This is a genomic window from Nocardia aurantia, assembly GCF_009604425.1.
Lineage (GTDB): Bacteria > Actinomycetota > Actinomycetes > Mycobacteriales > Mycobacteriaceae > Nocardia > Nocardia aurantia.
Genome location: NZ_WEGI01000007.1, coordinates 113,743 through 477,885, shown reverse-complemented (window position 1 = coordinate 477,885; position 364,143 = coordinate 113,743). Strand labels below are relative to the sequence as shown.

The 364,143-nt window shown below is 70.0% G+C and carries 308 protein-coding genes and 2 pseudogenes (1 of these 310 only partly in view); 177 read left to right on the top strand and 133 right to left on the bottom strand.

Annotated features, from left to right (window positions below):
- Together NRB56_RS18515 and rsmD are read left to right on the top strand one after the other, a co-directional pair.
- Positions 1-2,570 (top strand): pyruvate carboxylase (locus NRB56_RS18515; protein ID WP_153343723.1); only part of this gene is annotated, 2,570 nt, incomplete at its 5' end.
- A gap of 406 nt (positions 2,571-2,976) precedes the next feature.
- Positions 2,977-3,531, top strand: coding sequence for a 16S rRNA (guanine(966)-N(2))-methyltransferase RsmD (gene rsmD, locus NRB56_RS18510; protein ID WP_319943166.1), 555 nt, complete (start codon positions 2,977-2,979; stop codon positions 3,529-3,531).
- A 224-nt stretch (positions 3,532-3,755) separates the two neighbouring features.
- Here rsmD and coaD read toward each other — a convergent pair whose 3' ends face one another.
- The 3 genes from coaD to NRB56_RS18495 form a co-directional block, all read right to left on the bottom strand.
- Positions 3,756-4,241, bottom strand: a complete 486-nt coding sequence (gene coaD, locus NRB56_RS18505) for a pantetheine-phosphate adenylyltransferase (protein ID WP_153343721.1) — start codon at positions 4,239-4,241, stop codon at positions 3,756-3,758.
- Positions 4,242-4,566: 325 nt separating this feature from the next.
- A complete protein-coding gene (locus NRB56_RS18500; RefSeq protein ID WP_153343719.1) occupies positions 4,567-5,574 on the bottom strand; it encodes a type IV toxin-antitoxin system AbiEi family antitoxin domain-containing protein in 1,008 nt (335 codons plus the stop codon).
- 134 nt (positions 5,575-5,708) lie between these two features.
- Positions 5,709-6,329 carry a GtrA family protein gene (locus NRB56_RS18495; protein WP_153343717.1) on the bottom strand — a complete coding sequence of 207 codons (621 nt, stop codon included), beginning with the start codon at positions 6,327-6,329 and terminating at the stop codon, positions 5,709-5,711.
- A 306-nt stretch (positions 6,330-6,635) separates the two neighbouring features.
- On the opposite strand from NRB56_RS18495, the gene NRB56_RS18490 reads away from it, so the two are divergent.
- The 5 genes from NRB56_RS18490 to mutM all read left to right on the top strand — a co-directional run bounded on the left by NRB56_RS18490 (position 6,636) and on the right by mutM (position 9,974).
- Complete coding sequence (locus tag NRB56_RS18490; RefSeq protein WP_153343715.1) at positions 6,636-7,382, top strand: DivIVA domain-containing protein; 747 nt, start codon at positions 6,636-6,638, stop codon at positions 7,380-7,382.
- 86 nt (positions 7,383-7,468) lie between these two features.
- Positions 7,469-8,074 carry a YceD family protein gene (locus NRB56_RS18485; RefSeq protein WP_153343713.1) on the top strand — a complete coding sequence of 202 codons (606 nt, stop codon included), beginning with the start codon at positions 7,469-7,471 and terminating at the stop codon, positions 8,072-8,074.
- Positions 8,075-8,151: 77 nt separating this feature from the next.
- Positions 8,152-8,334, top strand: coding sequence for a 50S ribosomal protein L32 (rpmF, locus tag NRB56_RS18480; protein ID WP_319943165.1), 183 nt, complete (start codon positions 8,152-8,154; stop codon positions 8,332-8,334).
- A gap of 22 nt (positions 8,335-8,356) precedes the next feature.
- A complete protein-coding gene (gene rnc, locus NRB56_RS18475) occupies positions 8,357-9,094 on the top strand; it encodes a ribonuclease III (protein ID WP_319943164.1) in 738 nt (245 codons plus the stop codon).
- A 1-nt stretch (position 9,095) separates the two neighbouring features.
- Entirely contained in the window at positions 9,096-9,974 is an 879-nt protein-coding gene (gene mutM, locus NRB56_RS18470; RefSeq protein WP_153343711.1) for a bifunctional DNA-formamidopyrimidine glycosylase/DNA-(apurinic or apyrimidinic site) lyase, read from the top strand.
- Here mutM and NRB56_RS18465 read toward each other — a convergent pair.
- A complete protein-coding gene (locus NRB56_RS18465) occupies positions 9,965-10,828 on the bottom strand; it encodes a metal-dependent hydrolase (RefSeq protein ID WP_153343709.1) in 864 nt (287 codons plus the stop codon). The two genes, mutM and NRB56_RS18465, sit on opposite strands and share 10 nt — an antisense overlap.
- A 225-nt stretch (positions 10,829-11,053) precedes the next feature.
- On the opposite strand from NRB56_RS18465, the gene NRB56_RS18460 reads away from it, so the two are divergent.
- On the top strand, positions 11,054-12,082 hold the full coding sequence (locus NRB56_RS18460) for a PHP domain-containing protein (RefSeq protein WP_319943163.1): 1,029 nt from the start codon (positions 11,054-11,056) through the stop codon (positions 12,080-12,082).
- On the opposite strand, the gene NRB56_RS18455 is transcribed toward NRB56_RS18460, so the two are convergent.
- The 8 genes from NRB56_RS18455 to NRB56_RS18420 all read right to left on the bottom strand — a co-directional run bounded on the left by NRB56_RS18455 (position 12,079) and on the right by NRB56_RS18420 (position 24,367).
- On the bottom strand, positions 12,079-12,528 hold the full coding sequence (locus tag NRB56_RS18455; protein WP_153343707.1) for a DUF350 domain-containing protein: 450 nt from the start codon (positions 12,526-12,528) through the stop codon (positions 12,079-12,081). The genes NRB56_RS18460 and NRB56_RS18455 overlap by 4 nt on opposite strands.
- Before the next feature lie 58 nt (positions 12,529-12,586).
- Positions 12,587-13,759: a glutathionylspermidine synthase family protein gene (locus NRB56_RS18450; protein ID WP_319943162.1), complete on the bottom strand. Its 1,173-nt coding sequence runs from the start codon at positions 13,757-13,759 to the stop codon at positions 12,587-12,589.
- Positions 13,759-15,021, bottom strand: coding sequence for a hypothetical protein (locus tag NRB56_RS39100; protein WP_227837903.1), 1,263 nt, complete (start codon positions 15,019-15,021; stop codon positions 13,759-13,761). The genes NRB56_RS18450 and NRB56_RS39100 overlap by 1 nt, the downstream gene beginning before the upstream one ends.
- Positions 15,022-15,045: 24 nt before the next feature.
- Positions 15,046-15,327 (bottom strand): acylphosphatase, encoded by a 282-nt coding sequence (locus tag NRB56_RS18440; protein ID WP_319943161.1) that lies wholly within the window; start codon positions 15,325-15,327, stop codon positions 15,046-15,048.
- A 181-nt stretch (positions 15,328-15,508) separates the two neighbouring features.
- Complete coding sequence (locus NRB56_RS18435; protein ID WP_153343705.1) at positions 15,509-15,973, bottom strand: OsmC family protein; 465 nt, start codon at positions 15,971-15,973, stop codon at positions 15,509-15,511.
- A 142-nt stretch (positions 15,974-16,115) separates the two neighbouring features.
- The gene (locus NRB56_RS18430; protein WP_319943160.1) at positions 16,116-16,832 is read right to left on the bottom strand and encodes a response regulator; all 717 of its coding nucleotides are present in this window, start codon (positions 16,830-16,832) and stop codon (positions 16,116-16,118) included.
- A complete protein-coding gene (locus tag NRB56_RS18425; protein ID WP_319943159.1) occupies positions 16,829-19,435 on the bottom strand; it encodes a sensor histidine kinase KdpD in 2,607 nt (868 codons plus the stop codon). Before NRB56_RS18425 ends, NRB56_RS18430 begins: the two co-directional genes overlap by 4 nt.
- Before the next feature lie 261 nt (positions 19,436-19,696).
- Positions 19,697-24,367 (bottom strand): WD40 domain-containing protein, encoded by a 4,671-nt coding sequence (locus tag NRB56_RS18420; RefSeq protein WP_153343703.1) that lies wholly within the window; start codon positions 24,365-24,367, stop codon positions 19,697-19,699.
- Between NRB56_RS18420 and NRB56_RS18415 the strand changes: the two genes are divergently transcribed.
- Together NRB56_RS18415 and NRB56_RS18410 are read left to right on the top strand one after the other, a co-directional pair.
- A complete protein-coding gene (locus tag NRB56_RS18415) occupies positions 24,309-26,150 on the top strand; it encodes a carbohydrate kinase family protein (RefSeq protein WP_227837901.1) in 1,842 nt (613 codons plus the stop codon). The genes NRB56_RS18420 and NRB56_RS18415 overlap by 59 nt on opposite strands.
- A 33-nt stretch (positions 26,151-26,183) precedes the next feature.
- Entirely contained in the window at positions 26,184-27,749 is a 1,566-nt protein-coding gene (locus tag NRB56_RS18410; RefSeq protein ID WP_153343701.1) for a PfkB family carbohydrate kinase, read from the top strand.
- Here NRB56_RS18410 and NRB56_RS18405 read toward each other — a convergent pair.
- Positions 27,742-28,326, bottom strand: coding sequence for a RipA family octameric membrane protein (locus tag NRB56_RS18405; protein ID WP_227837899.1), 585 nt, complete (start codon positions 28,324-28,326; stop codon positions 27,742-27,744). The genes NRB56_RS18410 and NRB56_RS18405 overlap by 8 nt on opposite strands.
- Positions 28,327-28,625: 299 nt before the next feature.
- Here NRB56_RS18405 and NRB56_RS39095 point away from each other — a divergent pair, with 299 nt between their 5' ends.
- The 5 genes from NRB56_RS39095 to NRB56_RS18385 are packed head-to-tail and all read left to right on the top strand — an operon-like array spanning position 28,626 to position 33,569.
- A complete protein-coding gene (locus NRB56_RS39095) occupies positions 28,626-28,739 on the top strand; it encodes a potassium-transporting ATPase (protein ID WP_227837988.1) in 114 nt (37 codons plus the stop codon).
- A complete protein-coding gene (kdpF, locus tag NRB56_RS39090) occupies positions 28,736-28,822 on the top strand; it encodes a K(+)-transporting ATPase subunit F (RefSeq protein ID WP_319943180.1) in 87 nt (28 codons plus the stop codon). The genes NRB56_RS39095 and kdpF overlap by 4 nt, the downstream gene beginning before the upstream one ends.
- Positions 28,823-30,496, top strand: a complete 1,674-nt coding sequence (kdpA, locus tag NRB56_RS18395) for a potassium-transporting ATPase subunit KdpA (protein WP_319943158.1) — start codon at positions 28,823-28,825, stop codon at positions 30,494-30,496.
- Positions 30,497-30,498: 2 nt separating this feature from the next.
- A complete protein-coding gene (gene kdpB, locus NRB56_RS18390) occupies positions 30,499-32,652 on the top strand; it encodes a potassium-transporting ATPase subunit KdpB (protein WP_153343699.1) in 2,154 nt (717 codons plus the stop codon).
- Positions 32,652-33,569: a potassium-transporting ATPase subunit C gene (locus tag NRB56_RS18385; protein ID WP_153343697.1), complete on the top strand. Its 918-nt coding sequence runs from the start codon at positions 32,652-32,654 to the stop codon at positions 33,567-33,569. The genes kdpB and NRB56_RS18385 overlap by 1 nt, the downstream gene beginning before the upstream one ends.
- A gap of 101 nt (positions 33,570-33,670) precedes the next feature.
- On the opposite strand, the gene NRB56_RS18380 is transcribed toward NRB56_RS18385, so the two are convergent.
- Both NRB56_RS18380 and NRB56_RS18375 read right to left on the bottom strand, forming a co-directional pair.
- The gene (locus NRB56_RS18380) at positions 33,671-33,817 is read right to left on the bottom strand and encodes a DUF1059 domain-containing protein (protein ID WP_019930024.1); all 147 of its coding nucleotides are present in this window, start codon (positions 33,815-33,817) and stop codon (positions 33,671-33,673) included.
- Positions 33,818-33,899: 82 nt separating this feature from the next.
- Entirely contained in the window at positions 33,900-34,331 is a 432-nt protein-coding gene (locus NRB56_RS18375) for a DUF1707 SHOCT-like domain-containing protein (protein ID WP_153343695.1), read from the bottom strand.
- 171 nt (positions 34,332-34,502) lie between these two features.
- Here NRB56_RS18375 and NRB56_RS18370 point away from each other — a divergent pair, with 171 nt between their 5' ends.
- Both NRB56_RS18370 and NRB56_RS18365 read left to right on the top strand, forming a co-directional pair.
- A complete protein-coding gene (locus NRB56_RS18370) occupies positions 34,503-35,732 on the top strand; it encodes an acyl-CoA dehydrogenase family protein (RefSeq protein ID WP_319943157.1) in 1,230 nt (409 codons plus the stop codon).
- The gene (locus tag NRB56_RS18365; protein ID WP_153343693.1) at positions 35,733-36,860 is read left to right on the top strand and encodes an acyl-CoA dehydrogenase family protein; all 1,128 of its coding nucleotides are present in this window, start codon (positions 35,733-35,735) and stop codon (positions 36,858-36,860) included.
- 199 nt (positions 36,861-37,059) lie between these two features.
- Here the strand turns inward: NRB56_RS18365 and thpD are convergent, their stop codons facing one another.
- From thpD to NRB56_RS18335, 6 genes are all read right to left on the bottom strand, one after another.
- The gene (thpD, locus tag NRB56_RS18360; protein WP_406603501.1) at positions 37,060-37,920 is read right to left on the bottom strand and encodes an ectoine hydroxylase; all 861 of its coding nucleotides are present in this window, start codon (positions 37,918-37,920) and stop codon (positions 37,060-37,062) included.
- Between the two features lie 106 nt (positions 37,921-38,026).
- Positions 38,027-38,419: an ectoine synthase gene (locus NRB56_RS18355; protein ID WP_153343689.1), complete on the bottom strand. Its 393-nt coding sequence runs from the start codon at positions 38,417-38,419 to the stop codon at positions 38,027-38,029.
- Position 38,420: 1 nt separating this feature from the next.
- Positions 38,421-39,683 carry a diaminobutyrate--2-oxoglutarate transaminase gene (gene ectB, locus NRB56_RS18350; protein WP_153343687.1) on the bottom strand — a complete coding sequence of 421 codons (1,263 nt, stop codon included), beginning with the start codon at positions 39,681-39,683 and terminating at the stop codon, positions 38,421-38,423.
- Positions 39,670-40,251, bottom strand: coding sequence for a diaminobutyrate acetyltransferase (ectA, locus tag NRB56_RS18345; RefSeq protein WP_406603497.1), 582 nt, complete (start codon positions 40,249-40,251; stop codon positions 39,670-39,672). Before ectA ends, ectB begins: the two co-directional genes overlap by 14 nt.
- 46 nt (positions 40,252-40,297) lie before the next feature.
- Complete coding sequence (locus tag NRB56_RS18340) at positions 40,298-41,191, bottom strand: sensor histidine kinase (RefSeq protein WP_153343685.1); 894 nt, start codon at positions 41,189-41,191, stop codon at positions 40,298-40,300.
- The gene (locus NRB56_RS18335) at positions 41,178-41,891 is read right to left on the bottom strand and encodes a response regulator transcription factor (protein WP_153343683.1); all 714 of its coding nucleotides are present in this window, start codon (positions 41,889-41,891) and stop codon (positions 41,178-41,180) included. Before NRB56_RS18335 ends, NRB56_RS18340 begins: the two co-directional genes overlap by 14 nt.
- Positions 41,892-42,147: 256 nt before the next feature.
- On the opposite strand from NRB56_RS18335, the gene NRB56_RS18330 reads away from it, so the two are divergent.
- Positions 42,148-43,371, top strand: coding sequence for a L,D-transpeptidase (locus NRB56_RS18330; protein ID WP_194290899.1), 1,224 nt, complete (start codon positions 42,148-42,150; stop codon positions 43,369-43,371).
- A gap of 57 nt (positions 43,372-43,428) precedes the next feature.
- On the opposite strand, the gene NRB56_RS18325 is transcribed toward NRB56_RS18330, so the two are convergent.
- Positions 43,429-43,752 (bottom strand): DUF4333 domain-containing protein, encoded by a 324-nt coding sequence (locus NRB56_RS18325; RefSeq protein ID WP_153343895.1) that lies wholly within the window; start codon positions 43,750-43,752, stop codon positions 43,429-43,431.
- Positions 43,753-43,813: 61 nt separating this feature from the next.
- Positions 43,814-46,885, bottom strand: a complete 3,072-nt coding sequence (locus tag NRB56_RS18320; protein ID WP_153343681.1) for a BTAD domain-containing putative transcriptional regulator — start codon at positions 46,883-46,885, stop codon at positions 43,814-43,816.
- A gap of 270 nt (positions 46,886-47,155) precedes the next feature.
- Here NRB56_RS18320 and NRB56_RS18315 point away from each other — a divergent pair, with 270 nt between their 5' ends.
- The 3 genes from NRB56_RS18315 to NRB56_RS40175 all read left to right on the top strand — a co-directional run bounded on the left by NRB56_RS18315 (position 47,156) and on the right by NRB56_RS40175 (position 51,787).
- Positions 47,156-47,602: a hypothetical protein gene (locus tag NRB56_RS18315; RefSeq protein ID WP_153343679.1), complete on the top strand. Its 447-nt coding sequence runs from the start codon at positions 47,156-47,158 to the stop codon at positions 47,600-47,602.
- Positions 47,603-47,681: 79 nt separating this feature from the next.
- Positions 47,682-51,296 (top strand): chromosome segregation protein SMC, encoded by a 3,615-nt coding sequence (gene smc / locus NRB56_RS18310; RefSeq protein WP_319943156.1) that lies wholly within the window; start codon positions 47,682-47,684, stop codon positions 51,294-51,296.
- A 110-nt stretch (positions 51,297-51,406) separates the two neighbouring features.
- The gene (locus tag NRB56_RS40175; RefSeq protein ID WP_319943155.1) at positions 51,407-51,787 is read left to right on the top strand and encodes a TM2 domain-containing protein; all 381 of its coding nucleotides are present in this window, start codon (positions 51,407-51,409) and stop codon (positions 51,785-51,787) included.
- Between the two features lie 22 nt (positions 51,788-51,809).
- On the opposite strand, the gene NRB56_RS18300 is transcribed toward NRB56_RS40175, so the two are convergent.
- Positions 51,810-52,778: an aldo/keto reductase gene (locus NRB56_RS18300; protein ID WP_153343677.1), complete on the bottom strand. Its 969-nt coding sequence runs from the start codon at positions 52,776-52,778 to the stop codon at positions 51,810-51,812.
- Between the two features lie 109 nt (positions 52,779-52,887).
- Between NRB56_RS18300 and NRB56_RS18295 the strand changes: the two genes are divergently transcribed.
- A complete protein-coding gene (locus NRB56_RS18295) occupies positions 52,888-53,445 on the top strand; it encodes a TetR/AcrR family transcriptional regulator (RefSeq protein ID WP_319943154.1) in 558 nt (185 codons plus the stop codon).
- 233 nt (positions 53,446-53,678) lie between these two features.
- On the opposite strand, the gene NRB56_RS18290 is transcribed toward NRB56_RS18295, so the two are convergent.
- A complete protein-coding gene (locus tag NRB56_RS18290; protein WP_153343675.1) occupies positions 53,679-54,578 on the bottom strand; it encodes an NmrA/HSCARG family protein in 900 nt (299 codons plus the stop codon).
- A gap of 106 nt (positions 54,579-54,684) precedes the next feature.
- Between NRB56_RS18290 and NRB56_RS18285 the strand changes: the two genes are divergently transcribed.
- The gene (locus NRB56_RS18285; RefSeq protein WP_153343673.1) at positions 54,685-55,536 is read left to right on the top strand and encodes a TetR/AcrR family transcriptional regulator; all 852 of its coding nucleotides are present in this window, start codon (positions 54,685-54,687) and stop codon (positions 55,534-55,536) included.
- A 113-nt stretch (positions 55,537-55,649) separates the two neighbouring features.
- Here the strand turns inward: NRB56_RS18285 and NRB56_RS18280 are convergent, their stop codons facing one another.
- The 3 genes from NRB56_RS18280 to NRB56_RS18270 form a co-directional block, all read right to left on the bottom strand.
- On the bottom strand, positions 55,650-55,925 hold the full coding sequence (locus tag NRB56_RS18280) for a hypothetical protein (protein WP_153343672.1): 276 nt from the start codon (positions 55,923-55,925) through the stop codon (positions 55,650-55,652).
- Between the two features lie 37 nt (positions 55,926-55,962).
- Positions 55,963-56,352, bottom strand: a complete 390-nt coding sequence (locus NRB56_RS18275; protein WP_019930003.1) for a DUF2237 family protein — start codon at positions 56,350-56,352, stop codon at positions 55,963-55,965.
- Between the two features lie 71 nt (positions 56,353-56,423).
- Complete coding sequence (locus tag NRB56_RS18270; RefSeq protein ID WP_319943153.1) at positions 56,424-56,831, bottom strand: RpiB/LacA/LacB family sugar-phosphate isomerase; 408 nt, start codon at positions 56,829-56,831, stop codon at positions 56,424-56,426.
- A gap of 102 nt (positions 56,832-56,933) precedes the next feature.
- On the opposite strand from NRB56_RS18270, the gene ftsY reads away from it, so the two are divergent.
- The 4 genes from ftsY (at position 56,934) to NRB56_RS18250 (ending at position 63,193) form a co-directional block, all read left to right on the top strand.
- On the top strand, positions 56,934-58,571 hold the full coding sequence (gene ftsY / locus NRB56_RS18265) for a signal recognition particle-docking protein FtsY (RefSeq protein ID WP_319943152.1): 1,638 nt from the start codon (positions 56,934-56,936) through the stop codon (positions 58,569-58,571).
- A 309-nt stretch (positions 58,572-58,880) separates the two neighbouring features.
- Positions 58,881-60,257, top strand: coding sequence for an ammonium transporter (locus tag NRB56_RS18260; RefSeq protein WP_319943151.1), 1,377 nt, complete (start codon positions 58,881-58,883; stop codon positions 60,255-60,257).
- Between the two features lie 2 nt (positions 60,258-60,259).
- Positions 60,260-60,598, top strand: a complete 339-nt coding sequence (locus tag NRB56_RS18255; RefSeq protein ID WP_153343885.1) for a P-II family nitrogen regulator — start codon at positions 60,260-60,262, stop codon at positions 60,596-60,598.
- A gap of 33 nt (positions 60,599-60,631) precedes the next feature.
- A complete protein-coding gene (locus NRB56_RS18250; RefSeq protein WP_406603500.1) occupies positions 60,632-63,193 on the top strand; it encodes a [protein-PII] uridylyltransferase in 2,562 nt (853 codons plus the stop codon).
- 69 nt (positions 63,194-63,262) lie between these two features.
- On the opposite strand, the gene NRB56_RS18245 is transcribed toward NRB56_RS18250, so the two are convergent.
- From NRB56_RS18245 to NRB56_RS18215, 7 genes are all read right to left on the bottom strand, one after another.
- Complete coding sequence (locus tag NRB56_RS18245; RefSeq protein WP_406603496.1) at positions 63,263-64,165, bottom strand: carbohydrate ABC transporter permease; 903 nt, start codon at positions 64,163-64,165, stop codon at positions 63,263-63,265.
- A 16-nt stretch (positions 64,166-64,181) separates the two neighbouring features.
- A complete protein-coding gene (locus NRB56_RS18240; protein ID WP_319943149.1) occupies positions 64,182-65,138 on the bottom strand; it encodes a carbohydrate ABC transporter permease in 957 nt (318 codons plus the stop codon).
- 2 nt (positions 65,139-65,140) lie between these two features.
- Complete coding sequence (locus tag NRB56_RS18235; protein ID WP_153343666.1) at positions 65,141-66,043, bottom strand: phosphodiesterase; 903 nt, start codon at positions 66,041-66,043, stop codon at positions 65,141-65,143.
- The gene (locus NRB56_RS18230; RefSeq protein ID WP_153343664.1) at positions 66,040-66,834 is read right to left on the bottom strand and encodes a tyrosine-protein phosphatase; all 795 of its coding nucleotides are present in this window, start codon (positions 66,832-66,834) and stop codon (positions 66,040-66,042) included. Before NRB56_RS18230 ends, NRB56_RS18235 begins: the two co-directional genes overlap by 4 nt.
- Positions 66,835-66,845: 11 nt before the next feature.
- A complete protein-coding gene (locus tag NRB56_RS18225; protein ID WP_153343662.1) occupies positions 66,846-68,195 on the bottom strand; it encodes an ABC transporter substrate-binding protein in 1,350 nt (449 codons plus the stop codon).
- 37 nt (positions 68,196-68,232) lie between these two features.
- A complete protein-coding gene (locus NRB56_RS18220) occupies positions 68,233-69,384 on the bottom strand; it encodes an ABC transporter ATP-binding protein (RefSeq protein ID WP_153343660.1) in 1,152 nt (383 codons plus the stop codon).
- A gap of 175 nt (positions 69,385-69,559) precedes the next feature.
- Positions 69,560-70,456: a MurR/RpiR family transcriptional regulator gene (locus NRB56_RS18215; RefSeq protein ID WP_153343658.1), complete on the bottom strand. Its 897-nt coding sequence runs from the start codon at positions 70,454-70,456 to the stop codon at positions 69,560-69,562.
- 193 nt (positions 70,457-70,649) lie between these two features.
- Here NRB56_RS18215 and NRB56_RS18210 point away from each other — a divergent pair, with 193 nt between their 5' ends.
- Positions 70,650-70,955, top strand: a complete 306-nt coding sequence (locus NRB56_RS18210; protein WP_319943148.1) for a hypothetical protein — start codon at positions 70,650-70,652, stop codon at positions 70,953-70,955.
- Between the two features lie 84 nt (positions 70,956-71,039).
- Positions 71,040-72,623, top strand: a complete 1,584-nt coding sequence (ffh, locus tag NRB56_RS18205; protein ID WP_319943147.1) for a signal recognition particle protein — start codon at positions 71,040-71,042, stop codon at positions 72,621-72,623.
- Between the two features lie 320 nt (positions 72,624-72,943).
- On the opposite strand, the gene NRB56_RS18200 is transcribed toward ffh, so the two are convergent.
- Entirely contained in the window at positions 72,944-73,657 is a 714-nt protein-coding gene (locus tag NRB56_RS18200) for a GntR family transcriptional regulator (protein WP_319943146.1), read from the bottom strand.
- Positions 73,658-73,773: 116 nt separating this feature from the next.
- Here NRB56_RS18200 and NRB56_RS18190 point away from each other — a divergent pair, with 116 nt between their 5' ends.
- The 12 genes from NRB56_RS18190 to trmD all read left to right on the top strand — a co-directional run bounded on the left by NRB56_RS18190 (position 73,774) and on the right by trmD (position 84,918).
- Complete coding sequence (locus NRB56_RS18190) at positions 73,774-75,834, top strand: ATP-binding cassette domain-containing protein (protein WP_319943145.1); 2,061 nt, start codon at positions 73,774-73,776, stop codon at positions 75,832-75,834.
- A complete protein-coding gene (locus tag NRB56_RS18185) occupies positions 75,831-76,058 on the top strand; it encodes a hypothetical protein (protein ID WP_153343656.1) in 228 nt (75 codons plus the stop codon). The genes NRB56_RS18190 and NRB56_RS18185 overlap by 4 nt, the downstream gene beginning before the upstream one ends.
- Positions 76,059-76,249: 191 nt before the next feature.
- A complete protein-coding gene (locus NRB56_RS18180) occupies positions 76,250-77,308 on the top strand; it encodes an ABC transporter permease (protein WP_153343868.1) in 1,059 nt (352 codons plus the stop codon).
- A complete protein-coding gene (locus tag NRB56_RS18175; protein ID WP_153343654.1) occupies positions 77,305-78,228 on the top strand; it encodes an ABC transporter permease in 924 nt (307 codons plus the stop codon). Before NRB56_RS18180 ends, NRB56_RS18175 begins: the two co-directional genes overlap by 4 nt.
- Entirely contained in the window at positions 78,225-79,196 is a 972-nt protein-coding gene (locus tag NRB56_RS18170) for an ornithine cyclodeaminase family protein (RefSeq protein WP_153343652.1), read from the top strand. The genes NRB56_RS18175 and NRB56_RS18170 overlap by 4 nt, the downstream gene beginning before the upstream one ends.
- Positions 79,193-80,389, top strand: coding sequence for an amidohydrolase (locus tag NRB56_RS18165; protein WP_153343650.1), 1,197 nt, complete (start codon positions 79,193-79,195; stop codon positions 80,387-80,389). Before NRB56_RS18170 ends, NRB56_RS18165 begins: the two co-directional genes overlap by 4 nt.
- Positions 80,390-80,465: 76 nt before the next feature.
- Positions 80,466-81,452, top strand: a complete 987-nt coding sequence (locus NRB56_RS18160) for a BMP family protein (protein ID WP_153343648.1) — start codon at positions 80,466-80,468, stop codon at positions 81,450-81,452.
- A gap of 183 nt (positions 81,453-81,635) precedes the next feature.
- Entirely contained in the window at positions 81,636-82,736 is a 1,101-nt protein-coding gene (locus tag NRB56_RS18155; RefSeq protein WP_153343646.1) for an amidohydrolase family protein, read from the top strand.
- Between the two features lie 217 nt (positions 82,737-82,953).
- Entirely contained in the window at positions 82,954-83,391 is a 438-nt protein-coding gene (gene rpsP / locus NRB56_RS18150; protein ID WP_153343645.1) for a 30S ribosomal protein S16, read from the top strand.
- Positions 83,391-83,633 carry an RNA-binding protein gene (locus tag NRB56_RS18145; protein ID WP_153343643.1) on the top strand — a complete coding sequence of 81 codons (243 nt, stop codon included), beginning with the start codon at positions 83,391-83,393 and terminating at the stop codon, positions 83,631-83,633. The genes rpsP and NRB56_RS18145 overlap by 1 nt, the downstream gene beginning before the upstream one ends.
- Positions 83,633-84,175, top strand: coding sequence for a ribosome maturation factor RimM (gene rimM, locus NRB56_RS18140; RefSeq protein WP_319943144.1), 543 nt, complete (start codon positions 83,633-83,635; stop codon positions 84,173-84,175). Before NRB56_RS18145 ends, rimM begins: the two co-directional genes overlap by 1 nt.
- 32 nt (positions 84,176-84,207) lie before the next feature.
- Entirely contained in the window at positions 84,208-84,918 is a 711-nt protein-coding gene (gene trmD / locus NRB56_RS18135) for a tRNA (guanosine(37)-N1)-methyltransferase TrmD (protein WP_153343864.1), read from the top strand.
- Between the two features lie 10 nt (positions 84,919-84,928).
- On the opposite strand, the gene NRB56_RS18130 is transcribed toward trmD, so the two are convergent.
- Entirely contained in the window at positions 84,929-86,239 is a 1,311-nt protein-coding gene (locus NRB56_RS18130; protein WP_153343641.1) for a M20/M25/M40 family metallo-hydrolase, read from the bottom strand.
- A 33-nt stretch (positions 86,240-86,272) separates the two neighbouring features.
- Positions 86,273-87,700, bottom strand: coding sequence for an MFS transporter (locus NRB56_RS18125; protein ID WP_153343639.1), 1,428 nt, complete (start codon positions 87,698-87,700; stop codon positions 86,273-86,275).
- A 181-nt stretch (positions 87,701-87,881) separates the two neighbouring features.
- Between NRB56_RS18125 and NRB56_RS18120 the strand changes: the two genes are divergently transcribed.
- From NRB56_RS18120 to NRB56_RS18085, 8 genes are all read left to right on the top strand, one after another.
- On the top strand, positions 87,882-88,952 hold the full coding sequence (locus NRB56_RS18120) for an Lrp/AsnC family transcriptional regulator (protein WP_153343637.1): 1,071 nt from the start codon (positions 87,882-87,884) through the stop codon (positions 88,950-88,952).
- A gap of 142 nt (positions 88,953-89,094) precedes the next feature.
- Positions 89,095-91,578, top strand: coding sequence for a Tex family protein (locus NRB56_RS18115; protein ID WP_406603495.1), 2,484 nt, complete (start codon positions 89,095-89,097; stop codon positions 91,576-91,578).
- Between the two features lie 236 nt (positions 91,579-91,814).
- Entirely contained in the window at positions 91,815-92,303 is a 489-nt protein-coding gene (locus NRB56_RS18110; protein WP_319943143.1) for a DUF2867 domain-containing protein, read from the top strand.
- 250 nt (positions 92,304-92,553) lie between these two features.
- Entirely contained in the window at positions 92,554-93,435 is an 882-nt protein-coding gene (locus tag NRB56_RS18105; RefSeq protein WP_153343858.1) for a hypothetical protein, read from the top strand.
- A 158-nt stretch (positions 93,436-93,593) separates the two neighbouring features.
- Positions 93,594-93,935, top strand: a complete 342-nt coding sequence (rplS, locus tag NRB56_RS18100) for a 50S ribosomal protein L19 (protein WP_019929976.1) — start codon at positions 93,594-93,596, stop codon at positions 93,933-93,935.
- Positions 93,936-94,058: 123 nt separating this feature from the next.
- Positions 94,059-94,886: a signal peptidase I gene (gene lepB / locus NRB56_RS18095; protein ID WP_406603494.1), complete on the top strand. Its 828-nt coding sequence runs from the start codon at positions 94,059-94,061 to the stop codon at positions 94,884-94,886.
- Between the two features lie 94 nt (positions 94,887-94,980).
- Positions 94,981-95,676, top strand: coding sequence for a ribonuclease HII (locus NRB56_RS18090; protein WP_153343854.1), 696 nt, complete (start codon positions 94,981-94,983; stop codon positions 95,674-95,676).
- 43 nt (positions 95,677-95,719) lie between these two features.
- Positions 95,720-96,025: a DUF2469 domain-containing protein gene (locus NRB56_RS18085; protein WP_019929973.1), complete on the top strand. Its 306-nt coding sequence runs from the start codon at positions 95,720-95,722 to the stop codon at positions 96,023-96,025.
- 30 nt (positions 96,026-96,055) lie between these two features.
- Here the strand turns inward: NRB56_RS18085 and NRB56_RS18080 are convergent, their stop codons facing one another.
- Together NRB56_RS18080 and NRB56_RS18075 are read right to left on the bottom strand one after the other, a co-directional pair.
- Positions 96,056-96,400, bottom strand: a complete 345-nt coding sequence (locus tag NRB56_RS18080) for a DUF202 domain-containing protein (RefSeq protein WP_194290898.1) — start codon at positions 96,398-96,400, stop codon at positions 96,056-96,058.
- Positions 96,397-96,747: a YidH family protein gene (locus NRB56_RS18075; protein ID WP_153343635.1), complete on the bottom strand. Its 351-nt coding sequence runs from the start codon at positions 96,745-96,747 to the stop codon at positions 96,397-96,399. The genes NRB56_RS18080 and NRB56_RS18075 overlap by 4 nt, the downstream gene beginning before the upstream one ends.
- A gap of 36 nt (positions 96,748-96,783) precedes the next feature.
- Between NRB56_RS18075 and NRB56_RS18070 the strand changes: the two are divergent.
- Positions 96,784-97,368, top strand: a pseudogene (locus NRB56_RS18070) (M23 family metallopeptidase); the annotation flags it as partial.
- A 384-nt stretch (positions 97,369-97,752) separates the two neighbouring features.
- Here the strand turns inward: NRB56_RS18070 and NRB56_RS18065 are convergent.
- Positions 97,753-98,523: a siderophore-interacting protein gene (locus tag NRB56_RS18065; protein ID WP_153343633.1), complete on the bottom strand. Its 771-nt coding sequence runs from the start codon at positions 98,521-98,523 to the stop codon at positions 97,753-97,755.
- A 123-nt stretch (positions 98,524-98,646) separates the two neighbouring features.
- Here NRB56_RS18065 and NRB56_RS18060 point away from each other — a divergent pair, with 123 nt between their 5' ends.
- The 6 genes from NRB56_RS18060 to NRB56_RS40170 all read left to right on the top strand — a co-directional run bounded on the left by NRB56_RS18060 (position 98,647) and on the right by NRB56_RS40170 (position 104,839).
- The gene (locus tag NRB56_RS18060; RefSeq protein WP_153343631.1) at positions 98,647-99,183 is read left to right on the top strand and encodes a DUF1990 family protein; all 537 of its coding nucleotides are present in this window, start codon (positions 98,647-98,649) and stop codon (positions 99,181-99,183) included.
- A gap of 61 nt (positions 99,184-99,244) precedes the next feature.
- Positions 99,245-99,613 (top strand): DUF1579 domain-containing protein, encoded by a 369-nt coding sequence (locus NRB56_RS39080; protein WP_227837897.1) that lies wholly within the window; start codon positions 99,245-99,247, stop codon positions 99,611-99,613.
- Positions 99,610-99,780 carry a hypothetical protein gene (locus tag NRB56_RS39075; RefSeq protein ID WP_227837895.1) on the top strand — a complete coding sequence of 57 codons (171 nt, stop codon included), beginning with the start codon at positions 99,610-99,612 and terminating at the stop codon, positions 99,778-99,780. The genes NRB56_RS39080 and NRB56_RS39075 overlap by 4 nt, the downstream gene beginning before the upstream one ends.
- A gap of 222 nt (positions 99,781-100,002) precedes the next feature.
- The gene (locus NRB56_RS18050; protein ID WP_153343629.1) at positions 100,003-101,382 is read left to right on the top strand and encodes a hypothetical protein; all 1,380 of its coding nucleotides are present in this window, start codon (positions 100,003-100,005) and stop codon (positions 101,380-101,382) included.
- Positions 101,383-101,736: 354 nt separating this feature from the next.
- A complete protein-coding gene (locus tag NRB56_RS40505; RefSeq protein WP_153343850.1) occupies positions 101,737-102,252 on the top strand; it encodes a pentapeptide repeat-containing protein in 516 nt (171 codons plus the stop codon).
- Positions 102,253-102,373: 121 nt separating this feature from the next.
- Complete coding sequence (locus tag NRB56_RS40170) at positions 102,374-104,839, top strand: Hsp70 family protein (protein ID WP_319943142.1); 2,466 nt, start codon at positions 102,374-102,376, stop codon at positions 104,837-104,839.
- Between the two features lie 5 nt (positions 104,840-104,844).
- Here the strand turns inward: NRB56_RS40170 and NRB56_RS18030 are convergent, their stop codons facing one another.
- From NRB56_RS18030 to NRB56_RS18015, 4 genes are all read right to left on the bottom strand, one after another.
- Positions 104,845-105,768, bottom strand: coding sequence for a tyrosine recombinase XerC (locus NRB56_RS18030; RefSeq protein WP_153343627.1), 924 nt, complete (start codon positions 105,766-105,768; stop codon positions 104,845-104,847).
- A gap of 531 nt (positions 105,769-106,299) precedes the next feature.
- Complete coding sequence (gene dprA, locus NRB56_RS18025; RefSeq protein ID WP_153343625.1) at positions 106,300-107,448, bottom strand: DNA-processing protein DprA; 1,149 nt, start codon at positions 107,446-107,448, stop codon at positions 106,300-106,302.
- Positions 107,445-108,953 (bottom strand): YifB family Mg chelatase-like AAA ATPase, encoded by a 1,509-nt coding sequence (locus NRB56_RS18020; protein ID WP_153343623.1) that lies wholly within the window; start codon positions 108,951-108,953, stop codon positions 107,445-107,447. Before NRB56_RS18020 ends, dprA begins: the two co-directional genes overlap by 4 nt.
- The gene (locus tag NRB56_RS18015) at positions 108,953-109,309 is read right to left on the bottom strand and encodes a YraN family protein (RefSeq protein WP_319943141.1); all 357 of its coding nucleotides are present in this window, start codon (positions 109,307-109,309) and stop codon (positions 108,953-108,955) included. Before NRB56_RS18015 ends, NRB56_RS18020 begins: the two co-directional genes overlap by 1 nt.
- Before the next feature lie 292 nt (positions 109,310-109,601).
- Between NRB56_RS18015 and rpsB the strand changes: the two genes are divergently transcribed.
- A complete protein-coding gene (gene rpsB, locus NRB56_RS18010; RefSeq protein WP_153343621.1) occupies positions 109,602-110,510 on the top strand; it encodes a 30S ribosomal protein S2 in 909 nt (302 codons plus the stop codon).
- A gap of 106 nt (positions 110,511-110,616) precedes the next feature.
- The gene (gene tsf / locus NRB56_RS18005; protein ID WP_153343619.1) at positions 110,617-111,441 is read left to right on the top strand and encodes a translation elongation factor Ts; all 825 of its coding nucleotides are present in this window, start codon (positions 110,617-110,619) and stop codon (positions 111,439-111,441) included.
- A gap of 75 nt (positions 111,442-111,516) precedes the next feature.
- Here the strand turns inward: tsf and NRB56_RS18000 are convergent, their stop codons facing one another.
- Positions 111,517-113,637 (bottom strand): ArnT family glycosyltransferase, encoded by a 2,121-nt coding sequence (locus tag NRB56_RS18000; protein WP_153343617.1) that lies wholly within the window; start codon positions 113,635-113,637, stop codon positions 111,517-111,519.
- 190 nt (positions 113,638-113,827) lie between these two features.
- On the opposite strand from NRB56_RS18000, the gene pyrH reads away from it, so the two are divergent.
- From pyrH to NRB56_RS17985, 3 genes are all read left to right on the top strand, one after another.
- The gene (gene pyrH, locus NRB56_RS17995; protein WP_153343616.1) at positions 113,828-114,556 is read left to right on the top strand and encodes a UMP kinase; all 729 of its coding nucleotides are present in this window, start codon (positions 113,828-113,830) and stop codon (positions 114,554-114,556) included.
- Positions 114,557-114,645: 89 nt separating this feature from the next.
- Entirely contained in the window at positions 114,646-115,203 is a 558-nt protein-coding gene (gene frr, locus NRB56_RS17990) for a ribosome recycling factor (RefSeq protein WP_319943140.1), read from the top strand.
- Positions 115,204-115,330: 127 nt separating this feature from the next.
- Entirely contained in the window at positions 115,331-116,182 is an 852-nt protein-coding gene (locus NRB56_RS17985) for a phosphatidate cytidylyltransferase (protein ID WP_319943177.1), read from the top strand.
- Between the two features lie 21 nt (positions 116,183-116,203).
- Here the strand turns inward: NRB56_RS17985 and NRB56_RS17980 are convergent, their stop codons facing one another.
- Positions 116,204-116,605, bottom strand: coding sequence for a LapA family protein (locus tag NRB56_RS17980; protein ID WP_153343611.1), 402 nt, complete (start codon positions 116,603-116,605; stop codon positions 116,204-116,206).
- Between the two features lie 77 nt (positions 116,606-116,682).
- Positions 116,683-117,582: an alpha/beta fold hydrolase gene (locus NRB56_RS17975; RefSeq protein ID WP_153343609.1), complete on the bottom strand. Its 900-nt coding sequence runs from the start codon at positions 117,580-117,582 to the stop codon at positions 116,683-116,685.
- 81 nt (positions 117,583-117,663) lie between these two features.
- On the opposite strand from NRB56_RS17975, the gene rlmN reads away from it, so the two are divergent.
- Entirely contained in the window at positions 117,664-118,773 is a 1,110-nt protein-coding gene (gene rlmN, locus NRB56_RS17970) for a 23S rRNA (adenine(2503)-C(2))-methyltransferase RlmN (protein ID WP_153343607.1), read from the top strand.
- Positions 118,774-118,815: 42 nt separating this feature from the next.
- Here the strand turns inward: rlmN and NRB56_RS17965 are convergent, their stop codons facing one another.
- Positions 118,816-119,922, bottom strand: coding sequence for a carboxylate-amine ligase (locus tag NRB56_RS17965; RefSeq protein WP_153343605.1), 1,107 nt, complete (start codon positions 119,920-119,922; stop codon positions 118,816-118,818).
- Positions 119,923-120,181: 259 nt separating this feature from the next.
- Between NRB56_RS17965 and NRB56_RS17960 the strand changes: the two genes are divergently transcribed.
- A complete protein-coding gene (locus NRB56_RS17960; RefSeq protein ID WP_194290897.1) occupies positions 120,182-121,765 on the top strand; it encodes an ATP-binding protein in 1,584 nt (527 codons plus the stop codon).
- Positions 121,766-121,802: 37 nt separating this feature from the next.
- Here the strand turns inward: NRB56_RS17960 and NRB56_RS17955 are convergent, their stop codons facing one another.
- Complete coding sequence (locus NRB56_RS17955) at positions 121,803-122,960, bottom strand: phosphatidylserine decarboxylase (protein ID WP_153343602.1); 1,158 nt, start codon at positions 122,958-122,960, stop codon at positions 121,803-121,805.
- A 135-nt stretch (positions 122,961-123,095) separates the two neighbouring features.
- Between NRB56_RS17955 and NRB56_RS17950 the strand changes: the two genes are divergently transcribed.
- Complete coding sequence (locus NRB56_RS17950; RefSeq protein ID WP_153343600.1) at positions 123,096-123,443, top strand: hypothetical protein; 348 nt, start codon at positions 123,096-123,098, stop codon at positions 123,441-123,443.
- A 60-nt stretch (positions 123,444-123,503) separates the two neighbouring features.
- On the opposite strand, the gene NRB56_RS17945 is transcribed toward NRB56_RS17950, so the two are convergent.
- The 3 genes from NRB56_RS17945 to NRB56_RS40165 form a co-directional block, all read right to left on the bottom strand.
- Entirely contained in the window at positions 123,504-125,093 is a 1,590-nt protein-coding gene (locus NRB56_RS17945; RefSeq protein WP_153343598.1) for a hypothetical protein, read from the bottom strand.
- Positions 125,094-125,298: 205 nt separating this feature from the next.
- Positions 125,299-126,501 carry a cytochrome P450 gene (locus tag NRB56_RS17940; RefSeq protein ID WP_227837893.1) on the bottom strand — a complete coding sequence of 401 codons (1,203 nt, stop codon included), beginning with the start codon at positions 126,499-126,501 and terminating at the stop codon, positions 125,299-125,301.
- A gap of 263 nt (positions 126,502-126,764) precedes the next feature.
- Positions 126,765-127,946 carry a PucR family transcriptional regulator gene (locus tag NRB56_RS40165; RefSeq protein WP_153343596.1) on the bottom strand — a complete coding sequence of 394 codons (1,182 nt, stop codon included), beginning with the start codon at positions 127,944-127,946 and terminating at the stop codon, positions 126,765-126,767.
- A gap of 295 nt (positions 127,947-128,241) precedes the next feature.
- On the opposite strand from NRB56_RS40165, the gene NRB56_RS17930 reads away from it, so the two are divergent.
- The 7 genes from NRB56_RS17930 (at position 128,242) to NRB56_RS17900 (ending at position 136,848) form a co-directional block, all read left to right on the top strand.
- On the top strand, positions 128,242-129,276 hold the full coding sequence (locus NRB56_RS17930) for a Glu/Leu/Phe/Val family dehydrogenase (protein ID WP_153343594.1): 1,035 nt from the start codon (positions 128,242-128,244) through the stop codon (positions 129,274-129,276).
- A 52-nt stretch (positions 129,277-129,328) separates the two neighbouring features.
- A complete protein-coding gene (locus NRB56_RS17925; protein WP_153343592.1) occupies positions 129,329-130,540 on the top strand; it encodes an MFS transporter in 1,212 nt (403 codons plus the stop codon).
- A gap of 449 nt (positions 130,541-130,989) precedes the next feature.
- Positions 130,990-132,066, top strand: coding sequence for a 4-hydroxyphenylpyruvate dioxygenase (gene hppD, locus NRB56_RS17920; protein WP_153343590.1), 1,077 nt, complete (start codon positions 130,990-130,992; stop codon positions 132,064-132,066).
- The gene (locus NRB56_RS17915) at positions 132,063-133,187 is read left to right on the top strand and encodes an alpha-hydroxy acid oxidase (protein ID WP_319943139.1); all 1,125 of its coding nucleotides are present in this window, start codon (positions 132,063-132,065) and stop codon (positions 133,185-133,187) included. The genes hppD and NRB56_RS17915 overlap by 4 nt, the downstream gene beginning before the upstream one ends.
- Entirely contained in the window at positions 133,184-133,732 is a 549-nt protein-coding gene (locus NRB56_RS17910) for a hypothetical protein (RefSeq protein WP_153343588.1), read from the top strand. The genes NRB56_RS17915 and NRB56_RS17910 overlap by 4 nt, the downstream gene beginning before the upstream one ends.
- Positions 133,719-135,857, top strand: coding sequence for a malate synthase G (locus NRB56_RS17905; protein WP_153343586.1), 2,139 nt, complete (start codon positions 133,719-133,721; stop codon positions 135,855-135,857). Before NRB56_RS17910 ends, NRB56_RS17905 begins: the two co-directional genes overlap by 14 nt.
- A gap of 28 nt (positions 135,858-135,885) precedes the next feature.
- The gene (locus NRB56_RS17900) at positions 135,886-136,848 is read left to right on the top strand and encodes a quinone oxidoreductase family protein (protein WP_153343584.1); all 963 of its coding nucleotides are present in this window, start codon (positions 135,886-135,888) and stop codon (positions 136,846-136,848) included.
- Between the two features lie 49 nt (positions 136,849-136,897).
- Here NRB56_RS17900 and NRB56_RS17895 read toward each other — a convergent pair whose 3' ends face one another.
- On the bottom strand, positions 136,898-137,782 hold the full coding sequence (locus tag NRB56_RS17895) for an aldo/keto reductase (protein WP_153343582.1): 885 nt from the start codon (positions 137,780-137,782) through the stop codon (positions 136,898-136,900).
- Positions 137,783-137,841: 59 nt separating this feature from the next.
- Here NRB56_RS17895 and NRB56_RS17890 point away from each other — a divergent pair, with 59 nt between their 5' ends.
- Positions 137,842-138,195 carry a MerR family transcriptional regulator gene (locus NRB56_RS17890; protein ID WP_153343580.1) on the top strand — a complete coding sequence of 118 codons (354 nt, stop codon included), beginning with the start codon at positions 137,842-137,844 and terminating at the stop codon, positions 138,193-138,195.
- A gap of 80 nt (positions 138,196-138,275) precedes the next feature.
- Here the strand turns inward: NRB56_RS17890 and NRB56_RS17885 are convergent, their stop codons facing one another.
- Both NRB56_RS17885 and NRB56_RS17880 read right to left on the bottom strand, forming a co-directional pair.
- Positions 138,276-139,511 (bottom strand): CoA transferase, encoded by a 1,236-nt coding sequence (locus tag NRB56_RS17885; RefSeq protein ID WP_319943138.1) that lies wholly within the window; start codon positions 139,509-139,511, stop codon positions 138,276-138,278.
- A gap of 198 nt (positions 139,512-139,709) precedes the next feature.
- A complete protein-coding gene (locus tag NRB56_RS17880) occupies positions 139,710-139,982 on the bottom strand; it encodes a GlsB/YeaQ/YmgE family stress response membrane protein (protein WP_319943137.1) in 273 nt (90 codons plus the stop codon).
- 227 nt (positions 139,983-140,209) lie between these two features.
- Here NRB56_RS17880 and NRB56_RS17875 point away from each other — a divergent pair, with 227 nt between their 5' ends.
- Positions 140,210-140,662 carry a hypothetical protein gene (locus tag NRB56_RS17875; RefSeq protein ID WP_153343576.1) on the top strand — a complete coding sequence of 151 codons (453 nt, stop codon included), beginning with the start codon at positions 140,210-140,212 and terminating at the stop codon, positions 140,660-140,662.
- Positions 140,663-140,666: 4 nt separating this feature from the next.
- On the opposite strand, the gene NRB56_RS17870 is transcribed toward NRB56_RS17875, so the two are convergent.
- From NRB56_RS17870 to NRB56_RS17850, 5 genes are all read right to left on the bottom strand, one after another.
- Complete coding sequence (locus tag NRB56_RS17870; RefSeq protein ID WP_153343574.1) at positions 140,667-141,413, bottom strand: hypothetical protein; 747 nt, start codon at positions 141,411-141,413, stop codon at positions 140,667-140,669.
- A gap of 39 nt (positions 141,414-141,452) precedes the next feature.
- Positions 141,453-143,195, bottom strand: coding sequence for an asparagine synthetase B family protein (locus NRB56_RS17865; RefSeq protein ID WP_153343572.1), 1,743 nt, complete (start codon positions 143,193-143,195; stop codon positions 141,453-141,455).
- An 8-nt stretch (positions 143,196-143,203) separates the two neighbouring features.
- The gene (locus tag NRB56_RS17860; RefSeq protein ID WP_153343570.1) at positions 143,204-143,686 is read right to left on the bottom strand and encodes a hypothetical protein; all 483 of its coding nucleotides are present in this window, start codon (positions 143,684-143,686) and stop codon (positions 143,204-143,206) included.
- Between the two features lie 237 nt (positions 143,687-143,923).
- Complete coding sequence (locus tag NRB56_RS17855) at positions 143,924-144,733, bottom strand: hypothetical protein (protein WP_153343840.1); 810 nt, start codon at positions 144,731-144,733, stop codon at positions 143,924-143,926.
- Entirely contained in the window at positions 144,733-145,716 is a 984-nt protein-coding gene (locus tag NRB56_RS17850) for a hypothetical protein (RefSeq protein WP_153343568.1), read from the bottom strand. The genes NRB56_RS17855 and NRB56_RS17850 overlap by 1 nt, the downstream gene beginning before the upstream one ends.
- 369 nt (positions 145,717-146,085) lie before the next feature.
- Between NRB56_RS17850 and NRB56_RS17845 the strand changes: the two genes are divergently transcribed.
- The 5 genes from NRB56_RS17845 to NRB56_RS17825 all read left to right on the top strand — a co-directional run bounded on the left by NRB56_RS17845 (position 146,086) and on the right by NRB56_RS17825 (position 151,024).
- On the top strand, positions 146,086-147,024 hold the full coding sequence (locus tag NRB56_RS17845; RefSeq protein ID WP_227837891.1) for an NADP-dependent oxidoreductase: 939 nt from the start codon (positions 146,086-146,088) through the stop codon (positions 147,022-147,024).
- Between the two features lie 172 nt (positions 147,025-147,196).
- Positions 147,197-147,955 (top strand): ABC transporter ATP-binding protein, encoded by a 759-nt coding sequence (locus tag NRB56_RS17840; RefSeq protein ID WP_153343566.1) that lies wholly within the window; start codon positions 147,197-147,199, stop codon positions 147,953-147,955.
- On the top strand, positions 147,952-149,307 hold the full coding sequence (locus tag NRB56_RS17835; RefSeq protein WP_153343564.1) for an FtsX-like permease family protein: 1,356 nt from the start codon (positions 147,952-147,954) through the stop codon (positions 149,305-149,307). Before NRB56_RS17840 ends, NRB56_RS17835 begins: the two co-directional genes overlap by 4 nt.
- Positions 149,307-150,389, top strand: coding sequence for a histidine kinase (locus NRB56_RS17830; RefSeq protein ID WP_227837889.1), 1,083 nt, complete (start codon positions 149,307-149,309; stop codon positions 150,387-150,389). Before NRB56_RS17835 ends, NRB56_RS17830 begins: the two co-directional genes overlap by 1 nt.
- On the top strand, positions 150,377-151,024 hold the full coding sequence (locus tag NRB56_RS17825) for a response regulator transcription factor (RefSeq protein ID WP_319943135.1): 648 nt from the start codon (positions 150,377-150,379) through the stop codon (positions 151,022-151,024). The genes NRB56_RS17830 and NRB56_RS17825 overlap by 13 nt, the downstream gene beginning before the upstream one ends.
- Here NRB56_RS17825 and NRB56_RS17820 read toward each other — a convergent pair.
- A complete protein-coding gene (locus NRB56_RS17820; protein WP_227837886.1) occupies positions 151,021-152,337 on the bottom strand; it encodes a family 1 glycosylhydrolase in 1,317 nt (438 codons plus the stop codon). The genes NRB56_RS17825 and NRB56_RS17820 overlap by 4 nt on opposite strands.
- Before the next feature lie 249 nt (positions 152,338-152,586).
- Between NRB56_RS17820 and NRB56_RS17815 the strand changes: the two genes are divergently transcribed.
- The 6 genes from NRB56_RS17815 to NRB56_RS17790 all read left to right on the top strand — a co-directional run bounded on the left by NRB56_RS17815 (position 152,587) and on the right by NRB56_RS17790 (position 163,302).
- Positions 152,587-153,321 (top strand): hypothetical protein, encoded by a 735-nt coding sequence (locus NRB56_RS17815; protein ID WP_153343562.1) that lies wholly within the window; start codon positions 152,587-152,589, stop codon positions 153,319-153,321.
- A 135-nt stretch (positions 153,322-153,456) separates the two neighbouring features.
- Positions 153,457-153,801 carry a DoxX family protein gene (locus tag NRB56_RS17810; RefSeq protein ID WP_153343560.1) on the top strand — a complete coding sequence of 115 codons (345 nt, stop codon included), beginning with the start codon at positions 153,457-153,459 and terminating at the stop codon, positions 153,799-153,801.
- A gap of 433 nt (positions 153,802-154,234) precedes the next feature.
- Complete coding sequence (locus NRB56_RS17805) at positions 154,235-154,429, top strand: hypothetical protein (RefSeq protein WP_194290895.1); 195 nt, start codon at positions 154,235-154,237, stop codon at positions 154,427-154,429.
- 219 nt (positions 154,430-154,648) lie between these two features.
- The gene (locus NRB56_RS17800; RefSeq protein WP_153343556.1) at positions 154,649-159,814 is read left to right on the top strand and encodes an AAA domain-containing protein; all 5,166 of its coding nucleotides are present in this window, start codon (positions 154,649-154,651) and stop codon (positions 159,812-159,814) included.
- Between the two features lie 57 nt (positions 159,815-159,871).
- Positions 159,872-160,768, top strand: a complete 897-nt coding sequence (locus NRB56_RS17795) for a GIY-YIG nuclease family protein (RefSeq protein ID WP_153343554.1) — start codon at positions 159,872-159,874, stop codon at positions 160,766-160,768.
- 272 nt (positions 160,769-161,040) lie between these two features.
- Positions 161,041-163,302 carry an ATP-binding protein gene (locus NRB56_RS17790; RefSeq protein WP_227837884.1) on the top strand — a complete coding sequence of 754 codons (2,262 nt, stop codon included), beginning with the start codon at positions 161,041-161,043 and terminating at the stop codon, positions 163,300-163,302.
- 305 nt (positions 163,303-163,607) lie between these two features.
- Here NRB56_RS17790 and NRB56_RS17785 read toward each other — a convergent pair whose 3' ends face one another.
- Positions 163,608-165,767, bottom strand: coding sequence for a DEAD/DEAH box helicase (locus tag NRB56_RS17785; RefSeq protein WP_227837955.1), 2,160 nt, complete (start codon positions 165,765-165,767; stop codon positions 163,608-163,610).
- A gap of 144 nt (positions 165,768-165,911) precedes the next feature.
- On the opposite strand from NRB56_RS17785, the gene NRB56_RS17780 reads away from it, so the two are divergent.
- From NRB56_RS17780 to NRB56_RS40160, 4 genes are all read left to right on the top strand, one after another.
- Positions 165,912-167,135, top strand: a complete 1,224-nt coding sequence (locus tag NRB56_RS17780) for a DUF1800 domain-containing protein (RefSeq protein WP_153343550.1) — start codon at positions 165,912-165,914, stop codon at positions 167,133-167,135.
- Between the two features lie 193 nt (positions 167,136-167,328).
- Positions 167,329-168,576 carry a DUF1501 domain-containing protein gene (locus NRB56_RS17775; protein ID WP_153343548.1) on the top strand — a complete coding sequence of 416 codons (1,248 nt, stop codon included), beginning with the start codon at positions 167,329-167,331 and terminating at the stop codon, positions 168,574-168,576.
- Positions 168,577-168,581: 5 nt separating this feature from the next.
- Positions 168,582-169,241, top strand: coding sequence for a response regulator (locus NRB56_RS17770; protein ID WP_153343546.1), 660 nt, complete (start codon positions 168,582-168,584; stop codon positions 169,239-169,241).
- Positions 169,238-170,641, top strand: a complete 1,404-nt coding sequence (locus NRB56_RS40160) for a sensor histidine kinase (protein WP_153343544.1) — start codon at positions 169,238-169,240, stop codon at positions 170,639-170,641. Before NRB56_RS17770 ends, NRB56_RS40160 begins: the two co-directional genes overlap by 4 nt.
- 49 nt (positions 170,642-170,690) lie before the next feature.
- Here the strand turns inward: NRB56_RS40160 and NRB56_RS17760 are convergent, their stop codons facing one another.
- Positions 170,691-171,146, bottom strand: coding sequence for an ABA4-like family protein (locus NRB56_RS17760; protein ID WP_153343542.1), 456 nt, complete (start codon positions 171,144-171,146; stop codon positions 170,691-170,693).
- Positions 171,143-172,117 carry a hypothetical protein gene (locus tag NRB56_RS17755; protein ID WP_227837883.1) on the bottom strand — a complete coding sequence of 325 codons (975 nt, stop codon included), beginning with the start codon at positions 172,115-172,117 and terminating at the stop codon, positions 171,143-171,145. The genes NRB56_RS17760 and NRB56_RS17755 overlap by 4 nt, the downstream gene beginning before the upstream one ends.
- Before the next feature lie 79 nt (positions 172,118-172,196).
- Here NRB56_RS17755 and NRB56_RS17750 point away from each other — a divergent pair, with 79 nt between their 5' ends.
- Positions 172,197-172,850 (top strand): MerR family transcriptional regulator, encoded by a 654-nt coding sequence (locus NRB56_RS17750; protein WP_227837881.1) that lies wholly within the window; start codon positions 172,197-172,199, stop codon positions 172,848-172,850.
- Between the two features lie 9 nt (positions 172,851-172,859).
- On the opposite strand, the gene NRB56_RS17745 is transcribed toward NRB56_RS17750, so the two are convergent.
- Positions 172,860-175,151, bottom strand: coding sequence for a hypothetical protein (locus NRB56_RS17745; protein WP_319943134.1), 2,292 nt, complete (start codon positions 175,149-175,151; stop codon positions 172,860-172,862).
- Between the two features lie 275 nt (positions 175,152-175,426).
- Here NRB56_RS17745 and NRB56_RS17740 point away from each other — a divergent pair, with 275 nt between their 5' ends.
- The 3 genes from NRB56_RS17740 to NRB56_RS17730 all read left to right on the top strand — a co-directional run bounded on the left by NRB56_RS17740 (position 175,427) and on the right by NRB56_RS17730 (position 178,613).
- Positions 175,427-176,818: an ABC transporter substrate-binding protein gene (locus NRB56_RS17740; protein ID WP_153343540.1), complete on the top strand. Its 1,392-nt coding sequence runs from the start codon at positions 175,427-175,429 to the stop codon at positions 176,816-176,818.
- A gap of 125 nt (positions 176,819-176,943) precedes the next feature.
- Positions 176,944-177,426 (top strand): cation:proton antiporter regulatory subunit, encoded by a 483-nt coding sequence (locus NRB56_RS17735; RefSeq protein ID WP_319943133.1) that lies wholly within the window; start codon positions 176,944-176,946, stop codon positions 177,424-177,426.
- Positions 177,427-177,431: 5 nt separating this feature from the next.
- Positions 177,432-178,613: a cation:proton antiporter gene (locus NRB56_RS17730; RefSeq protein WP_319943132.1), complete on the top strand. Its 1,182-nt coding sequence runs from the start codon at positions 177,432-177,434 to the stop codon at positions 178,611-178,613.
- Positions 178,614-178,638: 25 nt separating this feature from the next.
- Here NRB56_RS17730 and NRB56_RS17725 read toward each other — a convergent pair whose 3' ends face one another.
- Positions 178,639-179,346, bottom strand: coding sequence for a LysR family transcriptional regulator substrate-binding protein (locus tag NRB56_RS17725; protein ID WP_406603499.1), 708 nt, complete (start codon positions 179,344-179,346; stop codon positions 178,639-178,641).
- 15 nt (positions 179,347-179,361) lie between these two features.
- Positions 179,362-179,466, bottom strand: a pseudogene (locus NRB56_RS40500) (helix-turn-helix domain-containing protein); the annotation flags it as partial.
- Between the two features lie 84 nt (positions 179,467-179,550).
- On the opposite strand from NRB56_RS40500, the gene NRB56_RS17720 reads away from it, so the two are divergent.
- From NRB56_RS17720 to NRB56_RS17670, 11 genes are all read left to right on the top strand, one after another.
- The gene (locus NRB56_RS17720; protein ID WP_067536347.1) at positions 179,551-179,745 is read left to right on the top strand and encodes a ubiquitin-like protein Pup; all 195 of its coding nucleotides are present in this window, start codon (positions 179,551-179,553) and stop codon (positions 179,743-179,745) included.
- Entirely contained in the window at positions 179,721-180,617 is an 897-nt protein-coding gene (gene prcB / locus NRB56_RS17715) for a proteasome subunit beta (RefSeq protein WP_319943176.1), read from the top strand. The genes NRB56_RS17720 and prcB overlap by 25 nt, the downstream gene beginning before the upstream one ends.
- Positions 180,618-180,690: 73 nt before the next feature.
- Entirely contained in the window at positions 180,691-181,470 is a 780-nt protein-coding gene (gene prcA, locus NRB56_RS17710) for a proteasome subunit alpha (RefSeq protein WP_153343532.1), read from the top strand.
- Positions 181,471-181,678: 208 nt separating this feature from the next.
- Entirely contained in the window at positions 181,679-183,037 is a 1,359-nt protein-coding gene (gene pafA / locus NRB56_RS17705) for a Pup--protein ligase (protein WP_319943131.1), read from the top strand.
- Between the two features lie 72 nt (positions 183,038-183,109).
- Positions 183,110-184,102: a helix-turn-helix transcriptional regulator gene (locus NRB56_RS17700; protein ID WP_319943130.1), complete on the top strand. Its 993-nt coding sequence runs from the start codon at positions 183,110-183,112 to the stop codon at positions 184,100-184,102.
- Complete coding sequence (locus NRB56_RS17695) at positions 184,099-185,100, top strand: helix-turn-helix transcriptional regulator (RefSeq protein WP_319943129.1); 1,002 nt, start codon at positions 184,099-184,101, stop codon at positions 185,098-185,100. The genes NRB56_RS17700 and NRB56_RS17695 overlap by 4 nt, the downstream gene beginning before the upstream one ends.
- The gene (locus NRB56_RS17690) at positions 185,097-186,146 is read left to right on the top strand and encodes a 2-dehydropantoate 2-reductase (RefSeq protein ID WP_153343530.1); all 1,050 of its coding nucleotides are present in this window, start codon (positions 185,097-185,099) and stop codon (positions 186,144-186,146) included. The genes NRB56_RS17695 and NRB56_RS17690 overlap by 4 nt, the downstream gene beginning before the upstream one ends.
- Before the next feature lie 86 nt (positions 186,147-186,232).
- Positions 186,233-186,508, top strand: a complete 276-nt coding sequence (tatA, locus tag NRB56_RS17685) for a Sec-independent protein translocase subunit TatA (RefSeq protein ID WP_153343528.1) — start codon at positions 186,233-186,235, stop codon at positions 186,506-186,508.
- Positions 186,509-186,644: 136 nt separating this feature from the next.
- On the top strand, positions 186,645-187,628 hold the full coding sequence (gene tatC, locus NRB56_RS17680) for a twin-arginine translocase subunit TatC (protein WP_319943175.1): 984 nt from the start codon (positions 186,645-186,647) through the stop codon (positions 187,626-187,628).
- Between the two features lie 3 nt (positions 187,629-187,631).
- Positions 187,632-190,331, top strand: coding sequence for a DEAD/DEAH box helicase (locus NRB56_RS17675; RefSeq protein WP_319943128.1), 2,700 nt, complete (start codon positions 187,632-187,634; stop codon positions 190,329-190,331).
- A gap of 174 nt (positions 190,332-190,505) precedes the next feature.
- On the top strand, positions 190,506-191,249 hold the full coding sequence (locus NRB56_RS17670; RefSeq protein WP_153343524.1) for a DUF4333 domain-containing protein: 744 nt from the start codon (positions 190,506-190,508) through the stop codon (positions 191,247-191,249).
- Between the two features lie 13 nt (positions 191,250-191,262).
- Here NRB56_RS17670 and NRB56_RS17665 read toward each other — a convergent pair whose 3' ends face one another.
- A complete protein-coding gene (locus tag NRB56_RS17665; protein WP_153343522.1) occupies positions 191,263-192,225 on the bottom strand; it encodes a 5'-3' exonuclease in 963 nt (320 codons plus the stop codon).
- Positions 192,226-192,262: 37 nt separating this feature from the next.
- Positions 192,263-192,898, bottom strand: a complete 636-nt coding sequence (locus tag NRB56_RS17660; protein ID WP_153343520.1) for a hypothetical protein — start codon at positions 192,896-192,898, stop codon at positions 192,263-192,265.
- A 1,165-nt stretch (positions 192,899-194,063) separates the two neighbouring features.
- Between NRB56_RS17660 and NRB56_RS17655 the strand changes: the two genes are divergently transcribed.
- The gene (locus NRB56_RS17655; protein WP_406603493.1) at positions 194,064-195,191 is read left to right on the top strand and encodes a M24 family metallopeptidase; all 1,128 of its coding nucleotides are present in this window, start codon (positions 194,064-194,066) and stop codon (positions 195,189-195,191) included.
- 104 nt (positions 195,192-195,295) lie between these two features.
- Here the strand turns inward: NRB56_RS17655 and NRB56_RS17650 are convergent, their stop codons facing one another.
- A complete protein-coding gene (locus NRB56_RS17650) occupies positions 195,296-195,700 on the bottom strand; it encodes a PPOX class F420-dependent oxidoreductase (RefSeq protein ID WP_153343516.1) in 405 nt (134 codons plus the stop codon).
- Between the two features lie 72 nt (positions 195,701-195,772).
- Between NRB56_RS17650 and NRB56_RS17645 the strand changes: the two genes are divergently transcribed.
- The 4 genes from NRB56_RS17645 (at position 195,773) to NRB56_RS17630 (ending at position 199,660) form a co-directional block, all read left to right on the top strand.
- Positions 195,773-196,528: an SDR family NAD(P)-dependent oxidoreductase gene (locus tag NRB56_RS17645; protein WP_153343514.1), complete on the top strand. Its 756-nt coding sequence runs from the start codon at positions 195,773-195,775 to the stop codon at positions 196,526-196,528.
- A 445-nt stretch (positions 196,529-196,973) separates the two neighbouring features.
- Positions 196,974-198,224 carry a precorrin-6y C5,15-methyltransferase (decarboxylating) subunit CbiE gene (gene cbiE / locus NRB56_RS17640; RefSeq protein ID WP_319943127.1) on the top strand — a complete coding sequence of 417 codons (1,251 nt, stop codon included), beginning with the start codon at positions 196,974-196,976 and terminating at the stop codon, positions 198,222-198,224.
- 81 nt (positions 198,225-198,305) lie between these two features.
- Entirely contained in the window at positions 198,306-198,917 is a 612-nt protein-coding gene (locus NRB56_RS17635) for a hypothetical protein (protein ID WP_153343512.1), read from the top strand.
- The gene (locus NRB56_RS17630) at positions 198,914-199,660 is read left to right on the top strand and encodes a cobalt-precorrin-6A reductase (RefSeq protein WP_153343823.1); all 747 of its coding nucleotides are present in this window, start codon (positions 198,914-198,916) and stop codon (positions 199,658-199,660) included. Before NRB56_RS17635 ends, NRB56_RS17630 begins: the two co-directional genes overlap by 4 nt.
- A 694-nt stretch (positions 199,661-200,354) precedes the next feature.
- On the opposite strand, the gene NRB56_RS17625 is transcribed toward NRB56_RS17630, so the two are convergent.
- The 4 genes from NRB56_RS17625 to NRB56_RS17610 are packed head-to-tail and all read right to left on the bottom strand — an operon-like array spanning position 200,355 to position 203,777.
- Positions 200,355-200,942, bottom strand: a complete 588-nt coding sequence (locus tag NRB56_RS17625) for a PadR family transcriptional regulator (RefSeq protein ID WP_153343510.1) — start codon at positions 200,940-200,942, stop codon at positions 200,355-200,357.
- A 21-nt stretch (positions 200,943-200,963) separates the two neighbouring features.
- Positions 200,964-202,649, bottom strand: coding sequence for a precorrin-2 C(20)-methyltransferase (locus tag NRB56_RS17620; RefSeq protein ID WP_153343508.1), 1,686 nt, complete (start codon positions 202,647-202,649; stop codon positions 200,964-200,966).
- The gene (locus NRB56_RS17615) at positions 202,646-203,290 is read right to left on the bottom strand and encodes a precorrin-8X methylmutase (protein ID WP_153343506.1); all 645 of its coding nucleotides are present in this window, start codon (positions 203,288-203,290) and stop codon (positions 202,646-202,648) included. The genes NRB56_RS17620 and NRB56_RS17615 overlap by 4 nt, the downstream gene beginning before the upstream one ends.
- 49 nt (positions 203,291-203,339) lie before the next feature.
- A complete protein-coding gene (locus tag NRB56_RS17610; RefSeq protein WP_153343821.1) occupies positions 203,340-203,777 on the bottom strand; it encodes an Lrp/AsnC family transcriptional regulator in 438 nt (145 codons plus the stop codon).
- A 130-nt stretch (positions 203,778-203,907) separates the two neighbouring features.
- Between NRB56_RS17610 and ddaH the strand changes: the two genes are divergently transcribed.
- Complete coding sequence (gene ddaH / locus NRB56_RS17605) at positions 203,908-204,789, top strand: dimethylargininase (protein WP_227837879.1); 882 nt, start codon at positions 203,908-203,910, stop codon at positions 204,787-204,789.
- Here ddaH and NRB56_RS17600 read toward each other — a convergent pair.
- Positions 204,786-205,592 carry a class I SAM-dependent methyltransferase gene (locus NRB56_RS17600; protein ID WP_153343504.1) on the bottom strand — a complete coding sequence of 269 codons (807 nt, stop codon included), beginning with the start codon at positions 205,590-205,592 and terminating at the stop codon, positions 204,786-204,788. The two genes, ddaH and NRB56_RS17600, sit on opposite strands and share 4 nt — an antisense overlap.
- A gap of 67 nt (positions 205,593-205,659) precedes the next feature.
- Here NRB56_RS17600 and NRB56_RS17595 point away from each other — a divergent pair, with 67 nt between their 5' ends.
- The gene (locus NRB56_RS17595; protein ID WP_153343502.1) at positions 205,660-206,247 is read left to right on the top strand and encodes a TetR/AcrR family transcriptional regulator; all 588 of its coding nucleotides are present in this window, start codon (positions 205,660-205,662) and stop codon (positions 206,245-206,247) included.
- Positions 206,248-206,314: 67 nt separating this feature from the next.
- On the opposite strand, the gene cobG is transcribed toward NRB56_RS17595, so the two are convergent.
- The 3 genes from cobG to NRB56_RS17580 are packed head-to-tail and all read right to left on the bottom strand — an operon-like array spanning position 206,315 to position 208,113.
- A complete protein-coding gene (gene cobG / locus NRB56_RS17590) occupies positions 206,315-207,502 on the bottom strand; it encodes a precorrin-3B synthase (protein WP_319943126.1) in 1,188 nt (395 codons plus the stop codon).
- A gap of 32 nt (positions 207,503-207,534) precedes the next feature.
- Positions 207,535-207,864 carry a hypothetical protein gene (locus tag NRB56_RS17585; protein ID WP_153343500.1) on the bottom strand — a complete coding sequence of 110 codons (330 nt, stop codon included), beginning with the start codon at positions 207,862-207,864 and terminating at the stop codon, positions 207,535-207,537.
- 54 nt (positions 207,865-207,918) lie between these two features.
- Positions 207,919-208,113, bottom strand: coding sequence for a hypothetical protein (locus NRB56_RS17580; protein WP_153343498.1), 195 nt, complete (start codon positions 208,111-208,113; stop codon positions 207,919-207,921).
- A 329-nt stretch (positions 208,114-208,442) separates the two neighbouring features.
- Between NRB56_RS17580 and cobN the strand changes: the two genes are divergently transcribed.
- A complete protein-coding gene (cobN, locus tag NRB56_RS17575) occupies positions 208,443-212,216 on the top strand; it encodes a cobaltochelatase subunit CobN (protein ID WP_319943125.1) in 3,774 nt (1,257 codons plus the stop codon).
- Positions 212,217-212,817: 601 nt separating this feature from the next.
- Here cobN and NRB56_RS17570 read toward each other — a convergent pair.
- Together NRB56_RS17570 and map are read right to left on the bottom strand one after the other, a co-directional pair.
- Positions 212,818-213,210 (bottom strand): PPOX class F420-dependent oxidoreductase, encoded by a 393-nt coding sequence (locus NRB56_RS17570; RefSeq protein ID WP_319943124.1) that lies wholly within the window; start codon positions 213,208-213,210, stop codon positions 212,818-212,820.
- Positions 213,211-213,264: 54 nt separating this feature from the next.
- Positions 213,265-214,029 carry a type I methionyl aminopeptidase gene (gene map / locus NRB56_RS17565; RefSeq protein WP_319943174.1) on the bottom strand — a complete coding sequence of 255 codons (765 nt, stop codon included), beginning with the start codon at positions 214,027-214,029 and terminating at the stop codon, positions 213,265-213,267.
- Between the two features lie 76 nt (positions 214,030-214,105).
- On the opposite strand from map, the gene NRB56_RS17560 reads away from it, so the two are divergent.
- Positions 214,106-214,369 carry a helix-turn-helix transcriptional regulator gene (locus NRB56_RS17560; RefSeq protein ID WP_153343494.1) on the top strand — a complete coding sequence of 88 codons (264 nt, stop codon included), beginning with the start codon at positions 214,106-214,108 and terminating at the stop codon, positions 214,367-214,369.
- A 340-nt stretch (positions 214,370-214,709) separates the two neighbouring features.
- Here NRB56_RS17560 and NRB56_RS17555 read toward each other — a convergent pair whose 3' ends face one another.
- Entirely contained in the window at positions 214,710-215,315 is a 606-nt protein-coding gene (locus NRB56_RS17555) for a TetR/AcrR family transcriptional regulator (protein ID WP_153343492.1), read from the bottom strand.
- A gap of 115 nt (positions 215,316-215,430) precedes the next feature.
- On the opposite strand from NRB56_RS17555, the gene NRB56_RS17550 reads away from it, so the two are divergent.
- Positions 215,431-215,904 (top strand): nitroreductase/quinone reductase family protein, encoded by a 474-nt coding sequence (locus NRB56_RS17550; protein ID WP_153343490.1) that lies wholly within the window; start codon positions 215,431-215,433, stop codon positions 215,902-215,904.
- Positions 215,905-216,254: 350 nt separating this feature from the next.
- Here NRB56_RS17550 and NRB56_RS17545 read toward each other — a convergent pair whose 3' ends face one another.
- Positions 216,255-217,748, bottom strand: a complete 1,494-nt coding sequence (locus NRB56_RS17545) for an FAD-dependent monooxygenase (protein WP_153343488.1) — start codon at positions 217,746-217,748, stop codon at positions 216,255-216,257.
- Between the two features lie 111 nt (positions 217,749-217,859).
- Between NRB56_RS17545 and NRB56_RS17540 the strand changes: the two genes are divergently transcribed.
- Complete coding sequence (locus NRB56_RS17540; protein ID WP_153343486.1) at positions 217,860-218,816, top strand: Lrp/AsnC family transcriptional regulator; 957 nt, start codon at positions 217,860-217,862, stop codon at positions 218,814-218,816.
- 226 nt (positions 218,817-219,042) lie between these two features.
- Here NRB56_RS17540 and NRB56_RS17535 read toward each other — a convergent pair whose 3' ends face one another.
- From NRB56_RS17535 to NRB56_RS17525, 3 genes are read right to left on the bottom strand one after another with little or no spacing between them, the layout of a single operon-like run.
- Complete coding sequence (locus NRB56_RS17535) at positions 219,043-219,519, bottom strand: hypothetical protein (protein WP_153343484.1); 477 nt, start codon at positions 219,517-219,519, stop codon at positions 219,043-219,045.
- A 41-nt stretch (positions 219,520-219,560) separates the two neighbouring features.
- Complete coding sequence (locus NRB56_RS17530; RefSeq protein ID WP_319943173.1) at positions 219,561-220,946, bottom strand: metallopeptidase TldD-related protein; 1,386 nt, start codon at positions 220,944-220,946, stop codon at positions 219,561-219,563.
- Between the two features lie 2 nt (positions 220,947-220,948).
- Positions 220,949-222,475 carry a TldD/PmbA family protein gene (locus tag NRB56_RS17525; protein ID WP_319943123.1) on the bottom strand — a complete coding sequence of 509 codons (1,527 nt, stop codon included), beginning with the start codon at positions 222,473-222,475 and terminating at the stop codon, positions 220,949-220,951.
- 197 nt (positions 222,476-222,672) lie between these two features.
- On the opposite strand from NRB56_RS17525, the gene NRB56_RS17520 reads away from it, so the two are divergent.
- On the top strand, positions 222,673-223,335 hold the full coding sequence (locus NRB56_RS17520) for a TetR/AcrR family transcriptional regulator (protein WP_319943122.1): 663 nt from the start codon (positions 222,673-222,675) through the stop codon (positions 223,333-223,335).
- Positions 223,336-223,341: 6 nt separating this feature from the next.
- Here NRB56_RS17520 and NRB56_RS17515 read toward each other — a convergent pair whose 3' ends face one another.
- Entirely contained in the window at positions 223,342-224,109 is a 768-nt protein-coding gene (locus tag NRB56_RS17515; protein ID WP_319943121.1) for a TSUP family transporter, read from the bottom strand.
- A 162-nt stretch (positions 224,110-224,271) separates the two neighbouring features.
- On the opposite strand from NRB56_RS17515, the gene NRB56_RS17510 reads away from it, so the two are divergent.
- From NRB56_RS17510 to NRB56_RS17485, 6 genes are all read left to right on the top strand, one after another.
- Complete coding sequence (locus NRB56_RS17510) at positions 224,272-224,754, top strand: FxsA family protein (RefSeq protein WP_153343480.1); 483 nt, start codon at positions 224,272-224,274, stop codon at positions 224,752-224,754.
- Positions 224,755-224,802: 48 nt separating this feature from the next.
- Positions 224,803-226,398, top strand: coding sequence for an amidohydrolase (locus NRB56_RS17505; protein WP_319943120.1), 1,596 nt, complete (start codon positions 224,803-224,805; stop codon positions 226,396-226,398).
- A gap of 682 nt (positions 226,399-227,080) precedes the next feature.
- Positions 227,081-228,598 carry an apolipoprotein N-acyltransferase gene (gene lnt / locus NRB56_RS17500; RefSeq protein WP_153343809.1) on the top strand — a complete coding sequence of 506 codons (1,518 nt, stop codon included), beginning with the start codon at positions 227,081-227,083 and terminating at the stop codon, positions 228,596-228,598.
- A 465-nt stretch (positions 228,599-229,063) separates the two neighbouring features.
- Positions 229,064-242,653, top strand: a complete 13,590-nt coding sequence (locus NRB56_RS17495; protein WP_153343478.1) for a non-ribosomal peptide synthetase — start codon at positions 229,064-229,066, stop codon at positions 242,651-242,653.
- Complete coding sequence (locus NRB56_RS17490; protein WP_153343476.1) at positions 242,650-243,663, top strand: ATP-binding cassette domain-containing protein; 1,014 nt, start codon at positions 242,650-242,652, stop codon at positions 243,661-243,663. Before NRB56_RS17495 ends, NRB56_RS17490 begins: the two co-directional genes overlap by 4 nt.
- A gap of 92 nt (positions 243,664-243,755) precedes the next feature.
- The gene (locus tag NRB56_RS17485; protein WP_153343807.1) at positions 243,756-244,535 is read left to right on the top strand and encodes an ABC transporter permease; all 780 of its coding nucleotides are present in this window, start codon (positions 243,756-243,758) and stop codon (positions 244,533-244,535) included.
- A gap of 67 nt (positions 244,536-244,602) precedes the next feature.
- Here NRB56_RS17485 and NRB56_RS17480 read toward each other — a convergent pair whose 3' ends face one another.
- Positions 244,603-244,941 (bottom strand): RNA polymerase-binding protein RbpA, encoded by a 339-nt coding sequence (locus tag NRB56_RS17480; RefSeq protein ID WP_153343474.1) that lies wholly within the window; start codon positions 244,939-244,941, stop codon positions 244,603-244,605.
- Between the two features lie 196 nt (positions 244,942-245,137).
- Here NRB56_RS17480 and NRB56_RS17475 point away from each other — a divergent pair, with 196 nt between their 5' ends.
- A complete protein-coding gene (locus NRB56_RS17475; RefSeq protein ID WP_019925939.1) occupies positions 245,138-245,464 on the top strand; it encodes a hypothetical protein in 327 nt (108 codons plus the stop codon).
- Positions 245,465-245,542: 78 nt separating this feature from the next.
- On the opposite strand, the gene NRB56_RS17470 is transcribed toward NRB56_RS17475, so the two are convergent.
- On the bottom strand, positions 245,543-246,211 hold the full coding sequence (locus NRB56_RS17470; RefSeq protein ID WP_319943119.1) for a M23 family metallopeptidase: 669 nt from the start codon (positions 246,209-246,211) through the stop codon (positions 245,543-245,545).
- 562 nt (positions 246,212-246,773) lie between these two features.
- On the bottom strand, positions 246,774-247,760 hold the full coding sequence (locus NRB56_RS17465; RefSeq protein WP_319943118.1) for a glycosyltransferase family 9 protein: 987 nt from the start codon (positions 247,758-247,760) through the stop codon (positions 246,774-246,776).
- Positions 247,761-248,024: 264 nt separating this feature from the next.
- Here NRB56_RS17465 and NRB56_RS17460 point away from each other — a divergent pair, with 264 nt between their 5' ends.
- From NRB56_RS17460 to NRB56_RS17450, 3 genes are all read left to right on the top strand, one after another.
- On the top strand, positions 248,025-248,318 hold the full coding sequence (locus NRB56_RS17460) for a hypothetical protein (protein ID WP_153343470.1): 294 nt from the start codon (positions 248,025-248,027) through the stop codon (positions 248,316-248,318).
- Positions 248,319-248,416: 98 nt separating this feature from the next.
- Complete coding sequence (locus NRB56_RS17455) at positions 248,417-248,767, top strand: hypothetical protein (protein WP_153343468.1); 351 nt, start codon at positions 248,417-248,419, stop codon at positions 248,765-248,767.
- Between the two features lie 147 nt (positions 248,768-248,914).
- Positions 248,915-249,772: a hypothetical protein gene (locus NRB56_RS17450; RefSeq protein WP_153343466.1), complete on the top strand. Its 858-nt coding sequence runs from the start codon at positions 248,915-248,917 to the stop codon at positions 249,770-249,772.
- A gap of 5 nt (positions 249,773-249,777) precedes the next feature.
- Here NRB56_RS17450 and NRB56_RS17445 read toward each other — a convergent pair whose 3' ends face one another.
- The gene (locus tag NRB56_RS17445; RefSeq protein ID WP_319943117.1) at positions 249,778-250,287 is read right to left on the bottom strand and encodes a GtrA family protein; all 510 of its coding nucleotides are present in this window, start codon (positions 250,285-250,287) and stop codon (positions 249,778-249,780) included.
- A 98-nt stretch (positions 250,288-250,385) separates the two neighbouring features.
- Between NRB56_RS17445 and NRB56_RS17440 the strand changes: the two genes are divergently transcribed.
- The 4 genes from NRB56_RS17440 to NRB56_RS17425 all read left to right on the top strand — a co-directional run bounded on the left by NRB56_RS17440 (position 250,386) and on the right by NRB56_RS17425 (position 253,369).
- Positions 250,386-251,168, top strand: coding sequence for a helix-turn-helix domain-containing protein (locus NRB56_RS17440; protein WP_153343463.1), 783 nt, complete (start codon positions 250,386-250,388; stop codon positions 251,166-251,168).
- Positions 251,165-252,037: a fructosamine kinase family protein gene (locus NRB56_RS17435; protein WP_319943116.1), complete on the top strand. Its 873-nt coding sequence runs from the start codon at positions 251,165-251,167 to the stop codon at positions 252,035-252,037. The genes NRB56_RS17440 and NRB56_RS17435 overlap by 4 nt, the downstream gene beginning before the upstream one ends.
- 250 nt (positions 252,038-252,287) lie before the next feature.
- Positions 252,288-252,674: an SMU1112c/YaeR family gloxylase I-like metalloprotein gene (gene gloA2 / locus NRB56_RS17430; RefSeq protein ID WP_153343461.1), complete on the top strand. Its 387-nt coding sequence runs from the start codon at positions 252,288-252,290 to the stop codon at positions 252,672-252,674.
- Positions 252,675-252,877: 203 nt separating this feature from the next.
- Positions 252,878-253,369: a peptidylprolyl isomerase gene (locus NRB56_RS17425; RefSeq protein WP_153343458.1), complete on the top strand. Its 492-nt coding sequence runs from the start codon at positions 252,878-252,880 to the stop codon at positions 253,367-253,369.
- Positions 253,370-253,426: 57 nt separating this feature from the next.
- Here the strand turns inward: NRB56_RS17425 and NRB56_RS17420 are convergent, their stop codons facing one another.
- The 3 genes from NRB56_RS17420 to NRB56_RS17410 are packed head-to-tail and all read right to left on the bottom strand — an operon-like array spanning position 253,427 to position 256,967.
- Entirely contained in the window at positions 253,427-253,921 is a 495-nt protein-coding gene (locus NRB56_RS17420) for a phosphoribosyltransferase (protein WP_153343456.1), read from the bottom strand.
- Between the two features lie 21 nt (positions 253,922-253,942).
- On the bottom strand, positions 253,943-254,653 hold the full coding sequence (locus NRB56_RS17415) for a metal-dependent hydrolase (protein WP_153343454.1): 711 nt from the start codon (positions 254,651-254,653) through the stop codon (positions 253,943-253,945).
- A 46-nt stretch (positions 254,654-254,699) separates the two neighbouring features.
- Positions 254,700-256,967: a serine/threonine-protein kinase gene (locus NRB56_RS17410; RefSeq protein ID WP_153343452.1), complete on the bottom strand. Its 2,268-nt coding sequence runs from the start codon at positions 256,965-256,967 to the stop codon at positions 254,700-254,702.
- A gap of 174 nt (positions 256,968-257,141) precedes the next feature.
- Here NRB56_RS17410 and NRB56_RS17405 point away from each other — a divergent pair, with 174 nt between their 5' ends.
- Positions 257,142-257,882, top strand: coding sequence for an SCO6745 family protein (locus NRB56_RS17405; protein WP_153343451.1), 741 nt, complete (start codon positions 257,142-257,144; stop codon positions 257,880-257,882).
- A gap of 1,577 nt (positions 257,883-259,459) precedes the next feature.
- On the opposite strand, the gene NRB56_RS40155 is transcribed toward NRB56_RS17405, so the two are convergent.
- The 3 genes from NRB56_RS40155 to NRB56_RS17390 are packed head-to-tail and all read right to left on the bottom strand — an operon-like array spanning position 259,460 to position 265,216.
- On the bottom strand, positions 259,460-264,346 hold the full coding sequence (locus NRB56_RS40155; RefSeq protein ID WP_153343449.1) for a toxin glutamine deamidase domain-containing protein: 4,887 nt from the start codon (positions 264,344-264,346) through the stop codon (positions 259,460-259,462).
- Between the two features lie 28 nt (positions 264,347-264,374).
- Entirely contained in the window at positions 264,375-264,902 is a 528-nt protein-coding gene (locus NRB56_RS17395) for a YbaB/EbfC family nucleoid-associated protein (RefSeq protein ID WP_319943115.1), read from the bottom strand.
- Entirely contained in the window at positions 264,899-265,216 is a 318-nt protein-coding gene (locus NRB56_RS17390) for a WXG100 family type VII secretion target (protein WP_153343447.1), read from the bottom strand. The genes NRB56_RS17395 and NRB56_RS17390 overlap by 4 nt, the downstream gene beginning before the upstream one ends.
- Positions 265,217-265,480: 264 nt before the next feature.
- On the opposite strand from NRB56_RS17390, the gene NRB56_RS17385 reads away from it, so the two are divergent.
- Entirely contained in the window at positions 265,481-266,656 is a 1,176-nt protein-coding gene (locus NRB56_RS17385; RefSeq protein WP_153343445.1) for a hypothetical protein, read from the top strand.
- Positions 266,657-266,720: 64 nt separating this feature from the next.
- Here NRB56_RS17385 and NRB56_RS17380 read toward each other — a convergent pair whose 3' ends face one another.
- The 3 genes from NRB56_RS17380 to NRB56_RS17370 all read right to left on the bottom strand — a co-directional run bounded on the left by NRB56_RS17380 (position 266,721) and on the right by NRB56_RS17370 (position 270,498).
- Positions 266,721-267,224 carry an ureidoglycolate lyase gene (locus tag NRB56_RS17380; RefSeq protein WP_153343443.1) on the bottom strand — a complete coding sequence of 168 codons (504 nt, stop codon included), beginning with the start codon at positions 267,222-267,224 and terminating at the stop codon, positions 266,721-266,723.
- Positions 267,225-267,342: 118 nt separating this feature from the next.
- On the bottom strand, positions 267,343-268,596 hold the full coding sequence (locus NRB56_RS17375; RefSeq protein ID WP_153343797.1) for an MFS transporter: 1,254 nt from the start codon (positions 268,594-268,596) through the stop codon (positions 267,343-267,345).
- Positions 268,597-268,929: 333 nt separating this feature from the next.
- Positions 268,930-270,498: a serine/threonine-protein kinase gene (locus NRB56_RS17370; protein ID WP_153343440.1), complete on the bottom strand. Its 1,569-nt coding sequence runs from the start codon at positions 270,496-270,498 to the stop codon at positions 268,930-268,932.
- A 799-nt stretch (positions 270,499-271,297) separates the two neighbouring features.
- On the opposite strand from NRB56_RS17370, the gene NRB56_RS17365 reads away from it, so the two are divergent.
- A complete protein-coding gene (locus NRB56_RS17365) occupies positions 271,298-271,534 on the top strand; it encodes a hypothetical protein (RefSeq protein WP_153343438.1) in 237 nt (78 codons plus the stop codon).
- 628 nt (positions 271,535-272,162) lie between these two features.
- Here NRB56_RS17365 and NRB56_RS17360 read toward each other — a convergent pair.
- Genes NRB56_RS17360 through NRB56_RS17345 form a run of 4 tightly spaced genes read right to left on the bottom strand, consistent with a single transcriptional unit; the run spans position 272,163 to position 275,419 of the window.
- Positions 272,163-273,074 carry a TAXI family TRAP transporter solute-binding subunit gene (locus NRB56_RS17360; protein WP_319943114.1) on the bottom strand — a complete coding sequence of 304 codons (912 nt, stop codon included), beginning with the start codon at positions 273,072-273,074 and terminating at the stop codon, positions 272,163-272,165.
- The gene (locus NRB56_RS17355; protein ID WP_153343436.1) at positions 273,071-273,361 is read right to left on the bottom strand and encodes a hypothetical protein; all 291 of its coding nucleotides are present in this window, start codon (positions 273,359-273,361) and stop codon (positions 273,071-273,073) included. The genes NRB56_RS17360 and NRB56_RS17355 overlap by 4 nt, the downstream gene beginning before the upstream one ends.
- Entirely contained in the window at positions 273,358-274,755 is a 1,398-nt protein-coding gene (locus NRB56_RS17350; RefSeq protein WP_153343434.1) for a sensor histidine kinase, read from the bottom strand. Before NRB56_RS17350 ends, NRB56_RS17355 begins: the two co-directional genes overlap by 4 nt.
- A 4-nt stretch (positions 274,756-274,759) precedes the next feature.
- A complete protein-coding gene (locus NRB56_RS17345) occupies positions 274,760-275,419 on the bottom strand; it encodes a response regulator transcription factor (protein WP_319943113.1) in 660 nt (219 codons plus the stop codon).
- A 329-nt stretch (positions 275,420-275,748) separates the two neighbouring features.
- Between NRB56_RS17345 and NRB56_RS17340 the strand changes: the two genes are divergently transcribed.
- From NRB56_RS17340 to NRB56_RS17330, 3 genes are all read left to right on the top strand, one after another.
- Positions 275,749-277,614, top strand: coding sequence for an APC family permease (locus NRB56_RS17340; RefSeq protein WP_227837933.1), 1,866 nt, complete (start codon positions 275,749-275,751; stop codon positions 277,612-277,614).
- A 172-nt stretch (positions 277,615-277,786) separates the two neighbouring features.
- The gene (locus NRB56_RS17335; RefSeq protein ID WP_319943112.1) at positions 277,787-278,131 is read left to right on the top strand and encodes an ArsR/SmtB family transcription factor; all 345 of its coding nucleotides are present in this window, start codon (positions 277,787-277,789) and stop codon (positions 278,129-278,131) included.
- Positions 278,128-278,700 (top strand): SRPBCC family protein, encoded by a 573-nt coding sequence (locus NRB56_RS17330; RefSeq protein ID WP_153343430.1) that lies wholly within the window; start codon positions 278,128-278,130, stop codon positions 278,698-278,700. Before NRB56_RS17335 ends, NRB56_RS17330 begins: the two co-directional genes overlap by 4 nt.
- Positions 278,701-278,849: 149 nt before the next feature.
- Here the strand turns inward: NRB56_RS17330 and mshC are convergent, their stop codons facing one another.
- The 4 genes from mshC to NRB56_RS17310 all read right to left on the bottom strand — a co-directional run bounded on the left by mshC (position 278,850) and on the right by NRB56_RS17310 (position 282,547).
- Positions 278,850-280,088, bottom strand: coding sequence for a cysteine--1-D-myo-inosityl 2-amino-2-deoxy-alpha-D-glucopyranoside ligase (gene mshC / locus NRB56_RS17325; RefSeq protein ID WP_153343428.1), 1,239 nt, complete (start codon positions 280,086-280,088; stop codon positions 278,850-278,852).
- A gap of 173 nt (positions 280,089-280,261) precedes the next feature.
- On the bottom strand, positions 280,262-281,143 hold the full coding sequence (locus NRB56_RS17320; RefSeq protein ID WP_153343426.1) for an SCO1664 family protein: 882 nt from the start codon (positions 281,141-281,143) through the stop codon (positions 280,262-280,264).
- Positions 281,144-281,153: 10 nt separating this feature from the next.
- Entirely contained in the window at positions 281,154-281,741 is a 588-nt protein-coding gene (locus NRB56_RS17315; RefSeq protein WP_153343424.1) for a DUF3090 domain-containing protein, read from the bottom strand.
- A gap of 47 nt (positions 281,742-281,788) precedes the next feature.
- Positions 281,789-282,547, bottom strand: coding sequence for a histidine phosphatase family protein (locus tag NRB56_RS17310; protein WP_153343422.1), 759 nt, complete (start codon positions 282,545-282,547; stop codon positions 281,789-281,791).
- Positions 282,548-283,015: 468 nt separating this feature from the next.
- Here NRB56_RS17310 and NRB56_RS17305 point away from each other — a divergent pair, with 468 nt between their 5' ends.
- From NRB56_RS17305 to NRB56_RS17285, 5 genes are all read left to right on the top strand, one after another.
- A complete protein-coding gene (locus NRB56_RS17305; RefSeq protein ID WP_153343789.1) occupies positions 283,016-284,002 on the top strand; it encodes an aldo/keto reductase in 987 nt (328 codons plus the stop codon).
- A gap of 422 nt (positions 284,003-284,424) precedes the next feature.
- A complete protein-coding gene (locus NRB56_RS17300; protein WP_153343420.1) occupies positions 284,425-285,435 on the top strand; it encodes a heme/hemin ABC transporter substrate-binding protein in 1,011 nt (336 codons plus the stop codon).
- A gap of 902 nt (positions 285,436-286,337) precedes the next feature.
- Positions 286,338-287,468 carry a FecCD family ABC transporter permease gene (locus NRB56_RS17295; RefSeq protein WP_153343787.1) on the top strand — a complete coding sequence of 377 codons (1,131 nt, stop codon included), beginning with the start codon at positions 286,338-286,340 and terminating at the stop codon, positions 287,466-287,468.
- Positions 287,469-287,764: 296 nt separating this feature from the next.
- Positions 287,765-288,628 carry a heme ABC transporter ATP-binding protein gene (locus NRB56_RS17290; protein ID WP_153343785.1) on the top strand — a complete coding sequence of 288 codons (864 nt, stop codon included), beginning with the start codon at positions 287,765-287,767 and terminating at the stop codon, positions 288,626-288,628.
- A gap of 426 nt (positions 288,629-289,054) precedes the next feature.
- On the top strand, positions 289,055-292,096 hold the full coding sequence (locus tag NRB56_RS17285; RefSeq protein WP_153343418.1) for an HAD hydrolase-like protein: 3,042 nt from the start codon (positions 289,055-289,057) through the stop codon (positions 292,094-292,096).
- Between the two features lie 364 nt (positions 292,097-292,460).
- Here NRB56_RS17285 and NRB56_RS17280 read toward each other — a convergent pair whose 3' ends face one another.
- Genes NRB56_RS17280 through NRB56_RS17270 form a run of 3 tightly spaced genes read right to left on the bottom strand, consistent with a single transcriptional unit; the run spans position 292,461 to position 295,160 of the window.
- Positions 292,461-293,543: a quinone-dependent dihydroorotate dehydrogenase gene (locus tag NRB56_RS17280; protein WP_153343417.1), complete on the bottom strand. Its 1,083-nt coding sequence runs from the start codon at positions 293,541-293,543 to the stop codon at positions 292,461-292,463.
- Between the two features lie 7 nt (positions 293,544-293,550).
- Positions 293,551-293,832: a DUF5703 family protein gene (locus NRB56_RS17275; RefSeq protein WP_052172626.1), complete on the bottom strand. Its 282-nt coding sequence runs from the start codon at positions 293,830-293,832 to the stop codon at positions 293,551-293,553.
- Positions 293,832-295,160: a hypothetical protein gene (locus NRB56_RS17270; RefSeq protein WP_319943111.1), complete on the bottom strand. Its 1,329-nt coding sequence runs from the start codon at positions 295,158-295,160 to the stop codon at positions 293,832-293,834. The genes NRB56_RS17275 and NRB56_RS17270 overlap by 1 nt, the downstream gene beginning before the upstream one ends.
- A gap of 504 nt (positions 295,161-295,664) precedes the next feature.
- Here NRB56_RS17270 and NRB56_RS17265 point away from each other — a divergent pair.
- From NRB56_RS17265 to NRB56_RS17245, 5 genes are all read left to right on the top strand, one after another.
- Positions 295,665-296,219: a hypothetical protein gene (locus NRB56_RS17265; protein ID WP_153343415.1), complete on the top strand. Its 555-nt coding sequence runs from the start codon at positions 295,665-295,667 to the stop codon at positions 296,217-296,219.
- 6 nt (positions 296,220-296,225) lie between these two features.
- On the top strand, positions 296,226-298,400 hold the full coding sequence (locus tag NRB56_RS17260) for an MMPL family transporter (RefSeq protein WP_153343413.1): 2,175 nt from the start codon (positions 296,226-296,228) through the stop codon (positions 298,398-298,400).
- Between the two features lie 275 nt (positions 298,401-298,675).
- Positions 298,676-298,846 carry a GTP cyclohydrolase II gene (locus NRB56_RS17255; RefSeq protein ID WP_406603492.1) on the top strand — a complete coding sequence of 57 codons (171 nt, stop codon included), beginning with the start codon at positions 298,676-298,678 and terminating at the stop codon, positions 298,844-298,846.
- Positions 298,847-298,966: 120 nt separating this feature from the next.
- Positions 298,967-299,587 (top strand): GTP cyclohydrolase II, encoded by a 621-nt coding sequence (locus NRB56_RS17250; protein WP_153343409.1) that lies wholly within the window; start codon positions 298,967-298,969, stop codon positions 299,585-299,587.
- A gap of 483 nt (positions 299,588-300,070) precedes the next feature.
- Complete coding sequence (locus NRB56_RS17245; RefSeq protein WP_153343406.1) at positions 300,071-301,900, top strand: AMP-dependent synthetase/ligase; 1,830 nt, start codon at positions 300,071-300,073, stop codon at positions 301,898-301,900.
- Between the two features lie 402 nt (positions 301,901-302,302).
- On the opposite strand, the gene NRB56_RS17240 is transcribed toward NRB56_RS17245, so the two are convergent.
- On the bottom strand, positions 302,303-302,845 hold the full coding sequence (locus NRB56_RS17240) for a YbhB/YbcL family Raf kinase inhibitor-like protein (RefSeq protein WP_319943110.1): 543 nt from the start codon (positions 302,843-302,845) through the stop codon (positions 302,303-302,305).
- A 22-nt stretch (positions 302,846-302,867) separates the two neighbouring features.
- Entirely contained in the window at positions 302,868-304,229 is a 1,362-nt protein-coding gene (locus NRB56_RS17235; protein WP_319943109.1) for a M20/M25/M40 family metallo-hydrolase, read from the bottom strand.
- Positions 304,230-304,453: 224 nt separating this feature from the next.
- Here NRB56_RS17235 and NRB56_RS17230 point away from each other — a divergent pair, with 224 nt between their 5' ends.
- Positions 304,454-306,160, top strand: a complete 1,707-nt coding sequence (locus NRB56_RS17230; RefSeq protein WP_153343404.1) for an MFS transporter — start codon at positions 304,454-304,456, stop codon at positions 306,158-306,160.
- A 251-nt stretch (positions 306,161-306,411) separates the two neighbouring features.
- Here the strand turns inward: NRB56_RS17230 and NRB56_RS39730 are convergent, their stop codons facing one another.
- Entirely contained in the window at positions 306,412-307,245 is an 834-nt protein-coding gene (locus NRB56_RS39730; RefSeq protein WP_319943108.1) for an MmyB family transcriptional regulator, read from the bottom strand.
- Positions 307,246-307,423: 178 nt separating this feature from the next.
- Between NRB56_RS39730 and NRB56_RS17220 the strand changes: the two genes are divergently transcribed.
- The 4 genes from NRB56_RS17220 to NRB56_RS17205 all read left to right on the top strand — a co-directional run bounded on the left by NRB56_RS17220 (position 307,424) and on the right by NRB56_RS17205 (position 310,060).
- Positions 307,424-308,143 (top strand): SDR family oxidoreductase, encoded by a 720-nt coding sequence (locus tag NRB56_RS17220; protein ID WP_153343402.1) that lies wholly within the window; start codon positions 307,424-307,426, stop codon positions 308,141-308,143.
- Positions 308,144-308,325: 182 nt separating this feature from the next.
- The gene (locus tag NRB56_RS17215; protein WP_153343399.1) at positions 308,326-309,504 is read left to right on the top strand and encodes a CaiB/BaiF CoA transferase family protein; all 1,179 of its coding nucleotides are present in this window, start codon (positions 308,326-308,328) and stop codon (positions 309,502-309,504) included.
- 45 nt (positions 309,505-309,549) lie between these two features.
- Entirely contained in the window at positions 309,550-309,753 is a 204-nt protein-coding gene (locus NRB56_RS17210; protein WP_153343397.1) for a hypothetical protein, read from the top strand.
- Entirely contained in the window at positions 309,746-310,060 is a 315-nt protein-coding gene (locus NRB56_RS17205; RefSeq protein ID WP_153343395.1) for a hypothetical protein, read from the top strand. The genes NRB56_RS17210 and NRB56_RS17205 overlap by 8 nt, the downstream gene beginning before the upstream one ends.
- A 430-nt stretch (positions 310,061-310,490) precedes the next feature.
- On the opposite strand, the gene NRB56_RS17200 is transcribed toward NRB56_RS17205, so the two are convergent.
- Positions 310,491-312,791: a CoA transferase gene (locus NRB56_RS17200; RefSeq protein ID WP_153343393.1), complete on the bottom strand. Its 2,301-nt coding sequence runs from the start codon at positions 312,789-312,791 to the stop codon at positions 310,491-310,493.
- 1,813 nt (positions 312,792-314,604) lie between these two features.
- On the opposite strand from NRB56_RS17200, the gene NRB56_RS17195 reads away from it, so the two are divergent.
- The 3 genes from NRB56_RS17195 to NRB56_RS17185 all read left to right on the top strand — a co-directional run bounded on the left by NRB56_RS17195 (position 314,605) and on the right by NRB56_RS17185 (position 318,074).
- The gene (locus tag NRB56_RS17195; RefSeq protein ID WP_406603498.1) at positions 314,605-315,810 is read left to right on the top strand and encodes a L,D-transpeptidase; all 1,206 of its coding nucleotides are present in this window, start codon (positions 314,605-314,607) and stop codon (positions 315,808-315,810) included.
- 78 nt (positions 315,811-315,888) lie between these two features.
- A complete protein-coding gene (locus NRB56_RS17190) occupies positions 315,889-316,503 on the top strand; it encodes a TetR/AcrR family transcriptional regulator (RefSeq protein ID WP_153343389.1) in 615 nt (204 codons plus the stop codon).
- A 92-nt stretch (positions 316,504-316,595) separates the two neighbouring features.
- A complete protein-coding gene (locus NRB56_RS17185; RefSeq protein WP_153343387.1) occupies positions 316,596-318,074 on the top strand; it encodes an FAD-dependent monooxygenase in 1,479 nt (492 codons plus the stop codon).
- A gap of 531 nt (positions 318,075-318,605) precedes the next feature.
- Here NRB56_RS17185 and NRB56_RS17180 read toward each other — a convergent pair.
- Positions 318,606-319,226, bottom strand: a complete 621-nt coding sequence (locus tag NRB56_RS17180; RefSeq protein WP_319943107.1) for a TetR/AcrR family transcriptional regulator — start codon at positions 319,224-319,226, stop codon at positions 318,606-318,608.
- 52 nt (positions 319,227-319,278) lie between these two features.
- On the opposite strand from NRB56_RS17180, the gene NRB56_RS39725 reads away from it, so the two are divergent.
- The 5 genes from NRB56_RS39725 (at position 319,279) to NRB56_RS17155 (ending at position 322,877) form a co-directional block, all read left to right on the top strand.
- A complete protein-coding gene (locus NRB56_RS39725) occupies positions 319,279-320,148 on the top strand; it encodes an ABC transporter ATP-binding protein (protein WP_319943106.1) in 870 nt (289 codons plus the stop codon).
- Positions 320,149-320,173: 25 nt separating this feature from the next.
- Complete coding sequence (locus NRB56_RS17170) at positions 320,174-320,896, top strand: ABC transporter permease (RefSeq protein ID WP_319943105.1); 723 nt, start codon at positions 320,174-320,176, stop codon at positions 320,894-320,896.
- Positions 320,897-321,057: 161 nt separating this feature from the next.
- The gene (crcB, locus tag NRB56_RS17165) at positions 321,058-321,615 is read left to right on the top strand and encodes a fluoride efflux transporter CrcB (protein WP_319943104.1); all 558 of its coding nucleotides are present in this window, start codon (positions 321,058-321,060) and stop codon (positions 321,613-321,615) included.
- Positions 321,612-321,974: a fluoride efflux transporter CrcB gene (gene crcB, locus NRB56_RS17160; protein ID WP_319943103.1), complete on the top strand. Its 363-nt coding sequence runs from the start codon at positions 321,612-321,614 to the stop codon at positions 321,972-321,974. The genes crcB (NRB56_RS17165) and crcB (NRB56_RS17160) overlap by 4 nt, the downstream gene beginning before the upstream one ends.
- Before the next feature lie 117 nt (positions 321,975-322,091).
- Positions 322,092-322,877, top strand: a complete 786-nt coding sequence (locus NRB56_RS17155; RefSeq protein WP_194290893.1) for an acyl-ACP thioesterase domain-containing protein — start codon at positions 322,092-322,094, stop codon at positions 322,875-322,877.
- 137 nt (positions 322,878-323,014) lie between these two features.
- Here the strand turns inward: NRB56_RS17155 and NRB56_RS17150 are convergent, their stop codons facing one another.
- Positions 323,015-324,550, bottom strand: coding sequence for an N-acyl-D-amino-acid deacylase family protein (locus NRB56_RS17150; RefSeq protein WP_153343379.1), 1,536 nt, complete (start codon positions 324,548-324,550; stop codon positions 323,015-323,017).
- A 334-nt stretch (positions 324,551-324,884) separates the two neighbouring features.
- Positions 324,885-326,201 (bottom strand): type III PLP-dependent enzyme domain-containing protein, encoded by a 1,317-nt coding sequence (locus tag NRB56_RS17145; RefSeq protein WP_227837877.1) that lies wholly within the window; start codon positions 326,199-326,201, stop codon positions 324,885-324,887.
- An 80-nt stretch (positions 326,202-326,281) separates the two neighbouring features.
- Here NRB56_RS17145 and NRB56_RS17140 point away from each other — a divergent pair, with 80 nt between their 5' ends.
- Complete coding sequence (locus NRB56_RS17140) at positions 326,282-327,319, top strand: Lrp/AsnC family transcriptional regulator (protein WP_319943102.1); 1,038 nt, start codon at positions 326,282-326,284, stop codon at positions 327,317-327,319.
- A 67-nt stretch (positions 327,320-327,386) separates the two neighbouring features.
- Positions 327,387-327,770 (top strand): 50S ribosomal protein L7/L12, encoded by a 384-nt coding sequence (gene rplL / locus NRB56_RS17135; RefSeq protein ID WP_153343375.1) that lies wholly within the window; start codon positions 327,387-327,389, stop codon positions 327,768-327,770.
- Positions 327,771-327,899: 129 nt separating this feature from the next.
- Here the strand turns inward: rplL and NRB56_RS17130 are convergent, their stop codons facing one another.
- Positions 327,900-328,487 (bottom strand): TetR/AcrR family transcriptional regulator, encoded by a 588-nt coding sequence (locus tag NRB56_RS17130; protein WP_153343373.1) that lies wholly within the window; start codon positions 328,485-328,487, stop codon positions 327,900-327,902.
- 133 nt (positions 328,488-328,620) lie between these two features.
- On the opposite strand from NRB56_RS17130, the gene NRB56_RS17125 reads away from it, so the two are divergent.
- Positions 328,621-329,907: an aromatic ring-hydroxylating oxygenase subunit alpha gene (locus NRB56_RS17125; RefSeq protein WP_153343371.1), complete on the top strand. Its 1,287-nt coding sequence runs from the start codon at positions 328,621-328,623 to the stop codon at positions 329,905-329,907.
- Positions 329,908-329,916: 9 nt separating this feature from the next.
- On the opposite strand, the gene NRB56_RS17120 is transcribed toward NRB56_RS17125, so the two are convergent.
- Positions 329,917-330,729, bottom strand: coding sequence for an MBL fold metallo-hydrolase (locus tag NRB56_RS17120; RefSeq protein WP_153343369.1), 813 nt, complete (start codon positions 330,727-330,729; stop codon positions 329,917-329,919).
- 145 nt (positions 330,730-330,874) lie between these two features.
- On the opposite strand from NRB56_RS17120, the gene NRB56_RS17115 reads away from it, so the two are divergent.
- From NRB56_RS17115 to NRB56_RS17105, 3 genes are all read left to right on the top strand, one after another.
- Positions 330,875-331,819 (top strand): LysR family transcriptional regulator, encoded by a 945-nt coding sequence (locus NRB56_RS17115; protein WP_319943101.1) that lies wholly within the window; start codon positions 330,875-330,877, stop codon positions 331,817-331,819.
- Between the two features lie 46 nt (positions 331,820-331,865).
- Positions 331,866-332,912 carry a C40 family peptidase gene (locus tag NRB56_RS39040; protein ID WP_227837875.1) on the top strand — a complete coding sequence of 349 codons (1,047 nt, stop codon included), beginning with the start codon at positions 331,866-331,868 and terminating at the stop codon, positions 332,910-332,912.
- A gap of 240 nt (positions 332,913-333,152) precedes the next feature.
- Positions 333,153-333,722, top strand: coding sequence for a histidine phosphatase family protein (locus NRB56_RS17105; RefSeq protein ID WP_153343367.1), 570 nt, complete (start codon positions 333,153-333,155; stop codon positions 333,720-333,722).
- A 101-nt stretch (positions 333,723-333,823) separates the two neighbouring features.
- Here NRB56_RS17105 and NRB56_RS17100 read toward each other — a convergent pair whose 3' ends face one another.
- The 4 genes from NRB56_RS17100 to NRB56_RS17085 all read right to left on the bottom strand — a co-directional run bounded on the left by NRB56_RS17100 (position 333,824) and on the right by NRB56_RS17085 (position 338,118).
- The gene (locus NRB56_RS17100; protein ID WP_153343365.1) at positions 333,824-334,525 is read right to left on the bottom strand and encodes an HNH endonuclease family protein; all 702 of its coding nucleotides are present in this window, start codon (positions 334,523-334,525) and stop codon (positions 333,824-333,826) included.
- 580 nt (positions 334,526-335,105) lie between these two features.
- Positions 335,106-336,050, bottom strand: a complete 945-nt coding sequence (locus tag NRB56_RS17095; RefSeq protein ID WP_227837986.1) for a hypothetical protein — start codon at positions 336,048-336,050, stop codon at positions 335,106-335,108.
- A 604-nt stretch (positions 336,051-336,654) separates the two neighbouring features.
- Positions 336,655-336,837, bottom strand: a complete 183-nt coding sequence (locus NRB56_RS17090) for a DUF6011 domain-containing protein (protein ID WP_153343363.1) — start codon at positions 336,835-336,837, stop codon at positions 336,655-336,657.
- Positions 336,838-336,939: 102 nt separating this feature from the next.
- Complete coding sequence (locus tag NRB56_RS17085) at positions 336,940-338,118, bottom strand: thiolase family protein (RefSeq protein ID WP_153343361.1); 1,179 nt, start codon at positions 338,116-338,118, stop codon at positions 336,940-336,942.
- A 147-nt stretch (positions 338,119-338,265) separates the two neighbouring features.
- Here NRB56_RS17085 and NRB56_RS17080 point away from each other — a divergent pair, with 147 nt between their 5' ends.
- Entirely contained in the window at positions 338,266-338,889 is a 624-nt protein-coding gene (locus NRB56_RS17080; protein WP_153343359.1) for a TetR/AcrR family transcriptional regulator, read from the top strand.
- 7 nt (positions 338,890-338,896) lie between these two features.
- Here NRB56_RS17080 and NRB56_RS17075 read toward each other — a convergent pair whose 3' ends face one another.
- Both NRB56_RS17075 and NRB56_RS17070 read right to left on the bottom strand, forming a co-directional pair.
- Complete coding sequence (locus NRB56_RS17075; protein WP_319943100.1) at positions 338,897-339,856, bottom strand: quinone oxidoreductase family protein; 960 nt, start codon at positions 339,854-339,856, stop codon at positions 338,897-338,899.
- A complete protein-coding gene (locus NRB56_RS17070; protein WP_153343357.1) occupies positions 339,853-340,092 on the bottom strand; it encodes a hypothetical protein in 240 nt (79 codons plus the stop codon). Before NRB56_RS17070 ends, NRB56_RS17075 begins: the two co-directional genes overlap by 4 nt.
- A 100-nt stretch (positions 340,093-340,192) precedes the next feature.
- Between NRB56_RS17070 and NRB56_RS17065 the strand changes: the two genes are divergently transcribed.
- The 4 genes from NRB56_RS17065 to NRB56_RS17050 all read left to right on the top strand — a co-directional run bounded on the left by NRB56_RS17065 (position 340,193) and on the right by NRB56_RS17050 (position 346,708).
- The gene (locus NRB56_RS17065) at positions 340,193-340,822 is read left to right on the top strand and encodes a TetR/AcrR family transcriptional regulator C-terminal domain-containing protein (RefSeq protein ID WP_319943099.1); all 630 of its coding nucleotides are present in this window, start codon (positions 340,193-340,195) and stop codon (positions 340,820-340,822) included.
- A 630-nt stretch (positions 340,823-341,452) separates the two neighbouring features.
- Positions 341,453-342,877: a rifampin monooxygenase gene (gene rox / locus NRB56_RS17060; RefSeq protein ID WP_227837920.1), complete on the top strand. Its 1,425-nt coding sequence runs from the start codon at positions 341,453-341,455 to the stop codon at positions 342,875-342,877.
- 333 nt (positions 342,878-343,210) lie between these two features.
- Complete coding sequence (locus NRB56_RS17055; protein WP_227837873.1) at positions 343,211-344,113, top strand: formylglycine-generating enzyme family protein; 903 nt, start codon at positions 343,211-343,213, stop codon at positions 344,111-344,113.
- Between the two features lie 87 nt (positions 344,114-344,200).
- Complete coding sequence (locus NRB56_RS17050; protein ID WP_153343353.1) at positions 344,201-346,708, top strand: arylsulfatase; 2,508 nt, start codon at positions 344,201-344,203, stop codon at positions 346,706-346,708.
- 21 nt (positions 346,709-346,729) lie between these two features.
- On the opposite strand, the gene NRB56_RS17045 is transcribed toward NRB56_RS17050, so the two are convergent.
- The 4 genes from NRB56_RS17045 to NRB56_RS17030 form a co-directional block, all read right to left on the bottom strand.
- The gene (locus tag NRB56_RS17045) at positions 346,730-347,599 is read right to left on the bottom strand and encodes a hypothetical protein (protein ID WP_153343350.1); all 870 of its coding nucleotides are present in this window, start codon (positions 347,597-347,599) and stop codon (positions 346,730-346,732) included.
- A gap of 4 nt (positions 347,600-347,603) precedes the next feature.
- On the bottom strand, positions 347,604-348,626 hold the full coding sequence (locus NRB56_RS17040) for a dihydrodipicolinate synthase family protein (RefSeq protein ID WP_153343348.1): 1,023 nt from the start codon (positions 348,624-348,626) through the stop codon (positions 347,604-347,606).
- 258 nt (positions 348,627-348,884) lie between these two features.
- Positions 348,885-350,642 (bottom strand): ABC transporter ATP-binding protein, encoded by a 1,758-nt coding sequence (locus tag NRB56_RS17035; protein WP_153343346.1) that lies wholly within the window; start codon positions 350,640-350,642, stop codon positions 348,885-348,887.
- Positions 350,643-350,828: 186 nt separating this feature from the next.
- The gene (locus tag NRB56_RS17030) at positions 350,829-351,620 is read right to left on the bottom strand and encodes a class I SAM-dependent methyltransferase (protein ID WP_153343755.1); all 792 of its coding nucleotides are present in this window, start codon (positions 351,618-351,620) and stop codon (positions 350,829-350,831) included.
- Positions 351,621-351,776: 156 nt separating this feature from the next.
- Between NRB56_RS17030 and NRB56_RS17025 the strand changes: the two genes are divergently transcribed.
- Positions 351,777-353,135, top strand: coding sequence for a S1 RNA-binding domain-containing protein (locus NRB56_RS17025; protein WP_153343343.1), 1,359 nt, complete (start codon positions 351,777-351,779; stop codon positions 353,133-353,135).
- A 34-nt stretch (positions 353,136-353,169) separates the two neighbouring features.
- Here the strand turns inward: NRB56_RS17025 and NRB56_RS17020 are convergent, their stop codons facing one another.
- The 3 genes from NRB56_RS17020 to NRB56_RS17010 all read right to left on the bottom strand — a co-directional run bounded on the left by NRB56_RS17020 (position 353,170) and on the right by NRB56_RS17010 (position 354,803).
- The gene (locus NRB56_RS17020; RefSeq protein ID WP_153343340.1) at positions 353,170-353,349 is read right to left on the bottom strand and encodes a hypothetical protein; all 180 of its coding nucleotides are present in this window, start codon (positions 353,347-353,349) and stop codon (positions 353,170-353,172) included.
- A gap of 12 nt (positions 353,350-353,361) precedes the next feature.
- Entirely contained in the window at positions 353,362-353,517 is a 156-nt protein-coding gene (locus NRB56_RS17015; RefSeq protein ID WP_153343337.1) for a hypothetical protein, read from the bottom strand.
- A 62-nt stretch (positions 353,518-353,579) separates the two neighbouring features.
- Positions 353,580-354,803: an acyl-CoA dehydrogenase family protein gene (locus NRB56_RS17010; RefSeq protein ID WP_153343334.1), complete on the bottom strand. Its 1,224-nt coding sequence runs from the start codon at positions 354,801-354,803 to the stop codon at positions 353,580-353,582.
- Positions 354,804-354,999: 196 nt separating this feature from the next.
- Here NRB56_RS17010 and NRB56_RS17005 point away from each other — a divergent pair, with 196 nt between their 5' ends.
- The 7 genes in view from NRB56_RS17005 to NRB56_RS16975 are tightly spaced (at most 8 nt apart) and all read left to right on the top strand, a layout consistent with a single transcriptional unit that may run on beyond the window.
- Positions 355,000-355,965: a pseudouridine-5'-phosphate glycosidase gene (locus NRB56_RS17005; protein WP_153343331.1), complete on the top strand. Its 966-nt coding sequence runs from the start codon at positions 355,000-355,002 to the stop codon at positions 355,963-355,965.
- A complete protein-coding gene (locus NRB56_RS17000; protein ID WP_153343328.1) occupies positions 355,955-356,650 on the top strand; it encodes an HAD family hydrolase in 696 nt (231 codons plus the stop codon). The genes NRB56_RS17005 and NRB56_RS17000 overlap by 11 nt, the downstream gene beginning before the upstream one ends.
- An 8-nt stretch (positions 356,651-356,658) precedes the next feature.
- Complete coding sequence (upp, locus tag NRB56_RS16995; protein ID WP_153343326.1) at positions 356,659-357,363, top strand: uracil phosphoribosyltransferase; 705 nt, start codon at positions 356,659-356,661, stop codon at positions 357,361-357,363.
- Positions 357,364-357,371: 8 nt separating this feature from the next.
- On the top strand, positions 357,372-361,241 hold the full coding sequence (locus tag NRB56_RS16990; RefSeq protein ID WP_153343324.1) for an amino acid adenylation domain-containing protein: 3,870 nt from the start codon (positions 357,372-357,374) through the stop codon (positions 361,239-361,241).
- Positions 361,228-361,455 carry a tautomerase family protein gene (locus NRB56_RS16985; protein WP_153343322.1) on the top strand — a complete coding sequence of 76 codons (228 nt, stop codon included), beginning with the start codon at positions 361,228-361,230 and terminating at the stop codon, positions 361,453-361,455. Before NRB56_RS16990 ends, NRB56_RS16985 begins: the two co-directional genes overlap by 14 nt.
- Positions 361,455-362,963 carry an MFS transporter gene (locus NRB56_RS16980; protein WP_153343320.1) on the top strand — a complete coding sequence of 503 codons (1,509 nt, stop codon included), beginning with the start codon at positions 361,455-361,457 and terminating at the stop codon, positions 362,961-362,963. The genes NRB56_RS16985 and NRB56_RS16980 overlap by 1 nt, the downstream gene beginning before the upstream one ends.
- Positions 362,964-362,965: 2 nt before the next feature.
- Positions 362,966-364,143: the 5' portion of a questin oxidase family protein gene (locus NRB56_RS16975; protein ID WP_227837916.1), read on the top strand. The gene runs 7 nt beyond the window's last position; 1,178 of the gene's 1,185 nt are visible here — the first part of the coding sequence; the start codon lies at positions 362,966-362,968; its stop codon lies beyond the right edge, outside the window.

Sequence of the window (364,143 nt, the reverse complement as noted above, 5' to 3'; positions counted from 1 at the left end):
ATGAGCGTGGGGATCATGTGTTCATCGAGATGAATCCGCGGATTCAGGTGGAGCATACGGTGACGGAGGAGATCACTGATGTGGATTTGGTGCAGTCGCAGATGCGGATTGCGGCGGGGGAGTCTCTGGCGGATTTGGGGTTGAGTCAGGAGTCGGTGCGGATTCGGGGTGCGGCGTTGCAGTGCCGGATCACGACCGAGGACCCGGCCAACGGTTTCCGGCCCGATACCGGGCGGATCACCGGGTATCGCAGCCCGGGCGGCGCGGGTATCCGCCTCGACGGTGGCGCGACTCTGGGTGCCGAGGTCGGCGCCTACTTCGATTCGATGCTCGTGAAGCTCACCTGTCGTGGGCACGACTTCGCCACCGCCGTGTCGCGGGCGCGGCGGGCGGTGGCCGAGTTCCGAATTCGTGGTGTTTCCACCAACATTCCGTTCCTGCAGGCGGTGCTGGACGATGCGGACTTCCAAGCCGGGCGGGTGACCACCTCGTTCATCGAGGAACGGCCGCATCTGCTCACCCAGCGTGGGTCGGCCGACCGGGGCACCAAGATTCTGCGCTATCTCGCCGATGTCACGGTGAACAAGCCGCATGGTGAGCGTCCGACGGCGGTGTATCCGCATGACAAGTTGCCGGTGATCGATTTGTCGGTGGCGCCGCCGTCGGGGTCGCGGCAGCGGTTGCTGGAGTTGGGGCCGACGGGTTTTGCGCGGGCTCTGCGGGCGCAGGATGCGGTGGCGGTGACGGATACCACTTTCCGTGATGCGCATCAGTCACTGCTGGCGACGCGGGTGCGGACGAATGGGTTGTTGCAGGTGGCCGGGCACGTCGCCCGGCTGACACCGGAACTGTTGTCGATCGAGTGCTGGGGTGGCGCGACTTATGATGTGGCGCTGCGGTTCTTGTATGAGGATCCGTGGGAGCGGTTGGCGGCGTTGCGGGAAGCGGTGCCGAACATCTGTCTTCAGATGTTGTTGCGGGGCCGGAACACGGTCGGGTACACCCCGTACCCCGAGCGGGTGACCCGCGCGTTCGTCCGTGAGGCCACCGACACGGGGATCGATATTTTCCGGATCTTCGACGCGCTCAACAATGTTGATCAGATGCGGCCCGCGATCGACGCCGTTCTCGAAACCGGGACCGCCGTCGCGGAAGTCGCGCTGTCGTATACCGGTGACCTGTCGGATCCGAACGAAAACCTGTACACCCTGGACTATTACCTGAAGCTGGCGGAGCAGGTGGTGGATGCTGGTGCGCACATTGTGGCGATCAAGGACATGGCGGGTCTGCTGCGGGCTCCGGCGGCGCACACGCTGGTGACCGCGCTACGCCGCAACTTCGATGTGCCGGTGCATGTGCACACCCACGACACACCCGGTGGCCAGTTGGCGACGTATCTGGCGGCGTGGCAGGCGGGTGCGGATGCGGTGGACGGTGCCAGCGCACCGATGGCGGGGACGACCAGCCAACCGGCGTTGTCGGCGATCGTGGCTGCGGCGGCGCATTCCCCGTACGACACCGGGTTGAACTTGCAGAATGTGTGTGATCTCGAACCGTATTGGGAGTCGTTGCGGAAGGTGTACGGTCCGTTCGAGTCCGGGTTGCCGGGGCCGACGGGCCGGGTGTATCACCACGAGATTCCGGGTGGTCAGTTGTCGAATTTGCGGCAGCAGGCCATTGCGCTGGGTCTCGGTGACCGGTTCGAGGAGGTGGAGGCGAAGTACGCTGCGGCGGACCGGTTGCTGGGTCGGTTGGTGAAGGTGACCCCGTCGTCGAAGGTGGTCGGTGACCTCGCCCTGTCCCTGGTCGGCAGTGGTGTCGATATTGAGGATTTCGCGGGTGATCCGGCGCGGTTCGATATTCCGGATTCGGTGGTCGGTTTTCTGCGTGGGGAATTGGGGACGCCGGCGGGTGGCTGGCCGGAGCCGTTCCGGACGCGGGCGTTGGCTGGTCGTGGTCCGGCGAAGCCGGAGACGATGCTGTCGCCGGAGGACGAAGCGGCGCTGGATGGTTCGTCGCAGCAGCGGCAGGAAACGTTGAACCGTCTGCTGTTTCCCGCGCCGACGTCGGAATTCCTGGCGCATCGGGAGAAGTACGGTGATACGTCGGGGTTGTCGGCGAATCAGTTCTTCTACGGCCTGCGCCACGGTGAGGAACACCGGGTCCAGTTGGAGAAGGGTGTGACGCTGTTGATCGGCTTGGAGGCCATCTCCGAACCCGACGATCGCGGCATGCGCACCGTGATGTGCATCCTCAACGGACAACTACGTCCGATCACCGTGCGCGACCGCTCGGTGGCCAGCGAGATCCCCTCCGCGGAGAAGGCCGACCGCACCAATCCCGGCCATGTCGCCGCCCCGTTCGCGGGCGTCGTCACCCTGACGATCACCGAGGGCGACGCTATCGCCGCCGGTGACACCATCGGCACGATCGAGGCGATGAAAATGGAGGCTGCCATCACCGCCCCGCGTGCGGGCCGGGTACGCCGGGTCGCGATCAGCCGCGTACAGCAGGTCGAAGGCGGCGACCTGCTGATCGACCTCAGCCCGAACGAGGTCGCGGCGGAGTGACCCCGGTCGCGGCCGAGGGCAGGCGCCACGCATTGCCCAGTGTCGGTTCGTGGGCGGGAAGCCCTGCGCCGGTGGTGACCTCGGTCGCGGCTGGGGGTAGGCGCCGGGCTTTGCCCGGCGTCCGTTTGCGGGCGAGAAGTCTTGCGCCGGTGGTGACCTCGGTTGCGGCTGGGGGTAGACGCCGGGCATTGCCCAGCGACCGTTCGTGGGCGGGAAGCCCTGCGCCGGTGGTGACCTCGGTCGCGGCTGGGGGTAGGCGCCCGGCATTGCCCAGCGACCGTTCGCAGGCCGGAAGTCTTGCGCCGGTGGTGGCCCCGGTCGCGGCTGGGGGTAGGCGCCTGGCATTGTCTGGCGTCCGTTCGCGTGCGAGAAGTCTTGCGCCGGTGCGTATTCCGGCGGGACTGTCGTGACCAGGATCGTGGCTGGGGCCGTGGGTGGTCGGCGGTTGCGGGTGCCGCCGGCGGGGACCCGGCCCACGTCGGATCGGGTGCGCGAGGCGTTGTTCAGTGTGCTGAACGCGCGCATGGATTTCGACGGTGTGCGGGTGCTGGATCTGTACGCGGGCTCGGGTGCGCTCGGGCTGGAGGCGCTCTCGCGTGGCGCTTCGCATGCGCTGCTGGTCGAATCGGATCGCAAGGCCGCAGCGGTGGTGCGTGGCAACATCGCGGATCTGGGGCTGTCCGGCGCCGAATTGCGCCTCGGCTCGGTCGGTTCCGTGCTCGCGACCGCTCCGGCGGATCGGTACGACCTGGTGTTCTCCGATCCGCCCTACGCGCTGTCCGGTGACGAGGTCGCGGCCGATCTCTCGGCGCTGGCCGGGCACGACTGGTTGCATCCCGGGGCACTGATCGTCGTGGAGCGCGCTACCCGGTCGCCCGAAACACAGTGGCCCGCAGACTATTCCGCCGAGAAACCGCGGCGATACGGCGAAACCCGGATCGACATCGCCGAATTCGACTGACCGCCGACGCGGGCCGGACCGGGCCGCCTCACCCGCCGTGTGCAAGGTGCAAGTTGTCGATCGCCCATTCGACGCTTCCGCGGTCTTGGCGGAAAGTCAGCTCAGCCCGCCGAGACCCGGCAGTTTCGCTCGGCCGGGCGACTGGGGTGTTGCGGTCGGCCGGGCAACAGGGTGTTGCGGTCGGCCGGGCGATTCGGGTGGTGCATTCGGCCGAGCCGAGCGACTCAGCCTTTGCGCTCGGCCAGGCGGGCGAGCAGGCGTTTGTGCACCGAGGGCGGCAGCATGTCGGTGACGTCGCCGCCGTAGGTCGCGACCTCCTTCACCAGCGAACTCGACAGGTAGCTGAATGCCGGGTTGGTGGCGAGGAAGTAGGTGTCGACGCCGGAGAGCTTCTTGTTCATCTGCGCCATCTGCAACTCGTATCCGAAGTCGGTGGCGTCGCGCAGGCCCTTGACGATCGCGTGGATGCCCTGCTCCCGCGCGAAGTTCACCAGCAGGCCGTGCCACGACTCGACCCGCACGTTGTGCAGGTCCGAGGTGGCCTCACGCAGCATGTCCATCCGTTCCTCGACGGTGAACATGCCTTGCTTGGTCTTGTTGATCATGACCGTGACGACGACTTCGTCGAACTGCGACGCCGCCCGGGTGATCACGTCGAGGTGACCGTTGGTTACCGGGTCGAACGAACCAGGACACAGTGCTCCAGCCATATTCGCACGCTAACAGGCGTGTGCTCGGGGCCGGAAAGCGCCACCCGCGGAGAGCAACCACACCGCACCCGTTGTGAATCCGAGACCTCGGCGCCGCGCCTGCGCCGGCCTGCCCGCAGGAACGAGGCACCGGAACAGTCCGAGGAGCGACCCGGCCGTGCCCCCGGGAACGACCCGACCGGGTCCGGTGGAGCGATCTGGCCGTGTCTGGGGAGCGACCCGGCCGCGTCCGGCAGAGCGGCCTGCCGTGCCCCGAAGGAGCGACCCGACCGTGCCTGCGGGCGAGGCGCGGCCGGGCTGCGAGTGCGGCCCGGCCGACGCGTGTTCAGAGTTCGTGGAGGACCAGCGGTTTCGGCTCCGGTAGGTCGGTGCCGCGGATCCAGCCGTCCGGCCGGGCCCGTTGCCCGGCGTATATCAGCGCCTGGCGGATGCGCGCGGCCACGTCGCCGCCGGCCAGATCGTCCCAGGTCCAGCGGACGACCTGAAAGCCGTTGCCGCGCAACGCGTCCTCGCGCCGTTTCGCCAGGACGACGGCCTGCCCGGGATCGTCGCCGGAGCGAACCAGCCGGCCGTACCTGGCCCGGCCGTCGAATTCGCCGACGACGCCGGTGTCGCCGAAATAGAAGTCGACCTGCCCGAGCGAGGTGCCCTGCGAGGTGAACACCTCCCCGTGGGACAGTGGCACCGGAATACCGAAGCGGTGGAACATCACCCGGCTCCGGGACTCGCCGACGCTCGTGCTGTGCGGGTCCAGGAAGCGGACCACGTGGCGGGCCAGATGCACGCCGTGCCGGTGCTTCGCGGCCTCCAGTTCGGCGGCGAGGGCCCCGGGGCCGACGCCGTAGGTGCGGACCAGTGCGTCACCGGCGACTACCGCGGCCTCGAACGGGACCGTGCGGGCCACGTCGACGATCGTGCGTGCGGGTGTGGTCAGTCGCAGGCCGGCGATCTCGGCCACGGTGTCGACGGGCGCGCAGTGCACCTTGAGGTCGGGTTTGATCCGGCCGCCGTTGCGCCGGTTGCGGGTGACGCACACCCGTGGCAGCAACTGGTCCCACACCGGCGCGCCGTAGACGACGGCCGCCGACTGGTGGCTGAGGATCGCGTCGCCGGACAGGTTGTCGACGACCGCCGCGATCAGCATCCGATGCCGGTCGGCGGCGCCGAGGCCGGTGAAGCCCGCGCGGTCGGTATAGGTGCCGCGGCGGAGCCGATGCCAGCTCCCGCCCAGGCACATCCGGCGGATCTCCTCGTCGGTGACACCGGTGCGGACCACGTCCCGCCGGCGGCGGATCCCCGCATCCGAGGTGCGGAATCTCTGGCAATGCTCCAAGACGACCTCCCCAGCTGAGAACAAGTCCAATCGGTTCGAAATCATTGGACGTGGCGTTCTCCGGCTCGGTTCCTTGCTCATCCGACCAGGTCACAGCCGCACACCGTGCCGGGCCTCGCACCCGGCGGGCGGTTTCAGAAGACCCAGAATCGCAGGGTGATGAAGCGCAGCGTGCCGACGGCGGCGGTGATGGCGATGACCGCGGCGGCCTCCGCGGTGTCGCTGAGACCGGGGGCCACGTAGTCCAGCCCGGCCAGCGCGGCCGACGAGATCGCGAGGCCGGCCAGCGCCAGGCCACCGCCCTCGAGTTGCGCGGTGAACCAACCGACCCGGTCGGAGGCGTGGAAGGTGAGGCGGCGGTGCAGTTCGTTGGCCAGCGCGGTACTGACCACCGAACCGGTCAGGTTGGCCAGCTGCGGGCCTTCGGCGTAGCAGGCCATGAACAGCAGGAAGTAGCCGATGTTGCTGAAACCGCCGACCAGGGCGAACCGGATCAGCTGGGGCAGCCAGTGCTCGCTGCGCAGCCAGCCGCCGAACCTGGTGAGCAGGCGCGGCGTGGCCTCGGCGGTGGAGTCGGCGACCGCGGCCAGGCGGTCCACCGTGGAGTCGGCGGCCGCGGCGAGCCGGTCGACGGTGGAATCGGCGGCGGCCGCGAGACGATCGGCGGTCGAGTCGGCGGCGGCGACCAGACGATCGGTGATCGTCGATGCCTCCGTGGTGCCGGAAGGGACGTCCGTGACGGGCTGTGGACTCATCCACCAGCCCGGGACTACCGGGAACAAGACCGCCATCGTCTTTCCGATCGGAACGTTCGCCTGCGGGCCGCTGCCGGGTTCCGATTGTTCCGGGCCGCGGTCGGCTCTCTATCGCCGGTAACAAAGATAACACCAAACGGAGATATTTCCTCCACTTGATTTGTGTGGCATGGGAAACACTGCACGACACACCGGCAGCGCACTGGGCAAGTGATCGTCCCGAGGGCAGACTGGCAGTCAAGCTGCAACACGACGGTGGCGTTACTGCGCCGTCTACGATCGGGCACGAGAGTGGGGTCAGCAGGGATGTATCGCGTATTCGAGGCGCTCGACGAACTGGTGGCGATTGTCGAAGAGGCGCGCGGTATCCCGCCCACCCGTAACTGCATCATTCCGCGCGGCGAGGTCCTCGAACTCCTGGACGATGTGCGCGAGGCGCTGCCCGGCGAGGTCGACGACGCGCAGGACGTGCTCGATCATCGCGACAAGATCGTCTCCGACGCCCGGACGGTCGCCGAGACGGCCGTCGCCACCGCCACCGAGACGGCCGAGCAGACCGTCACCGGCGCTCGCGAGGAGGCCGATCGCATCCTCGCCGATGCCAAGGCCCACGCCGACCGGATGGTCGCGGAGGCCCGCGCGCACGCCGACCGGCTGCTCGCCGCCGCGCAGTCCGAGGCGGACCGGGTGGTCGCCGAGGGCAAGGCCGAGTACGAGTCGCTCGCCGGGCGCGCCCGCCAGGATTCGGAGCGGATGATCGCGGCCGGTCAGGCGTCCTACGACCGGTCGGTCGCGGAGGGCGTCGCCGAACAGCAGCGGCTGATCTCGCAGATCGAGGTCGTCCGGGCAGCACACGCGGAATCGGCCCGGCTGCTCGACGCGGCCCAGGCCGAGTCGGAGCGGTTGCGGACCGACTGCGACCGATACGTCGACACCAAACTCGCCGAATTCGAGGACACCCTGCACGGTGCGTTGCGCACGGTCGGCCGCGGCCGTCAGCAACTGCGTTCCGGCACGACCATCCCGGACTACGCCGCCGAGTTCCGGTCCTGATCCCGGCGATTTATGCCGAAGACCGCATGAGATGTACTGTGGAGTGGTTGTCCATTCCCGTTTCGCATGAGTGAGAGTAGTTCCTGATGCCTGCCGCTACCGGTTCCGGTTCGCGTCGTCGTACCCAGACGGACGCGGGCTTCGTGCTGGACACGCGCAGCCTCGGACGCGCTCCGGGCTCGCGCCGTGAGATCCAGCGGACCGTCGTCCTGCCGGACAAGATCGGGCTCGACCTGGTCAACATCCCGGCCGGCGCCGAGGTCCGGCTGGACCTGACCCTGCAGGCGGTCTCGGAGGGTGTGCTGGTCACCGGCACGGCGTCCGGGCCGATCGCGGGGGAGTGCTCCCGATGCCTGGAACAGTTCACCGACCACCTCGAGCTGGAGCTCACGGAACTGTTCGCCTATCCGAACAGCGCGACCGAGCAGACCACCGAGGAGGACGAGATCTACCGGCTGGTCGACGATCTGATCGACCTGGAACCGGTGGTCGTCGACGCGGCCGGTCTCGAACTGCCGCTGCAACCGCTGTGCGAACCGGACTGTGCCGGACTGTGCCCGGAATGCGGGGTTCGGATGGCGATTGCGGGTTCGGATCACAGTCATGAGATACTTGACCCTCGCTGGGCGGGTCTCGCGAATTTCGCGGCCGACTCGCCCGCATCGGCGTCCGGGGACGCCGCAGCAGAGTAAGACCCCAGACCGACACTGATACAGTTCCGCGTCCGGCCGTAGCGGCCGGACGCGTGTGACCCAGAGGAGAAACAGTCGTGGCCGTTCCGAAGCGCCGGATGTCTCGTTCCAACACCCGCTCGCGGCGCAGCCAGTGGAAGGCCACCGCCCCCACTCTGGTGACGTGCCCCAACCGCGCCTGCGGCCAGCCGACCCTGCCGCACACGGCCTGCCCGAACTGCGGTACCTACAAGGGCCGCCAGGTCGCTCCGGCCGTCTGATCTGCTCACCCGGTAGCCCGACGTGACGGCCAAGGACGCAGCGGACGCACCAGCCGTCGGCGAGGCCGCTGATCATTCCAGCCTGCTGGCGGCGCTGGGCGTCGATCTGCGCCCGGACCTGCTCCGGCTGGCATTGACGCATCGTTCGTACGCATACGAGAACGGTGGTCTGCCGACCAACGAGCGACTGGAATTTCTGGGCGACTCGGTGCTCGGCCTGAGCATCACCGAGCGTCTGTATCTGGAGCACCCGGACAAGTCCGAGGGCGAGCTCGCCAAGCTGCGCGCGAGCGTGGTCCAGATGAACGCGCTGGCGGAGGTCGCCCGCGGCCTCGGCGCCGAAGGCGGCCTCGGCCGCTACCTGCTGCTCGGCAAGGGTGAGGAGCTCACCGGCGGCCGCGACAAGCCCAGCATCCTCGCCGACGGGATGGAGGCGCTGCTCGGCGCCGTCCATCTGGAGCACGGCATCGAGGTGGCCCGCGGCGTCGTGCTGCGGCTGTTCGCCGCACTGCTCGAGCGCGGTCCGCGGATGGGCGCCGGGCTGGACTGGAAGACCAGCCTGCAGGAGCTCACCGCCGCGCGCGGTCTCGGCGTGCCCGCCTACGAGATCACCTCCACCGGCCCCGACCACGACAAGGAGTTCACCGCCACCGCGGTGATCAGTGGTCGTGGGTACGGCACCGGCGTGGGCCGGTCCAAGAAGGACGCGGAGCAGAAGGCCGCGGGCGCCGCCTGGCAGGCGCTGAACGACGAGGGGTAGCTTGCCCGAACTGCCCGAGGTGGAGACCGTCCGGCGCGGACTCCTCGACCATGTGGCCGGCCACGTCATCGAGGCCGTCACCGTGAAGCATCCCCGATCGGTGCGCCGGCATCTGCCCGGCGGCGACGATCTCGCGGCCCGACTGGCCGGCCTGCGGGTCCGGTCCGCCGAGCGGCGCGGCAAATTCCTCTGGCTGACCCTGGACGAGCCGCAGCCGGGCGGGGCCTGGGCCGCCGCCGACGAGGCCCTGGTCGTCCATCTGGGGATGAGCGGCCAGATGCTGGTGCAACCGGGCGACGCGCCGCTGGAGAAGCACGCGCACATCGTCGCCACGCTCGATTCCGGCGCGCAGTTGCGGTTCGTGGATCAGCGCACCTTCGGTGGCTGGGCCCTGCACCCGCTGGTCGAGGTCGACGGCACCGTGGTGCCGGAGGCGGTGGCGCACATCGCGCGCGACCCGCTGGACCCGGCATTCGACGCCGGTGCGGTCCTGAAGGTGTTGCGCGGCAAGCAGTCCGAGATCAAGCGGGTCCTGCTGGATCAGACCGTGATCTCCGGCATCGGCAACATCTATGCCGACGAATCGTTGTGGCGCGCGCGAATTCATCCCGGCCGGCCGGCGTGTGAATTGAGCCGTCCCGCGGCGTCGAAACTCGTTGCGGCCGCTCGGGAGGTCATGACGGAGGCGCTTGTGGCGGGCGGCACCTCGTTCGATGCGATGTATGTGAATGTGAACGGGAATTCCGGATATTTCTCGCGTTCGCTGAATGCTTACGGTCTCGCGGGAGAGCCGTGTGGACGGTGCGGTACGGCAATCCTGCGCGAGAAGTTCATGAATCGATCGTCGTATTACTGTCCGCGGTGTCAGCGTCAGCGTTGACGATCGGCGAGATATGTGAGGGCTGATTCCATCGAGCCCTCCCGGTCGGGATGGAATCCGGGGTGTAGATAGCGGGGGACGGCGGCGCCGAGTCGGCGCCAGCTCGGTAACAGTCCTTTGCGGACCGCGCGATTGTGGTCGGACACAAGGTATTTCCCGCCGGGCCGCTGCGGGTCGGCGTCCATGAGGTAGGCGGCGCCCCAGAACCAGAACCACAGCAGCATCGGCGTGGCGATCGCGAAACCGGCGACGCGGCGGGCGTAGCGGGCGGGACCGCGTCCGCCGAGGTGGCGGAAGACGTCGTAGGCCACCGCGCGGTGCTCGACCTCCTCGGCGCCGTGCCAGCGCAGCAGGTCGAGCATGGTGGGGTCGGCGCCGGCCTGTTCGAAGGCGCGGGCCCCGAGGATCCAGTCGCCGAGGACGGCGGTGTAGTGCTCGATCGCGGCGATGACGGACAGCCGAAGTCTCAGCCACTCCCGGCGCGGTATCGGCAGCCAGCGCGGCCGGTGGTGGCCCAGGGGACCTTGGAAGACCTGTTCCAGTCGGTCGACGAACGGCCGGCTGTCGAGTCCGGCCTCGGCGAGGCGGTCCAGGACGACGGCGTGCTGGACGCTGTGGGTGCCCTCCTGGCCCATGAACCCCTTCATCAGGGCCTCCAGATCCGCGTCGCGGACCAGCGGCAACGCTTCACGGAACACGTCGATGAACCATCGCTCCCCGGGCGGGAGCAGCAGGTGCAGGGCGTTGACGACATGAGTGGCGGTCGGCTCGCCGGGGATCCAGTACAGCGGGGTGTGATTCCAGTCGAAGGTGGTGCGCCGGGGTTTGAGCCGGCGCGGATCGGGCTTGAACATAACAGTCCCATCACGGCGCGGAGAATAGGATTCTCAGTTTGAGAGAAGCGATGGTAGCAAGTAACTTGATTGCAATTCCCAGATATGGCAATGACATATTCGAATGCAGGTATGTGATTCGGTGATCGGACGTTTCCGGCAAATCCGGATATCTGCGCCGATCTCGGTCGAATCGTCGCCGGAATCCGGACGCCGGAACCGGAACCGATATGGGAGCCTGGTTGTGTGGCTGCACAGCGCGACACGGTCTCGGCGTTGCGGGAAATCGCGTTCTGGATGGAACGCTCCCGGGCGGAGACCGCACGGGTCCGGGCGTACCGGCGGGCGGCCGGTATCGTCGCCGCGCTGTCGCCGGAAGAATTCACCGAATATCGGAAAAACGGCCGGTGGCAGGAACTCCCGGGAATCGGGCCGAAGACCGCGGCCGCGATCGTCTCGGCCGCCGCCGGTGACGTACCGGCGAAGTTGATCGAATCACGTTCGGGGGCAGAGCCGATCGGGCCCGGCGGCAAGGCGCTGCGGGAGCGGTTGCGCGGCGATCTGCACACCCACTCCGACTGGTCCGACGGCGGCAGCCCGATCGAGGAGATGATGCGCACCGCGATCGCGCTCGGGCACGAATACTGTGCGCTGACCGATCATTCGCCGCGGCTGAAGGTGGCCAACGGGCTGTCGGCCGAGCGGTTGCGGCGCCAGCTGGACGTGATCGAGCGGCTGAACGCGGAACTGGCGCCGTTCCGGATCCTCACCGGCATCGAGGTGGACATCCTCGACGACGGGACCCTGGATCAGCAGGCCGAGTTGCTGGAACGGCTCGACATCGTGGTCGCCAGCGTGCATTCCAACCTGCGTGCCGACAGCGAGACCATGACCAAACGCATGGTGTACGCGGTGGCGAACCCGAACGTCGACATTTTCGGCCACTGCACCGGCCGGCTGGTGGAGGGCGGGCGCGGCACCCGGCCCGAGTCCCGGTTCGACGCCGTGGTGGTGTTCGAGGCCTGCCGCCGGTACGGGACCGCGGTCGAGATCAACAGCCGCCCGGAGCGGCGCGACCCGCCGAGCCGTCTGATCCGTCTGGCCGTCGAGATGGAGTGCCGGTTTTCCATCGACACCGACGCCCACGCCCCCGGCCAATTGGATTGGCAGGGTTACGGATGCGAGCGCGCCCTCGCCAACGGCGTCACACCCGAACGAGTCATCGACACCTGGCCCCTGGACGACCTGCTGGCCTTCACCCAGGACAACGCTTAAACGATGGCGACGCCGATCACCAGGGCGATGCCCACGTGCGCGGCCGCGACCACCAGCGCCTCGGTGACGAATGTGGTGGCGTGCAGCAGATTCCCGATGTGGATGCCGGTGGCGCGCTCCATGATCCGGGCCGACACCACCTGGGCCACGATGCCGACCAGGCCGAACACCGCCGCCGAGATCAGGCCCTCGGTGAGCCGGCCGCCCGAGCTGTAGATCGCGAACACCACGATGATCGCCGTGCCCAGCAGCCCGGCGGCGGCGATGATGTTGGCGTTGGGCCGCCCCGCGCCGACCAGCTTGCGCAGCAACCCGGGGGTGGTGATGTCGAGCGCGGCGAAGCCCAGCAACATCAGCACCAGGCCGACGGCCGCGTACGCGGCGATGGCCCCGACACCATGGCCGAGATTGCCCCAGTACCCGGGGGCGAGAGCGATCGTGGCCATGTCATTCTCCTGGACGTCGGGCAGGCGCGCGGTCGAGCGCACTCACTCTAGCGCTTTCCTAGCGATTCGCTGTGGGTATGCGATGCGGGACGAAGGTGGCCCCGTCGTCGGTGATCAGGCCCGGGGTCTCCCGGATGCCCAGGCCGGCGGCGTCGTCGCCGACGATCCACGCGCCGAGCACCGGTCGCATGCCGTCGAATTCCGGTAGCGGGTCCAGCAATTGGTAGACGTAGCCCTCCTCGCCGTACACCCCGCCGGTCGCCGTCTCGAGGCCCGCGCCGACGATGGTCATGTTGGCGCCTTCCCGGCCGAGCTTCGGTTTCTTGATGTACTCGGTCAGCTCGTGGGGGTCGTCGACGTAGGCGGGCAGCAGGTTCGGGTGGCCCGGGTACATCTCCCAGAGCACCGCCAGCAACGCCTTGTTCGACAGTAGGGCCTTCCACAGCGGCTCGATCCACATCGTGTGCGGCAGTTCGCCGATGATCTGTTTGCCGAACGCGTCGTCGAGCGCCCACTCCCACGGGTAGAGCTTGAAGATCGACTGGATCGGCGCCTCCGCGAGATCCACGAAGCGCTTCAGTTCGCTGTCCCAGCCGACGTCCTCGATGGGTAGCGCGATGGTGTCGAAACCGGCCTCCGCGGCGGTCTCCTGCATGTAGGCGGTGGTGACGTTGTCCTCGCCGCTGGCGTCCGCCGAGGACCAGGTGAAATGCAGCTGGGCGCGGGCGAGGTGCGAGCGCAGCCCGTCCCAGCGGGCAACCAGCTTCTCGTGCAGCGAGTTCCACTGATCGTCGCCCGGATAGCGGTCGGTCAGCCAGTGCCACTGCACGATCGCCGCCTCCAGCAGCGCGGTGGGCGTATCCGCGTTGTACTCCAGCAGTTTCGCCGGGCCGCGGCCGTCGTAACGAAGGTCGAAGCGGCCGTAGACGTACGGGTCGTTGCGCTGCCAGGACTGTTTGATCGGACCCCAACTCCATTGCGGCAGGCCGAAATCGGCGAACCGCTCGGTGAGCACGATCTGCTCGATCGCGTCCAGGCACATCGAATGCAGGACCTCGACCTGCGCCTCCAGCGCCAGGATCTCGTCGAGATCGAACTCGTAGTGCACCGATTCGTCCCAGTACGGCCGGGGCCGGCCGTTCGTGTCACGGCCGGGTGAGCCGTATACCAGGCCCTGGTCGGCAATCGTCTGCTGCCAGCCGGGCCGCGGCGAGCTGTGCACTCGTCGCACTACGATCCTCCACTCTTGCCGCCACCCTTGACGCCCAGCCCGCCGCGCACCACGGTCCCGCTCTTGGTGCTGGTGACCGAATGCGAAGGGGCGGAGAAACTGCCGCCGCTGGGGTGACTTCCGATAGTCGTGTTGCTACCACCGTAGTAATAGCGGTACTGATGCCCGTTGTACAAAAATATGCCCGGGATGCCGGGGGTGTAGGCGCCGTTGTAATAGCCGCCGCCACCGTAACTGGTGACGTAGTCCTGGGCCTTCACGCAGTCGTCGTCGGGCACCACGGTCTGCTGGTTGTTGTCGTCGGTGACACAGTAGGCGGTGACCTCGTTCGGCTTGTTGGCCGCCGAATAGGCGAGGTAACCGGCGCCGACCAGCGTCGCCACGCCCGCGACCGCCGCGCCGCCGATCAGGACGCGTTTGCGGTTGCGGCGCTTGGCTTCCAGGCGTTCCGCGGCGAGTTTTTCGGCGGCCGCGGCCCGTTCGCGGCCCTTCTCCCGGGCCCTGGCCTCGCCGAGCGAGGGGTCGCGGGGGGTGGTGACGCCGGCTTTCTGGCGTTGCACGCTGCCCCGGGCCTTGCGTGGCGGTGGGGCGCCGCGCATGCTCTGGCCGGACATCGAGCGCGGGGGGCTCGCGGGTCCGGCGGCGGCCGGGCCGGATTCGGCTGTGGGGGAGTCGGATTCGGGGCCTGCCGAGAGGGTCGCGGGATCGACCCGGGGGAATACGTCCGGCGCGCCCGGCAGTGGCAGTGTGGGTTGAGGTCCCACCGGTGCGTCGACGAGACCCGTTGTATCGGAGGGGTATTCGATCTTCGGTGTGTGGGCCCACCAGTCGGCGTCGTCCGAGGGCGGCTCGGCCGCGCTGGATCCGGAGGTGCCGGGGGCCGCGCCGCGGTGGGGTTCGGTGCCGCCGGAGGAACCGACACTGCCGGAAGATTCTGCGTTGCCGGGGGATTCGGCGTCGCCGGAGGAAGTGGTGTCGGCGCGGGATCCGGCGCTGCGTGGTTCGGCGTTACCCGCGCGATCGATGCGGCCGGTCGGGGCGTCGATGGCGTCGCTGTGGCTGCCGGGCCGGTGGAAATGTGCGGTGCTGCCACTGTCCGAGGCGGTGTCGGTGGGATTCGCGGTGGGCGAGGTTTCGCCCCGCCGGTACCGGGTGGTCGGTGTGTCCTCGTCCGCGCGATTCGGGGATGCTCCGGAAGCGCCGGAGGCGGCGTCGCGTGGATCGGGGACCTCGGGGGGTGTGCCCGGATATTCAGTTGGCATGTCCGACTCCCTGTTACCCGCCGACTACCGTTCCTCGAATCCGACCAGTTCACCCTGGGCGGCGACCCAGTCTTCCACAACCAGGTCGACCCGACCAGGCGTCTGACCGGAACGCAACAATGCTAGAAGTTGCTCGCACTGTGCGCGCGGCCCCTCGGCGATCACGTGGACCCGGCCGTCGCGAGCGTTGCGCGCGAAACCGGCCAGACCCAGCTCGAGCGCGCGGGCACGAGTCCACCACCGGAACCCGACACCCTGCACCCGGCCGTGCACCCACGCGCTGAGCCGCACCCGGTCGCCGGTCACCGGCGTACCGCGGCGGGGCTCGTGAGTACTCCGGTGAGCCGACTCCTGTGTATCGCGCCACGGGCGGTCGAGTGCAACGCGAGGAGATCGGTCGTGATCAGCGCGGCAGGCTCGGTCCCGCGCACGGGGAGGCCGGGTGAGCACCACGCAGCCGGGATGCCCGTCGCCACGGACACCGCGTTCACGCGTCGACCTGGAACGACAGCTTCACCGTGGTCCCGGCCTTCAGGGTGCGGCCGACCGTGCACACCTTGTCGATGGCCCGCTGCACCGTGACCAGCAGGCGTTCGCGGGCGGCGTCGTCCAGTTCGGACAGGTCCAGTTCCAGCACCTCGTCCAGTTCCGGGTAGACCTCGTTCTCGCGGTCGGCGGCGCCGGAGACCCGGATGGTCGCGTCGTAGGTGTCACCCAGCCGGTTCGAGAGCGGGAAATCCGAGCTCATGCCGGTGCACGCGGCGAGTGCGATCTTCAGCAGCTCACCCGGCGTGAACACACCCTCGACGTTCTCCGAGCCGATCAGTACCTCGGCGCCGCGCGAGCTGTGGCCGGTGTAGCGGCGGGTGCCGGTGCGCTCCACCCACAGCGTGGTCGGCGCCGCGGCCGGGGCGTTCGTGGTGGTCTGTGCGGTGCGAGCCTGAGAAGCCATGTCTTCGATCCTGCCATCCGTCGCTTCGTACCCGCACGACAGCGGGCCTCTCTGCGCTTCAACTCGGTCCGACCGCGGGTGGATTCCCGATGTCGGGGCCGTCACGCCCGGACCACAGCGGATCGGCCGCCGGCGCACGTCGTCACGCCTGGAAGCGGTAACCCATGCCGGCCTCGGTGAGCAGGTGCTTCGGATTCGACGGGTCGTCCTCGAGCTTGCGGCGCAGCTGCGCGAGGTAGACGCGCAGGTAGTGGGTCTCGGTGGCGTACGCCGGGCCCCAGACCTCGCGCAGGAGCTCCCGGCGGCCGACCAGTTTGCCCGGATTGCGGACCAGCATCTCCAGCACACCCCATTCGGTGGGGGTCAGATGCACGTCGCGGCCGTGCCGGACCACCTTCTTGGCGGTCAGGTCGACGGTGAAGGAGGCGGTCTCCACCACCGGGTCGGCGGCGTCGCCCGCGACGGTGGCGGCGCGCCGGACGGCCGCGCGCAGCCGGGCCAGCAACTCGTCCATACCGAACGGTTTGGTGACGTAGTCGTCGGCGCCCGCGTCCAGCGCCTCGACCTTGTCGCCGGAATCGGTCCGCGCCGACAACACGATCACCGGCGCCTGACTCCAGCCGCGCAGTCCGCCGAGCACCTCGATCCCGTCCATATCGGGCAGGCCGAGGTCCAGCACCACCACGGCGGGATGTTTCTCCGCGGCGGCGCGCAGGGCGGCGGCGCCGGTGGCCGCGGTGATCACCTCGTAGCCGCGGACCGACAGGTTGATGCGCAGGGCACGCAGGATCTGCGGCTCGTCGTCGACCACCAGAACCCGCGTCGGCGCCGCCGGGGCGGGCGTGTTCGCTGCTGTCACCGCGTCTCCTGTCCTGTCTCCGAGGTGCCGGTGGTCCGGACCCGCTGAGCCTCGGCCGCCGAGCAGTCGGTGTCGACCCGCGGTACCCGCACCCGGCCGTTCCCGCCGTCGCCACCGGGCTCCGCGGGTAGGTCCAGCATCATGGTCAGGCCTCCCCCGGGGGTCGGTTCGGCGCGCACGATGCCGCCCATCGCGTCGACGAATCCGCGCACGACCGACAAGCCCAGGCCCACACCGGTGGAATTGTCCCGATCGCCCAGCCGCTGGAACGGCTCGAACAGCTGGTCCTCCGAATCCGCCGGCACGCCCGGGCCCCGATCCACGACGGCCACCACGACCCTGGCGCCGGTCCGCTCGGCGGTCACGCGCACGGGAGTGTCGGGCGGGGAGTAGCGCAGCGCGTTATCGATCAGATTCGCCAGCACACGTTCCAGTAGACCACCGTCGGCGTACACCGACACGTCGCCGACCTCCACCTTCACCCGATCGAGGGCGGCGCGGCGCAGGCTGTGGGTGCCGAGGCCGACACCGAGCACGGACCGGTTCACCGCCTCCTCGAGGTAGATCCGGCGCAATTGCGGCCGCACCACCCCGGCCGCTAGCCGCGACGAATCCAGCAGGTTGCCGACCAGCCCGGTGAGCTGATCGGTCGACTCCTCGATGGTCTCCAGCAGTTCGGCGGTGTCCTCGGGGGAGAACTCCACGTCGTCGCTGCGCAGGCTGGAAACCGCGGCCTTGGCGGCGGCCAGCGGGGTGCGCAGGTCGTGACTGACCGCGGACAGCAGCGCGCGGCGCAGCCGGTCCGCCTCGACCACGCCCGCCGCCGACTTCGCCTCCTCGGCCAACTGCCGCTGCCGGAGCAGGCCCGCGGCCTGGTTGGCGACCACGGCCAGCACCGTCCGGTCGCCCGGGGTCAGCGCGCGGCCGGACAGCAGCAGCCAGTGCAGGTCGTCGCCGGCCTCGAGCGCGGTATCGGCCTCGGCGACCCGGCGCGGCGGATCCTCGCCGACGCCGGCCACCACCTCGACGTCGGTGGTGAAGGCGACCGCGCGCTGCCCGTAGGTCTCGCGCGCCCGCTCCAGCAGATCGGGCAGATCGGCGCCGTGCAGCACCGCGCCGGCGAACAGAGTCAGCAGTTCGGCCTGCCGAGAAGCCTTGCGTGCCTGGAGAGCTCGCTTCTTGGAGATGTCGACCAGCGCGGCCACCGCGATCGCGACCGCCGCCATCACGATGATGGTCAGGAAGTTGTTGACCTCGGCGATGGTGAAACTGTGCCGCGGGGGGACGAAGAACCAGTTCAGCAGTACACCGCCGAGCACCGCCGAGAGCGCGGCCGGGGCGACGCCGCCCAGCAGGGCCACCGCGATGACGCCGAAGAAGTACAGGGAACTCTCGCCGGCGAAGTTCAGGTGCGGGTCGAGCCACGTGGTGCTCACGGTCGTGATCAGCACCGGGACCACCAGAGCGGTCAGCCAGCTGGACAGTTTCCGTTCCCGCGGTGTGACGCCCGACCAGCGGAAACCGCGCCGAGCCTCCTCGTGCGTGACCATGTGCACGTCGATCTTGCCGGAATCCCGGACCACGGTGGAACCGATGCCCTCGTCGAGGATCCGGGCCCAGCGGGAGCGGCGGGAGGTGCCCAGCACCAGCTGGGTGGCGTTGACCTGCCGGGCGAAATCGAGCAGGGCGCCGGGGACGTCGTCGCCGGTGACGGTGTGCAGCCCGGCCCCGAGACTGTCGGCGAGGTCGCGCAGGCGGGCGAGGCGCTGGGTGGACACCCCGGCCAGGCCGTCGCCGCGGACCACGTGGACGACGATCAGTTCCGCGGAGGATTTGGCGGCGATGCGGCCCGCGCGGCGGACGATGGTTTCGGACTCCGGGCCACCGGTCACCGCGACCACCACCCGTTCCCGGGCCTCCCACAGATCGGTGATCTGGTGCTCGGCGCGGTACTTGGCGAGTGCGGCGTCGACCTGGTCGGCCAGCCAGAGGAGCGCCAATTCCCTTAAGGCCGTGAGGTTTCCGGGCCGGAAGTAGTTGTGCAGGGCGGCGTCCACCTTGTCGGCGGCGTACACGTTGCCGTGGGAAAGCCTGCGGCGCAGCGCTTCCGGGGTGATGTCCACCAGCTCCACCTGGTCGGCGCCGCGAACCACCCTGTCGGGCACCGTTTCTCGCTGCACGACACCGGTGATCTGCTGCACGACGTCGTTGAGGCTCTCCAGATGCTGCACGTTGACCGTGGAGATCACGTCGATCCCGGCGGCCATCAGTTCGTGCACATCCTGCCAGCGCTTCTCGTGCTTGGAACCGGGCACGTTGGTGTGGGCGAGTTCGTCGACCAGCACCACGGCCGGATTGCGGCGGAGGACGGCCTCGACGTCCAGTTCCGGCAGGGTAGCGCCGCGGTAGGTCATCTGCTTCGGGGGGATGCTCTCGATTCCCTCCAGCAGCGCGGCGGTCCTGTCCCGGCCGTGCGTCTCGACGATCGCGGCCACCACGTCCCGTCCCCGTTCCAGCCGCCGGTGCGCCTCGCCGAGCATGGCGTAGGTCTTGCCCACGCCCGGCGCGGCACCGAGGTAGATGCGCAACTGGCCACGTTTCACGGGTTCATCATCGCGCGTGATGATCGCTGTGGGCGTTGCCGCACTGACGTCTCCTCGAATCGAGCGGGATCTGTTCAGTTCAGCCAGGCTCGATACGCCAGCCGGGCGATACCAGTTCTACCCTCGAGAACATTGGGGTTGTTCTCCTTGACGGTTTCCAGACGGAAGTGGGGTGGGTCTTTACCGAATAATGACGGGGGCGGTGTCAGTGAGTAGCTGTGGTGATCCGCAGGTACCGAGTTGGGTGGCGTTGTCAGCGCATCATCTCGAGCGCGGTGGCGTCGGTGCACTCGGCCGTGTTCCGGAATGGCCTAGGGCATAGTACTTTTCATAAGGTTCGAGGCGTACGAACCGGCCCTCGGAGTCGAAACATCCGGCTCGTAGATGGCGCCAGGCATCCTCAGATGCGTAGGTCAAGATGTTGTCGACAGGCCGCCACGCAGCAGCCTGGCTCGGCCCGAACTGGCAAATTCGCATTTCTTCCGCGAAAGTTGTCGCGTTCCACATTCGGGCGGTGCCGTCGGTGCTGCCGGTGAGGATGTGTGTTCCGTCAGGCGACCATGCGACCGAGGTGATGCTAGTGGTGTGGCCGGTGAGGGTGTGGAGTGTTTCCCCGGTGTGAGCGTTCCATATTCGGGCGGTTCGGTCGGTGCTGCCGGTGAGGATGTGTGTTCCGTCGGGTGACCATGCGACCGAGGTGATGCTGCTGGTGTGGCCGGTCAGGGTCTGATGAATTCCGCTGGTCTGAGCGTCCCGGACGCATGCCATGCCGTCATCGCTGCCGGTGAGGATGTGTGTTCCGTCAGGCGACCATGCGACCGAGGTGATGCTAGTGGTGTGGCCGGTGAGGGCGTGAAGGGTTTCGCCGGTGTGGGCGTTCCATATTCGGGCGGTTCGGTCGGTGCTGCCGGTGAGGATGTGTGTTCCGTCGGGTGACCATGCGACCGAGGTGATGCTGCTGGTGTGGCCGGTGAGGGTATGAAGAATTCCGCCCGTTCGGGCGTCCCAGATCCGGAGGTCGTTGTCGTCGCTGCCGGTGAGGACTTGTGTTCCGTCGGGTGACCATGCGACAGTGCGGATCCAGCCGCCGTGGCCGGTGAAAGTGTGCCAGATTTCGCCGGTGTCGGAGTTCCATATTCGGGCGGTTCGGTCGGTGCTGCCGGTGAGGACGTGTGTTCCGTCGGGTGACCATGCGACCGAGGTGATGCTGGTGGTGTGTCCGGTGAGGGTGTGGAGTGTTTCCCCGGTGTGAGCGTTCCAGATGTGCGCGGTGCTGTCGCTGCTGCCGGTCAGGATGAATTTTCCGTTGGGTGACCATGTGACCGCGCGGACCATGCTGGTGGGGCCGAGAAGGATGTGGAGTGTTTCGCCGGTGCCGGCGTCCCGAATGTGCGTGATGCCGTCGGTGCTGCCGGTGAGGATGTGTGTTCCGTCGGGTGACCACGCGACGGTGGTAATCCGATTGATGTGTCCGGTGAGGGTGTGGAGTGTTTCGCCGGTGCCGGCGTCCCGAATGTGCGCTGTGCCATCGGTGCTGCCAGTGAGGATGTGGTTTCCGTCGGGCGACCAGGCGACGGTGCGGACGAATTCGTCGTACCCGGTCTGGGTGTGGAGTGTCTCGCCGGTGCGAGCGTCCCAGATTCGTGCTGTGCCATCGATACTGCCGGTGAGGATGTGGTTTCCGTCGGGCGACCAGGCGACGGTGCGGACGAGGTCGTCGTGTCCGCAGAGGATGTGAAGTGTCTCGCCCGTGCGAGCGTCCCACACCCGTGCCGTACTGTCGCTGCTGCCAGTGACGAGGCGGACTCCGTCGGGTGACCACGCGACGGCGTTGATCCGGCTGATATGCCCGACGAGCATCTGTCGTGTTTCGCCGCTGTATGTGTCCCAGACGCGAGCGCTGTGGTCGTCACTCCCGGTAACGGCGTGGCTACCGTCGGATGACCAGGCGGCCGATGTGACGATGCTGGTGTGCCCGATGAGGATCTGTTGTGTTTCGCCGCTGTACGCGTCCCAGACATGAGCGCTGTGGTCGTCGGTGCCGGTGAGGATACGGGTTTCGTCGGGTGACCATGCGACCACGCGGCCGAACGAGATGGGGCCGCCGGAAGCATGCAGGGTTTCTCCTGTCCGGGCGTCCCATACGTGCGCGGTGCCGTCGCTGCCACTCGTGAGAATACGGTTTCCGTCGACCGACCACAGAGCCGACCTGATGGAGGCCCTGTGTGCTTGCTGGGAGATCAGAGTCGTCTGAATAGCTTCGTTCGATGCAGACCGCTCGCATTCGGCGGATCCGAATACCCTCGGCCCTTTCTTTTCCGGATCGAGGATGCTCCTGTTGTCCACGGCACAGTAGTGCAGATAAGCGCCGCGCAGATCCGCTTCGCTCAAATCGGAGCCGTTCATATCGCAGCGATGTAGAACTGCCCACTGCCATAGGGTCCGAGAAAGATCGGCGCCACGCAGATTCACGAAATCCCACCGGCTGTTTCGAAGGTCGGCACCGGTCAGGATCACGCCCGACAAATCCAAGCCGGTGTGGTCGGTACCGCGGAACCACCAATTGCGCAGGTTTGCGCCACTGAGGTCGGATCCGGAAACAGCTGGATGGGGCCAGCCCGCCTGTCTCGCCAGCAACGTGTAACGCAGAAGTAGTTCGCTGGTTCCGTGCCGGTATCGTCTCCGCCAGGTACCGAGCACAGCAAGCATATCACTGCGATGGGAGTCCTTTTCCAACAGCTGGCCCAGGAAGTCGAGAGTTTCCTCGCTGGGGTCGAGGTCCCAATCATCGGGGTGATTTTCGATGATCGCCCGCAGAAGATACTGCGCGAGGAAGTACTCCTGAAAGGAAGCGTGGGCAAAGCGGAAACCCTCTGTGGCCGAACCGTCCGCCGCATCCTTCCTGACTAGAAAAGTAGCGGTGCGCAGTTCTTCGTCCAGCAATTCGACATCGATCTGTGCGCAGCGGCGGAGCGCCGGGTTGGTGGCCACCTCGTCGTGCAGCCAGTTCTCGATGCGGTAGAGATCGACCGTGCGGCTGCGCTCTCGCCACATCCACGCGGCCAATCCGGTGGCGAGCACCACCTTGTCGGCCGCGCGCAGCTTCCCTTTCCCCTTGTCGCGTTCGATCCAGTCCGCGGTGATGTGGCGATAGATATCGGCTGCGTAGACAGTGTTTCCGGTGAGGCGTTGCTGTTCGATGTATTCAATCTGCTGGGTGACGAGTTTGAGGGTGATCGGGCGTTGGATCAGGTCGCTCAGGTCATGGAGACTCGCGAGCATTTCATATGTTTGTCCGGCATCCCGGTCCGGCACCGATCGCTCGAGGTACTCGCGAATCTGTTCCTCGGCGAACGGCAGCAGTAGGAGAGCCTCGAAATCGTCGGCCGAGGCGCCGTCACGGTGTTGCCCCACGAAGTGGCCGTACTGTTCGGAGACCGTTCGAAAGTAGTGGGTGCGGCACGACAACAACACCTTGGTGTCGGGCCCCGCGACCGAGTGGGCGTCATGAGAAGGGCGCAGGCTCAACAACTCTCGCGTGAAGACCACCCCGTCGCTCGCGCTCAGGTGCACCAGCGCCTCGTCCAGGCCATCGATCACGAACAGCGTCGGGTTGTGCTTGGCCCGGTCCAGCAATTCGGCGGCGGACGGTCGTCCCGAATCGCCTGCGCCCCATCCGCGTGACGTGCACTCGTCCAGGATCTCGTGCACGGTCGGTACTGCGCGTTCCCGCAGCCGGGTGAGATTGCGGAGATCGAAGTAGAGTGCGTCGGGTACGGCCGTGTCGCCCTGATCTCGCCGCTGATGTAATTCGCGGACGAGTGCCTGGCAGGTGAGCGTTTTTCCGACACCGTATTCGCCGAGGACGGCAGCCAACGGGGTGCGGTCGCTACGCGACCAGTCCACCAGGTATTGCACCGCGTCGACCCGAGATCCGCCGGCGGGCAGCGGTGGACGGTCCGCACCCGGCAGTCGGCCGGGGAGGCCGTAAGTGCGGGTCAGATGAGGCGTGTCCTCGAGATCTCGCAGCCGTGCCTGCGCGTTTCGGGCCGCTTTGGTACGTTCCGGTACAGGCCGCTGCGCTGTTGCACGGTCCTCGAGGATCGCGTGCAGGACGTCCCGGAGTGCCTCGGCCCACGCCTCCCGTCCGGCTTTCAGGCGGTTCTCGGCGAAAGCCTTGTTCCGCCAACGAAAGATCTGCTTGCCTTCGAGACCCTTGAGGTCGACCTTGCCGAACTTCATGGGCTCCAACAGGACTGGTACCGCGGCATTGCGGGCGACGAAGTCCGGTAGTTCGTGCTCGTTGATGTACTGGCTCGCCAGGAAGTGCCGGCTCACGGCGAAGATGCCGAGATCGCCGTTCTCCACCGCTGCCTGGGTCTTTCGATGCCAGTCGACGCCGGGCAGGATGCTGCCGTCGTTGAAATCCCAGAAGTCGAAGCGGTACACGAGGTCGATCTCGGCAAATTCCTGTAGGAACTGCCACAATTCGCGGGCGCGGACCTCGTCCTTCTGGCTGTAGCTCAGGAAGACCCGGACCAGTGGCTTGCCGTCCATGCTGACCGTCGCGGTCTGGCCGTCGACGAACCGGTCGCCCACCTGGCCCAGCTCCGGTAGTCGCGGCTGCGATCCGGATACCCGTTCGGCCTCGAACCCGATCATTCGGTTGCCCGAAAGCTGTTTGGCACCAGCAGTTTCGAGCCGAACGTCGGCAGGGCAGTCGCGTACTGCGGCTATCACCCGCTGGAGCGCCTTCGACTTGGCCTCGGTCGTGCCTCCAGGGGTCAGGATGTCCTGCGCCTCGGCGACGGTGATCTCGATCCGGTCGGCCATATGCCGGCCCAACTGAATTGCGCGGTTCAGGTTGGGATCCATGTTGCTGTTGTCGAGCGCGTCGATCCGTCCTACCGCAACGGATGGCAAAATCCGCACGCCGCTCCTTGTCCGATGTGTCCTGACGATGTCCCCGAGCCGGCTGCGGAAAGGCTACGCTCGCACGGGGTGTGGTGCAACAGGGCTGGGAATTCCCTCGGAATCGGTGGTAGTGAATCTTCGGTGTGGGACGAATCGGTTTGCGGTCGTTCGTAACTGCTCTACGCTTCGAAGCGGGGGATCCAATTCTTGGATGGACAGGGCAGGGGGACTTGTGGGCGGCGGCGAGCAGCGGGAACCTGTGGGAGAAAAGGGGAAATGGAACCGACCGGACGTTATCGGTTTCGGCGCTTTGAATGTCGACGTCATCGCCACGGCGTCGGGTCTGTCGGAGCTCGCGGCGGAGCGGATCACGGAATCGACGGCGCGGTTCGAATGGAATCGGGAGGGGCCGACCGATCGGGACTCGGTGCTGGCGGCCATTCGGAACATCGGTTCGTCGTCGTTGAACTTCTCGCTCGGGGGGTCGGCGTGGCTGACGATCTATGCTCTGGCACAGATGCGGGTCGGGCTCCGGTTGGGGTATGTGGGGGTGCTGGGGCGGATCGAGGCGCCGGGGGTGTCGTTTCGGGCGCAGATGAGCGAGCTCGGGATCGAGGATCGGTGGGTGGGGCGGTTTCCGATGGATCATTGCGGATTGTGCCTGTCGTTCATCGATGACAACGAGCGGGTTATGCAGACCTCGCCGGGGGCCAATCTTCGGATGGCGCGATATCTCGAGGACAACTTCGACGGTATTGCCGGGTATCTGGCCTCCGGGCGGATCGTTCATGTCACGTCGTTTCTGGATCCGGATACGCCCGCCGTGATGCTGGCGGTATTGCGGGAGGCGCGAAATCGTAACCCGAAGCTGCGGATCAGCCTCGATCCCGGATTCGATTGGGCGGACAATCCGAGCGACGATGTTCGGGGCATCATCGAGCTCGCCGACCTGCTGTTCGTGAACTATCGCGAGTTCAAGGCACTCGGTGCTCACAGTCTCGGGGATACCGATCTCGTGCTGGCGGGCCGGGTGTTGCGGCAGAGTCCGCGGGCTACCGTGTTCGTCACGAAGCGCTATGACTACACGGAGGTGTTCGGTGGGTCTCCGGAAGCGTTGCGTGCCTATCGTTTCGAGTTGCAGCGGCCGGTGCGGGAGACCGAGGTCGAGGACGCGACGGGAGCTGGGGACGTGTTCGCCGCGGCGATGATCGCCGCGTTCGTTTCCGGTCGGCTCGAGGTCGAACTCGGCGGGTACCTGGGGCTCATGCTGGCGCGGCACAAGTTGCGATCGATGTCCGTGGTGGGGTTGCCCGATCTCGGGGACGGATTTCTTCAGCAGCGGGATCGGCCGCCCGTCACCGGAGTGCGGCGGGTGCTGATCCTGCACGACGAGAATCCGCAATGGCAAGACGTGCAACGGTTTCTGGAGCGGCGCTGTGGGCTGGAGACCGATCAGCTCGGTCCGGCCGACTTCGACGCCGGCGGGTTCGAGGCGGCCGTTGGTGGGCCGCTGTCCCGGTGTGGGTTCGCCGTGTGCATCCTGAGCGCGCGAGATTCCGTCCACGGGTTCCGGCAACCGAGCCAGGCGATCGTGCATCAGGTCGGTATCCTGCAAGGGCGGTACGGATTCGGCCGGGTCGCGATTCTGGTCGAGGACGGGTGCGATCTGTTCACGAACCTCTCGGGCCTGATCCGGTTGGAGTTTCCGAGGGGGCGGGTCGAAGCGAAGTTCCTGGAGTTGCATCGCATGTTGCTCCGGGAGCTTCCGGGTGGCGGCAAGAGTGCCTCGAGTCGTGTCTGAGGCCACCATCGGAGCAGAGGCGGGAGTGGGGACATGGCCTACACGTTGGATGTCGTCGGCATCGGCGCGTTGAATCTCGACTACATCACCACTCGTGCGGCTGCGGAGCGGGATTCGAGCGGGCGCACCCTCACCGCTCAGCTCCGGGAGTTGGTCGCCGGGGAGGATCAGCTGCTGGAGAGCGGGATCGAGTTGTCCGTGGGGGCGGACACCATCTACGGGGCCATCGATATCGCGAGTTCCGCGGCGCCGACGGCGGCCCTGGGCGGGTCGGCGTTCAACGCGATCCATGCGATGGCGGCCACCGGAACCGGACTTCGCCTGGGGTATGTCGGTGTGGCGGGACACTCTCCGGTGATCGGTGTGACGATCATCGATCGGTTGGCGGCGCTCGGCGTCGACCATCGGTTCGTGTCGGTCGACGAGTCGAAGGCGTGCGGAATCTGCTTCTCGCTCAACGAGGCCGGTGATCGGACGCTGTTGACCCACGCGGGCGCGAATCACGATATGGGGCAATATCTCGAGCGTCGATTCGCCGAGATCGTCGACTATCTCGCCGGCGCTCGTCTGCTCCACGTCACCTCCTTCCTGGACGACTCGACCGCCGGTCATCTGCTGAAGTTGTTGCGGGCGGTGAAGGCGGCCGGCACGGGGACCATGATCTGTTTCGATCCCGGTCATGTGTGGTCCGTGCAGCGGACTCCGGAGGTTCTCGGGATCATCCGGACCAGTGACTACCTTCTGCTCAACAATCGGGAATTCCACGAGATCGGCCGGTACGCGGCGGGAGAGTCGAACGAGGACATCGCGGCTCGTGTTCTGGCCTCGTTCGACAGCCCTTCGGCCGTCGTGATCGTCAAACGCGCGGCCGGGATCTGGTCGTTCCGTCGGGACGGGCAGAAGGTGGTCGGCGACTTCTATGGCCAGAACCCGTTGCCCGACGACGAGATTCAGGATTCGACCGGGGCAGGGGATGTGTTCGCGGCCGGTCTCTTGACCGTGCTCACTTCGGATCGACTGCATGTCGAACTGGGATCACTGCTGGGGATGACGCTGGCTAGACACAAGCTGAGCTACGTGGGAAGCACCGGTCACAGTCAGTTCGCCACGGTGACAAAGGATTTCATTCGGGCGCTGGACCGCGGGCGTCGTTCGGGCGCGGTCCCGGGTGGGGTGTTCGTGAGTCACGGCCACAGCACCGAGTGGCGCGTGGTCGAGGGATTCGTGCAGCAGTATTTCCATCTTCCGGTGTTCGCGTTCGAAAGCGATCCGTGGGGTGGGCTGCAGGTCACCGAGGCGCTGGCCGAATACCTGGAGCGATGCAGTTTCGCCATCTGCGTGCTGACCGCCGAAGATGATGCGGGCGAGGGCAAACGCCAGGGACGTTCGAATGTGGTGCACGAGATCGGGTTGTTCCAGGGGCGGTACGGCTTCGATCGCGTCATCGTGCTGGCCGAGGAGGACTGTAGTTTCGTGCCTTACACCCCGCCGCAATATCTGCTGACCTTTCCGCGCGACAACATCGATCACACGTTCTACCGGCTCGGTGAGTTGATCCGGCACGAGTTCCTCGGCGACCGGTCGGGGACGCTCAGCTGATCAGAACGGCGATGAAGCCCAGCAGGTAGGTGGCCGCGAACAGCATCGGGATGAGTTGTTCGATGTGGGTCAGGGGCAGGTAGCGCGACGGTTCCGCTCCTTTGCCGAGCGCTGCCCATTCCGCTCGCCAGTAGGGACTGGCGGGTAGGCGTTGTTCCAGCGCGCCGACCACGACGTATTTCCCGGCGTTCAACTGGCGGTAGGAGCGCAACAGCCAGTACCAGGCCAGGCACTGGATCAGCAGGCCCAGCAGCGGGAACACCAGGAGCCCCCGCGACAGATGCGGGGTGTCCTTGAAGAAGAACGCGATCGCCGAGAACATCGTGGTGTTGAAGGTCAGGAAGAAGGTGTTCGTCAGGCCGCGGCGCGCGCTGATGCGGTCGGCCATCTCGGTGTACATCTTGTACTGCTCCAGGAGCAGCTTGTAGTACGGCTCTTCGCCGGCGACCCGCGCCGCGTCGATCTCCGCGTTCCACAGGCCTTCGACGTCGTCGACCGTGGGAGCGGTGACAGGGCCGAAGTACCTGCGTAGCGCTGTCGCGCCGTTATGCCATTGTCCAGCAGGGAAACTCGCCACTCGGTAACGGTAACCGATGCCCGTCGGCGGGGACGGCGATCGCGCGACTGCCTTCGGGCTGCCGAGGACCTCGGCTGTGTCCCGGCCGCCGGAGCGAAGCCGGCTGGCCGGCTACGCACGGTTCGGGTCGCTTGATGGTTTCTCTACGGCTTCGACTGCGGTCTGAACGGATTGCTGACGCGCTGTCCGGCGCTTGGCGTAAACGGCTCGTCAATGCGGGAGGGTGAGGCGCAAAGAAGGCGTCAAGGGTCTCGAATCAGACTTGAACGGGCGTTTCACTCAGTGCGGCGCATCTCGGAATGCGCGGCTTTCTCGAGAGAGGTTTCGACATGTCTGTCGTGGTGTTCACGGTGGCGACGGTGGCGATTTTCGCGCTGCTCGGCCTGATCCAACGGGGAGTGGAAAAGCTGTGACGCAGAACATCATCGGCTTGGTTCTCGCCGTTGCTGTCGCCGTGTATCTGGTGGCGGCGCTGCTCTTTCCTGAGAGGTTCTGAGTGAACACGACCACTGCGGGGATCGTTTTCGTCGCGGCCCTGATCGTCGCGCTCGCCCTCGTACATCTGCCGTTGGGCGATTACATGTACCGGGTGTACTCCGGCACCGAACACTCCCGGGCCGAGCGGGTGATCTACCGGGCCATCGGGGTGCAGCCGGATGTCGAGCAGCCGTGGGCGGTGTACGCGCGTAGCGCGCTGGCGTTCTCGGCGATCGGTGTGCTGTTCCTGTACTTCTTCCAATTGCTGCAGGGCCATCTGCCGTGGCATCTACCGCACCCGGGCACCACGATGTCCGCGGATCTGGCCTGGAACACCGCGATCAGCTTCGTCACCAATACGAACTGGCAGAACTACTCCGGCGAGCAGACCATGGGTCACCTGGTCCAAATGACGGGTCTGACGGTGCAGAACTTCGTGTCCGCCGCCGTCGGCATGGCCGTCGCCATCGCGCTGGTGCGTGGGTTCGCGCGCAACCGAAGCAACGATCTCGGCAACTTCTGGGTGGATCTGGTGAGGGGAACCATCCGTATTCTGTTGCCGTTGGCGCTGGTGTTCGCGATCGTGATGATCGCCGGCGGCGTGATCGAGAACTTCCACCTGTTCGACCAGGTCGCCGCGACGGCCGGGAACGGCGGTTCGCAGACCCTGCCGGGCGGACCCGTCGCGAGCCAGGAGGTGATCAAGGAACTCGGCACCAACGGTGGCGGCTTCTTCAACGTGAACTCCGCCCACCCGTTCGAGAATCCGACCGCGTGGACGAACTGGCTGGAGATTTTTCTGTTGTTGCTGGTCAGCTTCTCGCTGCCGCGCACCTTCGGGCGGATGGTCGGCAGCACCAGGCAGGGCTACGCGATCGTTGCCGTGATGAGCACACTGGCGATCTTCAGCCTGGTGCTGCAGAACTTCTTCCAGTTGCATCACCACGGCACCGTGCCGACCGCGGTCGGCGCCGCCATGGAGGGCATCGACACCCGCTTCGGTGTCGCGGACTCGGCCACCTTCGCGACCGCGACCACGCTCACCTCGACGGGGGCGGTGGACTCCGCGCACGATTCGTACACCAGCTTCGGCGGCATGATGACGATGTTCAACATGCAGTTGGGCGAGGTGGCGCCCGGCGGCACCGGGTCCGGTCTCTACGGCATGCTGATCCTCGCGGTGATCACGGTCTTCGTCGCCGGCCTGATGGTGGGCCGCACCCCGGAGTACCTGGGTAAGAAGATCAATCCGCGCGAGATCAAGCTGGCCTCGGCCTATTTCCTGACCACGCCGCTTATCGTGCTGCTCGGTACCGGGGTGGCGATGGCGTTGCCCGGCGAGCGGGCCGGGATGGCCAACAGCGGACCACACGGACTGTCCGAGGTGCTCTATGCCTTCACCTCCGCGGCCAACAACAACGGTTCCGCCTTCGCGGGTCTGTCCGGTAACACCGTGTGGTGGAACACCGCGTTGGGCCTGGCCATGGCGTTCGGCCGGTTCGTGCCGATCGTGTTCGCGCTCGCGCTCGCCGGTTCGCTTGCCGCCCAAGGTCATACGCCCGCCTCCGAGGGCACGCTGCCGACGCACCGGCCGCAGTTCGTGGGCATGGTCGCCGGTGTGACCGTCATCCTGGTCGCCCTCACCTTCCTGCCCGCGCTGGCGCTCGGACCGATCGCCGAAGGAATTCACTGATCATGAGCACCCCCGTTCTCGACACCACGGTGTCGAAACCCGAGAATCCGGCCCGGACGGGCCGGGTGCGCAGCGGTATGTTCGATCCGCAGTTGCTGTGGAGATCGCTGCCGGACGCGCTGCGGAAACTGGATCCGCGCACGCTGTGGAAGAACCCGGTGATGCTGATCGTGGAGATCGGCGCGGTGTGGTCCACGGTGCTCGCGATCACCGATCCGACGTTCTTCTCCTGGGCGATCGTCGTATGGCTTTGGCTGACGGTGCTTTTCGCGAATCTGGCCGAGGCCGTCGCCGAGGGCCGCGGCAAGGCGCAGGCCGATGCACTGCGCAAGGCCAAGACCGATACCATCGCCCGGAAACTGACCGACTGGCAGCCCGGTGCCACGCGGGTCGCCGAACTTCGGGTTCCGGCTCCGGACCTGCTGCGCGGCGATCACGTCGTCGTCGAGGCGGGCGAGGTGATCCCCGGCGACGGTGATGTCGTGGAAGGCATCGCGTCCGTGGACGAGTCGGCCATCACCGGTGAATCCGCGCCGGTGATCCGGGAATCCGGCGGTGACCGGTCGGCGGTGACCGGCGGCACCACGGTGCTGTCCGATCGGATCGTCGTGCGGATCACCCAGGAGCCCGGCGGCTCGTTCATCGACAAGATGATCGCGCTGGTCGAGGGCGCGAAGCGGCAGAAGACGCCCAACGAGATCGCGCTGAACATCCTGCTGGCCGCGCTCACGATCATCTTCGTGTTCGCGGTGGCGACCCTGCAGCCGCTGGCGATCTTCTCGAAGGCGAACAACCCTGGTGTGGCGGACAATCCGGCGCTGGACGGCCACGGCGTCACCGGGATCGTGCTGGTGTCGCTGCTGGTGTGCCTGATTCCCACCACGATCGGGGCGCTGCTGTCGGCGATCGGGATCGCGGGGATGGATCGGCTGGTGCAGCGCAACGTGCTCGCCATGTCCGGTCGTGCGGTCGAGGCCGCGGGCGACGTGAACACGCTGCTGCTGGACAAGACCGGCACCATCACCCTCGGTAACCGGCAGGCCTCGGACTTCGTTCCGGCGCCGAGCATCTCTCCCGACGAATTGGCCGATGCGGCACAGCTTTCCAGCCTCGCGGACGAAACCCCCGAGGGGCGTTCGATTGTCGTGTACGCGAAGCAGGCGTTCGGCAAGCGGGAGCGGACGGCGGGTGAGCTGATCGGCGCCACCTGGGTGGAATTCACCGCGCAGACCCGCATGTCGGGAGTGGATCTCGCCGATGGTCACCGGCTGCGCAAGGGGGCGGCCAGTGCCGTCACCGAATGGGTCCGGGCCGCAGGCGGTTTCGTGCCGGAACAGCTCGGCGAGACCGTCGACGGGATCTCCGCCTCGGGCGGTACTCCCCTGGTGGTCGGGGAGATCGCCGGCGGCGCGGCGCGGGTGCTCGGCGTGATCCATCTCAAGGATGTCGTCAAACAGGGCATGCGCGAGCGGTTCGACGCGATGCGCACGATGGGTATCCGCACCGTCATGATCACCGGCGACAATCCGCTGACCGCCAAGGCGATCGCCGACGAGGCGGGCGTGGACGACTTTCTCGCGGAGGCGACTCCCGAGGACAAGCTGGCACTGATCAGGAAGGAGCAGCAGGGCGGCCGCATGGTCGCGATGACCGGGGACGGTACCAACGACGCGCCCGCCCTGGCCCAGGCCGACGTCGGGGTCGCGATGAGCACCGGCACCTCGGCGGCCAAGGAAGCCGGCAACATGGTGGATCTGGATTCGGATCCGACCAAGTTGATCGAGATCGTCGAGATCGGCAAGCAATTGCTGATCACCCGTGGCGCGCTCACCACGTTCTCCATCGCCAACGACATCGCGAAGTACTTCGCGATCATCCCGGCGATGTTCGTGGGGCTGTTCCCCGGCCTGGACGTGCTGAACGTCATGCGGCTGCACAGTCCGCAGTCGGCGATCCTGTCCGCGGTCATCTTCAACGCGATCGTGATCGTGCTGTTGATCCCGCTGGCGCTGCGCGGCGTGAAGTACACGCCGTCGAGCGCGTCGAAGTTGTTGAGCCGCAACCTGCTCGTCTACGGCCTCGGCGGCATCGTCGCGCCCTTCGCCGGCATCAAGCTGATCGACCTCGTCATTCGATTCTTCCCTGGGATGTCCTGATGCGCATGTCGACCTGGATCCGCCAACACCTCGCGGCGCTGCGCGCGCTGCTGGTGCTCACGGTGATCACCGGAATCGCTTATCCGCTCGTGGTTTTCGCGATCGCGCAACTGCCCGGGCTGCACGACCGGGCCGAGGGGTCGCTGTTGCGGCAGGACGGGAAGATCGTGGGCTCCAGCCTGATCGGGCAGGCCTACACCGACGGCAAGGGCACGGCCCTGAACCAGTATTTCCAGACCCGCCCGTCGAATGCGGCGCCGTCGGACGGCAGCATCCCCGACGGCTACGACGCGACCAACTCGAGCTTCGGCAACCAGGGGCCGGAGAGCATCGTCGACACGATCGATCCGGACGATCCGAAGAAGGACAAGCAGGCGCTGCTGTCCACGGTCTGCTCGCGCAGCCTGGCGGTGGGGAGGCTCGAGGGCGTGGACGGCGGCCGGCCGTTCTGCACCCCCGGCGCCGTCGGCGCGGTGCTGTCGGTGATCGGCGAGCGCAACGCCAAGGGGACGGTGGATTCCCCGGTGCGGGTGGTCAGCGTGAACGAGGACTGCCGGGTCACGAAGACCCCGTTCCTCGCGTTCTACCGGGGCGTCGCGGTGGAGTGCGCGAAGCCGGGCGAGGACTATTCGGCGGGGCAGATCGTCCCGGTCGCGGGCAGCGCGAGCGTGGACACCCCGGTGCCGAGCGATGCCGTGACGGCCTCGGCTTCCGGCCTGGATCCGGATATCTCGCCGGCGTACGCGTCGATCCAGATCCCGCGGATCGCGAAAACCCGTGGTATCGAACAGGATCGGGTGCGGGCTCTCGTCGAGGCGAATACCTACGGGCGGGTCCTCGGGTTCGCGGGGGAGCCGCGGGTGAACGTGGTGGAGCTGAATCTCGCTCTCGATCGCGAGTATCCGTACCGGGGCTGAATCTCGGTGGGGCGCACAGCACGGGCCGCCTTCCGCTCGGGAAGGCGGCCCGTGTGCTGCCCGCGGCGATCGATCCGCCGGGCGAAGCGACCGGCGGCCGGTCAGTAGGCCATGAACAGGATCTCGTCGCGGCTGTAGTCGTGGCCCGGGTGCTTCTCGGAGAGGTGCGCCTTGGTCTTCGACACCAGCTCGTCCTCGGTCTCGCCGGTGATGTATTCGCCGCAGGGGCAGTTGATCCGTGTCTTCATCGCGTGTCCTTCGGTGCGTGTCGTACGGCGTACCGTGCCATCCTTCCGCGTGACGACCGGATCGGGCAAGGCCCGGAACCGGCTAGCGGCGGCGCGTCCCGCAGCCGGCGCCGGATTCCCAGCCGGTCAGCATCCGGAACACCAGGACCGCGCCCCAGGGGCCGATCACCCACAGCGGCCACGGGTAGGTGAATTCGCCGAGCCCGATGCCGACCAGGGCCCAGATCACGACGCAGAGCAGGCTGACGCCCAGCCATGCGGACGCCTCGATGCGCTGCCAGAGCGGGATGCGCCGGCGCGAGCCGGGCTGTGCGGGTGTGGACGCGGCGCGCACCGGCGGTAGGTCGCCCAGGACGCGCTGCAGATCGTCGCGGGTGGTGGTGGCCCAGACCGTGGCCACCCGCTGGTCGTATTCGGTGAGGTCGATGCGGCCGTCGCTCAGGTGGCGGGCCAGCTGGGCGACGATCTCCTGGCGCTCGGCGTCGGAGGCGCGGGTGCCGGTCGCGATGTCCATGGGACGATCCTCCAGGATCAATGTTCCTCAGTGGAATGTGTACCCCAAGGATCCACCTCTCACTGTGGAATGTCAAGGGGTGCCCGGGCTGGAGGTAAGTTAACCTTCATTTGCGCTACTCTGGCATCGAATGAGAAGGTAGAGCACCACATACCGAACAAGGAGTTCTCCGTGGATCTGGACTGGTCGCCCACCGATCTGGCGTTTCGCGACGAGGTGCGGCGTTTTCTGGACGAGAACCTGACTCCCGAACTGCGCCGCGCCGGCCGCCTGGCCACCAGTGTGTACCCGGACCACGAGGCCAGCATGGCCTGGCAGCACATTCTGCACGCGCGCGGCTGGGCCGCGCCGCTGTGGCCGGTCGAGTACGGCGGCTGCGACTGGAGCGTCGCCCAGCACTACATCTTCGACCGCGAGTCGGTATTGGCCGGGGCGCCGGGACTGTCGCCGATGGGCATCCGGATGGTCGCGCACGCGATCATCGCCTTCGGCACCCAGGAGCAGAAGGACTACTTCCTGCCGGGCATCCTCACCGGCGAGGTGTTCTTCTGCCAGGGCTACTCGGAGCCGGAGGCGGGCAGCGACCTGGCCTCGCTGACCATGGCCGCCGTCGACGACGGTGACGACCTGATCTGCACCGGCAGCAAGATCTGGACCACCCACGCCACCGAGGCCAACTGGATCTTCGCGCTGGTGCGCACCTCGAAGAAGGAGCGCAAACAGCAGGGCATCACCTTCGTGCTCATTCCGATGGACACCCCGGGCATCCAGGTGCGGCCGCTGGTCATGACCTCCGGCGAGCAGGTGCAGAACCAGGTGTTCTTCGATCAGGTGCGGGTGCCGAAGAAGAACGTCCTCGGCCGCATCGACGAGGGCTGGACGGTCGCCAAGTACCTGCTGAACTTCGAGCGCGGCGGGGCGCTGGGGCCGTACCTGCAGGCGCTGGGGGAGACGCTGGCGCAGCACGCCGCCAACCAGCCCGGACCGGCGGGCGGCGTCCTGCTCGACGATCCAGCGTTCGCGGCCCGGCTCGCCGACGCCCGGATCCGCGCGGACGTGCTGGAGATCCTGGAATACCGGACCATGGCCGCGGTCTCGCGGGGCAAGGATCCGGGCCCGGCGGCGTCGACGCTGAAGATCCTCGGTACCGAGCTCAGTCAGCGCATCACCGAACTGACCCTGGAGGCCGCGGGCCCGCGCGGCCGGATGTACCAGCCGCACGCCGCCATGCCCGGCGGCCCGGTGGTCGACTACCGCGCACCCGCGGACGGCTTCCTCGGCGGCGAGCCGTGGCAGGCCGTCGCGCCGCTGCGCTACTTCAACGACCGCGCCGGCTCGATCTACGCCGGCAGCAACGAGATTCAGCGCAACATCATCGCCAAGGCAACCCTGGGACTGTAGATGGACTTCGAATACACCGCCGAGCAGCAGCTGCTCCGCGACACGCTCACCGACTTCCTCACGGCCCGTTACGGTTTGGAGGAGAGCCGGGCGGCCGCCCGCACGGGTGCGGGCTGGCAGCCGAAGATCTGGCATGCCTTCGCCGAGGAGGTCGGCATCCTCGGCGCCAGCCTGCCGGAGGATTTCGGCGGATCCGGCGGCGGCCCGGTCGAGACCCTCATCATCGCCGAGGCGCTCGGCGCGGCCCTGGTCGTGGAGCCGTTCGTCGACACCGTGGTGGTCGGCGCCGGACTGCTGCGGCGGGCCGGTGGGGAGCTCGCCGAGTCGCTGCTGCACGGCGTCGTCTCCGGTGAAGTGATCACCGCGCTGGCCGCGCTGGAGGCGGATTCGGGGTACGACCTGCACCGGGTCGGCACGACCGCGCGCCGGGTGGGCGAGGAGTGGGTGCTCGACGGCGCCAAGGTGGTGGTGATCGCGGCCCCGATCGCGACCCACCTGCTGGTGACCGCCCGCATCCCCGGCACCGAGGGCCTCTCGCTGTTCGTGGTCGACCCCGGCGCGGCCGGGATCACGATGCACGCGTACCGGACCATCGACGAGCGGCAGGCCGCCGAGCTCGTCCTCGACGGTGTCCGGCTGCCCGCCGGCGCGCTGCTGGGTTCCGAAGGCGGAGCGGACGATTCGATCGACACCGCGCGCGACGAGGCGATCGCGGCGATCGCGGCGGAGGCCGTCGGCGCGATGCGCCGGGTCCTGGCCGAGACCGTCGGCTACGCCAAGCAGCGTCAGCAGTTCGGCGTGCCGATCGCGAGTTTCCAAGCGCTGCAACACCGCATGGTCGACATGCATCTGGAACTGGAGCAGGCGGTGGCCGCGGCCTACCTGGTGACGCTGAAGCTGGGCGCGGAACCCGCGGAGCGGACCCGCGCCGCGGCGGCGGCGAAGGTCACCGTCGCGCGCGCGGCCCGGCTGCTGGGTCAGGAGGCGGTGCAGTTGCACGGCGCGATGGGTATGACCGAGGAACTGTCGGTCGGACATTTCTTCAAGCGCCTCACCGCGATTCAGTACGAGTGGGGCACCGCGGACGGGCACACCGCGCGCTACGCGGTGCTCACCGACCCGCGCTGAGCGGACGGTCACCACCGGCCCGGCTCGGATCGTCACCGAGCCGGGCCGCTGGTTCTGCCGGGCCGGGTTCGCCGGTCCGGTCGGCCGCACCGACATCGTCCGGTGACGGTCGCCCACCGATCCCGGCCGGTCCACTCGTGCCCCGGACCGTCCGGACCGCCCGCGCCGCCCGAACACCCTCGGGCGGCGCGGTTCTCGGTCAGCGCACCGGCACGACGTCGCGGGCGGCGATGTACCCCGGGCGCGGCGCCGGCGCGGCATACGGTGTGTCCAAGGCGTTCTCGACGCTGTTGAACACCAGGAACAGATTCGAGCGCGGGAACGGCGTGATGTTGTTCGACGAACCGTGCAGCAGATTCGAATCGAACAGCAGCGCCGATCCCCGCGCCCCGGTGAACTGCGCGATCCCGTGCTTGTCCGCCAGATCGGTCAGCGCCGTCCGGTCCGGCACCCCGGTCTGCTGCTCCCGCAACGATTCCCGGTAGTTCTCCGGCGGCGTCTCACCCTGACAGGCCACGAAGGTGCGATGCGAACCGGGCATCACCATCAGGCTGCCGTTGAACGGGAAGTTGTCCGTCAGCGCGATCGACAGGCTCACCGCGCGCGGCGCGGGCATCCCGTCCTCGGCGTGCCAGGTCTCGAAGTCGGAGTGCCAATAGAATCCGGCCCCCGAGAATCCGGGCATGTAGTTGACCCGGCTCTGATGGATGTACACCTCCGAGCCGAGCACCTGCCGGGCCGGGCCCACGATCCGTTCCTGCCGAACCAGTTCCGCGATCACGGTGCTGAGCCGGTGCACCTCGAAGATCGACCGGACCCCGTTCGACGCCTTCTCCACGATCACCCGCTCATCGCCCCGCAGCTCCGGATCGCCGGCCAGCCGGTCGACCTCGGCGGCCAGATCGGCCACCTCCGCCGGGTTGAGCAGCTCGTCGAAGATCGCGTAGCCGTCGGTGTCGAAGGCCGCCAGCTCCGGGGTGGTGACCTCGCCCCAGACCGCGGGATCGTCGCGATCGATCGGCGGTACCGCCGCGACGGTGCGGGTGCGGTACCGATCCATCGGATGTTCGATCGAGGCCGCCCGCGGATCCGGGGTCACCGGCCAGGTGGGCGGGATCGGTAGTGCCGGTTCGGGTTCCGGTGTCGTCGCGGTCATCCGCTGACTCCTATTCTGCTGCGGCCACCAGCGGGTACACGCCGTTCTCGTCGTGCACCTCCTTGCCGGTGACCGGCGGGTTGAACACACACAGCATCCGCATCCGGGTACGGCTCTCGACCCGATGCCGTTCGTGCCCGTTCAGCAGGTACATCGTGCCGGGGCCGAGCGGGTACGTCGTGTCGTTGTCGAGGTCGTACAAGGTGCCCTCGCCCTCCACCAGCCAGACCGCCTCGACGTGGTGCTGATAGTGGAACTCGTGGACGGTGCCGGGCTCGATCGTGGTCTCGTGGAAGGAGAATCCGACCCCGTCGCCGCCGAGCACGATGCGCTTGCTGCGCCAGCTCTCGGCGGCCACGTCCCGGTCGGTGCCGGTGATCTCCGCGGTGGTGCGCACGATCATCTCAGTGGCCTCCCCGCACGGCCGCGACCGACCGGGTGAGCACGCCCAGGCCGTGATCCAGCTCGTCGTCGGTGATCGTCAGCGGCGGAAGCAGTTTCACCACCTCGTCGTCGGCGCCGGAGGTCTCCACCAGCAGGCCCTGCTCGAACGCGATGTGGCACACCTTGCCCGCCTCCGAGGCCTCCTCGAACACCAGGCCCTGCACCAGGCCCCGGCCCCGGGTGGAGAGCCCCGGGTATTCGTCGACCAGTTCGGTGAACGACCGCTGGATCCGATCACCCTTGGCCGCGGTGGATTCCGCGAGGGTGCCGTCGGACCAGAAGTGCTCCAGCGCGGCCGTCGCGGTGACGAAGGCCGGGTTGTTGCCGCGGAAGGTGCCGTTGTGCTCGCCCGGGGTCCACTGGTCCAGCTCGGGCCGCATCAGTACCAGCGCCATCGGAAGTCCGTAGCCGCCGATGGATTTCGACAACGTGACGATGTCGGGGGTGATCCCCGCGACCTCGAAGGAGAAGAACGGCCCGGTCCGGCCGCAGCCCATCTGCACATCGTCGACGATCAGCAGAATGTCACGCGCGGAGCACAATTCGGCCAGGCGGCGCAGCCACTGCGGCCGCGCCACGTTGACCCCGCCCTCGCCCTGCACGGTCTCGACGATCACCGCCGCGGGCTTGTCGACGCCCGAGGAGCCGTCGTCCAGCGCGCGCTCCATCCAGGACAGCTCGTCGGCGTCGTCCAGGTAGCCGTCGAAGGGCATCGAATTCACGTGGGACAGCGGCACTCCCGCGCCCGCGCGCTTGGCGGCGTTGCCGGTCACGGCCAGCGCGCCCAGGGTCATGCCGTGGAAGGCGTTGGTGAAGTTCAGCACCGTGGTGCGGCCGGTCACCTTACGCGCCAGCTTGAGTGCCGCCTCCACGGCGTTGGCGCCGGTCGGGCCGGGGAACTGCACCTTGTAGTCCAGTCCGCGCGGGGTCAGCAGCACCCGGTCGATGGCCTGCAGCAGATCCCGTTTGGCGGCCGTGGACATGTCCAGGCCGTGGGTGATCCCGTCGCGCGCGATGTAGTCGATCAGCGCGGCCTTCAGGACCGGGTTGTTGTGGCCGTAGTTCAGCGCGCCCGCACCGGCGAAGAAGTCCAGGTAGTCGCGGCCCTGGCTGTCGCGCAGCCAGGCGCCGGAGGCGGTGTCGAACAGGGTCGGCCAGTCGCGGCAATAGCCGCGCACGTTCGATTCCATGGACTCGAAAACGGTCATCTCAGCGGTGGTCATCGATGATCTCCTCTTCGGTGTGCGCCGCCGTCTGCAGCGCGATCCGGTACAGGTCCTCGGCTTGGTGCCCGTCCGGAAAATCTGGTGGGGTGAACAGTTCTTCCCGCTCGAGTTCGGTGCCGTGCCGGCGCGCGAGCGCGGCGAACATCGCCAGCGAGGCGTCGTTGTCCGGGGACACCGTGGTCTCCAGGGTCGAAACGCCGTGTGCCGCAACGTTGCCGACCAGCCGGTCCAGCATCGTGCCGGCCAGGCCGCGGCCGCGGAAGCGATGGTCGACGGCGACCTGCCACACGAACAACGTGTTTCGAGCCTGCGGACGGAGGTATCCGATGACGAAACCGGCCACCTGCGAATCGATCTCGGCGACCACGGAGGTGGATCGGAAGTCGCGGCACCAGAGCAGGTAGGCGTAGCTGGAATTGGCGTCCAGCACTCGGGAATCCACGGCGATCCGCCACAGCGGTGCGCCGTCTGCGGTCCGTGGCGCGCGAATGACCGTGGTCGTCTCGGCAGCGCGACCGACCGCGGTCTCGGCGGCGGTCCGGCTGAGGGTTCTGGTCTGGGTCACAGGGACAGAGTTGCCACTTGATGTTGAGTTTTACCGGACGGAAACTTTACTGTTCCGTGACAATCCCAGGTGGAGTGACATCCGTCACGGCCGGCAGCCGCACGATGAACCGCGCGCCGCCGCCGGGCCGGGCGTCGCATTCGACCTGCCCGCCGTGGCCGACGACGGTCTCCGCGACCAGCGCGAGCCCGATGCCGGTGCCGCGCCGGCCGCGCCGCCCGGTCTCGAAGCGTTCGAAGATGCGCTCGCGGTCGGCCGCGGGCACGCCGGGGCCGGCGTCGTCGACCGTGATCACGGCCCAGGTCCCGGCCGGCGCCAGCCCGAGCCGGACCAGCCCGCCGCCGTGGCGCTGGGCGTTGTCGACGAGGTTGCCGAGGGCTCGCTCGAGCTCGGCGGGCCGCGCGGTCACGACGAGATCGGGGCCCGGGGCGAGCAGCTCCGGCGTCAGCTGCCGTCCGGACAGCACGTAGGCGAGCAGTTCGCGCAGCGACACCGGGCGGGCCTCGACGGTGTGCACCCCCGCCTCGGCGCGGGCCAGGGCGAGCAGATCGTCCAGCAGCCGGCGCAGATGTTCGATCTCGGTGCGGGCCAGTCGCAGCGCCCGGCGCGGCCGGTCCGGGATCTCCGCCTCGTGCCGGCTCAGCACCTCCACGCTGGTCGACAGGGTGGTGACGGGGTTGCGCAGTTCGTGGCCGAGGTCGCCGATCAGCCGGTCCTCCCGGCCGGCCTGCCGGCGCAGCGAGTCCACGGCCGCCTGCTGTTCGCGCGCCCAGCGCCGCAGCACCAGCCACAGGCCGGTACCCAGTCCGGCGCCGCCGGCCAGGCACACCGCCGCGGTGGCCCACGGGCCGTCGGTGAGGGCCGTCACGGCCGTCAGCAGCGCGACGGCCAGTCCGGCGCCGACGGCGACCGCGGCGGCCCGGCCGTCAGCGCTGGACATCCAGCCGGTAACCCAGTCCCCGGACCGTCACCACGATGGCGGGATCCGAGGGGTCCTTCTCGATCTTGGTGCGCAGCCGGCGCACGTGGACGTCGACGATGCGCTCGTCACCGAAGTGGCCACGATCCCAGACCCGCTCCAGCAGGGCGCTGCGCGACAGCACCCGGCCCGGGGTCTCCGCCAGTTCGCACAGCAGCCGGAACTCGGTCACGGTGAGATGCACGTCGGCCTCGCCCCGGCGCACGGTCCCGGCGTCGGGGGAGAGCAGCAGCGGGGCCTCCGGGTCGGCGTCCAGGGCCAGCTCCGGGGGCGGCGGCGGTTCGGCGGCGGGCTGGGCGCGCCGGCGCAACGCGCGCATCCGGGCGGTGATCTCCTTGATCTCGAACGGCTTGGTGACGTAGTCGTCGGCCCCGGCCTCCAGCGCGGCCACCACGTCGTGGGTGTCGTCGCGGGCGCTGACCACGATGATCGGGACGTCGTGGTCGCGGCGGATCTCGCGGATACAGGAGAAGCCGTCCATCGCGCCGCCGAGCATCAGGTCGACGATCATGACATCGGGAGCGCCCTGCTCGCGCAGGCGTTCGAGGGCGGCCTCGCCGTGCTCGGCCTCGGTGACCTCGTAGCCCTCGTCCTCCATCGCCATCCGGAGGGATGCACGAACCCCGTCGTCGTCCTCGACGATCATCAGGTTCGCATTCATAACGGTGAGCATCCTACCGGCCGACGATCTTGCTCGAACGGAGTGCATCGTGATCCATCCGTACTCGCGGGAACAACGTGACGCGGGCACAACCCCGGGGACAGACATACCCCGGCAACCCGCGCGTAAAACCACGGCAACACCTCCGGATGCCGCAACGGCGATCTGCCCCGTAAACTGGCGATTCGAAATCAGTAGGTGATGGTGCGCCGGGGGCACGGGCCCGCGTCGCACGGCGAAGCGCAGGAGAAACACCATGTCAGGTCGCCGCCGCCGATTCAGTGTCGCGATGGGCTTGACCCTGGTGACGATGCTGATGGCTGCGTGCTCGTCTTCGACGGGGGCACCGAAACCGGCGACGAGCGGGGGCGGTCCCGCCGCCCCGGCCATCGTCGTCAGCCCGAACGGCGGCGACGACGTCGATCCGCTGGGCAAGATCGAAGTGAGCGCGACCGACGGCATTCTGACGTCGGTGACCATGACCAACGAGGACGGCAAACCGGTCGACGGCATCCTCACCCCGGACAAGACCGCCTGGAAGCCCACGGCCGCGCTCGGGTACGGGCACACGTACACCGTCGCCGCGAAGGGCATCACGCTGACCGGCCCGACCGGCCCGGTCAGCTCGACGTTCACCACGCTGACGCCGGGCAACCAGACCAAGGTGTACCTGACCACCACGTTCGGGCAGCCGCTGGCCGAGGGCGGCACGTACGGCGTCGGCACGGTCATCGTCGCCCACTTCGACGAGGCGATCTCGGACAAGGCCGCCGCCGAGCGCAAGCTCCAGGTCACCGCCGACCCGCCGGTGCAGGGTTCCTGGTACTGGCTCGACGACCGCAACGCGCACTTCCGGCCGCAGCAGTACTGGCCCGCGAACACCAGGGTGACCGTGAACGCGAGCCTGTACGGCACACAGGTCGGTCCCGGCCTGTACGGCCAGGAGGACTCGAAGACCTCGTTCCTCATCGGCCCCTCGCACGTGTCGATCGCCGACGACAACACCCATCAGGTGCAGGTGTTCGAGAACGGCCAGCTGATCCGCACGATGCCCACCTCGATGGGCCGCGGCGGCAGCGACACCTTCGCGGGCAAGACGATCTACTTCAACACCCCGGCCGGCACCTACACGGTGATGGACAAGGGCAACCCGGTGATCATGGACTCCTCCACCTACGGCCTGCCGGTCAACGACCGGCTCGGCTACAAGGAGGCCATCAACTGGGCGACCCGGATCAGCGCCGACGGCATCTACCTGCACCAGCTCGACTCGACGGTGTGGGCGCAGGGCAGCAGCGACACCTCGCACGGCTGCCTCAACCTCAACGGCGCCAACGCGCAGTGGTTCTACAACTGGTCGATCCCGGGTGACGTGGTCGAGGTGCACAACACCAGCGGACCGGGGCTGAGCATGTGGAACAACGGTGACTGGACGGTCCCGTGGGACGAGTGGGTGAAGGGCAGCGCCCTCGCCGGATGAGTCCGCGCGAATACGGCCGCCCGCGCAGCTGCACGGGCGGCCGTACTCGTTTCGCGGTCAGTTCTTCGGGGTGTCGGCGACCTGGATGTCGAACTTCGCCTGATCGCCGTCGACGCTGGTCACGGTGACCGTGACGTCGTATTTCGTGCCCTGGTCGTCGAGCGTGCAGACCAGCGTGGCGCCCGTGCGCGCCGGGAGGTTCTGCGGGCAGGTCACCGAGTCGGGTTTCTGGCCGACCTGCTGCTCGAGTTTGCCGCTGATCTGCGCGGCGACCTCGTTCTTGTCGACGGAACGAGTGCCCACGGAGACCGAGCCCGAGCAGGCGGTCAGGAGGGTGGTGGCCACGGCGAATGCCACCGTGAGGCAGCCGGCGATTCTCATGGTCAACGGTATCCCCAGCCGATTGCGGAGGTGTTGGAAGCGGATTGGAGCCGGCGGCGGATCAGGCGCCGCGATCCTGGACCCGCCGCGGCATCGCCGAATCGGCCCGCAGCCGGTGCAGCCGCTCGGAAAGCAGTCTGTTCCAGGCATGTTCGCCGGTCGCGGTCGCGAGCAGTTCGCCGCGGTGCACGAGTTCGCGTGCCGCGTCGATGTTGTCGCGGGCCGATTCGATATCAGCGAGCAGCGCCAGGTACAGCGGGGCCAGCATGACGGTCGCGCCACCGTCGGTGACGATGTCGTACGCCTCGTGCGCGGCGGCCGCGGTGTCCTCCCGGTCCGGGCCGAGGGCGCGAGCCCAGTCCCGCACGATCCGGGCGCCCGCCGCCAACTGCGCCAGGCCGGTCTCGGCCAGTTCGCGGGCCACGGTGTCGGCCGAGCGGGCCGTACCCGGCACGATTCCCTGGATCGCGTTCGCCTGCAACGCGGCCAGCCGGACCATCGCCGTGCTGTAGGCGTCGCCGGCGGCCGTGCCGAGGTCGATGCCTGTCCGGGCCGTCTGCCAGGCCCGTTCCTGTTCGCCGCACAGGCCGAGGGCGACGGCCGCGACCGCGTGCAGGCGGACGTCCCAGCGGGCGAGGGGGCTCGCCTCGGCGAGGGCCGCGAGGTTCGCGAACGCCGCGTCCAGGCTCGCCGTCCCCGCCGCCGGATCGCCTCGGAGACAATCGATCAGCGCGCGCAGGTAGTAACCGGCGGCGGCCGGCGGATCACCGGTTTCCCGGTGCCGTTCGATCAGTTCGCCGGCGACGGCGGCGGCCTCCCGGTACCGGCCCTGGGCGCAGCGCACGAGGCAGTGCAGCGCGATCGCGGCGGTCCGGGCGGTGCCGTGCCGGTCGCCGAGTTCGAACACGTGCCGGAACGCCCGGCCGACGTCCTCGTGGTTCTGTCCCGCGAGCGCCGACCACGCCAGCGCCAGTCGCAACCACAGCGCCGATTCCCGCTCGAACCGCTCCGGCGCCCGGGGCAGCCGGGCGCAGATCTGTAGCGAATGTTCCGCCAGCGCGGCGATATCCGCGTAGGCCGACCGCGTCGCGGCCGCGGCCAGCGCGAGATCCGTGATCGTCAGGGCCGCCGGCGCGTCCAGCGCGGCGCCCGCCTGCCAGGCGTGATCCGCGGTGGCGAGCAGCCATTCGTAGGACCGCCCCGCGGCGTCCCGCATCCGCGCCCGCGCGACGAGCGCGTGCAGTTCGCCGCGTTCGCCCGAATCGAGTTGGGCGACAACGGCCTTGCGGGTCACGCCGTGGCTGAAGGTGAACCAGCCGGGGCGCTCGGCCGTTTCGTCGATCATCGCCGCGCGCCGCGCGTCACCCAGCCGTGCCCGCACCGTGGCGGCGGGCAGGCCGAGTACCTCGGCCACCGTGACCGGTTCGAATTCCGCGCCGATCACCGCCGCCGCGCCCAGGATCGCCCGGGTGGCCGCGTCCAGGTCCGACATCCGCCGGCGCACCACCCCGGTGACCGCGTCGGGCACCGGATCGCCGTCCGGCGCGAGCGTGCGGCCGTCGAAATGCTTGCGCGTGGACAGGAATCGGACGATCTCGCGCACGAAGAACGGGTTGCCGCCCGAGTGTTGCCGCAGCACGGCGACGAAACCGGGACTCGGCGGGACGCCGGACAGCTGTTCGACGAGCGCGCCGATGTCGTCGTCGGCGAGTCCGGCCAGTTCGAGCACCGACACGTCGGTGCGGCCGACGAGGCGATCGTATTCGGCCCGATCGTCGGCCGAGACGATCGCGGACCAGGTCACGACGATCAGCGCCGGCAGGTGATGCAGCCGGTCGGCGAGCAGGGCGAGGGCGTCGCGGGTGGGCCGATCCGCGCGGTGCACATCGTCGAGGATCAGCAGCAGTGGACTCGCGGCGGCGAATTCCCTTACCGCCCGGACGATTCCGTCGATGGCCTCGAAGGCGGGGTCGGCCGTCTCCCGCGCGATCGGTCGCGATTCCCATTCCGGCCACTCCGGGACCAGCGCGGCCACCTCGGGTGCCGCGGCGCGCACCTGTGCGCGGGTGTCGGCGCCGAGTTGATGTCCCAGTTCCCGCAGCAGTTGAATCCAGCCCCACAGCAACGGTTTTCGCAGACCGTCGGGGTGACCGGCGCGGGCCACGGTCATCCCCGCGCCGCGCCCGTATTCGGCGAGGGCCGCCGCGAGCGCGGTCTTGCCGATGCCGCTCTCGCCGGTGAACACGGCGAAGCCGCCGTGTCCCCGGCCGGCCGCGTCGGCCATCTTCGCCAGCCAGGCGAGTTCGGCGGATCTGCCGACGAGGGCGGGCCCGGCCGGGGCCGGGGCGGCGGGCGCCGGGTCGTCGGCGACCGGCACGGTCAGGGTCAGGGTGGCGACGCCGGCGGGCGGGTCGGTGTCGTCGTGGCACAGGCCGTGGAACAGCCGGCGCAGATCGTCGCCGGGGGCGACCCCCAATTCCCGATCGAGTACGCCGCGCACCCGGTCGTAGGCCTGGAGCGCCTCGGCGCGCCGCCCGGAGCGGGCCAGCGCCAGCATCAGCTGGGCCCACAGTCGTTCGTGCACCGGCACCGCCGCGATCGCCGCCTCGATCTCCGGCACCAGATCGGCGTGCCGGCCGAGCAGCAGCGCGGCGTCGAAGCGGGCTTCGATCGCGCTGCGGCGCAGGCCGGTCAGCCGTTCGATCTCCGGGTCGGCGAAGTCCCAGCCGCTGAATTCGGCCAGCGGATCACCGCACCACAGCTGTCCGGCGTCGGTGAGCAGGTCGTGCGCGGCGGCGGCGTCGCCGCGGGTCAGCGCGCGCCGGCCCGCGCCGACCAGCTCCTCGAACCGGCGGATGTCGACCGGATCGCCGTCGAGGGCGAGGTGGTACCCGATGGACCGGGTGGTCAGGCGCCGAGGTGCGGACGCGCCGTCCTGCAACGCCCGGCGGAGATTCGCCACGTACGACCGGAGCGAGGCCAGCGCCTTCTCCGGTGGCTGCTGACCCCACAGCCCGTCCACGAGACGTTCGAATCGCACGACCGAACCGCCCGCGAGAACCAGGATCGCCAGTACGGCCCGCTGTTTCGGGCCGCCCAGCGGCAGGTCTCCGCTATCGGCCCGCACCCTCATCGGACCGAACAGAAAGTATTCCAAAACCTCGTGCCGATCCCTCCGGCGCCGCGATCCCCGAATACCGCTGCGACCTCCGCCAACACTGGGATTCTAGACCGCTACCCAGGCATTCTGTGAACTTTCCCAGCGCCGCCTGAGGGATTCGGACCGTTCGGGCGGATGGCGGTCGGCGAATATCCCGGTATGCCCCCAGTTCCGGGGGCTCGGGTTACCTGATTCGGTCAGGGAGTTGCGATCTTGTCCTGGTTGTGGGGAAAGATGATGGCCATGACCGCATCTCGAGTGACTCGATCCCTGTTGCGTGCCGCCCCGGCGGTGCTGTTCGCCGTGGTCGCCGCCGCGACCTTCACCGCTGTCGGAGGTGTGGCGACCGCGCAGGCTCCCCTGGGCGGCCTGCCGCCCGCGCTCGGTATCCCCGGCCCGGCGCACCACCTGCAGATCCTGCCGGGGCAGAACAGCACCGGCGCCAGTGGCAGCGTGATCCCGGGCAAGAACGACGCCTACTCCATCTCCACCGCGCCGGGCCAGAGCCTGGCCTTCGACGTCGTGTCGTCCAACGGTGGCGCCGTGCTCACGGTGGCCCCGCTGGTCGGCCCGATGGTCGCGCAGGAGGTCCCGCACGCCGATGTCGTGGCCGACGGCCACGACTACCAGATCGCGGTGTCCACGCCCGACGGCGCCTCGGACTACACCCTGACCGTTACCGCGTACTGACCGGCCGAACTGCCGGGGGAACGCGATTCTCCCGGCAGCCTCGCGGCAATCGCCCGGGTACGCGGTAGATTGGCCGACTGTGCACCTGAAGAGTCTGACGCTGAAGGGATTCAAATCCTTCGCGTCCGCGACGACGCTCCGCTTCGAGCCCGGCATCACCTGCGTGGTGGGGCCCAACGGCTCCGGCAAGTCGAATGTCGTCGACGCGCTCACCTGGGTGATGGGTGAACAGGGCGCCAAGGCGCTGCGCGGCGGAAAGATGCAGGACGTCATCTTCGCGGGTACCGCGGGCCGGGCGCCGCTGGGCCGCGCGGAGGTGACCCTCACCATCGACAATTCGGACGGCGCGTTGCCGATCGAATACTCCGAGGTGTCGATCACCCGGCGGATGTTCCGCGACGGCGCCGGCGAATACGAGATCAACGGCAACACCTGCCGGCTCATGGATGTGCAGGAGTTGTTGTCCGACTCCGGGATCGGCCGGGAGATGCACGTCATCGTCGGCCAGGGGCAGCTGTCGGCGATTTTGGAGTCCCGCCCCGAGGACCGGCGCGCCTTCATCGAGGAGGCCGCGGGTGTGCTGAAACACCGGCGGCGCAAGGAGAAGGCCGTCCGCAAGCTCGAGGCCATGCAGTCCAATCTGGCCCGGCTCACCGACCTCACCACCGAATTGCGCCGCCAGCTCAAGCCGCTGAGCCGGCAGGCCGAGGTGGCCCGACGCGCCGCCACGGTGCAGTCCGAACTGCGCGATGCCCGATTGCGTCTGGCCGCCGACGATCTCGTCTCGCGCCGGCGCGATCTGGAGAGTCAGCAGAGCAAGGAGGCGTTCGCCCGCGAGCAGCACATCAACGTGCAGGCCGAGCTCGACGCCGCGAATGCCGCTCTCGCGCAACAGGAATTCGAACTCTCCCGGCTGAATCCGGCCGCCGACGCCGCCGCGCAGACCTGGTTCCAGCTCTCGGCGCTGGTGGAGCGGGTCAACGCCACCATCCGCATCGCCCGCGACCGCGCCCGCAACCTCGCCATCACCCAGCCCACCGGCGGCGGCCGCGATCCCGAGCAACTGGAGGCCGAGGCCGATCGGGTGGAGGCGGAGGAGGCGGAACTGCTGGCCGCCGTCGAGTTCGCGACGGCGACGCTGGAGTCCGCGCGGGATCAGCTGTACGAGCGCGAGCAGGCCGCGAAGGCCGCCGAACAGGCCCATCTGGCCGCCGTGCGCGCCATCGCCGATCGCCGCGAGGGCCTGGCCCGGCTGGCCGGTCAGGTGGACACGCTGCGCAGCCGTACCCAGTCCGCCGACACCGAGATCGCCCGGCTCTCCGCCACATTGGCCGAGGCCCGGCGGCGCGGTGAAGCCGCCGAGGCCGAATTCGAGTCCGCCCAAACCGAACTCGGCGAGCTGGAGGCGGGGGAGGAGAGCCTCGACTCCGCCTACGAGCACGCCGCCGCAGCGCTGGCCGCCGCCGAGGAGCGGGTCACTGAACTACGCGAGCGCGACCGCGAGGCAGGCAAGAAGGTCGCCTCGCTGTCGGCGCGCATCGAGGCGCTGACCATGGGGCTGGCCCGCAAGGACGGCGGCGCGTGGCTGCTGGAGCAGCACAGCGAGGGGTTGCGCGGCCGGGTGTCGGAGGTGCTGCGCGCGCGAACGGGTTACGAGGCCGCGGTCGCCGCCGCGCTCGGGCCGCTCGCCGACGCCGTCGCGGCGGACGGGCAACCCTCCGCGCATGCCGCGGTACAGGCGTTGAAGACCTCGGACGGAGGCCGGGCCGCGGTGGTCTACGCGGGCGCCGCCGGACGCGGTGCGGTGGCTGCCAGCGGTGCGGCGCCGGCGGGGACGCGCTGGCTGGTGGACGTGATCGATTGTCCCGCTGAGCTTTCCGGTGCGGTCGCGACGCTCGCGGCCGATACCGTGGTGGCCGACGATCTCGGCGCGGTGGCCGCGGTGCTGGCCGCGGATCCCGGGCTGCGGGTGGTGACCCGTGACGGTGATCTGGCCGGGTCCGGCTGGTTGCTGGGTGGCTCCGATCGGGCGCCGAGTCAGCTCGAGGTGCAGGCCGAGATCGACTCGGCGCGAACCGAACTGGAGTCTTGGCAGCGACAGGCCGAGGAGCTCGAGGCGGCGCTGTCCGGTGCGCTGGACGAGCAGTCCGACCGGAGGGACGCCGCCGATCAGGCGCTGCTGGCACTGCACGAATCCGATCAGTCGATGGTCGCGACCTACGATCGGCTGGGGCGGCTCGGCGAGGCCGCGCGGGCCGCCAAGTCCGACAGTGAACGGCTGGTGGTGCAGCGTGACGACGCCGAGGCCGCCCGCGACGAGAACCTGACCCGGCTGGCCGAACTGGAGGACCGGCTGCGGCACTCGGAATCCGAACAGTCCGAACTGGATTCGACCGCCGACGCCGGCACCGAGACCGCCGGCCAGCAGCGCGAACAGGCCGCCGCCGCACTGGCCGAGGCCCGATCGATGGAGGTGGAGGCGCGGCTCACCGTCCGCACCTCCGAGGAACGCGCGGAATCCGTTCGCGGCAAAGCGGATTCGCTGCGCCGCGCGGCCCGCGCCGAACGGGAGACCCGGGCCCGCACCGAACGCGCGCAGGCCGCCCGCCGCCGCGCCGCCGAGGTCGCCGAGGCCGTCGCCGACAGCGCCGAACGCGTTGCGGCGGAACTGGAGACGGTGGTCGGCGAGGCCGCCGCCCGCCGCGACGAACTGGTGCGCCGCCGCACCGAATGCGCCGCCACCGTGGATCGCACCAAGGAACGGTCCCGCGCGCTCACCACCCAGCTCGGTCAGCTCACCGACGCGGTGCACCGCGACGAGGTGGCCCGCGCCCAGGCCGCGCTGCGCATCGAACAGCTGGAACAGAACATCGCCGAGCAGTTCGGCATCGCGCTCGACGATCTGGTCGCCGAGTACGGCCCCGACGTGCCGATGCCGCCGTCGGCGCTGGAGGTGCAGGAGTACGAGCAGGCCAAGGAACGCGGCGAGGACGTCAGCCCGCCGCAGCCCATGCCGTACGACCGCGCCACCGAGGAGCGCCGGCTCAAGCGCGCCGAGAAGGATCTCGCGACCCTCGGCAAGGTGAATCCCCTCGCGCTGGAGGAGTTCGCGGCCCTGGAGGAGCGCTACACCTTCCTCTCCACCCAGCTCGAGGACGTGAAGAAGGCCCGCCAGGACCTGCTGGACGTGGTCGCCGAGGTGGACACCCGCATCCTGCAGGTCTTCGCCGAGGCGTACGAGGACGTGTCGCGCGAATTCGTCGGCGTGTTCGGCAAACTGTTCCCCGGCGGCGAGGGCCGGCTGCTGCTCACCGATCCGTCCGACATGCTCACCACCGGGGTCGAGGTGGAGGCCCGCCCGCCGGGTAAGAAGGTCAAGCGGCTGTCGCTGCTGTCCGGCGGCGAGAAGTCGCTGACCGCCGTGGCGCTGCTGGTGGCGATCTTCCGGGCCCGCCCCTCCCCGTTCTACGTGATGGACGAGGTCGAGGCGGCGCTCGACGACACCAACCTGCGCCGGCTGATCGGGTTGTTCGAGCAGCTGCGGGAGAAGTCGCAGCTGATCGTGATCACCCACCAGAAGCCGACCATGGAGGTCGCCGATGCGCTGTACGGCGTCAGCATGCGCGGTGACGGCATCACGCAGGTGATCTCGCAGCGTCTGCGCGGAGAACCGCTGGCGACCGCACCCGCCTGATCGGCGCTCCAAAGCGCTTCCAATCGAATCGCAATCGCCTCTTCCTATTCTGCGGATGCCGATCGCGGCCTCGAGGTCGGAGGACCTCGACGAAACAGGAGAGAGAGCGCGTGACCGACCCCTATCAGCAGGAGCCCGGGTACCAGGCACAACCCGGGTACCACGCCGTGCCCGGCGCCGGTCCGAACCAGCCTGTCCCGCCCGGCTACGGCCCGCCCCCGGGGACGGATCCGCAGGCGCCGTACGGCCGCAACGCGCAGGGCGAGCCCTACTCGGACAAGTCGAAGCTGGTCGCGGGCCTGCTGCAGATCTTCCTCGGCGGTTTCGGCGTGGGCCGGTTCTACCTCGGTTACACCGGCCTCGGCATCGCCCAGATCGCGGTCACCTGGCTGACCTGCGGTATCGGCGGTCTGTGGCCGCTGATCGACGGCATCATGATCCTGGTCGGGAAGGTACGCGACCCGCAGGGTCTGCCGTTGCAGGAGAACTGACGCGCGCCGGACTCCGGCCGGACTATCCGGCCGGGGCCGGCTCGCCCAGCGCGTCGAGTTCCGCGCGCGTGTTCCGGTCGAGCACGATGTCGCCGGCGGCGAGATTGCCCGCGAGATGGGCGAGGTCGGCGGTGCCCGGGATGAGCAGCGTGTGGTCGTAGTCGGCCAGCAGCCAGGCCAGGGCGATCCCGGCGGGTGTGGTGCGCAGCCGGTCGGCGGCCGCCCGCACAACGGGATCGTCGGTGACCGAGGACCAGCCGGCGAATCCCGCGGAGCCGAGCGGGAAGTACGGCACCCAGGCGATGTCGTGCTCCCGGCACACCTCGAGCACCGGCGCGGTGTCGCGGTTCAGCAGGTTGTACACGTTCTGCACTCCGGCGATGCCCGCGGGCAGCGCCGCGCGCAGCGTCTCGGCGGCGACGTTGCTCAGCCCGATCCCGCCGATGAGACCCTCCTCCCGCAACGAGATCAGCTCGGCCAGCTGATCGTCGATGCCGACCGCCTGATCGCCGGTCGCGATGATCCCGGGCGGGATGTCCGCCCGCCGCAGATTGACCACCGGCAGCCGGTCGACCCGCAGCTCGGCGAGATTCGCGTGGATCTGGGCCCGCAACTGCTCGGGTCGCTGCGCGGGTACGATCCCGCCCGACGCGTCGTTGTCCGCGCCGATCTTGGTGACGATCGTGAGCCGGTCGTCGTAGGGCGCCAGCGCGGTGTGGATCAGCCGGTTGCAGGCCCCCGCGCCGTAGAACTGCGCGGTGTCGATGTGGTCGACACCGCCCTCGACCGCGCGGCGCAGCACCGCGATCGCGGTATCCGGATCGACCGGCGGTACCCGCCGATGGACCAGTTGCATGGCCCCGAATCCGATCCGCGCGACCGGCCGGTCGCCGAGGAGTGCGGTGGCGCCGGGGCGATCTGCCCGGCCGGATTCTCGCGCCGGTCCCGCGGGGCCGGTGCTGCTCGGTACTACGTGGGCGTCGGATGTCATGTGCGGGCTCCCGAATGGCATAGTGGAACGCAATGAACCGGAGGAACCTCCGGATATCGCCACCGTAGCAGAAACGGAGGGACCTCCGCTTGTTGTCCGGGAGCAGCCCGTGACCGCCGGCCGCGCCGACGCGCGCCGGAATCGGGAACATCTGGTCGAGACGGCGCGCGCCCTGCTGACCACCGAGACCGGCAAGGTGCCGCTGGAGACGATCGCCCGCGCCGCGGGCGTCGGCATCGGCACCCTGTACCGCCACTTCCCGACCCGGGAGGCGCTGGTGGAGGCGGTCTACCGCGCCGAGGTGGACCGCCTCTGCGCCGGCGCCGCCGAACTCGCGGGCACCGGGCGCGGCGATGTGACACTGCGGGCCTGGATGAACCGATTCGGCGACTACATGGCCGCGAAACGGGAGATGGCCGGTGCCCTGCGCGCCCTGGTCGATTCCGGCGCGATCACCAGTTCGCAGACGCGGCAACGGATCTCGGAGGCGGTGCGGATCCTGCTCGACGCGGGCGCCGCCGACGGCACCCTCCGCGCCGATGTACCCGCCGAGGACGTGGTCGTCGGCCTGCTCGGCATCTTCCTCGTCTGCGGCCCCGACCAGCGCGAACAGGCCGACCGGATGATGAGCCTGCTGATGGACGCGCTCACGCCGCGCGGCGCCTGAGCCGGCGGTCCGGACGCGGCGCGCTCGCCGGATCCCCGTGGGGCCGAGCGAGGTTCTCGCACAACGCTTGTGGCGAGGCCTTGTGGATTCGGCGGTATCACCCGGCGCGCTCGTTCCCGGTACTGCTTCTGCCCGAGCGTCTTTCGCCGTGCCGACCGGTTCGCGACGAAACCGGCCGCTTCGTGCCCCGGTGCCCGGTCGCCGATGGCGAACCGGGCCCCGGATGAGGTGATTCAGTCGGCCAGGATGGCCTTCAGCTGGGCCGCACCCGTTGTGGCGAGCCAGGTTTCGAGGTTCTGCAGGCCGGGGTATATCGCGCGGACCGCTTCGATGTCGGCGTTCCAGCCCTGTCCGGCCTCGGCGAGGCGCCAGGTGTCGCCGACCGAGGCGGTGAGGGCGTCGGCCTCGGCCTCGGTGAGGCGCCGATAGCCGAGGGGGCGGCCGACGGCGCGGCCGATGATCTCCGCCGCCTCGGGTGGGGTGTGCGCGTCGCCGGCCAGCTCGAGGGTCTGCCCGTGGAAGCGGTCCGGATCGGCGAGGACGAGGGCGGCGATGGCGCCGATGTCATCGACGGCGATCATCTGGAACGGCCGGTCGGCGCGGAAGATGTGCCGGTGGAACCCGTCGCGGAAGCCGTCCAGCGGCAGTATCGACAGGCCGAGGTAGTTCTCCATGAACCGCACCGGGCGTAGCAGGGTGTAGCGCAACCCGCTGGCCGCGGCGGCCTCCTCGATCCGGTGCTTGCCGAGGTTGCCCCAGCTGATCTCGGTCCCGAACGAGGCCACGCCGGTGAAGACGATCTGCTCGGCGCCGGCGGCGCGGGCCGCGTCGATCAGCGCGATCCCGCGCGCCGCCTCCAGATCGGGGTCCCAGCCGCCGGGCCCGAAAGCCGCTGGGGGGATCAGGAATACGCCACGCACGCCGGCCACGGCGGCGGTCAGCGTCTCCGGGCGATCGAAATCGCCGACGGCCAGGTCGGCGCCGAGTTCGGCCAGTTCGACTGCGGCCGGCGCGTCCGGATCGCGGACCAGGGCCCGCACGCGGCCACCCTCGGCCAGTAGGTGCCGGGCGGTCGCGCCACCCTGTTTGCCGGTGGCGCCGGTGACCAGGACGAGTTCGTTCTGCGGGGACATGCTCACCTTGTCTGTTCGGTAGAATCCGGGTCGAGTAACCCGTATCTCGGACGATACGGATGCTCACACGCGATTCACCACGGCTGCTCGAGGGGTGCGTAACGAAATGACCGCTGCTACCGCCGGGTTCGCGGATCCGGCCGCCCGCGCGGACGCCCGGCGCAATCGCGCGCTGGTCCTGGTCGCGGCCCAGCGCGCCTTCGCCGATCGTGGTGTCTCGGTGTCGCTGGCCGAGATCGCCCGCCGCGCCGGGGTCGGCGCCGGCACGGTGTACCGGCACTTCCCGACCAAAGCCGATCTGCTGGAAGCCGTGATGCAGCATCGCATCGAGCAGATGACCGTGCGGGTGATCGAGGGCCTGCGCGCGCCGGACGTAGGGATGGCGTTCTTCGAATTCTGTGTGGGTATGGTGGTTTCGGCCCCGCGCAACCAGGCGGTGTGCGACGTGATGACCACCGACGACGGCTGGCCCCGCACCCTGATGCACGGCGCCGGCGAGCGATTCCACGGCGCCCTACGGGAATTGCTGGTCGCGGCCCAGCGCGCGGGTGCGGTCCGGCCGGACATCACGGTCGCCGACCTGATCGGGCTCTTCACCGGATGTGCCGCGATCCAGCGGGTTTCGGGCGCCGGGCCGGAACTGGCCCGGCCGGCGCGGATCGCCCTCGACGCGCTGCGGCCACACGCCGCCCCCGCCGTGACGAAAGTCGCCGCCGATCCGGCTCGTGACGAAATTCGTAACGAAACCGTGGGGGAACGCTGCCCGGAATGTGGTGCGGCCGTCCGGCGTCGCGGCACCGGGCGGCCCGCCCGCTACTGCTCCCCGGCCTGCCGCCAGAAGGCGCACCGGCGCCGGCAGTCCGACCCGTACCGATCCGTCGACCCGTCGGGTGCGCCCCCGCCGAACCGGGTCGAACCGGGCCACACCCGCTGGGCTGCCGGACGATCACCGGCCTGATCACGGGTCCGGTCGGGGCCGGACGCCCTACCGGCGCAGGAATGCGGCTGCGACACCGCGATCCGGCTTCGTGCGGAATTCGGCCGCCCGCCGCGACGGAAACCGAGCGGCTGTCAGCTCGGACGCTGTGACGGCAGGCCGGAATCCGGCTCGGCCGTCGGCCCGCCGATCGTCCGGCTATGCGGCTGTGGGTTCCGGTGCGGCGGCATTGTCGCCACACCGGTGTCCAAATCGATCACCGGGTCGTCGCCCGACACCCGATCGTCGGCCTTGGCGACCGCCACCCACTCCTTGCGGTCGTGAATGTGCTTGCGGGACGGTGCGAAGATCTCGTCGACACCGGCGCCGCGCGGTCTGCTCTCCGCATCGGACCGGCGCCACCAGCTCACCGCACCGACGGTACGCGCGTGCCGGTGCCGGGGCGGGTCAGAGCAGATCGCTCACGTCGTCGGGGACGTCGACCGCGTATTTGCGCAGGGTCTCCATGGGGATGACCTCCAACGCGTTCTCGTGCGTCGCGGCCAGGATGACGGGGGCGGCGACGCCGTCCTCGTGGGCGTGCAGCCAGCGCACCGCGACGACGCACCAGCGGTCCCCGGGTTGCAGGCCGGGGAAGTTGTTGTCGGGCCGTGGAGTGACCAGATCGTTGCCGATCGACTTCTGATGCTCCAGGAATTCCGCCGTCACGACGGTGCACACGGTGTGGCTGCCGAGATCCTCCGGGCCCGTGCTGCAGCATCCGTCCCGATAGAAGCCGGTGAGAGGATCGGTGCCACACTCCTCCAGCGGTCCCCCAAGCACATTACGATCGGTCACGAAAGCCGATCCTATTGTCTTGGTGACGGATTCGCCGAGCCTTCCGGTCCGTGGTGTGGCCGGAAATCGGGTCAGCCCAGCTGACGGTAGTTCGGGGCCTCCGATTCGTCCGGTCCGGTGCCCAGGAACGCGTCGAGCATCTCCTCGGCCACCGTCGGCGAGGTGAGCCGCAAACCGAGAGCGAGGACGTTGGCGTCGTTCCACTTCCGGGCGCCCTCGGCCGTCGCCCGGTCGGTGCACAGCGCCGCGCGGACGCCGGGAACCTTGTTGGCGGCGATGGACACGCCCGTACCGGTCCAGCAGCACACCACGCCGAGATCGGCGTGCCCGCCGGCGACGGCCTCGCCGACGCCGCGACCGGCCTCGGGCCACGCGATGCCCTTGCCGATCACGAGCAGGTCGTGGCCGCGTTCGGTCAGCCAGGTCTCGAGATGGTCGGTGAGAGGGGTGCACTCGTCGGTGCCGAAGGCGATCCGCACGGGCACCAGGGTAGCGGGATCGAGCCGGGCCGAGTCGAACGATCAGGCATTTCCGGCGGCGGCCCGCGCGAGTACGGGCGAAGGTTCTGACAGGATGGGCGTGTGACTGCGCAAGCCTGGATTCTGATCGCCGCAATCGTCGCCGTACTGGTGGTGGCGCTCGTCGTCGCCGGATTCGTCCGGTACAAGCGCCGCCGGGTGACCTTGACGCCGGCCACGCCCGTGCCCGAGGTCACCGACCGGTCGGGCGGGTATTCCGCCGCCGGTGGATTCAGTTTCAGCCAGGGTGGGGCGACGCCGGAACCGGTCGCCGTGCCGGGGGAGCGCACCGACGACGAGGGCCAGCCGCACATCGGGGACGACGCGGCCGTGCCGCGCGATTCGGCGCGCCGGTCGATCACCGATGTCCGGTTGCCGGAGCCCGGCCTGCCGGCCGAGGACACGGCGAGCATCCAGGAACCGGAACCGGCCGCGCTGGCCGAGGAGGCGACCGCGCTGGCCGCGGTGGCGGGTGTGGAGCAGGCCCAGGCCCGCAACGGCACCGACCCGGCCGGTGGCACGGTGGGCACCGACTCGGCCGACGGCACCGGCGCGACCACCGTGACCCCGGTCGCGGAGGCGGGTACCGGCGGAACGACCGGGACGTCCGATACCACTGCGGCGCCGGGCGACGGCGACGGCGCCGGGGCCGCCGATCGCGCGACCGCCGAGGAGGCCGCGGCCGCCGCGGCCGATCAGGTGGCCGCCGCCGCGGCCGCCACGACCGCGCCGGCGCCCGCGCCGATCCCGGCCGCGCCCGCCGCCCCGCTCGAGGAGATCGAACCCACCGCGGGCCGGCTCACCCGGTTGCGCGGCCGGTTGTCCCGCTCGCAGAACGCCGTCGGTAAGAGCCTGCTGGGCCTGCTCGGCGGCGGCGACCTGGACGAGGACTCCTGGGAGGAGATCGAGGACACGCTGGTGATGGCCGATCTCGGCGCGGCCGTCACCGCCACCATCGTCGATCGGCTCCGCGAACAGCTGGCATCGCGCAGTGTGCGGACCACCGAACAGGCCCGCGCGGTCCTGCGCGAGGTGCTCGTCGGCGCGTTGCGCCCCGAGCTGGATCGGTCCATCAAGGCGCTGCCGCACGCCGATCATCCGTCGATTCTGCTGGTGGTCGGCGTCAACGGCACCGGCAAGACGACCACCACGGGCAAGCTGGCCCGGGTGCTGGTCGCCGACGGCCGCCGCGTGCTGCTGGGCGCCGCGGACACCTTCCGCGCCGCCGCCGCCGATCAGCTGCAAACCTGGGGCGAACGCGTCGGCGCGGAGACCGTGCGGGGCCGCGAGGGCGCCGATCCGGCGTCCGTGGCGTTCGACGCGGTCAGCACCGGCATCGCGCAGGGGGTCGACGCGGTGCTCGTCGACACCGCGGGCCGGCTGCACACCAAGACCGGCCTGATGGACGAACTGGGCAAGGTCAAGCGCGTGGTCGAGAAGAAGGCCGCCGTCGACGAGGTGCTGCTGGTCCTGGACGCCACCGTGGGCCAGAACGGCCTGACCCAGGCCCGGGTGTTCGCCGAGGTGGTCGACATCACCGGCGTGGTGCTGACCAAACTGGACGGTACCGCCAAGGGCGGCATCGTCTTTCAGGTGCAGCACGAATTGGGTGTTCCGGTGAAGCTGGTCGGTCTCGGGGAGGGCGCCGACGATCTCGCCCCGTTCGAGCCCGGAGCGTTCGTCGACGCGTTGCTGGGCTGATCCGAGGCGGCGGATTCGCGCCGATTTCCGGCTTGTCCGGACAATATCGGACAGCTGTTCTGTCACTGATCACAACGCGCGGCCGAACGCGCTGGTGGCGCCCGGTTTCGCGACCTCACCGCCGCGGTTTTTCGCGGGTGAACCGGAAGTGCTGTGCGGGTTACGAAACACAGATGCAACACCACCGCCGGATCCGTTCACGCAGGTGAAACGCGGCGGCGGCACAGACGAAACACCGAATGACCAACCTTCTCGTGTGCAGGCTCGTCGCCGTCAACTTTGGCCGGGCCCGAGATGAGGAGGAACAAGGTGGCGTATCCCCTGACCGGTGTGCCGGACACCGGCGACACCGCATGGATGCTGGCGAGCTCGGCGCTCGTCCTGCTGATGACGCCCGGTCTGGCGTTCTTCTACGGCGGCATGGTCCGCTCGAAGAACGTCCTGAACATGATCATGATGAGCATCAGTGCGATGGGCATCGTGGGTGTGATCTGGGCGCTGTTCGGATATTCCGAAGCGTTCGGCGACAACAAGTTCGGCGTGATCGGTGACCCGGGTCAGTTCTTCGGGCTGAAGGGTCTCATCGGCGGCAACGGGGCGAAGGACCCCGCGACGAACATCCCGCTGGCCGGCACGATCCCGATGACGGTCTTCGTGGCCTTCCAATTGATGTTCGCGATCATCACCGTCGCCCTCATCTCGGGTGCCGTGGCCGACCGGTTGAAGTTCCGCGCCTGGCTGGTCTTCGCGACGATCTGGGCGATCGTGGTCTACTTCCCGGTCGCGCACTGGGTCTTCGACTTCAGCGTCACCGACCCCACGACCAAGGAAGTGGTGCACGAGGGCGGCTGGATCGCGAACAAGCTGCAGGCCATCGACTTCGCCGGTGGTACCGCGGTGCACATCAACGCCGGTGCGGCGGGCCTGGCGCTGGCCCTGGTGCTCGGCAGGCGCAAGGGCTGGCCGAAGGTGCCCGCCCGGCCGCACAACATCCCGTTCGTCATGCTCGGCGCCGGTCTGCTGTGGTTCGGCTGGTTCGGCTTCAACGCCGGTTCCGCGGTGAGCTCCAACGGCCTGGCCGGTTCGACCTTCCTCACCACCACGTTCGCCACCTGCTCGGCGATGCTGGGCTGGCTGCTGGTCGAGAAGATCCGCGATGGCAAGCCCACCACTCTCGGTGCCGCCTCCGGCATCGTCGCGGGCCTGGTCGCCATCACCCCGTCCTGCTCCTCGGTCAACGTGCTGGGCGCCCTGGTCATCGGCGTGGTCGCCGGCATCCTCTGCGCGCTGGCGGTCGGACTGAAGTTCAAGCTCGGCTTCGACGACTCGCTCGACGTGGTGGGCGTCCACCTCGTCGGTGGTCTGGTCGGCACCCTGATGGTCGGCCTGTTCCTCGCTCCCGAGGCGGGCGCCGCGGCCGCGGGCGCCAAGGGCCTGTTCTACGGTGGCGGGTTCTCGCAGCTGGGCAAGCAGGCGGTGGGCGCGTTCAGCGTCATGGCCTTCTCCTTCATCGCCTCGCTGATCATCGCCTTCATCATCAAGTTCACCATCGGCCTCCGCGCCACGGAGGAGGAGGAGTTCAACGGCTTGGACGACTCGGAGCATGCTGAAACTGCGTACGATTTCGCTGCTGTGGGTGGCACGGCACGCACCGCCGTCAAGGAAGCCGTCAAGGAAGAGGCATGACAATGAAGCTGGTTACCGCGATCGTCAAACCGTTCACGCTCGAGGACGTGAAGTCCGGGCTGGAGCAGGCGGGCGTGCTGGGCATGACCGTCAGCGAGGTGCAGGGCTACGGCCGCCAGAAGGGCCACACCGAGGTCTACCGCGGTGCGGAGTACTCGGTGGACTTCGTGCCGAAGGTCCGGGTCGAGGTCGTCGTCGACGAGAGTCAGGTGGAGCGGGTCATCGAGGTCATCACCGAGGCCGCCCGCACCGGCAAGATCGGTGACGGCAAGGTCTGGATCACCCCGGTGGATGCCGTGATCCGCGTTCGCACCGGCGAACGCGGGGCCGACGCTCTGTAGGACCGGCCGGCGCGCCGGCGCCGGAATCCGGAGATATTCGAATCCAGCGGCGGCCCCGCTCCACCCGGTGAGACGGGTCGGGGCGGGGCCGCTCGGGCGAGATGGGCGGTGGGTACGGCAGTGGCTGGCAAGCAGCGGATTCAGGACGAATTGTCGGGCGGCGCAACAGATCTGGTGCGGGCGCGAAATCAACTGCTGGACGGCGGCGACAGTCGGCGGCCACGCCTGGACGCGGAATCGCTGCGGCAGGCACTGGTCGATCTGTACGACCTGTGGCTGACCACGAAGGGCGGCGAACTCGGTATCGTCCGCGACAGCGGCCTGGCGGTGCTCGCGGTCGGCGGGCTCGGGCGCAAGGAGATGCTGCCGTACTCGGATCTGGATCTGGTGCTGCTGCACGACGATGTGGATCCGCAGCGGGTGGCCGAGGTCGCCGACCGGCTCTGGTACCCGTTGTGGGACGCCCACATCAAGCTGGATCACAGTGTGCGGACCGTGCCGCAGGCGTTGCGGGTGGCCGCCGACGATCTCACCGCCGGGCTGGGCCTGCTGGAGGCCCGGCACATCGTCGGCGACGCCGAACTGAGCAACCTGCTCATCGGCGGGGTGCGCCGGGAGTGGCGCACCGGAATCCGTTCGCGTTTCACGGATCTGGTGCAACAGGCCCAGTCCCGCTGGAATCGCAACGGCGAGATCGCCCATCGCGCCGAGCCGGATCTGAAGAACGGCCGCGGCGGGCTGCGGGACATCCAACTGCTGGACGCGCTGGCCATCGCCCAGTTGACCGACGCCATGCCGGGGCTCGGTCCGGACGTCCCGGGTGGCGGGCTCAGGCAGGCGCAGCGGCGGCTGCTGGACGTCCGCACGGAACTGCATCGGGTGGCCGGCCGGGCCCGCGATCAGCTCCGCGCCCAGGACGCCGACGAGATCGGCGCCGCGCTGCGCATCGGCGACCGGTTCGATCTGGCCCGCACGCTCAGCGACTCCGCCCGCACGGTCAACTACTCCGTGGACGTCGGCCTGCGCACGGCCGGAAACGCGTTGCCGCGAAGGGGTTTGGCCCGTCTGCGCCGGGTACCGGTACGCCGACCACTCGATGAGGGGGTGGTCGAGCACTCCGGAGAAGTGGTGCTCGCCCGGGACGCGCGCCCGGCGAAGGATCCCGGGCTGATCCTGCGGGTGGCCGCGGCCTCGGCGCAGACCGGCCTGCCGATGTCGGCGACCACGCTGAACCGGCTGTCCGAGGACGCGCCGGAACTGCGTGAGCCGTGGCCGCGGGAGGCGCTCAACGACCTGCTGGTGCTGCTGGGCGCCGGCCGCGGCACCATCGACGCGGTCGAGGCGCTGGACCGGACGGGTCTGTGGGGTCGGCTGTTCCCGGAGTGGGGGGCGGTGCGCGATCTGCCGCCGCGCGACGCCATCCACACCTGGACCGTCGACCGCCATCTGATGGAGACCGTCGCCTACGCGGGCGCGCTCACCACCCAGGTGGCCCGCCCCGACCTGCTGCTGCTCGGGGCGCTGCTGCACGACATCGGCAAGGGCCGCACCGAGGACCACAGTGTGGTCGGCGCCGAACTCGCCACCCAGATCGGCCGCCGGCTCGGACTGTGGCCCTCGGACGTCCACACCCTGAGCGCGGTCGTCCGCTACCACCTGCTGCTGCCGGAGACCGCGACCCGCCGCGACCTCGACGATCCGGAGACCGTCCGGATGGTCGTCAGCGCGCTCGACGGCGACGCGCAGGTGCTGGACCTGCTGCACGCGCTGGCCGAGGCCGATTCACTGGCCACCGGGCCGGGCGTGTGGGGCGACTGGAAGGCGTCGCTGATCCGTGAGCTGGTGCGGCGCTGCCGGCTGGCGATGGCGGGGGAGAGCCAGCCGACGCCGGACCCGATCCCCGACGAGCTGCGGGCACTGGCGACCGCGGGCGGCGTGCACGTGGAGCTGCGGCCCGGCGACGGCCGCTACACCCATGTCGTCACGGTCATCGCACCCGACACCCCCGGCCTGTTGTCGGAGGCCGCGGGGGTACTGGCACTGCATTCGCTGCGGGTGCTGTCGGCCTCGCTGGGCAGCGTGCCGATCACCGGCGCGGGCGCCGGGCCGGTGCGGGCTGATGGCCGATCCGCGATCGACACCTTCGTCGTGACACCGAAATTCGGCGATCCGCCGGACGCGGGCCTGCTGCGGCAGGAACTGATCCGCGCGCTGGACGGCGATCTGGACGTGCCCGCGATGCTGGCGAAGAAGGAGCGCGAGGCCGCGCTGCGCCCGAGCCCGTACGCGCAGGCCGAGCCGCGGGCGATCTGGACCGACACCACAACGCCCGGCGAAGTGCTGCTCGAGCTGCGCGCGGAGGACCGCATCGGCCTGCTCAGCCGACTGGCCGACGCGCTGGCCGAGGCGAGCATCGACGTGCGCTGGGCGAAGGTGGTCACCCTCGGTACCGCGGTGGTGGACGCGTTCTGCCTGAATCTCGGCGACACCGACTCGCCCGAGCGCCGCGCCGCGCTGGCGGCGACGCTGCTGGCGGTGGTCCCGCGGCCGGAGCCGCGCAAACCGGAAACCGCCCCGGCCGAGGACACCGAGTGATCGGTGGCCGCCAGGCCGCCGGCCGTCGGCGGTCCCGGCGGCCTGCGGTCCCGGCGGCCGGGTGACCGGTCACTTCAGGCCGGAGCGGACGAACGCGTCCACCACGTGCCGCTGCAGGAACAGGTAGATCAGGAAGATCGGCAGGCAGGCGATGCCGGAGGCGGCCATGACCGCGCCCCAGTTGTTGCCCTCGGCGCCGAGGAAACTCCGGATGCCGATCTGCAGCAGCGCGGTCGACTTGCGCAATACCAGTGCGGGCCACAGGTATTCGTTCCACGCGGTGATGAACAGCATGATGCCGAGCGCCGCCAGGGCCGGCCGCAGGTTGGGCAGCACCACCCGCCACAGGGTGCCCCAGCTGGTGCGGCCGTCCATCTGCGCGGCGTCCATCAGGTCGCGCGGGAACGCCTGCAGATGCTGGCGCAACATCATCACGCCGAACGCCGAGCACAGATTCGGCACCACGACCCCCGCCACCGTGTTGAGCAGTCCCAGCTGGGACACCAGCAGATAGTTGGGGATCATCGTCACCTGGAACGGCACCAGCCACGACCCGATGAACAGCATGAACAGCAGCCGCTTACCCGGGAACGACCACATCGCGAACCCGTAGGCGGCCAGGATCGCCAGCAGCAACTGCGATACCGCCAGCGCCGCCGCCATGCCGAAGGTGTTCAGCATCATCGAGCCGATCGGGATGGTGTGCCACACGTACCGGAAGTTCTCGACGCTGATCGGCCAGGGGATCGGCGAGTGCGACAGCATGTCCGCGGGGGTGCGGAACGCGGTGACGAACATCCAGTAGATCGGGAAGATCGCCAGCAGGGCCGCCGCCGCCAGCACGACGTGCCCGACGACCCGCATGACCGGACCGGTACGGGCCGTGCCGGCGGCGTCGGCCGTCGCCGTGGTGGTGTGCGCGGCCGCCGGCGCGAGTGGCCGCCGGGCGGCGGCGGTTGAGACGAGAGCCATCGTGTCCTCCGGGCAATCAGTTGTCGTAGAAGCTGAGTCGCTCGGACAGTTCCACGAAGATCAGCGCGATCACGCCGAACCCGAGGAAGAACAGCATCCCGGCGGCCGCGGCCGAGCCGGCGTCGAAGTTGCGGAATCCGAACTCGTACAACAGGTAATAGATGTTGGTGGTGGAATCGCTGGGGCCGCCCTGGGTGAGGATGTCGATCACCGGGTACGTCCACTGCGCGCCCAGCAGGATCGTCATCAGGCCGAGGAACACCAGCGTCGGCGACAGCAACGGCAGCGTGATGCGCCGGAAAACCGTTGCGGCGCTTGCCCCGTCGAGCGCGGCCGCGGCACCGTAGTCGGGGTCGATACCGGCCAGCCCGGCGGACACCACCAGGACGCCGAAGCCGAGCATCTGCCAGCCGCAGATCGCCACCACGGCCCAGATCGCCATGGCGGGACTACGGAAGACGTTGCCCAGATCCAGCCCGGCGTGTTTCGCCAGCACGGTGATGGTGCCGCCGTCCGGGGCGAACATCCACCGCCACACGGCGCTGGTGGCGACCGGGGTCACCAGGAACGGCACGAAGATCAGCGCCTGGTAGAAGGTCCGGGCCCGCCCCGAGACCCGTTGCGACAGGATCGCGATCAGCAGCGGCAGCACCAGCGAGAACACCATCAGCGAGCCGATGTAGATGCCGGTGTTGACCAGCGCCTTGTGCAGTTCCGGAAGTTGCACCACAGCAGTGTAATTGGCCATCCCGACCGGCTTCTTCGGCTGGCTCGGGATGAGATTCCAATGGTAGAAGGACAATTGGAAGGTCTCGCACAGGGGCGTGTAGACCCAGACCACCAGCATCGCCAGGGCGGGCAGCACATACAGGTAGGGCGCCAACGGGATTCGCCGCCACCACGGCCGGCCCGGGCGAGCCGGGACGGTGGTGGCGGCGGAGGGCGTGTCGGCGCCGCGCACGGCGACGAGCACGACTACCGGGGGGACGCGGCGGTCATGGCGGCGGTCTGCTCTTCCTGGCTCAGCGCCAGGAACGCCGCGATCTGATCGGCCGGCATCTCGTACAGGGTCGGGAAGTCGCCGACCGGCACGACCGAGTGCAGCACCCGGTCCCCGTAGACGTGCACCAGGTTGAACGACTGGCCGCCGTCCTGGCCGCGCGCGGCGGGGAAGACCACGTTGAGGTCCTGGGTGTAGCAGGTCGCCGAGGCCACCGACACCGGGATGCCCGCGAAGGTGGACATCGTCGAATAGTGCAGGTGCCCACCGAGAATGGCGCGCACGTCGGAGCCCTCCAGGATCGCCGCGAGCCGGTTCTGCTCGCGCAGTTCCACCAGGCCGATCAGGCCGATCGGGCTCGGCACCGGCGGGTGGTGCAGCGCCAGGATGGTGCCCTCGGGCGCGGGGGTCGCCAATTCCTCGGCGAGCCAGGTCAACTGGGCCTCGTCGATCTCGCCGTAGTGGTGGCCGAGCACGGTGCTGTCCAGCGCGATGATCCGCAGGCCGCCGACCCAGTGCACGCGGTCGATCGGATCGTCGGAGGGCTGCTCGTCGAGCAGGCCGACGCGGAAGGTCTGCCGGGTGTCGTGGTTGCCCATCACCCAGATCACCTTCGCGCCGAGTTCGGCGGCCACCGGCTCGACCATCGCGCGCAGCCGCTCGTAGGCGTCGGCGTCGCCGGTGTCGGCCAGGTCGCCGGTGAAGATGATCGCCTCGGGGCGCGCACCGGAGCGGGCGAAGTCGTCGAACACCTGCCGCAGGTTGGCGTCGCTGTCCACGCCGCCGTGCAGCAGCTCTCGGCCGCCGACGAAATGGGTGTCGCTGATGTGCAGCAGGAAGTGCTCGGGCTCCGGGTGCTGCGAGGAGACGGAGGTCATGCGATGTTCCCTTCGATCGGATCGTTCGTTACGAGAAGGCCGGTGAGCGAGTCGAATTCGCGCTCGCCGAGACCGTGTTCGGTGAGATAGGCACGGACGGAACCGGATCGGTCGCGTACGCGCTCCAGGCTGTGCGTGATCAGTTCCGCCGGGCTGCCGGCCAGGAAGCCGCGGGTCGCCGCGGACGGCTCGAGGCCGTAGTCCGCGGCCAGCCGATCCAGGGCGCGGTCGGCCCATTCGCCGCCCAGATGCCGCTCGGTGGCGGCGTAGTCGGCGACGATGTCGGCGTCGGCGACCCCGACGACGGCCAGGGTCAGTGCGATCACGAGGCCGGTGCGGTCCTTGCCGGCGGTGCAGTGCACCACCACCGGTTCGGTTCCGGCGGCGATCAGGCCGATCGCGTGCGCCAGCTGCGGGCCGCGCTCGTCGACGATGTAGTCGTAGACGTAGGTCAGCGACAGCGGGGCGCCGGCCGGTGCGGCGTCGGCGGTGGATTCGAAGATCGGCGCGTGGTGGTTCACCGCGGTCAGCCCGTCGAGCAGGCTGGGCTCGCGGTCGCGCTCGTCCACCGCGCGGAGGTCGATCACGGTGCCGATCCGCCGCTGCCGCAACACCTCTCGGCCCGCGTCGGTCAGCTCGTGCAGGCCGTCGGAGCGGTACAGCACACCGTGCCGGATGTGCCCGGCGCCGGCCGGGGTGCCGCCGACGTCACGGAAGTTGTAGGTGCCGCCCACCGGGATGCGGCTGCCCCGCGCCGGATCGCCGAGCTGTTCCGGGAGTTGCGTGACCATGGTTGTGCCCCTTACTTGTTCACCAGATCCTGGGCGCGGCGCTGGGCGTCGGCCAGGGTGGCGTGCGGATCCTTGCCGAAGAAGACCGCGTCCTGGGTCGCCTTGTCGAGGATGGTGTCGATCTGGGTATAGCTGTCGCCGGGGAAGCTGACCCACGGTTCGAGACGGCTCAGCTGCTCCAGATTCGGCTTCACGAGCGGGTTTCCGGCCGCCCAGGCCGCCAGCGGGCCGGCGCCCTCGGTCATCGACGGGCGCAGCGGCAGATAGCCGATCTTGGTGGTGATCTGCTCGTAGGCGTGCGGGCTGGTCATGAACTTCATGAATTCCCAGGCCGCGCGCTGCTTGGCCGGATCCTTGGCGAACATGAACAGGGCCGAACCCGAGTTGGTCGGGATCGCGGGCTTACCGGCGAAGGCGGGCATCGCGGTGTTCTTCAGCGTCCAGTTCCCGGCCTTCGCGCCGGACATGAAGGTGCCCTGCAGCGCGGAGGTCTGCAACTCGAAGGCGAGCGAGCCGCCGCGGGCGAACTGCTCGTACTGGCTCGCGGAATCCAGGTTGGCCAGCACGCCCGAGTCGTACAGGTCGCGCATCATCGAGACGGCGCCGACGGCGGGATCCTCGCCGAACTGGATGGCCTTGCGGTCGGTGCTCAGCACCCGGCCGCCGTTGGAGCGCATCATGCCCTGCAGGCACCAGTTGCCGCCGGGGGTGCAGCCGATGGCCAGCGACGGCTTACCGGTCTTCGCGGTGACCGCCTGGGCGGCGGCCTTCACCTTGTCCCAGGTCGACAGGTCGGGGTTGTCGCCGAGCCCGGCCTGCGCGGTCAGGCTCGCGTTGTAGAACATCACCGGCGTGGAGAACACGTACGGCAGGCCGTAGGTGCCGCCGTTCCAGTCGGCGAGGGTCGCGGCGTTCGGGCTGAACGGGTACTGCCCGCCGAACTGCTCGGTCACCGCGTCCTTGCCCACCAGCTCGGTGAGCGACTGGGCGCCGAGCTTCTCGACCGCGAAATCCAGGCTGTCGAAGGTCAACTGGGCGACGTCGGGCGGATTCCCGGCCAGCAGCTGGGTCTGCACGCTGCCCGCGGTGTTGGTGCCGGCGGTCGAGGCGCCCTGGGTCGGCTGGGCCTTCACCTCGATATTCGGGTGCGCGGCTTCGAAATCCGCGACCAGGCCCTTGATGGTGTCGGTCCACACCCCGGCCTGCAGCAGGTTGTAGGACTCGAAGACGATCGAAACCTTCTGGGAGGGATCGAGTTCCGGGATGATGCTCTGATCGGAGCCGCCGGCGGTGGTTCCGGTCGAGCAGCCGGCCAGGGCGACGGTCGCCAGCGCGGCCAGCGCGGCGAGACATCGGCGCATGAGGTATCTCCTGAGATATGTTGCGTGACAGGGATGGTCAGGCCGAGACCAGATCGGTCGCGGCCGGGTCCGGCACCGGGTCGTCGATCCACTCCAGGCGGACCCCGGTCTCCGGGTCGAAGAGGTGGATCCGCTCCGGATCGGCGGCCAGGGTGATCGGCGCGCCCTCGGCGAGGGCTCCGGTGCGGTTGCCGCGCACGGCGATCGTGGCGCCGGATTCGATGCGGCAGTAAGCGATTTCCTCGTTGCCGAGGTTCTCGACGGTCCCGACGACCGCGTCGATCAGCACGCCGTGGTGGCCCGCGGCGCCGGCGGCATCGATCGGCCGCAGGTGTTCCGGCCGCACGCCGAGCGTGACCGCGGTCGGATCCAGCCGGCCCGGCCACAGCCGGCCGGAGATCCCGTCGGTGTGCACGAACACCTGGCCCCCGACGCCGGTGAGTTCCGCGTCCAGCAGATTCATGGCGGGGCTGCCGATGAATCCGGCGACGAACCGGGTCGCGGGACGGTCGTACACGTCGGCGGGGGTGCCGACCTGTTCGATCCGCCCGTGATCGAGGATCACGATCTTGGTGGCCATGGTCATGGCCTCGACCTGGTCGTGGGTGACGTAGACGAAGGTGGCGCCGAGGGTGCGGTGCAGGCTGGTGAGTTCGTGCCGGGTCGCGGTGCGCAGCTTGGCGTCCAGGTTCGACAGCGGCTCGTCCATCAGATAGGCGCGCGGATTGCGGACCAGGGCGCGGCCGACCGCGACGCGCTGCCGCTGGCCGCCCGAGAGCTCCCGCGGCCGCCGCTGTAGGAGGTGCGCGATGTCCAGGGTGCGTGCTACCTCGGTGACCCGGCGGTCGATCTCCGCGCGGTCCGGTCGCGGCCGGCCGCGGCGCGCGGTCAGTGGGAAGGCCAGGTTCTTCGCCACCGTCAGGTGCGGATACAGCGCGTAGCTCTGGAAGACCATCGCCAGATCCCTGCGGCGCGAAGGGGTCCGGGTGATGTCGGTGCCGTCGACGGTGATGCTGCCCGCCGTCGGCTCGAGCAGTCCCGCCAGGATCCGCAGCAGTGTCGTCTTACCGCAGCCGCTCGGTCCCAGCAGGACCAGGAACTCGCCGTCGTCGATGGTCAGGGTGACGTCATCGACGGCGGTGACACCCTTGAAAGTCCGGGTCAAACCCGCGATCTCGATCGTGCCCATACCGTCCTCATCGTGAAATGAAATTTCCTACAACTGACCAAGTAAGAATTTTCGATACGAACGGATGCTGGCCGAGCGAGGTGAACGAGGGTCGTCCGGGTGGCGAAAATTCGCTGGCGTGGCAGTGGACACTGTCGCCCGGCGGCTCAATGAGGTCTGTTCGGACCCATTCGGTTCACTCCTGGCGATCCGACTCGCCGGTCGGCGTACGGTCACTGACCAGGTCGATGACCTGATCCATCACGTGTTCCGCGCGGCCGGGACCCATCTTCCGGGTCACCGCGGTGTTCAGGACCGAGAGGAACAGCAACTGCACGGCGATGCCCGAGGCGACGATGTACGGCGCGGTGATCGGTTCGCTGGTGCCGGCGATCAGCAGCAGCGTGCTGTACTCGCTCAACCGCGACCGCGCGTATCCGGTGACGCCGACGATCGTGGCGCCGGTGCCGCTCGCGGCGGCGACCGCGTCCATGGTGACCGCGTTCTGGCCGCTGCTGCTCACCGCGACGAGCACATCGCCCGCACCGAGCGTCCCGGCGCTCAGTTGCTGGGCCACGGAGTCGATCGGCGCCTCGCTGCCGCGGCCCGCGATGACCAGCAGGAGCGCGAACGCCTGTGCGGCGGGACTGGAGCCGCCGTTGCCGACGATCAGCACCCGCCGGGCGCGGGCGATGGCCGTGGCGGCGCGATCGAACTCCGAATAGTTCAGCGCGCCCAGGGCATCGGACATGTTCTGGACCGCGGCGTCGAAGTGTGCCGGCACCCACTCCCGGCTGTCGGCGGCGTCCAGTCGCGAATTCCCTTCCGCGCGAGCCGCTCCGGTGTCCCGGATCAGCAGCAGGCGAAGATGCTGAAACCCCTTGAACCCCAAGTTCTTACAGGTCCGGATCACGGTCGCGGGCGATGTGTTCGCCCGTGCCGCGACATCCGCGGCCGAGAGCAGCGCCACCTCGTCGGTGTGCTCGAGGAACTGCACCGCGACCCGTTGCTCGCTGGGGACCAGCGAGGGCAGCAGCGATCGGATGACGCTGAGCGTCCCGCCGACGGGCGGGTTGTCGGGCGTGATGCTCATGGCGTCGTTGTATCACCCGCGGGTGTACGGCTCCGCGGATCCGGGCAAGGGCGGGTGCCGGGTGCGGTATGCAACACAATTGTTGCCATAGATTTGCTGAGCCCGGCCCCGGTGTGCCGCCCGCAACCCTACGATCGAATCAGTTTCGGCTGTCGCGTACTTGTTCGGGCTTGTCGAGCGCGGAGGAGCAAGGGTGGCGATAGAAGTCGTTTCCTCGTCGATCATGACCAGCGATATGACCCGGCACATCGCCCGATGCGTCGGCGGGGACCGCTGGGTCGTCTCCTGGCTGCCCGGCCGGACACTTTCCGGCCAGCAGGCGGTCACCGCGATGAAACTCGCCTCCCGGGGCGACCGCGAGCCCACCGAGGCGGAGTGGACCGTGCTGGACGGCATGGCGCTCGAACTCGGCCTCACCGGCCGTGAGGCGGTGTTGATGATCGCGACCGAGGATCACGACATCCGCCAGGCGCCCCGCCCGCGCCGCCGGACACCGTAATCCACCAGGGTGGATCCGGACGGTCCGATCCTCGCACTACCCTGGTATCCCGAGTGACCACCCTCGAGATCAGGAGCGCGATCGGTGTTCGAATCCCTGTCCGACCGGTTGGCCGGTGCCCTCAAGGACCTCCGCGGCAAGGGGCGCCTGTCGCCGGCCGATATCGACGCGACCGCCCGGGAGATCCGGCTCGCGCTGCTCGAGGCCGACGTCGCGCTGCCGGTGGTCCGTACGTTCATCAACCGGATCAAGGAGCGCGCCAAGGGGGCCGAGGTCTCCGGCGCGCTGAATCCGGCACAGCAGGTCGTCAAGATCGTCAACGAGGAACTCGTGGCGATCCTCGGCGGCGAGACCCGCCGGCTGCGGCTGGCCAAGAATCCGCCCACGGTCATCATGCTGGCCGGTCTCCAGGGCGCCGGTAAGACCACCCTCGCGGGCAAGCTCGCGAAATGGCTGAAGGGCCAAGGCCATACCCCGCTGCTGGTCGCCTGTGACCTCCAGCGGCCCGGCGCGGTCACCCAGCTCCAAGTGGTCGGCGAGCGGGCCGGCGTCTCGGTCTTCGCCCCGCATCCCGGTACGTCGGTCGGCGGCGGCGACAACGCGCTCGGCGTGTCCGCGGCCGATCCGATCGAGGTCGCGAAGGCCGGCGTCGAGGAGGCGCGGCAGAAGCACTTCGACGTGGTGGTGGTCGACACCGCCGGTCGCCTCGGCATCGACGAGGAACTGATGCGGCAGGCCGCGGGCATCCGCGACGCGGTCCAGCCGGACGAGACCCTGTTCGTCCTCGACGCCATGGTCGGCCAGGACGCCGTCACCACCGCGGAGGCGTTCCGCGACGGCGTCGGCTTCACCGGCGTGGTGCTGACCAAGCTCGACGGCGACGCGCGCGGCGGCGCGGCGCTGAGTGTGCGCGAGATCACCGGTCAGCCGATCCTGTTCGCGTCCACCGGCGAGAAGCTGGAGGACTTCGACGTCTTCCACCCGGACCGCATGTCCAGCCGGATCCTCGGCATGGGCGACCTGCTCACCCTCATCGAGCAGGCCGAGCAGGTCTACGACGCGCAACAGGCCGAGGAGGCCGCGCGCAAGATGGGCTCCGGCGAACTCACCCTCGAGGACTTCCTCGAGCAGATGCTCGCGATCCGCAAGATGGGCCCGATCGGCAACCTGCTGGGCATGCTGCCCGGCGCCGGGCAGATGAAGGACGCGCTGGCCCAGGTCGACGACAAGCAACTCGACCGGGTCCAGGCCATCATCCGCGGCATGACCCCCGGTGAGCGCGCCAACCCGAAGATCATCAACGCCTCCCGCCGGTTGCGCATCGCCAACGGTTCGGGCGTCTCGGTCTCGGATGTCAATCAGCTCGTGGACCGCTTCTTCGAGGCCCGCAAGATGATGAGCGCCATGAGCCGCCAGTTCGGCATGCCGGGCGCGCGTGGCGGCACGAAGAAGAAGGGCGGCAAGAAGGGCAAGAAGGGCGGCCGCGGCCCGACCCCGCCGAAGGTGCGCGGCGGCTTCCCGGGCATGCCCGGCATGCCCGCGATGCCCCCCGGTATGCCCGCGGGTTTCCCGGACCTGTCGAACATGCCCTCCGGTCTCGACCAGCTGCCGCCGGGGCTCGAGGGAATCGATCTGTCCCAGTTGAAATTCCCCAAGAAGGGGAACTGACCTGATCGCCTCGGGGCGGACGCGAAATCGCGTCCGCCCCGACTGCTTTCCGGCTGTATCGGCGGGTGAATGTGGGGTGCTACGTCCGCTCGGGCCGGGGGTTGGTAAATGGTTTCGGCCGCTTCCATTTCGGTTGCTGAAATGTTGCCAGTGATTGGATGCGCGGAAATCAGCCGGTTGTTCGCCGCCCTCAGCGCCGAGTCGAGCGCCCGCGCATGACGGCCGGATCCCCGTCCGGTACGGCCCGGATCGGGCACCCTTCCGAGGACGCGCGGCCCGGCCCCGTCGTCGGTGGGTGCGCGCATGCCACCGGCGGTCGATCAGGCGCTGTCGGCGACCGGGCGGCGGCGACGGCGGCCGCGGGCGACGAGGTCGACGTCGAATTCCGGGATGGACCATTCGGCGGCCAGCGCGATGCTGGGTCCGCGGCCCGCGGCGATGTGGGCGAAGGCGCTCGCCGCCGCCGCTTCGGTGGCGCCGGCGGCGATCAGGCTGAACAGGGCCTCGTGCTCGGTGCACTGTTCGGCGGCGTCCCGGGCGGCGGTGAGGCGGAACAGCCATTCGGTGCGGGCGGCCAGCGGCCGCATCAGCGTGTGCAGCAGCGGGTTTCCCGCCAGATCGATGATCCCGGCATGGAAGGCGGCGTTGGCGCCCGCGATCCGCTGCGCGTCGCCGGAGGCGGTGGCGGCCCGCGCCTGTACCAGCAGCGCCGACAGCGGTTCGATCGAGGCCGGCGTGGCGTTGCTCGCCGCCAGCCGGGCCGCCAATGACTCCAGCGACTCCCGGACATCGAACAGATCGCGGACGTCGGCGGGAGTGAACGGGGCCACCAGGGCACCCTTGCCGGGCACCAGCAGCACCAGGCCGTCGGCGGCCAGCACCCGCAGCGCCTCGCGCAGCGGGATTCGGGAAACGTGCAGCTCGGCGGCCAGATCGCGCTCGACCAACCGCTGTCCCGGCCGTAATTCGACGCCGACGATGCGTTGCTTGATCGACTCGTAGGCGTGGTCGCGCAAGGATCCTGGTGCCGTCACGACATTCCACACTATCGCTGCCCCGGAGCGGTTTTCCCGTTCGAAACACAGCCGGAACCCGGCCGCCACACGGATCGTCGAAAGTTAGCGGTATACCACTAATTGGAAGGTCGGTCGTGGACACTGCCCTGGAACTCGCCGGTGTCGGCAAACGGTTCGGCACGGTGCGGGCGCTGTCGGACGTGGACATCACGGTCCGCCGCGGCGAGGTGCACTGCGTGCTCGGTGAGAACGGCGCCGGGAAGTCGACGCTGTGCAATCTGGTCTACGGTTCGGCGAGCCCCGACGCGGGCCGGATGCGGCTGTTCGGCGAACCGTACCGCCCGCGTCGCCCCGCCGACGCCCTGCGCCGCGGAATCGCCATGGTGCATCAGCATTTCAGCCTGGTACCCACCCTGACGGTCGCGGAGAACCTGCTGCTCGGCCCGGCGTCCCGGCTGCGCCTGCGACGCGCGAACCTGACCACCGGATTGGCCGCTGTCGCCGACGAATTCGGCCTGCGGGTCGACCCGGCCGCTCGGGTCGAGACCCTCTCGGTGGGCGAACGCCAGACCGTCGAGATCGTGAAATGCCTTCTGGCCGAACCGAACCTGGTACTCTTGGACGAACCCACCGCGGTCCTGGGCCCCACCGAGGTGACCGCCCTGCTCGACACCTGCCGCCGCATCGCCGCCGCCGCCGGCCGGGCGGTCGTGCTCATCACCCACAAACTGGGCGAGATCGAACGCGCCGCCGACACCGCCACCGTCCTGCGCGCGGGCCGAGTAGTCGGCTCCGGCCCCCTGTCCGGCTTCACCCGCGACGACTTGGTCGGCCTGATGGTCGGCCGCCGGTTGGCGGACCTGGATCCGCTACTGGTCCTGAGTGATTCGCCGACCCCCACTCCGGCGACCGGCGACCACCTGCCTGTGACTGCTGCTGGGCCGGCGACCGGCGGCCACCTGTCTGTGACGGCCGGGCGGCCTACCGTGGGTACTGCCGACAAACACGCGACCGGCGCGGATGTTTCCGGTGTGCCGTCGGCCGGGCCGGAAGCTGCCGAGGGGCTCGGTCCGACGGTCGGTGGCCGACCGGCGGACCGGGATGTGCCACTGGTACCGGGTGATTCGCTCACCTTCGCCCCGACCGAGGCCGACCGCTCGTCTGCGTCGACGGTCGGCCCGACCGTCCCGGGCGCCGACACTGCCGACGAAAGCGCCGCTGCGACCGGTGTTTCCGCCGTGATGCCGGCGGGGTCCGGCACCGCCGAGGTGCTCGGTACGAGTACAACCGGCGGCGATGGATCGGACGCTGCTGCGGGCCGTGCCGAGGGGGTGGTCGGCACAGGCCGTACCGGTGAGGACGCTGCCGATGCGACGGCTACTGGCGTGAGCAGCGCCGAACTCACTGTTGGCGGGACGGGCGCTGCCGATGAAAGGGCAACTCCGCCAACGGTGTTGCGGATCACCGGGTTGCGGTTGGCGCGTGCGGACGGGGCGCCGCTGCTGGACGGTCTGGACCTGGAGTTGCGGGCGGGGGAGATCACCGGGATCGCCGGGGTGGAGGGGAACGGTCAGAGTGAGCTGGTCGCGGTGCTCAGTGGCGCGCGGCGGCCGGATGCCGGGCTGGTCGAATTCGCCGGGCGCGATATGACCAGGGCGAGCCCGGCCGCCCGCACGGCGGCCGGGCTCGGCGTCATTCCGGAGGATCGGCATCACGAGGGTTGTATCCCGGCGATGAGCGTCGCGGAGAACCTGTGCCTGGGCCGGCTGCATCGGTTCCGCCGGCGTGGGCTGCTGGATCGGCGGGCCGTGTCCGACACCGCGGCCGCCGCGATCGCCGCACACGGCATCCGGGCCTCCTCGCCGGCCGCGCCGATGCACACGCTCTCCGGCGGTAATCAGCAGAAGGTCGTGGTGGCAAGGGAATTGGCGCTGGATCCGCTGCGCTGCCTGGTCGCGGCACAACCGACCCGGGGCCTGGACCTCGCCGCAGTGGACGCCGTGCTGACCCAGTTGCGCGGTGCCGCCGCGGCGGGTGCGGCGGTACTGCTGGTCTCCCACGAACTGCCCGAACTGCTCACCCTCTGCGACCGCGTCTTCGTCGCCTACCGCGGCCGCCTGCTCGGCCCGGTCCATCCGGCCGCCGGGCACGCCGCCGACACCATCGCCCGATTGATGTTGGGAGCCGGGACATGAGCGGCGACGACCAGGTGGCAGCCGGGGAGCGTGGCCACTCGGGCCCTCCGATCCTGCCCGCTGGGCATGGCGTGAGCGGTGCGGACAACGGGTCGGCTGTGGAGCGTCAGCATGCAGGCCCCGCGCTCATGGCCGATGGGCGCGGCGTGAGTGATGCGGCCCAGGTGGCGGCAGGGAGCGTGACCATGCAGGGCCCGCGCTCGTGGCTGATGGGCGTGGCGTGAGTGGTGAGGGCGAGGTGGCGGCAGGGGAGCGCCACCATGCAGGACCTCCGCCCGTGCCTCGCGGGCTCGGCGGGAGCGGTTCGGAATTCGGTATATCGACGGAGAGGACGGTGCCGGTCATGTCGGCCGACACGATCGAGGCGGGACCGCGGCCGGCGGCGTGGTCGCCGGGAAAGCTACGCGGACAGGTGATGTCGCGGGACGTGTGGGTCTACGGCACCGCCGTGGCCGCCGCGGCCCTGGTAGGGGTGCTGCTGGCGTCCGGGAGTGGCGCGTCACCGGCGGTGGCGGGAAACGCGTTGTGGGACGGCATGTTCGGGTCTCCGTACAGCTTCGGCAGTGCGCTGAACACCGCGGCCGTGCTGGCGCTGATCGCGACCGGTTTCACCGTCGCGCATCGGGCGGGGCTGGTGAACGTCGGTGCGGAAGGGCAACTGGCACTGGGGGGTATCGCCGCGACCGCGGTCGGGGTGCATCTGCCCGATTCGGTGCCGCCGGCGGCCGGGGTGCCGATGGTTCTGCTGGCCGGGTTCGCCGCGGGCGCGCTGTGGGCCGGTATCGCGGCCTGGCTGCGGGTGTGGCGCGGGACCAGCGAGGTGATCACCACCCTGCTGCTGAACTTCGTCGGCCTGGGCCTGGTTTCGCTGGTTGTGCACGAATCGGGGTTGTTGCGGCAGCCGGTCACCTCGGTGGAGACCCTGCCGCAGTCGAAGCCGCTGGCCGCCGGGGCACGGCTGCCGTTGCTGGGGTTGTCGCAGTCCCCGGCCACGATCGCGGTGGCGGTCGCGCTCGTCGCGCTGGTGATCGCCGCGATCGTGTTGCGGCGCACGGCAACCGGTGTGCGGCTGGCCGCGGTCGGTCATTCCGAGGCGGCCTCGGCGCGGCTCGGGCTACCGGTCACTCGGCTGCGGGTGACGGCGCTGGCCACCGCGGGCGGGCTGGCCGGGGTGGCCGGGGCCGGGCTGGTGGCGACGGTGCCGTTCGTGCTGGCCGAGAACTTCACCTCCGGTTACGGTTTCGCGGGCCTCGTGGTGGGGCTGTTGGCGCGGGGGAGTCTGCTCGCGGTCGGCGGGGTCGCGCTCGGCTTCGGGCTGCTCACCGCCGGTGGCATTAATCTGCAAGTGGCGGCGTCGGTTCCGGCGTCCTCGGTGCAGGTGGTACAGAGTGTGCTGATCCTGTGTGTGGCCGCGGCGGTGGTGTTCCGGCAGCGCCGGGTCCGCCGGGCTCCGGAGCCGGAGGCGGTGGCATGAGCGCGACCGGAGAACTGCTGGACGGCGGTGTGCGGCTGGCGATTCCGCTGCTGCTGGCCTCCGCCGGCGAACTGGTGAGCGAGCGCGCCGGAGTACTCAACCTCAGCGTCGAGGGCATGATGCTGGCGGGGGCGTTCGCGGGTGCGGTCGGCGCCCGGGCCGGCGGGAGCGCGACCGCGGGGGTGCTGTGCGCGCTGCTGGCGGCCGTGCTGACGGCGGCGTTGCAGGCGCTGCTCAGCGTCACACTGCGATCCGATCAGATCGTCACCGGGATCGCGATCAACGCGCTGGCTCTCGGCGTCACCACCTACGGGGCGCGGCTGTATTTCACCGCGGGACGGTCGGTTCCGGGTTTCGACCGGATGCCGATCCCGGGGCTGCGCGACATTCCGCTGCTCGGCCGGGCACTGTTCGACCTCACCCCGCTCGGCTACCTCGCGCTGGCGCTCGTCGCGCTGCTCGCGGTGCTGTTCTCGCACCGCACCGGCTGGGGTCTGGCGATCACCGCGATCGGCGCGGACGCGGTCACCGCCGATCGCAGCGGCCTGCCGGTCGCCGCCTGGCGATGGATCGCGGTGCTGCTGGTGGGCGCGACCTCGGGTCTGGCCGGTGCGCACCTGGCGCTGGCCGATGTGCACGCGTTCACCGACAACCTCACCGGCGGTGCGGGTTACCTCGCGGTGGTCGCCGTCATCGCCGGCCGCTGGCGGGCCCTGCCGACCGTGCTGGCCTGCCTGTTCTTCGGGCTCGCGGAGGCCCTGCAATTCGCCGCGCCCGCCCTCGGCCTGCACCTGCCGACCGCGGTGCTGGTCATGTCCCCGTATCTGCTGGCGGTTCTGGCGGTCAGCGGGCTGGTCGGCGCGAGCCGATCCCCGGCCGCCCTCACCCGTCCCTTCGTCCGAGAGGCCCGGTCCCGATGACCCTCGTCCTGACCAGATCCGATGTGCTCGCGCTGATCAGCCTCCCCGAGGTGATCGCCGCGGTGCGGCGGGCGCACGCCGATCTCGCCCACGGCACGGCGGTGCAGCCCGCGCCCACCGCCCTGCGACTGCCCGGTTCGGATCCGGCCTTCCTGGTGATGCCCGCGTTCTCCGAGTCCGCCCGGCTGGCCACGGTGAAACTGCTGGCCGACATCCCCGGCAACCGCGACCGCGGCCTGCCGGTGCAGCGCTCGGCGATCCTGGCCCTGTCCGCGGCCGACGGGTCCTGTGCGGCGCTGCTCGACGGCGGCACGGTCACCCGGTTCCGCACCGCGGCCGCCTCGGCGGTGGCGACGGCGACGCTGGCCCGGCCGGACAGCCGGGTGCTGGGTCTGGTCGGCGCCGGCGGCCTGGCGCACACGCATGTCGCGGCGCTGCGCGCGGTGCTCCCGTTCGAGCGGATCGTGGTGTGGAGTCGCACCGCCGCCACCGCACACGCGTTCGCGGCCGAAACCGGCGCGGAGCCGGTCGATTCCGCGGAGGAGGTGGTGCGGGCGGCCGATGTGCTGTGCACGCTCACGCCTGCCCGTGAACCGGTGGTGCGCGGCGCCTGGTTCCGGCCGGGCCTGCACGTCAACGCCGTCGGCGCCCCGCCCCGCCCGGATCATCGCGAGATCGACAGTGCCGGAATGCGATCCGCGCGGGTGGTGGTCGACAGCCGGGCCACCGCGCTGACCGAATCCGGGGATGTGCTGATTCCGTTGCGGGAGGGCGTCTTCGGCGCGGAGCACGTCGGCGACGAACTCGGCGAGGTGCTGATCGGCGCCAAACCGGGCCGCAGCGAGGCGGATCAGATCACGCTCTACAACTCCCTGGGTATCGGACTCCAGGATCTGGCGGCCGCCCGGCTGCTCATCGACGCCGCCCGCGACCGCGGGATCGGCACCGAGATCGACCTGATCGGATGACGAGAATGCCACTGCTGCTGCGTAACGCGACGCCGTGGGGTTCGGCCGGACCGGCCGATGTGACGGTCGACTCGGGCCGGATCGCGGCGATCGGCGGCCCCGCGCCCGCGGACGCGGACATCGTCGACCTGACCGGATGCGTGCTGCTGCCCGGCTTCGTCGACGCGCACTGCCACCTCGACAAGACGTTGTGGGACGGCCCGTGGGTGCCCAACACCGCCGGTCCCCGGCTGACGGACAAGATCGCGTACACCCGGGCCGGTCGCGCCGGACACGGTGTGCCGTCGGTGGATCGGATCGCCGCGCTGTTGCGGCGGATGGCCGCCGCGGGCACCACCCGGGTGCGCACCCACACCGACGTGTCGCCGGAGTTCGGCCTCGACGGCGTGTACGCCGTGCGGGAGGCCGCCGAACGGGTGGCGGATCGAATCACGGTGCAGCAGGTGGCCTTTCCGCAATACGGGCGGCTGATCAATGCCGGCACCGCGGAACTGATGGAGCGCGCGCTGCGGACCGGTGTGGCACAGGTGGCCGGCGGGATCGATCCGGCCGGCGTCGATCGCGATCCGGTGCGGCATCTGGACACCGTGTTCGGGCTGGCGACCACGTACGACGTGCCGATCGATCTGCACCTGCACGATCGGGGCACGCTGGGCGCCTGGGAATTCGAGCTGATCATCGAGCGCACGCTGAGCACCGGCATGCGCGATCGGGTGACGATCGGGCACGGCTTCGCGCTCGGCGACGTCGCGGCCGACCGGCAGGACGAGCTGATCGCCGGCCTCGCCGAGGCGGGCATCGCGCTGGCGACCTGTGCGGCGCACAACGATCCGCTGCTCCCGCTGGACCGGCTGCGCGCCGCGGGCGTCACCGTGGCCGCGGGCAACGACGGTATCCGCGACCTCTGGTCGCCCTACGGTGACGGCGACATGCTGCACCGGGCACACCGGCTGGCCGAGCGGATGTCCTACTGCTCCGACCCCGAGATCGAAACAGCCCTGGCCGCAGCGACTTTCGGCGGCGCGCGGGCGCTGCGACTCGACGACTACGGGCTGCGGCCCGGGGCCGTCGCCGACCTCGTCGCGGTCCCCGCCCGCACCGCCGCCGAGGCCGTCGTCGGTTGCGCGCCGCGGCGAACGGTGTTGCGCGCCGGGCGAATCGCCGCCGACACCCCAACCGTCGCGACCCGGTGACATCACCGAAACGGCCCGGAAATCGGGATCCGTCAACTTAATGGCATACCGTTAACTCCTACCGGAAAGCACGATCATGAAGAAGCTCGCCGCCGCCGTCCTGACCCTCGCGCTCGGCACCACGGTCGCCGCCTGCAGCAGCAACTCCACTCCGAGTAGCGCCGGGGGCGCGTTGAAGGTCGGGGTGATGTTCCCCGGCTCGCTGTCCGACGACGGTTTCATGCAGTCCGGCTACCAGGGCTATCAGCGCATCGAGCGCACGCTCGCCGGCAAGGTCACCCTGACGAAGGCCGAGCAGGTCGCCACCGCCGACTACCAGCAGACCCTGACCAGGCTGGCCGCCACCTCGCAACTGGTGGTGTCGTTCGGCGGCCAGACCGACTCGGTGCTGCGGCAGGTCGCGCCGACCTTCCCGCAGGTGAAATTCGTCGAGATCGGCGGGCCCTCCGACGCGCAGCCGCTGGCCAACCTCGCCTACTACGATCCGGCGCAGGCCGACGGCGGCTATCTCGCCGGCGCCTACGCCGCCCTCACCAGCAAGTCCGGCAAGGTGGCATTCGTCGGCGGCCAGGAGTTGCCCGCGATCGTCAAGACCGCCAAGGCCTTCGAGGCCGGCGCCAAGCGCGTGAAGCCCGGCGTGACGGTCCTGCCCCCGCAGTACGTCGGCGACTTCAACGACGTCGCCAAGTCGAAGCAGGCCGGGCAGGCCGACATCGGGGCCGGCGCGGACGCCTTCGGCCAGCAGCTGAACCTCGGCAAACAGGGCCTCGCCCAGGCGGCCGCGGAGGGCAACGCGACCGTGGTGGGCGGGCCGCTGGTCAAGGACTGCGGCTCCGAGCGGGGCATCTCCGGCTACGTGAAGGAGGACACCGGCGCCGAACTCGAGTACGCGGTGAACGCCGTGCTCGGCGGCACCTTCAAGGCCGAGCAGGTGCCCTTCGGCGTCGCCTCGCCGACCGGCGCCACCGACATCACCGTGTGCACCGCGGACCCGCAGATCGTCGCGGCCATCGACCAGGTGAAGAAGGATCTGGCCGCCGGCACGGCGAAGCTGGGCGGCTGATCTCCGCCGAACTCGAACCGCTGCAACGAAATCGGCGCCACCGGCCGCTGAACCGGCTACGCCGGTGGCGCGCGGGCTCGATGTCTCGGCCGGCCGCGCGCCGCCCCGCAAGCCGATCCGGATCGGGGCGCCGAGGCGGCGTAGGTTGAGGTGAGATCGCGGGCGGTTCGACCAGGAGGTGGCATGCGGTGGCATCTGCGGGGAGCGGTGCTCCCCGGCGCGGAGGTGCGTGATCTCTGGGTGCACGACGGGGTGATCTCGTTCGAGCCGGTCGCCGGCGCCGACACGCTGTGCACCTCCGGCTGGATCGTGCCGGGCCTGGTCGACGCGCACTGCCACGTCGGCATCCGCTACGGCGGCGGCCACGAGGATCACGACGGCGCGGTCGAGCAGGCCGAGATCGAACGCGACGCCGGCGCGCTGCTGCTACGCGACGCCGGCTCGCCGATCGACACCCGGTTCATCGACGAGCGCGCGGACCTGCCGGAGATCATCCGCGCGGGCCGGCACATCGCCCGGCCCAAGCGCTACATCCGCGAACTGGGCATCGAACTCGACGACGAGCGGGACCTGCCGGCCATCGTCGCCGAGCAGGCGCGCCGCGGCGACGGCTGGGTGAAGCTCGTCGGCGACTGGATCGACCGGTCGACCGGCGACCTCGCCCCGCTGTGGAGCGACCCGATCCTGAAGGAGGCCATCGACGCCGCGCACGCCGAGGGCGCCCGGGTCACCGCGCACGTCTTCGGCGAGGACGCGCTGCCCGGCCTGATCACGGCCGGGATCGACTGCCTGGAACACGGCACCGGCCTCACCGACGAGACCGTCGAGCTGATGGTGCGGCACGGCACCGCGCTGGTCCCGACGCTGATCAACATCGAGACCTTTCCGGACATCGCCGCCGGGGCCGGCAAATTCCCGGTCTACGCCGCGCACATGCGGGACCTGCACCGCCGCGTCCGCGACACGATCGCGAACGCGCACGCCGCGGGGGTGCCGATCTACGCGGGCACCGACGCCGGGGGCGGCATCCGGCACGGCCGCGTCGCCGACGAGATCGAGGCGCTCGCGCACGCGGGCCTGTCGCGCACCGAGGCGCTCGCCGCGGCGTCCTGGCGGGCCCGGGACTGGCTCGGCCGGCCCAGCATCGAACCCGGCGCACCCGCCGATCTGGTCGTCTACGCCGAGGATCCGCGCCGCGGCCGGGACGTGCTCGCCACGCCGGCGTGGGTGGTGCTGCGCGGCCGGGTGTACGACCGGCGCGATCCGGTCACCGCGCATCGCTGAACGGCGGGTGACGACGGGGTGATTTCCGGGCGCGCGGGCCGGTCTGGCAAGATGGACCACCGTCCTCGTCGAGGACAGTGTCAGCCCGTCTCCGGTTACGTACCGCGCGGCGGTCACACACTCCGCAAAACCGGGCCCGTCCTCGTGCGGGCCGCTGAATTGCGACGTGACCAACCGGCCGTCCTCGCGACGGTCACCACCCGAAAGGTGTCAGCTCATGGCTGTCCGCATCAAGCTCACCCGGCTCGGCAAGATCCGCAACCCGCAGTACCGCATCGTCATCGCCGATGCCCGTACCCGCCGCGACGGCCGGGCCATCGAGTCGGTCGGCAAGTACCACCCGAAGGAGGAGCCCTCGCTGATCGAGGTCGACTCCGAGCGCGTGCAGTACTGGCTGGGCGTCGGCGCGCAGCCGACCGAGCCCGTCAAGCGGCTGCTGGAGATCACCGGCGACTGGCAGAAGTTCAAGGGCCTGCCGGGCGCCGAGGGCACCCTGAAGGTCAAGCCGGCGAAGCCGTCCAAGCTGGACCTGTTCAACGCCGCCCTGGCCGCCGCCGACAGCGAGCCGCGCGCCGAGGCCGTGACGCCGAAGAAGAAGGCCGCCAAGAAGGAAGAGGCCGAGGCTGCCGCCGACGCGACCGAGGCTGCCGAGTAATGAGCACGGTCGTCGCCGATGCCGTCGAGCACCTGGTGCGCGGCATCGTCGCCAATCCCGAGGACGTCCGCGTCGAGCTGATCACCAGCCGGCGCGGCCGCACGGTCGAGGTGCACGTGCACCCGGACGATCTGGGCAAGGTGATCGGGCGCGGTGGTCGCACCGCGACCGCCCTGCGCACCCTCGTCGCCGGTATCGGCGGCCGGGGTATCCGGGTCGACGTGGTCGACACGGATCAATAGTGGAACTGGTCGTCGGGCGGGTGGCCAAATCGCACGGCGTGCGTGGCGAACTCGTCGTCGAGGTGCGCACCGACGAACCCGGGCTGCGCTTCGCGCCCGGCACCACCCTGCGGGGACGGCTGCCACGCGCGAAGGCGTTGCAGCCCTTCACGATCGAGTCGGCCCGGGAACATTCGGGCCGGCTCCTCGTGTGCCTGCGGGGCATCTCGGACCGCACCGCCGCGGATGCGTTGCGCGGCACGCTCTTCGTGGTCGACTCCGCCGACCTGCCGCCGTCGGCCGATCCGGACGAGTACTACGACCACGAACTCGAGGGCCTGACCGTGCGGCTCGGTGACGACACGATCGTCGGCACCGTCACCGAGGTCCTGCATTCGGCTGCGGGCGAACTGCTCTCGGTCCGCGCGGCCGACGACGGCCGGGAGATCCTGATCCCGTTCGTCACCGCCATCGTGCCGACGGTCTCGATCGCGGACCGGTCGATCGTCATCGATCCGCCCGCGGGCCTGCTCGACCCAGAAGGCTTGCCGGACAAGGAGTGAGGATGCGCGACCCGGGTGAGGGGGCGCCGGCCCTGCGCATCGACGTGGTGACCATCTTCCCCGAATATCTGGAGCCGTTGCGAACGGCCTTGCTGGGCAAGGCGATCGGCAAGGGCATCGTGGAACTCGGGGTGCACGACCTGCGGCGCTGGACCCACGATGTCCATCAGGCGGTCGACGACTCACCCTACGGCGGCGGGCCCGGCATGGTCATGAAGCCCACGGTCTGGGGTGACGCGCTGGACGAGGTCTGCCCCGACGACGCGCTGCTGGTCGTGCCCACCCCCGCGGGCGTCCCGTTCACCCAGGTCACCGCGCGGCGCTGGGCCGGCGAACGGCACCTGGTCTTCGCCTGCGGCCGGTACGAGGGCATCGATCAGCGCGTCTTCGACGACGCCGCGCGCCGGGTGCGGGTCGAGGAGGTGAGCATCGGCGACTACGTGCTCATCGGCGGCGAGGCCGCGGTGCTGGTCATCTCGGAGGCCGTGGTCCGGTTGATTCCCGGGGTGCTCGGCAATCAGCTGTCCCATCAAGAGGATTCGTTCTCCGTGGGGACGGAGGAGGACGGTGGGGAACTCGGGCTGCTGGAGGGCCCGAGCTACACCCGCCCGGTCCGCTGGCGCGGCCTGGACGTGCCCGAGATCCTGCTGTCCGGTAACCATGCCAAGGTCGCCGCCTGGCGCCGTGAGCAGTCCGTCGCCCGCACCCGGGAGCGGCGGCCGGACCTGCTGCCGCCGCACTGAGTTCCGGTCGTCAACAGCGGTCGAAGAACGTGTGCAGCACTCGCGCGCCGAAGCGGACGGCGTCCACCGGCACCCGTTCGTCGACCCCGTGGAAGGCCGCCGGGAAATCGAAATCGTCGGGTAGCCGCAGCGGCGCGAAACCGTAGCAGGCCATGCCGAGCCGACTGAAGTGTTTCGCGTCGGTCCCCGCCGGCAGCAGGTACGGAATCACGCCGCAGCCCGGATCCTCGATGGCGAGACTGGCCGCCATCGCCGCGGTCAGCGGCGCCGGGAACGGCGTCTCGACGGCGGGCAGGCGGAACACGACCTCGCAGCGGATGTCCGGCCCGACCAGCGCGCGGAATTCGGCCTCGAATTGTTCCTCCAGGCCGGGGACGAAACGGCAGTCGATTTCCGCGGTGGCCTCGCTCGGTATCACGTTCGTCTTGTAACCGGCGTCGAATCTGGTCGGTGAGGCGATATCGCGGAGCGTCGCGCCGACCATTCGTTCCAGCGGCGCGACCGTTTTCAGCAGCGGCGCCGGATCGGCCGGATCGAATGTCTCCCCGAGTTCCGCCGCCAGCGCCTCGAAAAACATTCGGGTGGTCGGGGTGAGGCGGGCCGGGAATTCGTGCCGGCCGATCCGGTGCACCACCTCGGCCAATTCGGTGACGCTGTTGCGCGGATTCAGCATGGACCCGTGCCCGGCGGTGCCGGTGGCGGTGAGCCGGAACCAGAGCACCCCCTTCTCCGCCGTCTCCACGACGTACAGTCGACGGCCGCTCGGCAGTGCCGCCGAATATCCGCCCACCTCGCCGACGGCCTCGGTGCAGCCGTCGAACAGATCCGGGTGGTTGTCGACCAGCCAGCGCGCGCCGAGATGACCGCCGCCCTCCTCGTCGGCGAGGAAGGCCAGCACGATGTCGCGGGCCGGCGGCCGCCCGGCGCGGATCCGGGCCCGGGTCACCGCCAGCATCTGGGCCGCGAAGTACTTCATGTCCACCGCGCCGCGGCCCCACAGATATCCGTCGGCGATCTCGCCACCGAACGGGTGGTACCGCCACATCGCGGGTTCGGCCGGGACCACGTCGGTATGGGCGTGGACCAGCAGGGCGGCCCGGTCGGGCGCGGTCCCCTCCCACCGCGCCACGACCGAGGTCCGGCCGGCCCGCGGCTCGAACAATTCGGTGCCGAGGCCGACCTCGGCGAGCCGTTCGGCGATGTACTCGGCGGCTCGCCGCTCCCCGGGACCGCTGTCGTCACCGGGGTTGGTGGTGTCGATCCGCATCAGGTCCCGGCAGAAGACGACGGCCTCGTCGGCGGCGGTATCGATCCCGGTCATGTGAATTCCTTTCGGCGCGAAGCAAATTCGCAGTCATTCGGCGGCCGGCCGGGACGGCACGCGCCCGATCGCCGGGTCCGGTCCGGCCGCGTCCGGCTCAATGGCCGCCGACCCGGGTCCGGCCGGAGCGGCGGCCTCCAGCGCCAGCCCGGTGGTACGCGGTCCCAGGGCGAGTACGTCGGTGGCGAGCACTCCCAGCGCGACCGCGACGATGCCGAACACGAATCCCGGCCCGTGCGCGGACAGCGCCGGGATGAGGATGTAGGGCAGCGCCGCCGTGGTCAGCCGGCTGATCGAGTACGCCGCGCCCGCGCCGGTCGCGCGCAACGCCGTCGGATACAGCTCGCCGAGATAGACGTGGAAGCCGTTGGAGTACACGTTGCTGATCAGGGTGAACGCGAACCCCCAGCCCACGATCGCGGCCGGCGACCCGGCGAAGCCGAACAGCAGCCCGGTCACCGCCATCCCGGTCGCGGTGACCGCGATCAGCACCTTGCGCTCGACCCGCTCCACGATCGGCAGCGACAGCAGGGAACCGACCGGATATCCGATGTAGGTCAGCGCGAGGAAGGTCAGCGAGCTCACGATCGAATACCCCTTGGCGGCCAGGACCAGGGTCGCGATGGTGCCGAAACCGTAGTAGCCGAAGGCGGATCCGGCGTTCATCACCCAGGCCATCACCGTGCGGCGGGTGTAACCGGTGGTGAACAGTGCTCGCAGGGGCAGCCGTCGCGGATCGGGGGCGGATTCGGGTTCCGGCTCCGGCAGGACGTGTCCCGAGCGTCGTGCCGCGTCCTCCCAGCCGGACACGATCGCCTCCGCCTCGGCGTCGCGGCCGGTCGCCGCCAGCCAGCGCGGTGATTCGGGCAGGATCCGCCGCAGCACCCAGACCCCCAGCGCCCCCAGCGCGCCGAGGAAGAACATCCAGCGCCAGCCGTGCACGCCCAGCGGCGCGAGCGGTACCAGCCAGCGGGCCAGGAAGCCCGCCGCCGGCACGCCGAGCAGCCCGATCGTGTAGGCCGTCGCGATGAACCGGCCGCGTACCCGGGCGGGCAGCAGATCGGAGAGATAGGTGTCGGCGAGAGCGAGTTCGGCGCCGAGGCCCATCCCGGCCAGGAAGCGCGCCACCACGAGGACCTCGACATTCGGTGACAGGCCGCCGATCACCGAGAACACCGAATACGCGCCGAGATTGAGCAGGAACGCGCGACGACGGCCCAGCCGATCCGCGACGCGGCCGAGCAGGATCGCGCCCAGGAACTGCCCCACGAACGCGCTGGCGAGCACCGCCTTCAGCGCATCGGCGCCGAGATGGAACTCGTTCTTCAACACCGTCGAGAGGGTGCCCGCGAGGAAGACCTCGTAGGTGTCGAAGAACAATCCCAGACCGACGCAGGTCACCACCACGAGATGCAGGCGGGTGATCGGCAGCCGGTCCAGCCGGGCGGCGATCGACGGCATTCGGATTCACCTCTCGTACGCCGATGAATCGGACTCACCGGATTGCGGTTCTGTAAATTCTGTCGAAATATCCGCCGGTCGCCGGATGCCCGGATGACCGCGATTCCACTCGGATAGATGATGAGGGACGGAGAGTGAACCGCCGGATATTCGAAGAATTGCGCCGCGCACGGGGGTCGTGATGGACGAAAATGACCAGCTGGACGAAATCGAGTACGCGTTGCTCAATGCGCTGCAGATCGCGCCGCGGGCCTCGTGGAAACTGATCGGCGAGGTCATCGGCGTGAGCCCGGTGACGGCGGCGCGGCGGTGGGAAGGGCTGCTGCGGCGGGGGCACGCGTGGGTGACCGCGTACTGCGCCGCACCGCTGATGCGCACCATGCCCTATGCCCTGGTCACCGTGACCTGCACCGCGGGCGGGGTGGCGCAGGCCGCCGAGGCGCTGCTCGACGATCCGCACGCGGTCACGGTCTCGCACACCGTCGGCGTCGCCGATCTGGTGGTGGCCGTGTGGGTTTCGGATCCGAACATGCTCTCGCGGTATCTGATGGCCCGGCTGAACCGGATCCCCGGCGTGCTGACCAGCCGGGTCTCGGTGGCCACCGAGATGTTCGCGGAGGGCGGCCACTGGCGGCTGCGCGCACTGGATCGCACGCAGCAGCGGACCCTCACCGCGCGGCGCGGCCCGCAGCGGCAGCCGCGGGCGGTCCCGGCGGTGCCGGCGCCGGCCGACCGCGCGCTGGTGCTGGCCCTCGGTGCGGACGGCCGCGCCTCGTACGACGAGATCGCCGCCCGCGCCCGGACCAGCACCACCACCGTGCGCCGGCGGCTGCATCGGCAACTGGGCGACGGTACGCTCACGGTCCGCTGCGAACTGTCGCACGCGGCGGCCGGCCGGCCGGTCCAGGCGCTGCTGTGGATCGATGTGCCACCGGCCGAACTTGATTCCGTGGCAAGGCAATTGGCGGCGCTGCCGCAGACCAGGATGTGCGCCTCGGTGATCGGCGCCAGTAATCTGGTGCTGACCGTGTGGCTCGGCGCGGTGTCCGAACTGCATCCGCTGGAGGTGCGGCTCACCGAGCGGATGCCGGTCATCCGAATCGCGCAGCGGCTGTTGACCTTGCGGCATCTGAAGCTGATGGGCCGGGTGCTGGACGAGCACGGCCGCGCCGAACGCGCGGTGCCCATGGACATCTGGCGTGATCCGGAATCGTTCGGCACACCGGTGCCCGCGCAGCGGATCGCGTGGTGACGACCGTCGGGCCGGTACGTACCGTCCGGATTGTGGCTGTTCACATACCATATTTCGCGCGCACTCCGGAAACGGGTGCGGCTGTGCCGATTCGGCGCGGGGCTGTGGCTTGTTGTCGGGCGGCGGCGGTAGTGTCTGCGGCGTGACGACAGCACCCGAATCCGTCAGCACAGAGACCGCCCCCGCCGGCGCACCCACCGCCGCGCCCCTCGCACCGGTGCGCCTAGCCAGCGTCGGCCGTCGCATCGCCGACGAACTGAACGTGCGTGAGGAGCAGGTGCGCGCCGCGGTGGAGCTGCTCGACGGCGGGTCGACCGTGCCGTTCATCGCCCGATACCGCAAGGAGGTCACCGGCGCCCTCGACGACGCGCAGCTGCGCCAGCTCGAGGAGCGGCTGAACTATCTGCGCGAGCTCGACGAGCGCCGGAACTCCATCCTCGAGTCCATCCGCGGCCAGGGCAAACTGGACGAGGCGCTGCAGCAGCAGATCATGCTCGCCGAGACCAAGGCCCGGCTCGAGGACATCTACCTCCCGTACAAGCCGAAGCGGCGCACCAAGGCGCAGATCGCCCGCGAGGCCGGCCACGAACCGGTCGCCGACGCGTTGCTGGGCGATCCGACCACCGATCCGGCCGGTTATACCGCCGAGCAGCTCGAGGGCGCCCGCGCGATCCTGGTCGAACGCTTCGCCGAAGATGCCGACCTGGTCGGCGAGCTGCGCGAGCTCATGTGGAACCGGGGGCAGATCAGCTCCCGGGTGCGGCCGGGCAAGGAGGAGGCCGGGGCCAAGTTCGCCGACTACTTCGAGTTCAGCGAGCCGTTCACCAAGCTCCCCTCGCACCGCATCCTGGCGCTGCTGCGCGGCGAGAAGGAGGAGGCGCTCACGGTGCACCTCGAGGCCGACACCGAGGAGCCGGCGGAGGGCGAGCGCACGATCTACGAGGGCCGGATCGCGCTGAAGTTCGGCATCGCCGACCGCGGCCGCGCCGCCGACACCTGGCTGCTCGACACCGTGCGCTGGGCCTGGCGCACCAAACTCCAGGTCAGCCTCGGTATCGACGTGCGCATGCGGCTGCGGCAGTCCGCCGAGAAGGACGCCGTCGACGTCTTCGCCGCCAACCTGCGCGACCTGCTGCTGGCCGCACCGGCCGGCACCCGCGCCACGATGGGCCTGGATCCGGGCTACCGCACCGGCGTCAAGGTGGCCGTGGTCGACGGCACCGGCAAGGTGGTCGCCACCGACACCATCTACCCGCACAAGCCGCACGGCCAGACCGAGAAGTCGCTGGCGGTGCTCGGCGCGCTGGTCGCCCGGTTCGGCGTCGAGCTGATCGCCATCGGCAACGGCACGGCCTCCCGCGAGACCGACGCGCTGGCCACCGAACTCATCTCGCGCATCCCGGACAAGAAGCCCACCAAGGTCGTGGTCTCCGAGGCCGGCGCCTCGGTGTACTCGGCCTCGGCCTACGCCTCCGCCGAACTGCCCGAACTGGACGTGTCGCTGCGTGGCGCGGTGTCGATCGCCCGCCGCCTGCAGGACCCGCTGGCCGAACTGGTGAAGATCGAGCCGAAGTCCATCGGCGTCGGCCAGTACCAGCACGACGTTTCGGAGACCCTGCTGGCCCGTTCGCTCGGGGCGGTCGTCGAGGACGCGGTGAACGCCGTCGGTGTCGACGTCAACACCGCCTCGGTGCCGCTGCTGTCGCGGGTGTCGGGCGTGTCGTCCTCGGTCGCGGAAAGCATTGTGACGCACCGTGATCAGAACGGCCCGTTCCGCAGCCGCGACAGCCTGAAGCAGGTGCCGCGGCTCGGGCCCAAGGCCTTCGAGCAGTGCGCCGGCTTCCTCCGCATCCGCGGCGGCGACGACCCGCTCGACAGCTCGGCCGTGCACCCGGAGGCGTACCCGGTGGTCCGCCGCATCCTCGACGGCACCGGCAGCGGCGTCGCCGAGCTCATCGGCAACACCACCGTGCTGCGGGCGCTGCGCCCGGCCGAGTTCACCGACGACAAGTTCGGCGTCCCCACGGTCACCGACATCATCGCGGAGCTGGAGAAGCCGGGCCGCGACCCGCGCCCCGAGTTCAAGACCGCCGAATTCGCCGCCGGCATCGAGAAGGTCGCCGATCTGAAGCCCGGCATGGTGCTGGAGGGTGTGGTCACCAACGTCGCGGCCTTCGGAGCCTTCGTCGACATCGGCGTCCATCAGGACGGCCTGGTCCACGTCTCCGCGATGTCGCACAACTTCGTCCGCGATCCGCGCGAGGTCGTGAAGTCCGGTGACGTGGTCAAGGTCAAGGTCCTCGAGGTGGACGTGGCCCGGCAGCGCATCGGCCTGACATTGCGCCTCGACGACGACCCCGCCGCCGGCAAGCCCGAGAAGGGTGACGGCCGTGGTTCGGGTCAGCGCGGCGGTGGCAACCGCCAGGGCGGTGGCGGTCAGGGTGGCGGTGGCAACCGCCAGGGTGGCGGTGGTCAGGGCAGCGGTGGTCAGGGCAGCGGCCAGAACCGCGGCAACCAGAGCCGCGGCGGCAACCAGGGCCGCGGTGGTGGCAACCAGCGCCGCAACGCCCCCGAGCCCACCGGCTCGATGGCGGATGCCTTGCGCCGCGCGGGTTTCGGGCGGTAGGACCGGCTCGGTAGCTCGGTAGCTCGGTAGCTCGGTAGCTCGGTAGCTCGGTAGCTCGGTAGCTCGGTAGCTCGGTAGCTCGACGGCTCGACGGGGCTGTGACGTGGTCCGGTTCAGGTCCGCGTCCGGCCTCGGTCGCCCGTCGGCCTGTGGGGTCGCGCGGCGCGCTCGCGGCACAGGGTGTCCGTCCGGGTGTACTACTGTGGGTAGTAACTCGTCCGGGAGGAGCGTGACCGGTGACTGCGCAGCGGATTCGACGGGTGGCGACGCCGTCGTATGCGGTGATCGGCGACGGAATGCCGTCCGCCGACTATGTTTCGGCGTTCGAACTGGACATGCCGCTCGAGTCGTCGGCTCCGCGCGGAAACCCGAGAACCTCCGAGCAATGGGCGCGTGCGATTTTCGAGCAGGCGCCGGCCGTGATGCGGATACTGCTCCTGCTGGGTTGGCGGCTGGTACTTCGTTTGCGTCTGCGCTCCGGTAGGTCGGCCGGATTCGTGCTCGGCTGGCGCATCGTGAGCGCCGAGCCGGAACGCACTGTGCTGGAGGCGCATTCGCCGTTTCTCATGGCCCGGAACATCGTGGGGACGAGCGGGTCGGCGGTCACCTGGACCACGCTGGTGCGGTTCGAACGCCGGATCGCTCGTTCGATCTGGAATGTGGTGCGGCCCGTACATCAGTTGGCGACGCCGTATCTGTTCCGGCGCGCCGCGCGGTACCGGTGATCGCAGCGGACCGCCGGGATGCGCCGCGGCGTTGCCGACGGTGTGCCGCATCCGTTTCGGGGCGTGGACGCGACATCGGATTCTTCGCACTGTCGTGTACGGGCCGCGACCGTAGGTGAGGTGCGCGAGTTGGGGCAGGGTTGGGACAGGTGTTACGAAGGAGAGGGACAATCGGCGGGGGAGAGTTTCGGAGCGCGGGATATCGGTGGCGGGTCCGTGCTGATCGGGAGACTGTGGGGTTATGGCTGGGATGCGGCGGTGGCTCGACGAGTCCGTGATCGCGGACGGGCGACTGCCGTTGCTGTGTTTCCTGCTGGGCTTCATCGGAGCGTTCCTGCTGATCCGGCTCAGTGTCCGGTTGATCCGGAAGCGGGTGCGATGGTGGCCCGGGAATGTCCGGGCCGGGGACGTGCACGTCCACCACATGGTGTTCGGCGTCGTGCTGGTGCTGTTGTCCGGGATCGGGCTGGTGACGCTCTACCAGAGCAGTGTGGGGACGGTCAGCGCGCTGGCGGCGATGTTCGGGCTCGGGGCCGCGCTGGTGCTGGACGAGTTCGCCCTCATCTACTACCTGCGCGATGTCTACTGGGAGGAGCAGGGCCGGACCTCGGTGGACGCCGTGTTCGTGGCGCTCGCGGTCACCGGGCTGCTGTTGCTGGGCTTCCACCCCCTGTGGCTGCTGGACCTCGGTGACATCCGGCACGACGGCAGCACCGGTGGCCGGGTCTTCCTCGCCCTCTTCTCGTTCGTGAACCTGGGTCTGGCGGCGGTCGTCATCGCCAAGGGCAAGATCTGGACCGGACTGTTCGGTATGTTCTTTCTGCCGTTGCTGTTCGTCGGCGCGTTGCGCCTGGCCCGGCCGGGTGCGCCGTGGGCGCGCTGGCGGTATGCCGGTCGGCCGAAGCTCATGCAGCGCGCGGTCCGGCGCGAGCGCCGGTACCGGCGGCCGGTCATCCGGGTGAAGATCTTCGTGCAGGATCTGATCGCGGGGAAACCGGACGTCGCACACGTGCGGCGGGCCACGGAGGAGGAGTTGGCCCGGACGGTACTGCCCGCCCCGCCGGCCCCGCACGACGGCGGCCTGTTCCACCGGCGCGAGCCCGACCCCGTCTCCGGCCGCTCGGGCGGGTAGCCGCGGCCCCGATTTTTCCGGCCGCGGAGGCGTCTGGCACAATACTCGGGTTGCCCTGGGTGGAGTATGCCCAGCGCACCGCCCATGTCCGGAGCATGAACCGGCCGAGCATCAGCCGCCAGGTTCCTCTGTTCACGCGAACTTCCAAAAGGACGGAAATGAACACCCTCGACTTCGTCGACGAATCGTCGCTGCGCAGCGACATCCCGGAATTCCGCCCGGGTGACACGGTCAACGTGCATGTGAAGGTCATCGAAGGCAACAAGGAGCGCATCCAGGTCTTCAAGGGCGTCGTCATCCGGCGCCAGGGTGGCGGCATCCGCGAGACCTTCTCGGTCCGCAAGGTGTCCTTCGGTGTCGGTGTCGAGCGCACCTTCCCCGTGCACAGCCCCAACATCGACCACATCGATGTCGTGACCCGCGGCGATGTCCGCCGGGCCAAGCTGTACTACCTGCGCGATCTGCGCGGCAAGGCCGCCAAGATCAAGGAAAAGCGCTGACGCGAACGTCGGCCCCGCGGCCCCGGCCGCGGCGAACCCCCGGTCCGGTGGACCGGGGGTTTTTGTTTTCCGCCCTGTGAGCCGGGGCGGCGGCGTTCAGGTAAGCGGGATAACCTGTTCGGCGTGGCAGACGAAAGCGGCTCGGTGACGGTGTCCGGAGCGGATGGCGAACGTGCGAGAAATGCCGGACCGCGACGGGCGCGGGCGAAGAAGGCGAAGAAGCAGCGCCCGTTCTGGCAGGAGTTGCCGATTCTGATCGTCATCGCCGCGGTGATCGCGGCCCTGGTGGTCACCTTCATCGGCCGTCCGTACGTGATTCCGTCCCAGTCGATGGAACCCACTCTGCACGGCTGCGCCGGCTGTACCGGCGACCGCATCTACGTCGAGAAGATCAGTTACGACTTCGGCGATCCGAAGCCGGGCGACGTGGTGGTTTTCGTCGGCCCGAGCAATTCCTGGAACAAGGCGTATCGCTCCAATCGGTCGGGCAATGTGGTCGTGCGGGGTATCCAGAACTTCTTCTCCTTCTTCGGCCTGGTGCCGCCGGACGAGAACGACCTGGTCAAGCGCGTGATCGCGGTCGGTGGTCAGACCGTGCAATGCTGCGACGCGCAGGGCCGCGTGCTCGTCGACGGCAAACCGCTCGACGAGCCGTACGCGCGCTACCTCTACCCGTATCAGCCGGGCCTGGCGTACGGCGTGAAGTCGGCCGCCGCCAGCGGTGTGCTGATCAATCCGGCGGGCCGCGAATTCGGGCCCATCAAGGTGCCCGACGGCAATATCTGGGTGATGGGCGACAATCGAAACGAATCGGCCGATTCGCGCGCCCACATCGACGACGAATTCTCCGGCACGGTGCCGGTCGATGACATTCGCGGCAAGGCCGTGTTCAAGATCTGGCCGCCGGGGCGGATCGGCCCGGTGCGGTCACAGAATCCCCAGTCGCACTGACCACGGACGGTCGCGGGATAATCGAACGATGGCAGTGGGGCGGAGCCGGTCCGCGGCGCGAGCAGTGCGGGGCGCAACCGGCAAGAGCGACACCATGTTTCGCAGCGGCGACTGGCCGCCACGAGTGGTCATGCGGCGTGCCGGTGGCCTGCGCACGCTGGAGGCCGCGCTGATCCGCAGCGGGCTCGGCCCGGTGGCCGGGGTCGACGAGGCCGGTCGCGGCTGCTGTGCCGGACCGCTGGTGGTGGCGGCCTGTCTGCTCGCACCGAAGGCGTACGACTCGCTGGCCGGTCTCGACGATTCGAAGAAACTCACCGAGGCCACCCGCGAGGAACTGTTCCCGATCATTCAGCGCCGGGCGCTGGCCTGGAGCGTGGTCGTGGTGCCCGCGTGGGAGATCGACGCGATCGGTATCCATGTCGCCAACATCGAGGGCATGCGGCGCGCGGTCGCCGGACTGGACCACACGCCGGGATACGTTCTGACGGACGGCTTCCGGGTGCCGGGCATCACCGTGCCGTCGCTGCCGGTCATCGGCGGGGACGCCTCGGCGGCCTGCATCGCCGCGGCCAGCATCCTCGCGAAGGTCACCCGCGATCGGATCATGGTCGGGGTGGATCAGCGACTCCCCGGTTACGGGTTCGCCGCTCACAAGGGGTACAACACCCCGGAACACATTGCCGCGCTCGCGCGGCTCGGCCCCAGCGACGAACATCGCCGCTCGTGGCGCAACGTGCCGGACATGCCCGAATCGAGGCGACTGGCTACCGATACCGCGCATGCGCGATGATGTCAGGACACGCATTGCGGCGAGAAGGAGGACGTCCCACCCGATGAGCGCTGAGGACCTCGAGAAGTACGAAACCGAGATGGAGCTCTCGCTGTATCGCGAGTACAAGGACATCGTCGGTCAATTCTCGTACGTGGTGGAAACCGAGCGCCGCTTCTACCTCGCCAATTCCGTCGAGTTGCGCCCGCAGAACGCCGATGGCGAGGTGTATTTCGAGGTACGCATGTCGGATGCGTGGGTGTGGGATATGTACCGCCCGGCCCGCTTCGTCAAACACGTGCGGGTGATCACGTTCAAGGACGTGAACATCGAGGAGCTGGAGAAGACGGACCTGCGGCTGCCGGAGTAGTCCCGGCTCGAAAGGGCCGGTGCGCCCGGCCTATTCGAACCAGGAGTACCCGGCCAGCCCGACGAAGGTGCAGGCCACGCCGGCGACCGCGATGGTGACGATGAGGTTCGCGTGCGTGTCGTGCGGTCCGCCGTCCGGATTCGAGCTCAGTGTCCGCCCGCGTCGTACGCACACCCCCGCGGCCACCACCAGCGCCCCCACCGCAGCCAGCGGTACCAGTGTCGCCGGACGCCAGCCACTGTCGAGGGCGGTGTGCAGCAGCAGCACCGCGTTGGCCATCACCGCGACGGCCGTCCGCCGCCACGCCAGGACCGTCCGTTCGGCCTGTAGTCCCGGGTCGGCGGCGTCGGCGGCGGCCGTACTGCCCGCGGTCACGACAGCAGCACCCCGAGCCCGGCGAGCGCGGCGACGACGGCGATGCCGATCGCGAGAATCGGCACCATCAGCGTGCGGGGCAGTCGTTCCCCCGCGCGCATCGCGCGTTCGACATGCCGCCAGTGGCCGTAGGCGCCGACCGCGATGACAACGGCCAGCACGATGCAGCTGAGCGCGATCGGGGTGCGCACCCAGTGGTGCCGGAACGGTTTCACCAGTTCGTGCACGGCCACGCCGCCGGCCAGCAATCCCAGCGCGGTCCGGATCCAGGCGAGGAAGGTGCGCTCGTTGGCGAGGGTGAACCGGTAGTCGAGCCGGGTTTCCTCGCTGTCGCTGTCCGAGCCCATCCTCCGCCTCCTTCCGGCCGGCCGGTCCGATCGGCCATGGTTCACCGGAATCCTCCCACCGCACCGTCACACCGCGATAACCAACCGAACGACGCCCCGTCCGGAACGTTGTCTGTTCACAGTCGAAAGTTGTCCACACTCGCCGAAGTGCGTCTTTCGCGACACGGACGGGCCCGGCACGGTGAGTGCATGTACCGAATCTGCGTGATCGCGCTCGGATGGCTGCTGCTGCCGATGGTGCTGTTGCCCGCCCCCGAGGCCCACGCGGCGACCGGCGGCTTCGGCTGGCCGTTGCGCCCGCGCCCTCCGGTGCTGCGACGTTTCGACCGGCCCGCGCACGATTGGCTGCCCGGGCACCGGGGCGTGGATCTGGGCGGTGCCGCCGGGCAGCCGGTACTGGCGGCCGCGGACGGCGTCGTGGTCTTCGCCGGATCGGTGGCGACCAAGCCGGTGGTCTCGGTGGCTCACCGGGACTCGGGTCTGCGCACCACCTACGAGCCTGTGCGAGCGTCGGTCACCGTGGGGCACAGGGTTTTCCGTGGCGAGCAGATCGGCGTGCTGTCGGCCGGGCACGCCGGCTGCGAGGTGTGCCTGCACTGGGGCGTACTGCGCGGGCATGAATACCTGGACCCACTGGGTCTGGTTCACGCGGCGCCCCTGCGGCTACGGCCGTCGACCTCGCCCACGGTCCGCACCCCATCCCGCGTTCCCGTCGCGGATCCGGCGCCGCCCGCAGAGGTCGGCAGCGGTGTTGTTCTCGACCGGCCGTCCGCGCGGGCCGGCGGCACCGTCCTGAACGGGTCGGCGAAGTGGTCCGACGGCATCACGAAATATGTTGCCGTAGTGAGGAGTTCGACCGAAGGTTCTGCTCGGCGGGAAGCGAGGGCGGGCCCGGGCGATGCGCCCGGACCCGGCGGGTGGTGCGGCGCAGGGTCACGCTCTCGGCGGCACACCTACCCGGTGAGCGGCATGTTCGGCGATATCGCCGGAACCCTGCACCGCCGGTCAGGAGCGACCGCCGACCGGCTCGCCCTCTTGATCGGAGAGTTCCCGCTTCCAGGTGCGGAAGCCTTCCTCGGTGCGGCCGAGGCGCCAGTATCCGGAGACCGACGCCCAATCGGCGGGGACGCCGCGTTCCTTGCGGATGTAGGGGCGCAGGGTGTGCATCACGGCCTGGGCCTCGCCGTGGATGAAGACCTGCACCCGGCCGTCGGGCCAGGGCTCGGCGCGCACGGCCGCCACCAGGTTCTCGCCCGGGGCCGCGTCGCCACGATGCACCCAGGTCAAGGTGACGCCGGCGGGCCGGTCGACATCGAGTTCGTCGGCGGCCGAGCCCACCTCGACGAACACCCGGCCGCGGGCGTCGGCGGGCAGGGCGGCGCAGGCGGCGGCGATCGCCGGCAGTGCCGAATCGTCACCGGCGAGCAGGTGCCAATCGGCCTCCGGCCGGGGTGCGTACGCACCGCCGGGGCCGAACATGGTCAGCGGGTCGCCCGGCTGCGCGGCGGCCGCCCAGGGGCCCGCGACGCCCTCGTCGCCGTGGTACACGAAGTCGATGGCGATCTCCCGGGCCGCGGGATCGATCGAGCGCACGGTGTAGGTGCGGACGGTATCGCCGTCGGGGCCGGGGAACTGCAATTTGACGTAGGCGTCGGTGAAGCCGCTCGGCTGGAAGGTGTCGAACGCGGGTCCGCCGAGATGGACGCGGATCAGGTGATCGGTCAGTCGTTGCGTGCGCTGCACGATGAAGTTGTGCGGGACACGGGGTCGGGGCATGTGGGTACCTCCATAATTAGGTTTACCTAAAAGACCGTAGCATAGAATATCGCCGATAGCTCGGCGTAATTCTGTGATGCGGATCGTGTGCCGCGCACGCCGCCGTTTCGCCAGGATGGAGGCATGTCCAGGTCGCCGGAAGAGCCCCCGTTCACCTACGCCGAGGTCGGCGCCACCCGCGGTGAGTTCCCGCCGGGGTACCACCGGTTCCACGTCCGCCGCCGGCTCGGCAGTGGTCGCGAGCTGTTCGAACAGGTCGCGACGGAGATCCTCACATACCGGATGCAGCGCGGCACAGGCATTTTCGAGTCGGCCGACACACCCGTCGCCGCCCCGGGCACCCTGCTGACCGTGCGGCTCGGAATCGGCCCGCTCGCCCTCGTCGCCCCCTGCCGCGTCGTCTACGTGCTCGACGAACCCGACCGCCGGGGCTTCGCCTACGGCACCCTGCCCGGCCATCCCGAGGTCGGGGAGGAACTGTTCGCGGTCGAATACGATCCCGCCGACGATGCCGTGTACGGCGTTGTGTCGGCCTTCTCCCGTCCGGGTGCCTGGTACATCCGCCTGGGAGGGCCGGTCGCACGATTGGTTCAGCGCTGGATGGCGGAGCGGTACCTCGCCGCTGTCCGTCCTCCGGGCCGCGAATCGCCGGCGCGATGAATTCGGCTGGGCCACACCGTCCACCCTGTGACGACAACAGCCGAATCGGGAGGTGTGTGGCATGACGGCGCGAGAGGATCCGCCGCCGGCCGATCTGTCGCGGTCGGAGGTGGAGTCCGAAGACGGTCCGCACGATATTCCCGCCATCCGGAACGTGGTGCTGGACCGCCTCGACGCGCTGGTGGGTCGATGGCGGGTGGCGGCGACCTTCCCGGCGGGTTTCTTCGCCCCGGACGCGCCGCCGGTCACCCGGGGCGGCGGTGTCACGACCTTCGAATGGATCGACGGACGGCATTTCCTGCTGCAACGATTCGCGACCGCCGCCGATTCCGGTGCCCCGAGCGGCATCGCCGTCATCGGCCTCGGCCCGGACGGCCCGTTCCGCCAGCAGTACTACGACTCCGCGGTGTCTCGCGCGTCTACCACATGAACGTCGAGGACGGCGTGTGGCGACTGTGGCGCACGGAACCCGGCTTCTCACAACGCTTCACGGGATATCTCGCCGACTGCAGCCGGATCGCGGGACTGTGGGAACGATCGGCCGACGGCGAGCGCTGGGAACTCGACTTCGAACTCGCCTACCACCGCGAATCCTGAACGCGGGCAACATCCGATGCCCCTGGGGAAGCCTCGGGTAGGGGAGATTCCGCCTGCTCGACATCCGTACAGCCGTGCGAGAATTCGTGCCGATCGGCCGAGCGTTTTCCCCTCTGCGCTCGTATAGTGACGATCAGCCCGCCTGGTGAGGGGGCTGTTCGTGCCGTTCCCACGACGGTCCGGGCGAAGGATGCGGGACGGGGGTGGCGCGAGGTGGTTGACGTGACCGCGGCGCGTCTGCGTGAGCTCGCGGGCCCGGACCCGTACCGGGACAACGCATTCCGTCTCGTGAATGTCGCCACCGACGCCGACCGCCGGACCTTGCGGGATCGCCGCCGAGTCGTGCTGGCGGCCCTGGCCGCCGGTGCCGACACCGACCTCGACCACACGCTCCACGTCGATACCGACCGCGCCCGAACCGCTTTCGATCTTCTGCTCGGCGACCCGCGGCGCCGGATCGCCGACGAGGTGCTGTGGATGTGGGGCACTCCGCCGGGCCGCTGCGGCTGCGATTCGGACGCGCACGCCGCGCACGACGCCGCGATCTCCGCGCATCGCTTCGCGCTGGCGGAGACCGAAACACCCGGCGCGAGTACCACAGTGCACTGGCGCGAGGCGGCCAGATCCTGGGAAGCGGCGATCCGCAGCGACGGTTTCGCCGGTCACATCCGGAGCCGGGTGACCGAGCTGGACGACCCGCGGCTGAGCGAATCGGTCCTGACCGTACTGTCCGACGAACTTCCCCTCGTTCTGGTCGGACCGCTGCTGGCACTGGCGGAGTCCCGTCCGGAACTGCAACAGGACCTCTACGACGTGATCCGCGAGTGGCCGATGCCCGACGCGGTCCGGGAGCGGTTGCTGGAGCAACTCGCGACCCCCCTCCGCGAAGGCGCGATCGCCGCTCTGGACGCGGCCTACGGGATGTTCGAACTCGGGGATTTCCGGACCGCCGCCCAGCGCGTCGACAAGTCGATCGCCCCCGCCACCCGGGAACTGGAAGCGCTGCTCCCGGCTGCCCGCCACCCGCGGACCGCCGTCGTTCGAGACCGCGCTGCCACACTGCTGGGCAAATGCGCACACCGTCTGGTCTCGCGCTCCCCGCACCCGAAACAGATCGCGGGTCTGCCCCAACGACGAGCCAATCTCGACCAGGCCGCCGACTGGCTGCGCATCGCCCTGGAACTCGTCGTCGCCCCAGAGTCCACGGAGAAGCTGCGCACCCAATTGACCGGTGTCGAAAGCGAACTGGCCGACACCACCCGCGCCCTCGACCGGCTCACCATGCCGACCCATCCACTGCCGCTGACACCGGACCCGGCGCGACTCCCCGCAACCCTCCCACCGGTCGGCCGGCAACGCACGCCCGTCGCGACTGCCCGCCGCATGCCCAGCCTGACCGACCTACGGCCACCCGTCCGCCCCAGCCTGCTCATCGTCGGAGTGACCGTGATCCTCGGCTTCTCGATCCTGCTACTGGCCCGCTGCTCCACCCCGCAGCCCGACCACAACTCACTACGCACCCCCGTCGGATCGGTCACCCGAGCCCCCATCCCCCCGACGACCACCGGCTACCGCATCACACCCCCCGGCCGGGCCTCATGAACCTGCTGCCCCGCGCCCGAGCCGTCCTACGCGCCGCCACCCTCGCCGCCTTGGCCCCGCTGGACCCACCCGCTCCGGCGACGGCGCCCGAGGCGGCGACAGCGCCCGAGGCGGCGACAGCGCCCGAGGCGACGACAGCGCCCGAGGCGACGACAGCGCCCGAGGCGACGACAGCGCCCGAGGCGACGACAGCGCCCGAGGCGACGACAGCGCCCGAGGCGACGACAGCGCCCGAGGCGACGACAGCGCCCGAGGCGACGACAGCGCCCGAGGCGACGACAGCGCCCGAGGCGACGACAGCGCCCGAGGCGACGACAGCGCCCGAGGCGACGACAGCATCCGCGCAGAGCGCGGATGCGTCGTCGGGCGAAGCTGTGTCGGGCGAAGCTGTGTCGGGCGAAGCTGTGTCGGGCGAAGCTGTGTCGGGCGAAGCTGTGTCGGGCGAAGCTGTGTCGGGCGAAGCTGTGTCGGGCGAAGCTGTGTCGGGCGAAGCTGTGTCGGGCGAAGCTGTGTCGGGCGAAGCTGTGTCGGGCGAAGCTGTGTCGGGCGAAAAGGGCTCGGTGGCAACGGGTTCGGGTCCGCTCGGAGTGGGGGAGTTGGCGGGGGGCGGGAGTTCGGCTGGGGAGCGGGTTCACGAGCGGGCGCTGGCGGAGGCCGCGACGAATCTCTGGCGGGCCGAGCGGAAGCTGCGGGCGGCGGAGCAGTCGAATACGGTGCGACAGGTCGGGCGTTACCTCGCGCGGTCCCGGAATGCGTTCGCGGAGGCCGCGCTCGAGATCCAGGACTACGACGGTGAACGTTTCCATCCCGGCCGTGACCTCGAAGTGCTGGACTACCAGGAAGACCCGGACATCGGTGCGGAAACCGTGATCTCGACCGTGCGGCCTACGATCTATTTCCGCGACAGGCATATTCAGCGAGGACAGGTGATCGTCGGTATCCCGCCGGGCGACCGGACCGGCGGGGCCGAACCGGAGGGAGGCCGGAATTCGTGAGCGACACCATCGACGTCGGAATTGATCTGGGCACCACCAACAGTGCGGTGGCCGTCGCCGCCGGTGGCCGGGTCACAGTCGTCAAGAACAACGACAACGCCGACACCACACCGTCGGCGGTCTGGCTGCCACGGGCGGACACGGTCTATGTCGGCCAGCGCGCTCGGAAGCGCGCCGAGACCGATCCGGACAACACCGCGACCGAGTTCAAGCAGTTGATGGGTTACGAGGGCACGGCCATGCGGTTCGTCCGCGCCGAGGTCGAACTCAACCCGGAGCAACTCTCGGCCGAGGTGCTGAAGTCGTTGCGGCACAACGTCGCGAGCGCACTGGGGGAACCACCGGACGCGGCCGTGATCACCGTGCCCGCCGCGTTCGCGCTGAATCAGCGCAACGCCACGCTGCGGGCGGCGGAACTGGCCGGCCTCGGCAGTGCCTGTCCGCTGGTCCAGGAGCCGGTCGCGGCGGCGTTCGCGTTCGGGTTGCGGGAGCAGGCGGGCCGGGGGCGCTGGCTCGTGTTCGACTTCGGCGGTGGCACATTCGACGCCGCGGTCCTGTACCGGGACGACGAAGAGTTGCAGGTGTTGCATCATGCCGGTGATCGGAGCCTGGGGGGCAAGCTGATCGACTGGGCGCTCGTCGACCGGGTGCTGGCGCCGGCCGTCGCGCAGGAGCTGGGACTGAAGGACTTCACCCGGTCCGTCCGGCGCTGGCGCGGCAACTTCGCCCGGCTGAAGGCGGCCGCCGAGCAGGCGAAAATCGACCTCTCCCAGAACGAATCGGCGGAACTCATCATCGAGTTGGTGGTGGACGGGCAGGAGGAGACCTTCGAGGTCACCCTGCCGCGCGAGGCACTCGACGTCGTCGCCGAGCCGTTCTATGTGCGCGCGATCGAACTGGCCCGGTCGGCGCTGACGGAAGCCGATCTGCAGACAGAGCATCTCGACCGGGTGTTGCTGGTCGGTGGTACGACGCTGGCCCCCGGCCTGCGGGAACGGCTGGCGGATCCGGTGATCGGGCTCGGTGCGCCACTGGATTTCAGCGCCGATCCGACCACCGTGGTCGCCTACGGCGCCGCGCTGTTCGCGAGCACCGTCCGGCGCCCGCGCCGCGCCGCACCCGCCTTGCGGCCCGGTGGTTTCGCGCTGGAGATGACCCACGAGCCGACCGTGACCGTCACCGATCCGGTGGTGGCCGGCCGCGTGCACGGCGATCCGGCCGGCTCCTGGACGAAATACGCGGTGGAACTGAGTAATCCGGATGCGCGGCCGCCGTTCCGCTCGGCACGCATCGCGCTGAACGCCAAGGGCGCCTTCACCTGTGAGGTCGACATCGACGCGCGGCAGACCTCGCGATTCCGGGTCGCGCTGTTCGACGGTACGGGCACCGAATGCGCCCTGGAGCCGGGCACTTTCACCATCACCCATCGCTTCGGCCCGGAGTTCGAAGGCATCCGCCTGGCCGATTCGCTGGGCGTGCAGCATGCCGACGGCGGATTCTCGGTGGTCGTGCGCAAGGGGGTGACGCTGCCCGCGCTCGGTCACCGGACCTTCAAGACCTCCGGTGCGCTGCGCCGCACGGAACTGGATGCGGTGCTGCGTATTCCGGTCGCGGAGGGGGAGCGCAGCCGGGGCGAGCGCAACCGGCTGGTCGGCATGCTGGAGGTCCGGTCGGCCGACATCACCGTCGATCTGCCGATGGGCAGCGATGTCGAGGTCACCTTCGAGATAGATGTCTCCGGCATGGTGTCGGTGGTCGCCGATGTACCCGCCGTGGACATCCAGACGGACGCGGTGATCAATCTCGACGGGGTGGCGCCCCCGACGCCGCCGCAACTGCGGGAGCAACTGCGGGAGATCGAGCAGCGGTTGTATCTGCTGCGCAACTCCGCGCATCTGGCGCCGCAGGCCCAGCAACTGCTGCTGACCTTCGACCGCCAGGGCACGCTGACCACCGCCCACGAGCAGGTCGCCGCCTCCGACGCGAGCCCCGACGCGGCGGTCGCCGCCGAGGACCGGCTGCGTGACGCGCACGCCGAACTGGACGATGTCGCCGACGCGCTGGCGGTGCCCGAACTGGTTCGCGACCTCGATGAGCGGCTCGGTTACGTCGAGATGCGGGTCCATCAGATCGGCACCGAACGGGACCGGCACCGGCTCACCGACCTGCGGGCCCGCGCCGAGGACGCCATCGAGACGCGAAACTCCAAGGCGCTGCGCAAACAACTCGACGAGGCCTCGGAATATCACGTCGATCTGGTCCGCCGCTCGCCGGATTTTCCGGTGGTGCTCTTCCACAGCCTGGAGGACGCGCTGCGCTCGACTCCGGAGGCGGCGAGCCTGCTGCGGGAGGGCGGTCGCATCATCGCGGCCGGGGAACATTGGCAACTGACCCTGATCAACCACCGGTTGCTGTTGCTGCTGCCCCCGAATCTGCGCGATCCGGCGATCGGCATTCTCTGATCGGCTCAGGCGCGCGGGTGCGCCTGATCGTGCACCTTCTTCAGCCGCTCGATGGACACATGGGTGTAGAGCTGGGTGGTGGCGAGACTGGCGTGCCCGAGCACCTCCTGCACGATCCGCAGGTCGGCGCCGCCCTCCAGCAGATGTGTGGCGGCCGTGTGCCGCAGCCCGTGCGGTCCCATGTCGGGCGCCCCCGGTATCGCGGCCACCACCTCGTGCACGACGGTCCGGGCCTGACGCTGATCGAGCCGCCCGCCGCGCCGCCCCAGCAGCACCGCCGGCCCGGATCGCGCGGTGGCGAGAGCGGGCCGTCCGTGCCGCAGCCAGGCGGTCAGCGCCTCCTCCGCCGGCACCCCGAACGGCACCATCCGCTGTTTGCCCCCCTTGCCCAGCACTCGCACCAGCCGCCGCTCCCGATCGATGTCGTCGAGATCGAGACCGCACAGCTCGCTGACCCGGATTCCCGTCGCGTACAACAGCTCCACGATCAGCCGATCCCGCAACGCCATCGGATCCTGCTGCGCCGCACCGGATTCCGCGGCGGCCATGGCTTCCCTCGCCTGCTCGTGCCCGAGTACCGCCGGGAGGGCCCGATGCGGCCTCGCCGCCGCCAGCCGCGGCCCCGGGTCCACCGCCAGCCGCCCGGTGCGATGCAGCCACGCGGTGAACGTGCGCGCCGACGACGCCCGCCGCGCCATCGTGGCCCGCGCCGAGCCGCGCTTCGACAACACCGCCAGCCACGACCGCAACCCCGCCAGGTCGATGTCCGCGACCTCGAATTCGCCACGCTCCGAACCCAATTGCGTCAGCAGCGACCGAGCGTCCCCCAGATAGGCACGCACCGTGTGCTCCGACCGATTGCGGCCGAGTCGCAAGTGCTGCCCGTACTCCGCGAGCATCGCCTCCGACTCCGCGGGCAACTCTTCCATCCGACCACCGTCCCCGGTCCGGACCGCCCCCGCAAGTCTCCGCGCCGCGATCCGGGCGTGCCCCGATCGACGACCCCCGGCGCGCTTGTCGAAGACCGCGTGCGACGGCGACGTCCGTGGGCCACGGCCCTGTGCGGGACTCCCCGCCGCAATCTGGGTGTGCCCCGTTCGATGACCCTCGGCCCGCTTGTCGAAGACCGCGCGCGACGGCGATATCCGTGGGCCACGGCCCTGTGCGGGACTCCCCGCCGCGATCCGGGCGTGCCCTGTTCGATGACCCCCCGGGCGCTTGTCGAAGACCGCGTGCGACGGCGATTTCCGTGGTCGCCGGCCGTGTGCGGGACTCCCCGCCGATCGCCCGGATCGGGGCGTCGACGTTCGGCGTCGCGCGGCGCTGCGTGGTGTACGGCGGCCGGTTCGGCAGCGGTGTGCCGGTGCGGGCGAACGGTTTCCAGTTCTGCCGGAATTCGTTCGTCCGGCAGAGCAACTCGACATTCGGACCGTGCGGGCTGGTGTCGTTCGGTGCTCGTTTCATCGGGCGGACCTTCCGGTGCGGGTGAGACGGAACCAGCCGGAGGCGTCGGAGCCCACGAGGCCCGCCATCTCGAGGGCCGGCAGGGCGGCTCGGACCGCGGACAACGGCAGGCCCGACAGCTCGGCCAGGTCGTCCGGTACGCGGGAACCGATCTGGGGGAGCGCGGCATAGACCAGACCCTCGTCACCGTCGGGTGTCCGGTCGTCGGCGACGACCCGGTCGGGTACGGACAGGCGGAGCGGCCCGGCCTCGTCGAGGACCTCCTCCGCGCGGGTGACGAGCATCGCCTCGCCGTCGCGGATCATGCGGTGGCAGCCCACGGAGGCCGCGGAGGTGACGGGGCCCGGTACCGCCAGAGCCGGACGGCCCAGTCGGCGTGCCCATTTCACGGTGTTGCGCGCGCCGCTGCGTGATCCGGCCTCCACCACCAGCACGGCGTCGGACAGGGCGGCGATCAGGCGGTTGCGGGCGAGGAAATGGTGTTTGTGCGCGGTGGTGCCGGGCGGGTATTCGCTGATCACCAGCCCGGTCTCGGCGATCTCGGCGAGCAGGCGTTCGTGCTGGGCCGGATACGGGCGGTCGATTCCGCAACCGAGGACGGCGACGGTGGTGCCGCCGGCGGCGAGGGCCGCCCGGTGCGCGGTGCCGTCGATCCCGAAGGCCGCGCCGGACACGATGGTCCAGCCCTGGCCGGCCAGGTCGCCCACGATCTCCGCCGCCACCTGTTCGCCGTAGCCGGTGCTGCAGCGGGCGCCCACCACGGCGAGCGCCTGTTCGGTGGAATCCGGCAGCGACAGCGGGCCGCGCACCCACAGCACCAGCGGCACGACGGCGCTCTGGTCCCGGGCGGCGTCCAGTTGCCCCAGCGCCAGCATCCGCCAGCTCGGCCACTCGACATCGTCCGGGGTCAGCACCCGGCCGCCAAGCCGGGCGATGGTCTCCAGATCTCGTTCCGCGCAATCGATTCCGCGGCGAAGCTCGGTCGGTCCCCGCAACGACTCCGGCAGGTCGCACTCCCGCACCGCGCGGGCGGCCTCCGTCACGCCGATCCGGTCGATGAGCGCGGACAGTGCCGGACACGGGCCCGTCACCACCCGGGACAGGTACATCCAGGCCGTTCGCCGCGCATCGGCATCCTCGGTCATGCCGCGCCCCGTTGCCGGAAGTTCAACGCCTGCAACACATCCTGAACGACCGGGATCTCCCCGCCGCGCAGGTCGCACATGGTCCAGGCGACCCGGATCGCCCGGTCGGCGCCGCGGGCCGACATCCGGCCGTGCCGCAGCGCGTTCTCGACCGGCGCGAGCGATTCGCGGGGCAGCCGGAACCGTTGGCGCAGCACATGTCCTGGCACCTCGGCGTTGGTGGACCAGCCGTACTCGCGCCAGCGTGCCACCGCCGCGGTGCGCGCGGACGCGACCCGCGCCCGGACCACCTCGCTGCTCTCGGCCTCCTGCGCGGCGAACGCCCCGGCGGCCTGACCGTACATCTGCACCCAGATGTCGATCCGGTCCATCAGGGGCCCGGACAGTTTGCCGAGATACCGGCGCCGCGCGAGCGGGGCGCAGATGCAGTCGACGTCGCGGGCCGGCGCGCACGGACACGGATTCGCGGCCAGAATGAGCTGGAAACGCGCGGGGTATCGGGCCACGCCGTCACGGCGTGCGATGCGAATCTCGCCCTCCTCCAACGGGGTTCGCAGCGCCTCCAGTACCTTGGTGCTGATCTCCGCGCACTCGTCGAGGAACAGCACCCCGCGATGCGCCCGGCTGACCGCCCCCGGTCGCGCCGAACCGGTGCCGCCGCCGACCATCGCGCTGACCGAGGTCGAATGGTGCGGGGCGACGAACGGCGGGACGGTGATCAGCGGATGCTCGCCGGAGAGCGTCCCGGCCACCGAATGGATCGCGGTGACCTCCAGCGACTCCGTCTCCGTCAGCGGCGGAAGCAGGCTCGGCAGGCGCTGTGCCAGCATGGTTTTGCCGATGCCGGGTGGTCCGGTCAGCAGCAGGTGGTGGCCGCCGGCCGCGGCCACCTCGAGTGCCCAGCGCGCCTCGTTCTGGCCGACCACCTCGCTGAGATCGCCGCCGGGCCGGTCGGCCGGCGGCAGCACCGACCCGGGCCGGTGCAGTTCGCCGTCGCCGCGCAGCCAGTCGATCAGCTCGCGCAGCGTGGCCGCGCCGAGGATCGTGATGCCGTCGACCAGGCCCGCCTCCATCAGCACGCATTCCGGGACCACGACGGTGGACCGGCCGGCCTTCCGGGCGGTGAGCACCGCGGGGAGGATGCCCCGCACTCGCCGTACCCGGCCGTCGAGCGCCAGCTCACCGAGCAACACGGTCCCCGAAAGCCGTTGCGCCGGGACCGAACCGCCGGCATCGAGGACCGCCGCGGCCAGGGCCAGGTCGTACACGCTGCCGACCTTCGGCAGCGTCGCCGGGGACAACGCGAGGATGACCCGGCCGTCGGGCCACTTCTCGCCGGAATTCGCCACCGCCGCGCGTACGCGGTCGCGCGACTCCTGCAGCGTGGTGTCCGGGAGACCGACGAGGTGCACCGAGGGCAGACCCTGCCCCACATCGGCCTCGATCTCGACCAGCTGGCCGTCCACCCCGGTGACCGCGACCGAGTGGGCCCGGCCCAGCGCCATCAGAACACCGCCCGCAGATGGTCGACGGTCGGCTCACCGCGCGGTGGTACGAGGACGGAGACCACATCGAACCGGATCCGCAGCCACGGTCCGTCCTGTTCGTTGAGCCACAGCAGTGCCAGCCTGCGGATGCGTTGCTGTTTGCTGAACGTGACCGCCTCCGCGGGCACCCCGAAGCCGAGCCCCGTGCGGGTCTTCACCTCCACGAAGGCGGTGACCTCCGCGTCCCGCGCGATCAGATCCAGCTCGCCGTAGCGGCAGCGCCAGTTGCGCGCGATGATCTCCATCCCGGCCTCGCGCAGAAAACGCGCCGCCAGCTCTTCTCCGTGTGCGCCGAGCGCCAGATTGTGTGCCACCCGCCCAGGCTGCGCGCCGGGCCGTCGGACGCCGATCCGCCGACCTGGGCCGACAGTTACCCTGTGGAGAGTCGCCGGCTTGTGGACAACCCGCTCCGACCACCCCGTTTATGCCGTCGTACCGGGTCTGCGTACACTGGTCCCGCGGTCCGCTCGGCGGGCCGACTTCGCGCGTCCGGCGCACAAGTGCCGCCGGCTGGTCCCGTTACCGCGGGTCCGGCGGCCGCGGACGCCAGGGCAGAGGTCGCAACGATCCCTGCAACAACCGGCAACGAAAGGCGGGAACGCAGCAATGGCTGTCGTGACCATGAAGCAGCTGCTCGACAGCGGCGCACACTTCGGGCACCAGACTCGTCGGTGGAACCCGAAGATGAAGCGGTTCATCATCACCGACCGCAACGGCATCTACATCATCGACCTGCAGCAGACGCTGACCTACATCGACAAGGCGTACGAGTTCGTCAAGGAGACCGTCGCCCACGGTGGGACCGTGCTGTTCGTCGGCACCAAGAAGCAGGCGCAGGAGTCCATCGCCGCCGAGGCGACCCGCGTCGGCATGCCCTACGTGAACCAGCGCTGGCTGGGCGGCATGCTCACCAACTTCTCGACCGTGCACAAGCGGCTGCAGCGCCTGAAGGAACTCGAGGCGATGGAGCAGACCGGTGGCTTCGAGGGCCGCACCAAGAAGGAAATCCTCATGCTCACGCGTGAGAAGACCAAGCTGGAGCGCACCCTCGGCGGCATCCGCGACATGCAGAAGGTGCCCTCGGCCATCTGGGTCGTCGACACCAACAAGGAGCACATCGCCGTCGGCGAGGCTCGCAAGCTGAACATCCCGGTCATCGCGATCCTGGATACCAACTGCGACCCCGACCTGGTCGATTACCCGATCCCGGGCAACGACGACGCGATCCGCTCGGCCGCGCTGCTGACCAAGGTCGTCGCTTCCGCGGTCGCCGAGGGTGTGCAGGCCCGTGCCGCGCGCGCCTCCGGCGATGCCAAGCCGGAAGCCGGCGCCGGTGAGCCGCTCGCGGAGTGGGAGCAGGAGCTGCTGGCTCAGGCCACCCCGGCCACCGAGTCCGCTGAGGCCGCTCCGGCCGGCGAGGCCCCGGCTACCGAGGCTCCGGCTGCCGAAGCCCCGGTCACCGAGGCTGCTCCGGCCGCCGAGACCGCCGAAGCGTCGGCCCCGGCCGCCGAGTAAGCGGCAGTCGCCACCGCGACTTTGTTCACCGTGCCGGCCCTTCCTGTTAGGAAGTGGTCGGCATGGTGTTGTCGAAGACCCGAAACCTACAAGGAGGCTCGCCAGGATGGCGAACTACACCGCCGCCGATGTGAAGCGGCTCCGTGAGCTGACCGGCTCCGGCATGATGGACTGCAAGAAGGCGCTGGAAGAGAGCGACGGCGATTTCGAGAAGGCCGTCGAGGTGCTCCGCATCAAGGGCGCCAAGGACGTGGGCAAGCGCGCCGAGCGCGCCACCGCCGAGGGCCTGGTCGCCGCGCAGAACGGCGTGATGATCGAGCTCAACTCCGAGACCGACTTCGTCGCGAAGAACGACGAGTTCCAGAACGTCGCCGGCGATATCGTCGACGCCGCTTCCAAGGTCCACCCGACCGACCTCGAGGCGCTGAAGGCCGTCGACGTCAACGGCAAGACCGCCGACCAGGTCGTGCAGGAGCTGGCCGCGAAGATCGGCGAGAAGCTGGAGCTGCGCCGCGTCGTCTCGTTCGACGGCCCGGTCGCGACCTACCTGCACAAGCGTTCCTCGGACCTGCCGCCGGCCGTCGGCGTGCTGGTCGAGTACCAGGGCTCCGGCGACGCGGCCGGTGAGGCCGCTCGCGCCGCCGCCATGCAGATCGCCGCGCTGAAGGCCAAGTACGTGACGCGCGACGAGGTGCCCGCCGACGTGGTCGCGAAGGAGCGCAGCATCGCCGAGGCGACCGCCCGCGAGGAGGGCAAGCCGGAGGGCGCGCTGCCGAAGATCGTCGAGGGCCGCGTCAACGGCTTCTACAAGGACGTCGTCCTGCTGGAGCAGTCGTCGGTCACCGACAGCAAGAAGACCGTGAAGCAGCTGCTGGACGAGGCCGGTGTCACCGTGACCCGCTTCGCCCGGTTCGAGGTCGGCCAGGCCTGATCGGCCCGCTCGGTCGCGAAAGCCGAAAGCCCCCGGCGCAGCGAATTTCGTTGCGCCGGGGGCTTTTTCGTGGAGCTAACCGGTATAGCCGGACAGGTTGTAGACCGTCGCCGCGCCGACCTGCTGCGGGGTGAACGTGGCTGTCACCCAGTCGCTGATGTCGGTGTGCTGGTTGCGGCCGAAGCCGCCGCTGTTGTTGCCGCTTCCGGCATTACGGTTGGCGCCGTTGCCATTTCCGTCGTTGCCCGCGGTGGTGTTGCCTGCCCCGCCGTTACCTGCCCTGTCCCGGCCGGTGGTGGCATTGTCGCCCGCGCTCCGGGTGTCCGCAGCGCTATCGTTCCCGCCGCGTGCGCCTTGGCCGGAGACGACGTAATACGTCACTTTCCCGGCCTTCACATCGGCCTGGAATTCGGCCAGCGTCGGCGTCGGATCGCTTCCGGAGAAGCCGCCGATCGCCATCACGGACTTGTCGCTCTCGATCTCCAGGGCCGCCGCCGCGGAGGATCCGTTGATCGCCGACGCCCAGGTGGAGGTTGTCGCGCTCAACAGTGCCGACAGCTGCGGATTCGACTGTGCCTGACCGAATCCGCCGCGACCGTCCGCCCGGGCCGGGCCCACGGTCGGCCCGCCGCCGGAATGCGCGGTACCGACGGTGGCCAGCGAATAGGCCGCCGGACCCGCGAGACTGCCGATCAGGCCGAGGGTGAGCGCCGCACCCGCGATCCGGCGGCTGCCACCCCGATCCCAGGGCATCGCCACCAGCGCGGCGGCGAACAGCGCGACCACCAGGATCACCCACCGCAACTCCGGATACCACCCCGAATTGCGGTGCAGCAGAACGAAACTCCACACGCCCGTGACCGCGATCAGCCCGGCGAGACCCAGCCGGCCGAACACCGTGTGCCGGTGGACCCACATCTCGTGGATCCCGATCGCGAACATGCCGGCGACCGCGGGCGCGATGGACAGCGTGTAGTACGGATGCGCCAGATTCTTCATATAGCTGAGTACGAGACCGTCGATGACGACCCACCCGCCGAACACGATCGCCCCCGCCCGCACCAGATCGGTACGCGGTGCGCGACGCCGGGCGACCAGCACCAGCACCAGGGCCAGCAGCGCCGCGGGCAGCAGCCACCCGATCTCGAAGCCGAACTCACCGGAGAACAGCCGTTCCACACCGCGGACCTGGTTACCGCCGAAGCCGCCGCCACCGCGCCCGGCCGGCGCGGGTACCGCCGTCGCGGCGGGTCCGGCGGGTCCGGGTACCGCCGTCGCCGCGTTTCCGCCGGAACTGGGCACGGGCGGCGTGGCGCCACGTCCGCCACCACCACGATTGCGGCCCAGGATCCGCGCGAACCCGTTGTACCCGAGCACCAGATTCATGAAGTTGTTGTCGGTCGATCCCGCGAGGTAGGGCCGACTCGACGCCGGCCACACCAGCGTCAGCGCCACGTACCACCCCGCGGACACCAGCATCGCGACCAGCGCGGCGAGCAGTTGCAGGAGCCGGGTGCGGATCGGAGTGGGTGCGGCGATCAGATAGGCCAGCCCCAGCGCGGGCAGCACCATCACCCCCTCCAGCATCTTCGCCAGGAACGCGAAGCCCAGCGCCACACCGGCGAGCGCGAGCCACAACGTCGAGGCCCGTTGCAGCGCCCGCACGGTCGCGTAGGCGCCGGCTGTCATCAGCAGCACCATCGCGGCGTCGGGATTGTTGAACCGGAACATCAACGCGGCGACCGGGATCAGCGCCAGCGCGGCCCCCGCGAGCAGACCGGTGTAGTGGCTGCCGGTGACCCGCCGGATGGCGCCGTAGAGCAGCGCCACCGCGGCCACCGCCATCAGCGCCTGCGGTATCAGCATGGACGCGCTGGAGAAGCCGAAGATCCGGCCGGACAATCCCATCACCCACTGCGACACCGGGGGCTTGTCGACGGTGATGAAATTTCCGGCGTCGAGCGAACCGAACAGCAGGGCCTCCCAGTTCCGGGATCCGGCCCAGGCGGCGCCGGCGTAGAACTGGTTGCCCATCCCGTCGACGGTGATGTTCCAGAGGTACATCACCGCCGTCGCGATCAGCAGAGCGGCGAGGCCGGCGCGTTCGGCGGCGAGCTTGCTCCGGCCGGGAGCGCGGGGGGCCGCGAGTCGCGGCGGCACCGTGGAGGTGTCGAGTGAGGCGATCACGATGTCCATTCACTCTCTCGCAGCGGTGAGATCCCTGTGAGCGACCGGTGAGCTTGCACCGGGTCGGCAGTTGTGGGCCGATTCACGCTTCCGTGCCCGCGTAGGGCAGGATAGGTGGAGCTTTGCCGCCGTCCAGGGCCCGCGCGATATCGGATGGTGTATTCGCGCGTATGCATCCCTGCTGAGGAGAAGGAGACCGATGTCCGAGCCGGAGCCGGCCCGTAAGGGCTATCGCCGAGTACTCCTCAAACTGGGTGGCGAAATGTTCGGTGGTGGCACGGTGGGTCTCGATCCGGACGTCGTGCAGACGGTCGCCGAGCAGATCGCCGAGGTCGTCTCCGGCGGCGTGCAGGTCGCCGTCGTGATCGGCGGCGGCAACTTCTTCCGCGGCGCCGAGTTGGAGGAGCGCGGCATGGAACGCGCTCGCTCCGACTACATGGGCATGCTCGGCACGGTGATGAACAGCCTTGCGCTGCAAGACTTTCTGCAGCAGCAGGGCGTCGACACCCGGGTGCAGACGGCCATCACCATGGGCCAGGTCGCGGAGCCGTACATCCCGCTGCGGGCCAAACGGCATCTGGAGAAGGGCCGGGTGGTGATCTTCGGTGCGGGCATGGGTATGCCGTACTTCTCCACCGACACCACCGCCGCGCAGCGGGCCCTGGAGATCGGCGCCGAGGTCGTGCTGATGGCGAAGGCGGTCGACGGCGTCTACACCGACGATCCGAAGCTCAATCCGAATGCGGAGATGTTTTCCGAGGTCACTCACAAAGAGGTCATCGAGCGCGGCTTGAAGGTCGCGGATGCCACCGCGTTCAGTCTCTGTATGGACAACCAGATGCCGATGCTGGTGTTCAATCTCTTGACGAAGGGCAATATCGCCCGCGCGGTGGCCGGTGAGAAGATCGGCACACTGGTTCGGTCCTGAGTCCGTGCCGGGCTCGCCCGGGAATCGTGCGCCGGGCGCGCCCGATACCCGGGATCGACAAGACGACGAACGCTGTGGAGGAAACGGCCGTGATTGAAGAAGCACTCTTCGACGCCGAGGAGAAGATGGAGAAGGCTGTCTCGGTGGCGAAGGACGACCTCGGTGCCATCCGGACCGGTCGCGCTAATCCGGGCATGTTCTCCAGGGTCGTCGTCGATTACTACGGGTCCCCGACGCCGGTCACGCAGATGTCCAGCATCACGGTGCCGGAGCCGCGGATGGTCATCATCAAGCCGTACGAGCAGGGCCAGTTGCGCGCGATCGAGACCGCCATTCGCAATTCGGACCTCGGCGTCAACCCCACCAACGACGGTCAGATCATCCGCGTGCTGATCCCGCAGCTGACCGAGGAGCGGCGCCGCGAACTGGTGAAGCAGGCCAAGGGCAAGGGCGAGGACGCGAAGATCGCCATCCGCAACGTCCGCCGCAAGGCGATGGACGAACTCGGTCGCATCCAGAAGGACGGCGAGGCCGGCGAGGACGAGGTCGGCCGCGCCGAGAAGGAACTGGACAAGACCACCGCCAAGTACGTCACGAGTATCGACGAACTGGTCAAGCACAAGGAATCTGAACTGCTCGAGGTCTGACCGGTAATACCGGTCGACCGGGGGGATTGCGGGACGAAATGGACGACAGGTGAGCGACGGGACAATCGTGGCCGATGAAGCCGCGGCCGGTCAGCCGGCAGCCGAGACGACCGGAGACGACACCGTAGTGGACGCGACCGCCGCGCCCTCCGGGCAGCCGACCAGGCGCGCCGGCCGCAACTTACCGGCCGCACTGCTGGTCGGCATGACATTGGGCCTGTCGCTGATCGCGATCCTGCTGTGGGCGCCCCGGGTGCTAGTCGGCGTGATCGCGGTCGCGATCGCCGTCGCCACCTGGGAGGTCGCGAAGCGGCTGCGCGAGGCCGACGTGCTGGTGCCGCGCATTCCGCTGCTGGTCGGCGGTCAGGCGATCGTCTGGCTGGCCTGGCCGTACGGCACCACGGGCGTGGCCGGGGCGTTCGGGGCGACGGCACTGGCGTGCATGGCCTGGCGACTGTTCGACCACGGCCTGGCCGCGACCCCGCGAAACTTCTTGCGCGACACCGCGATCACGGTGTTCGTCGTGTCCTGGATCCCGCTGCTGGCGTCGTTCGCGGTGCTGTTGCTGTCCGAGCCGCGCGGCAACCTGCGAGTGCTGACGTTCATGATCCTCGTGGTGTGCTCCGACGTCGGCGGCTACGCGGCGGGTGTGCTGTTCGGCCGGCACCCGATGGTCCCGGCGATCAGCCCGAAGAAATCCTGGGAGGGTTTCGGCGGTTCGCTGGTGTTCTGCGTGATCGGCGGCCTGCTCACCGTGACATTGCTGCTGCAGGCCAACTCCTGGGTGGGCGTGGTGCTGGGTGTGGGCTTGGTCTTCGTCGCCACCTGCGGTGACCTGATCGAATCGCAGATCAAGCGGGAACTCGGCATCAAGGACATGGGCACGCTGCTGCCCGGCCACGGCGGCATCATGGACCGGCTCGATTCGATGCTGCCGTCGGCGTTCGTGGCCTGGCTGGTGTTCACCGCGCTGCTCTGAGCAGTCCACCGCGACGCGCGGTCAGCCCTTCTTCACCACCCGGCGCAACTGCAGGATGCGCCATCCGCCGACGAGCGCCATCAGCAGGGCCCCGGCGATGCCGGACAGCAGGATCGTGACACCGAGCGGCAGCGTCAGGGTCCAGAAGAACAACGAGATGCGAGTCTTGTCCGAATTCTGCAGGATGAAGATCAACAGCAGCACACCGAGCACGGCGGCGGCCACCAGGGCAGTCCAGGTGTAACCCGCTTTCGTGGCGAGATTCGGGGTGGCCGGTGCGGGTTCGGGCGCTACCGGAAATGTCTCCGGTGCGGTGGGCTGCGACGTCGCCGGGGTTGCCGGGGCGGTGTCGCGAACGGAATCGGCGGGTGCGTCGGCCGGGACCCGGTCCGGTCCCGGCGCGGGTACGGCGTTGCTGGTCATATCCGACGATTTACCGCTGGCGACGGTTCCATGCATGCGGCGGCCCACCGATCCGCCGGCCGGTGGGCCGCCGTATGTCACGCGGTGCGGAAATCGCTGATCAACGCCGCCAGCTCGACCGGCCGATCACCCTGGACCGAATGCCCGGCCTCCTCGACCACGATCACCCGGGCGGTGGGCTGCCGCCGCAGCAACTCGGCCACATCACCGTCGTCGACAACCGGTGACCGGCCGCCCCGCACCAGCAGCAGCGGCGCCCGCACCGCCGACACGTCCTCCCACAACGGCCCGAAATCCATCGAACCGTCGGCGGTGGGCCGTAGCCGGTCGTAACGCCACACCCAGCGCCCGTCCGCGCGCGGCCGCGCGTTGTGCAGCACCCCGCGCCGCAGCGACCGCACCGAGCGCCCGGGATTGTGCGCCACGGTCCGCTCCAGGATCTCGTCGAAGGAGGCGAAGTCGGCGGGCCCACCGACGAACGCCGCTATGGCCGCGGTCTTACCCGGATGGTCCCCGGTGCCCGGCGTCACGTCCACCACGATCAGCCGGCGCACCAGTTCCGGATGCCGTGCCGCCAGTAGGAACGAGGTCAGACCACCCAGCGACATACCGACGACCGCCTCGGCCCGCGGCGCCTCGGCCGCGATGACGACCGCCACCGCCTCCGCCAGGAGTTCCGGTGTGTAGAGGTGGTCGTCCCACCAATCGGAGTGCCCGTGCCCCGGCAGATCGAGCGCGAGCAGCGGCCGGTTCAGCGCCAGCGCGACGGTGTCCCAGGTGTGCGCGTTCTGCGCGCCGCCGTGCAGGAAGACCAGCTCCGGCTCCCCGTCACCCCAGCGCAGCCCGCTGACCCGCCGCCCGCCGCCGATATCCACCGAGATGCGCCGCACCCGCGGCGGCCCGGCCCACTCGAGCCCGGCCTCCTCCGCGTTCTCGGCGAACAACCCGAATTCGTCGTAGTCCGAATAGTCCGACATTCTCGCGAGTATGCGTGCTCCCGCCCGCCCGCGCATCCCGGTCGCCGCCGTAACCCGCCCGAGTGGGACACTGGAAAGGTTATGACCACCCCCCTGCCGCTCGTCTTCGATGCCCCGCGCCGTGGCATGCCCCCGAGGCATCTCGCCGACCTCGACTCCGACGAGCGACGCAAGGCCGTCGAAGAACTCGGCCTCCCCACATTCCGCGCCGACCAGATCGCCCGCCAGTACTACGGCCGCCTCCAATCCGATCCGGAGGCGATGACCGACCTGCCCGCCCCGATCCGCGCGAAAATCGGCGAATCCCTCTTCCCGCCCCTGCTGACCGAGGTCCGCCACGTGGTCTGCGACGCCGGCACCACCCGCAAGACCCTGTGGCGCGCCGGCGACGGCACCCTGCTCGAGTCGGTGCTGATGCGTTACCCCGACCGCAACACCCTCTGCATCTCCAGCCAGGCGGGCTGCGGCATGGCCTGCCCCTTCTGCGCCACCGGCCAAGGCGGCCTGAACCGCAACCTCTCCACCGCCGAGATCGTCGACCAGGTCCGCGCCGCCGCCGCGGCCCTGCGCGACGGCGACATCGCCGGCGGCCCGGGCCGCCTGTCCAACATCGTCTTCATGGGCATGGGTGAACCGCTCGCGAACTACAAGCGGGTGGTGAACGCGGTCCGCCGCATCACCTCTCCGGCCCCCGACGGCCTGGGCATCTCCCAGCGCAACGTGGTGGTCTCCACGGTCGGCCTGGCCCCCGCGATCCGCAAGCTCGCGGACGAGGGCCTGTCGGTGACTCTGGCTGTCTCCCTGCACACTCCGGACGACGAACTACGAGACACGTTGGTACCGGTCAACAATCGCTGGTCGGTGTCCGAAGTCCTGGATGCCGCAAGGTATTACGCGGACAGGACCGGTCGCCGGATTTCGATCGAGTATGCCCTCATCCGTGACATCAACGATCAGCCGTGGCGTGCGGACCTGTTGGGGCAGAAGTTGCACAAGGCGCTGGGTTCGCGGGTGCATGTGAACCTGATCCCGTTGAACCCGACTCCGGGTTCGAAGTGGGATGCCTCCCCGAAACCTGTTGAGCGGGAGTTTGTCCGGCGTGTGGAGGCTCAGGGCGTGCCGTGCACGGTCCGTGACACCCGTGGCCAGGAAATCGCCGCCGCCTGCGGACAATTGGCTGCCGAAGGCTGAACGAGAGTGCGATAGAAGATCCTGAGCCCTTGGTCAGCGTTGTCAAGGGCTTTGGAGGGTGGCGTGAGCGATTTCGTTGATGACGTCGGCGATGTCGTCGTGGGCGCGCAGGGCGGCCAGTTGTCTGCGCGCGCCGTTGCCGGTGCGGTCCAGGACGTCGAGGTATTCGGTGACGAAGTCGAGGTCCCCGGTTTCGCGTAGCGCGGTCTCGGTGTGGTCGATCAACGCGGTCAGCAACTCGCGGTGCGAGACCATCGCACCGCCGATCGGGTCCAGGCCCGGTCCGTCCAGGCCGGAGTGCGCGGCGTTCCAGTACGCGACCCGCAGCACTTCACCGGGTACCGCCGTCGCGGCGCGTCCGGACTCGATCGCTCGCAACCCCGTGGTCACCGTGGCGCGGACCAGGGCGGCCAGCACGGCGGATTCGGCCGAGGTGGCGGGGATGTCGCTGACCCGGATCTCCACGGTGGGAAACGATTCCGAGGCGCGGACGTCCCAGTACACCATCTGTTTGTCCAGGATGCTGCCCCCGGCGCGCATCATCGCCACGATCGACTCGTAGTCGGCCCGGGAGGCGAAGTACGGGGGCGGGCCGGCGCTGGGCCAGCGTCGCCACAGGATGCTGCGCCAGCTCGCGTACCCGGTCTCGCGGCCCTGGTAGATCGGAGAGTTGGCGGTCAACGCGAGCAGCACCGGCAGCCACGGGCGCACGTGATTGGACACCGTGATCGCGGCCTCGCGATCGGGGACCCCGACATGGACGTGGCAGCCGCACAGGCCTTGCTCGTGGGCGATCATCCCGTAGTGCTCGGCGATCTGCTGATAGCGAGGGGTGTCGGTGACCGGGAATCCCTGCGGCATGGTCGGCGGAACCGCGACCGCCAGCAGGCGCGCGCCCTGTTCGGCGGCGCAGTCCGCGACGGTGGTCCGCAACCGTTGCAGTTCGGTGTGCAGTTCGCGAATGTCGGTGTGCACGCCGGTGCTGGTCTCGACCTGGCAGCTGGTCAATTCCAGATCCACCTCGACCCCGGCGGCCTTCGCCGCCTCGGCGACTTCTCGGTTCTTCGGCGCCGGCGCACCGGTCACCGGGTCGGTGAGCAGGAACTCCTCCTCCACCCCGACCGTCACCGCACGAGCATTCCCGGCCATGCGTCCGCACCTCCGTCCAGCCTTCGCCGCCTGCCGACGATGTGGCGCGAACTACCCGTGCAGCCCGAAACCAAACAACGACCAGCCCTGGCACGCGGACATGCTGGGGCAGAAGCTGCACAGGCTCTCGGCTCCTGTGTCCACGTGAACCTGATCCCGTTGATTCGGGCGAGCATGACCCGAGCGGCTGTGCTCGAACCGTATCGGTGCCGGCAGCGCAGCTCGCCGACCGCTGAGTAGTGGCCGGTACGGTGAGGGAATGCGGACCTTCAACACGACGGGGCAGTGCGATCCGGAGCTGCATTACATGCTTCCGGCACAGGCACGGCTGCCGAAGGCCCGGGGATTGATCGAGCAGGGATTGTATTTCGTGGTTCACGCTCCTCGCCAGACCGGTAAGACGACCACATTGACCGCTCTGGCGGACGCGCTTTCCGCCGAGAACGAGCAGGTCGCCGTACTCGTGTCGTGCGAGACGGCTCAGGTAGCCGGCGACGATTATTCCGCTGCGGAGGACATCGTCCTGTATTCGATTCGGGAAGCGGTCCTGGATCGCGACTATCCGGAGTCGTGGTTGCCGCCGTCGGTGTGGCCGGATGCGCCGCCGGGCACCAAGATCAAGGCTGGTCTGCGCGCCTGGGCGCGGCAGTGTCCGGTTCCGATCGTGCTGTTGCTCGATGAGGTCGATGCAATGCACGGGCAGAGCATGATGACTCTGCTGCGACAATTGCGTGATGGTTTCCGGGTGCGGCCCAAGGGTTTTCCCGCTTCTGTGGTTTTGTCGGGTCTGCGTGACATTCGGGAGTACAAGGCAGCGTCCGGTGGGGACCCCGCACGGCTGGGCGGCGCGAGTCCATTCAATATCGCCGTGGATTCCATGCGGATCGGTGATTTCAGCGTGGACGATATTGCCGCACTCTACGGTCAGTACACTACGGACAGTGGGCAGCCGTTCACCGAGGATGCCCTTCAGCGCGTATTCGCCTATTCGGCCGGCCAGCCGTGGCTGGTCAATGCGATCGCGCGGCAGATCCTCGTCGAGATCGAGGTGCGGCCACCGGTTCCGATCACTGCCGACCACATCGATGAGGCGACGCGCCGTCTCATCGACGGGCGCGCCGTCCACTTGGATTCCGTGGTTGCGAAACTCGCCGAACCTCGGGTGCGGCGGATCGTCGAGCCGCTGATCGCGGGTCTGCTTCCCGAGGTCGATCCGTCGTACAACGACGATGTCGCATACGTGCGGGACCTGGGATTGATCGCTCGGGACAGTCCGGTCGCGGTGGCGAATCCGATCTATCGAGAGGTTCTCGCGCGAGTGCTGGCGCAGCCCGTCATGGATATGGTCACGGACAGCCCGCGTAGCTTCATCCTGTCCGATGGCCGGATCGACCTCGACAAGCTGCTGCGCGAATTCGTCGCGTTCTGGCGTGAAAAAGGCGCCATGATGGCGGTCGGCAGAGGCTACAACGAGGCGGGTGCGCAATTGGTGCTGCTCGGATACTTGTACCGGATCGTGAACGGCGGCGGTTTCGTCGACAGTGAATACGGTGTCGGCACGGGGCGCGTGGAAATTTTCCTCCGCAAGCCATACACGGGTACGGACGGAAAACGCGCCGTGCAGCGAGAGGCGATGGAATTGAAGGTCTGGTGGCCCGGCCGCGAGGACCCGGTCGACGAGGGCCTCGATCAGCTCGACTCCTACCTTGCCGGGGTGGGGCTGGAGACGGGAACGCTGGTGATCTTCGATCGCCGCCCCGGCGCTGCCCCGCTGTCCGAGCGTGGCGTCTTCACCGAAGAGGTCACTGCCGAGGGCCGCAAAGTGCAACTGCTGCGCATCTGATCGAAGCCGCGGTTCGCCCTTGCTGTCGGCCTCGCGCTCACGATCGGGTGTGGCCGTTGTGCCGGGAGAACAGGCCGCGTACCCGGTCCGCCTGGTCCAGGGTGCCGATCCGCTGGCCCTGGCGCAGTTGCAGGGCGGGGAACCGATCCGGTTCGAACAGCAGGATGGTCAGGGAGCCGCCGTAGCGGAACCAGCCGAGTTCCTCACCTTTCGCCACCGGCACCGGGAGCGGGCCGGTGAACTTGTCCCGGAACTGCACGGACGCAATCGAATTGAGGCCGACAGGCACCAGTCCCACGGTGATCGGCCGATTTCCACCGTACGGGTCCGGCGTCTCGATGATCACGTAGCCCCGGCGGAATCTATCGAAGTGCCGGTAGTCGAAGCGGTGGCCGCCGGATGGTTCCGGTGGATCGCGGTCGCTGTAATAGCAGCCGCCGATGTGGTCGGTCGCCGCGATCACCTCACCGGCGACCGGGGAATGGTAGCGGTGATAGGAATCGGGCAGCAGGATGCAGGACACCGCCGTACCGCCGAGGAAACGATCCGCGTAATCGGAGCCGCCGAGTAGTTGCCGCACATTCATGGTCGCCGATTTGACCGGGATCCGCGTGGTGTCGGTCAGGTCGTGCACGATCATGGACACGATGCCGTCGGCCGGTGCGACGACCACCCGCCCGTCCTCCGGCGCGTCGACCGGCCGTTTCCCGGGCCGGAGCCGGCGCACGAAGAAATCGTTGAACGTCGCGTACGGACCCGGCTCGTAGTCGTCCATATCCGGCAGCAATTCGGCCCAGGTGCCGGCGAGCTGCCGCCACCGGGCATTCGTCGCACAGCCCATCTGATGGGTGGCCTGGAGATTCGTGAAATCGGCGGTCATCCGCAAACCCAGGCCACAGGTGACGAAGACCGACCCGTATTCGTTGCGATAGGTCAGCCAGTTGAATTTACGGATGTAGTCGAGTGCGGTGGCCGGTCGCGGCAGCCAGTTGTACCAGTCCCGGAAGAATGCGCAGAGATCGCCGACGGTTCTGCCACGCCAGTCGTATCGCACCGGTTCGGGCGTGCCGTCCGGATTCGGCTGGGCCCCGGCGACGGCCGCGTCGAACAACGTCCGGAATCCCTGAACATCGTCGCGGTACCAGGTTTCGACGGTCGCGACGAAATCCTCGAGGGGTCTCTGATCCTGCGGCATCTCCCTGCTCCTCTCCGAGGCAGAGCACTGGCCGATCCGGCAGCATCGCCAGCGTATCGAGCCGCGTGTGGCTGGTCGCCGAACGACGCACCGGGTCACAGTCGTCCCGGACCGGGGGATCCGCGCCACCGGCCGGTGCGTGTCCATTGGGCCGAATTTCGGGAACGGGATCTCGCCGACTACTGCGCCGGTGACCGGCCGCAATGCGTCGTCACCGTCGCCGCAAATCCCGTTCCGGCGGAAGTGTTCCGGAACCTGGCGGAAAGTTTCGACCGGCATCAGATCATCGACTCGGGCACCGAGGCGTCCGCCGCGTTGCTGACGGCCACGGCCCGGATCGGAGAGCTCGCCAGAGCGGCGGGAGCGACCGTGAAGACGCTCGAGGACAATGCGTTCACCCATCGTCCGATAGACCTCACGCCGGCCGAGATCGCCGATACCCGCGAGGCCATCGCCGCCGCCGCGCTGCGATCACTTCCGTGAACGCCGGATTGCCGCCGATCCGGTGGGATGCAGCGAGACCGGATCGGCGGCTCCGCCGGACTATCCGAAAACCGCCTTGATCGTGATCGAGTTTCCGGTCGACGCCGACCCTCCGTAGTAGGCGGTGGAGGTCGTGCCCGCCGGTGAGGACGGGTCGATCGTCGTGCCCTGCCAGTAGGTATTCGGGGTCTTCGCCGAATCCTGTTTCGTCCAGACCGCACGGATCTGCGGGATGACGGTGTCCGGAACGGCCGTGTTGTAGTTGTACTGGTAGCCGAGCAACCAGACGGTGCCGGTGGTGTCCACGGCGGTGGTCAGCGGTACCGCCTGATAACCGGGCTGGGCATAGGCGTCCGCGGTGCCGTTCGCGGGGCCGAGCAGTTTGAATGTGTCGGTGATCTGGGTCGACCACGATACCGAGGCTTCGGAGGTCGACCAGACGAGCGCGAAATCGGCGTTGGCGGGGACGGATTTCTCGAGCGCGGAGTCGCTCAGCGCGAGAATCACCTGACCCGCGCGCGACTGCTGGCCGATCGGCGGCTGATTGCTGCTCTTGACATTACCGATCGCGAAGAGGATATCGGTGCCGGCTCCCCAGGTGTAATCACCCGACAGGGTGAGCACCAGGCGCAGATCACCGTTGGGTCCGGTGGTCGTCGAGGACTTCCATCCGGCGTAGCTGATATTCATCGCGGCGACATCGTCATTGGTGAAATAGGACGGCATGCTGAACGTCATGGCGGCGCCGGAACTCAACTCGACATCGTCCCCGGTATTGCTGAGGGTGACTTGGAGTGTGGCCGTCTCCTGTACCGCGATGGCCGGGAGTCCGGTCGCCTTGTTCACCACGCTCATGGTCGCGCGCCGGGTTCTGTCCCATGCCGTCTGGCGCGCGGCGAACAGCGCGACCACCTTGTCCTTGTCCTTGTCGATCCGGAGCGGAATTCCGATCCCGAACGGCAATTGCACCGACACGCCGCTGAATTCGAAATCGGTCGTGCCCTCGGCCCGCTGATTGATGTACATGAACCGGACGAAGACGACGATCTTGTAGGTGGGATTCGGGACGTAGAGGTCCAGCAGCCACCCGGCGATCGCGCCGGACACGGGTTTGTCGACCCAGAAGCTCAGTTCGAGCCCCGCGCTGACCGACAGCCCGCCCTTGACGGAACCGCCCGCCCAGGTCCGGGGGTGCACCTGGGTCTTGTCCTTGAAGTCGAAGACCAGATCGGCGCCGGCGAGCAGTCCGATCACCGCGCTCACTCCGGCCGAGACGCCGATGCCGAACCCGCGCAACGCCGGTGGCTGGGAGACCGCGAGGTCGAATTCGCCACGGTGCAGTATCCGCGCCGCGATCTCGTCGCTGAGCGGATTGGGTTTCGCACTGTCGAACGATCCCTTGAGCGCCTTGACGTACGCGACACCCTCGGGCGAGGCGAGGAAATGTACGGCATCGTCCACCGCGCGATCGAGCACGGTGCGATGTGCGTGATAGAAACGCCTGCACGTCTCGACGAGTTCGGCATTCGAAGGCGTGCGGCCGGAGAACAGCTCGTTTTCGCCTTCCGGAGAAATGCCTTGTTTGTCCAGATCGACGGCTCTCGTCAATGCGTCCTGGAATGCCCCGTCGAGACGAGTGGATTGCGACATCGGTTTCCTCCCGGAGAAATATGGACGACGCACCCCGCGACATGTCGTCGCGAACACGGGTCGTCGCGTCAGGGTCCGGGTGGTTCGCACCTTCGGGCAGTGCATCATTCACAAGCGCCCCCGGCCCCCCGACCGTCCCCGGCTCTCCCGCCCTCAGCGTACTACCGTGTGATCCAACTCACGTCGGAAAGCGGAGTGCGAGCTACTACCACTCCACCGGTAACGACCGCACTCCGTACACCACGGTTTCGCGTGCGAATTCCAGGCTGTCGAACGGGACCGCGAGGCGGAGGGTGGGGAGGCGGCGGTAGAGGGTGCCGAAGACGATCTGGAGTTCCACTCTGGCCAGGGGCTGGCCGAGGCAGAGGTGGGTGCCGTGGCCGAAGGCCAAATGGCCGCGGGAGCGGCGGTGGATGTCCAGGCGGTCGGGGTCCGGGAAGACCGTCTCGTCGCGGTTGCCCGCCTCCAGGGTGAGCACCACGCCCTCGCCGGCGCGGATCAGGGCGCCGCCGATCTCGATGTCGGCGGTGGCGACGCGGCGGCGGCCGCCGTGGACGACGCTGAGGTAGCGCAGGAGTTCGTCGGTGGCGGTGGTGACGACGCCCGGGTCGTCGGTGTCGCGGAGTTCGGCGAATTGGTCCGGGTGGGCCAGCAGGGCGAGGGTGCCGAGGGCGATCATGTTGCCGGTGGTCTCGTGGCCCGCGATCAGAACCTGGACGATGAGGTCCAGGATCTCGTCGATGGTGGCCTCGCCGGCGGCGAGGGGGCCCGCGGCGAGACGGCCGATCAGGTCGTCGGTCGGCGATTGCCGTCTCGCCGCAATGACATTCAGCAGGTAGGCGCGCAGTTCGGTACTGATGGCGAGGGTTTCGGTCACAGGGGTGGTCCAGGACAGCAGTGTCGCGGCGGCCACCCGGAAGAAGTCGCTGTCCGCCGGCGGCAGGCCCAGCAGGTCGCACAGCACCAGGGACGGGACCCGGAAGGCGAAGGCGGACACCAGATCCACCGGCGCCGGCCCGGCGCGCAGGTCGTCGATCAACTCGTCGACGAGCTGCTGGATCCGCGGCCGCATGGCCTCGGCCCGCCGCACCGACAGGTTGGCGGTGAGCATGCGGCGCAGGCGCGCGTGCTCCGGGTCGTCCATCGCGATGAAGGCGCGGTAGGCGGTGGACTGCCGGGCCTCGACCGAGGCGGACTGGTGCGGATAGCCGCTGTGGCGCGGATCGGCGCTGAACCGCTGGTCGGACAGCACCGCGCGCAGATCGTGGTAGCCGGTGATCAGCCAGGGCGTGCTGCCGTTCCAGATGCGCACCCGGCTGATCGGATCGACCTTGCGCAGCCGCGGTGGCGGATCGAAGGGGCAACCGGCGGCTCGGGCCATGGGGTAGGCGGGCAGGGCTTCGGACATGATGACCCCCAAGGAATTCCGCGTGACGGAACGAGAAGTTCACCCGCTGCGAAGCGCCGCGCGATCGCCGGCTTCGGACGAGGGCGGCGGGCGGGATCGGACGGCGACCGGCACGGCCTCGTCGACTTGTTCGTCGCCGTACTCGTTGTACCACAACGGGTCTCGGGTTCGCGTGGTACGCCGGTCGGGCCGGATTCGCCCGACCGGCGGTTTTGCGGAATACGCAGCGGGAGCGCGGCAGGTTCTCGGATTCGCCAGGCCGGTCAGGGCAGTGGCGGCAACCCGAGCGCGATGATGCTGGCGGACAACCCTTCCCAGGTGCGCACGTCCCGATCGGTGAGCTGCTGCCAGCGGTGCAGGCGGTACTTCACGGTGTTCGGATGGATGTGCAGCACCCGGGCGGTGGTGGTGAGGGAGAAGCCGTTGTCGGCGAATCCCCGGACGGTCTCGGCGAGTTCGGGATGCGAGCGGGCCGCCTCGCGGCAGGGGTCGAGCAGGGCCGCGTACCGGTGGGCGGCAGGCGCCACGGTGGCCAGCAGCCAGTGCTCGGCGAAGGCCACCGCCGCGCCCGGAACGGCAAGGGGCAGTGCGGCTCTGGCGTCGGCCATGCTCGCCGTCGCGCCGGTCAGGCCGGTGCGCGGCAGACCGATACCGAAGGCGGCCTCGGGATCCCGGCGGTGCGCGGTGGCGATCACGGCGTCCGGCGCGACGTCCTGGAGCAGCGCGATCATCAGGTTGCCCCGGGTCGCGCACCGGACGGTGCCCGGCCAGTGCCGGTTGCGCAGATCCATCAGGCGTTCGTCGGGCCAGGCGGCCGCGGGTGAGCACAGGGCCTGGAACTCGCCCGCCGGATCGAAGGTGAGGGCGTTGGCGAGCCGGGTGAGGTCGACGCCGGTGGGAGCGCCGGTGGCGAGGCCGTCCAGGAACTGGTGGGTCAGGCTGAGCAGGGTGGCGTCGGCGGCCCGCACGGCCGCCCCGTACGCCTCGGCGGCGGCGCTGCTGGACTGCTGCACCCAGGTCCACACCATCCCGACGATCGAGACCAGTTGTGCGCCGGCCTCGGCGTCGCGCGCCTGGGCGCGGGTCAGCAGGACGTTCCACATTTCGCGATAGCCGACGTGGTAGGCGTCGATCAGCGCGTGCAGCGGCAGGCCGGTGGCGGCCCGCTCCGCGCCGAGCGCCCGCGCCGCCTCGATCTCGGCGCGGGTGGGGGAGCGGCGAACGGCCAGACCGGTCAGCAGGCCCCGGTAGTGATTCGCGACATCGTGTTCGTGCTCGGCACGGTCCACGATCCGATAGCTGGGGATCTCGTGCCGGATGCGGTCGACGATGTCGGGAATCACCGCCGGAAGCTCCCCGGCGACGGTTTCGCACAGCTCTACGACCGGTTGCCACGACAGCACGGTGCCGACAGCCGACCCGGAGTCACCGGACACATTCTCCACATCGCCCTCCCACTGTGGATTTCGTAACGAGACCGGGCACCCTCGGATTCCGAACCTTCGACAGCGAGCCCGACGGATGCATCGTAACTCGTCGTAAACCGATGGAGCCGAACGTGTTACCGATGCGCGCACAGTGCGGCGCTGTGGATTCCGCAAATCCGCTGAGGAGAAGTTCTCGGTTTCGACGCTGGTTCCGCGCCCGCCGCGGGGGCACGCTGACAGGGACGGAGCGTGGGGCGGCCCGCAGCGATGTGGCGGCGAATCCGGCTGTGCCGGAGAGTATTCGGAGGTTGCGATGGAGTTCGGTCACGAGACGGTCGTGCTGCGCAGCGGACGGCGGACCCGTTTGCCGATCATCGTCGCGGTGCACTCCACGGTGCTGGGCCCCGCGGTCGGCGGCTGCCGGATGTGGGGGTATGCCCGCTGGGAGGACGGCCTACGGGATGCCCTGCGGCTGTCGGAGGGGATGACCCGCAAGTGCGCCGCGGCCGGCCTGTCCAACGGCGGGGGCAAGACGGTCGTCGTGGCGCCCACACACCGCCCGCTCACCCCCGACGAGCGCCGCGCCGCGCTGCACGACGTCGGCGACATCGTGGCGGAATTCGACGGCCGCTACGTGACCGGGCCCGACGCGGGCACCGGGGTCGCGGACATGGGCGTCATCGGGGAGCGCACCGAGCACGTCTTCTGCCGTCCCGAGGCCGACGGCGGCAGCGGCGATCCGTCGCCGTTCACGGCCCGGGGCGTGGTCGCCGCGCTGCGGGCGACCTGTCTGGCGATGTCCGGCTCGGCGGAGCTGGCGGGCAAGCGGTTCGCGGTGATCGGCGCGGGCAATGTCGGCGGTCAGATCGCCCGGCAACTCGCGGCGGCCGGCGCCGAACTGATCCTCAGCGATGTCGATCCGGCCAAGCGCTCGCTGGCCGACGAATTGGGTGCGGCGTTCGTCACCCCCGAGGCGGCCGCGACCGCGGAGGTCGACGTGGTGGTACCCGCCGCGCTCGGTGGCCTGCTGACCTGGGATCTGGTGCCGCGCCTGCGATGTATCGCGGTGGCCGGCGCGGCGAACAACCAGCTCGCCGAGCCGGAGGTCGCGGAACTGCTGCGTGAACGCGACATCCTGTGGGCCCCCGACTACATCGCCAACGCCGGTGGCGTGGTCAATTCGGTGGCGCGCGAGATCCTCGGCGAGGATCCGGATACGGCGGCGAAGCGCATCGAGTCGATCGCCGACACCCTCACCGGGCTGTTCGAGACGGCCGCCCGGACCGGCGTCACCACCGCGGTGGCCGCCGACGCACTGGCCCGGCGGCGCCTGGCCGCCGGGATCTGAGCGAGGGGCGACCGCCCCGCCGTCCGCACACACACTTCTCGCGGGGGTTCGAATGTCGCGGAAATCCGCATCGCAGGCCGGCCTCGGCGCACGGGTCTATCTGCTGGCGCTGGCCACCTTCACCGTCGGCACCGAGGGCTATGTCATCGCCGGTGTGCTCCCGGCCGTCGCGCGCGACATGCGAGTGTCGGTGGCCGTCTGCGGGCAGTTGGTGACGATCTTCGCGCTCGTGTACGCGCTGGCGGGCCCGCCGCTGATCGGCGCCTTCGCCGGCATCCGGCCGAAACCCGTATTGGTCTGGGCCACAGTGGCTTTCGCGATCTCGAATCTGCTCGCCGCGGTCGCCCCCGACTACGCGGTGCTCGCCGTGGCCCGGGTGCTGGCCGCGGCGAGCGCGGCCCTGCTGGCGGCGCCGGCCGCCGCGGCCGCCGCCGCGTTGTGCCGCCCGGAGCAGTTGCCCCGCGCGATCGCGGTGACCGCCAGCGGCAACGCCCTGGCCCTCACGGTCGGCGCGCCGCTCGGCACACTGATCGGCGGATTGTTCGGCTGGCGTGGCACGTTCCTGTTCGTCACGGCCCTGGGCCTGACGACCGCCGCGCTGCTGGCGATCATGCTGCCGCAGGTGCCGGTGGCCCCGCCGGGTAGCGGACGCCTGGACCTGTTGCGGCGCAAAGAGATCCGCTGGAGCCTGCTGACCACCTTCGGCGTGTTCCTCGCCGCGTACTGCACCTATACCTATCTCGCGCCGATCGTCGAGCGCGCGACCGGGATGGGCAGCCGGGGCGTCGCGGCGCTGATGATCGTGTTCGGCGCGGGCGCGTTCACGGCCGGGCGCGTGATCGGCCGGATCCTGGCCGCGCGGCCCGTGGCGACGGTGCTGCGGGTGGCGCTCACCGCGATGGCCGTGCTCCTGGCCACCACCGCGGTTGGCACCGCGCTGCATCCGTCGGCCGCCGCCACGGTCGTCACCTTCCCGGTGCTGTTCTGCCTGGGCGCGTTCTGGTGTTGCGGCGGGGTGTCGCAGCAGACCCGGATCGCCGCGCTGGCGCCCCGGCAACGTTCCCAGGCCCTGGGCCTGCACTTCTCCATGCAATTCCTCGGTGTCGCGGTCGGCGGCGCGCTCGGCGGGCTGGCCCTGTCGATCGGCGGCGTCGTGGCCGTTCCGGCCATCTCGGCGGTGATCGCCTTCGTCTCGCTGCTCTCGGTGCGGTTGACGGTGCCGGCCGACACCTCGGACGAGATCGCCGCGGTGCCCTCGCTCTGAATCCGGTCGCCGAACGTCTCGCACTTTCCGTGAAAACGGCCGTGCGTTGTTCGCGTAATTCACAAGAATTGCACGTGCATGTGTTCCGCATCGCATTTTCCTTTTCCACTCAGCACGTCCGCGGACTGAGCGGAATGGATTTTACTTCGTGTTTTCATTCGTTTCGGCCCGCGCTGTTGTCGCTCCGCCCGGAGGTGTCGTAGACTTCGAATAGGGAGAATGATTCTCTCGAATTGTCGACGTATTCGCCGACGGCGAGCGTCGATCGCGGTCCAGAGACTGTGCTCCGTGTTGCCGATGTACCGGTGGCGCGCCGGGTGCGGTGTTCAACGACGAAATTCTCGTGGATGTGCGGAAGCCGGAGCATGTGCACAACGAATGTTCCGGGTCGGTTTGCTGTCCGGAAATTCCTGCCTTGCGCAGGATGTTCGAGTCATGGGAAAGCTGACATGCAAGTATTACGTGAAGCTCGTTTGGATCATGTCGAGTTCTATGTCGGAGACGTCGATACCGCCGCGAAGGAATTCGTGACGAAATACGGCTTCGCGATCGCGGGCCGGACCGGTTCGGGCATCCATTCCCACCGTTCGATCGCGTTGCGGCAGGGCGGTATCGTGCTGCTGCTCACCCAGGGGCTGACCTACAGTTCACCGATCTCCACCTGGGTCCGCAAGCACGGCGACGGCGTCGCCACCATCTGGCTGCGCACCCCGGCGGTGCGCGCGGCCTTCGCCGAGGCCGTGGCCAACGGCGCGGTCGCGACGTTGAAACCGGCCGAGCGGGCGGGCGTCGTCACAGCGGCGTTCGGCGCGTTCGGCGACATCCGCCACGGTCTGGTCCAGCGCCGCGACGACGACGCACCGGGGCAGCTACCGCCCGATATCGTCCCGCTCGACCGGGCCCCCGCCGCGGAATCCGCGACTTTCCGGACGCTCGACCATTTCGCTTATCTGGTCGGCGCCGGCGAACTCCGCAACGCGGTCAAATTCTACGAATCGGTCCTCGGTTTCTCGGTGATCTTCGAGGACCGCACGATGGTCGGCGGACAAGGCATGGATTCGCAGGTCGTCCAGAATCCGGCGGGCGATGTCACGTTCACCATCGTGGAATCGGCCGCGGAGCCCGGACAGGCCCTGGACTTCATCGCCGAATTCGTCCGCAACAACGGCGGTCCCGGTATCGAGCACATCGCATTCGCCTGCCCGGACATCGTGACCGCCGTCGGAGAATTGCGGCAGGCCGGCGTGGAATTCCTCGGCGCCCCCGGCGCCTATTACGACATGCTGCCCGGCCGGCTCGGGGACCTCGACCGGCACCCGCTCGACGAACTGCGCGGCGGCGGAATCCTCGCCGATCGCGACCACGGCGGCGAACTGTTCCAGATCTTCACCCGCTCCACGCACGCGCGCAACACATTCTTTCTCGAGGTGATCGAGCGCGTCGGCGCGAAGACGTTCGGCAAGAGCAACGTCCAGGCGCTGTTCGAGGCCAGGAAGGCGGAGCGGGACCAGCGGGAGCGGCTGTGACGACGGTCAGCGGCCCGCCGCGCGCGGTGGCCGACTACGCGCGGCTCGCCCGGGATGTATTACCCGCTGCCGCATGGGATTTCGTCTCCGGCGGCAGCGGGACCGAGCTGAGCCTCACGGCCAATCGGCAGGCCCTGGACAGCCTGTACCTGATCCCGCGCATGCTGCGCGATGTCGCCCGGATCTCGACGGCCACCCGGCTGGCGGGAACCGCGGCGGCGCTGCCGCTGGCCGTCGCGCCGATGGCCTACCACAGCCTGGTCCACCCCGACGGGGAGGCGGCCACCGCGCGGGCGGCGAAGGCCGCCGGGGTGCCGTTCACCGTCGCGATGCTCAGCGGGACGCCGATCGAGCAGGTCGCCGCCTCGGGCGCCGAGCTGTGGTTCCAGCTGTACTGGCTGCGCGACCGCGGCGCCACCGCGGAACTGGTGATGCGGGCCGAGGCGGCGGGCTGCCGGGCGATCGTGCTCACCGTCGACGTGCCCCGGCTGGGCCGCCGGTTGCGCGATCATCGCAACAATTTCGCCCTGCCCGAGCACGTCTACGCCGCGCATTTCCGCGGCGAGGCGGCCGTGGGCGCACAGCGCTCCCGCGACGGCGGCTCGGCGGTCGCCACCCACACCACCGAGATGTTCGATCCCGCGCTGTCCTGGCGCGATATCGAATGGCTGCGGCAGCGCACGAAGCTGCCGCTGATCGTGAAGGGCATCCTCGCCCGCGAGGACGCGGTGCTGGCGGTGCGGAGCGGGGTGGACGCCATCGTCGTGTCCAATCACGGCGGCCGCCAGCTCGACGGAGCCGTGCCCGCGATCCGGGTCCTGCCGGAGATCCGCGCCACCGTCGCCGACGAGGTGGAGGTGCTGGTCGACGGTGGCATCCGGTCCGGCACGGACGTCCTCAAGGCCCTGGCGGCGGGCGCGGACGGCGTCCTGCTGGGGCGGCCGATCCTGTACGGGCTCGCGGTCTCCGGGGAGGCCGGCGTCGCCGCGGTGCTGGCGCTGCTGCGCGCGGAACTGGAAACCGATCTGGCCCTGGCCGGCTGCCGTTCGCTCGCCGAGGCGGCCCGGCTGACGACCTGTGAATTACCGAATCCCAGTGGTAGGACGAGTGCATCATCATGAAATACGACGACGACGTGATCAAGACCCTGGGCCCCGCGGGTACGGACGCGCACGCGGAAGCGGTCCGCATCGGGGGCGAGAAGATCGAATTGTTTCCCTCCTTCCGGGCCGCGATCGATGATTCCGAGGCACACGGCGGCCGCGCGCTGGTCGCCGCCGGATATCTGGACATGACCGCGGGCTCGGTGGTCGACTCCTGGGTCGACCTGCACTTCAGCAAGCTGCATTCGATGACGATGGTCGGAGTGTGGGAATCGCCGACCAAGCAGATGTGCGTCGCGGTCCACTCGGATTTCGCCGGCGGACTCGGCGACATCCGTTCCGCCGTATCGCATCCGGCGACCCTGCAATTCGTCCGCCAGCACATGCCCGCCGATATCGCGCTGTCGACGGTGAAGGCGAAGCCGGAGGCCGCGAGGCTGGTCAGCGAGCACTACGCCGACGCCTGCATCGGTTCGGTGGACGTCGTGGAATCCATCGACAACCTCAAGATCCTGCGGAAGATCGAGGCGTCGATGGTGTGGTGCCTGTATGAGCATCGCTGAGGTCGATGTCGGCGAGCGGGTCCGGATCGGCGGTCTGCGGATCGCGCGCGGGTTGCGGGATTTCGTCGAGCGGGAGGTGCTTCCGGGTACCGGGGTGGATCCCGGGCGGTTCTGGGCCGGGACCGAACGGATCGTCGACGATCTCGCCCCGCGCAATCGCGAATTGCTGCTCCGGCGTGCGCAATTGCAGCACGCGCTGGACGCCTGGCACGCCGGGCACCGCGGCGCCGATGTCGACGCCGCGGCGTACCGGGCGTATCTGACCGAGATCGGCTATCTGGAACCGCCCCCGCGGCCGTTCACCGTGGACACCGCGAACACCGACATCGAGATCACCACCGCCCCCGGCCCGCAGTTGCTGGTGCCCGTCGCCGACCGGGATTTCGCGCGTGAGGGGGTCGATGCCCGGTGGGGATCGCTGTATCGCGCACTGCGCGATACGGATGCGATCCCCCCGGACGGTCCCGGCGAACGGTCGCTCGCCGTGATCGCGTACGCCCGCGGCGTCCTCGACGCGGCGGCGCCGCTGGTGACCGGCTCGCACGCGAGCTCGACCGGTTACCGGATCGCCGGGGGCCGGTTGCGGGTGCACCTCGCCGACGGCACGATCACGACCCTGGCCGATACCGCGCGGCTGGCCGGATTTCGCGGCGATCCGCCCCGGCCGTCGGCGGTGCTGATCGAGCACCACGGGCTGCACATCGACATCCGGATCGATCCGTCCGGGCCGTTCGGCCGCATCGACACCGCGGGGATCGACGACGTGATCCTGGAGTCCGGCCTGTCCACGATCATGGACTTCGAGGATTGTGTTGCCGCCGTTGATGTTCCGGACAAGGTCGAGGTCTACCGCAGTTGGCTGGAGCTGATGCGGGGCAGTGTCGCCGGCGTGGCCACCGCCCCGGACCGGCTGTACACCGCCCCCGACGGCTCCGCGCTCACACTGCACGGCCGCGCCCTGCTGTTCGCCCGGATCGTCGGTCCGCTGATGACCACCGACGCGATCCTCGACGCCCGCGGCGCCGAGGTGCCGGAGATCATCCTGGACGCCGTGATCGCCACCCTGGCCGCCCTGCACGACCTGCGTGGCGGCGGCACCCGCTCGAATTCGCGTGCGGGTGCGGTGTATCTGGCGGTGCCCAAACAGCACGGCCCCGCGGAGTTCGCCTTCACCGACGAACTCTTCGGCCGGGTGGAGGCGTTGCTCGGGCTGCCCGAACATACGGTGAAACTCGGTCTGCTGGACGAGGAACGGCGCACCACCGTGAATCTGGCGGCCTGCCTCGCGGCGGTCCGGCACCGGGTGGTGGCCACCGGCAACGGCCTGCTGGATCGTGGCGCCGACGAGATCCACACCTGGATGGCGGCCGGCCCGATGCCGGGCCGGGTGGCGATGCGCGAGCAGCGCTGGGCGCGGGCCTACGAGCAATGGCACGTCGATACCTGTCTGGCACACGGACTTCCGGGCCGGGCCCTGATCGGGCTGGGGATGTGGCCCACGCCGGAGCGGATGCGCGGACTGCTGGAGACCAAGATCGATCAACTGCGGCAGGGCGCGGCGATGACCTGGGTGCCGACGGCGATCGCGGCGACCCTGCACGCCGTGCACTTCCATTACATGGATGTCGTTGTGCGGCAACAAGAGATCGCCGCCGCCGGGCCGCGGCGGTCGCTGGGCGAGTTGCTGCATCCGCCGATCGCCGAACCGCCGCCCGCCGCGGCCCGGCGGGCCGAGCTGGACGCCACGTGTTACACCGTCCTCTCCTATGTCGTGCGCTGGATCGAACGGGCCGTGGCCAGTTCGCCGATCCCCGACTTCGGCGGTGTCGTGGTGCTGGAAGATCGTGCCACCCTGCGAATCTCGACCCAGCTGCTGGCCAACTGGTTGCGCCACAACGTGATCGGCGAGGCGGACGTGCTGGACAGCCTGCGCCGGGTGGCGGGCCGGGTCGACGAGCGACTGCGCGACGAGCCCGGCTACCGGCCGCTGCTGCCCGAACCCGAGTCCACCCTCGCCTGGCGAGCCGCGTGCGAGCTGATCGAGCGAGGCGTGGACGCGCCCAACGGCTACACCGAGCCGGTGCTGTACCGGTGGCGCCGCGAATACAAGGCCGGGACGGTATGACCGCCGGTCCGCACAGAGAGGGAGACGTATGCGTGCAGTGGTGGTGACCCGGCCCGGTGGTCCGGAGGTGCTGCGCTACTGCCGGATCCCGGATCCGGTCCCCGGCCCGGGGGAGGTGCTGGTGCGCACCGAGGCGATCGGCGTCAACTTCCGGGACGTGTACGTGCGGACCGGCGCGTATCCGGCCGAACTGCCCGTGCCGGGGCTGGAGGGCGCCGGGGTGGTGGTGGACGCGGGCCACGGCGGGGAGTTCGCGGTCGGCGACCGCGTCGCGTGGTCCTACGGACGGGCCGGGTACGCCGAACTGGTGGCGGTCCCGGTCGCGCAGTGCGTGCTCGTGCCCGACGGAATCGACCGGACGATCGCCGGCGGCGCGATCCTGCAGGGCGTGACCGCGCACTACCTGCTGGAATCGGTGTACCGGCCGGAACCCGGGGAGGCGATCCTGATCCACGCCGGGGCCGGCGGGATGGGCCAACTGCTGGTGCAGTGGGCCGCCGCGCGTGGTGCGCGGGTGATCACCACCGTCTCCACCGACGAGAAGGAGAAGGCGGCCTGGGAGGCCGGGGCCTGGCAGGTGTTGCGCTACGGCGCCGAACTCGCCGAATCCGTGCGGGAACTGACCGGCGGCGAGGGTGTCGCGGCCGTGTACGACGGCGTCGGCGCGGCGACCTTCGAGGCGAGCCTGACCTCGTTGCGGCCGCGCGGCATGCTCGTCTCGTTCGGTTCCGCGAGCGGCCGGGTGCCCCCGCTGGATCTGCAGCGGCTGGCCGAACTCGGTTCGCTGTCGATCACCCGGCCCCTGCTGCCGCATTTCGTCCACACGCACGCGGAGGTGCTGTGGCGGGCGAACGCGGTCTTCGCCGCGATAGCCGACGGCACCCTGCGCGTGCGGCTCGGCGGCACCTACCCCCTGGCCGACGCCGCGCGGGCCCATCGCGACATCGAATCCCGGGCCACCACCGGCTCTCTCGTCCTGCTGCCCGAATAGACCCCACCGACCGGGGTGCACCGGTGGGGGAACGCCGCCGACAGCGCCGTCAGGCGGCGTTCGCCCGATCACCGAGCGCGGACAACCGCGCGAACCGGTCGTCGGACAGCGCCAGGTCCAGTGCGCCGACATTCTCGGCCAGGTGCGCCGGTGACACGGTGCCCGGAATCGGCACCACCACCTCCGACCGCCGCAGCAACCAGGCCAGCGCGACCTGTCCCGGCGTCGCACCGAGTTCCGCGGCGACGGTGGCGACCGGACTGTCCGGCCCGGCGTGCGCACCCATGGCGATCGGGAAGTAGGGCACGAACGCGATGCCGTGCGCGGCGGCGTATTCGAGCACGGGTTCGTGCTCCCGGTCGATCAGGTTGTACCGGTTCTGCACCGCCGCGATCGGTGTGATCGCCTGCGCCGCGGCCAGTTCCGCCACCGACACCTCCGACAGGCCGATATGCCGCACCTTGCCCTCCGCGCGGAGCCGGTGCAGGGCCCCGATCTGGTCGGCGAACGGCACGGCGGGATCCACCCGGTGCAGATACAGCAGGTCGAGATGGTCGACTCGCAACCGGCGCAGGCTCAATTCGGCCTGCTGGCGCAGGTAGGCGGGGTGGCCCAGGGGAACCCACTCGTCCGGACCCGGCCGGGTGTTGCCGATCTTGGTGGCGATCACGAGATCGTCGCGGTAGGGATGCAACGCGTCCGCGACGAGTTCCTCGTTGGCGCCCAGCGCGTACGAGTCCGCGGTATCGATCAGGTTCACCCCCAGTTCGATCGCGCGGCGCAGCACCGCGACCGCGTCGGCGCGATCGGTGGGCGGTCGCCACACGGGCGCGGCGGCACCGCGCCGCATATCCGGCGAATCGGTGAGACGCATTGCGCCGTAACCGATCCGGTGGACCGGTAGATCGCCGCCGAGGAGGAAGGTCGTTGTCATACGGTTCACTGTAGAATCTGACACAGATGTGAGATTCAAGCGATGATGAGGCAGATCACATGAGGATCGGAGAGCTGTCCCGCGCCACCGGCGCGAGTCCGCGATCGCTGCGCTACTACGAGGAGCAGGGGCTGCTCGGTACCCAGCGGACCGGCACCGGCCATCGCCGTTACGGCGCGGACGCCCCGACCGTCGTCGGCCACATCCGCGCGATGCTGGCGGCGGGCCTGCCCACCGCGGTGATCCGCCAGGTGCTGCCCTGTGTGGAAGGGCCCGGGCCACAGGTCAATTCGTGCGTGTCGGACCTGCTGCGAGATCGGCTGCACGACATCGAGACACAGATCGGCACCCTGGAGACCGCCCACACGGCCCTCGCCGGCCTGCTCGCCTCGACCGCGCCGGCGGTCCGCTGACGGCGCGGCCGGCCGACCCCCACATCCAGCTGATCGAAAACCGGTACCCGGGAACGGCTTTCATCGCAACGGGTTAGGGCTCACCCGCTGCCGAGGACGCCGGCCTTCCGCAGGTCGAGCAGTTCCGCGTCGCTCAGGCCGAGCACTTCCGACAGCACCGCGCCGGTGTCGGCGCCGAGGGCCGAAGCTGTGGCGGCCGTGCCGTATTCGTCGCCGTCGCGGATCGGGCTGCGTGCCGAGATGACCGGGCCGATGCCGGGCTGGTCCACCCCGGTGAGGACCGGGCTCGCGGCGCCGGCCTCGAAATCGCTTACCACGTCGGACATTCGGCGGTACCGGCTCCACAGCACACCCGCCTCGGTGAGTGCCGTGCCGGCCGCCTCGAGGGTCCGCGCGGTGAACCACGGTCGCATCACCGCGGCGATCGTCTCGCGATGCTCGTAGCGAGCGGCCTCGTCGGTGAAATCGGCGCCGAGCGATTCCGCCAGTGCCGCAACGACCTTCGCGGTCCCGGTGGCCGCGCACAGCGCATGCCACTGGCGGGTGGTCAGCGCCACGACCATCACCCGTCCGTCGTCGGCGGTGGCGAAATCGGTGCCGAAGGTGCCGTAGACGAAATTGCCGTGCCGTGGCCGGTCGCCACGCTCGCGCACCTCGCTGAACCAGCCCAGATTCGCCACTCCCGCCAGCGCCACATCGGCGAGCGCGATCCGCAGATCGCTGCCCGACCCGGTGCGATCGCGCCGCCGCAACGCGGCCAGCAGCGCGGTGGTGGCGGTGGAGCCCGCGAGCAGATCCCAGGCGGGCAGCACGTGGTTGACCGGGGTGCGGTTGTCCGCCGCGCCGGTCAGATCGGTGACGCCGACCTCGGTGTTGACGGTGTAGTCCACCGCGGGGCCGCCACCGGGCAGGCCCCCGATGTGCACCTTGATCACATCCGGCCGCCGGGCGGCCAGCGCCTCGTAGGAGAACCACGGCCGCCCCACCGCGTTGTCGACCACGAGACCGCCGCCGGCGCCGGGTGCGGTGGCCAGCGCCAGGGCGAGTTCCCGGCCTCGCTCGGAGCGCACATCCACTTCCACCGACCGCTTACCGCGATTCAGCGACGTCCAGTACAAACTCTCGCCGGTGTCCCGGGAGACGGGGTGGCGGCGGTAGTCGGGGGCGCCGCCGAGCGGGTCGATCCGGATCACGTCGGCGCCGAGTTGCGCGAGCGTCATACCGGCGGACGGCCCGGCCACGTAACTGGCGAATTCCACGATCCGCAGGCCCGCCAGCGGCCGATCCCCGCCCTCGGGTGATTTCTGGTTCGTCACCCCGCCATCGTCCCCCGGATCGCCGCGCCGGTGGCGGGGGAGTCCCGCCACCGGCTCCGGGCCACGAAAAAGGGCGCCGCGACGAATCGCAGCGCCCTCGCAAGGGATCGGGGCACCTGTGCCGCGCGACCGGTGGCGGCATCGGAGGATGCCGGTGCCGCCACCTGGGTCGGATTCGCAACGGTGCCCGTGGGCCGGTCAGCGCACCGCGCGGCGGCCCGTGACCAGGTTGACCAGGAACAGCAGGACGACGGCGCCGCCCAGACAGGTCAGGAAGCTGAAGATCAGCCCGCCACCCTCGACGTCGACGCCGAACAACTTCAGGATGAAGCCGCCGATCAGACCGCCGACCACGCCGACGACGATGTTCAAGAAGATGCCCTGCTGCGCATCCGTTTTCATGATCTTGCTGGCGATCCATCCGGCCAAGCCGCCGATGATGATCCAGCCGATGATTCCGAGCCCGAGCACGATATCCTCCTGTCGTCGTGTCCTACCGGCACTACCGGTACAGCACAGCGATAACCCGTCACGGCGGTGTTAATCGCACCAATTTCTTTCGTCGCGATATCCGCCGGACGCCGTGGACGCTCTCCCGACCGATGGTACGCCGCCCGTGGATCCCGCAACCTCGCAGCAGTTCGGGCAAGGCGCCGCAGCGGTGGTGGCCGCCGCCCAGCGGTGGTATGTCTCCGCACATGACACTCGAGCTGTGGCTGATTGCCGTCGTGGCGATCGTCGGCAATCTCACCACCGTCCTCAGCGGACTGCTCAGCGGCCGGCACGCCATGCGGCTGGCGCTGCGCGTGCGCGACATCGACCGGCGGGACGCGCGGCAGGGCAAATACGAGGACGCCTGCGTGCAGTTCCTGTCGGCCGCGCGGGTGCTGCGCGAACCGCAGGACGGTGGGTCTCTGGCCCCCGAGACGGTGTTCGCGGAGCTACGCCGGGCGGCCACCCGGGTCGAACTCTACGGCCCGAGATCGTCCAGCACGGCCGTACTCACCGCGCTGGACCGGATCGAACGCCTGCAGCAACTGCGGGCCGGACAGGCCGGCGCCAAGGAGGTGTCGGAGGCGCAGAGCCGATGCGACGGCGCACTGGATGCCGCGCGCTCGGTGCTGGCGGCGGATCTCGGCGACGCCGGATAACCGGTCAACGGCCCGGATCCGGCAGCGTCGCCAGGCAACTCGCGGCGGGCGGCAGGGTATCGGCGAGGAAGACCGTCTGCGCCATCATCCGATAGCCGGACATGCGTTCCCGGAACACCTCGATCGACTCCTCCGGATGCACGGAGTCGATCACGGCGTGCGGTCCGACGGCGTTGAACTGGTGGCTGGTGCCGCGCGGAATCTGCATGTCGACGAACGAGCACGGCGGCACGATCAGGTTGTGGCGGATCCGGTGCACCTCGGGCGGGGTGTCCGGCAGATCGTCGGCGAACACCTCCGGCCGGAACGGCGTCACGCCCTCGACGTGGGTGACCTCGAAGGGGGAGAGGCTGCCGACCCGGATCAGGGTGTCCGGGCCGGTCATCATCCGGACGAACCGCAGCCCGGTGTGCAGATGCATGCGTGAGCAGATGTCGCGGTCGGTGACGTCGTAGAAGTCCATCAGGTAGCGGTCGGCCACGTAACCGTCGAAGGGCTTCTCGATCATGTAGACGTCGCCCTCCTCGAAGGTCTGGGAGCGCACCACGCCGTCCGCGTCCGCGGCGGTCGCCACGGGAGAGGTCTTGGCGCGCTGGACGATTCCCGCGAACGCCTGCACCACGGCCAGCGCCACCGCGGCCGGGAACCGCACCACCGGGGTCACGACGCAGCGGCCCGCGTCGACGAAACCGCCGACGTCGTGGACCTCGTTCTCGTCGTCGGCCGTGTGCTTGATGCGTGGCTGCGGCATTCGGCGAACTCCTCGCGTCCGGTGTCGGCGCCGGTCCGATCAGGGACCGACCTCGAAGGAACGCAACCACAGCTCCAGCGACAGCACCAGCCAGAGCTTGCCGCCCTGCCTGGGCAGCAACGCGCCGCGACCCTCCAGCCAGGCCCGGATGGTGTCCTCCCGGAACAGGCCCCGGGCCCGCGCCGACCGGCCCAGCAACAGGTCGTGGCCGAGTTCGCGCAACGGTCCGGCGAGCCACTGCTGCACCGGAACTCGCATCCCGCTCTTCGGCCGATCGACGATCGTGTCCGGAAGCAGATCGCGCACGGCCTGTTTCAGGATCCACTTCTCGCTGGTCCCGGCGAGCTTGTAGCGCTGCGGAATCCGGAAGGCGTAGTCGATCACCGCGCGGTCGAACAGCGGCGACCGGCCCTGCACCCCGGCCGCGGTGGTGATGCGCTCCACCTTGGAGAGGATGTGGTGCGCGCCCTTGGTGCGCAGGTTCGCGTGCAACAGCTGATTGAGCAGTCCGCGCATGTGCCCCTGCCGCAGATAGGGCGTGAAGACGTCGGTGAGCGGTGGCGCGTCGGCCAGCGCGGCGCGCACCTCGGGGCTCAGCAGGATCGGCAGGTCGGCATGACATTTCCGGTAGCTGTCCAGATAGGCGCGCGCCCGCGCCCGGGGATCCGGATCGTCGCGGGACAGTTCGAAGATCAGCATCGGCAGGTTCTTGGGACCGCCGAACACCGGATCGCCGCCCTCGCCGTTGAGCACCACCGCGGCGCCGTCGGCCGCGACCGCCTCCGCCAGCATCAGATTCGGCACGGTGAGCGGATCGCCGACCGGGCAGTCCAGCAGCCCCATGGTCTCCGCGAGCCGGGCCGCGACCGCCTCGCCGGAGACGGTGAGCACCCGGTGCCGGGTATGACAATGCGCCGCAACCAGTCCCGAGTAGGCGAGTTCGTTCGGCATGGTGTCGCCGAAGCTGATCGAGTAGGTACGCACCGGCTGATCGTGCAGTTTGGCCGTGAGCGCGGTCACCAGGCTGGAGTCGATGCCGCCGGACAACAGCACCCCGACCGGTTCGCCGGCGGGCAGCCGCCGGGCCGTCGCGTCCTCCAGCAGTTCCCGCAACCCGCGAGCGAATCCGCCCGCCGGCCCGTCCTCCTCGAATTCGCGCGGCTCCCAGAAGATCTCCTCGGACGAGGATCCGTCGGGCCGCAGCCGGAGGCAGCGGCCCGGCAGCACCTCGTACACGTCGCGCAGCAGGGTGTCGCGGCCGGGCAGATACGCGAAACTCAGAAACGACTGCACCGCGGGCAGATTCAGGCCGGTGCGCAGATCCGGCCAGCGGGTGAGCGCGCGCAGCGAGGTCGACGCGGCCCAGGTGCCGCCGGAGCGGGCGTGGAACAGGGTCCGGCCGCCGACATGGTCGCGCACCAGCAGCAGATCCGCGCCGTCGGCGATCGCGAGCGCGAAGATACCGTCCGCCGCGGCGATCCCGTCGAGTCCGAGATGGGCGTAACAGTGCAGCAGCAGTTCGCCGTCGCCGCATCCACGCGGCGGCGCGGCGGCGCCGAGCCGGGCCCGCAACCGGTCGGCGTTGTACAGCGTCACCTCGCCGATCGCCACCAGATCCGATGCGCGGGAAGGGCTTCCGGCACGGAACAGCTCCGCGTGGGCACCGGGGCCGGTGACCGTCCCCAGCGCGTACCGATCGGTCACCGCGACCGGTTCACCGCCGAGCGCCCGGATCCGGCCGGCCGGATCGTCCGGGGTGAGTATCGCGCACCAGCGAGACATCCTGCCCCTCAGCCGAAATCGCTGCTGTCGTCGCCGGAGTCGTCGCCCCAGCCGCTGTCGTCGGAACTGCTGTCGGAGTTCGACTGCTGTCCCGCCGCCTGCCGGCGCAACTCCTCCTCCTGCTCCGCGGTCAGGACGTCCGGCGGCATCGCCATCGCGGTCAGCAGCGCGCCACCGGCCACGGCCGCCAGGATGATGCCGACCCGGCCGCCGAACGAGGACCGGTTCACGGTGAGAACGCCCTCGCCCCACAGGGTCCGGCCGTAACCGCCCTCCCGGCCGTACACCACGCGGCCGTCGCGGAAGGTGCGCTTCACCAGTGTCCGGCCCAGCGGTTCGTCGGTCCCGGCGTTGCCCTGACTGTCGTGCCACGACACCGTGCCCTCCGGGGTCCGGCTGCGCCACTCCTCCCGGCCGTCGGAGTAGCGCCGATGGGCGGTGCCGTCGGCGAGCAGCTCATCGGTATAGGTGATCTGCCGGTGCACCGGCATCGTTCGCCCCTCTCCTGCGGCGTAAATTCTGCACGAGCGGGGTGCCCGCGTGGTGATGCTCCGCTACCGCCTCCGGCCCCCGGCCGCTCATGCTGTGTATCCGGGGCATGAGCGGGGGTCCTGCGTGGTGACGCTCCGCTACCGCCTCCGGCCCCCGGCCGCTCATGCTGTGTGTCCGGGGCATGAGCGGGGGTCCTGCGTGGTGACGCTCCGCTACCGCCTCCGGCCCCCGGCCGCTCATGCCGCGGGCCAGGTGAGGAAGCCCGTTGTGCGGGCTCGGCGCCACTCGCCGACCACGGTGCGCGGTGGTCTGCGGACGTCGCGCACGAGCCGGTGCACCGTGCGCAGCAGCGAGGCCGGGCGGACCGCTTCCACTTCCGCGTATCGGCCGCGAGCCAGCCAGGCGCGTTCCCAGGGATCGAGTTCCGATGCGACGGGCCGCGCTTCGCCGCGGTGATGGAAGACGTGCAGGCGCGCGGCCTGATTCGCGCGCAGGCCCAGCGGCACCAGCCGCACGCCGTCCGGGATGTCGGTGAGAGCGGCTACGCGCGAGGGGAAGTCGTGTCCCTCGGCACTGGCGTCGTGCAGCACGTACACCGCGGACCGCTCGACCCGGGCCAGCATGGCCGTCACCCGCGGATCCAGCGGCAGTTCCGCCGCGCTCACCACCGGGCACGCCGACTCGATCGGAACGGCGTTGGCGCGCAACATCTGTGCGACGGCGTCGGATTGGCAGACCAGCAGCCGCGGCAGGCCGTAGTCGAACAGATCGGTCTCCGGGGTGTGCCGGCCCGCCGGTCCGGTGCGCGGTGGTTGCGGCGTGAGCAGGCCCGGCACCGCACCGTGCCGTTCGAGCGCTCGCCGGAAGACCGGATAGCTCAACGGAACCGGGAAGGTGCGGGCGATCCGGTGCGGTAGCCGGTGCACCGGCAGGGCCGCCCGGCAGACCTGGTAGTACAGCTGACGTTCGGTGAATCGCAGCCCGCCCGGCGCGCTGACCCGCTCGATCGCGATGCGCAGCAACCGATCCGAGATCCGATCCCGCATCACGCCGGCCAGCTGAGGAAGCCGACCATGCGGGCCCGGTGCCGGTCGGGATCGGTCGCCTGCTCGATGCGGTCGACGGCCTTGTCCATCATGGCCAGCAGCCGGGCCGGTGGCAGCGCCGCGATCGGCGACCAGCAGCCGGCGGCCAGCCAGTCGAACTCCTCCTGCGACAACACGTTACGCGGCGCCGCGGCCAGCTCCTCCGGTGTCGGCGGCTGGGTCCGCAGGCGCAGCAGCGCCCCCTTGGCCAGTACGGTCCGCGGTGTCAGCTGGTTCAGCACCGGTCGCGGCGCGAGCTGGGCGCGGGTCTGCTCGGCGAACCGCAGGGCGGGCAGGCTCGCGTCGTGCAGCAGGATGACCGGAATCGCCGGCGGCAGTTGGTCGATCCGCTGGGCCAGCGCCAGATCGTGCCGGCGGGTGACGTCGTTGGCCGCGAGGCAGGTCAGCACGCTGCGTTCCGGGCACAGCACCGCGAAGCGCGGCTGCGGTACCGGCGGCGGCAGCGCCTCGGACTCGTCCACCGACCCGAGCGGAGGGAATCGGTAGACGGTGGCCCAGCGTTGCAACACCGAGTGCTGGAATACCTTGAAGTCCACCGGGATTCGAATCCGTACCGAGTCCATGATCCGAGTCCGGTACCGCCGCAACAGCAGATTGGCCGCCGCCACCGCGACCAGGGCCACGCACAGGCCGACCGGCACCGGCAGCGCACGCCCCACCATCGCGAAGAAGCAGAACAGAACGACCGCGATGGTGACGAACACCCGGACCCCGTTGTACCGCTTCTGCGGATCCGGCAGTTTCTTCCGTCCGGCGGCGTACCAGAGCTGAGTGGTCGTGTAGCGCAATCCCCGGCCGTCACCGAGTTTCTCGGCCAGTTGGCGCATCCGCAGATCGTGCAGCCCGAAGGGGCTCTCCTTCGGCTCCAGCGCGAATTCCCGGCGGCACTTGGAGCACCGCCGCCCGCTCCGTTCCTTGCGCAACACATCCTTGTCGCAGTGCGGACAGATCACGGTTCACCCACCCCCGCACCCACTCCGGGCGTCACATCGATCTGCACAACACCGGCATACCCGATTCGTGGCCCCGGCGCGACCGCTATCGCGGAACTGCCGATGTCGCCCCGGCCAACTCTGCGCAACCGAACCGCACCGCCCGTCCGCCGCCGCATTCCGTTCGGAGCCCGGCACATCCAGCATCGAGGGCCGATCCCGGTATGAACGACCGACAGCCGGGTGCGGCGGGACGACCCGATGACGACCGCGACAGCCGAATATGCCTACGCGTGGGTGCGGTACGCACCTCGAGGTGCCTACTTCCCGATGGAGAGCAACTCTCCCTACGTTGATCACATGAGCGATACAGAAACCATGCGTGCGGTGATCGCCCGCGGCTACGGCGGGCCCGAAGTACTGGAGGTGATCGAGGTGCCGGTGCCCCGGCCGGGCTCCGGCCAGGTCCTGATCAAGGTGCAGGCGGCGACCGTCAATCCCGTCGACCTCGTCACCCGGTCCGGCGCGCTGGCCGCCGGCGGTCTGATGACACCACGCGCCACCACGGGAATCGGCTGGGATGTCGCGGGCACGATCGCGGAAACCGGGCCGGGGGTACGCGCATTCGCGGTGGGGGACAGCGTGATCGGGATCCAGGACCTGCTGGACCGCGAACTCGGCTGCTACGCCGACTACGTCGTGCTCGACGCGACGGCGGTCGCCGCCTCCGATCTGCCGCCGGTCGAGGCGGCCACCCTGCCGCTGAACGGCCTGACCGCTCGGCAGGCACTGGACCTGCTGCGATTGTCCCCGGACGACACGCTCCTGATCATCGGCGCGGCCGGGGCGGTCGGTGGCTTCGCCGTCCAATTCGCGGTCGGCCTCGGGCTCCGGGTCGCTGTCGTCGCGGCGGCGGCCGACGAACCGCGGCTACGGTCTTGGGGCGCAACCTGGTTCATAGATCGCGACACTCCGGACCCGGCAACGGAAGTCCGCGCGCTGATCCCGGGCGGCGTCGACGGGGCGGTGGACACCGCGGGTCTCGGGGTGCGCGCCCTGGCGGCCGTCCGCACCCGCGGTGCGTTCGCCACCGTCGTGGGCGGATCGGCCCCGATTCCGTTGCGCGGCATCCGCGTTCACGAGCAGTGGATCAGTGCCGACGGTCCCGCGCTGGCCGCCCTCGCTCGGAATCGCCCGGCCCTGCGCGTCGCCGCCACCCTGCCGTTGGAGCGAGCCCGGGAGGCGCACGAACGCCTGGAAGCCGGTGGTCTGCGCGGCCGCTTGGTCCTCGTGCCCTGAGCCGGACGGGAATGCCGCAATTCGTGCGCCCGGTCGTGCCGGCGGATCGGGAACGAGAGGCACGGGGTAGAGCTACCTCTACCGAACAACGGATACCGGCATGATGTCGGCGCCCGGTCGATTTTCCTAACGTCGAATCCATCGAATTCGCAACGGAAATGGATGGTTCGTGATGGCCGGTCGGGCTGAGGCACTACGCCTTGTGGCGGTATCGAAGAGGTACGGCGAGGTGAATCCGGTGGAGGCGTTGCGCGGTGTCTCCCTGGTACTGAGATCGGGGAGTTTCACCGCGGTGATGGGTCCGTCGGGTTCCGGCAAGAGCACGTTGCTGCAATGCGCCGCCGGACTGGACGAACCGTCGGAGGGGCGGATCTACGTCGGGGGCGTGGAACCGCCGCGCGGCAACGAGAATCAGGTCACCGAATTCCGCCGGGAGCACATCGGTTTCGTGTTCCAGCAGTACAACCTGATCCCGTACCTGACGGTGACCCAGAATGTGTTGCTGCCGTTGCTGTTCGCCGGGCGGACGGTGGATCGGGCCGCCTGCGCCGATCTGCTGAACCGCCTCGGGCTGGCGCCGGTGGCCGACCGGCTGCCGCAGGCGCTGTCCGGCGGTCAGCAGCAGCGGGCCGCCATCGCGCGGGCCCTGCTCGCCCGGCCGGCGGTGCTGTTCGCGGACGAGCCCACGGGCGCGCTGGACACCACGAGCGGACGCCAGGTGCTGCTGATGCTGCGCCAGGCCGTCGACGCCTTCGGGCAGACCGTGGTCATGGTGACCCATGATCCGGTGGCCGCCGCCTGCGCCGACACCGTGGTCTTCCTGGCCGACGGCATGATCGTCGACAGCATGACCGGCCCCACCGCCGAGGCGATCGCCCAGCGGATGACCCACCTGAGCGATGCCGCCGCGAAGACGGGAGCGCGCGCATGAACGCCGTCGCGCTCGCCTCGTTGCGGAATCGCCCGGTGGCCTTCACCGCCGCGTTCCTCTCGGTATTCCTCGGCACGAGCGTGGTGATGGCGTTCGGCGCCATGCTCGACACCGGGCTGCGGCCCGGGGTGCCGGATTCGAGCCGGACCACGCTGATCATCGTCGCGAGTGTGGTGGGCGGCTGGGGAGCGGTCATCGTCGCGGCCGCGGTCGCGGCGGCCCTGGCCGTCACGACCCGACAGCGCGCCGGCGAGCTGGCGCTGCTGCGCAGCGTCGGCGCGACCCCACGTCAGGTCGTCTCGCTGATCATGCGCGAAAACTGGCTCGTGGTCGGCGCGGCGGCCGTGATGGCGTTGCCGGTGGGGTGCGCCGGCGGTCTCGCGTTGCTGACGATGCTGCGCGACACCCATCAGGTCTCGGCGGATGTCGGTTATCGCTTCGGGCCGGCGGCGATCGGCATCGGGTTCGGCATCGCGATCGTCGCGTCGATGACGGCCACCCGGCTGACCGCCGGCCGTGCCGCGAAACGCGTTGTGCGCGAAGCGTTGTTCGCGGCCGCGGCGGATCGCCCGCGGATGGGCCGCGTGCAGTTGTGGGCCGGGCTGATCGCGCTGTGCGGCGGGCTGTCGTGCGCCGTGCTCACGGCGACCGTCATCGACGCAGGGGATGTCAACGCCCTGCAATCCGTCGCCGCGGAGGGGTGCATTTTCGCCGGGATCGGGTTCGCGCTGCTCGCCCCGCTGCTGGTCGGCGCGGCGGCCACGCTGCTCGCACCCGCGGCGCGGCTGGCGGGGCAGTCCGGCGAGATCGCGCTCGCCGCGATCCGGCAGCGGCTGCAACGGGCCGCGACGCCGACGATGCCGGTGGTGGTCGTCACGAGCGCCGCCACCGGTACGCTCTATATGCAGTTGATCACGAATTCCGTGCACACTTCGATGAATTCCGGCGACCGGAACGTGGCGACCCTGAATTATGTGATGGTGGGCGTTATTTCCATGTTCGCGGCGGTCATGCTGGTCAACCTGATCGTCGTCACCCTCGCCGACCGCCGGCGTGAATTCGCGCAGCAGCGGCTGATCGGCGCGACGCCGCGCCGGCTGCTCGGCCTGGCGTGTCTGGAACAGGGCCTCACCCTGGGCGTCGGCCTGCTGTTCGGCACGATCGGCGCGCTCGTGACCATCGTGCCGTTCGGCCTGCGGACCACCCATCGGCTGATCCCCGAGGTCTCGATCGGCGTCTACCTCGCCGTGATCGCGGTCGTCGCCACGCTGACGATGGTGACGGCGGTCCTGGTGACCCGGCACAACAACCGCGCGGACCCGATCGCGGTCCTGCGTACGCTGGGGTCCTGATGATCGAGCCCAGCGAACCGGCCACCGGTGCCGTGACACCTGCCGAATCCGGCACCGGGGCGCCCCGGCGGCGGCCGTCCCGGTGGGCGGTCGCGCTGACCGCGCTCACGATTGTGGCGGTGGCGGACGGGATATTCCAGCTCTGGTTGTGGACTGCCAACGGCGACCGGTACTTCTGGCCGCGGTGGGTCTGGTTCGGCTGGGCCACACTGATAGTGGTGGTGCTCGCGGTGCGCGACGCGGTGCGCGCACCGGCGGGCCGGCGGCGGGGCTGGGTCGTGCACCGGGACCTGTTCCTGCTGGTCAACGCCGTGCAGATCGGCGCATGGGCACTGGTGGGGCACGGATTCTTCTGGCCCGCATGGCCGCTGCCGTTCATGACGGCGCTGCTGGCCGGGCACTGGTGGATGCTGCGCCGGATGCCGCCGAGCCGCGAGCGGGAACTGGCCGAACGAGTCGACGTGCTGACCCGTACCCGCCGCGACGCATTGGACGTGCGGGCGGCGGAGCTGGAACGGATCGAGCGGGATCTGCACGACGGCGCCCAGGCCCGCCTGGTGTCGGTGGCGATGACGCTCGGCATGACCGAGCGCCTGGTCGCCCGCGATCCCGCCGCGGCGGGCGACCTCGTCGCCGAGGCGCGGGCGGGTGCCCTCGCGGCCCTGGAGGATCTGCGCACCGTCATGCGCGGTATCCACCCGCCGGTGCTCGGCGACCGCGGCCTCGTCGGGGCCGTCGAAGCGCTGGCCGTGGACCTGTCGGTCGCCACCACCGTGACCGCGGCCCTGCCCGCCCGGCCGCCGGCGCCGCTGGAATCGGCGTTGTATTTCGCCGTCTCCGAATGTCTCGCCAACGTGGTCAAGCACAGCCACGCCGACCGGGCCACCGTCACGATCGGCTACGGCCTCGGCCTGCTGACGGTGGTCGTCGGCGACAACGGAATCGGCGGCGCCCGCCTCGACCTCGGCACCGGACTGCTCGGCGTGGCCCGCCGGCTGGAGGTGTTCGACGGCACGCTCGAATTGCGCAGTCCGCCGGGCGGTCCCACCGAGGTGATCATGGAGTTGCCGTGCGAGTTGTGATCGCCGAGGATTCGGTGCTGCTGCGCGACGGGCTGACCAGGCTGCTGAACGCGCACGACATCGACGTCGCGGCCGAACTGGGCGACGCCGCGGGGCTGCCGGAGGCGGTCGAGCGGGAACGTCCCGACCTGGTGATCCTCGACGTCCGGATGCCGCCCACCTTCACCAACGAGGGTCTGGTCGCCGCGATCGAGGCGCGCCGGCGCCGGCCGGGCCTGCCTGTGCTGGTGCTCAGCCAGTACGTCGAACAGCTCTACGCCCGCGAGCTGATGAGCTCCGGCGACGGCGCGCTCGGCTATCTGCTGAAGGACCGGGTCGCGCACATCGACATGTTCCTGGACACCATCGGCCGGGTCGCGGCCGGCGGCACGGTACTGGATCCGAAGGTCGTCGCGGCGATGGTCGCCCATCGGCGCAGCGGCCTCGCCCGCCTCACCGATCGGGAACGAGAGGTGTTGTCGCTCATGGCCGAAGGCCGCAACAACGCCGGTATCGCCGCTGCCCTGGTGCTGAGCCAGCAGGCGATCAGCAAGCACATCAACAACATCTTCGCGAAACTGGACCTGCCCGCCGACACGGACGGCAACCGCCGCGTCCTCGCCGTGCTGGAATACCTTCAGCACGACCAGGATTAACGGGTCGGACCGGTCACCGGTTGCAGGCAACTGCTCGGCGGGTCGACCGCCGAACAGTTCGCCGTCGGATGCGACAGCGCGTAGTCGCCCGGCACACCGCCGGCCGCGATGAGGTCCCGGTAGGCGGGGACCGCGTCGGTGGGCCGCCGGGTCAGCGTCGGATCACTGGTGACGTCGACCGTGTAGAGCCCGAAACGCGGTGCGTAACTGCCCCATTCGTAATTGTCGGTGAGACTCCAGTAGTTGTAGCCGATGACGTTCAGCCCGTCGGCCCGCGCGCGCTGCAACCAGTAGGCGGTGTCACGCAGATCGTCGGCGCGGGTCCAGCCGTCCTGCCGGGGCCCGCCGTCCAGCGTGGCCATGCCGTTCTCGACGACATACAGTGGCTTGCCGGGGAATTGGCGCGCGTAGTGCCGCAGCGCGTAGTAGATGCCCTCCGGCTGCAGCGGATCCAGCCACGGCGGATTGTTCAGCGCGGCCGAACCGGGCGGTTCGCCGTAGTAGTAGTCGATGCCGACGTAATCGAGTTTGGCGGCGATCCGATCCTCGAAGGCCAGCGCCGTCAGCGTCTCGACGAGCGGCAGATACGACACATTGCTGGTCACCATCGCCCCCGGCTGCCGGGCGTGGATGTAGTCGTAGATCGAGTTGTGCACGGCCACCATCCGGTCGTACATCGCCGGAACCTGATCCTGGCGCAACTGTCCCTGGCTCACCATCAGCCGCGGATAGTCGAACGGCTCGTTGATCGTGACCCACAGCGGATCGTCGCCGGCGTACCGATCCACGACCCGCCGGGCCGAGGCGAGCCAGTCGTCCACCATGCCCGGCTGGGCCCAGCCGCCGCGATCGGCCTCCCAGCCGGGGTACACCCAGTGGTCGAGGGTGATCATCGGCCGCATCCCGGCCGCCCGGATCGCGCCGATCACGTTGTCGTAGAACGCGAAACCGTCCTCGTCCCATTCGCCCGGCCGGGGCTGGATCCGCGCCCACTCGACGCTGATCCGATACACCTTCACACCGAGATCCCGTGCGAGCGCGATATCCTCGCGGTAATGGTGATAGAAGTCCACCGAATCGCGATACGCGTCCGGCGCCGTCGCACCGGCGTGCCGGCGCCAATTGCTGTCCGGTGCATAGCCTTCGCTCTGAAATCCGGAAGAGGCCACGCCCCAGAGGAAATCGCCGCCGAGCGGCGGAACCGGCGGCGCGTCGGCCTGCCCGGTGGCCGGGGCGCACAACGCCACGATCGAAACCGCCAGTGCCGCAATCGCGATTCGTGAGCCGCGTCGTCGTCTGTTGTGAGAGTTCATCTTCGAGATCCCATCCGTCGACTGCCGGGGCGTGTTCGCGCTCCGCGGAAGCGCGTGGGCTGTTGCGATGGTAACTCGCGCAGGCGGCCGGTGAATCCGAACGGATCGGCCGATTTCCGCGTACACCGCGCCGCGTGTTTAGCGCCGACCCGTGCGTCACCGCCACTGTCGCCGTCCGAGCGGACTCGCCAGCGTTTGATACGTCCGATTTACCAGTGAGATCTAGATCACAGTTCTACGATCTGACCCATGCCAGGCCTGCGGAACGGATCAATGATGATCGAGGGCCGGATCGGGCGCGACGCCTCGGCCGGTACCGGCGTGTGGACGCTCGCCTTCCGGCGCGGACCGGACGACCCGGTCGCCGTCGCCGTCCCCGCCCCGGACCAGCGCGGTTCACGACTCGGCGCCCTGTTCGGCCGCGGTCGGCCCCCCGGCCCCCGGCACCGTCTCACCTACACCGACGGCTCGGTCGTACTGGTGGAGCCGCGCGGCGGCGACGCGACCGTGCTGCGCCGCGGTGACGGCGCCGCGATCGGCACCATCCTGCACGGCATCAGCTCCACCGCGGCCGCCGCCACCGGCGGCACCCTCTGCCACTTCGTCCCCCACCCCACCGAACCCCGCACCCCCGACCTGTTCCACCTGCTGGTCCTCGACCAGTCCGGCAACGAGTTCGGCCGGCTACAGGTGATCCGCACGGTCCCCGGCTGGGCCCCCCACCACATCGACCAACTGTGGGACACCCACCTCTGGTGGGACCGCACCGGCACCCCCCTCCCCCTCCCGATCCTGGGCACCCGCCTGGTGGTGGAACGCCGAGTGGACCGCGAAGAACTCGACGCCCTGCTCGGCGCCTGCGTCGACATGGCCCTGGGCATGCGCCCCTACATCACCGCCATGCGCGGCGACGACCCCGACCCGGGCCCCGCACCCCCGCGAACCCCCATCGGCTGCACCCACTTCCACCCGGGCCCCGGCTGACCCACAGTCCCGCCGTCCCACTTCCGATGTCACACTCCCGCCCCGAATCTCGTCCCATACCCAGAGCCGCCGCCTCCCCCGGCGACTCGCTGTGAGAGCCGGACGATTCCGGCTCCGTCGAGATCGGAGAGCGCAATGTCGGTCGCACACATCGTCGTGACGATCCTGGCCGCCGCCTGGGTAGGCTTCTCGGCCGTATCGGTGTTCCTGAAGGCGAAGTGGGTCGTCGAGCCCCTGGCCGACTACGGCGTCCCCGCCACGTGGTGGCCGTGGCTGGGCGTCGCCAAGGCCGCGGGCGCGGTGGGACTCCTTGTCGGCCTGGCCGTTCCGGCCATCGGCATAGCCGCGGCAATCGGCCTGACCCTGTACTTCCTCGGCGCCGTACTCACCGTCCTCCGAGCCCGCGCCTACACCCACATCGGCTACCCCCTGCTGTACCTCGTACCCGTCGTGATCGCCGCCGCCCTCGGCGCCGTCTGAGTATCGGTGCATCGAATTCCACAGGAGGGCAGGCGATAACGAACGAAACGGTTGTTCTGCGGTACCTGGACCTCGGAAGTCCGCGACCTGGTTCGCGGGCCTGCCGGTGATGGCGGTGCGGTCACGGCCGCGGCCGTTGATCGCGGCGATACGGTGTTGGCCGTCGGTGACGTGGAACCGGACGCTGTGCCTGATCACCATGAAGCCCACTCCCGTCCCGAGGTCACCGACGTCCGCAGCCCGGCCTATGTATATGCGCTGGCCTGCGTGGCGGATTCGGCTCGGCACCGAGAAGTTCCGTCGCCGATGAGTTCTCACGGAGTTGTCGAGGAGTACACCAGGGACGATATCCGCCGGGCGGTGGAGTTCGCCCGCGACAGCGCCGACGAGTCGCGGTACGACCATGCGATCGTCGTCCTGGGCACCGTGGTCGGTGCGAACCGATCAGCTCGGCGACACCGACGACGATGTGATCAAGACACGAATGACGTTGGCGGACATGCATTTCGAAGCCAACTACTATCGAGAGGCATTGACTTCATCCCAGGTGCTCATCGAAGATCTATCCATTGCGCGTGGCAATTGCGACACCGATGTCCTCTATCGCCGCAAGCAACAGGCCGCATGACTCACCCTGCTGGGTGAATCGGTCGGGCGGCCTCGAACTGTACAAGCGCCTGCTGTCGCACCTGCGATTCGAGTACGGCACCACCGACTCCCGGATTACCGAGCTCGTGGCTCGCATAAGCGAAAACGAGCAATCGGTAACCTGACCGGCCACCGACCGTGTAGTGGATAGAGCGTTGACCGAGAGCGCGGGCAGGCGCTGAGGGAGGGGAGAGGATTCGTGTCCGGTGTGCAGGGTGGGGCAGTGGCGTCCCCGGGCAGTCTGGCCGATCGTGGCGCGCGGTTGTTCGAATTTCTGGCGCGCGCACAGGCCGTCGGAATGTCCAGAATTGAACACATCAGCACCTACGCGAGTGAGGGAGCGGTGCTGTGGATCGCCGACTTGCCTGAGCACGCGGCTGTTTCCTATACGGACGCGACTTCCGGCCAGCCGTTTCTGCGCGTCGAGAAGGTCACGGTCACAACACCTCCGGAGACGGAATACATCGTGCGACCCTGGCTGCACGCCGAGGCCATCGATGATCCGGCCACCGAACCCGCACTACGCGACAGCCTCCCGGGTGCCCCCGGCGAAGAACCAGAACTGCTGTCCCGCCACCCGGAGGTATCCGAAGCTTTCGGTCTGTGGCTGACTCGGTGGCGGCACTGGGCCGAACGCGCGCGCATCGAGCTGGAAGCGCAGCGGCTTTACCAGACTCTCTATCAGATGTACACACGGCAGGCCGTCGGCTCGGAGACTCTGGAAGCGGTCCTGGGCATCGGCTGCCTGGAGTGGTCGGTATCCGGTGCGCGCGGTGTGAAGCGGCATGTTCTCACCGTTGCGGTCGAATTCCGTTTCAACTCCGAACTCGGCACCGTCGCGGTCGCGATCGACCCCGATGCCACACGGTGGACCGTCGAACTGCCGGAAATCCTCGAGAATTCGATGCTTGCCGCACCCAAGGACCTCGCTCGCGCAGAAGAGGCCGCCCGCGACGGTGGCGCCGAACCGTTCGACCGGGAGCCCGCCGGCGCGCTGGTCAAAATGCTGATCCACTGCATCAACTCCGACGCGGTCTACCTCGATGACCTGCGGCCGGTCGGCGCGTCGAAGAATCCGACCGCCACGTACGCCCCGGCCGTCATCCTCCGGCGCCGCGGCAAGGCCGGGATGGTCAAGGTACTTCGGTCCATCTCCGATCGGATCCGGGACACCGGCGTCGTCCCCGCCGGTGTACGCAGCCTGGTCGAAGTGAATCTCAGCCCCGAGGTCGCCGGCCCCGTCGATGACGGCGCGATGGTTCGTCACGGTGACGACTGCTTCCTGCCGAAGCCGCTCAATCGATATCAACTGGAGGTGTTGCGCCACGTCGACAGCCATGCGCACACGATTGTGCAGGGCCCTCCGGGCACCGGCAAGACCCACACCGCCGCCGCGTTGATCACCCATCTGCTAGCGCAGGGCAAACGCGTGCTGGTCACCGCCCAGACCGACCGCGCGCTGGAAGAGGTGCGAAACCAGCTTCCTGACGGCGTGAAAAGCCTTGCCGTGTCCGTTGTAGGCACTACGCGGAACGATTTCGCACATTTGCGTACTGCGGTCGATACCATCAAAGGCGAGTCGGACAGTCACGATTCGATCACCAATCGCCGGCGCATCGACCTCGCTCTCGGCCGGGTCCGCCTGCTGGGTGGCCAGCGCGCCGACCTGCAGCGGCAATTGCTGCGGGTCCGGGAGCACGAGGTGTCCCGCCACGAGATCGCCGGTTACTCGGGAACTCTCGCGGAGATCGCCACACGGTATCGTGCCGATCGGCCCTTGTTCGAGTGGATCGAGAGTCTCGCGGACGCGCGCCTGGGCACCGCGGTCCCGGCTTCCGGTGTCGAGATCTGCGAGTGGCGGGCGTTGCTGGTGGATGTGAGCCTCGACGATCCCGAGGCGGACCGACCGGAATCCGTCGCTCTGCACGACATTCCGTCACCGGACGAGTTCGAGCGGTGGTGCACTCGACTCGCGGAGGCAGACGCGGCTTGCCGCGGGTTCGACCATCTACGGAACCAGGCTGTGTTGCAACAAATTTCACTGTTGACACCGGAGGTCCGAGCCCGGGCGCGCGATGTGCTGCTCGTCGTGCAATCCACCGACACCGCGCTGCGGCGCCGACCCGAGGCCTGGGTTGCCGAGGCGCTCGACGATATTCGTGCTCGTCGTACGCACGAGTGGAGCGCCCGCGCGGAACGTATCGGCCAGATGTGCCATCAGCTCGACCGTGCGGTGGCCGCGCTCGGCTATACCGAGGTGTCGGTGACGGGAGATGACCGCGGCCGCTTGGCGCAGCTGGCGGAAACCCTGAAACGCCACATTGCCGAATCCGGTCCGCTCAAGACCAACGCCGATGGCTCACCGAAAACCGGTCTGTTGACGCCCAAGACCGTGAAAGAGTCGGCTGAGCTGTTCCAGCGCGTCCGCGTCGACGGTCGTTTTCCGACATCTATCGTACAACTTGACCAATTCCTGCGGGACGAGCACATCGGCCGCCAGCTACACGCGCTCGATCTGATGTGGCCGGGCTCCGCGATCATCCCCGAACATGACACGCATCACGAGCGGCTGGCATGGCATCGAGGAATGCTGCAGATCCTGCTGCAGGTACTCGAGTTCGACAGCCGGCTCAGGCAGGCGGCCGTCTCATTGTCGGAATGTGCTGTCCCGGTGCCGTCGTGGTCCGAGTTCCGGGAGATCCGGCTCGCCCTGGAAGTCCTCGCGGCAGCGGACGCCATCGCGGAATGGCAGACCGCGAACGCGACGATCGACACGTTGGCGCAGCAACTCGCTGCGCCGGCAAACCGGCACGAATCACCCAGCCGGCTGGCGCTCGAAACGGCCGTGCGTCATCGCCGCGCGCCGGATTACCGGCTCGCTCACGAGCGACTGGCTGCCCTCCGCGCGGTGCACGAGAAGTTCCACCGCAGAACCGAACTCGGGCTTCGATTGCAGAATGTGCCGAAGCTCCGCGAGGCGGTGGCCGCGGCTCCTGGTGATCCGGCTTGGGATGTTCGCTTGGCGGCGTTCGAGGCGGCATGGAACTGGGCCGCGGCCGGACGCTGGCTGTTCGAGCAGTCCGGTGGCGAGGCCAATCGTCTGTGCCGGATGCTGGACGCGGTGGAAGCGGATCTGCGAGCCGTATCGGAACATTTGGCAGTCACCCGCGCGTGGGACCGGGCGGTCGGGCCCGGCCGGCTGCCCCAGAAGGCCAAGGCATACCTGACGCAGTACGCACAGCTGGTCAAGCGCCTCGGCAAAGGTACCGGCATGCACGCGGAACAACGGCGATCCGATATCCGGGCGGCGCTGAAAAACTGCCGGGATGCCGTGCCGGTATGGATCATGCCGATCTACCGGTTCGTCGAGCAGTTCCCCGTCGACGAGAACATGTTCGACGTCGTGATCGTCGACGAGGCCTCTCAGGCCGGTCAGGAAGCGGTGTTCCTGCAGTATCTTGCTCCGCGCATCGTTGTCATCGGTGACGACAAGCAGGTGTCGCCCTCAGCGGTCGGCATCGACGAGACCGAGGTCAAGGGCCTGGTCTCACAATATCTGCACGACGATGAATTCAAGGCATCGTGGTCGGATCCCAAACGCAGCCTGTTCGATGAAGCACTGGTGCGTTTCCCAGCCCGGTTGACCCTCGTCGAACATCGGCGCTGTGTGCCCGAGATTATCGAGTTCTCGAACAGGATCGCGTACGCACCTGACGGCGTTCGCCTGATTCCCGTGCGCCGCTGCGGTAGCGACCGGCTGCCGCCGATACGTTCCGTGTACGTTCCCGACGGCAGTTACGAATCGAATCGCACCAACCCCATCGAAGCCGATCGGCTGGTCGACCAGCTCGAACGTTGCCTGGCCGACCCACGCTACGACGGCAAGACCTTCGGCGTCATCTCCTTAACCGGCACGGCGCAGGTCAAGCTGCTCACCCAGCAACTGATGAACCGCATTCCGCCGGAGGAGCAGGACCGTCGGCAATTGCGCTGCGGTGACGCCGCCGATTTCCAGGGCGCCGAACGCGATGTCATCTTCCTGTCGATGGTCGCTGCTCCCGGTCCTGATCGACGGCTCACCGCACAGACCACCGACACCACTGTGCAGCGCTACAACGTCGCCGTCTCCCGGGCCAAGGACCAGCTGTGGGTGTTCCACTCGGTACGGGCCGACGAGCTTACCAACAGTGCCGATATGCGCTTCCAGCTGCTGGACTACTGCCAGCAGGTGGAGCAGCGGGTCCTGGTTGATACCGAACCGCCGCAACGAGTTCCGGACGATCGCATCGTGGAACCGTTCGACTCGCTGTTCGAGCAGCAGATATTCAATTGCATCGTGGACCGGGGCTATCAGGTCGTCGCGCACCACAGCGACACCGGATACGAGATCGACATGGTCGTGGTCGGACGGCAAGGGCTGCTTGCGGTTCAATGCGACGGGGACCGGTGGGCGGGCCCCGAAGAATTCCGCCTGGAACTCGACGCCCAGCGCGATCTGGAGCGCTGTGAGTGGCCGTTCCACCGGATTCGGCAGTTCGACTTCATCATCGACGCACAGCGTTGCCTCGGTGAGCTGTGGGAGTTGCTGGAAGGGCTCGGGATTCGGCCCATCGCGGACGAGATGGTGGAAACCCGTGACATCCTCGTCCCGGCAACGGACGCCGTCGAATCGGCGATGCCCAGGCCCGCTGTCGGTCCGGTCCAGGCTCCCGCCGAGGCTGATATCGAGTTGGTGGGGGAGTTTCCCGATCTGTGGGATCCGCAGCAGGCCCACGGCGCGGGATCGAGTTCTGCCGTCGGCAACGAATCGTGTGGACCGCACGCGATCAAGCCATATCTGTCCTTTATCGGCCAGCTGGAAAGCCCTACGCTCGCAAGCCATGCCGGTATCGCCGCAGACTTCGTCAGCATCGTCGCAGTCGAGGGCCCGGTGACGGGTGCCCGCCTGCGCGCCGCCTACGTGGCGGCGGCTCGGACGAGGCAGCGCGACGACGTGCGCCGCAAGCTCGACCACGCATTGGCTGCTGCGGTGGACCGGGGAGATCTACTGGTCGATGACGAGCTGGATCTCGGCGATCCCAATCTGCTGACCTATCGTGTTGCCGGGCAGGAGATCACACAGTGCCGTGACCTGGGACCGCGTTCCCTCGATCAGGTTCCCCCGCGGGAGTTGGCCGAGATCATGGCAGTCCAAGCGGCCGATTACGGTTGGGACGACCGTGACGTATTGATGCGGGCGGTGCTGGAGGAAGTCGGGCAGAAGCAACTCACCGATCTCGCGATCGCCGCGCTCGCGCTGGTGCTGCCGCTGGCGAAGCAGATCGCCGAGTCTGCATGCCGGAGCCGTCCGGTCCACGATGCATAGCCGTACTCGTCCGGCAACGTCTGCGGGCCGGCCGAGGCCATCGATGGACTTCAGCCGATGAGTTCAGGCAAGCTGGTCCGATTGTTCCTGGTCGACGGTACACCGGGCGGATTGCTGACCGCCGAGGTCGGGAACTGGACCGGGCATGTGGTGGCCGCGCCCCGCTCGGACCTGCCCGCACTGCTGGGCCGGGACGAGGTGAAGCGCACCGGCATCTACATCTTGCTGGGTGAGGATCCGGAAACCGGTGGCGCCCTGGCGTATATCGGTGAAGGCGACGAGGTCCGCAACCGCTTGCAGCAGCATGCGAAGCCGGAAACCGTTGGCGGCAAAGACTTCTGGGATCGCGCTGTCGTCGTTACCAGCACCGACACGCATCTGACCAAGTCGCACGCACGGTATCTGGAGTCACGGTTCATCCGACTGGCCCTGGCTGCCGGTCGAACCAGCCTGACCAATGGCACGACCCCGCCGCTTCCGAGGTTGTCCGAAGCGGATACTGCGGTCATCGAGGCGTTTATCCTGGAGGTGCTGATCCTGCTTCCGGTGTTGGGCATCAACATCTTTCGGTCGGTGTCGAGTCGTGTGAGCGGCAGCGTCCCGGTAGGGCCGGAGTTCCTGCTGCGGATGCCGAAGTACGACGTGGTGGCGAGAGCACGAGAGGTCGACGGCGAATTCACGGTGCTCGAGGGGTCTTCGGCGAGACAGTCCTGGACCGGCGCCGACAACGGCTACGGCCGGCTACGCCGGCGACTGGAAGAGGAAGGCGTGTTGCGGCAGCGTGGAGACGGGACGACCGTGTTCACACGTGATTACCCATTCCCATCGCCGTCGGCTGCCGCGGCCGTGGTGGCAGGACGGAATATGAACGGGCGGACCGAGTGGAGGTTCGGCCTGATTACGTTGGGGGAGTGGCAGAACCGCGAAGTGGCAACCGAGGTCGGCGAGAGTTGACGTGAAAACATAGTCAACAGAATAGTTTCGAATTGATATCGCTCTGCGAGACAGTTGTATTTCGTTGTGTTGCATCTGGTTCGGTGATGTGCATGTGGAGAATTCCCAGCTCGGAGTATTCCTCGCCTACGCCGGGCGTTGGGGCCGGGCCCTGAGCGGTAGGGAGTTCTACCTGCCCGAGTCGTGGATCGGCGATCGCGATCGCTGTACGGAAGCGGTTATACCCGAAAGTCGTTGCAGCTCAGGTCTTGACGAAGCCCAGGCTTGCGCAGATGATGATTGCCCGGACCCTGGCCGCTGGAGTGGCCGGCGGGGGGGTGGCCGCGGACGCAGTCTACGGCCACGACGGCCGGTTCCGGGCATTCTGCGAGGCCCGCCGCCTGTCCTACGTTCTCGAGGTCCCGGTCCGATACGGTGTGGCCGATCTCGGCGGCCGCCGCCGCGACACCCTCGTCGCCCGAGCACCTGCACACGCATGGCACCGGGCCTCGGCGCGGCCGGGTGAACACGGCGACCGTGAATACGACTGGGCGTGGGCCACCGTCCCCACGTTCGGCGACCTCCCCGCCGGACACATCAGAACCCTCTCGCCCGCCGATCCCTCGTACGAATCTTCCAAAATGGGATATCGACCTCGATTTATCGGATTTGCTCGAGGTTGCGGTGCGCGATGGTCAACGGCCACGCCCGCTTGTCATGCTCACTGTCATGCTCACTGTCATGATGGTGAGCATGACAGTGAGCATGATGGGGGCGCGATGAACGTGGCGGAACTGGCTGACGTGGTGGACTGCTTGCGCGCGATCGGTCGGGACGACCTCCGAATCGAGGCGAAGCGCGCAGGTGGCGGACTTCCGCAAGGGCTGCGCGAGACGTTGTCGGCGTTCTCCAATACCGACGGTGGGGTGATCGTGCTCGGTCTCGACGAGCATTCCGGTTTCGTTGCCACAGGTGTGGGTGATCCCGGCAAGATCTCCGCCGATCTGGTGGATCTGGCGCGCAAGATGGAGCCGCCGCTTCGGCCGATCGTCGAGGTTCTGCTGTTCGAAAGTGTGATGCTGGTGGTTGCGGAGGTGCCGGAGCTTCCGCGAGATCAGAAGCCGTGTTTCAACCCAGGCGCCGGCATCGTCAACGGTAGCTACATCCGGGTCGGCGACAGCGACCGGAAGATGACCAGCTACGAGGTGCAGTTGATGCTGGCCAATCGTGGCCAGCCTCGGCATGATGAGGAGCCGGTGCCCGGAACCGGTGTCGACGATCTGGATCCGATCGCGCTACGCGGATATATCGATCGACTGCGTTCGACCAGGCCGCATGCCTACGCGGACCTGGATGACGGGGGTGTGCTGCGGAGTGCGAAGGTGCTCGTGCCGCACGAAACCGGAAGTGTGCTCTCCGTCGGTGGGTTGCTGTCGCTCGGACGCCTTCCGCAGCACTACTTTCCGCAGTTGATGGTTTCGTTTGTCCACTATCCGACAGTCGACGGTGCCGAGATCGGCTCCGGCGTCCGGTACCTGGACTCGATCGTGGCAGAAGGTCCCGTACCGGTTATGTTGCAGGAGGTCCTGAGAGCGCTGCGACGCAACATGACTCGCCGCGCCGTGGTGAACGGGCTCGGTCGCGAGGATATCTGGGAATACCCGGAGATCGTGCTTCGCGAGGCGGTCGTCAATGCCGTTGTGCACCGCGACCTTTCACCCGACTCTCGGGGCACCCAGGTGCAAGTGGAGATGTATCCGGACCGGTTGGTAGTTCGAAATCCCGGCGGCCTGTTCGGGACGGTCACCGTCGACGACCTCGGTGAGGACGGTATCTCCTCCTCTCGGAATGCGATGCTGCTGCGGATTCTGCGTGACGTGGTCCTGCCGGACGACGGCCGACCGGTATGTGAGAACGTCGGGTCGGGTATTCGTACGATGGTCGCCGCGCTTCGAGCCGCAGGCATGCGACCGCCCGAGTTCCGGGACAAGATCTCGCACTTCTCGGTGACATTCGGAAATCACGCGCTGCTGGGCGACGACGTCGTCGCCTGGATCCGGGGTCTGCGGCAGGCTGGACTGACCGACGGTCAATGTGTTGGACTGGCTCTGCTGCGTGACGGTGATCTTCTGGACAATCAGACGTACCGGAGAGCGACGGGCGTCGATTCGAGGGTGGCCACTGCGGAGTTGCAGAATCTGGTTGCCCGTGGCCTGGCCGAGCAGATCGGCACCAAACGGTGGACCAGTTACCGGCTGACAGTCACCGCCGCGCAGCCGCCATCCAGCGCGCAGCCGGCGGATCGCCGCGCGCAAATCCTCGCCGTTCTCGAAAGCGAAGAACTGGGGCGTGGGGAGATAGCGATCCGTGCCGACCTCACCGATGTGACTGCACGCCGGTGGTTGCGGACCATGGTTTCGGAAGGGCTTCTGGAGCAGGTCGGCAACAGTCGTAGCAGAAACCTGAAATACCGGCGCGCGGACACACTGTTCCAACCGTCGCCTGATCCGAATACCACTGACAATACGGCGAATACAGATGAGCCAGGTCCATGACGAGAAGACCTTCGGTTACCGCCATCGTGTCTACGATGCTGGAAAACGGCTGGCAGGAGGGGATCCGCACGAAATACCGGGCGGATCTCGGTCTGGATCCGGCACCACGGCGTACCACAGGTAACGACGCGGTGCGAATACATCACCCCGGACGTGCCGTTGCCGCTTGTCTGAGTGGCAGCGGTCGCCGCGCAGATCGCGCCTGTGCTGCTGATCCACTGCTTTCGTCTTCTTGCAGTCGCAACCCAGTTGGGCGGCGACCATCGTTCGGTGAAGCGAGATTTCGATGCTCTGGCCGAAGCGTATCAGTGCAGCCGGATCAACTCGCTCGGGACAGTGCCGCGGACAGTCGCGGCGAACCTGATCAGGCGCTCGTGTGGTATCCGCACGGGGCCGAGTCGGCCGACAAGTTCGCGGAATTCCCAGAGCGGATCGGATGATTCGCTGGCCCAGAACACGATGTCTTTCAACGCCTTCAGCCGGTCGTCCGAGGCGCCGCCGCGGTCGACCGACAGCGCGACAAAGTCCAGCCCTTCCATTTCGTACAGGTCGATACGGGCGTGATGCGCCGCGGTTCTCGCTAGTTCTCGCAAGTCCACAGTATCGTGAATACCCAACTGGAAGAACAGCTCCTGTGCTGTTGCGAGGCCGTCCAGAGGCTCCAAAGCCGCAACGATTTTCTCGACGAGAAGATCCTGGTCCTCCGTCGTGGTGGGCACCGTGCTCGGTGTCGAGATGGGGGCATCGTTCGATTCTCTGAACAGTGTGGACTTCGGCGCACTCTCGTGCACCCGCTTGTCGAGGCGTGCGGACGCCGGCTTCGGTGCGGCGGCTCCGTGTCCGCGAGTATCGGTCGGCGCGCGCATCGACTGCTCGGGGGACGTCCCGAGCCAGCGTTGCAGGACTTCCGGGAGATCGGCCGCATCGATGATGATCTGTTCGTCCGCGATCTGCTGCAGTTCGTCGAGGAACGCCTCGTGTGCGCCGAGCCCGGGATCCTCGGATGTCCCACGGACGAACATCACCACGAAGATTGCCGCGCGGCCATCGGCCTTCGGCCGGATCACCCGTCCCATCCGCTGAATCATCTGCCGACGGGTCCGGCTCGCGGCCAGAACCACACCGACCTGTGCGTCCGGCACGTCGATGCCCTCGTCGAGTACCCGAGGTGCGGCCAGCGCCCGCAACTCGCCGTCGCGGAAATCGCGCAAGATCTTGTCGCGGTTCGCCGGGGTCAGCCCGGAACGCAGCGTTTCTGCCGCGACGTCGCCGGAGGTGAGCGCGACGGCCACTTGACCGGCCGTCGCTGCCCGCTCGGTGAAGAAGATGGATCGCGTGGCGGCCAAGCCGGTACTCGGCAGTGCTCGAACCAGTTTCAGTTTGGCCGAGCAATCGGCGAGGGTTTCGCGCCGGTCACTGAAAGCCTTCAGATATCGATTCGCGAACCGGGCTGCACCACCGGTGTCCTTGGCCAGTTGCTGTACGGCAGCCATGTACTCCCCGAACGGGTTTTCCGGTGCACCGTATTTGTGAATCAGCACGTCCTTGGTGCGTCGGACGGTGTCATCGGCGAGATCGAAGACCGCGCGCTCCCTCGGGGTGAAGTCCACTCCGACCAAGGCAACTTTTACCGGCGCCAGGATGCCGTCGGCCTGAGCTCGAGCGTAGTCGCAGCCGGCGATCTGGTGACCGAAGTATGGCAGCAGGACATCCTCGACGGCGTTGTCGGTACGTTCCAGCGTCGCTGTGAGCCCGAGCCGCCAGTCGTAGTCATCGGTGAGTGCTTGAGCGAAGGCGCTGGCTCCGTATCGGTGCACCTCGTCGGCGACAAGCAGCGCCCGACCCGCAGCAGACCCTGTGAACAACGTTCTGCGCGCACCGGTCTGCACGGTGGACACCAGGACATCCCATCGTTCCGGCAACCGTCCGCCGGCGTCACCACCGAGCCGCCCGATCCGGCAATTCGGCAGAGCGGTTCGGAGATTCTCGTACCACTGCTTCTGCAGATCGATGCTCGGTACCAGCACGGCCGCCTGCCGACCATCGTCCAAAGCCATGGCCACCGCACGAATCCCGACCGCCGTCTTTCCGGAACCGGTTACCGCCTCGATGATTCCGCGGTGCCCTGCCCGGATCCAGGCATCGATCGCTTCCTGCTGCCACGCACGCATCGGTGGCCCCGAGTACTCGATATCCAGCGCGACGGGTACAGAGGACGAGCTGTCGTCAGTGTCCGGCATATCCTGCCATGATCTGACCAGCTCGACCGCCTCCTCTCGCACTGCCCAGATCGGCGGCTGCTCCGTCCCCAGGATCTCGAACAGATCTTTGCGGCGAGCGTAGAGGACGCTGTTGATGATCGACCTGCTGCTCTCACTGAATTCGCTGCTCAGCTGGGCTTTGATCTCGGCTGCAGACATGAAGGGAGTCGCGAGGAGCATCTGTGCGATCCGGCGAGCCAGCATTTCCTTCACCGGACGACCTCTTCCCCCGACGAGTAGCCAGCATGCTACGAAACTGTCCGAACAGTATCGCGGAGATTCTTGTCGTCGCAACGTCTCGGATCCTTTTCACGATTCCCTCACTCGCCCCCTGCGATCGTTTGCGGCATGGAGGAACGCGGGACGATCGCACATATCTTGCGGCGCACCACCTTCGGGCCGTTTCCCGGGGACGTCGAGTCGCGGGTGGGGCAGGATGTGGAGGGGGTGGTGGGGGCCGTGCTGGCGGCGCCGGCGGTGACGCCCGGGCTGCCGCGGTTCGACGAGGAGTCGGAGGACGACGGTGCCGGGCCGCTGGCGGAGTGGATGCGGGCGATGCGGCATCCGGGGGCGGGGGTGCACGAGAAGATGGTGTGGTTCTGGCACGCTCATCTGACCTCCAGTCACGAGAAGGTCGATTCCTGGCAGTTGATGTGGGATCAGCATCTGCTGTTGCGGCGGCACGCGCTGGGGAACTTCCGGACCCTGCTCGACGCGGTCACCGTCGATGCGGCGATGTTGCGGTATCTCGACGGGGACGGGTCGGAGGCGACGGCGCCCAACGAGAATTACGGGCGGGAGCTGATGGAGCTGTTCGCGCTCGGGCGGGGCAACTACACGCAGGCCGAGGTGCGGGCGGCGGCGACCGCGCTGGCGGGGTGGAGTGTCGGCGAGAATCTGGAAGTCCGGTTCGATCGTCAGGCCGCGGCGGTGCTGCCGGGAATCATGTTCGGGCGGTTGGTGTCCGGTGCTCGGGATGTGATCGACGCGATCTGTGAGCATCCGGCGTGCGCGCGGTTCGTGGCGGGGGCGCTGCATCGGTTCTTCCTCGGGACCGATCCGTCGCCGCAACGGCTCGACGAACTGGCGCTGGTGTTCCGGGGCGCGAATCTCGAGATCGCGCCGCTGGTTTCGGCGATCCTGCGCGACGACTCGTTTCCGGCGGCGCGCGGGACCCGGCCGCGGTATCCGATCGAATGGGTGGTCGCCGCCCTCGCCGCCTGCGGAATCGACGACGCGGCAACGGCTTACGACACTCTCGTCGCGCTGGGGCAGGTGCCGTTCGCGCCGCCGAGCGTGGCCGGGTGGCCGGCCGGTCCGCAGTGGCTGGCGCCGAGTCGCGCGCTGGCCCGGTCCGCGCTCGCGGTGCGGGCCCCGGCACTGCCGGAGATCGCCGGGGCCGCGGATCCCGTGGCCGCCGCCTTCGCCCGCGCCGGGCTCTATCAACCTTCCGAGACAACGGTTTCCGCCGCGCGGGAACTCCACGCGCGGTTGCGCGACCGGGATCCGCTGCGGCGGTCCGCGGTGGTGCTCGCGCTGATCCTGGCTTCACCGGAATTCGCGCTCGCATGAGTGAGCGACGGTCTTACCCGCGTGCCCGGCGGTACTCCGGTGCCGGGCGCGGACCGTCGCCGCTGCTGCCCGACATGTGACGCGCGACCACTCACGGCCGATCCCCTCGACGGCCGGGCGGGCACCGGATTCCGGCGGTGCCCGCCACCCCTGCCCCACAACGATTCCACGACACGGGAAGTGACGGACGACCATGAATCGAACGACGGTGGAGCGCCGTAAGGTGCTGCGGGCCGGTGCCGCGGCCGGAGTGCTCGGCGCCACCGGGGTATTCGGGGCGTGCGCGCGGAAGGGGTGGCGGCGGCCGGTGCTGCGCCCCGGGCCGGTGCCGCAGCGGCGGCTGGTGGTGATCGAAATGGCCGGTGGCTGTGACGGATTGTCGATGGTGGCGCCGATCGGGGACCCCGACTATCGGCGGCTGCGGCCGAACACCGCGATCCCGGCCGGGCAACTGCACGCCATCGACGGGCATTGGGGCTACCACCCCGCGCTCACCCGGGTGGCGCTGCTCGGCGCGACGGTGGTCGCGGGAGTCGGTGTCGCCGCACCGGACCTGTCGCATTTCGAGATGATGAACCGCTGGCAGACCGGCGATCCGGACGGCCGGTCGCGGCCGGACACCGGATTTCTCGGCCGCCTCTGCGACGTACTCGGCGATCCGCACGCGCCGGCCGCCGGCGTCTCGCTCGGGCTCGGCGCGACCCCGGCGCTGGCCGCCGAGCGGGTGACGACGCTGTCGGTGGATCCCGGGAACTACGGCAGATTCCCGGCTTTCGACGAGGACGACGAGCTGACCGAGGCGTGGCTGGCCGCGCACCGCGCACTGTCGCGGCCGGATCGCGCGGACGGCCCGCTGCTGGCGGCGGCTCGCGCGGGCACGGCCACCGCACTGCGGTTCTCGGACGCGACGGACGGGCTGCCGCCGGAGTGGCCGGGCTATCCGGACACCGGTCTGGGCGCCCAATTGTGCCTGGCCGCACAGCTACTGGCGGACGAGCGGCTCGGGGTGCGGATCGTTCACGTGCCGATGGACGCCGACTTCGACACGCACACCGGCCATCCGGACCGGTTCACCGCGCTCATGGCCGAATTCGATGCCGCGGTGGGCACATTCCGCGACGACCTGGCCCGCCGCGGCCTCGCCGACCGGGTGCTGATCGCCGCGCACAGCGAATTCGGCCGCCGGGTACCGGAGAACGACGGATACGGCCTCGACCACGGCGCCGCCGGGACCGCCCTGCTGCTCGGGCCGACCGTCGCCGGGCTGGTCGGCGAGCCGCCGTCGCTGCGCCGGCTCGACGCCGACGACAACGTGATCGCCACCGTGCCGATGGCGGAATTCCAGGCGACGCTTGCGGAGACGTGGCTCGGCGTGCCGGCGTCGGAGGTGCTGGCCGGTTCGCCACGGCCGATCCCCGGTGTGCTGCCTGTGCTGAAATGAGTGGGATGCGGATTCTGGTGTGCGAGGACGATCCCGAGCTCAGCGCCGAGGTGGTGGCCGGGTTGCGCGGCGCGGGTTTCGCGGTCGACGCGGCGGCCGATCTGGCCGCCGCGGACCTGAAGGCGAGCGTCAACGACTACGACTGCCTGGTGGTCGACCGTGGCCTGCCCGACGGTGACGGGCTCGACCTGATCCGCGCGCACCGGGCGGCCGGCGGCCGCACCCCGGTCCTGATCCTCACCGCCCGCGACACCCTGGCCGACCGGCTCGACGGATTCGCCGACGGCGCGGACGACTACCTGATCAAACCGTTCGCGCTGGACGAGCTGACCGCGCGGGTACGGGCGCTGTGCCGGCGCCGGGACCGGCCCGCCGCCGCGCAGACCCGGGTCGGCGATCTGGTCGTGGACCGGGCGCGGCGGCGCGTCCAGCGCGCCGGCATCCTGCTGACCCTGACCCCCAAGGAGTTCGGGGTGCTGGAGCTGCTGGCGGACCGGGCGGGTGTCACCGTGACGCGCACCGAACTGATCGAATGCTGCTGGGACGAAATGGCCGAACCGGCCTCCAATGTGGTCGACGCGGTGATCGTGCAGCTGCGCCGCAAGCTCGGCGCACCGCCGCTGATCGAGACCGTGCGCGGCGTCGGTTTCCTGCTCACACCGTGAGCGCCCGCTCCGATCCACGGCCCGCGGTCGCCCGGCTGCGCCGCGCCCGCCGGGTGCTGACCGGGCTGTTCACCGCGATCACGGCGATCTGCCTGATCGCGCTCGGCGCCTTCGCCGGCACCGTCGACGCGCAGTCCCGCCATCGCGCCCTCGACGACCGCCTCGATCGCTATGCCAGTGGCCTGGCCCGCGAGGTGACCTGGGGTGACGACGGCGCCGTCGACCTGGAGGCGGTGCGCGACGACGATCTCGTGCAGGACACGGTCGCGATCGTCATCCTGGCCCGCGACGGCAACGGGCCCTGGCGCGAGGTCTTCGCGCACCGCCGGGCCGGATCGCCCCCACCGGACGCGCTGCGGGCGGTCGCCGATCAGGTTGCCGCCGAGGAGGATTCGGTCGCCGCGACCCGTGCCGACAGCACCGGCCGCACGGCCCGTCTGGCCGGTGTGCCGGTGTGGACCGACGATTCCACCGTCGGCGCGGTCGTGGTCACCGCCGACGATCCCGGCCCGTCCGCGCACGAACACCGGAACCTGGTGCTGGCCTTGGAGATCGGCGGCGCCACCCTGCTGGCGCTGGCCGCCCTCGCCGGACATCTGCTGTCCGGGATCAGCATGCGGTCCGCGCTGCGCCTGCTCGACGAACAGGAGCGTTTCCTCGGCGACGCCGCCCACGAACTGCGCACCCCGCTCGCGGCGCTGCGCCTGCGCACCGACGCGGGCCTGCGCGACGCGGGCAACGAACGCACCGCTCTCACCGACGTCCGCCGCCTCACCGACCGCATGACCCGCCTCGTCGCCGGCCTGCTGGCCCGTGCCCGCACGGAAACCGGTGTGGCGGAACCGGAACGGCTACCCCTGCGCCTGGACCAGCTGGTGGAGGGCGTGATCGCCGACTTCCCCGCCGCCGGCATCCGGTTGACCGCGGAACCGGTTGTGGTAAAGGCGGATCCGGAGCTCCTGTCGCTGGCGATCCGCAATCTCGTCGACAACGCCCTGGTCCACGGTGACGGCGCAGTGGAAGTGTCGGTGACCGCGGAGCCCGGGCCGATCGCCCGCCACCGAGCCGCGGCCGGCGTCCCAGTTGCGGACCGAATCATCGGCGCCACAATAATTTCCGGACCGCCCGGCCAGCCCGAACCGAGCGGGACCGAGCCGCCGGCCGCTCCGGAATCCGAGCTCACCGGTGGCCGGATCACGGTCCGCGATCACGGGCCGGGACTCGATCCCGCCCTGCCGGATCCGTTCGATCGCGGCGCCACCGCCTCGCGTACCGGCCACGGCATCGGATTGTCGATCGTCCGCTGGGTCGCCGGAATCCACGGCGGCACAGCCACTCTGGAGCCCGCCCCCGGTGGCGGCACCGTCGCGACGCTCACCGTCGCCCGGCCATCCACGTGACCGGGTGGCACCCGGTCACGCGAGCGGCGGAGGCCGGGCGCCGTCGGGGTCAGCCCGCGACGGGCGTCCGTTCGGCGGCCGGTGCGACCGGCGGCCGATACCCCGTCCGCAGCAGCAGATAGACCAGCACGCCGATCGCGGAGAAGAAGATCGTCACGAACAGGATGGGCGACACCAGGATCGGCGATATCCCGCGCTGCCGGCTGTCCAGATACATCCACCGGCCGAGCAGCAGATCGAAGCCGACCAGGTGCGCCCAGATCGCCGCCGCCCCCGGAGCGGTCGCGAGCAATTCCTGCAATGCCGCCAGATCGGGCCGGGTCAGCACGGAGAAGAACTGTCCGAGATGCGGTGTCATCAGGATGATGTAGATCAGCAGCGGCGGCAGGCAGATCAGCGGAGACGAGACCAGCCACCCGGTGCGCCGCCACGCCGGCGCGAGGATCATCACCGCCCAGAACGGCGCGGCGAACCAGAACGACACGGTGAACAGCGTCTGCGTCATACCGGGAACCCCGCCGCCGCAGCCGGATCCGCGGCAGCGCGGGGTGCGCGCAGCGCACGCACGACGCCCGCGCCGGCGAGCGCCAGGATCAGCGCGGCGGCCGCCCAGGTCCACCGATCGGGGTGCGCGATCGACTGCCCCCGCATCGCCTGCCAGGTCAGCAGCGCGAGCATCGCCGTGTAGCCCGCCCCCGCCACCGTGACCAGCCGGGTGCGTACCGCCGCCGTCCGCAGTGCCGGAATGCGCGTGGCGAGAACCTCGGCCGCCGCCAGCAGCAGTGGAATCACTTGCAGCGCATGGATTCCGACGAAGTGCGGGATACGCAGATCGCCGTGTGCGGTGCTCCAGCCGAGGAACGGCAGGCCCGGCCCGCCGTCGGGTGCGTCGACGGTGTGCGCGCCGGAGATCGAGGGCGGCCGCGGCTCCCCGCGCGCCGGCAGGAACATCAGGAATGCCAGCGCCATCCCGACCAGGGACAGCACCGTACCCCAGCGCACCGCGGCCGCGCGCGCCCGGTCGGCGGCCGGGTCGGCCGCCACCGCGATCGAGGCGACCAGTGTCGCGACCCAGACGACGACGATGGACGCGCCCATGATGTCGAACAGCATCCCGTCGAACGCGGTGGTGTTGTTGAAATGGCTTGTGGTGCCCCGCACGATCTGGCCGACGATGACGACCATCTCCAGCGCCAGCCCGGCCGCCGCGACGGTGGCCGCCCACCAGGCGAGCCGGTACCGGCGCCGCGCGCCGGCCAGCAGCCAGGCCCAGGTGACGGCGTAGATCGCCACGGACAGTGCGAATTTCACGGATTTGTCCCAGATCGGCAGCCCGGTCAGCGTGCGATGGTCGGCGACCGTCCCGATCAGGGAGACGACCACCAGCGCGGCCATCGCCGCCGCGAGCCACATCAGCGGGGTGTGCCCGCGCCACCAGCGCGAGCGGTCGGGGACGGTGAGAGCGGAATCGGTCATGGTGCACCTGCTTCCCGAGGCAAGGTGGAAACGTGACTATCGATAGTAGAACTATCGATAACTGAGTGTCATAGACTCGATGTCACCTGTCAACCGCCGTCCGGGAGGTCTGTTGCGCATCGCGGAACTCAGTCGCACCACGGGGGTGTCGGCCGCGACGATCAAGTACTACGTGCGGGCGGGCCTGCTACCACCCGGCGAACGCACGCACGCGAATCAGGTCGACTACGGCCCCGCCCATGCCCGCCGGCTGCGCCTGGTCCGCGCGCTCATCGAGATCGGCGGCATGTCGATCACCGATGCCGCGCGGGTGCTCGAAGTCCTGGACGGGGGTGACCTTTCCACCTGGCAGGCGGTCGGCAAGGCGCAGTACGCGCTCGATCTCCGTCGTACCGCCGGGCCCGGCGGCGATCCGGTCGCCCGTGCCGCGGTCGACGAACTGCTGGCCCGGCGCGGCTGGCAGGTGTTCGAGGAGAACCCGGCCCGCGCCACCCTGGTCGAGGTGTGCGCCACCCTGCGGCAACTCGGTCACGACGACTTCGTCGGCGCGCTGGACGAATACGCCGAGGCGGTGGAACGGGTCGCCGCGGTCGATGTGGCCGTGGTCGCCCGGCAGCCGTCGGTGGAGCAGACCGTCGAATACGTCATCGTCGGCACGGTTCTCGGCGACACCGTGCTCGCCGCGCTGCGCCGGCTCGCCCAGGAACATCTGTCCCGCAACGCCTTCGGCTGAACGAAGCGGCTACCGGAGGTCCCCGTCGGCGCCGACGAGTTCCTCCGCGACCGCGCGTGGCAGCCGAACCCGCAGTGCCGGAGCGGGTTCCGGCTCCGGTGCCACCACCGGGAGGCCGGGACCCGGTTCCGGGGCCCGGAGCCGGCGCCGATGGAACCATTGCAGTGCCACGAGCCCGAGCAGCCCCGCGAGCGCGGCGCCGATGCCCGCGTGCCAGCCGGGCGGTCGCCAGCTCAGCACCAGTTCGGAGTTCCGGGTGCCCGCCGGAACATCAACGGCGACGAAGGTTTTCGCGATCGTCCGGATCGGCAGTTCGCGGTCGCCGAGGGCCGCGCGGTACCCGGGCCAGGCCAGCCGGGAGAATACGATCCGCCCGCCGTGCACCGAGGTCACCCGCAGGCGGCTGGTGACGGCGTCACGGTCGATCACGGCGGCGGTGACGTTCCGGGTGTCCGCGACGAATCCGTTCCTGGCCGAGACGGGCCCACCCGCGCGTTCGAGTACCCAGATGTAGCGATCGTGGCCCGGGTAGTCGACCCAGCGCCAGCCGCGTGGTGCGGGATGATCCGCGGCGCCGGGATATTGGGCCCGTTGCAACACCACCCGATCGACCTTCATCAGGTCCACGATCGGCCGCCCGGTGCTCGGCTCGATGTCGAACGCCCGGCGGTAGGCGTCCGGGCAGGTGCTGCCGTCCCAGCCCATGCACAGCAGCGCGCTGAAGGCGGCGTGCCCGATCGGGGTGTAGGCGTTGACGTAGTTCAGGCCCATGTTCTTCGCGTAGTTGCCGAAAGCCAGTGAGGCCCAGGCCCGGTCGCCACCCTGGTCCGCGGGCGGGACCAGTGCCCGGTCACCGAGTTGCAGGGTCACGCCCTCGAACGGCGGGAAGGCGGCGGTCATCTCGGAACGGCGGCCGGGGAAGTGGTACGACATCGGCGTCGGACCCTGATCGCGCACCTGCTCGTAGGCGATCGGGAACATCACCACGATCGCCAGCGCGCACGCGGCCGGCACCCCGCGCCGCCGTACCAGCCACACCGTCACCGCCACCAGCACACCGACCAGGATCGCGGCGATCAGGTGCCGCACCACGTATTGCGGTGCGGCCGAGGTGGATCGGACGAACATCAGCGCGATCAGCAGTCCGGCGGCGAGCCCGCGGCGGCGTGGGTCGGTGAAGGCGCCGCAGCGGCTCAGCAGCACGCACACCAGCACCAGCGCCGATACCGCCAGCATCGGCAGCACCCGGCCCGGCCAGCGCAGCGGCCCGATGTACCCGGGCCCCGCGGTCCACATCAGCACCGCCGCACCGAACAACAGCGCACCGGTCAGTTCGCGGGCGATCGCCCGCGCCGCCCGCCAGTCCACGAACGCCAGCAGTGGCACGGCGAACCAGGCGATGTACACCATCGGCATCGGCTGCACATATCCCCACCAGCCGTCGAAGGCGGGCATCGTGCTGGGCAGGCTGGCGTTCAGCGATTCCGACCAGGGCACGTCCAGGAACGTGTCGTTGACGATCCGCTCGTTGCCGCGCCACGTCGCGGGCGACGAGAGCATGCCGGGCAGATAGGTTTCCAGCCCCGCCAGCCCGGCGCACCCGGCGACCAGAACGAGCCGCAGCGACGGCCACCGGTCGCGCAGGTGCACCACCTCGCCGACGGCGACCGCGACGATCATCAGTCCCGCCTCCGCCGCCGGGAACACGTATTGCACCGAGATGGCCAGGTAGAGGTAGACGAAGACGCTCACCGGCCCGCCCCGGCCGCGGGTGTATCGCACCGCCGACGCCCAGGCGTGCAGCATCCACGCGGTGCCGGTCAGTGAGGTCATCCAGCTGGCCTCGTCGAAGAACAGGAACCAGCCCGACAACGGGAACGCGACCGCCGCCACCGCCGACCACGGCGCCCGGGCGCCGTAGGCCAGGCAGATCCGGAACACACCGAGCGCGGCGACGATCGAGAAGAGCAATTTGACGACCGTCGCGTACAGCGCGAGGTTGTCCACCGACGGCGCGATCAGATCGACGAGCAACTGGGGTGGGTTGTAGAGTCCGGCCTCCTCCATCGAATAGTTGCCCGACATCCATTCCCACGGCACCAGCACGGGGAATCGGCCCTCCCGTAACTGCCGCCCGAGCATCACCCACATCGGCCCGTACTGGGCCTCGGTGTCGTCGGTGTAGAAATGGCGCGGATTCGCCAGCAGGACGGAGAGATAGCCGACGGCCACGCCGACGGCGGTCACCCAACCCCACACGTGCACGTCGTTGCGCGGCTTCGGCGCGGCACCTGCGACCACGAGTTCGGAAGACTACCGTACGAAACCGCAGTTCCCCGCCTTTCGCGATTGTTCCGGAGATTCCGGGCGGATTTGTTTCCGGCCCGTCCGGGTCGAATGGACCGAAGTGCCGGGTTCTCTGTGCGGACCTCACCGTGAAATTTTCTCCGGCATTTCGGGCAAGACTCGGACATACTATTTCCAAGAAATGCTAAAAGAGTTCTCTGATTTCGATAGCTCCGGTTCCCGTCTGTGACACGATCGCTCTCCAAGTGCGGCCTCGAACAAGGAGAACGATGGTGAGACCGAGGCGAATTCTGATTGCGCTCCTGGCGGTGGCGCTCCTCGCGGCGGGATGCGGCCGCGGGGACGGTGGCGGGGAGACCCCAGCGACCGGGGGCGGCGGGGGGACCTCGGCGGCCGGCGGGGGCGGCTCGGGCGACTTCGGCGACCTGAAGGGCATCTGCCACGGCGGCAAGGCGTCGAGCGCCTCGGCGCAGGGGGTGACGGCCGGCGATATCAAGGTGGGGGTCTTCAGCGATATCGGCTTCACCAAGAACCCCGAATTCGTCGATGCCGCAAAGGTTTTCACCTCCTGGTGCAACGACAACGGCGGAATCGGCGGGCGGAAGCTCGGATACACCGTGCACGACGCCAGGCTGATGGAGGTGCGGCAGCGCATGGTCGAGGCCTGCCGCGACGACTTCGCGCTCGTCGGCGGCGGCGCGGCGTTCGACGGGCTGGGCGTGAAGGAGCGGTTGAACTGCACGCTGCCCGACTTCCCGGCCCAGCTCGTCTCGACCGCGAACGCCGGATCGGATCTGCAGGTCGGCGGCGGTAGCACGGCCGGCAAGCTCGACATCTACACCGGTTCGCACACCTGGCTGTTCAAGGAGGCGTACCCGGAGTCGGCGTCGGCCATCGGGCTGATCACCGGCGACGTCCCGGTCACCAAGACGATGCTCAGCGGCTACCAGGAGTCGCTGCCCGCTCAGGGGGCCACTCTCGTCTACAGCGATCTGTATCCCGCTGCGGGCGTGACGGATTGGACGCCCTACGCGCAGGCGATCAAGAGCAAGGGCGTGAAAGGCCTGATCTTCCTGGGCAACTACGTCGATCTGCCGAAGCTCGAGGACGTGCTCACCGGTATGAACTACAAGCTCGACTGGATCGACGCCAACAGCAACGCCTACAACCCGAACTTCCTGAAGCTGCTGGGCAATTCGGCCACCGAACAGCGCAACTACGCCGACATCTCCGGCACCGCCCCACTCGAATCGGATGTGCCGGCCATCAAACAGCTGAAGGATCTGTACAAGAAGTACGCCCCCGGCGCCGAACCCACCTACCCGGCGGTGCGCGCCTTCGGCGCCTGGACACTGTTCGCCAAGGCCGCGTCCAGTTGCGGTGACGCGCTGACCCGCAAGTGCGTCTACGACGCCGCGACCAAGGAGACGGCGTGGACCGGCGGCGGCCTGGAGGCCCCGCAGGATCTCACCCCGAACTCCGCCACGCTGCCGAAATGCTTCAACGTGGAGATGCTCACCCCGCAGGGCTGGCAGCCCGCGCCCTTCAAGCCGGACACCGGCCCGTACCGCTGTGACATGAAGCCGTACGTGTACAAGCAGGATCTCGGCAAACCGATGACCCTGGCCGATGTCGGCAAGACCCTGAACGACGTCAAATAGCCCGGTCCCGGCCCGGTTCGCCGCGGCCCGGCCCCGCCCGATCCACGGGGGAGCCGGGCCGCGGCCACGTCCGTGCCTCCGCATCGACCTGGCGAATGTCGCATTTGTCCGGTAAACGTGGGGGTGTGGATGTCGAGGTAACGCCCCTGCCGGGGATCGGGGTACGCAAGGATTTCCCGCTGGCCGGGTCGGGCCGGCGGGTGGGCGTGGTGGACCGCAAAGACGGCACGGTCGACCTGATCCTCAGCCGGCCGGGCAATCCGGACGAGTGCGAACAGGTCGCGATGACGGTGACCGAGGCGGCGACGCTGGCCGGTCTGCTCGGCGCCCCGCAACTGGTCGGCCAACTCGCCGCGGAGCAGCGCGATCTGGACGATGTGAACACCCGGCACCTGTCCATCCGGACCGGTTCCCCGTACGCCGGGCGTCTGCTCGGCGACACCCGGATGCGCACCCGCACCACGGCCTCGATCGTCGCGGTGGTGCGCGGCGGGCAGACGATTCCCTCCCCGGGCCCGGACTTCACGATGGTCGCCGGTGATCAGCTCATCGTGGTGGGTACCGGTGCCGGGCTCGACGCGGCCGCGACGATTCTGGTGGACGGCTGAATCGAGTGGTGGCGGACGAAACTGCATTGGGTCTCATCCAACTGGGGGCGGTGTTCTTCGGGCTGGGACTGCTCGGCCGGCTCGCGGCCCGAATCGGCTTGTCGCCCATCCCGTTGTATCTGATCGGCGGGCTGGTGTTCGGCACCGGCGGGCTGGTGGAACTGCATCACGTCGACCAATTCATCCATCTCGCCAGCGAAATCGGCGTGGTGCTGCTGTTGCTGCTGCTCGGGCTCGAATACACCGCCGACGAACTCGTCACCAGCATGCGCCGGTCCTGGACGGCCGGGGTGGTGGACCTGCTGGCCAATGCCACACCGGGTGTCGTGGTGGCGCTGCTGCTGGGCTGGGGCCTGACCGGCGCGGTCGCGATGGCCGGGGTCACGGTGATCTCGTCCTCGGGCATCGTCGCCAAGATCCTGAACGACTTCGGCCGCTTGGGAAATCGGGAGACGCCGGCCATCCTGTCGATCCTGGTGTTCGAGGATCTGGCCATGGCGGCATACCTGCCGCTGCTGACCGCGGTGCTGGCCGGCGTCGGATTCCTCACGGGCGCGACGTCGGTCGCGATCGCACTGATCGCGGTCAGTGTGGTGCTGGTGATCGCGCTGCGCTACGGCAAGTACGTGTCCATGCTGATCGACAGCCACGACCGCGAGATCTTCCTGCTGACCCTGCTCGGTTCGGCGCTGCTGGTGGCCGGAATGGCCACGGTGCTCCAGGTTTCCGCGGCCGTCGGCGCGTTCCTGCTCGGCATCGCGATCTCCGGCACCACCGCCGAGAGCGCCCGCGTGATGCTGGAGCCACTGCGAGATCTGTTCGCCGCCTTGTTCTTCGTGTTGTTCGGACTGTCCACCGACCTGAAGAGTATTCCGCCGGTGCTGGCCTGGGCCTGCGTGCTGGTCGTGGTCACGGTGGTGACCAAGGTGGCCACCGGCTGGTGGGCCGCGGCGCGGGCGGGCGCCTCCCGCTACGGCCGGTTGCGCGCGGGGACATCCCTTGTCGCGCACGGTGAGTTCTCCATCGTGATCGCCGGGCTGGCGGTGTCGGCGGGTGCGGTGCCCGCCGAATTCGCCGCCATGGCAGGCACTTACGTGCTGCTGATGGCCGTGCTCGGCCCGATCGCGGCCCGCTTCGCCGAACCGGTGGTCCGTCGCCTGGACCGGTTGCGGGCCTCGGCAGTGTAGAGCCGGAATACTCAGCGCGGCAGGGCTATTCGGCAGCGTCCTGCGCCCGGCTGAGGGTGGTGTCGATGAACGCGCGGGCGGCGGCGGTGATCGGGCCGGTGCGGTGGATCAGCCACTGCGGGATACGTTCCGGCGGATCGAAGCGGTAGACCGACGCACCGGAGCGACGGGCCAGATAGTCCCAGCCGTCGGGCATCAGGGCGGCGCCCACGCCGCGCAGCACCATCGGCAGCACCACACTGCGGTCGCCGACCTCCGCCGCGATGGCCAGCTCGCCCACCTCGGCGGCCAGCCGATCGAAGCGGGCCCGGACCGCGGTCGCGGCGTGCGGGACGACGAAGTGCATGCCGCGCAGATCGTTCGCCGTGATCGTGCCGTCGCCCGCGCCGACCGCGGTCCCCGGCGGCATCACCAGCAGGAACTGCTCGTCGCGCAGGTGGTGGGAGACGAGGCCCTGTCCCACCGGGCGTTCCGCGCTGGCGCACACCCCCGCCTCGCACCGGCCGCGCAGCACCAGCGCGACCACCTCGGTGGCCGACAGCGCCGACGAGGTGCTCACCGTCACGCCGGGGTGGTGCTCGCGCAGCTCGGCGATGATGCTGATCACCGGTTCCAGCGCCGACGAGGAGGTCGCGGCGACGTCGACCCGGCCCACCGCCCCCTCGCCGACCGCCTGGGCCGCCGCGCGCAGCGCGTCCAGATCCCGCAGCACCTGCCGGGCGCGCTCGGCCATCGACTCGCCCGCGCTGCTCAGCACCGCGTTGCGCCCGACCCGGTGGAACAGCGCCACCCCGAGCTCCTCCTCGAGTTTCGCGATCGCCCGCGACAGCGACGGCTGCGCCACCCGCAGGGCGCGCGCGGCGTGCGGTGTTGGGGTACGAGTGCCGGGTCTTCACCGGTGCTCGCCGAAGATCAGTACACGAGGAGGTCGGCTGCTATGGCACAAGAGCAGACCAAGCGCGCCGGTGGCGGCGACGAGGACGAGGGCCCGGTTGGGGACGGCGCGGCCGGACAGGAGCGTCGCGAGAAACTGGCGGAGGAGACCGACGACCTGCTCGACGAGATCGATGACGTGCTCGAGGAGAACGCCGAGGACTTCGTGCGCGCATACGTTCAGAAAGGCGGCCAGTGACATCCGGTGACCCCATGCGTCTCCACCCGGGGTACGCCCTGTCATCCTTCTCCGAACATCTGCGAGAGCACGCACCGGAACTGTTGCCCGCCAACCGTTTCGCTGCCGTGACCGACGCCGCCCCGCGAGGGGCGGCGTCGCCGGATATCGCTCCGCACGGCACCACGATCGTGGCCGTCGCCTTCCGTGGCGGCGTCCTGATCGCGGGCGACCGGCGGGCCACCATGGGTAACCTGCTGGCCAGCCGGGATGTCGAGAAGGTCTACATCACCGACACCTTCTCCGCCGCGGGCATCGCCGGCACGGCGGGCGTGGCGGTCGAGATGATCCGCCTGTTCGCTGTGGAGCTGGAGTACTACGAGAAGATCGAGGGTGTCTCCCTCACTTTCGACGGCAAGGCCAACAAGCTGTCGAAGATGGTGCGCGACAACCTGCCCGCCGCGCTGCAGGGCCTGGCGGTGGTCCCGATCCTCGTCGGCTACGACCCCTCGGCGACCGACCCCGACCGGGCCGGCCGCATCGTGTCGTACGACGTGGTCGGTGGCCGCAGCGAGGAGCGCTTCGGTTACACCGGGGTGGGTTCCGGTTCGTTGTTCGCCAAGTCTTCGCTGAAGAAGACCTACCGCCGCGGTCTCGACCAGGATCGCGCCCTGCGGATCGCCGTTGAGGCGCTGCTGGACGCGGCCGACGACGACACCGCGACCGGTGGCCCGGACATGCTGCGCGGCATCTACCCGACGGCGGTCGTGATCGACGCCGAGGGCGCGGAGGAAGTGTCGGACGAGCGGCTGGCGGAGCTCGCACGGTCGATCGTCGACGAGCGGACAGCAGATGAGGCCGCGTCGTCCTCGGAAGGGAGCGCGTCCGCATGACCGGTCATCGGCCGGAGGCGGCAGCGGAGCGTAACCATGTAGGCCGTCCGGGCATGCGGGAAGGAGATGCAGCATGACACTGCCGTACTACGCGTCGGCCGAACAGATCATGCGCGACAAGACGGAGCTCGCGCGCAAGGGGATCGCCCGGGGACGCAGTGTCGTGGTGCTGGTGTACGACAAGGGTGTGTTGTTCGTCGCGGAGAATCCCTCGGCGACGTTGCACAAGGTGAGTGAGTTGTACGACCGCATCGGGTTCGCCGCGGTCGGCAAGTACAACGAGTTCGAGAACCTGCGCCGGGGCGGCATCCTGCAGGCCGATCTGCGCGGGTACCAGTACGATCGGCGCGATGTCACCGGCCGGGCGCTGGCGAACATGTACGCGTCCACGCTGGGCACCATTTTCACCGATCAGCTCAAGCCGTTCGAGGTCGAGATCTGCATCGGTGAGGTCGGCTACCCGGGCGAGTCGGAGAATTCGGTCCTGTACCGGATCAACTTCGACGGCTCGATCGTCGACGAGCGGCAGTACGTGGTGATGGGCGGCAACACCGACCCCATCGTCACCGCGCTCAAGTCGTCCTACCGGTCCGGCCTGGATCTCGCCGGCGCGATCGGCGTCGCCCTGCAGGCGCTGCAGAAGGGCAGTCCGGAGAGCGACAAGGAGAAGCGCTCGCTCGGCGTAGCCTCGTTGGAGGTGGCCACGCTGGAGCAGTCGCGGCCGCGCCGGGCGTTCCGCCGCATCGACGGTTCGGCCCTGGAGAGCCTGCTGGGCGCGGGCGCCGAGGAGGCGTCCGGCGGCGACGCGGAAGAGTCCGAAACCCCTTCGGCGGGAGACCCTTCCAACCCGTAATCCGCACACGGGAACCCTGGATCCGGCCCCTGGCACTCGTTACCACCGAGTGCCGAGGGGCTGGATTCGTTCACGCGGTGGTAGACGGCGTTTACGCAGGTGCAGGCCCTGGTATGTCCACTCGACACGCCAAATCGTTGTGAACCCGTATATAACGGGTCCCCCCGACAGCCCCGGCGCGGCATTCGATCGCGGTAATGTCGATGGTGTGCAGCGACGAATCATGGGGATCGAGACCGAATTCGGGGTGACGTGTACGTTCCACGGCCACCGTCGGTTGAGCCCTGACGAGGTGGCCCGGTATCTTTTCCGCCGGGTGGTTTCCTGGGGCCGTAGCTCGAACGTATTCCTCCGCAACGGTGCCCGTCTCTACCTCGACGTCGGCTCCCACCCGGAGTACGCCACGGCCGAATGCGACTCGCTCGTGCAGTTGGTCACGCACGACCGGGCCGGTGAACGGGTGCTCGAGGAGCTGTTGATCGACGCCGAGCAGCGGCTCGCCGAGGAGGGCATCGGCGGCGACATCTATCTGTTCAAGAACAACACCGACTCGGCCGGCAACTCCTACGGCTGCCACGAGAACTTCCTCGTGGTGCGGGCCGGGGAGTTCTCCCGGATCTCCGATGTGCTGTTGCCCTTCCTGGTCACCCGCCAGCTCATCTGCGGCGCCGGCAAGGTGCTGCAGACGCCGAAGGCGGCGACGTTCTGCCTGTCGCAGCGGGCGGAGCACATCTGGGAGGGCGTGTCCTCGGCCACCACCCGGTCGCGGCCGATCATCAACACCCGGGACGAGCCGCACGCCGACGCCGAGAAGTACCGCCGCCTGCACGTCATCGTCGGTGACTCGAACATGTCCGAGGCCACCACGATGCTGAAGGTGGGCACCGCGTCGCTGGTCCTGGAGATGATCGAGGCCGGGGTCTCGTTCCGCGACTTCGCGCTCGACAACCCGATCCGGGCCATCCGGGAGGTCAGCCACGATCTGACCGGCCGCCGCCCGGTGCGCCTTGCCGGTGGCCGGCAGGCCAGCGCCCTCGACATCCAGCGCGAGTACTACACCCGCGCCGTCGAGCATCTGCGTAACCGCGACCGCGATCCGCAGGTCGACGCGGTGGTGGATCTGTGGGGCCGCACCCTCGACGCGGTCGAGGCGCAGGATTTCGCGAAGGTCGACACCGAGATCGACTGGGTGATCAAGCGCAAGCTGTTCCAGCGCTACCAGGATCGCTACAACATGGAGTTGTCCGATCCCAAGATCGCCCAGCTGGACCTGGCCTATCACGACATCAAGCGCGGCCGCGGCGTGTTCGATCTGCTGCAGCGCAAGGGGCTGGCCAAGCGGATCACCGAAGACGAGGCCGTCGATGCAGCGGTCACCACGCCGCCGCAGACCACCCGGGCCAAGCTGCGCGGCGATTTCATCACCGCCGCTCAGGAGGCCGGTCGCGATTTCACCGTGGACTGGGTGCACCTGAAGCTCAACGATCAGGCCCAGCGCACGGTGCTCTGCAAGGACCCGTTCCGTTCGGTCGACGAGCGCGTCGACCGGCTGATCGCCTCGATGTAGTCCGACACGCCCCGCCGCCGCCGACACCCACCGGCACGGCGGGGCGCGCACCGGCCGATTACTCTCTATCGGGTGGCGATATCCAAGGTCGAGCGGCTGATGAATCTGGTCATCGCGCTGCTGTCGACCCGGCAGTTCCTGACCGCGGAGCGGATTCGCGACAGCGTGGCCGGATACGACGACTCAGCCAGCGACGAGGCGTTCAGCCGGATGTTCGAGCGCGACAAGGCGGAGTTGCGCGATCTGGGTATTCCGCTCGAGGTCGGCCCGGTCAGCCGGTACACCTCGCAGGAGGGGTATCGGATCAATCGCGATGCCTACGAGCTGCCCGAGATCGATCTGACCAGCGAGGAGGCCGCCGCGGTCGCGGTGGCGGTCCAGCTGTGGGAGTCGCCGGAGCTCGCGGCCGCGGCGGAGGGCGCGCTGCTGAAGCTCCGGGCCGCGGGTATCTATGTGGAGCCGGAGGCGGCGGTGGCCTCGGTGCCGTCGGTGCCGGCCCGCACCCGGGGTTCGGACGCCGCACTGGGCAAACTGCTGGCGGCCATCGACGCGGGCCGGGCGGTGCGATTCGAACATCGGGTGTCGCAGCGGGAACCGTATGTGATGCGGGATGTGGAGCCGTGGGGTGTGGTCACCCAGCACGGCCGCTGGTATCTGGTCGGCTACGACCGGGTCCGGGACGCGCCGCGCACGTTCCGATTGTCCCGGATCGGTGAGGACGTCACCGCGTACGGCCCGGACAATGCCGTGCACAAGCCCGAGGGCGTCGACCTGCGCCGGATCGTCACCGAGGTCACCGGCGCGGCTCCCGTGACCGGGTCGGCCACGGTCTGGGTCGCCGACGGCCGCGGGCAGGAGATCCGCCGGATGGGCGTCGTCGTGGAGGAACGGGCGGTCGGTGGCCGGCCGGGCGCGATCGTCGAGGTGCCGGTCCGCTCGCGCGGCTGGCTGGCGCGGCTCATCACCGGGCTCGGCGCCGACGCGCTGGTGCTGGCGCCGGCCGACCTCCGCACGGATGTGATCACCCGGCTGGAATCGGTGTTGCAGGAGGTTCGGCTCAGGTGAGTGGACGGTTGTCGACGCGGCTGTCACGGCTGCTGAACATGGTCCCGTATTTTCTCGCGCATCCCGGCATCAGCGCCGCGGAAGCCGCCGACGATCTCGGGGTCACCACCAAGCAGCTGATGAGCGATCTGAACCAGCTGTGGATGTGCGGCCTGCCCGGTTACGGGCCGGGCGACCTCATCGACCTGTCGTTCTCGGAGGAGAGCATCGAGGTCACGTTCTCCGCCGGGATGGATCGCCCGCTGCGGCTGACCTCGACCGAGGCGACCGCCCTGCTGGTGGCGCTGCGGTCGCTGGCCGATCTGCCGGGCATGGTCGACCCCTCGGCCGCGCACTCGGCGGGCGCCAAGATCGAATCCGCCATCGCGGGTGTGCCGGCTCACGCGCCCGCCGCCCCGGTGGCGCGGGTGGAAGCGCCGGCGGTGACGGCGGTCCGGTCCGCACTGGCCGGCAATCGCGCGCTGCGGCTGGTGTACTACTCGGCCAGCCGGGACGTGGTCTCCGAGCGGGTGGTCGATCCGATCCGAATCGTGTTGGTGGACAACAACTCCTATCTGCAGGCGTGGTGCCGGCAGGCCGAGGGGGTGCGGCTGTTCCGGCTCGATCGCATCGAGGAGGCCGTCGAACTGCCCGAACCGGCACGCCCGCCGAGTCATGCCACCGACGAGGCCGCGGCCCTCGACCTGTTCTCCGGTGATTCCGCGGTTCCGTTGGCGCGGTTGCGGATTCACCCTGATTACGCCTGGGTGCTGGATCAGTACCCGATGCAGCGGATCGCGGCCTATCCGGACGGCAGTGTGGAGGCCACGATGCGGTTCGCCACCCTGGACTGGATGGCCCGGCTGCTGCTCGGATTCGGCTCCGGCGTCACCGTATCGGGCCCGCCGGAGCTGGTCAGCGCGGTGCGCGAGCGGTCGAGCGCCGCGCTGGAGGCCTACCGGGCGCTGGCCGACACGGATCTCGCCCGGCCCGCGATCGAGGAGGTCGGTCCCGCTTGACGTTCCGGGTGACGGTGTTCGGCGCCGGCAGCATCGGCATCTTCGTGGGCGGGAAACTGGCGGCCGCGGGCGCGGAGATCACCTTCGTCGGGCGGCCGCGACTGCTGGACGAGATCACCGTCTCCGGGTTGCGGCTGTCGGATCTCGACGGCGGTGACGATCGGGTGGCGTCCGGGGCGTTCCGGGCCGTGCCCACCCTCGACAGCGGCGCCCCGGCGCCGGCCGATACGGCCGATCTGGTGCTGGTCACGGTGAAATCCGGGCAGACCGCCGACGCGGCGCGCGAACTGGCCGATCGGGTGCGGCCGGGCACGGTGGTGCTGAGCCTGCAGAACGGTATCGGCAACGACGCGGTGCTACGCGAACGGCTGCCCTCGTGTGTGGTGCTCGCGGGCATGGTGATGTTCAATGTGGTGCATCACGGGCACGGGCACTTCCATCGTGGCACCGACGGCGGGCTGGCCGTCGCCGACGATCCCGCGCTGGACCGGTTCGCCCCGCTGTTCCGCCGCGCGGGCCTGCCGCTGGACCGCCATTCCGACCTGTTGCCGGTGCAGTGGGCGAAGCTGCTGCTGAATCTGAACAACCCGATCAACGCCCTGTCCGGGCGATCGCTGCGCGAGGAACTCGCCCACCGCGACTACCGCCGCTGCCTGGCCCTGGCGCAGCTCGAGGCTCTGACGGCGATGCGCGCGGCCCGGATCCGCCCCGCCCGGCTCACCCTGCTCCCGCCGCGGGTGCTCGCGAGGCTGCTGACGGTGCCGGACGGCCTGTTCCGGCGGGTGGCGGGCTCGGTGCTCGCGGTGGATCCGATGGCCCGCTCGTCGATGGCCGACGATCTGGCGCTGGGCCGGCCCACCGAGATCGCCTGGTTGTCCGGCGAGATCGTCGGTCTGGGCGCGATGGTCGGCGTGCCCACCCCGGTGAACAGCCGGTTGACGGAACTGATCGCCGCCGCCGAGCGCGGCGATCCCCGCACCTGGGCGGGACCCGAACTGCTCGATGAACTGCGGGCGGCCGCCCGCAGGTCGCCGGGGCCGCGGTGAAACACCGGGCCAACGGGAGCTGACGGGGGAGTTCGCCGAATCATGGTCCGGTAGCATCGAATGGACCACGTCTTTTGGAGGTTTCGATGGGTTCTCTGAGCGCCACGCACTGGCTGCTGATCGCGCTGGTGTTCGTGCTGCTGTTCGGCGCCAAGCGGCTGCCGGATGCGGCCCGTGGCCTGGGTCGGTCGCTGCGCATCTTCAAGAGCGAGATGCAAGAGATGCAGACCGAGGGCGGCAAGTCCGCGCCGTCGGCCGGCACCTCGACCGCGAGCACCCCGCAGGCCCCGGCCGAGCTGCCGTCCGCGCAGCCGACCGCTAACCCTGCGGCACAGGCCAATCCGGATCTGCACAAGGCCTGAGCGGGCCGAGCAGGTGCGGGCGGTCGACGGACCGCCCGCCATGGGCGTTGTCGCGCGCCGGTGAGGCGCGCCGGACAGCGCCCGATGAGTACGTTCAGTCCGGGCCGCCCATCGACGAGGCAGACAACTCATGCGAATCCGCATCCCGTTCGACCCCCGGCGCAGCCGGCGCAAGGTCAATCCCGACGGCACCATGTCGTTGGTGGAGCATCTGCAGGAGTTGCGCTCACGGCTGCTGAAGGCGCTGCTGGCGGTGACGCTGACCACGGTGCTGGGATTCCTGTGGTACTCGCATTCGTTCCTCGGGATCGAGAGTCTCGGTGAGATCCTGCGCGGGCCGTACTGCTCGCTGCCCGCGGAACACCGCGCGGCCCTGAGCCCGGACGGCGCCTGCCGTCTGCTGGCCACCGCGCCGTTCGAACAGTTCATGCTGCGGCTGAAGGTCGGCCTGACCGCGGGTATCGTGCTGGCCTGCCCGGTCTGGCTGTATCAGCTGTGGGGGTTCATCACCCCGGGGTTGTACTCGAAGGAGCGGCGGTACGCGCTGTCGTTCGTCGGTTCGGGCGCCGTGCTGTTCGTGGCGGGTGCGCTGCTGGCCTACTGGGTGGTCGCGCACGCCCTCGGTTTCCTGATGGGAATCGGCAGCAACGTCCAGATCACCGCGCTGTCCGGTACGCAGTACTTCGGGTTCATCATCCAGTTGCTGATCATCTTCGGCGTGAGTTTCGAGACGCCGCTGCTGGTGGTCGGGCTCAACATGATCGGCATCCTCAGCTACGAGCGGCTGAAGAAGTGGCGGCGCGGGCTGATCTTCGGGATGTTCGTGTTCGCGGCGATCGTCACCCCGCAGGACCCCATCTCGATGCTCTCGCTGGCCGCGGCGCTGACGCTGTTGTTCGAGGTCGCGGTGCAGATCTCGCGCCTGAACGACCGGCGTCGCAGGCGGCGCGGCGACAACTGGGATGCGCTGTCCGACGAGGAGGCGTCGCCGCTGTCCGGGACTCCGGAGTCGATCTCCGCGGCCGATCCCGTGGCGTCCGCGCAGTCGGTCGCATCGGCCGCGAACTTGCAGTCGGAGAAAACCATGCGCTCTGTGTCGGACTGGTCCGATACGCTCTGAGGAGTGGCACAACAGTCGCTGACCGGCGAACTCGCGGCATTCTCCGCCGAACTGTCCTTCACCCTGGACCCGTTCCAGCAACAGTCCTGTGAATCGCTGCAGAGCGGGCACAGTGTGCTGGTCTGCGCTCCCACCGGAGCCGGGAAGACCGTGGTCGGCGAGTTCGCGGTCCATCTGGCACTGGCCGCGGGCGGCAAATGCTTCTACACGACGCCGATCAAGGCGCTGTCCAATCAGAAGTACGCGGATCTGGTCGAGCGGTACGGCCGCGACACCGTCGGCCTGCTCACCGGCGACCAGTCGCTGAATCCGGCAGCGCCGGTGGTGGTCATGACCACCGAGGTGCTGCGGAACATGCTGTACGCGAGTTCGGACGCGCTCATCGGCCTGTCCTACGTCGTCATGGACGAGGTGCACTACCTGGCCGACCGGTTCCGCGGCGCGGTCTGGGAGGAGGTCATCCTGCACCTGCCCCCCGACGTCCGGCTGGTGAGCCTGTCGGCGACGGTCAGCAACGCCGAGGAGTTCGGCGCCTGGATGGAGACCGTGCGCGGCGACACCGCCGTGATCGTCGACGAGACCCGTCCGGTGCCGTTGTGGCAGCACGTGCTGGTCGGGCGGCGGCTGTTCGATCTGTTCGATCAGCACTCGAGCGATCAGAAGGTGATGGTCGACAAGGAGCTGGTGCGCTACATCGAGCACCGCGAGACCGCCGACCGGATGAACGGCTGGGGTGGCGGGCCGCGGCATCGCGGCGGGGGCGGGCCACGGCGCGACGGCCGGTCCGTGCCGCGGCCGGAGATGCTGTCCCGGCTCGACGAGGCGGGCCTGCTGCCCGCGATCACGTTCATCTTCAGTCGCGCCGGTTGTGACGGCGCGCTCGCGCAGTGCCTGCGGTCCCGGCTGGACCTGTCCCGTACCGAGGATTTCGACGAGGTCGACGCGATCATCGAGAAGCACACCGGCGATCTGCCGCGCGCCGATCTGGAGGTGCTCGGCTACTGGGATTGGCGGGAGGCGCTGCATCGCGGCCTGGCCGCACACCATGCCGGGATGCTGCCCGCGTTCCGGCACACGGTGGAGGAGTTGTTCGTCCGCGGCCTGGTGCGCGCGGTGTTCGCCACCGAGACGCTGGCGCTGGGTATCAACATGCCGGCCCGGACCGTGGTGCTGGAGCGGCTGGTCAAGTTCAACGGCGAATCGCACGCCGAGCTCACTCCCGGCGAATACACCCAGCTGACCGGCCGGGCCGGTCGGCGCGGGATCGACGTGGAGGGGCACGCGGTGGTGGTGTGGCATCCCGACGTCGACACCAGCGCGGTCGCCGGCCTGGCCTCCACCCGCACGTATCCGCTGCGCAGCTCGTTCCGGCCCGGCTACAACATGTCGATCAACCTGATCGATCGGATGGGCGCGGAGCAGTCGCGGGAACTGCTGGAGCGGTCGTTCGCGCAGTTCCAGGCGGACCGGTCGGTGGTGGGCCTGGTGCGCGGCATCGAGCGCAACGAGGGGCAGATGCGCAAACTGCGCTCGCAGATCGGTGACGATTCGGTGCTGGAGTACCTGTCGCTGCGCGACCGGCTGAAGCAGCGTGAACGCGATCTGGAACGGCAGGGCCGCGCCGATCGGCGCGGTGCGTCGGTGGCGTCGCTGTCGACGTTGCGCCGCGGCGATGTGGTCGCGATTCCGGCGGGCCGGCGCCAGGGGCTGGCGGTGATCCTCGAGCCGGACGCGACGCCCGGCGATCCGCGCCCGCTGGTGCTCACCGAGGACAAATGGGCCGGGCGCGTCTCGGCCGCCGATTTCCCGACCCCGGCCCAGCCGCTGGGCCGGATGCGCCTGCCCCGGCACGTCGACCACCGCACCGCCCGCGCTCGCAGCGATCTGGCCTCGGCGCTGCGCGATACCGGTCTCATCGCACCCGGCCGGCAGCGCCGCGGCGCCCGGGCCAAGGCCGCCGACGATCGGGAGCTGATGACCCTGCGGCGGGCTGTGCGCTCGCATCCGGCGCACGGCCGGCCCGACCGGGAGCAGCTGGCGCGTACCGGAGAGCGGTACACCCGGTTGCAGCGCGAGACCGAATCGTTGCGCCGGCAGGTGGCCACCACCACCAATTCGCTGGCCCGCACCTTCGACCGGATCGTGGCGCTGCTGGCCGATCGGGGTTATGTCGCCGACGGTGAGGTCACCGCCGACGGCCGCCGGCTCGCGCGCATCTACACCGAGGCCGATTTGGTCGTCGCCGAATGCCTGCGGCAGGGCCGCTGGCGGGGTCTGGGCCCGGCCGAACTGGCCGCGGTGGTGTCCATCCTGGTGTACGAATCCCGTTCGGAGGGAGGCATTCTCGGGGCCACCGGGCCCACCGCGCCGATCCGGCGCGCGGTCGCCGACACCATCGCCGTATGGGGGGAGTTGCGCACGGACGAGGCGCGGTTCAAGCTGGAACCCACACGGGAACCGGATCTCGGTTTCGTCACCGGCATTCACAAGTGGGCGCGCGGCGACGGGCTGGCCGAATCACTGCTGGCCAGCGGAGATCAGGGTAATGCGTTGTCGGCGGGGGATTTCGTGCGCTGGTGCCGTCAGGTGATCGACCTGCTGGACCAGATTCACAACACCGCCGACGACGTGGAGGTCGCCGCCACCGCCGCCAAGGCGGTGCGAGCCATCCGGCGCGGTGTCGTCGCGGTGGACGCGGCGTAGCCGGGCCGTCCGGGTCGGTGGCGGGCCCGTCCGCCGCCGGACCCGCCGGTGCGTGACGGAGGCATCGAACACAGCCGGACTGTGATTGGATGGCTTCGTGTACCGGCCGTGGTGAGCGGGTGTTCTCACGCGGGGGCAACATGTAGTAGGACGAGTGCGAGTGGAGGCAGGCAGATGAGCGGCCCGTTCGGCCCGAGCGAGACCCCCGGCCCCGGGGAGGGACGAAGCAACGATCCGACCCAGGTCTGGGGCGGTCAGCAGCAGTCCGGTGGTCAGGCGGCCCCCACGCAGCAGAATCCGAGTGGCCAGCAGCCGCCGGCGGGTCAGCCCTGGGGTCAGTCCCAGCCGCAGTGGGCCCAGCAGCAGCCGACACAGCAGTGGGGGAACCAGCCCAGCCAGCCGGCCTGGGCACAGCCGACCACGCAGCATCAGTGGGAGCCCACCCAGCAGCAGCCGCAGCAATGGGCCCAGCAGCCACAGCAGTCCTGGGGCCAGCAGCCGCCGCCACAGCAGCAGTGGAGCCAGCAGCCACAGCAGTCCTGGGGGCAGCAGTGGGGTCAACCGCCGAGCCAGGCGCCCTCGCTCGATTCGCTGACCACCCGGAAGAAGTCGCACAAGGGGCTCTACGCGGTGCTCGGCGCGATCATCGCGCTGGTCGTGGTGGTCGGCGTGGTGCTGGCGTTCATCCTGAACAGCAGCGACAAGCTGGACAACAAGGCCGTCCAGGACGGTGTGTCGAAGGTGCTGAAGGATTCCTACGGCATCGACGACATCCAGGATGTGACCTGCCCGTCCGGTCAGAAGGTCGAGGTCGGCAAGACCTTCAGCTGTGACCTGAAGGTCGGCGGCGAGGCGAAGCACGTCACCGTGAAGGTCACCAAGACCGACGGCACCTACGAGGTCGGCCGCCCGAACTGACGGTCGCCGGGCGTCACCGCTTCCCGAGGGCGGTGATCAGCCGTTTCACCGGGCTCTCGGCGTTGTACGCGGTGGCCAGTTGCTGGAGCCGGGTGGGGTCGGCCGGGACGGCGGGGAGCCGGTCCGGCCCGGAGAGCTCCACCTCGGCATCGCGGACCACCCGCACCACCGGAGCCGCGGCCTTCAAGTAGGCGTCGGCTGCGGCGAGTTTGGCGCGCACGCCCTTCGCGAGGTCCGCGTCCGGATCCCCGACCGCCGCCACCAGATTCTCCAGAGTCCCGAAGCGGGAGATCAGGGTGGCGGCGGATTTGTCCCCGATGCCGGCGACACCCGGCAGGCCGTCGGAGGCGTCGCCGCGCAGGGTGGCCATGTCGGCGTAGGCCGGGCCCGCATTGCCTTGCGGCACACCGTATTTGGCGGATACCTCGGCGGGGCCGAACAATTCCGCCTTGGCCAGTCCGCGCCCCGCGTAGAACACCCGCACTGGGGGCGCGGGCTCGTCGCGGACCAGTTGCAGCAGGTCGCGATCGCCGCTGACGACGATCACCGGATCGGTACGCTCGCGGTCGGCGAGGGTGCCGATCACATCGTCGGCCTCCAGGCCGTCGGCGCCGGCGGTGGCGATACCCGCCGCGGTGAGCACCTCCAGGATCATGTCCACCTGCGGGGTGAGGGTGTCGGGGACCTCCTCGACGCTCCCGGCCGCCGGCCCGCCTTCCTCGGCCACCCGGTGCGCCTTGTACGAGGGGATCAGCGCGACCCGGAAACTCGGCCGCCAGTCCAGATCCAGGCACACCACCAGCCGGCTCGGCCCGTGCTGCTTGATCAGCGCCGCGACCATGTCGGTGAAGCCGCGCAACGCGTTGACGGGCCGGCCGTCCGGTGCGGTGATCTTCTCCGGGATGGCGTAGAAGGCCCGGAACCACAGACTGGCCCCGTCGAGCAGCAGCAACGGGCCCGCGGCAGGTGAGCTCATGGCTGCTCACGCTACAGGGACCGGCCGACAGGTGGGATCAGCTCCGGCGCGTCCACGGCGGGCGACGGTCCGCGAACGGCAGCGGCCGCCGCTGGTCCGGCTGGTCCGGCCACGGACGCCGGAACCACGCGGTGGATTCGGGCAGGAACAACAGCGCCGCGATCGCGATGCTCGCCGCCACGCCGAGCACTCCCGTCGGATGCGGGTGCGCCAGACCACCGGCACCGATCAGCAACGCGATGACCGCGAGCACGACGGCGGCGTTCCGCACCCCGATGCCCCCGTGCTCGAATCGGAACGCCAGCCCGCCCAGGACCAGCGCGCAGAGCTGGATCCCGAGCACCGACCCCGCGGTTTCCGCGCCGGCGGTCAGCGCCGTGACGAAGACCAGCAGTGCCGCGACGGCGGCGTCCACCCAGGCGATGACGCGGGCGGCCCGCACCGCGGCGGGCGGAACCGATCCGGGCGGCGGGCGCAACAGGTCGGGATCGATCCCGTAACCCGGTTCGTGCGGCAGGATCTCGTCCCGGCGGTACGCGTGCCGCGGCGGCCCGAATTCGCCGCTGCCGGTGATGAACCGGAGAAACGGCGAATTCCGCTGCGGCGGTAGCAGTTTCCGGTACGGCTCGATGATGTCGGGCCAGGGTGCCGATGGCAGAACATACTCGGGCACATTGTATTCGGTTCCGGCATCGTGCCACGCCGTGGTTCGGGGCGGTTCCGTAACGTCTTGTGGCAGTGCGACTTCGGGCGAGTCGAAGTCCGGTTCGGCGGGCTGCCGTGTCGATGGCCGGACGAGCCCGTTCTCGCTCGTGGTTACCCGCGCAGGAGAGGGCGCGGTCGAGTGGTCGCTGGTCGTGCCCTGCTGTGTCGGAGCATCTTCGCCGGGTGTGACCTGCTGTGCCGGAGCATCTTCGCTGGTCGTGGCCTGCTGTGTCGGAGCATCTTCGCTGCGCGCAGCCAGCTGTGTCGGAGCATCTTCGCTGGTCGTGGCCTGCTGTGTCGGAGCATCTTCGCTGGGTGTGACCTGTTGTGCCGGAACATCTTCGGCGGGCGTGGCCTGCTGTGCCGGAGCATCTTCGCTGGGTGTGGCCTGCTGTGTCGGAACATCTTCGCTGGGTGTGGCCTGCTGTGTCGGAGCATCTTCGCTGGGCGTGGCCAGCTGTGCCAGAGCATTTTCGGATGAGCGGGAGCCGGGCGCCGAGACGGACTCGGACAACGGGCCGGTATCGGTGTGCGGCGCTGCGACGCGCACTTCGGCCTCGGGTGCACCCGTTCGGAGAGTGGTGTGATGTTCTTCCCGCGGTCCCGTCCGGCCGGGTTTCGGCCGTGCGGGGTCGGTTCCGGCGGTCTGTAACGGTGTGGAGGGCACGGGCCGCGCCGGGGTGATGGTCGGGAGATCGGTCGTGGGCGGGGCGTTCGGTGACTGCTCGGGTCCGGACGAGGGCGGCTGTGCCGAGTCGGGATCGGCGGTGACCGGTCGGGCCGGTGTGCTTCCGGAAGTGTCGGCCTCGGGTGGGGTCGGTGGTGCAGTGTCGGGCTCGCCGGGCGGTTCGGGCCGGGGCTGTGCCGTGTGCTCGCCGGTGTCCGAGTCCGTTACCGTGCGCTCGCCGGCGTCCGAGTCCGTCATGGCTGGTCCTTCCGGGTGTCCGGTGTCGCGCTGCCCGGTCGCGGTGCCGGCGGCGGGGAGATGGGTCCCGTGGCCGGTTTCCGTGTCGATCGCGGCGTCAGCAGCCTAGCGGGGTGGCCGGGGACGGCGCTGGGTGTCGACGATCCGGAACAGCGCGCCGGGTGCCGCGACCGGCGGGCAACCCGGGTGGCTTGTAATGTCGGTGGGCATGAACGCGGACACGGAGTCTCGATTCTCGGCGGATGTGTACGGCCGGCGGCTGGAGCGGGCGGCGGCGTTGACACGGGCGGCGCATCTGGACGCGCTGCTGATCACGCCGGGGCCGGATCTGCGGTATCTGATCGGCTCCCGCGCACAGTCCTTCGAGCGGCTGACCTGCCTGGTGATCCCCGCGAGCGGGGAGACGGCCTCGGTGGTGATCCCGAAACTGGAGCTGGCCGGGCTGGCCGGTTCGGCGGCCGGGGAGCTCGGTCTGCAAGTGCTGGACTGGACCGACGGCGTGGATCCGTACCGGGTGGTGAAGTCGGTGGTCAACGCGGGTGCGCGGGTGGCGGTCGCGGAGTCGATGCCCGCGCTGCATCTACTGCCGATCGCGGATTCGCTGACCGCGCTGCCGGTTTCGGCGACGCCGGTGCTGCGGCAGTTGCGGATGACCAAGGATGCCGCCGAGATCGACGCGCTGCGCCGCGCCGGTGCGGCCATCGATCGGGTCCACGCGCGGATGGGTGAGTGGCTGCGGGCCGGTCGTACCGAGGCGGAGGTCGCGGCCGATATCGCGGCCGCCATCGTCGAGGAGGGACACACCGCGGCGGAATTCGTCATCGTCGGCAGCGGGCCCAACGGCGCCGATCCGCACCACGAGGTGTCGCAACGGGTCGTCGAGGCCGGTGACGTCGTGGTGATCGATATCGGCGGCCCGGTCGAGCCCGGCTACTTCTCGGATTCGACCCGCACCTATGTGCTGGGCGAGCCCGACCCGGAGATCGCCCAGCGGGTGGCGGTGCTGGCGGCGGCCCAGGCGGCCGCCGTGGCGGCGGTGCGGCCGGGGGTCACCGCCGAGGCGGTGGACGCGGCGGCGCGAAACTTGTTGACGGAGGCCGGTTTCGGTGACGTGTTCATCCACCGGACCGGGCACGGTATCGGGCTGTCCGTCCACGAGGAGCCCTACATCGTCGCCGGTAACGAACTGGTGCTCGAGCCGGGCATGGCGTTCAGCGTGGAGCCGGGCATCTACTTCGGTGGCGAGTGGGGCGCCCGGATCGAGGACATCGTGATCGTCACCGACGACGGCGGCGAGGCGGTCAATCACCGGCCGCACGGGCTCACTGTGCTCTGAGACGCCCGGCCGGTCCGGCGTAGGCAGCCCGTGTTCGCGGGAATCGGGCGGTCGGGCATCGGCTCGGGCCGGCGTGCGGGCTTACCGGTGGAAAGTGCTCCAGCTCAGCGCAATTGGGCGCCGGTGAGGGCGCGGCGGACACGGATGGCGAGGACCACGCGGGTGGGGTTCTCACGGGGGGTCCGGTAGCGGCGGCCATAGCGCTGGACGGCGTCGGCGACGTCGCCGGGTTCGGTGAGCACCTCGGCCGGGCCCTCCAGCGTGAGCCAGCGCGCGCCGTCGACCTGGCTCACCGCCGCGTAGGCGCCGCGGCGCACGTTGCGGGCCTTCACCGAATCGCCGGAGGTGATGACCCGGGCGATTCCGTTTTCCGCATCCCACGTGAAGCCGACGGCGACCACGTGGGGGGTGCCGTCGGCGCGCAGGGTCGTCAGGGTCGCGAGGTGTCGTTCGGTCACGAACTCCAGGGCGGCGGGGGACAGTTCGATGAGGGCGCCCGTGCTGGTCATGGGCCGACGCTACCAAGCGGGCGAGGCGATGCCCGCGGGGGCCGGATCCGCCGCGATGGCAGACTGTGGCGCATGGCTGTGCGTGAACTGGACGAGGGTGCGATCCTGCTGCTGGGTGGCCGCAGCGAGATGGGTCTCGATGTCGTGCGCCGGATCGCGGGGGGCCGGACGGTGATCCTCGCGGCGCGGCGCAGCGCCGAGCTGGACGCGGAGCAGGAGATCGTCGAGCGGGCCGGTGCGGCGTCGGTGCATCGGGTCGAATTCGACGCCGACGATCTGCCGAACCATCAGCCGCTGCTGGAGAAGCTCGCCGCCGAGCACGGCCGGCTCGGTGCGGTGGTGCTCGCGTTCGGGGTGCTCGGCGATCAGGCCCGCGCCGAACTCGATCCGGCCGCCGCGGTGGCCGTGGTGCACACCGATTACGTCGCGCAGATCAGCGTGCTGACGGTTGCCGCGAATCTGTTGCGCGCGCAGGGTTCCGGGCATCTGGTGGTGTTCGGGTCCGTGGCGGGTGTGCGGGTGCGGCGCGCCAACTATGTCTACGGTTCGGCCAAGGCCGGGCTCGACGGGTTCGCCTCCGGGCTCGGTGATGCCTTGCACGGCAGCGGTGTTCATCTGCTGCTGGTCCGTCCCGGGTTCGTCGTCGGGCGGATGACCGAGGGGATGGATCCGGCGCCGTTCTCCAGCACTCCCGAGCAGGTGGCCGCCGCGGTCGTGACGGCCCTGCATCGCCGCGCCGATCGGGTGTGGATTCCGGGAATCCTGCGGTGGGTCTTCACCGTGGCCCGCTTCCTGCCGCAGCCGTTGTGGCGCCGGATGCCGCGGTGACGCACTCGACGGTGGCGCGAGGACGCGCCGCGGCGCGAGCGACCACGCGGTCCGGGGGTCCGTGTGCGGTGAGTGTGTCCGTGGGGCGCCGTGCGGTGTGTATGTCCGTGGTGCGCCGTGCGGTGAGTTTGCCCGCGGTGCACCGTGCGGTGAGTGTCGGGGTGGTGCACCCTACGGTAAGCGTGCCCGCGGTGCACCGTGCGGTGAGTGTCGGGGTGGTGCACCCTACGGTAAGCGTGCCCGCGGTGCACCGTGCGGTGGGTGTGTGCGGGTGGCACCCTGCGGTGAGCATGTGCGGGGTCCACCCTGCGGTGAGTATGGCCGCGGTGCACCGTGCGGTGAGCGTGCCTGCATTGCGCCGTGCGGTGAGTGCGAGGGTGGTGCACCGTGCGGTGAGTGTGCCCGTGGTGCACCGTGCGGTGGCGAGGCTGTGACGGGACTTGGTGTGCGGCAACCGATTACGGTGATCGGTATCGGAGCTGACGGGTGGGACGGGCTCGGGGGTGCGGCCCGCGCGGCGGTCGAGGCCGCTGAGGTGGTGTTCGGGTCGGCGCGGCAGCTGGCGCTGCTGCCGGCGACGGTGCGCGGGCCGCGGCGGGTGCCGTGGCCGTCGCCGCTGGTGCCGGCGTTGCCGGATGTGCTTGCCGCCCATGCCGATACCCGGATGTGTGTACTGGCCAGCGGAGATCCGATGTTCTACGGCATCGGGGTGACTCTGGCGAAACTGGTGGGGCCGCAGGCGTTGCGGGTGCTGCCGCAGCCGTCGTCGGCTTCGCTGGCGTGTGCCCGGCTGGGGTGGGCGCTGGCGGAGACGCCGGTGGTGAGCATTGTGGGCCGGCGGCCGGAGACGCTGCTGCCGGAGCTCGGCGACGGGCGTCGCGTGCTGGTGCTGGTGCCGGATGCGGGCGGGCCGGCCGAGGTGGCGAAGCTGCTGGCGCGCAACGGGTTCGGCGATTCGGCCGTGACCGTGCTGGAACAGCTGGGCGGCCCGGCGGAGCGGGTGGTCGCCGGTGTCGCGGCGAACTGGTCGCGGCCGCCGGGCGACCCGCTGGCCGTGGTCGCCGTGGAATGCCGCGCCGATCCGGACGCGCCGCGCGCGACCCGGCTGCCCGGTCTGCCGGACGAACGGTACGACGGCGACGGCCAGATGACCAAGTCCGAGGTGCGGGCACTGTCGATCGCGGCGCTCGCGCCGGCGCCCGGGGAACTGCTGTGGGATGTGGGCGGCGGCTCGGGCACGATCGCCATCGAATGGTGCCGGACCGACCCGGCCTGCCGCGCGATCACGTTCGAGCGCAGCGAGGCCCGGCGCCGGCAGATCGCCGCCAACGCCGCCGCGCTGGGAGTGCCCGGCGTGGACGTGCGCGGGGAGGTGCTCACGGTGCTGCGGGCCACCGACCCACCCACACCCGACGCGATCTTCCTCGGCGGCGGCCTGACCCAGCCGGACCTGTTCGAGACGTGCTGGGAGCGGCTGCGTCCGGGCGGCCGGCTGGTCGCGAACGCGGTCACCGCGGAATCGGAGGCGTCGCTGCTGACCTGGTCCGCGGCGTTCGGCGGGCGGCTGGGCAAGCTGCAGGTGTACCGCGCGGAACCGCTGGGCGGCTTCACCGCCTGGCGCCCGCAGCTACCGGTCACGCAGTGGTCGGTGGTGAAAAATGCACGGCTCGACGAGAAGTCCGACGATTCGAGATGAAACGGACACGCGTCACCGGGTATGGTCGTTCGTCGTAATCCGTTTGTTATATCGGACTTGCTCGAACTCGATGGGACTCAGATGAGAATCAGCACGTTCACCGCCACCGCTCTGGTGGCCATCGCCGCCACCGGCATCGCCGCGGGCACCGCGGCCGCCGACCCGACGGTGCCGGCCCCCGACCAGGTGCAGACCCAGACCGTGACCCCCGCGGTGCACGGCGAGGACCACGGCGTCAACTACACCACCACCCTCGCCGACGCCGGCAAGTCGATCGTCACCGCCGTCACCGGTGGCCGGTTCGCGCTGGACACCGTGGGCAAGAACGTCACCCTGACCAACGACGCGGGCCAGGTCGTCATGCAGTACCCGCTGGTGGTCGAGTCGAAGGACAGCAAGGGCGAGGTCGCCGCGGACATCTCCGCCGACGGCTCGCAGCTGACCCTCACCCCGCAGGCCGCGCACGTCGCCACAGCGAAGGACATCTCGGCGCAGGACTGGTTCTTCGCCGAACTGCAGCACGCGTCGCTGGGCGCCGCGGTCGGCGCCCTGCTCGGCGCGCTGATCGGCATTTGGTTCTTCGGTGTCGGCCTGATCCCGGCCGCGCTGCTCGGCGGCGTGATCGGCCTCCTGGTGGCCGGCGGCCCGTCGCTGCTGGACGCGGGCGCCGCCTACTTCGGCGGTCAGCCCTGAGGATTCTGATACTCGGCGGAACCCGGGAGGCCCGGGAACTGGCCGATATCGTCACCGGCGAGCGAGGATTCGAGATCGTGTCCTCGCTCGCCGGTCGGGTCCGCGAGCCCGTGCTGCCGGTCGGCGAGGTCCGGGTCGGCGGTTTCGGCGGGGTCGACGGACTGCGGGAATGGCTGGCGGACAACGATATCGATGCGATCGTCGACGCCACCCATCCCTTCGCGGGCACGATGTCCGCGCATGCCGCCGCCGCGGCCGGCGGGCTGGGTCTGCCGCTGATCCACCTGCGGCGGCCCGGCTGGTCGCCGGAACCGGCGGATCTCTGGGTGCGCGTGGCGGATACCGCTGCCGCGGCGACGGTCGCGGCGACGCTGGGCGACCGCGTCTTCCTCACCATCGGCCGGCAGGGTGTGGGTGCGTTCGCCCATCTGACCGAGCCCTGGTTCCTGATCCGCGCGATCGATCCGCCGACCGCCGCGCTGCCGCCGCGACACGAGATCCTGCTCGCGCGTGGACCTTTCACCGTCGACGACGAATGCCGGCTGCTGGCCGGGCGCCGGATCGACGTGCTGGTGACCAAGGACAGCGGCGGTGAGCTGACCGCCGCGAAGCTGACCGCCGCTCGCGAACGCGGCATCCCGGTGGTCATGATCGACCGGCCGCCGCTGCCACCCGGTGAACCGGTCGCGGATTCCGTTGCTGCCGTGCGAGATTGGCTGATCGGCCGGTCGGGAGCGCGGTAGGCCGGACAACCTGCCCCGCCGGGGTCGTTCGGCCGCTGGGCTGCTCGGCGACCGGCTCGTGCACGCGGAGTTCGCGTTTCGCGGCTCGGCTGGCGTGGCCGGACCTGGTGCGACTCAGTGGGCGTTGCCGGAGCTTGAGCGGTCGGCGGGCATTGCCGGAGCTGGAGCCGCTCGCCGGGCATTGCCGGAGCCGGAGCGGCTTGGCGGGCGTTGCCGGCGCCGGAGCGACTCGCCGGGCATTGCCGGAGCCGGAGCGGCTTGGCGGGCGTTGCCGGCGCCGGAGCGACTCGCCGGGCATTGCCGGAGCCGGAGCGGCTTGGCGGGCGTTGCCGGCGCCGGAGCGACTCGCCGGGCATTGCCGGAGCCGGAGCGGCTTGGCGGGCGTTGCCGGCGCCGGAGCGACTCGCCGGGCATTGCCGGAGCCGGAGCGGCTTGGCGGGCGTTGCCGGCGCCGGAGCGACTCGCCGGGCATTGCCGGAGCCGGAGCGGCTTGGCGGGCGTTGCCGGCGCCGGAGCGACTCGCCGGGCATTGCCAAAGCCGGAGCGGCTTGGCGGCAGTCGCCGGCGCCGGAGCGGCTCGGTGGGCGTTGCCGGAGCTGGAGCGACTCGGCCGACCGCGCCGGACCGGGGCGTCGGGCGCGGGCCGGGTACGGGCGGCCGGTGCCGCCGTCGCCACCGACTGTGCGCCGGGAATTCAGCCCAGATCGCCGGGTTCGCCGGCAAGTAGGCCCGGCAGCCGGTCGAACCAGTCGAGGACCGCGCGCTCGTACCGGATGCCGAATTCGACCGTGGCGCGGTCGAATCGGGACATCTGGACCGACATGCCGGACAACTGGGCCAGTTCGGTGAGGTAGCCGCTGAGCCGCTGTTCGTGCACGACCCGGTTGTCCGCGATGATCCGCCGCAGCCGGTCCGGATCGACGAATCGGCCGAACGACAGAGTCAGCAGCAATGGCACCCGGATGGTTTCGGCTCCCGGATCGCGAGCGATCCACTGCGCGAACGCCTCCCGGCCGGTGCCGGTGATGTGGTACGGCGTGCGTTCCCGGGCTCCGGTCTCGCCCTTGGTCACCAGGCCGGACCGGTCCATCGTCGCCAGTTCGCGGTACACCTGGCTCTGCGTGATCGTCCAGAAATCGCCGATGCGGTTCTGCGCGAGGTTGACCAGATCCCAGCCGGACATCGGTCCCTCGTGCAGGAAGCCCAGCAGCGACGCCGCCGTCGAGTTGAGCCCGCGCTGTGCCGGATCGTCGGCCACCACCGCTCCTTCCGTTTCGTACATTCTACATTGGAATGTCGAACGCTACGCTCCGTGGTAGCGCCGGGAAGTGTAGACCCGGGTGCCACCGGGGGTGTCGAAGGCGGTGGTGGTGGAGGCGCCGATGATCAGCAGGGTGCGCATGTCGACCTCCGCCGGGTCGAGTCCGGCGAGGGTGACCACGCGCACCGACTCGGTCGGGCCGCCGACGTCGCGGCCCAGGACCACCGGCGTGTCCGGCTTGCGGTGCTCCAGCAGCAGGTCCCGCAGCGCGCCCACCTGCCAGGTGCGCTGCGAGGAGGCGGGGTTGTACACGGCCAGTGCCATATCGGCGGCGGCGACGGCCGAGATGCGTTGGGCCACGGTCTCCCACGGCTTCAGCCGATCCGACAGCGAGATCACCGCGAAGTCGTGCCCGAGCGGCGCGCCGACGCGGCTCGCGACCGCACTGGCCGCGGTGACGCCCGGAACCACCCGCACCGGGACCGCGCGCCACTGCGGGTCGGCGGATTCCTCGACCACGGCGGCCGCCATCGCGAAGACGCCGGGGTCGCCGGAGGATACGACCGCCACCCGGGCACCCTGCCGGGCCAGATCCAATGCCATTGCGGCCCGCTCGGATTCGACCCGATTGTCGCTCGCGTGCCGCCGTTGATCCGGTCGTGCCGGCACGCGGTTCACATAGGTGGTGTAGCCGACCAGATCGGTCGCCTCGGCCAGGATCTCCGCGACTTCCGGTGTCGTCCAAGCGCTGTCGCCGGGGCCGAGCCCGATGACCACGACGCCGCCGGTCTGCGCGGGGAAGTGCCGTGGCGCGTCCGGGGGGCCACTTCCTCCGGAAAACCGTGAATTCGCGTGTGCCGCTGGGGTTGCCACGCTGCCCGCCACCGTCGTATCGGCCGGTCCGGTCGCCGCTCCCGGGCCGTCGAGGCCCGTCGCCGAACCGGTCACGGCGACGGATCCGGCGTGCTCCCCGCCGGCCGGGGTGAGCGGCAGCGGGGTGGTCGGCCGCGGGCCCGGGACCAGGGTGATCGAGAAGTACGGGACGTCCGCGTCGGCCACGTCGGCGGCGCGCAGCACCCGCTGGCGGCCGGTGCTGGCGCGCTCGACGTAGTAGGCGTCGGCCAGCCGTCCGGACTGTGAAAGTGCCTGCCGCACAGCGGGATAGGTGCGGCCGAGTTTCATCACGGCGGCCGCCTCGGTCTCGGCGAGGCGGCGGGCCAGTTCGTCGGCGGGCAGGGTGCCGGGCAGCACGGTGAGGACCTGCTCGCCCTCCACCAGCGGGGTGCCCAGCGCCGCGGACGCCGCGCTCACCGAGGTGATGCCGGGGATGATCTCCGCCTCGAACCGGTCCGCGAGGCGGCGGTGCATGTGCATGTAGGAGCTGTAGAACAGCGGATCGCCCGCGGCCAGCAGTGCCACCGAGCGTCCGGCGGCCAGGTGCGCGGCCAGCCGTTCGGCGGCCTGCTCGTAGAACTCGTCCATCGCGCCCTGGTAGCCGCCGGGATGGTCGGTGGTCTCGGTGGTCACCGGGTAGATCAGGTGCTCCTCGAGCTGACCGTCGCGCATGTACGCCGCCGCGATACCGCGCGAGATGCTGCGGCCGTGCCGGGCGCTGTGGAAGGCGACGACGTCGGCCGCGCCGATGATCCGCGCGGCCTTCACGGTCACCAGTTCCGGATCGCCGGGGCCGAGGCCGATTCCCCAGAGTTTGCCGTGCTGGGCGCTCATTCCTGTTCGCTCGCGATCGCGTTGAGGGCCGCGGCGGTGATGGCGCTGCCGCCGCGGCGGCCGTGCACGGTCAGGAATTCGACGCCGCCGTGGTCGGCCAGCGCCTGCTTGGACTCGGCCGCGCCGATGAACCCGACCGGGATGCCGAGCACCGCCGCCGGTCGCGGCGCGCCGGCGTCGAGCATGTCCAGCAGGTGGAACAGGGCCGTCGGCGCGTTGCCCACCGCTACGACGGCGCCGTCGAGCCGGTCGCGCCACAGTTCCAGTGCGGCAGCGGATCTGGTGTTGTCCATGGCTCGGGCCAGTTCGGGCACCCGGGGGTCGGCGAGCAGGCACAGCACCTCGTTGTCGGCGGGCAGGCGCTTGCGGGTCACGCCGGACGCCACCATGGTGGCGTCGCACAGGATCGGCGCGCCGGCCCGCAGCGCGGCCCGGGCCTTCGCCACCACGTCCGGGCTGTGGTCCACGTCGGCGGACAGATCCACCTGACCGCAGGCGTGGATCATCCGCACCACGACCTGCGCGACATCGGCCGGGAAGCGGGCCAGATCGGCCTCGGCGCGGATGGTCGCGAACGAGCGCCGATAGATCTCGGCGCCATCGGTGAGATAGCTGGTGCGTGTCCGGGAAGGGTCCGACATGGGATCCACAGTAGAAGTGCGATTCTCGTGAACCGGTAGCGGGTCGTGATCAGGTGCGCGGCCGTTCCAGCAGCCGCGACATCACGATGCTGCTGCGGGTGCGGCCGACGCGCGTGTTCTCCCGGATGCGCTCGACCGTGGACTCGATCTCGGCCATGTCGGTGGCCATCACGTGCACGAGCGCGTCGGCCTCGCCGGCGATCGTCCACACCCCCACCACCTGCGGGATCGGCTCCAGGCCGCGGCGCAGTTCGGCGGGGGAGATGTTGTCGCGGTAGTAGACCTCGACGTACGCCTCGGTCCGCCAGCCCAGTGCCGCCGGGTTGACCAGCGCGGTGAATCCGGTGATCTGGCCCGCCGCGACCATCTTGTCGACCCGGCGCTTCACCGCCGGCGCCGACAGCCCGACCCCGGCGCCGATCTCCTGGAAGGAGGCGCGGGCCTGTCGCAGCAGATGCGCGAGGATCCGCCGGTCCAGCTCGTCCATACCCGATACCTCCATGACGCAACGATTCGCCGTTTCGGCGATCGACTACGCAATGATTCGATGTTCCGAGCGCAACACTACGCCCGTTACCGTCGAAACAGTCTTGTCGCGCCGACCGCAGGGAGATCCGTTGACGCTCTCGACCACGACACCCGTCTCCCTGTCCTCCGAGCCCGCGGAGCTCGGCGACCCGGCCGAACGCCGCCCGGCGCCACGCCGATTCCTGATGTGCCGGCCGGATCATTTCGACGTCACGTACGCGATCAATCCCTGGATGGACATCGGTGCGCCGGTCGATCGCGCGCGAGCGGTGTCCCAGTGGGAGGCGCTGTGCGCGGTCTATCGGCGGCACGGGCACCAAGTGGATCTGATCGACGGCGTTCCCGGCCTGCCGGACATGGTGTTCGCCGCGAACGGTGGGCTGGTGATCGGGGATCGTGCGCTGTCGGCGCGGTTCGCCACCCCCGAGCGCGCCGCCGAGGGCCCGGCGTACCACGCCTGGATGGCCGGGCGCGGCCTCGGCCGGGTGCTCGCGGCGGCCGAATTCAACGAGGGGGAAGGCGATTTCGCGGTGGCCGGGGACCGCATCCTGGCCGGTGCGGGATTTCGCAGTACCCGGTCGGCGCACCGGGAGGTGGAACGCTACTTCGGGCGGCAGGTGGTGTCGCTCGACCTGGTCGACCCGCGTTTCTACCATCTGGACACCGCGCTCATGGTCCTCGGTGACACGATCGCGTACTACCCGGCGGCCTTCTCCGACGACAGTGTGCGGCTGCTGGCCCGGCTGTATCCCGATGCCGTGCTCGCCTCCGCCGACGACGCGGAGGTGCTGGGGCTCAACGGGGTCTGCGACGGGTACCACGTGTTCCTCAGCGATCGCGCGGTCCGCCTGGCCGGGCAGTTGCGCGAGCGCGGTTACCACCCGGTCGGCGTCGACCTGTCGGAACTGCTGAAGTCCGGCGGCGGCGTGAAGTGCTGCACGCTGGAGTGGCACGGGTATCCGCGCGGTTAGCGCCGGGTCGCGGTGACCACCATCGTGATGTAACCCGCGGTGAAGCTGCCGCCGAGGTCGTCGATCGCGGCGCCGACCGCGGTGAGTACCGCCCGCCGCTGCTCCGGGGCGAGGCTCGTCAGCGAACCCTGGGTCGGCAACTGGTCGAGCCATTCGTCGCGGGTGTAGGTGTGCTCCCAGTCGAAGCGCCACTGCTGCGCGACGTCGAAGGCGCCGGCCGCCGCGATCCCCTCGGCGGCCTGGTCGAAACCGGGCCGGTACAGGTCCAGGGCGCTGCGCTCGGTCCGGAAGTCGAACAGATGATCGGGCACCACGCGGCGGTAGGCGTCGGCGAAGGCGTGTTTCACGGCGCCGGGGAGTTCGAACACATGCCAGAACGGGGCGAGTCGCCCGCCGGGGCGCAGCACCTGCGCGGCCTTGGCGGCGCCCGCGACCGGGTCGATCCAGTGCCAGGCCGTGCCCGCGGCCACGACGTCGAAGGATCGGTCCGCGGCGTCCCAGGTCTCGAAGGTGGCGACCTCGACGTCGAGACCGGTGCCGCGGGCGAAATCGGCCATCCGGGCGTCGGGTTCGACACCCAGCACCCGGCAGCCGGCGGCGGCGAACTGCCGGGCCGCGATGCCGGTGCCGCAGCCGACGTCGAGCACATCGGTGCCGGGGCTCGTGGTGAGGATTCGCTGGATCATGGCGTCCGGATACGGCGGGCGGGCCCGGTCGTAGCGGGCGGCGTCGGTGCCGAAGGATTCGGCGACCCGACGTTGTTCGTGGGGAACGATCGGCGGGGGTGAACTCGGAGTGGGCATGCGCCCACACTAGTGGGCATGTGCCCACTGGACAAGCTGTGTTCGCCCTGGGCGATACCATCGAGCGATGCCGACCGGAGTGGCGATTCGCGATGTGCGCCGACAGCTGTTCGACGCCGCCGAGCGCGTGCTGCTGCGCGAGGGGCCCAGCGGGCTGACCAGCCGGGCCGTCACCGCGGAGGCCGGCTTCGCGAAGGGCGTGCTGCACCGGCACTTCGAGGATTTCGACGCGTTCCTCGCCGATTTCGTGCTCGATCGGGCCGAGCGGATGGACACGCAGGCCGCCGCGCTCCGCGACGCCGCGGGCACCGGCACCGTCGTCGGCAACCTGACCGACGCGCTGACCGCCCTCTTCGAATCGGTCGCGGTCGCGGTGGTCGCGCTCGTCACCTTCCGCGACGAACTGCGCAGCCGACTGCGGCAGAGCTGGCCCGCGGGCGTGCCGATCCTGACCGAGGGCGCGATCATGATCGGCGACTACCTCACCGCGGAGGTCGAATTGGGCCGGATCGCCCCCGCCGCCGAGGTCGACGCTCTCGCGCCCATGCTCATCGGCACCGGCCACCTGCTGTTCGCCGACCGCACCGGCCGGCGGCCCGACCCGGACGCGGTCCGCCGGGCGGTGGCGAACGTGGTGGGCGGCGTGCTGCGCTGAGGACGGACATGTCGTCGCCCTCGTGCACGCTCGAACGATCCGGTCTCGCGTGAAATCGGTTGCCGGGTCAGTCCTGTGGCGGCGGAGTGACCCGGTAGCCGTCGGGTTCGGCGATCACGTCGGTGACGGGACCGCGCGGGCGGCCGCAGCGGCGTTCGCAGCCGGACCAGTGCTGCTTACCGGACACCTCGAGGTCGGCGGCGGTGCGGCCGTGTTCGGCCGGTGCGGGCGGGCCGTCGTGGACGCGGCCCTCGGCGACCGCCGCGGCGGCGTCGGCGCGGACATCGGTGCGGGATTTGGCGCAACCGGGCTGCCCGGCGCAGGCGGTGACGTGCAGCCAGGGGGAGGCGGCGTCGAAGATCAGGCCCATCGGGGCGAGTACCCGGACGACCTGCTCGGCCACCCACTCGTCCAGGTCGCCGAGGACGAGGCTGCGCCACGGCGTCACCACCAGCGGGCGGTCGACGGCCGCGAGGAATTCGGCGGTGCGCGCGGGCAGGCTGCCCAGCGGGACGCCCGCCCCGAGCGCGACGCGTCCGTCGTCCTGGGGCAGCCAGCCGATCGGAATATCGTGGCGGGCAACGAATTCCAGTGGAGCGGTGGCCGGTGTCAGGCCGAGGTGCGCGATCACCCGGGCCGCTCCGTCGGGCACCTCGTGCAGCCGCCACCGGTCGTCGCGCACTCGCTGGAAGCCGTGCGCGGCGTCCAGCATCGTCGCCACCGCCACCTCCGCGGGCAGCCGGACGCCGGTGTCACGGCCGGCGAGCAGCAGGGCGTACTCACCGGCGGCGGTGGCGTGCACGCCGATGTCGCCGCCGAGCCCGCTGACATCGCCGCGCCCGTCGTCGAGGGTGAACAGCACCCGGCCGGGCAGTTCGGACAGCGCCGGCGCGGCGCGCAGGCCCGCGTCCAGGGCCGGTATCAGCGGGTGCACGTCGGCCCGGCCGCCGACGCGGCCCGACAGCGGGGACGCGACGATGTTGCGCACCCGCTCGTGGGTGGGGCTGGGCAGCAGGTCGGCGGCGGCCAGCCGGTCGGCGAGCGCGGCCGCGTCGTGGATCTGCCGCAACTGCACATTGCCGCGCGAGGTCAGTTCGATGGACTCGTTGCCCAGCTCGCGCGCGGCCTCGGCGAGGGCCTGCAGCTGATCCGGCCGCAACCGCCCCCCGGGCAGCCGGATGCGGGCCAGCGGGCCGTCGGCGGCGTCGTGCAGGCGCAGCACGCCGGGGCAGGAGTCGGGCCGGGAGCGGGTCACGATCCCAGCCTACGAGGCGCGAAACGGCAGGGTCAGATGCCCGGCCAGGTGCGGGGCGCCACCGCGCGGGCCTCGGCCCGGCGCCGGGCTCGGGCCGCGGCGGCCTGATCCCATTCGTCGCCGAGCAGATTCGGCCCCTCATGGTGGTGGGCGTGATCGCGGTGCACCGTCATCGTCAGCAGCATGATGTTGACGACGACGATCGCGGCGCAGATGCCGCCCGCGACCATCGCCCAGCGGGTGTGCCCGCTGGCCGCGGCGGTCAGCGCCATCGCCAGCGTGGCGAAGCCGGCCAGCACGGCCAGATAGGTGGTCCAGGCGACCAATCGGTTGCGGCGAGCCCAGTTCGGAGTGGCGCGCATGGGAGCGTCCTTCCGTGTCGTCGGTGCACGGGGTCGTCGGGCTGATCCGAACCGTCAGTCGCGGCCGGGCAGCCGCGGAATGCGCACGTAGCTGTCGGACAGCAGCTTGGGAGTGGTGTGGCGATCCACGTGATCGCGGCGCACCGTGGATTCGAAGACGAGCAGACCGCCGATGGACACCACCACACACAGGATGGCCGCGACCACCGCCAGAGTGCTTCGACCGCCCGCGGCTGCCGCCAATGCCATTGCTAGCAAAGCAACAGCAATCATCATGCTTGTTATCCCTGACCAGGCAGCGAATCGATTCCGCCTGGCCCACCCTGGTGAGTTCGGCATACTTTGAGCGTACGCCTGCGTGCCGGTTTCCGGGAGACGAAACGAACCGATCGTTCTGTGCTAGGGCTGCCGGTGCGACGACCCGGTGCGCGGGCCGCGCGACCGGCGCGCGGTAGCATCCGGGGGCTTGCCGGAACGAGGAAACCGGTGTGATTCCGGGCGGTCGCGCCACTGTGACAGTCAGACCCTCCAGGCGAGCACGACCACCGATGGGCGCGTGACCCGAGGAAAGGCTCGCCGTGATCTTGTTGCTGTCCACCTCCGACACCGATCTGCTGTCCGCACGGACCAGCGGTGCCGACTATCGGCTCGGCAACCCCGCCCGGTTGCTGCCCGACGATCTGCCCGGGCTGCTCGACGGCGTCGATCTGGTGATCGTCCGGTTGCTCGGCGGCCGTCGCGCCTGGGAAGAGGGCCTGGACCTGCTGCGCGCCCGCGGAATTCCGCTGGTGGCGCTCGGCGGCGAGATGGCGCCCGACGCCGAGCTGATGGAATGTTCGACCGTGCCCGGCGGGGTGGCCGCCGACGCGCACAACTACCTCGCCGCGGGCGGGCCGGGCAATCTGCGGCAACTGCACCACTTCCTGTCGGATACCGTGCTGCTCACCGGGCACGGGTTCGAGCCGCCGGTGCAGTTGCCGGCCTGGGGTGTGCTGGCACGCACGGCCCGGGAGGTCGAGGGCCCGGTGGTCGCGGTGCTGTACTACCGCGCCCAGCATCTGGCCGGCAACACCACCTACATCGAGGCGCTCTGCACGGCGATCGAGGATGCCGGCGGCCGCCCGCTGCCGCTGTACTGCGCGTCGCTGCGCACCGCCGAACCGGAGCTGATCGATACCCTGCGCGGCGCGGACGCACTGGTGGTGACCGTGCTCGCGGCCGGCGGCAGCACCCCGGCCGCGGTCTCCGCCGGTGGCGACGACGCGGCCTGGGACATCGGCGCGCTCGCCGATCTGGATGTGCCGATCCTGCAGGGCCTGTGCCTGACCGGCAGTCGCGCGCAGTGGGCCGGCAACGACGACGGGATGTCGCCGCTGGACGTCGCCACTCAGGTGGCGGTGCCGGAATTCGACGGTCGGCTGATCACGGTGCCGTTCTCGTTCAAGGAATTCGACGCCGACGGCCTGTCGAGTTACGTGCCCGATCCCGAGCGCGCCGCCCGGGTCGCCGGAATCGCGGTGCGGCACGCCCGGTTACGGCACGTCCCGCCCGCGCGGCGGCGGATCGCGCTGATGTTGTCGGCGTATCCGACCAAGCACGCGCGGATCGGCAACGCGGTCGGCCTGGACACCCCGGCCAGCGCGATCCGGCTGCTGAACGCGTTGCGGGACAACGGATATGACGTCGGCGCGGCCGGTGAGGTGCCCGGTCTCGACGAGCACGACGGCGACGCGCTGATCCACGCGCTCATCGCCGCCGGCGGGCAGGATCCGGACTGGCTCACCGCGGAACAGTTGAAGGGCAACCCGATCCGCATCTCCGCGGCGCGGTACTCGAGCTGGTTCGGCACGTTGCCGGCGGAGTTGCGGGAGGCGGTCGTCGCGGCCTGGGGGCCGCCGCCGGGCGAACTGTACGTCGACCGGTCCGTGGATCCCGCGGGCGAAATCGTCATCGCCGCATTGCGTTTCGGCAATCTCGTGCTGATGGTGCAGCCGCCGCGCGGGTTCGGCGAGAATCCGGTCGCGATCTATCACGATCCGGACCTGCCGCCGAGCCACCACTATCTGGCGGCCTACCGCTGGATCTCGTTGGCGGACAGCGACGGTGGTTTCGGTGCGGATGCGATGGTCCATCTCGGCAAGCACGGCAACCTGGAGTGGTTGCCGGGCAAGACCGTCGGCATGTCCGCGGCCTGCGGCACCGACGCCGCCCTGGGCGATCTGCCGCTGATCTACCCGTTCCTGGTCAACGATCCGGGCGAGGGCACCCAGGCCAAGCGCCGCGCGCACGCCACCCTGGTCGACCACCTGATCCCGCCGATGGCGCGGGCCGAGACCTACGGCGACATCGCCCGGCTCGAGCAGTTGCTGGACGAGCACGCGAACATCTCGGCGCTCGATCCGGCCAAGCTGCCGGCGATCCGGCAGCAGATCTGGACCCTGATGCGCGCGGCGAAGATGGACCACGATCTGGGCCTGGCCGATCGGCCCGACGAGGACGCCTTCGACGACATGCTGTTGCACGTCGACGGCTGGCTGTGCGAGATCAAGGACGTGCAGATCCGCGACGGCCTGCACGTGCTGGGGCAGGCGCCGATGGGGGAGACCGAGCTGGACCTCGTGCTGGCGATGCTGCGGGCGCGTCAGCTGTGGGGCGGCGAGGTCGCGGTGCCGGGTCTGCGGGAGGCACTGGGGCTCGACGAATCCGGTGGCGAATCGCGGGAACGGGTCGACGCGGTGGAGGCGCGGGCGCGGGCGCTGCTGGCCGCGTTGCAGGCGGCGGACTGGTCGGTTGGCGCGGTCGATGAGGTGCTGGCGCGGTATGTGGTCGCCGGTGTTTCGGCGACTGCCGGTGCTTCGGCGACTGCCGACGCTTCGGCGAGTGCCGGTGCTCTGGCGACCGCCGATGCTCCGGCGATTGCCGGTGGCCCGGCGATTGCCGGTGGCCCGGTGGCGGATGTGGACGATTCGGCGGCCGGTTCGGCTCCGATCACGGTGCCCGCCGGTCGAGTCGAGACGCTGCGAGCCGTATTGCGTTTTGCGGCAACCGAAGTCGTGCCGCGGTTGCGGCAGACCGGTGTCGAGATCGAGCGGGTGCTGCACGCCCTAGACGGTGGTTTCGTGCCGGCCGGCCCGAGCGGTTCGCCGCTGCGCGGCTTGATCAACGTGCTGCCCACGGGGCGCAACTTCTACTCGGTCGATCCGAAGGCGGTACCGTCTCGGCTGGCCTGGGAAACCGGTCAGGCCATGGCGGATTCACTGCTCGAGCGCTACCTGGCCGACCACGGCGAGTACCCGCGCTCGGTGGGCCTGTCGGTGTGGGGGACCTCGGCGATGCGGACCTCCGGCGACGACATCGCGGAAGTGCTTGCGCTGCTGGGGGTCCGGCCGGTCTGGGACGAGGCCAGTCGGCGCGTGACCACGCTGGAGGTGATCCCGCTCGACGAGCTGGGCCGCCCGCGCATCGATGTCACGGTCCGCATCTCCGGGTTCTTCCGGGACGCGTTCCCGCACGTGCTCGCCCTGCTGGACGACGCGGTGCGGTTGGTCGCCGGCCTGGACGAGCCTGCCGAGTCGAACCATGTTCGGGCACACACCCAGTCGGATCTGGCCGAACACGGCGACGAGCGGCGCGCCACCACCCGGATCTTCGGTTCCAAGCCGGGCACCTACGGCGCCGGCCTGCTCCAGCTGATCGACTCGCGCAGCTGGCGGACCGACGACGATCTCGCGCAGGTGTACACCGCGTGGGGCGGTTACGCTTACGGTCGCGGCCTGGACGGCGCGCCGGCGGCCGACGACATGCGCACCGCGTATCGCCGAATCGCGGTGGCCGCCAAGAACACCGACACCCGCGAGCACGACATCGCGGATTCCGACGACTATTTCCAGTACCACGGTGGCATGGTCGCCGCGGTGCGCGCGCTCACCGGCCGCAACCCGGAGGCGTACATCGGCGACAGCACGCGGCCGGATTCGGTACGCACCCGCACCCTTTCGGAGGAGACCACTCGGGTGTTCCGGGCCCGCGTGGTGAATCCACGCTGGCTGGAAGCGATGCGCCGGCACGGGTACAAGGGCGCGTTCGAGATGGCGGCGACCGTCGACTACCTGTTCGGGTACGACGCCACCACGAATGTGGTCGCCGACTGGATGTACGAGAAGCTGTCCGAGAGTTACGTTTTCGACGAGACCAATCGTAAGTTCATGGAGCAGTCGAATCCGTGGGCGCTGCACGGCATCACGGAGCGGCTATTGGAGGCGGCCGAACGCGAGTTGTGGGAGCATCCACAGCCGGAAACCCTGGAAAGGTTGCGGCAGATCTACCTGGAGACCGAGGGCGAACTGGAGTAGTTGTGTTAGCGGGGTTCGCTTCGGTTTAGAGGGGGCGGGTTGCGGGGTTTGGCCTGCTTGGGGGTGACGGGCTGTGTTTTTTGGCCTCCGCTTCGCTCCGGCGGGTTCGCGGCCCTGCGGGCCCGATCCTTCCCTCCTCCGGCTCCTCCGCTTCGCTCCCCCGCCTCCGTCAGTCCAGGATCGGGCCGGGCCGCGAACAGGAGGGTTACCCCTGCGTATCGGTGACCGAAACCCAGGGTGGGGGTTACGGCTGCGGAAATGGTGACCGGGTCGCGGGGAGTGGGGTACGTACGGCTGCGGAACGGTGACCGATTCGCGCGGAGCAGGGGTACGTACGGCTGCGGAAATGGTGACGGGGTCGCGGGGAGTGGGGTACGTACGGCTGCGGAAGTGGTGACCGGGCCACGGGGAGTGGGGTACGTGCGGCCGCGAAGTGGTGACCGGGCCACGGGGAGTGGGGTACGTACGGCCGCTAAGTGGTGACCGGGCTACGGGGAGTGGGGTACGTACGGCTGCGAAATGGTGACTGGTTTCAGGGGAACAATGGTCGGTGAGCCTTATGGTCGATGCGCCCGCAGAGGCTTGTTCGGGACGGTGTGAACTATTGGGGTTGGGCCGGGGAGATTTCGATGCCGATGGTGCCGTTGCGGCCTCGGCGGATCAGGCTGGCGGTGACGACGAGCCAGCCGGGCAGTGCGTAGCGTTTCTTGATCAGTGTCCGGGTGCGGTCGCTGCCGGGCTCGTCGAGGACTCGGGCCGTGGCCTCGACGACCTGGTCGTCGGTGGGCTTGCCGGAGACGTTGCAGGCTTGCAGCGTGACCGCCGGGTTGCGGCGGATCCGCTTCACCTTCCAGGAGTCTGTCACCGTCCAGACGTACAGCTTGCCGTCGTCGAGTGCGGCCCAGACCGCCGTGCCGACCGGGGTTCCGTCCTTGCGGAAGGTGGTCAGCAGAACGTATTTCGCGGTACCGGCGGTGCCGAAGGGATTGTCCACCCGGGCAGCGTAACCCGTGCGCGGCCGGTACTGCCGACGAGTGGATGTGCGGCGTCAGGCGAGGGTGAGGATGTTGGGGCCGTCCTCGGTGATCGCGATCGTGTGCTCGCTGTGCGCGGTGCGGGAGCCGTCGGCCGAGCGGATGGTCCAGCCGTCGGGATCGGTGACGATGCGGTCGGTGGTGCGGGCGAACCAGGGTTCGATCGCGATGGTCAGGCCCGGGCGGAGGGGGAAACCGCGGCCGGGGCGGCCGTCGTTGGGGACGTGCGGATCCTCGTGCATGGTCCGGCCCAGGCCGTGGCCGCCGAATTGGGTGTTCACCGGGTAGCCGTGGGCGCGGGCGACGGCGGAGATGGCGGCGGAGAGGTCGCCGATCCGTGCGCCGGGCTGTGCGGCCGCCACGGCCGCCGCGAGCGCCTCCTCGGTGGCCCGGACCAGTCGCAGGTCCTCCTCGTCGGGGGTGCCGACGATCACCGTGGTGGCGGCGTCGGCCACCCAGCCGTCGATCGAGACGGCCAAGTCCATGGTGAGCACATCGCCGTCGCGCAGCGGGTAGTCGAACGGAAGGCCGTGCAGGACAGCGTCGTTCACCGAGAGGCAGACGGTGTTGCGGAACGGGCCGCTGCCGAAGGAGGGTGCGTAATCCCAGTAGCAGGAGGTCGCGCCGCGATCCTGGATGCGCTTGCGCACCTGCTCCTCCAACTCCAGCAGGTTCACCCCGACCCGGGCGCGTTCCCGTAGGTCGGCCAGCACATCGGCCACGAACTGCCCGGTCACCCGCATCCGTTCGATCTCCGCGGGCGTCTTCAACTCCACCACTCGCACACCTCCACCTTGGTATTTAAATACCACCATAATGTTTGCGGTATTCAAATACCATTCGTATGCTGGCGGCATGGTTCGAGTCCCGCTCAGTCCCGCGCAGGTCGAGGCTGGTCGCCGGTTGGGCGCGCACCTGCGCGCGCTGCGGGCCGATCGCGACCTCGCCGCCATCGCCGTCGCCGCGGGCATCTCCCCGGAGACGCTGCGCAAGATCGAATCCGGCCGGCTGCCGAGTCCCGCGTTCGGCACCGTCGTGGGCCTCGGTCGCGCGCTGGGGGTGCCGCTGCAGGAACTGGCCGACGTCTGGCAGGCCGCGGCGCTGGCCGAATCCGCCTGACGTCGCAAGCCTGCGCGCTCGGATCGGCCGTGGTGCCGGATGGTCGGCGGTCGATCGCCGCGGCGGACGATTTCGGTAGGAGTGGTCAGCCGGTCGGCCGGTTACCCGGTCGGCGGGTGACCGGCCGCTGCCGGGTTGCCGGTGACCGGGGCTGGCCTTAGCCATTGTATTTCTGCAATTTCTTGCGTGCCACAGTGTTTCGATGCACTTCGCATCACCGGAGGGGTGCGCGGCCGGTTCGGGCGAGAATCGACGGTCCCGGACGGCCGGCGCGAGTGTCCACCGGGTGCCCGAGCCATGCCTGACTCCAGGCATGGCGTTCGGCAGGCGGTCCGCGCGGTCACGGGAAGGCCGGCAGCAGGGTTTCGGTGAGGACGGCGGGGGAGGGTAGTTCGGCCTGAGCGCTCGGCGGGCTGAGCTGGCGCTGCAACGCCCGTTGATGGGCGGCCCCCACCAGCAGCAGTGCGAAAGGCCGTAGATCCGCGTCCGATTCGGCGTAGCGGGACAGGCGTGCGATCACCACCGCGATCGCGCGGTGCGGGCCGAGGTCCAGGTCCTGGCTGCGCTGCTGGTAGACCGCGCGCAGGTCGGCATCGGCGCCGATCGCGGCGAGCACCGGCAGCGCGTGGTGGAAGAACTCCTCGAACGCCTCGAGCAGGGTGCGCACGTCCGCGCGCAGATCCCGATCGCCGGGCCGGTCACGCTCCGCGACGATGTCCTTCAGCGGTTGCAGATGATGCTGAATCACCGCCTGTAGCAACCCCATTCGATCGCCGAAGTGGTAGAAGATGCTGGATTCGGCGACGCCCGCCCCCGTGGCCACCTCCTTCGTCGACAAGCGCGCGACCCCTGATCGGGTCAGTACCTCCTGCGCGCTCGTGATGACCGCCTCCCGCACCCCCGTCCGCGGCCGCCCGCGGGCCCGTTTGCCCGAATCTGTCGTCACCGCACCTCCTACCTGCCCGGATACCGATCGTGAACTCCGATTGTTGCATCATCGCGGAACCCGACGTATTTTCTGAGTATAAACTCAGTAAATCGGTGACTCGGAGGTGCTCGCCATGTCCAGCCCTGCTCCCGCCCGCCCTGCCCGGGGCTCCCGCACACAGCGCACGGTCGACAGCATGATGCGGGCGCTGCTGCGCTCGCCGCTGCACCGCCCGCTCAGCGGAAAGTTGTTGATAGTCACCGTGATCGGCCGCAAGACCGGCCGCCGGATCCCGATCCCGGTGGCCTATGCCGAACACGAGGGGACCCTGTTGATCGGCACCTCTGCCGCGTGGCGCCGCAATCTCCGGCCCGGCGTCCCGGTGGAGGTCACACTGCGCGGCCGCGTCGTCCACGCCGACTGGGACATCGTTTCCGACGAGGAGCGGGCCGCCGCGCTGTACAAGGTGCTTCTCGCGAAGAACGCCACGCACGGCCGCTTCGTCCAGATCGCGCTGGAGCCGGACGGCGAGGTCAACCGCACCGACCTCCGCCGTGCGCTCGACCGGGGCGTGGTGGTGCTGCGCCTGTGTCCCCGCACGAACTGATCGCCGGGCTCGGGCTGGCTGAGTGGCTGGTGCTGTGCCTGCGTCCCTACGCGAACTGATCGCCGATTGCCGGGCTCGGGCTGGCTGAGTGGCTGGTGCTGTGCCTGCGTCCCTACGCGAACTGATCGCCGATTGCCGGGCTCGGGCCGGCCGAGCGGCCGCGGCAAGGGCATCGACTTGTGCCGACAAGTCCGGCGCCGTCCCGGAGGACTCTGGTGCCCGCCTGTGGCACGGCCGCCGTGAGAGCCGAGCTTGGATGGCCGAGCGCGTGGTTCCGGAACTCCCGGCCCTTGTACCCGTGCGGACCGAGCAGTGGGGGCCGACACTCGAAACCATCGTCGGAGCGTGACTCACCGAGCGGCGCACCAACGCATTCTCGGTGCGCCGAACCATTGCCGGAGGGCGGTGTCCGAGGTCGCCGGGTCTCCGGTCCAGCACACGTAGCCGTCCGGCCGCACCAGGATCGCGGGTGGGATGGAGATCGTCTGCGGTACAACGGGAATGGCGTCGACTCGATCGGACCACGGTCGCGCGGCGGGCAGGAATCGGCCGTCCGGGGTGAAATCGAGCAGGATCGCACGTCCCGCGTGCAGCAGCGAATAGGCCCGGCGGGGCCGGTCGGCGACGATCAGATCGAGGTCGGGCATCCGACTTCCCGTGAGGTGATCGCTTGCGGCGCAAGGGATGTCGTATCGTATGTCGAGGCCGGTCGTCATGCCCGCCATCCACCGCATGGCCTCGGGTACGGCGAGCAGATCGGTGAGTAGGTCGCGCACGGCCGGTAGGTCCGCGTGGCCGGTTCCGGCCCAGTCCATCAGCAGGGCCTGGGCGCGGGTGTTGGCGAGCACGCGGGCGCCGACCGGATGCCGCTCGGTGTGATAGGTGTCGAGTAGCGTATCCGGCGCCCAGCCGTGCACGGCGGCGCTCAGCTTCCAGCCGAGGTTGACCGCGTCACCGATGCCCGTGTTCATGCCCTGCCCGCCCAGCGGCGGATGGATGTGGGCGGCGTCGCCGGCGAAGAACACCGATCCGGCGCGATAGCCGGTGATCTGCCGGGCCGCGTCGTCGATGCGGGCGGCGCGGCGGATCTCGACCGTCTCGATCGCGTCGCCGTAGACCGCCCGCAGCGTCGTGCGCAATTCGTCCGCGGTCACTGCGTCGTCACGGGACCGCGCCGGGCCCGGGCCGCCGGTGACCACGCGCCGGACGCGATCCTCCAGCGGGAACTGGATCACCCAGTGGCCGCCGGGTCCGTAATCCGTGCCCTGCCGCGTGCTCGCCGGACCGGTGAGGATCGCCTCGGCGGTGACTGCCGTCGAAGTTCCGGGACGGCCCGGGAAGTCCAGGTTGAGCAGCGTGCGAATCGTGCTGTGACCGCCGTCGGCCGCGACGAGATAGCGCGCCCGGTGCCGGACGTGGCCGTCGGGTCCGGTGGACGTCACCGAGATCGCCCCGTTGTCGTCCGCCAACTCGACCACCCGATGGCCGCGCAGCACCGGCGTGCCGCTGCCGGTGAGGCGGGCTTCCAAGAATTCCTCGATCCGGCCCTGCGGGACGTTGTAGGCGGGATGCCTGGTCGGCCAGGCGAGGTAATCGATCGGCAGACCCGCGAAGTGGCCGATTCGCGTGCTGGGGAAATCGCCGGGCGCCAGCAGCGAGTCGAGCCAACCGCGCTGATCGAACAGTTCGGCGGTGCGGGAATGGATCACCGCCGCCCTCGACAGCGGATTGCGCTCGGGTAGCGCGTCGAGGACCAGGGTGCGGACCCCGGCCAGGGTGAGTTCGGCGGCGGTTGTGAGTCCGGTCGGCCCGGCGCCGACCACGATCACGTCTGTTTCGGTCATGCGATCCTCCGTGGAATCCGATGTGACGTTTCCACGGTGCGCGGCCGCCGGGCCACTTTCCGCCCGCTGTGGGCATGCCGGTCGTCTTCGACATTCGCTAGCGTTTTCCGCATGCAATCCGACGTTTTCGATCGGCTCGATCGCCAGGTGGCACATGCGTTGCAGATCGACGCGCGGGCGCCGTTCAGCCGGATCGCGGCGGTCCTCGGGGTGTCGGATCAGACCGTGGCCCGCCGCTACGCTCGGCTTCGCTCGACGGGCGCGTTGCGGGTGCGGGGCCTGACCGATCCGTACCTGCACGACAGCGCCCCGTGGTTTCTGCGGCTGCGCTGCGCTCCGGCCGCGGCGGCACCGATCGCGAAAGCCCTTGCCCGCCGGGACGATACGGCGTGGATTCGATTGACCTCCGGGGGCGCCGAGGTGACGGGCATGGTCGCCGGGCACGGCGGGACCGGCGAGACTTTGCTGCTGGACACCCTGCCCCGCACATCGAAGGTCGAGGGTGTCACCGCGCACTATCTGCTGCACACCTTCGGCCGCGGGCTGCATCGCCTGATCGCCGCGCACAGCGGACTGACCGGCGAACAGATCCGCGCGCTGCGACCCGCCGAGACCACCTCCGATCCCCACGTGGTGACCATCGACGACGGTGATCGAGCGCTGCTGCGCGAACTGGCTCAGGACGGCCGGCTCGGGTCGGCGGCGCTGGCGGCCGCCACCGGCCGGTCCTCGGCGGCGGTGCGCCGCCGCATTCCGGAGCTGATCGTTTCCGGCGCAGTGTATTTCGATGTCGAGGTCGACTCCCGGTTGTTTCCGGCCACCGCTACCTGGACGCTGTTGTGGCTGTCGGTCGCACCGGCCGCGCTGGAGACGGTCGGCGCCGCGCTCGCCCGGCACCCGGAGGTCGGCTACGCGGCGGCGACCACCGGGCCCACCAACATCTACGCCGCCGTCGCCTGCGCGAACCGGCCCGCGCTCTACGACTATCTGACCGGTCAGGTCGCCCGGCTGTCCGGGATCCGGCATCTGGAGACCGCGCCGGTACAGCGAAACATCAAGGGCAACTGAGGAAACGAACACCTCGCGGACCGTGCTCCACGGTGGCCCGTGTCGATTCGTACCGATCGGCCGGCGTGCGGCAGTGCACCGCGTGCCCGGGATCGAGCCGCACTCGGAACGCTTTCATGTGTCGCCGGTGCCACGATGCTGCTCGGTCCACCGTGGCGTCGACAACCGATGTGTCTCCGTTGTTCGCCGCGACCCGTCCCGGCGTGCCGGGCGGTGGTCGCGGACATCAGTTCTCGGCGTAATCGACCCGCACCACGTTGTTCGTGACGATCAGGTCCCAGACGTCGTCCGGCTCGTCGCCCTGGGCGTGGATGATGCCGTCGACCGTGTGATCGAAGGTGAAGCGGCCGAACCCGTCCCGGCCTCGTGCATGCGCGCCGGGCCGGAGAAAATGGTCGATGAGGTACCGCATCCAGACATCGGCGTCGTGGAACTTCTCGACGCCGTCCCACTCGAGCGCCGTCCCGTCCCGGCTCGGTACCCAACCGCACCAGAGACTGGGCTGCCCGGCGGGCGGACGGTCGAAATCCAGGACGTCGGCGTCGTCGCCACGTCCGCGCAGGTTGCCGCCGCCGACGAAATAGGGGCCTCTGGTGCGATCGGTTCGCCTGGTACCGGCGAACTTTCGCAGATAGGTGCGTTCGTGCCGGTTGAGGGGCGGCGTGACCCGCACGGAGCCGTCGAATCGGGTTGAGTAGCCCATCGTTCTCCCATCGAGTCCGGCACGCCGACACCCGGCCGGGCTCAGGTGGCCTGGCTGACCGAGGACATGTTGAAGTCGGGGATGCGCAGTGGGGGCATGGCGGTGCGGGTGAACCAGTCCTTCCACTCGCGGGGCAGGGTGGTTTCGGTGGCGCCCGCCTCGCTGACGCGGCGGAGGAGGTCCAGGGGGCTGTCGTTGAAGCGGAAGTTGTTGACCGCGGCCGTGACCACGCCGTCCTCGACCAGGTAGACGCCGTCGCGGGTGAGACCGGTCAGCAGCAGGGTGGCGGGGTCGACCTCGCGGATGTACCAGAGGCAGGTGAGCAGCAGGCCGCGTTCGGTGCGGGCGATCATCTCGGCCAGGTCGGCGTCGGAGCCACCGGTCAGCAGGAGGTTCGAGCCGGGACTGGTGACGGGGGCGTCGAATTCGGCGGCGGTGGCGCGGGGATAGACGAGATTCTCCACGCTGCCGTCGCGGATCCAGTCCACCCGGCGGGCCGGCAGGCCGTTGTCGAAGACGGACAGTGCTTCCGACGAGGACGGGGTCGCCACGAACGGCTGGTACTCCAGGCCGGCCGCGCGCGGATCGGAGTAGAGGGTGAGCGGGATGTCGGTGAGGCGTTCACCGATGCGGGTGCCTCCGGCGCGGGAGAAGGCGGTGTGGCCCTCGTGCGCGCCGCGACCCTCCATGGTCCAGGACAGGTAGATCATCAGGTCGGCGACCGCGGAAGGGGGCAGCAGGGTTTCGTAGCGGCCCGCGGGCAGCTCGACGCGGCGGCCGAACCAGTCCAGGCGGCGGCCGAGGTCGGCCAGCAGGGCGGGCACGTCGACATCGGTGAAGTCGGTGGTGCTCACGCCCGTCCAGGCGCTGGCCGGATCCTGTTCGCCGCGTTTGCCGTTGATCTCGATCGAGCCGGTGGGCTGCGTCCAGCGGCGCCGGATGCCGGTGGAGGTGCCCAGCCACACGGTGTGCAACTGGTGGTGGGCGAAGCCGTACAGGCGGTCGGCGCGATCGAAGCCGGCGGCGAGATCGCCGGTGATACCGGCGAAGACCCCGACGTCGGTGGCCGGGACGGCGGCGGCCCAGTCCGGATCGCCGTGTGCGGCACCGTCTTCGGCGTCGATCAGCGGCATCGTGTCGCGGGCGGGGGCGGCGGTGCGGGCCGCCTCCTCGGCGGCGCGGACCACCGATTCGATCTCGGCCTCGTCGACGCTGGTGGAGGTGACGCTGCCGACGCGCGCGGTGCCGTCGCTCTCACGCACGATCGACACCACCGCCCAACTGCGCGATATCGAGGAGCCGTTGGTGGTCATCGAATTGCCGGCCCAGCGCAGCGACGCCTCGGAGGCGTCGGTGACGATCACGATGGTCTCGTCGGCCCGCGCGGCCGCCAGTGCCCGCTCGACGACCTCGCCGCCGTGTACCACGCTCACTGCGCCGCCTCCGACTTCGTGTTGAGGATGTTGACCCCGCGCACCAGCACCGACGGACAGCCGTGACTGACCGCCGCGGCCTGTCCGGGCTGGGCCTTACCGCAGTTGAACGCGCCGCCGAGCACCCAGGTGGACGGGCCGCCGACGGCCTCCATCGCACCCCAGAAGTCGGTGGTGGTCGCCTGGTAGGCGACATCGCGGACCTGCCCGGCCAGCTGCCCGTCGCGGATCCGGAAGAAACGCTGCCCGGTGAACTGGAAGTTGTACCGCTGCATATCGATCGACCAGGACTTGTCGCCGACGATGTAGATGCCGTCCTCGACGCGGGAGATGAGATCGGCGGTGCTGGTGTCGCGCTCGGGATCGGCCCGCAGCGACACGTTCGCCATGCGCTGGATCGGCACGTGATGGGCGGAGTCCGCGTAGGAGCAGCCGTTGGACCGGTCCAGGCCCAGCCGCGGCGCGAAGGCCCGGTCCAGCTGGTAGCCGACCAGGATGCCGTCGCGGACCAGGTCCCAGCGCTGCCCGGCGACGCCCTCGTCGTCGTAGCCGACCGAGGCCAGGCCGTATTCCTGAGTGCGGTCGCCGGTGACCTGCATGACGGGTGTGCCGTAGCGGAGGGTGCCGAGCCGATCGGGGGTGGCGAACGAGGTTCCGGCGTACGCGGATTCGTAGCCGATCGCGCGGTCGTATTCGGTGGCGTGGCCGATCGACTCGTGGATGGTGAGCCAGAGATTGGTCGGGTCGACGACCAGGTCGGTGGGGCCGGGGGTGACCGTGGGGGCCTTCACCTTCTCGGCCAGCCATTCCGGGATGTGGCTCAGCTCGGTGTTCCAGTCCCAGACGCCGTCGGCGCCGGTGACGTACTCCCAGCCGCGGCCGGCCGGGGCGGCCAGCGTGCGCATCGTCTCGAACACGCCCGCGGACGGGTCGACGGTGATGGCCTCCAGCACCGGATGCAGCCGGACCCGCTGCTGGGTGATGCTGGAGCCCGCGGTGTCGGCGTAGAAGGTCTGCTCCTTGACCTGCAGCACCGCGGCGGTGACGTGGTCGACCCCGTCGGCGGCGGTGAGGCGCTCCGAATAGTCCTGCAGCAGCGCCACCTTCTCCGGCGTGGGCACGTCGAAGGGATCGATCCGGTAGGGCGACACCCATTGCGCGCCCGCGTAGACCGGCTCCGGTGCCAGCGCGACCCGTTCGCGGTTGAGCGCGCGCAGGGTGGTGGCGACCGTGACCGCGGTGCGCGCGACCTCGGCGGCCGTGGCGGGGGACAGATCGGCGTGGGAGGCGAAACCCCAGGTGCCGTCGACGATCACGCGGACCGCGAAGCCCACGTCGGTGGAATTGTCGACCGCCTCGACCCGGCCGTCGCGCAGCCGGATGGACTGACTCACCAGCCGGTGCACGCGCAGGTCGGCGTGCTGGGCGCCGGCGGCGCGCGCGGCGCTGAGCGCGGCGTCGGCCAGGACGGCCAGCGGCAGCGCGCGGAACTGCTCGTCCACGACCCTGGATGCGTTGCTCACGGCGACTACGCTAATTGCTCACGGACTGCGGCGACAACACGGCGGCGGATCCCGCACCCGGTTCACATCGCGACACGCCGCGCGAACATGCAGGGGGTGCAAAGATGCACGAAATGCGCTGTGGCATCGCTGGAAATACGCGCGACGACACGCAGCCTGCCGGGTGTTTCGAGGTGAATGCCGTACCGTGTCGCCGCGTGCCGCCATCCGCTCTCCGAGACCGTAAGCGGGAACGTACCCGCCGCTCCCTCCTCGAGGCCGCCGTCGAGCTGTTCGAGACTCGCGGCTACGAGGCCACGACCGTCGCCGACATCGCCGCGGCCGCCGAGGTGGGAACCCGCACCTTCTTCAACTACTTCGAGAGCAAAGAGGAACTACTCTTCCCCGACCCCGACGAACGAGTGCAGTCCGCGGTCCGCGCCATCGCGACCCGCCGGCCCGACGAGCGTCCGGTGGAGGTCCTGCTGCGCGCGCTGCGCGCCGCGGGCGACAATCCGGGCGAACACCTCGGTGACGATCTGGGCGCCCGGATCGCGGTGCTGCGGGCGCAGGTGTCGCGCACGGTGCCCGCGGTCAGCGGCCGCGCCGCGCACGCACAACTGGCCGCGCAGCAGGAAATCGCCCGGCAACTGCGCGCCGCGTTCCCCGAGGAACTCGACGATGTCAGTGCCGCCGCCCTGGTCGGCGCGGTCGTCGGGGCCGTGTCCGGCGCGCTGACCGTGCTGTTCGCCGGCCGGCAGGGCATCGACGACGGTGAGCCCCTGCATCTGAAGATCCGCGAGACCACCTCGCGGGTGCTGGCGCCCTGGCTGTCGGCGCACGGCCGTCAGCAGCGGCTGATGGCCGAAGCGGCCTCCTGACGCAGATCAGAGGAATTGCTGCCAGCCCAGCCGCAGCACCATGCCGGTCACGACGACCAGCAGCACCGCCCGCACGAAACCCGCGCCGCGCGCCAGCGCCATCCGCGAGCCGACCACCGCCCCGGCGATGTTGGCCACGCCCATGGCCAGGCCGAGGCCCCACAGCACGTGGCCGGTCGTGGCCAGGTACAGCAGCGCGCCGAGGTTGGACCCGCAGTTGATCACCTTCGCCATCGCGGCCGCGCGCACGAACTCCGTGCTCAGCAGCGTGGCGAACGTGATGATGAGGAAGGTTCCGGTGCCCGGGCCGAGCAGCCCGTCGTAACACCCGATGAGCCCGGCGGCCAGCCCGACGACCAGGATCACCCGTCGCCGTGTCGGCGGTTCGCCGTCGGCGGCGCGGCCGATCGACGGCCGGAGCGTGACGAAGATCGCGACCACGATCAGCACCACCATCACGATCGGGATGAAATAGCGGCGATCGATCAGGCCGACCGCCGCCGAGCCCAGCGCCGCGGCCACCGCCGCCAGCGCCGCCGCCGGGATCAGCAGCCGCAGCCGCAGCGGCACCCGGCGGGCGAAGGTGACGGTCGCGGCGGTGGTGCCGGACAGCGCCGCGACCTTGTTCGTCCCCAGCGCGGTCTGCGGCGCGAGGGTGGGCGCTACCAGCAGCAGGGTCGGCAGGATGATCAGCCCGCCGCCGCCGACCACGGCGTCGACCCAGCCCGCGGCGGTGGCCGCCGTCAACAGCGCGGCCCAATCCGTGACACTCACCGAGCGAGACAACCAGACATGGGATGACTCCGGCAAATCGGGCGCCGACCGGGTGATCGAGGACACGCACACCGATCCGGTGGATTCCGGGCCGAAGGCCGATTCCGGGAGAAAAACGGGCGGCTCGCGCGTTGAACCGGGTGGATCGTCGAAAGGATCGTCATGCCCGCCGTACTGTTCGCCCTCTACCTGGTCGCGGAGATCGCCGCGCTCGTCGTCGTCGGCCACTTTCTCGGTGTGGTCCCGACCATTCTGCTGCTGATCGCCGGGTCCGCCCTCGGCATGATCCTGGTCCGGTCGCAGGGCCGCCGGGTCGTCGACGGGTTCCGCCGCGCCCGCCGCGGGGAGATCACGCCCGGCACCGCGGTCGCCGACGGCGCGCTGGTCGCGCTCGGCGGGGTGCTGATGTTCGTGCCCGGCCTGCTCACCTCGGTCGCCGGGCTGCTGTTGCTGCTCCCGACCAGGGTCCTGTTCCGGCCGCTGGTCTCGGCCTTCGCCACCCGCCGCATCGACCGGCTGGTGATGGCCACCGGTTACCGCGGCACGGTGGTCGAGCCGAGCGGTGAGGTCGTCGACGGCGTGGTGGTGCAGGAGTACTTCGACGACGGTCAGGGTGGCGCCCGCCGCATGCTCGGCGATCACTGACGCGGCCCCCGGCGGCGGGGCCGCGCGGGTGGTGCAGGATGGACGTCCGTGAGTACCCAGTTGCTGGTCGGCGGTCGCATGTACAGTTCGAGCTCCCCGGACGCCACGACGATGGCGGTCACCGACGGGACCGTCGTGTGGCTCGGGGCCGAGCGGCCGGGCCGCGCGCTGTACCCGGACGCCGAGATCATCGACGTCGAGGGCGCGTTCGTGGCGCCGGCGTTCGTCGACCCGCATGTGCACGTCACCGCGCTGGGGCTGCAGCTGACCGGTCTCGACCTGTCTCGGGCCACCTCGCTCGCGCACTGCCTGGACCTGGTGCGGGACCACGCGGCCGGGCATCCCGGCACGATCCTCGGCGACGGCTGGGACGAGACCCGCTGGCCGGAGCGCCGCCCGCCGACAGTGGCCGAGATCGACACGGCCGCCGGAGCGGGCCGGGCCGTCTACCTCGCGCGGGTCGACGCCCATTCCGCCGTGACCTCCACGGCGCTGCTGGACGCGGTGCCCGCGGTGACGGGCGCGAGCGGATTCATCGCGGGAGAACCGGTGCGCGGGCAGGCACACCACCTGGTCCGCGCGGCGGCCCTCGGCAGCCTGGACCGGTCGCGGCGGGACAGGGCCCGGCGCGTCGCCCTGGACCACGCCGCCGCGCACGGGGTCGTCGCCGTGCACGAGTGCGCGGGCCCGGAGATCAGCGGCCGCGCCGACGTCACCGAACTGCTCGGCTTCGAACACGGCGTCGAGGTGCGGGCCTATTGGGGCGAGGCGGTCCGCGACGCCGGCGAGGCCCGGGACCTGGTGCGGGACCTCGGCGTGCACGGCCTGGCGGGCGACCTGTTCGTGGACGGCTCGCTCGGTTCGCACACCGCCTGGCTGCGCGCGCCCTACGCCGACTGCGACACCCACGGCACGCCCTACCTCGACGCCGACGCGGTCGCCGCACACGTGCGGGCCTGCACCGAGGCGGGTGTCCAGGCCGGATTCCACGCGATCGGCGACGCCGCGATGGACGCCGTGGTGGCCGGTTTCGAGCGGGTCGCCGCCGACCTCGGCGCCCCCGCGGTGGCCGGGCGCGGTCACCGCGTCGAGCACGCCGAACTGCTGGACGCCGGGCAGATCGCGAAACTCGCGGCCTTCGGCGTGATCGCCAGCGTGCAACCCGGATTCGACGCCGCCTGGGGTGGTCCCGACGGCATGTACGCCACCCGCCTCGGGGCCGCACGCGCCGCGGCGCTGAACCCGTTCGCGGCCCTCGCCGCCGCCGGTGTCGCCTTGACGATCGGCTCGGACGCCCCAGTGACCCCGCTGGATCCGTGGACGGCGATCCGCGCCGCGGTACAGCACCGCACCGCCGGCCACCACCTGTCCCCCCGCGCCGCCTTCGCCGCCGCGACCCGCGGCGCGTGGCGGGCCGGTGGCGTCCGTGACGGCATCGCGGGCACTCTGGTCCCCGGTGCCCCCGCCTCGTACGCGCTGTGGGAGGCCGGTGACCTGGTGGTCGCCGCCGCCTCCGATTCCGTCCAGCGCTGGTCCACCGATCCACGCTCCCGCGTCCCGGGCCTCCCGTCCCTCGCCGCCGACTCCCCGCTACCGCGCTGCCTGCGCACGGTCCACCGTGGAACCACCGTCTTCGAAGCCTGAACCGAACTCCACCGGGAAGCACCCTCATGGGTGTTCCGGCCAGGTTCGTGCCGGTCGGATCCAACGCGCAACGGCCGGTCCGATCGACCGCGCTCGTGATGACCGTGGTCGCCGGTCGGCCGGCGCCCGCACTGCGGTGATTTCCGCGTTCGGCCCGAAACGTTCCTCCGGCGGCCACCGACCACGTCGTGTGGCACCACGCGCCGCGACCGGCCGATGCCGGTCGCGGCGGGATTCGTACCGGCCATCGCGGCGACGACCGCGCGGGCTGTGGCGGCCGGGCATCACGGTTTCCCGATCCGGTGGCCGCCCGTGACACCGGGAGGTCGTCCACGGTCCGGGCACGGAGCCTCGAGCGTCCTGCCGCGATCAGCGCGCACAGTCATCGGAGTCCGGCCGCCGCCCGCGGCGACATCGCGGGCGGCGGCCCGGAGTTCGCGGTGACGTGCCGGTGAAATGTCGTGGGCGCCGGTTCGGGCATTACCGGCGTCGTCGGTAGCATCGAGCCGATGGTGAGCCGGATGTGGTGCCGGTCGTCGGGATCCGGGCCGGGTGTGCGCGGGTCCGGGATGTGCGAGGGAGTGTCGTGACGCAGCAGCGGGCCGCCGATCCGGTCGAGGCCCAGGGGGGCGCCGGGCCGATCGCCCGGCTGCGTCGGCATCCGGTGTACCGGCGGCTGCTGATGGCGGTCGCCGCGGGGCTGCTGATCTATGTGAGCTTCCCGCCGCGCACGTGCTGGTATCTCGCGCCGGTCGGGGTGGCACTGCTGACCCTGGTGGTCCGCGAGCCCGGCCGGTTGCGCGCGGGGTTCGGATACGGGTTCGTCGCGGGGCTGGCGTTCTTCCTGCCGTTGCTGCCGTGGACGGGCATCTATGTGGGGCCGGTGCCGTGGCTGGCGTTGTCGGCGGCGTGTGCGGTGTACCTCGGGGTGTTCGGGTTGCTGGTGCGGCTGGTCGGCGCGCTGCCGGGCTGGCCGCTGTGGGCCGCGATGATGTGGACGCTGGCCGAATGGTTGCGGTCGGTATTCCCGTTCGGTGGATTCCCTTGGGGGCGTTTGGCTTTCGGGCAGGGCGACGGCTGGTATCTGCCGCTGGCGCAGCTGGCGGGCGCGCCGGGGGTGAGTTTCGCGGTGGCGCTGACCGGTACGGCCGCGGTGGCGCTGGTGGTGCGGGTCGCGGAAGCGTCCGTGCCGGACCGGCGAAAGTCCGGGTGGCGGATCGGGATCGGGTTCGCCGCGACGGTCGTGGTGGCCGTTCCGGTCGCCGGATTGCTCCTCCGGGCCGCCCTGCCCGCCCCGGACGCCGGTGACCGGTCGATCACGGTCGCCGCGATCCAGGGCAGCGTGCCGCGGCTGGGACTGGACTTCAACGCCCAGCGCCGGGCCGTGCTGGACAACCACGTGCACCGCACCGGGGAACTGGCCCGCGAGGTGGCCGCCGGCCGGGCGCCCGCGCCGGATGTGGTGATCTGGCCGGAGAACTCGTCCGATATCGACCCGTTGCGCAATGCCGACGCGTACGCGGAGATCACCGAGGCGGCGCGGGAGATCCACGCGCCGATCCTGGTCGGCGCGGTCCTGGTGAACTCGGACGACACCACCACGAACTCGGTGATCGTGTGGGACGGCGCCACCGGCCCGGGGGAGCGGCACGACAAGAAGATCATCCAGCCGTTCGGCGAGTACCTGCCGATGCGCGGTGTGTTCCGGCACTTCTCGGAGTACGCCGACCGGGCCGGGTATTTCGTGCCGGGCCACGGTGACGGGGTGGTGCACACCCAGCCCGCCGGCGGCGGTGACCCGATCGCGATCGGGGTGGCGACCTGCTACGAGGTCGCCTTCGACCGGGCGTTCGAACAGGCCCTGCACGCGGGTGCGCAGGTGCTGACGGTGCCGACCAACAACGCCACGTTCGGCGACAGCGACATGACCTATCAGCAGCTGGCGATGTCGCGGATCCGCGCGGTGGAACACGGTCGCGCGGTGGTCGTGTCGGCCACCACGGGCGTCAGCGCGATCATCACCGCCGACGGCGTGGTGCGGCAGCAGACGCCGAAGCTGGTGCCCGCGGCGCTGGAGGCCCGGATCCCGCTGCGGGACACGTCCACTCTCGCCACCCGGCTGGGATCCTGGCCGGAATGGGTGATCTCGGGGTTTGCTGTGCTCGTCGCCGGTGCCGCAGCAATCCGACGGCGAACATAACCGCAGGTCGGAGCGCGTCGTCGAATTGTGACGAACCGGTCCTTGCGGGCGCGACGCGCCGTGACGACCGGCCCGGTTCTCGATCCGGGGTACCCCGTGTGCCCGGTGTGGACCGAGATCGCATATTTGCGTGCAATGCCCGATGGGGTACTGTACTGTTCGCCAGCGTGTAGCGAGCAGCTTTTGCCTAGTTCGTGTTTCCGCTTCTGTCTCTTGGGGTTACCGCTCGATCAGCGCTTATAGCCGACCAAATGCCATGTTGCACTGAGATAGCCGTCTAAATGCACTCGCCGCCAATGGCGTTCGAGGTGAAAAGACTCGAGATCACTACCGATCCGGCCGACTCGAGGCTCCGAATCATAGGGCGTGGATCGACGTCCCGTGGTTCGCGCGTGCGCGTGCCCGGAAATGTCCGATTCATCAGCTCGGGGATTGTGCGTCAACAGCGGCAGAACGGAGTGATGGATGAGCTCATTGGCCACCGACCACGTCGACCAATGCTCTGCGAGCGAACTTTCGGCACAACCCTTCGCCCTGTCACCTGCCCAGACGGCCCTCTGGTACGCGCAGCGCATCCATCCCGAGGTGCCCTTGACGATCGCCCAGTACGTGGAGATCCACGGTGATCTGGACGTCGGCCGTCTGTTGTACGCCGTAGAGCGGTACGGCGCCGAGGCGCAGGTCAATCAGGTGCGATTGGTGGAGATCGATGGGGTTCCGCATCAGCTGATCGATCCGGCGCGGCGGTCGGGCTGGGCCCGGCTGGATCTGCGGCACGAGGCCGATCCGCGTGCGGCCGCGCAGCGTTGGATGTCCACCCACGCCGGGGCGCCGATGGATCTGGAACGGGAACCGCTCATCTTCCACGCCGTGCTGCGGACCGGGGATCTGGACTACATCTGGTACTCGCGCGCCCACCACATCGTCCTCGACGGCTACGGCGCGATGAACGCGACGAACCGCACCGCCGAGATCTATACGGCACTGGAGAACCGGGCCGAGCCCTCGGTCTCGCGCGCCGACCCGCTGGCGGAGGTCTACGCCGGAGAGGCCGAGTACCGCGAATCGGAGCAGTTCCACGCCGACCGGGACTACTGGGTCGAACGGCTCGCGGGTGTGGGCGCGCCGGTCAGCATGTCGCAGTCGCCGGTGGCGTCGGCGGCGCCCACCGGCGACCGGCGGATCGCCACCGGTGCGGTCGAGGAAGCGGTCCAGGCGCAACTGCTGCAGGCGGCGGCCACCTTCCAGGTGCAGAAGAGCGCCGCGCTGTTCGTGGCGGCGCTGGCCTGCTACGTGCACGCGGTGACCGGCAACCCGGATGTGGTGCTCAGCCTGCCGGTGTCGGCGCGCACCTCCAAGACGTTGCGCCGCTCCGGGGGCGTGGTCTCGAACGTGGTGCCGATCCGGGCGCGGATCGATCCGTCGACCACGGTCGGCGAGGTGGTCGCGGCGATCGAGGAGCAGATCACCGGGGCGTTGCAGCATCAGCGGTACCGGCACGACGACATCCGCCGCGACTGCGGTTACTCCCGTGACACCCGCGGGTTCTTCGGGCCGATGGTCAACATCATGCTGTTCCACCGGGAGTTGCGGTTCGGCGCGCTGCCCGGCGCGCTGCGGGTGCTGTCCACCGGCCCGGTGGAGGACCTGTCGGTGAACCTGTACAACGGCACCGGCGAGGGCATCCATCTCGATTTCGAGGCCAATCCGCAGCTGTACGGCGACGCCGATCTCGCCGCGCACCACGCGCGCTTCCTGGATTTCGTGCCGCGACTGCTGGCCACCACCCCCGACACCCCGGTGGCGGTGGTGCCGGTGATCACCGACGCCGAGCGCGAACAGGTTCTGCGAGAATGGAATTCGACCGACGCCGAGCACGCCGGTGGCACCCTGGCCGGGCTGTTCGCCGAGCGGGTGGCGGCCGCGCCGGAGGCGGTCGCGCTCGAATTCGGGGACGAGACCCTCACCTACGCCGAACTGGACGCGCGAGCGAATCGGCTGGCCCGGGAATTGATCGCCCGCGGCGCGGGCCCGGACACGGTGGTGGGCCTGGCGATCCGCCGCAGCCTCGACCTGGTCGTCGGGATGTACGCGATCGTCGCGGCGGGCGCGGCGTATCTGCCGCTGGATCCGGATCATCCGGCCGAGCGGATCGGCAACATCCTGGCGCAGGCGCGGCCGGTGTGCGTGCTGACCGCCGCGCGCGACGAACTCGAACTGCCTTCCGGCGCAACGCGACTGGATGTGGACACGCTCGACCTGTCCGCCGGGGACGGATCGCCGATCACCGACGCGGACCGGTGCGCCCCGCTGCGGCCGGATCATCTGGCCTACGTCATCTTCACCTCCGGATCCACCGGACGCCCGAAGGGCGTCGGCGTCGCGCACGCCGCGATCGTGAACCGGCTGCGCTGGATGCAGCACGCCTATCCGCTCGACGCGACGGACGTGGTGCTGCAGAAGACACCGGCCACCTTCGACGTCTCGGTGTGGGAGTTCTTCTGGCCCTTGCAGATCGGGGCCAGGCTGGTGGTCGCGGTGCCCGACGGGCACCGCGATCCGGCTTATCTGGCCGGTGTCATCGCCGAGAAGGGTGTCACCACAGCCCATTTCGTGCCGTCGATGTTGTCGGTCTTCGTCACCGACACCGATGTCAGCGGCTGCGTCACGCTGCGCCGGGTGTTCTGCAGCGGTGAGGCGCTGCCCGCCGCGACCGTCCGCGATTTCGATGCGGCGCTGGGGGATTCGGCACCGGAGCTGCACAACCTGTACGGCCCCACCGAGGCCGCCGTCGACGTCACCGCCTGGGCCTGCGATCCGGCGCAGGACAGCGTCCCGATCGGCGCGCCGATCTGGAACACACGCGTGTACGTCCTGGACGAGCGGCTGCGCCCGGTCCCGCCGGGGGTGGTCGGCGAGCTGTACCTGGCCGGCGTGCAACTGGCGCGCGGCTATCTGGGCCGCCCGGGCCTGACCGCCGACCGGTTCGTGGCCGATCCGCACCGCCCGGGGGCGCGGCTGTACCGCACCGGCGATCTGGTGCGCTGGCGGGTGGGCGCCGGTGCGGCGCTGGAATACCTGGGCCGCAGCGACTTCCAGGTCAAGATCCGCGGTCTGCGGATCGAGCTCGGCGAGATCGAGGCGGAACTGCTGGCCGACCGGCGGGTCGCGCGCGCCGTCTGCGTCGCCCGCGGCAGCGGGGAGGACGCGGAATTGGCAGGGTATCTGGTCGCGGCGCCCGGCGCCGAGCCCGACATCGAGGAGCTGACGGCCGCGCTGCGCCGGACGCTGCCGGGGTATATGGTGCCCGCGCATCTGATGGTGCTCGACGAGCTACCGTTGAGCACCAACGGCAAGGTGGATCGCGCCGCGCTGCCCGCCCCGGCGGCCCGTCGCGAACCGGCGCCCGGCGCGCAGCCCGAGACCGAGGTGCAGCGCCGGCTGGCCGGCATCGTCGCCGACGTGCTCGGTGTCGAGGCTCCCGGTATCGACGACAACCTCTTCGACCTGGGGGCCAATTCGCTGTCGGCGGCCCGCGCGGTGGGCCGGGTCAACGCGGCCCTCGGCGCGGGTCTCACCATCCGCGACCTGTTCGAATCGCCGACCGTGCGGGCACTGGCCGCGCGGTTCGAGGCGCAGAATCCGGACACCGCCTCGCCGCGGCTGGTCGCCGTCGCGCGCCCGGAGCGGGTTCCGCTGTCGCTGGCACAACAGCGGCTGTGGATCCTGAACCGGTTCGCCGATCAGGCCGCCGCCTACAACATGCCGCTGGCGGTGGAGCTGAGCGGCCCGCTGGACGTGGCGGCGCTGCGGGCCGGGCTGGTCGACGTGCTGGAACGGCACGAGAGCCTGCGCACCACCTTCCCCGACACCCCGCAGGGCCCGGTGCAGCGGGTGCATCCGGCGAGCGAGATCCCGCTCACCCTCGATCCGATCGACGCGGCCGACGCGGACGTGCTGGCGCTGGCCACCGAATACGCCGGGTACGGCTTCGATCTGCGCAGTCAGGCGCCGATCCGGGTGGCGCTGTACGAGACCGGCCCGGACCGGCACGTCTTCCTGGTCGTGCTGCATCACATCGCCGGGGACGGCTGGTCGGTGGCGCCGCTGGTGCGCGATCTGACCGTCGCGGTCACCGCCCGCGCCGGCGGCGCCGCGCCGCGGTGGGAGCCACTTCCGGTGCAGTACGCCGACTTCGCGCTGTGGCAGCGCGAACTGCTCGGCGACGAAACCGATTCCGGATCCGCGCTCGCGCGGCAGCTGGCCTACTGGCGGACCGCGCTGGTGGGCCTGCCCGATCAGCTGGATCTGCCGCTGGACCGGCCGCGGCCGCTGCAACGCGACGGCGGCGCCGGGCGGGTGGAGTTCACCGTGCCCGCCGACACCCGCCGCGCGATGGCGGCTCTGGCGGCCGAGCGCGGCGTCAGCACGTTCATGGTGCTGCACGCGGCGCTGGCGACGCTGCTGGGCCGGATGTGCCACACCGGCGACGTGGTGATCGGCACGCCGATCGCCGGCCGCTCGGATCCGGCGCTGGACGAGCTGGTCGGCATGTTCGTCAACACCCTGGTGCTGCGCACCGGGGTCGAACCGGCCGCGGGCTTCGCCCGGATGCTGGATCGGGTCCGGGAGATCGACCTGGACGCCTTCGCCAACGCCGACGTGCCGTTCGAACGGCTCGTCGAGGTGGTCAACCCGGTGCGCGACGCGGGCCGGCATCCCCTGTTCCAGGTGATGCTGTCCTACGACCGCGCGCCGGAACCGCAGATCGCGCTGCCCGGGGTGTCGGCGCGGGTGCTGCCACTGGAGGCGGGCGTCACCAAGTTCGATCTGCAGCTGACCGTGCACGAACCGGCCGGCGCCGCCGACGAGACGGTGCTGTCCTGCGAATTCGGTTACGCCACCGATGTTTTCGACGAGGCCACGGTGTCCGGGCTGGCGCGGCGGTTCGTCCGGCTGCTGGCCGCGGCGGTGACCGCGCCGGAGACGCCGGTCGGCGACCTGCCGCTGCTGGACGCCCGCGAGATCGGCAAACTGGTGCCGATCATCGGCGCGCCCGCCGAGGCGGCGCTCACGCTGGCCCGGCTGTTCACCGAGACCGCGCAGCGGGTGCCGGACGCGGTGGCCGTGCGGTATCTGGGCCACGACACCACCTATCGCGAACTCGACGACACCTCCAACCGGCTGGCGCGGGTGCTCATCGAGCACGGCGCGGGCCCGGAGGTCGTGGTGGCGATCGCGCTGCCGCGCGGACCGGCCGCGATCACCGCGATCTGGGCGGTCGCCAAGTCCGGCGCCGCCTACGTGCCGATCGATCCGGACTATCCGGCCGACCGGATCGCGCACATGCTGTCGGATTCCGGTGCGATGCTGGGCCTCACCGACGCGCGCTGTCACGCCGCGATGCCGGACTGGCCGGTGCGCCGCGGGCGGCACCGCAAGCAGTACGTCGACTGGCTGCTGCTGGGTTCGCCGGCGCTGGCCGCCGCGATGGACCGGTTCGCGACCACCCCGATCGCCGATACCGAGCGGAACTATCCGCTGCGGGTCGCGCATCCCGGCTATCTGATCTACACCTCCGGCTCCACCGGCACCCCGAAGGCGGTGGTGGTCACCCACGCCGGGATCGCCTCGCTGGCACAGGAACAGATGCACCTGTTCGGCGTGACGGATTCGGCTCGGACCCTGCACTTCTCGTCACCGTCGTTCGACGCGTCGGTGCTGGAGATGCTGCTCGGCTTCGCGGCCGGCGCCACGGTCGTGGTCGCGCCCGCCGGCCTGTACGGCGGCGCGGAACTGGCCCGGCTGCTGCGCGAGGAGCGGGTCACGCACGCCTTCGTCACCCCGGCGGCGCTGGCCACGGTCCCGGCCGACGGGCTCGGCGAACTGGAGGCGGTGATCGTCGGCGGCGACGCCTGCCCGGAGGAGCTGGTGGCGACCTGGACCGCGGGCGGCCGGCGGATGCACAACATGTACGGCCCGTCGGAGGCGACCGTGGCCGCGACGGCCACCGGCCCGATGGTGCCCGGGCGGCCGGTGCCGATCGGCCTGCCGGTGCGCGGTATGCGGCTGTTCGTCCTCGACGGCCGGTTGCAGCCGGTCCCGCCGGGGGTGCCGGGTGAGCTGTACCTGTCCGGCCCCGGCCTCGCGCGCGGCTATCTGGGCCGCACGGGCCTGACCGGGCAGCGGTTCCCGGCCAATCCGCACGGCCGGCGCGGGGAGCGGATGTACCGCACCGGCGACGTGGTGGTCGCCGCGACGACCGGGCAACTGCGGTTCCTCGGCCGCGCCGACGATCAGGTGAAGATCCGCGGCTTCCGCATCGAACTGCGCGAGATCGACCATGTGCTGCGCGCCCAGCCCGGGGTGCGATTCGCGCTCACGGTGGTGCACACCGGCGACAACGGTCATCCGCGGCTGGCGTCGTACGTCACCACCGACACCAGGGTGGATCCGGCGGAGCTGCTGGCGGCCGCGCGGCAACTGCTGCCCGCCTACATGGTCCCCGCGGCCGTCACGGTGCTGGACTCGGTGCCGACCACCCCCGCCGGCAAGGTGGACCGCAAGAACCTGCCCGCCCCGGTGTTCGCGGTGGCGGGTCCGACCCGTGCACCGGAGACCGAATGGGAGCTGCGGGTCGCGACGGTGTTCGCGGCGGTGCTCGGGCACGCGGTGCCCGGCGCCGAGGACAGCTTCTTCGACGCCGGCGGCAACTCGCTGCTGGCCACCCGGCTGACCGCCGCGCTGCAGGACGAGTTCGGTGTCGATCTGCCGGTGCGGGTGATCTTCGACGCGCCGACGATCGCCGGTGTCGCGGCCCGGCTGGCGGAGGCGCCGCGGGCCGAGCGGGTGGCCCTGGTGGCCCGCAGCCCGCGCCCGGCGCGGATCCCGCTGTCGCTGCCGCAGCAGCGGGTCTGGTTCCTCAACCGGTACGCGCCCGAATCCAGTGCCTACAACATCGCTTTCGCGATCCGGATCGACGGTGACCTGGACGCCCCGGCGCTGCGGGCGGCGCTCACCGACCTGGTCGACCGGCACGAGGTGCTGCGCACCCTGTTCCCCGAGGATCGTTCCGGCGCTTATCAATTGGTGCTCGACACCCGCCGCTGCATGCCGGTGGTGGAACCGGTCGCCGCCGACGAGGAGGGCGCGCGGCTGGCGCTGCGCACGCTGGCGCAGCGCGGATTCGACCTCACCCGCGAGATCCCGCTGCGAATCCAGTTGCTGCGCATCGGTTTGGAGCGGCACGTACTGGGTGTGGTGCTGCACCACATCGCCGCCGACGGCTGGTCACTGGCTCCGCTGACCCGAGATCTGGCCACCGCCTACGCCGCCCGCCGCGGCGGCGCGGCGCCGGCCTGGGCGCCGTTGCCGGTACAGTACGCGGATTTCAGTCTGTGGCAACGGGATTGCCTCGGTGACGAGGACGATCCGGGCAGCCCGGCCGCGGTGCAGCTGCGCTTCTGGCGCGAGACGCTGGCCCAGCTGCCGGAGGAACTGCCGCTGCCCTACGACCGGCCGCGGCCGATGGAGCAGAACCATCGCGCCGGCACCGTGCGCTTCGATGTGCCCGCGACCGTCCAGCAACGGCTGCGCGAGCTGGCCCGCGCCGAGGGCGTGAGCGTGTTCATGGTGCTGCGCTCGGCGCTGGCGGTGCTGTTGCGCGCGGTCACCGGCGGACGCGACGTGGTGGTCGGCACCCCGGTCGCCGGGCGCGGGGACAGCCGCCTGGACGAGCTGGTCGGCATGTTCGTCAACACCCTGGCGTTGCGGTCCCGGGTGGATCCGGACCACACCTTCCTCGAGCAGTTGCACGCCGATCGCGACGGGGAACTGGCCGCGATGTCGCATGCCGAGCTGCCGTTCGAACGGGTGGTGGAGGCGCTGTCGCGCGACGGCCGGTCCGGTGGTCCGGGTGCGCCGCTGCTGCAGGTGGCGCTGACCGTGCAGGACGGCCCGGCGCCGGCGCTGGAGCTGCCGGGGCTGCGGCTGCGCGCGGAGGAACTCGACATCGCGCTGGCGAAGTTCGATCTGGAGTTGCGGGTGTTGCCGGCCGTGCGCGGCCGCGGCGCCGGTACCGATCTCGCCTTCGAATTCGTCTACGCCGCAGAGCTTTTCGACGTAGAGACGGTCCGGGTTCTGTCCGAGCGGCTGGCGCTGGTGCTGGCCGCGGTGGCCGCCGCCCCGCGGTCGCGGGTGTGCGACATCGACGCGCGCACCGACCTCGAACGGGCGCGGTTCACCCCGGCCTACGGGCCGGTGCCGACCCCGGCGTGCACGCTGGCCGGCTATTTCACGGCCACCGCGCATCTGCACGCGGACCGGATCGCGTTCCGCTCCGGCGACACCGACACCAGCTACGCCGAGGCCGACGCGTACTCGAATCGCCTGGCGCGCAAGCTGATCGCGGCCGGAGTGGGTCCGGGGGACCGGATCGCGCTCGGCCTGACCAGGTCGCTGCGCTCGGTGCTGTCGGTCCTCGCGGTCACCAAGGCCGGCGCCGCGTACGTGCCGGTCGACCCGAACTATCCCGCCGACCGGGTGCGGCACATGCTCGATGACGCGCAGTGCCGCATCGGCCTGACGATCACCGCCGACGCCGAGCGGCTGACCGCGGCGGGCGGCACCGAGTGGCTGCTGCTCGACGACCCGGAACTGATCGCGGACCTCGACCTCCGGGCCGCCGGCGCGATCACCGACGCCGAGCGGGTACGCCCGGTGCGGACCTCGGATCTGGCGTACGTCATCTACACCTCCGGCTCCACCGGAAAGCCCAAGGGCGTCGCCGTCACCCACGCCGGCCTGTCCAACTTCGCCGACGAACTGCGCGACCGCATGCGGATCGAACGCGAATCCCGCACCCTGCACTTCTCGACCCCGAGCTTCGACGCCGCGGTGCTGGATCTGCTGCTGTCCGTCGGCGCGGGCGCGACCATGGTCATCTGCCCCACCGACGTCTACGGCGGCGACGAACTGGGTGCGCTGCTGGAGGCCGAGGGCATCACGCACACCTTCATCACCCCCGCCGCGCTCGCCACCATCGACGCGGACCGCTGGCCGCTGCCGCGACTGCGGGCGCTGGCCGCCGGCGGCGAGGCCATCGGCCCGGAACTGGTCCAGCGCTGGGCGCGGGACCGGGCCATGTTCAACTGCTACGGCCCGACCGAGGCCACCGTCGCCGCGTCCATCGCGGGCCCGCTGACCCCCGGCGTCCCGGTCACGATCGGCACCCTGGTCCGCGGCGCCCGCGCGGTCGTGCTCGACGAGCGGCTGCGGCCGGTGCCGGTCGGGGTCCCCGGTGAGCTGTACGTCGGCGGGCAGGGTGTGGCGCGCGGCTACCTCGGCAGGCTGGCGCTCACCGCGACCCGGTTCGTGGCCGATCCGTTCGGCCCCGCGGGCGGGCGGCTGTACCGCACCGGCGATGTGGTGCGCTGGAACACCGCGGGCGAGCTGGTGTACCTGGGCCGCAGCGACCATCAGGTGAAGGTGCGCGGTTTCCGCATCGAACTCGGCGAGATCTCCGGCGTGCTGACCGGGCATCCGGAGATCCGGTTCGCGCACACCGAGGTGCGCCGCATCGCGGGCGCGGCCCGCATCGTGTCCTTCGTCCAGCCGGTCGAGGCGGCCGCGCTGGACGTCGAGCAGGTCCGCGGCCATGTCGCGAAACACCTTCCCGCCCATATGGTTCCGAGCAGCGTCACGGTGCTGGAACGGATCCCGCTGACCCCGGTCGGCAAGCTGGACCTCGCCGCGCTGCCGCAGCCGCAGCTGACCGTCGCGGTGGCCCGCGAGCCGGAGACCGAGGCCGAACGCCTGGTCGCGCAGGTGATGTCGGAACTGCTCGGCGCCGAGGCCGTGGGCGCCGACGACAGCTTCTTCGACGTCGGCGGCAACTCGCTGCTGGCCACCCAGCTGGTGGCCCGGCTCACCGCCGCCACCGGCACCAGGCTGGAGGTGCGCACGGTCTTCACCACCCCGACCGTCGCCGGCTTGGCCGCCCTGCTGGACACCGGCTCCGGCGTCGGCGACGCCGGTCCGCGACTGCACCGCCGCACCCGCCCGCAGCGCGTGCCGCTGTCGGCGGCCCAGCGCCGGCTGTGGTTCCTGGAGCGGTTCAACGGCACCGGACCGGAGACCGAGGGCATCTACAACGTCCCGGCGGCGCTGCGGCTGCGCGGCGCTCTGGACCCCGTGGCGCTGGAGGCGGCGCTGCGGGCGGTACAGGTCCGGCACGAGACGCTGCGCACGGTGTTCCCCGAACTCGAGGGGAGCGCCTTCCAGCGGGTCCTGGACCCGGCCGCCGCCGCGATCACCCTCGAGGTCGCCGACGTGACCGAGGCCGACATCGACGACCAGGTGCGGCAGTTCGCCACGCCCGGTTTCGATCTCGCCACCACGGCCCCGATCCGGGCCCGGCTGCTGCGCCTGGCCCCCGAGGACCACGTGCTGGTGCTGGTCCTGCACCACATCGCGATGGACGGCTGGTCGCTGGATCCGCTGGCCGCCGACCTGGCCCTGGCCTACCGCGCGCAACTGACCGGCGCCGAGCCGGGCTGGGCCGAACTGCCGGTCCAGTACGCGGATTACACGCTGTGGCAGGAGGAACTGCTCGGCGGCGAGGACGATCCGGATTCGACGATCAGCCGCCAGCTGGACTACTGGCGGGGCGCGCTGGCCGGGCTGCCGGAACTGCTCACCGTGCCCGCCGACCGGCCGCGGCCGGCGACGCCGAGCTACCGCGGCGGCACCGTGGAGTGCCGGCTGGACGCGCAGACCCACCGGGAACTGCAGGCCATCGCCTCGGAACACGGCGTCACCATGTTCATGGTGCTGCACGCGGCGCTGACCACCCTGCTGCACCGGCTCACCGCCGTCGACGACATCGCCGTGGGCACCCCGATCGCCGGTCGCGGGCATCAGGCGCTGGATCCGCTGATCGGCATGTTCGTCGGAACCCTGGTGCTGCGCACCCGGATCGACGCCAGCGCCTCCTTCGCCGAACTGCTGCGCGCGGTGTGGGAGACCGACCTGGAGGCGTTCGCCAACGCCGACGTGCCGTTCGAACGGCTGGTCGAGGTGCTGAATCCGGCACGGTCGCAGGCACATCACCCGCTGTTTCAGGTCATGCTGTCGGTGCGCAACCAGCCGGTGCGGGTGCTGGATCTGCCCGATCTGCGCATCGAGCCCGCCGACACCGATCCCGCGGTCGCGAAGTTCGACCTGCAGTTCACCCTCACCGAGGAGTGGACCACCGGCGGCGAGCGGGAACCCGACGGCATCACGGTGTCGATCGACTTCGCCCGCGACCTGTTCGACGAGCCCACCGCGACCGATCTGGGTCGGCGCCTGATCCGCCTGCTCACCGCCGCGGCCGCGAATCCGATGCTGCCCGTGGGCGATCTGGAACTGCTCGACGCCACCGAATGGTCCGGCCTGGCCCCCGTCCGCGGCGCCATCGCCGATCGCCCGGTCACCCTCGCGGAGGTGTTCGCGAAGTCGGTGGCGCTCGCGCCGGAGTCGGTCGCGTTGCGCTGCGACGGCACCCAGGTCACCTACGACGCCCTGGACCGCTGGACCAACCGCCTGGCGCGGGTCCTGATCTCGCTCGGCGTCGGCCCGGAAACCCTGGTGGCCGTGGGCATTCCGCGCTCGGCCGAATCGGTCGCGGTGACCCTGGCGGTCGCCAAGGCCGGCGGCGCGTTCGTCCCCGTCGACCCGAACTATCCGGAACACCGCATCGCCCACATGCTCACCGATTCCGGTGCGGCGGTGGGGATCACGATGTCGGCGTACCGCGAGCGGATGCCCGCGGGGGCGAGCTGGACCGTGCTGGACGCGCCGTCGTTCCGGCGGCGGGTGCTGCGCACCTCCGACGCGCCGATCGCACCCGGCGAGCTGCGCGGCGTGGTGCGGACGGGCCATCTGGCCTACGTCATCTACACCTCCGGGTCGACCGGCGTGCCGAAGGGCGTGGCGGTCAGCCACGGCGGCCTGTCGAACTTCGCCGCCGAGACCGCCGACCGGTTCGACGTACGGCCCGGCAGCCGCGTCCTGCACTTCGCCACCCCGAGTTTCGACGCGGCCATGCTGGATCTGCTGTTCGCCCTCGGCGGCGGCGCCACCCTGGTGATCGCCCCGGCCGGGGTGTACGGCGGCGCGGATCTGGCCCGGGTGCTGTCGGAGGAGCGCATCACGCACGCCTTCATCACCACCTCCGCGCTGGGCACGGTCGATCCGGCCGAGGTCACCGACATGCGGCACATCCTGGTCGGCGGCGAGGCCCTGCCGCCGGACCTGGTGACCCGCTGGAACGTGCCCGGCCGCACGCTCTACAACGTGTACGGCCCGACCGAGACCACCATCGTCACGGTGATGTCCGAGCCGATGCGCCCCGGCGTGCCGATCACCATCGGCGGCCCGATCCGCGGCGTGCAGTCGGTGGTGCTCGATCCGCGCCTGCACCCCACCCCGGCCGGCGTCACCGGCGAACTGCACCTGGCCGGTTCGGCCCTGGCCCGCGGTTACCTGCACCGCCCCGGGCTGACCGCGACCCGGTTCGTCGCCAACCCCTTCGGCAAGCCGGGCGAGCGGATGTACCGCACCGGCGACCTCGTGCGCTGGCTCGAACACGACAACCGCCGCGATCTGGAATACGTGGGCCGCACCGACCACCAGGTGAAGATCCGCGGCTTCCGCATCGAACTCGGCGAGATCGACGCGGTCCTGGCCGGGCACCCCGCGGTCGAGTTCGTCACCACAGTGGGGCACAAGACACCCGCCGGCGCCACCGCGCTGGTCGCCTACGTGAAGCCGCGCCCCGGCGCCGCGGTGACCGCCGCGGAACTCACCGCGCACGTGGCCGACCGGGCACCGAACTACATGGTGCCGCAGGCGATCGTGCTGCTGGACCGGGTGCCGTTGAATCCGGTCGGCAAGCTGGACCGGTCGGCGCTGCCGGTGCCGTCGTTCGGTGGCGGCCACGACTACCGCGCGCCCGGTACCCCCGCGGAGAAGGCGCTGTGCGCGGCGTTCGAGCAGGTACTCGGTGTGGAGAAGGTCGGTCTCGACGACGGCTTCTTCGATCTGGGCGGCAACTCGCTGCTGGCGACCAAGGTGGTGTCGCAGGTGCGGTCCTCCGGTATCGACCTGCCGGTGCAGGCGATGTTCGGCGAGTCCACCCCCGCGGCCATCGCGGCCCGGCTCGACGCGGAGGCCGGCGACGCGCTGGCCGCGGCACTGCGGCCACTGCTGCCCATCCGGTCGGCCCCGGGCTCGGCGACCCCGCCGCTGTTCTGTGTGCATCCGGCGATCGGACTGGCGTGGTGCTACTCCGGCCTGCTCGCGCACCTGCCCGCCGACCGGCCCGTCTACGGCCTGCAGGCCCCGCACGTGACCGGCGCGGCGGAATCCCCGTCGATGGCGGCCCTCGCGCGGGATTACGTGGCGCAGCTGCGCTCGGTGCAGCCGCACGGTCCGTACCATCTGCTCGGCTGGTCGCTCGGCGGCCTGATCGCGCACGAGATGGCGGTCCAGCTGCAGCGGGCGGGGGAGCGGGTCGCGCTGCTGGCCATGATGGACAGCTACGAGCTGACCGACCGCTGGGTCGCGCACGCCGTCCCCGGGATCGCCGACATCATCGGCGAATTCGGCAGCGACCTGCTCGGCGGCGACACCGATCTGGATCCGCGGCTGACGCTGCAGGACGCCGCGGAACTGCTGCACAACCGCCCCGGCCCGTTCGCGGCGCTCACGGTCGACCACCTGCAGCGGCTCTACACCGGTTACACCCAGGGAGCGGACCTCGCGCACCGCTTCCGCCCCCAGGTCTTCGACGGTGATCTGCTGTTCTTCACCGCCGCCGACGACGAGATCAACCGGGCCGACCCGGATCGCCGCGCGCAATCCTGGGCGCCCTACGTGACCGGGACGATCCACGATCAGCTGGTGCGCTGCCGGCACTCCGGCATGACCACGCCGGAGGCACTGGCGGTGATCGGCCCGGTCCTGCGCGAACACCTGCTCGGCAACGTCGAAGCGAAGGAGCTCGAAGGATGAGTCTGGCCGTGGAGGTCGAAGGCCTGGTGAAGGCCTACGGCCGAGTACGGGTCCTGAACGGGATCGATCTGGCGATCCCGGCGGGAACGGTGATGGGCCTGCTCGGCCCGAACGGCGCCGGCAAGACGACCACCGTGCGCATCGTCACCACCCTGCTCAAACCCACCGCCGGCGCCGTCCGGGTCGCGGGCGTGGACGTGCTGCGCGACCCGTCGCGCGCCCGCACCCGCATCGGCCTGTCGGGGCAGTACGCGGCCGTCGACGCGAACCTGTCCGGCTTCGAGAACCTGCGCATGGTCGCGCGGCTGTACGGCATGGGCCCGCGGCAGGCGTCGGACCGGGCCACCGAACTGCTGTCGGCTCTGGGCCTGGACCACGCGGCCGGCCGCCGCGCCGGCACCTACTCCGGCGGCATGGCCCGCCGGCTGGACCTGGCCGGCGCGCTGGTGGCCCGCCCGCCGGTGGTCGTGCTGGACGAGCCGACCACCGGCCTGGATCCCCGTGGCCGCCTGGACATGTGGCAGGTCATCGGCGACCTGGTCGACGACGGCACGACCGTGCTGCTCACCACCCAGTACCTGGAGGAGGCCGATCTGCTGGCCGACCGGATCACGGTGATCGACCGCGGCCGCGTGATCGCGCGCGGCTCGGCGGACGAGCTGAAGACCTCGATCGGCGGTGACCGGCTGACCGTGACCCTGGCCGCCGGCCAGGACCCGGCCCTGGCGGAACAGGTGCTGGCCCAGGTCGGCATCGGCGAACCCGGTCACGAACCGGGGACCGACGAGGTGTCGATCGTCGTCGGCGACGGCACCCGCACGATGGTCGAGGCGCTGCGCCGCCTGGACGACGCCGATGTGGTCGTCGTCGACGCGGCCGTGCACCGGCCCAGCCTCGACGACGTATTCCTGTCGCTGACCGGCGCCACCGCCACCGACGCTCCCGAATCCGGCGAGCCCGGCACCGACGATTCCGAGATCGACGACCTTGCAGAGGAGATCATGTCGTGAAGTCCGCCGGAGCGACGGTGGCGGCCCCCGAAGCCTCCCCAGCACCCACAGCGGCCGAGGCGCAGCCGGCCCTGCCGACCCCGCCGATGCGGCTGTTCCGCGACAGCGCCATCGTGGCCTACCGCAATCTGCTGACCATCCTGCGGGTGCCGACCCTCCTGGTGACCGCGACCATCCAGCCGCTGATGTTCGTCTTCCTGTTCGCCTACATCTTCGGCGCCTCGCTCGGCGGCAGCCAGTACCGGGAATTCCTGCTCGCCGGCATCTTCACCCAGACGGTCGCGTTCAACGCCGCCTTCACCACCGTCGGCCTGGCCAACGATATGCAGCAGGGCATCATCGACCGGATGCGGACGCTGCCGATGTCGCGGCTGGCGGTGCTGGCGGGCCGGACCCTGTCGGATCTGCTGGTGAACATGCTGGCGCTGGCCGTCATGGTCGGCTGCGGCTACGTGGTCGGCTGGCGGATCAACGACGGATTCGCCGACGCCGCACTGGCTTTCGGTGTAATCCTGCTGTTCGCGTTCGCGATGTCGTGGGTGGGCGCGCTGACCGGCCTGCTGGCACCGAGCGTGGAGGTGGCCCAGAGCGCCGGCCTGATCTGGCTGTTCCCGCTGACGTTCGTGTCGTCGGCGTTCATCTCCGCGGAGACCCTGCCCGGTCCGCTGCGCGCGATCGCCCAGTGGAACCCGATCACCGCGGTCGCGGCCTCGGGCCGGAAGCTGTTCGGCAACGGCGCCCCGCCGTCGTTCACGCCCCCGCACGGCTGGGCGGCCGAGCACTGCGTGACGTACTCGATCGGCTGCTCCCTGGCGATCCTCGCCGTCGCGATCCCGTTGTCGCTGTTGCAGTATCGCCGCGTCGCGCGGTAACACCCCGCCCCCGAGACGACGAAGCCGCGTCCACCCCGAAGGGTGGACGCGGCTCGCGTTCGTTCTCCTACACCCGCCCGCGGCGGGTCTTGAGCAGTTCCAGACGCTCCTGCAGCAGCTCTTCGAGCTCCTCCTTGGAGCGACGCTCGAGCAGCATGTCCCAGTGCGTGCGCGGGGGCTTCACCTTCTTGGGCTCCTGGCTGGAACCCTCGAGCAGCACGCCCTCCTGGCCGTTGCGGCACAGCCAGGTCGCGGGGATCTCGGCGTCGTCGGCGAAGGGCACATCGAACTCTTCGCCGTTGTCGGTCCGGTACCGCGCCATCCGACGCGGCGCCAGGTCGTGGTCGCGGTCGGTCTCGTAGCTCACCGCTCCGAGCCGGCTGCCTCGGAGTACGCGATCTGCCATGGTGTGCGGTCCTCTCTAGCCTGTTCGGCAACGCCCTACAGAAGTATGAACGTGCCCTGCTATAAAACAGTTCCCGGCGATGGTCAACCCCGACATTTTAGTGTGAGGTGTCACCGTGCGGTTGCGCGACCCCATTCCGCGATCGGGTCGGCGTGCCGCCAGCGTAATGGTTTCGTTCCGGTTAAGGTGTCGGACCATGCCGCGCCGTCTGCTGCTGTCCTGCCTGTGGTGTGGGCGGGAGATCGCCGAATCCGACGTCGGCCGTCGTCGCCGATACTGCCGCCAGTCCTGCCGGCAACGCGCCTACGAGCATCGTAAGGGCTTGGAGGGCACCGGAATTCCCGACGACGCCGTGGTCCTCAGCGCCCAGGAGGCCGCCGATCTGGCCGACCGCTGGTTCGCCGCCCGCTGCGCCGCCGAGGACGTCGCCATCGCCGTCGCCGAGGGTGCCGACGCGCGGGAACTGGCCGTCCTCACCACCGCCCTGGTCTCGCTCACCAAGGATGCCGAGCGATTGCGCTGACGGTCGTCGTTCACCGCGCGGAGACCGGTACGCATCAGCGGCGGGACGGTCGCGGGCGTGCTCGGTCGCGCCCGTGACTCAGTGCGGACCCCATTCGAGGCGGTTCTCCGGCTGGGGGGCGTCGACATCCACACCCCGGGCCGCGAACCACGGCAGCGGATCGATCCGGGCGCCACGCTCGTCGGTCCACACCTCGTAGTGCAGGTGCGGCCCGGTGGAGAAACCGCGGTTGCCGACCGTCGCGATGCGGTCCCCGGCCCGCACCGACTCGCCGACGCCCACCAGGATCCGGTCGACGTGCCCGTAGACGCCGATCGTGCCGTCGTCCTGCAACATCCGCACCCACAGCCCGAATCCCGCCACCGGCCCGGCCTCGACCACCACCCCGTCGGTCGCCGCCGCGATCGGCGTGCCCAGCGCCTCACCGAAGTCGATACCGGCATGCAGTGCGCCCCACCGCATCCCGAAGTAGGAGGTCGGCATCCCGGCCACCGGCCGCACCGTACGCGGCCGGAAGTCCAGGGCCGCCTCCAGCAGCGCATCCGGGGCATCCACCACCGCGACCGGCGGCTCGTCGTCCAGCGGCCGGGTGGCCACGACCAGCGCGTGCCCGACCGTCTCCAGGCCCCGCGTATGACCGGCCCCGTGCCGATCCGCCGCCACCAGCGCGGTCACCGACGCGCCCACCACCGCGGCGGTGAGGGCGATCGCCTGGGCGGTCGCCCGCGGCCGTGGCGATCTCAGCACCGGCGCCGGTCTCCGCGGACACCCGACAGCGATCGGCGCGCCGGCCGGTCGGCCGGTGGCCGGAGGCAGCGCGCGTGGTCCTCTGCCCGCAAACTTTCTGTGACTATCACAGCCGGGCAAAATACCAGCGTCGTCGTCACGGAGAGATAACGACACGCAGATCAGAACCAGTTCAACGTTCCGGATCGGCTGCCGATGACTATTCGCCATAAGATTGCGGACATTGCGATACCGCACTGTCGTTCGAACCGCGGCCCCGCCGGTGCGTTCGAGCCCCGGCACGTTCACCACCGACGCGACCGGGCATCTCCGCCGGCACAATCGAGGTATCGGCTCGTTCGGCCGAGGGGAGCCGATACCGGACGCATCGCCGAAATGTGCTGCGCGCGTCGGCCTTTCACCGGCCGGAGCCGGCACGTGTGCCGAATTATGCCGGTAACCCGCGGATCCGGTCCCGCAGACGGCTGCCGGTCGCGGAGCCCGTCGTCGAATGCCCGGTGGCGGAGCCCGTCGTCGAATACCGCACCGCGGGCGGCCGCCGTCCGACGCTGCGGTCGTGGGTTCAGCCGACCCGCCGGAACCCCGCGCGGCGCCGCTGACTCGCGGCACTCGCCAGCGCCCGCCGGTGCAACTGCTCGTCGACCGCCCCGATCACCTGGTCCGCCGAGATCTCCAGCAGCCCCGAATCGGGCGCATCGCCCTCGGGGTCGCCGACCGTGCCCGACCACAGCACCACGTGCCGGCCCAGCAGATGCGGCGGCGGCCCCCCGCGGCTCGGCGACGTCGGCCCGAACAGCACCACGGTCCGGGTCCCGAACGCGGTGGCCAGATGCGCCACCCCGGTATCGCCGCACACCACCAGCCCGGCCTCGGCGACCGTCGCGGCGAGTTCGATCAGATTCTGCTTGCCCACCAGCACCTGCCGCTGCGGCAGACCGGCCCGCGCCGCGATCTCCAGTGCCGTCGGACGTTCGAACTCGTCGCCGGTGAGCACCACCTCGCGACCGGCCACCAGCAGATGCCGCACCACCGCCGCGAACCGATCGGCCGGCCACCGTCGCGCGGCCGCGCCCGCGCCCGCGTGCACGACGACGCAATCGCGGTGACTGGTCGTCGACACCGGCGGCACCAGGCCGAGATTGCGGCGATCGGCGGTGATCCCGTCGGTCTCCAGCAGATGGCACCAGCGATCCACCTCGTGCATCTCCGGCTGCCACTCCGGCCCGCCGACCCCCGGAACCGCCGGATGGCGATAGGTCAGGATCCGCGCCGGATCGGTCCGGGCCAGCTCGACGATTCCCTCCGCGCCACCACTGTGCAGATTCACCGCCAGCTCGGGCGGCTCGCCGTCCCAGCGCAGACCCGCCGCGTCCGCGGCCGGCGTCATCTCGTCCACCGACGTGATCAGGTCGACGATCGGCTTGAGCCGGTGTGGCGCGGCCAGGACGATGTGATCGTGGGGCCTGGCGCGGCGCAGCGCCCGCAGCGCGGGCACCGCGGTGAGGAGATCACCGAGCCCACGCGCACGAAGCACGAGTACAACCGCCACCGCAGCTCTCCTAGCCATCCACAACAGTGACAACGTCCGACCGACCTTCCGGCGGACCGCCCGGCCGCCGAAAAAGTCACTTCGACAGGACTACCCGACGCGCTCGTCGTCGAAACGCGAACCCATCGGTGATATTCCATCTGTGATACCACGTTCGTGATATCCGCCCCGAATCGCGGGGAACGGCCCTGGCGGCCCAATCGGCGCCGCCGGTCCGCTAGCCTGGTTCGCACGGGTCGGGATCGAAAGAAATTGGAGGCACAGATGTTTCGTACCGCTGGGTTCGCCGCGGCGGTCGTCGCCGCCGGAGCCGTGAGCGTGCTCGCCGCGGGGCCGTCGCAGGCCGCGGACGGCTCGGTCAGCATCAACGGCAAGGTCTACGGCAACCCGACCGGCTGCATCGACACCGGTAACTCGTTCCAGACCATCGTCGGCAACAGCACCGACAAGGTCGTCGAGGTGCATTCCGGCCGGCACTGCACCGGTCCGGTCGTCGGCACGGTCGATCCGGCGGGCATCACCATGGTGCCCAACGGCAGCCTGCTGATCGTGGAATAACGGCCCCTACGGGGCTGTCGAGCCGCCGCCGATCTCGGCGGCGGCTTTTCTACTACTCGGCGTAGTTTTCCGGTTCGCGTCCACTACGCTGTGCATCCATGACAGTCGTCTACAACCTGGTGGTCGTGACCCACCTCCTCGGACTCGCCGCGGTCATCGGTGGCTACGCGGCCGGACAGCCCAAGGTCTCCGAGGTCATGGTGTGGGGCGCCCGGGCGCAGATCATCACCGGCCTGATCCTGGTCGGACTCGCCGACTCCGTCCACTCCCTGGACAAACACCTCGACATGGCGAAGATCATCACCAAACTGGTGATCGCGGTCGCCGTCGCCGCTTTCGCCGAGATCGGCCACGCCGACGCCAAACGCGGCAAATCCCTTCCCTGGATGACCCACGCCGCCGGCCTGCTCGCGATCGCCAACGTCTTCGTCGCCGTCCTCTGGCACTGATCTCCCGTGATCCGGTGCGAGCGTGCGGCATTCATAGCGCATTGACATCGGCGGCGATCTGCCGCACACTCGTCACAGGATCCGGCGAGGCTGACCATCCCGGCACAACCGGACCGACATATCGGCGAAAGCTGATGGGGGACAACGATGTCCGGTGGTGACGACAACCCGTCCGCGGCACGCGGCCCGGGCCCATCGACCCCCGGCAGTCCCCGAACCCACACAACGCCACACACTTCCGGCCCACTGGCCGGCGATCCCGCCCTCGCCGGCCTGAACATCCGCCCCGGACAACGCATCCGGCTGCTGGCCACCTGGCTGTGGTGGCGCCTGGACGACCGGCAACGCCACGGCCTCGGCCACACCGACCTGATCCGCACCCTCCGCCTCGGCCTCTCCGCCGAAACCCTCGCCCGATCCGCCACCCTCACCCGGCCCGGCGAAGCCTTGCCCGATCCGGATCGCGACCACCACAACAGCTCCGGCGGCGCGGCGGACCCGTCGAACCGCGGCGAGCCGGACACGTCCGCGCACCGAGCCGGCCCCGGTGGTCCCGCCGCCACCGGCCGTCGCGCGGATGGTGAAAACCTGCTGGCAGCACTGCTCATCGCGACCGGCGCGAATTCGGTTCCGCCGCCGCTGCGTCCGGCCGCCGCTCTCGCCGCCCGGCTGCCCGCCGCGGCCGTCGACCGCCGGCTGCGCCGCCTCGTCGCCGATCTCCTCGGCGAACTACTCAGCCCGGCAACCGGATCCGCCCTGCGGCTGCACACGGCCCTGCGGCACCTCGAGCGCACCCGAGACGAACTCGTCGCGTCCGCCACCACCGGGAATCCGATCGCCCCGGCACTGCACGGCTGGATGCTCGCCGCACTCACCGCCGCCGCCTGCGCGGTCGCCGCCGACCCCGACCGGCATCGCGCCTCCGGACTCGTCCCGCCCGCAGCGGCCACCCACAGCCACGGTGCGATCCCTGCCCTCGTCGCGAGCGCATCCGGCGCCCGCTGAGCGGATCAGAGCACGTCGATATCCTCCACGCGCAACTGCTCCGGAAAGACGAAGCGCCGCAACGCCCAGAACCGGAACGCCATCGCCAGCAGCACACCGAGGATCTGACCGGTCACGAAGTTCGACACCGCCTGCGTGGTGGCACTCACGTGCGGCACCCGGATGTGGAACATGTACAGCGCCACCGCCTGCGGGATCAGCGTCACCACGATCGCCAGCGCGCTCACCCCGAAGAACAGCGCGGCCTCCTGATGCCGCCGCCGTCCGCCGCGGCTGCGGAACGACCACTCCCGGTTCAGCACATACGACACGATCGTCGCGATCAGCACGCCGAACGCGCGGGCCGTCAACGGCTTGTCCTGCAGCACAGTGAGCTTCAGGCCGTAGACGGTACCGGTATCGACGAACCAGGTGATCCCGCCCACCACCGCGAACTTCATCAGCTCGGAGTGCCGGATCAGGGCGGCGCGATAGCCGGCCGGAAGCCGGTCGAGCACAGGTTGTACCAGTGACACGCCCCCACCATAACCGTCACCGGCGGTCCCGGCACCCACTCACCGGCATTACCTCCCAGGTCATTGTTCCGCGTACGGGCTGTTCCTACGATCACGGAATGCACAGCCCGACCGCCGGAGACCTGCTGCGCCACTGGCGCACCACCCGCCGCCTCAGCCAACTGGAGCTCGCCGGCCGCGCCGACACGTCGGCCCGGCACCTCAGTTTCATCGAAACCGGTCGCGCGACCCCGAGCCGACAGATGATCCTGCACCTGTCCGACAACCTGGACATCCCGCTGCGCGAACGCAATCGACTGCTGCTGGCCGCCGGGTTCGCGCCCGTGTACGCCGAACCCGACCTCGACACCACCGCCATGGCACCCGTACGCACCGCGATCCGTCAGATCCTCACCGGGCACGAGCCCTATCCCGCCCTTGCGGTGGACATGCACTGGACGATGGTCGACGCCAACGCCGGCGCCGCGCTGTTCCTCGACGGCATTCCCGCCGACCTGCTCGCCCCGCCCGTCAACGCGCTGCGCCTGAGCCTGCATCCGCGCGGCCTGGCCCCCCGCATCAGCAACCTCGCCGAGTGGCGCGGCCACCTGCTGGACCGCCTGCAACGGCAGATCGACGTCACCGGATCCGCCGACGCCGCGGCGCTGTACGCCGAATTGCGGGCGTACCCCGGCGGCGCCGACCACACCGGCCTGCCCGAGCCGGATCAGGCCGTGGTGCCGTTCCGGTTGCGCCACGGCGATCGGGAACTGTCGTTTCTGAGCGTGACCTCCGTCTTCGGCACCCCGATGAACATCACCGTCGCCGAACTGGCCATCGAATCGTTCTTCCCCGCCGACGCCGCGACCGCCGACCACCTGCACAGCCGTGCGGGGCGGTGACCGTGTCCGGCACCGATCCGGCGGCACGCCTGGAGATATTGCTCGGCACCGCGATATCCACCGTCATCGATCTCGGCCGCTCGCACGCCTGGAGGTTGCTGCGCGTCCGCACCGCCGACGGCCGGGAACTGTTCGTGAAAGCCGCCGCCGGACAACATGATTCGGACAGTGTGCTGAGGGCGGAGGCGGCCGGGCTGCGCTGGCTCGGACAGGCCGCGCCCGCCGGCCTGGTCCCGGCGGTCGAGGCAACCGAAACCGGCCTCCTGGTACTGCCGTGGCTGGCCGAGGCCGAACCCACCCCTGCGGCCGCCGAGCGATTCGGGCGCGAGCTCGCGGCGCTGCACACCGCCTCGGCGGCACACTTCGGCGCCGAATGGCCGGGCTGGATAGCGACTGTGCCACAGGACAATCGGCTCGAGACAGGGGAGTGGGCCGACTGGTACGTTCGCCGCCGGCTGGCCCCGCTGCTGCCGCTCGCGGCGCCTCGCCTCGGGTCCGGCGGATCGCGGACGATCGAGCGCGTCCTGACCGAGATCGAGCGGCTCGCCGGCCCCGCCGAACCACCGAGCCGCATCCACGGCGATCTGTGGTCGGGCAACGTGCTGTGGACGGAATCCGGTGCGCGACTGATCGATCCGGCCGCTCACGGTGGCCATCGCGAGACCGACCTGGCCATGCTGGAGCTGTTCGGCGCGCCCCACCTCGATCGGATCCTCGCCGCCTATCACGAGGCGGCCCCGCTCGCGGACGGCCGGCAGGAGAGGGTTCCGCTCCACCAGCTGTATCCGTTGCTGGTCCACGTGGTGCTGTACGGCGGCTCCTATGTCGACCGGACGGTCGCCGCCGCGATTGCGGCGCTGGGGCAGTAGCCGCCGCGACGGCGTTGCGGCAGCAGCTATTTCGCGATCCACGCGCACCCGTCGATCGACAGCCGACCGGCTCCCCCCGGCTCATGGAATATTTTGAATACCTATATCTAGATATGCGCATCTACGCATTAGTCACCACCCGTGTCCAGCCGGACGCACCCGGCACATCCACGAAAAACGCAGGGGAGGGGAGTCCCGGAGGAAGGGAGTGTCGACGGACTGTGAGCGGGCCGCGGACTACGGTCGGTGCATGGAGTTGCGGCGGATCCACCACGTGGCGATCATCGCCGCGGATTACCGGCGGTCGAAGGTGTTCTACACCGAGGTGCTCGGGCTGCGTGTGCTCGCCGAGCACTACCGGGCCGAACGTGACTCGTACAAGCTGGATCTCGCGCTTCCGGACGGTTCGCAGCTGGAGCTGTTCTCGTTCCCCGATCCGCCGGCGCGGCCGACGCGTCCCGAGGCGCGCGGGTTGCGGCACCTGGCCTTCGCGGTGCCGGATGTCGTCGCGGCCCTGGCGGAGCTGCGGGCTCGGGGAGTGCCGACCGAAGAGGTCCGGATCGACGAGTACACCGGCAAGCGTTTCGGCTTCTTCGCCGATCCGGACGGCCTGCCGCTGGAGCTGTACGAGGAATGATCACGAATAGTTATAATTGGGAGATGGGGATATGCGCATTGACACATGTGTTGCCATCGAAGCGTGTCGGCGGAAGCCGCCAACGCACCGGTTCGAAAGATTCCCTGAGGGGGAGGGGAGGGGCCGGTCGTGGGCCGGTTCCGAATTACCGCAGGCCATGAACGGTTGTCCGGCGCCGGTTCCCGGTCCCATACGATGGCCGGATGACCAAAGTGCTGCTGAAGACTTCCGCCGGGGACATCACCCTCGAGCTCGATGAGGCGAAGGCGCCCAAGACCGTGGCCAACTTCGTCGATTACGTCCGGTCCGGCCATTACGCCGGGACCGTGTTCCACCGGGTGATCCCGAACTTCATGATCCAGGGCGGCGGCCTGACCGCCGACATGCAGCAGAAGCCCGCGCCGCAGCGGGTGGAGAACGAGGCCGGCAACGGGCTGCGCAACGACAAGTACACCGTGGCGATGGCCCGGACGTCGGATCCGCATTCGGCCAGCGCGCAGTTCTTCATCAACACCTCGTCGAACGACTTCCTGAACCACCCGGGCCAGGACGGCTTCGGGTACGCGGTGTTCGGCCGGGTCGTCGACGGCATCGAGGTGGTGGACTCGATCGAGAAGGTGCGGACCGGGTCGAAGGCCGGCCACCAGGATGTGCCGACCGACGCGATCACGATCGTCGAGGCGCAGTTGATCTGAGTCGTCCTCGGTGTCGTGTTCGGCGCCCGGCCCACCGGCCGGGCGCCGACGGCGTTTTCAGGCGTCGAGTACGCGGGGCCGGTGGCGCGCTACGGGCGGCAGTACCGACCAGGGGAAGTTGATCCAGCGGTCGGTGTGGCGCCAGACGTATTCGCAGTCGACCTCGGAGCGCGGTTTCTGGTACACGACCGCGCAGCGCACCTCGGCGACCTTGTCGCTGCAGAAGTCGCGGACGAGTTTGAGGGTGGCGCCGGTGTCGGCGACGTCGTCGGCGACCAGGACGCGGGCGCCGGCCAGGTCGACCGCGCTGGGTACCGGGGGCAGCACGACGGGCATGTCGAGGCGCTGGTCGACGCCGGTGTAGAACTCGACGTTCATGACGTGGAGGTTCTTCACGTCGAGGGCATAGCCCAGAGCGCCCGCGACGAACAGTCCGCCGCGGGCGATGGAGAGGATGAGGTCCGGTTCGAATCCGTCCGCGGCGACCTGTTCCGCGAGTTCCCGGCCGGCCGTGCCGAACAGGTCCCAGGTCAGTTCTTCGCGGTCGGCCATGCCGGCTCCCTCGTATCTCGCTCAGGGCTGGTGCGTGATGGTGTACCAGAGCACCGCGAGCGTACCGGCCACGAACAGGGGCGAGAGCACCCAGGTTTCGAGCTTGTTCCCGGTGCGGCTGATGAGCGGGACGCAGGTGCGGATCTTCAGCGGCCAGAACAGGCGGCAGCCGTGGTCGGTGAGACAGTCGCCGAACAGGTGCACGAACGCGCCGAGGCCGACGGAGAACGGGAGCCAGGTGGGTTTGTCGGCGATCCACTGGTCCATGACGAAGGTGCCGGCGACGGCGAGGACGGTGACGGTGCCGTAGGAGCGGAAGCCCTCGCCGGGCGGGCACAGGTTCAGCGCGCGGACCGCCAGCGCGAGCAGGAAGAAGACCAGCGCGAGGGTGAACCAGCGGCCCAGCCAGTGCACGCCGGCCCAGGTGCCGTAGGTGACGGCGGCGACGAAGGCGAACGAGTGGGTGGCGTGCCGGTGGCCGCCGGAGGCCCAGCTGATCGCCTTGCACGCGACGTGCGAGATCGGGCCCAGCACATGGGAAATGGTGCCGGAGGGATGGTCGGCGTCGGGCAGCAGCGCCGCGCCCGCGGTGAGGAAGGTGCCCATCACCAGATCCACGGTGCCGAGATGGCCACCGGAGACCACGGGGAAGGTGAGGTACGAGATCGGCAGTGCGGCAGCGGCTCCCGACCATGCGAGCGCGCCGCTTGTTGCGTGAGAGTGTCCTAGCATCGCCGACGAGCCTAGCCGATCTTGGTCGGTCGATTTCCGGAGTTGGTCAGGGCTGTGGATGGGGATTCATGATGCGTTCCAGCGCACGGAGATCCGACTCGAGCGAGTAGAAGGCCCGTAGGGCGATCGCGAAGCCGAACAGTCCGCCGACGCACAGCGCGATGATGGCGCCGATGACGGCTTGCTGCTGTTCGTCGGTGAGGAAGATCAGTCCGGCGGGCACGCCGATCAGCGGAACCGACGCCGCCACACCGAGATACCGGCGGCTGCGGCGGACGAGCCGGCGCAGTCCGGCGCGGTCGGCGGCGGTGGTGTGGCCGGCGGCGACGAGTTGCGGGTAGTACCAGCGCAATACGAAGAAGGTGACCGGAAAGTAGGTGTAGGCCACCGCGACCGCCGCGGCGACGAGGTTGGAGGCGACCAGGTCGGTGAGCAGTCCGGGTGGTATCGGGCCGAGGGTGAGCAGCCGGGCGAGCAGGATCGGCAGGACGGCGATCCAGGCGGTGAAGGCGACGGCGGCGACCCGGTCGCCGCAGGCCAGGGTGTCGCGGCGGGCGCGGGCCAGGGTGGCGGCGTCGAAGACGCGGCCGCGGCGCAGCCCGTCCGGGACGAGGAAGACGTGGCGGCACCAGTAGAGCAGACCGGCGACGGCGATCAGGACCGTGACGGCGGCGATGAGCAGGCCGAGGCGAGTGATGTCCGCGGCGGCGGGTGCGCCGAGTTGCAGGCCGATGAGCCGGGTGTTGTGGGCGCCGAGGTACAGGCCGGCGAGGAGCTGCCCGAAGATGGTGGACAGGGTGACCACGGGCATGGGTCTTCTGCGCAGTCGGGCGCGGAGGCTGTGCGCGGGTGGGTCGACGAGGTCGCGGGCGGTGCGGTCCTGGCTGATCTCGAGTTGCTGGGCGAGGTCGGCGCCGCGGGCGTAGCGGTCGGCGGGTTCGGGGGCGAGGCAGGTCAGCAGGGCGTGGCGCAGGACGGCGGGGGTGTCGGCGGGCAGTTCGGCGCGGTAGCGGGGTTCGACGGGCCGGCGGCGGCGTTCGATCATGGTCTGCAGGGTCTGCTCGGTTTCGCCGTCGCCGGGTTCGTCGTCGAACGGGATTCTGCCGGTGAGCAATTCCCAGAGCATGACGGCGAGGGCGTAGAGGTCGCTGCGGGTGTCGAGGTCGGCGGCGGAGGCGACGCGGGCCGGGTGGCAGGCGTCGAGCTGTTCCGGTGACATGTAGGGCAGGGAGCCGCCGAAGTAGGCGACGGGGTTGGCGCCGGGCAGGTGGCGGCTGAAGCTGATGTTGAAGTCGGCGAGTTTGGGGTGTCCGTCGACGGTGAGCAGGACGTTGGCGGGTTTGATGTCGCGGTGCAGGACGCCGTGGCGGCCGGCGTAGTCGAGGGCGGCGGCGAGCCGGCTGCCCAGCCAGGCGACGGTTTCCGGCCAGCTGAGGGTGCGGAGTTCGGTGCGGGTGGCGGAGGGCTGGGGTTCGAGGACGCCGCCGTTGGTGGTGGCGGTGTCGACGGCCTCGAGCAGGGTGGCGCCGCTGCGGTGGGCCGGTGGGACGTGGCGCAGTGTGCGCAGGACGCCGAGCAGGGTGCCGCCGGGGATGTACTGCATGTACATGAGTTTCAGGTGGCGGTCGGTGAGGTGGCGCTGGTCGAAGACTCGGACGATGTGGTCGTGGTCGAGCTGGGCGAGGGTTTCGGGTTCGGTGCCGCGGTCGTGGGAGATCTTCACGGCGACCAGGCGGCTCATGGTGCGCTGGCGGGCGAGGAATACGCGGGCGAAGGCGCCCCGGCCGAGGGATAGCAGCAGGTCGAAGTCGTCGATGGTGGCGCCGGGGTCGATGGTGTCGAGGGCGTCGACGGCGGTGGGGTCGGCGAGCGCGGTGGTGGGGCCGGCGGCGCGGGTGCCGGGGAGGGTCGCGCCGACGGTGTGGCCGATGCGGGCCATCTGGGTGGGGTAGTCGGCGTGGTATTCGTCGAGGTCGACGGGGGTGCGGCGGCTGCGGGCGGTGATCTCCTCGTAGACGAGGTCCGGTGGCAGTCCGGCGGCGTCGAGTTCGGGGAATCGGTTGCGGTAGTCGGCGAGTCGGGGTGCGTCGGCACTGCGCTGCCAGCGTTCGTGCAGGTCGACCTTGATGAGTTCGATGAGGGCGCTGCGGCGCAGGGCGGGTTCGGCGGGGAGGTGGGCGGTCAGATCGGGTGGGGTGGGGTCGTGGTGCCATTGCCGGGCGAAGCGGGCGACGACGGAGGTCAGCGCGGTCTGGGTGGCCGTCGCGCGGTCGGTGTCGGGGCGTGGTGCGGCGGCGTGGTGGTGGTCGTCCATCGTCGCTGCCCCGAACTGATTCGATGCGGAAGTTTCCCCGGCCCGGTCTCGAGGATAGGCGATCGGTGGTGCTGGGGGGCCGGTTGCGGGGTGATCCGGTCTGCCGGAGGTGTCTGGCATCAGCTCGAAATAGCGAGCTATGCTTCGGCCGTCTCGTGTGTGGAAGGAGTTCCGGTGTCGGTGGCGGCCGCGGTGAAGGATCCGATTCAGCGGATCGGTGGGGCGTTCATGTTCTCGCGGGAGGCGCGGGTGTACGGCGAGTCGACCGGGGTGCCGGGTTTCATCGGCCCGTACGCGCGGGGTCGCGGTGGTGTGCTCGGTGACGTGGACGCGGATGTGGTGGTCGCGGCGTTCGGGTTTCTGGCGCCGGAAACGGTTCGGGCGGCGTGGGATTCGGTGAGTGTGCCGGCGGCGGAGGCTGCGGGGGCGTATTTGGGGGCGTGTCAGGATTTCGGTCGTCGGAAGCTGGCCGGTTTCGCGGAGGCGGAACCGCTGGCGGAGTTGTTGCAGGCGGTGGCCGCGGCGGCGGAGGTGCCGGGGGTTCCGTTGTTCGCGGGCTGGCGGGCGTTGCCGGCGGCCGCGGATGCGCCCGCGCGGGTGTTGCAGTACGCGCACGTGTTGCGGGAGTTGCGGGGTGGGTTGCATCTGATGGCGGTGCTGAGTGCGGGTCTGACTCCGTTGCAGGCGGTTCTGATCTCGGGGTCGCCGTTGAGTCCGGGTCCGGCGCAGGCGCGGGCGTTCGGGTGGCCGGAGCCGTTCGAGGAGGTCTCCGACGAGGTCCGGGCCCGGTGGGAGGCTGCGGAGGCGGTGACCGACGCGTTGATCGCGCCGGCGTTCGAGGTGCTCGGTGCGGACGGTGGTGCGGAGTTGGCGCGGTTGCTGGGGGCGGCGGAGCGGCAGGTGTTCGGGCGCTGAGGCGTGTTGCGGCCCGGGTGGGCCGGGACGGCAAGCGCGGCATCGGTTTCGGTGACAGACCGGGCGCGGGTGCTGGCGGATCCGGCGCCTGGTCAGTCCTGATCCGGTGGGCCGGGGAAGGGCTTCCGAGCGGCGTGAGTTGACATAATATCAATTATCGGTAGTTGGGATGGCGGTGGGGAAGGGGCGAAACTCGGGGCTTCGATCAGTTCTCGTCCTCGGTGGGCCATTCCGGTTCGAGCACTACGCGGCCCGCGGCTTTGGCCGCAGCGTATTCTTCGGCGACGGCCGCGACCGCGTGACCCGGCCAGAACGACAGGCCGGCCGTGTCGCGGTCGATCACACACAGCCCGCTCGACAACTCGACTGCGTGCACCGCGCTTTCGGTGTCGGATGCCATCGTCTCCGGCACGGCGACCACGATGAAGCAGGTATCGAATTCGAGCACCCGGTTCCGGTGTCCGTGGTGGTCGGCCGGCAGGTACTGATCGGCAATCCGTTGTGCCTCGGTGAGATTCACCGGTGTCACGGCGATGGTGGGATAACTGGGAACGGTCTCGATGCCGGAGGTCTCGTCCTGCCGGCGTGTTCGGATCGCCTCGACTGCCTCGCGGAACGACTGCTCGGTCACCCGCCGGGCTTTCGAGGCGATCACGTGCTGCGCGTCCTGCTCGGTGGTGGCGACGAGCCGGCCGGTTTCGTGGTCGACGCGGTATGCCATGCCGGCCCTTCCCTCGTCGCTCCAGGTGACGCGGACCGGTTCCCCGTCGGCGAGGTAGTGCGCGCGCCGTCGATGTGCCTGGTCCCACAGCCGGGATGTGGTGCGCCAGATCTCTTCGGTCAGACCGGTTTTCGCTGCTGTGTCGTAGAGCGCGAAGATCTCCGGATGGTCGAGCCGCGCGGTGGGGTTACCGCTGAGGTACCGCATCCGGTGTTCCTCGACCGATCGCGCGAACTCGTCCGCGTCCAGCGGCCAGGTCTCGTCGTCGTCGGCGCCGTTGGCGAACTCGAACGCCCACCGTGTGTCCGGCTCGAACTCACCGGTGGTGATGTTGAGCCCGTAACCGGATGCGCGCCTGGTCGATATCGGGTCGACCGGCCCCTGGCCCGGTGGAAACGCCATCACGAGTTGACCGTGGTGCTCGGCGAACCGCAACGCACCGGCGGGAGGCGGTGTCGCCGGGGTACTTTCGCCCGGCCCGGGCGGCTGCGGGCGGGAACGCCGTGGCGCACCGAGGCGGAATGTGCCCGCTCGAACGTCACTTCGGACATCGCGCCAGTTCGGCCAGCGCGCGATCTCGTCTGCGCGACGGTAGGTTGTCTCCCAGTTGCCCACCGCCAGAAGGTTTTCCGTCTCGGCGAGCACTGCGTCGCGGCCGGCTTTCGCTTCGGCCGACGTGTGCCAGTCCGTCCCGTCGATGACGAACGCGGCTTCGAGGGATCCGTCGACGACCAGCCACACGAACGTCATCGCGTTGCGGTAGTCGAATTCCTCGGGTGAAGGCTGCGCTGTTACCACGCGGGTATTCTCCCATCTCCCCTGTCGGGAGCTGAACGGCCCGGATTTCCGGCCGGCGTCACGGCTGCCGTCGAGCCTGGTGAGACCGGGTCTCCTGCTGGTCGAGTGCGGCGGCTTCGGCTTGCATCCGCCGAATCGCCTGCCGTTGTTCCTCGTCTGTCGGGACGTACGGCTTGAACAGTGTGTTGTGCTCGAGGTCGGCGGCGATCGACGCACGCCGGGTGGTGAGTTGCAGCTCGTAGGTGTAGGGGACGCCGTCGACGTGGATGCCGATCACCAGTGGGACAACGCGGTATCGGGGGTTGCCCTTCGGGGTGGCGTACATGTTGTCGATTTCGAGGATGCGGCCGTGATCGCCTGTGCCGTAATGATTTTCGACGACGTCGAGTAGGCGGGCCAGCGCGTCGGTGTCGGCGACCGTGATCCGCGCGCCCACCGCATCGATCACATCACCGGCCCGGTAGTCCGGGCGCGGCGCCCGCACCCGGCTGCCCGCCACCATGCGACCGACCTTGTCGAGGATGCCTTCCGCGGATTTCGTTCTCGACGACACGGTCGTGTCGCCGCCGAGACGCATCGCCAGTTCTCGTACTTCCGCCTCCACCGCCGGGTGGACGTCCGCTGCGAGGCGGCGCGCGTAGTCGTCGAGCGCGCCGCGAGCGGGCCCGTCCGGCGGATGACCGGACAGTCGTGCCGGGTCGATGTTCTTGGCGTTCTCGACCCACGCATTCAGCCGTTTCGTCCCGTCGGAACCGACATTGGCGGTGTGATCGATCGGCTCGAACAGTGGTCCCGCACCGGGATGAGTGTCGCGCCACCGGTTCAGTGCCTCGTCGGCATTGCGATCGTTGCCGAGCAGGGAACTGCGGGCGAGTTCGGCCAGGGTCTGCACCGTGGCCGCGCGGGTTTGCGGATGTACCAGTGCCGCGGCGGCATTCGTGGAATGGGTGGCCGAGTCGAGAACGAACCCGGCGATCGCGTCGGCCAGGGCCGGATGGTCGGGCAAGGCGACTCGAACCGCGTCGACGGCCTCGGCGCGGCCGCGCATCGCTCGGACTTCGTCGTGCCAGACGGTGCCGTAGTCCGCTCGTGCGGCGGCCTCCAGGCCGGCTTGGACGAGACGTTCGGTCGCGGTGAGCGGGCGGTCTTCGCGCAGCGCACGTGAGTCGATGTCGCGGCGCAGTTCGTAGAGCGGATGCTCGTTGGAGGCGGGACGTTCGAACGATTTCAGGCCGAGTTTGAGTTCGGCGATGTGCCCGTTGGACATTCGTACGTTGAGCAGGACGCTGCGGTTGCCGCTCGGTGTCGAGTCGGCGATGCGGTCCTTGATGCGGACGATCTCGAGCCGGGGATCGGCGCGCAGCGCGTCCAGCGCCGCGTACAGCGGCTCGATGCCCGTGAATCTGATCTTGGCGCCGACCACGTCGAGGAGCTTGCTCGCGTCGCCGTGTGCCTCGAAGGTTTTCGCGAGGCACCGTTCCCGCTGTTTGACCTCGGTACGCCACGACGCTTCGCCGCCGGTGTCGTGCGCGATCCGGGAGGTGATCTCGTTGAGTGCCTGTTGCGTCGGCACTGCCTCGGCGCGCAACTTGTCGATGAACGCGGTGACGTATTCCTGATCGCCGGTGCGGGTGGGATCGAAACCCGGCTGCGTCGACGGTCCGTTGCGCCGGGCTTGTTCGGTGACCTGTGTGCTGATCTCCCGGAAGGTGGCGTGGACGAGCGGTTCATTGGGTTGTGCCCCGGCGTAGTCGGCGAGGATCCGGGCGACCGCCGGATGCTCGGGTCCGGCCTGGCCGGTGCGGACGGCGTCGAGCGCTCCTGAGGCGTGGAGTCCGGCACCGATATCGGTCATGACCGTGTGCAGCATGTCCGTCGCCGGTGCGTGACCGAGCACGCTGCGCAGTGTCTTCGGGTTCTCCTCGAGAGCTCGGTCGAGGTCGGGCCACTGGTCTCGCAGCGCGTCGATGACCGCGTGGCGCTGCCCGGTCGCGGGGTCTCCGACCGGCGCGGGCTCGATGTCGGCGCCGGGTGTGGGTTCCTGGTGTGGTTGCGGTTCGGTGCCGGGAGGCGACGGTCGTGCAGCGGGGTCTCGGCTGGACCAGCGGGCATGCTCGCCGGTGAACGGGTTGCCGTTGCGGTCGAGCACGATCGAGAACACGTCGGTGGCGCGGCCGTGGACCGGTGTCTCGGAGACGCGATTGATCTGCATGTCGACCCAGACGATCTCGCCGTGAACGTTGACAGCGGCGAAGGCGTGTGCGCCACCGTCGGTGGAACCGCCGAGCGCGAATATCTTCTCCGGCCAGTGCACAACGACCGCAGCTGCCGAACCAGGGCCTGCGGCACGCAGTTTGGCGGCGGTCTGCTCATATCCGGACAGCCCCGCACCCTCGTGTGTGAAGTTCGCGCCGGTGAACAGTTCTATGTTGCGGGCAGCGTCGCGTTCCGGTAGCCGCCAGCTGGGCATGGGTGATCCCCAGTCGGCCGCGCGCGGCTGGGCGCAGGTGGGGCGGCCGAACCAGGACGACAGGAACGATCGCGTGACGTCGGCGCAATTGTTGCTGCGACCGGGCCGCCAACGTCCGCCGTCGTTGCCGTGGGCGACCCAGCCGGTTCGCGGATCGGCGTAGCGCACCGGACGACCGGAGCCGTCCTTGGGGAAGTTGTCCTCCATGATCTTCTGCCATCGCGGATTGTCCCGGCGCAGGTTCCGCGGGCCCTCGTAGGGACGGATCGATTCGATGTCGCCCGCGACGCCGTGCTGTCGCGGGGGGACGGTGGGATGCGGGCCGGTCGTACCCGCGGTCGGTGGACCGCTGCCGGGTCCCGCGGGTTCGCGGCCGAGTCTCACGTCTCGAGCGGGGATCGAACCGGCATCGGCAACGCTGCGGGGTGCGTCGGTGACTGTCGGCCGGGTTCCGGCGACAGCGGCGGGTTGGATCGGTGATGGTGTACCGGATGCCGGGCGCAGTCCGGGTGCTTCGATACCGGGGCTGCGCAACGGGGTTACCGCGTGTACCGGCCCGGAGTTCTGCCCGGCCGGTTCGCTGCCGGGTGTCCGATCACCGAGGTCGGCGTCCTTCGGTGTGCCGAATTCAGCGGGTTCGCCGGAGCGGCGAGCATTCCGGTCACCGTGGTCGTTCTGTTCGTCGGCGAGTGCCGGGTCCTGTCGGGGTGTGCCGGGTTGATCCGCCTTCGTCTGCTCCGGCTGCCCGTCGTGCGATGGTCCGGTCTTGTGCTCGCCGGGAGACTCGTGTCGCACCGGTTCGGTGGTGATCGGTTCCACCGCGACCACGCCGGCTGCGGGGTCCGGCCCGCGCACGGGAACGCCGGGCCGTGGCTCGACCGGTCCGCGACCGGAGTCCGCCGTGATATTCGGCCGATGGTCGGGCAGTGCACCGCCGGTTCCGGGACGGCTTTCCATCGCGGCCCCGGCTCGCGGCGTGACGGCGGCCGGAGTCACCGGTTCGGCTGCGCGTGCCGCTGCCACCGGAGCACTGCGTCCCTCGGCGGGTGCCGCGCGGGGTGCTCCACCGGCTTGTGCCGCAGGTTCGGCAGCGGCGGTGCTCGCTGCGGTGGCGGGTGGTGGCGCCGAGCCGTCACCGGGTTTGGCGATCTGCTGCCATTCGCCGCTCAGCGCCTGTAACTGTTCCACGTGCCGGTCGCTGAAGTCGGTCCTGCCGGCCTCGGCCCGGATCGCCTCGGCTTGCTTGCTGATCTCCTCACCGCGCTGTTTCACCTGATCGGGCAGGTCCCTCGCTGCGGTCTTGTCCGGGTGCACCTGCTGCTGCAGATCCAGATACGCCTGCCGCCCCGCCGCCCGGGTGGCGTCGGTGACCGTCGGCGCCGGTACCGAGGTGTGCGGCGATCCGGACGGTATCCCGGCCCGTCCGGCCTCGGCCGCGGAGGCCTGCCAACCTCCCCGCGCGCCGCCGAGCCCGCCCATCGTCAGCCCGCCGATCAAGAGCTGCGGACTGAACGAGTAGTCGATGCCTTTCGACGGGTCACGCCACTGGTCGTAGACCTGGGTGCCGAGCCCGCCGAGGTACATGCCGCCGGCGCCGGCGAGCCCGCCGCCGAGACCGGACAGCACCCCGCCCAGGCGGGGTCCGGCGCCCATCCCTCGCAGACCGGCCCCGAGTTTCCTCGACGCCGGCCCGCCGATCAGGCCACCGGCACCCCACTGCAATCCGGTCTCGACGATTCTGGTCAGGCTGAATCCGTCGTCGAGGTGTCCCTCCGCGGCCTGCACCGCTTGGACGCCCGCCTCGATACCCGCCCCCAGTGCGAGCCCGTGCAGACCGCTTCGCAGGCCCTGCGCGGCGAGATCTTTCAGGGTGACCTTCGCCGCCTGGCTTGCCAAGGGAGCCATGGCTTCTCGCGCCAACGGCAGCGCGATCTCGCGGCTGAGCACTTCGGCCGCTTCTCGTCCCGCCGCGCGGGCTCCGATCGCGGCGAGGCGCTCCATCACTTGTTTCGCGAAGACTCGCAGGCTCGCTCGCGCGGCCAGCAGCACACCCGGTACGAGCGCGGTGCCGTAGAGGGTCGACGCCAAGCTGATCACCTGCCACAGGGTCAGCACCGCGAAGATCTCGGATTGGATCTTGGCGTACTCGATCTCGGTACCGGCCGCGCGGGTGTCGTGACCGATCCCGTCGAGCGTGTCGACCAGCCGCTGAATCGAATAGTCACCGCCGTCGAACAGCATCGCGAACTCCGCCGCGATCGCGTCGGCGCCGTCGCCCTCGTAGTAGTGGGGCACCTTCGCGGTCGCGCCCCGGAGCTCCGGCTGCAGCTTGTCCAGGTCCGCGGCCGCCTGTTTCCATGCGTCACCGAGCGCGAACAGCGCGTCCTGGTCCCCCTTCGGATACACCGCTCCGAAGTTCAGGCCCTGCATCAACCAGCCCGGCATCCAGTCGCCGACGGCGGTTGTCCACCCCACGTGCGAATCCCCTACCCCAGCAGCCCGATCACCACTGGTCCTCGGCCACCAGCGACTGCGGGCCGCGATCGTGGTCGACTTCCTCGACGTCGGTGAACACCATCGCGTCCGCGTCGGGCGCCGCGCGTTCGCGGGAGCCCGGAGCGGCGGTGGACACCACCGGCGGCTGCGGGATCATCGCGATGAAATCCGGTGTGCCCGGGAACAACTCGTCGAAGCCCGGTATCTGTTCCTGACGCCGGGTCACACCGGCCATGATCGCCGCGGCCGCTACCCGGACCCGCTCGGCGGCCTGCTGCGCCGCGGCGGTCACAGCAGCGGCGATCTCCGTGAAGGACAGCTCGCCGATGTCGTCCGCGAACGTGGTCTCGATCACCACCCCGTCGGCGTTCACCGTCACCGTCACCCGGCGGCCGCCCGCGTGGGCGGATGCGGTCAGGCGGGCTCGATCCTGTTGCGCCTGTGCGAGTTCGGTGAATCCGCCGCGGACGAGGTCGACCAGATCGGCCAGCTGGGATTTCGCTGCGTCGTTGTCCACCGGGACCGGGCCCGTCACTGCCCGAACCCGGTGGCGGTGCCGCTCTCGGTGCTCTCGAACAGTGTCGCGGTGTCGCTCACGCCTTTCGAGTACTGCTCGAGCAGGGTCACCTTCGCCGCGATGGCCTCGCGCGCGGTCGCGCCGCGGGTGAGGTAACCGTTGTCGCCGTCGGCGAAATGGCTGCCGTACTCGTCGTTTCCCCAGCATCCGGCGTGGGCTGCGACCGCGCCGGCCAGTGTGGACAACACCGCGCCGATATCGGTTGCCGACGAACCGAGTTCACCGGCGACCTGCCGCATATCTGCCACATCGAACCGAACCTTGCCGGACATACCGCCCCCTCGTAGGCACCGCCCTCCCCAGGCCGTGCGTCGAACCAGTCTTGCGTGATTCGCTGTGTGCGTCAACCGATCCGGATCCGGCCCGGACGGGCGGCTCCGGTAAGCCGTCCCGGTATAGGCTGGGCTTTCCTGGACTCCCGGAGGACGAATGACCGTGCCCGCCAACGCCTGCCGTTTCCGCGGGCGGTTCGTGCCGGAAGTGCCGGACCGGCCGGAACACCACCGGCTCGTCGAGCGGCCCGCCGGGTGAGCACGATGTCCTCACCGCCGGAGTCCGGATCGCCGGACGTCGCTCTGCGGCTCGACGCGGGCGCCGACGGCGCTCGTCGAGCCGACGCGGTCACCCGTGGGCCGGCCGCCGATGGATTCGAAGCCGCGTTCACCCGTGCGCTGGCCGAGGGGGGCCCGCTGGGCTGGGATCGGGTGGAGGCGGTGATCGCGATGACTGTCTCCACCGGCACGGGTATCGTCACCTATCTCGATCCGGACAGCCGGCCGTGTGTCGCGGAACCGTCCGCTGCCCTGATGTCGTCGGCGCGCGCACACCGACTCGAGTGCGGGCGCAACGGTTCCGCACCGTGGTGGCGGCTGATCGTCCGGTCGGACCGGCGTGGGGCGACCGTGATCGAGCCGGACCACGGTGACGAGCCGTTTCCCGACCACCACCTGTTCGCGGCGGAGACGTATCTGGAGGATCTCCGCGTATTCCCCCGTGATCGGTTGCCGGTCTGGCTGGCCGCCTACCTGACCCACGGCGGGCGCCAGCACCGATCGCCCGGTGAAGCCGCGGCGGCGGCCCGTGCCCGCGAATCGGCCGGACCGGCCGCTGATCCGGTGCCCGGTCTGCCGCCGTTGCCGCGGGTGTGGGCACGGTGGGCGATCATCTCGGCGACGTTCGCCGCCATCGGATCTCCGGCGGGGCCTCGTATGATGCCTGCGCTCGCGCATTTCGAAGGTTCCGGGCACAGTGGGTCGACCCTGCACCTGTTACCCGGTGACCGCGCGGTGCTGTCCGGCGGTGTCTGGAACTCCCCCGAACTGGACGCGGTCTACAACGACGGCGCCGTGATGCCCGACTTCTATGCCGGCGCACCACGGTGGGTCGCCAACCCCGTCCTCAACCCGCGGGCGGCGCTCGGAACGCTGTCGTTCTGCTATTGGTGGCACGACGGCCGGTGGTTCGCGGGACGCTCACCGGCGCCCGCCGAGGTGTACCCGGCGATGCCGGGGATATGGTCGGCGGAGACGACCACGCAGGTCCTGACCGGACTACTCGGTGGAGACCGCGGTCGAGCCGCTCTGCTCGTCGACGCCGTCGAGTCGGGCACGGTGACCGAGGATCTTCTCGGTCGCGGGTACGGGCCGCATTGCGAAATCGACGCCGCGGCTTATCAGTTGACGGTCGCCGGAGTCGATCGACGCGGGGCGTGACCCGCGTCGGCCGCGTTTCCCCGACGGCGGATGTCGTTGCCGGGTTCGCTTGTGGCGCGGAACATCACAGCGCATCGTCGGTGAGGGTGACGACCACTCGCAGGCCGAGTTCGCGGTCGAGACGGTAGGTGTCGTGGTCGGTGATGTTGGTGTCGGTCAGTTCGAGGTTGGCGAAAGCCATTGCGGGGGTGGTGAAGAACGGGCCGGCGTGCCAGGTGCCTTTCGTCAGTGTGACGGCGACGCCGCCGGGAATCCGGAAGGCGCGGATGTCGGTGACGGCCGGGGGCTCGCATTCGGGTGGTGCGACGGCGAGGAACCATTCGCGGGCGTCGGCGCTCATCAGTGTCTGGGTGCTGCGGCGGTGGCGGGTGATGCCGGTGAACGACGGTGGCCGGTCCTCGAGTCGCATGATGTAGAACCGCGGGGTGCCGGCGGTGAGGTCGAGCGCGGAGTCGGCGGGGCCGGAGGTCACGCCGTCCGGGGTGGCCGTGACCACGACGCCGAAGGGTGCGAAGTTCTCGGAAGTGATGTTCGCGCAACCGATCTCGGTGACCTGCGGGGTGTCCAACGGGCGTCCTCCGGGGTCGGGAATGTGCTGCCGTCGCGCTCAGCCAAACATGCCCGGGCAGGTGGTGGCAACCGCGACGGTGGGCGGGATGCCGGGTCGTGATGCGGGGACCGGGGGTCTAATGGACGGCCTCCAGTTCGCCGGTGCGGGGTACCTCGGTGCCGCGCAGGGAGGCGCCGGCGGTTTCGCGGAGGAATGTCCAGGCGACCAGGCCGATCAGGCAGGCGCCGACCATGTAGAAGGCCGGGAACAGGGTCCAGTGGGTGCGGTCGATGACCCATTCGTTGAGCAGGGGTGCGGTGCCGCCGAACGCGGCGGTGGCCACGTTGTAGGACAGGGCGAAACCGGCTTGGCGGACGTGGGTGGGGAAGATCGCCGGGAAGGTGGCGGAGATGGTGGACAGCTGCGGGACGTACAGCAGGCCCAGGACCACGAAACCGGCGATCGCCCAGCCGGTGGCCTTGCCCATCAGCCAGTACATGGGGATCGCGAGGATCGCGAGACCGACCAGCGACACCAGCCACATCGGGCGGCGGCCGAAATAGTCGGACAGGCCGCCGGAGAACGGGAGCACCAGCGCCATGATCAGCTGCCCGATCAGGACCATGGCCGTGGTGCGGGAGTCGCTGATGCCGATGGTGCCGTGCAGGTAGGTGGGCATGTACGCCAGCAGCGTGTAGTTGACGACGTTGAGGGCGATGACCAGGCCCGCGAGGGTGAGCAGTTCGCGGCGGTAGTCGGTGAGCAGGGTGATCAGGCCGCCGTGGGGGTGGTCGTGTTCGGCGATCTCGGTGAACACCGGGGATTCGTCGAGGCGGGAGCGCAGATACCAGCCGACCAGGCCCAGTGGGACCGCGAGCAGGAACGGGATCCGCCAGCCCCAGCTGTCCATCTGGGCGTCGGTGAGGATCAGCTGCATCAGCAGGACGACCGCAGAGCCGCCGATGAAGCCCCACAGGGTGCCGAATTCGAGGAAGCTGCCGAGGAAGCCGCGGCGGCGGTCGTCGACGCACTCGGCGAGATAGGTTGCGGCGCCGCCGTATTCGCCGCCGGTGGAGAAGCCCTGGATGACGCGCAGGGTGATCAGCAGGATCGGGGCGCCGACGCCGATGGCGGAGTGGCTGGGGATCAGGCCGATGAGACCGGTGGCGGCGGCCATCAGCAGGATCGTGACGGCCAGGACCGCTTTGCGGCCGACGCGGTCACCGAGCGGGCCCCACACCATGCCGCCGAGCGGGCGTAGCAGGAACGAGATCGCGAAGCCGAGCAGGGTGCCGAGGGTGCCCAGGTGGCCCGGGAAGAACGCGTCGGTCAGGTAGGTGGCGGTGGCCGCGTAGACACCGTAGTCGTACCATTCGGTCGCGTTGCCCATGGCCGCGGCCGCAACCGATCGTCGTTGCTGCCCTTGCGGGTCGGTGCTGCTCACAGACGCTCCTCTGCCCAGTATTCCGAAGATGGCCGGCGAGGAAGATAATTACCATTTCGCGGGGTTGATAAACAATTCCGGGCGGTGGGAAATGTTTTTCACGGGAGTCACTGCCTGCGGTTACGTGCGGGAGGGCGGTGTTCCGGTGTTCTGATTCCGGGGGGGTTTTCCGCCAGGAATCGAGGCGTGGTCATGAATTCGCAATATGTGTACTGGATCGTCGTCCCGGAAAGTCACGGAATCGCAATGAATATCTTTCGGGGCGCGGGGGTAGCGCCTTCAGTGGCGGTGCAGGGTTCCGGTGATGTCGCCGAACATGCCGCTCATCGTGTAGGTGGCGGAACCGTCGGCGTTCACACGGACCGTGGAGGACTGGCCGTCGTCGTCGCAGCCCGAGCCGGCGGTGAGGCGGGCGTGCAGGGTGACGTCGGAGGCGCCGACGGCGGCGAGGGTCTCGGCGCGGACGCAGGTCTGTTTGGCGACCGTGCCGGTGTTGCTGGAGGTGCCGAGTTCGTCACCGACCCGGCCCGCCTTCAGGTCGAGTTGAATGGTGAAGGTGGCCAGGCCGTCGGAGACGTTGCCGGTCCAGGCGCCGACGTAGGCGGCGGGCAGGGTCGCCGAGCCGGGGGCCACCGCTGCCGAGGTGGCGCGGCCGCTGGTCGTGCGGGTAGGCGGGCCGGCCGTGCTGGTGGCCGCGGGCGGGGAGTCGTGGCGGGCGAGCACGACCGTCACGGCGGTCGCGGTGGCGGCGACGGCGACCAGGCCCGCGGCCAGCGCGATCGGCAGGGCGAGGTTGCGGCGGGCCGGTGCGGGCCGGTCGTGGCGGACCGTCGGCGCGAACCGCGCCGGATCGTAGGTACCCGACGAGTATTGCGGGGGGACAAGAGGATTCGGTACCGGGTGCCCGGTGCCGGTGCGGTGGTGGGTGGCGGTGACCGGTGCGTCCAGCGGCAGTGCGGTCGCTTCCAGGTCGAGCAGGGTGATCGCGCGGCGGCTGATGTCCTCGAGCACCGGGCCCGGCAGCCGGCCGGTCGTGCCGGAACCGGTCAGCGCCGTGAAGCGTTCGGCGAGGTCGGCGGCGGTGGGCCGGCGGGCGGGGTCCTTGTCCAGGCAGGCGGCGGCGATCGGGCGCAGGGCGTCGGGGACCGCGTCCAGGCGCGGCTGTTCCTGCACGACCCGCCACAGCATGCTGATCGAATCGCCGTCGCCGAACGGGCCGGTGCCGCTCGCGGCGTAGGCGAGCAGGCCGCCGAGGGCGAAGATGTCGCCGGGCGGGCCGAGCGGCGGTTCGCCGGTGATCTGCTCGGGGCACATGTAGCCGGGGGAACCGATCACCTTGCCGGTGGTGGTGAGGGCGCTGTCCTCGGCGGCGCGGGCGATGCCGAAGTCGATCACCTTCGGCCCGTCGATCGTCAGCAGGACGTTCGACGGTTTCAGGTCGCGGTGGATCAGGCCGGTGGCGTGGATGTCGACCAGGGCGCGGGCCAGGCCCGCGGCCAGCGGCAGCAGCGACGGCTCCGGCAGCGGGCCGTAGTTCTCCACCGCCTCCCGCAGCGACAGGCCCGCGACGAAACCGGTGGCCAGCCACGGCCGGGCGGTGTCGACGTCGGCGTCGAGGACGGGCACGGTGTATCGGCCCTGGACGCGGCGGGCGGCGGTGACCTCACGACGGAAGCGGGTGCGGAACTCGGGATCGTCGGACAGGTCCGGGCGTACCACCTTCACCGCGACGGTGCGTCCACCTGCGGTGCGGCCGAGGTACACCCGGCCCATGCCGCCGACACCGAGGACACCGAGTAACCGGTAGGGGCCGATGCCGGGCGGGTCGTCGGGTTCCAGCGGCCGCATAGGTGTTCGTCCTTCCGGTGTCACGCATCGGCGTCGCCGCCTGTGCCAGTGATCCCACACGAGTCGGACCGGGATGCGCAACCCGGTGAAAACCGCTGCCACTCCCCTCGTTTCGGATACCCAAAGCTCGTGGTCCCGGCATCGGGGACATCGCGGCGCTCCGCCGCGCCGCAACATAGTCGCCTCGGGCGGTGACCGAGGTGACGCGTGTCATAACCGGCGGTGCGTGAAATCGTCGCCGGGATTCGGGGATTCGGACGGCGGCCGGCCGGGTTGCCGCCACGTCGGCGCGGATTCCGGGGGATGCCGGCCGCCGACCGCCGCGACGGGCTGTTGGACCGTGGGGTGTCGGGCTGTTGGACCGTGGGGTGTTCGGTGAGGTCGAGCCGAGCGGAAGCTTTGGTGCTGCGGCACAGCGGTGGCCGGCCTCCGGACAAGGCCGGGCGCACGGTAGGCCGGTGACGCGCTGGCCGAGTACTCCCCTGGGGCGTACTCCCCGGGCCGAGACCCAGGCGCTGACCGCCCCCCGCAAGCGGACGCCGCGCCCCGCGCACTGCGGAGGCGCTGGTCCATGCCGACAATCCGCGGTGGCACCGGAAGGCGGTGCTGGACGTGCTGTGCCCAGGTGTCCACGGCCACAAGGGTTTCGGGTGTCCGGGACTTCGGCATCTTCGCTCCCCGCCCGGCAGGCCGGGGCCTCGGGCGGTTGTGCCGGCGAGTCCGGGTGGCGTTGTAACAGGGTGGGGTGCACCGCGATTCGAGGGATGTCAGGGGTAGCGGGCGGAAGGGCGGGTTGCCGATGTCGCAGGGACGGTCCGGGGCGGGCCGGGCGCGGGTGCCGTGGTGGCGGATCGGGGCCGGGGCGGCTGCGGCACTGGCGCTCGTAGCGGTGGTTTTGCTGGTGACGTTGCGGAGTCCGCTCGCCGTGGCTCCGTCGCCGGATGATCGGCCGATCGTGCCGTTGCCCGCGGTCACGTCGCTGCTACCGCCGTCACCGGTGGCCGGAATACCCACCGGCCGGCCGCAACCGTGGTGACGAGGGCGGCGTGGTGAACAAACCGGCTCGCGTCTCCCCCCGGGTTGTTGCTCGCCGCTGTCCCCGGAATGCTGGGCCAGGCCGGGCCAGGCCGGGCCGGGGCTTGCCAGGCCGGGGCTTGCCAGGGCTTGCCAGACCAGCGCGGACCGGCCGGGCGGGCCAGGCGGGCCAGGCGGGGCGAGCACGACCATCGCGGCGAGCACGACCATCGCGGCGGTCGCGGTGGTGGCGACGGCGACCAGGCCCGCGGCCAGCGCGATCGGCAGGGCGAGGTTGCGGTGCCGGGCCCGGGCTCGGCGGTTCCGGTCCGGGTAGTTGGCCCCCGGCCCCTTGAGGACGACCGTCGGCGCTTCCCTCCTGCAGCAGGTCGGTGCCGGCGCGGGCGGCGGCCAGGTCGATCGCGGCGGTCTCCAGCAGCACGTGCTGCGGCCCGATGTGCAGCGCGCGGGCCTGAGGGCGGTCGAGTGCGTTCCGTCGATGCCGGAACACCGAGCCTCCAGGCTGGGGTACCCCGGCACGCTTGGGCCGGGGTGGGTGACGGTGGTCGGCGTGGTGGACGAACCGGCCTGCGTCTTCCCCTGCCCGCGTCTTCCCTGCCCGGAGTGCCCCGGCGCGCTGGTCGCGGCGGTTATCCGTGGTGGCGGCGGTAGACCTGGGCGGCGCCGGGGTGCAGGGGTAGGTTGCTGGTGGCGATGAGGCTGCGGATGTCGAGGAACTGGGTGCCGGTGGCTTCGGCGGGGACGAGGCGGCCGGCGTGGGTGAGCAGCAGTTCGGTGAGAGCGGCGGCGGTGGCGGTGGGGAGGTCGGTGGTGGTGACCAGGAGGTTGGCGACGCCGATGGTGTGGATCGCGGGGGCGCCGGGGTAGGTGTCGGCGGCGATGACGACCAGGTCGTAGAAGTAGCCGTAGCGGTCGTGCAGGGCGCCGGCGAAGTCGCCGAGGTCCAGCAGGCGCAGAGTGCGGGGGACGTCGAGGACGGTGGTGGGGACGCCGCCGGCCCACAGCAGGGCGTCGGCGGCGCCGGTGGCGATGGCGGCGACGGCGTCCTGCAGCGGGAGGTGGCTGACGGTCAGGTCGGTGCCCGGTTCCAAGCCGGCGATGCGCAGGATCCGTTCGCCGGTGAAGGTGGCGCCGGAACCGGCGGCGCCGAGGCTGATGCGGGTGCCGCGCAGGTCGGCGACGGTGCGGATGCCGGAGTCGGCGCCGACGGCCAGTTGCAGGTAGTTCTCGTAGACACGGCCGACGGCGAGCATCCGGTTCGGGCGGTCGGCGACGGTGTCGGTGAGGGTGAGGGCGGCGTCGACGTCGCCGCGGGTCAGCAGGTCCAGGTTGGCGACCGAGCCGGTGGTGGTGATCGGCTGGATGCGCAGGGCGCCGGAGTCGGCGGCCGCGGCAGCCAGCAGCAGGGCGAACGCGTGGTAGAAGCCGCCGACCTCGCCGGCGGCGAGCCGGATCACCGGTGGGCCGTCGCCGGCGCAGCCGGTGGCGATGGTGGCCGCGGCGGTGGCAGCCAGCCCGAGGAAGGCGCGGCGGCCGATCACGTGAGTCCTCCCGCACGGTGGAGGACGTCGTGGCCGGTCATCCGGGAGTCCGGGCCGCCGAAGTGGACGTCGTGGCCGATTATCGGGGCGTCCGGGCCGAGGAAAATGGCGTCGCGGCGGAATATCGGGGCGTCCGGGCCGCCGAAGAGGATGTCGCGGTCGATCATCGGAGCGTGCGGGCCGACGAAGAGGGCGTCGCGGGGGAACGTCGGGCCGCCGCAGCGGGCGTCGGGGCGGATCGTCCTCGCGTCGGGGCCGGGGTACCGGAAGGTGCGGTAGGTGTTCATGCGGGGTGTCCGGCGGGTAGTTCGATGATCACCGACAGGCCGTGGGGGTGGACCGGGGCGACGGTGAGGTGGCCGCGGCGGGCGTTGACCAGGGCGGCGGCGATCGGCAGGCCCAGTCCGGAGCCGCCGGTGGTGGCGGTGGAGCCGCGGTAGAAGCGGGTGGTGAGCCGGTCCAGTTCGGTGGCGGGCACGCCGGCGCCGGTGTCGGTGACGGTGAGGGTGACGTGGTCGCCGGTGGCGCGGACCCGCAGTGTGGTGGTGGCGGCGGGACCGGCGTAGCGGCAGGCGTTGCTGAGGGCGACGTCGAGGATCTGGGCGAGGATGTCGGCGGGGACGGCGGTGTCGACGTGCCGGTCGGGGGTGTCGGCGGTGAGGGTGAGACCGGCGTGTTCGAAGGCGGTGTGCCAGGCGTCGACGCGGTCTTCGGCGACCTGGACGGCGTCGCAGCCGGCGGGGTCGAAGCCGGTGGCGTTCTCGGCGACGGCGAGGGTGAGCAGGCCGTCGAGCAGTCCGGTGAGGCGTTCGGCCTCGGCGGTGGCGCCGCGGAAGGTGGCCGCGGCGCCGGCGGGGATGACCGGTTCCAGCGAGTCGAGCCGGATGATCAACGCGGCCAGCGGGTTCCGCATCGCGTGTGCGGTGTCGGCGACGAGCTGGTGCTGGGCGGCGGTGGCGTCGGCGACGGCCAGGGCCATGGCGTCGAAGGATTCGGCGACGGCCCGGATCTCCGCGGGGCCGCCGTGGCGGCGGGTCATCGTCGCCTCCCGGGCGGTGCTGCGCGGGGTGGGCAGGGTCGCGGTGACGGCGGCGACGGCGGTGGACAGTTCGGCCAGCGGGCGCAGCACCCAGCGGGCCAGCCCGAGGGCGAGGGCGGTGAACAGGACCATCGCCGCGAGCGCGCCGGCGGCGACGATGCCCCAGGTGCGGACGATGTCGGCGCGGGCGTCGGTGGTGGAGGCCTCGATGACCACCGCGCCGTCGACCTGGACGCCGCTGCCCATCGGGCGGGCGATGACGACGGTGGCGGGGCTCCACGGCATCAGTTGCGGGACGTCGGCGGGGTATTGGTTGCGGCGGGCGGCGGCCAGCGCGGTCTGCACGCCGAGGCCGGCGGGGTCGACGCCGATACCGGCGACGGTGGCGCCGCGGGCGTCGACGACGAGCACGTTCTCCCCGTACAGCTGGTGGTAGCGGTCGATCTCCATGGCCAGGGCGCGGGTGTCGCCGGTGGTGGTGGCGGCGCCGGCGAGGGTGGCGAACCAGTCGGCGTCGCCGGAGCGGCCGAGGACCAGTTGCTGGGTGCGGCTGGTCGCGGCGATCGAGCACAACGGCACCGCGAAGGCCAGTACCGCGATGGTGGCGAAGACGGTCAGGGCCGCCAGCAGGCGTCGCCGCATCCGGTCACTGTCCCCAGCGGTAGCCGTAGCCGCGGATGGTGGTGATCAGGCCGGGGCGGTCGAGTTTGTGGCGCAGGCCGGTCATGTGGACGTCGAGGCTGCGGGACACGGCGACGAACGCGTCGCCCCAGATGCGGTCCATCAGTCGCTGACGGCTGACCGCGGCGCCGGGCCGTTCGACCAGGGCGGCGACGATGTCGAATTCCTTGGCGGTCAACGCGATCGGGACGCCGGCGACCTCGACGCGGCGGGCGGCGAGGTCGACGCGGACGTCGCCGGTGGCGACGATCCGCGGGGGTGGCTGGGTCGCGGCGGCGGCGCGGCGGGTCACGGTGTCCAAGCGGGCGAGCAGTTCGGCGATGCGCGGGGGTTTGACCAGGTAGTCGTCGGCGCCGCCGCGCAGGCCGCGGACGATGGACCGTTCGTCGCTGCGGGCGGTGAGCACCAGGACGGGGATGTCGCTGACCTCACGCAGCCGGCGCAGCACCTGCTGGCCGTCGGCGTCGGGCAGGCCGAGGTCGAGGATCACCGCGTCGTAGCCGCGATGGGAGGTGAGCAGGTCCGCGCCGCGGCGCATCCGGTCGGCGTGGTGTCCGCGCGCGGAGAGGGCCTCCACCAGAGCATCGCCCACACCGTCGTCGTCCTCCACCACTGCCAACCGCACCGGGTGATTGTCCAGCAATGACGTGTTCGCCCGATCCGGGGGGTGCCGGGGTGTCAAGAAACCGTCAGGAATCTTTGGGGCGGGACGGGCCGCGCGGGGGTGAAACGTCAGGATCAGGCGGTTTTGTGTCGATATGCCGTGAAACCGGTGTCGGTGCGGGGGCGCTACATTGACCGCGGGCCACCGACTCGCCGGTGGCGCCGGATCTTCGGCCCCGAAGGGGGATTGAGCACGTGACCACGACCGCCGAACGGCGTCAGCGCTCCGGTTTCACGGAGTGGTTGCTGGAGGGCGCCGACGACGATCGCTACTCGCCGCATCCGGGCCCGATGGTGAAGACCGGGCATTCGCCGCATCAGCGGTCGTGGTGGCAGGTGATGTGCCTGACCGGTGTCGACTATTTCTCCACCCTCGGCTATCAGCCGGGGATCGCGGCGCTGGCCGCGGGGGTGCTGTCGCCGCTGGCGACGCTGGTGCTGGTGGCGTTGACGCTGCTGGGCGCGTTGCCGGTGTATCGGCGGGTGGCCGGGGAGAGTCCGCACGGCGGCGGGTCGCTGGCGATGTTCGCCGACATCCTCGGCCGGTGGACCGGGAAGTTGTTCATTCTGGTGCTGCTCGGTTTCGCGGCCACCGATTTCGTGATCACGATGACACTGTCGGCCGCGGACGGCGCCGCGCACATCGTGGAGAACCCGTTCGTGCCGGCGGCGTTGCACGGCCACACCGTATTGATCACCCTGGTGTTGCTGGCGTTGCTGGCGGCGATCTTCCTGAAGGGGTTCGCGGAGGCGATCGGGGTCGCGGTGGTGCTGGTCGGCGCGTATCTGGCGTTGAACACCGTGGTCGCGGTGGTCGGGGTGTGGCAGGTGTGCACCGCCTCGCATCTGGTGGTCGACTGGGGGCATGCGATGACCACGCAGCACGGCAGCGTGTTCGCGATGATCGGGGTGTCGCTGCTGGTGTTCCCGAAACTGGCGCTGGGCCTGTCCGGATTCGAGACCGGGGTGGCGGTGATGCCGCAGATCCGCAGCGCCCCCGGCGAATCCGAGGCCGACCCGGTCACCCGGATCGCCGGCACCCGCAGGCTGTTGACCACCGCCGCGGTCATCATGAGCGTGTTCCTGCTGATCACCAGCTTCATCACCGTGGTGCTCATCCCGGAGCAGGAATTCGACACCGGCGGGCAGGCCAACGGGCGGGCGCTGGCGTATCTGGCGCACCGGTATCTCGGGGACGGGTTCGGCACCGTGTACGACGTGTCGACGATCGCGATCCTGTGGTTCGCGGGCGCGTCGGCGATGGCGGGACTGCTGAATCTGGTGCCGCGGTATCTGCCCCGGTACGGGATGGCGCCGGAATGGGCGCGCACCACCCGGCCGCTGGTGCTGGTGTTCGCGGTGATCGCGTTCGGGATCACCTGGTATTTCCGGGCCGACGTGGACGCGCAGGGCGGCGCCTACGCGACCGGGGTGCTGGTGCTGATCACCTCCGCGGCGGTCGCGGTGACGTTGTCGGCGGCGCGGAAACGGCAGCGGCTGCGGGTGGCCGGGTTCGGGCTGGTGTCGGCGGTGTTCGTGTACACGACGATCCTGAACATCTTCGAACGGCCCGAGGGTGTGCAGCTGGCGTCGCTGTTCATCCTCGCGATCATCGCGGTGTCGCTGGTGTCGCGGGTGCGGCGCGCGTTCGAGCTGCGGGCGATCGAGGTGACTTTCGACGACAAGGCCGCGTACGCGATCGACAAGATCGCCGCGCACGGCGCGATCCGCATCGTCACCCACGATCTGGAGGAACAGCGCCGGCCGGAGCAGTACCGGGAGAAGGAGGCCGCGCAGCGGCTGGAGTCCCACATTCCCGCCAAGGAACCGATCCTGTTCCTCGAGGTGGTGGTGAAGGACGCGTCGGAGTTCTCCACCGATCTGCACGTGACCGCGGTCGAACTGGACTGCTACAAGATCCTGTCGGTGGAGGCGGCGGCGATCCCGAACTCGATCGCGGCGATCCTGCTGGCCATCCGCGACCGCACCGGCCTCATCCCGCACGTGTATTTCGAATGGACCGAAGGCAATCCGCTGGCGAACCTGCTGAAATTCCTGTTCGTCGGCGAGGGCGAGGTCGCGCCGGTGACCCGGGAGATCCTGCGCCGCGCGGTCCCCGACATCACCGAACGGCCCCACGTGCACGTCGACAGCTGAACGTACTCGGCCCGGCCGCGCGCTCCGCCCGGCCGCGCGGCCGTTTCGCGTCCGGCCGCCGGCGGTTCCACTGCGGCTGGTACTCCGCACCCGATGTACCCGGTAATACACGAAGTCGATCCTGGGCGTTTCCTCTTCCCCAGCCCGCTACGTAAGTCTACACTTACGGTTCGTGGGGACTTACCAAAGCGAGGCGCTCGACGCGCTCGGCGACCCGACCCGGCGCGCGATCTTCGAACGCCTGGGCCGGGGACCGTGCGCGGTCGGGGAACTGGCCGCGGAACTGCCCGTCAGCAGGCCCGCGGTCTCGCAACACCTCAAGGTCCTGGAGAAGGCCGGGCTGGTGACCTGCACCGCCGTCGGCACCCGCCGCGTCTACCGGCTCGACCCGCGCGGCATCGACGCGCTGCGCGCGTATTTCACCCACTTCTGGTCGACCGCCATGTCGGCCTACCGCGACCAGGTGCACCGGCAGACCCGTACCGGCACACCGGAAACCGAACAGGAGCAACCATGACCCAGCACACCGCCGACCCCGCCCGCGCCGCCGGATCCGATGGCAGCACCGTCCCCGCCGGATCCGGCGGCACCACCGCACCGGACGGCACCGCCGGATCCGACGGCACCGCCGTGCGCGTCGAACTCACCGTCGACGCGGACGCGGCCACCGCCTTCGACGTGTTCACCACCGGCATGGACACCTGGTGGCCGCGCGGCCACCACATCGGCGCCGGGCCACTGGCCGAGGTCGTCGTCGAACCCCGCGCCGGCGGGCGGCTCTACGGCCGCGAGGAGGACGGCACCGAATGCCCCTGGGGCCGGGTCCTGCTCTGGGACCGGCCCGCCCGCTTCGCCTTCAGCTGGGACATCTCCCTGACCTGGCAGTACCAGCCCGACCAGGCCCTCACCAGCCGCGTCGACGTCACCTTCACCCCCGTCGACGACGGCCACACCACCGTCACCCTCGTGCACTCCGGACTCGACCGCCACGGCGACGGCTGGGAAACCATGCGTGACTCCGTCGCCTCCCCCGGCGGCTGGCCCATGATCCACGACAACTACGCCCACGCCGCCGCCGCGGCCTGACTCCCGCACCGTCCCCGCGCATCCGGCTACCCCGGCCGGCCCGCGCAACCGGGCCGACCGCGACCCACCGCGCACCGGGCGTACCGGCGCGCGATCAAGCCACGGAAACCACTGTCCCGCACCATGTTCGGGCGGGACCGGGGCGTCACCTACAACCGGATGCCCAGCAGCGCGTCCACCGCGTCCGCGATCAGGGCCGGGGCCGACACGTCCGGGCCGCCGTAGGCCAGTGCCTGCCGGACCCAGGCATCCACGGCCGCAAGGGCTTTCGGGGTGTCCAGGTCGTCGGCCAGATGCTGCCGCAACCTTGCCACCGTGTCCTCGGCGGCCGGCGCCGACGACAGCGCGACCGCCTGCCGCCACCGGTCCAGCCGCGCCAGGGCGTCGTCGAGGACACTGTCGGTCCACTCCCGGTCCTGCCGGTAGTGTCCGGCGAACAACCCCAGCCGGATTGCCGACGGATCGGTGCCCCCGCGCCGCAACCGCGACACGAACACCAGATTGCCGCGCGACTTCGACATCTTCTCCCCCGCCAGGCCGATCAGCCCGGCGTGCACATAGTGCCGGGCGAACCGGCGATGCGCCACCAGCGCCTCCGCGTGTGCCGCGGAGAACTCGTGATGCGGGAAGATCAGATCCGAACCACCGCCCTGGATGTCGAACTCGGGCCCGATCCGGTTCAGCGCGATCGCCGCGCACTCGATGTGCCAGCCCGGCCGGCCCGCCCCGAACGGCGCCGGCCACGACGGCTCGTCCGGGCGCGCGGCCCGCCACAGCAACGCGTCCAGCCGGTCCCGCTTCCCCGGCCGGTCCGGATCGCCACCGCGCTCGGCGAACAACTTCTCCATCGTGGCCCGGTCGTACCCCGACTCGTACCCGAACTGCTCGGTGGCGTCGTGCCGGAAGTACACGTCCGGATACCGGGCGTCGTCGACCACGTACGCCGCGCCGCCGGCCAGCAGCTTGTCGACCAGTTCGACCACCTCGCCGACGGATTCGACCGCGCCGATGTAGTCCGCCGGCGGCAGCACCCGCAACGCCGACATGTCCTCCCGGAACAACTCCACCTCCGTGGCGCCCAGATCACGCCAGTCCACCCCGTCGCGGGCGGCGCGCTCGAACAGCGGATCGTCGACATCGGTGACGTTCTGCACGTAGTGCACGCGGTGCCCGCCGTCGCGCAGCACCCGGTTGACCAGATCGAAGGCGAGATAGGTGGCGGCGTGCCCGAGGTGGGTGGCGTCGTACGGCGTGATGCCGCACACGTACATGCCGGCGGTCGCCCCCGGGGTCACCGGGCGCACCTGCCGGTCGGCGGTGTCGAACAACCGCAACGGCGGTCCGGATCCGGGGACGGTCGGGACAGCGATTTCGGACCAGGACTGCATGAATCGAGGGTAAAGGTGTGATCGGCGCCCGTTACCGCCGCCCCCGCGACAACCCCGCCCCCGATCCGCCGCACCACCGGGTACGACCTGCGCCGACGGCGTCCCCCGCAAATGTCAACCCTTGCAATCCCAGCGGTGCGATCGCCGTGGCGTGGCGTGGCGGCCGGCACCGCTCAGAACGCCGGCCAGGGGATCGGCCGCGACGACCGCGGCAACGGCATCACCGGATCGGCCAGCAACCGGCGCGCACGCGCGGTCAGAGCCTCGATCTCCACATCGGTGATGTGCTCGGCCAGCGCATCACCCACCGCACCCGACAGCTCCGGCACCAGTGCGGCGACATCCTCGAGCAGACCGGCGTCGACCGGCGAACCGGCCCAGCCCCACAGCACCGTGCGCAGCTTCGGCTCCGCGTGCAGGCAGATACCGTGATCGACGCCGTACACGTGCCCGTCGGTGCTCTCCAGCGCGTGCCCGCCCTTGCGGTCGGCGTTGTTGATCAGCACGTCCAGCACCGCCATCCGGTGCAGTCGCGGATCGTCGGCGTGGACCAGCGACACCTCCGCGCCCGTGCCGTCCACCGCGCGCAGCACCTCCAGGAACCCGTCCGGTATCGCCCCGGCCGGCACCAGATCCACCAGATCCGGCCGCGGATCGCCCGCCCCGGCGACGGTGTCCGGGGAGTCGACCCAGCGCTGCACCATGCCCGGTCCGTACGGGCCGTCGCGCAGGATCGTCTCCGGGATCACCGGCCAGCCCAGCGCCTGCGACACCAGATACGACGCCACCTCCCGCCCGGCCAGGGTGCCGTCCGGGAAATCCCACAACGGGCGCTCGCCGCGCACCGGCTTGTACACCACCCGCGCCGTCGACTCGCCCGCCGTCGCGCGATACACCCGCGGCCGGGACCGGCGGTCGCGCACCACCCCGTCGACGGTGATCTCGCACACCAGCGTCAGATTGCTCGCGGTGGAGACCTGACCGAGCACGGACAGATCTCCGGTGTAGAAGGGATCGGCGGCCCTGTCACCGGTAGTGGCCGTGACTGCGTTCATGATCGTCGGGTCATTCTTCCTCGAGGTCGGTGGCGCCGAAGATGTCACCGCGCTTGTAGCCGTTGGTGCGGACGCACATGTGGCCCTTCGTCGACAGCGGCTCCCCGCACAACGGGCACGGTGGCCGGCCCGCCGCGATCACCCGCGTCGACCGCAACGCGAACTCCCGCGCCTGGATCGGGGTCAGGAACACCCGCACCGCGTCCGGGCCCTCCTCGGTGTCGTCGAGGACCACCGACTCGTCGACCTCGGTCTCGGTGATCGCCAGCAACTCCACCACGACCGCGCCGGCGTCGGCGTCCCAGCCCAGGCCCATCGTGCCGACCCGGAACTCCGCGTCGATCGGCATCTGCAGCGGTGCGGTGTCGCCGACATCGTCGGCCTGCGGCGGAACCTCCGCGCCGAACCTGCGCGCGACCTCGTCCAGGAGCAGGCCCATCCGGTCCGCGAGCACCTTCACCTGCTGCTTCTCCAGCAGCACACTCACCACCCGCGGCTCCTGCACGGCCTGTAGGTAGAACGAACGATCGCCAGGCTCACCGACTGTTCCGGCGACGAAACGATCGGGGGTGCGAAACACATGGATTGCTCGGGACATCTGCACCTCCTGAAACCGACTGCACTACGTCCACAACTCGAGACGTCCTATGAAGGAGAATCGGGGCGATCCGCATTCCCATTATCCGTATCAGGACCGGATTCGCTCGCGGCGTCACCGGTGGGGATTTCGCCGCCGGGAATCGGTGCGGCCGCCTGACCCGAATGTTGCTCCGGTTTTGCCGCCAGTGCGGACAGATCGGTGCCGGTGTCGTTTACCCGCCAGACCGACGGCCCGGTCGGGGCGTAACGGACCACGCTGATCGACGCCGGCTCCACCGCGAACCGCTGAAAACCGTCCAGATGGACCGCGAACGCGTCCGCGAGGATCGACTTGATCACGTCACCGTGCGTGCACGCCACCCACAACACGTCCCGACCGGCCTCGCCGGCGAATCGGCGATCCAGTTCCCGCACCGCGGCCACCGACCGGAACTGCACCGCCGCCAGGCCCTCCCCGCCCGGGAACACCGCCCCCGACGCGTGCTGCTGCACCACCCGCCACAACGGCTCACTCAGCAACTCCCGGATCGGCCGCCCGGACCACTGCCCGTAGTCGACCTCCAGCAACCGCTCCTCGGGCTCCGCCTCCAGACCGAGTTTGCCCGCCAGCGGCGCCACCGTCTGCACGCAGCGCTGCAACGGTGAATGCACGATGTGCTCGATCGGCAGCGCCGCCAGCCGGTCGGCGACCGCCTGCGCCTGATCGCGACCACGCTCGGTCAGATCGACGCCGGGGCTGCGGCCGGCCAGCGTGCCGGCGACGTTGGACGTCGACACCCCGTGCCGCAGCAGGATCACAGTCATGCCGCCCAGCCTAGGCGATCACCGGAGGTTCACCACCGTCGCCGATTCACCCCACGGTGAACGGCAATCCCACACCAGGCCAACGGCACTGACGCGTGCACAAGGCGAACCGGGCTGCCCCGTCGAGCGGTTCGGGACCGCGCCCCGCGCCGTGAGGGTGACCGGGCCCATGCCGGGCACACCGGGTGGTCGATGCCGAATGATCGGGAACGGTTGCGCCACAAAAACTTCCGGCGCATGCGGGGTCGCACCCGTCGCGGCTGTCGCCCCGGTGCTCGGGCGGCCGGCTCCGTGTGCCTGGACCGTCCAGGGCCCGCGCGCTCTACCGCCGGTTTCGTTTGCCCGGGCCGGCCCGGTGCCCGCGCTCTGCCGCCGGTACCGATGCGCCCGGTCCGGGCGGTGTCGCCGAGCGGTGAAACGCCGCACACGCTTTACGCTTCGGTACGTGACGGAAGTGCGGGCGTTGTGATGGAGCAGCGGGCGGTGGGGCGCAGCGGGCTGCGGGTGTCGCGGATCGGTCTGGCCACGCACACATGGGGCAAGGAGACCGCCGCCGACGCCGCGGCCGTGCAGCTGGTCGCCTTCGTCGAGGCCGGCGGCACCCTCGTCGACACCTCACCGGCCTACCACGGCGGCGCCGCACAGCGCATCCTCGGCGACCTCATGGGCCAGATCGTCGCCCGCGACGAACTGGTCCTCAGCGGCTGCGCCGGCCTGGTCCCCGTCCCGCCAGCCACCGACCCCGACGGCGTGCCGGTCACCGACAGCAGCTGGATCCCGTGGACCGTCGACGCGTCCCGGCGCACCCTCATGCGGCAACTCGACCACACCCTCACCGCCCTCGGCACCGACTACCTCGACATCTGGAGCGTCGCCGCCTGGGATCCGTACACCCCGCTCGAGGAGATCGCCGCCACCGTCGAATTCGCCGTCCGCTCCGGCCGGGTCCGCTACGCCGGGGTACGCGGCTTCACCGCCTGGCAGTTGGCCACCCTCGCCGCCGTCGCCCCCATCACCGCCGCCCAGACCCCCTACTCGCTGCTCGCGCGCGGCCCCGAACGCGACATCGTCCCCGCCGCCACGCACCACGGGGTCGGGCTGATCGCCGCCAGCCCGCTGGCCGGCGGCATCCTCACCGGCAAATACCGCGACGGGGTCCCCGCGGACTCCCGCGGCGCCGACGAGGCCACCGCCGCCGAGATCACCGACCGCCTCGACGAGAACGCCACCCGCGTCGTCGACGCCCTCGTCACCGCCGCCGACGGCCTGGGCACCTCACCACTGGCCGTCGCGCTCGCGTGGATCCGGGACCGGCCCGCCGTCGCCAGCATGATCGTCGGCGCCCGCGACATCGCTCAGCTGACCGGGATCCTCGCCGCGGAAACCCTCGAACTGCCGCGCGCGATCGCCGCAGCCCTCGACGACGTGAGCCGCCTCACCGTCACCCGGGTCTGAACCCGGCACCGGACACGACTTAGGCTCACCTCATGGACCTCGCGCGTACCCGGTTCCCCCGGATCCCGTTCACCATGCCCGGCCGGGAACCGTACGCACCGCTCGAGCGAGGACTGCCCGCAGCGCCGGGCCGACCGTCACCGGCACCGGAAGGTGGCCGATCACCGGCGGCGGTAGGTGGACGATCGCCCGCGGCACCCGGCGGACAATTACTCGTGCCCCTCGTTCGACAATCACCTGTACCGGTCCTTCGACGATCACCCGCACCTCTCATTGGACAATCACTCGCACCGCTCCGTCGACGATTGCCCGCGCCGCTCGACCGGCGATCACCAGTACCCCTCGGTCGGCATTTGCCTGCATCGCTCGGTGAACGTTCCCTCGCACCGCTCGGTCGACGACGCTCACTCGCACTCGCACGGATGGTGGTCGCGGCGCTCGGTGCCGTCCTCCTGGTCACAGGTGTCACGGCCTGCGGATCCGGCACCGGCACCGGCGGCACCGCAACCACCGTGCACGGACCGGCCACTGCCACCCTCACCGATCTCGACCCCACGCCGATCGGCCCCGCACCGCTTCCCGTGCTGCCGGCGACCGTGCACTCCTTCGACGGATCCACCGTCACCGTCACCGATGCCTCCCGCATCGTCGCCGTCGACCGCTACGGCACCCTCGCGCAGACCGTGTACGCGCTCGGCCTCGGCTCGCACCTGGTCGGCCGCTCCACCTCCGCCGCGTTCCCCGCCGTCCGCGACGTGCCCAACGTGGCCGGTGGCAGCGGCAGTATCAACGTGGAAGCCGTCGCCGCGCAACGCCCCACGGTGTTCCTCACCGACACCACCAGCGCCACCCCCGCCATGCGCGACCAGCTGAAAGCCCTCGGCATCACCGTCGTCTACGCCGACCCCAACCGGTCGATGGACACCGTCGGACCGCAGATCGAAGCCGTCGCCGCCGCCCTCGGCGTCCCCGCCGCCGGGCACGCGCTGGCCCAGCGCACCCACGACGAGATCGCCGCCGCCACCGCTGCCATCCCGAAACACGACCCACGCCCGAAGGTCGCATTCATCTACCTGCGTAGCACCGCCATCACCATGCTCGCCGGACCGGGTTCCGGCGCCGACGCCCTGGTCACCGCCCTCGACGGCACCGACGCCGGCACCGCCTCCGGACTGAAGGAACCGTTCACCCCCATCACCAGCGAAGCCATGATCGCCGCCGCCCCCGACATCCTCCTGGTCATGTCCGACGGTCTGGCCTCCGTCGGCGGCATCGACGGCCTGCTGAAGGTCCCCGGCATCGCCCAGACCCCCGCCGGCCGCGACCGCCGCGTCGTTGACATGTCCGATTCGGTGATCCTCAGCTTCGGCCCCAACACCGGCCGCGTCGTCGCCGCTCTCGGCAAAGCCCTCTACGGGGCGCCCGGCGCATGAGCGGACCCGGTACGGATCCAGGCCTTCCCGAAACCGGGCAACGATCCGGCGCCGACCATGACAGCTACCCGACCGCTACCCCGGCTCCGGAGGTCCCCGCCACCTGGCCGGGCGGCGAATCAGGCCACAGCGCGCGAGACCGGCGTGGACCCGGCGAAGCATCGGATCGGGGCGCGGACGAGCCGCACTGCGGCCATGGTGTGCCGAACCGGCGCAGCCCAGGCGTGGGAGCGCCGGACGCTGACCACCGGACCGTCGTGCCGGCCGATCGAGTCGCCGATCCGGCCGGCGGGTCGATCGGATCGGTGACTCGAGCCGCCGATCCGATCGACCTGCCTGCCGACCGGCCCTCCGAGCCTCCGGCGGACAGTTCGGCGAGCCGCACCCTCCCGGCGTTCGAAGCCGCTGCGGCAGCGGCCGTCGAGGCCACGGAAATCGTTGCCTCGGCGACCGGCCTCACGATCACCCGTCCGGAACCGGACCAGGCGACTCCCACTCCGGACCCGGCGACCGCGGCCCCGGACCTGGTGGATTCCGCTCCAGGCCACGGGGTCCGCGCACCCATCGCGACAGATCGCGGCGCCGCGGCGATCCCGGACGGCGGCGATCCAGCGCCCAACCACCGTAATGCGATCACGGCATCGAGTGCCTCCCCGCACTTGATGCCGAATCCCGCCGCTGCCGGGCCGCTCTCCCCGCGCCCGGCACGGCGCGGTACCGGGCGGCTCTCCGGCGGTCCGGTGGTGCTCGGCATCCTGGCCGCCGAGGAGCGCAACGGCGGCGGTACCGGGCCAGGTGGTGGCTCACCCTCCCCGGAACCGGCGTTGTCGAGCCCCGGCTCGGTCTCCGCAGAGCCGGCGTTGTCCACCGACAATCCGGTCTCCACAGCAACGGTGACCGGGATGTTCTCGGACGAACCGGTGCTCGGGGGCGGGACGCGCGCTGCCGGGCACGCCCCGCCCGCATCCCCGGTCACCGCCGGACCGGCCAGCGGCCGGCGGTGGTCGCGGGTCGCGATCGCGTTCGCGGTGGCCGTCGTCGCGCTGGTGGCGCTGGCGTTGTTCTCCGCGGCGGTCGGGCAGGTGCCGACCACGCCGCTGGAGGTCGCGGGCAGCGTCGCGCACCGGATCGGGCTGGACTGGGGGCCGATGCCGCATCACCCGGCCGGGGACGTGACGCTGTGGCAGGTGCGGTTCCCGCGCGTCGTCCTCGCGATCGTGGTCGGGGCCGCGCTGGCGACAGCGGGTGCCTTGTTGCAGGGCGTGTTCGCCAACCCGCTCGCCGAGCCCGGCGTGATCGGCGTGTCCTCCGGCGCGGCCGTCGGCGCGGGCATCGTCATCGTCACCGGTGGCGCGTTCGCCGCCGCTTGGTCGGTCGCCGCCGGCGCCTTCGTCGCGGGCCTGGGTACCACGCTGCTGGTCTATCTGCTGTCGCGGTCCGGGGGCCGCACCGAGACTGTCACCCTCGTACTGACCGGCGTCGCGGTCAACGCGTTCGCGGGTGGGCTGATGGCCTTCCTCATGTTCACCGCCTCCCCCGCCGCCCGGGATCAGATCGTGTTTTGGCAACTGGGCAGCCTCAACGGCGCCACTTGGCAATCGGTCACTGTCGTCGCGCCCCTGGCCGCCGCCGGGATCGCCGCCGCGCTCCTGCTCGCCCCACGCTTGGACCTGCTGGCCCTCGGCGAATCCGCCGCCCGCCACCTCGGCGTCAACGTGGAACGCTTGCGCCGCAACGTGATCGTCGTGGTCGCCGTCCTCGCCACCGCCGGAGTGTCGTTCACCGGCGTCATCCTGTTCGTCGGCCTGATCGTCCCGCACCTGGTCCGGATGCTCGTCGGCCCCGCCCATCGCGTCCTCATCCCGCTGTCCGCGCTGGTCGGCGCGATCGTCCTGCTCGCCGCCGACGTCGGCGCCCGTACCCTCGTCGCCAACGCCGATCTGCCCCTCGGCATGCTCACCTCCCTCGTCGGCGGCCCCTTCTTCTTCTGGCTGCTGCGCCGCACCCGCGCCCGCTCCGGAGGCTGGGCATGACCGGCCCCACTGTCGGTGACACCGATCCCGTCCCCGGCAACGCGGACGCACACCACGCCGACAGATCACCCGGCACGGCCGGACCCGCGCCGTCACCGGCAGCGGCTTCCCTGCCCCCGGTTGCGGCAGGCAAGCACACACAGCCGCCCGCGACCGTCGCGAGCCCGTTCGAGCTGGATCCGGCCGCAGCGGCCGACGAGTTCCAGCAGGTCGCCGCAGCCGACGAGTTCCAGGATGTGGCCCCGGCCGACGGGTTGGAGGATGTGGCCGCCTGCCCCGGCACGGCCGGGCACGACATGCCGGTCCGCGGCAACTCCGGACATCTCACGCAGGCATGGCGGCGGCTGCTGCGCCGGACGCACGAGGTCCCCGAACCCCCCGCACCCGGCACGGTCACCCTGCGGGCCCGCGCGGTGACCGTCACCCGCGGCGGCCGGCCGGTCCTGACCGCTGTCGACCTGGACGTGGTCGCCGGACAGATCCTCGCGTTGGTCGGTCCCAACGGTGCCGGGAAATCCACCCTGCTCGCCGCGCTGGCCGGTGAGCTGGCACCGGTCACCGGCACCGTCGAACTCGACGGCCGCCCGCTGACCGACTGGACCCACACCGACATGGCCCGCCGCCGCTCGGTGCTGCCGCAGAGCCACAGCGTCGGATTCCCGTTCACCGCCCGCGAAGTCGTCACCATGGGCCGCGCTCCCTGGGCCCGCACCCCCCGCCGGGACGGCGACGAGGCCGCGATCGCCGCCGCCATGGCCGCCACCGACGTCGAACACCTCGCCGCCCGCCCGTTCCCCGCCCTGTCCGGCGGCGAACGGGCCCGCGTCGCCCTCGCCCGCGTCCTGGCCCAGGACACCCACACGATGATGCTCGACGAACCCACCGCCGCACTGGATCTCGGCCACCAGGAACAGATCCTGCAACTGGCCCGCCGCCGCGCCCACGCCGGCGCCGCGGTCGTCGTGGTCCTGCACGACCTCGGCGTCGCCGCCGCCTACGCCGACCGCGTCGCCGTCCTCGCCGACGGCCGCCTCGTCGCCGCCGGTCCACCGCGCGAGGTCCTCACCACCGGCCTGCTCACCACCGTCTACCGCCACCCCATCGAAGTCCTCGACCACCCCGTCACCGGCACCCAACTCGTCCTGCCGGTCCGCCGCTGAACCGAATGCGCACGGTACGAAACAGCTTGTCCTCCAATATATTTCGTACCGGTAACAGTTCCTGCGAACGCACCGGCAGGCGACCTGCCGCCACGTGCGGTGCTGCCGGGCTCGACCCGCACCACACAGACACCCGGCATACACCGGCGAGCCGCGATCAGCGCCGCGATGGTCGGGGACCAGCGGACAGCAGGCCTGGCCGGCACCGTCGCGATCGATCCCGGGGTTGGACTCGCACCATCCGTCGACCTGAGGACCGCCCCGATACGTTAAGTTGATGCCGCCCGGGTTTTCCTGTGCGTCCCGCACATCGAAAGCCGACCGGGCGGTTCTACATTGTATCGACTGCTTCGCCCTTCATCGTTGACAAAGTATCCACGGTCGACGCAATGTTGACGGTGGTCGAGCACGCATGGAGAACTTCGAGTGGAAAAAGATCCCGGCACGAATTCCGAGCGCGAACTTCCGGCGACGCACTCGCGCGCCGGCGACTCTGCCCAGCACTCGGAAATCGATGGTCGCGATACCGGGTCGAATGCCGGGGTCGACCTGGACAACGTGCGGGGCGGTGACCTGCGAATACGTGATATCGGATTGTCCGGGCCGGGAACGGCAATCCGTGTGACGAAAAGCGAGTTCGGTGACATGGATATCTCCGCCGTGCGTGCGGGTGTCACACCGAAAACGATATCCTCGCCGACGTTGTCGAACGTTCGAGCCAAGGATATTACAATAATCGGCCAATGGCTGAGCTCGGCCGCCGCTCCGGGTGGCGAGGAGACAGCGGTTGTCCGTCACAACGTCACACGTCCACCGAATGATCTGATCGACCGGCAGGACGAGCGGCGGAGAATCATCGAAGCTTTGAAATCCGACTACAGTGTCATCTCGGTGCACGGCATGGGCGGAATGGGTAAATCCGCCCTTGTCAACAGTATCGCGTGGCAACTGGTGGAAAGTCATCGGTACGGTCCGGCCGACGGTAACGCCGAGCATAATGATATGCCGGAATTCGATGTGATCATCTGGTGTGATCAGTCGACCAGTCGGATGAGTTTGGAAGGCCTCCTCGACACCATCTCCCTGGTGTTGGAGGATACGCACGCCCCCACGCTGCCGAAGTTGCGCAAAAGCGAGCAAGTGGTGCGCAATCTGAACCGGGAGCGTTGTCTGCTCATCATCGACGACTTCGATGATTCCGGTGACATGGAGCTGAGGTCTTTCATTGCGAGAATCGGCCCCAGGTCGAAGGTTGTGGTCACGTCCCGGACGGTCTACGATAAAGACTCTCTGTTTGTCGAAGTTTCGGCCCTGGACGAGCATTCCAGCAGTGAACTGGTGGAAAAGGAGAGCAGTCGGCTCGGGATAGCCGAGCGTGTGAACAACGAGAACCGGGTCCTCGCCGAATTCATCCAGGCCACCGGAGGGAATCCGCTGGCCATACGGCTGACGATCGGCCAGCTACGCTACAGCAGCGGTGGATTGAAGCGGGTGATAGAGCGCCTGCGCGCCGGGGACGACCCCGATCTGTTCGCGCCGATTTTCGAGCATGCTTGGGAGGAGATACTCGCGGACAAGCGGGGATACGATCTGATCGTCGCAGCCCTGGAACGTCATCCGTCCACGGTGTCGACAGACTCGTTGGCGGCGTGCCTGCACATGACCGAATATCAGCTGCGCAAGGCAGTCGAACGACTCGTCGATTCCTCGCTTATCGAGTCTGTGCACGTCGGCGAAATGTACTCTCGCAGACTGCGTTTGCACCCGCTGATGCGAGCTTATGTCGCACAGCGGACCCACGGTAGTTCCGCGACCGCGGAACTGGACGACGCGCTGATCGATTTCTACCTCGGCTTCGCCACCGCCAACTCGGAATTCTACAAATCGGCGGAACACTCCAGTATTCTGGATCTGGATTATCGGAACATACTGCACTTCGCTTCCCTCGCCGCGACAAAGAGGAGAAGCTCCGATGCCGTCGGATTCGCCAACGCGATGTCCGGGTTCCTGTGGAGCCGCGGGTACTGGCTCGATCTGTTACACCTCTGCGAAAACGCCGTACGGGCTGCTGAGGAGATGCGGAACCCGGCCGAGCAGGCCAGGCAGTACGCCATCATGGGACGAGTACGGTTACGCCGAGGACACGTATCCGAAGCCCGAAGAATGCTCGAGCTCAGCGATATCTATCTTCCCGGCGATGCCGATGACGACGACCGGCGCGAAACGAACCGGCTGCGGGGGGATATCGCTTTCGAAATAGGCGATCTCGGCACCGCCCGGGAGTACTTCGAAAAGGTACTGGATGCCGCCGTCTCGGTGGGTGACGACTGGGACCGAGCGCTGACCCTGGTCGAACTCGGTACCTGCCTGTACCAGAGCGGCGAGTTCGACGATGCGGAAGAACGCTTCAGGGAAGCGGAACGCAAGAACGAAGAGATGAATGCGAAGGAAGGTCTCGCGGTAACTCTCAGCCACTTGGCGGATGCGCTGTACGAACGTAGTGCAGCGGAAGCCGAGCAGGAAAAGGCTTCCTCGTCGGCCGAACAGGCGAGGGAATATTGGCTACTGGGCCTGAACCTCGCTCGGCTCGTCGGCAGTCCGATGGTGGAAGCGCAATGTCTGCTCGGGCTGTCCAAGATGTTTGTGATGGACTCGAATTATCGCGATGCCGGAATCTACGCAGAATCGGCACTCCGGATCTTCACCCGGCTCGGCGTGAAGGAAGAAATCGAAGCGAAACTGATCATCGACAATCTCGCGGACCTGCGGCCCGACCCGGAACTACAGACGATATCGGCCGTGATGCGCAGGTGCAGGGCGATAATCCTGGACTTCGACGACACCGTCGCCGCCACCACCCACACCCGATGGCCCGTCATGAGGCAGGCCGCTGCCGATTTCGGCCGCGCCGTGGACGACGACAGCATTCGGCGGGAATGGGGCAGGCCGTTCGATGAGATGATGTCCGCACTGATCGACTTCCGTGACGAGGAAGAGCGAGCAGATTTTATCAGCCGATATGCACGCCTCATGCAGGATGCGAAACCAGCACCTGCCAGAGGTGCGGTGTCGCTGATTGCACGACTTCGCTTCGAGGGATGCAGCCAGATAATTGTTAGCTCGGGTAAACAGTCACTGATCGAACAGGATCTGCGGCAACTCGGTATCGCAGATTTCTTCGACGAGATCTACAGTGCGGACAACACGACGGTACACAAACCCGACCCCGAGGTTCTGCGAGACGCACTGAAATATCTGGTGTTCGACAAAAAGATACCGAAGAGCGAGATAGTCTACATCGGCGACAGCTACCGGGATCTCCGTGTCGCGCAGGGAAATGGCATATGTTTCATCGCGGTCCTCAGCGGCTCGGAAACCGCCGACGACTTCCTCAGTCGCGGCCAGCCCGAGGCGTTGATCGTGCCGCACTTGTCGATGTTGAGCATGTGGATTCGATCCGCCGAGTAGCCGGATCACTGTGCGGCCGCCGGACCGAAGTGCACCACTGATCGATCTGCTCGGCTATCGGCAGCAGACGATCACGGCGGTGATCGGAGTCGGCGATAATTCTGCCTGAGACAACCGTGATCCGGTACGAGGCCACCCGCACGCCAGCGGCGCCCGCAACGGGAGTGGCCACTCGTGTGGCCGTGACCCGGCTACACGACCGACCGGATCATGACCAGCGGGGTACACCCACCGGGGCAGGGCCGCTGGCGGTGGCGGCTGCCGCAGCCGCTGACCGCACGCAGGCGCTGGCCGCGATCGCGGCACCTGCTGGGATGACGGTTACCCGGCCCGGGAACGTCGGGCCGGATGATGCTCGGGGGTCTCAGGCGCGGTTGGCGCTGTGGGCGGCGCCGACCGCCGCGGCGATATTCGCGTAGCCACCGGCGCGCAGCCGCGCGGCGATGCCGCGGTGGATGTGCCGGGCCCAGGCGGGGCCGCCGTAAATGAAACCGGTGTAGCCCTGCAGCAGGGTGGCGCCGGCGAGGATGCGTTCGAAGGCCTGGTCGGCGTCGGTGATCCCGCCGACGGAGATCAGCACCAGCCGGTCCCCGGCCCGCGCGTACAGCCGCCGCAGCACCTCCAGCGAACGGTGCGCGACCGGCGGGCCGGACAGGCCACCGGACCCCATCGCCTCGACCTCGGCGGCGGGGGTGCGCAGGCCGGTGCGGGCGATGGTGGTGTTGGTGGCGACGATGCCGGCCAGGCCGAGTTCCACGGCGAGGTCGGCGACGGCGTCGATGTCCTCGTCGGACAGGTCGGGGGCGATCTTCACCAGCACCGGTCTGTCGGTTTCGGCGAGCACCGCGGCCAGGATCGGGCGCAGCGATTCGACGGCCTGCAGGTCGCGCAAGCCGGGAGTGTTCGGGGAGGACACGTTGACGACGACGAAGTCGGCCAGCGGGCCCAGCAGCGCGGCGCTGTGCGCGTAGTCGCCGGCGGCGCGTTCGGGCGGTGTGATCTTGGTCTTGCCGATGTTGGCGCCCAGCGGCACGCCGCCGGGCCGCCGGTGGCGCACCCGGTCCGCTGCCGCGGCGGCGCCGTCGTTGTTGAAACCCATCCGGTTGATCAGCGCGTGGTCGGCGGGCAGCCGGAACAGCCGCGGCGCGGGGTTGCCGGGCTGGGCCTGCGCGGTGACGGTGCCGATCTCGGCGAATCCGAAACCGAGCGCACCCCAGGCGTCGACGCCCTCGGCGTTCTTGTCGAATCCGGCGGCCAGGCCCAGCGGGGCGGGGAACCGCACCCCGAACGCGTCGACGGCGAGGATCGGGTCGTCGACGGCGAACAACAGGGCCGCGAGCCGGCGGCCGGCGCCGAATCGGGTCGCCACCCGGATCGCGAGGAACGCCACATGGTGGATGCGTTCCGGCGGCAGCAGGAACATCAGCCGTAGCAATAGGGAGTACATGCCGGCCTCACATTCCCGGTTCGGGGACCGGGTGGCTGGTCTTGCGGCGGCGCAGCAGCACGCGCCGGCTGCCGTCGGTGTAGGCCCGCACCCGTGACAGTTCCCATCCGCCGTACTCGGCCTGGATCGTCAGGCGCATCGACGCGGTCACCCGGTTCACATCCGGTGGCAGTCGTAACGGCACGTACTCGTATTCTCCCTCGTCACTGGTGGTTTCCCAGCCTGCTGGAACCGCGTTGCGACGCGAACGGTGCGGCTGGTGGGAACCGGTACCCGGGGCCGGAGCCATCACTGCCCTCTCTTCCTGTCGTCCGCGGCGATCCGCTGCAGACCGTCCCCGGTCGCGGACCCGACGAACATGTCGCCGGTGCGGTCGTCGATCGTCACCGAGTCCGGTTGACGCACGGTCGCGTAGCGACCCACTTCCTCCGGTATACCCGTCGACAGATCGAATCCGGCGACTTCGTTACTGCCGGTCAGCGTGACCCAGACGGTTTCGGATCGCTGATCGTAGGCGAGTGCGTAGGGCGAAGAGCCTACCGGGAAACGCTGCCGCAGCACGAGTGGATCGGGAGTGTACACCAGCAGAGCGCCACCGGCGGTGTCCGTGACCAGCAGCCGCTGGTAGTGGTCGGCGATCAGTCCGGTGGCGCCGGTCCCGGCGCGCAACGCCAGACTCGCTCTGCCGTGGCCGAGGTCGAGTTCGGTGAGGCTGGTCTGCGCGAGGTCCAGCACGGTGACCGCGTCTCCGGCGGCGGCGACGGAATCGGCGCCGGTCAAGCCGGTCACGGTGTGCAGGACGTGACCGTCGTCGGCGACGACCAGGACCCGGTGGTCGGCCAGCGCCACGGCCAGTGTGCCGTCCGCCCGGCGGGCGACCGCGCGGGTGTCGGCGCCGATCGCGGTGGCGCGGACCGTGCCGGTGGCGGTGTCGAGGTGCAGGATCTGCGGTCCGGCGGCGGCGAGGACCTCCCCCGGGGCGCCGGGGGCGAGGGCGGCGGTCTTCGCGGGCAGGGTGACGGTGCGGGTGGCGCCGAAGATCGGCGTGCCGGGGGTACCCGGTGCGGCGGGGTCAGCCGGTCCGCTCGGTGCCGGTGCGGCGGACCCGGGTGCCGCCGCGGGTGCCGAGCCGGTTGCACCGGGTGCGGGGTTGCCGGCCGTGCCGGTCGACGGGGCGAGGTCGAGCAGGTGGACGGTGACGCCGTCGGTGTCCAGTTCGGCCAGCCGGCCGCCACCGGGCACGGCCAGCAGTGCGGCGATCGGCGCGGCGGTGATGACGCTGCCGGCCGGTGTGCGGGCCGCCGGTGGGGAGACCGCGGCCGAGGCGGGTGCGGCGGCAGGCACCTTGTCGTCGGCGTGCTGCGAGGAACACCCGGTGAGCAGACCCACCGTGGCGACAGCGGCGAATGCGCAACCGATCCGGCGGGCCGGGAATCGGCGGGCGGCGGCACCGCGCCCGGTGACGCCGGTACGGCTCGCACGAGGCCCGGTCTCGCCGGCACCCGTCCAGCCGGGGGTCCGCTCCACAGCGACCGCCGGCAGATCGTCACCGGTTCCTGGCAGGTGAACGACCGGCCGGTCCGGCAGGCCGGCCGGAGCTTTCCCGTCGGCGGCCACCGGAACCGCCTCGCGGCCCGAGGACCGCGCCGGCACCAGCGCGCCGACAGCCGCCAGGGAAAGCCGGCCGTTCGAAGAGGGGCGCAGTGCATGCGGGTCGGTGGCCGCGGTGGGTGCCGGTCGGCAGATGGCTGCGGTGGCGTCAGCGGGTCTCGGTGGTGTGGGTGTGCCGCCGCTCGGGGCGGGACGCGCGGGGGCCGGGCGAGCCGCTGCGCCGAGCGGAGCGGGGCCGTTGACACCACGCATGCACCGAACTCCTTCGCCACCGTCACGCCTGCTCACCGGGCCGCCCCGGCGAACCTCTTCCCTATCATCTGACCACGGTGCCGGTGCGGCCCGACGCGCCGGGGTCGTGGCGTCGGCATGGCGTGTCGCGGCGTTCTGTCGCGGCCGTGCGCAGGCGCGGTGAACCGGCGGCGGGAAAGGAGCAGGTGGATCGCGGCGTCCGTGCAAGACTGTACGAGACTTACCGGTAACTTCTCGAAACGGGCACAGGGACGGCAGATGGTGGTGCGACGATCGGCGCGGTATGCGCCGGTGTGGGGGCTGTGCGCGGCGGGCCTGGTAGCGGTGGTGACCGGTTGTTCCAGCGGCCCGGACGAGGCGGCGGTGGCCGCGGCGCGGTCCTCGGCGTACGCGGCGCTGACCTCGTCGGCGCAGGCCGCGCAGGATTCGCCGGCCGGTCGCGCGGCGCAGCGCCCGATCCCGGGGGCGGCCGAGCTGGACGCGCAGATCAAACGTGCCCTCGACCCGGCCCTGCCCGACAGCGACCGCACCGCGCTGATCGAGGACGGTGACGCGTTCAAGGGCGCGATCCCCGACATGTATCAGGCGCTGCGCGACAATCCGCGCGCGATCTACGGGGTCACCGATCCGGTGTTCGACAATCACGACGGCACGCTGACGGCGACGTTGCGGCTGGACAAGGACGGAACCGGCAGCAACATCCGCACCACGATCGTGCACTTCGTCGACGTCGGCGGGGTGTGGAAGCTGTCGCGCACCGACCTGTGCGGGATCCTGCGCACCGCCGACTACAAGACCCCGGCCTGCGGGTAGCGGCGGATGTTCGATCGGCTGCTGGCGCGGTGGGGCCGGTTCGTCCACCGGCACCGGTTCGTGGTGTGCGCGGTGTTCCTGGTGACGGTGGCCGCGTCCGGTGTCTACGGCCTGGATCTGGGGTCGCGGCTGGCCCAGGGCGGCTGGTTCGACGAGCACAGCGAGTCGGTGGCGGCGTCGCAGCTGGCCGACCGCACCTTCGGCCGCGACACCGACGCGGACGTGATCATCATCTACACCGCCCCGCCCGGCGGCACCGTCGACGATCCGCCGGTGCGGGACGCGGTGACCGCGTCACTGGCACAGTTACGGGCCCGCTACCCCGATCGGATCCTGAAGATCGACTCCTATTTCGACGGTTCGATGATGGGCCGGTTCGCCGACGCCTCCCGCACGCACGCCTTCGCCAGCGTCGGATTACGCGGTGAGGACACCGAATCGGTGAACAACTACCTCGCGATCGAGGACGCGTTGCGCGCCGGCTGCACCGGCGCCCCCGCCCCGGCCGCGCACGGCCCGGTCGACGCCGCCGGGCGCACGACCACCACCGGTTGCGGGCCCGGCGGCACGACGGTGCAGCTGGCGGGCCTGCAACCGGTGGTGGAGGGCATCAACACCGGGATGCAGCGCGATATCCACCGTGCGGAGGTGATCGCGTTGCCGCTGGTGGCGATCCTGTTGTATTTCGTGTTCGGCGGGGTGGTGGCCGCGGCGCTGCCGGTGCTGGTCGGCGGGATGACGATCCTCGGCAGTCAGGGCATCATGCGACTGCTGTCCACGATGATCGACGTGAACGTGTTCGCGTCGGCGGTGGTGACGCTGGTCAGCCTGGGGCTGGCGATCGACTACGGACTGTTCGCGGTGACCAGGTTCCGGGAGGAACTCGGCGCCGGGCGCACCGTGGAGGAGGCCACCGCCGCGACGGTCGCCACCGCGGGCCGCACGGTGCTGTTCTCGGCGGCGATCATCGCGGTGAGCCTCGGTGCGCTGTTCATCTTCCCGATCGGGGTGCTGCGGTCGGTGCCGTACGGCGGAATCAGCTCGGTGCTGCTGGCGGCGGTGCTGTCGGTGACGGCGCTGCCGGCGATGCTCAGCATCGCCGGCGACCGCATCGACCTGCTCAACTGGCGCACCTTCCGCCGCGGAAACGTTGCGGCGCAACCGGTCCCGGGCCACGGCGAGCGTGGGCAGCGGTTCTTCTCCGGGCTGGCGGTGTTCGCGATGCGGCGGCCGGTGCTGGTGATCGCGCCGATCGTGCTGGGACTGCTGGTGCTGCTGATCCCGTTCCGGCACATCGAATTCGGTGGCCTGTCCGAGCGATATCTGGCGCGCGACAACCCCGCCCGGATCGCGCAGGAGCAGTTCGATTCCCTGTTCCCGGGTTTCCGCACCGAACCGTTGAAACTCGTTGTGGTGGGCGCGAATCCGCAACAGTTGTCCGACATCCGGTTCCAGGCCGATTTCACCCCCGGGCTGACCGGGAAGTTCGAGGCCGCCGCCCCCACCAAGGACGGGGTGAACGTCCTGTCCGCCGGGCTGATCGACGACCGGGCCACCGACACCGCGATCGCGGCACTGCGCGCGATCCCGTCCCCGCCGGGGGTGAAGGTGATGGTCGCCGGGGTCCCCGCCCTGGAACGCGACAGCATCCACAGCCTGATCGCGGGCCTGCCGCTGTTGGGCGCGATCCTGGTCGCCGCCGCGATCGCGCTGATGTACGCGGCGTTCCGGTCCCTGGTACTGGCGATCAAAGCGGTCCTGCTGAGCACACTGTCGCTGGCAGCCACCCTGGGCATCCTGACCTGGATCTTCGTCGAGGGTCACGGTGCGGGGACACTGAACTTCACCCCGGGCCCGCTGATGTTCGCGGTGCTGGTGCTGATCGTGACGGTGCTGTTCGGGCTGTCCACCGACTACGAGGTGTTCCTGCAGTCGCGGATGGCCGAGGCCCGGCATGCCGGCGCCGAACCGGCGGAGGCGATCCGGTTCGGCGTCGCCCACACCGGCGGGGTGATCACCTCGGCGGCGGCGATCCTGATCGTGGTGACCGGCGCGTTCGGCTTCTCGGATCTGGTGCTGATGAAGTACATCGCCTATGGCATGATTGCTGCACTGGTCCTGGACGCGACGGTGATCCGGCTGCTGCTGACCCCAGCACTGCTGAAACTGGTGTGGCGCTGAGAGTTTGCTGTGAGCTCGGGAGTTGCCGGACGTGCCGCGTACGATGGCCGGACAGTCAGCCAATAGCGTTTTCCTCCGGGCGGTGCTATGACAACCGAGGTATCCGATCTCGACGAAACCGGGCATACGTTGACGCGCAAGGGGCGCGAAATGGCTGTCCGCGTCCGTGAATGGGTTGACGGAGACGATCGAAGCACCATGATCGTCATCGGTGCGATCACCGACAACTGCTTGGTACGAATACATTCGCGCTGTCCGAGCTCGGACTCACCTCGGTGCGACTGCTCACGAACAACCCGGACAAGCTGAAAGCCATCCGGGAGGCCGGTTTCGCCGTCGAGCGGGTTCCGCTGATCACCGAGGCACGCAGCGCGCGTGCCCGCGCTTACCCGGAGGCCGAGCGGCGCGTCCGCGGGCACTTGCTTCCGGGCGAATTCGACTGGTAGACAACAGGTTTTCTGTAGCGGCCGACATTACCGGAGCGGACCGGTGGAGCGACGCCTAGACTCTGGAGGCGGTGGCAGTTCGGCCGCTACGGTGCTGTGTTGCGGCTCGGGGGTGATCCTTTGACAACGGAGCCATTCGACCTCGACAAAACTGCGCACACGCTCACGCGCCGGGGCCGAGATATCACCGTGCGGGTTCGTGAATGGCTGAACGGAGACGACCGCGGAACGCTGCTCATCTTCGGTGAGGCCGGCGACGGCTGTCTGGTCCGGATTCATTCTCGTTGCCTGTACGGAGATGTGCTGGGATCCGACGACTGCGACTGTGGTTCGGAACTGGCACTCGCGCTGGATATGATCCAGGAAGAGGAATCGGGAATTCTGGTGTATTTGGAGCAGGAAGGCCGCGGCGCCGGACTGACGGTGAAGGCACAGGGCCTGCGGCACAGTCAGCTGTTCGGTGTGGACACCTTTGCCAGCTATGTCGCCCTGGACCACGGACGGGACCTGCGCTCCTTCCATGCGGTGGCGAAGGTACTGGTCGACTTGGGTTTGAAGTCGGTGCGACTGCTCACGAACAATCCCGAAAAGATCGATGCTGTACAGGCGGCCGGAATCGCTGTCGAGCGAACACCATTGATAACCGCGGCGCGCAGTGGCCATGCGCGCGCCTATCAGGACGCCAAACGCCGGGTGCAGGGTCATCTGTTCGACTCGGAGGTGACCCACACGACCGAGTGAGACTCCGGACAATCGACTCCGGCAGCCGACGATTGGAGCAGATCTGCCCGGCCGTTCGTTCTCATATCGAGTCGCTCATCACGTGAATCGATCGTCGACGGCATTTCCAGCGCCTGCACAACGCTCTCGTAGTGATGCACCCGGTCGAACAACTCGTCGATGTTGTCGACCGATAACACGATCTCCACCGAACCCGCGGGGGCGTGTCCCGGTCGAACCGCCGGAAGTGGCTGTGGTCGTACACGTGGTCGTTCCCGCACCAGACGCATCCGCCCAGGATGCCTCATCGCCGGCACCGGGCGGCCGGGATGCGCGCGGTGATCTTCCCGGTGTAAGACGCATCACATTCGACGCGCCGCGCCGATAGGATGGGTGGGCCGCGTCACCCGGTGGCGCGACGCCGGCGGCGGGCCCGGAGCGCGCCGGTGGCGCAGCGTTCCCGAGGGCCCGCGGCGGCACGGCACGGATCGGGAACAAGGACGTATGAGCACACAGATCGGCTTCACCCATCAATCCGGCGTCACGGTCGACACCGTGCCGGCCGCGTTCCAGCAGACCGCGGCGCTGCGGCCGCATCAGGTGGCGTTGCGGACCGTCGGCGGCACCCAGCAGATCACCTGGCGCGAATACGCGCAGCGGGTCCGGGCGATCGCGGCGGGACTGGCGAAACTCGGTGTGCGGCACGGGGACACCGTGGGTCTCATGCTCACCAACCGGCCCGAGTTCAACATCGCCGACACCGCCGTGCTGCATCTGGGCGGCACCCCGTTCTCGGTGTACAACACCAGTTCCCCCGAGCAGATCGCGCACGTGTTCACCAACGCCGGCAACCGGATCGTGATCACCGAACAGGTTTTCCTGCCCGCGATCCAGGGTTCGGGGGTGCCGCTGGACCATGTCGTGGTCGTCGACGGGCCCACCGGCGCCGGGGTGGTGTCACTGCACGACGTGGAGGCCGACCCGGCCGCCGGCTTCGACTTCGACGCCGCCTGGCAGGCCGTGCGGCCCGCGGATCTGGCCACCCTCATCTACACCTCCGGCACCACCGGTCCCTCCAAAGGGGTGGAGTTGACCCACGCCAACGTCGTCGCGCAGATCTCCGCCCAGCAGCACGACATCATGCGAGCGGGATTCGACGATCGCGGCGTGTCCTATCTGCCGGCCGCGCATGTCGCCGACCGGATCTCCGGGCACTGCACCAACCTGTTCACCGGGATGACGATCACCTGCGTCGCCGACGCGCGGGAGATCGCCGCCGCGCTGCCCGACGCACGGCCCACCACGTTCTTCGGTGTGCCGCGGGTGTGGCAGAAGATCAAGGCCGGGATCGAGGCCCGGCTCGCCGAGGCCGGCGCCGCGCGGCAGGCGCTGGCGCGGTGGGCGATCGGGGTCGGTGTCGCCACCGCGAAGATCGGCGTCGGCGGCGGCCGGCCCGGCCCGCTGCTGGCCGCGCAGCACCGCCTCGCCGACACGCTGGTCCTCGCGAAACTGCGTGCCGCGCTGGGGTTGGACGAACTGAAGGTCGCCGCGTCCGGCGCCGCCGCGATCCCGCCGGAAACCCTGGAATTCCTGCTCGGTCTCGGCTTCACCGTCACCGAGGTGTGGGGGATGTCGGAAACCACCGGGGTCGGGACGTTCACCGATCTGCGCACCCCGCGGCCCGGTTCGGTCGGCCGCGCGCTCGGCGATCTGCGGCTGCGCCTCGGCGACGACGGGGAACTGCTGGTCCGCGGCTCGATCGTCACCCGCGGCTACCGCGGCATGCCCGAGAAGACGGCCGAGGCCCTCGACGCCGACGGCTGGCTGCACACCGGCGACGTCGCCACCATCGACGCCGACGGCTGGGTCACCATCGTCGACCGCAAGAAGGAACTGCTGATCACCGAGGCGGGCAAGAACATCTCCCCCGCCAACGTCGAGAACGCCGTGAAGGCCGCGTCCTCGCTGGCCGCGACGGTGGTCGCCATCGGCGACGGCCGCGCCTACCTCACCGCGCTGATCGTGCTCGACCCTGATGTGGCGGTGCTGCGCGCCAAGCACCTCGGTATGCCCGGCGCCGACCTCGCCACCCTCGCCGAACACCCCGAGATCGTCGAGGAGGTCCGCGCCGCGATCCGTTCCGGCAACACCCGCCTCGCCCGTGTCGAGCAGATCAAACGGTTCACGATCCTGCCGCAGTCCTGGGAACCCGGCGGCACCGAACTGACCCCCACCCTGAAACTCAAACGCGCCCCGATCGCGGCGAAATACGCTGCCGAGATCGAGGCGCTGTACGCCGAACCGCAACCGGCGGACGTGCATTCGGTGCACTGACACCGTCGAGCCGAATCGGCTGTCGCGCTGGGGAATTCGCCCGGCAAGCCGAACCTGCCCGGCGCGCCGCGGGATTCGCCCGGGCGGAGGTGCGGGCCGAACCTGCCCGGCGCGCCGCGGGATTCGCCCGGGCGATCTGCCGCCGTGCCGCGCCGCCGGCGGATCCGCCACCGGCGCGGCGCCCGGCCGAATCGACCGCAGCCGGACTGCGACCGGGACGGCCCGACCGGAACCTCCGTCGAGTCACTTGTCACGTAATGACCGGCACCGCGCCGTCACCGATCGACCGGCACCGCGCCGACGCCGATCGGGCTGTCGGCTACAGGTGCCGAATCCGGCTGCGGCGCAGGCGATCCTAGCCCGGCACGACGCGGTTGCGCCGTACCGGCCCGGGGGCGGGTGTTACTCGGTCACCTCGAATGTCGCCACGAACTGTGCCCGCGCGAGGGTGTGGAAGAACAGGTTGAACCCCAGCACCGCCGGACTGGTGTCGGCCCCCAGCTCGAGGGTCTCGACATCCACGGCGTGCACGGTGACGAAGTACCGGTGGTACCCGTGCCCGGCCGGCGGGGCGGCACCCACGAAGCCCGGGAACCCGGCGTCGTTGCGCAGCGTCACCGCCCCCGACGGCAGCGAACCACCCTCGCTACCGGCGCCGGAATCCAGTGACGTGGTGGCCGCAGGAATGTCCAGCACCGCCCAGTGCCAGAAACCCGACGCGGTCGGCGCGTCCGGGTCGTACACGGTGACCACGAAACTCTTGGTCTCCGAAGGGAATCCGGACCACGACAACTGCGGCGACACATCCTGCCCGCCGGGCACGCCGAAAGCCTTGCTGGCCTGCGCGATCGCGAACGGCGCGCCGTCGGCGGCGTCGGTGGAGGTGACGGTGAACGCCGGCACCTGTGGCAGGGCCGCGTACGGATCGTAGGAATAGTCGGGCACGGAGGACCGTCCTTTCGTGGAATCAGCTGTGCAATAGGAAATGTTCGAGCACGCGGGTGCCGAATTCCAAGGCCGGCACCGGCACTCGTTCGTCGACACCGTGGAACAATGCGGAGAAGTCCAGTTCCGGCGGCAACCGCAGCGGCGCGAAACCGAAGCACCGGATCCCCAAGCGGGCGAACGCCTTCGCGTCGGTACCGCCGGACAGCATGTAGGGCACGGTGCGGCCCTGCGGATCGTGGGCGAGGATCGCGTCGTTCATCGCGTCGACCAGATGCCCGTCGAAAGTGGTCTCGTACGAGTCGAGTTTCGTGATCCACTCCCGCTCCACGTCGGGCCCGATCAGCTCGTCGACCTCGCGTTCGAACTCCGCCTGCCGGCCGGGCACCACCCGGCAGTCGACCACCGCCTCCGCGGTCTGCGGGATCACGTTGGCCTTGTATCCGGCCTGCAGCATCGTCGGATTCGCGGTGTCGCGCAACGTCGCACCGATGATGCGGGAGATGGTGCCCAGCTTCGCCAGCTGCCCCTCGATGTCCGGGCTCGCCGGATCGAACGCCAGCCCGGTCTCCTCGCTGACCGCGGCGAGGAATTCGGCCACCGAATCCGAGAGCACCAGCGGGAAGGTGTGGGTGCCCAGCCGCGCCACCGCCTGCGCCAGGATCGTGACCGCGTTGTCGTCGTGCAGGAACGAGCCGTGCCCGGCACGGGCCTTGGCGCGCAACCGCATCCAGCCCAGGCCCTTCTCCGCGGTCTCGACCAGGTACAGCCGCCGCTCGGTGCCGTCGGGCCGCGGCACGGTCAGCGAGAAACCGCCGACCTCGCCGACGGCCTCGGTGATGCCTTCGAACAGGCCGGGCCGATTGTCGGCCAGCCACTGCGAACCCCAGCGGCCGCCGTTCTCCTCGTCGGCGAGGAATGCGAACACCAGATCCCGCGGCGGGACGGTGCCCTCGATCTTGAACTGGCGGGCCACCGCCAGCATCATCCCGACCATGTCCTTCATATCGATGGCGCCGCGGCCCCACACGTAACCGTCGCGCACCGCCCCGGAGAACGGGTGCACACTCCAGTCGGCGGCCTCGGCGGGCACCACGTCCAGATGGCCGTGGATCATCAGCGCGCCGCGAGTGGGGTCCGCGCCGGGCAGCCGCGCGAACACGTTGCCGCGGCCGGGTGCGCCGGACTCCACGTACTCGGTGGTGTAGCCGGCCTCCTCCAGCCGTTGCGCCACCCACTGCGCGCACTCCCGCTCGCCCTTGGTGGTGGACAGCTCGCCGGTGTTGGAGGTGTCGAATCGGATCAGCGTGCTGACCAGCTCCACCACCTCCGAGACGGCACGCGACGGGGACGGGGGTCGGAGTTCTTCGCCGGAGACGGACACGTCCTAGTTCCTACCATCCGAGGCGCCGCGCGCCAGGGTTGGCCGCAGGGTGCGCGGAAGGCCGCGTATGCCGGGGGCGTGTGGCGCCATGACGGATTGTTATAGACCGATCGGTCAAGATCGGGGGTCACATTTGACGAGAATGCCGTTACCCTTTGGCGAGAATGAGATCTTGATCACCGAATGTGGCCAGGTCACACACGATAAATCCGGGAGCTCTACCAATGTCCACCTCACTTTCGAGCCCGTCCGGCGTCGACGTCGACACCGGACGCCTCGACGGCGCCTCGCGGTTACGCGTCTTCACCGTGCTCGCCGTGATCGTCCTGTACACCGAGATCGCGCCGTTGCAGTTCACGATGGTCGGCGCCGCCCTGCAGAAGATGGCGAAGTCGTTCCCCACCGTGGGCGCCAACATCAACTGGGCGGTCATCATCCTCGGCCTGATCGGCGCCTCGGCCACCCCGCTGCTGGGCAAGGCCAGCGACATCTGGGGCAAGAAGAAACTGTTCCTGCTGTGCGGGGTGCTGTTCCTGATCGGCTGCGTCATCGACGCGCTCACCGACAACTGGACACTGTTCCTGATCGGCCGCGGCCTGCAGGCGCTGGCCATCGCCAGCCAGTTCATCTCCTACGGCCTCATCCGGGACCTGCTGCCGCGCAAATACATTCCGCTCAGCCTCGGAATCGTCGGCGCCGGTCTCGGCTTCTCCGGAGTGATCGCGCCGTTCATCAGCGGCGTGCTGATCGACCACTTCGACTGGCAGGCGATGTTCTGGTTCCTGGCCGCGTTCACGCTGGTCCTCACCCCGCTGGTGATCGCGATCGTGCCCGAATCCCCGCTGCGGGTGAAACAGCGCATCGACCCGTTCGGCGCGGTGATGCTGTCCGGCGGCGCGCTGCTGATCCTGCTGTACCTGGACAACGGTCAGACCTGGGGCTGGACCCGCGTGTCGGCGCTGGCCTACGTGATCGCGGGCGTGCTGCTGCTGGCCGGGTTCTTCGTGGTGGAACTGCGCGTGGCGCAGCCGATCATGGACATGAAGCTGCTGCTCAACCCCAAGGTCAGCGTCGTGCTGCTGATGACGTTCTTCGGCGTCGGCCTCACCGCGGTGCAACCGGTGGCACTGGGCTACATGAGCCAGACCCCGGACCAGGACCACCTGCGCGACAGCGTCGTCGACGGCGTCGTCACCCAGACCCACCAGATGACCGGCCAGAACCTGCCGGCCTCGCTGGTGAAGGTCGCCTTCGACCCCGGCTACACCTACGGCAACGGGTTCTCGATGGTGCAGTACGCCGTCCACCTCGGCATCTGGGCCGGCGTCATGGGGATGATCGTCGGCCCGCTGGCCGGCGCTCTGACCCGCCGCATCGGCGCCCGCACCCCGGCGATCATCGGCCTGGCCCTGCTGGCGATCGCCGCCCTCGGCTACACCGTCGCCTCCTACAGCTGGCCGGTCTACCTGCTGATCTCCGCGATCGGCGGCATCGCCTTCGGCTTCATCTACGCCGCGGTGCCCAACCTGATCGTCGAGGCGGTGCCCGCCGAACAACAGGGCATCAGCACCGGCATGCTCGGCGTGGTCCAGAACATCGGCACCTCCGCCGCGGTGGCGGTCATGACCGCGATGCTCAACGCCAACCCGGTCAAGGCGCAGCTGGACGTGGCCGGGCACCGCAGCGAGCAGGTGATCCCGCAGGTCTTCGCCGACCACGGCTATCACACCAGCTTCGTGTTCGTCCTGATCACCACGATCATCGGCCTGGTCATCGCCCTGTTCATGCGCCACGGCCGCACCCCCACCACCGGCGGCGTCGCCGGCGACACCCTGATCGCCGACGCGGGCGCCGGCGCCGGGGACGGCATCGTCGCGGTCGGGGACACCCCCGCCGAGACCGCTCCGCCGGCCGCGGGAGGCCGTGCCTGACGGCATCGTCGACCCGGTAACCGGTTCACCGGGATCGCGCCGGTTCACCGGGACCGCGCCGGGTTGCATCCGGCGTGGTCCCCGCGGCGCACCCACGTTTCTCGGCCGGCCCCGTTCGGCGGCGGCATCACCACCGCGCGACCGCTCGCCCTTGCCGCACGTACGAGACCCCCGACGACGAGCACCCGCGCGGTAGCGTCACCGAAGGCGTTGTCGCCCAAGCACACCGGTCCACCGGCCCGAACCAGCGGTCAGGACGCGCCGGCCAGCGCCAGCAAGGTGACAGCGTCCTGATCCGGACTGCCCGGCTGCGGCTGGAACGCCACGAACCGCTGCCCGTCCGGCGCGGTCAGGATCTCCGAGGTCAGCGTCAACCGCCCCACCGCCGGATGCCGGAACACCCGCCGCGTGCCGGACTTGGTCCGCACATCGTAGGTCCGCCACAACTCGTCGAATTCGGCACTGGCAGCACACAATTCGCCGGTCAGCTCGGCCAGCCCCGGATGCTCCGGATCGGCGCCGTGCACGGTCCGCAGATGCGCCACACAATCACGCGCCATCGCCGGCCAATCCTCGAACACCTGCCGCGCCGCAGCCGCGGTGAACACGTACCGGATCAGATTGCGCCGCACCGGCTCCGTCGCCTCCAACCCCGACAACAATTGCAGTCCTTCGGGATTGGCATCGAGCATATTGCTCACCTGATCCAGCACGAAGGCCGGCGTCGGCCGCACCGCGGCCAAAAGCACTGTCAGTCCCGGCCGTACCGCCGACACCGGTGCCGCGGCCACCGCCCGGCGCCCCGCCACCACCCGTGCCAGATCGTAGAGATGCCGCCGCTCGTCCGCACTCAACCGCAGCGCCGCCGCCAGCGCGTCCAGCACCGCCAGACTCGGATTCGTGTCCCGGCCCTGCTCCAGCCGGATGTAGTAGTCCACACTCAGCCCCGCGAGGGTCGCCACCTCCTCCCGCCGCAACCCCGGCGTCTGCCGCCGCCCGGTCCCCGCCGGCAATCCCACCTGCCCCGGCTGCAACCGATCGCGGCGGGTCCGCAAAAAATCACCCAGAACACGACGAGCACTCACCCGACCCAGTGTGCCCGCCGCGCCCCGGTCGGGGGTGGCCCTACCGGGACCAGGCCCGCACAGATTGTTCGCCGACCGACCGGCAGCCGCTGTCACCCCGGCTGCTGCGGGTAGCACCACGAGGACCAGGCCACACGGGGTCTCCCCACCGGCGCCGCGACGGCCGACGCTGAGCTGCATGACCGACATCGCACACACCCTCATCATCGGCGGCAGCTCCGGCATGGGGCTGGCCTTGGCGCGACGCCTGCTCGCCGCCGGTGAAGAAGTCACCATCGCCGCCCGCTCCCGCTCCGGCCTCGACGCCGCCGCCACCGACCTCGGCGAAGGCGACCGGCTGCACCTGCGGCAGGCCGACATCGCCGACGAATCCTCCGTCGCCGCCCTGTTCGCCGGTCTCGGTGTCCTCGACCACGTCGTCGTCACCGCCGCCGACATGACCCGCGGCTACGGGCCGATCCGAGACCAGACCCTCGACGGCGCCCGCAGCGTCGTCGACGTGAAGGTGCTCGGGCCGTGGTTGGTCGCCAAGTACGCCGCCGGGCAGGTCACCGGCTCGCTGACGGTCACCTCCGGCATCGCCGCCTATCGGCCCGCCACCGGCGGTGCCGTCGTCGCCATGGCCAACGCCGCCCTCGAAGGACTGGTCCGCGCGCTGGCCCTGGAGCTGGCGCCGGTCCGCGTCAACGCCGTCTCCCCCGGTTGGATCGACACCCCCATCTGGGACGACTTCGCCGGCGACGCGAAAACCGAACGGCTGCAAGCCATGGCCGCCCGCCTGCCCGCCGGCCGGATCGGGCACCCCGACGATATCGCCGCCGCCTTCAGTGCCGTCATGACCAACGAATTCCTCACCGGCACAGTCCTCCACGTCGACGGCGGACACCACCTGGTGTAATCGCCCGGTACCGGCGAGCCGCCGAGGTACGGCACGTCACCTCGGCGGCCACGCCCGTCGGCCGCGGCATCCCGCCGAGCCGGCCTGCGCCGAGCAGTGTCCCCACGACCGGATGCGAGAATCCGGCCGTCCCGAACCAGCACCCTCCATATAGTAAGTGAACGCTTTCTTTATTGAGGAGGATGATGCATATGGCCGGACCGTTGTCGCAGGTGAAGGTGCTGGAACTGCGCGGGCGAGGGCCGGGGCCCTTCGGCGCGATGGTGCTGGCGGACCTCGGCGCACAGGTGATCGCGCTCGACCGCCCGGAGGTCACCGCCGATGCTCCCGGCGAAACCGGCGCGCAGCGAATGATCAACGGCCACCGGCGAATCGACCCCGTCCAGCGCGGCCGCCACACCCTCGCGGTCGACCTGAAGACCCCCGAGGGCCTCGCGGCCGCGCTGCGGCTGGCCGACCACGCCGACGTGCTCATCGAGGGCAACCGGCCCGGCGTCGCCGAGCGGCTCGGCATCGGGCCGGACGAGTGCCTGGCGCGCAACCCCCGGCTGGTGTACGCGCGCATCACCGGCTGGGGACAGGACGGGCCGCTGGCCCGCACCCCCGGCCACGACCTCAACTACGTCGCGCTGTCGGGCACCCTGGACCTGTTGCGCCGCGACGGCGGCCGCCCGATGCCGCCGCTGAACCTGCTCGGCGACTACGGCGGTGGCGGCATGCTGCTGGTGATCGGCATCCTCGCCGCACTCCAGGAACGCGCCCACTCCGGCCGGGGCCAGGTCGTCGACGCCGCCATGTCCGACGGGATCGCCCTGCTCACCACCGTCGTGCACAGCATGCGCGCCGAGGGCCTGTGGTCCGACACCCCCGGCGGCAACGTGCTCGACCTCGCCGCCCCGTTCTACAACGTCTACCGCACCGCCGACGACCGGTGGGTCAGCGTCGGCTGCGGCGAGCCCCGCTTCTACGCGCAACTGCTCGACCGGCTCGGCCTCACCGCCGAACTGCTTCCGCACCACGGCAATCCGGACACCTGGCCCGCCGCGACCGCCCGCATCGCCGAGGTGTTCGCCACCGGCACCTTCGAACACTGGTGCGCGCTGCTGGAAGGCACCGACACCTGCTTCGCGCCCGTGCTGACCCTCGACGAGGCCGCGGCCCACCCGCACCACCGCGCCCGCGGCACCTTCACCACCGTCGACGGCGTCGTCCAGCCCGCCCCCGCGCCCCGCTTCGACCGGACCCCCGCCGCGCCGCCGCGGCCCGCCGCGCAGGACCCCGCCGCGGCGCTGCGGGACTGGGGTGTCGCTGCCGCCGACATCGATGGTCTGCTCGGCAATGGGGTGGTCACCGGGGGTTGAGGCGTACGTTCGATCGGACATACGATCGTGCGTATGGCTACACGGATGACCATCATCCTGCCGGACGAAATCGCCGTGCGACTGAAGTCGGTCGCCGGCGAGGGCAAGATGAGCGACTATGTCGCGAAAGCCGTCCGGCAGAAGATGCTCGAAGACGACCTGCGGCACCTCGCCGCCTGGGAGGACGAGCGTGGCGGGCCGGACCTGACGTTCTACGAGGAGAGCGAGCGCGGGTTCGACGATGAATGAACCGACCAGTCAAGGCGAGATCTGGCTCGTCCACACGATCGCGGGCCGGCAGTTCACGGTCGTGGTGGTCGACTCCACCCATATGGTGCGTCGGCGCCCGGCCGTCCTGTGCGCCCGTGTGCTCGCCGCCCGCGAAGTCCCCTCCAGCCTCGCGCTGCTCACCGTGCCCCTCGGCGACAACCAGGTCGTCGGCGTCCACGAGGTCTCCGCGTTCACCCGCTGTAGTTTCCTCGAACACAAGGGCAGGCTCTCCGACGCCGAACTGGAACAACTGAACGTCTGCCTGCGCGCCCGCTTCGAACTCTGAAAAGCCCGGGACATCGGCCGCGTTCCGGTGCGGCCGGCGCCCGAACCACCGGCGGGCGGGTGCATGCCACGGTAGATCCACGATCCGGAACTGCTGTCTTGTAACCCATTCGGCACACCAGGCCGGCACGCCGGGCGGGTGCGCCGAATGGGTGCGCCGGGCGGGTGCGCAGGGGTCCACTGCCCGACGCGCGCGGCTCGGGCTACGAGACCGCGATCCGTCCGAGCTCGGCCTCCGGCCGGTGCCGGTCCGGCCACCACCTCGTCCTCGCGATCGGCGGAGGCCGGAAAATTCGCCTCACGCAACACATTCCGCGCGCAAGGCCCGGGCGGGCGCACGACCACCGATCCCCGCCGCGGCCGGGCGGCCGCTGCCGTCGATCGGCGCGGCGGGGTTCGGAAGCACGTCGGGCGACCATCGTTTGCACGGATCAGCTCGGCGACAGCGGCGTGGCGGTGGGAGCCGCTACCGTGCCGTTGCCGATCAACTCCGCGATCTCGCCGTCATCGAAACCGCTCTCGCGCAACACTTCCCGCGTATGCTCGCCCAGACCCGGGATGCCCGCGCGAGCGCGCGGCGCCGGCTCCGGGCCGACGCGGGGCGGGAACGACGGCTGCGCGACCCGGCCGCGGTCGTCCCACCGGTAGTCGGTGACGCGGCCCAGCCGCCGGTTGACCGGATCGTCGACGAATCCGGTGGCGAACGCGGTGCGGTCGGCCTCGGGAACCGGTTCCACCGGGACCGCGGCCGCACGCAGCGCCGACACCCACCAACCGGCGTCCTTCGTCGCGAACAGCCGCTCCAGGATCAGTTCCGCCGGTTGCGGCTCGCCCGACTCGGTGCGCAGTGGCGGCGGGGTCGCCGGTAGATCCGCCTGCGGGACCGTCGCCCGCAACCGGTCCCAGGCCGGTTGATCCGGGATCGCCAGCGCGAACCACGCGTCGTCACCGCCGCGGTACAGGCGGTAAGCGGCGCCGTATCCGGTCTGCCCCGCGTCGAGCACCGGACCGCCGACCACCCGATCACCGGCCAGGAACGCGCCGGACTTCATCGTCAGCGCCGCACCCAGCAGACTGCTGCGCACGACCTGCCCGCCACCGTCGCGGCGGCGCGCGTACAGGCCCGCGATGATGCCGCACGCGGCCAGCCAGCCGCCGGTCACATCGATCGCACCCCACACCAGATAGGTCGGCGGCTGCCCGTGCCCGCCCTGCCCGGCCTCGATTCCCGCCAGCGCCTGCATCAGCTGATCGTTGGCCGGCAACAGCGCGCGGGGCCCCTGCTCGCCGAAGCCGCTGGCGAAACTGTAGATCGCCACCGGATTCGCCGCCCGCACCGTCGACTCGTCGTACCCGAGCCGCTCCGCCGCGCCGACCCGCGAATTGTGGTGCACCACATCGCTGTCGCGGAACAACCGGCGCAGCACCTCCGCCGCGCCGGACGCCTTCAGATCCAGTGCCAGCGCCCGCTTGCCGCGCTGTCCCGCCGCGAACATCGGCTGCATCGCCCGATGCGCGTCGCCGGTGCGCGGCTCCACCTTCACCACGTCGGCGCCCAGCTCGGCCAGGATCAACGGCGCCACCGGCCCGGCCAGATACGCCGACAGGTCCAGCACCCGCACATCCGACAGCAGCCGGGTCCCCGCGGCGGCGGGGGGCGCGGCGCCGTCGGCGGCCCGCCGCACCCGCAGCGCCGGGCCGAGCATCGTCACCGGGCCCAGATCCGGATCCTCGCGCTCGACGGCCAGCCCGATCGCGCGCACATGCCCGTCCCGCAGCGCCTCGCCCGGCCGCCACACCGGTTCGCACCGGAACTGGTGCCCGGCAAGGCTTTCCAGCCACTCGGCGCGATCACGGGTGGCGAACGTCGCCGCCCAGCGCCGGCCCCGCTCCACCATCGCGCCGCTGATCAGATCCGCGTTGTAACCCTTCTCCGACGGCGGATCGCCGAGGTGTTCCAGGAACTGCTCGTAGGCGCCCTTCGCGCCGAACCACAGTTGCAGATACTCCCCGTCGGCACACCGATACGACAGCGCCTCCGCCGGGCCCTGCTGCTGCCACAGCAGCGTCGTCGACGGCGAATGATGCTCCACGGTCCCGATGATCATCGGCAGGATCGCCTGCAACCCGTCGTACAGCGACGTCTCCGCCCAGCCGCCGACCCCCGTCGCCTCCCGCTCGTACAGCAACGCCAGCGCCCCCACCGTCGCCGACAACGCCGCCCCCAGACCGGCCACCGCCGGATCGCCGAACGCCGGACCGGCCCGGTGCGCCCGGATCTGGGTCAACAGCCCCGCCCGCGCCTGCACCAGCAACTCGATGTCCGGGATATCGCCCAGCGCGTGGAACGACGGCCGGATCCGTGACACGATCAACCGCGGATTCGCCTGCGCCAGAGTCGAATACCGCACCCCGCGCCGCTCCAGCGCCGCCTCCGGCCCGGAGAGCACCAGCACGTCGGCTCCGGCCGCCAGCTCGCTCACCCGCCGCGCCGCCGCCTCCGGATCGTCGCCGAGCTCGACCGGATGCTTCCCGTGATCCCAGGCCCGCTCGTACTCCACCCCCGCATCCAGCGTCGAGCGCCGCGCCGGCCGCACCCGCGTCACCTCCGCACCCAGATCACGCAGCAGCGCACCGGGCAAACTCCCCGCCGGACCCGCCGCCACCGCGCCCGCCCCCAACGCCACCTCGACCACCCGCACACCTGCCAGCGGCGTTCCGCTCGATTGCATCGACACTCCGATCTGTCCGGCCCCCGGAAACCCTAACAGAAGCAAACACTCACTAACATCCGATCGGCGGACCCCCGCCCCCGCGCTCGCCCACCGCCCACGACCTCCCGTTCCGGGTGGCGACCTGGGAAAGGTCCAGTACCCTGGGAGCGCCGACGACGAGCAGCGCGTCGCGCAGAGCCCGACCGCGTGGGGAAAGAACAGAAGTATGAGCATCGCCGACCGGCCCGACGACTCGGCCGCGCCGACCGACCCCGCCGCCGCGTCCACCGAATCCGGTGCCGCACAGGACGATTCGCCCGATCATCCGACCCACTCCGATCCCGGCGCGACTTCGGCGTCCACCTCCGGTGACCGGACCCCGGCGAGCACCGAAAAGCCGACCACCGCAACCGATTCCACGTCGGATGCCCCGCACGCACCCGCGAACACCCCCGGCGCCGACCGACCTTCGCCGGTGCCGTCACCGCCCACGCCCGACCCGGCCACCGATGCCAAGCCAGCCGAAACGACCACTGCGGCAACCGCCCCCGACGAATCGGACCTGGTACCCGGCGCCACCGGCTCGAACTCCGGTACCACTGGTTCGAACTCCGGTACCACTGGTTCGAACTCCGCTACCACTGGTTCGAACTCCGGTACCACCGGACGGGACAACGGCGCGCCCTCCGCAGCGAACGTCCCGGACCAGTCGGGCGCACCTGCCGAGCCGTCGGGAGCGATCGACGAAGCCGCTGATCCTGCAGGCTCGACAGCACCTGCGTCGGAACCGGAGACGATCAGCCCGGCCGAACGTGGCCGCCCGGCCGCAACAGACGATTCCGTCGCCGCCACAACCGATTCCGCCGACATCGCCGCGGAGGCGGCGGACGTGAGCGCGGGCACCGAATCCGATCCCCGGCCCACCACCGGCGCGCCCATCCGCGACGGTGGCTCGAATCCGGCCGCGCCCGCATCGGAAACCGGTGACACCGCGACCGAGACGAGCGCCGCCGCGACATCGGCGACAGGCGTCGTGGCGGCCGACGCGAGTGCCGCTGCGGCTGGCGGGGACGCGGCAGCGAGTGAAGTTGCCGCAGCGGCACCCACCGGAGCACCAGCAGCAGATGACGGGGGCGCACAATCCAGCGACCGGGCCGCCGCGACCACCGCCGACGTCGGCCGCGAGACCGCCGAGGACCCGAGCGAAGCTACCGTCTCGCACCCGGAGACGAGTGAGTCGCCGGCCGCTGCCGTCCCAGGCGAACCGAGCGCGGCGGACGTCGCACTCTCGACCACCGGCGACCGCACGCGCGCCGATGATCCAGTAACCGGAACGACCGATCCGGGTGCCGGCGGCGCAGGTGATCAGGCCACCTCGCGAACCGCCGCTGCGGATGCCCAGGGCGACAAGGGCTCCGGGGCGAACGGACCACAGCCCGAAGCGGGCGAGTCCATAACCGAACCGGACGGCGCCGGACCGACCGGCACCCCTGACATGGCATCTGCTGCCATAACCACAACGGCGCCTGCGGACGGCGCGCCCACCGTCGCCGACTCTCTCTCGGCCGCAACAACGGTCGCCTCGGCCACACCCGAAAAGACCGCGCCGCAGCAGGACTCGAAGCAGCAGGATGCCGGGTCGGCGTGGCAGCGGATCACGCCGGGCGCAGGAGCCGCCGCGCCGACCGTGGTGATCCCGGCGGCCGGGCTGTCAGCAGCCGGACAACCGGCGAGCGGGGAGCCGGCGGCCGGGCAGTCGGCGACCGGGCAACCGGCGAGCGGGCCCGGTCGTGCTGCCGCACTGTGGGATACGGCCCGGACCCGGCGTGGGGTGTGGGTGCTCGCCGGGGCCGCCGTGGTGGTGGTGATCGTGCTGGTGGCGCTGGTGCTCGGCTTCTCCGGGGGGAGCAACACGACTACGCCCGCCGCGCAGCAGCCGGGAGCGCCGGCCGGTTCGAGCAGCCGCGCGGCCGTGCCGGCCGCCACGATCACCGTGCCCGCCGCACAGCCGGGACCCGTTGCGCCGCTGCCGATCACGGTGCAGGCCGGTGGTGGCACCCTGGCGGGAGTGACCGTGCACGGGCCGCACGGCGACATCGCCGGTGCGCTCGCCGCGGACAAGTCCGCCTGGACCACCACCGAACCCCTGGACTACGCGAGCAGTTACACCGTCGTCGCCGACGCGGTCAACGCCGCGGGCGCGCATACGCAACAGGACTTCACCGTCACCACCCTCAGCCCGCGCCGCACCGCCTACGCCAACGTGGTGCCGGCCCCGGAAGTGGTGGCCGACACCGGGATCGGCGTCGGGCAGCCGATGGTGTTCCAGTTCACCGCGCCGGTGTCCGACAAGGCGGAGGTGCAGAAACACCTGCACGTGACCACGACCCCGCCGCAGCCGGGCGCCTGGTACTGGGTCGACGATCGGGCCGTGCACTTCCGCGGCCCGACCTATTGGCAGCCGGGCACGCGGATCCACATCCAGGCCGATGTGCTCGGTGTCGATCTGGGCGACGGCATCTTCGGCGCCGAGAACTACGGCGCCGACTACACCGTCCACGACTCGTGGGTCGCCAAGGCCGACGGCGACACCGACCAGTTGACGATCTTCCAGAACGGCGTGCAGGTCAACGAGATGGAGATGAGTCTCGGCGACCCCGGTCATCCCTCGCACGTGGGCCCGCACGTGATCTCCGGTAAGCAGCCGTCGATCGTGATGGACTCCTGCACCTACGGTGTGTGCGCCGGCCAGGCCGGCTACTACAGCGAGACCGTCTATCTGGATCTGCGCATCTCCAACGACGGCGAATTCGTGCACTCCGCGCCCTGGTCGGTCAATCAGCAGGGCTCGAGCAACGTCTCACACGGTTGCGTGAACCTCTCCCCGGCCAACGCGCAGTGGTTCTACGACCGTTTCGGCATCGGTGACGTGGTGGAGATCGTCAACTCCGGCGGCCCGCCGCTGCCGATCTGGGACACCTACGGCGACTGGGAGGTTCCGTGGGAGGTCTGGCAGGCCGGCAACGCCACCGACTGACCGGAACATGCCCGCAGGGAAAAATTGCCCTGTAGGAAACATTGCCCGGTGGGCATCGAAGTGCCTATGCTGGCAGACATGGCCGCATCGGTGCCCCCCGGACTCCGGGAGCGCAAGAAACTCGACACCCGCATGGCGCTCAGCGATGCCGCGCTGGTGCTGATGTTCGAGCGCGGCCTGGAGAATGTGGTGCGTGAGGACATCGCGGCGCAGGCCGGGGTGTCCGTACGCACCTTCACCAACTATTTCGCCAACAAATACGAGGCACTGGCCTACCGCCAGATCGAGCGGATGCGCCGCACCGTCGAGATGCTGCGCGCCCGCCCCGCCGGGGAACCGCTGTGGGAGGCCGTCACCGCCGCGGTCCTGGCGCCCCTGGTGGACGACGGCGTCAACCGCCGGCCCCCCACCCGCGAGCAACTGGCCGAAGCCGCCAAACTCACCGCCGTACCCGAGGTGTACGCCGCGTTCACCAGGGAGGTGACCGGCGACCTCGCGGCCGCCGTCGCCGCGCGCACCGGCACCGACGCCGAGCGCGACCTCTATCCGCGGCTGGTCGCCGGCGCCGTCGTCGTCGCCTACCAGGCCGCCATCGAGGTCTACGTCCGCGCGGAACCCCCGGTGTTCCTGACGGTTCCGTTGCGCGAGGCCTTCACCCGCATCGCCGCCGGGCTCCCCGACCCCTCGGCCTGACCCACCCCCGACCCCGCCCACCGGCCCGCCGGTCGCTGCGCCGTGCCCGGAATCACCGAAATCCGTTGCCCTACCTGAGAGGTGGCCTCGCCATGTCCGAAAACAGCTGCGACATCATCATTTCCGGAGCCGGCCCGAACGGGCTCATGCTCGCCTGCGAACTCGCCCTCGCCGGGGTCACGCCGATCGTGCTCGAACGGACACCCGGCCCCAGCACCGAACAGAAGGCCAACGGCCTCGTCGGCTCGGTGGTCCGCGCGATGGACATGCGCGGCCTCTACCCCGACACCCCGCCACAACCGGTGCCGGCCTACCTGTTCAGCGCCATGACCCTGAATTTCGCCGACCTGCACGACAATCCGATGTGCATGTGGCCGATCCCGCAACCGGTGCTCACCCGGCTGCTGGCCGACCGGGCCGCCACCCTCGGCGTCGAGGTGCGCTGGGGCCACACCCTCACCGACATCACCCAGGACACCGGACAGGTCACCGCCACCGTCGCCGGACCCACCGGCGGCCACACCCTGACCGCGGCGTACCTGGTCGCCGCCGACGGTGGAAAGAGCTTGGTACGCAAGCGATCCGGCATCGGCTTCCCCGGCTTCACCGCCCCCGACCGGATCTCGCGCCTGGGCCACGCCACCGTGCCCGCCGCCCTGCGCACCCCCGACGGCGGCCTCGACATACCCGGCGCCGGGCATTTCCGCTTCGGCCACAACCGGGTCGAGCGCGGCCTGTTCGTCTTCGCCGAGCTGCAACCCGGCCGCGCCATCGTCGCCACCGTCGAGCACGGCGCCGGGCCCGTCGACGAGGACACCCCCATGACCCTCGACGAACTGCGCGACAGCGTCACCCGCGTCCTCGGCGCCGAACTGCCGATGCTGCCACTGCCCCCGGACCTGAACCCGGTACTGCGCCGCGTCGTCGGCCAGAACACCCGCCTCGCCGACCGCTACCGCGACGGCCGGGTGCTGCTGCTCGGCGACGCCGCGCACGTGCACTCGGCGATGGGCGGACCCGGCCTGAACCTGGGCCTGCAGGACGCGCTCAACCTGGGCTGGAAACTCGCCGCCGAGGTCCGTGGCCACGCCCCGGCGGGCCTGCTCGACACCTACGAGAGCGAACGCCGCCCGGTCGCCGAACGCGTCATGATGCAGACCCTCGCCCAATCCGCGCTGGTCGCCCCCGGACCCGAAATCACCGCCCTCCGAAAGCTTTTCGGAGAACTGCTCGACCTCCCCGGCGTCACGGGCCACATCGCCCGCCTGCTGGCCGGCTCCGATACCCGCTACGACACCGGCTGCGCCCACCCGCTGGCCGGTCACCTGGCCCCCGACCTCACCGTCGGCACCCCCGCCCGCCCCCTGCTGCTCGACCCCACCGGCACCGACCCCGCCGCCGCCTGGTCCGGCCGCGTCGACACGCTCCGGGTCACCGACGTCCCGGCCATCCTGCTGATCCGCCCCGACGGCTACATCGCCTGGGCCGCAACCGAACTCGACATCGAAGGACTGCACGCCGCCCTCACCCGCTGGTTCGGCCCGGCCCACCGGCTGTCCGCGGCCGGCTGAGCGCGTGACCGCCCACGGCGACTCGATCGCGCCTCCCGGTGCCACGGCCCGGTGCGCACCCGAAACCTCTGTGCTGCCACGAATCCGGCCCTGAGGCCGTTCCGCTCGCCCGACGGCGCGGACGGACTCGTAATGCCCCGGGGTCGACGCGGTAAATGCCCTCGGTGCCGGTTCCTGTCCAGTGCCATCGCTGTTCCGCTGTGGGACAACGGTTCGGGGGGATCGCGCGTCGCAGGGGATCGGTAGCCCGACCGGCGGACGTCGCCGCACTCGTGACGATCCGAAATGATTGCTGGATGGCACTTTTCACCGATCACCAAGGCCGCCGATGCGACCGGGTGACGAGTGCGGACCAGCTGCTGAGGTCGGTGGAGGCATGGCTCCCAGCAGCGCACCCCGGGCACAGCCGGTGGTAGAACGCGCGTCGGCGCGGGTGTAGCGCTGCTTGCGGGACCCCGCCGGTGACCCGGCCACGCGGCCGGGGCACCCGCGCCGCGACCGAAGTATGCGGCCCGCAGGTACCGCGGACGCCTAGTCAGCGGCCGCCGCGGTGATCACGTGCATCAGATCGCGCAGGTCCGCGTCGAACTCGGCGGCCAGGTCCACCGGCAACCGCAGATACGGGGCCAGACGGGCGTGCGTGGCGAGCGGCCCGTCGGGGATCGCGCCGCGGCGGGTCCGCCGATCGTCGGCCGCGGTGAACCGCCCGGATGCCTCCGAGGCCACGAACCCCAGCACGAACGTGCTCACCAGCCGCTCCAGCCGCGGAACCTCCGCATCCGGCACCCCCGCCTCCAGCAACGCCGCGTAGATCGCGTCGACGACCCCGGCGCCGTCGCGGGTGACCGTGGGCCGGCTGAACAGCAACTGCGCCGCCCACGGATGCGACCCGGCCAGCGCCCGGGTCGCGTGCGCCAGTGCTGTCAGCCGTCGATCCCACGGCAGCGCCACTGTCTCGGCCGGCAGCAGACCCGCCAGCAACCGCCCGACCAGCCCGTCCAGCAGCGCCGACTTGTCGGCGATATGCCGGTACAGCGCCATCGGCGTCACCCCGATCCGGTCGGCCACCGCCCGCATCGACACCGCGTCCAGACCGTGCTCGTCGGCGATCGCGATCGCCGCGTCGAGGATCTCTTCCCGTCTGCCACTCACAGGTCTACAGTGTATACGTATACAGCGTAGACATGAGGAACGGGAGGTCGCCGTGCTCGTCGCGGAAGGTCTGGTCAAGCGCTACGGCGGCCGGAACGCACTCGACGGTTTCGACCTGACCGTCGCTCCCGGCGAGATCGCCGGGCTCATCGGCCACAACGGAGCCGGGAAGACCACCTTCGTGGAGATCGTCACCGGCCTCGTGCGGCCCGACGCCGGACGGGTCCGCGTCGGCGGCCTCGACGCGGTCCGCGCCGGGCGCGCCGCCCGCGGGCTGCTCGGCGTCGCACCCCAGGAAATGGCCCTCTACCACCGCGCCACCGCACGTGAGAACGTCCGGCTGTTCGCCGGACTCGCGGGCCTGCGCGGCCGCGCGCGCGAGACCCGCGTCGCCGACATCCTCGGCGAACTGATGCTCACCGACGTCGCCGACGAGCCCACTGGCGCGCTGTCCGGCGGGCAGCGCCGGCGCGTGCAGGCGGCCACCGCGATGGTCGCCGCACCCCCGCTGCTGCTGCTCGACGAACCCACCGCCGGCGCCGACCCGGACACCCGCACCGCCCTGCTCGCCGCCGTGAAAGCGCGCGCCGCCGCTGGCGCCGCCGTCCTCTACACCACCCACTACCTGCCCGAACTGGCCGACCTCGGCGCCACCCTGGCGCTCGCGCGCGCCGGGCGCGTCGTCGCCCGCGGCACCCAGCGTGAACTGACCGGCGGCCTGCCCGGCGAACTGCGCGTCACCTTCGCCGACCCGGCCGAACCCGAACTGCGCCTGCGCACCCGCGATCCCGGCGCCGATCTCGCCGCCCTGCTCGCCACCGGCCGCACCCCCGCCACCGTCGACGTGCGCCGCCCCGACCTCGACGACCTCTACCGCTCCCTCGCCACCGATCCGGAGACCGACCGTGCCGCTGCCTGCTGAAACATTGACTCGCACAACCACTCTCGTGCGACACAACCTGCTGCTGGTGCGACGCGAACCGGGACCGATCCTGAGCCGGATGATCCTGCCCCTGGTGTTCCTCACCCTGCTGCGCCCGCTGTACACCGCCGCCCAGGGCCCCGCGGCCGGCACCGAACAGGCCGTCGTCGGCACCGTCGTCACCTTCTCGCTGCTGGCGCTGAGCATCTCCGGCAGCGCGATCCTCACCGAACGACTCGCCCGCACCTGGGACCGGCTGCGCGCGAGCGCGGCCCACCCGGCCGAACTGTTCACCGGCAAGGCCGTGCCCGCTTTCCTCGCGCTGCTGACCCAGCAGGCACTCATCCTCGGATTCGCCGGCGCCTTCCTCGGCCTGCGCCCGCAGCATTACGGGCTGCTGGCCGCGGTACTGCTGAGCTGGAGCGTCACCCTGCTGGGCCTGGGCACCCTACTCGGCGTCCTGGCGCGCAGCGCGGGCGAACTGTCGGCCGCCTACGACATCGGCGGCATGCTGCTCAGCAGCCTCGGCGGCGCCCTGGTCCCGCTGTCGGTCCTGCCGCACTGGGTGAACGTCGTCGCCCCGATCTCGCCCGGCTACTGGGCCGCGCACGGCCTGCGCGCCTCCCTCGCCGGCGACACCGCCGCCACCGTCACCACCTGCGCCATCCTGCTCGCGGCCGGGGTGGTCTGCGCCCTCGCCGCGGCGCTACGGCTGCGCGGCCGCGGCAGCCGGCTCGTCGCGCTCTGACCGGCGTGGTCGCGATCACTGCGCGCGCACCGGCGGATCGGTTATCGTGGCCGGGTGCGGCGGTGGGGCTCGCCGCTTCCGGTCCACCGGAACAACCGTGCCGACAGGTCACCAACAGTCCCTACTTGACCAGCAGTCCTGTGTCCGAGTAGGAGTCCGTCGTGCCCGAGAACCGCCCCATCGACCCCGACATCGATCTGCGCATCCCCGCCCAGCGCGGCGAACTGGCCCGCGAGCACGGCGCCGTCCTCGCGGTGATCGCCGCCGGCGGCGGCCTCGGCGCGCTGGCCCGCTTCGGGATCGCGCACCTGCTGCCCACCCGGCCCGGCGCCTTCCCCTGGGGCACCTTCGTCACCAACATCACCGGCTGCCTCGCCATCGGTGTGCTCATGGTGTTCGTCACCGAATCCCGGTCGGCGCACCGGCTGGTCCGGCCGTTCCTCGGCGTCGGCGTGCTCGGCGGCTTCACCACCTTCTCCACCTACGCGGTCGAGACCCGCGACCTGCTGCAACCCGGTTCCGCCGCGATCGCGTTCGGCTACCTCGCCGGCACCGTCGTCGCCGCCCTGCTCGCCGTGTACGCCGGAGTCGGCCTCGGCCGGGCGATCCTGCCCACCGGCACCGGCACCGGCACCGGCACCGGCACCGGCACCGGCACCGGCACCGGCACCGGCGACCCGGAGCACCTCGTCACCCACCGGGAGGAGAACGCGTCGTGACAGTCGTCCTCGTCGTGCTCGGCGCCATGCTCGGCGCACCCGCGCGCTACCTCACCGACCGGGCCGTGCAAGCCCGCCACGACAGCGTGTTCCCGTGGGGCACCCTCACCGTCAACGTGATCGGCTGCCTGATCCTCGGCGCGCTCACCGGCGCCACCGCGGGCCGGCCCGAACTGGCCCTGCTCGGCACCGGATTCTGCGGCGCGCTGACCACCTACAGCACCTTCGGCTACGAAACGGTCCGGTTGCTGGAACAACGCGCCCGCTGCTACGCGGTGCTGAACGTCGCCGTGAGCATCGTCGCCGGTCTCGGCGCCGCGCTGGCCGGCTACGCCGCCGCCGCGGCCGTCACCGGCTGACCGGGCCGCCCCCACCGGCGTCGATCCTGCACTACCCTCGGAACCACTGTCGGTGGCGGGCGGCAGCCGACGGCCTCGCCGCGCATGCCGATCGCTCGAGGACCACGAGGTGTGCCGATGACGAGTCCGTTCGCCCGCGTCCCCCACGCATCGCAACCCGCGATGGACCGGCCGCTGCCGCCGCTGCCCGAGGCCGGCCACATCTTCGACCGCACCCTGCGCCTGACACCCACCGACCTCGACGGCGACGACTGCCTGCGCCCCGACGGCATCGCCCGCCACATCCACGAGACCGGCATCGAACACCTCGCCGCCACACACCTGCTCGCCGGGAACCCGCACTGGACGGTCCGGCGCACCGTGGTCGACGTGATCGAGCCGATCGCCTACCCCGCCGAGTTACGGCTGCGCCGCTGGTGTTCCGGCCTGGCGTCGATGTGGTCGGCGATGCGGCTGCGCCTGGACACCGACCGCGGCGGCCTGATCGAGACCGAGGGTTTCTGGGTGCACCTCAACCCCGACACCCGCAACCCCGCTCGCATCTCCGACCGCTACCTGCAACTCATGGCCACCACCGCCGCGCCGGAGCCGCTGTCGTGGCGGCCGTGGCTGCGAGCTCCGCTGCCGGCCAGCATGGGTGACCGATTCCCGTTGCGGCGCAGCGACTTCGACCATTTCGGCCAGCTCGCGGCCACGACTTACTGGGCCGGGGTGTACGAATACCTCACCGACGCGGGCGATGTCACCGCCCGCCCGCACCGCTACATCCTCGAATGCCACAAAGCCGTGCGCCCCGGCGAACACGTCGACATCTACACCGATCGCGGCCGCGACGGCCTCACCATCTGGTTCGCCGTCGACCGCGACGTCCGCGCCCTCGCCCAGCTGCGCCGCGCCCCGTGAACCATGCCGCGCATCCCCCGCGCTGACGGGGGATCTGCACCGCACGCGGCGTCGCTCTCCAGCAAGGAACGCGACGTCGGCCGGATCGTGTGCCGGGGCCCGGCGGTCCGCCGGCAGTCCCGGCGCTCGACCGGCGGTCAGGAGACGGTGTGCCGCAACACGGTACCGTGCCGATCCGCCGACAACTCGCCGTCGCGGACCGCGAACCGGCCGCCGACGAGGACGTGCACGACGCCGGTCGCGTACGACAGCGGTCGCGCATAGGTCGCCGTGTCCGCGAACGTCTGCGGATCGAACACCGTGATGTCGGCGACCCGGCCCGGGCCGAGCACCCCGCGGTCGGTGAGCCCGATGCGCGACGCGGGCAGCGACGTCATCTTCCGCACCACCTCCGCCAGCCCCACCACGTGCCGGGTGCGCTGATACTCGGCCACCGCGCGGGCGAAGGTACCGAAGTTGCGGGGATGCGGATGCCCGCCGCCGGAGGTGTCGAGCACCCAGCCGTCGCTGGCGATCGCGCTCAGCTCGTCCCGCACCACGGTGTCCACATCGTCGGCGGCCATCGCGTGATTGACGATCCACACGTCGGCGTCGTGCTCGCGCAGCAGATCGCACACCGTCTGCTCCGGGGTGCGCCCCTCCGCCGCGGCGACATCGGCGAGCGAGGCGCCCACCCATCGGCTGAACGGACCGGCCGGCAGCGCCGCGATCACCGTGCCCGCCGGCAACAGCGTGCGACCCACCCGGGCCGCGACCTCCGCCTCGATGCGGGCCGCGGTCGCCGGATCGCGCAGCCGGTCCACCAGCGCCGCCGGTCCACCGTCGAGCGCCCAATCGGGCAGTCGCGAACTGAGTTTCGTCGACGACGCGGTGTACGGATACACATCGCACGCCACATCGATACCGTCGCCCCGCGCGGAGTGGATGCGCCGCAACGCTTCTCGCACCTTGCCGTGATTGGCCGGTCCCATCGCCTTCAGATGCGAGATCTGCAACCGCACGCCACTGCGGCGCGCGGTGTCCAGCGCCTCGTCGACCGCTTCCAGCAGCCGATCGCCCTCGTCGCGCATATGGGTGGTGTACAGCAGGCCCGCCTCGGCCGCGGCCGTAGCCACCGCGACGATCTCGTCCGCCGACGCGAAAGAGCCCGGCGCATAGATCAATCCGCTCGACACCCCGAAGACACCCGCGGCGGCGCACTCCCGCAGCAGATCGCACATCCGCACCAGCTCCGCCTCGGTCAGCGCGCGCCGCGCACTACCCGCCACCGACGACCGCAACGCCGCGTGCCCGACCATCGCCGCCACGTTCACCCCGGGCCGATTGCCGTCCACCGCGTCCGCGAACGCGGCGAAACTCGGCCACTGCCCGCCCCCGTCGCTCGCCACCACCGGAAACGGTGAGGTGCCACAGTTCCCGGTGACGATCGTGGTCACCCCCTGCCGCAGGCACGACTGCGCCGCCGGGAACCAGCGAATCGTGAAATCCGCGTGCGAATGCAGATCGACGAATCCCGGCGCGAGCACCATCCCGGCGCAGTCGACCACCTCCCGCGCCGTCTCGCCCGCACCGACCGGCACGATCCGATCCCCGTCGATCCCGAGATCGGCGAGCACCGGCGCGGCGCCGGTCCCATCGACGACCGTCCCGCCGCGCAACAGCAGATCCAACATGGTCCTCCCTTTCCGGAATGTCCCGGCAGCAGCACCGGGACGATCGGTCACCACGGCATCACGAGACCGGCGGCCGGGACGCCGGACAGCCACCGCCTCATGCTGCCGCAGCCTGCCCGGATGCGGCGCCGTCGTATCACCGGGCGTGTTCCTGCGGCCCCGGCGGGCACGGATGTCACCGCCCGGGCGCGCCGATGCGGCACGTGCAACGAAACATGTTGTGGCGCATGCTATCCGTGCCGTGCCGTGCCGTGCCGTGCCGTGCCGTGCCGTGCCGTGCCGTGCCGTGCCGTGCCGTGCCGTGCCGTGCCGTGCCGTGCCGTGCTGGGGCAGCTCACCGTTGCCGCACCGGGCACAGCGCCAGTAGGGCGTCCGCCTGCGCGCCACCGCTCTCGGCGACGATCTCCGCGATCGACTGCTGCGCCCGGATCGTGGTGAACCGCACCTCGCCGTCGCGCCGCGCGAAGCCGTACACCGCGGTGCGCGGCAGGCTGTTGTACGACCACGGTGTGGAGAAGTAGTAGGCCCCGGTGTCGTACAGCGCCACCACATCACCGGCCGTCAGCTCCGGCAGCGGATGATCGAGCGCGACCATATCGCCGGCGAAACAGCACGGGCCCGCCACATCCTGCCGCAGCGCCGGACCGGACTTGCGGTCACCGGCGGCGGTGAACGCGCCCAGCCGCAGCGGCCACGACTGCGGCATGAACACCGTGCGGGTCGCCACCTGCGCACCCGCGTGGGTGATCGCGATCCGCCGATCGCCGGCCTGTTTCGTGTATTCCACCAGCGCGGCCACGAACCCGTTCTTCGCCAGCAGCGACCTGCCGAACTCGGTGATCAGCGTGTACCGGCCGTCGAACAGCCCCGGCACCCGCCGGCGCAGCAACCGCGCGTAGTCGGCGTAGGTGGGGGTCACCTCGTCACCGGTGAAGTTCACCGGCAGTCCGCCCCCGATGTCCACACCGGTGATCTGCTGATATCCCGCCGCGGCGTTGATCCGCTCGGCCAGCTCGTACACCGCCGCGACGCCGTCGGCCATCAACTCCAGCGGGCAGCCCTGGGACCCGACGTGCACATGCAGCCGCGTCAGTGCCGGACGGGCCAGGCACGCGGCGATGATCCGTTCCCGCTGTTCCCGCAGCGGCACCCCGAACTTCGAGGCCCGTCCGGCGGTGCTCATCGCCGCGATCGCCCCCGAGCCGACCTGCGGATTGATCCGCAGACCCACCGCCGGCGGGGCGGCCGGCAGCAGCGCGTCGATGCGCTCGAGTTCGTCGAGATTGTCGGCGTTGACCGCCGCGCCGGCGGTCAACGCCGTGGCCAGCTCGGCGCGGGTCTTCGCCGGGGAGTCGTACACGATCCGCTCCGGCGGCACCCCCGCCGCCAGCGCCTGCGCGTACTCGCCGGGACTGGCGACCTCACAACCGAGGCCCGCGTCGGCCAGCAGCCGCAGGACCGGGACCAGCGCCGCCGCCTTCACCGCGAAGGTGTGCAGCACCGGCACACCGTCGAACGCGGCCGTCAAATCCCGCACCGACTCGAGGATGCCGTCCACATCGATGAAACCGGTTACCGGACTACCGGCGCCGACCAGGCCCGACCGGACCGCCGAACGCACCACCGGATCGAATCCTCGTGCCATCGTCATACCGGCACAGTGCCGCCACCTCGGCATTTCCCGCCCGGATCGCCTGATACCGTCACCGGCACCCGCGAAAGGAGGCACCCGTGCACGATTCCGTCGACGAGCTCGACCTCGCTCTGATCAACGCTCTCCAGCTCAGCCCGCGCGCCCCCTGGTCGCAGGTGGCGACCGCGCTGGATATCGACGCCGTCACCGCCGCCCGGCGCTGGCACCGTCTCACCGCCGCCGGGCTGGCGTGGGTGACCTGTGTCGTCGGCCCGGCCCGGCACCCCGAATTCTGCCTCGCCTACGTCGACATCGACTGCGCGCCCGGCGAACTCGACGCCGTCACCGCGGCGCTGGCCGAACTAGACCCGATCCTCTACCTGTACCACCGCAGCGGCGGCCACGCCCTGCTGGCGGTGCTCGTCCAGCCGAACCCCGCCGCCGTGTCGCAGTACCTGCACACCGTGCTCGAACCGCTGCCCGGTGTGCGCGGGTACCGCTGCGAACTGCGGACCGTCGGCTACGGCGAAGCTACCCGCTGGCGACTGCACAGCCTCGAACCGGCACAACAACGCCTGCTGCGGGCCGGCGCCACCGCCGCGCCACCCCGGCCGCTGCGCATCGACGGCACCGACGAACGGCTCTACCGGCTACTGCACCAGGACGGCCGGATGCCCTTCACCGAGCTGGCCGAACGCGCCGGCATCAGCGACGCCACCGCGCGCCGCCGGGTCACCCGGCTGCTGGCCTCCCGGCAACTACGGCTGCGCTGCGACGTCGCCCAGCCGATCACCGGCACCCCGATCACCGCGATCGTCCGCGCGATCGTCCCCGCCGCGCACCTCGCCACCGCAGGGCCCGCCCTCGCCGCGCTGCCGCAGGTCCGGCTGTGCTGCGCGCTGACCGGGCCCGACAATCTGCTGCTGATGGCCTGGCTACCGGCCCTGTCCGCCCTGCCGGTCCTCGAGGCCGAACTCGCCGAACACGCGCCGGGCCTGGTGGTGACCGACCGGGCGATCAGCCTGCGGACGGTGAAACAACTGGGCCGGTTGCTCGACGGCGAGGGCCGCGCCGTCCGTGACATCCCGCCACGCCCGGAATCCCTCGGCAGCACGAGCATTCGGACACAGAATTGAAACCCCGTGCTGCCGAGGCAATCCCTATCATGGAGATATCGCCTGGTCGGTTGCGCAAGGGGACACCATGGCCAAGATGTCCATCGAGGAACTGCTCGATGTCTTCAAAGATATGACGCTGCTGGAACTCTCGGAGTTCGTCAAGGCGTTCGAGGACCAGTTCGGGGTCACCGCGGCCGCCGCGGCCGTGCCCGCCACCCTCGCCGCACCCGCCCCCGTGGACGCCCCGGAGGAACAGGACGAATTCGATCTGATCCTGGAATCCTTCGGGGACAAGAAGATTCAGGTCATCAAGGCGGTCCGCGAGATGATCACCGGCCTCGGCCTCAAGGAGGCCAAGGATCTCGTCGAAGCGGTCCCGAAACCGATCCTGGAACACGTCGACCGCGAGGCGGCCGAGGCCGGCAAGGCCAAACTCGAGGCCGCCGGCGCTCGCGCCGTGGTGAAATAGCCGCTCGTCCCGTCGTGAAATAGCCGCTCGCCCCGTCGTGAAATAGCCGCTCGCCCCGTCGTGAAGTAGCCGCCGCGAAATGGCAAGGCCCACATCCGATCCGGCCGAACCGGCGGCCGGGTCGGCGGATCAGGCGGAGTGGCGCCGGGGCGCGCGCAAGCCCAGGATGCGGCGCCCGGTGTGGAGCAGCGCGGTGGCCAGCGTGTCGTCGTCGAGGTCGGCGGGCGCGCCGGAGGCCGCGCCGGCCAGGCCGGTCAGCACCGTGGTGGCGTGCACGCCCCCCAGCGGCCCCGGATCGGGCCCGGCCAGCAGCACCGGCGGCCGCGCGATGACCTCGCTCCACTCCGGATGGTGCCGCAGCACCCGAATCACACTGGGATCGGTGGTCAGCACCGACGACGTCGAGCGGCTCGCCGCCACCAGCGCCGCGTAACCGGCCAGCATCGACTCCGCGCGAGCGCGCGGCGTGCGCTGCTGTTCGGCGGCCCGGATCACCTCCCGCAACCGCGTCAGCATCGGCTCCATCACCGCGACCAGCAACTGGTCCCGGGTCCGGAAATGGTAGTAGACGGCCGCCTTCGTGACGCCGAGCTCGTCGGCGACCATCTGCAGCGAGGTTCCGGCGAAGCTGTGCCGGACGAACAGCGCCACGGCGGCGTCGAGGAAGCGCTGCCGGGAGTCGTTGTCCCAGGCGGACGGGCGCGCGGCGGTCGTCATGTCCGCATCCTACTGGTCGACCGGCAGCCCGGTACTTTACGATCAGCTAGTAATTTACTTGCCGAACGGCTAGTGTCGCGGGAGGTTGTGACGCGCCCGCCGCAGCGGTCGGCGGCAGTGGAAAGGACTCGGGATGCCACATTTCGCGAAGCCCGCGGAGGGGTCGTGGACGGAGCACTACCCGCACCTGGGCACCGGCCCGATGTCGTTCGAGGATTCGATCTCCGCCGAGCACTACGAGCGCGAGCGGGACGCGATCTTCGCCCGCACCTGGCTCAATGTCGGCCGGGTGGAACAACTTCCGCGCAAGGGCAGCTACTTCACCCGCGAACTGGCCGTCGCCGCCGCCTCCCTGCTGATCGTGCGCGACGCACACGACGAGATCCGCGCCTTCTACAACATCTGCCGCCACCGCGGCAACAAACTCGTCTGGAACGACTACCCCGGCGAAGAGGTGTCGGGCAGTTGCCGGCAGTTCACCTGCAAATACCACGCCTGGCGGTACGGCCTCGACGGTGAACTCACCTTCGTCCAGCAGGAACAGGAGTTCTTCGATCTCGACAAGAGCACCCACGGACTGAAATCCGTGCGCTGCGAGGTCTGGGAGGGCTTCGTCTTCGTCAACCTCGACGACGACGCCGCACCCCTGCGCGACTACCTCGGCGAACTGGCCGCGGGCCTCGAGGGCTACCCCTTCGGCGAGATGACCGAGGTCTACAAGTACCGCGCCGAGGTCGGCAGCAACTGGAAGCTCTACATCGACGCCTTCGCCGAGTTCTACCACGCGCCGATCCTGCACGCGAAGCAGTACGTCGCCGGCGAATCGTCGAAACTACAGGGCTTCGGCTTCGAGGCGCTGCACTATCGGCTCGACGGCCCGCACGGCATGGTCTCCTCGTGGGGCGGCATGGCCCCGCCGAAGGACCCGAGCATGGTCAAGCCGATCGAAAGAGCGCTCCGCAGCGGCAATTTCGGCGCCTGGGACCGCCCTGACATCCCCGCCCTGGACAATCTGCCGCCGGGACTGAACCCCGCGAAACACCCGGCGTGGGGCCTGGACTCCTATATCTTCTTCCCGAACTTCATGATCGTGGTGTGGGCGCCGGGCTGGTACCTGACCTACCACTACTGGCCCACCGGCCCCGACAGCCACATCTTCGAGGGCACTTTGTATTTCGCGCCCGCGAGGACCGCCACCGACCGGCTGCGCCAAGAGCTGGCGGCGCTGACCTTCAAGGAGTTCGGGCTCCAGGACTGCAACACCCTCGAGGCCACCCAATCCATGCTCGCCTCCCGCGTGATCACCGAATTCCCGCTCAACGACCAGGAGATCCTGCTGCGGCACCTGCACGGGAAAGCGATCGAATACGTGAACGCGCACTTCGAGCGCCGCGACCCGGCCGCCACCGCGACCGGGTAGCCGCCGAACTCACGTCAGGTGATCGAAATCGCCACGGACCCAACGGATGTAGCGGTCCGCGGAACGACGGATCACCTCGCGGGCATCGCCGTCGACCGTGTTGCCGAAATTGTCGTAGACCCGGTCGAAGGCGAACTCCGACACCACGCCCGCCACCCGCTCGACCACCGCCGCCGACAACGGGATCCGGTTCGGATAGCTGCGCATGAACGCCACCGACATCCGATCCGGATTGGCCTGCACCGTATCCGCGCTGAACAACACCCCCGCGCCACCGGCCCCCGCGGCCCAGTGTGCCACCGCGCTGCCCGGGAAATGCCCGCCCACCTGCCGGACCGTCACTCCCGGCGCCGGCTCCAGCCGATCGCGCCACGGCCGGATCACCGGATCGGGGCGGGCCACCCACTCCAGATCGGCGGCCGCCGCGAACACCGGCACGCCACCGAGCAACCGGCTCCACTGCACCTGCGTCCCGTAATGGTGCGGATGACTGGCCACGATCGCCACCACCTCACCGAGTTCCCGCACCGTCGCCACCGCGGCCTCGTCGACATAGCCGACCACATCCCACAACACGATGCCCGCCGGCGTGCGGATCAGATGCGACTGCTGACCGATGCCCACCTTCGGAGTCACCGTCAGCCCGAACAGATCCGGTTCCAGCTCCCGGATGGAGGCGGTCCGGCCCGAGGCGAGCAACTCGTCCTCGCCGAGCCACAACTGCCCCGCCGCCGGCACCCACTGCCGCTCGTCGGCACAGATGCGGCACACCCGCGCCGCCGCGTCGTGCTCCACCGCACAGGTGGCACAGATCTTCCACATACCTCGCCCTCCACTGCCTTCGGACCCGGCCGTGCGTCACCGTACCCGCGGGCGTCACCGCGGCGCGAGCGTTGCCCGCCGCGGGTCGGCCACCGCCGATAAGCTGAAACCGTCTCGACCCGAACACGACCGGCGGGAGCCGACGGTGGAACTCAGGCTGCTGGAATCGTTTCTCGCGGTCGCGGAGGAACTGCACTTCGGCCGCGCGGCCGCGCGGCTGCACATGACCCAGCCCTCGCTGAGCCAGCAACTGCAACGCCTGGAACGCAGCCTCGGCGCGCGGCTGGTGGACCGCACCTCGCATCAGGTCGGACTCACGCCCGCCGGTGTGGCGCTGCGCGATCACGCCCGGCTGCTGCTCGCCCAGGCCGAGGAGGCCCGCGCCGCGGTCCACGCCGCCGCCGCGGGCCGCACCGGCACCCTGCGCGTCGGCTACAACTTCGCCGCGGGCCGCAGCATCCTGCCCGCCGCGCTGGCGCGGATGAGCGCCGTCGCCCCCGGCGTCCAGGTGAACCTCGCCGAACAGCGCACCGGCCCGCAACTGACCGCCCTGTCCGCCGGCGAACTCGACGTCGCCTTCGTGTACGGCCGCCCCGCCCAGCCGCAGTACCGGCACCGCCCGATGCTGCGGGTGCCGCTGGTCGCGATTGTCGGCACCGATCACCGGTGGGCCGCGCGCACCCGAATACCGTTCCGCGAGTTGGCCGATCAGCCCTGCGTACTGTTCCGGCGGGAACAGAGCCCGGCAATGTACGACGCGCTGTTCGACGCCGCCGGCCGCAGCGGCATCACGCTGAATGTCGCGCACTGGCAAGACGATTCGAACGCCACCGCGATCCTGGTGTCGGTCCGGCCGCTGATCGGCTTCGCCTCCGCGCTGCGCGCCGGATTCGCCACGGCCGCAGGCGGTTACGCCCCCGCCGCGGCACTCATCCTGGACGACCCGGTGCCCGCGGTCGAACTGTGCGCGGTCTGGCGCGCCGACGAGGCCAGACCGCTGGTGCACACCTTCCTCGACTGCCTCACCCCCGGCGACGCCGGACAGCCGATCCCGATTCCCGATATCGCCACGAGTGGGAATGGCCCATAGTCGTCCTCATAGCTGTGAATCGGATGGGAGACGGGTGCGGTAGTCCATGGCGACCACGGACATCAACCAGGCCAAACGCGACGCCGCCGATCTGAGCGCGCCCGCACACGCATCGAAGGGCCTCGAACACCTGGTGATCGCCGTCCGCAGCTACATCACCTGGTGCCTGGACCTGCTCGGCTCCGGCGACCCGGCCGCTGCTCCCGATTTCTCGGCCCTGATCACCAATCCCGCCACGAACGAACACGGCACCGGTAATTACAAGGACCTGGCGGACAAGACGAACACCTCCGAATTGACGACCGCGTACAACGCGAACGTCCAACATGTCGACAACGTGAACGCGGATCTGGTGCGCTACGACAAGGGCGTGGGCGGACGGGTGGCGGACGTCGCCGGCATCGCGGGCAACGCCTGCAAGAGCATCGACGGAGCGATCGGCGACCTGCATTCGGCCATTCCCGCGAGTCTGCCGACCCCGACGTCCTACAAGGACGAGGGTCCGATCATCCACGCCTGCTTCAAGGCGGTGAACGACGTCCACTCCGACATGCAGGACGCTGCCACGCGCATCCAGCAGCACGCGGCCGGGGTCGGCGACACCGACCCGCCGGTCGTCACAACCGGCGACCACGGTGGCCGCGGCGGTGACGGCAGCCCCCCGACCTACACCACACCGCTGACGGATTCGCAGATCCAGGGCCTGATCGGCGGCGTCACCGACTCGACCAAGAAGAAGTTCCTGGACACCGCGCTGAAACAGGTCGGCGACCCGTACGTGTGGGGCGCCGAGGGCCCGAACGCCTTCGACTGCTCCGGATTGGTGCAGTACTCGGCCGAGCAGGCCGGTATCCACAACATGCCGCGTACCGCCTCCGCGCAGTACAACGCCACCAAGAACCATCCGGTCAACCCCGGCGACCTCCAGCCCGGCGACCTGATCTTCCCGGACGCCGAATTCAACGGCGGCAACCCCGGACACGTCATGATCTATGTCGGCAACGGACAGGTCGTCGAGGCACCGCACACCGGCGACCACGTCAAGGTCATCAAACTGACGGCGGTCGGCGGCTACCACGCCACCCGCTTCTGATCGACACCCCGCGCACCTTCGGGTCGGGCGGAAAATGTCCGATTGACCGTCGCACCACCGGTTTCGTATCGTGTCCGGGCGGACCGCCGGAACCCGGGTCCGCCCCACGCCACCAGCCACTGCACCGGGTTCCCACCCACGCGGATCGAGCCTTGCCATGCAGAACCGGATCACCGGAAGGCACGCGCCCGGCGGACCGTCCCCCGCGACCACCGGCGAGCTCGCGGGAGACTCGATCGCATGAACGCGGTCACCCGATTGACCCTGGTGACCCACGCGATCACCGATGCGGTTCAGGCCGCCCGGTTCCCCGCGGACGAGCCGCTCAACGCGCTCGGGCGCCGCGCCGCCGACCGGGCCGCCGGCCTTCCCTGCGCCACCCACCCCGACCTGATCCGGCTCGCGCCGGAGCTACGCGCGACGGAAACCGCTGCGGCACTGCGTCTGCCGGGCGAGATCGACCCGGCCCTGGCCGACCTGCACCACGGTCGCTGGGCCGGGACGAGCATGGACACGGTACCGGCCGAGGACCTGACCGCCTGGCTCACCGATCCCGAATTCCGTGGCCACGGCGGCGAATCCCTGACCGACCTCCTCGACCGGGTCCGGGCCTGGCTCGATCGGACGGTCGAGGAACCGGGGCGCATCGTCGCCGTCACCCACCCCGCGATCGCCCGCGCCTGCGTCCTGATCGCCCTCGATTCCCCGGCCCGCTCGTTCTGGCGGCTCGACATCCCACCACTCAGCGTCACCACACTGCATCACCGCGGCACCGGCTGGACCGTGCGCGGCACCGCCCGCGAGCTGTAACCGACAGCCCGCGAGACAGGAACCTCCGCGTAGCGCGGGGCCGACGCCGACCTGTAACCGGATGCGCCGCAGCCGGTTACAGTTGCGTCCCCGGTGGATGCTCAGCAGCCCTGCAGGACCCCGGCCATCGCGTCGTGCTCGGCCGGGGTCACCCACAGCCCGTAGATCGACTTCACCTGGATCTGCCGCTCGACATAGATGCAGCGGTAACCGGCCTGCGGCGGCAGCCATTCCGCGGCGTCGTCGTCGCCCTTGCCCTCGTTGGTCGGCCCGTCCACGGCCTGCAGGTTACGCGGATCGTTGGCCAGATCACGGCGCTTCTCCGGCGAAAGCTGTTGCGCCCCGGTCTCCCACGCGTCGCCGAGCGGAACCATGTGATCGATCTGCACGGCGCTGCTCTTCGGCCCGCGCGCGAATGCGATCGTCTTACCGGTGTAGACGTCGTGCAGAGTGCCGGACTGGATCTGGCAGCCGGTGACAGGCTGGATATCGACCATGTCGCGGCGCAGGATGTCGTCGCGGGTATCGCACTTGTTGTGGCCGCCGGGCGCGTCGTTGTCGTCGGTCCAGGCCTGCCCGAACTTCTCACGGTCGTAACCGGCCTTCGAGGCGGCGGCCTTGATCTGCAAGGTGGCCAGCATATTCCGCGCGTCCGCGGCACTCATCGGAGCGGGCAGGTTCGGCCCCGGTTGGCCGGCCCCCGGGTTCACCGGCGCACTGGCCGGCGTGGTGCTCGGCTTGCATCCGCTCAGCAATGCGGCGACCGCCACAACACTCAGGGCCAGCTTGGTGACGGTCCTCATCGATCATCCTTCGACGCGCAGCAATTCCACTGCCCGGAGCGCCTTTTCCGCAGCGCACTCCGAACAGATCCAATTGTGCATCACACCAGTGGGATTCAACCCATCGATCAGCAGAGACCGAACGAAACCGTCCGCTGCGTGTCCGCCGATCGGACGCGGACCAGCCCCAACGACGGAATCTCCCCGGTGCCCGCCCGATGACCCGCCCACACCGGCGCCGCCGTGACGACCTGGCGATCCCCCCATCGCGAGGACCTGGCGACCCGCCCTCGCGCCGGCGATCCAGCCGTCGCGGCAACCTGGCGATCCAGCCGTTGCGGCAATCTGGCGATCCAGCCGTTGCGGCAATCTGGCGATCCAGCCGTTGCGGCAATCTGGCGATCCAGCCGTCGCGGCAACCTGGCGATCTTGCCGTTGCGACAACCTGGCGATCCCCTGCCGCCGTGACGATCCGGCGATCCCCTGCCGCTGTGACGATCCGGCGATCCTCCCGTCGCGACGGCCCGGCGATCCCCCCGTCGCGACGACCCGGCGATCTTGTGCCGCGTCAACCCTGTCGGCCCCCAACGCATTCCATCCGTCACGACTCGAGGCGCCAGCCGGACTCCTCGAACACCCAGCGTTCCCCGGAACCGTCGAGCGCGAGATAGGTGGCGCCGACCGGCAATTCGACCACCTCCCCGGCCTGCTCGGCCCGGCGCAGCGAGTCCACCGCCAGCCAATAGGCGTGATGCGCGCCTTCGGACTCCCATCGCGCGAGTTCGACCGCGGCCGTGAAATGTTCGTCACGCCGGTACCCGTCACCACCGGCGCAGGTCCAGTACAACACCCGCCGGGCGGCGCCGGGCGACCACCCGTGCGGGACCAGCGCCCGCGCACCCCCACACACCGGACACGCCCCCACCGGCTGTGGCGCACAACGGAACAGCAGCCAATGCAGATCGATCACACTGTGCTCGGTATCGGCCGCGGTCTCCGCCCCACCCGGGCACAGACAGTCCGGGCAACACAGATCGAGCAGACCGCTGCCGGTACCCGGCCACCCGCTCGGCCACTGCGCCCCACACCGCCCACAGCTGTACTGGTTGCGGCCAGGCCCGGTGACATCGAAAGCGGAACGGAAATCCGGCTTCTCGCGCAACGGTCCGAGGTAGCCCGGATATCGGCCGAGCCGGCGCGGCCACCGGCCGTAGCCGTCGGCGGGCCAGAGCAGGCCGATGCACCGCGCCGCCTCGCCCGCATCCCAACTAGAGCCCGCCCGCGGCCCGAGGCCCTCCCCGTTCAGCCGATCGGCGAGATCGCCCAGATCCCCGAAGGTCTCGGCATCGAGCTCGGCCAGCCGCCGCACCGCCGTGTCCTCGAACCCGGCCGTGCGGGCCGCCGCGAAATCCGCACAGCCCACCGCCGCCTCGACTCGCGCCCGCGACAACCGATCCCGCTCCGCGCGCACCGCCTGCGACGCCCGCTCATCCGCACTCCCGGGCCATCGCTCGATCCCAGGATCCCCGTACATTCGCCGTGGCACGACCCCAGCATGCCAACAACCACCCGAATCGCGGAACCGATGCGACCCGCCGATTCACACCCGTGATCGAGCGCCGCAAAGAGCGCCACCCCCAACCGATCCCGGCGACGATCGCCCTCCACCCCCCTGCGGCACTCCATGTTCCGCTGCGGCACACGAGGCCGCGCTGTGCGGCACTGCATGTTCCGTGGGGTGATCGGACGCGGCGCTGTGCCACCACACGATCCGTAGCGGTGATCGGACGCGGCATTGTGCGGCACTGCATGTTCCGCAGCGGCGATCGGACACGACGCTGTGCGGTACCTGACGTTCCATAGCGGCGATCGGACGCCGCGCTGTGCCACCACTCGATCCGTAGCAGCGACCAACCTCCGCAACGGGCGCGACCGGCCGGTCACAGCAATCGCGCCTCGCGGCGGTGCGACCGGGTTGGCCAGATCCGTAGCGGCAATCAACTTCCGCAGCGGGCGTAGCCTGCCGATTCGCAACGGCGACCGGACTCCCGAACCGCATGACCCGCCGCTCGACGGCGACCATCGAGTTCCGCGATCGGCGTGCCCTGCTGTGTAGGAAGCGGTCGGCGGCAGCCCGCCCGCGACGCGCCTCAGGCGGCGATGTCGAAGAGGGTCAGCTCCGCGCGGGCGGCCGCACGCTGCTCGGCGCGTTCGCGCATCGCGCAGGTCGGGCCGATGCCCTCGGCGACCGACGCCGCCGAGACGAGCCAGCCGTGACAGCGGCGGCAGTGGGTGACGAGCCGGACCTCCGGGTGGTCCTCGGTATCGGCCATGTCGATCTCCTCCGGCCGTGGTGGTACTGACCGAAGGATCGCACACGGCACCGACATGTTCCGCGATGCCCGCACCGGTCACGCGGGCACCGCGGCAGCGGACTACAGCCGCTCGATGATGGTGGCGTTGGACATGCCGGCGCCCTCGCACATGGTCTGCAGGCCGTAGCGGCCGCCGGTGGCCTCGAGGTGGTTGAGCAGGGTGGTCAGCAGGCGGGTACCGGAGGCGCCGAGCGGATGGCCCAGCGCGATCGCGCCGCCGCGCGGGTTCAGCCGCTCCGGATCGGCGCCGAACTCGCGCTGCCACAGCAGCGGCACCGGCGCGAACGCCTCGTTCACCTCGTAGGCGTCGATGTCGCCGATGGACAGCCCCGACCGATCCAGCGCGCGGCGGGTCGCGGGGATCACGCCGTCGAGCATCAGCATCGGATCGCTGCCGGTGACCGCGAACGTGTGGAACCGGGCCCGGGGCCGCAGGCCCAGCGCGGCGGCGCGTTCCTCGCTCATGATCAGGACCGCGGACGCGCCGTCGGTGAGCGGCGAGGAATTGCCCGGCGTGATCCGCCAGTCGATCTCGGGGAAGCGCGCACCGAGCTCCGGATCCCGGAACGACGCCTTCAACCCCGCCAGCCCCTCGGCAGTGGTGCTCGGGCGGACCGTCTCGTCGACGCCGCGGGCGACGCCGTCGACCTCCACCGCCACGATCTCGGCGTCGAACCCGCCCGCGGCCGCGGTGCTCGCGGCCCGCGCGTGCGAGCGGGCCGAGTACTCGTCGAGCGTCTCGCGGTCCAGCTTCCAGCGCGCGGCCAGCAGCTCCGCCGAGATGCCCTGATTGACCAGACCCTCCGGGTACCGGGCCGCGACCAGCGGTCCGGCGGCGTCGCGGCCCATCGGCGAGGTACCCATCGGCACCCGGCTCATCGACTCCACACCGCAGGCGATCGCGACATCGTAGGCGCGGGCGATGACGCCCTGCGCCGCGAAATGCGCCGCCTGCTGGCTGGAACCGCACTGCCGGTCCACCGTCGTGGCGGGCACGTGCTCCGGGTAACCGGCGCCGAGCACCGCACTGCGGGCGATGTTCAGCGCCTGCTCACCGGCCTGCCCGACGCAACCGCCGATGACATCGTCCACCACGCCCGGGTCGATGTCGGTGCGGGCGACCAGGGCGCTCAGCACGTGCGACAGCAGCGCGGCGGGATGCACGCCGGACAGCTGCCCGCCCGGCTTTCCCTTGCCGGACGGCGTACGAACGGCATCGACGATGACAGCGGTGGTCATGGACTCCTCCTCGGGTTCGGCAGGACGCCGAGATGTCTCTAACGATCGCTAGATAGGGCGGGATGGGTCAAGGCGTACGGTGACGATCGAGAGATGGGTCACAAACTATCTAACGCTCGCTAAATTCCGGCTAATGTCCCGTGGTTGATGACGCCGCATGAACCACCCGCCACGACCGTCGCCGACTGGCGGCGGCACGAGCCGCTGGAGTTGACCCCGCTGCTGACCGCGGCGCTGGAGGCGTTCTACGAGAACGGCTTCCACGGCACCACGGTCCGCGACATCGCCCGCCGGGTCGGGCTGACCGTGCCCTCGCTCTACTACCACCACGAGAGCAAGGAGGGTGCGTTCGTCACGCTGCTCGAGGTGGGCACCACCGAGGCCGCCGGACGGGTGCGCGCCGCCGCGGCGGCCGGTTCCGGCCCGCGGGAACAGTTCGCGAACGTGATCGAGGCCCTCGTCCGGCACATGACGTACCGGACCCGCCTGGCCGCACTGGATCTGGAACTGCGCCACCTGTCCCCCGACAACCGCAAGCGATACGCCGCCCGCCGCAAGGAGATCGAGACGGTCCTCTACGACGTGCTGGCCGCCGGCGTCGCCGACGGGACCTTCGCCACCCCGCACCCGGACGAGACGGCCCGGGCCCTGCTCGGCATGTGCCAGTCGATCGCCCGCTGGTACCAGCCCGGGGGGCCGCTGGACCCGGACGAACTGGCCGCCCGCTACGTCGGCATCGCACTGGCCGCGGCCCGCGCCACCGGCGACTGACGCCGGCTCACAGCGTCACGACCAGCCTCCTGCCGTTCGAAGTGGTTCGCCGCCAAGCGGTTTCGATCCCGCTGAGCGGGACCACGTCCAGCGCGACGGCGAGTGCCCCGGACCGCGTCCAGTCCACGATCCGCCGGTACACCACACCCATCGTTTCCGCGTTCAAACCCTTTGCGGCCCCGTAGATCTCGACGCCGGAGGTGCGCAGGCTGTCGGCGCTCACGGTGAGCGCGGCCCCCGCCGACTCGCCCACCTGTACCAGCCGGGTCGGTCGCGGGAACCCGAACGACGCGGGAACCAGTGTGCGCAACAGTATCCCGGTCGGCCGCCCCCAGAGGTAATCCAGCACGACGTCGTACCCGTCGCCGCGGGCCGCCGTGAACGCCTGCGCCAGTTCGTCGTCCGCGACCGACGTGTCGATCACCGTATCGGCGCCGAGCTCCCGAACCTCCGCCAGCTGCACCGGATCCCGTCCCGTGGCCACGATCCGCCCCGCCCCGAGCAGCCGGGCCACCTGCACCGCCAGCCTTCCCGCCACCCCGGTCGCCCCCTGGATCAGCACGGTCTCCCCGGCCGTGAACCCGGCGGCCGTCACGATCGACATGCCGGTGACGGCCGTGGCCAGCACCGGCGCGACCGTCGGCTCGATACCGTCGGGGATCGGCGCGTACGCCCCCGCGGGCACCACGGTCCGCTCGGCGAGCGCACCGTAGGGCGCCCGCGGATTCCCGAAACCGACCAGGGTGCCGTCCGGCAACGTGCCGACACCGTCGAAGGCCGGGACCATCGGCAACTGTGCGGTGAAACCCGCACTCGCGTAATGGGTCCCGGCCGCGATCGCCCGATCGACATTCTCCACGGCGACCGCCCGGACCTCGATGATCACCTCCCCGTCGCCGGCGACGGGATCCGGAAAGTCCTCGTACCGTGGCACACCCCCGATCTCGTGCAGAACCGCCGCCTTCACAGATCCTGCCCGAAGAACGCCGCGATCCGGCCCTGCCACCGGGCGAGCACCCGCGGCGGCCGCCCCGCCGAATGATTCCACCGCCCACGCCCCGAATGCCCGTGCGCGGCAGGCAACGACAACCCGTGCCGAATCCCGCCCTGATGCCCCGGCTCCCGCTCGACATGCGCGGGAACTCCCGGAATCCGATGGGTAACCCGATGCAGCCGATCCGTCGACGACTGTTCTTGTGTCACAACAGTTCTCCTGTGCCCCGCGACAACCCGGGCCGCCGCGTCCCTATCAGTGATAGGGAAAACTCTATCACTGATAGACTGCCGCCGGGAGGTGCGAACTGTGGCATTGGATCGACAGCGGATCGTCACCGAGGCGATCACCCTGCTGGACGCCGACGGACTCGACGGCGTGACGCTGCGCAAACTGGCGGCCCGCCTCGGCGTGCAACAGCCGACCCTGTACTGGCACCTGCCCAACAAGGCGGCCCTGATCACCGCACTGGCCGACGAGATCCTGGCCCGGGAATTCGGCGAACCGCCCCCACCGGACCCGGACCAACCCTGGCCCGCCTGGCTCACCGCCTTCGCCGAACGTCTCCGCCGAGCCCTGCTCGCCCACCCCGACGGCGCCCGCGTCCTGTCGTCGGCCCAACTGTCCCGCAAGATGGCCGAACTCTCGGAACTGGCGATGAGTACTCTGGTGGCCCACGGCATCTCGCTGCACCGAGCCCGCGTCATCGTCCTGACCGTGGAACGGTTCACCGTCGGCCACGTCCTCGAGGAACAGGCCCCCCGCCCCGACGAAGCCGCCCTGAAGGATTTCGACCTGCCCACCTTCACCCGGCAGCACCCCACCGTCGTCGCGGCCATCACCGAATACTTCGCCCCCGGCCGCACCGTCGACGACCTCTTCCGGGACTGCCTCGACGTGGTCGTCGCCGGCGCCACCGCCCGCACCGAAACCGACTGAGGCGCAACCGTACCGCGTACTGCCGCCGAATACGCGGCCGCACGGCCGGATCGGGGGACGGTGGCGGATGCCGGATCGTTCGTCGGTGCCGACGGGGCAGGACGACCGCCCTGCACATCCTCGCGGAGGACCGGCGATACCGAAGGCCGGGAAGAGGTTTCGATCAGTCCACGCCCGGCGCCCCGCAGCCCGTGTGGTGCCCGTGGCCGCGCGGGTGCGGTATCCCCGTGGCGCCGCTCGAATCCCGTTCGGCGCGTGTGCAATTTCGACGCCATGTTCGAATGACATTCCGCCCCAGGCGAATCCGCTGGTTTTCGGGCCGACAGGCCGGGCTCGATGTGTACGAGCGTCCGAGCGACGGACGAAGCTTCGCTTGCCGAGGTGACCAGTTCGACGAGAGTTCACATCGCAGAACGGCGCGTCCGGGCACCAAGAAATGAGGGAGTTTTTCCTTCCCTTTTCAATATATAGCGCACAGGGGGGCTTGTGGCAAGGCCCGGGGTATGCGGCACAATCTCCCGCCGAGGCCGGTACCTGCGGAAATCGTGGTTTCACGCATGTTCGCACGGAATGCGTCGCGATGCTGCGGCGTGACCGGCCGGAAGGAGAAATCGACGAATGGGGCGGTTCATGTTCGATGTGGTCATTGCCGGTGGCGGGCCGACCGGTTTGATGCTGGCGAGCGAACTGCGGATGCGCGGTGTGCGCACGCTCGTGGTGGACAAGGAGCCGGAACCGACGAAGGTCGTCCGCTCGCTCGGACTGCACGTCCGCAGCATCGAGTTGATGGATCAGCGCGGGCTGCTGGAACGTTTCCTGGAATTCGGGACGCGGCACGAGACCGGTGGTTTCTTCGCCGCGATGGGTAAACCGTGGCCGGCCGGGATGGACACCGCGCACGGGTATGTGCTGGGCATTCCGCAACCCCGTACCGAACAACTGCTGACCGAGCACGCCGTCGGATTGGGCGCGGAGATCCGGCGCGGCGCCGAGGTGGTCGCCGTGACCCAGGACGAGGAGGGTGTGACCACCGAACTGGCCGACGGCACGCGGCTGCGGTCGGATTACCTGGTCGGCTGCGACGGCGGCCGCAGCACGGTGCGCAAACTGGCCGGGATCGCATTCCCGGGCGAGCCGAGCCGGGTCGAAACCCTCATCGGTGAGATGGCGATGACCACACCGCAGGAGACGATCACCGCGGTGATGACCGAGATCCGGGAGACGCAGAAGCGATTCGGCATCGGACCGGTCGGCGACGGCATGTACCGGGTCGTCGTCCCGGCCGCCGGACTCGCCGAGGAACGCGGGATCGCACCGACCTTCGACGAGATCCGGGCGCAGTTGCGAGCAGTCGCGGGCACCGATTTCGGGGCGCACTCACTGCGCTGGCTGTCCCGGTTCGGCGACGCCACCCGGCTGGCCGAGCACTACCGATCCGGCCGGGTCCTGCTGGCCGGGGACGCGGCCCACGTCCACCCGCCGACCGGCGGACAGGGCCTCAACCTCGGCATCCAGGACGCGTTCAACCTCGGCTGGAAACTCGCCGCCCAGCTCGCCGGCCGAGCCCCGGCGGACCTGCTGGACAGCTACGAATCCGAACGGCATCCGGTGGCCGCCGGCGTGCTGACCAACACCCGCGCGCAGATGGAACTGCTGTCCACCGAGCCCGGCGCGCAGGCGGTCCGCGCCCTGGTCTCCGAGCTGATGGACTTCGAAGAAGTGAACCGGTACCTGATCGAGAAGATCACCGCGATCAGCGTCCGCTACGACTTCGGTGACAACCATCCGCTGGTCGGCCGCCGGTTGCGGGACATCCAACTGAAGCAGGGGCGCCTGTTCGAGCTACTGCGCACCGGCCGCGGCCTGCTGCTCGACCGCACCGGCCGGCTGTCGGTGGACGGTTGGTCCGACCGGGTCGATCATGTCGTCGACGCCACCGAGGAGATCGACGTGCCCGCAGCACTGCTGCGGCCGGACGGGCACGTGGCCTGGGTCGGCGACGACCAGCGAGAACTGCCCGACCGGCTGACGCGCTGGTTCGGCCCGGCCGAGTAGCCGATCGCTGAGCGGCGCGGCCCGGCATGGTCGGTACAGCCCGTGCCGGGCCGCGCCGACCCGGAGCCACCTGCCCGGCCGGCACGGTTCGAACCGCCCGGCACGGTCCGCGTGGTTCGAACCGGCTGCCCGGCTCGGTCCGTCGTTCGACCGTCCGGCCTTTCGACCGTCCGGCCTTTCGACCGTCCGGCCTTTCGACCGTCCGGCGATTCGACCGCCTGGCTCGACCGTCCGGCGATTCGACCGTCCGGCGCGCCGGGGACGCCTTTCTGTCGCCGGGCCGTAGTAGGTTCGCGGCGCGAGGGTTTCCGGTCGATCGGGCAGGAGGTTCGGATGCAGGGGTCGGTGGCGGTCCGCAAGGACATGGTGCGGCTGCCCGGCGGGACGTTCGCCATGGGTTCGCCGGACTTCTTCCCCGAGGAACGTCCGGTGCGCGAGACGACCGTGGACCCGTTCTGGATCGACACCCATCCGGTGACGAACGCCGCCTACCACCGATTCGTCCGCGAGACCGGCTACGTCACGGTCGCCGAGCGCGATCCGGATCCGGCCGACTTCCCCGAGGCCGACCCCGCGGCGCTGGTCCCGGGCGCGCTGGTGTTCCGGGCCACGCCCGGACCGGTGCCGCTGGACGACTTCCGCCGCTGGTGGGCCTACGTCCCCGGCGCGAACTGGCGGCATCCCGGCGGGCCGGGCACGACGCTGGACGGACGCACCCGGCACCCGGTCACCCAGCTCGCCTACCCGGACGTCCTCGCCTACGCCCAGTGGGCGGGCAAGACGCTGCCGACCGAGGCGCAGTGGGAGTTCGCCGCCCGCGGTGGCCTGCCCGCGGCGACCTATCCGTGGGGCGACGACTTCGCCCCACGCGGGCGGCGGATGGCCAACACCTGGCAGGGCCGGTTCCCGTGGGAGTTCCTGCCCGGCCGGGGCCAGGCCGACCGGCCGGGCACCACCGTCGTCGGCGCCTATCCGCCCAACGGGTACGGGCTGTTCGACACGGCCGGCAATGTCTGGGAATGGACCGCCGACCCCTATCGCCCCGGCCACGCCCCGGCCGGCTCCTGCTGCGCGCCGCGACCGGCCGGCGACACCCAGTCCCGCCGGGTGATCAAGGGCGGCTCATACCTGTGCGCACCCGACTACTGCCTGCGCTACCGGCCCGCGGCCCGCCAGGGCCAGGCCGAGGACACCGCCACCTGCCATCTCGGATTCCGGTGCGTGACACCCGGCTGAGCCAAGTTCGCTGGATATTCGCCGCAGTCGGGTAACGAGTCGCGAGATCCGGCCCGGACGCCGTCGCGGCCTGCCTAGCCTGCTGTCATGACGCCGTTCGACGACGAACAGCTCCTGCCGCCGCAATCCCCCGCACGCCACCATCGCGGCGGGCTGTCGCGCGGGTCGATCCTCGGCGGTCTGGCCGCCGCCGGCGCGGGCGCCGCCACGGTGCCGCTGGTCGCCGGCTGCGACCACGGCAGCCCCGCCGGTCCGCCCGGCTACGGCACCGGCATCGCCGCCGGGTTCGACGGCACGATCGCGCTCGACGTGCGCGATTCCGCCCCCGACTGGAAACCGTTCCAGACCCCGGTCGCGCGCGAGGACGCCCCGAACGTCCTGGTCGTGCTCTACGACGACACCGGGATGGCGGCCTGGTCGCCCTACGGCGGCCGCATCGAGATGCCGGTCATGCAACGGCTGGCCGACAACGGGCTCACCTACACCCAGTGGCACACCACCGCCCTGTGCTCCCCGACCCGCTCCTGCTTCCTGACCGGTCGCAACCACCACGTGAATCGTTTCGCGTCGATCGCGGAGGGCACCACCGGATTTCCGGGTTCGGCGGGCCGGCTGCCCGCTCAGTGCGCCACGATCGGCCAGGTGCTGCAGGACAACGGCTACAGCACGTTCTGGGTCGGCAAGGACCACAACGTGCCGGTCTCGGACGCCGCCGGCGGCGGCAGCCGGTCGCAGTGGCCGTTGCAGATGGGCTTCGACCGGTTCTACGGATTCCTCGGCGGCGAGACCAACCAGTGGTATCCGGCCCTGGCCCAGGACAACATGTTCATCGACCAGCCCTACCCTCCCGAGCAGGGCTATCACCTGTCGAAAGACTTGGCCGACAACGCGATCCGGATGCTGCGCGATCAGCGTTCCAGCAATCCGTCCAAACCCTGGTTCCTCTGGTTCTGCCCCGGCGCCAACCACGCTCCGCACCACAGCCCCGCCGAATACGCCGACCGATACCGCGGCCGGTTCGACGACGGCTACGAGGCCTACCGGGAATGGGTGCTGGCCCGCATGATCGACAAGGGCATCATGCCCGAGGGCACCGCGCTCACCCCGATCAATCCGCTGCCGGCGGACGTGGCACTGCCCGCCGACATGGTCCGGCCCTGGGATTCGCTGAACGCCGACGAGAGGAAACTGTTCGCGCGGATGGCCGAGGTCTTCGCCGGCTTCTCCGAATACACCGACGCCCAGGTCGGCCGCATCGTCGAATTCCTGGAACACAGTGGGCAACTGGACAATACGCTCATCTTCTACTGCGCCGACAACGGCGCCTCCGGCGAGGGCTCCCCGAACGGCTCGGTCAACGAGAACAAATTCTTCAACGGCTATCCGGACGATCTGGCCGAGAACATGCGCTACATCGACCGGCTCGGCAGCCCCGACACCTACAACCACTATCCGACCGGCTGGGCGACCGCGTTCTCCACGCCGTTCCAGATGTTCAAACGCTACTCACAGTTCTCCGGGGGCACCTGCGATCCGCTGGTCATCCACTGGCCCAAGGGAATTCGGGCCAAGGGGCAGATCCGGCACCAATACCACCACGCGGTCGACATCGTGCCGACCATCCTCGACGCAGCCGGGGTCGAGATGCCGGCGGAATACCGCGGCGTGAAACAGTATCCGCTGAACGGGATTTCGATGCGGTACAGCTTCGACGACGGCGCCGCGCCCACCACCCGCAAGCGCCAGTACTACGCCATGCTCGGCACCCGCGGCATCTGGGCCGACGGCTGGAAGGCCTCCGCCCTGCACGCGCCGATCAGCGGTAAGGGCCATTTCGACCGTGACGAGTGGGAGCTGTTCCACGTCGACGCCGACCGCTCCGAATCCACGAACCTCGCCGACCGGTACCCGGACAAACTGCGGGAGTTGATCGCGGCCTGGGATGAGGAGGCGCGCGACAATTTCGTGCTGCCACTCGACGATCGGACCGCGGTCGAGATCCTGCTGTCGCCCAGGCCGCAGGCCGAACCGCCGCGCACTCGCTATTTCTACTATCCCGATGCCGCACCGGTTCCCGAGGCGGTGGCGGTGAACATCCGCGGCCGCTCCTACAAGATCCTCGCCAACGTCGAGATGGATCGGGACGCGGAGGGCGTGCTGTTCACCCAGGGCTCCCGATTCGGCGGGCATGTGCTGTTCATCGCCAACGGCGTGTTGCACTACGTCTACAACTTCCTCGGCATCGCACCGGAACAGGATTTCGTCTCCCCGCAACTGACCCCGGGAAGGCATTCGCTCGGTGTGGAATTCACCCGCGAAAAGGCCGGAGACCACGCGGAATCCCTCGGTACGACCACCCTGTACGTCGATGACCAGCCGGTCGCCTCCGGGCCGATGCGCGCCCAGATCGGTCCGTTCGGCCTGGCCGGAGACGGCCTGTGCGTCGGCTACGCCGCCGGCGACCCCATCTCGGCGCAACTACCGAAGTGCCGGGAGTTCAGCGGCGGTACCGTCCAGGTGGTCATGGTCGACGTGAGCCCGGAATCCTTCCTCGACCTGCAGCGCGAAGCCGCGGTGGCCCTCGCGCGGGACTGAAACCGGTACCATCGGCGGCGTTCAGCCCACCGCTTCCCTTTCCACGACCTGCAGCAGCGCCGAGGCGGCGGTGATCCGCTTGCCGCCGTTGCCCTCGTCGTGCAGGGTGAGGCGGACCGCGACCGTGCCGCCGGGGCCGGCGTAGGCGTCGCCGTCGGCGCGGAACGGACCGGTCTTGCCGCGTGCCAGGAACATCACGTGCCAGGACCGCATCTGCAGCAGGTCGGTGCCGGCGCGGGCGGCGGCCAGGTCGATCGCGGCGGTCTCCAGCAGCACGTGCTGTGGCCCGATGTGCAGCGCGCCGTCCGGGGAGGCGACATCCGTGGACAGCGGCGGCAGCACCCAGTGCCCGTCGCCGCGGCGGGACGCGCCGAACGCCTCCCACAGCGGCGGCAGGTCCGGGGAGTCGACGATCGTGAGCCGGTCCTCGTCCATCTTCACCAGACCGCCCGGCGGCGTGCCGATCCGGACGCCCTGTCCCTCGGTGAGCGCGATCACCCGGCCCGGATCGTCGGCGTCGACGATCCGGGATCGGCTGTAGCCCATACGCGTTCCCGGATGCAGGACCTCGGCGTCGACCACCTCGATCCGGCGCACATCGGCCGCCGGGTCGAGGATCTGGCACGAGTGCACGACCGGATTGGGGACGGTCTCCAGATCGGAGCCGACATTGCCCTCCGGCGCGCTGATCGACAGCGGCGCCACCAGCAATCCGCCTGCGACATTGCGCATGTCGCGGCGCAGGACGACCGTGTTGTCCTCCGGCCCGGTGTTCATCGAGCCGTGGTTGCGGCCGATGTAGCGGTAACTGAGCAGCCCGGTCCAGCGCGTGCGCAGCTCCGCCGCGTACGCCTCGGGATCGCCTGCCAGGTCCCGGATGTCGCGCACCATCGGACTACACCTCCACGGATTTCCGTGCCATCCCGGCATTCTCGAACGCGCGCCGGATCTGCGCCTTGCCCTCCTCCGGCAGCAGGCCCTGCGGCGCGCGACTGTACGGATAGTCGCCCAGCGGCAGCCCGAGCACCCCGGCGGCGTAACGGAACGCCTCACCCCAGTGCGTGAAATAGCCGGGGCGGCCGGGATATCCGGTGTACCAGGGGCCGAGTTCGGCGGACAGCCGGTCGTATCCGGACGTCTCGGCGAATCGGACCGCCTCGTCGAGCGCGCCGGCCCAGACCAACCGCCAGTACTCGCTGCACAGCCGCTTCTCCGGCGTCTCCTGCAGATAACCGGCGGTGCCCAGCTGCGCCGGGCCGACGATCCCCTGCTGCAGCCAGCCCGCCCGGTAGGCGATCAGATCGCATTCCCAGATCACCAGGCCGGGAGCGAGATCGTGGATCGCGCGGCCGGCCGCGTAGTGCATGGTGCCCTGTTTGATCGCGCACACCGCCGGCACCGCACGGTAGATGTCGGCGATCTCCGGTGGGGTGAGCACATAGCCCGACGACGGCGAATTGAACATGCCCAGTGCGATATCCGTGCGGTCGGCGACGTAACGGAAGAACCGCAGGGTGCCCTCGCCGCCGTGCACCTCCATCGGCGGGGTCTGCAGATAGCAGATGTCCGCGCCGGATTCCTGCGCGTGCCGGGTGAGCTCGACGGCCTCCTTGGGCGACGTCGCACTGGTGCACACCTGGATCACCGTGTCCGGCGCGACCTTTCGCGCCTCGTCGACGGCGACCTCGACCAGTTGCTTGCGTTCGCCGGTGGTGAGCGCCCACCATTCGGCCAGGCCGCTGGTGAGCCACAACATGGCGTGGCCGAGATCGCCGACGCAGTACCGGACCAGCGCCCGGTACGCGTCGAAGTCGATGTCGTCGCCGTCGGTGCCGCTGAACGGCGTGTACAGCGAATCGCCGATGCCGTGCAGCCCGCCGCCGGCGGCCCACTCGCGCGCTTCCCGTGCAGATGGCATAACGAATCCTCCGGTGTCGGAACGGATACGGGGAGAACCGGATACGGCCACGATCCGAGGCGGCGCGATGCGGTCGCCGGCGGCGCTCATCCGGGGTAACGGGACGATACGGTTTCGTTTACTTTCGACCCCGGCGCGCCTAAAGTCAAGACCGTACAGCGGTCCGGAATGTTGTCCGGCGACCGACGAAAAGTCCTGTGCCACAAGCCTGTTCAATGCAAACGGGTGAATGCCGGGGCGGCGCTGCCCCGGCCGCGATCAGCGCGCGGTCACCTGTTCGCCGAGGAATCCGCCGGATTGACGCCGCCACAACTGCGCGTAGTTCCCCTCGCCGCGCAGCAGTTCCGCGTGGGTGCCCTGTTCGACGATGCGGCCGTGATCGAGCACCACCAGCCGGTCCATCCCCGCCACGGTGCTGAGCCGGTGCGCGACCACCAGTGCCGTGCGCCCGGCCATCACCCGCCACAACGCCCGCTGCACCAGCACCTCGCTCTCCGAGTCCAGCGCGCTGGTCGCCTCGTCGAGCAGCAGGATCGGCGCGTCCCGCAGGATGGCGCGGGCCAGCGCGACCCGTTGCCGTTGCCCGCCGGACAGTTTCACCCCGCGCTCACCGATCAGGGTGTCGATGCCCTGCGGCAGCTCGTCGGCGAATTCGAGGACATGCGCCGCTTCCGCCGCGGCCCGCACCTCGGCATCGGTGGCGCCCGGCCGCGCGAAGCGGATGTTCTCGGCGAGGGTGCGGTGGAACATCGACGGATCCTGTGGCACATAGGCGATCAGGCCGCGCAGGTCGGCCTGCCGCAGCCGCGCGATGTCCTGGCCGCCGACGGTGATCCGGCCGCCGCCGATGTCCGCGGTCCGCAACAGCAACTGCGTCAGCGTGGTCTTGCCGCCGCCGGAGCGGCCGACCAGACCCACCTTGGTGCCGTCGGCCACCCGCAGATCCAGTCCGGTGAACAGCGCCGGCGTGCCGGGGTGGGCGAAGTCCACCCGCTCGAACCGGATCTCGGTCCCGTTCGGCCGCAACGGTTCCGGATCGACCGGGTCCACCACCGACGGCGGGGTGAGCAACAGCTCGGTGAACTGCGCGGCCTCGGTCAGCGCGCTCTCCAGCCGCCGGTAGATCATGTTGAACCGGAACATGATCGAGGTGGCGTTCCAGTAGTAGGTGAACGCCACCAGCACCATCTCCACCCCCGCGTGCCGCTTGTGCGACGCGAGCGCGACCGCCAGCCCGGCGACATTGGTGATCGCGACCAGCGGCGTCACCAGCGTATCGATGCGCAGATTCGCATAATCCCAGGAGCGCAGCGCCTTTCGCCGCTGATCGGCCACCCGGCGGCGGTGCTCCGCCGCCTCCTGCTCCTCGGCGGCGAACGCGCGGACCACCGCCACGTTGGCCACGCAGTCGGCGACATGCCCCGACACCGCCGCCACCGCGGCCTCCCGCTCGTCGACCAGCCGCTGCCGGCGGCGGATCAACGGCGCGATCAGCACGCCCGTGAACAGGATCAGCCCCAGCAGCACGACCACCAGTGCCGGGTCGTAGCGCCACAGCATCACCGCCGCGAACGTCAGTGGCAGCACCGAGGCGACGAGATCGAACGACAACGTGTCGACGAACTCCTCGAACCGGGACGCGAAACTCAGCGACCGTTTCGTCAGCGATCCGGCGAAGTTGGTGTGGAAGAACGCCGCGTCCTTGGCCAGCAACGCGTCCATGGCGACGATGTACAGACTTTCGATGCCGTAGGCGTCCACCCGGTTCATGCAGTGAAAACCGATGCGCCACCACACTTCCGCGAGTAGCAGCAGCGCGCCGAAGGCGATCAGGTACGGCGCCAGTTCACCTGGCCCGGCCGGCCCGCCGGTGGCCAGCCGCTGCACCACCGCCGCGACCACCAGCGGCGCCGCGTACAGCTGACAGACGTTGCCCAGCGCCGGCGCCAGCAACGCCGGCACCGAATACCGTTTTCGGTGGGTCAGTTCTCTTCCGTAGTAACGTAATACGAGCATCAGGGCAGACCCCCGCGATGACATGGAACCCCTCTCGAAGCACGTGTGTTCGAGCACGTCGAGACAGTCATGGTGCCGGACCGGCACCGTCCACGCCACCGAATAATCGCTCGGTACAGGGGTTTTCGTCCCGTCCGGCCGGTTCGCGCCGGATCCGGGCGGGATATGCTTCCGCGGAGTTCCGGGTCAGGCCGGTTTGGTCGCCGTGACCAGCCGGGTGGGCAGGAACGGGCTGCCCCACCACATGCGCGCACCCAGACCGCGGCGGCGGGCATCGGCGAGCCCGAGTTCGCGCAGCCGATCCCGGTACTCGCGGGTGTGCAGCAGATCGCCGATCGCCAGCCGCCCGCCCGGCCGCAGCACCCGCACGGCCTCGTCGAGTGCGGCGCGCCGGTCCGCGGCGGCAGAGATGTTGTGCAGCACCAGATTACTGATCACCAGGTCGAAGCTCCCGTCCGGGAACGGCAGCCGCGTGATGTCACCGGTCTCCAAGTCGACCCGGTCGGCGACACCCTCGAGTTCCGCGTTGCGCAGCGTGGCCTCCGGCCCGTTGCCGGTCTGGTCGGCGCGCCACAAGTCGATGCCGACCGCCCGGCCCCGCGGGAGCGATCGTGCCGCCATCAGCAACAGCGCGCCGCGACCGCAGCCCAGGTCGAGCACGCGCTCGTCGCCGCGCAGTCCCAGCCCGCCGAGGATGTCCGCCCACACCCGGAACTTCCCGATCAGGGTCGTGTACAGATACGAGCCCACGAACAGCGCCCAGGCCACCGCGAGCACCGCGGTGATCACGGCGGCGACATACCACGCGGCCACCAGTGCCCAGACGGTCAGCCCGATCAGGATCAGCAGAATCGCCGAGACGATCGCGGCCTGCCCGCGCGCCGGGACGACGGCGAAGTCGCCGTCGACGCCGTAGTCGCCACGGCGGCGGTGCGGCCGCGTGACGGCGCCGCCGGTCGATGCGCTGTCGTCGTCCATGTGTGCCTCCCGCTGGTCCGTCATCTTCGCAGACATACCGGTAGCGTCGCCCGGTGTGCCACCGGGTGTCTTGGAGAAATGTTCCGCCGTGGCCGGATCGCGAATGTCGTTGGTGAATAACGCGGATCGGCCGGTAGACTGCGGGCGAGGGGAACTATGACCTATCGCGATCAGAACGACCACATCGGCCACGACGGCCGGATCGAGCGGCCGCGTGCCGCCGGAGCCGGCGATGTCGTCCCCGATGTCGAGCCGCCCACCGGGCGGGAGACGGATCCGCCCACGGGCGGATCCGCGGATCCTGCCGCCGGTGCGCCACCGGAGCAGGCGGCCGTACCCGCGTCGGAGGCCGAGCCGGGCGGTACGTCCGAGCCGGGGGTCGACGCGGCGGCCGAGCCCGATGCGGTGGCCCTCGATGCGGTGGCCGGAGCCGGGGAGGCCGCCGAAGCCGGGGAGGCCGCCAAAGCTGAGCCGGAAGCCAAGGGCGACAAGGAATCTCGTTCCGGCTCGGCCCGCAAGCGGGTGCGCAACGAGCGGGTGTGGGGCGAGCTCGAGCAGTTGCACGAGAAGGGCGAGGCCGTCCGCGGCACCGTCACCGAGGTGGTCAAGGGTGGCCTGATCGTGGACGTCGGCCTTCGGGGTTTCCTGCCGGCGTCACTGGTGGAGATGCGGCGGGTGCGCGATCTGCAGCCCTATGTGGGCCGCGAGATCGACGCCAAGGTCATCGAGCTCGACAAGGCGCGCAACAACGTGGTGCTGTCGCGCCGGGCCTGGCTGGAGCAGAACCGTACCTCGGTGCGCGGCGAATTCCTCCAGCAGTTGCAGAAGGGCCAGGTCCGTAAGGGCGTGGTGTCCTCGATCGTGAATTTCGGCGCATTCGTCGATCTGGGCGGGCTCGACGGACTGGTGAACGTCGCGGAGCTGTCCTGGACCCATATCGAGCACCCGTCCGAGGTGGTCCAGGTGGGCATGGAGGTCACCGTCGAGGTGCTCGACGTCGACCTGGTGCGGGAACGGGTGTCGTTGTCGCTGAAAGCCACTCAGGAAGATCCGTGGCGGCGGTTCGCCCGCACCCACGCGATCGGGCAGATCGTGCCCGGCAAGGTCACCAAGCTGGTGCCCTTCGGCGCGTTCGTCCGCGTCGACGACGGGTTCGAGGGCCTGGTGCACATCTCCGAACTGGCCGGGCATCGCATCGAGGTCCCGGATCAGGTGGTGGCGGTCGGCGACGACGCGGTGGTGAAGGTCATCGACATCGACCTGGACCGGCGGCGGATCTCCCTGTCGGTGCGGCAGGCCAACGAGGACTACTACGCGGAATTCGACCCGTTCCGGTACGGCATGGCCGACAGCTACGACGAGCAGGGCAACTACATCTTCCCCGAAGGCTTCGATCCCGACACCAACGAATGGCTGGAAGGGTACGAGGAGCAGCGCGACGAATGGGAGTCCCGCTACGCGGAGGCGGAACGGCGCTACCAGTTGCACACCGCCCAGGTCGAGAAGCTGTCCTGAACGGTATCCGCCGGGGCGGGTTCGCCCCGCCGGGTCACACCGGTGCGCCGGAGGCAGTGTTCAGATCCTCCGGCCGGCGCACCGGTGTGACCGGCGGAGACAATTCACGGAACTGCCGCCGGATTCGGCGCTGATAGCGGACGGCGAGTACGGCCCACGCCGCGATGGCGGCAACAGCGGGCACGGCGGCGATCGAGATCAGAAATGTGAGCATTCTCGCAGAGGGTCAGGCGGCGTCGGCGCCGGCGGCCTTTCCGGACATGACCTCGGCCCACCAGTCCTGCAACGGGCTGGGATCCGGCCAGGTCACCACCACGTCGTCCTCGGACGGGGCATTCACGATCGCGGGAAGCGATGCGGCGGTGCGTGTTTCGGTGTTCACGGATTGGTCCTCTCGCTGTGGTGCCGATCGTTACAGTCGCGAGATTCCCGAAATCCGGCCGATCAAACCCGGTCGGCCGCCGTCGCTGCCGCGCCGGAGCCGTCGGTTGCGGCCGCGCTGTTGAGATAACTACGCGGCGCGGTGCCATTGACGGCGTGGTCACCGATCAGCGTCGCCTTGTAGATCCGCGGATTGTGCGAGGAGACCGTGCGTGCGTTGCGCCAATGCCGGTCCAGCGCCGGACCGGCCTTCACCGCACCGGCACTGCCCGCGTCGAACAGCTGCCACAGCGCCGCGCCGGCCAGTTCGGTGTTGGTCACCTGGGCCGCCGCCGAGTCCAGCAGGATGCGCCGCGCGGCCGCGGCCGATGGCTCGGCGAGGAACCGATCCAGGGATTCGGCCAGCGCGGCGACGGTCGCGTGCGCGGTGAAGGCCTTGCTGTGCACCTCGCCGACCACCTGCAGCACCTGCGGATCGGCCGTCGGATCGGGGGTCGGCGCGAGCGGATAGGAGCGGCCCCGGCCGCGAACCAGGGTCGCCAGCTCGTCGGCGGCCGCGCGCACGATGCCCGCCTGGGTGGCGGAGTGGACGAACTGGTAGAACGCCTCCATGTAGTCGTTGGCCAGCGGATCGCGATGCCGCAACAAGAATTCCGGGTCCACCCGAACCCGGTCGAAGACGGCGGTACCGCTGGCGGTCAGGCGCTGGCCGAAGCCGTCCCAGTCGTCCACGATGCTGATGCCGGGCCGTTCCCGCGGCACGATCGCCGAGACGAATTCGCCGCCGTCGCGCACCAGCACATTGAGCCAGTCCGCGTACAGGCTGCCGGTCGTGTAGTACTTCCGGCCGGTCAGCACGTAGTGATCGCCGTCGCGACGCAGGCTCGTGTTCAGCGCCGACAGATTGGAGGTGTTGAGTTCCGCCCCGGCGGGCCCGAAGAACGCGCCGGCCGCCGCCGCGCGCAGCAGCGTCTCCCGGGCCGGTCCCGGCGGTGCGAAACGCAGGATCTCGACCAGGCCGAGATGGCCGCGGAAGATCTGCGCCAGATTGGAGTCGCCGGCCGCGATCTCGACGAGCACCTCGGCCAATACCCGGATCGGCGCGCCGGAACCACCGAACTCCGCCGGGATCCGCAGTGCCCCGGCCCCGGCATCGAGCAGTTCCCGCAGTTGTGCGGTGGGCAGGATGTGCTCGGCGTCGCGGCGCGCCGCCTCGCCGGACAGGCTCCGGGCGACGGCGGAGATCGCCGTCAGCCGGCCGGGCAGGACATCGTCGACGACGGTCATCGGCACACCTCTTCGATCGCGTGACTACCACGGCGGATACCGGGCTCCTCGCGAAATTGTTACCGGGCCAAGGGCTTTGCCGTAAGGAATATGTTCACGATGGTCGTAAGGGTGGGTCCGGACGAGGCTGCGGCGCACGATGTGTGGCGGACAGGGGGTCACGGAGCCCCACCCCACCCACACTGCGAAGGACGTCATGCGCGGGTCGGATGTCGTTGCTCTCGAATCACCGTTGTTCCGCTTCTCCGACGAGGTCCGGGAGGCGCTCGCCCGAGGCCGGCCGGTGGTCGCGCTGGAATCGAACGTGGTCGCCCACGGCTTCCGGGCGCCGGACAATCTCACGGTCGCCCTGGCGGTGGAGGCCGCGGTCCGGGCCGCCGGCGCGGTGCCCGCCACCATCGCGATCGCCGGCGGCAGATTCGTAGTCGGTTGCGGCACCGAGGAATTGGAGCTGCTCAGCGCCGCGGGCGGGGCCGCCGCGAAGGTCGGCGGCCGCGATCTCGCGGTCGCGCTGGCCCGCGGCGAGCTGGGCGCCACCTCGATCTCGGCGACCATGGCCATCGCCGACCGGGCAGGCATCGCCACGGTGGCCTCGGCCGGTCTCGGCGGCGTGCACCGCGGCGCGGCGACCAGCTTCGACATCTCCGCCGACCTCACCGCCCTCACCCGCACCCGGCTGATCGTGGTGTGCGCCGGGGTGAAGAAGATCCTCGACGCCGGGCTGACCCTGGAATATCTGGAGACCCAGGGCACCCCGGTGATCGGCTACCGGCATCTGCCGTTCCCGGCGTTCTACTGTCGCGACAGTGGATTCCGTACCCAGGTGGCCCTGGACGACCCACGGGAGATCGCCGAAGTGGCCCGGCTGCACCTGGAATTCGGCGGGACCGGCTCGGTACTGGTCACCCACCCGATCCCGGTCACCGACGCGCTCGACGGCGACCGGATCGAGGAGGCGATCCGGCAGGCGCTGGATCACGCTGCGGCGGAACGGATCACCGGCCCGGCGGTCACCACGTTCGTGCTGCGCGCCGTCGACGCGGCCACCGGCGGTGACGCCTCCGCCGCGAACCGGGCGGTGCTGATCAGCACCGCCACGGCCGCCGCCGAGATCGAATCCGCCCGCGCCGCCCTGGTCGGAGGAGTCGTCGATGCCCGTTGAGCCCGAAACCGGTTCCTCCGCAATCCTGTTCGATCTGGACGGCACCCTGCTCGACACCCCGAACGCCATCGCCGAACACTTCGCGGCCGCGGCCGAGACGGTGACCGGCGCGCATCCCGGCGTCGAGGCGGCGCGCCGTCTGGTCGGCAGGCCGCTGCCCGAGATGGCGGCCGCGTTGTCCGGATCGGATCCGGATTCCGCTGTCGCGCAGGCGGTCTCGGAGGAATATCTGTCGAGGTACCGGGAGCTGATCGTGCCGAAGGCGGCCGACCTGCTGTTCCCCGGGGTGCTGGACGGGCTGGCCCGGCTGGCCGCCGCCGGCCTCGCGCTGGCGGTGGTGACCAGCAAGAAACACAGCAGCGCCGAACTGATCCTGGACGCCGCGGGCCTGCGCGCCGGTTTCGGCGCCGTCGTCGGCGCCGACGACGTGACCCACCCCAAACCCCACCGCGACAGCGCCGACCTGGCGCTCGCCCGGCTCGGGCTGCCCGCCGCCGGACCCGCGGGCGCGGTGGTCGGCGACACCGCCGCCGATATCGAATTGGCGACCGGGCTGGGCATTTTCAGCGTCGGCGTCACCTACGGGGTGTTCACGGCGAACCAGATCGCCGCCGCCGCACCCGATCACATCGCGCCCACCTTCGACGACGTCGTCCGAATCCTGTTGCTCCGACACCGAAAGTGACTCCGGCCATGACCGCATGGACCCGTCCGGACACCGGACCGATCGAGCTCGACCACTACCTCGGCACCAACGTGTTCGTGCTGCCCGCCGAACCCGGACTGATCGCACTGCACACCCAGGCGCGCGACGCCGCGGCCGGACAGGAACGGTTCGTGCGGGCCACCGGCCGCATCATCCGGCTGCTGTTGGAGGCCGCGCTGTCACGTCTGCGACACCGGCCCCGGGCCGTCACCACCCCCACCGGATTCGTCTTCGACGGCGTGGAGCCGATCGAGCCCACCTTGTACGCGGTCACGATCCCGCGCGCCGGGGACGCCCTGGAGAGCGGCCTGCGCGAGATCCGTCCCGACGCCCGGCTCGGCAAGATCCTGATCCAGCGTGATCCGGTCACCAAACAACCGTCGCTGCTGTACCGCAAACTACCGCCGGGCATCGCGGGCCACGAGGTCCTGCTGCTGGATCCGACCATCGCCACCGGCGGCACCCTGCTGACCGCGATCAACGAACTGGTCGCCGCCGGCGTGGAGGAGTCGCAGATCCTGGTGGTCAACGTGCTGACCTGCCCGGAGGCGCTGGCGACGGTGCTGTCCCGGCGGCCGGACCTGCGGATCGTCACCTCGCACATCGACCGCACCCTGACCGATCAGGCGTTCATGCAGCCGGGGATCGGGGATTTCGGCGACCGCTATCACGGCACGGTCGTGACTGCCTGAGGAGAAGCGTGCACACGGACACTCTCGTCGATCTGCTCGCCGGGCACGTCGCCGCGACCCCGGACGCGGTGGCGTGCGCCGACGATCGGCACACCCTCACCTATCGCGAACTCGCGGCCCGCTCCGCCGCCGCGGCCACCGTGCTGCGCACCGCCGGAGTGGCACCCGGCGACACCGTCGGTGTGCTGCTGCGGCCGTCGGTGCAGCTGGTCGTCGCGGTGTGGGCGGTCCTGCGCGCCGGCGCCGCGTATCTGCCGCTGGCGGTGGATTATCCGGCCGAACGGCTCGCTGCCATGGTCGCCGACGCCGGCGCCGCGATCGTCGCGACCGACGCCGGCACCGACGACAAAGCCCGGCACAGTCTCCCCGGGTCCGCGCGGCCGCTGCGCCTGGACGACCGCCCCGCGGGCGACGTGCACGCCGTCGGAGACGATGTCGACGACGGCGTCACCACGCGCAGGCACCGGGCCGCGACCGCCCCGAGCGGCGGCGGCCGTCCGCTGCCTCCGGCCGACCGTGCCGCCGCCGAACTGCCGCAGCATGTTTCGCCGCATCCGGCGGCGCCCGCCTACACGATCTACACCTCCGGCACCACCGGGACGCCCAAGGGTGTGGTGATCCCGCATCGGGCGATCGCTCATCAGATGCGCTGGCTGCGCACCGAACTGGGTCTCGGGCCGGGCGCGCGGATCCTGTTGAAGTCTCCGGCGAGTTTCGATGCCGCGCAATGGGAGCTGCTCGCCAACGCGGTCGGCGCGACGGTCGTGGCCGCCCCGGCGGGCACCCACGCCCGGCCGGAAGCGATTCTGGCGCAGGTACTCCGGCACGACATCACAGTCTTGCAGTGCGTACCCACGGTGTGGGCGGAACTGGCGGCGCTGCCGGCGCTGGCCTCGGCCCGCTCGCTGCGGACGATCGCCAGCGGCGGCGAGGCCTTGCCGGCGACGGTGGCGCGCCGGTTGCGGTCCGTGCTGCCGGGCGTGCGCAAGGTGAACCTCTACGGTCCCACCGAAGCGACCATCAACGCGACCTGGTTCGACTTCACCGACGCGGATCTCGATGCGGACGCGGTGGTTCCGATCGGCGGCCCGGTGCCCGGCTGCCGGCTGCTCGTGGTCGACGAGTCCGGTGCCCGGGCGCGGGAGGGCGAATTGCTCATCGGCGGTGTGCAATTGGCGATCGGGTATCACGAGCGCCCCGAGACGACCGCGCGGCGGTTCGTCCGGCGCGGAGCCGAACGCTGGTATCGCACCGGCGATCTGGTGCGATACGGGGCCGGTGGAGCACTGGAGTTCCGCGGCCGCACCGACGACCAGGTCAAGGTCGACGGTCACCGCATCGAGACCGGCGAAGTCCGGTTCCGGCTCGAATCGCACCGCTGGGTGCGGTCGGCGGCGGTGGTGCCCTGGGTGACCGCGCGCGGCGCGACCCGGCTGGCCGGATTCGTCGAACTCGACCCGGAGCAGGCGCCACTGATGGACGAGGGTGCGGCCGCTCGCCACCATCGATCCAAGTCGACCCGCACGCAGGTGACCGCGCAACTGTCGGATCTGGGCGTACGCGAGGTCGGTTCGGCGCCGGAGACCGTGCTGGCGGGCGCGGACCCGACCACGGCACAGCGGCGACGAGTGTTCGCCCGCAAGACCTATCGCCGCTTCGGCAGCGCGCCGGTACCGCCGTCGGAGATCGAGGCGGTGCTGCACCGCTGGCGTGACCGGCGGCCGGGTTCGGCCGGACCCTCGGCGCCCGCGCTGCCGGACGCGGCGCAGCTGGGCCGCCTGCTGCGCTGGTTCGGCCCCTTCCACAGCCCGGATCGGTTGCTGCCCAAGTATTCCTACGCTTCACCCGGTGCGCTCAACGCTACTCAGATCTATGTCGAGATCGCCGGTGTGGCGGGCATCGCGGACGGCATCCACTATTTCCATCCGGCGCGGCACGCGCTGTATCGGGTCGCCGGCACCGGGCGCCCCGGTATCCGGCTGCACCTGGTCGGCCTGCCGCGGGTGATCGAATCGGTGTACGCCACCAACGTGCGCGAGGTGCTGCAGTTCGAGGCAGGGCATCTGCTGGGCGTGCTGGACGAGGTGGCCGCCGAATCCGGATGGTGGGTGAATTTCGAAGCGGCGGTACCGATTCCCGGTGTCACGGAGGGGATCGTCACCGCGTCGGCGCGGCTGTGCGGTGTGCCGCGGCCGGAATTCGAGCCGCCGGTGACGGCCTGGGTGCAGGTGCACGGCGAACAAGTCCCCGCGCGGCCCGGCCTGCACCGATTCACCGGCACTGGATTGAGTTTCGTGACCGATCAGAAGATCGAACGGCGGCACGTGGTCGCGATCAATCAGCGCAGCTACGACGATTCGGCGTTCGCGGTAGTGCTCACCACCGGCCCGGAGGCCGGCTGGGACGGTTTCACCGCACTCGGCCGGGCATTGGCGCATCTGCAGCAGCTGGGCACCCGGGCCGGCCTGGGCTTCATGTCCGCGGGCTACGCGTCGTCCACCGGCCGGGACCTGCCGTCCGCGCGGCGGTTCGACGACATTCTGGGCCTGCGATCGCTGAGCTATTTCGCGCTGGCCGGGCCGGTGACCGGCGCGCAGTTGACCGCGACCGGCATGGACGAGGACGCGGTGCACATGCGCGGGCCGGAGGAACTGCTCGCCGACGACCTGCGCGCGGTGCTGCCGGCCTACATGGTGCCCGCGACCATCCACCTGATCGACCGGATTCCGTTGTCGCGCAACGGGAAGCAGGATCGCGCCGCACTGTCGGCGCTGGCGGCGGAACTGGCCGGCGCAGAACGACGCGCCGATCCCCCGGCCTCGGCCCGGGAACAGGACGTGGCCCGGGTGTGGGGTGAGGTGCTCGGCTACGAGCCGGTCTACCGTGACGACGACTTCTTCGCTCAGGGCGGCAATTCGATGTCGGCGCTGCGACTGATCCGGACGCTGTCCGAGCAACTGGGCGTGCCGGTGCCGGTGCGCACACTGTTCCGGCACAGCACCCTCGCCGAACTGGCCGCTGCCACCAGCGCACCGCAGTCCGGCGCCGGTCGGACCGGCCGGCTGCAACCGCTGGCCGGAACCGGGACCGCCGGCGCGACCGTGCTGTGGCCGGGGCTCGGCGGCTATCCGATGAGCCTGCGCGCTCTCGCCCGCGAACTGGCCCAGGACGGCCACACCGTCCACGGCATGCAGGCGCGCGGCCTCGAGCCCGGCGAAGCCCCGCACGACGACCTCGCGGCCTTGATCGCCGACGACGTCGCCGAGGTGCGACGGCTGCTTCCGTCGGGTCCGTTGCGCCTGGTCGGCTACTCCTTCGGCGCCAGGATCGCGGCGGAGGTCGCCACCCGGCTGCGGGCCGCCGGGCGGCCGGTCACCGCCCTGGTCCTGATCGCACCCGGTTCGCCGGTGCTGCCCGGCCTGCCCGACGACGGCGAAGTGGATTACGTCGCAGGGTATTTCAAGCGGGTACTGGCCTCGGTCTTCGGCGGCGGCATCGATCCGCCGTTCGCGGCCGAGCTCGACACGGCAGTCCGCACGCGGGAACAGTTCGTGGATCTGATCGTGGACCGCGTGCCGGGTTTCGCGCGGGAGACGGTGGAACGCATCGTGGCGATCGTCGAGCGCACCTACCGATTCCGCGCCGAGCCCAGCGGGGCCGATCCGGAACTGCTGGACCACAGCGTATTCCTGCGGGCGCGCGGCGACGGCCCGAGCTTCGCGGACATCCCGGTGCCGCCGTTGCGGGAGCGTGCCCGGCCGGTCGGCAATCTGCCGTACCACCACTACGAGATCGTGACCGCCGGTGCGCTGGACATCGCCGCCGCGGTCCTGGAGCACAGCATGAGTCAGGAGTTGGTGCCGCATGCCGCACGTTGAGATCTCCCACTTCCCGGCCGAATTGACCGACACCGACCGGCAGCGGCTGGAACAGGACATCGTCGCGGCCGTGACCCGGGCCTTCGGCGTCCCGGTGGGCGCGGTGTCCATCGGCTTGGACCCGGTCGATCCGGCGGACTGGCCGGCCCGGGTGTACCGGCCGTTGATCAGCGAGCGGGCCGGCGGCGCGCCGCTGCGCTCGCCGGACTACTGATGGTCACCCGCCCGGCCCACCCGGCCGCCCGCCCCGCCCTGGTGATCGCGGTCGCGGCCGCCGCCCTGAACCTGCGACCCGGCGTCACCTCGGTGGGACCGATCCTCGGCGACCTCACCGCCCACTACCACGCCGGCACCCGCGCCGCGGGGCTGGTGACCGCGGCCCCGGTGTTCGCCTTCGCACTCACCAGCCTGCTCGCACCGCGACTGCTGGCACGGAATTCGTTGCGCGCCGGTCTGTTCGGAGCCTTGGCCCTGACCGGCCTGAGCCTGGCGATCCGGCCGTGGGGCGACCTCACCCTGTTCGTCGCCGGAACCTTCACCGCCGCAATCGGGATCGGGCTCCTGGCGGTGCTGCTGCCGGTGGTCGCCCGCGGCGGTGACCATACCCGGCTTCTGATCGGCACCTTCACCACCGCGCTACAAGCGGGCGCCACACTGGGATTCGTGACGGTGGTGCCCTCGGCGCACCTACTCGGCGGGTGGCGCGGCGCCCTCGCGGTGTGGTCACTGCTCGCCGTGGTGGCGATCGCCGCCCTGTGGCGATCGCCACTAGGATCCGATCCGATGATCGACGGCCCCGCGGTGCGTGGAGCCGGGGCGGTACACCCGCCGGAGGCAGTTCCCGCCGCCGAGAGGACGGCCGAGATCGGGGCGGTGCGAGGCCTGAGGTCGATGCTCGGACCGGAACCCGAGAGCGGGGCCCGGGTGGCAGGCGAGCCGGGGCGCGGCGCTGTGGTGGCAGGCGGGTCCGAGCGCGGGGCCGGGGTGGCAGGCGGGTCCGAGCGCGGGGCCGGGGTGGCAGGCGGGTCCGAGCACGGGGCCGGGGTGACGGGCCGAGCCGAGACGGAGGCCGGGTCCGCGGCGAAATCGGTGGTGCGCTGGGTGAATCCGCTGACGGTGTTGCGCCGGACCGGAACCGTGCCGCTGGCGGTGTTCTTCGGATTGCAGGCGCTGGTGGCGTTCGTGGTGATCGGGTGGCTGCCGTCGGTGCTCGAGGCCGCCGGGGTGGGGCCCGCGGCGGCGGGCGGTTACCTGGGAGTGCTCACCTGCGTGGCGGTGCCGATCAGCTTCCTGGCGCCGCCGTTGGTGGCCGCCTCCGCGCGACCCGGGCGCTGGCTGGCCGGATTCAGTCTGGCCACCGTCGCCGGGATCTCGGGCTTCCTGTTCGGTCCGGCGGCCGCGCCGTTGCTGTGGTCGGTGGTGCTCGGAGCCGGGCTGTCGGTGTTCTCACTGGCGCTGACCGTGATCACCGTGCGCGGCGCCGAGATCGGCCGGCCACTCGAATTATCCAGTGCGGTCCAGGGTTTCGGCTATCTGATCGCCGCCGCCGGGCCGTGGGCCGTAGGCCTGATCCGCCGGCTCGCCGAGGGGTGGGCCGTACCGCTGGGCGTACTGCTGGCGATCGCCGTACTGCAGACCCTGGTGGCGCTCACGGCCGGACGCTCCGAAAGCGCCGCACCCCGGCATCATTCGACGATCGACACTCCCACGGAGAGGCGGTGACCATGTCGGCCGAGACCCTCGCCGCCGTCGCGGACCTGCTCGACGACCGTAGCCATCACATCGAATTCAACGGGCATCTCACCAATCACGTCAAACACGCGGTGATCGCCCTGGCCGCGCTCGGCGCGCCGGAATCGCTGATCCGCGACTACCACAAGAACTACGCGCAGCTGACCGCCTACGGGTATCCGCTGGAACCCGCGCGGCCGCCGGCTCGGTCGATCGACGCCGGCAGCTGGCGCGAATTCCTCGGGCAGCGAGTACATTTCGCCGCGTACACCGCGTTCTTCGACACCGAGGTCGCCCGGCTCGGCATCGCCGGGGCCGTGCTCGAGTACGCGCCGGAACTGCTGCGGGGCTGGATCGGCGCGTTCACCCACGCCACGATCCACCTCGGCTGGGCGGTGTGGGCCGATCATCCCGGCATGACCGCCGAGGCGCTCGCCTACCTCGCCTTCTCCTTCGTTCCCGTGGCGGACGAGACCCGGCGGGGCGCCGATACCGCTGCGGGACCGTGGGATTCGCTGCTCGCGCTGGCCACCGCGCATGCCGGTGACGAAGACTTCCGTACCGCGGTGCGGACGATCATCGGCGACACGGACACGGTCACCGGACTGCACCCGGAGCTCGGGCGCTCCGGGTTGCAGGCCCGGGTGGCCGCCGTGGCGCGCAGCGGTCTGCCGCAACTCGCCGGCACCGGCCGGTGGGCCGCCGGACTCGATCCCGGCGTCCGCCGTGCCGCGGTGCGGCGGGCGGTGACCCGGCTGTATCTGGCCGAACCCGGCGATTTCGTGGTGCTGCACCTGATCACCTCCCTGTTCGCGCTGGAGGAGCTGGCTCGCGTCCTCGCCGACGAATCGGCCACGGCCCGGCTGTACGACCTGTACTGGGCGGGGTTGCGGGTGATCGTCGCCGCCGAGCGGAAGATCCCGGCGCCGGAGAAGCTGCGCGCCCTCGCGGACCTCTACGAGACCCCGGGCGGTGACCGGACCGACCACGCCACAGCGGAATTCGAGTTCGCCGCGCGCCGGTCCTGGCTCGAGGACGAGGAGCACAACCCGAAGCTGGTCTTCGTGCTGCGGCAGTGGTGGAACGAGCAGGACTGGAACGCCTACCGGCACGCCGCCGCCCAGTTCACCCGGACCCCGGACCTGCCACCGAGTTTCGCCGAGCCACCCAC

Bases quoted from the DNA above. Each gene is read 5' to 3' on its own strand.
- NRB56_RS18075 (WP_153343635.1), bottom strand. From the start codon at position 96,747: ATGGGCTCGGACAGCGACAGCGAGGAAACCCGGCTCGACTACCGGTTC.
- NRB56_RS17955 (WP_153343602.1), bottom strand. From the start codon at position 122,960: ATGCCGCAGGATCAGAGACCCCTCGAGGATTTCGTCGCGACCGTCGAA.
- NRB56_RS17130 (WP_153343373.1), bottom strand. From the start codon at position 328,487: ATGACGACCGCCGCGCGCCCGTCCGCCTGGGACAACGACTCCCGGCAG.
- pyrH (WP_153343616.1), top strand. From the start codon at position 113,828: ATGTCCGAGCCGGAGCCGGCCCGTAAGGGCTATCGCCGAGTACTCCTC.
- NRB56_RS17495 (WP_153343478.1), top strand. From the start codon at position 229,064: ATGAGCTCATTGGCCACCGACCACGTCGACCAATGCTCTGCGAGCGAA.
- NRB56_RS17125 (WP_153343371.1), top strand. From the start codon at position 328,621: ATGCCACATTTCGCGAAGCCCGCGGAGGGGTCGTGGACGGAGCACTAC.
- NRB56_RS17720 (WP_067536347.1), top strand. From the start codon at position 179,551: ATGGCACAAGAGCAGACCAAGCGCGCCGGTGGCGGCGACGAGGACGAG.
- NRB56_RS17275 (WP_052172626.1), bottom strand. From the start codon at position 293,832: ATGGCTCCGGCCCCGGGTACCGGTTCCCACCAGCCGCACCGTTCGCGT.
- NRB56_RS18410 (WP_153343701.1), top strand. From the start codon at position 26,184: ATGGCCTACACGTTGGATGTCGTCGGCATCGGCGCGTTGAATCTCGAC.
- NRB56_RS17535 (WP_153343484.1), bottom strand. From the start codon at position 219,519: ATGGGCTACTCAACCCGATTCGACGGCTCCGTGCGGGTCACGCCGCCC.
- NRB56_RS18170 (WP_153343652.1), top strand. From the start codon at position 78,225: ATGACCCTCGTCCTGACCAGATCCGATGTGCTCGCGCTGATCAGCCTC.
- coaD (WP_153343721.1), bottom strand. From the start codon at position 4,241: ATGGCTGGAGCACTGTGTCCTGGTTCGTTCGACCCGGTAACCAACGGT.
- NRB56_RS17770 (WP_153343546.1), top strand. From the start codon at position 168,582: ATGCGGATTCTGGTGTGCGAGGACGATCCCGAGCTCAGCGCCGAGGTG.
- NRB56_RS17550 (WP_153343490.1), top strand. From the start codon at position 215,431: ATGTCCAGCCCTGCTCCCGCCCGCCCTGCCCGGGGCTCCCGCACACAG.
- NRB56_RS18330 (WP_194290899.1), top strand. From the start codon at position 42,148: ATGTCAGGTCGCCGCCGCCGATTCAGTGTCGCGATGGGCTTGACCCTG.
- NRB56_RS18000 (WP_153343617.1), bottom strand. From the start codon at position 113,637: ATGGACATCGTGATCGCCTCACTCGACACCTCCACGGTGCCGCCGCGA.
- NRB56_RS17595 (WP_153343502.1), top strand. From the start codon at position 205,660: ATGCCGACCGGAGTGGCGATTCGCGATGTGCGCCGACAGCTGTTCGAC.
- NRB56_RS17150 (WP_153343379.1), bottom strand. From the start codon at position 324,550: ATGTTGGATCTGCTGTTGCGCGGCGGGACGGTCGTCGATGGGACCGGC.
- NRB56_RS18355 (WP_153343689.1), bottom strand. From the start codon at position 38,419: ATGATCGTGCGCACCACCGCGGAGATCACCGGCACCGACCGGGACGTG.
- NRB56_RS17760 (WP_153343542.1), bottom strand. From the start codon at position 171,146: ATGACGCAGACGCTGTTCACCGTGTCGTTCTGGTTCGCCGCGCCGTTC.
- NRB56_RS18120 (WP_153343637.1), top strand. From the start codon at position 87,882: ATGGACGAAAATGACCAGCTGGACGAAATCGAGTACGCGTTGCTCAAT.
- NRB56_RS17930 (WP_153343594.1), top strand. From the start codon at position 128,242: ATGGAGTTCGGTCACGAGACGGTCGTGCTGCGCAGCGGACGGCGGACC.
- NRB56_RS17230 (WP_153343404.1), top strand. From the start codon at position 304,454: ATGTCCACCTCACTTTCGAGCCCGTCCGGCGTCGACGTCGACACCGGA.
- NRB56_RS17020 (WP_153343340.1), bottom strand. From the start codon at position 353,349: ATGCTCACATTTCTGATCTCGATCGCCGCCGTGCCCGCTGTTGCCGCC.
- NRB56_RS17965 (WP_153343605.1), bottom strand. From the start codon at position 119,922: ATGGCCGGGAATGCTCGTGCGGTGACGGTCGGGGTGGAGGAGGAGTTC.
- NRB56_RS17585 (WP_153343500.1), bottom strand. From the start codon at position 207,864: ATGCGCGCCACTCCGAACTGGGCTCGCCGCAACCGATTGGTCGCCTGG.
- NRB56_RS17370 (WP_153343440.1), bottom strand. From the start codon at position 270,498: ATGCGGCCGCTGGAACCCGACGACCCGCCCGGCATCGGCCCCTACCGG.
- thpD (WP_406603501.1), bottom strand. From the start codon at position 37,920: ATGGATCGGTACCGCACCCGCACCGTCGCGGCGGTACCGCCGATCGAT.
- NRB56_RS17355 (WP_153343436.1), bottom strand. From the start codon at position 273,361: ATGAACACCTACCGCACCTTCCGGTACCCCGGCCCCGACGCGAGGACG.
- NRB56_RS17900 (WP_153343584.1), top strand. From the start codon at position 135,886: ATGCGTGCAGTGGTGGTGACCCGGCCCGGTGGTCCGGAGGTGCTGCGC.
- NRB56_RS17940 (WP_227837893.1), bottom strand. From the start codon at position 126,501: ATGTCCGAAGCCCTGCCCGCCTACCCCATGGCCCGAGCCGCCGGTTGC.
- NRB56_RS18245 (WP_406603496.1), bottom strand. From the start codon at position 64,165: ATGGCTCTCGTCTCAACCGCCGCCGCCCGGCGGCCACTCGCGCCGGCG.
- NRB56_RS17040 (WP_153343348.1), bottom strand. From the start codon at position 348,626: ATGCCATCTGCACGGGAAGCGCGCGAGTGGGCCGCCGGCGGCGGGCTG.
- NRB56_RS39075 (WP_227837895.1), top strand. From the start codon at position 99,610: ATGAACGTCGAGGACGGCGTGTGGCGACTGTGGCGCACGGAACCCGGC.
- NRB56_RS17155 (WP_194290893.1), top strand. From the start codon at position 322,092: ATGACGAGTCCGTTCGCCCGCGTCCCCCACGCATCGCAACCCGCGATG.
- NRB56_RS18385 (WP_153343697.1), top strand. From the start codon at position 32,652: ATGCGCATGTCGACCTGGATCCGCCAACACCTCGCGGCGCTGCGCGCG.
- rox (WP_227837920.1), top strand. From the start codon at position 341,453: ATGTTCGATGTGGTCATTGCCGGTGGCGGGCCGACCGGTTTGATGCTG.
- NRB56_RS18185 (WP_153343656.1), top strand. From the start codon at position 75,831: ATGAGCGGCGACGACCAGGTGGCAGCCGGGGAGCGTGGCCACTCGGGC.
- NRB56_RS17280 (WP_153343417.1), bottom strand. From the start codon at position 293,543: ATGTACTCCCTATTGCTACGGCTGATGTTCCTGCTGCCGCCGGAACGC.
- NRB56_RS18315 (WP_153343679.1), top strand. From the start codon at position 47,156: ATGACCGCATCTCGAGTGACTCGATCCCTGTTGCGTGCCGCCCCGGCG.
- NRB56_RS17830 (WP_227837889.1), top strand. From the start codon at position 149,307: ATGATCGAGCCCAGCGAACCGGCCACCGGTGCCGTGACACCTGCCGAA.
- ectB (WP_153343687.1), bottom strand. From the start codon at position 39,683: ATGACCACCGCTGAGATGACCGTTTTCGAGTCCATGGAATCGAACGTG.
- NRB56_RS17265 (WP_153343415.1), top strand. From the start codon at position 295,665: ATGGTGGTGCGACGATCGGCGCGGTATGCGCCGGTGTGGGGGCTGTGC.
- NRB56_RS17795 (WP_153343554.1), top strand. From the start codon at position 159,872: ATGAGTTCAGGCAAGCTGGTCCGATTGTTCCTGGTCGACGGTACACCG.
- NRB56_RS17010 (WP_153343334.1), bottom strand. From the start codon at position 354,803: ATGACCGTCGTCGACGATGTCCTGCCCGGCCGGCTGACGGCGATCTCC.
- NRB56_RS18165 (WP_153343650.1), top strand. From the start codon at position 79,193: ATGACGAGAATGCCACTGCTGCTGCGTAACGCGACGCCGTGGGGTTCG.
- NRB56_RS17000 (WP_153343328.1), top strand. From the start codon at position 355,955: ATGCCCGTTGAGCCCGAAACCGGTTCCTCCGCAATCCTGTTCGATCTG.
- NRB56_RS17005 (WP_153343331.1), top strand. From the start codon at position 355,000: ATGCGCGGGTCGGATGTCGTTGCTCTCGAATCACCGTTGTTCCGCTTC.
- NRB56_RS17260 (WP_153343413.1), top strand. From the start codon at position 296,226: ATGTTCGATCGGCTGCTGGCGCGGTGGGGCCGGTTCGTCCACCGGCAC.
- NRB56_RS17480 (WP_153343474.1), bottom strand. From the start codon at position 244,941: ATGGCAGATCGCGTACTCCGAGGCAGCCGGCTCGGAGCGGTGAGCTAC.
- NRB56_RS18495 (WP_153343717.1), bottom strand. From the start codon at position 6,329: ATGAGTCCACAGCCCGTCACGGACGTCCCTTCCGGCACCACGGAGGCA.
- NRB56_RS17875 (WP_153343576.1), top strand. From the start codon at position 140,210: ATGACACTCGAGCTGTGGCTGATTGCCGTCGTGGCGATCGTCGGCAAT.
- NRB56_RS39080 (WP_227837897.1), top strand. From the start codon at position 99,245: ATGACGGCGCGAGAGGATCCGCCGCCGGCCGATCTGTCGCGGTCGGAG.
- NRB56_RS18090 (WP_153343854.1), top strand. From the start codon at position 94,981: ATGTTTCGCAGCGGCGACTGGCCGCCACGAGTGGTCATGCGGCGTGCC.
- kdpB (WP_153343699.1), top strand. From the start codon at position 30,499: ATGAGCACCCCCGTTCTCGACACCACGGTGTCGAAACCCGAGAATCCG.
- NRB56_RS17615 (WP_153343506.1), bottom strand. From the start codon at position 203,290: ATGTCGGACCCTTCCCGGACACGCACCAGCTATCTCACCGATGGCGCC.
- NRB56_RS17315 (WP_153343424.1), bottom strand. From the start codon at position 281,741: ATGTCCCGAGCAATCCATGTGTTTCGCACCCCCGATCGTTTCGTCGCC.
- tatA (WP_153343528.1), top strand. From the start codon at position 186,233: ATGGGTTCTCTGAGCGCCACGCACTGGCTGCTGATCGCGCTGGTGTTC.
- NRB56_RS18215 (WP_153343658.1), bottom strand. From the start codon at position 70,456: ATGAGCATCACGCCCGACAACCCGCCCGTCGGCGGGACGCTCAGCGTC.
- NRB56_RS17905 (WP_153343586.1), top strand. From the start codon at position 133,719: ATGAGCATCGCTGAGGTCGATGTCGGCGAGCGGGTCCGGATCGGCGGT.
- NRB56_RS17300 (WP_153343420.1), top strand. From the start codon at position 284,425: ATGGTGGTCGCGGCGCTCGGTGCCGTCCTCCTGGTCACAGGTGTCACG.
- NRB56_RS18375 (WP_153343695.1), bottom strand. From the start codon at position 34,331: ATGGACATCGCGACCGGCACCCGCGCCTCCGACGCCGAGCGCCAGGAG.
- NRB56_RS17610 (WP_153343821.1), bottom strand. From the start codon at position 203,777: ATGGACGAGCTGGACCGGCGGATCCTCGCGCATCTGCTGCGACAGGCC.
- NRB56_RS17420 (WP_153343456.1), bottom strand. From the start codon at position 253,921: ATGGCCGACCGCGAAGAACTGACCTGGGACCTGTTCGGCACGGCCGGC.
- NRB56_RS16985 (WP_153343322.1), top strand. From the start codon at position 361,228: ATGCCGCACGTTGAGATCTCCCACTTCCCGGCCGAATTGACCGACACC.
- NRB56_RS17375 (WP_153343797.1), bottom strand. From the start codon at position 268,596: ATGGGCAACGCGACCGAATGGTACGACTACGGTGTCTACGCGGCCACC.
- NRB56_RS17780 (WP_153343550.1), top strand. From the start codon at position 165,912: ATGGAGGAACGCGGGACGATCGCACATATCTTGCGGCGCACCACCTTC.
- NRB56_RS39100 (WP_227837903.1), bottom strand. From the start codon at position 15,021: ATGCCAACTGAATATCCGGGCACACCCCCCGAGGTCCCCGATCCACGC.
- NRB56_RS18435 (WP_153343705.1), bottom strand. From the start codon at position 15,973: ATGGCTTCTCAGGCTCGCACCGCACAGACCACCACGAACGCCCCGGCC.
- NRB56_RS17725 (WP_406603499.1), bottom strand. From the start codon at position 179,346: ATGGCCGAGCGCGCCCGGCAGGTGCTGCGGGATCTGGACGCGCTGCGC.
- NRB56_RS18065 (WP_153343633.1), bottom strand. From the start codon at position 98,523: ATGCCCCGACCCCGTGTCCCGCACAACTTCATCGTGCAGCGCACGCAA.
- NRB56_RS17475 (WP_019925939.1), top strand. From the start codon at position 245,138: ATGCCGCGCCGTCTGCTGCTGTCCTGCCTGTGGTGTGGGCGGGAGATC.
- NRB56_RS18485 (WP_153343713.1), top strand. From the start codon at position 7,469: ATGCCTGCCGCTACCGGTTCCGGTTCGCGTCGTCGTACCCAGACGGAC.
- NRB56_RS18125 (WP_153343639.1), bottom strand. From the start codon at position 87,700: ATGCCGTCGATCGCCGCCCGGCTGGACCGGCTGCCGATCACCCGCCTG.
- NRB56_RS17840 (WP_153343566.1), top strand. From the start codon at position 147,197: ATGGCCGGTCGGGCTGAGGCACTACGCCTTGTGGCGGTATCGAAGAGG.
- NRB56_RS17775 (WP_153343548.1), top strand. From the start codon at position 167,329: ATGAATCGAACGACGGTGGAGCGCCGTAAGGTGCTGCGGGCCGGTGCC.
- NRB56_RS17320 (WP_153343426.1), bottom strand. From the start codon at position 281,143: ATGAACGCAGTCACGGCCACTACCGGTGACAGGGCCGCCGATCCCTTC.
- NRB56_RS18335 (WP_153343683.1), bottom strand. From the start codon at position 41,891: ATGAATGCGAACCTGATGATCGTCGAGGACGACGACGGGGTTCGTGCA.
- tsf (WP_153343619.1), top strand. From the start codon at position 110,617: ATGGCGAACTACACCGCCGCCGATGTGAAGCGGCTCCGTGAGCTGACC.
- NRB56_RS17100 (WP_153343365.1), bottom strand. From the start codon at position 334,525: ATGAGGACCGTCACCAAGCTGGCCCTGAGTGTTGTGGCGGTCGCCGCA.
- NRB56_RS17245 (WP_153343406.1), top strand. From the start codon at position 300,071: ATGAGCACACAGATCGGCTTCACCCATCAATCCGGCGTCACGGTCGAC.
- NRB56_RS17755 (WP_227837883.1), bottom strand. From the start codon at position 172,117: ATGACCGATTCCGCTCTCACCGTCCCCGACCGCTCGCGCTGGTGGCGC.
- NRB56_RS17510 (WP_153343480.1), top strand. From the start codon at position 224,272: ATGCCCGCCGTACTGTTCGCCCTCTACCTGGTCGCGGAGATCGCCGCG.
- NRB56_RS18130 (WP_153343641.1), bottom strand. From the start codon at position 86,239: ATGACCGGGATCGATACCGCCGCCGACGAGGCCGTCGTCTTCTGCCGG.
- NRB56_RS17600 (WP_153343504.1), bottom strand. From the start codon at position 205,592: ATGCCCACTCCGAGTTCACCCCCGCCGATCGTTCCCCACGAACAACGT.
- NRB56_RS18325 (WP_153343895.1), bottom strand. From the start codon at position 43,752: ATGAGAATCGCCGGCTGCCTCACGGTGGCATTCGCCGTGGCCACCACC.
- NRB56_RS17650 (WP_153343516.1), bottom strand. From the start codon at position 195,700: ATGACCAGCACGGGCGCCCTCATCGAACTGTCCCCCGCCGCCCTGGAG.
- NRB56_RS18340 (WP_153343685.1), bottom strand. From the start codon at position 41,191: ATGTCCAGCGCTGACGGCCGGGCCGCCGCGGTCGCCGTCGGCGCCGGA.
- NRB56_RS17340 (WP_227837933.1), top strand. From the start codon at position 275,749: ATGGTGAAGACCGGGCATTCGCCGCATCAGCGGTCGTGGTGGCAGGTG.
- NRB56_RS17365 (WP_153343438.1), top strand. From the start codon at position 271,298: ATGTCGCAGGGACGGTCCGGGGCGGGCCGGGCGCGGGTGCCGTGGTGG.
- NRB56_RS17080 (WP_153343359.1), top strand. From the start codon at position 338,266: ATGACGCCGCATGAACCACCCGCCACGACCGTCGCCGACTGGCGGCGG.
- NRB56_RS17545 (WP_153343488.1), bottom strand. From the start codon at position 217,748: ATGACCGAAACAGACGTGATCGTGGTCGGCGCCGGGCCGACCGGACTC.
- NRB56_RS17655 (WP_406603493.1), top strand. From the start codon at position 194,064: ATGAACGCGGACACGGAGTCTCGATTCTCGGCGGATGTGTACGGCCGG.
- hppD (WP_153343590.1), top strand. From the start codon at position 130,990: ATGCAAGTATTACGTGAAGCTCGTTTGGATCATGTCGAGTTCTATGTC.
- NRB56_RS18145 (WP_153343643.1), top strand. From the start codon at position 83,391: ATGAGCACGGTCGTCGCCGATGCCGTCGAGCACCTGGTGCGCGGCATC.
- NRB56_RS39095 (WP_227837988.1), top strand. From the start codon at position 28,626: ATGCGCGGCTTTCTCGAGAGAGGTTTCGACATGTCTGTCGTGGTGTTC.
- NRB56_RS17330 (WP_153343430.1), top strand. From the start codon at position 278,128: ATGACCCAGCACACCGCCGACCCCGCCCGCGCCGCCGGATCCGATGGC.
- NRB56_RS17145 (WP_227837877.1), bottom strand. From the start codon at position 326,201: ATGACGATGGCACGAGGATTCGATCCGGTGGTGCGTTCGGCGGTCCGG.
- NRB56_RS17890 (WP_153343580.1), top strand. From the start codon at position 137,842: ATGAGGATCGGAGAGCTGTCCCGCGCCACCGGCGCGAGTCCGCGATCG.
- NRB56_RS17185 (WP_153343387.1), top strand. From the start codon at position 316,596: ATGTCCGAAAACAGCTGCGACATCATCATTTCCGGAGCCGGCCCGAAC.
- NRB56_RS17580 (WP_153343498.1), bottom strand. From the start codon at position 208,113: ATGGCATTGGCGGCAGCCGCGGGCGGTCGAAGCACTCTGGCGGTGGTC.
- upp (WP_153343326.1), top strand. From the start codon at position 356,659: ATGACCGCATGGACCCGTCCGGACACCGGACCGATCGAGCTCGACCAC.
- NRB56_RS17645 (WP_153343514.1), top strand. From the start codon at position 195,773: ATGGCTGTGCGTGAACTGGACGAGGGTGCGATCCTGCTGCTGGGTGGC.
- NRB56_RS17625 (WP_153343510.1), bottom strand. From the start codon at position 200,942: ATGTACGAAACGGAAGGAGCGGTGGTGGCCGACGATCCGGCACAGCGC.
- rpsB (WP_153343621.1), top strand. From the start codon at position 109,602: ATGGCTGTCGTGACCATGAAGCAGCTGCTCGACAGCGGCGCACACTTC.
- NRB56_RS18365 (WP_153343693.1), top strand. From the start codon at position 35,733: ATGGACTTCGAATACACCGCCGAGCAGCAGCTGCTCCGCGACACGCTC.
- NRB56_RS17120 (WP_153343369.1), bottom strand. From the start codon at position 330,729: ATGTGGAAGATCTGTGCCACCTGTGCGGTGGAGCACGACGCGGCGGCG.
- NRB56_RS17490 (WP_153343476.1), top strand. From the start codon at position 242,650: ATGAGTCTGGCCGTGGAGGTCGAAGGCCTGGTGAAGGCCTACGGCCGA.
- NRB56_RS18225 (WP_153343662.1), bottom strand. From the start codon at position 68,195: ATGCGCCGATGTCTCGCCGCGCTGGCCGCGCTGGCGACCGTCGCCCTG.
- NRB56_RS17540 (WP_153343486.1), top strand. From the start codon at position 217,860: ATGCAATCCGACGTTTTCGATCGGCTCGATCGCCAGGTGGCACATGCG.
- NRB56_RS17750 (WP_227837881.1), top strand. From the start codon at position 172,197: ATGTCACCTGTCAACCGCCGTCCGGGAGGTCTGTTGCGCATCGCGGAA.
- NRB56_RS17205 (WP_153343395.1), top strand. From the start codon at position 309,746: ATGAATGAACCGACCAGTCAAGGCGAGATCTGGCTCGTCCACACGATC.
- NRB56_RS17895 (WP_153343582.1), bottom strand. From the start codon at position 137,782: ATGACAACGACCTTCCTCCTCGGCGGCGATCTACCGGTCCACCGGATC.
- NRB56_RS17030 (WP_153343755.1), bottom strand. From the start codon at position 351,620: ATGGACGACGACAGCGCATCGACCGGCGGCGCCGTCACGCGGCCGCAC.
- NRB56_RS17440 (WP_153343463.1), top strand. From the start codon at position 250,386: ATGCACAGCCCGACCGCCGGAGACCTGCTGCGCCACTGGCGCACCACC.
- NRB56_RS17025 (WP_153343343.1), top strand. From the start codon at position 351,777: ATGACCTATCGCGATCAGAACGACCACATCGGCCACGACGGCCGGATC.
- NRB56_RS17210 (WP_153343397.1), top strand. From the start codon at position 309,550: ATGACCATCATCCTGCCGGACGAAATCGCCGTGCGACTGAAGTCGGTC.
- rlmN (WP_153343607.1), top strand. From the start codon at position 117,664: ATGACCACCCCCCTGCCGCTCGTCTTCGATGCCCCGCGCCGTGGCATG.
- prcA (WP_153343532.1), top strand. From the start codon at position 180,691: ATGACACTGCCGTACTACGCGTCGGCCGAACAGATCATGCGCGACAAG.
- NRB56_RS17620 (WP_153343508.1), bottom strand. From the start codon at position 202,649: ATGAGCGCCCAGCACGGCAAACTCTGGGGAATCGGCCTCGGCCCCGGC.
- NRB56_RS17910 (WP_153343588.1), top strand. From the start codon at position 133,184: ATGAAATACGACGACGACGTGATCAAGACCCTGGGCCCCGCGGGTACG.
- NRB56_RS18285 (WP_153343673.1), top strand. From the start codon at position 54,685: ATGACCGCTGCTACCGCCGGGTTCGCGGATCCGGCCGCCCGCGCGGAC.
- NRB56_RS18030 (WP_153343627.1), bottom strand. From the start codon at position 105,768: ATGGAAGAGTTGCCCGCGGAGTCGGAGGCGATGCTCGCGGAGTACGGG.
- NRB56_RS17215 (WP_153343399.1), top strand. From the start codon at position 308,326: ATGATGCATATGGCCGGACCGTTGTCGCAGGTGAAGGTGCTGGAACTG.
- NRB56_RS39040 (WP_227837875.1), top strand. From the start codon at position 331,866: ATGGCGACCACGGACATCAACCAGGCCAAACGCGACGCCGCCGATCTG.
- NRB56_RS18020 (WP_153343623.1), bottom strand. From the start codon at position 108,953: ATGGCGCTGGGCCGGGCCCACTCGGTCGCGGTCACCGGGGTGGACGGC.
- NRB56_RS18085 (WP_019929973.1), top strand. From the start codon at position 95,720: ATGAGCGCTGAGGACCTCGAGAAGTACGAAACCGAGATGGAGCTCTCG.
- NRB56_RS17855 (WP_153343840.1), bottom strand. From the start codon at position 144,733: ATGCGGGATCGGATCTCGGATCGGTTGCTGCGCATCGCGATCGAGCGG.
- NRB56_RS18160 (WP_153343648.1), top strand. From the start codon at position 80,466: ATGAAGAAGCTCGCCGCCGCCGTCCTGACCCTCGCGCTCGGCACCACG.
- NRB56_RS17740 (WP_153343540.1), top strand. From the start codon at position 175,427: ATGGTGAGACCGAGGCGAATTCTGATTGCGCTCCTGGCGGTGGCGCTC.
- gloA2 (WP_153343461.1), top strand. From the start codon at position 252,288: ATGGAGTTGCGGCGGATCCACCACGTGGCGATCATCGCCGCGGATTAC.
- NRB56_RS40505 (WP_153343850.1), top strand. From the start codon at position 101,737: ATGCGTCGTCGGGCGAAGCTGTGTCGGGCGAAGCTGTGTCGGGCGAAG.
- NRB56_RS17305 (WP_153343789.1), top strand. From the start codon at position 283,016: ATGGAGCAGCGGGCGGTGGGGCGCAGCGGGCTGCGGGTGTCGCGGATC.
- NRB56_RS17045 (WP_153343350.1), bottom strand. From the start codon at position 347,599: ATGGTGCGCGACATCCGGGACCTGGCAGGCGATCCCGAGGCGTACGCG.
- NRB56_RS18380 (WP_019930024.1), bottom strand. From the start codon at position 33,817: ATGAAGACACGGATCAACTGCCCCTGCGGCGAATACATCACCGGCGAG.
- NRB56_RS17960 (WP_194290897.1), top strand. From the start codon at position 120,182: ATGCGGACCTTCAACACGACGGGGCAGTGCGATCCGGAGCTGCATTAC.
- NRB56_RS17860 (WP_153343570.1), bottom strand. From the start codon at position 143,686: ATGCCGGTGCACCGGCAGATCACCTATACCGATGAGCTGCTCGCCGAC.
- rplL (WP_153343375.1), top strand. From the start codon at position 327,387: ATGGCCAAGATGTCCATCGAGGAACTGCTCGATGTCTTCAAAGATATG.
- mshC (WP_153343428.1), bottom strand. From the start codon at position 280,088: ATGCAGTCCTGGTCCGAAATCGCTGTCCCGACCGTCCCCGGATCCGGA.
- NRB56_RS18230 (WP_153343664.1), bottom strand. From the start codon at position 66,834: ATGGTCACGCAACTCCCGGAACAGCTCGGCGATCCGGCGCGGGGCAGC.
- NRB56_RS17200 (WP_153343393.1), bottom strand. From the start codon at position 312,791: ATGCAATCGAGCGGAACGCCGCTGGCAGGTGTGCGGGTGGTCGAGGTG.
- NRB56_RS17350 (WP_153343434.1), bottom strand. From the start codon at position 274,755: ATGCGGCGACGCCTGCTGGCGGCCCTGACCGTCTTCGCCACCATCGCG.
- NRB56_RS18155 (WP_153343646.1), top strand. From the start codon at position 81,636: ATGCGGTGGCATCTGCGGGGAGCGGTGCTCCCCGGCGCGGAGGTGCGT.
- NRB56_RS17975 (WP_153343609.1), bottom strand. From the start codon at position 117,582: ATGTCGGACTATTCGGACTACGACGAATTCGGGTTGTTCGCCGAGAAC.
- NRB56_RS17785 (WP_227837955.1), bottom strand. From the start codon at position 165,767: ATGCTGGCTCGCCGGATCGCACAGATGCTCCTCGCGACTCCCTTCATG.
- dprA (WP_153343625.1), bottom strand. From the start codon at position 107,448: ATGACCGAGGATGCCGATGCGCGGCGAACGGCCTGGATGTACCTGTCC.
- NRB56_RS17090 (WP_153343363.1), bottom strand. From the start codon at position 336,837: ATGGCCGATACCGAGGACCACCCGGAGGTCCGGCTCGTCACCCACTGC.
- NRB56_RS17220 (WP_153343402.1), top strand. From the start codon at position 307,424: ATGACCGACATCGCACACACCCTCATCATCGGCGGCAGCTCCGGCATG.
- NRB56_RS17035 (WP_153343346.1), bottom strand. From the start codon at position 350,642: ATGCTCGTATTACGTTACTACGGAAGAGAACTGACCCACCGAAAACGG.
- NRB56_RS16980 (WP_153343320.1), top strand. From the start codon at position 361,455: ATGGTCACCCGCCCGGCCCACCCGGCCGCCCGCCCCGCCCTGGTGATC.
- NRB56_RS17560 (WP_153343494.1), top strand. From the start codon at position 214,106: ATGGTTCGAGTCCCGCTCAGTCCCGCGCAGGTCGAGGCTGGTCGCCGG.
- NRB56_RS17865 (WP_153343572.1), bottom strand. From the start codon at position 143,195: ATGTCTCGCTGGTGCGCGATACTCACCCCGGACGATCCGGCCGGCCGG.
- NRB56_RS17190 (WP_153343389.1), top strand. From the start codon at position 315,889: ATGGCCGCATCGGTGCCCCCCGGACTCCGGGAGCGCAAGAAACTCGAC.
- NRB56_RS18465 (WP_153343709.1), bottom strand. From the start codon at position 10,828: ATGTTCAAGCCCGATCCGCGCCGGCTCAAACCCCGGCGCACCACCTTC.
- lnt (WP_153343809.1), top strand. From the start codon at position 227,081: ATGGCGGTCGCCGCGGGGCTGCTGATCTATGTGAGCTTCCCGCCGCGC.
- NRB56_RS17815 (WP_153343562.1), top strand. From the start codon at position 152,587: ATGCCAGGCCTGCGGAACGGATCAATGATGATCGAGGGCCGGATCGGG.
- NRB56_RS17980 (WP_153343611.1), bottom strand. From the start codon at position 116,605: ATGACCAGCAACGCCGTACCCGCGCCGGGACCGGACCGGGTCCCGGCC.
- NRB56_RS17455 (WP_153343468.1), top strand. From the start codon at position 248,417: ATGACAGTCGTCTACAACCTGGTGGTCGTGACCCACCTCCTCGGACTC.
- NRB56_RS17290 (WP_153343785.1), top strand. From the start codon at position 287,765: ATGCCGGTCCGCGGCAACTCCGGACATCTCACGCAGGCATGGCGGCGG.
- NRB56_RS17450 (WP_153343466.1), top strand. From the start codon at position 248,915: ATGTCCGGTGGTGACGACAACCCGTCCGCGGCACGCGGCCCGGGCCCA.
- NRB56_RS17925 (WP_153343592.1), top strand. From the start codon at position 129,329: ATGTCGCGGAAATCCGCATCGCAGGCCGGCCTCGGCGCACGGGTCTAT.
- NRB56_RS17105 (WP_153343367.1), top strand. From the start codon at position 333,153: ATGAACGCGGTCACCCGATTGACCCTGGTGACCCACGCGATCACCGAT.
- NRB56_RS17870 (WP_153343574.1), bottom strand. From the start codon at position 141,413: ATGCCGCAGCCACGCATCAAGCACACGGCCGACGACGAGAACGAGGTC.
- NRB56_RS17820 (WP_227837886.1), bottom strand. From the start codon at position 152,337: ATGAACTCTCACAACAGACGACGACGCGGCTCACGAATCGCGATTGCG.
- NRB56_RS17460 (WP_153343470.1), top strand. From the start codon at position 248,025: ATGTTTCGTACCGCTGGGTTCGCCGCGGCGGTCGTCGCCGCCGGAGCC.
- NRB56_RS17390 (WP_153343447.1), bottom strand. From the start codon at position 265,216: ATGTCCGGCAAGGTTCGGTTCGATGTGGCAGATATGCGGCAGGTCGCC.
- rplS (WP_019929976.1), top strand. From the start codon at position 93,594: ATGAACACCCTCGACTTCGTCGACGAATCGTCGCTGCGCAGCGACATC.
- NRB56_RS17050 (WP_153343353.1), top strand. From the start codon at position 344,201: ATGACGCCGTTCGACGACGAACAGCTCCTGCCGCCGCAATCCCCCGCA.
- NRB56_RS18175 (WP_153343654.1), top strand. From the start codon at position 77,305: ATGAGCGCGACCGGAGAACTGCTGGACGGCGGTGTGCGGCTGGCGATT.
- NRB56_RS17845 (WP_227837891.1), top strand. From the start codon at position 146,086: ATGAGCGATACAGAAACCATGCGTGCGGTGATCGCCCGCGGCTACGGC.
- NRB56_RS17790 (WP_227837884.1), top strand. From the start codon at position 161,041: ATGATGATTGCCCGGACCCTGGCCGCTGGAGTGGCCGGCGGGGGGGTG.
- NRB56_RS18105 (WP_153343858.1), top strand. From the start codon at position 92,554: ATGCGGCGGTGGCTCGACGAGTCCGTGATCGCGGACGGGCGACTGCCG.
- NRB56_RS18220 (WP_153343660.1), bottom strand. From the start codon at position 69,384: ATGGGCACGATCGAGATCGCGGGTTTGACCCGGACTTTCAAGGGTGTC.
- NRB56_RS18415 (WP_227837901.1), top strand. From the start codon at position 24,309: ATGTTGCTGTTGTCGAGCGCGTCGATCCGTCCTACCGCAACGGATGGC.
- NRB56_RS18255 (WP_153343885.1), top strand. From the start codon at position 60,260: ATGAAGCTGGTTACCGCGATCGTCAAACCGTTCACGCTCGAGGACGTG.
- NRB56_RS17635 (WP_153343512.1), top strand. From the start codon at position 198,306: ATGAGAATCAGCACGTTCACCGCCACCGCTCTGGTGGCCATCGCCGCC.
- NRB56_RS18180 (WP_153343868.1), top strand. From the start codon at position 76,250: ATGTCGCGGGACGTGTGGGTCTACGGCACCGCCGTGGCCGCCGCGGCC.
- NRB56_RS17410 (WP_153343452.1), bottom strand. From the start codon at position 256,967: ATGGACGACCACCACCACGCCGCCGCACCACGCCCCGACACCGACCGC.
- NRB56_RS17835 (WP_153343564.1), top strand. From the start codon at position 147,952: ATGAACGCCGTCGCGCTCGCCTCGTTGCGGAATCGCCCGGTGGCCTTC.
- NRB56_RS17415 (WP_153343454.1), bottom strand. From the start codon at position 254,653: ATGCTAGGACACTCTCACGCAACAAGCGGCGCGCTCGCATGGTCGGGA.
- NRB56_RS17295 (WP_153343787.1), top strand. From the start codon at position 286,338: ATGTTCTCGGACGAACCGGTGCTCGGGGGCGGGACGCGCGCTGCCGGG.
- NRB56_RS18490 (WP_153343715.1), top strand. From the start codon at position 6,636: ATGTATCGCGTATTCGAGGCGCTCGACGAACTGGTGGCGATTGTCGAA.
- NRB56_RS17085 (WP_153343361.1), bottom strand. From the start codon at position 338,118: ATGACCACCGCTGTCATCGTCGATGCCGTTCGTACGCCGTCCGGCAAG.
- NRB56_RS17425 (WP_153343458.1), top strand. From the start codon at position 252,878: ATGACCAAAGTGCTGCTGAAGACTTCCGCCGGGGACATCACCCTCGAG.
- NRB56_RS17310 (WP_153343422.1), bottom strand. From the start codon at position 282,547: ATGACTGTGATCCTGCTGCGGCACGGGGTGTCGACGTCCAACGTCGCC.
- NRB56_RS18300 (WP_153343677.1), bottom strand. From the start codon at position 52,778: ATGACATCCGACGCCCACGTAGTACCGAGCAGCACCGGCCCCGCGGGA.
- rpsP (WP_153343645.1), top strand. From the start codon at position 82,954: ATGGCTGTCCGCATCAAGCTCACCCGGCTCGGCAAGATCCGCAACCCG.
- NRB56_RS17055 (WP_227837873.1), top strand. From the start codon at position 343,211: ATGCAGGGGTCGGTGGCGGTCCGCAAGGACATGGTGCGGCTGCCCGGC.
- NRB56_RS18320 (WP_153343681.1), bottom strand. From the start codon at position 46,885: ATGAGGGTGCGGGCCGATAGCGGAGACCTGCCGCTGGGCGGCCCGAAA.
- NRB56_RS18290 (WP_153343675.1), bottom strand. From the start codon at position 54,578: ATGTCCCCGCAGAACGAACTCGTCCTGGTCACCGGCGCCACCGGCAAA.
- NRB56_RS18455 (WP_153343707.1), bottom strand. From the start codon at position 12,528: ATGGCCACGATCGCTCTCGCCCCCGGGTACTGGGGCAATCTCGGCCAT.
- NRB56_RS17385 (WP_153343445.1), top strand. From the start codon at position 265,481: ATGTCCTCACCGCCGGAGTCCGGATCGCCGGACGTCGCTCTGCGGCTC.
- NRB56_RS18235 (WP_153343666.1), bottom strand. From the start codon at position 66,043: ATGACCTCCGTCTCCTCGCAGCACCCGGAGCCCGAGCACTTCCTGCTG.
- NRB56_RS17945 (WP_153343598.1), bottom strand. From the start codon at position 125,093: ATGTCGCAATCCACTCGTCTCGACGGGGCATTCCAGGACGCATTGACG.
- NRB56_RS18060 (WP_153343631.1), top strand. From the start codon at position 98,647: ATGTCCAGGTCGCCGGAAGAGCCCCCGTTCACCTACGCCGAGGTCGGC.
- NRB56_RS17670 (WP_153343524.1), top strand. From the start codon at position 190,506: ATGAGCGGCCCGTTCGGCCCGAGCGAGACCCCCGGCCCCGGGGAGGGA.
- NRB56_RS17810 (WP_153343560.1), top strand. From the start codon at position 153,457: ATGTCGGTCGCACACATCGTCGTGACGATCCTGGCCGCCGCCTGGGTA.
- NRB56_RS17665 (WP_153343522.1), bottom strand. From the start codon at position 192,225: ATGAGCTCACCTGCCGCGGGCCCGTTGCTGCTGCTCGACGGGGCCAGT.